The following is a 448,072-nucleotide window of genomic DNA, read 5'->3' as shown; positions in this document are numbered from 1 at the left end:
TACGACATCGCGCTCCAGTGCCCGAGGTCGAGGAACGTCGGCTGCAGCCGGATCGCCCCCCAGAGGAAGAGCAGAAGCGGGAAGAGCGTGCACAGCGCGCCGAAGGCGATGAGCGGGAACGCATCCCGCGGAGCATCCGGGCGGAGGTCGACGCCGAACAGCATCCGCGCCATCCCCCGCCGCGCGGCCGTCATGGCGACTCGTCGGAGGTAGGGCGTGTCGGTGATCGCGACCAGCGCGAGGTAGCCGTCGAGCTTGATGAAGGGAACGAGGTTCGCCACGACGGCGACCAGGCAGGCAAAGCCGTACAGCGCGAGCAGCGCCCGGAGATTCGTGTCACCGACGACCGGAACGAGTGCGAACGACGCGGAGGCGAGGACGAGATGGATCGCGGGTCCTGCGAGTGCCACCGCAGCGCGACTCCGCCGTCCGCCGATCCGCCAGCCGTCGGTCACGTCGCAGAAGAATGCCGGCATGAGGTAGAACAGCATGATGCCCATCCGCGTCGGGCGCCCACCCAGGGCCGCCAGCATCACGGCATGGCCGAGTTCGTGCACGCATCCGGTCAGCGCGACGGCGAGGATCAGCACCGGGACGAGATCGATGGGCAGGGGCGCCGCGAGCACGCCGATGATCGATTCCAGATCGACGGCGACGGCGACTCCCGCGAGCACGAGGAGCACCGCGACCGTGGCGTACAGGACGACACGGAACGCACGCAGCCGGATCGGAGCAGCGAGCGTCCGGGCGAGAGCCGACGGATCGAGGATCGTCCACTGTACGGTCAGCGGAGCGCGGTACTGGAGACGGCCGCCGGCTGCGCGAGCCTTGAGAGTGCGCCTGCCGGGTCGGGCACGGAGCGCGACGGCGGGAGAACCGGAGCGGAGGAGATCCGCTGCCGCCAAGGCATCCACCACATCGAGTGCCTGTGCCGGACCGACGGACAGGCCGGCCGCGTCTGCGGCCTCACGCAGAGAACGTCGACCGTCGAAAGATGCGGCCAATCGGGCGAAGTCCGCACCCACGCGTGCGCGGGGCACCTTCGAGACCGCGATGACCCAGGGGGCGCCATCGTGGAGGGGCGCATCCACGCTGACGTCATCGGCGAGTTCCGGCCACAGCTCGTCCCACGAGCGCATCGCCGAGGAACCCTCTCTCATGCGGAGTACCCCAGGATCCGCAGTGCTCCCGCATCGGCGGAACCGCCCACCTCGATGGACTCGACTCGCGTGAGGCCCGCGGCGGCGAGCTCCGCGTCGAGCTCGTCCTCGGAAGCGACGAACACGACGGATGAGTAGGACGAGACGTCGAGCGCGCCTTCTTCGCTTCGGGCGACGTGGAGCGCCGATATCTCCCTCGTCCGCCCGTCGTCTCCGACGAGATCGCTGAGGAGCACGACCTCCGGATGCTGTCCGGCGAGGGGAATGACACGGGTCGAGGTCGCCCCCGGCCGCAGCGGCGCCGCGTACACGGTGAGGAGGAAGACTCCCCCGCTCGCGAGATGTGCCTTCACAGAGGCGAACAGCTGCTGTCGGCCTCCGGCGTCGAGCAGGAACACCGATGTCGTCGCGAGCACGATCGCGCCGAACCGGCGCTGCAGATCGAAGCAGCGCATGTCGGCGATCTCTGCAGTGAGAGACACTCGTCGCCGCGAAGCGGGGAGGTGGTCGTACCGGTCGCGCAGGATGCGAACCATCTCGGGCGACAGATCGATTCCGAAGACGGGTCGGCCGAGAGACAGAAAGGGAAGCGTGAGCCGTCCGCCGCCGGCGGCCAGCTCGAGGATGTCGCCGTCCGTCCGGGACAATCGGCGAAGGAGTTCGCGCTGCTCCGAGTCATCGAACTCGGCGAACCTCTCGTAGAGGCGCGATCCCTCGACAGAGTACAGATCGGCCGGCTCTCTCCCCTCGGTCAGGATCGTGGCGAGACACCGGGGACCGCTGTCTGAGGCGGTCGGCTTCGGCGGGCTGGTATCCACCATCTGTCATCCTCTCGTCGGGTGGGTGCGATGGAGTGGGCGGTCGCGATCGACGACCGCCCACCGTTTGTCACGTGGCGAGAGCGGCGAGCGCTGCTCCGAACGTGATGATGTTGAAGGCCCATTCCTCCGGGCTCATCGGGGCGTTTGCCTCGTCGAGCTCTTCGAACCAGAGTCCTGTGGTGTTCTGTTGCACGTTTCACCTCCGTTCTTCGTTGCATCCGGCCGAGAGCCGACGATCAGGTCGCGGCCACGGCGACGAGTCCGAGCACGATCGCGAGCTTGAACCCGACATAGAAGTCGGAGTCGGGAGCCTCCATGCCTTCGATCTCTTCGAATCGAAGTTGCGGCGAGAGTTCCATCTGGTCACCTCCTCTCTTCGTCCTGGTTATGTCCCCGGAGAGCACAACGGGAATGCCGATCAGGTGGCCGCGACGACGGTGCCGACGACGATGATGCCCGACCACATTCCCCACCAGAAGGAGTCCGCGCTCGGAGCATCCGCAGCGTCGATCTCTTCGAAATCGAATCCGTTCTCCTGCGTGATGACCATCAGTTCACCTCCTCTCTCAGGGTCGAAAGACAGCTGCGCATCCGCGACTCGCTGAACGCGACGACGTAGATGGCCAGGACGTCGGCCTCACTGAGCCCGCGTAGGGCCGGCCGCTCGCCACCCCAGACTTCGAAACAGCCACGCGCCGCCCTGGCGATCGCATCGCGCGACACCGGCGGTGGCGACAACCCCCAGGCGGACGCCCACTCCGCCGCGCCGCGTACGGGGTCCTGCGGCAGCGTGAGCGCCTCGGCGACGATCCGCCAGAGGCGTCGCAGCCGGGATACGTCACCGAGGCGCGAGTCGCCGTCGACGATGCGTCGCCAGATCTCCGGGAGCAGCCCGAGCGTGACGGGCACCTTCCCGAGCGACGCTGCGGAAGAGAGCTCGTTCGCCAGATACCAGTGCTTGGCGGCGAAGGGGTCGCGGCCGACGAGGGCCCAGCCTGTGTGGGTCTCGGCGGACGCGATGGCCAACGCCTCCCGGATCCGATCGTCGAACCCCAGACGGACTCCCTTCTCGGCATGAGTCGCGACGCGCGCGGCGAGCTCTTCCGCGGCGCGGTCCGGAATGTCGCGCGGCGGGCTGCCGATGTACGCACCGAGGATGCGGAGCAGGATCTCGGCTGCTCCCTCCCGCACCGACCGGTCGGGGAGCGATCGAGTCAGGCCTGCGTCGAGCACGACAGTGTCGGCGCGCATCACGCCGCCGGTGACCAGCCTCCGAGACGGAGGTGCCCCTTCTCCGTGGAGACACGCGACCGCGCTCGCCTCAGACCCGGTTCCGAGCGTCGTCGGGATCATGACCAGCGCCGTCGCACTCCGCGTCCATCCCTCCGGGACGATCGACACGCCGAACGACTCAGCTGCATGGCACACGGAGCGGAATGACGCGGCGCTCACGAGCAGAAGCCGCAGCAGCTTCGCCGCGTCCATGACCGAACCGCCGCCGATCGCGATGATGCCGCCGACGTTCGACCCCGAGGCCGCCGGGTCACCCTCGGGGCTCCGTATCTCGCGCCGGACCTCTGCGTGCGCCCGCGCGAGCAACTCCCGCTGGGACTCCTGACGGGGGTCGAACACCATGACGTGCCGCGCTCTCGACGACAGCGACGGATGACGTTCATGAACGTTCGCGTCGATGAGGACGAGCCCGTTCCTCATCGCCCCGAACCGAGGGAGCGATCGAGCGGCTGCTCCCACGCCGATGGCCGTCGCAGCGACGACATCGTGCGTCATCAGCGAGTCGCGTGCTCCCCGCCCCGTCATGCGGCAGTCTCCTCGTCGAGCGCGCCGAGAATGGCGTCGGCGGTCCGATCGATATCGTCGGAGTGCGAGATGGCGGCGGGGATCAGCTGCACCGCGGAGGGGCCTGGGTGCACGATGACGCCGCGCCGACGGACCCGCTCGACGAGCTGCACGACATCACCCGGAGATGCGTCCGCGCTCGGCTCGAATGCCGCCCGGGAGGCGGACGGGGGGCCGGACACGCTGAGCGCGCGGAATGCTCCCCGTCCGCGCACGCCCAAGATGCGCGGGTGCGCCAGCATCCGTTCCTGGACGACGTCGAGCTGGGCCGAAACAGTACGGAAGTGCTCGCCCGCCCCGGTCTGCTCGAAGAGGTCGAGCGTGGCCAGGATCGCCGCGCAGCTTGCAGGAGCGCCTGCCTGGGTCTCGCCGTGCACGAGCATCGAGTCGTGGCGCTCGAACGCCGCGGCGATGCGGTCGTTCACGACGACCACGGACGCCGCGCAGGCGCCGTTGGTCAGCGCCTTGGACAGCACGAGCGCATCGGGCGCCTGTGCCCATCCGGCCGAGGCGAAGCGCACGCCGGTGCGACCGAAGCCGGTCGCGACCTCGTCGGCGACGAGAAGGAAGCCGTAGTGCTCGCGAAGCCGCTGCACCGTCGCCAGGAATGCCCCCGGCACTTCGAACGCGCCGGAGCCCAGTATCGGTTCGATCACCAGCGCAGCGATCCGACCACCTTCACGGCGGAACAGTGATTCGAGGGCCGCCCCGCCGTCATCGAACGGGACGTGCCGCACTTCTCTGCCTTCGACGCCGTAGAGACTCTGGCTGAGCTCTTCCCCGCTCAGGGCATGCGCACCGAATGTCAGCCCGTGATAGCTGCCGCGAAGTCCCACCACGATCGGTCGGGGCGAGAGACCCTCCAACGCCCAGTAGTGCCGGCAGAGCTTCATCATCAGGTCGTTGGCGGCTCCCCCTGAAGTGGCGAAGAGCACGCGCGAGAAGGGCATCCTCGTGAAGGCGATCACGCGTTCCGCAGCTTCCTCAGCGTACGGATGGGATCTGCGGAAGAGGGTCAGGTAGGAGGCGTCGCGAAGCGCTCGCGCGACCGCGTCGGCGATCTCCTCCCGGCCATAGCCCAGCGGGACGTTCCACAAGCCACTCGTGGCGCAGTAGGCCTCGAGGCCGTCGGCGAACCTGATGCGCGTGCCCTTCGCCGACACGGCAGAGTCCGTGCGCGAGGGCTCTTCGCTCGGGCGCACCAGAAAGGTCCATGAGCTCGTCATCGGGATGCGCTCGCGTCCCGGAGGTCCGACGTCACGCCGGCCGCAGCCAGCCGAATGCTCAGCTCGTCGAGCTCCTGCCTCAGGCGCGGCCGCGTGACGCCCGCGGCTCGAACGGAGTCGAGCGCCTGCTCGATGGATGGCGACTCGAGCAGCGATTCGATCGCGATAGCCGTCTCTCTGCCCAGTGCGAACCGGCGCCCCGACTCCGCGATCAGTTGGTAGTCCTCTCCACGCCACGCGATCAGGTGCCCCGAGGCGCGACGTCTCCGGGCGACTGCGTCCCCCGTGAGATCGGCGCCGAACCCGGAGAAGGACCATGTCTCGCCCGCCGTGCCACCGACGATGCGCAGCGCTGCGAGGTATCGTCGGATCCACGGGCGCGCCGCGAGTTCCCTCGCCGGCGCGTCGCCCGCGTCCCGTCTCTCCCCCTCCGCGCGCAAGAACGCGGGCACGGGCTGATCATCGAGATCGATCGACCGGGTGGATCCGATGACGGGGCCCCCGGGACGATAGCGGACCCCGTGCTCCGCATCGATGGTCAATCGGTTGATCGCCACCGCGGTGTCGTCGATCGCCGCATCGATGACGGATTGATCAGCCAGGACGGCGGAGGGCGAGGCGAGTTGCGGAATGAAGACTCCGGTGGCCAGAGCTTCATCCGCGTCCTCGATGAACGCCTGCCACGCGGCAGACGTGGTGCAGCTGATGATCGTCGGCCGGGTGATCGGCGTGAAGGGAACCGCCAGGTAGTCCTTCAGTTCGATCTCGTACCCGCTGCCGATGTGCATGACGTCTCCGGGCCGCGCGAACGGTCCGTCGAAGGTGAGCACCTGCGCGACATCCGTGGCACGTCGAGACGCGTCGTCCTCGGGGACCAGATACACGTCGGCAATGCCGTCCTGGCTGAGGACGTCAGCGAGAACATCGCGGCTCGCGCTGAGCACCACCCTGCCCGCGTCCGCGTCTGCGCGCCCGGTCGCCCACTGGAAGACAGCCGAAGAGAGCCGGCGTTCACGGGAACCGGCCGCCGCACGGCCGTCCTCGTTCACTCGCCGCTCCGCTCGTGCGGTGTCTCATCGTTGTCGCGCTGCGCAGGGAGTGTCGGCCGAAGGAGCGTGACGACGATGATGAGGATGCCGCCGAAAGCGCAGATCCCTCCTCCGACGAAGCTCTCGATCCGCCCGTCGGAGCGCAGCAGGATGAAAAGGGCGTTCATCATCAGGATCGCCCCCAGGACGAGCGCCCACCGACGCTCCAGCATCATGCCGATTCCCCCGCCGCGGCCGCGCGATGACTGCTGCGCGATGCCGTCATCGAACGTGGATTCATGCTTCCCCCAGATCTCAAATGAGGACTTTATGTCCCCATTTGAGGATAAGAGGATTCCTCCACCGAGTGCAATATTTCAGCGAAGGGCCCTCTGTGGAGGAGAGGTGAGCGCCGGGGAGCCCTCAGCCGACGCGGAGTTCGGGCCCTTGAGGATCGACGATCACACCCGAGACCTCATCGATCCCGAGCACGGGGAACCGCGAGACCGCCCCGATCTTCTCCGCACTGCCGAGCACGAGCACCTCGGCGCTTCGCGCGGCGAGGGCGCGCTTCGTCACCGCGTCATCCAGTTCTCCGGTGGTGAGACCGTGCACGGGGTCGATCCCTGTCACACCAAGGAAGAACACGTCGGCCGAGAGCCGGGAGATCGCCTCCTGAGCGAGAGCGCCTCCCGCCACGGCCGAATGCCGGCTGAGCTCGCCGCCCACCATCAGCACGCGCGCGGCCGAATGCTCCATCGCCGTCAGCGCCACCGCGGGGCTCGGGGTGATCACGGTCAGTCCGGCATCATGCGGAAGCATCCGGGCCATCACCAGGGTCGTGGTGCCGGCATCGAGGATGATCGTCGACGACGGGCGGATCAGCGCGACCGCCACACGGGCGACCCGCTCCTTGCTCTCGCTCGCCACCCCCAGACGCTGCGCCACGGGCGCGTCGGCCGCCGGCACGGGCAGCGCACCGCCGTAGACGCGGATGCACAGCCCCGCGTCGGCGAGCTCCCGCAGGTCGCGGCGGATGGAGTCCTCGGAGACGCCGAGATCCGCGGCGACCGCCTTCGCGACGATGCGCCCCTCAGCGGCGAGGAGTCCGAGGAGATATTCTTTGCGCTGCACACCCAGCATCCACACTTCTTCCTGTTTTTGCATGTTCTTGCACGGTTAACGCTACAGTGTCCTCCATGAAGAAGCCACTCCTGATCCTGATCGCCGGCCCTTACCGCTCCGGCACCGACGGCGACGCGGCCGCGATCGCCCGCAACCTCGAACGCCTCGAGACCGCCGCGGCCCCCATCCACCGCCTCGGCCACGTGCCCATGATCGGCGAATGGGTCGCCCTCCCGACGCTTCGCGGCCTGGATGCGGCCGAAGCCGCGGACGGCGACGTCATGTACGAGACGGCCGCCCGACTGCTGCAGCACTGCGACGCGGTGCTGCGCCTTCCGGGGGAATCCGCCGGCGCGGACAACGACGTCGCCATCGCCCTCGAACGCGGCCTTCCGGTCTATCACCGCATCGAGGAGATCCCTGCCGCATAGTCGCGGTCACGCGGCACCCGGCCGATCGGATAAGATGAACAGGTTGTTCCTGGTGACGTGTCCGAGCGGCCGAAGGAGCACGCTTGGAAAGCGTGTGTTGTGCAAGCAACCGCGGGTTCGAATCCCGCCGTCACCGCCAAACGCATGAAGGGTCTCCGCGCCAGCGGGGGCCCTTCTGTCGTTTCAGCTCGCAGCCGCGTCGAACGTCACTCCGTACATGTGCCCCGCGCCGGGCAGCCGCGTCATGCCGAGGCGCTCGTAGAACGCGGCCGCGCCGGCGTTGTTCGGATCGATGCCCAGGTGCAGTCCGCGCACTCCCCGCCGGGTCAGCTCGGCGAACAGCGTCTCCATGAGCCGGCGCCCGAGTCCCTGACCCTGCGTCTCGGGCAGGAGGTCGATGTGCAGGTGGGCCGGGTAGTCGACCACGTTCGGCTCGATGCCCGGCATCCGCTCGTATCCGTACTCGACCATGCGATCCTCGCGGGTGACGACCTCTTCGGCACGCGGGAAGCGCTCCCGGAACGCCGGCCACCACTCGTCACGGAACCACGTGTAGAACGCGTCGGTGTCATCCGTCGCGACGATGTACCCGATCGTGCGACCGTCGTCGGTCTCCACGACCCAGGCGAGATCCGGATGCCGTTCCACATAGGGAATCGCGAACAGGGCGCCCCAAAGATCGTCGTCCGACAGGATCCCGGTCGCGTCCGCTCCCGCATCGGCCGTCTTCGCGCAGATGTCGGAGACGGCTGCCCGGTCCGATGGACGGTAGGGACGGATGCTGCTGGGCACGAGGACTCCTCTGAACGGATCGGGGTCCCGTCAGCCTACCGGCGCCTCGACAGGCTCTTCGCGACGTTGCCGCACCCACGGCAGCAGCCAGGCGGCGAGCACCAGGACCACGCCGGCTCCGACGAGGGCGCCGCCGAGCGTGTCGCTCGCCCAGTGCACCGAGAGGAACGTGCGCGAGAGCGCCATCGCGAGCACCCAGAGGGCACCGAGGAGCGCGGTCCAGGCCTTCGGGAACAGCACCCAGACGACGAGGGCGATCGTCGCGGCGTTCGCGGTGTGGCCCGAGGGGAACGACCCGTAGTCGCTCACCACCAGCATGTCTTCCGGCCGGGCCCGCCCGAACAGCTGCTTGAGCAGCTGCACGGCTCCGGCGCTGGCCGCGAAGCAGATCGCCGCGAAGAGGGCGCTGCGCCAGCGGCGGGCGAGCAGCAACGCGACGATCGCGACGACCGGCACTCCGAGAATCGCGACCCATCCGCCGCCGATCCAGTTCAGCGCCAGCGCGAACGAGTACATCCAGTCACCGCGGATGCTCGCGATGAGCTCATTCCACCACCGGTCGAACCCCGGCGTCTCGGAGTACCCGAAGACCACGAACGCACCCAGAGCCGTCGCGAGGACGAGACACCCCACGCCCCACCACAACAGCATCCGTCTGTTCATCGTCCCATCATGGCCGATGAACCCTGTGCACTCAGGGAGTGAGCATCGCCACCGTGCGCGGACGCACGATCAGCCACAGCGAGAGGATGCCGATCGTGGCGCAGCCGACCATGACCGACGCCATGGTCGTCGCCGTGATCCCGGCGTCCTTGGAGATCCAGCCGACGATCGGGGAGATGAGCCCGGCGACGCCGAAGTTGACCGCGCCGAGGATCGACGCCGCGGTGCCGGCCGCCTTGCCGTGCCGGTCGAGTGCCAGGACCTGCACATTCGGGAACGTGAACCCGCACGCGGTCATGAACACGAACAGCGGCACGACCGTGCCCCACAGGCCGAGGCCGAGCTGGTCGGTGACGATGATCGCCGAGCCCGCGAGCAGCAGGATCGCGGTCGAGTAGGCCAGGACCCACTGCGGGCCGAAGCGCGCCGCGAGTCGGGAGGCGACCTGCACGCCCGTGACCACACCGAGCGAGTTCACCGCGAACAGCAGACCGTACTGCTGGGCGTCGAGGCCGTGCGTCTCCTGGAACAGGAACGGCGAGGCAGACAGGTAGGAGAACAGCCCAGAGAAGCTCATCCCGCCGATGATGAGCACGCCGATGAACACGCGATCCGAGAGCACGGACTTGTACCGCTGCAGCATGGTCGCGCCGCCGCGCCCCTGTCGACGCGCGACGGGCAGCGTCTCGGGGATGAACAGGATCGCGGAGAGCAGCATGATCACCCCGTACGCGGCGAGCACGACGAAGATGCCCCGCCAGGGCATGAGCGTCAGCAGCCAGGAGCCGATCAGCGGTGCGACGACAGGGGCGACGCCCGACACCAGGGCGAGCCGCGACAGCATCACGACCAGCCGTCGGCCGCCGAAGAGGTCGCGGACGATGGCCATGGCCACGACACCGCCGGCTGCGGCGCCGATGCCCATGAGCACGCGGGCAGCACTGAGCAGTCCGAGGTCGGGAGCGAACGCCGCCGCGACGCTCGCGAGCACGTGCAGCGCGGTGACGGCGATGAGCGGAATGCGCCGACCCACCTTGTCGCTGAGCGGCCCGACCACGAGCTGACCGAGCGCGAAGCCGATCATCGTGCCGGTGAGCGTCAGCTGGATCGCGGCAGCCGTCGTCTGGAAGTCCTCCTCCAGCACGGGGAACGCCGGCAGGTACAGGTCGATCGTGAACGGTCCGAGTGCCGTGAGGGCCCCGAGAAGCACGATGTACAGGGTGCGGCGTCCGAGCGAGATCGCATCTCCCGGGTGCAGCATGATCGGCGCGGTCGCCGGGTTGCTGCCCAGCGTGCGGATGGCGCCGGTGGCGCTGGACGTGCGGATGGTGCCCGTGGACGTGCGGATGCTGCCCGTCGGAGTGCGCTCGGGCTGCGGGGTCGTCGGGATGGAGTCAGTGCGTGGAGCGTCGGACACGACGGTCCTTCCGGGGGTCAGGCGGTGGCGTGCGAGATCGAAACGATTCGACCGGGGGAAGAACCCATGCTATCGCTTCGACAGGCTCAGCGACCCATCCGGGGCGCCCAGCGACCCATCCGGGACGCCGAGCGCCCGACCCGGACTGCTCAGCGACCGAGGCGCGCGAGTGCCTGCTCGAGGTCCGCGATCAGGTCGCCGACGTCTTCGATGCCGACGGAGAGACGCACCACATTCTCCGGCACTGCGAGCGCCGTGCCGCGCACCGATGCGTGCGTCATGTCCGACGGGTACCCGATGAGCGACTCCACGCCGCCGAGCGACTCGGCGAGCTGGAACAGCTCGGTGCTCTCGGCGAAGGTCCGTGCCGCATCCGCTCCGGCGGCGAGACCGAGCGACAGCATGCCGCCGAATCCGCTCATCTGCTTCGCCGCGATCTCATGCCCCGAGTGCGCGGCGAGACCGGGATAGAACACCTCGGAGAAGTCCGCACGGTCCGACGCCCACTCGGCGATCGCCTGCGCGTTCTCGGAGTGCTGCCGCATCCGCACGGCGAGCGTCTTGATGCCCCGGGTGGTGAGCCACGCGTCCAGCGGGGCGGACACCGCGCCGACGGCGAACTGCTGGAACTTGACGTCTTCACGGAAACGGTCGTCGCCGAAGACGACGGCGCCGCCCAGCACGTCGGAGTGCCCGCCGAGGTACTTGGTCGTCGAATGCACGACGAGGTCGGCACCGAGCGACAGCGGCAGCTGCAGGGCCGGCGAGGCGAACGTGTTGTCCACGACGAGCACGGCGCCGGCGGCGTGCGCGATCTCGGCGATCTGCGCGATGTCGACGATCTTCAGCAGCGGGTTGCTCGGCGTCTCGAGCCACACGATCTTGGTCTCCGGGCGCAGCGCCGCGCGGATCGCGTCGGCGTCCGCGAGCTCCACCGTGGTCGTGGTGATGCCCCACTTCGCCAGGACCTTCGTCAGCAACCGGTAGGTGCCGCCGTACACGTCGTTGCCGAGCAGCACGTGATCGCCCGGGCCCAGGAGTCCCCGCAGCAGCGCGTCCTCCGCGGAGAGCCCGGAGGCGAAGGAGAGCGCGCTCGCTCCCCCTTCGAGTGCCGCGAGCTGCGTCTCCAGCGAGGAGCGGGTCGGGTTGCCGGACCGGTTGTACTCGAAGCCCTCCCGGAGACCGCCGATGCCGTCCTGCACATGCGTGGAGGCCTGGTAGATCGGCGGGATGATCGCGCCCGTGACGGGGTCGGGCGCCTGGCCCGCGTGGATGGCTCGGGTGGCGAAGGAGTGCTCGGACATGCTCCTCAGCCTACGTCCGCCGCCTGCGCGGCATCCCTCCCGTTACGCCACGCGTCAGCGCGAGAGGTACGAGAGCAGATCCTGCCGGGTGAGCACGGTGTGCGGCTTGCCGTCCTCCGTGACCAGCAGCGCATCGGCCTCGGCGAGCGCGGCGCGCGCCTGCGCGACCGAGGCGTGGATGCCGACGAGCGGAAGCCGCTCCCCCACGTGCGTGCCCAGAGCATCCGTCGGATTCGCCTCGCCGCGGAACAGCAGGTCGAGCAGACCCTTCTCGTCGACGGTGCCGACGACCTCGCCCATCATCACCGGCGGCTCGGCGCTGAGCACGACGAGCTGGGAGACGCCGTACTCCGTCATCATCCCGATCGCCTCGAGCACCGTGTCGGTCGGGTGGGCGTGCACGAGGTCCGGGATGCCGGCGCCGGACCCGGTCGCCTGGCGCACGGCGCGGGCCTTCAGCACATCGGCGACCGTCTCCCCCTCCTCGACGTCGCTGAAGCCGTAGGAGCGCATCCACCCGTCGTTGAAGATCTTGCCGAGGTAGCCGCGCCCACCGTCCGGAAGGAGCACCACCATCACGGCATCCGCCGGCAGCTCACGGGCGACCCGCAGCGCGCCGACCACGGCCATCCCGCTGGACCCGCCGACGAGGATCCCCTCCTCCCTCGCCAGACGCCTCGTCATCGCGAACGCGTCGGCATCTCCGACCGCCACGATCTCGTGCGGCACGGCAGGGTCGTACGCCCCCGGCCAGATGTCCTCGCCCACGCCCTCGACGAGGTAGGGCCGTCCGGTGCCGCCGCTGTACACACTGCCCTCGGGGTCGACCCCGACGATGCGCACGCGTCCGTCGGACACCTCGCGGAGGAATCGGCCCGTTCCCGTGATCGTGCCGCCGGTGCCGACGCCGGCGACGAAGTGCGTCACTGCTCCGTCGGTGTCGCGCCAGATCTCGGGGCCGGTGGTCTCGTAATGACTGCGCGGACCGTTCGGGTTCTCGTACTGGTTCGGCTTGAACGCCCCGGGGATCTCGCGGGTGAGCCGGTCGCTCACGCTGTAGTAGGACTCGGGGCTGTCGGGGGCAACGGACGTCGGCGTCACCACGACCTCGGCGCCGTAGGCCCGAAGCACATCGATCTTGTCCTCGCCGACCTTGTCGGGAAGCACGAAGACGCACTTGTACCCGCGCTGCTGCGCGACCAGGGCCAGGCCGACGCCGGTGTTGCCGCTGGTGGGCTCCACGATCGTGCCGCCGGGCTTCAGATCACCGGCGGCCTCGGCCGCGTCGATGATCCGCGAGGCGATGCGGTCCTTCGAGGACCCGCCGGGGTTCATGTACTCGAGCTTGACGAGCACCGTGCACGCGACGCCCTCGGTGACGTGCTGGAGCTTCACGAGGGGCGTGTCGCCGACGAGGTCGACGATCGAGTCTGCGTACTTCATGACTTCAGGGTACGGGGACGGATGCCGCGGGTGGGGCTGTGTTGCACCCCTCCCACGGCATCCGTCCTTCGTCTCGCTCCGCTCGCTCAGGAACCGGAGACCCGGTCCCTGAGCCTGACGAAGGGTCAGCCCTTGGTCGACCCCGCCAGGAGGCCGCGGACGAAGTACCGCTGCAGGGCGAAGAAGACGATCAGCGGGATGATGATCGACACGAACGCACCGGCCGTGAGCAGGTACCAGTCGTTTCCTCGGGTACCGGTGATCTCGGCGAGGAGCTTGGTGATCGGCGCGGCCGCTCCGTCGGCGAAGACGAGGGCGACGAGCAGGTCGTTCCAGACCCAGAGGAACTGGAAGATCGCGACCGAGGCGATCGCCGGCATCGTCAGCGGCAGCACGATCCGGAAGAAGATCTGTCCGCGCGATGCACCGTCGACCCGCGCCGCCTCGATGATCTCGCCGGGGATCTCCGACATGAAGTTGTGCAGCAGGTAGATCGCCAGCGGGAGGGCGAACATCGTGTGCGCGATCCACACCTGCGCGTAGCCCTGCGAGGCATCAAGCGGCAGCGTGACCTGCAGCCCGAAGAGGTTGATACCCCGAGAGAACGAGCTCAGCAGCGGCACGAGCGCCATCTGGATGGGCACGATCTGCAGCGCGAACACGAAGATGAACAGGGCGTTGCGACCCTTGAAGTCGATCCAGGCGAACGCGTACGCCGCCATCGCGGCGATCATCAGCGGGATCACGGTCGCCGGGATGGTGATCGCGATCGAGTTGACGAAGGACTCGAGGATCGTCAGCTGCGTCGTGCCCGACTGCAGCACGTCGACGTAGTTCTCCAGTGTGACCTGAGGGTTGGCGAAGAACTCCCACCAACCGCTCGACTGGATCTGGTCACGAGGACGGAACGACGAGATGAACAGCCCCAGCGTCGGGATCGTCCACAGCACCGCGATGATGATCGAGCCGACGGATGCCCACGGGCGGGACAGCCTCTTGCGCGCCCGCCCCGCAGCGCCGTCCAGGCCGCCACCGGTCGTGATCGCCCGCGTGCTGGTCGCGCCGGTGGGGGTCTTCTGCTCCGCGGATCCGGAGCTCGTGGAAATGGTCATCAGCGCACCTCCCGCTGCTTCTTGATCTGTCTCGCGTTGTAGATGACGATCGGCAGCACCAGGATGAACAGGATGACCGACAGCGCGGCGCTGCGGCCGGCCTCGAACTTCGAGAACTGCGTGTACATCTCGTTCGCGAGCACCGATGTGCCGTAGTTTCCTGCGGTCATCGTGCGGACGATGTCGAACACCTTCAGCGAGGCGATCGAGATGGTGGTGAGGACCACGATGAGCGCCGGCCGGATGGACGGGATCGTGACGGACCGGAAACGCTGCCAGGCGTTCGCGCCGTCGAGCTCCGCCGCCTCGAGCAGCTCGGCCGGGACTCCCTTGATGGATGCCGACAGCACGACCATCGCGAAACCGGTCTGCACCCAGATCAGCACCACGATCAGGAACAGGTTGTTCCACGGCTCGTTCAGGAGCCACTGCTGCGGCTCGCCGCCGAACCAGACCAGGATCTGGTTGAGCAGGCCGATCTGCTTGAAATCGCCGCCGCGGTACTCGTACATGAACCGCCAGATGATGCTGGCGCCGACGAACGAGATCGCCATCGGCATGAACACGAGGACCTTGTAGATCTTCTCGCCGCGCGTGCGGTCGATGAAGACGGCGTAGGCGAGTCCAACGATCGTCGACACCGTCGGCACGAGCAGCACCCAGATGATCGAGTTGATCACCGAGGTGATCCCGTCGGACTGCGTGAAGATCCAGAGATAGTTCGCGAAGCCGACGAACTCCTTCCCCGAGGAGTTCAGGAACGAGGAGTACATCGTCTGGATCGACGGGAGGATGAGCCCGACGAGCAGGAGCAGGAGGGCCGGGGCCATGAAGGCCACCAGCTGGATCAGGTAGCCCGCGCCGTCGCGGGACCGATAGTCCAGGAGGAAGAACAGCGCACCCACCACGACGGCCACGGCCATCGCCCAGTAGTAGGAGCTGAAGAAGAACATCACGGCGAGCGGGATGAGCAGGCACATCGCCAGCCGCACCCACGTGTAGATCGCCCCTCGGCGCGGAGCGACATCCACGAGGAGCAGGATGATCGCCACGACCACCGCGAACGCGATGACCACGACGACGGCTTGCAGGATCGGGGGGAGCGTCCCGATCCACTGGAAGAATACTGTCGCGTTCACGGAATCCCCTTCGTCACGCGTTGCGGATCAACGGCGCGCACGTCGGTGTGCGCACCGTGAGAGAAGGAAGGCCGCCCGCGAGGACGGCCCTCCTGCTCCGATCAGCTCGAAGGCCAGCCGGTCTCGATCTGCGTGAGAACCTCATCGGTCGAGGTGCCGTTGACCCAGGCGACGATGCCCTTCCAGAAGGTTCCGGCGCCGACGGCACCGGGCATCAGGTCGGAGGCGTCGAAGCGGAACGTGGTGTCCGGGTCCTGCAGGATCTTGATGGTCTCCTGGAGGATCGGGTCCTTGGCGTTAGCCGGGTCCAGCCCGTTGTTCGCGGAGGTGACGCCGCCGAGGCTGACGCGGCTGTTCGCCCACTCGGGGCTGGACAGGTACGCGAGCACCTTCTGCGTGGCCTCGGACTCGCTGAACGCTCCGACGATCTCGCCGGCACCGGTCACGGCCTTGTCGTCGGCGCTCTCGCCCGGGAGCATGAAGGCCCAGACGTCGCCGTCTTCGGCGATGTTCGTGCCCTCAGGGAAGAACCCGGAGAGGAACGAGGCCTGGTGCGTCAGCGCGCAGCTTCCGCTGGCGAGCGCCGGAGCGACGTCGCCGAAGGCGGTGGAGTTGATCGAGCGCACGTCACCGAAACCGGCGTTGACGTTGGCCGGGTTCAGCAGGGTCGCCCCGACCGCGTCGAAGGCCTCCTTGATCTGCGGGTCGGTGAACGGGATCTCGTTCGTCACCCACTGGTCGTAGACCTCGGGACCGGCCTGGCGGAGGACGTAGTCCTCGACCCAGTCGGTGCCCGGCCAGCCGGTGGCGGTGCCGGACTCGAAGCCGGCGCACCACGCCGGCGTGCCGGTGGCGGCCTGGATGGTCTCCGTCAGCGCCGTCATCTCATCGAGCGTGGTCGGAACCTCGACGCCCCACTCGGCGAACTTCGCCGGCGAGTACCAGATCCATCCCTTGACGTTGGCCATCAGCGGTGCGCCGTAGAAGGTGTCATCGACGGTGCCGTAGTTGACCCAGTCCTCGGTCCAGTACTCGTTGGCGTTCTTCTCGACCTCTTCGGGCGCCGGCTTCAGGAAGTCGCGCTTGGCGAAGTCCGCGAACAGACCAGGCTGCGGGAAGATCGCGATGTCGGGCGGGTTACCGCCCTGTGCACGCGTGCCGAGCTGCGTCTCGAAGTCCTGGCTGCCCTCGTACTTGATCGTGATGCCGTTCTCGTCGGCCCAGTCCTTCCAGGATTCCTGGAGGAGTTCCGCCTCCGCGTCGACGATCGTTCCGTAGATCGTGACGGTGGAGTCGCCGCCGTCATCGCCGCCGCCGCCGCCGGGCGCACCGCCCGGAGCCCCGCAACCAGCGAGCGCGATGCCCGCGACCCCCAGCAGGGCGAGCGGTACGAGCCGCCGTGAACGCTGTGACAGAGCCATGTGAATTCTCCTCTTCGAGTACAGGGTCCCGCTTCGACAGACGCCACCCCCGGCGTCGTTCGGGAACCGATTCCAGGCAAACCTACTGGGCTTCCGCTCCCCGACACAACAAGCAAGGGTCACAAGCTCGCAACCATTCGCCGTCCTCCGCCGCGAAGGATGGGAGCGCTCCCTCGAATCCATTGTGGAACCGGTTCCCTTTCGTCTGTCGAAGGACTACGCTTTCACCCGGCACGCGCCGGCCGCGTCGCCGCACGCATCGCAGCGTGACAGGTCGAGGAGGACCGATGAGCACGATCGCGGATGTCGCCGCCCGTGCCGGCGTGTCGAAGGCGACGGCGAGCCGCGCGCTCACCGGGCGCGGGTACGTCTCGGAGGAGACGCGTCAGCGGGTGGCGGATGCCGCGCGCGATCTCTCCTACGTCGCCCACTCCTCCGCCACGAGCCTCGCCACGGGTAGGACCCAGACCGTCGGGGTCGTCATGCCTCCCGTCGATCGCTGGTTCTTCGCCGAGCTGCTCGCCGGGATCCAGGAGTCCCTGTTCGCGCTCGACTACGATCTCTCGCTCTACGGCGTGCCGGAGGGCTCGCGCACCAGGGAGCGGCTGTTCGAGCACGTGCTCCCCCGACGGCGGTTCGACGGGATCATCGCGGTGGGGATCCAGCCGAGCGCCAGGGAGCTGGAACGGCTGCAGCGCGCGGAGCGCGCGCTCGTCAGCGTCGGACCCTACAGCGAGGGTTCGAGCGCCGTGTCGATCGACGACACGGATGCCGCACGCATCGCCACCGAGCACCTCATCGAGCTGGGCCACGAGGACATCGCGTTCGTGGGCGGGTCGACGGATGCCGGGGAGCTGAGCTTCGGCGACGCACGACGCCTCGACGGCTACCTCGTCGCCCTGCAGGCCGCGGGTCTCGCGCATCGCGCGCGCGTCGTCGGTGCGACCCCGACGATGCCGGGCGGGTACACCGCGGCGGCCGGTCTGCTCGGAGACCGGCGGCATCGCCCTACGGCCATCGTCGGCGTCTGCGACGAGGCCGCGATCGGCGCCGTCATCGCGGCACGGCGTCTCGGCATCGCCGTGCCGACCGAGCTGAGCGTGGTCGGCATCGACGACCACGAGCATGCGGAGATGTTCGCCCTGACCACGATCGGCCAGTCGCCGCGGGAACAGGGCCACGAAGCCGTGCGGCTTCTCACCCAGCGGATGAGCCGACCCGACGATCCCCTGGAGCACGTCGCCGCGGCATCCGCTCTCGTCGTGCGCAGCTCGACGGCTCCGCGCCGCTGATCACCGACCGGAACGCACACCCGGGGGATGCACGAAGGCCCCGGGCGAACCCGGGGCCTTCGGTGAAGCGTGGAGACGCGGTGATTACTTGAGGGTAACCGTGGCGCCTGCCTCTTCGAGAGCAGCCTTGGCCTTCTCGGCAGCTTCCTTGTTCGCGCCCTCGAGCACGGCCTTGGGAGCGCCGTCGACGACAGCCTTGGCCTCGCCGAGACCCAGCGAGGTGAGCTCGCGGACGGTCTTGATGACCTGGATCTTCTTCTCGCCGGCAGCCTCGAGGATGACGTCGAACGAGTCCTTCTCCTCCTCGGCCTCGGCAGCGCCACCCGCGCCCGCAGCGCCGGCAACGGCGACGGGTGCAGCAGCGGTGACCTCGAACTTCTCCTCGAACGCCTTCACGAAGTCGTTGAGCTCGACGAGGGTCAGGCCAGCGAACTGCTCGAGCAGCTCCTCAGTGGAAAGCTTCGCCATGATGTATCTCCTAATAGATGGGGTTTGTGAAAAAGATCGCCGGACGCTTACGCGGCCTCAGCGGTCTCCAGCTTTTCGCGAAGCGCGTCGATGGTGGCGGCAGCCTTGCCCATCGTCGCCTTCATCATGCCCGCAGCCTTCGCCAGCAGAACCTCACGGCTCTCCAGCGCGGCGTACTTGTTGACCTCGTCGGCGGAGAGGGCATTGCCCTCGAAGACGCCGGACTTGATCACGAGAAGCGGGTTGGCCTTGGCGAAGTCACGCAGAGCCTTGGCGGTGGCGACGAAGTCACCGTGCACGAAAGCGACAGCCGACGGACCCTTGAGGTCGTCGTCCAGCGCAGTGATCCCGGCCTTGTTGGCAGCGATCTTGGTCAGCGTGTTCTTCACCACGGCGTACTCGGCGTCCTGACGGATGCTGTTGCGCAGCTCCTTGAGCTGGGCAACCGTCAGACCGCGGTACTCGGTCAGCAGGACGGCGTTCGAGTTCTCGAATGACTTCGTGAGCTCGGCGACCGATGCATCCTTCTGCGCCATGGTCACTCCTTGGTGTGTACGTGGCGCCGCACGGTGGTGGGGCGCCGGCCTCGGACCCCCTGCAAAAGAAAAAGCTCCGGCGCAAGCGCACGGAGCTTCGAGAAGTTCGTGTCCTGCGCGGGCCCCTGCTGTGCAGAGCTTCGATCGCCTCGCGTTCGCACGCACGACGATGACCAGCGGTCTTCGGTTAGGAACAGGCTACCTCACCCGCGGCCGTGTCCCAAATCAGCGGCGATCGGCGGCACGGCCGCGATGCCCGGCCAGCGCGTCCGCCGCGCGGATGAGGCTCAGGTGGGAGAGCGCCTGCGGGGTGTTCCCGGCCTGCCGGCCGTGGCCGACGTCGTACTCCTCGGACAGCAGACCGACGTCGTTCGCCATCGCGATCAACCGCTCCATCAGCGCGGCGGCCTCGGCGGCACGCCCGGTCGCGGCGTACTGCTCGACCAGCCAGAAGCTGCAGGCGAGGAACGGATGCTCCCCGCCGGCGAGCCCGTCGACCCCGGATTCCGTGCGATAGCGGAGCAGCAACCCGTCCTGGAGCAACGTGCGTTCCATCTGTTCCACGGTCCGCAGCATCCGGGGGTCGTCGGGGGCGCAGTACCCGACCTGCGGAAGGATCAGCAGCGACGCGTCCACTTCGACCGAGTCGTAGTGCTGCACGAAGAAGCCGTCGGCATGCACCCCGCGACCGTCGATCTCCCGACGCAGCTCGTCGCGGGTCCGCTCCCACCGCTCCGCGTCACCGGTGAGCCCGTGCTCGCGCACGGCGCGGATGCCCCTGTCCACGGCGGCCCACATCATGACGCGCGAGTGGGTGAACCAGCGGGGTTCGCCGCGGATCTCCCAGATGCCGTTGTCCGGACGGTCGAGCGACGCCACGACGTGCTCGATGAGCGCCCGCTGCAACGGCCAGGAGAAGTCGCCCTCCGCGAGGCCGGCGATCCTGGCCGCCTCCAGCGCGACGAGCACCTCGCCGACGACGTCGCCCTGGTACTGGTCGACCGCGCCGTTGCCGATGCGCACGGGCGCCGCGCCGTGATAGCCCGGCAGGCTCGGCATCTCGCGTTCCATCAAGTCGCGCTCCCCCGCGATCCCGTACATGATCTGCACCTCGCTCGGCTCGCCGGCGACCGCGCGCAGGAGCCACCGCCGCCAGTCGTGCGCCTCGTCGAGGAAGCCGTGGGCGATCAGCGCCTCGAGCGTCAGAGCGGCATCCCGCAGCCAGACGAAGCGGTAGTCCCAGTTGCGCGAGCCGCCGAACTGCTCGGGCAGCGAGGTCGTCGCGGCGGCGACGATGCCGCCGGTGTCCTTGTTCGTCAGCGCCCGCAGGACCAGCAGCGATCGGACGACCTCGCCGCGATACGGACCGTCGTGCTCGATCCCGCTCGACCACCCCTGCCACCAGGAGCGGGTCGCGGCGATGGCCTCCTCGACGTCCAGAAGCTTCGGCGGATGCTCGTGCGACGGGAACCAGCTGAGCACCAGGTCGCGGTGCTCTCCCGCACCGACGGTCGCCGTCGCCCGGTGCACATGATCCTCGGCGACGAGCCGCACGCCTCGCACGATCACGGCCTCGGGGCCTGCGGTCGCGCGCAGCGCCGGCGCCTCGGGCGTGCCGACCTGGCGCACCCAGGGCAGCCGTCGGGAGTAGTCGAAGTGCAGACGCAGCTCCGTGGCGAACTCGACCTGACCGGAGATGCCGACGATCCGGCGCACGACATCGGTGCGCGTCGCGTGGAGCGGCAGGAACTCGTGCACCTCCGCGACCCCGCCTGCGGTCTCCCAGCGGGTCACGAGGATGAACGTGTCGGAGATGTAGTGCCGGTGGGGTACCGCCGAGTCATCCACCGGTCGGAGGCTCCAGCATCCGTTGCTCGGCTCCCCCAGGAGCGCGCCGAACAGGGACGGCGCATCGAAGCGGGGAAGGCAGAGCCAGTCGATGCTCCCGTCCCGCGACACCAGCGCACCCGTCCGGCAGTCGCTGAGCAGGGCGTAGTCCTCGATCGGAGCAGGCATCGCCCGAGTCTTGCACGCCCGGCCCGGTGCGGGAGCGATTACGGTGGGTGGCATGACGGATGCGACGACGCTCGTGATCTTCGGGGCCGGTGGCGATCTCGCCTCCCGCCTCCTCCTCCCCGCGCTGGGCCAGCTGCTGATGCGGGAGCCCGCGCGCACTGTCCACATCGTCGGCGCCGACCGCGAGGACGGGACGGATGCCGGGCTCCGGGAGATCGTCCGGAAGGCCTTCGCGACGATGGACGCCGAGGACGCGGCCGCCCGCGTCGACGCCGTGTATCGCAAGACCGACATCACGCGCCCCGAGGATCTGCGCGCGCTCCTGGAGGAGTGCACCGGCCAGGTCGCCCTCTACTTCGCCGTCCCGCCCTCGATCGCCGCGGCGTCCGTGGCCGCCATGACACCCGAGATGCTGCCCGAGGGCGCCGTCCTGGTGATGGAGAAGCCCTTCGGCACGGACGAGGCGAGCGCCCGGGCGCTGAACCGCACGCTGACGGCCCTCGTGCCGGAGAGCCAGGTCTTCCGGGTCGACCACTTCCTCGGCCGGTCGACGACGCTGAACCTGCTGGGCGCGCGCTTCGCCAACCGCATCCTCGAACCGCTCTGGTCCGCCGAGAGCATCGAATCCGTCGACATCGTCTACGACGAGGCGCTCGGCCTCGAAGGCCGCGCGGGATACTACGACAACGCCGGCGCCCTGGTCGACATGATCCAGAGCCATCTGCTGCAGGTCCTGGCGGTCCTGGCGATGGAGGAGCCGGCGACGCTCGACGAAGTCGACTTCCGCGCGGCGACCGGTGCGGTGCTGCGCGCGACCACCGTCTGGGGTGACGACCCGGTCGCCTCCTCCCGCCGCGCGCGCTATACGGCGGGTCGGGTCGAGGGCACGGACAAGCCCTCGTACGTCGACGAGCCCGGGGTCGATCCTGCGCGCCACACCGAGACGCTCGCCGAGGCGACGTTCGAGGTGCGCAACGCCCGCTGGGCCGGGGTGCCGTTCCGTCTGCGCTCGGGCAAGGCCCTCGGCGACCCCGCGCGGGAGATCGTCGTGCGCTTCCGTCCGGTCCGGCACGTGCCGACCGGACTCACCGGATCGGCCGAAGGAGCGGTGCTGCGCTTCTCGCTCGGCCCCGACCGCATGTCTCTCGAGCTGAACCTCAATGCCGCGGAGGACCCCTTCGAGCTGGAGCGGGCGACGCTCTCGGCGGAACTCGGCGAAGGCGCTCTCAAGGCCTATGCCGAGGTGCTGTCCGGCGTCCTCGACGGCGACCCCCTGCTGGCCGTCCGCGGCGACGCGGCCGAGCAGTGCTGGCGGATCGTCGACCCGATCCTGCAGGCGTGGCGCCGCGGCGACGTGCCCTTGGAGGAGTACGCCGCAGGCTCCGCCGGCCCCGAGGGCTGGCCTCCCGTCGCGTGACCGCTCGCCCCACGCCGAGTCCCCCTCATGCGCGAACCGGCCCTTTGCGCGCGAGCCGGCCCTCTGTGCACGAGCTCAAGGGGCCGGGTCGAACGAAAGGGGCCGGGTCGACCGACGCCCGAAGAGCCCGAACGCCCGGAAGTATGACTCCGCAGCATCCAGCGACGCCATGTGCTCGCTCATGACGCGCACGACGCGCCATCCGGTCACGCCGCGCACCCAGTCCTCCCGCATCTTCTCCTGCAGAACGACCTGATCTGCCGCTCGTTCGCCGCGCAGCTCGTCGTTCAGATACTTCGCACGGCCGTCGCACTCGATGAACGCGTGCGACTGATCGACCGCGATATCCATCCAGAAGCTGCCGCCGTCTGGTCGCTGAACGGGTACCTGCAGGCGCGGACGCGCGAAACCCAGCTGGTGCAGGCGGTACCGGGTCACGCTTTCGAGAGGGAGCTGCGCTCGGCCGTTCGCGAGATCCACGATGCGACGTGCCTGCAGGATGCCGCGTGCTCCTGGTCGGCGCGCACGCGCCACCAGTTCGCCGAACAGCGACTCAGCCGCCTCATCGTCGTAGTCCCACGCCGCTCCGCCGACCGATGCGAGAGCGCCGTCCGTGAGCGCGAGCGCCGCCTCGGGGCTGACCGTACGCGCCACGTCGAGCACTGTCCGTGCGAGCGAAGTGCAGCGGATGCCGTCGATATCGGAGATGTCGGATTGCGGCAGCGGCCCTTCGTGCCGAAGCATCCCGTCGACGCTGTGCCGCTTGTGCGGCGAGGTCATCACATGCACGCGCGTCGGTCGGACGCGGTAGAGCGGCAGGCCCCACAGCACGGCCGCCGAGACGTGCGAGAACACCGGGTCGCTCCCTGCCGCGGAGAACGCCGCCGCGACGACCTCCGCGCGATGCCGCGACTCCGGCAGGAGCTCACGCCAATGCGACTGTTCGATGAACCATCCGCGGCGCACGCGATGAAGCCTGCGTGACTCGACGGCGACGCGAAGACCTCGTGAGTTCCAACCCTCGTCACGGAGTCTTCGACTGCTGATGAGGAGGTTCGTGATCTCGTCGACCGTTGCATGGCGCATCCGCTGATCCTGCCCCTGGCTCAGTGCCGTCTGTCCGACGAATGCCGTCTTCGTGCAGTTCCTCGATGCATCGCCTCCTGTGCAGGACGAGACGTTCTCTCCCGTAGGCTCCACGAGCCGGCCCTTTGCGTACGAACCGCCCCTCTTGCGGCGGATTCACGGGGGTGGCTCGTACGCAAAGGGGCGGCTCGCGTTCAGATGACCACTCCCCCACGCCGGCGGATGCCGTGGCGCGGCGTGTACGGACCGAGACGTCGGCGGACGGGGTTAGGGTCGAGGAGTGAACCCCGAACTCGCCGCACGCATCGTCGCGGACTCGCGCGACAGGGTGGCGTGGTTGCGGGCACGGTCGCGCGGCATCACCGCGACCGATGTCGCCGGGCTCACCAGCGAGAAGTCGATCGCCCGCGCCGCGGATGCCAAGCTCGGCGGTGGTCCGCGCTTCGGCGGCAACGCCTACACCGACCACGGACGCCGCCGCGAGCCGGAGATCGCCGCGTGGGTGGCAGCGACCCACGGCATCCTCCCGTCATCGGCGCTGTTCCGCGCCGAGGTCGAGCACCGGCACCTGGCCACCCCCGACGGCATCGCCGTCGACGCGTCAGGCCGGGTGAAGCTCGCCGAGATCAAGACGACCAACAAGGCGTGGCGCGGCATCCCCCGCACGTACCTCCGCCAGATCTGGTGGCAGCAGCACGTGCTGGGCGCGGAGCGCACGCTGTTCGTGTGGGAGGAGCACGTCGACTTCTCGCCGATCCACGACGAACCCCGCTGCGTCTGGATCGACCGGGACGACCGTGAGATCGCGAAGCTCATCGGCCTCGCGACCGACCTGATCGATGAGCTCTACCGCCGCACCACCGGACAGCAGCCGCCGACGCGCATCGCCGACGCCGCGGCCAGCCGTCGGGAGCAGCTGCGCGAGCGCGACGCCTTCCGCGCCCTGGCCCTGGCGGACTGAGCCGCCCGACTCACACGGTGCAGGCCGCGTTGAGGCCGAGGAGCGCGATCGTCAGCTTCCTCGTGGCGCCGAGCGATACCCACGACGTGCTCGGGATGAGCGATATCACGGTCAGGGTCGTCGTACTGCCGAGAAGGTTCGACACCAGGCTCGTGAGCAGGGCCTGATTCAGCGTGGCCGAATAGGAGTAGACCCCGCCGACCGGTCCGCTCGCCGTGATGTTGGCCGATGCCACCGTCCCGGTGGTCGTGCCGGATGTCGCTGTGAGCCGCACACTCGCGAGCGGGTACAGCGCCGTCCACGTGAGGGTCACGCTCTGGAAGATGCCCAGGCCGTTGTTCGCGACCGTGCAGCCCGTGATGACCGGTGCCACCAGGGACTGGGCGGTGAACGTCGTCGATGCCGCGTACTCGCTGTCGGTGAACTGCGCATCCGTCATCTCCGCCGAGGGCAGGATCGCCAGCCCGGCCAGGACGGAGAGTCCTGCGACTCCGGCCAGCATCCGCCGCCATCCCCGCGACATCATGCACCGCCTCCCACGTCGCGCCGGGTGCGTCGGCGGATGATCACGAGGGCCGCACCCGTCAGGACCAGCAGCGCGCCGCCACTCCACAGCCAGGGTGCGATCGGCGCGAGTCCTGTGGTCGCGAGCCCTCCGTCCGGCCCGACCACCGCCGTCTCCCCCGCGCCCTCCGCATGCACTCGGATGTCGGTGCTGCCTCCGGCATCGGCGGGGTCGAGGGTGATCGCGAGACGGAGGTGCGCGATCTCGGTGTCGGCGATCTCCGCGAGCCGGATCTCCGCGCCGTCGCGCGGGATGATCCAGTCGGTGCGCAGAGCGGTCGCGCCGCCGGGGCAGCCCGAGGCGTCCCACGCGCGCGTGCAGAGGAAGACGTCGAGGAGCAGCGTCGCCGAACCGGTCGCGCTCACGCCGATGTGCACGAGGCCGGGGTCGGGCGCGTCTGCGCTGACCTCGACGTCCCATTGCACCGGAACCCCCGGCAGCAGGCTGGACGCGGCGTCCCAATCCGCCACCGAGACGAGCCGCAGCACCTCTCCCTGGATCACCTGGGTCGTCGGGGCGGCCCACGCCGGCGACGGCACCAGAAGGGTACCGGCGGCGGCGAGCGCGGCGAGCCCGGCGATGAGCCTTCTCGTCATGTGACGCCTCGCGTTCGCCGGTCCCGCGATCCGCCGACCGACCGCGGCCAGAAGGCCCAGACGACGAGGATCGTGGCGGCCAGCGTGAGACCGCCCAGGACGAAGGGGTTGCCCATGCCGACGATCACCGTCGCGATGCCGGGGATCGAGAACAGGACGGTCCGCACCGAGGTCACCGCGTAGGGGAACGGATCGTCCGCGGCGTTCGCGTCGCCGCGCATCGTGATGACGCGCTCCTGATCGCTCGCACCGGGCTCGACCGACGTGACGCGGTGAGTGACGGGGAGGTCATCGGGCCGATCCACGGTCACGACATCACCGACGGCGATCTCGCTCGCCGGAACGCGCTGCACGACGGCGACGGATCCGGCCGGGATGGTCGGCGACATCGATCCGGTGCGGAACATGATCAGAGTGATCTGCGCGGTGAAAGCGAGAACGACGAGCACGATGCAGATCACGCCGCCGACGGCCGCGATCCAGAGCAGCACGTCGGCGAGGATCCGCCCCGCTCCGCGGCGCGCCGGGTGACGGGCGGGTGTCGTGCTCGCGGCGGCGGGCACGCCGACCGAGTCGGGCTGCTCACGCAGGCTCCGTCTCGTCGTCGGCGTCGTCATCCCGTCCTCCTCTTGCGCCTCTGGGTCTTCTGCTCGATCACGGGGCCGACGAAGTCCCGAGCACCTGCCAGGTCTGCGACATCGTCAGCGACTGCGCCGCGTTCGGAGCCGTGAGCGGCAGCGTCACGGCGACGCAGTAGTTGATCTGGTTGCCGCCGTTCGCCGACACCGTCTGCGTCGTGGTTCCGTTCGCGGTCAGGGCGGAGCCGTCCGCCACGACCGCCGTCCCACCCGGATACGTAGTGGAGTTGCAGGCGGTGCCGGCGATCGTCTTGACGCCGTACGTCAGATAGGTCGCGAGCCCGGTGCCGCCGGGTGTTCCCGCCGACCACTGCAGGGTTCCTGCGATCGACGGATTCGCGGTCTTCACGCTGTACAGCGCATAGGTGGTGGTGCCCGGCGCCATGGCGGTCGGCGCCGCGACGAAGGTCAGCGCCGCCGCTGCACCGGCCGTGGCGTGGCTCGCGAACGTGGCGCCGTCGGCGGCTCCGACGATGTCGAAGGTGCCGGCGGTGAACGTCGCTGTGGCGTACTCCGAGTCGTTCCATGCGGCGAGCGTCATCGTTGCCCCGACACCCAGCACCAGTCCTCCCGCCAGGACAGCACGGATTCGGCGGGAGCGGAGTCGCCTCGCCTCCCGCACGTCTCTGCGGGTCGACACGTGATCAGCTCGTCGAGGTCGCCGTGAACTGCCACGTCGCCGTGGCGGCCTCGCCCTGCGTCAGGCCGGTACCCGCAGTCACCTCGAAGCACAGCTGCACGGCAGTGCCTGCTGCGGTGACGGGGGTCCCGTTCGCCAGGGTCTCGGTGGTGCCCGCAGTGAACGCGCTCAGCGTCGCCCCCGACGCGACGACGTCCGCGCCTGCGATGCCTGCGGCATCGCAGGTGGCCGCCGCATCGATCGAGTACACGGTGTAGGAGAGGTTCTCCGCGTTCGATGAGGCATCGGGAGAGGCCGTCACTCCGGCGGCGTCGAGATCGGCATCCGTCGTGGTGTTCGCAGCCAGGCGCACCCAGAACGGCGCGTAGACCGTCTGCCCTGGCGCCATGTTGCTCGCCACTGCCGGGAGCTGGAACACCAGCGTGGCCGCAGCATCCGGAGGGGTGGCTCCCGTGTTGTGGCTCGCGTATCCGCCGGTCGCGCTCGTCGTCGAGCCTTCCAGGTCGAACGCGCCGGCGGTGAACGTGCCGGTCGCGAACTCGGAATCGTTCCAGGCGGCGAGCGTCACCGCGACGCCGACACCGAGCACGAGACCGCCCGCGAGCACCGCGAGCACTTTCCGCTGATTCTGCTTCTTGACCATGGTCGTCCCCCTCAGGAATCGGTCGACGGCGTGAACCAGAGGCCCCTCCTCCGAGACCTACGGTTCCGCCGGTTTCAGTCTCCCAGGCAAATCCCAGGTGACAAGCTGTTTCTGCGCACGAAGAACGCACATCGCGCGCAGTCGCCTCGAACAGATCGTTGATCATTGTCAACGATGTGCGTATAGTTGACGAAGTTCAACCATCTCGTGCGCGCCAGAGCTGTCGCCGCATCCCTCCGCGACTACCCGAAAGGTGCCGACATGACCACGGACGCCCCCATCAAGATGACGCACCGCCAGGTGCTGGAAGCCCTCACCGGCCTCCTGCTCGGCATGTTCGTCTCGATGATCGCCACCACGGTCGTCTCCACCTCGATGCCCGTCATCGTGCACGACCTCGGCGGCGACCAGGCCGCGTACACCTGGGTGATCACGGCCACCCTGCTCACCACGGCGATCTCCACCCCGATCTGGGGCAAGCTCGCTGACCTCTTCAACCGCAAGCTGCTCATCCAGCTCGCCATCGTCATCTTCGTCGGCGCGACGGCCGCCGCCGGATTCGCGCAGGACACGAACACGCTCATCGCGTTCCGTGCCGTCCAGGGCATCGGCGGCGGCGGGCTCGCCGCCCTCAGCCAGGTGATCATGGCCGACATCATCAGCCCGCGCGAGCGCGGCCGCTACATGGGTCTCTTCGGTGCTGTCATGGCCGTCGCCACGGTCGGCGGCCCGCTGCTCGGCGGATGGATCACGGATGCCGCGAACTGGCGCTGGAACTTCTTCGTCGCCCTGCCGTTCGCGATCGCCGCGCTCATCATCCTGCAGAAGACCCTGCACATCAGCACGGCACGGACCCGCAAGGCATCGATCGACTACACCGGCATCGTGCTGCTCTCGGCGGCGGTATCCCTGATCCTCATCTGGATCACCAACGCGGGTTCGAGCTTCGACTGGTGGGGCACCGAGACCGTGCTGATGGTCGGCGGCGCGATCGTCGCCGCTGTCGCCTTCGTCATCGTCGAGCTCAAGGTGCGCGAGCCGCTGATCCCGCTCTCACTGTTCAAGGGCCGCACCTTCACACTGTCGGTGCTCGCGTCGATCTCGATCGGCGTCGCGATGTTCGGCACCTCGGTCTACCTCGCGCAGTACATGCAGCTCTCCCGCGGCGCGACGCCGACGGAGGCCGGCCTGATGACGCTGCCGATGATGGCGGGGCTCCTGATCGCCTCGATGGTCGTCGGTCAGCTGGTCACCCGCTTCGGCAAGTGGAAGGGCTACCTGATCCTCGGCTCGGTGCTGCTGATCGTCGGCTCGGTGACGCTGTCGACCCTGCACTACGACACGAACTTCTTCCTCGTCTCGCTCTACATGTTCGCCATGGGTGCGGGCGTCGGCATGACGATGCAGAACCTCGTGCTCATCGTGCAGAACGTCGCGAAGCCCAGCGAGATGGGTGTGGCGAGCTCGGGAGTGACCTTCTTCCGCAGCCTCGGCGGCACGGTCGGCGTCTCGGTCATGGGCGCCGTGCTGGCGAACAGCCTCACCGGGCTCTTCAGCGACGGCAAGGAGCGCATCGGCGAGGCCATCGCCAAGCTCGGCGACAAGGGCGCAGAGGTCGCAGCACAGCTCTCCAGTGGAACGCTCCCCGAGGTCCGCCTCCTCCCCGAGCCCGTCCGCTCGATCATCGAGGACTTCTACGCGCAGGCCATCTCGCACGCGTTCCTGATCGGCATCCCGCTCGCGGTGATCAGTCTCATCGCGATCCTGTTCCTGCCGAACCGTCCTCTCACGACCATGACGACGAGCGAGAGGGCGCACGCGGATGCCGCGAAGACCGGCTCGCCGGTGGACGACGCGGCTGACGTCGCGATCGCCGACGCGACCGCCCTCTCCGGCGCACCCACGGGCAGCGTCACGGTGGTCACCCGGTCGAACGACGGCCGCGGCGATGCGGCATCCGATGACCGCCGCTGAGCATACCGCCGAGTCCCCCGAGGAGCGGGCCGACGCGGTCCGCTCCCTCGAGGCGGAGTTCAGCGGGCTGATCACGAACTTCCGCCGGATCATCATGGAGAACGCGAACCGGGTCAGCCCCGGCATGCTCCCGGGCGCCTATAAGACGCTCACCACGATCGCCCACTGCGAGACGGTGACCGCGTCGGCGCTCGCGGAGCGGATGCTGATGGACAAGGGACAGGTGAGCCGGACCCTCCGGGAACTGGAGGAGCTCGGTCTCGTCGAGCGCTCTCCGGACCCGCGCGACGGCAGATCCTCGCTGCTGCGACTCACCGGACTCGGCATCGAGCGCCTCGCGGCGGCACGTCTTCCCCAGGAGGGGGTCCTGCTGCAGACGCTGCAGGACTGGAGCATCGACGACATCGGGAACCTGTCCCGGATGTTGCACGCCCTGGCGTCCGGCGTCAGCCCTGGCGCCACGACCTGATCCGGCAGCACGCCGATCAGGCCTGCAGGATCCGTCGCGCCTCGTCGGCCACCTCGGCCGCGATCGTGTCGAGGAGGTCGGAGCGCAGGTTCCACTGCTGCCAGTACAGCTTGACCCGCAGCGGCGGCCCGCCCAGGGGAACCAGTCCCGGCACCTCCTGCAGCCGAGGGAGCATGCCCCACCCCAAGCCGAGCTGCACGGCCAGCGCGTAGTCGTGCGATGCCGGCACATAGTGCCGCGGAACCCCCTGATGCGGCACGCCCTGCGCGCGCAGCCATTCGTGCTGCAGGGTGTCACGTCGATCGAAGTCGACGAACGGGGCAGCCGCCAGGGCCGCGCGGTCGGCGCCGTCGGCGAACCAGCGCTCCGCGAAGGCGGGTGCGGCCACGGCCCGGTACTCGATCATGCCCAGCGGTGCGACCGAGCATCCGGCCACGGGGCTCGCCTCGCTCGTGACCGCCGCCATGACGGTGCCGGACTCGAGCAGCCGTGCCGTGAAGTTCTGATCGTCGCGGTGCAGATCGAAGTCGATCCCATGTCGAGCGGACAGCCGTGCGAGGGGCGCCAGGAACCAGGTCGCCATCGAGTCGGCGTTCACCGCGAGCGGGATGCTGGTACGCCGGGATCCGTCGCCGTCGTCGACGCCCACGCCGGCGAGCGCATCGTGCTCGAGCAGGGCGATCTGCCGCGCCAGGCGCACGACGGCCTCCCCCGCCTCGGTGAGGGTCGCCGGCTTCGTCCGGACGACGAGGATGCGACCGAGCTGCTGTTCGAGCGCCTTGAGTCGCTGGCTGACGGCCGACGGGGTGATGCGCAGCCGGCGGGAGGCGGCATCGAGCGTGCCTTCGTCCGCCACCGCGGCGACGGTGGCGGCCAGTTCCGGATCGATCCTCACATTAGTGATGCTAATGGTTCAATAGGAATCTTCGCTGGTGCTGTCGCCAATGGTTTCCTACTCTGAGAGCATGCTCTCCGTTCTTGCCGGTCTCGGCCTCGGCCTCTCGCTGATCATCGCCATCGGTGCGCAGAACGTGTTCGTGCTGCGTCAGGGGATCCGCCGCGAGCACGTGCTGGCCGTCGTCGTCATCTGCGCGGTGTCCGACGCCGTGCTGATCATCGCGGGCGTCGCCGGACTCGGATTCGTGATCTCCGCCGCACCGTGGCTGGTCGTCGTCGCGCGCTGGGCAGGAGCGCTGTTCCTCCTGACGTACGGCCTGCTCGCCGCCCGCCGCGCCTGGCGGGGCGGCGATGGCGTCCTGGATGTGGAGAAGACGGATGCCGCCGACGTCACGGATCCCGCGGCACTCACCTCTTCCGGCACCTCGAGCGGGGGCACCGCGACGGCGACGCGCACCCGACTCGCCCCTGTCGTCCTGACCGTCCTCGCCCTCACCTGGCTGAACCCGCATGTCTACCTCGACACGGTCCTGATGCTCGGGTCGATCGCGGCCACCCACGGCGAGGAGCGCTGGCTGTTCGCGGCCGGCGCGGTGACGGCCAGCATCCTGTGGTTCACCGCTCTCGGGTTCGGCGCCCGCTACCTCGGCCGCTGGCTGCGCACTCCGCTGTCGTGGCGCATCCTCGATGCGGCGATCGCCGTGGTGATGATCGTGCTCGCCGTGAGCCTCGTGCTCCCGGTCCTGCGAGGCTGAGCACGCACCGTCCCGTCGTTCAGGAGCGGGAGCCGAACAGACCCAGTATCCCCTCGAGGCGCGCGTCCTCGAGATGCGGGTCGAGGCGCCCGTGTCGCGCGAGCTCGCTGATGCCGTGCAACGTCGCCCAGAGCAGCTCCGCGCGCACGGTGGCATCGGGGCCGTCTCCGACACTGCGGCGCATCACCTCGAAACCGTCGCGCAGCACCTGGGGTGTCTCTTCGGTCGCGAACACGATGCCCGTGAGCGCTGTCGACATCGCCTCGTAGACGGCGGGATTGCGGCGCGCGAACCGGAGGTACGCGGTGACCGTGCCGGGCAGCGGGTCCTCCGAGGAGGCGGGTGAGGCTGCTTCGAGGTCGCCGAGCAGGCGCGAGAATCCGTCGAGCACGACGCGTTCGACCATCTCATCACGACCTCGCGGGAAGTGCTTGTAGAGGACCGGCTGGCTGAATCCGATCACATCGGCCAGCCGACGCACGGTGACGGCGGACCACCCCTCCTCCTCGGCGATGCTGCGCACGGCCGCCACGATGCGATTCTCACGCTGTTCGAATTCCTGGCCTTGCATCCGTCCGCTCATGCCTCTAGGTTAGCATTGCTAACGGTTAGCGCCGCTAACCCAACGAAAGGCTCTCCCATGGAACTCTTCATCAGCATCACGGCCTCCCTGGCCATCCTCAGCGTCGCCGTGATCTTCGGCACGGACGTGCTCTCTGCCGTGGTCCTGCGCAGCGTGTACGCCGACGTCGACGACCGCACCCTCGTGCAAACGGTCGGGCGGGGCCACTACTACGGGGATCGACGCCTGCCGGTGGTCGGAATCCTCGGCGTGGTGCTCTCCGCCGCGACCGCCGTGCTCGCCATCGTCGCCGGCTCGATCCTGGCCGGCGCCTTCGCCGCGGCGGCACTCATCATGCTGCTCGTCTGGCTCGTCCTCTTCGCCCGCATCTCCAAGCCCATCAACAAGGCGCTGACGGCGGCCGCTCTCGCCGACTCCGTGCCCGACGACGCCCGCGCCCTGCACAATCGGTGGGAGTCGATCATCGACGTGCGATCGGTCCTGCAGGGTCTCGCCGTCGCACTGCTGTGCGCCACTCTCGTGGCGCTGTGATCCCTGCGATGCTGTCAGGCACCGTCCAGCGGCCGCATGATGCGAGTCAGGAAGCGCTGCGTGCGCTCGTGCTGCGGTGCCGTGAACAACTGCGTCGGCGCGCCCTGCTCCACGACGACCCCGCCGTCCATGAACAGCACGTGGTCCGCGGCCTCGCGGGCGAAGCTCAGCTCGTGGGTGACCACGGCCATGGTCCATCCCTCGTCGGCGAGCTCCTTGATCACGACGAGCACGTCGCCGACGAGTTCGGGGTCGAGCGCGCTGGTCGGCTCGTCGAACAGCAGCAGGTCGGGCTTGAGCGCGAGAGCACGGACGATGCCGACCCGCTGCTGCTGCCCGCCGGAGAGCTGATGCGGACGAGCATCCGCCTTGTCGCTCAGGCCGACGCGGTCGAGCAGCACCCGCGCCTCGGCGACCACCTCGTCCTTCGGTCTTCCCTGCACGCGCCAGGGTCCCTCGATGACGTTCTGAAGCACGGTGAAGTGCGGGAAGAGATTGTGGTGCTGGAACACCATCGCCGAACGATCGCGCAGGGCGAGGCGCTGCTGCTTCGCGATGCGGGCAGGAACCCCCGACGCCGCGAAGTCGATGTCCGGTCCGCCGGCGACCTCGATCGTGCCGGCATCCGGCGTCTCGAGTCCGTTGAGCGCGCGCAGCACGGTGGTCTTGCCGGAGCCGCTCGGCCCGATCAGCACGAGGACCTCGCCGCGGTGCAGCGTCAGGTCGATGCCGCGCAGCACCTCGTTGTCGCCGAAGCTCTTGCGGAGGCCGCGCGCGGTGAGCAGCGGCGCCGCCGCGGGCGTGAGAGCGGGGTCAGTGTGCGACACGGCTGTCGAGCCTCCTCTCCAGGGCACTCTGGCCGGCGGACAGCACCAGGCAGAACACCCAGTAGACCAGAGCCGCCGTCAGATACAGGATCATGAACTCGTAGGTCGTGGACGCGATCTGCTGCGCCACCTTGAACAGCTCCGTCACCAGGATCAGCGATGTCAGCGACGTATCCTTCACGAGCGAGATGAACGTGTTGGACAGCGGCGGAACCGACACCCTCGCCGCCTGCGGCAGGATGACGCGCGTGAGCGTGTGCGTGCGATTCATGCCGACGGTGTAAGCCGCCTCCCACTGCCCCTGAGGCACCGAGAGGATGGCCGCGCGCACCACCTCCGCTCCGTAGCCGCCCACGTTGAGCGAGAGCGCGATGATCGCACTCGGCCACGGGTCGATCGTGATGCCGATCGAGGGCATGCCGTAGAAGATCACGAACAGCTGCACGAGCAGCGGGGTGCCACGGATGACCGAGATGTAGAACCGAGCGATCCCCGAGAGGAGCGGATTGACCGAGATCCGCATCAGGGCGATGCCGACCGCGATCACCAGCCCCAGGGCGAACGACGCCAGGGCGAGCGGAACCGTCGCCGTCAGCCCCGCCAGAGCGATGGGGCCGAGCGAGTCGAGGAACAGCTGCCAGGGCGACGTCGGTTCCATGGGTTACTGCGTGACGTCTTCGCCGAAGTACTTCTCGCTGATCTCCGCGAGGGTGCCGTCCGCCCTGAGCTCTTCGAGCGCGGCGTCCACGGCCTCGACCAGGCTCTTCTTGTCCTTCGTGAACACGAAGGCCTGCTCGCCGGCCTCATCGGTCTCGGCAGCGATCTTCAGCCCGGACGGGCTGTTGGTCGTCTCGTAGTCGAGGAACGTGAGCTTGTCGTTGATGGTCGCATCCACGCGTCCCTGACGCAGCAGCTCGACGGCCTGGGCCCAGCCCTCGACGCCCTCGACGGTGGCGCCGGACTCGGTGGCGAGGTCGTTCCAGTTGCTCGTGAGCGACTGCGCCGTGGTCTTGCCCTTGAGATCGGCGAACGACGAGATCGAGTCGTCGTCCTCGGCGACCACGATCACGCCGGGCGAGACGGTGTAGGCCTCGCTGAAGAGGTACTTCGCCGTGCGCTCGTCGTTGATCGTGACCTGATTCGCGATCACGTCGAAGCGGCCGGCATCGAGCCCCGCGAAGATCGCATCCCACTGGGTCTCCTCGAAGGTGACGTCGAGGTCGAGCTTGTCGGCCACGGCCTCGATGATCTCGACGTCGTACCCGGTGAGCGCTCCGGCGCCGTTGTCGTCGTGGAAGCTGAAGGGGCGGTACGTGCCCTCGGTCGCGACCGTCAGCGTGCCGTCCTTCACGAGACCGAAGTCGGATGCCGTGCCGCTGTCGTCGCTCGCGCTCGACTCCTCCGGTGCGCTCGCGCCGCTGCACGCGGTGAGCGCGGCGGCGGTGAGAACGAGTGCCGTGACGGCGATGAGGCGACGAGACATGGACCCTCCTGGGGTGCGGTGTGCGCAGGGCTGTGGCGCGTTGATGGAACCCATCCACAGTACGCGCCCCCGCCGCCGCGGGATGCATCCGATGACGTCAGGTTTCGGGCGGCGGACGCAGAAACGCCCCCGGGCGGACCCGGGGGCGTTTCGGTGAGTCAGACTCAGATGGCGTTGACGTCCAGCGGGATGCCGGGGCCGAACGTGGTCGACACCGCACCCTTCTGGATGTAACGGCCCTTCGAGCTCGACGGCTTGAGGCGCACGATCTCCTCGAGCGCTGCGTCGATGTTCTCGTTCAGCTGCTCGGCGGTGAAGGAGGCCTTGCCGACGACGAAGTGCACGTTGGCGTGCTTGTCGACGCGGAACTCGATCTTTCCGCCCTTGATCTCCTCGACGGCCTTGGCCGTGTTCGGGGTCACGGTGCCGGTCTTCGGGTTCGGCATCAGGCCACGCGGACCCAGGACCTTTCCGAGACGACCGACCTGGCCCATGAGCTCCGGGGTCGAGACCGCGGCGTCGAAGTTGGTCCAGCCGTCGGCGACCTTCTGGATCAGCTCGGCGCCACCGACCTCGTCGGCGCCCGCGGCGATCGCGGCCTCAGCGGCCGGACCCGTCGCGAACACGATGACGCGGGCGGTCTTGCCGGTGCCGTGGGGAAGGATGACGGTGCCGCGCACCATCTGGTCGGCCTTGCGGGGGTCGACGGCGAGCTTCAGCGCGACCTCGACGGTCGAGTCGAACTTCGCGGAGCCGGTCTCCTTCGCGAGGGCGACTGCCTCGGACGGGGTGTAGAAACGGTCTGCCTCGATCTTCTCGGCGGCAGCGTTGTAAGCCTTGGACTTAGCCATGATTATTCTCCTCAGCCCTCGACCGTGATGCCCATGGAACGGGCGGTGCCGGCGATGATCTTCGAGGCGGCCTCGATGTCGTTGGCGTTCAGGTCAGCCTGCTTGGTCTCGGCGATCTGACGGACCTGGTCCTTGGTGATCTTCGCGACCTTGACCGTGTGGGGCGTCGACGAACCCTTGGGCACGCCGGCGGCCTTCTTGATGAGCTCCGCAGCAGGCGGGGTCTTCAGGATGAACGTGAAGCTGCGGTCCTCGTAGACGGTGATCTCGACGGGGATGACGTTGCCGCGCTGCGACTCGGTCGCGGCGTTGTACGCCTTGCAGAACTCCATGATGTTGACGCCATGCTGACCGAGCGCGGGGCCGATCGGCGGCGCCGGGTTGGCTGCACCGGCGTTGATCTGAAGCTTGATCAGGCCGGTCACCTTCTTCTTCGGTGCCATTCTCTTTCCTTTCATCGAACCGGATGCCGGAGCATCCGTTTCTCCCACGGGCCCGGCATCTCCGGGTCGTGGTCGTCTGCGCGCGCAGAAGCGTCGCACAAACCACACAAGTCTACCCGATCAGCGGAACGACCGATCACCGAGGCTCCGGACACGGTATATCGGGTCCCTCGACGGCTCGCGGAGGGGGTGATGTTTGACTTGGGTCGAATCCACGAGAGTGAGGAATCCCCGCCATGGGTCTGTTCAACCGCCGCAAGAAGAAGCCTGCCGACGAGCCGCTGCCCAACGCGCGACAGGAATGGAAGGACGAGATCCCTTGGGGCACGGTGTACGGCGGCCGTGAGCTCGATCTCCCCGCGCCGCTCGAGATCGCATCGGCCCCCGCCTTGGCCCAGTGGTTCGTCGACGTCTTCGCTGGTGAGACCGATGTGACGCTCGACTACTCGGTGAGGAGCCTGGAGGATGTCGACAGCATCCTGGCCGAGTTCGAGGAGCGCGGCAGCGAGCGCACCGCCGAGGTCACCGCGTGCGCCGGGTTCTACGCAGGCGAGGTGTTCGTGCGGAACCACGGGTTCCGCTGGCACGCACCGGAGGAGAACCCGCTCATGCAGGAGTTCGACGCTCCGCGGGCTCTCGGATTCGCGATCTCCGCACCCGGGGACGATGCCCAGTCGAACATCGTGAACAAGGCATTCAAGCGAGTGGAGAACGGCGACGAGGACAGCCTCGCGTTCTTCGGCCGATTCCTTCTGGCCGATCTGCGGAGCACGCCTGAGCCGGACGCCTCCTAGCCCCGGTACAGGGCCGCGATCCGCTCCCCGAGGTCACGGAGAGCGGATCGCACCTCGGTCGGCTCCACGACCTCGGCGACACCGGTCCATCCGGCGAGCTGCTCGGCGAGCGCGTCGGCACGGTGGGCACTGACCTCCATCCGCACGCGGCCGGCGCCGTCGGGCTGTCCGTCGATCATCCGCGCCTGCACCCCGAACCGATCGCCGATCGCCTTCACCGCCCACGGCTCGACGTGCACGACGGCGCGCACGGCGCCGCGGAATCCCTCGACCCGTTCCACCATCTCGGCCCAGGCGAGCGCCCCGTCGAACTCGGCAGGGGCGGTCCCCCGCAGCCCCAGCAGGCGCAGCTCGAGGATCCGATCCGCCCGATAGGTCCGCAGCCGTCGGGTGTCCGCAGCATCCGTCCCCTCGACGACCGGGGCGGCGATGAGATACCAGCGCGGCCCCCTGCTGCCGACCATCAGCGGGACGACCTCCGCCTCGCTCCGACCGGACGAGCCGTCGTACTGCAGGGCGACCTGCACGGACCCGGCGATCGCCCGCTGCAGCTCCGCCACGACCAGGGGAGGGGTGTCGTCTTCCGTGACACCCCAGGGCGCCTCGCGCACCGTCGAGACCGCGACGCGCTGTGCGCCCTCCCGGAACGGCTCCGGAACCGCGCGGACGAGCTTCCGCATCGCGGCGATCCTCTCCGGCGTCGCCGCTCCGCTCTGCGTGAGCGCCACCAGCAGCGAGTTCACCTCGCCCTGAGTGAGTCCGGTGAGATCGGTGCGCGCGCCGCCGATCAGTCGCCAGCCGCCCCCTCTCCCCCGTGTCGGATAGATCGGGACGCCCGACATCGCGAGCGCCTCCAGGTCTCGCCGGGCCGTCGGCACGGAGACCTCGAGTTCTGCAGCGAGCTCGGATGCCGTCACCTGGGGGCGCCCCTGGAGGAACAGGAGCGCCTGGATGAGGCGGTCGGCGCGCATTTCCGAACTCATTTCTGAAGTGATCATTTGGTGATCACTTCACCCGGAAGCATAGAAGAAACAGCCCCACCGATGAAGGAGAAGAACATGTTCCGTGGACTCGCCAATCTCAACCTCGTCGCCGATGACATGACCGCTGCCGTCGCCTGGTACGCCGAGGTCTTCGGCACTCCCCCGTACTTCGTCCGCCCTGAGCAGGGCCCCGTGCAGTATGCGGAGTGGCGCTTCGGCGACGACGAGGACGAGTTCGCCCTCATGGACGCCCGGTTCCGTCCGGCGCTCGCCCAGCCGGGGGGCGCACTGATGAGCATCCACGTCGACGACGTCCGCTCGACGTTCAATCGGCTCATCGAGCTCGGCGCGACGGCGTTCGACCCGGTGACCCAGCGCGGCGAAGGCTGGTGGTCGGCATCCGTCAGCGACCCGTTCGGCAACCTGCTCGGCCTCATCCAGAGCCCGCACTGGGCCGCCCAGCACGCCTGACCGCCGGCAGACGCGAGAACGGCCGCCCCCGAAAGGGACGGCCGTTCTCGTGCGTCTGGTTCAGCGACCCCGTGGGGTCAGACCATCTTGGTGACCTGGTCGAACGACAGCTCGACCGGGGTCTCGCGCTCGAAGAGCGAGACGAGGACCGTGAGCTTGCCGCTCTCGGGCTTGATCTCGCTGATCGAACCGGGAAGACCCGCGAACGAGCCCTCCTTGATCGTGATGGTCTCGCCGACCTCGAAGTCGACCTCGGCCGGCAGCGGACGAGCGACGGCGACGCCGCCCTTCGACGCGATGTTCTTGGCAGTGGGGACGTCCTTGACCTCGACGAGGGACTTCAGCATGTTGAAGGCCTCTTCGAAGCGCAGCGGCGTCGGGTTGTGGGCGTTGCCCACGAAGCCGGTGACGCCCGGCGTGTGACGGACGACCGACCAGGTGTCCTCGGTGAGCTCCATGCGCACCAGCACGTAGCCGGGGATGCGCACGCGCGTGACCATCTTGCGCTGGCCGTTCTTGATCTCGACGACGTCCTCCATCGGGACCTCGATCTGGTAGATCTCGTCCTCGACCTCGAGCGTCGACTTGCGCTGCTCGATGTTGGCCTTCACCTTGCGCTCGAAGCCGGCGTAGGAGTGGATGACGTACCACTTGCCGGGGAGCATGCGCAGGTCCAGGCGGAAGGCCTCGTACGGGTCCTCCTCGGCGTCGTCGTCTTCGTCGTCCTCGGACGGACGGTCGTCTTCGCCGTTCACGTCGGGGCCGTCGTAGGGGGTGACCTCGTCGGCCGCCGCAGCTTCCTGCTCTGCGGTCTCCTCTGCGACGGAATCGTTGAGTACCTCGGCCGCAGCCTCGGTCTCAGCCGTCTCGTCCAAGTTCAGAGCGTCGTTCACGATCGCGTCCGCCTCCGGGTCGTCGATGTCGATGTCGATGTCTTCCGTGCTGCCCTCGTCTTCGTCCTCGTCTTCGACGTGGACGGCGACATGCTCGGCCGAGGTGACCGAGAGCTCCTCCGCGGCGAGGACGTTGCCCTCCTGGGCCTCGTCCTCCTCGCTGGACTGCTCTGCGGCGGTCGCCCAGTCGGCGTCGTCGGAATATCGTTCAGACACGTTGCTTCTTCTCCATAGCTGCGGCGTGAGCCGCGGGCGTCATCAGTCGGGGATTCCGAATACCCAGTGCGTCACGTACGCGAACAGAGTGTCCAAGCCGTAGACGATGCCCATGACGATCAGAACGAAGACGAGCACCACACCGGTGAACTTGAACAGCTCCTTGCGAGTCGGCGTGACGACCTTGCGCAGTTCGGAGATGACCTGACGGATGAACAGGGCGATGCCCCCGAAGAACCGGGAGAAGGGGTTGCCCTTCTTCTCACGGGTGGCGCCGGCCGCGACCAGCTCGCCGCGCGGTTCTTCCTGATCCATCCTGAATGTACCTTTCGTGTGTCAGCGTTGCGCTGACGCGCAGGGCGGACAGGAATCGAACCTGCAACCTGCGGTTTTGGAGACCGCTGCTCTGCCAATTGAGCTACCGCCCTAGAGGCCCGGAAGCCTCGGGGTGTTCTCCCCACTCTGCCACCGAACTGTGATCGGGAGATCCCAGGCACGGCGAAAGAATGCAGACAACAACTGCTCACCCAGCATACGGCATCCTCCGAGGGAAGCCGAACCGAGGAGGGCCCGGTGTTGTTGTTAGGCTCGGCGAGCGGATGCAGTGGGAGGGAGCGCCGGTGAGCGCTGATGTGCAGCAGTTCCAGGTGGACCTGCGCGGAGTCGTCGACCTGCTCAGCAGGCACATCTACTCCAGTCCTCGGGTGTATCTGCGCGAGCTCCTGCAGAACGCGCGCGATGCCATCACGGCCCGTCGCGAGGTCGACGGCGGAGGCGGCCGCATCCGGATCACCCCGCTGACCGCCGAGAACGGCGAGTTCGTCCTGCGCGACGACGGCGTCGGCCTGACGGCGTCCGAGGTCGCCGATCTCCTCGCCACCGTGGGACGGAGCTCGAAGCGCGACATCTTCGACCTGCCCCGCAGCGACTACCTCGGCCAGTTCGGGATCGGACTGCTCAGCTGCTTCATGGTCGCCGACACCATCGTCATCCGCTCCCGGAGTGCGAAGGGAGGCGCCTCGGTCGAGTGGACCGGCAGCGCCGACGGCACCTTCCAGGTCTCAGAGATCGATGAGGAGCTCCCCATCGGCACCAGCGTGCACCTCGTGCCACGCTTCGACGCCGACGAGCTGCTCCGCCCCGCGGCCGTGCACGAGCTCGCGACGACGTTCGGCGAGTTCCTCCCCGTGCGGGTGACCGTCGACGCGCCCGGCGGCGACGTCGACATCACCAGGGATCCGCCCTTCCTCGACCCGGCCGACGACCTCGAGGCGGCCGTCACCTACGGACGGGACATGCTCGGCGCAGCTCCCCTCGACGTCATCGAGCTCGCCGAGTCCGCGACCGGAACCCGCGGCCTCGCCTACGTGCTCCCTTACGCGCCCCCGCCGGGCGCTCGCCAGGCGACCCGGATGTACCTCGGACGGATGCTGCTCTCCGAGCGCGTCGACGACGTGCTGCCGGACTGGGCGTTCTTCGTGCGCGCGGTCGTCGACTCCACCGGACTCGCCCCCACGGCGAGCCGGGAGTCGCTGGTCGAGGACGCGGCGCTGGAGCGGGTCCGCGAGCAGCTCGGCGCCGGCATCCGCCGTTGGGTGCTGGAGCTCGGCCTGCGCGAACCCCATCGTCTCGCCCAGTTCGTCGCGGTGCACGAGGTGGGCCTCAAGTCGCTCGTACGCCACGACGAGGAACTCGCGCGCTTCATCACGCGCTGGCTGACCGTCGAGACCACGCATGGGACGATGCGGATCGGCGATCTCGTCGAGCGGTATCCGCACATCCGCTATGCCCAGAGCGTGGACGAGTTCCGCCAGGTCGCCGGTATCTCCCCCGCCGACGAGGTGCTCGTGAACGGCGGCTACCTGTACGACGCCGATCTGATCCGGATGCTGCCGGAGCTGCATCCGCACGTCTCGGTCGAGCAGGTCGACGTCACGGGAGAGCTCGACCGGCTCGATCCGCCGCCTCTCGACGACCGCGATGCCGCTGTGGCCCTCGAAGCGCGCGCCGGCGCCGTGCTCGCAGCATCCGACTGCTCGGTCGTCGTCCGCTCGATCGACCGCACCGACCTCGCCGGCCTCTACGTCGCCGACCCCGAGGTGCTGCGCGCGATCGATCGCGGACGCACCAAGGGTGTCACCGGGGCCCTGTGGGGCGGCGTGCTCGACCGCATCGACCGGACGCTCTCGACGGCGCGCGAAGACGACCTCCGCGCCCGGCTGTGCCTGAACTGGTCGAACCGCGTGGTGCGTGCGCTCGTGCGGGTGCAGGACGACGCCGTGTTCGCCCGGACCGTGCAGCTCCTGTACATCCAGGCGCTGCTCGCGGGCCATCATCCGCTCGGCGATGCCGACCGCGCGCTGATGACCAGCGCGCTCTCCGATCTCGTCTCGCTCTCGGCCGGCCTGGAAGGGGACTCGATCCCCTTCGGCGACGCCCACTGACATCTCCATCGAAAGGCACGTGCATGGCTCGTCCGAAGAAGCGCTTCCAGCAGCTCATCGAGGAGATCGACCGCACCCCGTGGGGCCCGGCGGAACAGGCGCTCGTCGCCGAGGCCGTCGCCCTGGCCGTCGAGCTCGGCGATGAGCGGCTCGAGTACGAGGCGCGCATGCGGCAGACGGCATCCGCCAACATGGGCGGCGCCACCGACGTCATGCTCAACTCGTTCGCGTGGTGCCTCGCCCACCACGACGCCGACCCGCAGCGCTTCCCCGCCGACATCGACAACGGCAGCGCCGACCTGATGTGGCAGTTCAAGTGGATGGCCTCGTCGCTGCGCTCCTCCCCCGCCTTCTCGCAGGAGCAGATCGCCGCCGTGCTCGACGACATGGAGTCGCACTACCGTGCCGCCGGACTCGGACTGAGCGGCGTGCTCACGGCGCGTTTCGAGGATGCCTGGGATGCCGGACGCTTCGACGACGCCGAGACGCTGCGGGTGCAGCTCGAGGCGACCCCTCGCGACGAGCACAGCCACTGCGACGCCTGCGGCCGCAGTCAGTTCGCCGGCTTCTTCGCCGAGACGGACCGCGATGCCGACGCCATCCGCCTCGTCGAGGAGATGATCGAGGGCGGCTTCTCCTGCGGCGAGGAGCCGGAGCACGCGCTGTCGCGGGTGCTGCTTCCCTATCTGCGCGCGGGACGCCTCGACGACGCGAAGACCGCGCACCTGCGCAGCTACCGGCTGGCCAAGGACAACCCCGACAATCTGCGCATCGTCGCAGGCAACATCGTCTTCGCCGCGGTGACCGGCAACGAGGCCCGCGCCCTTGCGATGGTCGAACGCCATATCGGGTGGCTGGCGCACGACGGACTGAACGTCGACGCCCATTTCGCCGCACTCGCGGCCTTCGCGGTCGCGCTGGACCGGGTGACCGCCGCGGGGCATGGCGAGACTCCGGTGCGCGGCGCCGATGCCGCCTCCCTCGTCCCCCTGTTCGGCCCGCACGACGGCGCGTGGGGCGCTGCCGACCTGGCCGCATCCGCCTGGGCCGCCGCCGAGCGGATCGGCGCGGATTTCGACCAGCGCGACGGCACCGACGGTCACTCGCGCGCCCTGGCGCGGATGCGGGCGCTCGAGGCCGAGCAGTTCGACGTGCCGATCCGCTCCGACGCCTTCACCGCTCCGGCGCCGTCGGTCGCGCCGGTCGACGCCGACGGCTGGTACGAGCGCGCGATGCAGCTCGCGCAGTTCGGCGCGGAGCACGAGATGCTCGAAGCCCTGCCGCGTGCACTCGAGGTCGAGGACCCCGCGAAGCTCGCACAGCTGCAGTCCATGCGTCTCGGGATCCTGATCGCCCTCGATCGCACCGACGAGGCCGCTGAGCTGCTGCCCGAGCGGATCGCTGCTCTGCGCGCCGCCGGCCGGGGCGAGCAGGCCGATCTGGAGGAGCGCCTGGGCCTCGCGACCTTCGGGCTGAACACTCCGGAGGCGACCGCTGGGCTCGAGGAGGAGATCGCGGCGGCCGCCGCACTCCCGGCGTGGTCGCGAGGCGATCTGGCGATCAGCCGTGCGTCTCTGCACCTGCAGGCCGATGAAGCGGATGCCGCGCTCGACCTCGCCGAGGTGGCAGCGCGGGCTTTCGCCGAGGCCGAGGACACACGGCTTTCCAACACGACCACCCTGGTCGCGATCTCGGCCCTGCTGAGCAAGGGCGACATCGAGGCGGCATCTTCGCTGCTCGATCGGTTCCTGGCGCAGGACGACGTGAGTGCCGGCCATCGGGCGCAGGCGCACCAGACCAGGGCGCGGGTTCGCGGAGCCGGCAGCGCCTATGTCGAGGGGGCCACCGACGCGGACGACTCCTGCCGGCTGCTCGCCGAGCTCGGTGCGACCCGCGCGCTGGCCGAGGCGCACCTGCTCGCGGGCGCGCTCTGGGAAGACGCCGACGAGCCTGAGAAGGCCGTGGCGCGCTATCGACTCGCGGCGCGTATCGGCGGCGAGGCCGGGGGCGACGCCACCGCGACGAACTTCCGGATGGCGCGCGCCATGCTGCGCGCCGGTGATGCCGTCGAAGCCGCGGAGCTGTTCGGCGAGGTGCTCCAGCAGGAGGAGCAGGCCGAGGTGTCCCCGGGTTCACGAGCCATGACAGCGTCGATGCTCGCGCGTTCGCTGAGCGCCGCCGGCGAATTCGGCCAGGCGGTGGGCGCGCACGGCTACGCGTCCGAGCTGTTCGGCGAGGCCGAGGAGCACGCCGACCAGGCCATGGCGATGACGGAGCAGGCCAAGATCCTCGCCCGTTTCGACGAGAACGACGACGCGATCGCCCTCCTCGAGTCGGCGGCGGAGATCGTGCGGCAGGCGGAGGATGCCGCCGGGGCCCGCGCCGAGGTGCTGCACAGCCTCGGCCAGGCCTACGGCGGACGCGGCGACCAGCGCGCCTTCGGACTGTTCGACGAGGTCGCGGCCCTGGCGCAGGAGCATGATGCCGGCTGGCTGCTGGCCGATGTGACCGACTCCCGCGGACGGGCTCTCGCCGAGCTCGGACGGGTGGACGAGGCCGTCGCGGCGGCGCTCACGGCGGCAGACGGCTTCGCGGGACTCGGAGACAGGGGGGCCGCCGGAGGCTCGGAGCTCTTCGCCGCGCGCGTGCTCGCGGGGAACCAGCGCGCGGATGACGCGGTGCCCGTCTACCGCAGCGCGCTTGAGCACGGCGGAGAGATCCCTCAGCTGCGTCAGGTCGCGGCGCTCGAGCTCGGCGACGTGCTCGAGGCGCTCGGCCGGCACAGCGAGGCCGCCGAGGTGCGCGCGCTCACCGAGAGCTGAGCGCCGCGGAGCTGTCCCGCCGGCTCAGAAGAGCTGGCGCCAGTTGGCCTTCGCGAGGTCGAGCAGCTCGTCGCCGCGCCCCGACATGACCGTGCGGATCGCGTAGAGGGCGAAGCCCTTGACCTGCGCGGCCTCGATCGCCGGCGGCATCGACAGCTCCTGTCGTTCGGTGACGACGTCGAGCAGGGCGGGCCCGTCGTGGTCGAGCACCTCGCGCACGGCATCCGGCAGATCCTCGCTGCGCTCGACGCGGCGCGCGAAGATGCCCATCGCCTCGGCGATCGCGGCGAAGCTGGGGTTCTCGAGGCCCGTTCCGTAGGTGACGAAGCCGGCGGCCTTCATCTCCAGCTCGACGAAGTTCAGCGAGGAGTTGTTCACGACGATCGTCTTCACCGGCAGCTTGTTCTGCGTGAGCGTGAGGAGCTCGCCGAGCATCATCGAGAGTCCCCCGTCTCCGGCGAGCGCGACGACCTGACGGTCCGGATGCGCGACCTGCGCGCCGATCCCGTGCAGCAGGGCGTTCGCCATGGACCCGTGGGTGAACGAGCCGATGAGACGGCGGTCCTCGGTCATCGAGAGGTAGCGGGCAGCCCACACGGTCGGCGATCCGACGTCGGCCGTGAAGATCGCGTCATCGGCCGCGTACTCGTTCACGAGTCTGGCGAGGTACTGCGGGTGGATGGGGCGCTTGCCCTTCGCCGGCACCGCCAGCTCGTCGAGCTTCTTCCGCGTCTTGCGGTAGTGGGCGGTGGCGTCGTCGAGGTGACCGCGGTCGTCGCGCGTCGCCAGCCGGGGCAGCAGCGCCTCGGCCGTGGCGCGCACGTCGCCGACGAGACCGAGATCGAGCGGATGCCGCTTGCCGAGCTGCGCACCGCGGATGTCTACCTGGATGGTGGTGGCGTGATCCGGATAGAACTGCTCGTAGGGGAAGTCGCTCCCCAGCACCAGGAGGGCGTCGGCCGCCTCCATGGCGCGGTAGCCCGAAGCGAAGCCGAGCAGCCCGGTCATCCCGACGTCGAACGGATTGTCGTACTCGATGAACTCCTTGCCGCGGAGCGCATGCACGATCGGGGCCGCCAGCTTGTCGGCGAGGGCGATGACCTCGTCGTGCGCGCCCTCGACACCCGCGCCGGCGAGGATCGTGACCTTCTTCGCGGCATTCAGCAGGGTCGCGGCCTTCTCGAGCTCGGCGCCGCTGGGGATGATCACCGGGCGGGCGCGCTCGATCACCACGGCGCGGTCGTCCGCGATCTCGGCGAGGGCGACGTCACCGGGGATGACGAGCACCGCGACGCCGCGCTGCTCGATGGCAGCGCGCATCGCGATCTCGAGCAGGCGGGGCATCTGCTGGGGGTCGGCGACGTACTCGACGTAGACGCTGCACTCGCGGAACAGCTCCTGCGGATGCGTCTCCTGGAAGTAGCCGGTGCCGATCTCGGTCGTGGGGATCTGTGCCGCGATCGCGAGCACCGGCACGCGGGAGCGGTTCGCGTCGAACAGCCCGTTGATGAGGTGCAGGTTGCCGGGACCGCAGGATCCGGCGACGACGGCGAGCTCGCCCGTCGTGGCGGCATCCGCTGCGGCAGCGAAGGCCGCAGCCTCCTCGTGCCGCACGTGCACCCAGCGGATCGTGCCGTCCTTGCGGAGCGCATCCGTGAAGCCGTTGAGCGAGTCGCCCGGGATGCCGTAGACCCGATCGATCCCGTTGGCGTGCAGAGTCTTGACGATGTTCTCAGCGACGTTGGCCATGCTTCGACCCTACGCCCGCTCAGCAGCCCTGGATCGGGTGTTGGCAGCGCGCACAAGACGAAGGAGATCTCGCGTCCTGAAGGAGCGGATGCGGCATCCGCTCCTTCATTCCGCGAGATCTCCTTCAGTACGTGCGCGCGGCACGGACCGCCGCTCAGCCGATGCGGATGAGCTTCTTGTTCACGAACTCGTCGGCGGCGAGGTGCCCCAGCTCACGCGCGGTACCGCTGCGCTTGATGCCGCCGAAGGGCAGCTCGGGGCTGTCGGCCAGCACGAGGTTGACGTAGACCATGCCGGCCTCGATCCTGTCGGCCACGCGCTCCGCCTGGTCGGCATCCGTCGTGAAGACGTAGGAGCCGAGACCGAAGGTCGTGTCGTTCGCCAGCGCGACCGCCGCATCCTCGTCTGCCACCCGGTACACGACAGCAGCGGGACCGAAGAGCTCCTCGCGGTAGACGTTCATCGCCGGCGTGACGTCGGCGAGCACAGTCGGCGCGAAGAAGGCTCCGTCGCGCGTGCCGCCCGTGAGCAGCGTGGCTCCCTGCTCGACGGCCTGGTCGATCTGCTTCTGCAGGTTCTCCGCCGCCGTCTCCGACGAAACCGGCCCGAGGACCGTGTCGTCGAGCATCGGATCGGTCGCCTCGACCGCACCCATCGCGGCGGTGAACTTCTCCACGAACGCATCGTAGAGGCCGTCGACGATGATGAAGCGCTTGGCGCCGTTGCACGCCTGGCCGTTGTTGTCGAGGCGCGCGTCGACGCCGGCCTGGACGGTCGCGTCGAGGTCGTCGGTCGACAGCACGATGAACGGATCGGACCCGCCGAGCTCCAGCGCGACCTTCTTGAGGTTGCGACCGGCGATCTCGGCGACAGCGGCACCCGCCCGCTCGGAGCCGGTGAGCGACACACCCTGCACGCGCGGGTCGGCGATCATCGTGGCGATCTGCTCGTTCGTGGCGAGCACGCTCTGGTACGCACCCTTCGGGAATCCGGCGTCGTGATAGATCGCCTCGAGTGCTGTCGACGACTCGGGGCACTGCGGGGCGGGCTTCAGCAGGATCGTGTTGCCGACGATGAGGTTCGGCGCCGCGAACCGCACGATCTGGTACGCCGGGAAGTTCCACGGCATGATCCCGATGAGCGGCCCCAGCGACGAACGGCGGATGATCGCCGAGCCGTCTCCGAGGATCGCGATCGGCTGGTCGGCCATGATGGCCTCGGCCTGGTCGGCGTAGTACTCCGCGATGTCGGCGGCGAAGTCCACCTCGCCGAGGGCCGCCTCGCGCGGCTTGCCCATCTCGCGCACGAACACGTCGGCGAGCTCTTCCCGACGCTCGCGGTGCAGCTCGGCGGCGCGGCGGAGGAGCGCCGCGCGCTCCGCGACGGTCGACGAACGCGACCAGTCGCGATGCGCCTCGTCGGCGGCCGCGACGGCCTCGTCGATCTGCGCGTCCGTGAACGTGTCGAAGGACGCCAGCGTCTCTCCGGTGGCGGGGTTGATGACGGCGTAGTCGGTCATGTCGTGTCCTCTCAGGTGGGGGAAGGAGTGGGCCCGCAGACGTGCTCAGGGACCCACTCCGTGTATCAGGAGACGGGGATCAGCGTGTACTTCGTGGACAGGTACTCGTGGATGCCCTCGAAGCCGCCCTCGCGTCCGACGCCGGACTGCTTGACGCCGCCGAAGGGTGCTGCCGCGTTCGACACGACGCCCACGTTGAGGCCCATCATGCCGGTCTCGAGCTTGTCGATCATGCGCTGGCCGCGCTGCAGGTTCTCGGTGAAGACGTACGAGACGAGTCCGTACTCGGTGTCGTTCGCGAGGCGCACGGCCTCGTCCTCGGAGTCGAAGGTCGCGATCGCGAGGACCGGTCCGAAGATCTCCTCGCGGAGGATCGCCGATCCTGCTACGACATCGGTCAGCACGGTGGGCTCGTAGAACGTGCCGGTGCCCTCGACGGCCTTGCCGCCCGCGAGGAGCTTCGCCCCACGGTCGACCGCGTCGCCGACGAGCTCGCCCGCCTTCGCGACGGCATCCGCATCGATGAGCGGTCCGATCGCGACGCCCTCCTCGGTGCCTCGGCCGATCTTCATGGCGTTGACGCGCTCGGTCACCTTGCTGGCGAACTCCGCGGCGACGTCCTTGTGCACGATGAAGCGGTTCGCCGCCGTGCACGCCTGCCCGATGTTGCGGAACTTCGCGGCCAGCGCGCCCTCCACGGCCGTGTCCAGGTCGGCGTCCTCGAAGACGACGAACGGCGCGTTGCCGCCGAGTTCCATCGAGACCCGCAGCACGCCCTCGGCCGCCTGGGCGATGAGCTTGCGGCCGACCTCGGTCGATCCCGTGAACGAGAGCTTGCGCAGACGCGGGTCGGCGATGATGGGTGCCGACAGCGCGCTCGACTTCGAGGTCTGCACGACGTTGACGACGCCGGCGGGAAGGCCCGCCTCCTCCAGCAGCTTCGTGAAGAACATCGTCGTCAGGGGCGTCAGAGCCGGGGGCTTGATCACGACCGTGCATCCGGCGGCCAGCGCCGGCGCGATCTTGCGCGTCGCCATCGCGAACGGGAAGTTCCACGGCGTCACGAAGAACGACGGTCCGACCGGACGCTGCGACACGACCATGTGGCCGGTGCCCTCGGGGTTGATCCCGTAGCGGCCGCTGATCCGCACGGCCTCCTCGCTGAACCAGCGCAGGAACTCGCCGCCGTAGCCGACCTCGCCGCGCGCCTCCGCGAGCGGCTTGCCCATCTCGAGCGTCATCAGCAGCGCCAGGTCCTCCTTGTGCACCTGCACCAGGTCGAACGCCCGACGGAGGATCTCGCTGCGCACGCGCGGAGCGGTCGCCGCCCACGAGTCCTGCGCGGCGACTGCCGCGTCGAGCGCGCGCTTGCCGTCGGCGGGCGTCGCGTCGGCGATGGTTCGGATGACCGCTCCGGTCGCGGGGTCCTGCACGTCGAAGGTGCCGCCGGTCTCGGCATCCGTCCACTCGCCGCCGATGAAGAGGCCGGTGGGGATGCTGTCGAGCAGCGCCTGCTCGGTCTGAGTGCTCATGGATTCTCTTTCTGTGGGGAGGAGTGCGGGGTCAGCGGCGGCGAAGGCTCGGCGGAGCGTCGATGCCGAGCGTCTCGCCGCGGAAGAACGCGGGCCGCTTGACCCGCTGCCAGATCATCACCGCGATACCCACCACGATGATGAGCATCCCGAGGATGAAGACGATGCCGACGCCGCCGATCTGCGATCCGGAGCCGTATGCCGGATCCATCGAGTCGATCAGGGTCGTGAAGAACAGCACCGCGAGGATGACGCCGCCGACGAGCGGGAACAGGAACGTGAAGAAGAAGTTCCGCGTCGAGTCGAACCACTGCTTGCGGAAGTACCAGACGCACGCGAACGCGGTGATGCCGTAGTAGAAGCAGATCATCATGCCGAGGGTGAGGATCGTGTCCCACAGCGTGTCCTCGCTGACCACGCGCATGACGGCGTAGAACGCGGAGGCCACGATGGCCGAGACGATGGTCGCATACCCGGGGGTGAAAAAGCGCGGGCTGACCTTGGCGAACGACTTCGGCAGGGCTCCGTAGTGGCCCATCGCCAGCAGCGTGCGCGCCGGCCCCACGAAGGTCGACTGCAGCGACGACGCGGAGCTGGTGAGCACGGCGAGCGACACGAGGAACGCGAGCGGGCCGAGGATCGGACCGGACAGGTGGAAGAACACGTTCTCCTGGATGTCCTCGTTGCCGAGTCCGAGGTCGCCGGTGCCGACGCCCGCGAACATGATCATCGCGACGGCGAGGAGCAGGTACAGCGACACGATCGTGAGGACGGTCAGGGTGGCTGCGCGTCCCGGGGTCTTCTCCGGATCCTTGGTCTCCTCGTTCATGGTGAGGGTGACGTCCCAGCCCCAGAAGATGAAGATCGAGAGCGAGAGACCCGCCGCCACGGCGCTGAACGACGAGATCGCGAACGGGTTGAACCAGTTGAGGTCGAACGGCTGGTAGTCGAACCCGTTGCCGTTGACCGCCTGCACGATCGCGGCGCCGGCGAAGAACACGAGCACCAGGATCTGGAAGCTCACGAGCCAGTACTGCAGCTTCTGCGTGGTCTGCATGTCTCGGTAGGAGACCCAGGTCGCGCCGAGCATGAACAGCAGACACACCCCGATGTTGATCCAGGTGTTGCTGGCGAGCGCCGAGATGTCGGGATTGTTCGTGATCTGCGAGAGCAGCAAGAACAGGAAGTCGACCGCGACGCCGGCGAGATTGGACAGCACCAGGATCGTCGCGACGATCAGGCCCCAGCCGGCCATCCAGCCGATCCACGGGCCGAAGGCCCTGGTCGCCCAGGTGAAGGAGGTGCCGGAGTCGGGCATCCGGTTGTTGAGCTCGCGATAGCCGAAGGCGACCAGGAGCATCGGGATGAAGCCGACGAGGATGATGGCGGGGATCTGCGCGCCGACGACGGATGCCGTGGGCCCGACAGCCGCCGTGAACGTGTAGGCCGGCGCGATGCAGGAGATCCCGATCACGACCGCGCCGATGAGGCCGATGGTCCCGGCGCTCAGGCCCTTCGTGGAGATGCCGGTCGTGACACCGGATTCGGGCTCCGTCGCCCGATTCGTGCTGCTCATCAGCGGACTCCTGCTTCGGCGCGGGTGCGCGGGACGACGATCATCGGAACGGGCAGCTCATGCAGCATCTTCGCTGCCGTGGAGCCCAGGAACAGCCGGCGCGGCTGGGCGAGCCGGCTGGAGCCGACGAGGACGACCTCGCCGGGGAGCCAGGAGAGGTGCGCGACGGCATCCTCCACGCTGTCTCCCGGTGCCTTCTCGACCACGGCGGTGCGGCCGTCGGGCAGCAGTTCCGAGGCGACCGCGAGAACCTCCTGCGAATGCTCGTCTCCGACCACGCGGAGCGCGCCCGTGTCGAGGCCCGGCGGGACGTCGAACGGCACGAGGGAAACGAGCCGGAGGTCGACGCCGGTGTCGCCGGCGAGGGCCACCGCCTCGTCGAGCAGCGCGTCAGCGCCCGGACGGGTGCCGACGGCGACCGTGACGCGCGGGATGACGTGATCGTCCTGCTGAGCCGAGCCCACCGGCGCGAGCGCGACGGGGATGGTCGACGAGTGCAGGAGCTCGGAGGCGACGCTGCCGAGTCGGTGCCGACCCAGGATGCCGCCTCCGGCTGCACCGACCACGATCACGCGTGCATCGAACTCCTCACCGGCGGCGATGAGCCCCTCGGCGAAGGATTCGGCGAAGCGCACATGTCCGTTGCGGGTGAGCTCCTGCGGCAGCCGGACGATCGCGTCCGCGAGCCACTTCTTCGCCTGGCCGCGGATGTGCTCCTCGTAGGCGCGCTCCGGCGGGACCGCCGCGCTGCGCGTGCCCTCGTTCGGGAGCACGATCACAAGATGCAGCGTCGCGCCGAGGCTGCGGGCGAGGCGGGCGCCGAGGGCCGCCGCATCCGCTCCGGTGTCCGTCGCGGTGTAGCCGACGACGACCGAGCCGGTCATCAGACGGCGTCCTCGGCGGAGCCGGCGTCGCGGATCGCGTCCACGATGTTCGAAGCGGCGAGCTGGCCCATGCGGATCGCTCCGTCGACGTGCTGGTATCCGGCGCCGGCCAAGTCGCTGCAGGCGAAGTGGATCGGTCCGACCGGGGTGCGCAGGTCCGCGCCGTAGCGGTGCAGCCCGCCCATGTCGAAGCTCGCGGCGTAGGCGCCGCGGGTCCACTCCTCGCTGCCCCAGTCGCTCTCGTAGTAGACGACCGGGTTCTTGGCCTCGTCGCCGTAGTAGTGCGAGAGGGATTCGAGGATGCGCTCCTTGCGCTCCTCGGCGGAGAGCTCGAAGACGCCGTCGGCGTTCGCGTCCGAGACGAAGCCGACGAGAGTGCCGCGCTCGTCGCCGTGGTTGGTGTTGTCGTACGCCTCGTGCACGAGCTCGTAGGGGCTGAACGCGGTGGCGCTCAAGCCGTCCTTCCGCCAGAACGGCGTCTCGTAGACGGCATGCACCTTGATCACGAAGCCCATCGACAGATGCTGATGCATCTGGTGCTGGCGGCGCGGGAGCGGCGGGACGAACGAGATGCGGCTGTAGAGCACCGGCGCGTGGGCGAGGATCGCGTAGCGGGCGCTGACCGTGAGGTCGTCGGTCGTCGCCTTCACACCGTTCGGACCCCATTCGAGGCTCCGCACGGGCTGGTTCAGCAGCACGTCGTCGCCCAGACGCTCGGCGAGACGCTGCGGCACCTGCTGCAGCCCGCCGACGACGCGCTTGTCGAGGATGAAGTCCGCGTCGACGAGGTTCGAGTACGAGCCGGCGGATGCGGCCATCAGCAGCGACTGCAGCAGCGAGAACGAGTGCGTGGGCTTGGTGAGCATCGCGGTGCCGGTGGCGAAGGCCAGGTTGCGCACGGCCTCGTCGTCGTCGGTCTGCGCGCGCAGCCAGGCGTCCCACGTGACGGTGTCCCACTCTTCGGCCTTGGCGTGCGCCCAGGGGCGATCCGGGTCGATCTCGGCGACCATGGCGTCGAGACGCTCGGTCATCTCGGCGATCACCGCTTCCGTCTCGGGCGCCACGGGGAACATCTCGCCGGTGAAGCGGTGCGACTGGCCGTCGGGGCCCACGTAGACGCTGTCGCCCTCGCGATAGCGGCTGTACGTCTCGAGTCCCAGCTCCTCGATGGCATCCTTCAGCGCGTCCTGATCCGGAGAGACCCACTGGCCGCCGATCTCGAGCATCGCGCCCTCGATCACGTCGGTCCACAGCCGACCGCCGACGCGGTCCCGCGCTTCCAGCACGGCGACCGAGAGGCCGGCCTTGCGCAGGTCGTTCGCCGCCGTGAGCCCTGCGGCTCCGGCGCCGATGATCAGTACATCGCGGGTGATCTCAGCCATGTGCAACTCCTTCGTCGGGGGCGTGAAGTGCCGGTCGCGACCCGCAATCCCCCGATCAGGGTCGCGACCGGACGTGTGGTGTCAGGCGGCGGCGAGGGCCGCTGCGACGACGTCGAGTCCTTCGTTCAGCAGATCGTCACCGATCGCGAGCGGAGGCAGGAACCGGATGACGTTGCCGTACGTGCCGCAGGTGAGGACGATCACGCCCTGCGCGATGCAGGCCTTCGCGACGGCGGCCGTGAGAGCCGCATCCGGAGCGTTGGTCTCGGGGTCGACGAACTCGGCCGCGATCATGGCGCCGTGACCGCGCACCTCGCCCACGCGGGCGTCGCCCTGCTGGATCGCCGTGAGGCGGTCCGTGAGGATCGTGCCGATCTCGCGGGCGCGCTCGATCACGCCGTCGTTCTCGAAGACGTCGATCGCGGCGAGCGCCGCGGCACAGGCGATCGGGTTGCCGCCGTAGGTGCCGCCGAGGCCGCCGGAGTGCGAGGCGTCCATGATCTCGGCGCGTCCGGTGACGGCGGCGAGCGGCAGACCGCCGGCGATGCCCTTGGCCGTGGTGATGAGGTCGGGCTCGATGCCGAAGATCTCGCTCGCGAACATGTGGCCCGTGCGGGCGAAGCCGGTCTGCACCTCGTCGGCGATGAAGACCACGCCGTTCGCACGGCACCAGTCGACGATGGCGGGCAGGAAGCCCTCGGCGGGAACGATGAATCCGCCCTCGCCCTGGATCGGCTCGATGATGACCGCGGCGAGGTTGTCGGCGCCGATCTGCTTCTCGAGCTGGAGGATGACGCGGGCCGCCGCCTCGGGGCCGGCGAGGCCGTCGCGGAACGGGTACGACATCGGCGCGCGGTAGACCTCGGGCGCGAACGGCCCGAAGCCGCTCTTGTACGGCATCGACTTGGCGGTGAGCGCCATGGTCAGGTTCGTGCGCCCGTGGTAGCCGTGGTCGAAGGCGACGACAGCCTGGCGGCCGGTGTGCTTGCGGGCGATCTTGATCGCGTTCTCGACCGCTTCGGCACCCGAGTTGAACAGGGCGCTCTTCTTGGCGAAGTCGCCGGGCGTGACCCGGTTCAAGGCCTCCGCCACCTCGATATACGACTCGTAGGGCGAGATCATGAAGCACGTGTGCGTGAACTGCGCTGCCTGTGCGGCGACGGCGGCGGCGACCTTCGGGTGCGCGTTGCCGACGGTGGTCACGGCGATGCCGGAGCCGAGGTCGATGAGCGAGTTGCCGTCCGCGTCCACCACGACGCCTCCGCCGGCGGCGACGGTCGCGACGGGAACGGTGTGGCCGACACCCGCGGCGACGGCATCCGCCTTGCGCGCGAGGATCTCGGCCGAGCGCGGCCCGGGAAGCGCGGTGACGAGGCGTCGCTCCTGAGGGAGCTCGGGTCCGCCGAGGGGAACTGCAACAGCTGCGGTGTCGAGGAGTGCCATGTTCGCGAGCGTACGGCGGCCGACGACACCGTCGCACTCACCCGCTTGTACAATCTGGAGAGACAGATCGCCGAACTGTACAACAGGAGTCCGCCATGGCCGTCGCCGAAGAGCCCACGCTGCGGGCCCTGCTGCGCCGTCGCGACCTCGGACTCACCCTGGTCTCGCGTGAGGACGACCTCTCGGAGAGCGCGCTCGACCGTTCGCTGCGGTGGGTGCACAGCTCCGATCTCGAGGACCCCACGCCGTTCCTCTCCGAAGACCTGGCTCTGCTGACCACCGGCCGGCAGTTCGACGAGCAGGGCGACATCGACATGTACGTCGGGCGGCTCGCCGATCGCGGGGTGCTCGGACTCGGCTTCGGCACCGAGGTGCACCGCTCCGGCATCCCCGACGAGCTCATCCACGCCTGCGCCGCGCGCGGGATGCCGCTGTTCGAGGTGCCGTACCGCACACCGTTCATCGCCGTCGCCCGCGCGCACTCCGAGGCCATCGCCGCACAGGCCTATGCCCGCCGATCGTGGGCACTCGACACGCAGCGCGCACTCGCCCTGGCCGCGCTCCGCCCGCACGGGCTCGACGCGACCATCGCCGAGCTCGGCCGGCGTCTCGACGTGTGGGCCGGGATGTTCGACGCCGCGGGAGCACTGCTCAGCTCGCATCCACGCGATGGGGTCGAATCGGGCGTGCTGGACGACCTCGGCGAGCGCGTCATCGAGATCCTGACCCGCGGACTCGAGGCCGGTCAGTCGCTCACCATCGAGCACCGCACCTTCACGCTCTTCACCGTCGGGCGGGGCGGACACCTCCGCGGCGTCGTCGCGCTCGCGGTCGACGTGCTCGACGCGGAGGCGCGCTCGGTCGTGACGTCGGTCATCGCGATGGCGGGACTGGCCATGGAGCAGAGCGAGCAGCTCGCGCGGAGCCGCCGTCGGCTGCACGCCCAGCTGCTCGGCTCGCTCCTCGCCGACGATCCGGGATTGGCCAGGCGCGTCCTCGGCGGTCTCCCGCCCGCCCCGATGATCGTCGCGGTGGCGGCGGATGCGCCGGCAGGTCCCCTGACCGACTGGTGGGAACGGCACCGCGCCGAGCACGGCACACCCTTCTTCCTCGCCGAGTCCGAGGACGGCGTGACGCTCTGCCTGTCCGCGGGCGACGAGCACCTCCTCGATGAGATCGCCGTGCGTTTCGGCATCCGCGTCGGCGTCTCGGATCCGGAGGGCTACGACGCCTTCTCGCGCGCGCACGCGCAGGCGCTCACGGCGCTCCGTCAGCAGGGCGAGCGCGGCGCGGTGAGGTACGCCGACACCGTCGGCTCGAGCATCCTCACGGCTCTCGCGACCGACGAGGCGCGCCTGGTGGCCGAGTCCCGGTTGGCACCGCTGCGCGAGCACGACGCGCGGACGGGCTCCGACCTCGAGCGCTCGCTGCGCACCTGGCTGGAGCACGACGCGCGCGCGGAGTCCGCCGCCACCGCGCTCGGCGTGCATCGGCATACCCTCCGCTCCCGCATCGCGCAGGCCGGAGGGATGCTCGGGATCGACCTGTCGTCGTTCCCCGCGCGCGCCGAGCTCTGGACCCTGCTGCAGACGGCGCGGGACTGACCGCGAGCATCCGACGTCAGCGGGGCGCGTGCGCCTCGAGGAACTCGTACACGTCGGTCGTATCGACCCCGGGGAAAGAACCCGTCGGCAGCGTCGCGAGCAGCGTGCGGGGAGTCTTCACGTTCGGCCAGGAGTTCTCGCGCCAGCGCTCCTCGAGCTCGGCAGGCGCCTGCCGGCAGCACACCTCGACCGAGTGCTTCGACACACCTCGGTGGCCGGTGTCGCGCCCGACGAACCACTTCGTGTCGTCGAAGCGCACCCCAACGCTCACCGAGTGCAGACCCTCGCTCGACGCCTCGACCCTGGCCGTGCACCAGTACGTGCCGTTGCCGGTGTCGGTGTACTGGTAGTACGGGTTGAAGCGGTCGTCCTCATCGAAGACGACGCGGCTCGTCCAGCGCCGGCAGCACATCTGCCCCTCGATCGCGCCGAGGCGGTCGGTCGGGAAGTTCACGTCGTCGTTCTCGTACGCCTTCGTGATCGTGCCCGACTCGTGCACCTTGAGGAAGTGCACGGGGATGTCGAGGTGGCGCGTCGCGAGGTTGGTGAACCGGTGCGCAGCCGTCTCGTAGGAGACGGAGTACGCGTCGCGCAGATCCTCGATCGAGATGGAGCGCCGTTCCTTGGCATCCTTCAGCGAGGGGACGACGTGCGCCTCGGGAATGAGGAGTGCGCCGGTCAGGTAGTTGGTCTCGACGCGCTGGCGGAGGAACTCCGCATAGCTGCGGGGCTCGGAGTGGCCCAGGATGCGGCTCGACAGGGCCTGCAGCACCGCGGTCCGGGCATCCCCCTTGGCGGGCACGCTGCTCGACAGGTACAGGCGTCCGTGCGCGAGGTCGGCGACGCTGCGCGTCGTCTGCGGCAGATCGGGCGCGTAATGCAGCGTGAACCCCAGATAGGCGGCGATCTCGGATGCCGTGCGCTGGGTCAGCGGACCGCCGGGGTGGCCGACCGCCGCCAGGATCTCCGACGCCTTCGTCTCCAGGTCGGCGAAGTGGTTGTCCTGCCGTCGCATGAGGTGCCGCAGCTCGACGTTCGCCCGCCGCGCCTCCTCCGGCGTGGCCGCACGCTCGTCGCGCAGCCGATCGATCTCGCCGTGCAGGGCCAGGAGCGCTCTGAGCGCGTCCGTCGGCACCGACTTCGCGATCCGGAACGGGTCGATCCCGAGCGCCCGAAATGTCTGTCCCTTCATCGCCCGCTCCAGGGCGATCTCGATCGCGCTGCGTTCGTCGAGCGGCTCGCCCTCGAGGAGCGCATCGATCGTGACGCCGAGCGCCCTCGCGATGGCCTGCAGCTGCGTCAGCTTGGGCTCGCGCTTGCCGGTCTCGATCATCGACAGCTGACTCGGAGCGCGATCGACAGCGGCCGCGAGGTCTTCGAGCGTCAGCCCCCGCGCGGTACGCAGCTGGCGGATGCGCCGACCGATCGTGAGGGCGTCGGTGTCTTCCGCGTCGGAGACCTGGGTCCCTGAGCCTGTCGAAGGGGTCATGGCCGCGATTCTGTCACAGAAACAGAATTTTCGGCATTCTTCACCCCCGGATCGGTCATCGGAGGGTGAGAACTTCACACAGAGTGGATGCCAAGCCACCCACTCTCATCGAGGAGACACCATGACGAACACCGCAGCAACCCCCGCACCTCGCCCCGCCGGACTGCGCGCCGGCGACCAGGTTCAGACGGCCGCGGAGCTCCGGGAGATCTGGGAGACCGACCCGCGCTGGGACGGCGTCGAGCGCACCTACACCGCGGAGGACGTCATCCGCATCCGCGGCTCCGTCCGCGAGGAGTCGACGCTCGCCCACCGCGGCGCCGAGAACCTGTGGAACCTCCTGCACACCGAGGACTACGTGCGAGCGCTCGGCGCCTACACCGGCGGTCAGGCCGTGCAGCAGGTGCGGGCGGGCCTCAAGGCCATCTACCTCTCGGGGTGGCAGGTCGCGGCCGACGGCAACCTCGCGGGCCAGACCTACCCCGACCAGTCGCTGTACCCGGCGAACTCGGTGCCCGCGGTCGTCCGCCGCATCAACAACGCCCTGATCCGCCAGGACCAGCTCGAGCACGCCGAGGCCCTCGCCGGCACGGGAGAGATCACCCAGGACTGGCTCGCCCCGATCGTCGCGGACGCCGAGGCCGGCTTCGGCGGCCCGCTGAACGCCTACGAGCTCGCCCAGTCGCTGATCCAGTCGGGTGCCGCCGGCATCCACTGGGAGGATCAGCTGGCGAGCGAGAAGAAGTGCGGGCACCTCGGCGGCAAGGTGCTGGTGCCCACGCAGCAGCACATCCGCACGCTGAACGCCGCGCGACTCGCTGCCGACGTCGCGGGCGTGCCCACGGTCATCATCGCCCGCACGGACGCCCTCGCCGCCGACCTGCTCACGAGCGACGTCGACGAGCGCGACCAGCAGTTCACCACCGGCGAGCGCACGACCGAGGGTTTCTACCGGATCCGCCCCGGCATCGAGTCGGTCATCAGCCGCGGACTCGCCTTCGCTCCCTACGCCGATCTGCTCTGGGTCGAGACCGGGGAACCCGACATCGAGCTCGCCCGCGAGTTCGCCGCCGCGATCCACGCGCAGTTCCCCGGGAAGCTCCTGGCCTACAACTGCTCTCCGAGCTTCAACTGGAAGCGGCACCTGTCGGACGCCGAGATCGCGACGTTCCAGCAGGACCTGGCCGACCTGGGATACAAGTTCCAGTTCATCACCCTTGCCGGCTTCCACGCCCTGAACCACTCGATGTTCGACCTCGCCCGCGGCTACGCCGAACGCGCCATGAGCGCGTACGTCGAGCTGCAGGAGGCCGAGTTCGCCGCCGAGGCGGACGGCTACACCGCCACCAAGCACCAGCGCGAGGCGGGCACCGGCTACTTCGACGTCATCTCCACCGCGCTCAACCCCGACAGCGCGACCCTCGCCCTCGCCGGCTCCACCGAAGCCGCACAGTTCCACTGATCCGTCACGGGCCCTTCGACGGGCTCAGGGACCCATGGGTTGCTGAGCCTGTCGAAGCACCCCACCACGCAAAGGACTTCAGATCATGACCACTCCCACCGCTCCCCCGACCACGGCTCCGATCCAGACGACCCAGCAGGGTCCGGCGATCGCGATCACCGGACCCGTGCGCGACCGCTATGACGAGATCCTCACCCCCGAGGCCATCGCCTTCCTCACCGAACTGCATCACCGGTTCGCCTCGCGCCGCCACGACCGGCTCGCGGACCGCATGCGCCGCCGCTTCGAGATCGGCAACGGGCACGACCCTCGTTTCCGCGATGACACGGCCCACATCCGCGAGGACGCCGAGTGGCGCGTCGCCGGCGCCGGCCCCGGACTCGAGGACCGCCGCGTCGAGATCACCGGCCCGACGGACCCGAAGATGACCATCAACGCGCTGAACTCCGGCGCACGGGTCTGGCTCGCCGACCAGGAGGATGCGACCAGTCCCACCTGGAAGAACGTCATCGAGGGCCAGCTGTCCCTGCGGGACGCGATCCGCGGCGACCTCTCCTTCACCTCCCCCGACGGCAAGGAGTACCGCGTCACCGCCGAGCGCACCCCGACGATCGTGATGCGGCCGCGCGGGTGGCACCTGCCCGAGAAGCACGTGTCGTTCACCGATCGCGCAGGCCGCCGCACGGCGGCATCCGGCTCGCTCGTGGATTTCGGTCTCTACTTCCTGCACAACGCGCAGGCGCTGATCGACGGCGGCCGCGGCCCGTACTTCTACATCGCCAAGCTCGAGTCCAGCGAGGAGGCGAAGCTGTGGGACGACGTGTTCTCGTTCAGCGAGGAGTACATCGGGATCCCGCACGGCACCATCCGCGCGACCGTGCTCATCGAGACGCTGCCCGCCGCGTTCGAGATGGACGAGATCCTCTACGAGCTGCGTGATCACTGCGCCGGCCTCAACGCCGGGCGCTGGGACTACATCTTCTCGATCATCAAGAACTACCGCGGCCGCGGTGCGCGCTTCGTGCTCCCCGATCGCAGCGAGGTCACGATGACGGTGCCGTTCATGCGGGCGTACACCGAGCTGCTCGTGCAGACCTGCCACAAGCGGGGCGCCTTCGCGATCGGCGGCATGAGCGCCTTCATCCCGAACCGTCGCGACCCCGAGGTGACCGCGCGAGCGATCGAGAAGGTGTCCGCCGACAAGAAGCGCGAGGCCGGCGACGGCTTCGACGGCACCTGGGTCGCCCACCCCGACCTGATCCCGACGGCCCAGGCGGAGTTCGACGCCGTGCTCGGCGATCGCCCGAACCAGATCGACCGTCAGCGCGACGACGTGCACGTCGAGGCGCGCGACCTGCTCGATCTCCGCATCGGCAGCGCGGTGACCGACCGCGGCGTGCGCGACAACGTGTCGGTGGCCATCCGCTACCTCGAGGCGTGGTTGCGCGGCCTCGGCGCCGTCGCCATCGACAACCTGATGGAGGATGCCGCGACGGCCGAGATCAGCCGGTCGCAGGTGTGGCAGTGGATCCACCAGGACCGCGTCACGCAGGAAGGCACGCCGATCACGGCGGAGTACGTCGAGGGGCTGATCACCCAGGTCATCGCGTCGGCGACCCGGAGCGCCGGCGACCGATTCGACGATGCCGCCGAGATCTTCCGCGAGGTGGCCCTGCAGGAGGAGTTCCCCACGTTCCTCACGCTCGGCGCCTACAGCCGCTTCCTCGTCGACGAGGACTGAGCGGACAGGGAGGCCCTCGGATGCGCGGTTCGGCATCCGAGGGCCTCCCTGCGCGCAGGGACGATTCCGCCATCCCGCGTCGGCCCGCGACCCGATCGCCCGGCGTAGCCTGGATCCATGGCCGACGTGTGGACCGACATCTCCTCCGAGTTCCTGCATCTGTACCCGCGTGGGCGACGGCTTCTCGCCGTGGCGGGAGCAGATGCCGAGCGTTCAGGCCGCAGCGCCGACGAGCTCGCCGCGGCGCTGCGCGCGGCAGGACTCGAGGTCGAGCGGAGGCATTCCGCCGACGGCGATGAGCAGGTCCTCCGCACCGAGGTGATCGTGCCGTTCCGCGCGAACTCCGCGAGCGACAGTGTGCTCGTCGTCTCGGGTCCGTCCACGCTGCTGAGCGAGACGGCCCGCGGCATGTGGCACTACGTCGTCTGGCAGCTCGCGGGCGATGAAGCGCCGCACACGGTCGCCGCCGCGATCGTCGATGTCACCGATCCCGCGAACCCGAGGCGACGTTTCGCCGACTACTGCGCCCTTCCGGCGTCCTTCGGCGCATGAGCGGGAAGCCCGACCCGCGCTGATCCACTCACGCGAACGAGGCGGCCACCGAGTTGCGGTGATAGTCGAACACGATGCTCGTCCGCGTGGACGCGACGCTGCTCTGCGCCGACAGATGCTCGAGCACGAACTCGCGCATCTCGGACGAGTCGGCGACAGCGATGTGCAGGAGGAAGTCGTCGTCCCCGCCGAGGAAGAAGACCTGGATCACCTGCGGCAGCACTCGCACGCGTTCGGCGAACTCGACGATGCTCTCGCGCCGTCCGCTCGGGCGCAGCGTCACGCCGATGATCGCCTGGAGCCCGGCCCCCAGCATCCGCTCGTCCACGCTGGCGTGGAATCCGGTGATGACCCCGCGCTCGACGAGGGCGCGCAGTCGCGCGTGCGCCGTCGAGGGGGCGACCCCGAGGTGACCGGCGAGCTCGGCGTTGGTCATCCGCCCGTCTTCGGCCAGCAGCTGCACGATCCTCGCATCCGTCGGGTCCAGGGCGGGTGCCCGAAGAGTGTTCGGCTGAGGACCCTGCGATGTCGTCTCCATATGAACGATTATTCAGGATCTGGGCCTTGATCGAATCATCTTCAGGGAATCTGTTGCCTGGTCGACGTTTCTGCGATTCTGTATCCACGCAAACCTAGTCCTGGAGGATCGATGAAGATCGGCGTGCCCACCGAGGTCAAGAACAACGAGAACCGCGTCGCGCTCACCCCCGCGGGTGCCGACCGTCTCGTCCACGAGGGCCACCGCGTGCTCGTGCAGTCCGGCGCGGGCGTCGGCTCACGCATCGACGACGACGCCTACCGGGCCGTCGGCGCCGAGATCGTCGCGACCGCAGCCGAGGCATGGGGCGAGGCGGATCTGCTGATCAAGGTCAAGGAGCCGATCGCTCAGGAGTACGGGTTCCTCCGCCCCGACCTCACGCTCTTCACCTACCTGCACCTCGCCGCGGACCGCGCGCTGACGACCGCCCTGGTCGATGCCGGCACGACGGCCGTCGCCTACGAGACCGTGCAGCTGCCGGACCGCAGCCTGCCCCTTCTCGTGCCGATGAGCGAGATCGCCGGTCGGCTCTCCGTCACGATGGGCTCGTACTCGCTGCTGCGCTCGAACGGCGGCCGCGGCATGCTGCTCGGCGGCATCGCCGGCACGCCCCGCGCGAAGACCGTCGTGATCGGCGGCGGCGTCGCCGGGGAGCACGCCGCAGCGAACGCACTGGGCCTCGGCTCGAAGGTCACCGTGATCGACATCTCGCTGCCTCGACTGCGCGAGCTCGAGCACCGCTACGGAGGCGCGCTCGAGACACGCGCGTCGAGCCGCTACGACATCGCCGAGGAGCTCGCGACGGCCGACCTCGTGATCGGCTCGGTGCTGATCCCCGGCGCGGCGGCCCCGAAGCTCGTCACCGACGACATGGTCGCCGGCATGAAGCCGGGCGCCGTGCTCGTCGACATCGCGATCGACCAGGGCGGATGCTTCGAGGGCTCGCGGCCGACCACGCACGACGACCCGACGTTCGCCGTCCACGACGCGATCTACTACTGCGTCGCGAACATGCCGGGTGCCGTCCCCGAGACGGCCACACGCGCGCTGACCAACGCGACGCTCCCCTATGTCTCGGCCATCGCCGGCAAGGGCTGGGAGCGCGCGGCATCCGAAGATCCCTCCCTCGCGAAGGGTCTGAACGTGCAGGGCGGGCGCATCACGCTCGACGCCGTCGCCCAGGCCCACGGCTTCGCGACCGCCTGACACGGAAAGAACCCAGGTTCTTGTTGACGACGCGCCCGGCATCCGGCGGGCCCACCCGAGTACGCTCGTAGTCGTGACCGAACGCGCTCCTCTCTCCCGCAAGCTGTCCGCCATCGCCGAGTCGGCGACCCTCAAGGTCGACGCGAAGGCGAAGGCCCTCAAGGCCGAAGGCAAGGACGTCATCTCCTATGCCGCCGGCGAGCCGGACTTCGCGACGCCGCAGTTCATCGTGGATGCCGCGGCGGAGGCCCTCGCCGACCCGGCGAACTACCGGTACACCCCGGCGCCCGGCCTGCCGGCACTGCGGGAGGCGATCGCCGCGAAGACCCTCCGCGACTCCGGCCTCGAGGTCTCCCCCAGCCAGGTCATCGTGACCAACGGCGGCAAGCAGTCGGTCTACCAGGCGTTCCAGACCGTCGTGAACCCGGGCGACGAGGTGCTGCTGCCCGCCCCGTACTGGACCACGTACCCCGAGGCTATCCGTCTGGCCGACGGCACTCCCGTCGAGGTCTTCGCCGGAGCCGACCAGGATTACAAGGTGACCGTCGAGCAGCTCGAGGCCGCGCGCACCGAGCGCACCACGGTGCTCGTCTTCGTCTCGCCGTCGAACCCGACCGGATCGGTGTACACCGCCGAGGAGACCCGCGCCATCGGCGAGTGGGCCCTCGAACACGGCATCTGGGTCATCACCGACGAGATCTACCAGAACCTCACCTACGAGGGCGTGAAGGCGACGTCGATCGTGGCAGCCGTCCCCGAGGTCGCCGGCCAGACCATCCTCGTCAACGGCGTCGCGAAGACGTACGCCATGACCGGCTGGCGGGTCGGCTGGATGGTGGGTCCTGCCGACGCCATCAAGATCGCCGGCAACCTGCAGTCGCACCTGTCGAGCAACGTGAACAACGTCGCCCAGAAGGCCGCGATCGCCGCTCTCAACGGCCCGCAGACCGAGGCCGAGAAGATGCGCGAGGCGTTCGATCGACGCCGCAAGCTCATCGTCTCCGAGCTCTCCAAGATCGACGGCCTCGTCGTGCCGAACCCGCTCGGCGCCTTCTATGTCTACCCCGACGTGCAGGGCCTGCTCGGCCGCACCTGGGGCGGCGTCACGCCGACCACCTCGCTGGAGCTGGCCGACCTCATCCTCGAGCAGGCCGAGGTCGCCGTCGTCCCGGGCGAGGCCTTCGGCCCGAGCGGCTACCTGCGCCTGTCGTACGCCCTCGGCGACGACCAGCTCCTCGAGGGCGTCCAGCGCCTGCAGCGTCTGTTCGCCTGACCGGACCCGTTCGTCTGACCGGTTCGGCCTCCCGGCCGCCGGTCAGGACTCGGGCTGGTATCCGATGAGCCAGCGGATGCCGTACCGGTCGACGAGCGTGCCGTCCCAGTCGCCCCACGGACGGCGCTGGAGCGGGTCGATGACCCTCCCGCCCACGGAGAGGTCGGCGAACCACCCGGTGAGCGTCGACGCGTCCGCGGTGCCGAGCAGGGAGAAGAACATCCCGCCCATCTGCACCGCATCGGCGTCGATGCCGGCATCCGCGCCCGACAGATCCACGACACCCTCGAGCATGGCGTGCGCGATCGCGTCGGACGGGCCGTCGTGCCGATCGAACTGCGCGTAGTCGAACATCCGCAGCTCGCCGCCGAACACCGACTGGTAGTGCCGCATCGCCTCAGCGGCGTTTCCGGGGAACAACAGGTACGGGGTCAATCCGCTCATGCCGCGAGTGTAGCCGCGGCGGCGGACGCTGTTAAAGCTCGACGCCGACGAGCACGGGCTCCGGCTGCAGCACGAGACCGAACTCGGCATGCACCCTGCTCTGGATGAACCGTGCCAGCTCCGCGACCTCGCCCGCCGTCGCGCCGCCACGGTTCGTCAGCGCGAGCGCGTGCTTGGTCGACACGGACGCGCGCGACCTCGGCAGCTTGAAGCCCTTGCGGATGCCGGCCTGCTCGATGAGCCAGGCGGCGCTCACCTTGACGTCCGGAGCCTCCGTCTTCGTCTGCGGCACGAGGCCGTCGTAGGAGGCGAGCGGGATCACGGTCACCGCGTCGAGGTCGGGCGCAACGGGCCAGCGCGGGCATTCCGGCGGCAGCGCCCTGGCCACGGACTCCGGCACGATCGCGTTCTGGAAGAACGATCCGACGCCGTGGGTGTCGGGATCCGCGTCGTCGAGTAGCATCCCCTTCGATGCGCGCGTGGCGAGGATGCGCTCGCGCACCCAGCCGAGCGGCACGGGGGCATCGTCGTGGAGAGCGAGCGCACGGCGCAGCTGTTCGCCGCGCACGATGCGCTCTCCCGCGACGAGGAGGTCGACGGTCACCGACAGGATGACGGCGCGGCGCAGGGGCTCCCCGCCGTAGTGGTGCTTGAGGACCGAGGTGCGGAACCCCAGGCCCAGCTCGGACGCCGGCACCGTCGAGATCTCGCCGGTGGCCTCGTCGATGAGTTCGACCTCGACGAGCGTCTCCTGGATCTCCTGACCGTAGGCGCCGATGTTCTGCACCGGTGCGGCGCCGACCGTCCCCGGGATGCCGCTCATGGCCTCGAGCCCCGCGTACCCGTGCTCGACGGCGTAGGCGACGAAGGCATCCCACCCGTGGCCGGCCTGCGCCCGGAGGCGGACGCGACCGGCGTGGGGGGACGGCAGCTCCTCGATGCCCTCGGTGCGCACGCGGATCACGGCCCCCTCGAAGGGCTCGTCCCCGACGAAGAGGTTGGATCCGCCGCCGAGCACGAACCACGGTTCCCGGCCGGACCACGTGTCGCGCAGAACGTCGACGAGCTCCGCGGTCGTCGACGCCTCGCGCATCCGCTCCGGCGCGGCACCCGTACGCAGCGTCGTCAGCTGCGCGAGCGGGATCGACTCGATGTCGTGCACCTCGGACGCCCCCATCAGACGGCGACGCGCAGCTGCGCCTTGACCAGCACGGTCGCCTCGTCGAAGGTGACCTTCAGGTCGATGCGCGCAGCGGTCTCGTCGACCACGCCGACCGTGGCGCTGACATGCAGGTCGGCACCGGTCTCGGGGTCGACGACGACGGGCTTGGTGAAGCGCACGCCGTAGTCCAGGATCTTCGCTCCCGGCTCGAGAGCGGCGACGACGACCGACGACGCGATGCCCATCGTGAGCATGCCGTGGGCGAGCACGCCGGGGAGCCCGACGGATGCCGCGACGTCGTCACGGTAATGGATGGGGTTGAAGTCTCCGGATGCTCCGGCGTAGCGCACCAGCGACTCGCGGGTCAGGTGCACGGTGCGCTCGGCGATCACGTCTCCGACGGTGTAGCCCATCAGGCGGCCTCTCCCTTGTCGGCGTCGTCTTCCGCACCGACGAGCAGCACGCTGGTGGCGGTCACGACATGCGCGCCCGTCGCGTCCGTGATCTCCGCCTCGCTCGTGATCATGGCGTTGCCGCCCATCATCCGGATGCCCGTGACACGGAGCGTCCCGGTGAGCTCATCGCCTGCGACGATCGGTCGGGTGTAGGCGAAGCGCTGCTCCGCGTGGATCGTGCGCGCCAGCACGATGCCGGAATCCGGCAGCGCCAGCAACTGCTGGAGCGTGTGGTCCTGGATGACGATCGCGAACGTCGGCGGCGCCACCACGTCCTCGAAGCCCAGGGCACGCGCGGCCTCGACGTCGGTGTGCTGCGGAGCATCGGCGAAGACGGCGCGCGCGAACTCGCGCACCTTCTCGCGTCCGACGAGGTACGGGGCCGTCGGCGGGAGCTCCCGGCCGACCAGATCTTGATTCACTGCCACCCCTCGATCCTACCGAGGCCGCGGGAGTCAGTCCTTCTTCCGCCCCCGGATCGCCTTCATCGCCATCTGCACCGCGATCACGACGAGGTATGCCGCGAACAGCATGTTTCCGGCGAACGGGTCGATCAGGGTGGCGAGCCAGGCGCCCAGCGCCGTCGTCGTGCACGCCGAGACGCCGACGACGGCGGCGGCCACGAGATCGACGTTGCGATTGCGGATGTTGCCGATCGTCCCCGAGATGGCCGTCGGGATCATCATGAGCAGCGAGGTACCCTTGGCGACGAGATCGCTCGTGCCGAAGGCCAGCATGAGGACCGGCACGACGATGACCCCGCCGCCGACGCCGATCAGGCCGGCCAGGATGCCGGTGACGACGCCCACCGCGACGAGGGCGAGACCGGTGAGCAGCTGCAGGTCGAACGCCGCCTCGCGGGACGGGACCACCAGGAACAGACTCACGATCACGATCACGAGGAAGCCGACGAAGAACCACCGGAGCGTCGTCTGCGAGATCTTCGGGAGCAGACGCGTGCCGATCTGCGCGCCGACGACCGAGCCCGCCGCGAGGATGAGGGCCGGGACCCAGGCGACCGAGCCGTGGATCGCGTAGGACACCACACCCACGGTGGCTGTCGGCACGATGGCGGCGAGCGAGGTGCCCGCACCGAGCCGCTGGTTGAAGTGCAGGAAGAGGACCAGCAGCGGGACGATGACCGTGCCGCCCCCGACCCCGAAGAGTCCGGACAGGAGACCCGCGAGCAGGCCGATCCCGACGAACGCGGCGTAGGCACGAGGCCCTCGGTTCAGGGTCTCTGCATCGCTCACCGGATCAGCCTACTCCCGGGCTCTCCTGCGCCCGACCTCAGACCTCCGAGTCGGTCCTGATCGGCACGGCGATCGAGGCGGTCAGCGCCTGCTCGTATCGGCGCTGACGCCGACGCAGCCACAGCCCGCCGGCGACGAGGAGCGCCAGCACGATGTAGGCCGTCGCGGCGAACGGCTGAACGAACAGGGTCGTCAGGTCGCCCTGACTCAATTGCAGCGCCTTGCGGAGGTACTCCTCCCCCATCGGTCCCAGGATCATGCCGACCACGAGCGGAGCCACCGGATAGCCGTACCGTCGCATGAAGTACCCGAGCACGCCGATGATCGCCAGGATCAGGATGTCGACGACAGCGAAGTTCAGCGCGTACGCGCCGAAGGCCGCGAACAGCAGGATGCCCGCGTACAGGTACGGCCTCGGGATCTGCAGCAGCTTCACCCACATGCCGACGAGCGGCAGGTTGAGGATGATGAGGATGACGTTGCCGACGTACAGGCTCGCCACCAGCGCCCAGACGAGCGCCGGCTGGTTCTGGAACAGCTGTGGCCCCGGCTGCAGTCCGTAGGCCTGGAAGGCGACGAGGATGATCGCCGCCGTCGCTGTCGTCGGCAGGCCGAGCGTGAGCAGCGGGACGAGCACACCCGCCGCCGCCGCGTTGTTCGCGGACTCGGGTCCGGCGACCCCCTCGATGGCTCCGCGGCCGAACTCGCTCTTATGCCGCGAGAGCTTGCGCTCGGTCGCGTACGACAGGAACGTCGCGACGTCCGCACCACCCGCGGGGATCGTGCCGATCGGGAAGCCGATCGCCGTGCCGCGCAGCCAGGGCTTCCACGAGCGCTTCCAATCGCTCTTGGTCATCCAGCTGCGCCATCCGCGGGTGACCGGGATGACATCGATGCCGCCATGGCGCAGACGAGCCGCGATGTACAGCGTCTCGCCGACGGCGAAGAGCCCGACCGCGACGAGCACGATGTCGATCCCGTCCGACAGCGGCAGCAGTCCCAGCGTGTAGCGCTGCTGCGCTGTGAGGGTGTCGGTGCCGACGAGTCCGAGGAACAGTCCGACGCCGAGCGACAGCATCCCGCGCGGGACGGAGCTGCCGATCAGCGCCCCGACCGTGATGAACGCGATCACGATGAGCGCGACGTAGTCGGCCGGGCCGAGGTTCACCGCGAACTGTGCCAGCACGGGTGCGAGCAGGGTGAGCCCGACGGTGGCGATGGTGCCGGCGACGAACGAGCCGATCGCGGCCGTGGCGAGAGCGGCGGCCCCGCGCCCCATCTTCGCCATCTTGTTGCCTTCGATGGCCGTGACGATGGATGCCGATTCACCCGGAGTGTTCAGCAGGATGCTGGTGGTGGAGCCGCCGTACATGCCGCCGTAGTAGATGCCGGCGAAGGTGATCAGCGCAGCGGTGGGATCGAGCGTGTAGGTGAGCGGCAGCAGGAGCGCGACGGTCATCGCCGGCCCGATGCCGGGAAGCACGCCGACCGCCGTTCCCACGAGCACGCCGAAGAAGGCGAACACGAGGTACTGCGGCTGCAGCGCCGTCGCGAAGCCTTCGAGAAGCAGGGTCCAGCTGTCCATCAGAACACCTCTCCGAGCCATCCGAGAGCCGGTCCCCAGGGCAGCGACAGCCCCATCAGGCCCCCGAAGACCACCTGGATCACCAGACTGACGACGAGCCCGATGACAAAGGCCAGCCACCAGCGCGTGGCGCCGAGCGCCCACGCGACCACGCCGAAGAGCACGCTGGCCGCCGGCGCCCAGCCGATGATGTCGATCAGCAGCAGGTGGGCGACCACGGCTCCGACGATCTTCGCGATCGTGAGCCAATCGGTCTTGGCGTCGGGGTCGATGTCCTCGCCCTCCTCGACCTCCGCACGCTTTCCGCGCAGCACGTTGACCAGAACGGCCACGGCCGAGCCCAGCAGGATGATCGAGACGAAGAGCGGGAAGATCGTCGGCCCGGCTTTCACTCCGACCGGGACGTGGATCGTGAAGACACCCACCAGCGCGAAGACGCCGAGGGCGAGCATGAGGAGAGCGAAGACGAGTTCACCGAGGGGAACCCGCGGGGCGGGCCGAGTCGCCTCGGCCCGCCCGCTCACCCCGAGGATCGGGGTTTCCATGTCAGATCAATCCGATGTTCTTGAGCGTGCCGGTCACATCGGTGATGTTCTCCGTCAGGAAGCTGTCGAACTCGTCGCCGGTCAGGAAGGCATCCGCCCAGCCCTTGGTCTCGAGCTCGTCCTTCCAGGCGCCGGATTCGTGCATCTCGGTGACGATGCGCTCCAGCTCGGCGCGCTCCGCGTCGGAGATGCCACCGGGCGCGATCACGCCGCGCCAGTTGGTGAGCTCGACGTCGTACCCCTCGTCGGTGATGGTCGGCACGTCGGGGAGCGATGCGACCGGCTCGGCGCCCGATACCGCCAGCGCCCGCATCGAGCCGTCCTCGATGTACTGGAGGAACTCGCCGACACCGGAGATGCCTGCGGCGACCTTGTTGCCGACGAGGAGCGAGACGGCCTCGCCACCACCGGAGTTCGGCGTGTAGTTGAGCTTCTCGGGGATCTCCTCCGCGTCCAGTCCGGCGGCTTCGAGGAGGAGGCCGGCGAGGATGTGATCGGCGCCACCCGCCGAGCCGCCGGTCACCGTCACCTCCTGCCCCTTCTCGACGATGTCCTCGACGAGATCCTCGAGGGTCTCGTACTTCGAGCTCTCCGGCACCACGATGACGAGCGACTCGTCCGTGAGCCGGGCGATCGGGGTCGTGTCCTCGAGTCGCACCGTCGACGCGTTCGTCTCGATCGCACCGACCATCACCAGACCCATGACCATGAGGGTCGCCGGGTCCTTCTCGTTCGCGAGCTGAGCGAGGCCGACGGTACCGCCCGCGCCTCCGACGTTCGAGACCGGGGCGGACCCGACGATCTCGTCGGCGGCCAGAACCTGCGACATCGCGCGACCGGTCTGATCCCAGCCGCCACCGGGGTCGGCCGGGACGATGATCTTGACATCCTCGATGGCCGCGGCCTCGTCGCCTCCCCCACCTCCGCCGCCGGATCCCGTGCTTCCGCCGGCGCATGCCGTCAATGCCAGTGCTGCGGCCGCGAAGACGGCTGTCGCCGCCACCAGACGTGTGTGCTTCATGTGCGCTCCTCCTTGAGCGTCGGTGTTGCTGTCGGTTCACTCTGGAGGGGGAGGGCGGGTGCTCAAGCTTCGGAAACCATTGGTCGGAGTTCTGAAACTATTGTTCGCGTACGCCGGAGCGGACCCCTCGCCGTCGGTCGCAGGAGCGACGAGAATGATCGGGTGGCCTCGAAGATGACGCTCCGAGTGCAGCTCCTCGTCCTGCAGGCGCTGATCGTGTTCCTGGTGACGCTTGCGACCGGCATCGTCGCGGGCGCTCTGCAGGAGCAGGCGCTGCGCGAGTCGTACAAGGACCGCATGCAGGCCGTCGCCCAGTCGATCGCCTCGCTCCCCACGGTGCGCGAAGCGTTCGACGATGCAGACCCGTCGGCGACCATCCAGCCGATCGCCGAGGTGATCCGCGAAGCGTCGGACCTCGCCTACGTGGTGGTGGCGAACGCCGACGGCATCCGCTATTCCCACCCGAACCCCTATCGGATCGGCGAGAAGGTCTCGACGGATCCGTCCATCCCGCTCGCGGGTGAGATCTACGTCGGCACCCAGACCGGCACGCTCGGAACATCCTGGCGCGTGAAGGTGCCGATCTTCGCGGATGACGGGACGGTCATCGGCACGGCATCCGTCGGGATTCTCGAGTCGGAGCTGAACGACGAGTTCATGCGGAACCTCGCCTGGCTGATCTCGGCGATGCTCGCCGCCGCCGTCCTCGGGGTCTTCGGCTCGGCCTGGGTGACCTCGGTGATCCGTCGACGCATCTACCTGCTCGAACCGGATCAGATCGCGGCCCTCGTGAAGAATCAGGAGACCACGCTGCACGGCCTGAGCGAGGGCGTGATCACGGTGAACGCGGCCGGTCGGATCACGCTCGTGAACGATGCCGCTGCCCGCTTCCTCGACAGGGATGCCGCGGAGCTCGACGGCGCGGATGCCGCATCCGTCCTCGGCGAAGACCTCCACACGGTGCTCCGTGAGGGCGAGGACGCCGGGCGCCCGGTGATCGTCGGCTCGCACGTACTCGTCGCTCGCAGCACCGGGAGCAGGCACGACGGCGTCGATGTCGAGGCCACTCTGCTGCTGCGCGATCACACCGAGCTGCATGACGTGGTCCGACGGGTGGAGGCGGCGGATGCCATCATCGCGTTCCGCCAGCGCTTCGGGCTGCCGAAGGGGCTCAGCGCGGAGACCCTCGATCGCGTCGCCACCGCGCTCGCCACCCGTCCCGACGCGTCGGCGACCGAGATCGGCGCCGACGTGCAGATCTCACGGGTGAGCGCCCGTCGATACCTCGAGCACCTGGCGAGTTCAGGGCGGGCGATCCGCACGCTCGACTACTCGACGAAGGGCCGCCCGGGTACGCGCTACCGCGCCAACGACAGCGTCTGAGGTTCCGCCTTCCCGGCTCCGCACCCTGGTACGCAGTGCCGTGGTGTGCGAAACTGCATCTCAGCGCGCGTCGCCGCCGCCCCACCCGGATCGAAGGAGATCTCATGGTTCGCAGCACCTACCCCGACGTGGAGATCCCGGCGGTCTCCGTGTACGACTACCTGTTCGGCGATCTCGACGAGAGCCGCCTCGACGCCACCGCGCTCATCGACGGGACGAGCGGGGCAGAGACCACCTATCGACAGCTGATCGCCCAGATCGACCTGTTCGCCGGCGCTCTCGCGGCGAGGGGCGTCGGGGTCGGCACCCGCGTCGGCGTGCTGTGTCCGAACATCCCGGCGTTCGCGACCGTCTTCCACGGCATCCTCCGTGCGGGCGCGACCGCGACGACGATCAACTCGCTCTACACGCCCGACGAGATCGCGAACCAGCTCACCGACGCCGAAGCCGAGTGGCTGATCACCGTGTCGCCGCTGCTCGCCGGCGCGGAAGCCGCCGCAGCGAAGATCGGGATCGACGCCGACCACCTCATCGTGCTCGACGGCGCGGAAGGGCATCCCTCGCTCCGCGATCTCCTCGGCGAAGGCCGCACCGCCCCGGAGGTCTCCTTCGACCCGGCCGAGCACCTCGCGGTGCTCCCCTACTCCTCCGGCACCACCGGTCGGCCCAAGGGCGTGATGCTCACGCACCGGAACCTCGTCGCGAACGTGAGCCAGTGCCGCTCGACGATCTCGCTGGCCGACGGCGATCGCGTCCTCGCGGTGCTCCCGTTCTTCCACATCTACGGGATGACCGTGCTGCTGAACTTCGCCCTGCGGCAGCGCGCCGCCCTCGTGACGATGCCGAAGTTCGATCTGACCGAGTTCCTGCGCGTCGTCGCCGAGCACCGCACGACCTGGGTGTTCATCGCCCCGCCGATCGCGGTCGCCCTGGCGAAGCATCCGCTCATCGACCAGTACGACCTCTCCTCCATCACCGTGATCTTCTCGGGGGCCGCTCCCCTCGACGGTGCGCTTGCATCAGCCGTGGCGACGCGGCTCGACTGCACGGTGTGCCAGGGATACGGCATGACCGAGACCAGTCCGGTCACCCACGCCATCCCCGCCGCCCGCGACGACGTCGACCGGTCCTCCGTCGGAATGCTGATCAGCAATACCGAGGCACGACTGATCGACCCCGAGACCGGAGCGGACGTCACCGTACCCGACGACGGGGCGAGCGAACCGGGCGAGCTGCTGATCCGCGGTCCGCAGGTGATGAAGGGCTATCTCAACCGACCGGATGCCACGGCCGAGATGCTCGACGCCGACGGCTGGCTGCACACGGGAGATGTCGCGACCGTCACCCACGACGGCGTCTTCCGGATCGTCGACCGCCTCAAGGAGCTCATCAAGTACAAGGGCTACCAGGTGGCGCCCGCCGTGCTCGAGGCCGTGCTGCTGGAGCATCCTTCCATCGCCGACGCGGCGGTCATCGGCGCGCAGGACGAGGACGGACAGGAGGTCCCGAAGGCGTTCGTCGTGCGGCAGGCGGATGCCGATCTCGACGCGGATGCCGTCATGGCGCACGTCGCCGCCCATGTCGCTCCCCACGAGAAGGTGCGTCAGGTGGAGTTCATCGACGCCATCCCGAAATCGGCCTCAGGGAAGATCCTCCGCAAGGACCTCCGCGCGCGCTGACCCGCGGGACTTCTGCGGCCCAGGAAACGACGAAGCCCGCCACCCCGGAAGGGGCGGCGGGCTTCGTTCGTGAGAGGTGCTTACTTCTCGACAGCGTCCTCGGCGGCAGCCTCGGCTGCTTCGCCCTCGGCCTGCGACTCGGCACCGGCGTCGGCGGCCGGAGCCTCCTCGACGGGAGCCTCCTCGGCGACCTCGGCGGGCTTCTCTGCCTTCGAAGCGGCCGCAGCCGTCTTCTTGGCGGACTTCGGCTTCGGGTTGACCGGCTCGAGCACGAGCTCGATCACGGCCATCGGAGCGTTGTCGCCCTTGCGGTTGCCGACCTTCGTGATGCGGGTGTAGCCGCCCTCACGGTCAGCGACCAGCGGCGCGATCTCGGCGAAGAGCGTGTGCACGACGCTCTTGTCGCCGATGACCGACAGCACGCGACGACGCGCGTGCAGGTCGCCGCGCTTCGCGAACGTGATCAGACGCTCGGCGAGCGGACGAAGGCGCTTGGCCTTGGTCTCGGTCGTCTTGATCGACTTGTGGGTGAACAGAGCCGCCGCGAGGTTGGCAAGCAGCAGGCGCTCGTGGGCGGGGCCGCCTCCGAGGCGGGGACCCTTAGTGGGCTTGGGCATAATCGTCTAACTCCTGGTCAGAAAGGTCGGGTATCAGAAGGACTCGTCTTCGCTGCCGCCGTAGAAGTGGGCGCCGTCGAAACCGGGCACCGAATCCTTGAGCGACAGACCGAGCGAGATGAGCTTGTCGCGCACCTCGTCGACCGACTTCTGGCCGAAATTGCGGATGTTCATGAGCTGCGTCTCCGAGAGGGCGACGAGTTCAGAAACAGTGTTGATGCCCTCACGCTTCAGGCAGTTGTACGAGCGGACCGACAGGTCGAGGTCCTCGATCGGCATCGACAGCTCGCTGGAGTTCACTGCCTCCACCGGCGCCGGGCCGATCTCGATGCCCTCAGCCTCGACGTTCAGCTCGCGAGCGAGACCGAACAGCTCGGTGAGCGTCTTCGCAGCCGAAGCGACAGCGTCGCGGGGGCTGATCGACGACTTGGTCTCGACGTCCAGGACGAGCTTGTCGAAGTCGGTGCGCTCACCGGCACGAGTCGCCTCGACGCGGTAGCTGACCTTGAGGACCGGCGAGTAGATCGAGTCGATCGGGATCTGACCGGCCTCGGCGTACTCGTTGCGGTTCTGCGTCGCGGAGACGTAGCCGCGGCCGCGCTCGATGGTGAGCTCGAGCTCGAACTTCGCCGTCTCGTTGAGCGTCGCGATGACGAGCTCGGGGTTCTGGACCTCGACACCGGCCGGAGCCGAGATGTCAGCGGCGGTCACTTCGCCCGAACCGGTCTTGCGCAGGTACGCCGTGATGGGCTCGTCGCGCTCCGAGGAGACGACCAGCTGCTTGATGTTGAGGATGATCTCGGTGACATCCTCCTTCACGCCGGGGATGGTGCTGAACTCGTGCAGCACGCCGTCGAGACGAACGCTGGTGACAGCGGCGCCGGGGATCGACGACAGCAGGCTGCGACGCAGCGCGTTGCCGATCGTGTATCCGAAGCCGGGCTCCAGAGGCTCGATGATGAACCGGCTACGGTTCTCGACGATCTTTTCCTCGGTCAGTGTGGGACGCTGTGCAATGAGCACTCTGTGTTCCTTTCGATCACATGCCCGCTATATGACATGTGGTGTGGTGAGGTCTTCAATTGTGGAAGTCGATGCCCGCACGCGGGCGTCGAGTCGCTCGACCGACAGGACTCTCTGAGCCTGTCGAAGGGCGAGCGACTCGACCAGCCGTGTCAGACGCGGCGACGCTTCGGCGGGCGGCATCCGTTGTGCGCCTGCGGGGTGACGTCCGAGATCGAGCCGACCTCGAGGCCTGCGGCCTGGAGCGAGCGGATCGCGGTCTCGCGGCCGGAGCCCGGACCCTTCACGAAGACGTCGACCTTCTTGACGCCGTGCTCCTGCGCCTGACGCGCAGCGGACTCGGCGGCAAGACCCGCGGCGTACGGGGTCGACTTGCGGGAGCCCTTGAAGCCCACGCCACCCGACGATGCCCAGCTGATGACAGCGCCGGACGGGTCGGTGATCGAGACGATCGTGTTGTTGAACGTCGACTTGATGTGGGCCTGGCCCAGCGCGATGTTCTTCTTTTCCTTGCGGCGCGGCTTGCGCGCGGCGGCCTTGGGTGCAGCCATGAAAGTGTTCTCCTAGTCCCTGGGGCCCCGCTTAGCGGGCCTTCTTCTTGCCTGCGACGGTGCGCTTCGGGCCCTTGCGGGTACGGGCGTTGGTCTTGGTGCGCTGACCACGGACCGGGAGACCACGACGGTGGCGGATGCCCTCGTAGGAGCCGATCTCGACCTTGCGGCGGATGTCTGCGGCGACCTCGCGGCGCAGGTCACCCTCCACCTTGTAGTTGCCTTCGATGTGGTCGCGGAGGGCGATCAGCTGGTCGTCGCTGAGGTCCTTCACGCGGATGCTCTCATCGATGTCCGTCGCCTTGAGGATCTCGACCGAGCGGGTACGGCCGACGCCGTAGATGTAGGTAAGGGCGATCACCACGCGCTTGTCGCGCGGGATGTCAACGCCGGCAAGACGTGCCATGCGGTTCTCCTGGATGTAGTGGAGGTATGGAACAGGATCGGTGCCCGGGCCTCCGCCCCGAGGTGTCAGCTCGTCCGGGCTGAGCCCGTCGAAGCGTCTGATCCTGCCGTTTCGTATTGAGTTGTGAGATGTGCGCGAGCGTGCCGCGCAGCGCAGGTCAGCCCTGGCGCTGCTTGTGACGCGGGTTGCTCTTGCAGATCACCATGACGCGGCCGTGGCGGCGGATCACCTTGCAGTGATCGCAGATCGGCTTGACGCTGGGGTTGACCTTCATGATGTTTCCTGTTCGCTGTCTTCGTACCGCCCCGTGTCCGAGGCAGGCCGTTACTTCTCGACCGATCAGCGGTAGCGGTAGACGATACGGCCGCGGGTGAGGTCGTAGGGGCTGAGCTCCACGACCACGCGGTCCTCGGGGATGATGCGGATGTAGTTCTGCCGCATCTTTCCGGAGATCGTTGCAAGGACCTTGTGTCCGTTGCTGAGCTCAACGCGGAACATCGCGTTGGGCAGAGCCTCGGAGATCACGCCCTCGATCTCGATGACACCGTCTTTCTTAGCCATAGCCTCGCTGACGCTTCTGCAGACCGGTCGATCTGCGGTGGGTGGGTGGTTTGCGGTGCCGCACCGATCGGACACGCCGAATCAAGGCACAAAGCACCAAAGATCAATGTTAGACCTTCGGGAGCCATCCGGCAACTTGGCCGGATGGACGATCAGCCGAGGAGCTTCTCCATCTCGGTGATGTCTCCGGCCTGGAGGTCGAGGCGCTTGCCGTTGACCTCGATGGTCGGGGTGCCGGCGATCTCCTGAGCCTTGGTCTGATCCAGGACGAAGTCCATGTAGGTGCCGTCGGCGATGCAGTCCGCCGCAGCCCCTGCTCCGGCCTGCTCGGCGAGCGAGGCGAGCTCGTCGTCCGTGAGTCCTGCCGTGTTCTCCTCGGGCTGGTTGGCGAAGAGGAGGTTGAAGTAGTCGAGCGCCGCCTCAGGGGCCTTCTCGGCGACGCAGTACATCGCGCCGGCAGCACGCGTGGAGAACTGCGTGTTCTGCGAGAAGCGGTCCAGAATCGACACCGGGTGGATGTTCAGCGTGATCTTGCCGTCGGCGGCTGCCGCCTGCAGCTTCTCGCCGTACTGGTCCTCGAAGGTGCCGCAGATCGGGCACATGAAGTCGACGAAGGTGTCGACCTCGTCCTTGCCGTCGCCGAACGAGATGGCGCCGGTCTCCTCGTTGATGATGTCGCTCTTCGGAGCGACGCCGGGAGCCGTGGCCTGGTTGTTGAGGAACACAACGAGACCACCGAGCACGACCAGCACCACGACCACGGCGATGGAGACGCCGATCGCGAACCAGTTCGTGTTGCTCTTCGCCGCTGCCATTACTTTCCGATCTCTCGAGGCTCGACCCCGAACGGGGCGAGTCCGGCCTTTCCGCCATCGGGCGCGGTCAGCACCCAGATACCCCCATCATGCCGGGCCACGCTATGTTCCCAATGTGAGCCGTCTGTGCCGTCGACGGTCGTGACGGTCCAGTCGTCGTCCTCGATGTAGGTCGCCTCGCCGCCGGCGGTCACCATCGGCTCGATGGCCAGGACCAGTCCCGGCCGCACGTCGGCGCCGCGGTCCGGTGTGCGGTAGTTGAAGACGCTGGGTGCCTCGTGCATCTTGCGCCCGATGCCGTGGCCGACGTACTCGCGGAGGATGCCGTAGGGCTCCCCCGACACCGCCGAGGGTCCCTGCGCCTCGATGTACTCCTGGATCGCCGCGCCGATCTCGTCGATCGACTCCACCGACGCCATGGCGGCGATGCCCGCCCACATCGAGCCCTCGGTGACCCGCGAGAGCTCCTCGCGCTGCGCCACCAGCTCAGGGCGCTCGGGATCCGGGACGACGACCGTGATGGCGCTGTCGCCGTTCCATCCCTGGAACTGCGCGCCGCAGTCGACCGACACGATGTCACCGGGTCGCAGGACGCGCTCTCCGGGGATGCCGTGCACGACCTGCTCGTTCACGGACACGCAGATGGTGTGGTGGTACCCGCGCACCAGCTGGAAGTTCGACTCCGCTCCCCGCGCGAGGATCGTGCGGTTCGCTGCGGCATCCAGCTCCAGCGTGGTGACTCCGGCCCTGATCAGCGGACGGACGGCGTCCAGCGCCGCCGCCGTGATGAGCCCGGGCTCCACCATGGATCGAAGCTGGGCCGGGGTCTTGTAGATCGACCGGCGGAACATCGCGAGGCCTCAGGCCGCGAGGCGCAGGCCGCGGGCGGCCAATGCGGCGGAGATGCGCTCGGTGATCTCATCGAGCGAGCCGACGCCGTCGATCCGGTCGACGATGCCCTTGGCGCCGTAGACCTCGATGATCGGAGCCGTCTCGTGCTCGTAGATGTCCAGACGGTGCGCGATGGCAGCGTCCGTGTCATCCGAACGCCCCTGCTCTGCCGCGCGCAGACCGAGGCGAGCGATGCTCTCCTCGCGCGGGACCTGGAGCAGGATGACGGCGTCGAGCGCCTCTCCGCGACCGGCGAGGAACTCCTCGAGGTGCGCCACCTGGGCGACGTTGCGGGGGTATCCGTCGAGGAGGAAGCCGTTCGCGGCATCGTCCTGCGACAGACGGTCGCGCACGATCTCGCTCGTCAGCTCGTCCGGAACGAGATCTCCCTTGTCGAGGATCGCCGTGACCTGCTGGCCGAGGGGCGTCCCCTCCTTGATGTTCGCCCGGAAGATGTCACCGGTCGACACGACCGGGATGCCGTAGGACTCGGCGATGCGCACGCCCTGCGTGCCCTTTCCGGAGCCCTGCGGGCCGACGATGAGAAGACGTGCGGATGCTGTCATCGGAGGAGCCCTTCGTAGTGACGCTGCTGCAGCTGTGCATCGATCTGCTTCACCGTCTCGAGGCCGACGCCGACGATGATGAGGATCGAGGCGCCACCGAACGGGAAGTTCTGGTTGGCGCCGACAGTGGCCAGGGCGATCAGCGGGATGAGCGCGATCAGGCCGAGGTACAGCGAGCCGGGGAGCGTGATGCGGGTGAGGACGTAGTCGAGGTACTCGGCCGTCGGACGACCGGCACGGATGCCGGGGATGAACCCGCCGTACTTCTTCATGTTGTCGGCGACCTCGACGGGGTTGAACGTGATCGCGACGTAGAAGTAGGTGAACCCGATGATGAGCAGGAAGTACGCGGCCATGTAGACCGGGTGGTTGCCCGTGGTGAAGTTCGCGCTGATCCAGGTGACCCACGGTGCCGGCACGGAGCCGTCCTGCGGGGTGTTGAACTGCGCGATGAGGGCAGGGATGTACAGCAGCGACGACGCGAAGATCACGGGGATCACACCCGCCATGTTCACCTTGATCGGGATGTAGGTGTTCGTGCCGCCGTAGGTGCGGCGACCGACCATGCGCTTGGCGTACTGCACCGGGATGCGGCGCTGCGACTGCTCGACGAAGACGACGAGCCCCATCACGATGATGCCGACCGCCAAGACCAGGAGGAACACCTCGAAGCCCTTGGTCTGCCAGATGAGGCCCATGGCGCCGGGGAACGTCGCGGCGATCGACGTGAAGATGAGGAGCGACATGCCGTTGCCGATGCCGCGCTCGGTGACGAGCTCGGCGAACCACATGATGAGTCCGGTGCCGGCGGTCATCGCCATGATGATGAGCAGCTGCGCCCACCACACGTCGTTGGTCAGCAGCTGCTGGCAGGCGGCGAGATCGGTCGTGCCGAAGAGCTGGCCGCTGCGGGCGACGGTGACGAGAGTGGTCGACTGGAGCAGCGCGAGCGCGATGGTGAGGTAACGCGTGTACTGGGTGAGTCGGGCCTGACCGGCCTGACCCTCCTTGTGCAGCGCCTCGAAGTGCGGGATGACCACGCGGAGGAGCTGCGTGATGATCGTCGCCGTGATGTACGGCATCACGCCCAGCGCGAAGATCGACAGCTGGAGGAGCGCGCCCCCGGAGAAGAGGTTGACGAGTCCGAGCAGTCCGTCGGTACCGGAGTTCGCGGCGAGGCACTCCTCCACGTTCGGGAAGTTCACGAACGGTGCAGGGACGTTGGAGCCGAGTCGGTAGATCGCGACGATGGCGAGAGTGAAACCGATCTTCCGACGCAGGTCGGGCGTGCGGAAGATCCGCGCGATGGCGCTGAACAAGAACGTTCCTCCTGAAAAGTTGCCGATTCCCGAAGGACGGCTGAAAGACCAGGGTAACCCATCCGGGAACCCCGGACTGCGTGGGCCGAACCTGACCCGCGTGGTGTAACCACAAGAGGGGCCGGAGAATCTCCGGCCCCTCTTGTGCAGTGGTTACTTGACGGAACCGCCCGCAGCCACGATCTTCTGCTCGGCGGAACCCGAGACCTTGTCGACCGCGACGGTGAGCTTCACGGCGATGTCGCCGTTTCCGAGAACCTTGACCTTCTCGTTCTTGCGAACGGCGCCCTTGGCGACCAGGTCGGTGACGGTGACGTCGCCGCCCTTCGGGTACAGCTCCGCGAGCTTCTCCAGGTTCACGACCTGGTACTCGACGCGGAACGGGTTCTTGAACCCGCGCAGCTTCGGGGTGCGCATGTGCAGAGGCATCTGCCCACCCTCGAAGCCGACGCGAACGGTGTTGCGAGCCTTGGTGCCCTTGGTGCCCCGACCGGCGGTCTTGCCCTTGGAGCCCTCACCGCGACCGACACGGGTCTTCGCGGTGTTGGATCCGGGGACCGGACGCAGGTGGTGAACCTTCAGCACGCCGGGGCGGGATGCCGGAGCATCCTTCTTCGGCGCAGCCTTCTTGGCGGCGGGCTTCTTGGCAGGAGCGTCGGCCTTGGCGTCGGCAGCGGCGGACTTGGCCGGCGCCTTCTTCGCGGCGGGCTTCTTCTCTGCCGGCTTCTTCTCTGCGGCAGCCTTGGGAGCGGCAGCCTTCTTCGGGGCCTTCTCAGCCTCGACGGCGTCGTTCTTCTCAGCCATTAGTCGATCTCCTCAACCTTGACGAGGTGGGCGACGGTCTTGACGTAACCGCGCGTCTGCGCGTCGTCGGGGCGCACGGTGCTGTCACCGATGCGCTTCAGACCGAGGCTGCGCAGCGTGTCGCGCTGGTTCTGCTTCTCGCTCACCTTGGACTTGACCTGCGTGACCTTGAGGCGCGAAGCCATCAGGCACCTACCTTCTGTGCGGCGATGGCGTCGGCCTCCGCACGGACGAGACGCGCCGGAGCGACCTGGTCGAACTCGAGGCCACGACGTGCGGCGACCGCACGAGGCTCCTCGAGCTGCTTCAGGGCAGCGACGGTCGCGTGCACGATGTTGATCGTGTTCGACGAGCCGAGCGACTTCGACAGCACGTCGTGGATACCGGCGCACTCGAGCACGGCGCGGACCGGACCACCGGCGATGACACCGGTACCGGCAGCGGCCGGACGAAGCAGGACCACACCGGCGGCCGCCTCACCCTGCACCGGGTGCGGGATCGTGCTGCCGACGCGCGGAACGCGGAAGAAGTTGCGCTTGGCCTCTTCGACACCCTTCGAGATCGCCAGAGGGACCTCGCGGGCCTTGCCGTAGCCGACACCGACCAGACCGTTGCCGTCACCGACGACCACGAGAGCGGTGAAGCTGAAGCGACGACCACCCTTCACGACCTTCGAGACGCGGTTGATGGTGACGACGCGCTCCAGGAACTGGTTGTCGCCACGGTCGCGCGAGTTGCGGTCGCGGCCGCCACCCTGGTTGCGGTCACCACGACCGCCGCCACGGCGGCCTTCGCGAGCCGGCTCGGCCTGAGTCGTGCCGGCGGCCGTCTCAGAGACGACCGCGGCCGCCTCGGGAGCGGCAGCAGCCGTTTCGGTCACTTCGTTCTCCTTGTTGTCACTCACAGTGCCAGACCCCCCTCGCGGGCGCCGTCGGCGATGGCGGCGACACGACCGGCGTAGCGGTTGCCGCCACGGTCGAACACTGCCTCGGAAACGCCGGCAGCCTTCGCGCGCTCGGCGAGAAGCTCGCCGACCTTGCGGGCCTTGGCGGTCTTGTCACCCTCGAGCGAGCGCAGGTCGGTCTCGAGCGTCGATGCCGACGCGACGGTGTGACCCTTGCTGTCGTCGACAAGCTGCACGAAGACGTGGCGAGCCGAACGGTTGACGACGAGGCGCGGACGCACCTCGGTGCCGACGACCTTCTTGCGAAGGCGGGCGTGACGACGCGCGCGGGCGTCAGACTTTGACTTGAGAGCCATGGTTACTTACCACTCTTTCCGGCCTTGCGACGCACGTTCTCGCCGGCGTAGCGCACACCCTTGCCCTTGTACGGCTCGGGCTTGCGGATCTTGCGGATGTTGGCAGCTGCCTCGCCGACAGCCTGCTTGTCGATCCCGCTGACGGTGAGCTTGTTGGTGCCCTCGACCGTGAGCGTGATGCCGGCGGGCGGCTCGATCAGGACCGGGTGCGAGAAGCCGAGGGCGAACTCGACCGAGCTGCCCTTCTGTGCCACGCGGTAACCGGTGCCGACGACCTCGAGACCCTTGGTGTAGCCCTGGGTCACGCCGATGATGTTGTTGTTGATGAGCGTGCGGGTCAGGCCGTGAAGCGACCGCGACTCGCGCTCGTCGTCGGGGCGGGAGACCAGAACCTGGTTCTCCTCGACCGCGACCTCGATGGGGCTGGCCACCGTCAGGGTGAGTTCACCCTTGGGGCCCTTCACCGCGACCTCACGGCCGTCGACCGAAACGGTGACGCCCGCAGGCACGTCGATGGGAAGTCGTCCAATACGCGACATGAGGGATTACCACACGTAGGCGAGAACTTCTCCGCCCACGCCCTTCTGCTCAGCCTGACGGTCGGTGAGAAGACCGGAGGAAGTGGACAGGATGGCCACGCCGAGGCCGCCGAGCACCTTGGGGAGCTCCGTCGACTTCGCGTACACGCGAAGCCCGGGCTTCGACACGCGCTTGATGCCAGCGATCGAGCGCTCACGGTTCGGGCCGTACTTCAGCGACAGCGTGAGGTTCTTCCCGACGCGAGCGTCAGAGGTCTCCCAGCCGGCGATGTAGCCCTCCTGCTGGAGGATCTCGGCGATGTGCGTCTTGAGCTTGCTCGACGGCAGGGTCACGGAGTCGTGGTGCGCCGAGTTCGCGTTACGCAGACGGGTCAGCAGATCTGCGACCGGGTCTGTCATTGTCATTGTTGTTTTCCTTTGTTCATGAGGTTCCGGCTGCCGTTACACGACAGACGGCCTGCGATGACACGCAATCTTCAATTGTACGTGCAGATCGACGGGCTCAGTGACCAGTGACCACTGAGCCCGTCGAAGGCTTACGCCTGTGCGTCGGTCGACTGGAACGGGAAGCCGAGGTGGCGGAGCAGTGCCCGACCCTCGTCATCCGTCTTCGCGGTGGTGACGACGGTGATGTCGAAACCGCGAACCCGGTCGATCTTGTCCTGATCGATCTCGTGGAACACGCTCTGCTCCTGGAGACCGAAGGTGTAGTTGCCGTTGCCGTCGAACTGCTTGGGCGACAGGCCGCGGAAGTCGCGGATGCGCGGCAGTGCGAGCGAGACGAGGCGATCCACGAACTCCCACGCGCGGTCACCGCGGAGGGTGACGTGCGCGCCGATGGCCTGGCCCTCGCGCAGCTTGAACTGCGCGATGGACTTGCGAGCCTTCGTGACGATCGGCTTCTGGCCGGTGATCTTGGTGAGATCGTCGACCGCGCCGTCGATCACCTTGCTGTCGCGAGCTGCCTCGCCGACACCGGTGTTCACGACGACCTTGACCAGCCCGGGGATCTGCATGACGTTCGGGTAACCGAACTCGTCCTGCATCGCCTTCTTGATCTCGGCGTTGTACTTCTGCTTCAGGCGCGGCTGGATCTTGCCAGCCGGCGCGGCAGTGTCGGTGCTCATCAGAGGTCCTTACCGCTCTTCTTCGCGAAGCGCACGCGGACGGTGCGCTTGACGCCGTCCTTGGTCTTCTCCTCGACCCGGTGGCCGACCTTGGTCGGCTTCTTGGTCGAAGGGTCGACGACTGCGACGTTCGAGATGTGGATGGAGGCCTCGACGGTCTCGAGGCCACCGGTCTTCGTGCCACGCTGCGTCTGACCGACGCGCGTGTGCTTGGTGACGTAGTTCACGCCTTCGACGATGACGCGGTTCTTCTCGGCGAGGACCTCGAGGACCTTGCCCTGCTTACCGCGATCGCCGCCACGCTCCTGCGTGGCTCCGGTGATGACCTGAACCAGGTCACCCTTCTTGATCTTCGCCATGACTAAATAACCTCCGGCGCGAGCGAGACGATCTTCATGAACTTCTTGTCGCGAAGCTCACGACCGACCGGTCCGAAGATGCGGGTGCCGCGGGGCTCCCCGTCTGCCTTCAGGATGACGGCGGCGTTCTCGTCGAACTTGATGTACGAGCCGTCGGGACGGCGCGTCTCCTTCTTGGTGCGGACGATGACCGCCTTGACGACGTCGCCCTTCTTCACGTTGCCACCGGGGATCGCGTCCTTGACGGTCGCGACGATGGTGTCGCCGAGACCGGCGTAACGACGCTTCGATCCGCCGAGCACGCGAATGGTGAGCAGCTCCTTGGCGCCGGTGTTGTCGGCGACCTTGAGGCGCGATTCCTGCTGGATCACTTGGCCTTCTCCAGAACCTCCACCAGGCGCCAGCGCTTGGTGGCGCTCAGCGGGCGGGTCTCGTTGATGAGGACCAGGTCGCCGATGCCGGCGGTGTTCGCCTCATCGTGCGCCTTGACCTTCGAGGTGCGGCGGATGACCTTGCCGTAAAGCGGGTGCTTCACGCGGTCCTCGACCTCGACCACGATGGTCTTGTCCATCTTGTCGCTGACGACGTAGCCACGACGCGTCTTGCGGTAGCCGCGGGCTGCGGCGTCGCGGACGTCGTGCTCGGACGACTCGTGTCCGGCGGTCTGTGTCTCCACAGTCGCTTCCTTCTTGGTGGCCATCACTCAGCCTCTTCCTTCACGGCGTCGTCGGCGGAGTCCGCCTTCTTCGCCTTCGACTTGGTCGCCTTCTTCGCCGGAGCCTCGACCGGAGCGGGCGTCGCACGGATGCCCAGCTCGCGTTCGCGGATCACGGTGTAGAGACGCGCGATGTCGCGCTTGACGGCGCGGATGCGGCCGTGGCTCTCCAGCTGGCCGGTGGCCGACTGGAAACGGAGGTTGAACAGCTCCTCCTTGGCCTTGCGCAGCTCCTCAACGAGGCGCTGGTCTTCGAACGTGTCGAGCTCTGCCGGAGCGAGCTCCTTGGTGCCGATCGCCATTACGCGTCGCCCTCCTCGCGCTTGATGATGCGTGCCTTGAGAGGCAGCTTGTGAATGGCACGGGTCAGTGCCTCGCGGGCGAGCTCTTCGCTCACACCGCCGACCTCGAAGAGGACGCGACCCGGCTTGACGTTGGCGACCCACCACTCGGGGGAACCCTTACCGGAACCCATGCGGGTCTCAGCAGGCTTCTTCGTGAGCGGACGGTCCGGGTAGATGTTGATCCACACCTTGCCGCCACGCTTGATGTGACGAGTCACCGCGATACGAGCGGACTCGATCTGACGGTTCGTGACATACGCAGGCGTGAGCGCCTGGATGCCGAACTCGCCGAAGGAGACCTTCGTGCCGCCGGTGGCCTGACCCGAGCGACCCGGGTGGTGCTGCTTGCGGAACTTGACCTTACGGGGGATGAGCATTATGCCGACGCTCCTTCTGCGACAGGTGCCTCGTTGCGCGGCGCGCGGCGGCGGTCGCCACCACGGTCGTCACGACGGGCCTTGGGTGCATTGGCCTGCTCGCGAGCGAGCTCCTTTGCGGTCAGGTCACCCTTGTAGATCCAGACCTTCACGCCGATGCGGCCGAAGGTGGTCTTCGCCTCGTAGAAGCCGTAGTCGATGTTCGCGCGCAGCGTGTGCAGCGGCACACGACCCTCGCGGTAGAACTCCGAGCGGCTCATCTCGGCGCCGCCGAGGCGGCCGGAGACCTGGATGCGGATGCCCTTGGCGCCGGCGCGCTGTGCGCCCTGCAGACCCTTGCGCATCGCACGACGGAACGCCACGCGAGCAGAGAGCTGCTCGGCGATGCCCTGTGCGACGAGCTGAGCGTCGGCCTCGGGGTTCTTGACCTCGAGGATGTTCAGCTGGATCTGCTTGCCCGAGAGCTTCTCGAGGTCGCCGCGGATGCGCTCGGCCTCGGCGCCACGACGACCGATCACGATGCCCGGACGGGCGGTGTGGATGTCGACGCGGACGCGGTCACGGGTGCGCTCGATCTCGATGTTCGAGACACCGGCGCGGTCGAGCTGCGTCTTCAGCAGGTTGCGGATCTTGATGTCCTCGGCCACGTAGTCGGCGTAACGCTGACCCGGCTTCGTCGAATCAGAGAACCAGCGCGAGACGTGGTCCGTCGTGATGCCGAGGCGGAAGCCGTACGGGTTTACCTTCTGTCCCATTACTTGCTCGCCTTCTTCTTGCTGTCGCCCGCAGCGGCCGGAGCCGCCTCAGGCGTCGAGAGCACGACCGTGATGTGGCTCGTGCGCTTCTTGATCTGGAAAGCGCGACCCTGTGCACGGGGCTGGAAACGCTTGAGCGTCGTGCCCTCGTCCACGTACGCGTTGGCCACGTACAGGTCCTGCTCGTCGAGGAACTCCCCGTCGCGATCCGCCTTGACCTGCGCGTTGGCCATGGCCGACGCGACAAGCTTGTAGATCGGCTCGCTGGCGCTCTGCTGTGCGAACTTCAGGATCGCCAGAGCCTCCTGGGCCTGCTTGCCCTTGATGAGCGCGACGACACGACGAGCCTTCTGAGGGGTCACGCGGATGTGTCGCACGCGTGCGATCGATTCGACCATTAGCGGCGCCGCCCCTTCTTGTCGTCCTTCTCGTGGCCGCGGAAGGTGCGGGTGGGCGCGAACTCGCCCAGCTTGTGACCGACCATGGTCTCGGACACGAACACGGGGATGTGCTTGCGTCCGTCGTGGACCGCGATCGTGTGACCCAGCATGGCCGGGATGATCATGGACCGACGGGACCAGGTCTTGATGACGTTCTTGGTGCCGGCTTCGTTCTGCACGATGACCTTGCGAAGCAGGTGATCGTCGACGAAGGGGCCCTTCTTTAAGACTGCGAGGCATCTTCTCTTACTCCTACTTGCGCTTCTTGCCGGCGTTACGACGACGCACGATGTACTTGTCGCTTTCCTTGTTGGCGTGACGGGTACGACCCTCAGCCTGGCCCCACGGGGTGACGGGGTGACGTCCACCGGACGTCTTGCCCTCTCCACCACCGTGCGGGTGATCGACCGGGTTCATCGCGACACCACGCACGGTCGGGCGGACGCCCTTCCAGCGCATGCGGCCGGCCTTGCCCCAGTTGATGTTCGACTGCTCGGCGTTGCCCACCTCGCCGATGGTCGCGCGGCAGCGCGCATCGACGTTGCGGATCTCGCCCGAGGGCAGACGCAGCTGGGCGTAGGGGCCGTCCTTCGCGACGAGACGCACGGATGCGCCCGCCGAACGCGCCATCTTCGCGCCGCCACCGGGGCGGAGCTCGATCGCGTGGATGACGGTACCCGTCGGGATGTTCTTCAGCGGGAGGTTGTTGCCCGGCTTGATGTCCGCCCCGGCACCCGACTCGACGACGTCGCCCTGCTTCAGCTTCGCCGGCGCGAGGATGTAGCGCTTCTCGCCGTCGAAGTAGTGCAGCAGCGCGATGCGCGCGGTGCGGTTGGGGTCGTACTCGATGTGAGCGACACGGGCGTCCACGCCGTCCTTGTCATTGCGACGGAAGTCGATGACGCGGTACTGGCGCTTGTGGCCACCACCGATGTGACGGGTCGTGATGCGGCCCTGGTTGTTGCGACCACCGGTCTTCGAGAGCGGGCGCAGCAGCGACTTCTCCGGCGTCGATCGGGTGATCTCGGCGAAGTCAGCCACCGACGAGCCGCGACGGCCCGGGGTCGTGGGCTTGTACTTGCGAATAGCCATGATTGTCCTTATCCCCCGGATCAGCCGATTGCCGTGAAGATGTCGATGGTGCCCGACTTCAGGGTGACGATGGCGCGCTTGGTGTCCTTGCGCTTACCGGTGCCGAAGCGGGTGCGGCGAGCCTTGCCGACGCGGTTGAGGGTGTTGACCCCTGCGACCTTGACGCCGAAGATCTTCTCGATGGCGAGCTTGATCTCGGTCTTCGAAGCGCGCGGGTCGACGAGGAAGGTGTACTTGCCTTCGTCGATGAGTCCGTAGCTCTTCTCGGACACGACCGGCTTCAGGATGATGTCGCGCGGGTCCTTGTTCAGGGCCGTCTGGAGAACAGATGCCTGCTCGCTCATGCGGAGACCTCCTGGTTGGCGCCGGACTTGGAGGCGATGAAGCCCTCGAGCGCGGCCTGGGTGAAGACGATGTCGTCAGAGACGAGCACGTCGTAGGCGTTGAGCTGGTCGAACGTCAGCACGTGCAGGTTCGACAGGTTGCGGATGCTCTTCAGCGTCACGTCATCGTTGCGCTCGATCACGACGAGCACGTTCTTCGACGACACGACGTTCGTGAGGAAGTTCACGGCGGTCTTGGTCGAAGGCGTGCCGTCGATCCCGAAGGACTCGATGGCGTGGATGCGGTCGCCGCGGAAGCGGTCGCTGAGCGCACCAAGGAGGGCGGCCGCGATCATCTTCTTGGGCGTGCGCTGCGAGTAGTCGCGCGGCTTCGGGCCGTGGACGATGCCACCGCCGGTCATGTGCGGCGCGCGGATCGAGCCCTGACGGGCGTTACCCGTGCCCTTCTGCTTGAAGGGCTTGCGGCCGGCACCGGAGACCTCACCGCGACGCTTGGTCGAGTGGGTGCCCTGGCGAGCCGCAGCGAGCTGCGCGACCACGACCTGGTGGATGAGCGGGATGTTCGTCTTGACGTCGAACAGAGCGGCGGGAAGCTCGACCGAGCCTGCCTTCTTGCCGTCTGCCTTGAGGACGTCGAGCGCGAGAGTGGAGTCAGCCATGATCAGGCACCCTTCACTGCGTTGCGGACGTAGACGATGCGGCCACGAGCACCGGGGACGGCGCCCTTGACGAGCAGCAGACCCTTCTCGATGTCGACGGCGTGCACCGTGAGGTTGAGGACGGTCACGCGCTCGCCACCCATACGGCCGGCCATGCGCATGCCCTTGAAGACGCGGCTCGGGGTCGACGATGCGCCGATGGAGCCGGGCTTGCGGTGGTTGCGGTGCGAACCGTGGGATGCCGAGACGCCCTTGAAGTTGTGACGCTTCATGACACCGGCGAAGCCCTTGCCCTTGCTCGTGCCGACGACGTCGACGAGCTGACCGGCTTCGAACGTGCCGTCGACCGTGAGCTCCTGACCGAGTGAGTAGTCAGCAGCGTCAGCCGTACGGATCTCCGTGATGTGGCGGCGCGGCGTGACGCCGGCTGCCTCGAAGTGAGCCGTGAGGGGCTGGTTCACCTTGCGGGGGTCGATCTGGCCGTACGCGATCTGCACGGCGTTGTAGCCGTCCTTCTCGGGCGTGCGGACCTGCGTGACCACGTTGGGCGCGAGTTCGATGACGGTGACGGGAATGAGCTTGCCGCTCTCGTTCCACACCTGGGTCATGCCGAGCTTGGTGCCCAGCATTCCCTTGGAGATCTTGGAGTTGATGTCAACCATGCCGGGCCTCAGAGCTTGATCTCGATGTTGACATCGGCAGGCAGGTCGAGACGCATCAGCGAGTCGACGGCCTTGGGCGTCGGGTCGACGATGTCGATCAGGCGCTTGTGGGTGCGCATCTCGAAGTGCTCGCGGCTGTCCTTGTACTTGTGCGGCGACCGGATGACGCACACGACGTTCTTCTCGGTCGGAAGCGGCACGGGTCCGACGACGGTCGCGCCCGCACGGGTCACGGTGTCGACGATCTTGCGTGCCGACGAGTCGATGACCTCGTGGTCATACGACTTCAGGCGAATGCGGATTTTCTGTCCCGCCATTGTCTGCTCACTCTCTTTAAGCGTCTTACCGACCTGGGCCGGGTGACCCAGGGGCATTGGACGCACGTCGGCGCTGTTCGCGCCTTCGGCACTCGAACGGCTCTTGCGAGTCGATCTGCTGCACCACTGTTCTTGTGTCAGCCGCACGTCGAGGACGTGCGGATGCCGACCTCCGCCGCGCACGGCGAACCTCCGGGAAGGAGGTGTCGGGGATTTGTCCTGCTACCCGCGGCCTAGAACCCTGCACCATCCCGGAGGAGGCGCCGTCTATGCACTGCCCTGGCAGTGATCCGACGCACGCACAGCGGCGACGGAATATCGAACCTGTCTATTCTGCCATGCCCGATTTCACTTCTGCAAACCCGGGCGTGTCGCGCCTCTCCCGATGACCCTGGAACGGGTCCGAATCGGGGTCGGAGTGGGGTCAGAACGCAGAGGAGAGCGGGGCGAGGCATCCCCATGCCTCGCCCCGCTTGGGGAGGACGTTCAGTGCGAGGGGGCACACCGAACGCGAGGATGCCGACGTGAAGGGACGCCGGAATCCTCGATCGAGGGCGCGGCGGTGTACCCGCCGCGCAGGCAGGGAGACGCTCAGGCGCACAGAGTGCGCGCGTCGTACGATGATCCCCAAGATCGCTTATCCCCAGTTTGTTCGCGAAGAACGCGAGTTTCGGGAGCCGAACCCCTTCGGCTGCCCCGACCGCAAGATCCCCAGGCGGTCTCGAACATCATACGTGGTCCGGCGCCCCAGATGCGAGTCCGCCGCACCGGAATACTGGTCAGATGCGAAAGCAGCGGCCCGCCATCATGGCGGGCCGCTGCTTCAGAGCTGGTGTCGAGTGCTACTCGTTGCCGACGGCCTTGTCGGCGTTGTCGCGGATCTCATCGATCTTGTCGGCGGCACCGGGGGCGACCTTCTTGGCGAAGTCCGCGACACCGTCGAGGACCTTGTCGCTGATGTCCTCGGCCTGCTCGCTCTTCACGGCCTCGGCGATCTTGTCCTTGTTCTGCTCGTACAGGTCCTTGCCCTTGTTGACGGCGTCCTCGATACCCATGATTTCCCTTTCAAGGTGTGTGCTGCCGACCGCTGGTGGGCCGACACCACTCATTGTGCCTGCCAGCCCCCGCAAAGGGAACCCTCGCGTCGTCGGTTAACGACAGAGGGGCCGGACCCGAAGGCCCGACCCCTCTACGAGGAAGCAGATGCTTACTTGATGATCTTCGTGACCGTACCGGCGCCGACGGTGCGTCCACCCTCACGGATGGCGAAGCCGAGGCCCTCCTCCATGGCGATCGGCTGGATCAGCTCGACCGTCACGTCGGTGGTGTCGCCGGGCATGACCATCTCGGTGCCCTCGGGCAGCGTGATGACGCCGGTGACGTCGGTGGTGCGGAAGTAGAACTGCGGGCGGTAGTTCGTGTAGAACGGGTTGTGACGCCCACCCTCATCCTTGGACAGGATGTACGCGGTGCCAGCGAAGTCGGTGTGCGGCGTGACCGAACCCGGCTTGACGATGACCTGACCGCGCTCGACGTCCTCACGCTTCGTGCCACGGAGCAGGAGACCGCAGTTCTCGCCGGCCCATGCCTCGTCGAGCTGCTTGTGGAACATCTCGATACCCGTGACCGTGGTCTTGACGGTCGGACGCAGTCCGACGATCTCGACCTCGGAGTTGATGGCCAGCGTGCCACGCTCGGCGCGACCCGTGACGACGGTTCCACGACCGGTGATCGTGAAGACGTCCTCGACGGGCATCAGGAACGGCTTGTCCTTGTCGCGCACGGGGTCCGGAACGTGCTCGTCCACGGCCTCCATGAGGTCGAGGATCGACTGCGTCCACTTCTCGTCGCCCTCGAGGGCCTTGAGAGCGGAGACGCGCACGACAGGAGCGTCCTCGGCGAAGCCCTGCGAGGCGAGCAGCTCGGAGACCTCGAGCTCGACGAGCTCCAGGATCTCCTCGTCGTCGACCATGTCGGACTTGTTCAGCGCGACCAGCAGGTACGGCACGCCGACCTGCTTGGCGAGCAGCACGTGCTCACGCGTCTGAGCCATCGGGCCGTCGGTGGCGGCGACCACGAGGATCGCGCCGTCCATCTGAGCCGCACCGGTGATCATGTTCTTGACGTAGTCGGCGTGGCCGGGAGCGTCAACGTGCGCGTAGTGGCGCTTGGGGGTCTCGTACTCGATGTGCGAGATGTTGATGGTGATACCACGCTGGCGCTCTTCCGGCGCCGAGTCGATGGAAGCGAAGTCGCGCTGCACGTTGGTGTCAGACGGGAACTTGTCAGCAAGCACCTTCGAGATCGCTGCGGAGAGCGTGGTCTTGCCGTGGTCAACGTGACCGATGGTTCCGATGTTGACGTGCGGCTTGGTCCGCTCGAACTTGGCCTTAGCCACTAGGTCCTCCTCAGGACGTCATGTAGAGGTTGCCGGGCACTGGTTTGCGACCGGTTCTCTACGGGTGTGAATCTCAGTTTAGTAGAGAGGGAATGTGAAGTTGTAGGGGACCTGGGAGCCGGCCCTTCGACAGGCTCAGGGGAATCCGACTCCCAGGAAGATGACTACTCGCCGCCCTGGTGCTTCTGGACGATCTCGTCGGCCACGTTGCGGGGAACCTCAGCGTAGCTGTTGAACTCCATCGAGTAGACGGCGCGACCCGAGGTCTTCGAGCGCAGGTCGCCGATGTAGCCGAACATCTCGGACAGCGGCACGTGTGCACGCACGACCTTGACGCCTGCGGCATCCTCCATCGACTGGATCTGGCCACGACGGGAGTTCAGGTCGCCGATGACGTCGCCCATGTACTCCTCGGGCGTACGGACCTCGACGGCCATCAGCGGCTCGAGCAGCACGGGGCTCGCCCGACGGAGAGCCTCCTTCATACCCATCGATCCGGCGATCTTGAACGCCATCTCCGAGGAGTCGACGTCGTGCGCCGCACCATCGACGATGGTCGCCTTGACGCCGACGATCGGGTAGCCCGCGAGGACTCCGACGTTCATGGCGTCCTGGAAACCGGCGTCGATCGAGCCGATGTACTCGCGCGGGATGCGACCACCGGTGACGGCATTCACGAACTCGTACGTCTTCTCGTCGTCCAGATCGAGCGGCTCGATGTTGAACTGGATCTTGGCGAACTGACCCGATCCACCCGTCTGCTTCTTGTGGGTGTAGTCGTGCTTCTCGACGTTCTTGCGGATCGTCTCGCGGTAGGCCACCTGGGGCTTGCCGACGTTCGCCTCGACGTTGAACTCGCGCTTCATGCGATCGACGAGGATGTCGAGGTGCAGCTCGCCCATGCCCTTGATGGTCGTCTGACCGGTCTCGGGGTTGAGCTCCGTGCGGAAGGTCGGGTCCTCCTCAGCGAGCTTCTGGATGGCGACACCCAGCTTCTCCTGGTCGGCCTTGGTCTTCGGCTCGATGGCGACCTCGATGACGGGCTCGGGGAACGTCATCGACTCGAGGACGACCGGCGAGGCCGGGTCGGTCAGGGTGTCACCGGTGGTGGTGTCCTTCAGACCGATGACCGCGTAGATGTTTCCGGCGGTCACCGAGGCGACGGGGATCTCCTTGTTGGCGTGCATCTGGAAGATCTTCCCGATGCGCTCCTTCTTGCCCTTGGTCGAGTTGATGACCGCGGAGCCGGAGTCGAGGTGACCCGAGTAGACGCGCACATAGGTGAGGCGACCGAAGAACGGGTGCACGGCGACCTTGAACGCCAGGGCTGCGAACGGGTCGTTGGCGTCGGGGTGACGCTCGATGATCGTGTCGTAGTCCTTCGGGTCGTGCGCCTCGATCGAACCCACGTCGAGCGGGTTCGGGAGGTAGTCGACGACCGCGTCGAGCATCGGCTGGACGCCGCGGTTCTTGAACGCCGAGCCGCAGAGGACCGGGTAGATCTCGGAAGCCACGGTGAGCTTGCGGATCGCGCCCTTGATCTCGGCGACAGTGAGCTCCTCGCCGCCGAAGAACTTCTCGAGCAGCGCGTCGTCGGTCTCGGCGACGGTCTCGAGGAGCTGCTGACGGTACTCGTCCGCCTTCTCCTTGAGGTCGGCCGGGATCTCCTGGATCTCGTAGGAGGCGCCCATCGTGACGTCACCCTTCGAGTCGCCCGCCCAGACGAGAGCACGCATCTCGACCAGGTCGACGACACCGATGAAGTCGTTCTCCGCACCGATGGGCAGCTGGATGACCAGCGGCTTCGCACCGAGGCGGTTGATGATCGTGTCGACCGTGAAGTAGAAGTCGGCGCCGAGCTTGTCCATCTTGTTGACGAAGCAGATGCGCGGGACGTTGTACTTGTCGGCCTGACGCCACACGGTCTCGGACTGGGGCTCGACGCCCTCCTTGCCGTCGAAGACGGCGACGGCACCATCGAGGACGCGGAGCGAGCGCTCCACCTCGACCGTGAAGTCCACGTGACCGGGGGTGTCGATGATGTTGATCTGGTTCTTGTTCCAGTAGCAGGTCACGGCGGCAGACGTGATCGTGATGCCGCGCTCCTTCTCCTGTTCCATCCAGTCAGTGGTCGAGGCGCCATCGTGCGTCTCGCCGAGCTTGTGGTTGACGCCCGTGTAGAACAGGATGCGCTCGGTCGTCGTCGTCTTGCCGGCATCGATGTGCGCCATGATGCCGATGTTGCGGACCTTGCTCAGGTCGGTGAGCACGTCTTGTGCCACAGGAGTGTCCTTATCTTTTCGTGCAGTCGTACTGCGCGGAGGGGTGCCCGCTCCCGGCGTGTGGCCGGGAGCGGGCGAAGTGTTTACCAGCGGTAGTGAGCGAACGCGCGGTTCGACTCGGCCATCTTGTGCGTGTCCTCGCGGCGCTTGACCGCGGCACCCAGGCCGTTCGACGCGTCCAGGATCTCGTTCTGGAGACGCTCGGTCATCGTCTTCTCACGACGACCCTTGGCGTAGCTCACGAGCCAGCGCAGCGCGAGGGTGTTCGCGCGGTGCGGCTTGACCTCGATCGGCACCTGGTAGGTCGAGCCACCGACGCGGCGGCTGCGGACCTCGAGAGTCGGGCGCACGTTGTCGAGCGCCTTCTTCAGGGTGGCGACGGCGTCCTGGCCGCCGTTCTTCGCCTCGACACCGCTGAGGGCGCCGTAGACGATGGCCTCGGCGATCGACTTCTTGCCGTCGACGAGGATCTTGTTCACCAGCGAGGTGACGATCGGAGCGCCGTATACCGGGTCGTTGACCACGGGGCGCTTGGGGGCGGGACCCTTACGAGGCATCTAACTCAACCCTTCTTCGCGCCGTAGCGGGAACGAGCCTGCTTACGGTTCTTGACGGCCTGGGTGTCCAGGGCGCCGCGGACGATCTTGTAACGCACACCGGGGAGGTCCTTGACACGACCGCCGCGGACGAGCACGAGCGAGTGCTCCTGCAGGTTGTGACCCTCACCGGGGATGTAGGCCGTGACCTCGGTCCCGTTGCGGAGCTTCACACGAGCGACCTTGCGCATCGCCGAGTTCGGCTTCTTCGGGGTGGTGGTGTAGACGCGGGTGCAGACCCCGGCCTGCTGCGGGTTCGACTTCAGGGCTGGCGTCTTGGTCTTGGTGACCTTCGGCGAGCGACCCTTGCGAACCAACTGCTGAATGGTTGGCACGTTCTCTCCTCATAGTGCTGCACGGTGACAGCGTGATGGGTTTCACATCATGCCCCACCGGCACGCCGGAATCGGCGGGCTTTTGTGTGGTGGGTATGCCGTGGAGGCGGACCGGCAAGGTGCCGACGCCCGGTGCGCACGTCAAGACGTGCACACACCTGACCAAGTGTAATGCCGCGTAACCTGGCGGTCAAATGAGCGCCGGACGCAGACGAGCCCCGCAGCGTCTGCTGCGGGGCTCGTCGTGCGGAGAGAGCGGGGTCAGCTGCCGGGGCCGTACAGATCCCAGAGGAACTGCGCGTCGCAGGTCAGCCACCACGGGTCGTCTGCGGGAGGGAATTCGAACATGATCGGTCCTTTCGTCGGAGCATCGCCGTCATCCGCGCTGCGGGGGCGTCCATCCCTGCGTGGGGCAGGAATCCGGTCAGACTAGATTCGCGAGCACGCGCGCAGCAACGGATCTCGGCGCTGTATGCCGATACATCAGGATGATGCGGGACTCTATGCAGCGTCCGGGTCGAACGGCGAGTCCAGCGACTGCGTGAGCTCCGCCAGCAGCGCCTCGATCTGCGGCTCGACGTGCTGCGAGATCGCGGCCTGGATGTGCAGGCGGTGTCGGAGCAGGATGCCGCAGATCTCGCGCCCGACCATGTTGGCGTACTCGTCGGCGAGTGCGACCTCCTGGCGCAGCGCGATCTTGGCCTCCTCCGTCAGAGGCGGGAGTGGCGGCAACTGATCGGCCGCGTCGTCGGCGAGCCCGGCGATCGTGAACAGGAAGGGTGCGCCGGGCACCGGTTCGGGATCGAGCGGGAGGCCGTCGAACTCGGGGTCGAGGTCTTCGGACGGCCGGTAGCTGCGTGCACGGTTGCGTGCGGCCTGATCGTCGAGTTCGCGCTGCAGCATCGGGAGATTCCGGGACGTGTAGTCGGCCACGGCGTGATCGACGATCGTCTTCATCCGGGTCGACAGACCGTGCTGCACGCCGTGCGGCGCGTTGGCGCCGATGCCGGCGGCCGACAGGATCGGGGACCCCAGGCAGCGACGGCAGGGCGCGACGCGTCCGCGATGCGTCGCCGGCTCCCAGCGCGGCACCCAGCGCAGCCAGGCCTCGACGGCCTGGTCCACCTGCGTCTCCAATGAGCGCTCCACCCCTCCAGCGTACGGCGCGTCGCGCGGCACCGCCGCGATTTCCCGCGTCACGGCGGGGCGTCACTCGTCTTCGTCGCCCTCCCAGGGCCAGCGCGGTCGAGCGGCGCGCGTTCGTCGCAGGGCGATGCCGCCCCACGCGCCGATCGCGGCCGCCAGCAGCAGCACCGCGCTCGCTCCCCCGCGGACGAGGTCGCCGGCCACGGCCGTGGCGATGATGACGTTGCCGACGCCGATGAGCACGGCCGCCCAGACGCCCGCGAGATGGGCGAGCGCGGCGACGAGGGCGATCGCGATGGTCGCGACGAAGGATGGATGTTGCCGCCGGAGCGTCGACCACAGCATGAGGGCGAAGGCGACGACGGCCGCCAGCATCCCGGTGACTCCCGGGACAGGGCCGAGACCCGGCACGGCGATGATGTCGGCATCCGTCAGCACGCTGACCGCGCCCAGCCCGCATACGGCGAGAGCGAAGAATCCGATGGTGGCGAAGACGATCGCCAGGACAGCCGAAACCCCCGCGGACTCGGGTCCGCGGGGGTTCGGCGTGGTGGAGTTCGTGATTACCTCGCGAGCGTCGGACCGGCTTCGAGGGTGCGCTCGTACTCGCGCTGCGCCTCGGCGTTGTACTCGGTCTTGCGTGCCCCGCTGCGTGCGACCCACGCGCCGAACCAGATGGTGAGCTCGCGCGCGAACACGAAGGCCGCGATCGCCAGCGGCGCGAGAAGCTGCGAGCCGGCGAGATCGAGCCCCTCGGAGGCCGTGAGCTTCCAGAACGGGGCTTCGAAGAGCTGGCCGAGGATGTGTCCGGCGTAGGCGATGACACCGACGACGATGCCGAAGACGACCCAGAGGCCCCAGCGTCCGCGGTTGATGATCGCGCCCAGCAGCCAGAAGCCGAGGAAGAAGACCACGACAGGCGTCCAGTAGCCCCAGGTGAGCAGCGGCGCGACGAGGGCCTCGCCGATGTTCTCACCCGTCACGTCACCGGCGATCGCACCGAAGCCGATCGTGGCGCCGAGGTAGAGGACGGCGAACGCGACGGTCGCGAGCAGACCGATCGCACCGGCCGTGCCGCGGTTGCCGCGGTCGCGCGGCGGCTCGGGAGCCTGCACGAAGATCGGCTGCGGCGCCTGAGCCGAAGCGGCGATCAGCGGCTCCGAGGGGACGATGCGGGTCTCGGTCTGGTCCGCGGGCGGAGCGTAGGCCGTGTCGGCGAGGGGCGCCTCGTCGCGGTCGTACGAGGAGACGCGGTCGTACGCGGCCGTCGCGTCGTCGTGCCGCGAGACGGGCGGGACGAACGCGGCGGTCGTGTCCGCGTCGGAGTAGTCCCTGGCGCCGTCGGACGTCGATGCGGACTCCGTGGGCGTCGGCGACGAGAACAGGCCGGGGTGCTCGCGCTCCGCCTCTTCGAACGCGACGAGGTCGGGGTCGACGGGCTTGCTCTCCGGCGACTCGGGCGAGGTGCCGGGAACGTCCGCACCCGCGGCGGCGGCGGCGTCGAGACCGGCGTTCGCGCTGCCGACGACGTCGTCGACGTCTGCCGGCTTCTCGGGCTTGTGAAGCTCAGGGTCGCTCATGGGATGCGCCTCTCATCGGATGTGTGCAGTGCGAGGCTACCGCCGGGCGGGCGGCCGCTCACGCAGGCGTGCCGACGTGTCGGCATACCGCTGTTTTCCCGGGTTTCGGTCGGGTTGCCGTCAGGGGAGCGCGCTGCGCAGCGCATCTCCGGCGAACTCGGCGAGGACCGGGAGGATGGGGATCGAGAACCACACGAGGGCGCCGATGATCCCGGCGCAGATCACGCCGGCCACCCAGCTCATCGCGAGGTTGCGTCCGCCGACCCGTGCCATGCCTCCACGGTAGGCCCGCGCCGGCGGTCGCACCGGTCGCAACGCCGATCATCGGGCGGCGCGACCGCGCAGCCGCCACACCAGCCAGAGCCCGGATGCCGACACGAGAACGAATCCGAGGAGGACGAGGAGGCGCCGCTCCCCCAGCCCCGTCGGCTCAGCCCTTCGTGGCTCCCGCCGTGAGCCCGCCCACGATGTACTTCTGCAGGAAGAGGAACAGGATCATCACCGGGATCGCGGCCATGACCGCTCCGGCCGAGAACGCCGACCAGTCCGCGTAGCGCGGGTTCGCGACGAGCTTGGTCAGTCCGACGACGAGCGTCTGCTGCTCGACGTCGACGAGCATCACGCTGGCGATCACGTACTCGTTGACGGTGCCGATGAAGGACAGGAGTCCGACGACCGCGAGGATGGGCGCGACCAGGCGCAGGATGATCGTGAAGAAGATGCGGGCGTGACCGGCGCCGTCGATGCGGGCGGCCTCGTCGATCTCCTTCGGGATCGTGTTGAAGAAGCCGTACATGAGGTAAGTGTTCACGCCCAGCGCGCCGCCGAGGTACACGAGGATGAGCCCGGTGTGCGTGTTCAGCCCGATCGCGGGGAACCAGTCCCCCAGCGTCGACATCAGCAGGAAGATCGCCACCACCGCGAGCAGCTGCGGGAACATCTGCACGACGACGATCGTGACGAGCCCGACCCGGCGTCCGGCGAAGCGCATGCGCGAGAAGGCGTACGCCGCGCAGGCGCCGATGAACACCGTGACCGCTCCGGTCACGACGGCGACGAGCAGGGTGTTGAGGAACCACAGGCCGTACGGGTTCTGCGGATCGCTGAGGATGCGCACGTAGCTGTCGATCCCGATGGCGGAGAAAAGCTGGTTCGATCCGGTGAGCGTGCCCTTCGGGTTCAACGAGGCCGAGACCACGTACAGCAGGGGGAACAGCGCGAAGGCGCTGACGACGATGGCCACGAGGTGACGCCATCCGGTGTCGGCGAACCAGGCGCCGAAGCTGCGGCGGCGCGGGGCGACGCTCCGCTCGACGGTGACGGGGCTGGCAGTGCTCACCAGTTCAGCTCCTCGAGGGCCTTGGTCTTGCGGAAGCTGATGATCGAGATCGTCGCCACCACGATGAAGATCAGGATGGTGAAGGCGGATGCCAAGCCGTAGTCGCGCGCCTGTCCGGTGAAGGCCACCTTGTAGACCATCGAGATCAGGATGTCGGTGTGCCCGACCGGGATCGACACGTCGCTGAAGCGCGGTCCGCCCTTGGTCAGCATGTAGATCAGGTTGAAGTTGTTGAAGTTGAACGCGAACGACGAGATGAGCAGCGGGGCGACCGTCACCAGCAGGAGCGGCAGCTTGATACGGCGGAAGACCTGCCACGGGTTCGCTCCGTCCATGACCGCGGCCTCGTTCACGTCCTCCGGGATGCCCTGCAGCGCCCCCATGCACACGAGGAACATGTACGGGAAGCCGAGCCACAGGTTCACCAGCAGCACCGACACCTTGGCGAGCGCCGGATCGGTGAGCCACGGGATGGATGCTCCGCCGAAGATGACCTGGTTGATGAACCCGAAGCTCTCGTTCATCATGCCGGCCCACACGAGGGCCGAGAGGAACGCGGGGAACGCGTACGGGAGGATCAGGATGATGCGGTAGCCGTTGCGGAACCGCATCCGGGTGTTGTTGAAGACCAGGGCGAGCAGCAGGCCCAGGAAGAACGTGGACGCGACCGAGATCAGGGCGAAGGCGAAGGTCCAGATCGTGACCGAGATGAGCGGGCCGCGGATCGATGCGTCGGTGACGGCGCGCACGAAGTTGTCGAACCCGACGGTCGTCTGCCACCCGGGCAGGAGCTCCGCCCCGGCCTCGGACGTGAACGCCCCGGCGCCGGTGTCGGAGTAGACCGTGCCGCTGTCGGTATCCGTGATGGTGTCGGTATCCGCGTCGTACTCGAGAGTCGAGACGTACAGGTAGCCCTTCTGCCCGTCCGGAGCGCGCAGGCTGCCGTCGTTCGGGTCGTCGCTGAAGGGGACGGAGAGCTTGTCGAGCTCTTCGGAGAGCGTGAACACGGTCGCGAGCGGCAGGGTGGTCCAGCCTTCGACCGCGACGGCCTGGCCTCCCTCGAACTCCGCGTCGACCTCCTGCAGCGGCTGCTCCGCGGTGCCGAGCAGCGCGTCTCCGGTCTCGGGGTCGGTGACCAGCAGCCCGTAGCCGCCGAACTGCTCGACGACGGTCACCGGGTAGGTGGGCGAATCCTCGACCCGCTCCTGCGCCGAGGCGAGGAGCGAGGAGATGGCCTGTTCCTTGGTGCCGTTGTGGCCCGTGCCGTAGTTGGTGAAGCCGATGTAGCCCGTGTAGAGCAGCGTGAAGACCTGGAACACCACCAGGAAGATGATGCCGGGCGTCAGATACTTCGCCGCGATGCGCTTGCGGGAGAAGTAGAGATAGTTGACGAGGACCGCGACGACGACGACGATCCCGAGGATCAGCCACTCCTGGTGGGTGAAGAGCACGAACGCCGCGTAGAGCGCGATCGCGTCGACGACCGCGAGCAGCAGGATCTTCAGCAGCAGCCAGCCGATCGGGCCGGACGCGGCCTCCGCGATCTTCGCTGCCTGTCGCTGGCGCTGGGTGGGCGGAGCCGTGGGCTCGACGGTCTCTGTCATGTCGTCCTCGTCATGATCCTGCCGGGGTGGGCGATGCACGCCCACCCCGGCAGAGTCGGTATCTCAGCTGTTACTTGATCGCCGCGGTCACGTCGTCGACGAGCTTCTGCCACGTCGTCGTCGGGTCCTCGCCGTTGATGATCGCCGCCTCGGCGACGCCCCAGAACTGCCAGACCGAGCCCATGGCCGGGATGGCCGGCATCGGGACGGCGTCGGCGCCGACGGCCTGGAAGCCGGCGATGATCGGGTCGGATGCCGCGGAGTCGGCGGCGGCGGTGAGTGCGGGCAGGACGTTGCCGGCCTCGAACAGCGCGAGCTGCACGTCTTCCGTACCGATGTAGTTCACGAGGAAGTCGTTCGCTGCGACCTTGTTCTTCGACTCGGAGCTGACGAAGAAGCCCTTCACTCCGGCGAACGGCGAGGCCGTCTCCGCCGTCGGGCTCGGCACGGGGTCGATCGCGACGTTGATGCCGGCGTCGACGGCTGCGCCGACGTTCCACGGGCCCGTCAGCCAGAAGGCCGCGGTGCCGTCGAGGAACTGCTGCTTGGCGATCTCGCCGTCGATGTCGGTGTTCAGCGTGCCTGCGGCACCCTGCGCGGCGAGCCAGGCGGCGAAGGCGGTTCCGCCTGCGCTGCCGAGCTGCAGGTCGGTCGAGTCGTAGCTGCCCGAGTCGTCGGTACCGAAGACCGGAGCGCCGAAGGCGGTCTGGAACGGGTAGAGGTGGTACGGGTTGCCCTCGGCGCCCTGCTCCACGACGAAGGCACCCTTCGAGATCATGTCGTCGAAGCTGGTGGCGGCCGCGGGAACGAGGTCGGCGTTGCGCAGCACCGCGATGTTCTCGACCGCGTACGGGAGCATGTAGACGGTGCCGTCGTAGGTCGCGGCCTGAAGCGCGACGGGCAGGTAGTCGGCGGAGCTGTCGCCGAGCTCGAGAGGCGCCACGACGCCGTTCGTCGAGAGCTCGCCGAGCCAGTCGTGCGCGCCCATGACGACGTCGGGGCCCTTGCCGGTCGGGACCTGCTGGATGAAGTCGTCCTTCATGTCGTCGACCGACTTGCCCACGAGCTCGACCTTGACGCCGGTCTTGTCCTCGTACGAGTCGGCAGCACCCTGCAGCGCGTCGACGCGCTCCGCGTCGACCCACACGGTCAGCGTGCCGGCCTTGTCGCCGCCGGACGAGTCGTCACCGCTGGTCCCGGTGGAGCAGCCGGCGAGCGTCAGAGCCGAAACGATGGCGATCGCGCCTGCCGCGACGATGCCCCTCTTGTTCACCTTCATTGGTGTGTGCCTCTCTCAGTGCTGATGGCCTGCAGTACTGCAAGCGCTTACAGTATGCAACGAGATCAGCGGGATTCACAAGGGAAGAGGCTGTCGATATCAACCTGTGACCCCGCACAGCAGGGGGCCGACAGCTGAAAACGCTTCCACGAGTTCACGGATACGGCAGTCTCGATACACTTCTCCTATGGCTGACAGTTCCTTTGACATCGTCTCGAAAGTGGATCACCAGGAGGCCGAGAACGCCCTCAACCAGGCCCGCAAGGAGGTCGAGCAGCGCTACGACTTCAAGGGCACCGGAGCATCGATCGCGTGGAGCGGCGAGCAGATCCTCATCATCGCCAACACGGAGGAGCGAGCGAACGCCATCCTCGACGTGTTCCAGTCCAAGCTCATCAAGCGCGGCATCTCGCTGAAGAGCCTCGAATCCGGAGACCCCTTCGCCAGCGGCAAGGAGTTCCGCATCGTCTCGACCCTCAAGGACGGCATCTCCTCCGAGAACGCGAAGAAGATCAACAAGATCATCCGCGACGAGGGGCCGAAGGGCGTCAAGAGCCAGATCCAGGGCGACGAGCTGCGCGTGCAGTCCAAGAGCCGCGACGATCTCCAGTCCGTGATGGCGCTGCTCCGCGGCTCCGACCTCGAGGTCGACCTGCAGTTCATCAACTACCGCTGAGCCTCCGCGACGGTCGTCGAGACCGAGCGCGACACCAGAGACGATTCAGCGGATGCCAGGCATCCGCTGAATCGTTTCGTCGTTTCCGGATCGCATATCGATATACCGGTTGGCATGCCCAAGACTGGGTGGGATCCCGACTCGAGGTGCGCCCGCAGGCAGCATGCGTCATGTGAACTTCGGAAAAGTCTTTTGCGCGTAGTGTGTTGGCATCCTGCGCGATCTGTGATGAAGTTGCCCACCCGGGCGCATCACGAGGCCGGGGAGAAGGAAGCAACTGGGGGCGGGGGTCCATGGGCAGCATGGGAACGAAGAGCACGGGCGAGAACAAGCAGCTGCTGGCGGACGAGGTCTTCCAGCACATCGGCCGGCAGATCGTCGATGGGACGCTGGCCCCGGGCCAGCGCATCCGAGACCACGAGGTCGCCGAGCGGCTGCACGTCTCACGGACGCCGGTGCGCGAGGCGCTGCAGCGCCTGGAGCGGCTGGGGATGGTGATCATGTACCCCAGCAGATACACCGAGGTCACTCAGGTCACCACCGACACCATCGCGCAGTCTCTCGCGTTCGCGGGGTACCAGGCGGGGATCGCCGCGCGTCTGGCGGTGCCGCGACTCACCGCGTCGCAGCGCGAGCACGTCGCCCGACTCGTGCAGGCGATGTACGGCTCGCTCCATGACAGCACGTTGACCACCAACACGCGATGGGCGGTCTTCGCCTACTTCGGCGCGCACAGCGAGAACGCCCAGCACTGCACGGTCATCGAGGAGACGACCGTCGCGCTGCTGCGCAATCTCCGCCACTGGACGGTGCCCGTCGACGACCGCGAACGGATGCTGCAGGTCTACGTCGACTTCCATGACGCCGTCCTCCGCGGAGACGGCGACGAGGCGGAGCGCCTCACCCGGGCGATGCACTACGTGTGATCGAGCGACCGTCGGACGCACGCCAGCCGGCGACCCAGCGTCCGAGTCGTCGATACGCGTCTTCCCTCGCCTCGTGCCGGGAGAGGAACACGTCGTGCAGGGCACCGTCGATCCGTTCCACCGTGACGGAGGGTCCGAGATGCAGGGCCGCGCTCGCGATGTCGTCGACGACCAGCACGGAGTCCGCGGCGGTGAGCTCCTCCGACCATCGGGTGGGCACGGCCGAGCGAGCCGAGAGGAGCACGCAGACCGGCACGGGGATCGACAGCCCGGACGCGACCGTCCGGTGGCCTGACAGAATCGCGTGCAGCCAGCCGGCGTACACGGCCATCGTCTGCGCGGGACGCCAGAGCGGATTCACCTCCATCGGATCGTCCGGATCCGCGACCTCCTGCTGCGCCCTCGAGTAGAAGCCGAGATCGACCTGCGGGGCCACCTCGCGCGGACGGATCCTCGCCTGCAGCTCCACCATCGGCGCGATCGCCGCACGCACCGGCGCGATCTGGAACTCCAGCCACGGACTGTTCAGGATCACCGCATCCGCGGCCTCCGGATGGCGCGATGCCCACAGGCTCAGGACCAGTCCGCCGGTCGAGTGACCGAGGAGCACCAGCTTGCGACCGTCGCTTCCATCGATCGCGTGCCCCATCGCGTCGAGCGCCGCGGCGATGTCCTCGTCGTAGGTCGCGAGATCGGCGACATATCCCGGCGTCTGTCCGTCGCGGAGGCTGCGGCCGTACTTGCGCAGGTCGAGCGCGAAGAAGCGCGCTCCCCTCGATGTCCAGAAGCGGGCGAGGCGCTTCTGGAAGAAGTAGTCGGACCAGCCGTGCACGTACAGCACGTCGACGCCGTCGAGCATCGGGGTCCGTCCGCGCAGCCGATCCCACCATCCCTGCTCGGGCGGCAGCGCACGGACGAGCGTGGCCACGACCGGCCCCTGATCGTCGTCGCCGAGAGCGAGCGTGAGCTGCTCGAACTCGTCGCCGAGAACGTCTGCGATCCAGTCGGCCATGCGCGCCTCCCCCGTCGCCAGGTTAGCCGAGGACGCTACTGCGGCGCCGGACGCCCGACGGTGAAGTTCTGCACGACCTGCTCGGCGATCGGCGTCAGGTCCGAGATCCCGGAGCCCTGATAGGTGGTGAGGCGGATCCAATCCGTACCGAGACGCAGATCGATCAGCGGGCGATCGAACTCGTCGACGCCGCGGAGCGCGGCATCCGCTCCCTCGATCTCGACGGCTGTGCCGTCCTCGATCCGCTCGAAGGCCCACGCGCCGCCGGGCAGGGTGGTGATCGTCAGGAACCCCTGCGATTCGTACTCGTTCCCGTTGGAGGCGTAGTGGCAGATGCGCGACCCGTTGACCACCTGATAGACCTCTGACGGGATGCCCCAGCCGCCGAAGGAGTCCCTGAGGACGACCTCGGTGCCGAGGTCCTCGCCGAGCTCCACGGCGGTCAGGTACCGGGCGCACTCCACTCCGACGATGTCGCTCGGGGCGAGCTCGACCTGCGTACTCGTGGCGACGGCCGCGGCCGCGATGCGGCGCAGCCCCTCGTCGATGCGCCCGGCGTCGTCGGCCGCAAGCTCCGGGTCGAACACGAGACCGGAGACGAGGACGTCGCCGTCGACCACCTGGAGGACGCACATCCCGTTGCCCTCGCAGCGGGCCTCCTCGCCCCACCATCCGCCGCGGGATTCCGCGCCCGTGATCACGGTCTGCGCTCCGGGAACGATGGTCACCTCCCAGCTGCGCGAGTCGTCTCCCGTCGAGCAGGCGATGCCCCCGGCCCGCTGGAACGCATACAGAGCGGGCCCGGGGTACCAGTTGGGCATCGAGACGAGCGACAGGTGCTCCTCGACCGCACCGGCGGGAGGGCCGACGAGGGCGGACATCTCCGCCGCCACGTCGTCGCAGGTCACATCGAACGCGGGCGTCGGCGCGACGATCGGATCGGGGGTCGGCGTCGGGGTCGCCGAGGGCGACGGATCGACCGACACGGTGGGCTTCGGGTCGGGCGTGGGTGTGCAGCCGGACACGAGCAGGAGCGCAACCGCGCCGAGGATGAGGAGAGATCGGCGTCGCATGCACTCAGCCTAGGAGAGCATCTCCGACAGGTCGGGAACGGCTCGCAACGATCCGGTGACGGCGCTACTCGCCGCGCGAGACCCGCACCATCTCGTCGCGAGGAACGACCTTCACTCGGGCGCGCTCGTGCGGTGCGCCGAGCCCGATCTCGTGCTCGTCGAGACGGTGCCACCCCTCGAGGTCGGTCCACTTCACTCCGCGCTCCTGCAGGAGGGCGGGGATCGACTCCTCCGACGGGTCCTCCGGCTGCCACCACGACCCCTGGTCGTTGATGATGTGCCGGACGGTCTCCATGGCGTCGGACTTCGTGTGGCCGATCAGGCCGACCGGTCCGCGCTTGATCCAGCCCGTCGCGTAGATGCCGGGCACCCGCTGGTTGGAGTCCTTCGCGAGGACCTGACCCTCGCGGTTCGGGATGACGCCGTGCTTCTTGTCGAAGGGGACGCCGGGCAGGGGCGAGCCGAAGTAGCCGATGGCACGGTACAGCGCCTGGATCGGCACCTCGCGCAGCTCGCCGGTGCCGACCGCTCCACCCTCGCCGTCCGGCTGGGTCCGCTCGTAGACGAGCGCAGCGACCCGACCGTCCTCGTCCTTGCGGACCTCGATGGGCCGCGCCCAGAAGTGCAGGTGCAGGCGCCGCGATGCCGTGCCGCCCGCGTTGTTCACCGAGTCGCGCTTGCGCCACGACTGCAGGACGCGGTCGATCACCATGACCTGCTTGTTGCTCGCGACCGCCTCCTTCGAGGCCTCGTCGTAGTCGAAGTCCTCGTCGTAGACGACCATGTCGACATCGCGCAGCTCGCCGAGCTCGCGCAGCTCCAGCGGCGTGAACTTCACCTGCGCGGGGCCGCGACGTCCGAACACGTGCACGTCGGTGACAGCGCTGGCCTGCAGGCCCTCGTAGACGTTCGCCGGCACCTCGGTGACGAGCAGGTCCTCCGCGTGCTTGGCCAGCATCCGGGCGACGTCGAGCGCGACATTTCCGTTGCCGATCACCGCGACCGACTCGGCGTCCAGCGGCCACTCGCGCGGGACGTCGGGGTGGCCGTCGAACCAGCTGACGTAGTCGGCCGCCCCGTAGGAGGCGACCGCGTCGACACCGGGGATGTCCATCGACGTGTCCCTGATGGCGCCGGTCGCGAAGATGACGGCGTTGTAGTGGTGCTTGAGGTCTTCGAGCGTGATGTCCTCGCCGAAGCGGACGTTTCCGAACAGGCGGATGTCGCCGCGGTCGAGCACATCCCGGAGCGCGCCGATGATGCCCTTGATGCGGGGGTGATCGGGCGCGACGCCGTAGCGGACCAGGCCGTAGGGCGCCGGGAGCTGTTCGAACAGGTCGATGGAGACGTCGAACTTGCGCTCGGCCTTCAGCAGGATGTCCGCGGCGTAGATGCCTGCGGGGCCCGCACCGACGATGGCCAGTCTGAGCTTGGTCATGGGAGGTCCTTTCGTGTGCCGTCGCGCCCGTCGTGCGACCTCGCGGATCGCAGGGCCGGATTCAGCTGGAGCGATCGGCGAGGGTCTCAGCGAATCGGGTCAGCGCCTCACGCACCGTGCCGCGCGGGAGCGGGCCGAGCGCATCGATGGCATCCTGCGTCCAGGCGTGGGCGAGTTCGAGGGTCTTCTGCGTCACCGCATGGTCGCGCAACTCGTCGAGAGGGCCGTCGAGGAGCGCCGGATCGGCGCCGTCTGCGATGAGGGCGACCCCGGCGTCGATGCGCGCGGCCAGGTCGACGGATGCCGCATCGGGCTCGGCCTTGAGCAGCAGGTAGGGCATGGTGGGCACCCCGGCACGCAGGTCGGTGCCCGGCACCTTCCCGGTGTCCTCGGGCTTCGCCGAGAGGTCGATCACGTCGTCCATGAGCTGGAACGCGACGCCGATCTTCTCGCCGTAGACCCGCATCGGCTCTTCGTACTCGGCCGGGGCGTTGGAGAAGATGACTCCGCCCTGCGTCGCGGCGGCGATCAGCGAACCGGTCTTGTCGGCGAGCACCTGGATGTAGAACTGGATCGGATCGTCATCCGGCTGCGCGCCGATCGTCTCGTGCATCTGTCCGAGCACGAGGCGTTCGAACGTGTCGGCCTGGAGACGGATGGCGCGCTCGCCGAGCCGTGACATCAGCTGACTGGCGCGCGAGAACAGGATGTCGCCGGTGAGGATCGCGATGCTGTTGCCCCAGACCGCGTGCGCGGCGGGGACGCCGCGCCGACGGTCGGCTCCGTCCATGACATCGTCGTGGTAGAGCGAGCCCAGATGCGTGATCTCCAGCGCCTTCGCGACGTCGATCACCTCATCCGTGTTCCCCTCGCCGAGCTGGGCGGCGAGCAGCGTCAGCACGGGACGGATGCGCTTGCCGCCCGCCTCGTAGAGATACCGGCTCGCGGCGTCGGCCAGCGGATCGGCGACACGCACGTCTTCGGCCAGCCCGGTCTCGACACGCTCCAGACCGTCTTCGATGGCGCGCGCGACGCGGCGGGCGGCGGGGCCGATGAAGACGCGATCGCTGAAGCCGAGACGGCTCGCCAGTCGCGAACCCGGGGCGATGGGGCTCGAAGTCACGGTCCCAGCCTACCTTCGTCGGGTGCAGCGGATTTCGCCCGGGATTCTCACTCGGGCTTACGGGCTCTGTGCAGGGCGACGATGCCGAAGGAGAGGTTGCGGTACGCGACGTCGACCCAGCCGGCTTCGCGGATCCACGCCGAGAGCTTCTTCTGATCCGGCCACTCGCGGATCGACTCGTTGAGGTAGTCGTAGGCGTCGCCGTTCGTGCCCGCGGCCCGGGCCACCCGCGGCAGCACCTGGTCGTTGTAGAAGCGGTAGGCGCCGCGGAAGAGCTTGGCCGGCGGTGTGGAGAACTCGTTGATCACGAGACGCCCTCCCGGCTTCGTCACGCGGAGCAGTTCGCGGAGCGCCTTCTTCGGGTCGCTCACGTTGCGCAGGGCGTACGACATCGTGACCGCGTCGAACTCGGCATCCGCGAAGGGCAGGTCCGTGGCGTCGGCCTGCACGAAGGAGAGGTTGCGCATCGCACCGTGCCGGCGCTGCCCCTCGGCCAGCATGCCCGGGGAGAAGTCGGCGGCGATCACCTCGGCGCCGCTGCGGGCGAGGGATGCCGAGGACGAAGCGGTGCCCGCCCCGAGATCGAGGATCCGCTCCCCCGGCTTCGGCGCGACGGCCCTCGTGGTCGCCGCGCGCCAGAGAGCGTCGTTGCCGAAGGTCATCGCGGTGTTCGTGCGGTCGTAGCCGGCGGCGACCTGGTCGAACATGCCGCTCACGCGGGCGGGGTCCTTGCCGAGATCGGCGCGGTTCATCTCGTTCGGGGTCACGCGTTCAGTCTAGGCGCGAGGTCCAGGGCTTCGAGGCGGTCGAGCCAGACATCGGCCGTGGCGTCGTCGAACGGCGCGGCCCGGGTGCGGACGCGCTCCTCGAGGTCGAGCGCGAGGGCTTCGAGGCGGGTCATGATCTCGGCCGGATAGCCGTACTGCACGCTGTGCTCGGCCCACTCGTCACGGTCGTCCACCCAGGTCCCGCGCTCGCCCTCGACGCGCGCGACGTCGAGGTCCATGTCGATGCCGGTCGCCAGCAGCGGGTCCTCCGACCAGCGGACGTCCCATCCGAGGTCGATGTAGATGCGCATGCCGTTCGGGTGATCGCGGTTGACAGTGAGCGCGAAGTCGATCTGCCGAGGCACGAGGGTGACGTTCGGTCCCGCAGCGATGAACTGCGCGCCGGGGCGGGCGCTCTGCCATCCGACCGGCTGCCCGATCCAGTCGCCCCACTCGTCGGCGCCGAGGTACACGCACTCATGACGCCAATGCGGGGATCCGTCCCACTTGCGCCACTGGAAGATCATCTCGGCGCCGACGGCAGGACGTGCATCGCTCATGCGCCCACCCTACGACGACGCGGATCCGGGTCTTCGGCGCGGCATAGGCTGGAGACGTGCACACCACCCACCTGGTCGTGGAGACCCGCGAGATCGACCCGGTCGAGGACCTCCTGGCCTACGCGGATCCCGCCCGCCCGCTCGCCTGGCTGCGCCGTGGCGACGGCATCGTCTCGGTCGGCGAGCCGCTGGCGGCCATCCGCCCGCCCGCCCGAGGAGCAGAGCCGCGCAGCGCGGCCCTCGCCACCTTCTGGCGGGGCATGGCCGGCCAGGCCGAGATCGACGACCCCGTCGGGCTCCCCGGCACCGGACTGGTGGCTTTCGGGGCCTTCGCCTTCGACGAGGAGTCGGCCGCCGACAGCGTGCTGATCGTCCCGACGCAGGTGCTCGGCCGCCACGGAGACCGGTTCTGGGAGACCCGCATCCGCCTCGCCGGAGCATCGGATCCCCACGAGGAGTTCGCCACCCACCCGTACGGACCCCACTGGGCGGGCACCGTCGGCCCCGGTGCGCAGAGCCCGCAGGGGTATCAGGACTCCGTCCGCGCCGCGCTCGCGCGCATCGCCGACGGCGAGCTGAGCAAGGTCGTGCTGGCCAGAGACCTCACCGGCAGCATCCCGGCCGGCTCCGATCTGCGCCGCCTCGTCCGCGCCCTGTCGACCGGCTACCCCGACACCTGGGCCTTCGCGGTGGACGGACTGATCGGAGCGAGCCCGGAGACGCTGGTGACCGTGCAGAACGGCACGGTCACGGCACGCGTCCTCGCCGGCACGATCGGGCGCGGAGCCGACGCGGATGCCGACACCGCGGCATCCGCTCATCTCGCCTCGAGCACCAAGGACCTCGACGAGCACCAGTACGCCGTGCAGAGCGTGCTCGCCTCGCTCCGCCCGCACACGCGGGCGCTGGCCGCGAGCGAGCAGCCGTTCCTGCTCAAGCTGCCGAACCTGTTCCACCTGGCCACCGATGTCGAGGGCGAGCTCGACGACGGCGAGTCGGCGCTCGACCTCATCCGGGCACTGCACCCGACGGCCGCCGTGGCCGGGACGCCGACCTCGGCCGCGATCGCCGCGATCCGCGACCTCGAGCCGTTCGACCGCGGGCGCTATGCCGGGCCGGTCGGGTGGGTGGATGCCGCGGGCAACGGCGAGTGGGCGATCGCGCTGCGCTGCGCGCAGTTCACCACCGCCGCCGACGACATCCGCGTGACGGCGTACGCGGGCGCGGGCATCGTCGCCGGATCCGACCCGGAGTCGGAGCTGCTGGAGACCAGGGTCAAGTTCCGCCCGCTGGTCGACGCACTCGCCTGACGCGTCAGCTCGCGGCGAGACGCTTCTTCTCGGCCTCGACGTCGAAGTCGGCGGCGGGCCACTGCGGATCGATGTCCTCGAGCGCCGCGAGCAGCAGCTCCTGCACGGCCAGACGCGCGAACCACTTGGAGTTCGCCGGCACGACGTACCAGGGCGCGGCCTCGGTGGAGGTGCGGTCGAACACGGTCTGATACGCCTCCATGTACTGCGGCCACAGCAGCCGTTCGTCGACGTCGCCGGGGTTGTACTTCCAGTGCTTGTCGGGGCGCTCGAGGCGCTCCATGAGACGCGCCTTCTGCTCCTCCGGCGAGATGTGCAGCATGACCTTCACGATGCGGGTGCCGGATGCCGCCACCCGTGCCTCGAACTCGTTGATCGCGTCGTAGCGGCGCTCGATCTCAGGTCCGTCCGCGAGCTCGCGCACGCGTCCGATCAGCACGTCCTCGTAGTGGGAGCGGTCGAAGACCCCGATGAACCCGGGCTCCGGAAGGCGCTTCTCGATGCGCCAGAGGAAGTCGTGCGTGCGCTCCTCGGCGGTCGGCGCCTTGAAAGCCGCGAGCGAGACGCCCTGCGGATCGACGCCGCCGACGACGTGCCGCACGATCCCGCCCTTGCCCGCCGAGTCCATCGCCTGCAGCACCAGCAGCACCGAGTCCTTCGCGACGCCGACGCGGCTCTCGGCGAAGAGCCGCTCCTGCAGGACGTTGAGATTCACGAGTCCCGCGGCGAGGTCCTTCGCGCCGTGCGCCTTGCCCTTGTCGTAACCGGGCTTGGCGTCGGGGTCGACGTCGGCAAGGCGGAAGCCGTCGGCGACCCGCAGCGTGTTCGTCCAGGTGTGCGCGTTCATACGCACATCCTGCCAGTCATCGCGGCAGCGGGACCTCGATGATCTGACGTCCGCCACGCGGCGACGTGAGCGCCTGATCGAGCGCGGTGCGGGTGGTGACGCGCTGGTACTCCCAGCCGTAGGCGCGGGCGAGATGCTCGAGGCGCACCGTGTGCGGCGTGTAGAAGGCGCGGTCGAGATCGGCCGGACGGGCGGATGCCGCGACCTCGAGGGAGTCGAAGATGGTGCCGCCGCCGTCGTTGCCGACGATGACCTGCACACGAGGCTCGATCTCGTCCGGCGGGAGCAGCAGTGCGCCGACGTCGTGCAGGAACGCGAGATCGCCCAGCAGCACGCGGGTGATGCCCGGGGCGCCCGCGGCCTGGCTGGCGAGGGCGATGCCCGTGGCGGTGGCGATCGTGCCGTCGATACCGGCCAGCCCGCGGTTGGCGTGCACGGGGACCTTCTTGCCGCCGAGCACCGCGTCGGCGACGCGCACGAGCCGCGACGACCCGAACATCAGCCGGTCGTGCGGCCACGTCGCCCGCCACACCGCATCGACGAGGAGCTCCCGGTCGAGAGGACGGCGCACGGCGTCGAGCTCGGCCTTGACGGCGTCCCGGCGGGCGGCGAAGTCCTTCGATGCGAGGCCGTCCGGATCGGGGGCGTGCTCGCTCAGGTCGACAGCTTCGGCGGCGGAGGCCGCGAGCCACTCGCCGAGCCAGGCGCGGTCGACATCACCGGCCGCGACGGCGACGGCGCCGACACCGAGGGTGCGGCCGTTGAGGTTCAGTTCTTCGCCGCCCCGTCGCACGGCGACGACGTCGACCCCGTCCCGGGAGAGGAGCGCGGTCACCTCGCGGCTCAGCGTCGGATGGCCCAGGACGACCACCCGCTCGATGCGGCCACCGAGGTCGTCGCGCCGCAGGAGCGCCCGGTAGCCGTGCACGACCTGGCGGCCGAAGCGGGACCCGCTGACGATCTCGGCGATCAGGGGCCAGCCGCCGGCGTGCGCGATCTCCTCGGCCGCCGCTCCCGCGTCGGCGCCCGCGACGACCACCGTGCGAGGTCCGCGATCGAGCACGAAGGACTCGCCAGCGACGATGCGGGGCGCATCGCCCGAGACCATCGCGAGCGCGGGCGGGAGTCCGGAGAGCGGCTCCCGCGACGGCAGGTTCAGATGCACGGGGCCCGCGACGCCGGGCAGACCGGCGGCAGCGTCCGAGACGCCCATCGCCGCCTCGATCGCGCGTGCCGCGAGGCCGCTCCACTCGCCGTCTCCGGGAACAGGCGCGTCGATCTGGTCGCGCACCCAGCGGTCGAAGAAGCGCTCCTGCCGGGTGGCCTGGTTCGCCCCGACACCGCGCAGCTCAGGAGGGCGGTCGGCGGTGAGGAGCAGCAGCGGCACTCCGGAGTGGAATGCCTCCATCGCAGCGGGCAGCAGGTTGCCGACGGCCGTGCCCGAGGTGCAGATCACCGCGGCGGGGACACCCGTCTCCCGACCGATGCCGAGCGCGGTGAATCCGGCGACGCGCTCATCGATGCGCACGTGCACCCGGAGCGCGCCCTCATCGGCGAGGCGCACCGCGGCGAGCGCGAGCGCCTGCGAACGGGACCCCGGCGAGAGCACCACGTCGCGCACGCCGTGCGCGACGAGATCGGCGAGCAGCGATGCCGCGGCATCGGATGCCGGCGATGATGTCACGGGCGCGAATCCGCGGCGGGAGGCTCGTCGGTCTCCTCGTCCAGGCGCGCGAGCTCCTCTTCGAGGCGCTTGATGCGGGCGTCCTGCTCGGTCTTGCCGATGCTCTGGAGGAACGTGGGGTCGTCGTCGGGAGCGAGCACCCGACGCTGGCTCTGATCGTTCGCGCGACGGCGTCCGATCGTGAACCAGAGGATGCCGCCGATCACGGGGATCAGCACCACGATGGCGATCCAGGCGGCCTTGGGCACGCCACGGTGCCGCGTCGCCGGCTGCACAGCGCAGTCGACGATGCTGAACACCCAGAACACGGCGGCCAGGAAGCCCCCGACGATCAGTAGTCTCGCCACCCTTACAGTGTAGGCGCGTCCACGGTGCCCCAGCTCCGGAGTCGGCAGAGGCGCCGTTGCTAGACTGCGCGGGAAATGCTGCCCTCATCGCCGGACCGGATGCCGCGAGCGCGGGCCGAGCGGATGCTGGTCGTCAGGATCGCCATCGCCGTCGGCCTCGCGCTCCTGCTGGTCGTGGGAGCGTGGTCCACCTCGCACGGCTCGGCCGACGTGCATGCGTCGCTCTGCCTCGCACCGGGCGTCGCGCACCCCGCGGGCTCCTCGAACTCCGGCGAGCAGCACGACGGAGCATCTGCGGTCGATGTCCTGTCGTCCGATGCGGCGCTCTGCGTCATCGCGGTGCTCTGCGGCGTCGCGCTGGCCCTGCTCTTCCTGCGGCTGCGCGGCGCGACCGGCCGCGCACTCGGCGGACTCGTGGCCCGTCGGACGTCACCGCCGCGTGCCGGCCCCGCCCGGCTCCTCCCCGCTCTCACCCTCACGCAGCTCTCCCTCTCCCGCACCTGAACCTCGACGCGCATCGAGCCGCCTCGCGCGGCATCCATCCCGTCGTACCCCTGTGTCTGGAGACCCCATGAAAACCTCTGTCAAGGCGACCCTGATCGCCATCGCCGTCGCCGTCGTCCTGCTGATCGTCGGCATCGTCTACGCCATCACCCAGCGGGCGCCCGCCTCCGATCCCTCGGAGGGCGGCGCGCCGCAGGCCGTCCGCGCCGATTCGCACGTCCTCGACGAGGGCGGAGCGGATGCCGTCACCGTCGTCGAATTCCTCGACTTCGAGTGCGAGGCGTGCGGTGCGTTCTACCCCATCGTCGAGGACCTGCGCACGACGTATGCGGGCGAGATCACCTACGTGGTGCGCTACTTCCCGCTGCCCGGGCACGTGAACTCGACCCAGGCCGCCCTCGCTGCCGAGGCGGCAGCCCAGCAGGACCGTTTCGAGGAGATGTACCACCGGCTTTTCGAGACCCAGGCGCAGTGGGGCGAGAACACCGAGGAGACGCCGGCGGTGTTCCGCGGGTTCGCCGAGGAGCTGGGGCTGGACATGGCCGCCTACGACGCGGCGATCGCCGACCCGGCGACGCGGGAGCGCGTCGAATCCGACAAGAGCGACGGCGAGACGCTCGGCGTGAGCAGCACGCCCTCGTTCTTCATCGACGGCGAGCCCGTCCTGCTGCAGGAATGGGACGACCTCGAGCAGGCGATCGAGAAGGCCGTGAACGGCTGAACACCTGTCGCGGGCGACTTCCGCGGGTGCATGATGTCGGTATGAGCGAGCGCTCAGCGTCGGAATCCCCTCCCCCGAAGGCGAGACGATCCCGGCATCCGAGGACGAGTACACCGCACCGGCGACGGAGTCGGATGCGGCGCTCGCTCGGCGCGCGCAGATCCTGGCGACCGAGCACTGGGGGCTGCTCGCCGCGCGCAGCACCGCCCAGAGCGAGGTGCTGACCCGCATCACGATCTTCCTCACCCTCGTGTCGGCGGGACTCGTGACGATCGGGCTTCTGGGGCAGGCCTCGGGGTTCTCCGGATGGTTCGGCGGCGCGTCGATAGCGATCCTCGCGTTCCTGAGCCTGATCGGCTTCATGACGCAGGTCCGGGTCATGAACGTGTCGGAGGAGGACATGATGTACGTAGTCGCGATGAACCGGCTCCGCGGCGCGTACGTCGACCTCGATCCGCACGTCGAGGAGATCTTCCTCGCCTCGACCTACGACGATCAGGCCGGCATGAAGCTGACCTACTCGTTCCTGCGACGCCGCAGCGTCAGCATCCTGCTCGGCAGCTCCGTGATGCTGCTGATCGTGGTGGAGTCGTGCGTGACAGGACTCCTCGTCGGCTCGGCGATCGTCGCCGGCGGCGGGACGTTCGAGTGGGCCGTCGGCCTCGGTATCGGCGTCGGAGCGGTCCTCGCCGCCGGCTTCATGACCTTCGGCGGCGTGGGGTTCCGCTCCGCCTGGAAGAACTACGTGCCGCGCCGCCGCACGCCTGCATCGACGCCGCGATCGCAGCGCTGATCCGGACCGGCCGGCTGCCGGTCCGGATCAGGAATCGCGGGGGCGCTGCCGCAGCTGCTTGACGTCGGTACGGCGCTGCTTGGCCTTCAGACGCCGTTCCTTCGAACCACGACTCGGCTTCGTCGGTCGGCGCGACGGCGCCGGCGGCCGCAGCGCTTCGGCGACCAGGGCCGCGAGCCGGGCGCGAGCGGCATCCCGGTTGCGCAGCTGGGCGCGGTGCTCGGATGCCGCGATCGTCAGGACTCCGTCCACGAGGCGTCCGCTCAGCCGTTCGAGAAGCCGCTCGCGCTGCGCGGGGGTGAGGGCGGCGGAGCCCGCGGCATCCCAGACGAGCTCCGCACGGGAATCGGCCGTGTTCACGCCCTGCCCGCCCGGACCGGATGACCGGGAGAACCGCCAGGACAGCTCGGACTCCGGGATCGTGACCCCCTCCGTGACGCGGAGGCCGGGTCGATGAGGAGCGGCCATGGGACCATCATCCTCCTGCTCACACCCCGCGAAGACCCAGGGTGTAGGTTGCGGAGATGCAGACGATCCGCGTGGGTCTCGTGGCCGATCCGGCCTCGCCCACCGTCGTCGCTCGGCGCATGACCGACCTCATGCCGCCGGCGGCAGCCGAAGCGGATGACTGGTCCTTCGAACTCGTGAGCGAACCCTTCACCGTGGGGTCGGAAGACGTCGACGTCGCGCTGGAAAGGCTCCGAACCCATGCCGATCGGAACGCATGGGACCTCGTCATCGGCGTGACCGAACTCCCGCTCCGCGACGACGACGGCCGCTACCTGCTGGCTGCGATAGACCCACGGCGACAGTCGGCGGTGCTGTCGCTCCCCGCGCTCGGCGGATTCCGGGTGCAGACTCGCGCTCGCCATGCGGTGCGAGGACTGGTCGACGGCATGTCCGAGCCCTCCTCACCCGAGGAGCAGCGCCTTCCGCTGCCAGGGCTCAGCGCCCGCGGACGGGTACTACTGGGCATGGTGCTCGCCAACCGCCCGTGGCTGCTGGTCGCCGGACTCAAGTCCGCGCTGGTCGCGGCCCTGGCGACCGGTGCCGTGGCGACGATCGAGCCGACCGTGTGGTCGCTGGCGGCTTCCCTGTCCGGGTGGCGCCTCGCTGCGGCGACCATCGCCTCCATCGCCATCCTCGTCGCCTGGATCGTGATCGACGGGAGGCTGTGGGACCGCCCCGACCACGACTCACCCGCGGCACGCGAGAGATCGCGTCTCTACAACACCTCGACCCTGTTGACTCTGACCATCGGCGTCTCGATCTGCTATCTGGCGCTCTACGTCGTGAACCTGGCCTGGGCGCTGTTCGTCCTCGACCCGTCGGTGATGGGCGACCTGCTCGGCAGGCCGCCCGGATCCGGCGAGCTGCTCGTGCTCAGCTGGTTCGTCGCCTCGGCGGCGACACTCGGCGGAGCGCTGGGCACCGGTCTCGAGTCGGACGAAGCGATCCGTGCCGCCACCTATTCGAAGCGTGAAGAGGAGCGGCGCGCCCGGCTCGCAGACAAACCCGACTGAGAAGCCGCCCGCGTGCGAGGCAGAGCTTCCGATCTCAGCCGACCACCGGGACCTGCTGCTCGGTGGGCACGTCGCTCAGCGTCCTCTTCGCCGTGTTCGCGATGTGCGCACGACCCACGACGATCGCGGCGACGACCATGAGCGCGGCGCCGAGCCAGTACGGAGCGGCGTGGCTGACCGTGACGTACAGCGCGCCCGCGATGAGCGGTGCCACCGTGCCCATCGCCGCGTTGAGCGACTGCGTCGCCCCACCGAGCCAGCCCTGCTCGTCGTCGCCGACCGCGTTCGACATCGCGCCGTCCATCGCCGCCTGCGAGGCGCCCTGCCCTGCGGCGAGCATGAGGGCTCCGACGATGAACAGCCAGGGCTGGGCGAAGATCGACGCGACGACGGCGAGACCGATGAGGCCGATCATCTGGGCCACGATGCCGCTCACGATCACGCCGCGCTCGCCGATGCGAGGCAGCAGGATGCCGAGCAGCACTCCCTGGATCAGGATGTCGATGATGCCGACCGCCGCCGTCATCAGACCGATCTGCGTCGGACCCCACTGGATCGAGTCGAGCGCGAGCACGCTGAAGTTGTTCACGAAGAAGCCGAACGGGAGGGCGAGCAGCCCGAAGCCGATCATGAGCCCGCGGAGCTCCCGGCGTCCGAACGCGTTCTTGAACACGGCGAAGGGCTGGACGTCGCGCAGAGCGATCGCGTCGATGCGGTTCTCGGGCTTCAGACTCTCGGGGAGCAGGAAGATGCTGAGGATCGCGATCGTCAGCGCGACGGCGGCGGTGAGGAAGACGGGGAGCTGGATGCTGATCGCCGCCAGGAGTCCGCCGATCGCGGGACCGATCATCATGCCGATGCCGGAGAGCGCACCGAGCAGACCGAATCGCTGCGCGCGCTTCTCGGGAGGGGTGATGTCGGCGAGGTAGGCGAACAGCGCGGGCAGGTCGCCGGCGGTCAGGCCCTGGATGACACGCGCGAGCACGAGTACCCAGAGGGCGCCGCCGATGCCGAACAGCGCCATCGAGAACGCTGCACCGAAGGCGGCGGCGATGATCACGGGCCTGCGGCCGAAGCGATCGGAGAGGCGTCCGAGGAACGGTGCGATGAGGAAGGCGCAGAGTCCGTTGACGGCCTCGAGGACACCGACCCAGATGGCCAGGTCCTTCTCCTCGGAGACGTACTGCAGGACGACGAAGGGGAGAACGGGGAGGACGACCGTCATTCCGATGACGGTGAGCATCGTGAGCACGATGAGCATGATCCAGGCGCGCTTCGCGCTTCGGATCGAGAGATTGGGTGAAGTCATACCGAAAGTGTATCGATACCAGTTTTGGTGTCAAGCCAGTTTCGGATCGAGTACGCGGTAGGCTCGGAGCATGACATCCACCGAGCAGCCCTCCCCCGAGCCGATCGGGCGCCGGGAGCGGAAGAAGGCCGCGACCCGCAAGGCGATCTCCGACGTCGCGACGATGATGTTCCTCGAGCGTGGATTCGACAACGTGAGCATCCGGGAGGTCGCGGACGCCGCCGACGTCTCCCCCACGACCGTGTTCGCGCACTTCCCGCAGAAGGAGGCGCTCGTCTTCGACGAGGACGACGAACAGCGCGACCGGCTCGTCTCCGCCGTGCGCGACCGGCCGAAGGGGAGCACGATCAACCGCGCGATCCACGATTTCTACGCCGCCGAGATCACGGCGAACGTCGACGAGCACGGCAACGATGTCACGCGCGTCTTCCTGCGCTTCCTCAACGAGACACCGGCGCTGCGCGACTACGCGGCGAAGATGTGGCTGCGGCACGAAGACGCACTCTCCGCCGCCATCGCCGAGGAGCTCGGCCTGCCGGAGCCCACCGCCGAGACCCGCGTCTACGCGCGCTTCGTCCTGCAGATGCAGCTTCTCGTCAACGAGGACGAGGACCAGCTCAGCACGCTCGACGCCGGGTTCGCGATCCTGGAGAGCGGGTGGGAGCCGATCGAGAAGCGGCTCGCCGCACAGGCGACCAGCCGTTCCTGACAGAGTGGACGCGACGGCGGGAGTCGAACCCGCAACGCCGTCAGATATGAGCTGAGGCCCGGGACCGCCCGGATCGCCGCGATGAAGACGACGTTACCTGGCCGTGACCTTGTTGGCCAGGATCGTTGCCTGGGATAACCCGATGAGTCTTCCGATGACGGCTGTCTCGACGGCGACCGGGCCCGCATGGGCTGCGATACCGTGTGGACATGACCCAGGAGAAGATCCGCCTCCGCACCGTCGATGGTGACGAGGAGCAGTCCTTCACGGCCGATGAGGTGATCATCGTGCTGCCCAACGGGATCGAGTTCTCGTTGTTCGCCGGTGATGAAGGCGACAACGAGGTCGTCGCGCTGATCACGGCAACCGAGCCCCTCGTCCCGCACCGATTCGTGCTGCGGCCTGGCGCGGTGAATCAGGTGGGCATCGGCGCGGAGTGACCTGAGATGGCCGCTCAGCCGGATCCCGCCACCACCGCGCAGAAGACGCATCGCTACCTCCGGCTGTCGCTCGTCTTCGTGGTCTTCGCGCTCCTGGTGAGCGTGGCGATCGAGACGGTCGTCGTCTCCTGGGAGCCGCTCGCCTTCGGCTGGGAGCCGCTCCCCTCGATCAGCCACTACTTCTACACGCCGGCCCGGAACGTGTTCGTCGGGGCGCTGATCGCCGCATCGCTCGCACTCCTCGCGCTGTCCGGACGCAACCGGGCGACGATCCTGCTCGACATTGCCGCCTTCTTCGCGCCGCTCATCGCTCTCGTGCCGACGGGCATCGACCCCGAGCATCCGATCGGTGGGCTCACCTGCCCCGGCACGGAGGAATGCGTCCCCGCCGCGTACCTTGACGATGTCCGCGCGAGTGTCGCCACCTATGCCGTCGTCGTGATCACGGTCGTCGTCACGCTGGCCGTGATCCGCGCGAGACGGGGGATCACGACGCCGGGTGCTGGTGTGGTGTCGATCATCGCCATCACCACCGCAGTCGCGATGGCCGGCCTCGCGTTCATCTCCGGGCTGAACACCGACTTCCCGTTCAACTTCTGGCCGTATCCGCCCAGCATCCACTTCGCCGTGACGCTGATCTTCTTCGGGATCTTCGCCGCCGTGCCGATCCTGCACTCGCGCGGTCCGATCGACGAGACCGAGACGCCGCCGACCGCGAGGCAGCGAGCCGTCTACCGCTGGGTGGCAGGACTCATGATCGCGGATCTGCTGCTGCTGCTCGCCGCCTTCGTCTTCCGCGAGCAGCTGGGCGACATCCCGCTCGTGCTCCTCGGCGAGGCCGTCGCCCTCAGCCTCTTCGCCTGGTTCTGGTGGGTGCAGACGTTCCAGCGCTGGGACGACGCGAATCCGCCGAGCGTCCTGTGATCGGGGCTGCGTTCACCCCCGCGCCATCGGCGTCGGCCGGTCGATCGCCCGCAGCAGCCGCTCCACCGCTTCACGGAGCTCGGCGCGATCCTGATCGGGGAAGGTCATCGCATACTCGACCCCCTCGGGGATCCAGAGGAACGCGTACATCGCCTCGCGCCAGTCCGACCCGCCGATCGGCCACCGGGTGTGCGTATCGCCCTCGGCCGTCGCGCCCTGCGACCAGGGCCCGAAGCGGTCCTGCATCTCGGCGAGCGACAGCTCCATCACGGCATCCCCCTCGATCTTCTGCGGCGACCACGACGACGCGATGAGCACGCGCTCCTCGATCTCCTCCTCGGTGACCTCCCGGCGGGGGAACAGGACGCGGGTGTGCTCGACCGATTCGATCCGGTCGACGCGGAACGTGCGCCAGTCCTCGCGGTCGAGATCCCAGCACAGCAGGAACCACTTGCGTCCGGAGGGTGCCAGTGCGTGCGGCTCGACCCGACGGATGCTCTCCACCCCCTCGGCATCCACGTAGCGCAGGCGCAGCCGCTCGGTGTCGCGGGTGGCGAGGGCGATCTCGCCGAGCACGACGGGCGAGACGACCGGACCGTCGCCGATGCGCGGGGGCTGCACCGAGGCCGCGAGCGCGTTCACTCGTCGGCGGAGCGCCTGAGGCAGCACCTGCTCGAGCTTGGCGAGGGCGGTGAGCGTGACCTCCGGTCCGCCGACGAGCTGCTGCGTGGCCGCGACCCGCAGCCCGATGGCCATCGTGACGGCTTCGTCGTCGGTGAGCAGCAGCGGAGGAACAGCGCTGCCCGCTTCGAGCCGGTAGCCGCCCGCGGCCCCGGGCGAGGACTCGACGCGGTAGCCGAGCTCGCGCAGACGGTCGACGTCACGGCGCACGGTGCGCTCGGTGACGCCCAGCCGGGACGCGAGCTCCGTGCCCGGCCAGTGCCGATGCGTCTGCAGGAGGTTGAGCAGGGCGAGGGCTCGAGAGGTGGTGTCGGACATGTCTCACAGATTGCCAGATATTGCGGACAGGATCTGTCCTGGTTGCCTTCTAGCTTCGAAGCATGACGAACCAACCGATCATCGAAACCGAGGGCCTCACCAAGGTCTTCACCGTCAAGAAGAAGAAAGTCGAAGCCGTCACCGACCTCTCCTTCACAGCCGCACGCGGCGAGCTCGTCGCGTTCCTCGGCCCGAACGGCGCCGGCAAGTCCACCAGCCTCCGGATGCTCACCACCCTCATCCCGCCGACCGCCGGCACCGCCCGGGTGGTCGGAAACGACATCAGGACGGATGCCGCCGGCGTCCGCGCCCGGATCGGCTACGTCGGGCAGCTGACCAGCGGCAGTTTCTCGCAGCGGGTGCGCGACGAGCTGCTCAGCCAGGGCTCGTTCTACGGAATGTCGAAGCGCGACAGCATCCGTCGGGCGGATGAGCTCATCGAATCGCTCGACCTGACGTCGTTCGCGACGCGGACCGTGCAGCAGCTCAGCGGCGGGCAGAAGCGCCGGCTCGACATCGCCCTCGGGCTGATGCACGCGCCGCCGCTGATCTTCCTCGACGAGCCCTCCACCGGGCTCGACCCGCAGAGCCGGGCGAACCTGTGGGAGCACATCCTCGACCTGCGCACTCAGCACGGCACGACCGTCTTCCTCACCACGCACTACCTGGAGGAGGCCGACCGCTACGCAGAGCGGGTGATGGTCATGGACAAGGGCCGCATCATCGCCGACGACAGCGCGACGGCTCTCAAGGCGACGCTCGCCGGCGACGTGCTCACCTTCGGCTTCGCGGATGCCGCAGCGGCAGCATCCGCCCGGTCCGTGGTCGCGCGCCTCAGCCCGGCACCGGTCACCCTCGACGGCGATGCGCTCTCGCTCGCGGTACCGGACGGCGCCCGGCTGCTGCCGGTGGTCGTGCGGGAGCTGGACGCCGCGGGCATCGCGGTCGTCCGGGCGACGGGCGTCCCGCCGACGCTCGACGACGTGTTCCTCGCCCTCACCGGCCGCACCCTCCGCGAAGCGGGCGAGGGTGCGGGCGACGAAGCATCCGATTCCGAAGCGGCAGCCGACGCCGCCGCTTCCGAGACCGACAAGACAGGAATCCTCTCATGACCGCCATCGACACGCTCGTGCGCCCGAACCTCGCGCGCGACACCAGGAACGTGCTGACCCGCGAGCTCAAGCCGGTGCTCCGCGATCCGTTCACGCTCATCTTCAGCCTGCTGCAGCCGCTGGTCTTCCTCGGGCTGTTCGCCCCGCTGCTGATCGGCGACTCCGGTCAGCCGGCCGGTGAGACGCTGGCGTGGTTCGTGCCGGGCGTGCTCGTGATGATCGTGCTGTTCGGCACCGGGGCGACCGGCTCCAACCTGCAGTACGAGATGATGACCGGCTCGCACGAGCGCACGCTCGTCGCCCCGCTGGCCCGTTCCTCGCTGCTGGTCGGCCGCGCGCTCAAGGAGATCGCGCCGATCGTCGTGCAGGCGCTGGTGATCGTCCTGATCGCGTGGCCGTTCGGGTTCGCCGCCGACATCCCCGGCCTGCTCATCGGGCTGGCGCTGCTCGCCGTCTTCGGCGTGGGTCTCGGATCGCTCTCCTATTCGCTGGCGCTCGCCACGAAGGACCGCGAGTGGCTGTTCTGGGGCGTGCAGCAGTCGCTCATCTTCCCGCTGCTGATCCTGTCGGGCATGCTGCTGCCGCTCGACGACGCCCCCGGCTGGATGCGGGTCGTGGCGTCGGTGAATCCGGTCAACTGGGTCGTGCAGGCCGAACGCGCGCTGTTCGCGGGCGACCTCGGCGACGTGACCGTGCTCTGGGGCTGGGTCTCCGCGCTGGCGGTGGCGGTCGTCGGTCTGGTGGTCGGAGTGCGCGCGATCAAGCGCAGCAGCTGAGCTCTTCGCCGTGAGGGGTCAGTACTCGTCGCTCGTACCGCGGTACGAGCGACGGATACTGGCCCCTCAGCCGTGTGAACGTACCGGCATCGTGATCACGAGCTTGCCGCGGCTCACACCGGTGGCGAGATCGGCCAGCGCCTCGGGCAGTTCGTCGAACGGGTACGTGCGTGCGAGGACCGGACGGAGGACGCCGTGGTCGACCAGGGCGGCGATCTCGCCGAGCTGCTCACCGTCGGCGCGCATGAAGAGGAACTCGTAGGTCACACCGAGCTTCTTCGCCTGTCGGCGGACCTTCCGGCTGAGCGCTCCGACCGCGAGGCGCAGGACTGGATTCATACCGCGACGGCGCGCGAATGCGGGGTCCGGCGGTCCCGCGATGCCGATGGCCGTACCGCCGGGCTTCAGAACGCGAAGGGACCGCTCCAGGTTCTCGCCGCCGAGGCTGTCGAGGACCAGGTCGTAGTCCGACAGGATCTGCGTGAAGTCCTCGCTGCGGTGATCGATCACGATGTCGGCACCGAGGTCGCGCACGAAGTCGGCGTTCGCGGCGCCGGCTGTCGTGGCGACCGTCGCGCCGAGGTGCGCCGCGAGCTGGATCGCGATCGAGCCGACACCCCCGGCGCCGGCGTGGATCAGCACCTTCTGGCCCGGCTGCACGTTCCCGCGCTCGACCAGCGCCTGCCACGCGGTGAGAGCGACCAGCGGCAGCGACGCCGCCTCCGCGGTGGAGATGCTCGTCGGCGTCAACGCGAGATCGCTCTCGGCCACTGCGATGCGCTCGGCGAACGTGCCGATTCGCGCGTCATCGGGCCGGGCGAAGACCCGATCGCCCGGCTGGAATCGACGTACGAGCCGCCCTACGCGGATCACCGTCCCGGCCAGGTCGTTCCCGAGGACGACCGGCAGCCGGTACGGGAGGATCTGCGCGAACTCCCCGATCCGGATCTTCTCGTCGAGGTGGTTGAGGCCCGCCGCCTCGATGCGCACGAGCACGTCGCGGTCCCCCACCTCCGGTTCCGCCACGTCCCGGAGCTCGATCGGCCGTTTGTACTTCGTGACGGCGAAAGCGCGCATGCGCTCAGACCGCCGCGGCGCGGAGCTGCGGATAGACGGCCTCGAGTGGGGCGCTCAGACCGGCCTTGAGCTGCACGGATGTCGCATCCGCCAGCACCTCGTACTCATCCCGCTCCACAGCGTCGAGAACGGCGCGGACCAGGTCGGCCGGGTCGGTCTTGGGGTCCGAGACATGCGCGGCCATCGCGGTGTCCACGTACCCGACGTGCACACCGACGACGTGCACGCCCGCGGGAGCGAGCTCGAGACGGAGCGAGTTCGTCGCCGACCACAGCGCCGCCTTGGTCGCGCTGTAGATGCCGCCCACCGCGTACCACGCGAGCGCGGAATGGATGTCGATGATCGCTGCTCCCGGACGACCGGCGAGCAACGGAGCATAGGCGCGGGCGAGGAAGAGGGGACCGAGGAAGTTGGTCTCGACATTGCGACGGATGTCCTCGTCGGTGTGCGTGAGGATCCCGGAGGAGGGCACCGAGGCGCCGGCGTTGTTGATCAGCACCGTGACGTCGGGCGCGGCCTCCACCGCGGCACGGATCGACGCGGGGTCCGTGACGTCGAGGACGAGGGGCACGACGCGCTCATCGTCCCAGTCGCGCGGACGGCGCGCGCTGGCGTAGACCTTCGCGGCGCCGCGGGCGAGTGCTTCGGCGACGAATCGACCGCCGATGCCTCCGTTCGCGCCGGTGACGAGGACGACGGCTCCGTTGAGTGAAGGCATGGCCGGATCTCTTTTCTTTGCGACAATGGATATCTGAGTTCGCCCGTAAGCGACTCCAGTCATAACTGAGGCTACTCAGTTTGTATTCCCGGAGGACTCGATGACCACCGACGCACACCCGCTCGGGCGCCGGGAGCGGAACAAGCAGGAGAAGCTCGAACGCATCACCGCCGCCGCCGCCGAGCTCTTCGCGGAGTCCGGGATCGACGATGTGACGACCCAGCAGATCGCCGAGCGGGCAGATGTCGGCACCGGCACCCTGTTCCTCTACGCCAAGACGAAGGGCGAACTGCTGCTGCTCGTGCAGAACGCGCACTACGCCATCGCGTTGGCGAAGGGCATCGATGCCTCAGCGGCTGTCACCGGCACCCTCGACGCGGTCATGGCCCTGCTGCGCCCCATCATCGAATGCAACCGCGTGCAGGTCGACAACGGGCGCACATACTTGCGCGAGATGGTCTTCGGTGCCACTGACGATGCGCACCATTCCGAGGCTCTCGGCATCGTCGCCGACACCGAGACCGCGGTCGCGGCGATCCTCCGCCGCGATCAGGAGACCGGAGAAGAACGCGCGGCGACACTCGCACGGATCGTGTCCGCCATCATGTTCCTGACGATGTCGGCGGGCCCGCACGTCGGATCGACCGTCGACGAGATCGCACAGGACGTCCGGATGCAGGTCGCCGCGCTCCTCGGCTCGTAGATCGGACCCGGCGCGCGCCGGACATCTGCCGACCGCCCGAGTTCAGCGCCGGATCGAGTCCTGGAACGGGTTGGGCTCGAGCGTGAAGTCGGTCGACGGGTCGGCCCAGGTGCCGCCGTCGGACGGCTCGCGCCGACGGCGCACGGCCGACAGCATCCGCGTCGCCGGAGCGCCGACGGTCAGCGCGAGCGCTCCGCCGAGCGACCGGTCGTCTCGCCCGAGCACGCTCGCCCGGTGCCACGCCTCGTGCAGCGCGCCACCGCGCGCCGCGGGCACCCGCCGGTGCGGGAGGGCTCCCGAACGGCGCATCGCCACGAGCTCCTGCACCCGCTCCCACCAGTTCGACTCCGCCTCAGGGTGGAAGTAGTTGTCGCGCAGCCAGTCGGGATGCGGATGCCGGAACCGACCCGCCACGACCTCGTTCCGGCCGCCCAGCAGACCGCTGCCCACGAACACCGTGTTCAGGAGGCTCTTGCTCACGCCGAACGAATCGAGCGCGATCACCGGGACGCCGAGGGCCGTCGCCTCGATCGCGGCGGTCGAGCTCACCGTGACCAGCCCGGCCGCGCTCTCCAGCGCCGACGCCATCGAGTCGTACGAGAAGACGAGGTTGCGCGGGCGGCGGCTGGGCAGCATCGCCGTGTACGGGTCCCGTTCGAGATGCGTCTCTGCCTCCCCCGGCCGCGAGCGCAGCTTCACCACGACGCGGCGGCTCGGATCGGCCTCGGCGGCGCGCACGAGCGTCGCGGCGATCTCGGCCCGCTCCTCGTGAGCGACCGGGACGAGCGCCTGGGCAGCGAACACGATGTCCGTCGCCGGGGGCCGCACGGCGACCGGCGGCTGCGGGCGTTCCGCCACGGCTACGCCACCGGATCGAGCGGAGACCGCATCGACACGCACACGGTCCGGGCGCAGCATCCGTGCCCGGCGCCGCGCGAACGGCAGAGTCGCGAGGGCCGTCGGCATCGAGACGCCGATGCGTTCGCCGAGCTCGGCGAACGCACGCTCCTCGCGGTGCGAGTGCACCACCAGCAGATCGGTGTGCCGTCGATAGTCGAGAGCTCCGCGCTGCGCCGGGATCGCCATGCCGGGGAGGCCCGAGACCGTCACCGGCCGATGCGTGAGCGAGTCGATCACCCGCCCCATGAGACGGACGAACGGTCCGCGACCCGCGAGCAGCACGACGTCGGGGCGCTGCCCCTCCAGCCATCCGGCCGTCTCAGCGAAGCCGATGCGGGTGACGTCCTCCGCCCGCAGGCCGGTGCCGGCGATCGCGGTGCGCTGCTGTGCGACGCTCGCCGTCAGCGGCGTGCGCACCAGCAGCACGTGCGCCCGGAGCCCCGGCACACCGCCGAGGAGCGCGGCGGACCACTTCACGAACGAGTCGGCATCCGCGATCGCGACGACGCGGATGCCCGCGGCATCCGTCATGCGGAGATGCGGCGGAGCTTCGCCATCGGCGCGCGCTCGCTGTCGAACACCCGCTTGACGCCGTCGCCGAGCGCCTTCTCGATCACGCGGATGTCGCGGACGAGGTGCTCGAGGCCGGTCGGCTCGAGGGAGGCCGCGTGGTCGGAGCCCCACATCGTGCGGTCCAGCGTGATGTGGCGCTCGACGGCGACAGCGCCGAGGGCCACCGCCGCGAGGGAGATCTGCAGCCCGCGCTCGTGGCCGGAGTAGCCGACCGGCACGCCGGCGTAGCGGTCGCGCAGGGTCGAGATGACGCGGAGGTTGGCCTCCTCGGGCTCTAGCGGGTACGTCGAGGTCGCGTGCATCAGGACCACGCGATCCGTGCCGAGCGTGTCGAGCGCCCGGTCGATCTGCTCGATCGTCGACATCCCGGTGGACAGGATGACGGGCTTCCCGGTCTCGCGGAGGGCGACCAGCAGCTCGGTGTCGGTGAGGCTCGCCGAGGCGACCTTGTGGGCGACCACGTTGAGCTCCTCCAGGAAGGCGACGCTCGGCACATCCCACGGCGAGGCGAACCAGTCGAGGCCCTGCATCGTCGCGTGGTCGCCGATCTCGACGTACTCGTCGCGACCGAACTCGACGCGGCGGCGGTAGTCGAGGTAGCTCATGGTCCCCCACGGCGTCTCGCGCGGGACGTCGCGCATGTGCTCCGGGGTCGAGATCTCGGGCGTGCGCTTCTGGAACTTCACCGCATCGGCGCCGGCGCGTGCGGCGACGTCGATGAGCCGCTTCGCGATGTCGACGTCGCCGTTGTGGTTCAGGCCGATCTCGGCGATGACGTAGGCGGGACGGCCGCCGCCGATCACGCGTGAGCCGATGCTGACAGTCATGATTCCTCCGGTCGTCGAACGGCCCTCGCGGACCCTTCCCTCCTGGGTACGCGCCGAGAGTGAACGACGTGCGTCCGGAGGGTTACCGGGGTCGGTCAGCTCGACAACACCCGTTCGACCAGCTCGCGAACGGCGCCGTCGCCGCCGCGGCGCTGCAGCACGACGCGCGCCTCCTCGAGGACCAGCGGATGCGCGTCCGCGACGGCGACCGGCCATCCGACGATGCGCATGGCCGGCAGGTCGTTCACGTCGTTGCCGAGGTAGGCGATGTCGGCGAGGGGCAGATCGTTGTCCTGCGCCCAGGTGCGCAGAGCGGTCTCCTTGTCATCGATGCCGTGCAGCACCGGGACGCGCAGCTTGTCCGCACGCGCACGGACGACCGGATTGACCTCGGTGGAGAGGATCAGCATCGGCACTCCGGCCCGGCGGAGCAGCGCCACGCCCATGCCGTCCTCGCGGCTCACGCGGACGCGCTCCCCGCCGTCGGCATCGATGATCGCCGTGTCGTCGGTGTGCACGCCGTCGAAGTCGGTGACGATGGCGCGCACCGGGATCGACGCCGGCGCCTCGTGCAGGGCGGCGAGAGCGCGGGCGACCCGCAGCTGCTGCTCGTCGTCGATCTCGATCGCCGTCCATTCGGGCACCTCGGCGATGCGCGTGCGCCCGAAGAACCGGTGCCGGCTCTCCCGGAAGCCCTCCGCACGGAAGACGTAGAACGCCCCCGTCTCGAGGTTATGCGGCTCACGGTCCTGACGACGGGGGCGGTGCGCAGCATCGTGGTTGATCGCGAGCGCAGAGCCCGCGGCATCGCGTCGCCATAGGAATCCGTAGGTCTCGTAGGCCGAGAACACGCTGTCGGCGCGGTCGGCGCGCACCTCGTCGACCGCCGCGGCCAGGGCGTCGCTCGGGATGAAGGGCGACGTCGCCTGCAGGAAGGCCACGATCTCGAACCGCTCGCCGTCGGCCTCGAGGGCGTCGAGCGCGTGCAGGATCGCGCTCTCGGAGGTCGCCGTGTCACCGGAGATCTCCGCGGGACGATGGATGATCCGCGCTCCCGCCGCCGTCGCGATCTCCGCGATCTCGGTGTCGTCCGTCGAGACCACGACGAGGTCGACGCCCGCGGCGACTGCCGCTCGCACGGCGCGCGCGACGAGCGGCACGCCGCCGACCCGCTGCACGTTCTTGCGCGGAACCTGCTTCGAGCCGCCCCGCGCCGGGATGATCGCCACCGTCTTCGAAACCATCGCCATGGTCCTCATCTTCCTCGTATCGCCCGCCATACCCGCCCGGCGCGTCGGCGCGCGCCGAGAGCGGTCAGCCGCCACTCCTCCACCCTGCCCACTCCGCCCGCTGGGCGCAGCATCCGCTGCACGGCGCTCTCGGCCGGAGCTCCCGGCAGCCGCAGCGCCGACAGTCGCTCGGGGGTGAAGTACCGGTCGCGTTCGACGGGGTCGAGTCCGGTCAGCAGCTGCTCGGCTCGCGCACGCAGGTGTCCGGCGATCTCCGGTTGCATCGCGTAGCCGACCGCGTCGACCAGGAGCTGCAACCGGTCGGGATCCTCGTACGGAGACCGGTCGCGGGTGAGCGCGTCGACGATGGTCGCCGGTATCCGGTTGCTGTTCTCGTACGGGGTCAGCATGCGGAGCACGGTCTCGGTGCCTGCTGCGCCGATCGCCCGGCCGAACAGCGCGTGCGCGGTCGGGAGCGCGGTGGAGAACCCCGCGACGACCGCCACGGCGTCGAGCCGCTCCGCGAGCGGTTCGGCGGCGAGCGCCCCGCGGTACTCGACGAACGCGATGCCCTGAGCCGCCGCGCGCGCACGGACCGCGTCGGTGTGCAGCGGCGGAGCCGACGGATGCGGCTTGAAGACGATGCGCCGCGGAGACCAGCGGGCGGCCCGGTCGATCATCTCCTCCTGGAGCGCGATCTCCTCGGCGGAGCTCATGAGCCCGAGCGCCGACAGATACTGGCCGAGAACCAGCACGGTGGGCAGCTCTTCATCGAACAGGGCATCCGTCTCGCCGACATCCGTCTCGCGGAGCGCGGCGGCGAAGTGCTCCGGCGGCACCGGGATGATCTCGGCGTGCGGCGATCCGACGAGCGGACGGACTCCGGGCACGACGTCGGCGTGCACCACGCGCCCGATGCGGGCGGCGACCGTGTGCGGCAGACTCACGCGCATCGGCGAGTAGGTCATCAGGCCGTCGCCGATGATGGTGATCCGCGCCCGCGGGAACAGCGACATCAGCGTGCGGGCGGGCGCGACCTGCGGGCTCTGCACGAACAGCTCCAGGTCCCCCGGGTCCAGGTCCCACGCGCGGGTCAGCAGACGCTCGAGGATCGGGAGATCGGCGTCCGCAGGCTCCCAGGAGCTCGGATGCAGGGGCCCCAGGATCGCCTCGAGCTCCTCGATCCAGTCGAAGCGCGCCCGCAGCGCCCGCAGCGCCGGGTCGGCCGCGATCCCGACCGTCGTCTCGGGGACTCGCGCCGAGACGAACGGCACCAGCAGGCGGTCCCCGCGGGCTCCGGTGTCGAGGAGGCCGGCGTCGATGGCCGCGGCCGCCGTCGCGAGTCCGTAGGCGCTGTGCAGCGCGAAGAGCTGGGTCATGCCGCGCGTCCCGCCTCGCGGAGGATACGCGCGAGCACGCGCCGACGCGGCCCGTCGAAGCGGTCCAGCACGCCGGCGACCGTGGCGTCGGGGAGCCGGCCGAGCATGTCCCGGATGCCGGCGCGCATCTCGGCACGGAGCCGCGGTCGCATCCGTCGTGCACGAACGAGGTGGTGCGAGCTCAGCGCGAGCGCGGTCCACACGGCCTTCGCCCGGAAGCGCTCCGCCTCGCGATCACCCTCGACGATGTCGAGCACCTGGTTCATGGCCGTGGCGAAGTCGAGCTGGCGTCGGTCGCGCACCTGGGTCAGCGACGTCGCGACACCGCGGCGGTACAGCAGCGCCGGAGCGTCGACGACGGCGAAGGATTCGGCCTCCAGATGCAGCCGCCAGATCCAGGGCCTGTCCTCGGCCGTGAACAGCCCCGACGGGAAGGCGGCCAGGCCGCGGTCGATGATCCTCCGGTGGAAGATCCCTGCCCAGGCGTACGGATAGTCGACCATCGTGGACTCGTTCTCCGGGAGGATCGCCTCCCGCGGCGACGAGACCCGCTCGCGCCACGGATGCGGCGCGCGGACGAGCGTGCGGCGCCCGTCGGCCACCGTGACGTGGTCGGTGCGGAGGAAATCGCAGTCGAGGTCCGTGAGCCGCGACGCCAGGACCTCGAGGCGCCGCGGCTGCATCCAGTCGTCGCCGTCGAGGAAGCAGAACGCCTCGGCCTGCACGAGTGCGAGACCCTGGTTGCGCGCGCTGGCCAGGCCGCGCGGCCGCGGATTGCGGATGACGTCGGCCCGTCCGAACCACTCCGCGTATCGCTGCATGATCGCGCCCGTGTCATCGCGCGACCCGTCGTCGATCGCGACGAGCTGGAGCGATGCCGGGTCGTCGAACTGACGGGTGAGCGTCTCGAGGGTGGTCCCGATGTACTCGCCGGCGTCCTTGGCAGGCAGGATGACGGTGACGAGGGGTGTGCGCACGGAGCTCCCGGAGGTGGACGGTGTTCGCATGGTCGCAGTCGTTCGTTGCCGATCGACGACGTGAAGGTGAACGCGGGGTGTCCTGCGCGGCGCGCGGAACAGCCCGGTTCGCGCCTTCGGCCGCGATCGGCGACGATGGTCTGCATGCTCTGGCCCTTCGGATCGACCTGGCGCCCGGTGCGCCAGAAGCGGCGCGACACCGTGGATCTGCGATGGCTCAGCGCCCGATCCTGGACGCAGCGCTGGTATCCGCAGGGCATCGACCTCGGCCTCTGGCGCGGGCGGCGCACGCTGGCCGTGAGCTGGTTCCGCCAGGACCGCTCCCGGAACCATCTCGCGTCACGCGTCGCCTTCGTCGACCTCGAGCGGTCGCGGCACCTCGACGTGCTGCTCGCGGTGGATGACGGCGACGGAGACCTCGCCCCCGCGCAGATCCATGCCGGCGGGCTCGCCTGGTTCGATGACCGCCTGTTCGTCGCGGCGACGGGGCAGGGCATCTGGGAGTTCGACCTCTCCGACATCCGCCGCGTGCGCGGCAGCCTCGCGCGGCGTCTCGCGGGAGCACGCGGCCGCGGCTGGCGCGCGACCGCGCTGGTCGCCGTCCGCACCCGCGTGCATCCGATCGGCCTCCGGTGCTCCTACCTCGGACGCGTGTTCGACGAGGCGGGCGAGCCCCTGCGCCGCGTCATGATCGGCGAGTACCGCACCGACGGGAGCGGGCGCATCGGCGAGTTCGCGATCCCGGACGGCCCGGACGAGGAGTTCGAGGAGCAGGACCGCTTCTCCCCCGGCATCCGCTCGATGCAGGGCGCGGTGCGGTGGGGCGACAGGTATTTCGTGTCGCAGTCGGACCGGCTGCGTCCCGGCATCCTCTGGCGCGGCCGCCGCGATGCGCTCGAGCGCGACCCGATCTCCCTGCCCGTCGGATGCGAGGACCTCGCGCTTGACCTGGAAGCGGGGCTCCTCTGGTCCCTCGGCGAGCACCCCTGGCGGCGCGTGGTGCGCGGCATCCCCGTCGACCGGCTCGGCATCGACGACTGAGCGCTCGGGGAGCTCATAGAGCGCGAACATAGAATGACGGGGTGAAGAAGACCGCCCCTTTCCTCGTCTACACCGTGCTGCGGCTGCTGGCGTTCCTCGTACCGCTCGCGATCCTCTGGTTCTTCTTCCCGATCTTCCGCGAGTTCTGGTGGCTCGCCGCGATCTTCTCCGCGCTCATCGGCGTCAGCATCTCGATGATCTTCCTGCGCACGCCGCTGACCGATGCCTCCGCGCGCCTGCTCGAGCGTCGCGAGAGCCGCACCTCGGGCGGGCAGGCCGACGCGGATGCCGAAGCCGAGGACGACGCGATCGACGGCGACGCGAGGGTCTGAGGCTCGCTCGCTCTGGGGCTCTTCGTGAGCCCGCCGAGCCACCCCTCTACGCACGAAACGGCCCCGTGAATCCGTTCTCACGGGGCCGGCTCGTCCGCACGGGGCCGCTTCGGCGAGCGGCGGATGCCGTCGTCAGCCGACGAACGCCCAGAACAGCGCGCCCGCGTACAGCAGCGCCGTGAGCGACGTGAGCGCCAGGGCGACGACGAGCTCCCGCGGCTGACGGTACGTCCACACGATCAGGATCGCGGGGAGGCCCGCGAGCAGGGCGAGCAGAGCGATCCAGGCGATCGGGAACAGCAGGGCGAGGAAGATCGCGATCCCGAACGGCGCGAGCACGAAGAGCGTGAACAGCACCTGGGTCGCTCGGCGGCCGATCAGCACCGTCAGAGTGCGCTTGCCGACCTCGCGATCCTGATCGATGTCGCGGAGATTGTTGGCGAGCAGCACCGCGCAGGCGAAGAGGCCCGCCGCGATCGCGCCGAGCCACGCCTGCTGCGGCAGGTCGAAGATCTGCACCCACGTCGTGCCGAGGGTGGCGACGAGCCCGAAGAAGACGAACACGAACACCTCGCCGAGGCCGTAGTACCCGTAGGGTCGCTTTCCGCCCGTGTAGAACCAGGCCGCGACGATGCAGGCGGCGCCGACGGCCAGCATCCACCACTGCTCCGTCCGCACCACGATCGCGACGCCGACAGCGGCGGCCAGGGCGAAGAAGATCAGTCCGATGATGAGCACCGTGCGCGGCTTCACCCGTCCGGACGCGGTGAGGCGCGCGGGTCCGACCCGGTGCGCATCGGTGCCGCGGATGCCGTCGCTGTAGTCGTTCGTGAAGTTCACGCCGATCTGCAGCAGCACGGCGACCGCGAGGCAGGCGAGCGCGATGACCCAGTGGAACTCCGGCCCGGTGCTGCGCGCGGCACCGGTACCGATGACCACGGGTGCGACCGCGAGCGGCAGCGTACGCAGACGCGCGGCGCCGATCCAGTCGGATGCCCTGACCGGGCCCGCTTCGAGCACCGGGCGCTTCGCGGGGTTGCCGCTGCGCTTCGCCGGGTTGCCGCTCGTGCGGGGCGGGGTGCGCTTCGCGCTCGTGCTCTTCTTCTTGCGCTGTGAGGATGCTGCCACGCAGGGAATCCTACTGGCCGCGGTGATGCGGACCCTTCGACAGGCTCAGGGACCCAGCGCGCCGAACGGGGTCAGGGATTCGGGTTGCTGTCCTTGCCGTCGAGCCAGAGCGTGTCGGAGGCGTCGCCGTGCGCGCCGCCCTTGCCGACGTGCTTGTCGCTGATCTTCGGCCCCTTGAGGATCACGTGGACCATCGCCTGCGCATGTCCGTGCCCGAGGCTGTACTCCTCTTTGAGCCAGTTCAGGACGACGGTCGACTTCGTCGTCTCGTCGAACCCCTGCTCCTTCGCGAGCGCGATGAACTGCCGCGGGGTGAGGCCGGTCTGGGTCTCGACCTTGTCGAGGTATGCCTGGAAGGACATGGGGTCTCCTGGTTTCAGTCCTCGTCGAGGAACGTCTGGATGATGGTGGCGGATGCGTGGATGCCGATGATCTTCAGGACGCCGTCCCCGACGTTCGTGAAGCAGTGAGGCGTGAACGCGGGACCGGTGGCGGTGTCTCCGGCCCGCGCGACGAAGGTGTCTTCACCGACGGTGATGCGAGCGGTGCCCTCGAGCACGACCCAGGTCTCAGGATACGGATGCCAGTGCAGACCCGGGCCCTCGCCCGGCTGATTCTCGACGTAGAAGTAGGAGACGGCTGCGCCGTGCTCGGCTCCGACGAACCGGCGGCTGCGACCGGTGCCGATGCGGATGTCAGCAGCGGCGACGATTCCCTCGGGGAGGAGTTCTGTGCTGTTCATGGCTTCAGTCTCGACAGCCACCGGGGCCCGCCCTAGAGTTTCGATGTGGATCGAAACAGTGCACCGGTCGAGGGGGTCGAGCATCCGGATCACCGGGTCGAGTTTCACCTGAGCCCCGGCGACATCCAGGCGGTGCGCTTCGGGATCTCACCAGGGCACGAACTGGCGCACGCCGTGCGGGTGCTGCTGCGGCCCGAGCAGCATCCGCTGCAGTGGGGGTGGCTCCGCGTGGTGCGCGACAGCCTGCCGCGCGACGCCTTCGGTCTGCTCGCCACGGTGATCGGCGGCGACGGCTACCTGCCCGACTTCCTCACCGCCGCTCCGCACTGGGAGATGAGCCCGGATGCCGAACTCGCAGCTCTGCGCGATGCCCCGCTCGACGGGATGCGCGTGGACTTCGGCAAGATGGTGGTCCGCTCGACCGGCGCGCGGCAGCGGGCGCTGCGCGGGATGCAGGACGACCCCGCTCGCGTGCGGCGCATGATCGCCGACGCCTGGTCGGAGGTATGGGATGCCGCGCTCGCGCCGGTGTGGCCGCAGCTCGAGCGCCTGCTGCGCGCCGACATCGCCGTGCGATCCCGCACGATCGCGACGGCGGGCATCGCGCGCATGGCCGACGCCCTGCATCCGCAGGTGAGCTGGGGTGCGGGCGCCGTGCGTGTCTCGCTGCGCCGCCACAGCGAGCAGGTCGACTGCCACGGCAGCGGGCTCGTGCTCGTCCCCTCGGTCCTGTCGTCGTGGGGGTGCATGGTGCTCACCGAGCCGCCGGCGCAGCCGACCCTGTTCTATCCGGCGCGCGGCGTGACCGCAGGCTGGGCCCGGGACGAGACGGAGATCGCGGATGCCCTGGGTGCTCTGCTCGGCCCCGCCAGGGCCGGCATCCTGCTCCGCGCGGGGACCGCGCGCACGACCTCGCAGGTCGCCAGGGAGGCCGGGATCGCGGCGTCGACAGCCTCGCATCATCTCACCGTGCTCCGCGAGGCCGGGCTGATCACGAGCGAGCGGGACGGCGCGCGGATGCTGCATCTGCGCTCACCCCTCGGCGAGGCCATGGTCGGCGCGGTGCTCTGATCTCAGCCGAACTTCCGCGGCCAGATCGAACTTCTGCGGCCACACTTGCCCGAGGATGCCGCAGAAGTTCGGAATGGCCGCAGGAGTTCGGGGTGCACCCGCCGGTCTTGCACCCCGTGGCTAGGCCTCGGTGGCTAGCGGGATGATCGGCCGGTGCTCGTAGTACGTCTGCAGCACGACCGTCGTGCGGGTGCTGACGTTCGCCGCGGTCCGCACGTCGCGCACCAGCTCCTCGAGCGCACGCGGAGAGGCGACGCGCACGAACAGCATGTAGCTGGCGTCACCGGCGATCGAGTGGCAGGCCTCGATCGCGTCGAGGTGCTCGAGCAGTTCGGGCGCGTTGTCGGGCTGAGCCGGATCGAGAGGCGTGATCTCGATGAAGGCCGAGAGCGGCGTGCCCACCAGCTCGGGATCGAGGATGGCCCGGTAGCCGGAGATCACGCCGCGCGTCTCGAGGCGGCGCAGGCGCGACTGCACGGCCGAGACCGACAGGCCGATCGCCTCGGACAGCTGAGACAGCGTGGCCCGACCGTCGCGGGCGATCTCCGCGACGATCGCGCGGTCGACAGAATCATCCATGGATGTAAGATTATCGTGAGTATTCCGTTATGACCGGAAAATTTCCGTCAAACTCTCCGATCGGAGGTCCCGATGTCCATCATTTCCGCCAACAGCTCCGCTGCACAGGCCATCGTCGGCGAACCCGAGGTCGTGGAAGACGCTTCGACAGGCTCAGTGCAGGCGCAGGTCGCTGAGAACTCCGCGGCCTGGGCGCAGCTCAAGGACGCCGCGATCGCGATCCGCGAGCTCCAGGTCAAGGACGGCTCGATCCCCGACGCGGCGCACCACGCGGTCGCCCGCGAACTCGTCGCCGCGATCACCGCCGGCATCCGCGCTCTGACTCCCGCCTTCCCGCACGACGCCGACTACCTCGCCGCCTCGATCGTCGACTTCGACCGCTGGGCGTCGGAGGGCTTCGGCGTACCGGACTTCCTCGACTCGCTCGTGGCCTTCCAGCCGCAGCAGCACCGCGTCGACGGCATCCGTCACCTCGTGGTCTTCCCGATGTACACGCAGAACGGTTCGAGCGACCGCCTCGTCGAGGCGCTCATCGTCGAGACCATCTGGCCGGAGTTCATCGCCGACCTCGAAGCCGGCGACTACGGCAACAAGCTGTTCGTCTCGCTCCGGCTCGTGGACTTCACGCCGGGCTACGACACCAACTCGGCCGTGCTGTTCCCCGAGACCGTCGCGATGCGCGAGATCCCGTCGTTCACGTGGGGCGCGATCTTCCAGGACCGCGAAGCCGCTCGGTACCGTCGCGTCACCCGCGCCGCCGCCGAGATCACGAAGCTCGACCTGCCGGAGCGCGCTGCCGCGATGCTCGACGACCAGGCGCTGACCGAGCGCGCGTTCGTGATGTGGGACATCATCCACGACCGCACGCACATGCGCGGCGACCTGCCGTTCGACCCGTTCATGATCAAGCAGCGGATGCCGTTCTTCCTCTACTCGCTGGAAGAGCTTCGGTGCGACCTGACCGCCTTCCGCGAGTCGGTGAGGATCGAGCGGTCGCTCGCGGCTCGCGCCGCCGCGGATGAGCAGCTCACCGCGATCGAGCAGGAGACGCTCGACCAGGCCGGTCTCGTGCAGTACGCCGTGATCTTCGACCGCATCTTCCGGTTCGCGATCACGGGTTCGCGCGTGCGCAACTACGACGGGCTCGGCGGCCAGCTGCTGTTCGCCTGGCTGCACCAGCGCGGCGTGCTGCACTGGACCGACACCGCTCTGGCGTTCGACTGGGATGCCGTGCCCGACGCGGTCGTGGCCCTCGGCGACGCGATCGACGAGCTGTACTGGCGCTCGATCGACCGCCCGAAGACCGCGCACTGGCTCGCCGCCTACGACCTGGTCCGCAGCGTTCTCACGCCGCACCCGGCGTCGGACTGGGCGCGCGGGTTGTCGGACGAGATCCTCTCCGGCGCGCCGAAGGGGTACACCGACGCGGTGCTGGACGACGAGTTCCCGCTGTCGATGTTCTTCGAGGCGCTCGACAAGAAGATGAAGCCCGTGATCGAGTCGACCGTCGGCATCCGCGGCACCGACGACTGATCCGCCGGCCGCTTCTGCGGCCTCTCCGAACTTCTGCGGCCTCTCCGGGCCGGATCGGCCGCAGAAGTTCGCATCATCCGCGAAAGTTGAGCACATGACTGTCACCGATCGCACCATCGTCCTGGCCGGAGCGACCAGCGCGTCCGGCCTCGCCGTCGCGCGAGCCCTGCTCGACGCCGGCGCCCGCGTCGTCGCCACCGGGCGTTCCGCGGAACGTCTCGCGGCGCTGGCGGATGCCGGCGCTCAGGTCGAGGTCGCCGACGCGACGTCGCTCGAAGACATGACCGCTCTCGCCGACCGTCTCGACGCCGTCGACGGCGTGGTCTCGCTGGTCGGCGGATGGCGCGGCGGCGGCGGCCTCGTCGGGCAGTCCGACGAGGACTTCCACGCCCTGCTGCCCGCCCTGGAGGCGGTGCGTGCGACGAGCCGCGCCTTCGACGCCGCCCTGCGCGCCTCAGGCGCCGGACGTTTCGCGATCGTGTCGTCGACGGCGGTCGCCCGCCCATTGGCCGGAGGGGCGAACTACGCGGCGGTGAAGGCCGCGAGCGAGGCATGGGCCCGTGCGGTCGCGCAGGGGTACGCGAAGGCAGCGCGGGACTCCGGCGAGCCGCTGCGCGCGGCATCCGTCGTCTTCCGCGCGAAAGCGCTCGACCCCGCGACGCTCGCCCCCGCGGTGCTCGCCCTGTGGGACGCGGATGCCGCCGAGCTCAACGACCGGATCATCGACCTGGCCTGAGGCCCTGCGGCGGCGTGTCTAGCGGCGCTCCGGAATCTCCGGCGGCAGTCCGCGCACAGGCGGAGGCGCATCGAAGACTCGATCGTCGGCATCCCGATTCTCGGCGTCATCCGCAGCCTCGGCACGCGCCCGGTCCTCGTCCGCACCGTCCGCATCCTCGTCTTCCGGCTTGGGATCGGGCGCCGTGGCGTACAGCTCGGTGAGGTGGCGATACGAGCGCGTGAAGAACGCCAGCGTCGCGGCGACCACCATGATCAGCCCGGCGAACAGGCAGATCAGGGCGATGCCCCGCGCCTCGCCCTCGCCGAGCAACCAGCCCCATTGCTGCTGCCCCGCGGAGCTGTCCATGTACGGGATGATGAGGAACTCGGCGAGCGGCGCGATGAGGAACGCGGTGATCGGAGCTGCCGCCGCCTCCATGGCCGCGGCCACACCGAACACCCTTCCCTGGCGTTCGAACGGCACGACCTTCTGGATCACGGTCTGCTCCGCGGCCTCGACCGGTGGGACGAGGGCCATGTACAGCCACATGCCGATCACGTAGAGCGGCCACCACTCGCGCAGCATGAAGACCGCGCCGAGCAGTCCCATCGCGATGACGACGAGCAGCATGGTGCGTACGGGTTTGCGTCCGAGGCCGAACTTCGCGACGAGGCCGCCGCCGATCAGGAACCCGGTCGAGGCGAAGGCCAGGGCGAAGCCCCAGGTCTGCGCGTCGAACAGCGTGAGCCCGTACGGGTCCATCAGCGCCATGTAGACGCCGCCAATGAGGTTGTTGAACGTCGAGAAGATGATCAGGGCGAACAGCCCCGGCGCGAGCCTGATCGCCTGCACGCTGCCGCGGAAGTCCAACGCGCTCTTGCCGTTCGGATCAGGTTCCGGCGTGCCCTCCGGGATACGGATGAACAACAGGTGAGCGAACGTGACGGCCATCGCCGCGATCGCTATCGCGAGAGTCCATCCCATGCCGAGGAACCCGATCGACAGTCCGGAGAACACGCTGGTCACCAGGAACGCGAGGCCCTGCACCGTGCCGACGAGGCCGTTGGCGTTCGCGCGCTTCTCCTCCGGCACGAGGAGCGTGACCGTGGTCGACAGCGCGATGTTGCGCAGCTGCTCGATCACCCCGCCGAACAGGATGAACCCGGAGAAGAGCCAGAACCAGGGCCCGCCGAGATCGAGGAGAGGCGCCTCGCCCTGCCAGACGTAGAGGACGCCGGCGATGAGGAAGGCCACAGCCGAGATCACGCTCGACAGCAGCATGACCGTGTGCTTGCGGTGCCGGTCGACGATCGTGCCGAACAGCATCGCGAAGAACGCGATGAAGAGCATGTAAGCACCGCCGATAATGCCTGTGGCGAGCACCGACTGGGTCTCGATATACACCCAGAAGGTGAGCGCGAACCACAGGAAGCTCGTCGTCACGTTCGCGATGAGCGTGTTGACGAGGACGTTGGCGAATGCGGTCTTCGCTGCGGTGCGCTCCATGTCTCCGAGGGTAGGTGCCCCCTCCGACATCCGGAACCCCCTCGGCCGTGCCCGACGGTGCCCGTCAGGGACATAGGCTTGTGCGGTGAGCCTTACGCATGACCCCGCGATCCGGGGATTCGCCAGTGACAACTACTCCGGCATCCACCCCGAGGTCCTCGCGGCCATCGCCGCGGCGAACGGGGGCCACCAGGTGGCCTACGGCGAGGACGCCTACACCGTGCGCCTGCAGGAGGTCTTCCAGGCGCAGTTCGGCGAAGGCGTACAGGCCTTCCCGGTATTCAACGGCACCGGCGCGAACGTCACGGGCCTCCAGTCGATGCTCCCCCGCTGGGGTGCGGTGATCGCGGCCTCGACCGCGCACATCAACGTCGACGAGGGCGGCGCCCCCGAGAAGATCGGCGGTTTCAAGCTGCTCACCGTCCCCACCGACGACGGCAAGCTCACCCCCGAGCTCATCGATCTCGAGGCATGGGGCTGGGGCGACGAGCACCGCGCGCAGCCGCTCGTCGTCTCGATCACGCAGTCCACCGAGCTCGGCACCCTCTACACGGCCGAGGAGATCCGCGCGATCGCCGACCACGCCCACGAGCGCGGCATGAAGCTGCACCTCGACGGTGCGCGTCTGTCGAATGCGGCCGCGGCCCTCGACCTGCCCCTGCGCGCCTTCACACGCGACGCCGGCGTCGACGTGCTCAGCTTCGGCGGCACGAAGAACGGCGCGATGCTCGGCGAGGCCGTCGTCGTGCTGAACCCCGCGGCATCCGACGGCCTCATCTACTCACGCAAGTTCAACATGCAGCTCTCCTCGAAGATGCGCTTCGTCTCGGCACAGCTGATCGCGCTGCTCGAGGGTGACCTGTGGCTGCGCAACGCGCGGCACTCCAACGCGATGGCGGCTCGACTCCGGGCATCCGTCGAGGCGGGCATCGCCGACGGCTCGATCACCGGTGTCTCGTTCACCCAGCCGACCCAGTCGAACGGCGTCTTCGCGACGCTGCCCGACGGCGTCGCCGACAGCCTGCGCGAGTCTTTCCGCTTCTACGACTGGGATGCCGCACGCAACGAGGTGCGCTGGATGTGCAGCTTCGACACCGAGGAGTCCGACGTCGACGCCTTCGTGGCGGAACTGTCGCGCCTCACCAGCGCCTGAGCGCGCGGCTCACGCGCCCGGAGACTCCCCCGCGCGTCAGGATTCGACGACGCGGGTGAATTCCTCGCGCGTCGTCTGCAGATGCGCGCGCATCGCGGCATCCGCCGCTGCGGCATCGCCACGGCGTACGGCCTCGAGGATCTGCTCGTGCGCGTCCCAGCTCGACTCCTTGACGAAGTCGAAGCTGATCAGGTCGACGGGCTCGAACATCCGCACCCTCGCCTCCTCGACCGCGTCGCGCACGAAGGAATTGCCCGACGCCTCGGCGAGCGCGATGTGGAAGTCCGTGTCGGCGATGCGCGACTCCGCCTTCGTGGCAGCCTCGGCGAGGTCGCGCTGAGCCTGCGCCATCGCCTCCAGATCGTCGTCGCTGCGGCGGACAGCCGCCAGGGCCGCCCCGCCGGATTCGACGATCGCGCGGAACTCGGTGAGCTCGCCGATCTCGCCCGAGCGCGTGCGGACCTCTTCGCGGATGAGCCGCGGGTCGAGTGCGGCATCCTGCACGATCGCCCCGCCGGACGCGCCGCGCGAGATCACGATCTGACCGCTCCCCTCGAGGATGCGCAGGGCCTGCCGGAGGGTCTCACGCGAGACGCCCAGCTGCTCGGACAGCCGCCGCTCCGGCGGAAGCCGATCGCCGGGCCGGATGCGTCCGAGCGCCATCTCGCGCCGGAGGAAACCGGCGACGGCCTGGTACCCGGACACGGGCTGCAGCACGGCACGGGAGAAGTCGTGCGGCGCGTCGTCACGCTCGCTCATCCGCACTCCTCCGATCAGAGGGGGAGCCCTGGGCGATCGGAGCCCACGACCTGCTTCCCCACGAAGAAGTCAAGCACATCGGCGTCTCCGTGCCCGCCCAGACCGCTCGCGCCGAAGAAGCTCTGCGCCGATTCCGGCGACATGTCGAGCACGCTCGTGCCGTTGACCTTGACCTCTCCCGCGACGAGCCGGGTGCCGAGTGCGGCCGCAGCTTCCTCGTCCGCGCCGAAGACGTAGCCGGCGAGCCCGACCTGGCCGGTGTTCGCGAGGGCGACGGCTTCGTCCTCGTCGGCGTACCCGCCCACGAGCAGCATCGGTCCGAACACCTCGTCGGCGAGACCCGGGCCGTCGAGCACTGCCACCGTCGGCGCGAAGAACCACCCCTGCGCCGGGATCCGCGAGACGCTCAGCACCTCGGCTCCGGCATCCGCCAGCCGGTCCCGCTGCGCGGCGAGCTCATCGCGGCGGGCGGCGAAGGCGACGGGCCCCATCTCGGTCGCATCGTCGAGGCTCGAGCCGATCACGCGCCGCCCGAACTCGGCGATCAGCAATGCCGCCAGCTCGTCGCGACGTTCCCGGTCGACGAGCACGCGCCGCGGCGCCTCGCACCACTGACCTGACAGCTTGAGAACCCCGTCGGTCAGCGCCTTCGCCGCAGCCTCCAGGTCGGCATCCGTACGGACGATCGCCGCGTTGTTGGAGCCGAGCTCCAGCTGGAGCCGGGCGAAGCGCGGGGCGGCCGTCGCGGCGATCGCCCGGCCCGTCGGCGTGGATCCCGTCATCGAGATCGCGGCGATCCGCTCGTCGGCGACCAGGGCGCGCCCGATCCCTCCGCTGCCCTGCACGAGCCCGACCACCCCGTCGGGGATGCCCGCCGCGTGCACGCCCTCGAGCAGGAGCTGAGCGCTCCACGGCGAGAACGACGAGGGCTTCAGCACCAGTGTCGCTCCTGCCGCGAGCGCGAACGCCGTCTTCTTGACGGCCATGGCCGAAGGAGCGTTCCAGGGCAGGATCAGCGCGGTCGGTCCCCACGGCACCCGGTGCAGTCGCACGCCGCCCTGCGCGGAGGGCAGGTCGCGCACATCGCCGACCTCCACCGCTCGCCGCGCGGCATCCCGCAGCGTCGCACCGTTCGCCCCGCCGAACAGTCGTGTGATCGAGATCGGGACTCCGCTGTTGAGGGCGTCCAGCCGGGCGATCTCCTCGGCGCGCTCGTCCAGCCAGTCGGCGAGGGCGATGAGCTTCTCGGCCCGGCGCTCCGGCGCGAGGCCGCGCCAGCGCGCGTCGTCGTGCGCCTCCTGCGCAACGGCCACGGCGCGGTCGACTTGATCGAGCGTGCTCGACGCAGAGGCGGCCAGCCTCTCCCCCGTGTTCGGGTCGTGCAGCCACGTGCCGTCGCTCTCGGGGCTCTCCTCGGCGACGCCGCCGATCCAGGTGCGCAGGGCGGGGTAGGTCATGTCAGATCCGATCGAAGTAGCGGTGCAGGTCCCAGTCCGTGACCCGGGACATGAACGTCGCCCACTCGTGCTCGAGCAGCACCTGCTGGTGCGAGATGACGTCGGGCGTGAGCAGCTCCTGCACCAGCGCGCTCTCACCGAACAGGATGCTCGCCTGACGTGGATCCGCGGGCATCGCTCCGTCACCGGGCAAGTCGTAGGCGCTGCCGGTCACGGGGTCCGCGAGCGCGGTGTCCTTGTCCATGCCGTCGCGCGCCGACGCCAGGAGCCCGGTGAGGGTGAAGTACGGGTTCGTGTCGGCCCCGGGGAGACGGAACTCGAACCGCAGCGCCTTCGGCGAGTGCCCGACCACGCGCACGGTCGTCGTGCGGTTGTCGAAGCCCCAGGTGCGCCCGTTCCCCGCCACGTCGGCGGAGTTGCTGCGACGGTAGGCGTTCACGGTCGGGGCGTACCACGCCATCAGTGCGGGCGCGTGCTCGAGCGCCCCGGCGATCGCCGCCCGCATCCGCCCGCTGAGGTGATCGTCGGCCGACTCGTCCCAGAACACCGCCGTGCCCTGCTCGTCCACGAACGACACGTGCACGTGGCAGGACGACCCCGGCTGGTCGTTGAGCGGCCGGGCCATGAACGTCGCGGACATGCCGGCGCGCGCCGCGGTGTCGCGCACGGCGAGCTTGTAGAGCGCGTGCCGGTCGGCCATCTCCAGCGGATCCCCGTACTCGAACGTCATCTCCCACTGCCCGAGTCCCCACTCGCTCTGCGCGGTCTCGACGAGGATGCCGCTGGCTCGGAGGTCGGAGCGCAGCTTCTGGAAGAACGGCTCGTAGAGGTTCCCCTCGTGGATCAGGAAGTCCGAGGGGGTGAGCGTGGTCGGGTCCAGGTCGCGGAAGCCCGAACGACGAAGCTCCCGAGGGTCGTTGCGGAACAGGTAGAACTCGAGCTCGGTCCCCGCGAGCGGGGTGAGTCCTCTCTCCCGGAGGCGCGCGAGCTCCTGCTTCAGGAGCACGCGGGGCGAGATCGGCAGGGGCTCGTGCGAATGCACGTCGACCGGGTCGGCGAGGCAGATCGCGACACCGTCGAGCCACGCCGCGGGGCGGAGCGTCTCGAGATCGGGGATGAGCGTCACGTCGGGCACGCCGTTGTGCATGCCGCAGAGGGCGAACCGGTTGGCGTCGATCAGCTCGAGGCCCTGCTCGATGTCCCACGACCACGCGCAGGTGCAGATGTCGACGCCGTTCTCGACCACACGACCGAACCCCTCGACGGGGATGCGCCGGCCGACGAGGCGACCCTGCATGTCGGGCGTCGCGACGATCACCGTGCGGATGCCGGCGGCCTCGAGCTCCTCGGGCGCGAGGCGTACATCATCGATCATCGTGTCAGCCACCCTCCGTCGACAGGGAGCTGGATGCCGTCGATCCAGGACGCCTCGTCGCTGAGCAGCCAGGATACGGCCGACGCGATGTCGGCGGGGAGCCCGACCCGGGGCACGAGGAGGCGCTGCTTCATGAACTCGAGCGCCTCGTCGCTCGTGACGCTCTCGTAGTCGAAGAAGTCGGTGGCGATGGGACCGGGCGCGACGCAGTTGACGCGGATGTTCTTCGCGGCGAGCTCGACCGCCAGAGCCTTGGTGAGCATGGGCACTCCGCCCTTGCTCGCGTTGTAGTGCGGCTGCGCGGTGCCGGTGCTCGTCACGACGACGAGGGCCTCGACCGTGGAGAGGTTCACGATCGCGCCGCCGCCGGATTCGGCGATGAGCGGGGCGACCTCCTGGGCGACGAGGAACTGGCCCTTGAGGTTGATGTCGAAGACGAAGTCCCATGCCTCCTCGGTGAGGGTCTCGAACGAGTGCTCCGTCACGACGCCGGCGTTGTTGATCAGCAGGTGCAGCGCTCCCCATTCCTCGCGGGCGCGTTCGACGGCGGCGCGGATCTGGTCCCGCGACCGCACATCGACGACGGCGGCGACGGCGGTGCCGCCGGCCTCCTCGATGAGGCGCACGGTCTCGGCCGCACCGTCTGCCGAGACGTCGGTGACGAGAACCCGGGCGCCCTCGCTCGCGAGGCGGAGGGCCGTCTCGCGGCCGATCCCGGAGCCTGCGCCGGTGATGAAGGCGTTCTTGTCTGCGTGTCGCATTTCTTCTCCTTGTTCGGTGACGCCTAGGCGACGTTCTGCGTTGCGGACACGACGGCGAGCGTCGCGCGGGCGGATGCCTGATCGACCAGCCAGTCGAAGATCGGATCGGTGTCGAAGACCTCGGGGTGCCACTGCACCCCGACGACCGGGAGGCCTTCGAGTTCGATGGCCTCGACGATCCCGTCCGGTGCCCAGCCGGTCACCACGATCCCGGTCCCCGGCACGTCGACGGCCTGATGGTGGAACGAGTTGACCCGCGTCGTCTCGCCGTAGAAGGCGTGCGCGACGCTGCCCGCCGCCGTGCGCACCTCGTGCACGCGGTGCGCACGGGGGTAGGCGTACGAGCCGTGCGACTCTCCCTCGCCGTGAGCGAGGTGCGGGTGGAGCGTGCCGCCGCGGACGACGTTGAGGAGCTGGGCGCCGCGACAGACGCCGAGCAACGGGACGGCCCCGTCGATCGCGGCCTCGATGAGTCCGGCCTCGAACTCATCTCGCTGCGGGTCGATCAGCGGTGTGAAGGGCCCCGGCGTCCGACCGTAGCGACGCGGGTCCACATCGTCGCCGCCGACGATCACGACGCCGTCGAGGCGCTCGACGAGCTCCGCCGGCGCAGCATCCATGGGCAGGTGCACCGGCAGGCCGCCGGCACGGAGGACGGATGTCGAGTACTCGCTGAGATATGCCTCGAGCGGCGCGTCGGCGAAGCCGTGCGGTGCGCCGATCGCGGCACCGCGCAGTCGTCGACCGGAGATGCCGATCAGGGGGCGGGCCAGGGCGGAAGTGCCGATGATGTCCATCCTTCGTCTGCGTGGTCGGGGTCGGGGCGGGGTCGTGGGTCAGGCGTTCTCGTCGAAGCGGCGCATGATCTGCGCGTACGCCTCGGGGGCCTTCGCCCGCATGACGGCGGCCTGCACGAGGCCGATCACGGGAGCGAGGACGACGACGGCCACCAGCGTGACGCTGATCGGCCCCCAGGCGGGGTTCCCGTCGGCGTCGACGTCGCTCACGAGCAGCGGGAAGTTGGCGGCGATGAGCACGGCGGAGACGGCCAGCCCGAGGAAGCCCAGGACGGGAGCGATCACGGTGTGCCACGGGCTCCGCAGCTGGCGCGTGCGGCCGAAGTACACGACGACCGCGAGGCAGGTGACCGCCATGAGGATGACGATCGCGAGCGTCCCGATGCCGGCGAACCAGGCGAAGATGTTCTCCGGCGCGAAGCCGATCAGCGCGAGCACGATGATCGCGAGGCCGGAGGTCGCCACCTGCACGATCGAGGCGACGTGCGGCGAACCGTGGCGCGAGTGCACGGCGCCGACGCGGTGCGGCAGCACGCGGGCGTTGGCCATCGCGTGGTGGTAGCGGGTCAGCACGTTGTGCAGCGAGAGGACCGCCGCGAACATGCTGCCGAGGAACAGGACGGCGACGGCGATCGAGCCGACCGGGCCGAGGTACTGCTCGGTCACGCGGGTGATCAGCGTCGTGGGGTCGGCGGCCGCCTCGTCGATGATCGCGCCTTCGCCGACGCCGATCACGATCGCCCAGGCGGCGAACGCGTAGAACACGCCGATGACGATCGCGGAGGCGTAGGTGGCGCGCGGGATCGTGCGCTCCGGCGTGCGCACCTCGTCACGGTAGACGACCGTCGACTCGAACCCGATGAAGCTCGCGATGGCGAACATGAGGCCGAGAGCGGGGGCGCCCGAGAGCACGTTCTGCAACAGGAACGAGCCGAAGGTCACGCCATCCGCTCCCCCGGTGAGCAGGATCACGACGCCCAGCAGCACGACGATGCCGATCTCGGCGAGCAGCACGACCACGAGCACGCGGGAGCTGAGCTCGATCTGCCGGTACCCGAGGGCGCCGACGATCGCGACGGTGGCGAGCGTGAGCAGCCACCACGGGATCTCGGGGCCGCCCAGGAGGGCGATGCTGGAGCTGATCGTGGCCCCCAGGTAGGAGAACACCGCGATCTGCACGGTCGTGTAGCAGATGAGGGCGAGGTACGCCGTGGCGAGGCCCGGAGTACGGCCGAGTCCATGCGTGGCGAAGACGAAGAAGGATCCCGCCTTGGGGAGATAGCGGCTCATCGCCGTGAGACCCACCGAGAAGAGCAGCAGGATCACGGTGGCGACGAGGAACATGACCGGGAATCCGATGCCGTTCCCCACGAGGTAGCCGATCGGCACGAGGCCGCCGACCACCGTGAGCGGTGCGGCCGCGGCGATCACCATGAAGGTGACCGAGACCGCCCCGAGGTTTCCGCGGAGGCTGCGGTCCTGTGCTGTTCCTGCGCTGTGCGACGTCGTTGTCGAAGCATCCATGCGAACATCCTTTGCCGATTGGACTAATGGTCTACTTTCTAGCCCATTAGTCCAGCCAGCGCAAGAGTCGCACGCCGAAGAGGCCCCTTCACATCACGCGAGGGGCATGCCGGCAGTCGGCGTGCGGGGGTCTAGCGGAGCAGTCCGAGGTTCGCGAGAGCCAGGCGGATGAGCGTGCCGCGGCCGCCCTCCATCTCGGCGGCGACCGCGTCGGATGCCGCAGCCTCGGGCGGGAACCAGGTCACCTCGAGCGCGTCCTGACGCGGCTCGCACGTGCCGGTCACGGGCACCACGAACGCCAGCGATACCGCGTGCTGACGGTCGTCGTGGTACGCGCTCACTCCCGGGATGGGGAAGTACTCGGCCACCGTGAACGGCAGCGGCTGCGGCGGAAGGAGCGGGAACGCCATCGGGCCGAGATCGTTCTCGACGTGACGGAAGAGCGCGTCGCGGATGGTCTCGCCGAAGCGCACGCGACCGGAGACGATCGTGCGCGTCATCTCACCCATCGGCGTCGAGCGCAGCAGGATGCCGACCTCGGTGACCTGACCGGAACCGTCGGTGCGCACCGGGATCGCCTCGACGTAGAGCATCGGCAGATGCCGCCGCGCCTCTTCGAGCTCGATGTCGCTCAGCCACCCGGGGTTCGAGCCGGGTGCCGACGGATTCGCATCGCGGAAGGCGCCGAGACCGTCGTCTTCGGGTTCCGGGTCGGGATCAGGTGTGCGGACGGACATGTGTCCTTTCTACCAGCCGCGCCTGACCGTGCGGGGTGGACGTGTCGGCATCCGCTGGCAGGATATCGGTGTGAGCGAGAACCTGACGATCGACGATGCGGCGACCAGATGGTCGTCCGCCGACAGAGGGCGGATGCCGCTGCTGGTGCTGCTGCACGGCTACGGCGCCGACGAGCACGACCTGTTCGGCCTCGTCCCCTACCTCCCGGCGGGCATCGCCGTGGCATCCGTCGCCGCCCCGCTGGCGCCGCCGTGGCCGATGCCGGGGCGCTCCTGGTATCCGATCGAGGGCCTGGACGGACGCAGCCCCGACGCGGTGACCGCAGCCGCCGACGCCTTCCTGCGCTGGCTCGACGCCGTGGCCGGCGACGCACCGTCGGTCGCGCTGCTCGGCTTCTCCCAGGGGGCCGCTGTCGCATTGCAGGCCCTCCGTCTCGAACCGGGACGCTTCGGCGCGATCGTGGCACTGAGCGGCTACGCCTCGCCGGGCGATCTGCCGCACGACGAGGAGCTGCGCGAACTCCGGCCGGCGGTGTTCTGGGGCCGAGGAACGAACGACGACGTCATCCCGCCCGCGCTGATCGACCACACCGCGCAGTGGCTGCCCGACCACTCCGAGCTCTCCGGCCGGGTCTACACGGGCCTCACGCACAGCATCTCCGAGGAGGAGCTCGCCGATGTGCGCCTTTTCCTCACGAAGTGGCTCGACGGGATCGAAACGCCCTGATCACGGCGTCGGGCGGCCGTCGTCGCTCGCAGGGTCTTCCGGGTCCGCCGCCGTACCGGGCTTCGTGTTCGGGCGCGCGCTGAACGCGATGGCGAACGTGACCCCGATCGCCACCCCGATGCCGAGGCCGAGGCCCCAGTTCTCCAGGGCGACACCGAGCGAGACGCCGATGCCCACGCCGAGCGCCAGTCCGATGCCGACGCCTTCCAGTGATCGCGGAGGGCTGCTGCGCCCGTCTTCTTCCATGCGCTCACGGTACGGCGACGGGCCTCACGCCACATCCCCCGCACGACGGACCCGCGACACGCCCGGGGTTGCGCGTCGCGACACGCCCGGGTATCGTCGATCCGTCCTGTCCGCCGTGTCTGGAAGTCCTTTGATCTGATCCGTCGCCTCCGCGCTCCTCTTTTCGCGCGCTGACCCGACGACCCTTCGACAGGCTCAGGGATCCATCCCGTTCAGGGACCATTCCTTCAGGGACCATCCCGTTCCGGGATCCTCCCGCCTCTCCAGGACATTCCGCCTCCGCTCCGACCCCTCGCGGGTCGCGACCGAGGTCCGGTGTCAGTGCACCCTCGCACTCGACAGGAGACATCCCCATGTCACAACCCACCCTTCACGCGTCGGTCACTCTCGACCGGCTCACCCTCACCTGGCCGGACGGCTCGACAGCGCTCGACGGCCTCTCCGGCGCCTTCGGCTCTGGACGCACCGGACTCGTCGGCCGCAACGGCGCAGGCAAGTCGACGCTGCTGCGTCTGATGGCCGGCGAACTCGAACCGACATCGGGCGTCGTCGCGGCATCCGGCGAGGTCGCGTACCTCCCGCAGCAGCTGACGCTCGACGTCGATCGCCGTGTCGCGGAGCTCCTCGGTGTGTCCGAGGCACTCGACGCGGTGCGCGCGATCAGCGCCGGCGATGTCGACCCGGCGCACTTCGACGCGGTCGGCGACGACTGGGACATCGAGGCGCGCGCCGAGGCGTCTCTCGCCGAAGCGGGCCTCGCCCCGGACTTCCTCGACCGCACGGTCGGCGAGCTCTCGGGCGGCGAGGCGGTGCTGGTGGCGATCGCCGGCATCCGCCTGCGTCGTGCGCCGATCACGCTCCTCGACGAGCCGACCAACAACCTCGACCGCGACGCCAGGGCGAAGCTGGGTGCGATGGTGCAGGGCTGGAAGGGCACGCTCATCGTGGTCAGTCACGACCTGTCGCTGCTCGAGCTCATGGACGACACCGCCGAGCTCTACGCCCAGACCCTGAGCGTCTTCGGAGGCCCGTACTCCGAATGGCGCGCCTGGCTGGACGACGAGCAGGATGCCGCGAAGCAGGCCGAGGTCACCGCAGCGCAGGCGTTCCGCAAGGAGAAGCGCCAGCGCATCGAGGCCGAGGTGAAGCTGTCGCACCGCGCTCGCACGGCGAAGAAGGCCGAGATCGAGAAGCGCGTGCCGAAGATCGTCGCGCACGGTCGCAAGATGGCGGCCGAGGTGTCGGCGGGAAGGCTGCGCACCGAGGTCGGAGCCAAGGAGGATGCCGCACGCTCCGCCCTCGATGAGGCCGGACACCGCGTGCGCTCGGACGCGTCGATGAAGATCGAGCTGCCCGATCCACAGGTCTCCCGGTCGCGACGGATCGCGACACTGGCCGACGAGGAGCGGGCGTGGGTCATCCAGGGCCCGGAGCGGGTGGCGCTGATCGGGCCGAACGGGGCCGGGAAGACCACGCTGCTGGAGCGGCTGGTCGCCGGCGCCGCGCTCGAGGCCGGTCACAATTCAGCAAGAACGGAGGATGCGGAGCCGGACGCCCGCGCCGATACGCGGAACCCGCCGGAATCCGACGAGGATGTGCTGAATACTGCACCGCGTCTCGTCGCAACGGCCTCGACCGACCGGATCGGCTACCTGCCGCAGCGGGTCGACGGCCTGGACGAGAACCGCTCGGTGTTCGAGAACATCGCGCTCGCCGCGCCTCAGGTGCCCGAGAAGGAGCTGCGCAACCGGCTCGCCCGGTTCCTGATCCGCGGGGCGACGGCCGATCGCCCGGTGTCGGCGCTCTCCGGCGGCGAGCGCTTCCGCGTCGCGTTGTCGAAGCTGCTGCTCTCGGATCCGCCGCCGCACCTCGTGGTGCTCGACGAGCCGACGAACAACCTCGACATCGACACGGTCGACCAGCTCGTCGAGGCGCTGCGCGCCTACCGCGGGGCCGTGCTCGTCGTGAGCCACGACGACGCGTTCCTCGCGCGGCTCGACCTCGATCTCACGCTCGAGATCGAGGCCGGCGGCACCCTGCGGGAGGTCTAGCGCAACGGAGCCACCCACCACGGCACGACGCCCACTCCGACCGGCCGGAGCGTGCCGTCCTCGTCCAGCACGAGCAGGGTGTTCGGGAACCAGGAATCGGGGGCGGGGGCGATCACCGCCGTCGTCCCCGATGGTCCGGTGACGGCGCGCACGGCATCCGCTCCCATCTCGACGGTGTCGACGATGCGGCCGGTGGCGATCTCGACGCTGCTGAGCAGGGTCTTCTCGGCGTTCACCGACTCCCGATGCTGCACGAGCACGAACCCGGAGCCGGATGCCGCCGGAGCCGGGATGTCCTCTCCCGTCATCCGGCTCGCCGCCTCGAGGAGAGCCTCGATGTCGTCGGGGTCGACGCCGGTGAAGTCGCCCTCGAGGAACTGGCCGGTGTCGAGCATCACGCCGAGCTGCGGCTCCACACCCGTCTCGGGAAGGATCTCCGCGTCGACCAGTTCCGTGCGGCGGATGGTCTGCTGGTCGGACGAGGCGATCACCAGGGCGTCTCGGCTCACCGCCTCGGAGAGCTGCTCGATCGTGAAGGTCGTGCCGTCGGGAGCCATGGCCTCGTCGACGAGGCGCGTGAGCGCGGAGGTGTCGAGGAACGCCGAGGAGCTCAGCGTGCCCTGCCAGCGGCTCGCCACCGCGGGATCCGCCGGCTGTGCCTCCACCCCGCCCACCGGGATCTGCACGAATCCCCCGGTCGCACTGAGTGCGACGACGGCGTTCGCCTCCGCGTCGTAGCCGTAGGCCGACGCGGAGAGCACCGCGTCGGCGCCGAGCCCGGCGATGCCGGTGCCCTGCGCCTCGATCGCCCCCGTCGCCGCGTCGAGGATCACGAGGCCCTCGTCGGTGCCGACGTAGACCCGCGACGAGTCGCCGGCCAGGGTGGCCGCCTCGCTCGCGAGCTCCGCGTTCAGCCGCTGGTCCCACAGTGCCTTGCCGTCGCTGAGGCGGATCGCCGTCGCCCTGGTCTGGAAGATGGGCTCGAACATGCCGGGACGGGACGTGTCGGCGTAGACCACGACCGCCACGTCCTGCTCGTCGATGCTGATGACCGCGGACCCCGGCAGGATCTCGACATCGCGGGTCGGCGGCGTGGAGATCCAGGCGACCAGGGCGATCACCCCTCCGATGAGGGCCGGCGCCAGGAAGAAGCCGAGGAACCGCAGTCGGATGCGCCGGCGCACCTTCCGCGGATCACGCGGGCCTCGCGTCGGCAGCGACGTCGACTGCAGCGGCAGGACCGGGGTGCCGTTCAACACATACCCTCGCGACTCGTTGGTGTTCATGCCGCCAGGATCCCGTGGCGCACGGATCTCCCGATCACGGGTTTGTGCCGCGCGCGCTTCAACGGACCCTCCCTCTATAGGCTGGCGGACATGAGTGCGCCTGCCGAGCTCACGCCTGTGAGCCCCGACGTCGATGCGGTGGTCGCGCTGTATCCGCGGGCCCAGGTGATCGCGCAGGCCTGGCAGGAGCTGGGCGACGGCGTCGCCCCGTTCAGCAACGGATCGGGCCGCCCGCTGGCGCGCACGATGAAGCTGATCCTCGACCCGCTGGTGATCCGTCCGGTGCAGAATCCCGGGCTCGCCGGCGGCACGCTGACCGCTGAGGCCGCCGACGAGCTCCGGGACCGCATCCGCGCCGCCAGGGTCGAGCTGGCCGCGGCATCCGCCTGGTTCCTGGAGCTCAAGGCCGCCAGGCGGCGCCTGCGCATCACCGACGGCAACCCGCAGGAGAAGTACTTCCAGCGCTGCTACGAGCTCGCCCGCAACGCGGGGGCCCCGAACGCGGATGCGGATGCCGTGGCCCTCGAGGTCGTGTCCGAGATCGCACAGGCGTCCGGAGACTCGCTGCTCGCGCAGGTGCGGCAGCTGCTGCGCGACGAGGAGCAGACACCGCGCCTGGCCGCCGAGCTCGCACAGGCCTGGGCATCGCGTCCGGTTCCGCCGATGCGCCGCGTCCCCGACGACGCGATCGCGGGCGCGCTGGACGACTGCACCGGTGACGGCTACGGCGGACGCTTCGCCGCTCTGGTCGACGCGGATGCCGGGTCGGCGGCCGCCGCCGCGCTCGACGACGACGGCGCGGCCCGGGCGCTGGGCCTGACACGGAACCCCGCGCCGCCGCTGCCGCCGCTGGGCGGGACCGCGTCGAAGCGCGATCTTCCACTCCCCTTCGACCGCTCGATCTTCGAGCGGCTGTTCGCCGCGCTCGCCGGCGGTGCTGCACCCGATCTGGCCGTCGACGCCCGCGGACTCGTCGAAGAGGAGATCCTCCGTTCGGCGCGCGCGTGGGAGCTCGGCGAGGAGGAGAGCCGCGTGGCGATGGTGCTCGGCGTCGAGGCGAGTCGTGGGCTCGATCCCGCGGAGGCCGGCGAGGCACAGCAGGCGACGGCGGCGCACCGGCGACTCGCCGCACGCTGGCGACGTGAGGCCTATGTGCGGCGCGCGCTGCGGCTGCCGGTCGAGTTCAGCGGGGTGCCGGCATCCGTCGTCGCCGACATCCGCGACGTGCGCCGCGGCTATCTGCGCCGGCTCTGGGTGCGGCTGCACGGCCGCGAGCTCCGCGAGCAGGCGATCGCGGCGGGCGATCTGTGGGATCTGCTCGACGGCGTGCTCCGCTCGGTCGTGATGGATCAGCGTCAGCGGCTGAAGGTCGCGATGGGCCGCGGAGCACTCGAGAGCACCGGAACGGAGGCGGCATGAGCACGCTGATCCGGGTGCGCGACGGGGTCGCACACGTCTCGTCCGGCGTGGCCGCAGCCGAGGACCCGTCGTTCCTGACGGCCGTCGTCGAGGGCGCCGGCGCGCTGCTGCACTGGGACGCGACCGCAGGAGCACAGCGGCCGGACGCGGACATCCATGACATCGACGCGGCGGCCGGATGGCTCGCCGACGTCTACGGTCCGGCCGTGGCCGCTGCCGCGCGGACCGGCGCGGAGGCGGTCGTCGAGATCGCGGCACCCGAAACCGGCATCGTCGAGGCGGTGCTCCGACTCGGGCACCTGACCTGGGCGCGCGCGTGGTGGCCGGCAAGCGCCCGGATCGCGGCCCTCGACCCCGCCCTGCTCGCCGCCGAGATCGCGCTCACGAGCCACGCGGTCTCGCATCTCCTCGACGACGAGGAAGCCGTCGAGCACGCCCTGCGGGACGCGGTCGATGCCGCCTCCGCCCTCGCGGCACTGCCGCTGCCCCTCGCTGCCGACGGTGCGGCTGTATCGACCGCTCTGGCTGAGTTGGCCGAGGACCACGGCGTCGCCCTCCGCCCCGTGACGACCGCCCAGGAGGCGATGATCGCCCGGGAGGAATGGGCGCTCGCCGCCGGCGGTACAGGCCCCTCCGCGGCCGGGATCGAGCTCGCCAGCGGGACGGCTCCCGTGCGCTGGGCCGACGTCCCCGCCCAGTCGATCGACGCCGAGGGCGAGGCGCGCTGGTCGCTGCGGCAGCACGACGGCCGCACGACGCTGCACGTCGAGGTCCCGGCCGTCGACGCCGAAGGCGCGGCGACGACGCTCGAGGCCCGGTTCGGACCGTCGGATTCCGCGGTCGACCTCGCTCTCGAACGCGCTGGCGCCGGATTCACCGGCGAGGCCGGCGTGCCGGCATCCGTCGCCTTCCTCCCCCCGGGCGCACGCACGCTCTGGGTCCACGATCCGGTGCTGGCGCCGTCGCCGGGAGCGCCGGAGAGCGCCGAGGCCCGCGAGCGAGTGATCCGGTTCGCCGCCGATCGCCTCAAATCTCCGAGCGCATCGCTCGCAGAGCGCAGCGCAGGGGCGAGCCGGTGAGCGACGAGGAGGCCAGGCCGCCGAGCGCGATCCGCGGGCGCCTTCCGGCGACGGCCCGCTGGAAGGCCGGGCGCGACATCAACAACGCGGCCGCGATGCTGCTGCACGAGGGGCGTGTCAACGAAGGGGCCGTGAAGCTGCGCGAAGCGGTGGCGCTCACGCGCGTGGATGACATCGACGGCGAGGGGCTCGACCTCCGCGCGCGAGCCCTGTTGAATCTGGCCTCCGCCCACGAGTTCGGCGGGGACCTCGACGGCGCCCTCCGCCTCACCGACGAGGGGCTCGATGCCGCGGCGCAGACCATCGCCCTCATCGGCGATGAACGTGCGACCCGCACCGTGCAGATCAACGGGATGCTGTCGCGCGCGCAGACCCTGACGCTCATGGACCGGCTCGACGATGCGCTCGACGGCATCGCCGACGCCGAGGCGCTGCTCGACGATCCTGCCGGAGACGAGGTCGACCAGCGCGACCTGCTCGCCTTCGCGGTGCACAACGCCCGCACCGCGGCGCTGATCATGACCGGGCGCCTGCAGGAGGCCGAGGACGAGGCGAAGCGCGGCCTGGCCATCGCCGTGACGGTCGGCCCCGAGCTGTCGGGACACGCGTACGCGAACCTCGGCGTGATCGCCCAGCGCACCGGCGACGATGCCGCCGCGCGGGAGTATCTGCAGCTCGCGCAGCACGCCCAGCAGCTCGGCGGCGACGCCACCGGCCGGCAGCTCGCGGTCGAGAACCTCGCGCGGGAGGCGATGCAGGCGGGTCGGCACCGCGAGGCCGAAGACGGATTCCGGAAGGCCGCAGAGCTCGCCGGACGGATCGGACTGAAGACGCGCCTCGCCGCCAGCCGCACCGGTCTCGCCGCCGTGCAGCTGCAGGCCGGTCGCGCCGGCGCGGCGGCCAAGACCCTGCGCGTCCTGCTGACCGACCTCGGACAGGATGCCGCGGTGCACGAGCGACTCGAGGCGCAGGCGTTCCTGGGCGACGCCGAGTCGGCACGACACCGGTATCCGGCGGCCGACGAGGCCTACCGGGCGGCCCTCGACCTCACCCGTTCCGCGAGCGAGCGGGCGCGGGTGAATCTGCGTCGCGCCGAGATGCACGCCGAGTGGGCCGCCATGTCGTTCACCCCGCGGTCGCGGATGCAGCGCCTGGAGAAGGCGCGGGATCTGGCCATCCCCGTCCTGCTCGTCACCGAAGCGCTCCGCGACGGCTTCGCCCCCGGCGGCACGCGCGAACGCTGGAGCCTGCAGGTCGCGGCGCCCGCGCGCGAGCTGGCGTTCCGGCTGGCGCGCACGCTCGGGGACGCCGCGCTGCTGTTCGAGCTCGTGGAGAACGCGGCCGCCGCTGTCACGCTGCAGGCGGTCGCCGAGTCCGCCGACACCGCGCTCTCCGCCGGCGCACTGCTGCCCTTCCCGATCCCTGAGCCCCCGTCGGCCCCCGACGCGCCTTCCGGCGACCTCGACGAGCTGCCCGCCGCGGCCGCCGGGCTGACAGGCGGCGCGTCGGCGACGGCATCCGTCCGGTTCGCCCCGCCGCCGCGCGTCGTCGCGATGCCGGGGGCAGCTCCCGTGCTCGACGCCTGGATCGACGCGGCGGAGGCCGAGTACGGTCTGACGCTGCGCTCAGCGACGATGGTGGCGGCGTGGTGAGCGGCAACTGGCGCGATATCCCGCAGCTGGGCGCTCCGATGCCGATGACGCGGACCGACGGCGATGCCGTGCTGACCGATCTGCCTCCCGGCGTCCGTCCGACCGCCCGGCTGCGCTACATCGACGCCGACGACCTCCTCGTGAGCTGGGTGTGGGAGCACCAGCGCAGCTCGCCACGGATGACGATCGTCCCGCGCGCGCATGTCGCACCCGTCATGGACGAGCTCGCGCAGGCGTTGCCCTCCCCGCTCCCGGGCGAGAGCGGGCTTCAGGCGCTGCAGCGCGCACTCACGGATGGTGCGCTGCTCGATCCCGAGCGCGAGCTGGCCCTCGCCGCGCTCCTGACCTCCGTGCTGGTCCCGCAGTGGCTGGGCTCCGAGCTGAACGCGCTCGAGCAGGCGGGAAGGCGGCCGCATCTCCGCATTCAGCTGTCGCCGTCGACCGCCCAGGTTCCGTGGGAGCTGATCAGCACCGCGGGCGATGAGCGCGGCATCGACATGGCCGACGTCTCGGTGCTCCTGCCCGCGACCCTGCGGAACGACGCTTCGAGGGCGGTGTCACCGTGGTCGGCTTCGTCGGCCGTGGCGGCCGTGCTGGATCCGGTGGTTCCCGGCTTCTCGTCGACCGGCGAGCTGGGGAGCGTGCTGGGTCCCGTGTCCGCGGGGTCGCCACTGGCGCGGGCGATCGCCGACCTCGGACCCCGGCGGGTGCCGTTCGGCGAGGCCTTCCGCCGGGCGGACATCGGCCGGCTCGCTCTCGCGGATGCCGTGGTCGATGCGGGGAGACTCCTCTACGTCGGGCACGTCACCGCCTCGACGCACGCCCTGGACGCACGGCTGCATCTGTCGGACGGCGCGGATGCCCCGGGCACCACCCCGATCATCGGAGCGCATCGGCCGTACTCCGCCGCCGAGATCGCGCTGGGCGGAGCAGGTCTCGCACCTCTCCGCGCACCGAACCGGGTGGCACTGATCGCGTGCGACTCGGGGACCGACCTGCGCTTCGCCGAGCCGACCGGACTCGTGGCCGCCTTCCTGCACCGCGGCGCCGAGTACGTGACCGCCACACGATGGACGCTGCCCACGGAGGCGGGGCTGCGCCGTCTCGTGCCGGGTCTCGGCGATCACGCCGAGGGAATGCTGACCGAGGCGATCGTCGCCGTGAACGCAGCGCACGAGCAGGACGACCCGATCAGTGCGCTCGGAGCCTGGCAGCGAGAGCGGCGGGAACTCTGGACCTCGACCGGCGACCCTCGTCACTCGCCGATCATCTGGGCCGCGTTCGCGACCGCGTGGGCCCCGGCACCGGCACGGCTCTGACGGCAGTTCTCACACCCGTCTCGATCTCATCGCCTTCGTGTGGGCGAGCGCGGGGTCGGCGGCGAGCAGCTCGTACTGCTCGGATTCGCGTGGCACGAGCGCCACGCGGCCTTCGGCGTCATGATGGATGCCCCAGCCGTAGCGCTTGCCGAGGGGCGAGGAGCGCAGACACGGCTGCCCCTTCGAGAAGAACTCCTCGCGTGCCGCGGCGTCGTCGACGGCGATGCCCCGCCGGCGTGCATGCGTCTCGAAGATCACGTCGTCGGAGGTGCGGCTGTAGGGCTGTTCCACGATCAGGCGATGATGCAGGGCGGCGATCGACGGCGACTCCGCCAGCGGCGGCTCTTCCGCGTGGTCGGTGGGGCAGTCCTCTGCGACCTCGATGAAGGTCTCGCGATAGTTCGTCGTGTGCGTCGCCATGGCCTCAGCATCGCGCACAGGTCGGACATCCGTCGAGTGCTCCGTCAATCCCCGCCCCGATGTCGGTGGTCTCGGGGAAGATGGACGGATGGGGGATGTGCTCGAGCGCTTCACTCCGGCCACGCAGGACTGGTTCCGGGGTGCGTTCCCCGCGCCCACGCCCGCGCAGGCCGGCGCCTGGGATGCGATCTCGGCCGGCAAGCACGCGCTCGTCGTCGCACCGACCGGTTCGGGAAAGACCCTGTCGGCCTTCCTCTGGGCGATCGACAGCGTGTTCCGCGAGCGCCTCGACCCTTCGACAGGCTCAGGGACCCAGGAGAAGCCGTCGAAGCCCAAGAAGGATGCCTCGCGCACCCGCATCCTCTACATCTCGCCGTTGAAGGCCCTCGGCGTCGATGTCGAGCGCAACCTCCGCTCGCCGCTGATCGGCATCGGCCAGTCCGCGCGACGCCTCGGCCTGGCCGCTCCGTCGGTCACGGTCGGCGTCCGGTCGGGCGACACCACCTCGAGCGACCGACGCAAGCTCGTCTCCGATCCGCCCGACATCCTCATCACGACCCCCGAATCGCTGTACCTGATGCTCACCAGTCGCGCCGGCGAGACCCTGCGCGACGTGCACACCGTGATCATCGACGAGGTGCACGCGGTCGCGGCGACCAAGCGCGGTGCGCACCTCGCGGTGAGCCTGGAGCGCCTCGACGCCCTGCGCGCCTCGCACGGCAACGAGACGGCGGCGCAGCGTATCGGCCTGTCCGCGACCGTGCGCCCGATCGACGAGGTCGCCCGCTTCCTCGGGGGTTCGGCTCCCGTCGACATCGTCGCCCCTCCGGCTTCCAAGACCTTCGAGCTCTCGGTGGTCGTGCCGATGGACGACATGACCAATCCCCCTCCGCCGCCCGGCCCCTCGACAAGCTCAGGGACTCAGCCGACGGAGGACGCCGAGTACACGGAGGTCACCGGTTCCGTCTGGCCGCACGTCGAAGAGGCGATCGTCGACCGCATCCTGCAGAACAACTCGACGATCGTGTTCTCCAACTCGCGGCGTCTGGCCGAGCGGCTGACCGGCCGCCTCAACGAGATCTACTCCGAGCGCATCGGGGCCGCACTGCCTGCCGCCACGGTCCCTGCCGCGATGATGGCGCAGGCGGGAGCGACCGCCGGCGCCGATCCGGTGCTCGCCAAGGCGCACCACGGATCGGTCTCGAAGGAGCAGCGTGCCCAGGTCGAAGAGGAACTGAAGTCCGGAGTCCTGCGCTGCGTCGTCGCGACGAGCAGCCTCGAACTCGGCATCGACATGGGGGCGGTCGATCTCGTGATCCAGGTCGAGGCGCCGCCGTCCGCGGCATCCGGCCTGCAGCGCGTCGGCCGCGCCGGGCACCAGGTCGGCGAGATCAGCCGCGCGGCTCTGTTCCCCAAACACCGCGGCGACGTGCTGCACACTGCGATCGTCACCGAGCGGATGCTCGCAGGCAGGATCGAGGCGATCCAGGTGCCGCGCAACCCGCTCGACATCCTCGCCCAGCAGACCGTCGCGGCGAGCGCGCTCGGCGCCATCAGCGTCGAGGAGTGGTTCGAGACGGTCCGCCGCTCCGCGCCCTTCCAGTCGCTGCCGCGCTCGGCGTACGAGGCGACGCTCGACCTTCTCGCCGGTCGCTTCCCCTCCGATGAGTTCGCCGAGCTCCGGCCCCGGCTCGTCTGGGACCGCGATGCCGGCACGCTCACCGGGCGGCCGGGGGCACAGCGCATCGCCGTGACGAGCGGCGGCACGATCCCCGACCGCGGCCTCTTCGGCGTCTTCGTCGCGGGTGAGGGCGCCGGCCGCCGCGTCGGCGAGCTCGACGAGGAGATGGTCTACGAGTCGCGGGTCGGCGACGTCTTCACGCTCGGCACCACGAGCTGGCGGATCGCCGAGATCACCCACGACCGCGTCAACGTGATCCCGGCATACGGCCAGCCGGGCAAGGTGCCGTTCTGGCACGGCGACGGCATCGGGCGGCCCTTCGAGCTCGGCGAGGCGCTCGGGAAGTTCTCCCGCGAGGTCGCCGCGGCGACCCCCGAGAAGGCGGCGCAGCGCCTGATCGAGGCCGGCCTCGACGAGCAGGCGCGGACCAACCTCATGGCGCATCTCACCGAGCAGCGCGAGGCGACCGGAACCCTGCCGACCGATCGCACGCTCACCGTCGAGCGCGGACACGACGAGGTCGGCGACTGGCGCGTCATCCTGCATTCGCCCTACGGCATGAAGGTGCACGCACCCTGGGCCCTGGCGATCAACGCCCGCATGCGGGAGCGCCTCGGCGTCGAGGGCTCCGCGGTCGCGAGCGACGACGGCATCATCGTGCGCATCCCGGATGCCGAAGCCGAGCCGCCCGGGGCCGAACTGTTCGTGTTCGACCCCGACGAGCTCGAGGTCCTCGTCACGCAGGAGGTCGGCGGCTCCGCGCTGTTCGCATCCCGCTTCCGCGAGTGCGCGGCGCGCGCCCTGCTGATGCCGCGGACGAACCCGAACCGCCGCAGCCCGCTCTGGCAGCAGCGCCAGCGCTCGGCCCAGCTGCTCGAGGTCGCGCGACGGCATCCGACGTTCCCGGTGATCCTCGAGACGCTCCGCGAGGTGCTGCAGGACGTCTACGACCTCCCGTCGCTGCGCAAGCTCGCGACCTCGATCGCCGACCGGCGCATCCGCCTGGTCGAGACGCAGCCGGGTCAGCCCTCGCCCTACGCCCGCGATCTGCTGTTCGGCTACGTCGGCGCGTTCATGTACGAGGGTGACTCCCCGCTCGCCGAACGCCGGGCCGCGGCGCTCTCGGTCGACCCTGCGCTGCTCGGCGAACTGCTGGGCACGGTCGAGCTGCGGGAGCTCCTCGACCCCGACGTGATCGCGCAGTTCGAGCGCGAGGCGCAGCGCCTCGACCCGGAGCGGCGGGCGCGCGGACTCGAGGGCGTCGCCGATCTCCTGCGCATGCTCGGCCCCCTCGACGCCGAGGAGGTCGCCGCACGCCTCGACCCCGACACCGTCACGTCCTCGGCATCCGCGCTTCTCGACGACCTGGTCTCGGCGCGGCGGGCGATCCCGGTGACGATCGGCGGGGTGAGCCGCGTCGCCGCGATCGAAGACGCCGGACGCCTCCGCGATGCCCTGGGCGCAGCTCTTCCCACCGGCATCCCCGTCGCGTTCCTCGAGCCGATCGCCGACCCGCTCGGCGATCTCGTCGCCCGGCACGCACGCACCCACGGCCCCTTCACGACGGATGCCGTCGCCACCCGGTTCGGCATCGGCTCGGCCGTCGCCCGGCACACCCTCCAGCGTCTCGAGAACTCCGGCCGACTGACGAGCGGCTACTTCCTGCCGGAGGCAGCGGGCTCCGGCTCCGACATCGAATGGTGCGACACCGAGGTGCTGCGGCGGCTGCGCATGCGGTCGCTCGCCGCGATCCGCGGATCGGTCGAGCCGGTCTCCCCCGATGCGTACGCGCGCTTCCTGCCCGACTGGCAGCACCTGGGGCGCCCCCTGGAGGGGCTCGACGGCGTGCTCACCGTAATCGAGCAGTTCGCGGGCGTGCCCATCCCCGCGAGCGCCTGGGAGTCGCTGGTGCTGCCGTCGCGGGTGCGCGACTACTCCCCCACCATGCTCGACGAGCTGACGACGGCCGGCGAGGTGATCTGGTCGGGTCACGGCACGCTTCCCGGACGCGACGGCTGGGTCTCGTTGCACCCGGCCGACCTCGCGCCCTTCACGCTCCCCGAGCCCGATGCCGAGATCGCGACCGACTCTCTGGAGGCGCGCGTCCTCGCCGCGCTCCAGGCGGGCGGGGCGTACTTCGCGAGCCAGCTCAAGGAGATGGCCTCGGCCGAGAACGAGCAGTCCGTGCTCGAAGCCCTGTGGAACCTCACCTGGTCGGGGCATGTCACGAACGACACGTTCGCACCGATCCGCTCCCTGCTCGCCGGCGGCTCCCAGGCGCACAAGGTCACGCGCCGCGCCCCCCGTGCCCGCACCTACCGGGGCATGTCGCTCACCCGCACCGCGCCGCGCCCCACCTCGATCGGCGGCCGCTGGTCGCTGCTGCCGACGATCGAGACGGATGCCGCCCGTCGCGCGACCGTGACCGCCGGACTCCTGCTCGACCGGTACGGCGTCGTCACGCGAGGCGCCGTGCAGTCCGAAGGCGTTCCCGGCGGATTCGCCCAGGCGTACCGGGTGCTCGCCGGCTTCGAGGAGGCCGGCCACTGCCGCCGCGGCTACGTGATCGAGCGGCTGGGCGCGGCGCAGTTCGCGGCATCCGCCACGGTCGACCGCCTGCGCACCTATGCAGGTCTCGCCGATCCGCCTCCGCGCAACGCCGTGACTCTCGCCGCGACAGACCCGGCGAACCCCTACGGAGCCGCACTCGGGTGGCCCAAGCGCGACGAGGTGTCGCACCGGCCGGGGCGCAAGGCCGGCGGTCTGGTCGTGCTCGTCGACGGCGCGCTCGTGCTGTATCTCGAGCGCGGCGGCCGCACCGTGATCTCGTTCACCGACGACGGCGACGTGCTGCGCGCCGCAGCATCCGACCTCGCGGCGACGGCCCGCGCCCGCCGTCTCGATACGCTCACGGTCGAGAAGATCAACGGCGAGGGCGTCTACGGCACGGATCTGGCGCTCGCGCTGCAGGAAGCCGGCTTCGTCGCCACCCCACGCGGTTACACCCTGCGCAAGTCCGTCTGAACCTCGGAGTGGTACCATATCTGGTACGAGAAGGGACCTGACATGGCCATCACCACCAGCGAAGCACGACGAGACCTCTTCGGGCTCATCGAGCGCGTGAACCTCGATCACTCCGAGGTGGAGATCACGTCACGCCGGGGTTCTGCCGTCCTCATGTCGAAGGCCGAGTACGACTCGCTCATCGAGACCACGCACCTCCTTCGGTCTCCCGCGAACGCGAACCGCCTCTTGTCCGCCCTCGCGGCCGCCCGGGCGGGCGACGTCGCGGAGCACGACCTTTCTGAGGCATGAGCCAGCGACTCCTCGTCTGGACCGCCGAGGGGTGGGAGGACTACGTCTACTGGCAGACGCAGGATCGACGCACTCTCAAGCGCATCAACCTGCTCATCGCAGACGTGCTGAGAGACGATCCGCTCGAAGGGATCGGGAAGCCCGAGCCGCTGAAGCACGTGCTGGCAGGGGCCTGGTCGCGGCGCATAGACGAGACGAACCGACTCGTGTACACCGCGACGGATCACCACGTCACAGTCCTGCAAGCCCGCTACCACTACTGACGCCTACGCTGAGAGCCATGATCAGAGAGTTCGCCGCCGGCATCCGCACACTCCTGCGCGGGTTCGGCCTGTGGCGCACCCGCCCTGGGCTGATGAACCTCGGACTGATCCCCGCCATCATCACGATCGTCGTCCTCGGTGCCGTGCTGCTGCCCCTGGCCCTCAACATGACCTCGATCTCGGCCTGGATCACGCCCTTCGCCGAGGAGTGGCCGGCGCCGTGGAAGGGCCTGGTCCGCGGTGCGGTCGGCTTCGTGGTGGTCGTCGCGTCCCTCGCCCTGGCCAGCGCCGTGTTCACCGCACTGACCCTGACGATCGGCGACCCGTTCTACCAGCGCATCTGGCACGCGGTCGAGGTCGAACTCGGTGACGCTCCGCCGGAAGACGGCGGCGGCTTCTGGACCACGGTCGCCGAGGGCCTGCGGCTGGTCGTGCTCGGCATCCTGATCGCGATCCTCGTCCTGCTCATCGGCCTCATCCCCGCCGTCGGCGGCTTCCTCGGGCCGGTCGCCGGCGTGGTCCTCACCGGACGACTCCTCGCGCGCGAACTCACCGGCCGCGCCTTCGACGCCCGCGACCTCTCGCCCGCCGACCGCGCAGCCCTGTTCTCGGGCAGCCGGGCCCGCGTGCTCGGGTTCGGGGTCGCGACGCAGCTCTGCTTCCTCACCCCCGGCGGCGCCGTCGTCGTCATGCCGGTCGCGGTCGCCGGCAGCACGATGCTGGCGCGCGACATGCTCGCCCGCACGCCGCTGCCTTCGGGGTCGGACCCTTCGACAAGCTCAGGGACCCAGAACTTGAGTTCAGGGACCCAGAACTCGAGCCTGGGGACCCAGGCTTCGGGCTCAGGGACCCCGGCCACCGGCTCAGGGACGCACTCTCTTCCGCCCCGCACGGGAGCGGTCTGATGCCGGAGGGCGACACCGTCTTCCGCACGGCGCGGCGCCTCGACGACGCGCTGGCCGGCGGCGAGGTCACGCGCTTCGATCTGCGCGTGCCCCGGTTCGCGACGCTCGATCTCACCGGTCAGCCCGTCCACGGCGCGGTGTCGCGCGGGAAGCATCTCCTCCTGCGCATCGGCGACAGCACACTGCATTCCCATCTGCGCATGGACGGCGCCTGGTTCGTCTATCGTCCGGGTGAGAAGTGGCGGCATCCGGCGTTCAAGGTCAGGGCGATCGTCGGCACGGCCGAGCGCGAAGCCGTCGGCGTGGACATCGCCGAGATCGAGGTCGTGCCGACCCGAGACGAGAGCGAGCTCGTCGGATATCTGGGACCCGATCCCCTCGCCGACGACTGGGACATGCCCGAGGCCGTCCGCCGCCTCGGCGCCGACACGCGCAGCATCCACGTCGCCCTCCTCGACCAGCGCAACGTCGCAGGGTTCGGCAACGAATACGCCGCGGAACTCCTGTTCCTGCGCGGAATCCTGCCGACCACTCCGACACCGGAGGTCGACGTCACCGCCCTCCTCTCTCTCGGCGTCCGCACGATCCGCGCCAATCGCGATCGCCCCTCCCGCACGTTCACCGGGATCGATCGTCCCGGCCAGGCCGCCTGGGTGTACGGACGGTCCGGCCGCCCCTGCCGACGCTGCGGAACGAGAATCCTGCGCGGCGAGCTCGGCGCCGATCCCACCCCAGAACGTGTCACGTTCTGGTGCCCCTCCTGCCAGCGGTGAACCCCACCGCCTGACCCCCTCGAACGACATCCATCCGCGGGAATGAATCCGCGCCTCCAGTGGTTGTTGATATATCCGGGGAAACTCCGGAACACGGGAGGAATCGTGGGCAAGAACTACGTCGACATCGAGAACGACCAGGGAGCGACGCTGCGGTACCGCAAGCACGCCAACGGTCGCGGTCTCGTCGCGCATGGAGCCAAGGTGCACCCGAAGGCGCACATCGAGGCCGGCGCGTACATCGAACCCGGAGCGCGCATCGGCGCGGGAGCGACCATCGCTCGTGGCGCATGGATCGAACCGGATGCCGTCATCGGCGAGGGTGCGCACATCGAAGCGCACGCGCACATCGGTCAGGGTGCCGCCGTCGGCGACAACGCACACGTCGGTGTCCGCACCGAGGTCGGACCCGGAGCGCGCATCGTCCGCGGCGCGCGGATCGGCGACGACGAGACGGTCGCCGCAGGGCTCACCGTCGCGACGACCTCGAAGGGCCTCTGGCTCGCCGCCTGAGCGCGCGAACACAGCCGCCGGCTCTCAGAGCAGGCGGCGCTCCGACGCCCACACGGTGAGCTCGTGCCGTGATGAGAGCTGCAGCTTGCGCAGCACCGACGACACGTGCGTCTCGACCGTCTTGATCGAGATGAACAGCTCCGCGGCGACCTCTTTGTAGGCGTACCCGCGGGCGATGAGCCGCATGACCTCCTGCTCGCGCGCCGAGAGGCGGTCGAGCTCATCGGTCGCGGTGGCGATCTCGCCGGCGACGGCGCCGAACGCATCGAGCACGAAACCGGCGAGCCGCGGCGAGAACACCGCGTCGCCGCCGGCCACCGCATGCACGGCACCGCTCACCTCGGCGCCCGACGAGCCCTTCGTGATGTAGCCGCGCGCTCCGGCACGGATGACACGCACGACGTCGGCCGCGGCATCCGACACGCTCAACGCCAGGAAGCGCGACGACGTCGGCATCGCGCCGCGGATCACGGACTCCCCGCCGGTCGAGTCGTCGCCGCCTCCGCCCGGAAGGTGCACGTCCAGCAGCACGACGTCGGGCTGCGTCTCACGGATGACCGCGATCGCCGAGGGCACATCGGCAGCCTCTCCGACCACGTCGACGCTCGCATCGAGGTCGGCACGGAGCCCCGAGCGGAAGATCGAATGGTCGTCGACGATCACGATCCGGATGCTGTCAGCCACGCTCGTCCTCCTCGCTCTGCGACGGGCTCGCCGGCTGCGGGGTCGATCCGCCGCGTGGCCCCGTCGTGATGCGCAGGTGCACCTCGGTCCCGTTCTCGTCGCTGCGCAGCGTGCCGGAGCCGCCGGCGCGTCGCATCCGTCCGATGATCGACTCGCGCACGCCCAGTCGGTCGCTCGGCACGTCGTCGAGACGGAATCCGGTGCCGCGATCCCGGACGAACACGTCGACGCCGGTCGCGCTGCCCTCGATGTACACCGAGATCTCCCCCTCGGCATGCCGTGCGGCGTTCAGCATCGCCTCGCGGGCGGCCGCGGCGAGTTCGCCGCTCGCGCGCTCCGTGGACAGCCCGGCCGACACGACGTCGATCCTCACCGGGTAGTCGAGCTCCAGGCCTCCGGCGTAGTCGCGCAGGTCCGTCGCCAGGTCGCTGTCGGCCGGGGCATCGCCGTCGTAGAGCCAGGCGCGCAGTTCGCGCTCCTGGGCTCTCGCCAGACGAGCCGCCTCGCTCGACGCCCCCGCTCTGTTCTGGATCAGCGCGAGAGTCTGCAGCACCGAGTCGTGCAGATGCGCGGCCATCTCGCTGCGCTGTTCCTCGCGGATGCGACGGACGCGTTCTCCGGCCAGCTCCCGCCAGCGCGAGATCAGCGTCGAGGAGATGACGGCGAGGAGCCCGGCGAGCGGGATGAGCACGAGGGCGACGCTGCCGACCGGCCTCGTGAGGAGCAGACCGAACGTCACCGCGAGGAGCAGGATCGACAGGATGCGGAGGATCGTCGTGTGCCGCGGGCCTCTGGCCGTGTCGGTGCGGTCGATCAGGGTGGCCCAGAGCCCCGCACCAGCGGCGAGCGCGACGGTCGCGCAAACCGCCATGGCAGAGGAAACCACCACGACAGCGGCATCCGACGGCATCTCTGCGCGGACGTCATCAGCGCTGTGGCCCCCGAGAGCGACGAGCAGCACACCGAGCACCGCGGGGGCGAGCAGCAGCCAGGCGACCGGCATCCGTCTCGTCGGCGTGCTGTCCCCCTCCGCCCATGGCGTGAACGTCCAGCACCAGGCGTAGAGCAGGACGCCGGCACCCCCGCACATCGCGAGCGCGAGGAACAACCCGCGCACCATCCACACGGGAACGCCCAGGTGACGGGCGAGGCCGGCGCTCACACCGGAGACCAGGCAGTCGCGATCCCGCGTCAGCGGAGGCCGCGGCGGTCGCTCAGGCACCGCGACGCGAGAGGGTCGCGCGGGGGCGGGCGCTGAAGAGGACATGTCGACATCCAACCATCCGGGCCGCTCATCCGGGGCCTCCCCCGAACAGAATCAGGGGGCGCTCAGGGGTTCCCCCCATGGCAGGACGGCTGCCGCTGCCGCCAGGATCGAAGCATGACGATTCCGACTGCGCCTCCGCCCCCCGCCGACCACGCCGACCACGCCGTCGGCTCCGCGGGTCCGGTCGCCCCTCACGGCGCCGAGCGCTTCCTCCTCTGGGTCGCCGGTCTCGGCGTCGCCCGCTCGGACGGCTGGCTCGGCGGCATCGCGGCCGGCATCGCGGCGCGGCTGCGCATCGATCCGCTGATCGTGCGCGGCGTGCTCGTGGTCGCGGCACTGTTCGGTCTGCCCGTGATCTTCCTCTACGCCCTCGCCTGGGCCCTGTTGCCCGATATCGACGGACGGGTCCACCTCCGCGATCTGCTGCGGCAGGACTACCAGCCCGTGCAGCTCGGCATCCTCGGGATGGCGATCGTCGGGCTCATCCCGACGGCGCCGCTCACCGGCCGACTGTTCGGTTTCGGCTACGAGAGCTGGTCGGCGCTGGCGCTGTTCGGCTGGATCGTCGGTCTCGTCATCGTGGGCGGCCTGCTCTTCCTGATCGTGCGTGCTGCAAGCCGCACCCCGGGTGCTTCCGCGCCTGATCTGCCGATGGCTTCCGCAGATCAGGCGGCCCCGGCCGCGTCCGTCCCCCTCGGCGGTTCGGGTACCGCCGAGGGGGCGGACGCCACATCCGCATTCTCATCCGTCCCTGCCTCCGCGGTCGGGCCGACGGCCGACGTCGAGGGATCGATCCCTCCCCCGCCTCCGGCACCGCTGCCCGCCGGCGTCCAAGACCCGGCAGACGTGGCCGCGTGGCGTGTCCAGCACGCGGCGTGGAAGGAGCAGGACCAGGCCTGGCGCCGTCAGCAGCAGGACGCCGAGCGCGCAGTCAGGGACCAGCTGCGCCGTGAGCGTCAGGCGGAAGCCGCGGTGTTCGCCGCGGAGGCCGCCGAGCGCCGCCGCATCCGCCGGGCCTCGAACCCTCGCGCCGGCTTCGCGATCGTCGCATCCGTGATCGGTCTCGCCATCGTGACGGGGGCCGCGGTCGGGCTCTGGAGCGGCGCAGACGGCACGGGCGGCGCGCTCGGCCTGCTGTCCGCGGCACTGGTGCTGGCACTCGGGATGATCGTGGCCGGTGCGTTCCGCCGGCGGAGCGGCTTCCTCGCCTTCACGACCGTGCTCACCCTGGCGGGCGGGCTCGTGGCCGGCGGCTTCTCCGCCTTCTCGGACGTGACCCTGGGCTGGGCGTCGATCTCCAACAACGAGGCCGCACAGGTGCGTCAGCCCTTCGGAGACCTCTCGGTCACCCTCAACCAGCACGACGACGGCCCGCGCCCGATCGTGATCGAGAAGGGCACCGGCAGCACCTGGATCTCCGTCGACCCCGGTGTGCAGCTCGACCTGCGCGCCACGGTGGGCACGGCGACCGTGGAGTGGCACCGCGTGGAAGCCGACACCGGCATGATCATCGACAGCGGAACCTGGACACCCACCGAGCGGGGCGGCGATTCGGTCGTCTCCGAGAGCATCGGCGCGGAGAACGCGCCGACGACCACCGTGCAGCGCGTGACGATCGATCAGCGCAACGGCGACATCTCGATCACCGTCATCGAGCCCGAGAAGGAAGACGAACGATGAGCACCTCGACCCCCCTCGCCGCGACGACCGGCCCCGCACCTGCCGCTGACTCGACGATCACGCGCCCCCGCACCCGATGGGCGGCCATCATCTGGGGCGCCCTGTTCGCCGCGGTGGCAGCGGGCGCGCTCTGGCTGCTCTCCGCTGACGACCGTCGCGCGGGCGTCGCCGACTGGACGACGTCTCTGAGTCCGACCACGATGAGCGCCCTGCTGATCCTGACCGTCGGCGTGCTGCTGCTCGTCGCCGGCGCTTCCGCCCTGGTCCGCCGGGCGCAGCGCGGGATCGCGGCCCGCAGCGAGCAGCATCCGCTCGGCCACGTTCCCGCCGAGTAGCCGCCATCGCGCTGCATCTCTGCGGCCATCTCGACGTTCTGCGGCCGCATTCTGCGGAATCGGCCGCAGGACTCGCGGATGGCCGCCTTCGTGCACCCAGCCGGGCCGTCTCGCCGCCGGGTACCCTGGACCCCATGGCGAAGCAGGCACGACGACCCGGCCGCGGAACCGGCAAGCCGACGCCCGTGCGGCGGAACAAGGCCGCCCCCGCCGAGCGGTTCCCGCCGCCGAAGCCCCCGCGCAAGACCGCGAGGACGGAGCAGAAGGTCGTCTTCGACGCCCCGTCGGCCGAGTCCGATGAGCCGCGCACGTTCCGTCTCGGCGTCGTCCCCGGCGCGACTCCCGGCAAGTGGATCGACGCATGGAAGCAGCGGATGCCGCAGGTTCCGCTCGAGGTCGTCCCGATCGACGTCGCCGGGCAGCGCGCCGCGATCGACGACCTCGACGCGGGCCTCGTGCGGCTCCCTCTCACCGACCCGTCTCTGCACATCATCCCCCTCTACGACGAGGTCCCCGTCGTGGTCGCCGCCGCCGATTCGCACCTCATGGCCGTCGACGAGCTCACGGCGACCGATCTGGAGGGCGAGGTCCTGATCCCCCTGACCGACGACGTGCTCGGCCCGCTCGATCTTCCGGGCACCCGTCCGGCGACGTTCGCACCGCTGCCGACGGACGAGGCGATCGCCACCGCGGCATCCGGGGTCGGCATCCTGATCGTGCCGATGTCGCTGGCGCGCATGCACCACCGCAAGGATGCCGACCACCGGCGTCTGGTCGACGGCCCGCTGTCGACCGTGGCCCTGGTCTGGCCGCGCGATCGCACCACGCCGGATGTGGACACGTTCGTCGGGATCGTGCGCGGACGAACCGCGAATTCCTCCCGGTGACGTCGGCGGCGGGCACACCACCGCGCGATCGTTAGAATCTCCTGATGGCCTCGCTTCTCTACGTGTGCGTGCGACCCGAGACCGGGGCGGCGGATGCCGAGCACGCCTCGTTCCGGCGGGCGCTCGGAGCCGACGTGGTCGACCGCCTCGATCTGCTCCAGGAGCCCCTCGACCCGGCGCGCCTGCGTGGCTACCGCGGCCTGGTCGTCGGCGGGTCCCCGTTCAACGTGACGGACGACGCGAAGTCTCCGGTGCAGCGGCGGGTCGAGGCGAATCTCGAGGCGCTCGCGCACTCGGCCATCGCCGGCGAGATCGCGGTGTTCTTCACCTGCTTCAGCATCGGCGTCGTCACACGGATGCTGGGCGGCGAGGTCGTCACGGACAGGCCCGAATCGGCCAGTGCCGCCGTCATCGACACCACTCCCGAAGGCGCGGCAGACCCGATCTTCGGGCCCAGCGGGCACGCCCTGACCGTGTTCACGGCGCACAAGGAGAGCGCGGCGAGCACTCCGCCCGGAGCCGTGCTGCTCGCGACGAACGAGGTCTGCCCCGTGCAGGCGTACCGCGTCGGCACGCATCTGTACGCCGCGCAGTTCCATCCGGAGCCCACGCCGCGCGACTTCGCCGACCGCATGACGTTCTACCGCACGACCGGCTACTTCGACCCCGACGAGTTCGATCGGGTGCAGGGTCAGGTGCTCGCGGCATCCGTCACCGAGGGCGCAGCCCTCCTCCGACGGTTCGCCGAGACCTTCGCCTAGTCGACGCCTCCGCGCAGCAGGGGCACCCGTTCGCGCAGGTATGCGTCCAACGGCATGAATCCGCCGGCGGCGCTCCAGCGCACCGAGGGAACTCCGTCGATCAGCGCGAGCGGACCGGATGCCCCTCCGGCATCCACCGCGTCCACGTCGATCACGCTCCAGCCGACGTGCACGACATCGCCCTCGGCGAATCCGCCGCGCAGCGCCTCCGCCCGCCGCTCCGCCCGCGCCCGCGCCGACTCGGCGGTGTAGCCACGGCGTCCGGGGTCGGCCGCCCGCAGCACCTCGGCGGTCGCCAGAGCGTGCGTCTCGGTCAGGAGCAGAGCGCCCAGGTGCCAGGCCTCGCCGACACGCACGATGCGCCGGCCGCGCCAGCGGGACTCGCGCTCTTCACCGAGCCCCTCCTTCGGCGCGCCGGTGAGCTCCTGCACGGCCTGCGTGAGCAGTGCGCTCGTCGTCGTCACCGCTCCAGAGTAGCGACCGGGCTCGCGCGATTAGCCCGAGGGTGTGCATCCACGGCAGAATCGATGCACACCCTCGAGGAGTCTCCATGTCTCAGCCCGATACCGCCCGCCTCCTGATCGCCTGCGACGACCAGCCCGGCATCGTCGCAGCGGTGGCCGGCGTGCTCGCGCGGCACGGCGCGAACATCATCTCGCTCGACCAGCACTCGACGGACTCGGAGGGCGGGCGCTTCTTCCAGCGCACGGTGATCCACCTCGACGGACTGGCGGCTGCACGTCCTGCCCTGGAGGCCGACATCGCCGTGGTCGCCGAGCGCTTCGGCATGGAGTGGTCGCTCCACGACGTCGCCCGCCGCAAGCGGGTCGCGATCTTCGTCTCGAAGTACGACCACTGCCTGATGGAGCTGCTGTGGCGCACGCAGCGCGGGCAGCTCGACATCGACATCACGATGGTCGTCTCGAACCACCCGGACCTCGCCGAGTCGGTGCGCTCCTTCGGCGTGCCGTTCGTGCACATCCCCTCGGGCGACAAGGAGCTCATGGAGCAGCGCCAGCTCGAGCTGCTGCAGGGCAACGTCGACCTGGTCGTGCTCGCACGCTACATGCAGATCCTCACCGACGACTTCATCGAGCGGCTCGGTGCTCCGGTCATCAACATCCACCACTCCTTCCTGCCTGCCTTCATCGGCGCCAACCCGTACGCGCGGGCGAAGGATCGCGGCGTGAAGCTGATCGGCGCGACCGCGCACTACGCGACGGCCGACCTCGACGAGGGACCCATCATCGAGCAGGACGTCACGCGCGTGACGCACTCGGAGTCCGCGGCTCAGCTGCAGAGCCGCGGCGCCGACGTCGAGCGCCAGGTGCTCGCCCGCGCCGTGCAGTGGCACGCCGAGGACCGCGTGATCGTGCACGGCAAGTCCACCGTCATCCTCTGACGCGGCGGACCCCCAGTCGGCTGCCTGTTCCGGTCGCGATCTCTGCCGCCCCTGCCCGTTCCGGTCGCAGTTCTGGCCGCCTCGGCGCCGCGCAGGCGGCATGGAGTGCGACCGGAACACCGGATGCCGGCGGTCAGCGCCCGCCGGGCACCCCCGCCACGAGCTCCGCGAAGACCTCGGCCGCCGTGTCGAAGCGGATCAGCGGCGCGACCTGCCCCATCCAGAGGCCCTGCAGCTCGCCGAGGCCCTGCTGATTGGCCGCGGTCCGGAAGCGGCCGGTCAGCCAGTTCTGCATCGGGAAGGGCGCGATGGTGCCGCTCGCCTCGATCGCGCGCACGACCCTGTTGCGTGCCCCGCGCGCGAGCCGACCGCTCATCGCCCGGGTGAGCACGGTCTCGTCGGCGGCGGTGGCGCGGATCGCCGCCCGGTGCGCATCCGTCGTCGCGGACTCCTCTGTGGCCAGGAACGCCGTGCCGACCTGTACGCCCGAAGCGCCGAGTGCGAGGGCCGCCGCGACGCCGCGCCGGTCCGCGATGCCGCCCGCCGCGATCACCGGCACGTCCACCGCGTCGACGACCTGCGGGATGAGCGCGAAGGTCCCGACCAGCGAGTCCTCGGCAGGACGCAGGAACGAGACCCGGTGCCCCGCGGCCTCCATCCCGGTCGCGACGATCGCGTCGACGCCGCCCTCCGCGAGCGCGACGGCCTCGGCGACCGTGGTCGCCGTTCCCACCACGCGGATGCCGCGCCGACGGGCCTCATCGACAAGCTCGGCCGACGGCACGCCGAACACGACGCTGAGCACCGCCGGCGAGATCTCCCAGATCGCCTCGAGCTGCTCGTCGAGCGACGGCAGGTATTGTTCGGGCCGCGCGGGCACCTCGACGCCGACCGCCTCATAGAACGGCTCCAGCGCCTGGGCGAAGATCGTGTGCTGCGGATTGGGCGCGACCTCGTCGCCGGTGGGGAGCCAGATGTTGACCCCGAACGGCCGCTCGGTCGCGGCGCGCAGCTCGGCGCCGGTCGCGCGGATGCGGTCACCGTCGTAGCCGTACAGGCCGAACTGGCCGAAGCCGCCCGCCTCGCTCACGGCCGCGGTCAGCCCGACGGAGGAGAGCCCGCCGTACGGACCGAGGAAGATCGGATGCTCGATCCCGAGCAGCGCGCGAAGGTCACTCATGCTTCGAGCCTCCCACCTCGTTTTCGAATCGCGCAACCGGTCGCCGGTGCTACCCTCGCTGGAGGAAGGGAGAGCGCGCATGAGCGAGTGGTTCGGGCAGATGCTGAGCATCCTCGCGACCGCGCTCGGGCTCGTCTCGATGCCGGATGCCGCGGCCCTCGGTCTCGCCGTCGCCCTTCTCGCCGTGACCGCTCTCACGCTCGCCGTCGTGCTGAGCGTGCGCCCGGTGACCGGGGCCGACGAGCCGCATCCGCTGCGCGCCATCGACGTCGGCACCCTCCTCGCGCAGAGCGATCCGGATGCCGCGGGCCATCCCCGCCCGCGGGCGCCGGGAGTCGCGACCGCCGCGTAGTCCGTTCACTCGGGACAACGCGGCCTTCGCCGACCCTTCCCGACGTCTCGAACGGACACCTCCATGGACCCCTATGCCCTTCCCCCCTCGCCGCCCTCCTGAACGCCGCCTACGGCGCCCTGGTCGGCCTCTCCACGCTCCTCGAACCCCTCGCCGGGGCATCCGCCGCGGCCCTCGCCGTCGTCCTCGTCACGCTGCTCGTGCGGGCGCTGCTCATCCCGGTCGGCATCTCGCAGGCCAAGTCCGAGCAGACCCGATCCCGCCTCGCCCCGAAGCTGCGCGAGCTGCAGCGCCGCCACAAGAAGAACCCGGAGCGCCTGCAGAAGGAGACGCTCGCGCTGTATCGCGAGGAGAACACCTCCCCCTTCGCCGGCATGCTGCCGGTGCTCGCGCAGGCTCCGGTCATCGGCATTCTCTACACGCTGTTCATCCGGACCGATATCGCCGGGCACGCCAACGATCTGCTCGCCCACGATCTGCTCGGCGCTCCGCTCGGCACGAGCCTCGTGTCGGCGATCTTCGGCGGCACCGCGACCGCCTCGACGTGGCTCGTCTTCGGCGCGCTGCTCCTCGTGATGATCGCGGTCGCGGAGGTCACCCGTCGCGTCTTCCGCCCGACGCCCGTCGAAGGAGACGATTCGCCGATGAACTCGCCGACGATGCTGCGGATCGCGTCGGCGCTGCACTACCTGACCGCCGTGTTCGCGGTGTTCGTCCCGCTCGCCGCGGCCCTGTATCTCACGGTGACGGTCATCTGGACGCTGGTGCAGCGCGTGATCTTGCGGCGCCGGTTCCCGCTGGCGGTCCCCGTGCGGGCATGACGCCTCACGCGCGAGACGGCGGATCAGTCGGGCAGCGGGATCGGTGCCGTGAACGGGCCCGACGCGCCGTCTCCGCGGCGTCCCCCACGCGCACCGAGCGTGGTGCCGACGCTGGCCGCGATGACGAGCACGACCGCCAGCAGCCGGAGAGGGGTCGCGTCCTGGCCGAGGATCAGCCATCCCGCCAGCGTCGCGAACGCCGGCTCGAGGCTCAGCAGTACGCCGAACACCCGCTGCGGCAGGCGTCGGAGCGCCGCGAGCTCGAAGCTGTAGGGGATGACCGATGCGAGCACCGCGGTGACCGCTGCGAGCAGGAGCAGCTGCAGGTCGGCGGCCACCACGGGCACGGTCGGAACACCGACCGGGAGCAGCAGCACGGCCGCCACGACGAGCCCCATCGCCAGTCCGCTGTTGCCGGGGATGAGCGCGCCGACGCGCGCGCCCAGCCGGATGTACATCATCCAGAAGCCGGCCGCGATGAGGACGAGGACGACGCCGAGCGGGTCGAGCGCTTCCGCGCCGACGAGTCCGTCGATCCCCAGCAGCACCATGCCGAGGAGCGCGACCCCCACCCAGGCGGCATCCGCGAGTCGCCTGGTCAGCACGGCGGCGAGCACGAGCGGCCCGAGGAACTCGATCGCGACCGCTGGACCCAGGGGGATGCGGTCGATCGCCGCGTAGAAGAAGCCGTTCACCCCCGCCAGCGACACCCCGAAGAGGATCACCGTCAGCCATTGGCTCCGCGTCCATCGGCCGGGCCGTGGCCGCACGATGACGACCAGGAGGAGGGCGGCGATCGCGATGCGGAGCGAGGTGACGCCCCACGGCCCGAGCGCCGGGAAGAGCTGGGACGCGACCGCCGCGCCGAACGGCAGGGAGAGGCAGGACCCGACGACGAGCGCGACCCCCACGAGGGGACCGGATGCCGCGGGCTTCTGCACCCGTCCAGCCTAGGCGCGATCGCCGCGACGGCCGCGTCGTGTCGGTGGTTCGTCCCGCGTCAGAGCGCCTTTCCGCCGGTCACCGCGATCACCGCTCCGGTGACGTACGACGATTCCGTCGACGCGAGATGCACGTAGGTGCCGGCGAGCTCCGCCGGCTGTCCGGCGCGTCCGAGCGGGGTGTCGGCACCGAACGTCGCGAGGCGCTCGGCATCCCATCCGGTGGCGGGGATCAGCGGCGTCCAGATCGGGCCGGGAGCGACGGCGTTGACGCGGATGCCGCGCGGCCCCGCTTCCTCCGCGAGCGCGGTGACGAAGGCGACCTGGGCGGCCTTGGTCATGGCGTAGTCGATGAGGCCAGGTGAGGGCTGCGACGACTGGATCGACGACGTCACGATGATGCTCGCCCCCGGCTCGAGGTCGGGGTAGGCCGCACGCGCCGTGAACACGAGTCCGGCCAGGTTCGTGTCGAAGACGCGGCGCATCCGCTCGGTGGAGAGGGTCTCGAACCCGTCAATGTCGTGCTGGTACGCGGCATTCAGCACCAGCACGTCGAGGCCGCCGAACTCGCGGCGCGTCTGAGCGACGATATCCGTGGCGAACGTCTCGTCGCGCACGTCGCCGGCGAGGCTGAGGCCCTGGCGTCCGGCTTCCCGGACGAGGGCGAGCGTCGCGTCGGCGTCGGCCTGCTCCTCGGGCATATGCGCGATCGCGACGTCGGCGCCCTCGCGGGCGAAGGCGATCGCGACGGCCCGTCCGATGCCGGAGTCGCCGCCGGTGATCAGCGCGCGGCGCCCTTCGAGCCGGCCGTGCCCGACGTAGCTCTCCTCGCCGTGATCGGGCGTCGGTGTCGTGCGGTCCGTGAGACCCGGCTGGTCCTGCTGCTGCGCCGGGAATCCCTCTTCACGGTGGGCGTGCCGGGGGTCGGATGTGCTGTCGGCCATGCTGGCTCCTCGTCTGCTCGGCGTGTGCTCGAGCAGGCGTGGCCCGAGCGTCAGCGACGAGCCTCCCCGACGGCAGGCATCGCGGGCAGGGGGTTGACAGCGGAGACCGCCGGACGGAAAGTGCCCGCTAGACCGGGGCGCTGACCGGTGCGTCTCCCGAACCCGACGCTTCGCCCGTGTCGGAGGGTTCGGGCACGAGGTACAGCCCGCTGGGGGCGTTCGCCGTGAAGGCGAGCGCTTCGATCCAGGCGCGGTTGATGGAGGGCTGACGGCTGCCGAAGTACTTGAAGACCAGCGAGCTGCTGGGCTGGATCCAGACGGTGGTCCGCCCGCCGCCGACGCTCGCGTCCTCGCGCCAGCTGAACGGGAACGGCTCCCCACGACGCAGCTTGGCCGTGATGACGAGCTGCAGGTGCGTGAGAGCGCGATCCTCGATCTCGGTCTTCACGCCGCCCTCGTAGACGAACTTGCCCATGTTCTCCTCGGTTCTCGGATGCGGCGGCCCGACGAGCCTTGTCCGATTCATCCCCGTCTGCGTAGCGTAGGGCCTATGGGCATCCTGTACTACGGTGACGCGAGGAATCCTATCCAGATCGACGATCTGGTGCTGGCACACCTCAAGGTGGTGATCGCGACCAAGCTGCGTCGGAATGAGAGCTTCACCCTATCGTGGCGGCATCCCGACGGTGACCCCGAGGGTCGTTCGACGATCTGGCTCCACCCGTCCATCCCCCTGCGTTTCACGTTCGAAGATCCCGTGGTTCCGGAACTGCAGCCGGAGTGGATCACGGCGATGGCGACGTCGGCGAACTCCAGCGGCGGCATCACCCTGCTCACCGCCGACATGATCCCGAAGGACGAGACGGACGAGGCGGTCGAGACCGACGAGACCGACGCGACCGACGCTTCGTGAGAGGGAAGTCAACCCCCTCACGCAGAACCATGAGCGCCGCCTAGCTTTGTGAGACCGACCCGAGGAGGCCACCGCCATGAACGCACGACACATCGACGACCGCCCCGACGAGGGCTACACGCCGACGACCACGCATGCGGAATGGGGTGCCGGCAACCCGCTCCTGCGCATCACGCGCGACGATGAGCGATCGGAGTTCGCTCTCGAGGCCGACGTCGTGCGCATCGGCTCCGCCGAGGGCAACGAGCTGCGGCTGGCCGACACGGATCCCGTGCACGCCACGATCACGCACGACGAGCGCGACGAATACGTCCTGACGCTCCACGGCGAGGGCGAGATGAACGCGAACCCCAGCGCGGATGCCACCCACGACGGCGACGCCACCGAGACCCTGCGCACCGGAGCACGGTTCACCGCCGGGCCGTGGACCCTTGTCTTCGCGCGCGAGGAGTTCGCCGATCACGGACGCCCCTTCGGCGGCCGCAAGGGCGGCGAGTACTCCGACCAGCCGCTGCAGCCCCCGCGTCCGGACTACGCGGCAGGTGAGGCGCCCCAGTCGGCCACCGAGCCGCTGCCGGAGGATGCCGCGTCCACCGACGCCCCGCAGTCCAACGAGCCGCAGTCCGCGCCGGACCGGGGCATCTGACCGGGAGGACCGGTGAACGACGGGAACGGATCCGCAGACGTCACGCGGCTCGGTGAACGCGCCGAGGCCCAGGGCCTGCGTGTGAGCGTCGCGGAATCCCTCACGTCCGGCCGACTCGCGAACGCGGTCGGTGCCGGGCCCGATGCCTCGCAGTGGTTCGCCGGCGGGATCGTGGCCTATCTCACCGACGTGAAGGAGCGGGTCCTCGGGCTGGCACCGGGAACGGATCCGTGCTCCGCCGCAGCCGCCGAGCAGCTGGCCGTCGGAGCCCGTGAGCTCTTCGACGCTGACATCTGCGTCTCGACGACGGGTGTGGGCGGTCCCGGCCCGGAGGGCGGACATCCGGCCGGCACCGTCTACCTCGGCTGGGCGACCTCCGACGGGGTCGGGCATCGCCGCCTCGCCCTCGACGGCGACCCCGAGGACATCATCGAGGCGACCGTCGAGGCCGCGATCCGGATGCTCTCGTTCCACGCCGACGGCCTGGAGCCCGCACGTCCGGGGCACGAGATCGAGGGCGATGGCCCCGCTTGACCCGCCGGGCTCAGGGCTCCCTGACTCAGCGTCCCGGCACGAGTCCGATGCGCAGCGGCGCCTCGGGCCCCGCGGCCTCGACGAGCGCCTCGTCGATGTCCAGCAGCGAACGGACAGACCCGACCGCGTCGGCGAACGGATAGGCGCGGCCGCGACCGGCGAGGAACGCCACCGCCTCCGCCAGCTCCGTACCGGTGTAGTTGTGGATGCCGGCGACGGTGACCATGCGGCGCACGACGCTCTCGGCGTCGAACGGCACGGGATCGGCGGGGAACACGCTGCCCACGAGCACCACGGTGCCGCCGACCGCGACCCCGTCGAGCGCGTCGACCACCGCGTGCCCCGACGCCTCGATGACGACATCGGGCTCCCGCGAGAGGTCGCCGGCACCGAAACGTGCGGCCAGGGCCCGGCGCGCCGGGTTCGGATCGAGCACCTCGACCTCAGCCCCGTGCTCCGCCGCGATGGCCGCGGCGGACAGACCGACGAGACCCGCTCCGTGGATGCGCACGGCCGCGCCGTCGAGTTCGTGGTCTCGGGCCGCGCGCGACATCGCCGCCCACGCCGTCGCCGTCGCGCAGGACGCCGGAGCGAGGACGGATGCCGGCAGCGCCTCCGGCACGCGCACGATGGCGGTGCCCTCGCGGAGCTGCACGTGGGTTCCGAACGCTCCCGTGAGGTCGCCGTGCGCGCCGACGCGGTCGTGGCCGTACTTGCCCAGGGTCCGGCATTTCTGCGGCATCCCGTGCAGGCAGCGATCGCAGCTCCGGCAGGAGACCGTCACGGACCAGACCACGCGGTCGCCGATGCGGAGCGGGGTGCCGTCGACCGCGTTCGCCCCGGAATCACCGGTCGCGATCACGCGCCCCACGCTCTCATGCCCGAGCACGAGCGGGGTCGGGGCCGACCTCCGCCCCTGCACGGTGTGCACGTCGGAGCCGCAGATGGTGGACATCTCGACCGCGACCAGCACGTCGCCGTCGGCGAGGGCGACGCCCGGCACCGCGATCGTCTCGTGCGGATGCCCCTCGCCGATCCACACCATCGCGGTGGCCGCGGGGCGCAGGGCGACGTCGCGCCGGTGGCCGGGCGGACGGATCAGCAGAGTGCCCATGTCGCGCCGCGTCTCAGGAGGCCGGGACCGCGCGCAGCAGTCCGCGATCGGCGAGCACGTCGCGGAGGTCGGTGACGTCGTCGAGCACGGCATCCGCTCGCGCGCCCTCGAGTGCGGCCCGGTCGTGGGCGCCGCTGAGGACACCGGCGACGAAGCCCGCCCCCGCACGGAGTCCGGACTCGACGTCGCTGACGGTGTCGCCCGCGACGCCGACCGCCGCGACGGAGGACGTCTGCGTGCGGAGCAGAGCGGTGAGCACCAGGTCGGGGGCAGGGCGGCCGCGGCCGGCGTCGATCGGTGAGAGCACCAGGTCGACGAGTCCGTGCCAGCCGAGCCCGTCGATCAGCGCGTCGCGGGTGACCGGCGCGAAGCCCGTGGTCAGCACGACCGTGAGTCCGGCGTCCTTGAGCCCCTGGATCGCATCGGCCGCACCGGGGATCTCCGTGACGCCCTGCTCGGCGACGATCTCGGCGTACGCCCCCTCGAAGGCGGCGGTGGCGCGCTGGGCCGCCTCGACGTCGCCGCCGGCGAGGTGGGTGAAGACATCGATCTTGGACTGGCCCATGGTCACGCGGACGTGATCGAGTGCCTCGGCCCACGGCATCCGGTCGGCGACGCCGGTGCGCTCGGCCGCGCGCTGGAAGGCCTGCTCCACGACGCCGTCGTCGAGCACCGTGGTTCCTGCCATGTCGAGGACGAGGAGTTCGAGAGGAGTGGTCATGATGTTCCTTCCATTGCGGGTGCCCACCCGAAGGCGGCGGTGAGATTCTCTTCGGCGAGCCCCAGACCCGTGGTCATTCCGATGCCGGTGGTCGCGGCGAGCACCAGCGCGCCCTCATCGCCCCGTTCGATGAGGAACTCCTGCGAGCCCTTCGCGTAGACGCCCTGCCAGCGCTCGAGCACGCGCGGCGTCGGCATGTCGAACAGCGCCTCGGCCTCGGCGAGGAACGCCGTGAACGCGGCCTCCGGCTGGAACGGCGCCGGCGAGGTCGCTGTCGCATGGGAGTCGCCGATGATGAGCGAGCCGTCCGGCAACTGGGTGTACATCTGATTCAGATCGAGGGCGGCGAGGTCAGGGCGCTCGGCGTGCAGTCGCTCGCGGAGCGCGTCGGCCTCCGGCCCGTCGAACCGCCCGTAGCGCACCAGCGACCAGCCGGTGAAGAGGGGGGCCGCGAGCGGATGCCGGAACGTCACGGCCGCACGCATCATGTCGAGCGCGCAGCGGACGACGCCGTGGCGCTCGGCGACCTCGGGGAGCAGCTGGTCGATGTCGTGATTCACGGCGACGACCACGTTCGCGCAGCGGAGGGTGCCGCGCGTCGTGTCGACGCGACCGGCTCCCAGCGCGGTGACTCCCGTGCGGAACCGGAACTCCACGCCCAGCGCCGCGAGGTGGCGCACGATGGCTGCGGCCGCAGTGCGCGGGTCGGTCTGCAGGTCGGTCTCGATGTGCGCGCCGCCGAGGAGTCCCTCGCGCCGCAGCGGTGCGTGGCGGAGGAGCTCGTCCGCCTCCAGCATCCGGATGCCGCCGAGCCGGGCGGCCGCCTCGAGCACGGCGATCTCGTCGTCGTGGCGGGCGGCGACCAGCGTGCCCGATTCGCGCAGCCAGAACCCGGCGTCCTGGGAGAGACGGAGCCAGAGCTCGCGGGAGGCGTCGGCGTAGCGCCGGGCCTCTCCGCTCTGCGCCCCGATGCAGAGGTGCCCGAAGTTGCGGATCGTGGCTCCGGTCACGGCATCCGCACGGTCGACGACGATGACGCGAAGGCCGCGTCGGACCGCCGCGTACGCGGCGCCGAGTCCGACGATGCCGGAGCCCACGACCACGAGGTCGGCTGTGTCCTGTGCGCCGTTCATCGGAACACCTTCCGCATCCACATGGCGAGGCCCTCGACGACGAGCACGGTGGCGAGGATCATCAGCACGATCGCGGTCACGGTCTCGTACCGCGACCCCTGGCTGGCGTTCAGCAGGTAGTAGCCCACGCCGCCGCCGCCGACGATGCCGAGGATCGTCGCCGCGCGGATGTTGGTGTCGAGCATGTAGAAGCTGTGGCCGATCAGCGCCTGCATCCCCTGCGGCACCGTGGCCGACGTGTAGGTCTGCAGACGGGTGGCGCCCACGGCGCGCAATGCGCGCTCCGGTCCGCGGTCGACCTCTTCGAAGGAGTCCGCGATGAGCTTGCCGAGCAGACCGATGCCGCCGATCGCGAGCGCGATGACACCGGCCTGCGGGCCCAGCCCCGTCACCACCACGAGCACGATCGCGAGGATCAGCTCGGGGATGCCGCGGATGCCGACGAGCAGGAACCGTGCGACGCCGCGCGCTCCGGAACTCGGTGCGACGTTGCTCGCCGCGAGCGAGCCGAGGATGACGGAGGGAAGCAGGGTCAGCACGGTCGCTGCGAGTGCGATCGCGACGGTGTCGCGCATCGCCTCGAACATGACGGTCGCGTCGTAGCTGCCGAAGGAGGGCGGCCAGAACTTCGCGGCGACCTCGGGGAGCTTGCCCCAGAAGGTGAAGAAGTCGAGCCAGTTGATCTGGCTCACCACGACGCTGCCGACCACGATGAGCACGGCGACGATGCCGGCGATCGCGTGCTGCACGCGCTGCGCCGTCCACGGGCGGCGCACGGCCGTCGCGGGGCTGGCGGCCCAGGTCGGGCGGGTGGTCGTCGGCTCGGCGCTGCGCCCGCGGAGTCGCGGGTGGACGATGCGGTCCATCCACGAGCGGGTCTGCTTCTGCTGGCCGAGCATCGCGCCGCGCACCATGCTGGAGACGATCTCCATCACGATGCAGAGGACGAAGATGACCAGGGCGATGCCGAGGCCCTTGCCGTAGTTGAGCGCCTTGAAGGCGTACGACATCTCGAGTCCGAGGCCGGCCACGCCGACGTAGCCGAGCACGACGCTGCCGCGCAGGTTGATGTCGTTGCGGTGCAGCACCGTGGCCACCCAGCTGGGCAGCACCTGGGGCAGGATGCCGGAGGTGAACTCCTGCATCTTCGAGCCGCCGGCGGCGCGGATCGCGAGGCGCGGCCCCTCGTCGATCTGCTCGATCGCATCGGCGAACATCTTCGAGATCATGCCGATCGAGTGGATGCCGATGGCCAGGATGCCGGGGAGCGTGCCGAGCGAGAACATGAGGACGAAGGCCATCGCGAGGACGACGTCCGGAAGCGCGCGGGTGAGCACGCCGATGAAGCGGGCGGCCGCACGCCATCCGTTGCCGGGGGTGGTGTTGGAAGCGGCGAGGTAGGCGATCGGCACCGAGAGCACGGCGGCGAGCAGCGTGCCGACGAGCACGAGGCCGACGGTCAGCGCGATCAGCCAGGCGAGGTCACCGGCCTCGGGGAACGACAGGCCGCCGACGCGGGCCATGAAGTTCTCGGCGTTGCCCCAGCTCTGCACCATCGCGGGGATCGAGATGCCGACCTCGTTCACGGCGAGGATGCCGACCACGAGGAGCGCGAGCAGCGTCAGCGACGCCGCGATGCGCTCCGGGGAGAGCGGGCGCCGCGGTGCGCGCGCGGCGACCCCACCCGGGGCCCCGGGACCTCCGGAGTGGGTCGCTGACCCTGCCCCCTGGGTTCCTGAGCCTGTCGAAGGGCGCACGACCGTCATGACGCAGCCACCTGCGACGCGGCTTCGGCGAGTTCCATCGTGACGGCGGCGATCTCGGCGGTCGTCGTCGCTACGCGGCCGTAGATCTCCATGACCTCGGTCTTGGTGAGGTCGGTGGTCGGCATGTCGAGCACGATCTCGCCGTGCCGGAGGCCGACGATGCGGTCGGCCCAGGAGATCGCGAGATCGACCTGGTGCAGGCTGCAGACGACCGTGAGCCCCTCGTCGGCGGCGATCTCGCGGATCAGCGCCATGACCTGGTCGCTCGATTCCGGGTCGAGCGAGGCGACGGGCTCGTCGGCGAGCAGGATGTCGGGCTTCTGCATGAGGGCACGGGCGATGGCCACGCGCTGCTGCTGTCCGCCGGAGAGGGTGTCGCTGCGCTGATACGCGCGGTCGAGCAAGCCCACGCGATCGAGGTGCTCGAGGGCGGTGAGCTTCGCGGCCTTCGAGTAGCCCCAGAGGCCGAGGCGCGGACCGCGCACCCCCGAGAGGGATCCGGTGAGCACGTTCTCCAGCACCGTGAGCGAGGGCACGAGCTCGAACTGCTGGAAGATGAAGCCCACCCGGCTGCGCAGGTTCCGCAGCGCCCGGCCCTTCAGCGCCGGCACCTGCTGACCGAGTACCTCGACCGACCCGGCGGTCGGGAGCTCCAGGCCGTCGAGATGGCGGAGCAGCGTCGACTTGCCGGACCCGCTGAGGCCGAGAAGCACGACGATCTCGCCGCGGGAGACCTGCAGAGAGGCGCCCTTCAGCGCGGTGGTGGACCCGAAGGTCTTCGTCACGCCCTCGAGGCGGATGAGGGCATCGGATGCCGCGTTCATGGGTTCTCCTGGTGAGATCGAGCGAGAGGTGGATGGCCCTTCGACAGGCTCAGGGACCCAATGGGTCGCTGAGCCTGTCGAAGCGCACGGTCAAGCGGGCTCGGGGCGTCAGCCCTGGCACTGCTCCGCTTCGGTTTCCTTGCAGATGTCGCGGATGAGGTCGTAGTACGCGTCGTCGACCGGCTTCGTGGCGTAGAAGACGCTGCGGAACGAGTCGGAGTCGGCGCTGTCGATGCCGGCAGCGATGATGTCGTCGATCGTGATCTCGGCGAGGCCGTCGACCAGCTTCTGGGAGACCTCCTCGGGGAGCGTCGACGAGAAGACCAGCGGGGCACCGGGGACCATGGTCTCGTCGATGACCTTCACGGCGTCCGACTTCTCGACCTCGGAGTCCTCGGCGAAGCCGGCCTCGCACTCGACGCCCTCACCGGTCTTCGTCACGCTGACGTCGTGCTTGCCGGCGAACACCGGCGTGATGTCGGTCTTCGGGTCGATGCCGGCCTTGAGCAGATTGTACGAGGGGAAGAGGTAGCCCGACGTCGAGGACGGGTCGACGAAGCAGACCTTCTTGCCCTTGAAGTCGGCGATGCTGGAGATGTCGCTGTCCTTGGGGACGATCGCCTGCGAGTAGTACCCGGGCTCCTGGCCCTCGTCCGTGACGATGGAGGAGATGGGCGTGAGCTTGGCGCCGTTGTTCGTGGCGGTGACGTAGGTGAAGCCGGAGAACGACGCGACGTCGACCTTGCCGGCGACCGCGGCCTCGATCAGGGCGGCGTAGTCGGTGGACTCGTGGTACTCGACCGTCTTGCCGGTGATCTCGGCGATGTAGTCCATCAGCGGCTGGTAGTTGGTCTCGGTGTCGACCGAGTCGGGGACGACGCCGAAGACGAGGGTGTTCTCGTCGACCGCGAAGCTGGTCGTCGACGACGACTCGTCGGCTCCGGGGGTGCCGGTGGCCTCGGCCGCGCCGGAACAGGCGGCGAGACCGAGGGCGAGGATCGCCGCGCCGGCGAGGGCGGGGAGAGCGCGAAGCTTCATGAGGACCTTTCAGGGTGGGAGGGGTGATCCACGGAAGACTCTCGCACGCACTCGGTCGAGATATATACCTAACTTGGAAGAGTTCAACGGGCGTTTACCCGCCATTCGCCTGAGTGAACTCTGACGGAACGAGGTGCCGCTCTCCGAGGTGATCAAGTAATGTACCTATGTGGCTGAAGCTGTGTACACCCAGATCGCGGACGACCTCCGCGACCAGATCGCCGCGGGCGCGCTGCGCCCGGGCGATGACGTTCCGACCGAGGCCGAGCTCGCGGAGAAGTGGCACACCTCGCGCGGCCCCATCCGCAATGCGCTGGCCGCGCTGCGCGGTGAGGGCCTGATCGAGACGAGCCGCGGACGACCGGCGCGCGTGGTCGCGCGGAAGGCAAACCAGGCCGTCGACGTCTCGGTACCGTTCACGCGATGGGCGCGGGAGCTCGGCGTCTCCCCCGGTGCGCAGACGCAGGAGCTGAGTCTGCGGCGCGCCGGCGACCTCGCCGCCGCATTGGGCGTGGAGCCCGATGACACGATCGTCAGCGTCGTCCGCCTCCGACTGCTCGACGGGCGTCCGACGATGCTGGAGCGCCTGGCCTACACCGAGGTCGCGGGTCGGCGGCTCTTCGAGGTCGACCTCGATGAGGTCTCGATCACGGAGCACCTGGCGTCGGTCGGGCATCCGATCGTGAGCCTGCAGCACGTGATCGACGCCGTGGCGGCGGATGACCAGGACGCCGTGCTGCTGCGGGTGCCCCGAGGCACACCGATCCTGCGGCTCAGCCGCACATCGCGGGATTCCGAGGGCCGGATCTTCGAGGCGTCGGAGGACAGGTACCTCAGCGAGGTCGTGCGGTTCACCGTCGCGGCATCCGGGATCTCGAACGACGGTCACTACATGCGGGCCGTGGGCGGCTAGAGGCGCACGCGCCGCATCGGCAGTTCCATCCCGACGTCGGACGCGACGAAGTCACGATGTCCGGAGGGACAGAAGGCGATCGCGAGCGCGCAAGTGTTTCAGAAGCCAGAAAGACCGCGCTCGCGATCGCAGCGCTGGGGACGCTTTATCTGGGGAGCCTCCAGGATATTTCGGAGGAGGGCCCTGATCGTAGGGCCAAAGGTCGAGACCTTTGGTGGACTTTCGTCCACATTCGCGGAGAACTCACGCGATGCGTCGGCCCACTATACCGTGCCGCGGCTCACGCGATGGGCAGGCGGGCGGAGACCAGCCAGTGTCCGTCGACTTCACCCGCACTGAACTCTCCACTCGCGCCGATCACCCGCTCCGCCATCCGACCGAGGCCGGTGCGGCTGGAGGACAGTTCGCGTCGGGGCGTGGTCGGGAGAGGACTGCGCAGCGTGAGCGCTGCCGCGTCGTCGTCGATGTCGAGACTGATGAGCACCTCTCCGGGTCCGGCGTACTTCAGGATGTTCGTGGCGGACTCGCGCACGATGCGCGCGAGCACGATCTCGGCTGCGCGCGGGATGCGCTCGTCCCGAAGGTCGCCTTCGAGGCGCACGGGGTGACCGGCGGATTCGAACTCCTGCCGGGCCTCGTCGATCGCGTCGGCGAGGTCACCCGTCTGCATCTCGGCGGAGCGCGGTCCGTCATCCGCGAGTTCGATCACGAATCGGAGATCCGCCATCGCCTTTCTCGCGGCGACGCGGATCGCCTCTCGTGAATCGTTGCTGGTGGAGGGGTCCTCGAGCATCTGCACGTGCAGCGCCACCACGGTGAGGTGGTGGGCGATGCTGTCATGCAGCTCGCCGGCGATCCATCGTCGCTCGGCGAGAACGGCTTGTCGCTCCTGCTCCGCGCTCTCTTCGAGCGCGATTTCGAGGCGACGTCCGCGGGCGAAGGCAATCCTCAGAGCGAAGCCGACAGCGCCTGCCACGGCCGCGAAGATGAGGAACAGCCCCACACTGAAGTCGGCTTCCGCGCCCGCGTTGGCGACGAGCGCCGCGGCGACGAGGAATGCACCGGTATAGGAGAGGACCAGAGACGTCCACCCCAGCCTCATGACCAGCCCTGCCGCGACAGCGGCAGCGGTCAGGACCAGAGCTTCGGTTCCGACGAGGAAAGAGAGTGCGAACACGACGCCAAGGGCGCCTGTCGCGATAAGGGGATTCCAGAGATAGAGGGCGAAACTGGCCGTCGACGCGATGCTCACCAGGAGACCGAACGGGTTCCCACCCGGGTTCGTGATGAGAGCGATGATGTCGAGGGCGACAGTGATGGAGATGATGACCAGGATGACGATCTGCTCAACTCTGCTGAGCTTCTCTCCCCGACCTAGCCGAAGAGCATCCGTGGATCCTCGAACGGACTGGTCGAAGGCCATGGTTCACTATCTCCTATCCGCCAGGTACTCTAGCGGTAGAGACCAAAGAACTTACCAACCTGCTGCCAGAAAGGCATAACGCTCACCCCCGATTCCTAGTCGTTTGTCGATGTCTGTACCCATCTTCTCGGCGCAGCGCGGTGAGCACATCTGACTTGCAGCTAGACCTTTTTGGCCAAAGGTCTACATACGAGCAGGCCCCAGCCCGCGCCGTTAGGCTTCCCTCATGCCTGACATCCGCGTCCTGATCGTCGACGATGACCCCCTGGTCCGCTCGGCGCTCTCGCACTTCGTCTCTCGCGACCCCGAGATCAAGGTGATCGGACAGGCGGAGGACGGCGTGGAGGCCATCGCGACGGTGGAACGCGAGCAGCCGGATGTCGTCATGATGGATGTGCAGATGCCGGAGATGAACGGCATCGAGGCGACCGGCGCCATCGTCGAGCGGTGGCCCCACGTGCGGGTTCTCGCCGTGACCACGCTCGACGGACGAGACACGGTGCTGCCGATGCTGAGTGCCGGCGCTTCCGGGTATCTGCTCAAGGACTCCAGTGCCGAGGAGATCGTGATCGGCGTGCGCGACGTGTTCAGCGGTCAGAGCTCCCTCTCGCCGCGCATCGCGTCGATGCTGATCAAGCACGTGCGCGACTCCGAACCACTCACGGGGGATGCGACGGACCTCGAGCCGCTCACCGACCGCGAGTCCGAGGTGCTCCAGTGCCTGGCGAAGGGCATGTCCAACGCCGAGATCGCCCGGGCTCTCATCGTCTCCGAGGGCACGGTCAAGGCGCACCTCGGACGGATGATGTCGAAGTGGCACCTGCGCGACCGCGTGCAGATCCTCGTGGCCGCAGCGCACGCCGGGCTCGTCAACTTCCGCTGACGAACTCTCGGGTCGCTCTGCTCACACGGCGAGCAGCACGATCCCGAGGACCACGACCAGCGATGCCGCGATGCGCCACCACGGTCGCGACTCCCGCAGCACCACCACGCCGAACAGGCTGACGAGCACCACGCTGACCTCGCGCAGAGGCGCGACGAGGGCGACGGGCGCGATCTGTATGGCGGTCAGCACGAGGATGTACGACAGCGGCGACAGGATGCCGAACACGAGGATCCGCCGCCAGTGCAGGCGACCGAGCGCCCACACGGCATCCCACCGCCGACGCACCGCGAACGAGTAGAACGGCACCTGCAGCAGAGTGGTGCCGACCATGAACGCGACCGGGGAGAGATTCCAGGTGCGCACCGCGTGCGCGTCCCAGATCGTGTAGATCGCGATCGCGACACCGGTGAGCAGCCCGAACAGCAAGCCGGGGTCGATCCGACGGGTCTGCGCTCCCATCCCCCGATCGACGAGACCGATCGCCACGACGCCGACGATGATCGCGGCGACGCCCACGAGCGCGACGGCCGAGGGCCGCTCGCCCAGCAGCAGCACGGCGACGATCACCGACAGGAACGGTCCGGTGCCGCGCGCGGTCGCGTACACGGTGGACAGGTTCCCCTCGCGGTAGCCGCGTTGCAGCACCACCATGTAGCCGACGTGCAGCGTCGCGGAGACGCCGACGCCGAGCGCGAACGAGCCGAGATCCTCGGCGCCGAGCCCGCCCGTGAACGGCACGGCGCCGATCCACACGAGCGTGCTACTGACGGCGCCCCACCACAGGAAGGGGAAGCCCGCGCGGCTCACGCCGTGCGCGATGACATTCCAAGCCGCGTGGGCGATGGCGGCGCCGAAGACGAGGACGAACGCGAGAGGGGACATGACGAGACCCTTCCGTTCGACGCGGGCGCGACGAACAGGGTCCTCCGGGCTTTTGTCCTGTCAGATGACGGCTCTCCTGCGGAGGAGAACCGTGGCGCCGCTCGGACCAGTCGGGCGCGAACCCCGGAACCCTAGGCGCTATCGCGGTACACCATAGTCGATCGTCGCGAACGGGAGATGAACAGGACGAGAGCACCGGCGATCAGCAGGGCGAGAGCCCAGCCGAGCACCGTGATCACGCCGCCCGTCACCGCGAGCGCGGTCACATCGACGGAGACCGTCGCCGCGGCCGTGACCACGACCGCACCGGCGGCCCCGCTCACCGTGGCGACGTTCACCACCGTGCCCGCGGCGGCGTCCGCCGCGGTGAGGGTGTACCGGACCGGCCCGCACTCGGCCGTCTCACCGGGAGCGAGGTCGGGGATCGCGCACGAGACCGGGCCGCCGAGCAGCGGGTCGTCGATCGCGACCCCGGTGAGGGTCTGCGCACCGGTGTTGCTCACCGTGAATCGGAATGCCACCGTGTCCCCCGCGTCGATCCTGTTGTTGCCGTTCGCGTCGACGTAATCGCCTCCGGTCTTGGCCAGGGCGATCGCGGGCTGACTCTCGAGCGGGGTCGTGATCGTGGACTCCTCCGTCACGGGATCGCCCCCGCCGGTGGCGGTCACGGTCGCGGTGTTCACGATCTCGCCGGCGTCGATCTCGACCTGGGTGAGAACCGCCGGATCGCCGGAGCAGATCGCCGCCTGTCCCGGAGCCAGCGTGGTGGTGTCGCACGTGACGGGTCCGCGGAGACGCGGGTCGTCGACGGTGACGCCGGTGAGTGTCGTCGTCCCCGTGTTCGTCACGGTGAAGGTGTAGGCGATCGTGTCGCCGGCATCCGTCCTTCCCGAGCCGTTGGCGTCAACGGCTGCGGCAGCCGACTTCAGCAGCGTGAGTCGGTCCGTTCCGGTCACGACGACATCGGCCTCGGCGGAATCCTCGGCGTCGCCCGCCGCCGACTGGGCCTGGACGGATGCCACGTTGTGCACCGTCCCTGCGTCGATGTCACCCTGCACGAGCGTGTACGGAACCGGACCGCACGTCGCCTCGGTCTGCGGGCTCAGCTCGAGACCGTCGAACGACGGGCAGTCGACGACTCCGCCGAGCAGCGGGTCATCGAGCACGATGTCGCGAAGGATCGTCGTCCCGGTGTTGCGGATCGTGAAGGTGTACCCGACCGTGTCACCGGCGCCGACCATTCCGTCGCCGTTCACGTCGTCGATCGCGCCGGGGGTCTTCGTGAGGTCGATCCCACTCGTGCCGTCGACGGTCACGTCGACAGACGAGCTGTCATCGACCGGGCCGAGGGGGCTGGTGGCGCCTGCTGTCGCCGTGTTGCTGACGAGCCCGTTCTCGATGTCGTCCTGCGTGAGCGTGTAGACGACAGGTCCGCAGTTCGCAGTCGCACCCGGCGCCAATGCCAGGCCGTCCAGGGCCGGGCAGTCGATGGCCCCGCCGAGCAGCGGGTCGTCGATCGCGATGTCCTGCAGCGTCGTCGTCCCGGCGTTCCGCACGACGAAGTTGTACGCGAGCGTGTCGCCCGCCCCCACCGCACCGTCGCCGTCCACATCGGTCACCGTCCCCACGGACTTCTGCACCTCGATGCCCGCCGAGCTGTCGATGTCGACCACGATGCCCGCCCTGTCGTCGACGGTGGCACCCCGCGGCGCATCCGCCTCCACCGAGGCCTCGTTGCGGACCAGACCACCGTCCACATCGGCCTGCGTCAGCGTGTAGACGATCGGGTCGCACGTCACCGTGTCACCAGGCTCGAGATCCACCCCATCGAGCGCCGCACAATCCACGACCCCACCGAGCATCGGGTCCGTGATCTCCGCATCCGTGAGGGTCGTCGTCCCGGTGTTCGTCACCGCGAACGTGTATGTGACCGTATCGCCCGCACCGACCGCCCCATCACCATCGACATCCACGACCGCACCCGCCACCTTGCGGAGGTTGATGCTGTTCGTGCCGGGGACCAGGACATCGGCCTCAGCCTCGTCGTCCACGACTCCGGCAGCAGAGCCGGCGGTGACGGATGCCTCGTTGTGCACACTGCCCGCATCGGCGTCGGCCTGGGTCAGCGTGTACACGACCGGGCCGCACGTCACCGACGCGCCAGGCGCCAGCGTGAGAGCGTCCAGAGCCGCGCAGTCGACTTCGCCGCCGAGGAGCGGATCGTCGATCACGACGTCTTGCAGCACGACCGTGCCGGTGTTGCGGACCGTGAAGGTGTAGCCGACCGTGTCGCCCGCGCCCACCCGGCCGTCGGCGACGGTATCGATGATCGCGCCGGGGACCTTCGTCAGAGCGATCCCTGCGGTACCGACCACATCGAGGTCTGCGGTTGCCTCGTCATCCAGCTCGCCGGCGACGCTGTCAGCTGTCGCGGTGGCGGTGTTGCGGACGATTCCGCTTTCGATGTCGGCCTGCGTCAGCGTGTAGACGATCGGACCGCAGTCCGCCGCGTCGCGCGGTGCCAGCTCGAGACCGTCGAGAGCGGGGCAATCGAGAGGACCACCCAGGAGCGGATCATCGATCACGATGTCTCGCACGAGCACCGTTCCGGTGTTCTGCACCGTGAACGAGTACGGGACCGTGTCGCCCGCGCCCACCCGGCCATCGGCGACCGTGTCCACCACGGATGCCGCGGTCTTCGTCAGAGTGATCTCGCCGGCACCCACGACGTCGACCTCTGCCGACGCCTCGTCCTCGGCCTCACCGAGGACGCTGTCCGCCGACGCGGAAGCCGTGTTCCGCACGATCCCCGCCTCGACGTCGGCCTGCGTCAACGTGTAGACGATCGGACCGCAGTCCGCCTCGTCGCCCGGCGCCAGATCGAGACCGTCGAGATCGGGGCAATCGAGCACGCCGCCGAGCAGAGGATCATCGATCACGATGTCGCGCAAGACCACCGTGCCGGTGTTGTGCACCGTGAACGAGAACGCGACCGTGTCACCCGCGCCGACCCGACCGTCGGCGACAGCGTCGACCACGGTACCGGGCGTCTTCGTCAGAGCGATGTCGCTGACCCCGATGACGTCCACCTCCGCGGTCGCCTCGTCGTCGACGGCACCGCGCACACTGTCGGCGGCGACCGCGGCAATGTTGCGCACGACGCCGTCCTCGACATCCGCCTGGGTCAGCACGTAGTCGATCGGACCGCACTCGACCTCGGCGCCCGGCGCGAGTTCGAGCCCGTCCAGGGCCGGGCAGTCGAGTGCACCGCCGAGCAAGGGGTCGTCGAGCACGATGTCGCGCAGGAGCGTCGTCCCCGTATTCCGCACCGTGAACGTGAACCCGACCGTGTCTCCGGCGCCGTTCCGGCCATCGGCGACGGTGTCGACCACGGCTCCGGGCGTCTTGATCAGTTCGATCCCGCTCGTGCCGTCGACGGTGGCATCGACCGTCGAGCTGTCATCGACCGGACCGAGAGGACTGGTGGCGCCTGCCGTCGCGCTGTTGCTGACGACGCCGTTCTCGATGTCGTCCTGCGTGAGCGTGTAGACCACAGGACCGCAGTTCGCGGTCGAACCCGGCGCGAGCGCCACACCGTCCAAGGCCGGGCAGTCGATGACCCCGCCGAGCAGCGGATCATCGATCACGATGTCCTGCAGCGTCGTCGTCCCGGCGTTGCGCACGACGAAGTTGTACGCGAGCGTGTCACCCGCACCGACCGCGCCATCGCCATCCCCGTCCGTGACGGTTCCCGCAGACTTCCGCACCTCGATACCCGCCGACGCGTCGATGTCGACCACGATCCCGGCCGTGTCGTCGACGGTCGCACCCCGCGGCGCATCCGCCTCCACCGAGGCCTCGTTGCGGACCAGACCGCCATCCACATCCGCCTGCGTCAACGTGTACTCGATCGGGTCGCACGTCACCGTGTCACCCGGCTCGAGATCCACCCCATCCAACGCCGCACAATCGACCACACCACCCAGCATCGGGTCGGTGATCTCCGCATCCGTCAGCGTCGTGGTTCCCGTGTTCGTCACCGCGAACGTGTACGCGACCGTGTCGCCCTCACCCACGACCCCGTCACCGTCGACGTCGACGGCCGCTCCCGCAGCCTTGTCGAGAGCGATGCTGTTCACGCCCGGCACCACGACGTCGAGCTCGGCCTCGTCATCGGCATCGCCGACCACCGAGTCGGCCACGACGGCCGCCTCGTTGTGCACGGTTCCCGCGTCGACATCCGCCTGGGTGAGCGTGTACACGACCGGACCGCACGTCACCGACGCACCAGGCGCCAGAGCGAGACCGTCCAGCGCGGGGCAGTCGATGGCACCGCCCAACAGCGGGTCGTCGATCGCGAAGTCACGAAGGACCACGGTCCCGGTGTTCTGCACGGTGAAGGAATAGGCGACCGTGTCACCTGCGCCCACCCGACCGTCGGCGACCGTGTCGACCACGGAGCCGGCCGTCTTGGTCAGCGCGACCGCGCTCACGCCGACGACGTCGACCTCGGTCGACGCGGCGTCATCCACGCCGCCGAGAACACTGACGGCCGACACCGAAGCCGAGTTGCGGGCGACGCCCGCCTCGACATCCGCCTGTGTCAGCGTGTAGGTGATCGGACCGCAGTCCACCGACGCTCCCGGCGCCAATGCGACGCCGTCCAGCGCGGGGCAGTCGACGGCGCCGCCGAGCAGCGGATCATCGACCACGACATCCTGCAGGACCACCGTTCCCGAGTTCAGCACCGTGAACGAGTAGGCGATCGTGTCGCCCGCACCCACCCGACCGTCGGCGACGGTGTCGACCACTGCACCGGCCGACTTCGTCAGCGAGATCCCAGCGGTGCCGGCGAACTCCACGTCGGCAGTGTCCGCGTCGTCGACGCCACCGAGAACGCTGTCCGCCGTCACCGTCGCGGCATTGCGCACGGCACCGGCTTCGACATCGGCCTGCGTCAACGTGTAGACGATCGGGCCGCACTCGACGTCATCTCCCGGCGCGAGCTCCAGACCGTCCAGATCAGGGCAGTCGACGGGACCTCCCAGGAGCGGGTCATCGATCACGATGTCGCGCAGCACCGTCGTGCCGGTGTTGGTCACCGTGAACGTGTACCCGATCGTGTCGCCGACGCCCACTGCACCGTCGGCCACCGTATCGATCACCGGGCTCGGCGCCTTGTCGAGAGAGACCCCGCTGGTACCGGCGACAGGCTCCTCGGCGGAGGCCTCATCGTCCACCTCGCCGATCACGCTGTCTGCCATCACCGACGCCGTGTTGCGGACCACGCCCGCCTCGACATCCGCCTGCGTCAGCGTGTAGACGATCGGACCGCAGTCGGCCTCTTCTCCCGGCGCCAACACGAGACCGTCCAGCGACGGGCAGTCGACAGCGCCGCCGAGCAGCGGATCATCGATCGCGATGTCACGCAGCACGGTCGTGCCGGTGTTGCGGACGGTGAACGCATACGCGACCGTGTCGCCGGCGCCGATCCTGCCGTCGTCATCCGCATCGACCGGAGCGGCCGGCGTCTTCGTCAGTTCCACGGCGCTCGTGGCGTCGATGATCACCTCGGCGGAGGCGTCGTCGCTGAGCGTCCCCAACGGACTGGTCGCATCGACGGTCGCGGTGTTGCGCACGACTTCGTTCTCGATGTCGTCCTGCGTGAGCGTGTAGGTGAACGGCCCGCAGTCCGCGACAGCCCCGGGGGCCAACGAACCGAGATCGCACAGCGCGTCATCGTCGAGCAGCGGGTCCGAGACGGACACATCGGTCAGGGTCGTCGTGCCGGTGTTGCGCACCGTGAACGAGTAGTCGACGGTGTCGCCGACACCCACCAGACCGTCGCCATCCGCGTCCTGCACGGCACCGGCGTTCTTGACCAGCTCGAGTCCGGCGGTGCGATCGATGTCGGCGGATGCTGCGGCCGAATCGGTCACGCTCCCGACGGGAGCGTCTGCCGTCACCGACGCCGTATTGCGCACGACTCCTCCGTCGATGTCGCCCTGCGTCAGCGTGTACGGCACAGGTGCGCACGACACGGACTCACCCGGTGCCAGCTCGACGCCGGCGAGAGCGGTGCACACCACCGCGCCTCCGAGCATCGGGTCGGAGATCTGCGCGGCGGTCAGCGTCGTCGTCCCGGTGTTCGTGACCGTGAAGGTGTATGTGATCGTGTCACCGGCCTCGACCTGGCCGCTGCCGTCGGTATCGGTGACGGTGCTCGGCGACTTGGTGAGAGCGATGCCGTTGACGGCCGGGATCGTCACGTTCGCCGAGGCATCGTCGGAGGCGACGCCGCGGGCGGACTGCGCCACCACGGATGCCTCGTTGCGGATGGTTCCCCGGTCGATGTCGGCTTGAGTGAGGCTGTACGCGACAGGCGCACAGGCGACTTCGGCGCCGGGCGCGAGCGGCGCCGAGAAGGCGGCGCATTCGACCGTACCGTCGAGCAGCGGATCGGTGATCGCCGCCCCCGTGAGAGTGACACTCCCCGTGTTCCGGATCGTGAAGCCGTAGGCGACCGTGTCGCCGACGCCGATCCGGCCGTCGCCGTCGGCATCGACGGGAGCGGACACCGACTTCACGAGCTCCACCCGAGGCGTCCCCGCAACGGGGACGGTCACGGTCGAGGAGTTGTCCGAGGGGTCGGGATCGGCCGTCGCGGACGAGACCGTCGCGGTGTTGGACAGATCCGCCTGTGCGATCGCCGGGTCGACGGTTCCCGTCACGGTCGCGGTGAAGGTGCCCCCGGCAGCCAGAGTGGCCACGGAGCAGCCGAGGACCCCGCCGGCGATCGTGCAACCGACTGTAGATGTCGTCGGACCGCGCAGTCCGGCCGGAAGCGCATCCGAGATCTGCACAGCGGAGGCCGTGCTCGGACCGTCGTTGGTGACCACGAGCGTGTACGTGATCGGCCCATTCAGCGGGGCCGGATTCGCCGACGCGGTCTTGACGATCCGGAGATCCGCGGAGGGCGCGGCCACGATCGTCGACGTGCCGGTGTTGTTCGAGGGGGTCGGATCCGGCGTCTGCGACGACGCGGTCACCGAGTTGGTCAGAGTGCCCTCGGCGACGACATCCGTGGTCACGGTGAGCGTGGCGGAAGCGCCGGGCATCAGGGTGCCGACCGTCCAGATGGCGTCACCGGTCGACCATGTGCCCACCGATGGCACAGCGGAGACGATGATGAGCCCGGGCGGAACCGCCTCTGCGACCACGACGCCGGATGCTGCCGACGGTCCGTTGTTCTGCACGGTCACCAGGAAGATCGCCTGTCCGCCGCGCAACGGGTTCGACGTCGACGAGGTCTTGACGACGGCGATGTCGGCGCTGGGGACGAGAGGTCGATCCACCGTGGAGGTGTTGTTCGAGGGGTCGGGATCGGGGGTCGCGGATTCGACGGTTGCGGTGTTGCTCGCCGTGCCCGTCACGCCGGCCGCCCAGGTCCCTGAGACCGTGATGGTGGCCTCGTCGTCGGGTGCGAGATCGCCGACATTGCAGGTCACTGCGCCTGCGGCGAAGCTGCAATCACCGTCGGTCGCGCCGAACACGAACCCTGCCGGGAGCACATCCGTCAGGGTCACGCCGCGCGCCGTCGACGGGCCGTCGTTGCGCACGTCGATCGTGTAGGTGAAGGCACCGCCGGGAACCGGGTCTGCGGACACCGTCTTCTGCACGCTCACATCAGCGCTCTGCACGACCTCGATGTCGACCGAGTCGGAGTTGTTGTCCGTGTTCGGATCCTCGGCGGGTGAGGCCACGGATGCGGTGTTGACCAGCGCACCCTCCGGGGCGTCGGCGTCGACGACGGTGTGCACGACGACGTTCGACGGGCCACCAACCGGGAACGAAGCCCAGGTGCATCGGATCGCCGTGCCGGTGGATGTGCAGTCGGCTCCGGCCGGGGCGTCGACCCCGGTGACCGTGAACCCGCTCGGCACGGTGTCGTCCAGGGCGACGTTGACCGCGTCGGCCGTTCCGAGGTTGCGCACCGCCAGGGTGAACTCGACCGGGTCGCCCGCGGCGACCTCGGTGGTGGACGACGTCTTCTCGACGGCGAGGTCGGCGACGATCTCGGGCTGGAAGCTCGTGGAGTCGACGTTGTCGGTCGGGTCGGGATCACTCGTGCTGGAGGTGACGCTGGCCGAGTTCTGCACGACGGCGGTCGCACCGGACGCGACCTGCACGACGACGGTCGTCACGACAGTGGCACCGGGGGCGAGGGTGCCGAGCGCACAGTCCAGCACACCCCCGACGAGGGCACACGCGCCCTGCTCCGAGTTCGCGCTGAGGAACACGGAGCCGGGGTCGATCGGGTCGGTGAGCCTGACGTCGCGAGCCTCGGAGGGTCCGGCGTTCTGCGTGGTCAGCGTGTAGGTCACGTCCTGACCGGCCACAGGTGTCTCGGGGCTGAACGTCTTCTCGATCGACACGTCGGCCACCGTGGTCACCGTTCCCGTGGCCGTCGCGGTGTTGTTCGAGAGGACATGGTCGGCGTTCGAGCCCGCGACCGAAGCCGTGTTCGTGAGTGCGGAGCCCGGGTCGAGAGCGGGCGACAGGGCGCCGGTCACCGTGATCGACGCGCTGGCTCCGACGGTGAGATCCTGCAGGACACAGCTGATCGTCGTGCCGACCGTGCAGGACCCGCTCGTCGGGGTCGCCACGACGTTCGACAGGCCCGCCGGTACGGCATCCGTCACCGTCACACCGGTGGCCGTCTGCGGGCCGTTGTTGGTCACGCCGATCGTGAACGTCGCCGGCAGGCCCGCGACGAGCGGCGCCGTGTCCAGAGTCTTCGTGATCGCGAGATCGGCGGCGGCGGCGACGGGCGTCAGCGTCTGCTGGCTCGTCGAGGTGCGGTCCTGATTCACGACCGCGTCGCGGAAGGCGACCTGCGCCTCGTTGAGGATCGTCGTCGTCGCAGCCGAGACGTTCACTGTGGCGTCGAAGGTGTACGTGGTGCTCGCGCCGACGGCGATCGAGCCACCGGCTGCGGCTGTTCCACCGTCGCCCAGGCGCATGCGGACCGTGCGGCTGCCGGTCACGTACTCGCCGCGGTCATCGCCCGTGGCATCCGTCGCCGCGCCGGTTCCCGCACCGGCGACGATCTTGAGCGAGCCGGGAACGAAATCGAGGCCGGGCGCGAGAACGTCCGTGGAGACGGACTGGAGGGCGGGGTTTCCGCCGTCGTTCCGCGTGGTCACCGTGTAGCGGAGCACATCGCCGACCTGGGCGGAAGTGCCGCCTCGGGTGAGGTTGGTCGCCGTCTTCGTCGTGACCAGGCACGGCCCGGTGCCGAAGGTGATGTCGTCGAGGAAGTTCCCGACGGAGGCGTTGCCTCCGGCGGAGCTGACCGCCTCGAAGCCGAAGCGGGTGGTCGTCTGACCTGCCGGCACGACGTAGGTTCCGGTGTGCGCACCCCATGCGGAGGTGCCGTCGGAGAGGTTGGGGCCGTTCTGCGCGAGGGTGCCGCCCGGTGCACCGATCACGACGCGCATCACGTCGGTGCCGCTGCGTCCTCGGTGTTTGAGCGACCAGGCGAGGGTCTGCCCCGGAGTCGTCGCGACGTCCTGATACAGCATGCTCGCCGAGTTCGCGTTGAGCTCGACGAACTGGCGGCCCGCGGCGGCGGGAACTCCCTGGAAGCCGGTGCTCCAGAACTCGATCTGGTTCTGGCTGTCGTTGGTGAACCAGCCGGGGACGGAGTTCTCCGCGAGCAGGCGGAACGCGGCGTTCGGGATCACCGGAGCCTCGAACCCGCCGTTCTGCAGCGCCACGCTGCCCTGGCAGCTGGTCGGATTCTGCGCCGCGATCGCCGACGTGGGCGCGACCGTCTGGACGACGACGGTCAGGCCGGCGGCGACCAGCAGAGCGGACGTCGCCTGCGCGACGAAACGACGGATACGCGACTTCGCGTGTGTGAGCACGACGCCCCTGTTTCTCCCCAGAGGGTTTCCCCCGCCGCTCGATTCGACAGCCCTCTTGAGGGGAGAGTAGCTGATATTCCAGCATGTCGTCATGCGCTCGGACCCCGGCTGCCGTCCTCCCGCCGCCTACGATCGAAGGACACCCCTGCAGGAAGGTCACGCCATGCCCGTCACCCCGGATGCTCTCGCCCACGCCGAGGATCTCGCCGACTTCGTCGCCGCCTCGCCGTCGAGCTATCACGCGGCTGCCGAGGTCGCGCGCCGCCTCGAGGCCGCCGGGTTCACCCGACTGAAGGAGGAGGACGCGTGGCCCGCACAGGCCGGCGGCCGCTTCGTGGTCGTCCGCGACGGAGCCGCGATCGCCTGGGTGGTGCCGACGGATGCCGCGGCGACGACGCCCGCGCACGTCTTCGGCGCGCACACCGACTCCCCCGGGTTCAAGCTCAAGCCGCAGCCGACCACCGGCGCCCGCGGATGGCTGCAGGCGGCGGTCGAGGTCTACGGCGGCCCGCTCCTGAACTCCTGGCTCGACCGCGAGCTTCGCCTGGCCGGTCGCCTCGCCCTCGCCGACGGCCGGGTGGTGCTGGCCGACACCGGACCCCTGCTGCGCCTGCCTCAGCTGGCGATCCACCTGGACCGCGGTGCGAACAACGGCCTCTCCCTCGACAAGCAGACCGAGACGCAGCCCGTCTGGGGCCTCGGCGACCCGACCCAGGCCGACATCCTCGCCGAGCTCGGCGCGTCCGCCGGCGTCACGGCATCCGACATCCGCGGCTACGACGTCGTGGCCGCCGACACGGCACGCGGCGCCGTCTTCGGGAAGGATGACGCGTTCTTCGCCTCCGGACGCCTCGACGACCTCGCTTCCGTGCACGCCGGGGTGGTCGCCCTCGGCGAGATCGCCGACCGCACGCGCACGAAGGCCCCGATCGCGGTGCTCGCCGCGTTCGACCACGAGGAGCTCGGCTCGGCGTCCCGCTCCGGAGCTGCCGGCCCCTTCCTCGAGGACGTGCTCGAGCGCCTGTACGCCGGGCTCGGCGCCGATGCCTCCGATCGCCGACGGGCCTACGCCTCGTCATGGTGCCTGTCCAGCGACGTCGGCCACTCCGTGCACCCGAACTACATCGCCAAGCACGACCCGGTCGTGCAGCCCGTGCTCGGGTCCGGCCCCATCCTGAAGCTCAACGCCAACCAGCGCTATGCGACGGATGCCGTCGGCACGGCCGCCTGGCGGGCATGGTGCGAGCGGGTCGGCGTCACGACGCAGGAGTTCGTGTCGAACAACTCCGTGCCGTGCGGCTCGACGATCGGCCCGATCACCGCGACGCGCCTCGGCATCCGCACCGTCGACGTCGGGATCCCGATCCTGTCGATGCACTCCGCGCGCGAGCTCGCCGGGGTCTCCGACCTCTACGACCTCTCCCGCACCGCGGAGTCGTTCTTCACGGCCTGCCCCCCGGCACGCCCGCGCAGTGCCAAGATGTGTCCATGACGGACATCAAGCCTGCTCTCATCGAGCGCGCGGGCATCGAGATCATCCCCGAATCCGAGCGGAACGCGAAGCCGCGCGACCTGTTCTGGCCCTGGTTCGCGGCGAACGTGTCGGTGTTCGGCATGTCGTACGGATCGTTCGTGCTGGGCTTCGGCATCTCGTTCTGGCAGGCGACCCTGGTGTCGATCATCGGCATCGTGGTGTCGTTCCTGTTGTGCGGGCTCATCGCCATCGCCGGCAAGCGCGGCTCGGCGCCGACCATGGTGCTCTCCCGTGCCGCGTTCGGCGTGCAGGGGCAGAAGGTGCCGGGCATCATCTCGTGGCTGACGTCGATCGGCTGGGAGACGTTCCTCGCGATCCTCGCCGTGCTCGCGACCGCGACGATCATCACGCAGCTCGGCGGTGACGGCGACAGCGTCGCGCTGAAGATCATCGCGACTGTGATCGTCGCCGCGCTCATCGTCACGGCATCCGTCCTCGGGTATCACACGATCATGAAGCTGCAGTCGGTGCTGACCTGGATCACCGGCGTCGTGACGGTGCTCTACATCATCCTCGCGGCGCCGAGCATCGACCTCGCAGCCGTGATGGCGCGCCCCGACGGCGGCATCGGCCAGGTGATCGGCGCCCTCGTCATGGTGATGACCGGCTTCGGACTCGGCTGGATCAACATCGCCGCGGACTGGTCGCGCTACCAGAAGCGCACGGCATCCGATGGCGCGATCGTCGCCTGGAACACGATCGGCGGCTCGGTGGCCCCGGTGATCCTGGTGGTCTTCGGCCTGCTGCTCGGGGGCTCGGACGACGAGCTGATGAACGCGATCGCCGCCGACCCGATCGGCGCCCTCGCCTCGATCCTCCCGGTCTGGGTGCTCGTGCCGTTCCTGCTCACCGCTGTGCTCGCGCTGGTCTCGGGCGCGGTGCTCGGCATCTACTCCTCCGGGCTGACGCTGCTGAGCCTCGGCATCCGCATCCCCCGTCCCTCCGCGGCGGCGATCGACGGCGTGATCCTCACGATCGGCACGGTCTTCGTGGTGTTCTTCGCGACCGACTTCCTCGGCCCGTTCCAGAGCTTCCTCATCACGCTCGGCGTGCCGCTCGCGTCCTGGGCCGGCATCCTCATCGCCGACATCCTGCGCCGCAGGAAGGACTACGACGAGGACGCGCTGTTCGACAGCCGCGGCCGCTACGGCGCCTGGGACTGGACGTCGATCGGAACCATGGTCGTCACCAGCGTGATCGGGTGGGGTCTCGTGGTCAACAACTTCGCCGCAGACGCACCCTGGAACAACTGGCAGGGCTACCTGCTGTTCCTCATCGGCGGCAGGGACGGCGAGTGGGCCTACGCGAACCTCGGGGTGTTCTTCGCGCTGGTGCTGTCGTTCCTCGTGACGTACTTCGCTCGGGCCGCGAAGATCCGGCGGCAGGAAGAGGCGTGAGCCCTGACCCGGTCGTTGAGCGAGGAGCGCAGCGACGAGACGAAACGCCGTCCCCCGACGCGTGGTTGGTGGTGATCGACCCGCAGACGATCTTCGCGGCTCCGGATTCCGCCTGGGGCTCGCCGTTCTTCGTCGAGGCGATGCCCCGCATCCGTGCGCTGGCCGAGGCCTTCGGCGAGCGCGTCATCGTGACCCGCTGGATGCCGACGGCAGACCGCTCGACCTCGTGGGGCGCGTACTTCGCGGCCTGGCCGTTCGCCGACCAGCCGCCGACGGATCCCCTGTTCGCCCTCGTGCCGGAGGCTGTCGGACTGTCGCCGCATCCGACCCTCGATCTGCCGACCTTCGGGAAGTGGGGCCCTGAGCTCGAGGCGCTCGTCGGGCGCGGCGCGCACATCGTGCTGGCCGGGGTCTCGACGGATTGCTGCGTGATCTCGACGGCCCTGGCCGCGGCGGATGCCGGGGCGCACGTGACCGTCGCCGCCGATGCCTGCGCGGGGTCGACGGCCGAGAACCATGCGGCCGCGATCCAGGTGATGGGCCTGTATCCGCCGCAGATCACGGTGAGCGACACGGCATCCGTCCTGGCCGCGCGCTAGCTCGTCAGCCCGCCGCCCGCACGGCAGCGGCGATGTCGGCCGGCGACCCGTGCCAGGGCGCCCCGTGACCGGGCAGCACCCACGACGCCGACACCCCGGCCAACCGGTCGAGCGAGGCCAGCGCGGTGTCGGGCTCGTCGGTGAACGGCGCCGGCTGCGCGCCCACCTTTCCCGTGAGCACGTGACGCGTGGTGAGCGCGTCACCCACGAACACCGCATCCGCGACGGGCACGTGCACCGAGATGCTTCCCGGCGAGTGGCCAGGCATCCCGATGATCACGGGGGCGCCGGGCAGATCGAGCACGTCGCCGTCGGCGACCTCGACCACCTCGCTCACGTGATGCGTGCGCAGAGCGTTCTTGCGGATGCCGTAGGCGAAGAACCCGAGCGTCGGCCCGAGTCTCGCCGGCCCCATCGCCGTCTTCGGCTTCTCGCCGGTGCGCACGCGATGGGCGTCGGCCGCGTGGATGAACACCGGCACCCCGGTCTCGCGGCGCAGGCGCTCGGCGAAGCCGATGTGGTCGCCGTCGCCGTGCGTCAGCACGAGACCGCGGATGTCGGACATCGGCCGGCCGATCGCCGCGAGCTCGGCCTTCAGGTCGTTCCAGTGTCCGGGGAGGCCCGCGTCGATCAACGTGATCCCCTCCGGGACCTCGATCAGGTACGAGGCGACGATGTCATTGCCGAGCCGGTGCAGGTGCGGTGCGAGCTTCATGGCGATTCCTTCCGATGTTTGCGATGGCTACGTTACGTAGCTATCATGGCTATTGTCAATAGCCATGAAGGAGACGTCATGCCGACACCCGACCGCACCTCGCTCGAGCAGATCATCGCCGCCGGTCGCGAGATCCTCGACACCGCAGGATCCGCGGGCGTCACGATGCAGGCGGTCGCCACACGCGTCGGTGTGCGGGCGCCGTCGCTCTACAAGCGCGTGCGCGATCGCGATGCCCTGCTCTCCGCCATCGCCGAATCCGTGATCGACGACCTCACCGCACGTCTCGAGGCCGCCGACGCGGACCTCACGGACATCGCCCAGGCCTACCGCGCCTTCGCCCGACAGCATCCCGAGGCCTTCCGGCTCATGTTCAGCGCCGCGGCTCCGCATGCCGCCCTGCAGCGCTCGGCCGCGCCGCTCATCCGCGCGGCATCCGCCCTGGTCGGCGACGACGACGCGCTCGACGCCGCGCGCCTGTTCACAGCCTGGGCGACGGGATTCCTGCAGATGGAGCTCGGCGGCGCCTTCCGCCTCGGCGGCGACGTCGATCGCGCCTTCGACTACGGCCTGCGCCACCTCGTCGCCGGGCTCACGGCCTGACGAGGTTCCTTCACCACGCGGTCCAGGCCGCCCACAGCTCGGCATAGGGTCCTGCGGCGGCGACCAGTTCGTCATGCGTGCCGGACTGCACCACCCGGCCGTCCTGCATCACGAGGATCCGATCCGCCGTGACGGCCTGGCTCAGCCGGTGCGCGATGACGATGCCGGTGCGCTCGGCGATCGCGGTGAGCGCGGCCTGGTCGAGCAGTTCGGCATCGGCGGATCCCGCCTCGGCGGTGGCCTCGTCGAGGATGACGACGGATGCCGCGGCGAGCGCGACCCGCACGAGGGCGAGGTGCTGCGTCTGCCCCGGCGTGAGCGGCAGCCCCGCTTCTCCGACGACCGTGTCGAGACCATCAGGCAGGGCGAGGATCCACCCCGCGCCGAGCTGATCGATCTCACGGCGCATCTCCTCCTCGTCGGCATCGCTGAACAGCGCGAGGTCGTCGCGGATCGACCCGGCGAAGACATGGGGCTCCTGCGTCAGCATCACCACGGCATCGCGCAGGTCGTGCGGATGCCAGGCCTCGATGTCGACCTCGTCGTGCCGCACGGCGCCCTCCGCATGAGGCAGAGCGCCGGCAAGCACCCGCGCCAGAGTCGTCTTGCCCGCGCCGCTCGCACCGACGACGGCGATCTTCTCCCCGGCTCCGCCGACATCGACACGGCGTCGAGGTCGCGCTGTCCCGGTCGGTGCGCGAAACCGAGGTCCTGCACATCGATCGCGCCGCGGCGCGGAGCGGCGACGCCTTCGCGCGGGGCGGGCTTGGGCAGTCCGATCACGCCGAACAGGCGGGCGAGGCTGGCCCCGGCATCCTGCAGCTCGTCGATCCGGAACAGGAGCGTCCCCATCGGACCGAAGAGCCCGAGGAAGTACAGTGCTGCCGCGGTCGCGGCGCCCAGCCCGACCTGGCCGTCGGCGACGAGGAAGTAGCCGACGACGAGAACAGCCGACAGCCCGACCAGCTCGGCGCCGTTCAGGAACACGTTGAAGTCGTTGCGCACCTTCGTCGCCCTGACCTCGAGTCCGATGGCCTGTTCGCTCGCCTCGGCGATGCGCTCCAGGTGCTGCTCCTCGGTGCGCAGCGCGAGCACGGTGTCGACGCCTCGGACCGCTTCGATCGTGCGCTGTCCGCGCTCCGCGACCACGGCGCGGTGCCGCCGGTAGACCGGGGCCGAGCGACGCAGGAACCAGCGCAGCGAGAAGTACTGCACGGGGACCGCCAGCAGCGCGGCGAGCGCGAACCGCCCGTCGAGCAGTCCCATCCCGGCGAGGCTCAGCACGATGCCGAACAGCGCGGCGAGGAAGGCCGGGAGCGCCTCCTCGACGACCTGGCCGACCGCGCGCACGTCGCCCGAGAGACGAGCGACCAGGTCTCCTGTCCCTGCGGCCTCGATGCGGGCCGTCGGCTGTGCGAGGGCCGTGCGGAAGGCCGCCTCGCGCACTTCGCGGATGGTCCCCTGGCCGAGTCGGGCCAGCAGCACGCGCCCCGCCCAGGTGAGCGCGGCGCCCACGGTGAGAGAGCCGACGAGGGCGAGGCCGTAGGGCAGCAGCGAACCGCCGCCCCGGGTGATGTCGTCGACCATGAGGCCGATGATCCAGGGCGCCACGAGCGCGGCGCCGACACCGGCGCACAGGGTGACCAGCGCCATGATCGTGAGACCCCGGCGTCGCCCCAGCGCCGCGAGCAGCCCGCGTGCGGTGTCGCGACCCGATGCGATCGGCAGCTTCTCCTCCGTCATGATGCCGCTCCTCGCAGGTCGTGCACGCGATGGCAGGCCGACAGGAGCGAGGCGCGATCCGTGAGCAGGACGATCGTGCGCCCCTCGCTCGCGAGTCCTGCCGCGACCTGCGCCTCGGTGATCGGGTCGATCGCCGTGGTGGGCTCGTGCAGCACGAGCAGGCGCTGAGGCTGATGCAGTGCGCGCGCGAGCAGCAGTCGCTGCCGCTGCCCTCCCGACAGCCGCAGTCCGCGTTCGCCGATGCGCTCGTCCAGCCCGTCGGGCAGTCGGTGCACGACCTCGTCGAAGGCGGATGCCGTCAGATGGGCATCCTCGATGCGCTCGGCGATGTTCTCCGCGGCCGAGCCGGTGAACACGGCCGCGTCATGCGGCGGCGCGAACACCAGAGCGCGCAGCCCCTCGCGCCCGAGGTGGGCGGCATCGATGTCGCCGACGACGAGCTCGCCGCGAGCGGCTTCCCTGCGTCCGCCGAAGAGGCTGGCGAGATCCGAGATCCGCTCGGGGTCGGCGCGGATGCCGGTGACCTCGCCGTCGGCGATGTCGAGGCGTCTCCCGTCGACGACCACCCGGGCGACGATGTCGCCGCCTCCGGTCGAGGTCGGCGGCGCGGCATCCGGAGCAGCCGAAGCCTCTCCCGCCTCGTCCGCGAACTCGGCGATGCGCGTCGCCGACCCGTGTTTCGACGCGACCTCCGCCGGCAGGTATCCGAGCGTCGACAGGGGGCCGCGGATGGTCTGCGCCAGCCCCATCGCGGTGACGAAGCCGCCGACCGTGATCGCCCCGTCCAGCGCCAGCCACCCGCCGAGGACCGCGATGCCGGTGAAGGCGAGACCGCTGACCACGAGGTTGAGCGCTGTCAGCGCGGCGGCCGCCTTCTCGGCGCGATAGGCGGCCTCCGCGGCGACCGCGCTCTCGGCGACGTAGCGCTCCGTCGCCCGCGCGGCACCGCCGAGGGCGCCCAGCACGCGGAGCCCGGTGGCGAAGTCGGTGCTCACGGCGTCGAGACGGGCCGCCTGCCGCTGCGCCTCGTACCCGCGCCGCCGCAGTCCGCCGCTCACGGCGTTGACCACGAGCGCCTGCACGAGCGTGCCGATCACCACGGCGACGGCGAGCGGCCAGGCGATGACCAGCAGGGTGATGCACGCGACGATCACGGCGGTCGCCGCGGCCGCCTGCTCGGCGACCACCCAGAAGAAGCCCGCCGTCTCCCCGGCATCCGAGGAGGAGATCGTGAGGACCTCGCCCGCCGGTCGACGGGTGCGCCGGCGCAGTGCCAGCCCGAGGATGCCCTGCCGGAGGGCGTGCTCTCCGCGCGCGTAGACGACGGTGCCGACGCGGTCTCCCAGCTGCCAGGCGCAGATCAGCACCGCGAAGACCGCGACGAGGAAGACCAGCGACCAGGCGAGCGCGACCGGATCATGCGGGGCGATGGCCCGGTCGATCACGACGCCGACCGCGACAGGAACCATCACCTCGGCGAGCTGATGTCCGCAGAAGCCCACGATCGAGAGCGCGGCGCGCGCGCGGCGTCCCGTGCCCCAGACCGCTTCCCGGAACACTCCGCCGACGGTCGTCACGAGAGCGTCGCCGAGGCGGGGCGGAAGAACATGGGACTCCTGAGGTTGGTAAGGGTTGCCTTACTAACCTAGTCGACCCTCGACCCGCACCGATTCCGCCGGCGACCATCGCGCGCGCCGAACCGGAATACTGGCACACTGATGCGCAGGGAGGGGTTCCATGAGCACTGTCGCGCACGCCGAAGAGTCCGATCACCCGAAGAAGGCCCGTCGGCCGTGGCACCGCACCAGGGTGGCGCTGGGCATCATCGTGGCCGTGGTCGCGGTCGTGGCGATCATCGGGTCGATCAGCCCCTGGCCCTCGGCGATGATCATCCGCGCGGTGTTCACCAAGGGCGGCGACGCGACCGCCGCCGAGATGGACAAGCACGTCCCCGACACGAAGCTCGACGAGCAGCTCGACGTCTCGTACGGCGACGCGGGTGCCGACACCACGATGGACGTCTTCCGTCCGGCATCCGCCGACGGTCCGCTTCCGACCGTGGTCTGGATCCACGGCGGCGCCTGGATCTCGGGGGCGAAGGAGAACGTCGACCCGTACATGCGGATCCTCGCGGCCGAGGGCTACACGACCATCGCGGTGAACTACACGATCGGCCCGGAGGGCGTGTACCCGCTCGCCGTGCACCAGCTCAACGACGCGCTCGCCTACATCGACGAGCACGCGGAGGAGCTCGGTGTCGACCCGAAGCAGATCGTGCTCGCTGGCGACTCGGCCGGCGGACAGCTGGCGAGCCAGATGGCCACGCTCATCACCAGCCCGGACTACGCCGAGATCATGGGCATCAAGCCGACCCTCGCGGCCGATCAGGTCGTCGCCACCGTGCTGAACTGCGGCGTGTACGACCTCGCCGCCCTCGCCCGACTGGACGGCATCGCCGGCTGGGGCTTCAAGTCGGCGATGTGGGCCTACTCCGGTACGCGCACCTGGGCCGAGGACTCGACCGGAGCGACCATGTCGACCGTCGACTGGGTGACCGCGGACTTCCCCACGACCTACATCTCCGGCGGCAACGGCGACGGTCTCACCTGGCTGCAGTCGATCCCGATGGCGCAGCGTCTCGACGAACTGGGTGTCGATGTGACGACGCAGTTCTGGCCCGCGCCGCATGAGCCCGCACTGCCCCACGAGTACCAGTTCCACCTGGACATGCCCGACGCGCAGACGGCCCTGCAGAAGACGATCGACTTCCTCAACGCGCACACGACGCGCTGACGGCATCCGCCTCCCCCGCCGAGCGGCCCCTTTTCGACCGAGCGGCCCCTTTGTGAGCGCACCCAAAGGGGCGGCTCGATCACAAGAGGGCGGCTCGACGCGAAGCCCCGCGCGACCTACTTCATCGTGTCGAGGATCCCGACCAGGTCGTCGAAGGTCGTCAGCGGATTGAGGATCGCGAAACGCGTGTTCGGACGGCCGGCGTGCGAGCTCGGAACCACGAACGCCCGCTGCGAGTCGAGCAGCGCCGCGGACCAGCGGTCGTAGTCGGCGCGCTCCCACCCTTCCCGCTCGAACACGACGACCGACAGCTGCGGGTCGCGCACCAGCCGCAGCTCCGGACGACGCGAGATCTCGCCCGCGATGCGCTTCGTCAGAGCGATCGTGCTGCTGACGGCATCCCGGTAGGCGGTGATGCCGTAGGTCGCGAGCGAGAACCACATCGGCAGGCCGCGCGGGCGCCGGGTGAGCTGGATCGAGTAGTCCGAGGGGCTGAACTCGTCGACGTCGGTCAGGATGTCGAGGTACTCGGCGTGCTGGGTGTGCGCGCGACGGCCGTTGTCGGGGTCGCGGTAGATGAGGGCGCAGCAGTCGAACGGCGCGAACAGCCACTTGTGCGGGTCGACGATCACCGAGTCGGCGCGCTCGACGCCCGCGAAGATGTGCCGGGCCTCCGGGGCGAGCATCGCGGTGAGCCCGTAGGCGCCGTCGATGTGCAGCCAGAAGTCGAACTCGTCCTTCAGCGCGGCGATGCCGGCGATGTCGTCGACGATGCCGAAGTTCGTGGAACCTCCGGTGGCGACGACCGCGCAGATCTCGTCACCGTGCTCTGCCAGCGCCTCGCGCACGGCATCCGCCCGCAGCACTCCGTCGTCGCCGGCGGGCACCAGGAGCACGTCGGCGTCCATGACCTTGGCGGCGGACTTGTTGGACGAGTGCGCCTCGACGCTGCAGACGATCTTCCAGCGGGTCGGCAGGTCCTTGCCTGCGGCGATCAGGCGCGCCTTCGCGGCCTCGCGTGCGGCGACGAGCGCCGACAGGTTCCCGATCGTGCCGCCCTGCACGAACACGCCGCCCGCCGTGTCGGGGAGTCCGAACTCGGCGGCGAGGAACGACAGCACCTCGTTCTCGGCGTGCACGGCACCGGCTCCCTCGAGCCAGCTGCCCCCGTAGAGACCGGATGCCGAGACCACCAGGTCGAACGCGATCGCCGCCATGGTCGGCGCCGTCGGGATGAACGACAGGTAGAGCGGATGACTCGTGGTCAGGCACGCGGGCGCGAGCACGTGCTCGAACAGGCTCAGGGCGCGGGAGGCCCCGAGACCGGCGTCGGTGATCGTCGCCCCGATGAGCCGGTTGAGCTCGGCCTCGGTCTGCGGCTTGTCCAGCGGGACGTCGGTGGCCAGCATCCGTCGTCGGGAGTAGTCGAGGACCGCGTCGACGATCGCGGTCGATTCGGGCGACGCGGCATGCATCCGCTCAGCACTCATGGGCGTTCCTCACTGGTTCGGGTCGTGACGGCGGATGCCGGGGGTTCTGGTCGATCGAGGACGGCGGCGACCGTGCGGCGGGCGAGGTCCGCGCGGTCGCGGGGCGCCCACTTCACGAGGGCGTGCGCGCTCATCCCGTCGACCATGGCCAGCAGCATCCAGGCGGCGAACGCCGGATCGGCGGAGTCGTCGGGGTCGCGGGAGGCGGCGTCGGCGATGACCTCTTCGAGGCGGCTCTGCCAGAGGTCCATCTCGGCGCGGACGCGCTCCCCGAGCGGCTCGTTGCGCACCCCGAGCGACCACGCCTGCACCCAGACGAGGGCGACGTCTTCCCGGGAGTCGTCGAGCAGGGTCTCGACCAGCCGTCGCAGGCTCGCGCGGAGGCCGCCGGCCGGCGTGAAGTCGTCGAGCACTTCGTCGCGCTCGGCCGCGACGATCGTGCCGAAGACCTCGGCGACGAAGACGTCCATGACCGGCCGATAGTGCGCCACGAGGGCCGGGGTCACCCCGACGCGAGCGGCGACGGCACGCACGGTGAGCGTGTCGATCCCGCTCTCGCGTGCCAGTGCGACGGCGCCGTCGACGATCGTGCGCTCGCGCTCTTCGGGTGGCAGCCGCCGCGGTGCGGGTGCTCTTGACGTGGTGTTCATCGAGGGATACCGTAGCACCCGTTGATCACGTGTTCAACAGCGTTGATGCTGTGAACGGGACCACCAGCGAGGAGATCACGATGAGCTGGCGCATGCCTGCCGAGACCGCACGCCACGACCGCACCTGGATGGCGTTCCCCGCCGAGGGCCAGACCCTGGGCGAGACCGCCGCCGAGCGCGAGGAGGGCTACGCGACCTGGACGGCCGTCGCCCACGCCGTCGCCGAGTTCGAGCCGGTCTCGATGCTCGTCGATCCGCGGGAGCTCCCCCGTGCGCGGCGGATGCTCGCGGGCGACATCGAGATCGTCGAGGCACCGGTCGACGAGTTCTGGATGCGCGACTCCGGCCCCACCTTCGTCGTCGACGACGAGCGCCCCGGCGTGCTCGGCGCGGTCGACTGGATCTTCAACGGCTGGGGAGCACCGGACTGGGCCGAGTGGCGCCTGGCCGGCGAGCACGGCCGCATCGTCGCCGGCGCTGTCGGGGCGGAGCTCGTCAGCTCGGTGCTCGTGAACGAGGGCGGCGGCATCCACGTCGACGGCGAGGGAACGGTACTGCTCACCGAGACCGTGCAGCTCGACCCGCGACGCAACCCCTTCGCCGACCGGGCGCGCGTCGAGGCCGAGATGCTCCGCACGATCGGTGCGACGAAGGCCGTCTGGCTCCCCCGCGGCCTCACCCGCGACTACGACGACTTCGGCACGAACGGCCACGTCGACATCGTCGCGACGATCGTCTCCCCCGGTCGCCTGCTGCTGCACGACCAGCAGGACCCGGACCACCCCGACCACGCCGTCACCCGCGACCTGCGCGCGCTGCTGTCCGCGCAGACGGATGCCGCGGGCCGCCGCTTCGAGATCATCGACCTTCCCGCGCCCGCCACGCTGCGCGACGAGGAGGGCTTCGTCGACTGGAGCTACGTCAACCACCTCGTCACCAATGACGGCGTGGTGGCCTGCGGCTTCGGCGAGGAGAAGGCGGATGCCGTGGCGCGGGCGATCCTGGAGGACGTCTATCCCGGTCGCCGCGTCGTCACGGTCGACGCGCGCCCGCTGTTCGCCCGCGGCGGCGGCATCCACTGCATCACCCAGCAGCAGCCCTCCCTCTGACCGCGCCGAAGGACCTCTCATGATCGACGTCACCGAAGCCACGATCGCCGACCTCCGCCATGCCCTCGAGACGGGTGCGGTCACCGCGGTCAACCTCGTCGACGCGTACCTCGCGCGCATCGCCGCATACGACGGACCCGACACCGCGACCGCGCTCAACGCGATCGTGGTCGCGAACCCCGCCGCCCGTGAAGAGGCCGCGGCATCCGACGCTCGTCGGGCGCGCGGCGAGGCACGCGGCCCGCTCGACGGCATCCCGTACACGGCGAAGGACAGCTACCTCGTCGAAGGGCTCACCGCGGCCGCCGGCAGCCCGGCGTTCGCCGACCTCGTCGCCCAGCGCGATGCCTTCACGATCGAGCGCCTGCGGGCGGCCGGAGCGATCTGCCTCGGGCTGACGAACATGCCGCCGATGGCGAACGGCGGCATGCAGCGCGGAGTCTACGGCCGAGCCGAGAGCCCCTACAACGCCGAGTTCCTCACCGCGCCGTTCGCCTCGGGCTCGTCGAACGGATCGGGCACGGCGACAGCCGCGAGCTTCGCCGCCTTCGGGCTGGGCGAGGAGACCTGGTCGAGCGGCCGCGGTCCGGCGACCAACAACGCGCTCTGCGCGTACACGCCGTCGCGGGGCGTGATCTCGACGCGCGGCAACTGGCCGCTGGTCCCGACGATGGATGTCGTGGTGCCGCACACCCGCACCATGGCCGACCTGCTCGAGGTGCTCGACGTGATCGTCGCCGACGATGCCGAGACCCGGGGAGACTTCTGGCGTGCGCAGCCGTGGGTCGAGCTTCCCGCGGCGTCGGCGGTGCGGCCGGCTTCGTATCGCGCGGTGGCCGACGGCGCCTCGCTCGACGGCATCCGCATCGGCATCCCGCGGATGTACATCAACGCCGATCCGGATGCCGGCACCGCCGACGCCCCGGGGATGGGCGGTCCGACCGGGCAGCGCATCGAGACGCGGGCCTCCGTGATCGCGCAGTGGGAGGCGGCGCGCCGAGACCTCGAGGCCGCCGGTGCGACCGTGGTCGAGGTCGACTTCCCTGTCGTGTCGAACTACGAGGGCGACCGGCCGGGTGCGCCGACCATCGCGACCCGTGGACTCGTCTCCGCTGCCTACCTTCGCCGTGAGATCGTCGACCTCTCGGCCTGGAGCTGGGAGGACTTCCTGCAGGCGAACGGCGACCCGGCGCTGTCCTCGCTCGCCGACGTCGACGGGGCCGCGATCTCGCCTCCTCCCGCGGGCGCCCTGCCCGACCGGTACACCGGCTTCGACGACGACATCGCGGAGTACCCGGGCTGGGTGCGTTCTCACCCCGGCGTCGGGTTCGAGGACATGCCGGAACTCGCCGACGGACTGCGCGGTCTCGAGGAGACGCGCCGCCTCGACCTCGAGGCCTGGATGAACGAGCTCGGCCTGGACGCAGTGGTGTTCCCCGCGGTCGCCGACGTGGGCCCCGCCGACATGGACGTGAACGCGGCATCCGCCGATCTCGGCTGGCGCAACGGCACCTGGATCGCGAACGGCAACCTCGCGGTGCGCCACCTCGGCATCCCGACGGTGACGGTGCCGATGGGGCTGATGGCCGACATCGGCATGCCGATCGGGCTGACCTTCGCCGGTCGCGCCTACGACGACACCGCACTGCTGCGGCTCGCGGCGGCGTTCGAGGCCACGGGCGCACCGGGCACCCGCCGCACTCCGCCGCCGCGGACGCCGGCGCTCTGAAGACGACCGGCGACGCTTCGACAGGCTCAGCGACCCAGCCACTTGGGTCCCTGAGCTTGTCGAAGGGCCCATCCCCAGCCACTTGGGTCCCTGAGCTTGTCGAAGGGCCCATCCCCCGACACTTGGGTCCCTGAGCTTGTCGAAGGGCCATCAGCGCGACATTTCACATCTATGACGATCGACACGTCTCTGATATGTTCAAGGCATGAGCACCGAGAACGAGCGCACGCTGGAGTCCGGCATCGTCACGGACCTGTCCGGAAAGATGACCTACGGGTCGTACCTCGCGCTCGACCAGCTGCTCACGGCGCAGCATCCGGTCAGCGTGCCGGAGCACCACGACGAGATGCTGTTCATCATCCAGCACCAGACCACGGAGCTCTGGCTCAAGCAGCTGCTGCATGAGCTCTCGTCGGCCCGCGAGCTGCTCGCGAGCGACAACCTCCGCGAGGCGCTGAAGCGGGTCGCGCGCGTCAAGAAAATCCAGGAGGTGATGACGCAGCAGTGGGCGATCCTCGCGACGCTCACCCCCACCGAATACGCGCAGTTCCGCGGATCGCTGGGCAACTCGTCCGGCTTCCAGTCGGTGCAGTACCGCGCGGTGGAGTTCGCCCTCGGCAACAAGAACGAGAAGATGCTGCAGGTCTTCGCCGATCATCCCGCGAATCTCGCACTGCTCACGGCGGAGTGGGAGAAGCCGACCCTGTACGACGAGTTCCTCCGCTACGCCTCGCGGCGCGGGCTGCCCGTGCCCCCCTCGATCCTGGAGCGCGACGTGCGCGAGCCGTACCGCGAGACCCCCGAGCTCGTGCCGGCCATTCGCGAGATCTACCAGAACCACCAGCAAAACTGGGACCTGTACGAGGCGTGTGAAGACCTCGTCGACCTCGAGGACAACTTCCAGTTCTGGCGCTTCCGGCATCTGAAGACCGTCGCCCGCACGATCGGCATGAAGGTCGGCACCGGCGGATCCAGCGGCGTCGGATTCCTGCAGCGGGCGCTCGATCTGACCTTCTTCCCCGAGCTCTACACCGTGCGCACCGAGATCGGCGGCTGATGATCGCCGTCACGTTCTTCGACGGCGACGGCTGGCGCGAGGGCGTCGTCGAAGCCGTGGACGGCGGCGGGATGCTGCTCCGCGAAGAGGCCGTTCCCACCGCTCTCCCCCGCCTCGACGGCGTGATCACCGGGGGCTTCACCGACCACCACGTGCATCTGCAGCTCGTCGATGCGACGCTGCTGGCGGATTCGGTGCTCGGCCGCGTGGTGGATCTGGGCGGGAATCCCGAGGTGCTCCGCGACCTGTCAGGGCGTTTCGTCTCGCTTCGCTCGCTCAACGACCGGTCGTTGAGCGAGGAGCGCAGCGACGAGACGAAACGCCCGCACGTCGCGCGCACCTCGACCGCCATCGAGTTCGCCGGCGCGTTCCTCACCCCACCCGGCGGCTATCCGTCCGACCGGGAGTGGGCACCCGTAGGCTCGTTCCGCGAGATCGTCACGGTCGAAGACGCCGCCAGGGCCATCGCAGAGATGGCGGATGCCGGTGCCTCCCGCATCAAGGTCGCGAGCAACAGCGACGCGGGGCCGGTGTTCGACGACGAGCTCCTCCGCACGATCATCGAGCTCGCCGCGGCGCGCGACCTTCCGGTCGTCGTGCACGCGCAGGGCCCTGGCGAGGCGCAGCGCGCGGCCCGCCTCGGCGCGCACACCCTCGCACACGCCCCGTTCACCGAACGCCTGACCGACGACGAGATCGCCGAGCAGGCGGCATCCGTCTCCTGGATCTCGACGCTCGCGATCCACGACGGCCCGGAACGCGCGGCCGCGATCGACAACGTCGGTCGCTTCCACGCCGCCGGCGGGACCGTGCTCTACGGCACGGACATGGGCAACGGTCCGACCCCGATCGACGTGAACCCGCGCGAGATCGAGGCCCTGCGCGAGGCGGGTGTCGACGGCCTCGACCTGCTGCGAGCGCTCGCGCCGGCCGACCCCCTCGACCCGGCATCCGCGCTCTTCGTCCTCCCCAGCACCCCCGACCGCACCGACGCCGACCCGCTCCGCGCCCGCCGCCTCACCCCCGCCGACCTGAAGGTGTGACATGACCGATCTCCTCGACACCGCCCGCGCCCTCGACGCCGCCGACCCGCTCGGGGCGCACCTCGACGCCTTCCTCGACGCCCCCGGCGTCACGGCCTACCTCGACGGCAACTCGCTCGGTCGTCCGCTGCGCGACGTCCCCGACAAGCTCGCCGCGTTCGTGCGCGAGGACTGGGGCACGCGGCTGATCCGTTCCTGGGACGAGCAGTGGATGGCCCTGCCGATGGAGCTCGGCGACCGCATCGGACGCGTGGCTCTGGGGGCCGCCGCCGGACAGACCGTCGTCGCCGACTCGACCAGCGTGCTCATCTACAAGCTCATGCGCGCCGCCCTTCGACGCCCCCAGGGCTCCAACGGCGCCCCCGCGCGGACCGAGATCGTGATCGAGGCGGGCAACTTCCCGACCGACCGGTTCCTGGCCGAAGGCGTCGCCGCCGAGGCCGGCATGACGCTGCGCTGGCTCGACCCCGATCCGGTGCGCGGCGTGACGGTCGCCGACGTGCACCACGCCGTGTCGGAGCGGACCGCGCTGGTCTCGCTCAGCCACGTCGACTACCGCTCCGGCGCCCTCGCCGACATGCCGGCCATCACGGCGGCCGTGCACGAATCCGGTGCGCTGATGATGTGGGACCTGTGCCACTCCGCCGGCATCATCCCGATGCAGCTCGACGCCTGGGGCGTGGACATGGCCGTCGGCTGCACCTACAAGTACCTCAACGGCGGACCCGGCTCCCCCGCCTTCGCGTACCTCCGTCACGACCTGCAGGGTGTGCTGCGCCAGCCGATCCAGGGGTGGTGGAGCGCGGCCGACATCTTCGCGATGGATCCGGAGTACGCACCGGCCGGCGACATCCGCCAGCTGCTCAGCGGCACCCCGCCGGTGACCTCGATGATCGCGATGCAGGGGATGCTGGACCTGATCGAGCAGGCCACGATCGACGAGGTCCGCGCGAAGTCGACATCGCTGACCGAGCTCGCCGTGCAGGCCTACGACGAGGTGCTCGCGCCGCTCGGCGTGCGCCTGCTGAGTCCGCGGGATGCGCAGCTCCGCGGCGGCCACGTGACGATCGGCCACCCCGACTTCCGTGAGGTCACCCGGCGCCTGTGGGCGGACGGCATCATCCCGGACTTCCGCTTCCCCGACGGCATCCGCCTCGGGCTGTCGCCCCTGAGCACCTCGCACGTCGAGACCGTCACGGGCATCCTCGCGGTGCGCGACGCGCTGGAGTCCGATGGGCGCTGAGCACCCTTCGACAAGCTCAGGGACCCAGGGCACGGGCTCAGGGACCCAGGGCGCTGAGCACCGCGACACCGCGGCCGTGCTGGACGACATCGATGCACGTCCGGGCAGCACCGCGTCGCTGCTGCGGACGCTGATCGGCGTCTACCTGCGGCCGCTGGGCGGAGAGATCTCGGCAGCCGACCTGGTCGCGCTCGCGGGCGATCTCGGCATCCCCGCCGCTCAGGCGCGGACCGGCATCACACGTCTCAAGCAGAAGGGCCTCCTCCTGGCCGAGCGTTCGGGCACGATCGGCTACCGTCTGAACCCGGCGGCCGTCGGGATGCTCGAGCGCGGCGACCGCCGCATCTTCGAGATGCGCGAGATGACGGATGCCGACACCTGGTGCCTCGTCTCCTTCTCGGTCCCGGAGAGCGCCAGGAGCGTCCGTCACCAGCTGCGCCGTCGCCTGCAGTGGATCGGCGCGGGCAACGTGTCTCCGGCGCTCTGGATCTGCCCAGGGCACCTGCAGGACGAGGTGCTCGAGATCCTCGACGATCTCGACGCACGCCCCTGGACCACGCTGTTCCAGGCATCCGCCCCGCTGCCGTCCGGTTCGCTGATCGACGCCGCGGCGCAGTGGTGGGATCTCGACGCTCTGCGCGGCGAGCACCTCGCGTTCCAGGCCTCGCTCCCCTCCCTTCCCGCCGAGCCCTTCGCGGCGTACGTGCGGCTGATCGACGGCTGGCGGGTGCTGCCCTACACGGATCCCGGCCTGCCGCCGTCCATGCTGCCGTCCGACTGGCCAGGCCGCCGCAGCTTCGACGAGTTCGCCCGGCTGTCGGCCGCCCTCGCCGCTCCCGCCTGGGAGCACGTGCGTGCGGTCACTCGGCGTGACGCGCCGTCGTCGCCCTGACCACCAGCCGTGTCGGGAGCGTCACGTGCGTCTGCTCGATCTCGCGTCCGGCGAGCAGGGTGAAGACCATGTCGGCCGCCACCTGACCCAGGCGACGCATCGGCTGCTGGATCGTGGTGAGCGGCAGGGCCCGCCGTGACGCCTCCGGCACGTCGTCGAAGCCGATCACCGAGAGATCCTGCGGCACCCGCAGCCCCATCTCCTGAGCGACCTCGATCACGGCGATGGCCGACAGGTCGTTCGCCGCGAACACGGCGGTGGGCCGCGTCGGACTCGCGAGCAGCAGACGAGCCGACTCGCGCGTCGTCTCGAGCTCGTAGCGGCCGACCCCGACCAGCGCGGGATCGATCGGGATGCCGGCATCCGCCAGTGCCCGCCGGTAGCCGGCATCGCGCAGGCCCGCCGAGCGCAGGTCGGGGCGTCCCGCGAGGAAGCCGATCCGACGGTGGCCGAGCTCGATGAGGTGGCGAGTGGCCGTGAGCGCTCCGCCGAAGCTGTCGGACTCGACGGTCGGCAGATCCGCTCGCCCGGTGTGCGGGTCGATCGCCACGACCGGGATCTCGGTGGCGGCGCTGACGACGGTCGGCGTCACCATGATCGCCGCGTCGATCAGGGTGCCCGAGAGACGGCTGAGCGATCGACGCTCCCAGCCGTCGCCGGCGCCGTGATGCGATCCGCTGTACGCGAGGAGATCGAAGGCGGTGTCGTGCACGGCGAGACCGACGCCCTTGAGGATCTCGGCGCTGAACGGCTCGAAGTCGGCCAGCAGCACCCCGATCACCCCGGTGCGGCGCGCGCGCATGCTGCTGGCGACGAGGCTCGACTCGTAGCCGAGCTCGCGCACCGTATCGAGCACGCGCTGCACCGTGGCATCCGCGATCCCGTACCGGCCGTTGACCGCTTTGGAGACGGTCGACACCGATACGCCCGCCGCTCGCGCGACATCGTGGATCGTCGTTCTCCCGCTCATGATCCGCCAGCGTAGACCCTGCGCACTGTCGAATGGAAACTGTTTTCGAAAACGTTTGACGACCGGCGCCGGCGGCAGAAGACTGCATCCCACCGCGGTCTCACCCGAGGCACCGTGGGCGCCCGCATCGACGCGGCGCGCAACTCGATGAGGAGAACAATCACATGATCAGCAGAAGGCTCCCCCTTGCCTCCGCGGCGCTGCTCGCCGTCGGAGCACTCGCCCTCTCGGGCTGTACAGCAGGCGACACCGGCGGCGGCTCGGACGGCGACGGCGCCGCGATGACCCTCTGGCACAACTCCACCACCGGTCCCGGCGTCGAGTTCTGGGAGGCCACGGTCGCCGACTTCGAGAAGGCGAACCCCGGTGTCACGATCGAGATCCAGTCGATCCAGAACGAGGACCTCGACGGGAAACTCCAGACGGCCCTCAACTCCGGCGACGCCCCTGACATCTTCCTGCAGCGCGGCGGCGGCAAGATGGCCGCGATGGTGAAGGCCGGTCAACTCAAGGATCTGACCGACGCGATCACGGGGCCCGCGGCCGAGGAGATCCCGGACGCCGCCTACTCGGCGAACAGCCTCGACGACAAGATCTACGCGATGCCGGTCGCCGTGCTCCCCGGCGGGCTCTTCTACAGCCAGGATCTGTTCGACGAGGCCGGGATCACCGAGAACCCCACCACGATCGACGAGCTGGAGACGGCGACGGAGGCGCTCAAGGCCGCCGGCATCGATCCCGTCGCCCTCGGTGCGAAGGACGCCTGGCCCGCAGCCCACTGGTACTACTGGTTCGCCCTGCGCGAGTGCAGCCCCGAGACCCTCGCCCAGGCCGCCGACGAGATGAACTTCGACGACGACTGCTGGATCCGCGCCGGCGAGGACCTGCAGGACTTCGCGGCGACCGAGCCGTTCAACAGCGGCTTCCTCACCACGACCGCACAGCAGGGCGCGGCGAGCTCCGCCGGCCTCATCGCGAACCACCAGGCGGCGATGGAGCTGATGGGCGCCTGGAACCCCGGGGTCATCGGCTCGCTGACGCCCGACCAGAAGCCGCTCGCCGATCTGTCCTGGTTCCCGTTCCCCGAGGTCGAGGGCGGCGAAGGACTCCCCGGATCGATGATGGGCGGGGTCGACGGCTACTCCTGCTCGGTCGACGCGCCCGATGCGTGCGTCGACTTCCTCAACTATCTGGGCACCTCCGAGGTGCAGACCGCGTACTACAAGGCGTTCAACGCCCCGCCGGTGAACACGGTCGCCCAGGAGGCGGTCACCGAGCCGTACCTCCAGACGATCCTCGAGGCCTACAACGCGGCGCCCTACGCCTCGCAGTGGCTCGACACGGTCTACGGGCAGAACGTCGGCAACGCGCTCAACGTCGCGGTCGTCACCATGCTCGCGGGTCAGGGGACGCCGGACGACATCGTCAAGGCTGTCAAGGATGCCGCGGCGAAGGCGTGAGGCGGCAGCCCGGCTGGAAGTGATCCTTCTGGCCGGGCCCGCCCTGCTCGTCTTCCTCGCCTTCGTCATCTTCCCGGTGCTGATGGCCGCGTACTACGGCTTCTTCAGCTGGCAGGGGTACGGTCCGCCCACGGATTTCGTCGGCTTCAAGAACTACCTGACGATCCTGCAGGATCCGCTGTTCCACGATGCGCTCGCGCACAACGGCGTCATCCTGGTGATGTCGCTGGTCCTGCAGGGACCGGTGGCGATCCTGCTCGCCCTGCTGCTCAACCGGCGGATGCGCGGACAGTCGCTGATCCGCGTGCTGATCTTCGTGCCCTACGTGATCTCCGAGGTCGTCGTGGGAACCGGATGGAGCCTGATGCTCCAGACCAGCGGCGCTCTCAACGGGCTGCTGACGAACATGGGGCTGGGCTTCCTGGCGAATGACTGGCTGTCCGACCCCGGCATCGCGATCTGGACCCTGATGGCCATCATCACGTGGAAGTACGTCGGCTTCGCGGTCATCCTCTTCCTCGCCGGCCTCCAGGGGATCCCCGAGGAGCTGCACGAGGCCGCGGCGATCGACGGCGCCTCGTACTGGCAGATCCAGTGGCAGATCACCCTGCCGCTGCTTGCACCGACCCTGCGGATCTGGGCGTTCCTGTCGATCATCGGATCGCTGCAGCTGTTCGATCTCGTCTACATCATCTGGGGGCAGTACATCGCCTCCACCGCCGGCACGTCCACGATGGCCACCTACATGGTCTCGGAGGGCCGCAACGCCGGCAACTTCGGCTACGGGAACGCCGTCGCCGTCGTGCTGTTCCTGATCTCGCTCGTCGTCGCCCTCATCTATCAGCGGGCAGTGCTGCGGCGCGACACCGACGGCGCGCTCACCGGATCCGGAACCCGAAGGAAGAGGAGCACGCGATGACCGCCACCTCCGTACTCGTCAACCAGCGGGCGGGCCGCCGACGCGCAGCCCGGCCTCGGCTGCCCTGGGCGAACCCCGCCGTGTACTTCGTCGCGCTGATCGCCGTGGGGCTGATGCTGGCGCCGATCGCGTACATCATCATCGGCGGCTTCCGCACGAACGCGCAGATCACGACGGATCCGTCGGGGCTCCCGCAGCCGTGGGTGCTCTCGAACTACCTCGACGTGCTCACCGGCGGCATCTTCTGGAAGCAGGTGCTCAACTCGCTCATCGTCGCGCTCACGACGACGCTGGGCGTGGTGGCGCTCGGGCTGATGGCCGCGTACGTGCTGGCCCGCTACCGGTTCGCCGGCCGCGGAGTCCTCTACGCCTTCTTCGCGGCGGGCCTCATGTTCCCTCTCACCGTCGCGATCACCCCGCTCTACATCGTGGTGCGCAGCCTCGGGCTGATGAACTCCCTCGGCGGCGTCATCCTTCCGCAGATCGCGTTCGCCCTGCCGACCACGATCATCATCCTGGTGCCGTTCCTGCGGGCCATCCCCGACGAGATCCAGGAGGCGGCCTTCATCGACGGCTGCAGCCGGCTGGGCTTCTTCTGGCGGATGGTGCTGCCGCTGTCGCTCCCGGGAGTCATCACGACCGGCATCCTCGCCTTCATCGGCAGCTGGAACGGCTATCTGCTGCCGCTGTTCATCCTCAACGATGCGGCCGCGTTCACGCTTCCCCTCGGGGTGCAGTCGTTCGCGTCACAGTACTCGGTCGACACCGCGAAGGTGCTGGCATTCACGTCGCTGTCGATGATCCCCGCGCTCATCTTCTTCAGCCTGTTCGAGCGCCGCATCGTCGGAGGACTGACGGGCGCGGTGAAGGGATGACCGCGGTGCACCCGACGGCAGGACCCACGACCATGAAAGAGGCGACCGTGTCGCAGCAGAACCCCCGCCCGCGCCTCTCCGAGCGCGTGGAAGCCCTCCTCGTGCAGATGACGCTCGAGGAGAAGCAGGCCCAGCTCGTCGGCTTCTGGGTCGACCAGGGCGACGAGGTCGTGGCTCCCCTCGCCGGCGAGAAGAAGAGCTCGTCGAGGTACGAGGAGGCGAGTGCGGACGGGATCGGCCACCTCACCCGTGTCTACGGGACGCGCCCGGTCGACCCGATCGAGCGCGCGCAGTGGCTCTGGGCGGAGCAGGCGCGACTGCAGCGGGAGACCCGCCTCGGCATCCCCGCGATCGTCCACGAGGAGTGCCTGACCGGCCTCGCGGCGTGGAAGGCGGCGACGTTCCCGACGCCTCTGGCATGGGGCGCGTCCTTCGACCCGGAGCTCGTCGCAGAGGTGGGCGCGGCGATCGGCGACTCGATGCGGGCGCTCGGCATCCACCAGGGACTCGCTCCGGTGCTGGATGTGATCCGCGATCCGCGGTGGGGCCGGGTGGACGAGTGCATCGCGGAGGATCCGCTGGTCGTCGGCACCATCGGCACCGCCTACGTGCGGGGTCTGCAGTCCACCGGTGTGCACGCCACGCTCAAGCACTTCGTCGGGTACTCCGCGTCGCGCGCCGGCCGCAATCACGCTCCCGTGCACGCGGGGTCGCGCGAGATCGAGGACGTCCTGCTGCCGCCGTTCGAGCTGGCGGTGCGGGAGGGCGGGGCGCGCAGCGTGATGAACTCCTACACCGACATCGACGGCGTGCCCGTGGGAGCGGATCCGCGCTACCTCACCGGCGTCCTGCGCGATCGCTGGGGATTCGACGGGGTCGTCGTCTCCGACTACTTCGCGGTCGACTTCCTGCGCAGCATGCACCGGGTCGCCGCAGACTCCGCGGATGCCGCGCGCCTCGCGCTCACCGCGGGCATCGACGTCGAGCTGCCGTCGCCGGACGCCTATGTCACCCTCGCCGCGCAGGTGCGCGACGGCCGCCTGCCGCAGGAAGTCCTCGACCTCGCCGTGGGACGCGTGCTGGCGCAGAAGGAGGAGCTCGGACTGCTCGACGCCGACTTCTCGACGCCTCCGGCATCCGTCGATCTCGACTCACCCGCCCACCGCGCTCTCGCCCGACGCCTCGCGCAGGAATCGATCGTGCTGCTGAGCAACGACGGCGTCCTTCCTCTCGTCGACTCCGGCCCGTCCCGCATCGCGGTGATCGGCCCGAACGCCGACAGCGCGGAGGCGCTCATGGGCTGCTACTCGTTCGTCAACCATGTGCTCGCCCACCACCCGGAGGTGCCGGCCGGCATCGCGCTGCCCTCTGTCCTCGAATCGCTGCGCGAGGAGTTCCCGGATGCCGTGATCACGCACGCGGTCGGCAGCGATGTGGAGAGCGCGAACCGGAGCGGCCTCGCCGCCGCGGTGGCCGACGCATCAGCCGCCGACGTCGCGATCGTCGTCGTCGGAGACAGGGCCGGACTCTTCGGCCGCGGCACCGTCGGCGAGGGCAACGACGTCGAGTCGCTCGAGCTGCCCGGAATACAGCGCGAGCTCGTCGAGGCGGTCGTCGCGACCGGCACTCCGGTGGTCCTGGTCGCGATGACCGGGCGCCCCTACGCGCTGGACTGGGCTCTTCCGCCCCGGTCGGGCGCCGTCGGCGCGATGGTCGGTCTGGGAGCCGTGAACTCCTCGGCGCCGTCCTCGATTGCCGGTTCCGCCACGGACACCGCTCGCCCGGCGGCCGTGCTGCAGGCGTTCTTCCCCGGCGAGGAAGGCGGCCCCGCACTTGCGAGCCTGCTCAGCGGACGGGTGTCCCCCTCGGGGCGGCTTCCGGTGTCGATGCCGCGGTCGGCGGGCTCGCAGCCGTACTCGTACCTGCATCCCGTGCTCGGTGGTCGTGCCGACGTCACGAGCGCCGATCCGACTCCCGCACGGCCGTTCGGATTCGGTCTGGGCTACACGACCTTCACGCACGAAGACCTCACGGTCGCGGCGACCGCGACCGCCGGCGAGAACCTGCGGGTGTCGGTGCGGGTGCGCAACACCGGCGAGCGCGACGGGGTCGATGTCGTGCAGCTCTACACGCACGACGAGGTCGCCAGCGTCACTCGTCCGGTGGCGCAGTTGATCGCCTTCCGGCGCATCGGCCTCGCCGCGGGTGCCGAGGAGCTCGTGACCTTCGACGTGCCCGTGGATCGCCTCGCCTTCACCGGCGCCGACGGAACCCGCCGGGTCGAGCCCGGCGGATTCCGCCTCTGGGTCGGCGCCGCCTGCGATGACGAGGAGACCGTGGCGACGTTCGAGGTCGTCTAGGCGGACGTTCCGGCGACCTCGCGGAGGAACCCGGCGATGTGCTCCTGCAGCCGCAGGATGCGCATCTCGCGCGCGAGCTCGCGGTCGTAGCCCTGGTACGCCAGCGGCGGCAGGACGCGCACGTTGCGCGAGCAGCCGAACTCGGCGCAGGCGAGGTTGCCGACCGTGTCGCCCTTACGACCGGCGGGACCGGCCTTGCGGGCGACGAACAGCTGCACGTCGTTGCGGAGGGTCACGTCTTCGCACCACGAGCACTGTGCGCGGGAGAGAACGCGCTGCTCGGCGCGCTGCAGCACGACCCCGACCGGCGCATCGTCGATCCACGCCACGACGTACGCGCGGCGCGGCATCTTCGGATCGGTCCAGCCGAGGTAGTCGAGCTTGTCGAAGTCGAGCTCGGCGAAGTCGGCGGGCAGGGTGATGACGGAGACCTCTTTGCGGGAGGCGTTGATGAAGGAGGCGCGGATGGCGCGCTCGTCGATGGGACGCATGAGAGATGTGCTTTCAGGTGGTCGCCGCAGAGGGCGAGTCGATCAGGGGTGAGGTTCCCGGCGACGGACGCCGGGTATGACGCAGCACCGGCGACGGGGGTTCCGTCTCCGGCTGGACCTCAGCCTCTGTCCGCGGCGCGGAAGGCGCCTGCGGCTCCGTTCTGCCCCGAAAGGGCACTCATCGACAACAGCACCCGGCGAGCTTACACCCGTTTGTTTCACTCCGTGTCGGGGCGCCTACCGCCTCGCGGGATGCCGACCTACGCTTTCGGAAACGCCCGATCCGTCAATCCTGAAGGAGACCACCGTGTCCACGCCGCTGAACCGCCTTTCGCCCCTCCCGGTGCGTGAGCGTGCGGCGTGCATGTGCCAGCACGGCGACCGGTGCTCCTCGTTCGCGCCCGGCCACGCCCTGCACCTGATCCAAGCGCGCATCGCCTCGGCGACGCCGACCGAGTGGGTCGACGGCATCGTGGAGCAGGCGGATGCCGCGACCGGCGACCTCGTCGTGCGCAGCCTTGACGGCGCCGCGCACGCGCTGTGGAACGGCTCGGGCGCAGCACTGGAAGCAGCGCAGGGCACTCCCGTGGCCCTGCATGCGCGCTACGGCGTGCTGGCCGTCGGCCGCACGCAGTTCAACGTCGCTGCGGCCTGATCAGACGCTCGCCATCATCATGTCCTTCATGGCCATGCAGGCGTCCATGCAGGCCTGGCACGCCTGAGCGCACATCTTGCAGACCTCGCTGTGGTCGGCGTGCTTCATGCACTCGTCCATGCACAGCTGGCACATCGCGATGCAGGCGTTGAGCATCGACATCATGGTCGCCGGGGTCATCCCCTGCATCCGCATCATCGAACGCATCATGGTGCCTGCCATGTCGGCGCAGTTCATGCACGCCGGGGCGCAGTCCATCAGCTGAGTGGAGCACACCGTACAGGCCTGCTCGCAGGCCGAGCACGCGTCCATGCACGCCTGCAGGACGGACATGTCCATCATGGCCATGTCGTCGGTCATCGACTCCATGTTCTTCGACATGGCGCCCATCATCATCGAGTCCATCGCACACCGCTTCCTTCGTCGAGAGGTCCGCGGGCAGGACACCCGCCTGGCGCCAGGCTAGTCCTTCGATGAGCTCCCGTCGACGGGTGTCGCGCGGTGACACGGCATCCCGAGATTGTCAATCCCTTGGCCGACTCTCCGCCGATTTGCGAGGGTGTGTGTGCAAACGATCCGTCAAGGAGAGGAGCAGCACATGAGTGCCGCAGATGACATCAAGAACGCCGCCGAGAAGGCCGCCGGCAAGGCGAAGGAAGGCCTCGGCAAGGTCACGGACAACGAGCGGCTCGAAGCCGAGGGCAAGGCCGACCAGGTCAAGGCCTCGGCGAAGCAGGCCGGCGAGAACGTGAAGGACGCCGCCAAGACGGCTTTCGACAAGTGAGGCCCGCCGACGGGCGGGCCTCACTTGCTGGGGTCAGGCCCGTCGGCTCCCACTGATCGCACGGATCAACCAGGCGATCACAGCGATGGCCAGCAGGACCAGTCCGACCCAGAGCAGGAACTGAAGCGACTGCACGAGTCCGCCGGTGATCGCGAGGATCACAGCGACGACGATGACGATGATCAGCAGAATGTTCATCAGATTTCCTTTCGCCGGGGCACAGTGCGCCCGTCTACAGCGACCAAACGTAGCCACGTACGACTTTCCCCGTCAGGGGGTTGACTCAGGTGCCTCCCAGGTGCCATCGGGAGGAGACACGGATCATGCCAGGACGACGGAACAACTCGCTGAAGGATCCGGAGCTGTACGAGGAGCTCCGCGACGACGGGGCGTCCAAGGAGAAGGCGGCACGCATCTCGAACGCCGCGGCACGCGACGGACGCAAGGCGGTCGGTCGCCGCGGCGGAGAGTCGGGCGACTACGACGACTGGACGGTCCCCGAACTGAAGAAGCGCGCCAAGGAGCTGGGCCTCACCGGCTACAGCAGCAAGCGCAAGTCCGAGCTGATCTCCGCGCTCCGGAACCACTGAGCGCGCCATGGCGCGATTCGGCATCGAGGAGGAGTTCCTCCTTCTCGACGAAGACGCCCTCGTGCCGCTGGCCATGGCCGCAGGCACCCGTGAACGATTCACGCGACTCCGTACCGGAGGGAGCGTCACGGCCGAGTACCTCACCTCGCAGCTCGAGACCGCGACGGAGCCGGTGCATGACCGCGCGGATGCCGAGGCACAGCTGCGTCACCTCCGAGCGATCGTGGGCTGGCATGCGCAGGAGCAGTACGCCATCGCGGCTGCCACGGGCAACCCCTTCGCAACCACGCGCTCATCCGTCATCTCCCCGTCGCCGCACTACGACGACGTCGCTCGCCGACTCGGGCACCTCAGCCGGGACCACGAGGTGAACGGCCTGCACGTGCACGTCGAGATCGCCGACGATGAGGAGCGGGTCCGCGCACTCAACCGGATCCGCGGCTGGCTCCCCGTGCTGCTGGCCCTCACCGGCAACAGTCCCTTCGCCGACGGCCTCGACACCGCCTTCTCCAGCTGGAGGAGTGTGCTGATCCACCGCCTCCCGTCGTCCTGGAGTCCCCCGCGGTTCCACGACCTCGAGGACTATCGGGGCCGCATCCGGCAGCTCCTTGACCTCGATGCGATCGGCGAGACGTCGTCGCTCTCGTGGGCGGTGCGCCTGTCGGAGCGGTTCCCCACGGTCGAGGTCCGCGTCTTCGATGCGCAGCTGGAACCCGAGGACTCCGTGTTCGCCGCCCTGCTCTGCCGTGCCCTCCTGCTGTCCGACGACCGATCGCTGCACGGCGACCGCCTCGACGGCATCGATGCCTCGCTCTGGACCGCCGCACGCTCGGGCATGGACGCCCGCATCATCGATCCCACGACGGGCGAGGCGGCCGACGCCTGGGTCGTCGTCGATCGGATGCTGGCTGCCGGCACGCCTGCGCTGCAGGAGTTCGGCGACGAGGAATTCGTCTCGGAACACCTCGCACGGCTCCGCGTCGACGGCACCGGCGCCGCGCGGCAGCGGCGCGCTCTCGAGACCGACGGGACCCGCGGCCTGGCCGCCCTCCTCCGTGCCGGGACCCCGGCGCCGATCACCGGACGGGATCGCACGCCGACGCCCTGATCCGCACCGACCCCGACGTCCGCCGCCGGGAGTAGTCTCGGCCTGTGGCATCCTTCGCCCCTGTTCAGCGTCTCGTGATCTCGATCGCGGTGCTCGCCTCCTTCGTCACCTTCCTCGACGGCACGGTCGTCAACGTCGCGCTGCCGGCGATCAGCCGGGAGATCGGGGGCGGCATCACCACTCAGCAGTGGGTGGTGGACGCCTACCTGATCACCCTGAGCGCGCTGATCCTCCTGGCCGGCTCCGTATCGGACGCGTATGGACGCGTGCTGGTGATGCGCATCGGGCTGATCGCCTTCGGCGTGGCATCCATCGCGGTCGCGGCGTCGTTCGATCCGCTGACGCTGATCATCGCGCGCGCGGCGCAGGGCGCGGCGGGGGCGCTCCTGGTGCCGAGCTCGCTGGCGCTGATCACGGCCACGATGCGCGGCGAGGTGCAGGCCAAGGCCATCGGCGTCTGGACGGCGTTCACGACCGGCGCGATGCTCGTCGGTCCGCTGCTCGGCGGCCTGTTCGTCGACTTCCTGTCCTGGCGCTTCGTGTTCCTCATCAACGTCGTGCCGATTGCGATCACCCTCGTGCTGCTGAGCCGCCTGCACCTGCCCGAGCACGAGCGCACCGCGAAGGTCGACTGGTGGAGCGGAGCGCTGTGCGCGCTCGGCCTCGGCGCCGTGGTCTTCGCGCTCATCGAACAGCCCAACCTCGGCTGGCAGTCCCCCGCGATCTGGCTTCCCGCTGTCGTCGGCGTCGCCCTGTTCGTGATGTTCCTGCTTCGTCAGCGTGGAACATCGGCGCCGCTCATGCCGCTGTGGCTCTTCCGCGTGCGCGACTTCGGCTGGGGCAACCTGGCGACGCTCTTCGTCTACGCCGCGCTCTCGCTCAACGGCTTCGTCGTCGGCGTGTACCTGCAGCAGGGCGCAGGGCTCAGCGCCACGGCCGCCGGTCTCGCCAGCCTGCCGATGACGATCCTGATGATCCTGCTCAGCTCGCGCGCCGGCGCGTGGGCAGGACGCTGGGGCCCGCGCATCTTCATGACCGTCGGCCCGATCGTGATGGCCGCCGGAGCACTGCTGCTGCTCACGGTCGGCGCGGACTTCGACTACTGGTGGCAGGTGCTCCCGGCGATGATCGTGATGGGCCTCGGTCTGTCCCTGACCGTGGCCCCGCTCACCGCGGCGATCCTCGGCGCCATCGACGAGAAGCACTCCGGCATAGCCTCGGCCGTGAACAACGCGGTGTCGCGCGTCGCCGGTCTGCTCGTGGTCGCGATGCTGTCGACCATCGTCGGCGGAGCGCTCGACCTCGGCGGATTCCACAACGCCGCCTGGGTCACCGCGTCGCTGCTGGTGCTCGGCGGCGTCGTGTCGTGGATCGGGATCCGACGGAACCCGGCCGAGGTCGCGCCGGCGGAGGCTGCGGCATCCGATCTCGATCCTCGGTGACCCTCCGCCTCATCGACCTCATTGACCCTGTCGGCGGCCGCGCGCACACTGGAGGCACCGTCTTCCCGCAACCGGAGGTCACCGTGAGCACTGCCCAGACGCCCCTTCCGCCCGTCGTCGACGCCGAGACCTGGCAGCGTGAGCTCGACGAACTGCGGGTGCGCGAGAAAGCCGCCACCCGGGAGCTCGACGCCATCGCGGCGCAGCGCCGCCGTCTTCCGATGGTGCGGATGCCGGAGTACACGCTCGTGGGCGCCGACGGCCCGGTGCGGCTCGCCGACATCTTCGACGGACGCTCGCAGCTCATCGTCTACAACCACATGTGGTCGGACGGGAACGAGTGGCAGTGCCCGGGTTGCACCGGGTTCACGTCGCAGTTCACGCGCCTGGACTTCCTCGAGCGCTACTACGACGCGCGCTTCGTGATCGTCACGAACGGTCCGATCGACGAGGCCCTCGCCTACCGCGACCGCGTGGGGAACCGGATGGAGTGGTACTCGAGCGCGGACAGCACGTTCGGTGCCGACGTCGACGCGCCGCCCGACGCCGGGTTCGCGGTGAACGTGTTCCTGCGCGACGGCGACACCGTCTACCGCACCTGGCACACGAACGGTCGCGGGACCGAGCGCTTCAGCCATCTGCAGGCTCTCGTCGACGTCCTCCCCTACGGCCGGCAGGAGGAATGGGAGGACTCTCCCGAGGGCTGGCCGCAGCATGGCACCTACGACCAGGGCATGGGTTCGAAAGAGGTCGCGGCGCTGTACGGCGCCGGGAGCTGAGGCCGGGAGACACGAAGGGACCCGCGCACCGCGCGAGCCCCTTCGACGTCGGGCGTCAGGTGACGGGGCTGAGCGTCTTCGCGATGTGCGTGTGCACGGCCTTCAGCCAGGAGACGAGGAACTCGACGGTCGAGTCATCGGTGACCTCGCCGTCCTCGGTGAACAGTCCGTCGCGCATGTGGATGTACGCCTCGGGCTGCGACAGCTCGGGCGAGGCGAGGAACGACAGGATCGAGCGCAGTTGCTGCTGGGCGACCGCGGTGCCGATCGGTCCGATCGAGCCCCCGATGACGGCGGAGGGCTTTCCGGCGAAGCTGTTCTGACCCCACGGGCGGCTCGCGGTGTCGAGTGCGTTCTTCAGCACCCCGGGGAGCGACCGGTTGTACTCGGGAGTGACGAGGATGATCGCGTCGGACGCCTCGATGCCCTTCTTGAACTCGGCGGCTTCGGCCGGGATCGCGCTGTCGTGGTCGGCCGAGTAGAACGGGAGGTCGGCGATCGGGATCTCGGTCAGCGTGAGATCGGCCTGCGGGGCGAGCTTCACCAGAGCACGCGCGAGCCGGCGGTTGATCGAGGTCGAAGAGATGCTGCCGACGAGGAAGCCGACGTTGTAGATGGTCATACCGATGAGGTCCTTTCCAAGGTCCATGCAATTGCATGTAACGGCAACGATGCCTCCCCTCGGAGAATTCCCGATCGGCGGCGATAGATTTCTGGAATGCTCCGTCGACACGCCTTCGTCCGCGGTCTCCGCTTCGTTGCGGCCGCCGGAATCCTGCTCGGCCTCACCGGCTGCGCCGCGGCGACCGAGGCCCCGACGGCATCCGCTCCGTCCGGCGACTGGTCGCCCCCTCCCGCCGGAGCCGTGGTCGACTACCAGCTCGGCGGCGCGTACGAACCCGCCGCCGAGGTCGGCATCGTCGGGCGCGACCGCGCGGCCGAGCCTGCGCCCGGCATCTACTCCGTCTGCTACCTGAACGGCTTCCAGACCCAGCCGGGCGAGCTCGAGGCGTGGGACGTCGACCTGCTGCTGCATCGCGACGGCGACGTCGTGTTCGACCCGGACTGGCCGGATGAGGCGCTCCTCGACACGTCGACCCCGGATCGCCGCGAGCGGATCGCCGCGCAGGTCGTGGCATGGATCGAGGGCTGCGCGGATGCCGGATTCGACGCGGTCGAGTTCGACAACCTCGACACCTACACCCGCTCGGACGGGGCGCTCTCCCTCGACGACAATCTGGCGCTCGCCGTCGTTCTCGTCGACGCCGCGCACCGCGCGGGGTTGGCGGCCGGTCAGAAGAATTCCGCCGAAGACGCCGCCGTGCTGCACGAGCAGGCCGGATTCGACTTCGCCGTCACCGAGGAGTGCGCGGCCTACGAGGAGTGCGGGGCGTACACGGCGGTCTACGGAGATGCCGTGATCGACATCGAGTACACCGACGAGCTGCCTCGGACGTTCGCGGAGATGTGCGCCGACGAGAGCTCACCCGCGTCGATGGTCCTGCGGGATCGCGACCTGCTCACGCCCGCCGACGACGGCCACGTGTTCGAGGCGTGCGCGGACTGAGCAGCTGCCTGCCGACCTCCGGCGAGGCGGCTCTCAGACGATCCGCGCCCTGTCAACGGGCGCGCGCACGGGCACCGCGTGCGGGAGTCTGGGCATCCGACCCGAGAGGACACATCTCATGACCGACCCCCGCAGCTATCCCCAGGACTCCGGTCCCTTCGACGCCGCCGCAGAAGCCGCCGCCGAGACGCCCGCAGACGACAAGGTGTTCACCTCCGACGACGGCATCGACCACGAGGCCGGCGAGACCGACCCGCTCGAAGAAGGCGACTGACCGCGCGCACGCCACCGATCGACGGGCGGTCCGCCCCGGCTAGGCTGACCTCGTGACGAGGACGCAGGGGGTGGCGGCCGGCGTGCGTGATGCCGCGGCCGGAGCGGCGCGCACCGCGTTCAGCCGTCGGGCGCTACCGCTCTGGATCGCCGCCGCGGCGGTCGTCGGCCTGCTCGCCGGCTTCATCGGCTTCGGAGGACTCGCTCCGGCATCCCGGACACCGGCCATGGTCGCGGCCGGCGATGAGGCGCGCACCTCGCTGTACACCGTCTCGGTGCTCGACGTGGAGCTCGCGGACACGGTCGAGAGCCAGTTCCTGGAGGCCGGGCCCGGCGAGACCCTGCTGCTGGTCACTGTTCGCCTGGAGAACCTGTCCGACCGCGCGGTCGGCGTCGAGCGCTCTGCCGACCGGGTCGAGTCCCGCCTGATCGTCGGCCGTGAGCCGATGCTCGCGCTCTCCGGCGTGACACCCACCGACACGGCGCGGTCATGGCGCGCGGACGAGTCCACCCGGGCGGTCATCCTGCAGCCCGGCGTGCCCGCGGAGGTGACCATCGCCTGGCCGGTCCGCGACGATGCCGCCACCGCCGCTGCCTTCGACGAGGGCGCCGTGCGGCTCGATGCCTACGACGCCGTGGAGCAGTCCGGTCAGGTGATCCTCGCGGCATCGACGATCACGTGGCGCCGCGCCGAACTGCGTGCGCAGCTGGATCTGGACGTGGTGCCGTGAGCCGTCGGGCGCGCAGGGCGGTGCCCTGGTTCTTCGGGGCCGGGCTCCTCGCGGTCGCCGCCGTGGCGACCGCGATCACCCCGCCGGAAGCGGCGCTGCGGGACCCGTTCCCTGTCGGCGCGGCCGACGACGGGATCGCGACATCCCGCACGCTGGCCGCCGCGGTCGTCGATGTCGACCGCACCGGGCGCATCACGATGGCCGATGCGGAGTGGGAGGCCGAGGGCAACTGGCTCGTCGTCACGCTCAGCGTCTCCGCCCCGACCACCGAGGTCGATGCGGCGATCGGCGTGGCCAGCCTCCTGATCGACGGGCGGCTGTTCCAGGCGAGCGAGCGGCCGCCGGCGACGCTCGTCGGCACCGAGCTCCGCGTGGGAACGGATACGGTCGGGATGCTGGCCTTCGAGCTGCCCGCCGACCTTCGCTCCGGAACCGGAGAGCTGCGCCTGAGCGGCCGCTATCCGACGCCCGAACTCGACGACGTGGTCGTCTTCCCGGTCGATCTCGCCGACGTGCCGACCGCCACCGCCGTCGAGATCGACGAACCCCGGTTGGGTGCGCCATGACGTCGTGGTGGCACCGCCAGCGCGTCGCGCTGATCGCCCTTCTCGTGGCCGTCGTCGCGGTCGTCGGCGTGCACGTGTGGTTCGACGTGTTGCCGGCCTCGACCGACGACACGGCCGTGATCGACGCGCGGAACGGATCCGCCGAGATCGCCGGACAGTCGCTCGCTCTGGACTCCGCGCGCTGGGACGAGTTCGACGCTCCGGTCGGCTCCCGCACCCTCAGCATCCGCATCGAATCCGGCGGCGGCTCCGATGCGACGACCTGCGGGCTGTTCACGCTCGCCGAGGCAGAGGGCGCCCGCGTCTGGAGCAACGCGCGCTCCGTGCTGGACGTGCCGTTCGATGCGGGCGAGTCCTTCTGTCAGGAGGAGTCAGGTCCGTACGTCATCCTCGCCGTGTTCCTGCTGCCGGACGACGCCGAGGGGCCGTTCGTGCTCGAGATCCCTGGCGACGGCGAGGTCGCGCGGTTCCCCGTCGAGCTCTGACTCGCGCGTTCCCATCTCGGCCCCCGGTCGGCCGATGACCGCGTCGAAGGCGGTGGCCACGATCGCGACGCGCAGCGGTTCGGCGATCACACCGACCGCGACGAGGAGCAGCGGGAGGAAGCTCGACCAGAACGCGACCTCCTGGCCTCCGAAGAGGCCGAGCATCGCTCGCGATCCGTGCTGCTCCGCCCAGGCCCATACCGCGTAGGCCAGCGCGAGGCATCCGAAGATGACAGGTCCGCCCCGCCAGAGCAGGGCCACCGCCGCCCACAGCTCCTCGAATCGTTGGGCCACGATCCGGGTGAGTCGGGACACCGTGCCCTTCGGCGACTCCTCGAGGCGACGGAGCACGGGCGGCGTCGTGTCGAACGTGGCGCCGTAGGTGACGCCGGCGATGGTCAGCCACGCCGCGGGGAAGAGGACGGCGGCGACGAGGACGCCGATGAGCCACAGCGCGCCCTCCCACAGCGCCGCGACCGGCACGAGGTTCGCTGCGAACCAGTCGCCGATGCCTTCGAGCCACACGGCTCCGGCACGCTCACCGATCCACTCCTTCGCATTCGCCCACCACTGACCCACGAGCGTGAAGAGCATGAAGGTCCAGAGCACCTCGGCGTAGGCGGCGACGACGAGCGTCCACGACGGCAGCCGTCCGCCGAATCGGGCGATCAGGATGCGGACGGCGAGGGCGATCACGAGCACGGCGACCGGCAGCACGCCGATCGAGACGAGACCGCCGCGATCGCCCAGCTGCGCGAGGTCGTATCCGGCGTCGCGCAGCGCGATGCTGCTCGCGATCCGGAAGAACTCGATGAGGTCGGCGTCGAGCATGCCCCAGGCGGCGGAGAACGTGAAGAAGGGCAGGATCGCGGTCAGGATCGCCTGGGCGAACCGACGCGGGCCGGCAGCCTCTTCACCCGCCGCATGCGGGAGCGACGGCTGCACCGTGAGGTACATCGCGACGTACGAGATGAGCCGCGCCGCGACCGCCAGCGGCAGCAGGAGCAGCCCACCGAGCGTGGTGAGCCCGCCGACGAATCCGGCCAGCTGCAACAGGAGCTGGTGCACGGCCTCGCCGCCGAGATACCAGGCCACCAGCGCGGGCCAGTGCCGCGCGAGGATGCGCCCGAAGGTGCGGAGGGCCTGGAGCATGCCCCCACCGTATCGGCGATCAACCGCACGCGCTCATCGCAGCACCGGCTCCGGCAGCCGCCGAGCGGGACGTGCGAGACCGAGCCGATCGCGCAGCGTGCTCTCCTCGTACGCGGTGCGGGTCAGGCCGCGGCGCTGCAGTTCGGGCACGACGAGGTCGACGAAATCGCGGAAGCCCTGCGGCTGCGTGAGCGCCTGCACGACGAACCCGTCAGCGGCGCCGTTCTCGAAGCGCTCCTGCACGTCGTCGGCGATCTCTCGTGCACTGCCGACCGAGACCGACTCCCAGAACGACTCCGCGTAGAGGTCGCGGGCTGTCAACCGCTCCCCCGACTGCAGGCGGGCCAGCCGGCGATTCGGCGACTTCGACTCGTTGGCGATGTCGCTGTCGGTGCCGGCGCCGGGGGCGACGACGATCACGGCATCCGGATCGTCGGGCAGCGCCTGCCCGATCGAGTGCGCCACGTCTTCGACGACGATCGCATCCGGCGTCGAGGACAGGATGCCGGCGGCGATCGTGCGCGCCTCCTCCGTGGTCTCCGCGACGACCGGTCGCAGCTGCGGGAGGATCGCGAGGTCGTCGGCGTCGCGGCCGTGCGCCACCACGCGAGCCTTGAGCCCGGCGTAGAAGCGCTGCGCCTCGGCGAGCGGGAGCGAACGGGCGAACACGGCGTCCGCTGTGGCGGCGGCGAGCTCCTGCCCGGCATCCGACCCGCCGGCCTGGAACAGCACCGGATATCCCTGCGGCGGCCGGCTCACATTGAGCGGGCCGCGCACCGCGAAGTGCGCGCCGCGGTGCTCCGGGGTGTGCAGCTTGTCGGGATCGGCGAAGATCCCGCTCTCCTGGTCGGCGAGGATCGCATCGTCGGCCCAGCTGTCCCACAGCTGCTGCACGAGGGCGACGAACTCGGCGCCGCGCTCGTACCGCAGGGCGTGATCGAGGTGCGCATCGCCGCCGAAGTTACGGGCCTCCTCGGGGTACCGGGACGTGACCAGGTTCCATGCCGCCCGCCCCTGGCTGATGTGGTCGAGCGAGGCGAGCGCTCGCGCCACGTGGTACGGCTCGTTGTAACTGGTCGACACCGTGGCGGCCAGGCCGATGCGGCTCGTGCGCGCGGCGAGCGCCGACAGGAGGGTCAGCGGTTCGAGCCTGGTCTGGCCGTAGTGGTCGACGCCCGACGGGAAGCGGTCCCAGAAGTAGAGGCCGTCGGCGAGGAAGATCGTGTCGAACACCCCGCGCTCCGCCGTCTCGGCGAAGTCCGCGTAGTAGTCGACGTCGACGTGCCGGTGCGGCTCCGCCGTCTCGTGACGCCAGCCCGACACGTGCGAGCCGCCCGGGTGGAAGAGGAAGGCTCCGAGGAGCAGTCGACGGGTCATGCGGCGTACCTTCCGGCGGGGCGTTCGAGTCCGAGATTCTCCCGCAGCGTGCTGCCAGCGTACTCGCGCGGGTAGATGCCGTGGTCGGTGAGCCGAGGCACGATGTGCTCGACGAAGCGGTCCAGGGTGTCGGGCAGCGTCGGCGCCATCAGGATGAACCCGTCGGCGGCGCGCTGCTCGTATCGCTCGATGAGATGTGCCGCGAGAGTGTCGGGCGTGCCGACGGTGAACCTCTTCCGCAGCACCTCCCAGGCGAGCTCGCGCAGCGTGTACGGGCGCGTCGCCAACAGGTCGGCGATCGCCTGATACCCGGACTTCGACTGGTTGAAGCCCTCGAGGTCGAAATCGAACGTGAACGGCTCGTCGACGTCGCGCTCCCCCAGGTCGACGCCCAGATAGTGCGCGAGCAGATCGACCTGCACGCGCTCGGGCGTGAGATCGGCGAGCTCGCGGAATCGCTCCTCGGCATGCGCCTGCGTGTCCCCGATGATGGGCGAGAACCACGGAAGGACCTTCAGGTCGTCGGCCGCACGGCCCGCCGCGACGGCGCGGTTCCTGTAGTCGTCGTACAGGTCGCGTCCGGCGGCGAGCGATCCGCCTCCGAGGGTGAAGACGGCGTCCGCCGTACGCCCGGCCAGAGCACGCCCGGCCTCCGAGGCACCGGCCTGGAACAGCGGCGGATGACCCTGCACCGGACGCGGGATGTTGAGAGGGCCGCGCACCGAGAAGTGCTCGCCGCGGTGCTCCAGGACGTGCAGCTTGGCCCGGTCCGCATAGCGTCCGGACGCCTTGTCGAAGACGAAGGCGTCGTCCTCCCAGCCGTCCCAGAGGCCGTTGACGACCTCGACGAACTCCTCGCCGCGTGCGTAGCGGATGCCGTGCTCGAGGTGCGCCTCACGACCGAAGTTGCGGGCCTCCTCGTCGCTCGCGCTCGTCACGAGGTTCCACGCCGCGCGCCCTCCGCTCAGGTGGTCGAGCGAGGCGAGTTTTCGGGCCACGTGGAACGGCTCGTTGTATGTCGTCGACACGGTCGCCGCGAGCCCGATGTTCTTCGTCCGCTGCGACAGCGCGCTGAGCAGGGTGAACGGCTCGAGACGCACGTTCGTGCCGTGCTCGATGCCGGAGCGGAACCGATCCCAGACGTACAGCTCGTCGGCCAGGAACAGGGTCGCGAACCGACCGTCCTCCGCCGTGGCGGCGAAGCGGGTCCAGTAGTCGAGGTCGAGGTAGGAGTGCGGATCCGCCCCCGGCGACCGCCACCCCGTGATGTGCTCGCCTCCCGGGTAGAAGACGCCGGCGGCGAGCACGAGCGGCGCGCGGCTCATGCGGCCACCGCCGCACGGGTGGCACCGGCGAGCGCAGGGGCGACCTCCGTCGTGAAGAGCTCGAGCGCGTCCTTCTGCTCCTCGAGGTCGCGATAGAGGCCGTCGAGCTGCAGCTGCACGTGCGTCGTGAACGCGAACGCCGGATGCCGCGCGATCGAGGCGGCGATGTCGTCCGCTGTTCCGTAATGCAAGGTGAGCCGGTCGGCGATCTGCGCCGTCGAGTGGGCCTCCGGCAGGAAGTCCCTCGCCCACTCCCACTTCGCGTGCAGCCCGTCCTCCGCGCGAGAGAGCGCCTCCTCCCTGCTGCGGCCGGGGAAGATCCAGGTCGAGAGCCCCAGGCGCGGGACACCCCCGTCCTCGACGCCCTGGTGGTACGCCGCGGCGGAGATCTCGGCCGGGACCACCTGGGTGGTGCCGATCAGGACGCCTTCGCCTCGTCGACCGGTCTCGAACGCGCTGCGCTCGGTGAGCGTCGTGTGCCACACGCGGTCGGCGAGCTCCGGTCGCGCCGGGGAGAGCACCTCTCCGTCGGCCGTGACCGGATGTCCGCGCAAGGCGGCCGTCAGCCGGTCCACCGCGGCGAGGTATGCCCTCCTGCTCTTCTCGCGGTCGTCGATGGGGGTGACGCCGAAGGCTGCGGCGGTCTGCGGCTGCCCGCCGTTCGCCAGCCCGAGCTCGACCCGGCCGCCGCTGATCGCGTCGAGCACGGCGGCATCCTCCGCGACCCGCAGCTCTTGCTCCAGCGGGAGGGTGATCGCAGCCGTTCCCAGGCGCAGCGTCGTCGTCCGTGAGGCGAGCGCACCGAGGAACACGAAGGGCGAGGGCAGTCCGCCCAGCCGCCCGGCATCCGGTCGGGCCAGGTGGAACTGTCGAACCCAGGCCGACTCGACACCGAGCGACTCGGCGTGCACGAACAGCTCCAGATGATCGAGGTAGGTCTGCTCCACGGCACCGCGATGATCGGCGAGGTGGGCGAACAACCCGATGCGGAGCGGTGCGGATGCGCCGGCGGGCGCGACGAGCGAAGACGCAGCGGTGGATGACATGGCGCCACGCTAGAGCGCCGCGAGCCTGTCGCGGAGGGCGCGGACACGCGAGGTCAGCGCGCGTCATCCGGAGTCATGCGCTGTCACGCACGGCAACCGGGCGACGGGGAGCGGTCGTCCTGGCCTTGGATGAATCCATCGTCAGCCCGAGGAGGACCGATGTCCGAGACCACCGCACCCGCCGCCGTGGAACCGCGCGAGAGTGCTCGGCTGGTGCGGCGCGTGCCGCTCACGGCGCCGACCTGGCGCTGGGAGCCGAGCGAGCGCTGGGTGCGCGGCTGGGTGGACGACCTCGCCGTCGTCGACTCCCGCCGCCCGATCCTCGTGTGGGAGCCCGACGCGAAGGTGCCCGAGTACGGCTTTCCGCTCGCCGACATCCGCACGGAGCTGCTGACTCCGGGAGAGCCACCCGCTGCCGCGTACTACCGGCCGAAGGGACCGGCCCGCCGCTGGTTCGACCTGACCGTGGGCGACCGCGTCATCCCGGCCGCGGCGTGGGCCTGGGACCTCGACGAGCTCGACGGCTTCCTCGCGGTGACCTGGTTCCCCGGTGTGCTCGACTGCTGGACCGAAGAAGAGGCCCGCGTGTTCGCGCACCCCCGCGACCCCCGCAACCGCGTCGACGCGCTGCCGTCCACGCGACACGTCGTGGTGCGCGACGGCGAGCGGGTGCTCGCCGAGTCGCGGCATCCGGTCATCGTCTACGAGACCGGACTCCCCAACCGCTACTACCTGCCCGCCGAGGACATCGACTTCTCCGCGCTGACGGAGATCGACGGATGGAGCGAGTGCCCGTACAAAGGCGAGGCGAGCAGCTACTGGGCGACAGTCGATCGTCCCGACCGCGAGATCGCGTGGTCGTACCCGACTCCTCTTCCGGTCATCGCGCCGATCGCCGGCCGCATCGCCTTCTACTCGGAACGACTCGACATCACCGTCGACGGCGTCGAGGTCGGCCGCCGTCGCGGTCGGCGGTCCGAGGTCGGCTTCGCGGATCCCCGCGGAGAAGCAGCACCCCAGAGAGAAGGAGCAGTGACATGACAGATGCAGCAGTACTCGACGCACCCGGGATCGCCACGAACGGCCTGGTGCACCTCGAACGGCACGACGGCGTCGTGGAGGTGTGGAGCGGCGACCGCCGGATCGCCTCGAGCGCGCGCGTGATCGAGCTCCATGAGGTCGATGTGCCGACGCGGCTGTACTTCCCGCGTGCCGACGTCGACCTCGCGCAGCTGCGGGCTATCGAGGGCACCACGTTCTGCCCGTTCAAGGGCGTGGCGAGTGACTACTGGGCCCTGGCCGACACCGACGAGGATGCCCCTGCGGCGTGGTCGTACCCGGAGCCGATCAGCGCCTTCGCCCCGATCGCGGGGCACATCGCCTTCTACGACACGCTCGAGATCCGCCTGGTCGGCGAGCGGGCGTGACCCGATGACCAGCACGGGGACCGCGCCGCGACGCGCCGACCGCCCGGTCGCCGACCCCGGCCCGGTCCCCGTGCGCATCCGGCACTCCAAGGGAGGGGGCGCGCTCGGCTTCTTCCAGACGACCGGCGATGTGCGCGCGTTCACATCGGCATCGCTCTTTCAGCCGGGCGCACGGGTCGACGTCGTCACGCGGTTCTCCGCGACGGTCGGGTTCCGCGGCAGCCGCGAGGCGTGGCGCGACCTCCGCGGCTTCGCCGTCAAGTTCCTCACCGACGACGGCGAGTACGACCTGGTCGGCAACAACTCCCCCGTGTTCTTCCTGCGCGACGAGGCCACGTTCGCCTCGCTGGTCGTGGCGCACAAGATGTACCGCGACGGCACCGTCTACGACTACGACCGGCTGTGGGACTTCTGGACCACGCATCCCGAGACCGCGCATCAGGTCGCTTGGCTGCTGAGCGACCGCGGCATCCCGCGGTCGTGGCGGCACCAGGACGGCTTCGGCTCGCACACCTATCAGTGGGTGAACGCCGGCGGCGAGCGTTTCTGGGTCAAGTACCACCTGCGGACGGACCAGGGCATCGAGTACCTGACCGAGGAGCAGGCCGACGCGATCGCCGACACCGAGGTCGACCACCAGCGCGCCGATCTGCGCGCGGCCATCGAGCGCGGCGAGCATCCGTCCTGGGCGCTCTCCGTGCAGGTGATGCCTTACGAAGAGGCGCGCACCGACGCGTTCAACGCCTTCGATCTGACGAAGGTCTGGCCCAAGGCCGACCACCCCCTGATCGAGGTCGGGAAGCTCGTGCTCGACCGCAACCCCGACGATGAGCTGGCCGAGATCGAGCAGGCCGCGTTCGCGCCGTCGAGCTTCGTGCCCGGCATCGGTCCGAGTCCCGATCCGATGCTGCTCTCACGCGTCGACGCCTACTGGCGCTTCCATCAGCACCGACTCATGGACGGCTTCGCGAGTCGGGCCGCCGTGTCGTTCACCGCGGTCGACGGCGGCTGGGACGACGACTTCGCCCGGCGCGCGCGGATCTGGGATCCCGACGACGACTTCCGTCAGGCGGGAGACCTCGTGCGCCGCGTGCTCGACGACGCCGCGCGTTCACGGCTGCGCGCGACCGTGGTGTCGCAGCTCGCGGACATCGTGGATCCCGCGATCCGCGAGCGGGCCCTGCTGTTCTGGGACCGCATCGACGCGGCCGAGGGCGCGGCGATCCGGGCGCAGGTCGACCCGGCCGTGGGCTGACCGCGCGCGAAGCCTCCCGATTCGCGCGCGGTCAGCGCCGTCCTCACGCGGCGACGATCTCCGTGACGCTTCGCGTCGTGCCGCCGCGCAGGCTTCGTGCGGCATCGACGAGGGATGCCGTGTACGGATGCCGGGGGTCGCCGAGCACCTGGTCGACCGCGCCGGTCTCGACGATCCGGCCATGACGCAGCACGGCCACACGGTGCGCGATGCGCCGGACCACGGCGAGATCGTGCGTGATGAACAGGTACGAGACCCCGGTGCGCTCCTGCAGCTCGACGAGCAGGTCGAGCACCTTCGCCTGCACGCTCACGTCGAGCGCCGACGTCGGCTCGTCGCAGATGACGAGCGGACTCCGGCCGGCGAACGCCCGGGCGATCGCGACGCGCTGCTTCTGTCCGCCGGAGAGCTCATCTGGCAGCTTGTCGAGCACCTCCGGCGAGAGCCCGGTGGATACGGCGAGCTCCTCCGGATCGGTCTCGCCGTGCAGCAGCTGAATAGAGCGCGCGAGCGTCTGGCGCACCGTCCGACGAGGATTGAGCGACGCGTCGGGGCTCTGGAACACGAACTGCACGGGCACCCGCGACGCGGCATCCGTCGTGTTCAGGGTCACGGCGCCGTCCGCGCGGCCGAGGCCGGCGATGACCCGTCCGAGCGTGGTCTTGCCGCTCCCGGACTCGCCGACCAGGCCGAGCACCTCGCCGCGGCCGATGTCGAGGCTCACGTCGTCGAGGGCGAGAGCCGACCCGTAGCGCTTGGTCACCCCGCGCACCGAGAGCAGCGGCTCGGCATGCGAAGGCGCCGCGGATCGCGAGGGAGCATCCAGAGGCGGGACCGCCGCCACGAGCAGTCGGGAGTAGGCATGCTGCGGCGCCTCGACCACGTCGCCCGCCTCGCCGTACTCGACGAGCTCTCCGTGCTCGAGCACGCCGATGCGCTCCGCATGGCTCGCGACGAGCGGCAGGTCGTGGCTGATCAGCAGTGTCGCGAAACCGCGCTCGCGCCGGAGTCGTCCGACGAGGGCGATGACGTCGGCCTCGACGCGGCTGTCGAGCCCGGTGGTCGGTTCGTCGAGGATCAGCAGGCGCGGGTCCGCGGCGAGCGCCATCGCGATCACCACGCGCTGCTGCTGGCCGCCCGAGAGCTCATGCGGGAAGCGGTGCACGAGCTGTGTCGGGTCGGGCAGCCCGACGTCGTCGAAGGCCGCGAACGTCGCCCGCCGCGCGGCCTCGGCGCGGAGGCCCTGCAGCCGATAGGTCTCGGCGACCTGGCTGCCGACGGTGCGGGTGGGGTTCAGCGCCCGCGCAGGCTCCTGGTAGACGAAGCCGATCCGGGTGCGGCGGTAGTCGCGCAGCGCACGCGTGCCCAGGCTCAGCACGTCGACGCCGTCCACCGTGAGGCGATCCGCCGAGATCACCGCTCCCGCCGGAAGGAAGCGCGCGAGCGCGAAGGCGATCGTGCTCTTGCCGGAGCCGGATTCACCGACCAGTCCGAGTGCGCCGTGTGGCGCCACGTCGAAGTCGACGCCGTCGACCGCGCGCTGCAGTCGTCCGTCGACCTCGTAGTCCACGGTCAGGCCGCGCACGCTCACCAACGGTTCGGTCATCGTCGGAACACCTCTCGGAAGTTGTCGGCGATCAGATTGAGAGAGACCACCAGCGAGGCGATCGCGAGCGTGGGGAACGCGAGCGTCCACCAGGCGGCCTGCAGATAGGTGCGGTTCTCATTCACCGCGAGTCCCCAGTCCGGCGACGGCGGCGCGGACGCGAGGCCGAGGAACGACAGGGACGAGGAGAGGAAGATCGCGCCGGCGATGCTCAGCGTGGCCTGCACGAGCACCTGCGGCCAGACGTTCGGCAGCAGCTCGCGGAAGATCAGCCGTGCGGCGCTCTCGCCCTGGATCCGTGCGCTCGGAACGTACTGCTTGCCCATCTCCACGAGCACGGCGGCCCGCACGATCCGCGCGATGCCGGGCGCGAAGAGGATGCCGACGGCGAGGATGATCGTCAGCGGGCTCCCCCCGAAGGCCCCGACGATCACGAGCAGGAAGATCAGGGTCGGCAGAGTGAGGAAGATGTCGAAGCCGCGCATGAACAGCTGATCGACCCAGCCTCGTCGATAGCCGGCGATGAGGCCGAGCGTCGACCCGAGCGTCGTGGCGAGCGCGGCTCCGAACGGCCCGACCAGCAGTGCGGGTTCGGCGCCGGCGAGCACGCGGGCGAAGACGTCGCGCCCGATCCGGTCGGTGCCGAACCAATAGGTAGCGCTCGGCGCGGACAGGCGCTGGCCCGTGTCGCCGAAGGGATCGAGCCCGAGAAGGCGCCAGCCTACGGCGGCGAACACCCAGAAGAGCACGATGACGGCGCTGATGGTGAAGCTGGGGCGGGCGAGGAGCGCGCGCCAGCGGCGCAGCTGCGACGAGCGGGAGCGGGTGGGGATCCGGAGCTCGGCGATCTCGGCATCCGGTCGTGATGCGGTGATGGTCATCTCACTCCCCCTCTTCGAAGCGGACACGGGGATCGATCAACACGAGGGCGATGTCGGTCAGGAGCAGGGCGAGCAGCGAGACCACCCCCGTGACCATGACTCCGGACTCGAGGAGGAAGATGTCCTTCTCGACCGTGGCCGAGACCAGCAGCGCGCCGAGACCCGGATACCCGAAGAGCGTCTCGACGATCGCGCTGCCACCGAGGAGGCTGCCGAGGTAGATGCCGAGCAGCGAGACGGTCGGGATCACCGCGTTGCGCGCGACGTGCCCGACGGTCAGCTGCGCGCCGTGCAGACCCTTGATGACAGCGGTGCGGTAGTACTGCGAGTCGAGCGTCTCGAGCACGCCGGTGCGCGTCATCCGCGCCAGTACCGAGAGATAGCCGAGGGCGAGAGTGATCGCCGGCAGCACGAGCGCGCGCAGCACGTCGGCCGGCGGGCCGTCGAGGCTGATCGAGGACTGGATGGGGAACCACCCGAGCGTGAGGCTGAACACGATCAGCAGGAGCACGCCGACGACGAACTCCGGCACCGACGCGAGCGACATCAGTCCGATCGTCAGCGCGCGATCGGTGCGAGAGCCCTCCCGGCGCGCCTGCAGCGCCCCGAGTGCGAAGGCGACGGGAACGAGGACGACGAACGCGACCGCTCCGAGGAAGAGCGAGTTCCCGAGCCGCTCGAGCACGAGGTCCCGCACGGGAGCGGCGTAGATGAGGCTGGTGCCCCAGTCGCCCGTGACGAATCCGACGAGCCAGGAGAAGTAGCGCTCGATGATGGGCCCGGTGAGGCCGTGCGCCTCGTTCCACGCCTGCACCTGCTCGGCTGTCGCGTACTGCCCGAGCGCGTTGCGCCCTGGGTCGCCCGGCACGATCTCGATCAGCCAGAACACCAGCCCCGAGACCACGAGCAGCACGAGCGGCACCTGCAGCAGGCGCTGACCGATGAGACGCGGCACCTGGCTGTGCCGGGCGCGGAGGACCGCCAGTCCTCGTCGGGCGGACGCCTGCGCGGAGGCGGTCGCGTCCGGCGAGAGGCTGGCGGTCACGGTCGTCACTTCCCTTCGACGGAGATGCCGGCGAAGTTGTAGCCGGACCAGAAGTCGAGCGGGGCGATGAACTCGCCCTTCACGCGCGTGTTCTGGAGCACTTCCGATCGCACCAGGGCCGGGATGATGGTCGGCACGTCCGTCCACTCGATCTGCGAGATGTCGGTGAGCAGCGCCTCGCGCTCGGCCTCGTCGGTGGTGGCGTCGAAGGCTGTGACGAGCTGCCCCAGCTCCGGGTTGGCGTAGTGGGCCGCGTTCCAGGCCGCGCCCTCGGCGTAGAACAGGCCGTAGTACTGCGACGGCACGCGCTTGCCCCAGCTGGTGACGGTGAGTGGAGCGTTGAGCCACGGGGAGTCGGCGCCCTCGGCGTAGTACTGCTCATCCGAGAGCACCTCGAGGTCGACGTCGAAGCCGTCGACGGCGTTGAGCTGCTGCTGCAGCACCTCGCCGAAGAGCTGGAACGACGTCGTGATCGTGAAGGACACCGTGCGCCCGTCGAGCAGGTCGGCGACCTTGTCGAGGTCCTGCTCGCGCTGCGGAATGCCCTCGGGCTGCGGCAGGTAGTCCGGCAGCACGGGGTAGTCGTTGCCGACGGCGGCGGTTCCGCCGTAGACGTCGTCGACGATGCCCTGGCGGTCGACCGCCCACGCCAGCGCCTCGCGGATCGTCGCGTCGTCGAACGGCGCCTCCGTGACGTCGAGGTGGATGCCGTAGAAGTGGCTGTACCCGCTGGACAGCGTGTCGTAGTCGTCGACATCCACGGTGGCGAGCACGTCGGGCGTGATCGAGATGCGGTCGATGTCACCGGCCTGGAACGCGAGCACCGACGCCTGCGGATCCTTGTAGATCTTGAGCTCCACACCGTCGAGTTCGATCTCGTCGGCGTTCCAGTAGTCGGGGTTCTTCACGAAGCTGATGCTCTGGCCGACCTCGTAGTCCTCGAGCAGGAACTGCCCTGCGCCGACCGGCTCGTCGAGCCACGTGCCGGGCTCGTAGTCGGCGGGCAGGATGCCGGTGTTGTTGCCCGCGAGCAGACGGGGGAAGTCCGAGAACGGGCGCGCGAGCGTGAACGCGACCGCGCCGTCGCCGGCATCCGACACCGCGTCGAGGATGCCGGTGAACGCGCTCTTCGCCGGGGACACGCTGTCCTCTCCGATGATCGCCTCGAACGTCGCCACGACGTCGGCGGCCGTGACCGGGGAGCCGTCGTTGAACCGGGCGCCGTCCCGGAGGGTGAAGGTCCAGGTCAGCCCGTCGTCGGATGCCGACCACTCGGTGGCGAGACGGGGCAGCGCCTCGCCGTCGGCCGTGAAGCTGACGAGCTGCTCGGTCACGAGTCCCGCGATCAGCTGCGCGTCGCTGTCGGCGACCGTCAGCGGGTCGATCTCTGCTCCGGGTTCGGTGATGCCGATGCGGTAGACCGCTTCGGCCGACCCGTCGGTGTCGTCACCGGATGCCGTGGTGGTCGCGCATCCCGTGAGCGCCAGCAGGGTCGCGCTGACGGCGGCCGCCGAGACGAGCGTTCGCCGACGGCGGGCGGGGTGGGAGGTGAGAAGGGTCATGTGCGGTGTCCTCGGTTCGGGTGCGGGCGTCGCGTCAGCGCGGCAGGAGCTCGGCGGCATCCACCTGGACGCGCTCGGAGTAGAAGGCGACGTACCCGGCGATGGTCTGCAGGTAGTCGAACGGGCTCGGGTAGGACCAGGCGACGTCGGTGCCGGGCTCGGTCCTGAGCGCCCAGTAGTCGTCGGCGTCGCCCTTGACGGGGCAGTGCGTGCGCGATGCGGTCGGCTGCAGCAGATCCCAGTTCACGTCCTCACGGGGCAGGTAGAAGCGGTCGGCGTGATCCGTCTCGTGCAGCACGATGGCGCGCGTCGAGTCCGCGATCACCTGGTCCCCGGCGGTCACGCGCACGCGGTGCGCGGCGGGTTCGGTGGTGACGCGATGCGCGCGCTCGGCGGTGGTCTCGGACATGGATGCTCCTCCGTGGTTCGTGGGTACGCCCATATAAGCGCCCCCTCAGCGGGACATGAAGGGAGGTTCCGCACCGTGACGACGCATGTCGCCGCGTGTCGTCATGGACCATCGGAAGGCGCGCGTCAAGTCCCTTCAGCGGCCGCGTAACCCCGGGGCAGGATGGCGTTCATCGCATCGATCGGAGTCCCGAAACCATGACCGCCACCGCGCTCGTCGCCGACACCGCCGTCCCCTTCGCCGCTCGCGGCCCGCTCAGTGACGCCGTGATACGCGCTCTCACGGGCGCCGGCGGCGACGCGGAGCACTCCGCGCTCGCTCTCGGTGCGGTCGCCGAGAGCGTCGACGTCATCCGCGACGACGACATCCAGGTCGCGCTGTTCCTCCTCTACAGCTCGGCATACGGGTCGCTCCCCGGGCTGGACGCCGACCTCGAGTGGGATCCCCACCTCCTCACGACGCGCCGCATCCTCGAGGACGCGTTCGAGCGCGCCGTGCGGGAGAGCGTGCCGATGCCGGAGCTCCCCGAGCCGACCGTGGATGCCGTCGGCCGGGCGCTCTTCGCTCTCGCCGCGGCCGACACGGGTCCCAGCCTCTCGCGCTACTTCGCGAAGAAGGCGACCAGGGAGCAGGCCGAGGAGATGCTGATGCAGCGTTCGGTCTACACGCTCCGCGAGGCGGACCCGCACTCCTGGGCGATCCCGCGGCTCACCGGCCGGGCGAAGGCGGCGCTGGTCGAGATCCAGGCGGACGAGTACGGCGGCGGGCGCCCGCAGCGGGTGCACGCGGTGCTGTTCGCGAACGCGATGCGGGCGGCCGGACTCGATGCGACCTACGGCGCCTACATCGATGACGTGCCCGCCATCACGCTCGCGTCGTTCAACATGATGTCGATGTTCGGCCTCAACCGGCGACTGGTCGGCGCGATCGTCGGGCACCTCGCGGCGTTCGAGATGACGTCATCGATCCCGTGCAAGCTGTACGCCGACGGGCTGCGCCGGCTGGGCTTCGACCAGGACGTCATGGAGTACTTCGACGAGCACATCGAGGCGGATGCCGTGCACGAGCAGATCGCCGCGCGTGACCTGGCGGGCGGCCTGGCCGAGGACCGGCCGGAGCTGCTCGCCGACATCATGTTCGGCGCGGCCGCCTGCCTGACGATCGACGGTTTGTCGGGCGCCCACATGCTGGACGCGTGGGCGGCAGGAGAGTCGTCTCTGCGCGGCTCGGTGCCGGCATGAGCACCGACCAGGAGCCGACCACGATCACCCCGTACCCGGACGGGCCGCTGCTGGTGCGGGGCGAGATCGAGCTGCGGACGCCGGAGGGCGAGGTCATCCGTCCGCACCGCCGCACCATGGCGCTCTGCCGGTGCGGGCTCTCGGTCATCAAGCCCTTCTGCGACGGCACGCACAAGGCTGCAGGGTTTCGCACCGAAGATGAAGGATCCTCCGAAGGACCGTGAGCTCAGGCGGTGGCGAGGTGTCCTGAGACGCGGGGTCGTGGCGTGCGCCAGCGTCGGTGGGGGTCCCACCACGCGGGTCCCCGAATCTCCGGGATACCGCCGTTCATCCTGATCTCCCACCCGGACCAGTCCAGCGACCGGTGATGCCACCAGCACAGCGGCACCCCGTTGTCGGTGTGCGTCGGCCCGCCGCGGGAGTGCTCGGTGACATGGTGGATCTCGCACCATGACGCGGGCACGTGGCAGCCTGGGATGAGGCATTCCCTGTCCCGGGCGACGATCGCCCTGCGTTGATGCACGGTGAACACCCGATCGGTGACGTTGATCCCGATGATGCGGCCCTCGTCGAACAGCACCCGCTGGATCGAGCCGGTGCAGGCGGTGTGCGCGGCGACATGCAACGGGATCGGCGCCTCGGACCCGGCCATCGTCGCCCACCCGCGCCCTGCGGCGAGGTCTTTCGCATCGACGTGCACGATCAGAGTCGGGGACGCGCCACCCAGGGTGGGCATGTCCTCATGCCGGGCGGCGATCCCGAGGGCGGCGGCGAGGGCATCGTGCCGTTTCTGGCCGGCACTGCGCCGATCGAACGGCTCGTCATCCTCGCCCGCACCGGTACCGCCGCTTTCGTCGGCGCGTTCGCGATCGACGTCGCTGTCTCGATCGCCGTCGTCACCGTCCTCGAACTGCACCCCGGGCTTCGGGGGCCCGTCGGTCTTCGGATTGCACTGCGCGTCGAACACCGCCTGCATCTGCGCCGCGACATCCGGGAGCAGATTCCCGCGGATCGCGTGGAGGCCGTTGCGTAGACGACCGATGGTGAAGAACCGCTGATTCTGCGCGCCCCGATCCGAAGGCTCCGGTCCGTCGGGATCCATCGCCGCCGCGATCATGTGCGCGTATCCACGCAGGTCTTCCGGCGTCGCCGGTGGCTCCGGAGGCTCGTCCAGGCTCTCAGCCGTCTGGGGTTCGGCCGCTTCTGGTTCGGCCGCAGCATCCGCATCACCCGGGGTGTCGAAGAAGGTCCGGTGCCCGCGGGCGCAGGCCGCCAACAGGGCATCCGCTTCCAGGACCGTCTCCCGCCCGACCTTGTGCGCCGCCTTGTCGATCGGACCCACCGCCGCGAGCATCCCGGCCACACCGATCACCCCGTCGAGCATCGCCTCTCGCAACGCCGGAAACCTCGCCTCGAGCCGCTCCCCCGAACTGACGCTGATCTGCCGACGCACCGCATCGCCGGCCTTCCCGACCCGCGTCGCGCCCGCCACATCCGTCCGCAGCACCCGCTGCAGCAACTCGTTCTGGCCGCGGCATCCGAACGAGTGCGAGAAGTCCGGGTGCGCGGACGCGGTCGTCTCCACGACCACCGCCTCGATCCTCCGGAATGCGTCCCCCGCGACGCGCAGCACATCCATCCGCTCCGCGTCGGGCAACCCCGCCAGCACATCCGCGGACAGCACCAGGTCGAGGTCGGCGACGACCCGATCCAGGAGTTCCTCGGTGCTGTTCATACCCCCAGTCAATCCGGGACCACCGACATTCAGACCTCGAAAATGACCTGATCAACGGATATATCTGATATTCCGGAATGCGCGGGAACGCACGCGGACCCGGTATGGCGACCACGAAAAGCCGACGCCCCCGCCTGGCGTGAACTCCGGGAGCGTGGCTCCTCCACACCCGGAGAAGTCGCGGCCGTCGGCGTGGACGAGAGACCGTTCGACAAGCCCGGCCGATCCCTGTCATGCCGCGGATCTGCAAGATATTTCAGTGGCCGAAATCTATTGCATCGAGGTGCGGACTCTGTCACCATCAATCAGTCGTCCTCCGCAGTACCCATCCACACAGTTAGGGCAATCAATGAAGATCTCCCGCATCACCGCAGCTGCCGTCGTGGCCATCGCCGCCATCGCCGTCACCGGCTGCACCGCGCCATCCGACAAGACCTCGACGGCGACGGAGTCCGCAGGATTCCAGTGCGCCGAGGGCGAGACCTACGTGATGAACGTCATGGTCTCCTCCCACCAGTACTGGGTTCCCGTCTACCAGGGGTTCAAGCAGGCCGCCGAGGCGATGGGGTGCGAGACGGTGTTCTCCGGAACCCCCGACTACGACATCAGCAAGCAGGTCGCCTCCTTCGAGCAGGATCTGGTCGAGAAGCCGGCGGGCGTGCTGCTGCACCCCATGCAGGCGGACCCGTTCATCGAGCCGATCAATTCCGCGATCGATGAGGGCATCGAGGTGGTGACCTTCGCCGCCGACTCCCCCGATTCGAACCGCACCTCGTACGTCACCTCCGACAATCGCGCAGAAGCCGCATTCGCCGCCGAGGAGATCGTCAAGGTCGTCGGAGAGAGCGGCGAGTACGCCGTCCTCGAGAACCCCGGGCAGAGCAACCACGACCTGCGCGTGACGGCGTTCATCGAGTACATGGAGAACAACTACCCGGACATGAAGCTCGTCGGCCGCCAGGCGACGAACCAGGACAGCACCAAGGCCTACCAGGCCACCGGCTCGATCCTGCAGGCCAACCCCGAGCTCGACGCGATCTGGATCCCGGAAGCCGGGTCCGCCGAAGGCGCCGCCGCCGCCATCACCGAGGCGAACGCCGACGTGTTGATCCTGCACGCCGACATCACGCCCACCACCCTCGACCTCATCAAGGACGGAACGATCCACCTCTCGGTGAACCCGAACCAGGGCATCCAGGGCTTCATGGGGTTCATGACCCTCTTCATGGCGGCGCACCCCGACCTGATCGATCCGTTCAACGACTACAAGGAGTCCGGCTACAACCCGGCCCAGGTCCCGTTCGTCGACAACGGCTTCTCCGTCATCACCAAGGAGAACGCCGCGTCGTTCGACCTCGAGAAGTACATGGAAGGCCGCAGCACCGAGTAACCGGCGCTCGCCCCTCCCCCTTGTCCTCGAGCTCGATCAATGGAGACGACCTTGGAACACACGACAATCCTCGACATCAAGAACGTCAGCAAGTCGTTCGGTTCGATCCATGCACTGAGATCCGTCGACTTCACTCTCCGCAAGGGGGAGGTCCACGCCATCGCCGGCGAGAACGGCGCAGGCAAATCCACCCTGATGAACGTCATCGACGGGATCGTGCGGCCCGACAGCGGCACGATCCTGCTCGACGGCGAACCGGTGGAGATCACCTCGCCGGCCGTCGCGCAGAAACTGGGCATCGGCTTCGTCCACCAGGAGATCGAGCTGTGCCCCGACGTGACGGTCGCCGAGAACATGTTCATGGCAGCCACCAACGCGAGCCGCTCCTGGCTGATGGACCCTGAGTCGCTCGAGCGCAAGGCCGGCGAGATCCTCCGTCAGCTCGGCAACATCGATCCGCGAGCGCTGGTTCGAGACCTGTCGATCTCGAACCAGCAGCTCGTCGAGATCGCCAAGGCGCTCACGCTCGACTGCCGGGTGCTCATCCTCGACGAGCCCACGGCCGCGCTCACCGAGATCGAGGCGCAGACGCTGTTCCGCATCATGCGGGAGCTCTCCGCCCGCGGCATCTCGATCATCTACATCTCCCACCGCATGGTCGAGATCTTCGAGAACTGCGACCGGGTCTCGGTGTTCCGCGACGGTCAGCACATCATGACCAGCCGCGTGTCCGAGACGACTCCGAACGACCTGGTGCGCTCCATGGTGGGACGCACCCTCGACAACCAGTACCCGGAGAAGCAGCGAGAAGACGAGCGCTCCGACGAGGTCATCCTGTCCGTCCGGAACCTGACCGACAGCCCGCGGTACGCCGACATCTCGTTCGATGTGCGACGCGGCGAGATCCTCGGCCTCGGCGGCCTCATCGGCGCCGGCCGCAGCGAGATCGCGAAGGGCGTCTGCCGACTGGAAGGTGACGCGACGGGCGAGGTCGCCCTGAACGGCGAGCCTCTCCGTCTGAAGCACTACCAGGACTGCATCGCCCACGGCATCGTCTACCTGTCGGAGGACCGGAAAGCCGAAGGCGTGTTCCTCGACCTGTCGATCGCCGAGAACACGTCGGCGATGTCGCTGCGAGAGGTCTCGCGCTTCGGTCTGATCGGGAAGCGCCGTGAGGACCGCCTCGCCGCCCGCGTCGGCCGCGGACTGCGCCTCAAATACGGACAGCTCGACGACGCCGTCTCGACCCTGTCCGGCGGCAACCAGCAGAAGGTCGCCCTGGCGAAGCTGCTGGCCGTGAACCCGAAGGTCATCTTCCTCGACGAACCCACCCGCGGGGTCGACGTCGGCGCCAAGGCCGAGATTCACGCGATCCTGCGCGATCTCGCACGGAAGGGGATCGGCATCGTGGTCATCTCCTCGGAGATGCCGGAACTGATCGGAGTCTCGGACCGGGTGATCGTCGTCCGAGAAGGCGAGATCAGCGGCGAGGTCACCGGCGACGACATGACGGAAGAGAACATCTTGAGCTTGGCCTCGATGGCCGAACGGAAGCAGGAGCTGGTGTGATGACGCAACAACAGACTTTGATGACCGCCCCGCCGATGCCGGCGGAGCCCGAAGCCCGACCCGATCTGAAGCATCTCGTCTCGCGCTTCCTCCGGATGCGCGAGACCGGGCTGATCCTGATCCTGCTCGTCCTGGTCGTGGCGATGTCGTTCGCCTCGCCGCACTTCCTGACGCTCGCGAACATCGAGGCGATGGCCATGGTGTTCGCCGTCGAGGGCATCGTCGTCGTCGGCATGACGATCCTGCTCATCTCCGGGGGCATCGACCTGTCGGTCGGGTCGGTCACGGCGTTGTCGATGGTGCTGGCGGGCTGGCTCTACCTTCAGGGCATCGACCCGTGGCTGGCATCCGGCATCGCCATTCTCGCGAGCATCGCCACCGGCGCGGTGATGGGCGTCCTCGTGACGAAAGTGGGGCTGAACCACTTCGTGGTCACCCTCGCCGTCATGGTCATCGCCCGCGGAGTCTGCCTTCTCCTCACCGGCGGTCGGCCGCTCGGGCTGTACTCCCTGCCCAGCGAGTTCAAGTTCATCGGCCAGGGCTCCATCGGGCCGATCCCGCTCGTCATCGTCATCTTCCTGGTCGTCGTCATCGCCTTCGACTTCATGCTGCGGCGGACGACCGCGTTCCGGAAGGTGTTCTACACCGGAAGCAACGAGAAGGCGGCCGCCTACTCGGGAATCCGCACCAAGCACGCCATCTTCTTCACGACCGTCCTGTGCTCGGCTCTCGCCGGCGTCGCCGGCATCATCTACATGGCACGCTTCGGGTCCGCGCAGCCGACGTTCGGGATCGGAATGGAGCTGAACGTCATCGCCGCGGCTGTCATCGGCGGCGCCAGCCTCAAGGGCGGTTCGGGAACCATCTTCGGTGCGACCCTCGGCGCGATCCTGCTCTCGGTGGTCTCGAGCTCGCTGACTCTTCTGGACGTCTCCGTGTACTGGCAGGACATCGTTCGCGGCAGCATCCTGCTCGTGGCGCTGCTCGTCGACCACTACCTGTCCCGCCGACGGACGGTGTGACGCCATGGTCTTCGAGAACAGGGAAGATCTCGCGACGATCCGCAAGATCCATACCGTCGTCACGCTCCACTTCGTCGAGGGAATGACGCAGTCCGAGATCGCCGCGCGCCTCAATCTCTCCGCGTCGAAGGTGAATCGCCTCATCCGGCGAGGGCGCGAGCTCGGCATGGTCAAGATCTCCATCGACGCAGGGCCGTTCCAGCGGCTCGTCGATCTGGAAGGCGAGCTGGTCCGGTCGACGGCTCTCGGCACCGCGGTGGTGACCCCCACCGTGGAGGGGAACCCGGACACGAATCTGCAGGTCGTCGGCCGTGCCGCGGCCAACGAGCTGCTGGAGACGATCCGCGACGGAGACGTGATCGCGATCACCGGCGGCAAGGCGCTGAGCGCCGTCGTCGATGGGCTCGACCCCGACCGCGTGTTCGACGTGACGGTCGTGCCGCTCACGGGGGGCGTGCAGGGGAAGTACTACACCGACGTAAACCACCTCGCGACGCAGCTCGCCGAGCGTCTGGGCGGGAGGGCCGTGCTGATGCATGCTCCGCTCTTCGCCGAGAGCCGCGAGGAACGCGACACGCTCATGGAGGTCGGATCGATCAAGCAGGCGTTCGATCTCGCCCGGCGCGCGAACGTCGCGATGGTCGGCATCGGATCCGTCGAGACCGAGGGATCGAGCTACTACGACCTCGCTCCGCTCTCGGAGTCCGATCGTGCGCTGCTCCGCAGCGGTGAGGTCGGCGGAGAGTTCCTCGCGCACCTGATCGCGGATGACGGATCGCTCGCGGACTCTCCGCTGAACTCGCGTCTCCTCGCACTCTCCCCCTCCGAGCTCGCCGCCTGCCCCACCACGATCGGTGTGGCTGTCGGGCCGGAGAAGGTGCGCCCCATCCGAGCCGCGCTGGCCGGCGGCTACATCCGATCCCTCATCGTCGATGAGGAGACTGCAGCGTCGGTGGTCGCACCGGACGAGGAGAAGAAATGACGGAGATGCTCACCCGGCCGCTCGGCGGCTCATCGATCGACGCCTCGGCCGTCGGCCTGGGTACCTGGGCCATCGGCGGGTGGATGTGGGGCGGCACGGATGAATCGGAGTCGATCGCCGCGATCCAGGCCTCGATCGACGAGGGGATCTCGCTGATCGACACCGCGCCGGCCTACGGGCAGGGCCGTGCCGAGGAGATCCTCGGAGCGGCGATCCGCGGACGCCGCGACGAGGTGGTCCTCGCGACCAAGTGCGGCCTGGTGTGGCACACCACCAAGGGCAATCGCTTCTTCGACTTCGACGGAGAACCGGTCCACCGGTACCTCGGCCGCGAATCGATCGTCCACGAGGTGGAGGAGAGTCTGCGGCGCCTCGGGACCGACCACATCGATCTCTACATCACGCACTGGCAGGACCCCACGACCCCGATCGAGGAGACCGTCGCTGCCCTCGTGCAGCTGCGCGAGCAGGGCAAGATCCGCGCCATCGGAGCGAGCAACGTCTCGGAACAGGAGCTGCGGTCCTACGTGGCGACCGGCGAGCTCGACGCCATCCAGGAGGAGTACTCGATGATCGCCCGCGACATCGAGACCACTCTCCTTCCGATCGCACGGGATGCCGGCGTCTCGACGCTGAGCTACTCCTCGCTGGCCCTGGGCCTGCTCTCGGGGAGCATGGGCCCGGATCGAGTGTTCTCGGGCGACGATCAGCGCAAGGGAAACCCCCGCTTCTCCCTCGGGAATCGCGAGAAGGTCGCCCGCTTGATGGAGGCCATCGACCCCGTCGCCGACGCGCATGCGGCGACGAAGGCGCAGATCGTGATCGCCTGGACGCTGCAGCAGCCCGGCATCACCTACTCGCTGTGCGGCGCGCGCAATCCGAAGCAGGCGAGGGAGAATGCCGCGGCCGGGCGCCTCCGGCTGTCGGACGACGACCTCACGCTGATCGATGCGGCCGTGGCCCTGCACGTGAACGATCTCGACGCATGAACGCCGCCAGGAACGCCAGGTTCGAGAGCATCCGTGCCGACGGAGCATTCGACGCGATCGTGGTCGGCGGCGGGATCAACGGCGTCGGCGCATTCCGCGAGCTGTCCCTCCAGGGTCTTCGCGTGCTGCTGGTCGAGCGCGTGGACTTCTGCTCCGGATGCAGCGCCGCACCGTCGCGCATGATCCACGGCGGGCTCCGGTATCTGGAGAACGGCGAGTTCGGCCTCGTGCGCGAATCGCTGCGGGAGCGGGACGCACTTCTGCGCAACGCGCCGCACATGGTGCGACCGCTCGCCACCGTGGTGCCGATCACCTCGGTGTTCTCCGGGCTGTTCAACGCGGCGGCGAGCTTCTTCCGCCTCTCGACCCGACCGGCCCGCCGCGGCGCTGTGCCGTTGCGGATCGGACTGAGCATCTACGACTGGGTCACCCGGACCCGACGGATGCTGCCTCGACACCGGTTCCTCGGCACACGTGCGGCGTTCCGTCGTTGGCCGAAACTGACGTCGCGCATGAAGTTCGCCGCGGTGTTCTACGACGCGTGGATCAGCTACCCCGAGCGGCTGGGAGTCGAGCTCATCGTCGACACCGCGCGGATGGCTCCGGATTCCGTCGCGCTCAACTATGCCGAGATCGTCAGCGACGGTTCGGGCTTCGTGGTCACCGACAGCGAGACGGGCGCGCGCTACCCGGTGACGACGAAGACGGTCGTGAACGCCACCGGCGCGTGGCTGGACGAGTCGCTCTCGACGCTTCTTCCCGCCGGTGATCGCCCGGGTCAGCTGGTCGAGGGCACCAAGGGGTCTCACCTCGTGCTGGACAACCCCGAACTGTACGCCGCGCTCGACGGACACATGGTGTACTTCGACAACTCCGACGGCCGGATCTGCATCGCGTTCGGCTACCTCGGCCGGGTGCTCGCCGGTTCCACGGACATCAAGGTCGAGCGTGCGGAGCGCGTGCGATGCGAGGACGACGAGCGCGACTACATCCTGGATTCCCTGCAGGCGGTCTTCCCTGCGGTGACGATGTCGGCGGACCAGATCGTGTATTCCTTCAGCGGCATCCGTCCCCTGCTCAAGAGCGAGCACGACTTCACGGGGCGGATCACCCGCGGGCACGATGTGAAGCGGATCGACGGCGATGTTCCTCAGTACTGCATGATCGGCGGCAAATGGACGACATTCCGCGCGTTCGCTCAGGACCTCGCCGATGAGGTGCTCGAGGAGCTCGGGCGCGAACGCACCACGTCGACCGCGGAGCTCGGAATCGGCGGCGGAGCGGACTTCGTCGATGCGCCGCAGATCGAGACGGCGTTGATCGCGGAGTGGGGCGTGTCCGAGGACCGGGCGGCGCACCTCGCCGATGTCTACGGAACCCGCGCCGCCGAGGTGATGGAGTTCTGCACCGCTCGCGACGACGATCAGCCGATCGGCCCTGGCGTCGCGCTCACAGCCGCCGAAGTCGCCTTCATGGTGCAGCGCGAATACGCGACGAGGCTCGGCGACCTGATCCTCCGTCGCACCGCTGTCGCGATCACCGGGGCGGTGGATGCCGGGCTGATCGAGGCGATCGCCACCGTCGCGGCCGCCGAACTGGACTGGAATGACGAACGCCGTCTCGCGGAGATCGGTGAACTGGTGACGGATCTCGAGGACTACCACCGCGTCGACCGCGACGCCCTCGACCGTCGGACGATGGAAAGGACCCTGTGATGCGCCTGAGCACCCTGGCCAGGATGAACCGTCTCTTCAGCGACGGGGGCTGTCTCGACGTCGCGATCGATCACGGCGTGTGCAACGAGCCCGGCTTCCTGATCGGGTTGGAGGACATGCCCGGCGTGGTCTCGTCGCTGGTCGACGCGAAGCCGGACGCCATCCAGATGGCCTATGGCCAGGCCGACCTGCTGCAGGCCGTGCCCGGCAGGGACAAGCCCGCCCTCGTCATGCGCATCGACATGGGGAACCCGTACAACGCGCAGAAGCATCGGGTGATGTGGTCGATGCTGCAGAACCATGACGAGCCGATCATCGGGGCACTGGAGATGGATGCGGCCTGCGTCGTCGTGAATCTCTTCATGCTGCCGGACGAGCCCGAGCTGTTCCGCCAGTGCGTCGAGAACATCAGCCGGGTGCGCGCTTCCTGCGCCAAGTACGGGATGCCGCTCATGATCGAACCTCTGGTCATGCTGCCCAACGACGTCAGAGGCGGGTACCAGGTCGACGGCGACGCCGAGAAGATCGTGACACTCGTCCGGCTCGCCAGCGAGATGGGGGCCGACATCATCAAGGCCGACCCCACCGACGACCCCGAGGACTTCCATCGCGTGGTCGAGGCCGCTCGGGTTCCGGTGCTGGTCCGGGGCGGCGGCAAGGAGGGCCTCGACTCGGTGCTGACGAAGTCCGCGGCTCTCATGGCGCAGGGCGCATCGGGACTCGTCTACGGCCGCAACATCTACCAGCACGACAATCCGAAGGCCGTCGTCGACGCGCTGATGGCGATCGTGCACCGCGGCGCGTCCGGCGCCGAGGCATGGGATCTCTACAATGCCGGGTGACGGGCAGCCGGGCGACGGGAAGCAGTACCTGCTCGGCATCGACGTCGGCAACACCGTCATCAAGGCCGTCCTGTTCGACCTCGACGGCGAACGCATCTCGTCCTACGCGATCGACGGCCAATCGACGACTCCGGAACCCTGGCACGTCGAGAGGGATCTCGACGAGCTCTGGCGCAACGCGAAGGAGGCGCTGCAGCACTGCATCGCCGAGGCGGGCATCGACGCCCGCCAGATCATCGCCGCCGGATGCGCAGGACACGGCAACGGCCTCTATCTGCTGGACCAGGACGATCGGCCGCTCGTCGGGATCCAGTCGCTGGACACGCGGGCCGCCGGCGTCGCCGAGGAGCTGACCTCCGCGCACGGAGACGCCCTGCACGCCGCCACGCTGCAGGAGCCGTGGCCGTCGCAGACCCCCGTGCTGCTGGCGTGGATGCGGCGGCACCATCCGGACGTCGTCGACCGTGCCGGCACCCTCGTGATGTGCAAGGACTACATCACCTTCCAACTGACCGGCCAGAAGGTCAGCGACATCTCCGACATGTCCGGTGCCGGCCTGCTGAAGATGCCGGAGTGCCGCTACGACGACGAGCTTCTCGCCCTCTACGGCCTGGACGGTCTGCAGCGGCTGCTGCCGCGGTTGATCGATCCGACCGAGATCGCCGGGACGGTCACCGCGGAGGCCGCGGCCCAGACCGGTCTCGCCGAAGGCACCCCGGTCGTCGGCGGCCTGTTCGATGTGATCGCCAGCGCGCTGGGCGCGGGAGTCGTCGAGACCGCAGCGACCTCGATCATCGCGGGAACCTGGTCGGTCAACCAGTATCTGGCCGAGGAGCCGGTGGTCGATCGCGACCTGCTCATGGTCGCGGCCTTCGGGCCGGCGCGGTTCATGATCATGGACAACAGCGCCACCTCGGCATCCCACCTGGAATGGTACGTCCGCGAGTTCGTGGAACGAGGCGGTCACCATGAGGATCCGTTCGGCTTCTGCCACCGGCGCCTCTCCGAGGTCACGCCGCGGATCGACGATCCGTACTTCCATCCGTACCTCTACGGATCGCCGCAGGGCGCCGAGCGCCGGTCGGGCTTCTACGGAGTGGCCGGATGGCACGGCGAGGGGCATCTGATCAGGGCCCTGTTCGAGGGCGTGGTCTTCGAGCACCGCCGGCATGTCGAACGGCTCGAAGCCGCAGGCGCGACGATCGACAGGGCCACGCTCTCCGGAGGCGGCTCGCGAAGCCCGGTGTGGGCGCAGATGCTCGCCGACACTCTCGGCATCCCCATCTCGGTCGCGGCGGAGGACGAGACGGGCGCCCTGGGAGCGGCGCTGGCGGCCGGAGTCGGCGTCGGGGCGTTCTCCGACTATGAGGATGCTGCCGCGCACATGACCCGGATACGCAAGGTCTATGAACCCGACGCCGCGATGACCGAGCACTACGACCATCGTTATCGCGTATCGCATGATCTCGCCACCGCTCTCCAGGGTTTCTGGAGTGAGCAGTACCGCGACTCCCAGCGCTGAGCGGCCGTCGACCGAGACCACGGCACCCGAACCAAGGAAGAAGCCCTCCATGACATTCCACGTCGCCGTCCCCGCCGACCTCCGTATCGGCGGGGGCTCCCTCTCGCAGCTGCCGGACGTGCTGCGCCTGCGCAACGCCGAGCGACCCCTGATCGTCACCGACGCGTTCCTCACGAGCACCGGCACGGCGGCCCGCGTGGTCGCCCTGCTGGAAGACGCCGGCCTGCACCCCGCCCTCTTCTCAGGTGTCGTGCCCGACCCGACGACCGTCTCGCTGGAAGACGGTCTCGCTGCGGTGACCTCCCACCGTGCGGATGTCCTCGTCGGCCTGGGCGGCGGCAGTCCGATCGACACGGCCAAGGCGCTCGCGGTGCTCGCGGTCCGTGGCGGCCCGCTGCGCGATCTCAAGGCTCCGTTCAGCTACGACGGCCCCGCGCTGCCGGTCGTCGCCATCCCCACCACGGCCGGCACCGGCTCCGAAGCGACGCGGTTCACCGTGATCACCGACAGCGACACCGGCGAGAAGATGCTGTGCGCGGGCCCGTCGTACCTGCCGGTCGCCGGGATCGTCGACTACGAGCTGACGATGAGCATGCCGCCACGACTCACCGCCGACACGGGGATCGATGCGCTCACGCACGCTGTCGAGGCGTACGTGAGTTCACGTCACAACGCCTTCTCGGATGCCGTCGCGCTCCGCGCGATCACGATCATCGGCAGGAGCCTGCGCACCGCCTACCGCGATGGCGCCGACGATCACGCCCGGGCCGAGATGATGGAGGCGGCCACGCTGGCCGGGATCGCCTTCTCGAACTCGAGCGTCGCTCTCGTGCACGGCATGAGTCGCCCGCTGGGCGCCCACTTCCACATCAGTCACGGCATGTCGAATGCGATGCTGTTCGCCGCCGTCACGGAGTTCTCGCTCAGCGCCGCGGACGATCGCTACGCGGACTGCGCGCGCGCTCTCGGCGTTGCGGATGACAGCGTCGCGGACGCGGATGCCGCGGCGGCGCTCGTCCGGGAACTGCGCGCCCTCGCCGACGAACTCGCAGTGCCGACGCCCGAGCGGTTCGGGATCGCTCGCGACGACTGGGAGGCACTCGTTCCGACCATGGCAGAGCAGGCGCTCGCCTCGGGCTCGCCGGGGAACAACCCGCGGGTGCCGGCCGCCTCAGACATCGAGGACCTCTATCGAGCGATCTTCCGCGGCGACGCGCGCTGACCTGCGCGATCGCGAGGAATCCGCCCGGTGCATCGCATAGCCCCAGGCGGCGAAGCCGAGCATCGGGCCCCAGAGCCAGAAGGGGAAGACCAGGAGCAGGTACACGCTCTCCTGTGCGTTCCCGACTCCGGTCAGGGTGAATTCAGCGCTGGCCGCCGTGAACAGGACGCTGACCACGCTCGCCGGGATGATCGCGAGAGCGGGAGGAACGGCGCGTCCGCCGATGCCCGCGAGAAAGCGCGGGAACCGCTCGCCCCACGGCAGGATCAGGCCCAGGGTGAGCAGGCCGCCGATGAGCATCGCGAGACCGAGCGCCAAGCCCGTCGCGCGCGTCGACGGATCCTCGGCGAACATCTCGGCGCTTCCGCCGAACAGTGGCCACGGAGTGAGCCAACTGGCCCGGGCGACCGCATACGGCAGGGCGCAGGCTGCGGCGATGAGAGTGATCGGGGTGCGGTGGCCGTGCACGAATGCGGCGAGCGCGCGGTGATCGCTCCGACCGTCAGCGATCACCCAGATGAGCAGCCCAGCGGCGGCGACGACATGTGCGAGTGCGAGCGACACCTGGGGCAGGATGCCGAGGAGCGCGCCGACCACCCGGAGCGGCAGCGCCGCCGCCTCGAGGTTCACCGCAGCGAACACGAGGCCGCCGATGACCAGTCCGGCGAGGGGGATCCCCAGCCACGGTCGACGGATCACGGTGAGCGTGACGAACACCACGATGCCGAGGATCACCGTCAGCGCGAACGTGTACCCAGCCGCGGGGATGACTCCCCCGGGCATGGTGACGGCGACGAGAGCAGCGGCGAGGAGGCTCGCACCGCGGACGGCGCGGGCCGACGCGCCGCCGCCCCGGCCGCGTTGCATGGCCACAGCGAACCCCGTCACCCCGAGAACGGCGAGAGCCCCGGTCAACGAGAGCGCGAGCTCGACGCCGGTTCCGAGCCTGCCGACGAGACTGCCCGGCAACGTGTCGAGGAACCCTGGAATGAGCATCCGCAGAAGGCTGACGACGGCGATGGCGAAGCCGCTCGTGGCGACGGCGAGGAGGACGACGATGCGTGTGCGTGTTGACATGCCTCCACGCTAGGAACGCGATCACGGCCGCACATCACCCGCGCGAGTCGGTCCGATCACCCGCTCGGGTGAGCGCGGATCAGGAGCCGGGGCGAAGGATGCCGGTCTCGTAGGCCCAGATCACCACGTGCACCCGGTCGGGCAGACCGAGCTTCGCGAGCACCGCCTTCACGTGCGTCTTCACGGTGTTCGGCGACAGGAACAGCTTCCGCGCGATGTCGTCGTTCGACGCGCCGGTCGCGAGTGCGCGCGCGACCTCCTGTTCGCGCGCGCTGAGGGCGGCGAGCGCCTCGCCAGGCGCACCGCCGGGCAGCCCCTCGCGGACGAAGCCGATCAACGCAGCGGTCGCTCGTGCTGACATGACCGAGTCGCCGGCTGCGACGGCGACCGCGGCATCCGCGAGTTCGCCGGCGCCGGCATCCTTCGTCAGGAACCCGCTGGCTCCTTCGCGGATCGCGGCGAGCACGTAGTCGTCGAGATCGAAGGTGGTGAGGATGAGCACCCGGGTCGACGGACGCACCCGCAGGACCTCGCGAGTCGCCTCGATGCCGCCCATGCCCGGCATCCGGATATCCATCAGCACGACGTCGACGGCGTGCGCTCGGACATGCTCGATCGCCGCCTCGCCCGAGGGCACCACCGCGACATCGGTGACGCGCTCATCGCGGGACAGCATCACCGCCACCGCCTGGCGGAACAGCTCCTGGTCGTCGACGATCAGGATGCGGATGCTCATCGGGCGCTCCTCTCCGCCGGGAGATCGACGGCCACGACCCAGCCACGCGATTCCCCTTCCGCAGCGGTGAGGGTGCCGCCGGCCAGTCGCACCCGCTCGGCGATGCCGACAAGCCCCACGCCGCCGCCCAGATCGCTCTGCGTTCGCCCGCGCCCGCCGTCGTCGTCGATCGTGACGTGCACGGCATCCGGCTGCCATTCCAGCCGCACGTCGATCTGCACCGGCGGCGCCGCATACCGCACAGAGTTGGTGAGAGCCTCGCGCACCGCATGATGCAGCGCGACGGCCGCATCGGGTCGGAGCTCACCCCGTGCTCCCGTCTCGGCCACGCGCACGTCGATCGAAGGAGTGCGCACGCTGTCGAACAGTGCGTCGAGGGAGTCGATCGTCGGCAGCGGCTCCCTCGGCGCGTCATCCGCCACCACGGCGCGCATGCCGCGAAGCGCCTCCCGTCCCGTGTCGACGACGATGCCGAGCGCCGCTCGACTGCGATCCGGATCGTCTTCACTGAGTGCGCGAGCGACCTCGGCCTGCGCGATCATCACGGTCATCGAATGCGCGACGATGTCATGCAGATCCCGGTTGATCCGCATCCGTTCGTCGGCGATGGCCTGGGCGACGCGCATCCGCAGCCGCTCCTCCGCCTGCGCGCGCCGCAATCTCAGCAGCAGCCCGATCGCCCAGGCCGCCGCTATCGCGCCGCTGAGCCCGACGAAGGCTCCCACCCTCAACATGGCGTCGTCGAACTGCGGCTCGGCAGCGACGACCAGCAGCGCACCGAACACCCCGCTTCCCAGCGCCAGGGTACGGAAGAGCGTTCCGGTCCGGATGGCGACCTGTGCGATGACCAGCAGATACGCGGCAGTCGAGGGCAGTAGCGCCGCAGACACCGCGCGCAGCCCGGGCACCAGGATGAGGGCGCACATCACGCCGCTCGCGATGACGATGGCGACGACCGGCGAGCGCACGGCGAGCAGAGAGGCCGCATGCAGGACCGCGTACAGGACGATGGCGAGCGCGAGGATGATCGGGCCGGGCCGGACGGAAGGGTCCGTGAGCAGCGCGATGCTCGATGGCAGCAGGATCACCAGCGCGATGAGCGCGACCACGGAGTCGACGCGCGGCCATGCCGGCCGGCGGCGAATCGCTGAGCTGGTCTCGGACGGCATGGCCCTCATGCTCTCACGTGCCCGCGCGGTTCAGGATCGCCCGTGGGGGTGATCACCGCGCATCGAGATGACCGACGAAAAGAGTGCGCCGACCGACAGCGACCCTGCTCAGCCGCAGAATGCCGAGGCCGACTCCTTCAGCTGCTCGATCGCCTCGACGGTCTCCGGCGCCTGCAGATCGGTCACCTCGCCGAGCTGCTGCGCGCCGGAGCGGATGAGATCGCCCAGCTGCCCGTCGACGTCGTCGGCGAGTCCGTCGAGCGTCGCCACGAGATCGTCGCGCGCCGCATCGAGTTGCTCCTCCGTGGCACCACCCTGATCGATCACCGACTGGTACTGGGCGTAGGCGTCATCGATCGTCGTGCAGGTCTCCTCGACCGGGACGCCGACGACGTCTCCGGCGAACTGGGTCACCTGCGAGCATCCCGCGAGAAGACCGGCGGCGAGCAGAAGGGGGAGGACGACGAGACGGCGCATGCCCCGAGGGTAGCCGGGGCACCTGCATGGGCACCTGGGAGTCGAGCCCTCTGCCTCACATCCTCGCGTATCGGGCCCGAGCGAAGCAGAACAGGCCGTAGAGGACGAGTCCGGCACCGACCGTCCAGAGGATGACGACGCCGAACGGGAGCCCCGCCAGCGCGCGCAGCGCAGCATCCAGACCGCCGGCCGTCTCCGGATCGTGCGTGAGCGCGGCGACCACGAACAGGATGCCGGCGACTCCGACGGCGATGCCCTTCGCGATGTAGCCCACGACGCCGAACGAGATGATGCCCTTGCGGGCCGCGCCCGTGGGGAGCTCGAGGTGCTTCGTGAACGCTTTCGTGATGCCACGCACCACGAAAGCGCCGCCGACAGCGACGACGATCAGCCCCACCAGCACGAGCAGCGCGACCCCCGCCGGTGCCGCCAGCAGTCGGGCGCTGAACGACTGCGAGGAGTCGGACGACTGCGACTGGCCGCCCAGCGCGTACACGAGCGCGGTCCCGGCGATCGCGACGTACGCGGCCGCCGTGCCGAGGAACTTGATCCGATGGCCCCACTTCTTCTTCGCGTCGGGGTCGCGTTCGAGGACGGCCTCGGCGATCTGCCAGATCGCGAGCGCCACCAGCCCCAGCACGATGATCCACAGCAGGACGACGCCCGCCGGACTCCGCTGGATCTGCTGCATCGCACCGCCCTGATCCGCCTCACCGCCGCCGCCGGTGGCGATCGAGATCGCGATCCCGCCGATCAGGAGATGGAGGATGCCGAGGACGACGTAGCCGACCCTGGCCAGGGTCCGGAAGACGGTGGAGTCCTGCGCGGTCCGAGCCGCGGATGCGGCGGAATCAGTGGAGTTCATGAGGTCGAGGTCCTTCGATCGGTGGTGCGATGGAGCCCTCGGCGAGATGCAGGGCACGGCGATCCCGCACCGATTCGGCGGCGATCCAGACGAGCGCGGCCACGGCGACGCCCTCGAGCATGCCTGCGACGACGTCGCTGAGCCAGTGGGCGTTGAGGTAGGTGCGGCTCCACATCATCGTGAGCACCCACCCGGCGCCGAGCAGCCAGACGTACCAGCGTCGGAGCACGAGGGCGAGGATCACGACCACGGTCGTCGCGACGGCCGTGTGGCCGGACGGGAACGATGTGGCCATGCGCTCCGCGAGCGAGTCGGCCGGTCGCGTGCGTCCGATGACGGCGGCCATCGTCGCGCCGACCGCGACGACCACGACCATGGCGATCGCCAGGGTCACGGCATCCGCTCGCCGTCGTCGCCACAGGAACAGGGCGATGAGGAGGGCGCCGACGACGATCATGCCGACCGTCCCGCCGACGATCGCCGGCACCCACGCGATGACGACGCCGACGTCGCTGCGCGACGCAGCCATCAGATCGTGCCAGAGGATGTCGACATCCAACGGTTCGTGGCCGCCCGCCGCGACGAAGACGCGGAGCACGACGAAGGCGACGGTGGCCGACACACCGACGACGAGCGCGGCGGCGCGGGTCCGCGGACCAGAGACGCGGGTTCGGTTCACGCGGCATCCTCAGTCATCTTCGTCCTTGCCGTTGTCGTCGTTCTTCTTGCCGTTGTCGCTCTTGTTCTCGCTCTTGCCCTTGTCGCCCTTGTCGGAATCCGTGTCCGTGGTGTCGTCGGTGGCGGTCTCCTCGGGCGCGGGCGTGACGGCGACGTCGGCTTCGAGATCCGATCGGACGACATCGATGGACTGCTGGATGATCGCCGCCCGCTCGGCACTGATCTCCCCGTCGGTGCGTGCCTGGGCCGTCTCGGCCTGGAGGGCATCGAGTTCGAGCAGAGCCGCCGGGATGTCACCGGCTTCGGCGCTCTCGGCGATCGCCAGCACGCGCGACTGCCACTCCCCACTCGTCTGCGTGTCGAGCCCCGACGCGGTGGCCGAGCATCCGGCGACCGCGAGGAGGGTGGCGAGGACGACGGCCGCGCAACCGAGGCGAAGACGGCGGCTCACGGCGACACCGCGTCCATCAACTTTTGCAGGTGCGCAGCGAGCGGCTCCTCGAGCGCGGGAAGCGCCGGCGGAGAGGCGGGCTCATCGCCCGCTCCCGCGATCGAGATCCCCGTGATCACGCCGACGACGACGACAGCGGCCAGCGCCGAGACGGCCAGCCATCGTCGCCATCGTCGCGGTGTCCCGTCGACGGCAGTGTCCGGCGGAAGCACGGCGGTCTCCGCCGGCAGCACAGCCGTGCGGGTCGCCCCGGATTCGGACGGAAGCGCCACGGTGGCCGTCGAGACGACGGCGGCTGCTCTTCCCGCACGCAGGTTCCGCGCCCCGGCGACGACCTCCCTGGCGGTGGGACGGTCGGCGGGATCCCGCGCGGTCATGGCTGCGAGCAGAGCGCCCCACTCGTGGCCGACCTCGGACGGGATGACCGGATCCTGAGAGAGGCGTGCGAGCACGGCCTCCCGCAGGTCGTTCTGGGCGAACGCCCGTCGTCCGGTGAGCGCTTCGAGCAGCACGAGGCCGAGCGAGTAGACATCCGTCGAAGCCCGCGGATCCGCCCCGGTGACCTGCTCCGGGCTCAGATACGCCGCGGACCCGATGATCGTTCCGGGCGTCGTCAGCCGCGTCGCGTCGACGAGATACGCGATCCCGAAGTCCGCGAGCTTGGCGGAGAACTCCTCCCCCGAGATCCCGGGCGAACGCAGGAGGACATTCGCTGGTTTGACGTCTCGGTGCACGATGCCCGCCCGGTGCACGGCGTCGAGCGCGTCGGCGAGATCCTCGGCGAGCCGCGACACCGCCGGCTCTGGAAGCGATCCCCGGCGCAGCCGCTCGTCCAGCGTGGGACCCTCGACGTACTCCATCACCAGATACCTCGGCTCCTCCGCGCCCAGATGAGCGTCGTAGAGGGTCACGAGGGACGGGTGGTTGAGCGCGGCCAGCAGCTGCGATTCGGAGGCGGTCCGCGCGATCTCGGTGGTTCCGTCACGGAACACCTTGACGGCGACGTCACGGCGCAGCATGGTGTCGCGGCCGCGATAGACCACGCCCATCCCACCCTCTCCCAGTCGGGTCGCGAGTTCGTACCGATCGCCGAGGAGGTGGCCGGTCAGGTCACCGGGGCGAGGCGACGCCACGACTCAGACGACGGGATCGTTGTCGCGACGGCTCCGTCGGGTGACCTGCTCGCCGCTGACGGGGTCGACCGACGTCCGTGCGACCGTCTCCGTGCGACGGCTCCGCATCGTCAGGATGAGGCTGATGAGGAACACCACGACGCCGGCGCCCATGAGGATGTAGCCGATCAGGTCGAGGTCGACGAACCCGCCCGTGTCGATGTTGACCGCGAACGCGAGGATGATGCCGATGACGAAGAGCGCGATTCCGCTTCCGATTCCCATGATTGCCATACCTCTCTGCGACCGCACGTGCGATGCGCAGTACGAGAATAGGGTCAATCTCCATTGAGTCAACCCTCATGGACACAGCCTCGCGCCCATGGTATGGATGAAGGCGATGACTGATCTCACGCGCCGCGCCGGCATCTTCGCCGCACTCGCCGATCAGACGCGCCTGCGCATGGTCGATCTCCTCACTCTCGGCGACCTCTCCTCGTCCGAGATCGGTGCGCAGCTCGGACTCCGCTCCAATCTGGTCGCCCATCACCTCGGCGTGCTCGAGTCGGCCCAGATCATCGCGCGTGCGCGCTCGGAGTTCGATCAGCGGCGCAGCTACATCGGTCTGCGACCCGAGGTGTTCGACACCCTCGCTCCCGCCAGCGTGCCGCCCCCGGAGCGCGTGGTCTTCGTCTGCACCGCGAACTCCGCTCGATCACAGCTCGCCGAAGTCGTCTGGAAGGATATGAGCACCATCCCGGTCGCCTCCGCCGGAACCCGACCAGCGGATGCCGTGAACCCCGGCGCTGTGGCCTCGGCCGAGCGGCACGGCCTGGCGATCGACGAACGTCGCCCGCCCCGCCACATCGACGACGTCCGGGCCGTGGGCGACCTGGTGATCACCGTCTGCGACGACGCGCACGAGCGGCTCCTGACCCGCGACGACCTGCACTGGTCGATCCGCGACCCCGCGCGGATCGGGACGGCCGCCGCATTCGACGCCGCCCTGGAGGCCCTGCACCGACGCATCCGCGGGTTCGTCGCCCGTCTCGCCCCCGCCTGACCGCGCATCTCGTCCGATCCGACGATGATGCGCGGTCGCGCCGGCTCCTCCGCGTCTAAGCGCGGCGCACAGGCTGCTGCAGCTCGGTCACCCAGTCGGACTGGTCCTCCGAGATCGCCCGCACGTACAGCTCCCGGCAGGGACCGGCGAGCTCGAGGTCGCGGGCGAGGGTCTCGCTGTGGATCGCGTGCCAGCTCTCGGCGATACGCTCCATCGACCCCAGGTGGATGCCGCAGACGGCGGCTTCGGCAGCGGGGAGCTCGATGATCTCGAACCCGTCCTGGACCGGCCCGCCGTACTCGTAGCCGATGACGACCTCCAGACCGTCGTCGATCGATCCGTACTGCGCGATCGGCGTCGCGAGCGCGCCGCTCTCACCTCCGATGATCTCGGCGATGGCGTCGAAAGCCGGCCCCACGACGCCGGCGACTTCGGGCTGATCCGCGACGACCGTGCGGATCGCCGCAAGGCGGACAGCGGGCAGGGGCTTCTCGATGATCTCGATCCGGGACATGTGATTCTCTCTCTCGATGAGGTGGAGCCGCCTCTCGACGTCGACGAGTCGTGCAGCGGCGATCCGGTGCTCCTGCTCCACCTCGGCACGCCGGATCCGCAGCAGCGCGGCGATGCGATCCGCATCGACACCCTGATCGAGGATCGAGGAGATGTCGTCGAGACCGAAGCCGAGCTGACGCAGGGCGACGATCCGGTGCAGACGCTCCAGTTGCCGAGGGTCGTACGAGCGGTAGCCGCTGAACTCGTCCACGTGAGCGGGAACGAGCAGGCCGGCGGTGTCCCAATGCCGCAGCATCCGATGGGTCACCTGACCGATCTGCGCGAAGGCTCCGATGGATAACATGTCTCTGTTCTCCCGCCTTCCACAGTGTCAGAGTCAAGTATCTCCACGAAACGATCGCGATGTCGGTCGGCCCGGTTATCGTCGCCGTGTGCCGGAGCCAGTGCAGCAGTGGTGGGCGAGGAGACAGTTCTCGCGCGGCACCGCCGTGCCCTATGAGGTGGGCGCCTTCCGCACCGGGTGGGCCGCGTACCCCGAACTGATCCGGCAGTATCACCCCGAGCTGAATCACGGCGTCGCCCTCTCGCAGGTGCCGCTGGCTGCCGACGTGCTGCTCTGCTGGGAGTGCGCGGTCGGCCATCGGTTCGCGGCGACCCCGACCGAGCAGCGCGAGCGACCGGGCCGGGTCCGCCGACGCTCGGCGTGGTGCCCGGAGTGCTCGGCTCTCGCCCGTCCGCAGCCCGTCGTGCTCGGCGAGGCACGCGCGATTCCCGCACGACCGCGGATGCCGGCGCCCGCCGTCTGCACGAAGACCCCGGATCTCCCGAAGGGCACGGCCTTCCTCAGCGCATGCGCACCGAAGCCGGCGTCGGCCGCCGAGGCGAAGCTCCGCGCGGCGCTCACCGAGCGTCTGGTCTTCACCGGCGAGGTCAACGCGATCAAGGTGACGCGCCCGTTCTTCCGTCACACCGAGGTCTGGCCCGACATCCTGCTCCCCGAGCTGCGCATCGCGATCGAGTACGACACGGTGGGGCGACACGGCCTCGAGCATGTCGGCAAGCGAGAGGAGACCGACCGCCGGAAGGATCGCGCGGTGCGGAGCGCCGGGTGGGAGGTCGTGCGCGTGCGCACCGGGAAGCTCGAGCCGCTCGGTCCGCACGACCTGCAGACATCGTCGGTCGGCGCGCGCGGCGTCGCGCTGCTGATCGACAGGCTGCGCGACATCCGCGGCGCGCTGATGGTCGATGCGTACCTGCGTTGAGATGATCGGCTATGGCCTCCTTCCACCCGGATCTGCGGATCGCCCGCTTCATCCCCCCGTTCTTCTTCGGACCGCGGACGACGGCCCTGGCCAACCGGAGCCGACCCCGACCACGCCCCGGCCCCGAGGATCTGATCGTCGACGACCTGATCATCCCCGGACCGGCGGGGGCGCCGGAGATCGAGATGCGGGTCTATCGACCTCGCACGGCCGTCGGCACGACAGCGGCGCTCCTCTGGATCCACGGCGGCGGGATGATCACCGGGAACCGGCTGAGCGACGAGAAGAGCAACATCGCGTTCGCCCGCACGCTGGGCATCACCGTCGCATCGGTGGAGTACCGGCTCGCCCCCGCGCATCCGGCGCCCGCCGCCCTCGACGACGTCCACACGGCGTTCCGCTGGCTGGTGGATCATGCGGCCGAGCGGGGCATCGATCCTGAACGCATCGCGATCGGCGGCGCGAGCGCCGGCGGCGGCCTGGCCGCGGGAGCGACGCTCCTCGCCCGGGATTCCGGAGGTCCGCTCCCCGCGTTCCAGCTCCTGGTCTATCCGATGATCGACGACCGGACGGTCACCCGTACCGACCACGACACCCGAGGGGTGCGCGTATGGACGCCGCGCAGCAACCGATACGCCTGGGGCGCGTACCTCGGTCATGAGCCGGGACGGGCGGACGCGGTCTCCGACTACGCCGCTCCCGCGCGTCGCGCCGACCTCGGCGGACTGCCGCCCGCCTGGATCGGCGTGGGCACGAACGATCTCTTCCACGACGAGGACGTGCGCTACGCGGAACGTCTGCGCGAGGCAGGCGTGCCGTGCGAGCTCGTCGTCGTGGACGGCGCCTTCCACGGGTTCGACATCGTCATGTCCCGCCGAGGCGTCTCACGGGAATTCTGGCGCGCCCAGGCGGCGGCACTCGGGGCCGCTCTCGGCTGACAGCACCACGCGCACGCTCGACCCGACGGCGAGCGCTCGACCGAGCGCTCGACCGACCCAGGAGAATGGAGACATGTCCCCGAAGTCCCCTCGGCGTCTGCTCGCCGCCGCGCGCAGGCTCGTGCACACCGACCCCGCGAGCGTCGCCGCCACCGAGGTCATGCCCGTGATCGACGAGCGCACGGTCCCGAAGGTCCTCGACCTCTCGACCCGCATCGGCGAATCCATGTTCGCGATCGGGGCCTCCGCGCACGAGGTCACGCTCGCCATCATGCGGGTCTGCGACGCCTACGGCCTTCGCGGCGTGCAGGTCGACGTCACGTACAACTCGATCACGGTCTCCTTCCACCTCAGCGGCGAGGTCTGGCCAGAGACCCTGATGCGCGTGGTGCGCGTGGCGGCACCCGATCACGCCAAGCTCCAGCGGGTGCAGGCTCTGGTCTCCGACATCCGCGGCGGGCTCGATCTGGAATCGGCCCGCACCGCGTTCCGCGCGATCCGCCGGATGCCGTTCCGCTATCAGCAGCCGATCGTCGTGGTCGCCCGCGCGATGCTCGCGGTCGGCGTCAGCATCCTCCTCGGCGCGTCGCCGATCATCGTCGGCCTCACCTTCATCGCGGCTCTGGCCGCGGCGATCACCCAGGCCGGGCTCTCCCGACTGCAGGTGCCGCTGTTCTTCAACCAGATCGCCGGGGGCTTCGTCACGACGGTCGTGGCCGTGGCCGTGTCGGCGCTGGGCGCCGCGGGCATCGAGCCGTTCGTCGGCATCCGCCCGTCGATCATCGTGGCGTCCGGCATCGTGCTCATGCTCGCCGGCCTCACCGTGGTCGGTGCGGCGCAGGATGCGATCGACGGCTTCGCCCTCACCGCGGGCGGACGCATCCTCGACCTCACGATGCAGACGCTCGGCGTCGTGATCGGCATCCTGGTGGGCCTGGAACTCGGCAGCGTGCTGGGGTTCACGATGGACCTTCCCGACGACCCTGCTCCCTTCGGCCCGCTGCTCGGCGTGTTCGCGGGCGCGATCATCATCGCGGTCGCGGTGGCGGTCTTCAACGGCGCCGGCATCCGGATCATCCTCGTGAGCGCCCTGCTCAGCGCCATCACGATCGCGGGCTACACGCTCGCGTCCGCGGTGCAGCTGCATCCCGCCGCGGCGAGCGCCCTCGGCGCCCTGCTCGCGAGCTTCGTCGGGGTGATGATCGCGCACAACCTGCACGTGCCGTCCGTGGCGGTGACGACGGCGGCGATCGTGCCGCTCGTCCCGGGTGTGGCGGTGTTCCAGGGTCTGCTCGAGATGGTCCACACCGGCGGTTCGGCGTCGGATGTCGTCGTGGCCGGCAGCTCCCTGATCTACGCGGCCGTGATCGGGGTCGGTCTCGCTTCGGGCGCCTCGCTGGGGCTCTACCTCGGCACCCCGGTGCGCGCGACGCTCGGGAGCGTGAGCAAGGCGCGAGCGCGGACGCGCCGGTGACGGATGCCGCCGCCCGCGGGCGTCAGCCCGCCGTGCCGGCGTACATCTCGCCGACCGGGACCGCGATGGAGAGCACATTGCCCGGCTGGGCGAGCGGGCAGGCCCACGCGGGGTCGTAGGCGCACGACGGGTTGTACGCGAAGTTGAAGTCGATGACGATCGTGCCGCGCTCCGCGTCCGAGCCGAGGTCGGCGCCCTTGACGGTGTCGATCAGGTAGCGTCCCCCGCCGTACGTCCCGCCGGGGCGTCCGGCGAGCGCGTCGCGCACGGGGATGAAGAGTCCGCCGGCGTACGAGGTCAGACGCCAGATGTCGAGCGTCCCGGTGTCGGGGATCTCGACCATGCCGATCCGCTCGAACGGCACGACGCCGTCGGTGCCGGTCGCGAACTCGAAGCCGCCGGGCTCGGCGGGGAGGATCGGCAGCTCGAAGCGCCACTGCGGGTCGTACGACGCGATCGGCAGCCCATCGAACAGGAGCCGATCCTCCGACAGCAGCGGGGTCGCCGGATGATGGAGCAGCAGTTCGTCGCGCTCGATCCGCCAGAGCTCGTGCGCGTCCTCCGGGGACTCGGCGTCGCGGATGGCGGCGTACAGGGCGAAGACCCGGCGGCGCCAGTCGACGACCTCGGCGGCGGTGCGGGCTTTCTCGAGCGTCATGAGGTTCAGGCTACGCCGCGCGCGAGTCTGCGGCCGGCTCCGGGTCGTCTCATCGGCCGCGCCGCTTCGAGAGAAGCACCCGGATAATGGAGAGGTGGAGCCGTGGCAGACGAGGGAGTGGTTCGCCGAGTACCTGGACGTCTGCAACGCGCACGATCTGGATGCCCTCCGGGAGCTCGTCGATCCGCAGGTGCGACGTGCGCACCTTCCCGGCGGCGTGGACGCGTGGATCGACGACATGGCCGACCTGTTCCATGCGTTCCCCGACTGGCGCTGGCGGCGCATCCAGCTCGTGATCGAGGATGATCGGATCGCCGCTCACCTGCGCGGCAGCGGCACCCACTCCGGGGTCTTCCACGGGCTGTCAGCGACCCGTCGGCACGTGAACGTCGCCGAGTTCGGCATCTACCGCATCGTGGGCGGGCGCATCGTGGAGCACGCGGACTCGGAACCGCACCTGCGGATACGAGCGCAGCTCGAAGCCTGAGGGGTCAAGGCCCCGGATCAGTCGCCGAACGCGGCGAGCAACTCGGTGAAGTGGTCGAGGTCGTCTGCCGACCAGCGGCGCAGCCGCTCCCCCAGTCGTGCCTCGTACCGGGAGCGGGCCAGGGCCACGCGCTCCTGGGCGAGCTCGGTCGCGACGAGCACCCGCGCCCGACGGTCGTCCGGGTCGCGGACGCTCTCCACCAGCCCCAGCTCCTCGAGCTGACGAACCTGCCGGCTCACGGCCGACTTGTCGGTCTGCAGGCGCTCGATGATCGCGCCCGCAGACGTCGCCTTGCCCGACGCGATCGAGGTGAGCACCTGATACCCGAGCGGCTGCAGATCCGGATGCACGGTCGTCGCGGCCTCGCGCCAGCTCACGCGGATGCGGGCGAAGAGTCGCCCCAGCTCGTGCTCGACGCGCGAGATCGCCTGATCGAGCTCGGTGCTCCCGGATTCGGCGCTTCCCGCACCTTCGGGCGCGGCGGCGGGCGCGCCCGTGCGGGCGGGTTCGTCGGGCGAGGCGCTCATGGTCGCCAGCTTACGGCGAAGCCTCATGGAATGACCGCGAGACGTCGATCATCGCCCCGGTCGCGATCACAAACGGAGGCTGAGATCACAGATGCAGGCGTGATGCGCCGATCTCGACCTGCATCCGTGTTCCGAACCTGCATACGTGCGCACGCGAACTCCGGTCAGACCTCCGCGAGCAGTCGGAAGACCTTGGAGGCGGCGTCGATCTCGTCCTGCGTCAGCCCCGCCACGACCGTGCGCAGGCGTGTGGCGTGGTCACGGCGCAGCTCGGCGAGGGCGGCGCGGGCCGACGGCGTGGCCGTCAGGACCCGAAGCCGCCCGTCGCGCTCGTCCGGGCGGGACTCGATCAGACCGAGCTCCTCCAGCATCCGCACCTGGCGGCTGATCACGGACTTGTCCATCTCGAAGCGCTCGGCGAGCTCGTGCGCGTTCGCGGTGTCGGCCCGCTCGATGAACGTCAGCAGCTTGTAGCCGCCCACCTGCAGTTCGGGATCGATGCGTGCCGCCGACTCCTTCCAGAGCGTCCGGGTCCTCGCGAAGATGAGGTTCAGATGCGTCTGGAGGTCGCCGAGAGCGCTGTCCACGTCCTGAGACGTCGCCGCTTCCGTGGTGACCATGTCAGCGCCTCGGCTCCTCGTCCTCGCGCTCGAGCACGGTCACCGATCCCGTGGTCGGCGACGGGGACTCGGCGCCCGCGATCCGGATGGTCCCGGTCGAGAGCGATGCGCCCACCTCGGCTTCGGCGACCTCGATCACCGATTCCTCGGCCTGGTCGCGCAGCTGCTCCGCAGCGTTCTTCGTCGAGAGCGGCTTGTTCTTGATGAACGCGATCGCGATGATGGCGATCACGGCGAGCGGGATCGCGATGATGAACGCATCCGCGATGCCGTGGCCGTAGGCGCCCTCGACGATCGCGCGGATCGTGTCGGGGAGCTGCCCGACCTTCGGGACGTCGCCCGACGCGAGGTGCTCCAGCGCGCCGACTTCCTCCGGCGTGGTCGGCACGAAGCCGTCGAGGCCGTCGGTGATGTAGCTCGCGACGCTGGTCGACAGGAGCGAGCCCATCACGGTGACGCCGATGGTGCCGGCGATGGTGCGGAAGAAGTTGACGTTCGAGGATGCCGCGCCCAGCTGCTGCGGGGCGGTGTCGTTCTGCACGATGAGCGTGAGGTTCTGCATGACCATGCCGAGACCGGCGCCGAGGACGAACATGTAGACGGCCACCAGCGGGAACGGGGTGTCGTAGCGCAGCGTCGCCATCAGGCTGACGCCGATCGTCGTCAGGACCGACCCGGTCAGCATCCAGCCCTTCCACTTGCCGAAGCGGCTCACGAGCTGGCCGATGATGATCGACGCACCCATCTGGCCGATGATCATCGGGATGGTCATCAGGCCGGACTCGGTGGGCGTGGCGCCGCGGGCGAGCTGGAAGTATTGCGCGAGGAACACGGACGTCGCGAACATCGAGACGCCGATGGCGATCGACGCGATGACCGAGAGCGTGAAGGTGCGGTTGCGGAAGAGCGACATCGGCACGATCGGCTCCTTGACGAAGAACTCGACCGTGATGAACGCGGCGATCGCGGTCACGGCGAGCATGATGCTCGTCGAGGAGTCCCAGTCGAACTGGCTGCCGCCCATCGACACCCAGATGAGGAGGGTGGAGACGCCGACGGCGAGGAGGACGATGCCGAAGTAGTCGATCGAGACCTTGGTGTCGCGCTGCGGCTTCGGCAGGTGCAGCGTGAACTGCAGCAGCACGAGGGCGAGGATCGCGAACGGCACGCCGACGAAGAAGTTGGAGCGCCAGCCCCAGACGTCGGTGAGGAGGCCGCCGAGCAGCGGGCCGCCGATGGTGCCGAGGGCCATGATGCCGCCGACGACGCCCATGTACTTGCCGCGTTCGCGCGGCGAGATGATGAGCGCGACGGCGATCATGACCAGCGACATCAGGCCGCCGACGCCGATGCCCTGCACGACGCGCACGGCGATCAGCATGTTCGTGTCGGTCGAGAAGCCGGCGATCACGGTGCCGACGGTGAAGAGGATCAGGGAGATCTGGACGAGGATCTTGCGGTCGACCAGGTCGGCGAGCTTGCCCCAGATGGGCGTCGAGACGGCGGTCGCCAACAGGCTCGCGGTGATGACCCAGGTGTACTGGGACTGCGTGCCGCCGAGGTCGGCGATGATGACCGGCATCGAGGTCGACACCACGGTGCCCGAGAGCACGGCGACGAACATGCCGACGACGAGGCCGGAGATCGCGGTGAAGACCTCGCGCGGTGAGCGCACGGCCTCGGTCGCGGAAGAAGGTGAGGCGTTAGTCACGGGGTGAATGCTCCTGTGTTGAAAGTTGACAAGGGTCAACTATACCCCTTTGGTTGCGTAAGCGCAACTATCGACCTGGAGCAACGATCGTGCGCGGGGCGGAAGGATCCGATGTCCCCGGTGCGTGCGACGATCTTCCCGTCGACGGGAGACGCGATGCGGGACGAAGCCACCGTGCTGCATGCCGATCTCGACGCCTTCTATGCCTCGGTCGAGCAACGGGACGCACCGGCGCTGCGCGGGAAGCCGGTGATCGTCGGGGGCGGAGTCGTCCTGGCCGCGAGCTACGAGGCCAAGGCCCGCGGCGTGCGCACCGCGATGGGCGGACGGCAGGCGCTCCGGCTCTGCCCGGATGCCGTCGTCGTCCCGCCGAGGATGGACGCGTACTCCGCGGCGAGCAGAGACGTGTTCGCGATCTTCCGCGACACGACCCCGCTGGTCGAGGGGCTCTCCATCGACGAGGCGTTCCTCGAGGTCGGCGGACTCCGGCGCATCGTGGGCGCACCCGAGCAGATCGCGATGCGGCTGCGGGAGCGCGTGCGCGCCGAGGTCGGTCTGGCCATCTCCGTCGGGGTCGCGAGGACCAAGTTTCTGGCCAAGGTCGCCAGCGCCGTCAGCAAACCCGACGGCCTCCTCGTGGTCGAGCCCGACCGCGAGGAGGAGTTCCTGCTCCCCCTGCCGGTCGAGCGACTGTGGGGTGTCGGCGCCGTGACGGCCGAGAAGCTGCACCGGCTCGGCATCCGCACCGTCGGTCAGCTCGCCGAGCTCGAGGCGTCCGCAGCCCAGCGGCTTCTCGGCAAGGCGACCGGTGCCCACGTGCACGCGCTGGCGCGGCTGCGAGATCCGCGCCCCGTCGACACGACGCGGCGCCGCGGCTCCGTCGGCTCGCAGCGCGCCCTCGGCAGTCGCCCGCGATCGGCCGAGGAGCTCGACCTCATCCTCACGCAGATCGTCGATCGACTCGGCCGGCGCCTCCGCGACGGCGACCGCGTGTGCCGCACCGTCGTGCTGCGCCTGCGCTTCGGCGACTTCGCGAAGGCGACCCGCTCGCGCTCCCTCGGCGCCCCGACCGATCGCACCGCCAGATTGCTCACCGTCGCCCGGATGCTGCTCGTCGCGGCGCAGCCCGAGATCGCCGAGCGCGGCATCACCCTCATCGGCATCTCCCTCTCGCAGCTCGACCATGCCGACCGCGTGCAGCCGGAGCTTCCCCTCGACGAGCTCGGATTCAGCGACGACGGGGAGCGCCTCGACACGGTGCTCGACGCGGTCCGCGATCGCTACGGCGCGGCGTCGGTCGCCCGTGCCGCGCAGCTCGGTCGCGACCCAGGCTGGTCCGCGCCGCTGCTACCCGAGCACGAATGATCCGCGCGCGCGGAAGTGGGACTTGCTCCTCACACAGTGTCAAGAGGAAGACTGGCCAATCATGTACACCATCGGAGAGTTCGCCGCATTCGGACGCATCAGTCCGCGGATGCTGCGCCACTATGACGCCATCGGGCTGCTGACACCTGCCCACACCGACGACCAGACAGGACGCCGGCAGTACGCGGCCCGGCAGCTGCCCGACCTCTACCGCATAGCGACACTGCGGGACCTCGGGATCGGCCTGCCGGCCATCGGCCACGTCCTGGCGTCGGATGATCCGGAGAGATCACTGCGCGCGGTCCTGCGAGAGCGTCGCGCGGAGCTTGTGGCCTCCCTCGACGCCGACGCGGCGCGGCTGCAGCGACTCGACCGACAGCTCAGCGAGACGGGAAGGAAATCCACGGACGCCGTCGAGTACTCCGCGTCCGAAGCGGTCACCGTCTACGCCACCGAGGCCATGGCGGTCGGCGGCGGGTCCGAGGCCATCGGCGAGGTCATCGGGGACCTGATCCCGCGGTTGGACGACGCTCTCGAGGCCGCCGGCCGCCCGCTGATCGAACCGGGTATCTTCTGGTACGTCCCGCGCGAAGAGTCGGATGACATCGATGTGCACATCTCCTACACCGCGGAACCGGTGCCGGTGCCGGGCAACGGGTACGAAGTCGTGCGACTCCCGGCCGCTCCGATGATGGCACGGCTCCGCCATCGCGGCGACATGACGAGCATCCACGAGTCGTGGGGCGCGCTCATGACGCGGATCGTCGCGGACGGATACTCGATGATCGGTCCGTGCCGGGAGGTCTACCTCGAAGCCCCCGGCCATGTCCCGGGCGACGGCTGGGTCACGGAGCTTCAGGTTCCGATCGAGCTCACCCCTGCGTCATGACGTCGTGGCCGAAGGGGCATCCCGCTCGGCGAGCACCGCGCGCGCGGCCAGTCCGATGATCGCGCTGTACGTCGGATAGGCGAAGCGGACGCCGGCGAGGGTCGACACGTCGACGCCTGCCGCCATCGCCGTGGTGACCGACTGGATGACCTCGATCGCGTTCTCTCCGACCGCGTGGGCGCCGAGGATGAGCTGGCGACGTCGATCGGCGATGAGCTTCAGGAAGCCGACCTCACGGTCGTCGATCACCGCGCGTTCGAGGTTGGCGTAAGGAACGGTGGCGACGACGCAACCGGTGTCGCGCTCTCTCGCCTGCTCCTCGGTGAGCCCGACTCCGGCGTAATCCGGGTCGGTGAATCCGCCCGCCGGCAGCAGGTGGTGCGGCGTGCGACGGTTCGCGCCCAGCACCGCGTTCTCCGCTGCGGCCTCGCCCTCGAACTGCGCGGCCTGTACGAGCATGTCGCGGCCGTTCGCGTCGCCGACCGCGAAGATGTGCGGCACGACGGTGCGGAAGTAGCGGTCGGCGGGGATCGAGGATCGTTCGATCGCGATGCCGGCGTTCTCGAGGCCGAGATCCTCGACATCGGCGGGCCATCCCGTCGCCATGATGACCGCGTCGAAGGTCGACGCGGTCTCCTCCCCCGCCTCTCGCCACGTGAGCCGGATGGCGCCGTCGTCCGTTCGCTCCAGACCCACGACCGTCTCGATCCCGGTGCGCACATCAACGCCCTGCTCGACGAACGCGGCGCTGACGGTCGCGGCGATCGCGGCATCCGAGGCCATCAGCACCCGCGGAGCCACATCGAGGAGGGTCACCTCGGAGCCGAAGGACGAGAAGACCGTGACGAGCTGCGCGCCCGTGTTGCCCGCGCCGATCACTGCGACGCGGCGAGGCAGAGCCGGGAGCGACAGGACGTCCTCAGGCACGGTGGCGAGCTCGGCGCCCGGAACCGGCAGCCGTTTCGAATGTCCGCCGACGCAGATGAGGATCGACCCGGCGGTGAGGCGCCGACCGCTGTCGAGCACGAGGGTGCGGTCGTCCGCGAAACGTGCACGACCCTCGTGGATCAGGTCGACTCCGGCCGCGGCGAAGCGCTCCGCTTCTCGCTTGATCGAACGCACCCGGTCGACGCGTTCGTGGACTCGCTCCACCGTGGTGGCCCAGTCGATCTCGGGAGCGCCGGCGCGCACGCCGTAGTCGTCGGCATGGCGCGACTCGCGGATGAGACGCGCGGTCTTGGCCAGCACGCGGGTGGGTACGCAGCCCGTGTTCACGCACGTCCCACCGGTGCGCCCGGCCTCCAGCACGACGACGCTCGCTCCCAGCTCGGATGCCCGCAGCGCCGCGGCCGCGCCGGCCGGCCCTGCTCCGATCACGGCGACGTCGTAGTGCTCTTTGAACTCTGCCATGCGCCGAGAGTATCGCGGGAGGACCTTCGCGACCTCGGGACGAACAGTCAGTCGGCGTCGTACGCGTTCTCGCCGGAGATCTCCAGCAGCGGGCCCGTCGGAGACTCCACGCCCCGCGTGAGATCCTTCAGACGACCCACCAGCGCGTCGTCCTGCAGTTCCGGCCCCCGATCGTGGACGGTCTTCGACACGATCTGACTCGCTGGGCCGATCAGGAACTTCGCCGAGACGACGGATCCGTCGTCCTCGCGAACCGGGATCTCGATGATCTCCGCACGTTCTTCGTCGCCCAGCGCGCGGCCGTAGGCCAGCAGGGCATCGGCGATCTCGTCGCCTGTGAGGAACTCTTCGCCGCCGTACATGATCAACTGCATGAGGCTGTTCTACGGCATCGACGGCCGAATCCCGCGCCCCTTGCCGGGGCGCGGAACTGCTGGTAGACAGCGCCAGGAGCGCTCAGGCGAGTAGCGTTGGCGCATGCCGGAACGTTCACAGGACACGAAGCGGCGATCGTCGGCCGGGCGGCTCAACCGGGATCTGATCGTCACGACGGCTCTCGCGCAGATCGACCGCGACGGGGCGTCGATCCTGTCGATGCGCTCACTGGCGCAGGAGCTGGGCGTCGAGGCGATGTCCCTGTACCGATACGTGCACGGCCGAGAGGATCTGCTGGAGGGCGTCGTCGCCCTGTTGATGGACGACCTCACGGCTAGCCTCGATGACGAGCTGAACGACCACTGGCAGGGCTTCCTGCAGACGGTGGCACATCGGGTGCGGCAGATCGCGATCGACCATCCGAGGGCGTTCCCCCTCATCGCCACGCGCCACCCGGCGGCACCGTGGCTGCGGCCACCGCTGCGCAGCGTCGAGGTGGTCGAGCTGTTCCTGAGCACGCTGATCGACCAGGGGTTCTCCGACCAGCAGGCCGTCGACACCTATCGGTCCTTCAGCAGCTTCCTCCTCGGTCAGCTGCTGCTCGAGGCCGCTGTGCGGGGCGCCGAGATCAGTCCGCTCGATGAGCCGCTCGACGAGGGCGGCGCCGACGTCCCGGAGGGCGACGGGCAGGAGGACGTGGACGATGACGCACAGATCGTGCGGCTGCGACCCCTGCTGAGCGAGGACCGCAGCGACGAGGAGTTCGAGGCCTCGCTCGAGAGCCTGCTCGATCGTCTCAGCGGGGAACTCTCGCAGTAGGCTTACACTGTCATCACACTTACGGTGTAAGCCTACGAAGCAGGAGCCGATACGCACGATGGGGCGATTCATCTACGAGGGCAGCGTCAAGACCGAGATCGAGGACCGCGCACTGACCCACCTTCAGCTGGTCATGACCGCCAAGCTCCGACGAGCGGAGCCGTTCAACTTCACCTGGCGCGAGGACCTGAGCGTCGGCGGCGGGCGCACGACCGTCTGGGTGCACGCGCGGAGTTCTCTCGTCTTCAAGTACAGCGGCAGCCGCCAGCCGGCGATCAACCGGGAGTGGATCGAGGCTCTCGCCTTCACCGCGAATGCGCCGAGCGGCCTGTACCTGGTGCCCGAGCCTGCAGAGCAGAGCGCGGCAGGCCGCGTCGACGTCCCGACCTGAGCGGGAGGCTTCAGCGCTCTGAGAGGATGATCGGATGATCACCGTTCACCTGCGCTATGAGATCGATCCCGACAAGCTCGAGGACTTCACCGAGTATGGACGAGCGTGGATCCGACTGGTGGGGAAGCACGGCGGTACCCACCACGGCTACTTCCTGCCGAGCGAAGGCGACAGCGACGAGGCCTTCGCGCTGTTCACGTTCCCTTCGCTCGCCGAGTACGAGGTCTACCGGAACGCCTCGAAGACCGACCCCGAGTGCGTGGAGGCGTTCGAATTCGCGCGCAGGACGCAGTGCATCCGCCGCTACGAGCGCCGCTTCCTCAGCCCCGTCTTCGACTGAGCCTGCTGACGGTCGACGCCTGGCGGGAGTTGCGCTCCGATCAAGACGCCTGGCTCTTCTCTAGCCCCACGGCCATGAACCCGCCGCGTTCATCGTCCACAGAGACTGCCAGCGTGATCATCTCGGCGTCACGTCCGAGCGCGACCTGCTTGACGCCAGATGAAATAGTTCATGCACCAAAAGATGACGTTGATCACGAGAACGAAGATCATCGATCCCGACATGGTCCAGACGCCCGTCGCCAGCAGGATGATCTCGAGGACCACGATCGGCGCCACGATGATCGTCGCGAACGCTGCGGGGCTGATCCGCTTCTTCGTCATCATTGGCAGCTGAATCCCCTCGGCCCCGCCAGGGGAATATGCGCATCTCACGATTGTTGGCACAGACGCCGTCGGCAACGATGATACCCACGATCATCGCGATGACCGCGGCGCCGACACCGCATCCGACACCCGATGCGAGAAGTTGATCGCGGAGCTCGACGAAGGCCTCTTCGAGCTCGGAAGAACTCCGCCCCGAAGCGATGCCTCGAGCAGTTCCTGACACTCGTGCCCCTGGCGGGTACCATCATTGGCGTGCCACGCTACGGGACTTACGCATGCAGATGACGACTTCCACGCCCTACAGCAAGTCATTCCAGCGCAGGCTGCGAGTGTTGTTCTCACCTGTTCGACTGAGCGTGCTCGTTGCCGCAATCGCATTCTGCGTCGTTCTGAACGTCGTCTACATCGGCAACGGAGGATCTCTTGAGTGGATGGGCCTCTTGTCCGTGATCCCGCTGCTTGCGTTCACCGGCTGGACGCTCACGACTGACTACTCGCACCGCCGCAGAGAGAAGACTCAGACGCGGTAGCGCGACTTCCTCTCGCGGAATCGATCGGTGTTCGTGCCCTAGGCGCCGCGCCTGACCGCCACCACCATCTCCTCGCCGCCTTCCAGGCTGGACCAGGAGGAAGCGTCGAGGTGAAGACCGAAACGAGCGACAACCTCGGTGATCATCCTCTGCACCCGCAAGGTGCCACTCTCCGTGAAGACGTCGTCGATCTCCACCTCGAACGCGTCGTAGGAGAGCGGTGCGCGCAGCGACTGGGCGTCCGCGGCGCCGATCAACTGCATCTGGCGCCGACCGGAGGCGTCGTTCTGGGCGAGCTCGCCGACCATCACGCGGAAGTGGTTGATGGCACGCTTGGCTGAGCCGCGCACGTCCTGCAGCATGGGAGCCGGCGCAGTGCCCTGGCTCGGGAACATCGGGTCCATGGCGGTGCCTTTCGGTGTCAATTCAGGATGCCATGTCCTGGCACGCCCGCGGGTGGGCTCAGAGTGGCGATCAGCGCGAGGCGGGCGAGATCTCGGCGAGGATACGGTCGAGAGTGCGCGTGACGGCGATGGTGGTCTTCGCGTCATGCCAGGGATGCTCACGCTGACCGGATTCGATGGCCGCGCTCACCGCCTCGAGCATCGGGCCGTAGCCGTTGCCCACCCGTGGATGCCGCACCTGCTCCGGCGCGCGGAAGATGCGCTCGGCCGAGCCGGCATGGACATGCGCATCGCTGCCCGCCCAGAACATCGGATCGAGCGTGATCCATCCGCGCTCACCGCTGATCGCAGCCGAGAGATCGAGGAACTCGACGCCCGACCAGGCAAGCTGCGCGAACGGCCCGCCGGAGTGTTCGAGCGTCGCGTGTCCGCTGAGATCGACGGCATCCGAGACGACACCACGTGCGTGAACACCCTCTGGCGTCCCGAGGAACCAGTGCGCCAGCGTGACGGGGTAGATGCCTCTGTCGCGCAGGATGCTGCCGCCGTCTTCCGGCCGCGACTTTCCCGGACGAGGAAAGAACGGTGTGCCGAAGCTCGCCCGCACGCTCCGGATCGCCCCGAGCTCTCCCCCGGCGATGCGGTCGATCAGTTCGACGTGCAGGGGGTTGAACCGCATCCACATCGCCTCCATGAGGAAGCGATCCGCTTCGGCCGCACGCGCGAACAGCAGCTCGGCGTCGGAGGCCGATGTCGCGATCGGCTTCTCGACCAGGACGTGCTTGCCTGCGTCGAGCGCCTCGAGCGTGATCTCGGTGTGGGTGTGCGCCGGGGTCGCGATGTAGACGACGTCGACATCGTCGCGGGAGAACAGCTCCGCGCGGTCGGCGGTCGCCGAGGGGATGCCGTGGCGTGAGGCGAAGTCCGACGCCCGGTCGGCGGTTCGACCCCACACAGCCGTGATCTCACCGTCGACGGCGAGCAGGTCGGCGACGAGCCGGTCGGAGATGTCGCCGGTGCCGACGATTCCCCACCTAGGCACGAGCCGGCTTCCGCTCTCTGATCGGCGCCACCGTGAGCGTCGCGAGCGCCACGAGCACGAGCGCTGCACCCCAGACCGCCTGGTAGCCGCCCGTCACCGAGACGACGACGGCAGCCAGCGCGGGCGCCAGCGCCTGGCCGAGGTTCATCGCGACGATGGCGAGTCCGAGATCCCGTCCGGCACGCGCAGGGTCGGGGAGCACGTCGATGAACATCGCGTTGTCGACCGGCAGGTATATGCCGAAGGCGAGGCCGGTGAGGACGACCTGAGCGAACAGGGCAGGCAGCGTCGGCGAGATCAACGGAATCGCCATGGACACCGCCATGAGGACGGAAGCGACGATGATGAACGGCTTGCGGCGCCCGAGGCGGTCGGAGAGCCGGCCCGAGATCGCGACGGCGATGAGCGTGAACGGGATTCCCGCGAGCCCCAGAATGGGCACCATCGCCGAAGCCTCCGCCGCGCTGAGCGCGGGGCGGACGTAGCTCTGCAGCATGTAGAGGTTGAGCACGGTCGAGGTGCTGTACCCGAAGAAGAAGAGTGCGCGCGAGATCCACAGCCACCGGTAGTTGCGGGCCTTGAGGGCGCTCGCGTAACCCAGCAGGAACGGCTTCCAGGCGAACGGCTCCCGCTCGACCTCGACCGAGGACTCGTCGCGGTTGCGCGTGACGAACAGGATCGTCGCGATGGCGACCAGAAGGCCGAGGATCAGATAGAAGTCCAGCCCGACGAGCCCGAACAGGGCGCCCGCGCCGATGCCGCCGATGATGCCGCCGATGATCGCACCCATGCTGGTCCACGACGTCACGCGGCCCCGGCGATCTCTCGGCACCCGGTCCGCCACCGTCGCCTGCAGTGGATTACCTGCGACGTTCAGCGCCAGTTCGGTCGCCGACCAGAGCACGACGAGGACCACGAGCGAGGGCGCATAGCGCACCGCCACGAGCAGGACGGCTCCGATCAGCCCGGCGTAGAGGATCCAGGGCGCACGGCGCCCGAGGCGGGAGCGCGTGCGGTCGGAGAGCACGCCGATCACCGGCTGGAGGACCATCACGATGATGGCGCTGGTCGTCGTGACGAGGGCGAGCCCGTTCGCCCGCGCCGCTTCGAAGTCGGAGAGCAGGGCGAGCTGTCTGGTCTGGTCGGCGTCAGGGGTGACCTCGCCGGAGGCGACGGCTCGCCCGAGCTCGGTCAGCGCCTGCAGGTCGACGCCGGCGTCGGCTCCGTGGAAGAACGAGCCGAACTCCAGCAGCTGGATCTGATTCGGCATGAGGATGCCGTTCGTCGCCGCCCAGACGGCCGACACGGCGAGCGACAGGAGCAGGTACCAGCGGATGTAGCGCGAGAGCGGCTTCTTCGCGTCGTAATGCACGGCCACGGTCGAGGTCCAGCGCGCGTCCTCGCCGGCCTCCTGCGTGATCGGCTCGCTCATGCGCGTGATCTCGCGTCGCTCCGGTGGATGGAGGGGGTACGCAGTGCATTCGACATCGAAGACTCCAGACCGTCTCGCTGCGGAGACAGTTCCATCAAAACAGATCGCAAAGAAAAAGGCAACCGATTGCCAGACGCAGAATACAGCGGCTGCCCCCCGGGTGCGACGGCCCTCAGAGCCGCGGGACCGGACCTGTGCTCCCCCGCACGACGAGCGTCGTCGCGAGAGGCTCGTCGCTCACCGGTTCGGTGGCGTCGCCCAGCGCTTCGAGCACCTTTCCCACCGCGCGTTCTCCCGCCAGCTGGAGCTGTGCACGCACGGTCGTCAGCGCAGGCACGATGAGCTCGCTGCCGAAGATGTCGTCGAACCCCGCGATGCTCAGATCGGCGGGGATGCGCATCCCCGCCGAAGACGCAGCCTGGATCAGACCGATCGCCATCAGATCGTTGAAGGCGATCGCAGCGGTGGCCCGCGACGCCTGCACTCGCCGCAGCGCCTCGCTTCCGCCGTCGATGGTCGGGCTGAGGGGTCCGATCTCGACCACGGCGATGCCTCGCCCCTCTGCGGCGTCGAGCAGCGTCTCCCACCGTCGGCGGCTGATCCACGACGTCTCCGGCCCGGAGAGGTACGCGATCGACGTATGCCCCAGGTCTGCGAGATGCGCGACGAGGTCCGAGACTCCCTGCTCCACCTCCGGAAGGACACCGACGACGCCGTCGACCTGTCGGTTGATGAGGATGACGGGTTTGCGGTCGGCCAATCGCGTGATGCGCTCATCACCGAGACGGGTCGTCGCGAGGATCAGCCCGTCGACGCTCGGGAGGATCCGCGAGACCGCTTCGGCCTCCGCCTCGCCCGACTCCTGCGACTCGGCGATCACCAGCGTGTAGCCGGCAGCCGCGGCGGTGTGCTCCGCACCGCGGACGATCCCGAAGATCACCGGGTTCGTGATGTCCGCGACCATCAGGCCGATGGTGTGGCTGCGCCCCGTCGGCAGCGCCCGCGCCATCGGGTTGAACTGGAAGTCCAGTCGATCGGCCGCAGCGCGGATCTTCTCCTCGGTCTTCTTGCTGATCCGCCCCGGCTTGCTCAGCGCCCGGGAGACGGTCGACGGGTTCACGCCCGCGAGCTCGGCGATGTCGTAGATGGTGGCGGCGCCGTTGCGTCGCCGGATGCGCTCCGCGATCTCGCCGGGCAGTTCGTCGTCCATGGATCCTCCCGCCTCCCAGCGTGTCATGAGCGACGCGATTCGACGCGGTCGGCGGGGAAACACCCGGTCGCGTCGCGGCCGGCACCGTCGAGGAGGCGGCGCCGGCCCGCGACGCCCACCTCCGCCTCCTCGACGGTCATCGGATGCTCCTGTGCGCGACGGCGGCCGGTCAGGCGTCGGCGCCGGGCTTGCGTCCGTCGAGTCCGCGCCAGCGCTGCCGCAACGCGAACGCTGCGGCCTTCGGTCGACGCTCGCGCGTGAAGATGCCCTTGCGGTTGCCCCCGACACGGTGCAGTCCGTTGGTGGTGGCGAAGTCCGCGAAGTTCCAGATCTGCTCGCCCACGAACTGCGGGAAGCGATCGAAGACACGGTGGTACATCGCGAGCAGGTCGGTCTGGTACTCCTCGGTCCACACCTGGTCCCATACCGAATGCAGACCAGGCATGGTGTCGGCACCGTACTCGAGCATCATGATCGGCTTGCCGGTGCGATCGATCCAGCCCTGGATGTCACCCTGCAGATACATCTCCGCCGTCGCGAGATCGCCGGCGTTGATGTACCAGCCGTAGTAGCGGTTGAGGCTCACGACGTCGAACAGATCGATGATCTGATCGTTCTTGAAGGTCGCGAACATGACCATCGAGTACGTGATCGGCCGCGTCGGGTCGAGTTGACGCACCAGGTTCACGAGGGGTTCGAAGTACTCGCGCGCCCCGTCTTCGTTCGACGCGGGCTCGTTCGCGATGCACCACAGCACCACGGACGGGTGGTTCTTGTCGCGCCCGATGAGCTCGCGCAGGTGCTGTGCGTGCGCGGCCTGCGTCTCAGCACCCGCATACTGCTCGGAGAAGGTCGGGAAGGGAGGCGTGCCACTGAGTCCGCCGACGACGCCCATGTTGAGCCCGACCGCGGCGGTCTCGTCGATGACCAGGATGCCGTGACGATCGGCGAAGTCGAGAACTTCCTCGGCATACGGGTAGTGCGAGGTGCGGAACGAGTTGGCGCCGGTCCATTCCATGAGCTGGAAGTCGTGCACCATGTAGGCGTCGTCGTGCCCCTTGCCGCGGACGAACGTGTCCTCGTGCTTGCCGAAGCCCGTGAAGTAGAACGGTTCGCCGTTGACGAGGAACTCCTCGCCACGCACCTCGACCGTGCGCACCCCGACCGCGAGCGCGTAGGTGTCGAGCACGTCCTCGCCGTCGACGGCGTCGACCGTCAATTCGTAGAGATGGGCGGCGCCGGGCTTCCAGAGCACGACGTCGTCGATCTGCAGGCGACCCTCCGACCCGGATGCCGTCGCCACGACGGTGCCGGCGGCATCCGCCAGACGGACGCGGACGTCGGCGCCGCCGACGGTCTCGACGCGGTAGTCGACGAACCCGGTGGAGCCGTCGAAGGTCGTCACCACGGTGACGTCGTCGACGTGCACCTGCGGGAGCGAGTAGAGCGACACGGAGCGGGCGAGTCCCGCGTAGTTGTAGAAGTCGTGGAAGTACGTCTGCGTCTTGCCGCCCGTCATGCCGACCTCGATCTTGCCCGGCGGGATGGTGATGTTCGTCAGATCAGGGCTCACCGCCACCGTGAGGCGGAACGCGGCCCCGGGTCTCACGGCATCCGTGACGTCGATGTCGAACGGCGTGTAGCCGCCGACATGCCCGCCGACGAGCTGGTCGTCGACGTAGACCTTGGCCGAATGGGTCGCCGCGTCGAAACGCAGGAGGATGCGCTCCCCCGTCCAGCCGCGCGGCACCTGGACCGACCGCTGGTAGTACACCCAGCCGACGTGGTCGCGGATCGCGGGATCGGTGAAGAGATCGTTGTAGCTCGCGGGAACGGCCGCTTCGAGCGGGGTGTCCAGAACGGACGACCACGGCTCCTCCGGGAGGCGGGAGTCGATCGCGAACTTCCAGACGCCGTCGAGCTTGACGAGGTCACGGGTCGCGGTGGCGATGGGCTTGAGCATCAAGGGCCTTTCGTGCGCTTCTTTGCGTTTCTCGGTCTTCAGTACAGCAGAGTTCGACGGAAATGGCAACCGATTGCCATTCATATGGTCTCCCCGGCGTCCGCGAGGAGCGTGCTCCCTGTCATCACCATCGAGAGATCGCTCGCGCAGAACAGCACGACGCGCGCGATGTCGTCCGGCGTGCCCTGGCGCCCGATCAGGCTGTGCGACATCGCGGACGGCATCGTGGAGAGATCGATACCCGCCGCCGCCATCTGCTCCATGGCCGCGGCCGCCATCGCCATGTTGCCCTCGGTCGGCACGTAGCTGGGAGCGACGCCGAGGACGCGGATGCCCTGTGGCGCGAGCTCCAGCGCGAGCTGTTTCGTGAGCCCCCGCACGGCGTGCTTCGACGACACGTAGGCCGACAGGCCCGGAGCGGTTCCGCGGAACCCCGCGGTCGACACGATGTTGACGACGACGCCGCCCTGCGGCATCCGACGCGCCGCCTCGCGCGCGCCGTTGCGCACACCGCGCGTGTTGACCGCGAAGACCTGCTCCCAGGTCTCATCGCTCATCTCGATCAGGGACTGGCTGGGGAAGATCCCGGCGTTGTTGACCCAGATGTCCGGGGCGCCGACGGCAGTGGCGGCGGAATCCGTCGCCACTGCCACCGATCCGGCGTCGGTGACATCCATGCGCACGCCCACCGTCGGCACCGCGAAGCGCGCGGCGATCTCCTCCGCCGCCGCTTCGGAGCGACCCTCGTCGAGGTCGGCGATCACGATGCTCGCTCCGGCTTCGGCGAGTCGATCGGCGATGGCCCGGCCGAGGCCCTGCGCGCCTCCCGTGACGAGGGCGGTGCGACCGGTCAGGTCGAGCAGCGAGGCGAGCGGGTTCGACGAGACGTCGGGGAAGGGGAAGGACATCAGTGCTCCGTTTCGAGAGGGCCGGGCGCTCAGCGGACGCTGCGCACCGAGAGAGTGATGAGGAGGCCGCCGGCGAAAGCGAGCGCAGCCGCGAGGAGGTACAGCGCGGTGAAGTTCTCCGCGCCGGCGCCGATCGCCAGCACCGCCCCGCCGAGGACCGGCGCGAAGACACCAGGGATCTTCTGCGCGAAGAGGGCGATGGCCATGTACCTCCCCGCTTCCCGCTCGCGATCGGGCAGCACGTCGAGCAGCAGCGCCTGAGCGACGGCCGAGAAGGTGGCGATGCCGAGGGAGTTCAGCAGGGTGCCGACCATGAGCGTCGGCAGATCGTGCGCGAACGCCGAGACGCCGCATCCGGCGGCGAACAGGGAGGCACCCGTGAGGATGAACGGCTTGCGCCTGCCCACCCGGTCGCTCAGCCACCCGCCGCCGAGAGAGCCGACGGTGGCGGTGACGATGCTCGACGCCGAGACGATCGCGAGCACGCCGGCGACGTCCGGCACGCGCAGCTCCAGCCGCTGGGCGACGAAGAAGACCGTGAAGCTGGTGGTGAGGGTGAGGCCGGAGAAGAAGATGAAGCGGCCGAGCCAGTTCCAGGCGAAGTCCGGGGCCGTTCGCGGGTCGAAGCCGTAGCTGCGCAGCAGTCCGCCGACGGTGAGTCGCCGCTCGAACACCATCCCCCGGCTGTCGGGGTCGCGCACGACGGCGAGGAAGGCGATCACCAGCACGACGCCGATCAGCGCGGGGAGCGCGAAGACCACGAGAACCTGATCACGGAAGAATCCGACGAGGATGATGCCGACGACGGGCGCGACCTGCATCGTCACGCCCGTGAGACCGGACACGCGCCCGCGTTGGTGCGGCGGCAGGCGATCCGCCTGCCAGTTGCCGAGCGAGGCGGCCGCCGTTCCCCATCCGACCGTCGAGAGCGTCCATCCGATCGTGAGGACGGCGAGACTCGGAGCGAGCGCCATGATCGGCACCGACACCGCGCCGATGAGCAGACCGATCACCGTGAAGGGGCGCCGGCGCCCCCAGCGGCTTCGCAGCCGGTCACTGAGGATGCCGGTGAGCGGAGCGAGCACGAGCGTCGCTGCCGAGCCGACGGCGAGCACCAGACCCAGCGCCTCGGTGCGATCGGGAGCCAGTTGGTCCAGCCGCACGGCCAGCGAGTACGCCATCGGCACGATCATCGCCATGCCCGCACCGAACGTCGCGGCGACGAGCAGCACGATCGAACGCAGCCGGACGTCACCCGTGCGGGCGTCGGATGCCTCGGGTGCCGTCAGGGCGGGTACCGAGCCCGTGGCCGGGGGCTGCGGGAGCGCGAGGTTGCCCTCGGGAACGCGCCCCGCAGCCCCCGCGGAGCTCTCGCCCCGGGGGTCGTCGACGTCGACGGTCATGAACTCGGCCTCTGCGTGCGGCGCCGCTCAGCTCAGACCGTTGCGCTTCGCGACCTCGCCGAGCCAGCCGAGGCTCGGCTTCGGCGTGCGCACGAACGTCTCACGGTCCACGGCGATGAGGCCGAAGGTCGGGGCCCAGTGCCCCCACTCGAAGTTGTCGAGGAGCGTCCAGTGCAGGTATCCGCGCACGTCGATGCCCTCGTCGACGGTGTCGACGAGTCCGCGCAGCGCGGCATCCGTGTAGCGGATCCGCTGGGTGTCGTCAGCGGTCGCGATGCCGTTCTCGGTCACGATGACGGTGACACCCTCCGAGACCTCCCACGCGTGGCGCACGGCCATGGCCAGCGAGTCGGGGCGGAATGCCGTGCCGACCAGCGTGTTGTCGGGGTGCGGCGGATGCGGGACGAGGCCGTCCGCATCGACCTCCTGGGAGGAGTACGCCTGCACTCCGACGAAGTCGTCGCCCCGGGATCCCTCCCAGTAGACGTCCTCCTTGCCGTAGCGGATCTGCCGGAGCTTCTCCTCGCCGCCCGGCGCTGCCGTGAGCGCGCCCGCGGCGATGGTCCAGCCCACCTTCGCGTTCGTGCGCGCACGCACGATCTCGCGGGCGGCGTGGTGGATCTCGACGAAGGCGCGACCGATCGCGGGGTCGGCGTCCTGCAGGAAGGCGCCGTGCTGCTTCTTCTCGAGGCTCTTCTCCTCGCCGCCCTCGCGCTCGGCGTCGCTCTCGACGGTCGGGCTCTGCCACTGGCCGCCCTGCGTCTCGGCCATCCGGCGCATCGCGGTCATGATGGCCGCCTGCATGTTCGGCTCGTTCATGGTCGCGACCCATTCGACGCCGTCGAGGATCGTCGTGGCCTCGGTCACGAAGCGGAGGAAGCGGTCCTTGGCCGCCGGCGACGTCCACGCGCCGTCGTTCGCGAACCAGCGGGGCGTGGTGAAGTGCTGCAGTGTGACGAAGGGCACCACTCCGCGGGAGAAGCAGTACTCGATCACGCGACGGTAGTGGGCGAGCTCGGCCCGCGAGAAATGCCCCTCCACCGGCTCGATGCGCGACCACTCGAGACTGAATCGGTAGGTCGTCAGACCGGCGTCGGCCAGCAGCTCGATGTCCTCGCGGTACCGGTGGTAGCTGTCGACGGCGTCACCGGAGAGCTCCATGCCGGGCATCGTCAGCTCGCGCTCCCACCAGTCGCTGTTGACGTTGTTGCCTTCGATCTGGTGTCCGGCGGTGGCGGCACCCCAGAGGAAGCCGGTGGGGAAGTTCGTCATTGAGGGATCCTCTCGATCGGAGCAATCGTGACAACCGATTGCCATGCTCACGGTAGCATAAATTAGTAAGCGCTCACTATTTTTGATGGCAGGAGGCCTCGATGGTCCAGTACGCCAAGACCGCGGCCGTGCGCCGCGGCATCCTCGACGCGTGCTTGACGATCTTCGGCGAGTCCGGATTCCATGGGGCGTCGATGGCCGAGATCGCACGTCGGGCGGGCATCAGCCACACCGGGCTCCTGCATCACTTCCCCCGCAAGGAAGACCTCCTCATGGCGGTGCTCGAGTTGCAGGATGAGCGCAGCGCCGACTACCTCGCCCGCAACGCGGTCCTCGACGCCGGCGCTGATCCCCTTGATGTCCTCCGCGGCATGGCCACCACCCTGATCGAGAGGGACCAGCGAGTGGGCCTGGTCGAGCTGAGCGCCGTGCTCACCGGAGAGGCCACAGCGACCGGCCACCCGGCGCATGACTACTTCGCCACGCGCTACCGCCACATCCGCTCCTTCATGACACGGCTGTTCACTCGCCTCGGCGACGAGGGCCGCCTGTCGACGGATCTCTCGCCGACGCATCTCGCGGCACTCACGATCGCCGCCACCGACGGGCTGCACACGCAGTGGCTGTTCGATCGCGCGGCGATCGACGTCGACGGGTGCGTCACATCGCTGATGTCGTCGTTCGTGCCCGAGCTGCGCCCTCGCCCGCGGGAGTGATCAGGCCGGGAGACCGCCCTCATATGCGAACCGCCGGACGACGACCCCCTCGCCGAGCGCCTCGACACCGATCACCCGTCCGGTGAATCCGCCGGCCACCTCGGTCGACAGGTAGCGGCCGTCGATGCTCGCCAGTTCGACGAAGCCCTCGGCAGACGCGTAGCCCGCCCGCAGCAGATCGGGTCCGCGACGTGCGCCGCGCTCGGCCTCGAACTCCGTGGCCCTGATCTCGAGCACCGCGTCCGCCGGCGCCGCCGCACGTGCGACGACGTCGCTGAGCGGGCCGATCACGACACGCACCCGCACCTCGGCATCGATCCTCTCGACCAGCACCTGATGCGCGTCGTCGATGCGGACGGAGAGCGCGACATCGCCCGTCGCCCGCACGCGCGCCGACCAGAGCTCATCCTCGGCCCGCACCGCGAGCAGCCGTTCGGCGCTCGTGGTGAGCGGGTCGCGTCCTCGCGCGAGGCGCAGACCATCGGCGCCCGGGTGAGCGAAGGACGACGGGGAGACTCCGGGCGAGATCCACCGCGGATGCAGCGCCTCGCCGTCGAACTCGTCGACGAACGCGGACGTCGCGGGTGGGACGTCGTAGCGCGCCTCGTCGATGACCGGCCAGCCGTCGACCCAGTCGACGCCCGCGAGGAAGGTCTCACGGCCGTTCGTGTGCCACCGGGGAAAGGTGCCCCGGGGACGCGTCGCGAGGAAGACGAGAGCCCACGAGCCGTCCGCGAGCTCGACGAGGTCGGAGTGTCCGGTCGACTGCACGGCTGCGCTCGTGCTGCGGTGGGTGAGGATCGGGTTGCTCGGCGCGGGCTCGAACGGGCCGTCGATGTCCGGCGACCGCGCGATCGTCACCATGTGCCCCGGTCCGGTCCCGCCTTCCGCGACGAGGAGGTACCACCACTCGCCACGGCGGATCAGATGAGGCCCCTCCGCATGCGCGCCACCGGTTCCTGCCCACAGCGAGCGCGGCTCGGAGAGCACCTGGCCGGTGAGCGGGTCGATCACCGCCTGCGAGATGCCGCCGCGCATCACGTCGCTCCAGGTCACGAAGCAGGTGCCCTCATCATCCCAGGCGATGTCGGGATCGATGCCGATGAGACCTGCGACGCGCACGGGCTCGCTCCACGGCCCCGTGGGAGCGTCGGCGTGCACGAGGATGTGTCCGTGAGCCACCTCGTGGATGTTCGTCGTGATCATCCAGAACCGGCCGTCGTGGTGGCGCAGGGTCGGGGCGTAGATCCCCCCGCTGGCGCCCGCGACGCCTGTGCGCACGTCGAGGTGCTCCGGTCGATCGAGGATGTTGCCGAGCTGCGTCCACGAGATCAGGTCGCGCGAGTGGAACAGCGGGACTCCCGGCGAGTACTCGAAGCTCGAGTGGGCGAGGTAGTAGTCCTCGCCGACGCGGCAGATCGAGGGGTCGGGGTGATAGCCGGGGATGATCGGATGCTGCGTCATGATGCGGCCGCCACTCGTTGGCGCTCCTGTCTGCGTTCGCGCTGCCGTGCGGGGTCGGCGACGGGCGCTGCGAGGAGCAGCTTCCGGGTGTAGGGGTGATCCGGAGTCGAGGTGACGTGCTCGGCCGAGCCCGTCTCGACCAGGTCTCCGCGATACAGCACGGCCACGCGGTGACTGATGTGACGGACGACCGAGAGGTCGTGGGAGACGAAGAGATAGGCGACACCCGTCGCTCGCTGGATCTCGACGAACAGGTCGAGCACTCGGGCCTGCGTCGAGAGGTCCAGCGCCGACACCGGCTCGTCGCACACGATCAGACGAGGCTGGGGAGCGAGCGCCCGGGCGATCGCGACCCGCTGACGCTGACCGCCCGAGAACTCCCGGGGCAGCCGCTCGACGGCATCCGATGGCAGCCCCACCTGGTCGAGCAGGGTCTTCACCCGCGCCCGGGCGTCCTTCGCCGTCGCGCCCTGGATGACCAGCGGCTCGGCGAGGATGTCGCCGATCGTCATCGAGGGGTTCAGCGAGGTGTACGGATCCTGGAACACCACCTGGATGTCGCGGGCGAGCCTCCGACGCTCACGGGCGTGGATGCCGGCGATCGACGTGCCGTCGAACCGGATGTCGCCCCCTGACGGATTCACGAGACCCAGCACGGCTCGTCCGATCGTGGTCTTCCCCGATCCGGATTCGCCGACCAGCCCCAGGGTCTCCCCCGGCGCCACGCTCAACGAGACGCCGTGCAGGACTTCCACCGGCTTCGCGCGCCATCCCCGACCGGGGAAGGAGACGCGAAGCTCATCGACCTCGAGCAGACTCATGGCCGGTTCCCTTCCTCAGAGGTCGTGACGGGCGGATCCGTGCGGACCGCACTCTCGTCGAGGATCGCGCCGAGCAGCATCTTCGTGTACTCGTGCGTGGGGTGCGAGAACACCTCGGCAGCCGTGCCCGCTTCGACGATCACGCCGTTCTGCATCACGGCGATGCGGTCGCAGAGGTCGGCGACGACGCCGAAATTATGCGTGACCAGGAGGATCGCCATGTCGAGCTCGGACTGCAGGTCGCGCAGCAGGTCGAGGATCTCGGCCTGTACGGTGACATCCAGCGCCGTCGTGGGTTCGTCGGCGATCAGGAGCTTCGGCCGACTCGCGACGGCCCCTGCGATCAGCACGCGCTGGGCCATCCCGCCGGAGATCTGATGCGGATAGGAGTCGAACGTGCGCTGCGGATCGGCGATCCCGACACGCTCGAGGAGCGCGAGCACGCGGGCCGTCGCCTCTGCGCGGGTCACTCCGAGCGCCGAGCGCACGCCCTCGATCAGCTGCGCGCCGACCTTGTAGGACGGGTCGAGGTTCGACATGGGCTCCTGCGGGATGTAGGCGATCTGCTTTCCCCGCAGCGGACGCATCTGGGCGTCCGTCAGCCCGACGAGCTCGCGCCCGTCGAAACGGATCGACCCGCGGGTGATCACCGCCTCGTTGGGCAGCACACCGAGCGAGGCGAACGCCGTCTGCGACTTCCCCGATCCGGATTCACCGACCAGACCGACGATCTGCCCGCGGGCGATCGACAGGTCGACGCCGCGGACGACCTCGTTGAGGCCGCCGCTCGGCCCCGGGTAGGCGATCGCGAGATCGCTGATCTCGAGCAGCCCGGTCCGTGCGGCTGTCGCCTCTCCGGCGCTGTCGAGCACACGCTGGCCGCGTCCGACCTTGGCGGGTTTCGGCATGGAGCCCTCGAGGATGTCGCGCAGAGCGTTGCCGAGCAGCACGAGCGACGCCGTGATGATCCCGAGCAGAAGGCTCGGCCACAGGAACTGCGTCGGTGCGATGTAGAGGTTGCGGAATCCCGACGAGATCATCGAGCCGAAGCTCGGGATCTGCAGAGAGCCGACACCGAGGAAGGCGAGACCGGACTGCACGGCGATCGCGGAGCCGGCCAGGAAGGCGGCGGCGATGATGATCGGCCCTCGGATGACGAAGAGCACGTGGCGGCCGAGGATGCGCAGGTTGCCGAGTCCCGACACTCGCGCGGCATCGACGTACAGCTCGTTCTTCACTCCCAGCACGAGGTTGCGCACGATCCGGTAGATGCCCGGCGACAGCAGGACTCCGAAGATCAGCATCGTGAAGCGGTAGTCGCCACCGGTCACCGGCATCAGGATGATCAGCAGCAGGATGCCGGGGAACGTCATGACGAGGTTGAACAGCCACTCGGTCGTCGCTCGTGTCACGGTTCCGAAGTAGCCGCCGATGAGTCCGGCGACGACACCGACGGCCAGGGCGACACCGGCGCCGATCAGCGCCGAGATGGCTGCGGTGTTGATCGAGTGGAGCAGGCGCGACAGGATGTCGCGCCCGGCCTCGTCAGCGCCGAGCAGATACCCGGGCGTGCCGACCGGCGCGTTGATCATCGCGAGCTCGGCGTCGTTCGGGCCGTGCGGTGCCAGCCACGGTGTGAGGAGTCCGAGGAGGAAGATCACGGCGAGGAGCCCGAGCGTCACGACGGCCTGCGGATCGCGCAGGATGCGGCGCCAGGTCGACGTCCGCGCCTTGGCCGCGTTGTCGAGGGTGACGAGCAGCTCGGTGCTGGGCGTCGTCACCGTGCGGGTGTTCGTCGGGAGTGGGCGTTCGTCGCTCAATGGACTCTCGCTTTCGGGTTCAGCCAACCGTTGGCCAGGTCGGTGAGGAGGTTGACGACGGTGACGAGCAGCACGCCGAATGCGGTGATGCCCAGGATCACGGGGATGTCGCCCTGCAGAGACGCGTTGAAGGCGAAGCTGCCGTAGCCCGGCAGCGCGAAGACGTTCTCGATGATGAGCGCACCGCCGAACATCTGGATGAACTCCAGCGACATCACGGTGAGTGCGGGACTCGCGGCGTTGCGCAGGGCGTGCTTGATCACGATCGACGTCGTCGACGATCCGCGCGTGCGCAGGGTGCGGATGTAGTCCCGGCGCAGCTCGTCGATCATGCGCCCTCGTACCTGGGCCGCCATGTTCGCGACGCCGCCGATGGTGAGCACGATCACCGGGATGGTGATGCTGCGCACCCACGCGCCCGGGTCCTCCGCGAAGGGCGTGAACCCGGTCGCGGGCAGCCACTTGAGCTGCACGGCGAAGACCACCACGAGGACGATCGCCAGCAGGAGACCGGGGACGATGTAGCCGATCAGGGAGATCCCCTGCGCGATGCGGTCGACGACTCCCCCGCGCGACGCCGCCCAGACTCCGAGGAAGACGGAGAGGACGACGGTCAGCAGCAGGGCCGGCACGATGATCGACAGCGTGACGGCGAGGCGCTGGAGCACGGAGGGACCGACCGGCAGCGAGGTGTACACCGAGACGCCGAAGTCGCCCTGCACGGCATGGAACAGCCAGTCGAAGTACTGGACGATCACCGGGCGATCCCAGCCCTTGGCGGCGATCAGGTCGGCGACGACCTCGGGTGTCGCCGAGGTGCCGAGGATCGACTGGGCGACGTCGTTGAACGAGGTGCTGAGAAGAAGGAAGGTGATGAGAGTCACCAGTATCGCGAGCACGACGCCGGCGCCGAGCCTGCGGAGGATGTAGCTGAGCATCAAGAGACTCCCGGTGTGAGGTGGGGATGCGGCGAACCGCACCCCCACCCGTCACTCACTCGGTGACGTCGAACAGTCGGATCGTGGAGAGGGTGTTGGCCTTGCCGACGTAGATGATCCCGTCGGCGGTCGCCCAGGTGGCGCCGATGTAGGCGATGGGGGCGACGAGGGCCTGGTCCACCACGTACTCGTTCAGCTCCTTGTAGACCGGCAGCGCGTCGGCGAAGTCGACGGTGTTGTTGATCTCGTCGAAGTATCCGTCGAGGGTGGAATCGGTGTACCCGGTCGGGTTTCCGAAGCCGGCGGCGCCGATCGTCGTCGCGAGGTCCGCGGAGTCGGAGTTGAATCCGAGGATCTGGTAATAGAGCCCGTACTCGCCCGAACGCGCGGCGGCCTGCGCCTGCTGCGGCGGCACCGTGACCCACTCGAGCGTCAGCCCGATGTCGGCGAACGCCTGCGTCAGGACGGGCTCGATCGTGGTGCTGAGGAACGTGCTGGGGATCTGGAAGGTCTCGCCGGCGTACCCGGCTTCCTCGACGAGCTTCTTGCCCTTCTCGGGGTCGTACTCGTACGTGTCGTTGAGCTTCTCGTCATAGACCTCGCCGAACGGGCTGACCAGCTGGGTGGTCGCGATGCCCACACCGCTGAAGATCCCCTTGAGGACGCCCTCGCGGTCGATGGCCATGTTTATCGCCTGACGGACCTTCACGTCGCCGAGCGCCGGGAACTTCGCCCCGGCACGATCGAGGATGTTGAGGTAGCCCACGGCCACCGCATCGTTGACGGTGATGGTGAACTTGCTCGCGTCGAGCTGCGAGACGACCTGCGACTGCACCGTCGCCGCGTTGAGCTCGCCGGCCTGCAGCGCGTTGAGAGATGCTGTCGGGTCCTGGAGCACCTTCACCGTGAGCGTCTTGAACGGCACGTTCTCGGCATCCCAGTAGTCGTCGCGCTTGACCAGCACGTAGCTGCTGCCGGGAACGGTCTTCTCGACGTCGAGCGTGAACGGGCCGGATCCGACAGGGTCGGTGGCTGTGCGCTCCTCATCCATGGTCGCCGGATCGCCGATGGCACCAGGACCCTGGGCGAGGTTGTCGAGGAACTGCGGGTCGAACGCCGAGAAGCTGATGACGACCGTCTTGTCGTCCTTCGCCACGACATCCGCGACCGCGGCGAGACGGCTCTGCACTGCGCCCGGTGTGGCCTTGGAACGCAGCAGCGTCGCGGCGACGGCGGCCGCATCCACGGGGTCGCCGGAGCTGAACGTCATTCCGTCGCGCAGCGTGAGCGTGAGTTCGGTGCCGTCCTCGTTGTACTCCCACTTCTCGGCTGCTCCGGGAAGCAGCTCCCCGGTCTCCGGGTCCTTGCGCAGCACGGTGTCGAGGATCGAGGACCAGACGAACATCTGCTGACCGTCGACGATCTGCGCGGGGTCGAGCGAGTTGGGGGCGGACACCGCCGCGACGGCGAGATCCTTCTCCTCGACGGTCGCCGTCGTGTCGCCGTCGGTCTCAGGTGCGCTGGCGGCGCATCCGCTGACCGCGAGAGCGGCGATCAGCATCGCGGCGGGCAGTGCCGCGCGGCGCCCGACTCGGGTGTGCTTACGGGTGTTCCACATTGCTCATACTCCTTTGGATGAAACGACTTGGTGCGCAACCGCTTGTCAGCAGAGGTGAGGCGGACAAGGTAAGCGGCTTCTGGTGTCAGTAAAGCAGGGATCGAGAGTTTTGACAACCGATTGCCAACTTGTTACCGAAGCGTGAGATCTCCGACCTGTCGCCTGTTCCGGTGCACAGCTTCCACGAAGTCGGCGTCAGCCCCGAGCGCGGCGCTGAGATCGGCGACGGAGAGGCGCACAGCGGGGAGATCCGAGCCCTGCCCCTCGACCGCCAGCCACGCGGCGACGACCGCCGCACAGGCAGCGGCGGATCGCCCTGCACGGCGTTCGCGCTCGGCGACCGGCGCGATGCGGACACGCATCTTGGTGTCGGCATCGAGCCCGATCTGCGCGAGCAGATGCCGGATCCGGGGGTTCCGGAACCGGTCGAGCAGCGCCGCGCGATACTCCGCCAGACCGAGTGCGACCGGAAGGTGCCGACAGGCCTCGTCCCAGTAGGCATCGACGGCGCGGAGGCACTCGGTGTCGACGATGGCCTCGGCCACAGTGAGGTGCCCTCGAAGCCGGCCGAGCGAGGCGAGCAGCGTATGGGCACCGTTCAGCAGCCAGAGCTTTCGCGCCTCCCAGGGTTCGAGGTCGTCCGTGAACCGCGCACCAGCCGTCTCCCACTGCGGCCGGCCCGCGGGGAAGGCGCCGGCGATCACCCAGTCGGAGAAGGGCTCGGCGACGACCGGCGCGCGGTCGCCGTAACGATCCGTGAGCTCAGCCGTCTCCTCGTCGGAGAGTCGAGGGGTGATCCGATCGACCGAGCTCGAGACGAACGACACGTGCTCCTCGACCCAGTCGCCGAGGCCGGGCACCGCGTCGGCGAGCGAGCCGACAGCGGCGCGCAGGACCCCTCCGTTGTCCGGGAGATTGTCGCAGGAGACGAGAGCCAGAGAGCCGCCCCGGCCGCGTCGCCGACCCTCCAGCGCGACGACCAGGCGCCCGAGCGCGGTGCGCGGCTCTGCGTCCGTCGGCTCGATACCCTCGCCGAGAGAGCGCAACACGGGAACATCGACGTCCGTCTCCGCGGAGGAGTAGGCGGCTTCCGTGATGGTGAGCGAGACGATCGCCGTCGTCGGTGCTGCGACGTCGGCGAGGAACCGATCGAGCTCGGACCCGCCATGCGCGCGGACGATGCTGCCGATGCGCTCGGCCCGATCATCGTCCGGCGACCGCACGACCAGTGTGTACAGGCCCTGCTGGGCGCTCAGCGCCTCGGCCAGTGCGGCACTTCGTCCGCTGTAGGCGGCGATCCCCCACTGCTCGGCGTCCGCGGCGCGGGCGGTGTACCAGGCCTGATGCGATCGGTGGAAGGCGCCGAGCCCGAGGTGCACGATCCGGACCGGCGGTGCCGACGCGGTCCGTTCCCCGAGAAGCGATGAGGTAGAGGTCGTCACAGCTTGAACACCCGCTTCGGCTGAGGACCGACGATGTCGTCGATCACGGCGCTCGCCGTCTCCTCGTCCACTCGGCCCTCGATGACGAGCCGGGCGAGGAAGGCGGCATCCGCGCGGCGTGACGTGTCGTGACGCGCAGGAATCGACAGGAAGGCGCGGGTGTCGTCGATGAAACCGGAGCCGCGCGAGAACCCGGCGGTCTCGGTCACCGCCGAGCGGAATCGCGCCATGGCGTCGGGAGCGTCCAGGAACCACCACGGTGCGCCGATGTAGACGCTCGGATAGAACCCGGCAAGAGGCGCGATCTCCCGCGAGTAGACCGTCTCGTCGACCGCGAAGAGCACCAGGTGGAGGTCGCGGTCGAGTCCGAACCGCTCGAGCAGGGGGCGCAGTCCACCGACGAAGTCGGTGCGGCGCGGGATGTCGTGACCGGTATCCGCTCCGAACCGTCGGAACGTCGTCGAACTGTGGTTGCGCACGACGCCGGCGTGGACTGTCATGACCAGACCGTCCTCCACGCTCATCCGCGCCATCTGCAGCAGCATGTGCGCCCGGAACGCCTGCCGGTCTGCGGCATCCGCATCGCCGGCGATCACCCGGGCGAAGAGCGCTTCGCCCGCCGCGGCATCGAGGTCGAGCGTTTCGGGGATCTCGACGCCGTGATCGGCCGAGACGGCTCCGTGATCGATGAAGTATCGCCTCCGTTGTTCGAGAGCGGCGAGGTATCCGGCGAACGTGCTCGGATTCTCCGTCGCGCTCAGAAGCTGCCGGACGCGGGGCGCGAACGCCACGGCGTCCGGATCGAGGTACCGATCGGGTCGGAACGTCGGGAGCACCCGGCCGACCTTCCCCTCGGCGGCGAGCGCCGCGTGCCCGGCGAGGTCGTCGAGCGGGTCGTCGGTCGTGGCGAGCACCTCGATGCCGAACCGCTCGAACAGCGCCCGAGGCCGCAGGGCCGCCGTGGCGAGCTGCGCCGCGATGCGGTCGTAGGTCTCATCCGCCGTGGCTGCGGAGAGCGGCACCGTCACATCGAGGACGTTCTCCAGCGACTCGGCGATCCAGTACCCCGACGCGGTGCCGGCGAAGAGCGGCCAGCGTTCGGCGAATCGCCGCCAGATGTCGCGTGGATCCGCTGCGCTTCCCCCCAGACCGAGCTCGTCGAGTCCGACTCCGGATGCATGGAGTAGCCGGGTGACGTAGTGGTCGTGCGTGATGAGCAGAGACGCGGGATCGGCGAAGGGGCGGTCGTCGACGAGCCACTCCACCGGAACATGCCCGTGCGGGGAGATGATCGGCGCGTCGGCGACCCTCTCGTACAGGGTGCGCGCGAGGGAGCGGGTGGAGGGATCGGCGGGGAACAGGCGGTCTCGGTCGCGTCGGAGCGGCTGGGGCATCCCCCCATTTGAGCGGTTCCGTCCCGAATTGTCAACCGGTTGCCACGAGTGGTTCGGCACGCCCAACCGGCCTGAGGCGAGCCGCTGTCGTACGATCGTTGGAACCGGATGCCAGCAGCCGCGACAGAGGAAGACACGTCGATGTCGAAAGACGAACCCGAGACCACGGACTCAGCGGGAGCGCCCGAGGCGCGCGCCGGTCGACGCCCGACGATCTACGACATCGCCCAGAGGGTCGGCCTCAATCCGTCTACCGTGTCGCGAGCGCTCAACAAGCCCGGTCGCACCAACGCCGCCACCGAGGAGAAGATCCGCGCCGCCGCCGCCGAGCTCGGCTATCGGGCGAACCCCATGGCCAGAGCGCTGCCCACGGGGTTCTCCGGCACGTACGCGATCGTCCTTCCCGACATCACCAATCCGGTGCACTTCGAACTGATCCGCGGTGCTGAGCAGGTCGCGCGCGCCAACGGCTTCACCCTCATCATCTCGGAGACCGAGGGGGCGGCAGAGATCGAGCGGGAGACCATCGAGACTCTGCAACCCTCCGTGGACGGCCTCCTCGTGGTGGCCTCCCGGCTGGACGATGCCGAACTCGCCGCCCTGGCCACGGTCAAGCCGATCGTCGGCGCCAACCACTCCACTCCCTCGCTGCCGAGCGTCGCTCCGGATCTTCCGATGGGCCTCGTCGCCGCCCTCGACCATCTCGATGATCTCGGGCATCGATCGGTCGCGTACCTCGGTCTCGGCGGCGCCCAGATCAACAGGTCCCGCTGGGACCTCACCCTGGATCTCGCCGACGCCCGCGGCATCGCGGTGGTCGAGATCGCCGTCGACGCCCCCACCGTCGAGGGCGGCGCCGACGCACTGCGGCGGGTGCGAGCGAGCGGCGTCACCGCCGTCCTGGCCTACAACGACCTCGTCGCACACGGCCTCCTCCGCGCCGCCCGCAGCGCGGGCCTCTCGCTCCCCGAGGCCTTCAGCGTGATCGGCTTCGACGACATCTTCAGCGCCGAGCTCGCCGTGCCCGCGCTCACGACGCTGCGTTCACCGCTCCGCGAGATCGGCACGCGGGCGATGGAGACGCTCATCGATCCCGAGCACAACCGGGCGCCGTCGAAGGTCGTCCTGCCCCTCGAACTCGTGATCCGGGATTCGACGGCAGCACCGACGAGGTGAGGAGCGGGTCGCGCTCCCACCCCGCCTACTTGATCGCGCCGGCGCCGATCCCCTTCACGATGTGCCGCTGCGCCATCAGATAGAAGATCACCACGGGCACGATGGAGATCGTGGTCGCCGCCAGCAGGATCTGCTGCTGCGGCGTCTCCGCCGACGTGAACGCCGTGAGCCCTCGCTGGATCGGCATCAGAGCGTTGTCGTCGAACAGCACGAGGGCCATCAGGTACTCGTTCCAGGCGCCGAGGCCCTGGATCACCGCGACCGCTGCGAGCCCCGGCCGTGCGAGCGGAAGGATGACACTCCAGAAGATCCGCAGCGGGCCCGCACCGTCGAGTGCCGCAGCCTCCTCCAGGTCGCGCGGCTGACTGACGAAGAAGCTGCGCATGATGAGCGTCGACATCGGGATGCCCGACGTGATCAGGATCAGGATGTAGCCCACCGGATTGTTGGTCAGTCCGAGCGAGATCAGCAGCTTGTACTGTGCAAGGAACATGGCCGGGGCCGGGATGATCATCACGGCGAGGATGATGAAGGTGAACACCCCCTTGCCCGCGAAATCGAGACGGGCGAGTGCGTAGCCCGCCAGGCTCGAGACGATCAGGATGCCGGCGACGGCGCATCCCGTGTACACGACGCTGTTGCGGAGATAGGTGCCGAGGTCGCCTTGGACCCAGGCTGTGACGTAGTTCTGCCACTGCGGCTCGGAGGGCAGGAAGGTGTCGTTCGACAGCAGCTCGGTCAGGCTCTGCAGCGAGCCGGAGAGCATCCAGAGGAGCGGCAGCAGTGCCGTGAGCGCCGCGATGACGAGGAGCCCGTAGAGCCCGACCTTTTCGGCACGGAAACGACGACGCGTCCGGGGCCGGAGGGGCTCGGTGGTGGCAGGCGCCTCGTCGACGGGCGGCTGAGTGATGAGCGTCATGCGCGGGACCTCCGCCCGGTGATGGCGAGTTGCAGCACGGAGAGCAGCACGAGCGCACCGCCGAAGACGACGGACATCGCTGCGGCGCTGCCGTACCGCCAGTTGACGAACGCCTCGTTGAAGATCGCGAGCGTCGGAACCATCGTGTGGTACCCCGGTCCGCCGTTCGTGAGCACCTGGACGGTGCCGAAGATCTGCAGCGCCGCCAGCAGAGTGAGCAGGCTCACGATGGATGTCACAGGCGCGAGGTGCGGCCAGGTGATGTAGCGGAACTGGGTCCACGGACGCGCACCGTCGAGCTCCGCGGCCTCGTAGAGCTCCTTCGGGACATCCTGGAGACCGGCGAGGAACAGGAGGAAGCCGAAGCCCCAGTGGAACCAGACGAACACGGCGGCCACAGCGGGAAGCGCGACGGAGGGATCGCCGAGCCAGTTCTGCTGCAGGGCTCCCAGACCGACCAGCTCGAGCACGCGATTGAGCACGCCCGACCCCGGGGCGAGGATGAACGAGAACAGCAGCCCGACGACGACGACCGAGAGCACGCCCGGCAGATAGAACACCGTGCGGAAGAACGTCTTGCCGCGGGTGACGCGGTTCACGGCGAGGGCCATGCCGAGCGCGACGCCGTTCCCCACGAAGAAGCCGACCACCCCGAAGAAGAGCACGTTCCTCATCGAGGCCCAGAAGATCGGGTCGCTCGCGATGAACTCGTAGTTCGCGAGCCCCACCCACGGGGTGTCGGGGCTCACGCCGTCCCACGACTGGAAGCTGAGCAGGATGGCCTGTCCGAATGGCACGATCGTGAAGATCCCGATGAGCGCGATGGCAGGCACGAGGAAGAGCCAGCCCAACAGGTTGGCGCGGAGCGAGCGCTTCCTGCGCGGCGCCCGAACGGGGCGCCGCGCAGAGAGCTCGAGGGACGACGTCGTCATGACACTCGGTCTTGAGCGGCCTGGATGTTCGCCAGCGCCTCGTCGATGGTCGCCTCGCCGAGAACGACCCGCTGGGCCTCGGCCACGATGGCGGTGCGGACGTCGGTCGCGAACGTCGCGGACATGACCTGGACGGTCTCGACACCCGATGCGAACCCGGCGAGCTGCGTCGGCACGTCGCCGCTCGCGAGAAGCTCGGGGTTCGTCGGCAGGATGCGGCCGACCTCGGCGAACACCGCCTGCTGCTCGGGCTCCGTCAGCCACTTCACGAAGGCCAGGGCCTCCTCGGGGTGCTCGCCCTTGGGGTTGATGACGGCACCCTTTCCGGGGACGCCCGGGGAACGCGGGTCTTCCGTACCGCCGTCGACGGCCGGGATGCCCACCGAGAAGTAGTCCTCGAACTCGGGGTTCGTGCGGAGCCCCACGGAGACGCCGGGCGACGCGTCGAAGATCGAGCCCATCGCCTGCGTGAAGAACGACGTCTCGACGTTGGGGTTGTCATCCTGTCCGCCGACCAGCGCGCCGTTGGCGATCACGCCCGCGTCCTTCATGTCGACCAGGACCTGGAAGGCATCGTGCCAGGCATCCTGCTCCCAGCTCTCCTCGCCGTTGAACGTCGCCGCGATCTCGTCGTCGGTCAGCCAGTTGGAGACGATGGCCTGCAGGAACTGCGGCGTCAGCGATGCCGCGACCGAGAAGCCGCCGGTGGCCTCGTCCGCGGAGGCAAGAGCGTCGATGAAGTCCTCGGTCGTCGCCGGAGCGTCGTCCAGGGTCATCCCGGTGAGCGTCGGGTTCACGAGGAAGCCGTACGTCTGGGTCTCCCAGTGAACGGTATAGATCCCCGCCGGGACGTCGAGGTTGTTGCCGTCTTCGAAGGTCGACATCTCGATGATCGCGGGGCTGAAGTCATCGCTCCAGTCGCCCTCGAGCTCGGACGTGAGATCCATCGCCCAACCGGCCTTGTAGAACGGCGCCATGTCGGTGGCCTGGAACGAGGAGTAGATGTCGGGCATCGAGTTCGACTGCGCTCGCGCCTGCAGCTTCGGCAGATAGTCGGCGGGTCCCGGCGAGTCGATCGTGACCGTGACTCCGGTCTCTTCGCCATACTGCTCGGCGAGCTGCGTGAGCGCCGCCTCCTGGCCGCGCGACTGATTCATGAACGTCAGCTCGACGTCGCCTGTCTCCGCAACGGGTTCCTTCGGCTCGGGCGCAGAGCAGCCCGAGAGGGTGACCGCCGTCGCGACGACGAGCCCGCCGGCGACGGCCGCCAGACGTCGGGTGCCGCGGGCGGGGTGGGGGAAACGCATGGTCCTCATCATTGAAAATCCTTCGAACGACGAACCGCCTCGCGGTTCGATATCGGTTGCTGCTGTGTCGGTACAGGGGGTCGCGCGTCGCGCGTGTCAACCGGTTGCCTTTGACGGGTTCAGACTCCTCTCTCCTCATTCCAGTGGGTCAGACGGCGGCGGAAGCCGCGCGATGCTCCGACACGGACGGCGCGGATGCACCGTCGTAGGTCACTCGCCATCCGTCCGGCAGCGCAGCGCCGTCCTCGATCGCCGTCACGATGTGCGCGATCGCGGCGAGAAGTCCCCCGTTGGCCGGGAGATACAGCGACAGGAAGCCCGGGATCTGCGGGTTGTGGCCGTTCGGGAGGAACTCGTTCTTCGGCGACGGCAGCAGCAGTGCATCGAAGGCGAGTGAGAGGTCCCCGAGCCGAGCCGCGGTCATGGCCATCACCGGGTAGTCCCACCCCCAACTCGACTGCAGATCCCACCGAGCCCACACCGCGTCGAGCGTCGCCCGCATGGCATCCGGGTCGACGGCGTCGTTGGGGGGAAGCCAGCCGAGCGCCATGAGCATCGACGGGTGGTCCTTGCGGATCAGGTGCGGCGGGGTGCTCAGCGCCGCATAGGTCCCGTCATCGAGGACGGCGGGCTTCGCCATGTTGCGCGCGACCCGCTCCCACTCTTCGCGTACCTCGAGTCCGAGCAGCGACCGCCATTCGTTGGCGACATCGAGCGCCCACGACCAGTAGGCGAGCTCGAACGTCGGATTCGCGTTCGTCCTGCGGTCCGCGAGATAGCTCTCCTGGGCGGGGATGATCGGCGGCGGCAGGACGAAGGCGCCATCCTGCTCCTCTACGAAGTCCACCATGAACTCGGCGGTCTCCTGCACCAGCGGATAGTGCGCGCGCAGGAACTCCATGCCCCTGCCCTCCTGCCGGAGAAGCTCCAGCAGGTGGATGATGTGCGGCTGCTGCCACACCAGGAAAACGCCGATGTTGCTCGGCGACTCGGCGGCGGAGGGATCGGTCTGCTTCGGCCAGCGCACGCCCCGGTACCCCTGCCAGGATGCCGTGGCTCGCGCCGCGTCGAGCGCACCGTGATACCAATCGAGACTGCGTTCGATCAGATGACCCCGACCCCACAGCGCGAAGTGCGCGGCATGCCACCAGTGCATCTCGAGGTGGAACTTGCCCGTCCAGGTGTTGTACGTCAGGCCGGTCTCCGCGGGCGGGGTCGATCCTGCGCTGTTGACGGCCGTCAGATACTGCGACAGCACGACGCGGCGCTCGAGCTCGCCCGCGCGCTCGTCATCGCTGCCCGCGAACGACACGGCGATTCCGTTCGACCAGTGATCCTCCCACCACGCCTCCGCCGCCCGCACGACCTGTCCATACGACGGCGGGAGATGCTCCGCACCCCGGTCTTCGGCATGCAGGCTGACGACGACTTCCAGCGACTCCGCCGCCGCCGTGGCGACGACGGAATGCTCTCCCTGACGACCCAGCTCACCGCTCGTGGAGATCTCGACGCCGTACGACATGGTCTCCACGCGTCGGCGAGCGGCCCATCGAGCCGGATCGAGACGGGTCCACGTCGTCGACTCCGCCAGCGGCAGCTCGAACGGGGCGAGGTCGTCGGGCTGGGTGTCGAAGGTCCACGCGATTCCCCACCCGCTCAGGAGCAGAGGCGATTCGAGCTTCGCGGCGAAGGCGTCCTGCTCGGGGTGCGCGACCGTCGTCACGGTGACGGCCTCCCCGCCGATCGAGTACTCCGCACGCACCCGGCCCGACCAGAGGTCGAGTTCCGCCCTCGGGTCCGTCATCGCCGCGATGTCGATGAGCTGCGGCACACCGGCCGGGGGCGTGAGCACCAACCGCCCGAGGTGTGCGCGACGCGGGTTGTAGTGGAACCAGGCGCCGGCGGCGAACTCCTCGGCGATCTCGTCCCCCGCGCGCTGCAGGCCCATCCTGTCGTAGTAGGGGACCGGGCCTCGCGCCGTGTCGTACCGGGTGACGGTCTCATCGCGGTCGAACTCGCGCGTCGTCCTGGTGCGGTACCAGGCCCAGGACGACTGCGTGCGCAGCGGAATCTGGAAGTCGTCGATGTCGAAGACCCGCACGCGCTGCTCGGGCAGGCCGTCGATGCCAGTGCCTACGACGCGATGCGGATCGGGCTCGAGCTCGTGGAACGCGGGGAAGGTCTGCAGGCCCGTGATGTCGACCGTCAGCGCGACGTCGCCGTTGCCGACGGTGAGCACACCGGTGGGATGCGCTGCCGTGAGCACAGGGTTGTGCCGTCGCACGAGGCGACGGCGATCGACGGTCGACGCAGGCATCATCACCTTTCCCTCGACTCAATTCTGAGTCGACTATTACTTTGGCCGGATGAGCATAACATTGCCTGAGCGCCACACTCAAGAGCAATCGGAAGGACCCGGATGGCCCAGAAGAGAGGTCCGTACGCGAAGTCGGATCAGCGACGCCAGGCACTCAGCAAGGCCGCACTCGACCTCGTCCGCCGGCACGGCCACCGCAACGTGTCGGTGTCGGACATCGCCGAACTCGCCGAGACGAGCGAGGCGACAGTGTTCTACCACTTCCCGACCAAGGAGGCCCTGTTCATCGCCGCGCTCGCACAGCACGACGACGAGAACATCCGCGCGCGCGGCGCAGAAGCGGGGGCGATCGCCGACATGGGATCTCGCGCGGAGGCCGGCGTGCAGCGCACGAACTATGCGCGCCTCTACAACGAGCTCGCCGGCGCTGCCGCCGACCCCGCCCACCCCGCGAACGACTTCTTCCAGGCGCGCTGGGCACGTTCGACGGAGGTCGTGGCGACCGACATCCGCCGCCTGCAGCAGGACGGGCGGGTCGACGCCTCGATCGACCCCGACTCCGCGGCCCATCTCCTCCTGGCCGCCTGGGAGGGCCTGCAGCTCCAATGGATGCAGGGCCCGCCGTTCGACATCCGTGCGCAGGTCGAGTGGCACATTCGCGCGCTGCTCGGGGCCGATGCCCTGAGCTGACGCGGCCGCCCTGCGGGAGTCGGCCTCACATCCCGTCGCCGCCCTCCCCACGCTGCGCACGGGCGACGTTCCCGAGCCACGCCAGGCTGGGCTTCGGGCGGCGCTCGAAAGTCTCCCGATCGACGGCCACGAGTCCGAACGTGGGCGACCAATGCCCCCACTCGTAGTTGTCGAGAAGGCTCCAGTGGATGTATCCGCGGACGTCGACCCCCTCAGCCATCGCCTCGGCGAGCGACCCCAGGGCGGCCTCCGTGTAGGCGATCCGTCGAGCGTCATCCGCCGTGGCGATGCCGTTCTCCGTGACGACCACCGGCACGCGCGGCAGCACCTCGGCGGTGTGACGGACGGCGATGCCGAGCGCATCCGGACGGTACGCCGTCCGGACCAGCGTGTTGTCGGGATGCACCGGGTGCGGTTCGATGCCGTCGAGCCCGACCCACTGCGCCGAGTACGCCTGCACGCCGATGTAGTCGTCATCCGCGGCGGCCTCGAGATACAGGTCCTCCCAGATGTACTCGAGCCGCCGCCGCACCTCCTCGGCACCCGGCCGGGTCTCGAACGCACGGCTCGCGACCGACCAGCCGACGCGCGCATCGGTGCGCTCCCGCAGGATCTCGCGGGCCGCATGGTGCGCCTCGATGAGGCGTCGTCCGATCTCTTCGGACGGCGCCGGCTTGATCGGGCGGGGCGTGTCCGCCTCGAGCGTCGGGCTCAGCCACTCGACGTCGGAGTCCGGATCCAGAGCAGCCTCGGCCTCGCCGACCATGATCGCGAGCATGTTCGGCTCGTTGATCGTGCAGACCCACTCGACACCGTCGAGGATCGTCGTCGCGACCTCGACATAGGCGCGGAATCTGGCGATGGCCTGCGGCGAGCGCCATCCACCCTCCTCGGCGAACCACCGGGGTGAGGTGAAGTGATGGAGGGTGACGAAGGGCGTCACCCCCGCCTCCAGCGCGGTGTCGATCATGCGCCGGTAGTGGGCGAGATGCACGCGCGAGAACTGCCCGGGAGCCGGCTCGATGCGGGCCCATTCGATCCCGAACCGGTAGGTGTCCAGACCCGATTCCGCGATGAGGGCGATGTCCTCGGGGTAGCGGTTGTAGCTGTCGAGCGCGTCGCCGCTGCGATCGGCGCCCGTCATGTGGGACTCCTGCATCCAGAAGTCGCTGTTGACGTTGTTGCCCTCCACCTGGTGCGGCGCACTGGCGGCGCCCCAGAGGAAGTCGGACGGGAACGCGGGCATCGGTGCTCCAATTCTGAGTCAACTAGTAATTTCAGAAGACTAGCCGATCCGACGAGGACTGTTCAAGGAAGGGGCGCGGCGCCCTTCGCACGCCGCGCCCCTCACAGGCGGATTCACCCGCCGTTGGACTGGCGGATGCCCTCCCCAAAGGCTTCGAAGGTGTGCACGAACCCACCTGCCGGACCGCTGACGACGAGGTATCCGTCGGTCGTGCCGGGTGCGATGGCGATGTTCGTCGCGGACTCGAGCCCCTCGCCCGGCACCCGGATCGTGCCGATCTGCTCTCCGGTCTTCGCGAACACCAGGATCTCGGCCTTCTCGTGGAAGGACTGGTAGATGTTGCCCTCCGCGTCGACAGCGGTCGAGTCGATACGTCCGATTCCGCCGTCGACATGGATCGCGGGATACGCCGAGACGACCCGAGTGCGCGTCTCGTCGAGGGCGAAGTAGTCGATCCTGTTCGCGTTGTACTGCGCGACCCAGAGCCCCGCATCCTCCTCGTCGAAGACGATGCCGTTCGGGGAGGGCAGATCGCCCGCGAGGGTCGACGCCTGCCCGTCGGTGCCGATTCTCACCACACGCCCCGGGGTCTCCCACCCCGGTCCGCCCATGCCACGGGTGTCGGTCACGAACATCGTGCCGTCGGGATGGAACGCGATGTCGTCCGGCAGCATCGCGATGCCGTCGACGTCGCCCGAGAAGTGCACCTGCGGGTCTTCTCCCTGCGCCGTGATGCTCATGACCCCGCCGCCGAGGAAGTCGGTCAGGTACAGCCGCCCGTCGCTCGGGTGGAACTGCGCCGACGTGAAGGCGCTCGTCTCGTCGGTGAAGACCTGATCGACTGTGCGCTCATCGACGTCGATGCGGAGCACCTTCGCCTCCCCCGCCGGAGCCATGACGTCGACCAGGAAGAGCGATCCGTCTTCGTGGAAGGTCGGCCCCTCGAGCAGGGTCCCCCCGGTGAGCTCGTGGGGCTCGGTCACCTGGAGCAGCTCTTCCGAGCGCTGTTCCGCAGCCGGCCCCTCGGATGCCGCATCCGTCTGCGCCGCATCCGGAGCGGCGGGTGCACACCCGACCAGGAGGGCCACCACCCCGACTGCAGCTGCCGCGGTCGCCAGCGCCGCACTCACGCCGACACCCCGATCTCCGCCGACTCGCGCACGCGTTCGTCCGCATCGTCGATCACGAGTAGTTCCGCCATGTCCCCCTCACGCCACTCGCGCAGCAGGCGATGGAAGGCCACCGGCCCCGGGGAATACGTGAGCCCGCCGATCGTGCGCGACCCCTCACCGTTGTAATAGCCCGGCGTGCACTGGGCCTGGAAGTCCGAGACATCCCTCGAGGTCGCCACGACCGTGCGGCACCAGGCGTCCTCGGCCTCGGCGGTCGGCTCGATGCGGCGCGCACCGACCTGCTGCGCCCGAGCGATCACGGTCGTGATGTGCAACGCCTGCTCCTGCAGGATGTGCACGAAGTTCACCGAGTTCGCGTTCTGCATCGGGCCGAGCTGGAACAGGTTGGGGAACCCGTGCGTGGTGAATCCGTGCAGCGTCCGCGGCCCCATCCCCCAGGCCTCGAGAAGCGCACGCCCTCCCCGCCCGGAGACGGGCAGGGTGCCCGACACCACGCCCGAGACCCCGACATCGAACCCGGTGGCGAAGATGAGGCAGTCCACCTCGTACTCCGCCTCGCCGACGACGATCGACGTCTCGGTGAGGGCCGTGATCCCGTGTGTGTCCGCCGTGTCGACGAGCGTGACGTTCGGGCGGTTGAACGCCTGCAGGTAGAGGTCGCTGAAACCCGGCCGCTTGCACATGTACCGGTACCAGGGCTTGAGTGCGTCCGCGGTCGACGGGTCGTCGACGATCTCGTCGATCCGGGCGCGAAGCGCGTCCATCTTCACGGCGTCGTCGAGCTCCTCCCGCAACAGACGATCCTCCTCCGAGAGAGAGCCGTCGACACTGCCGGAGAGGATGCTCCGCTGCAGCTCGTGCGTCGAGGTCCATCCGTCGTCCACGAGCGATTCGACGGGCTCGCCGGCCAGCACCTCGAGGAAGTTGTCCATCCGCTCGCGCTGCCACCCGGGAGCGAGAGTCTCCGCCCATTCGGGATCCGTGGGACGGTTGTCCCGCACGTCGACCGTCGAGGGCGTGCGCTGGAAGACCAGCAGCTCACGCGCGTGCTCGGCCAGATGGGGAATCACCTGCAGACCCGTCGCCCCCGTGCCGACCACCGCGACACGCTTGTCGGCGAGCTTCGTGAGATCGCCGTCCGCGTCCCCTCCGGTGTAGGCGTAGTCCCAGCGGCTGGTGTGGAAGGTGTGCCCGGCGAAGCGTTCGATGCCGGGGATGCCGGGGAGCTTCGGCTGCGTGAGTGTGCCCGAGGAGGTGATCATGTAGCGCGCGCGGAACACATCGCCGCGGTCGGTCTCGACGATCCACTCCGCGGCGTCCTCGTCCCACGCGAGTCCTGTCGCCCGGGTGTGCCCGACGAAATCTCGGTAGAGGTCGTAGTGCTCCGCGATGCGCACGGCATGCTGACGGATCTCCTCGCCCGGCGCGTACCTCCTGCTCGGGATGTAGCCCGTCTCCTCGAGAAGCGGCATGTACACGTACGACTCGATGTCGCAGTGGATGCCGGGGTAGCGGTTCCAGTACCAGGTGCCGCCCACGTCTCCTGCCTCATCCATCAGCCGTATCGAGCCGATGCCCGCGTCGCGCAGCCCTGCACCGGTGAGCAGCCCGCCGAAGCCCGCCCCGATCACCAGAGCCTCGATCCGATCCCGCAGCGGCTCCCGGTCGCTGCGGGGCGTGTACGGGTCCTTGGCGTAGTAGCCGTACTCGCCGAGAGTCGACCGGTACTGGGTCGCCCCGTCGGGGCGGATCCGCCGATCCCTCTCCTGCGCGTACTTCTCCCGCAGCGCTCGCAGTCGCTCGACCTGCTCGTGGGCAGCCTGTGCGTGGTCGGTCATGGTTCCGTCCTCCTGTCGCCCGGGGCTCGGGCGCAGGTCGACGCGAACTGGGGACGGCGTGCACCTGAACCCGACACGACCCCGGATCGGTTCCTTTCCAGAAAGTTAGCTTGAAGCTAAGTAAATATCCCTGGGAATCGCCTCGGAGCGCGTTACGGTACTGAGGTGAGCGATGACCGGAGACGTGCGCAGGCACTGGAGAACATCGATGCGCTCACACTGGCGGTGTCGGTGCGCTCGCTCCCCCGCATGATCGGCTCTCTTCTCAGCACGCAGCTGACGATCCAGCAGCTCAAGGTGCTGACATCGATCGTCGTCTCCGACCACAGCACCACGAGCGACCTCGCGTCGTCGTTCGAGGTGTCTCTCGCCACGATGTCGAAGCTCGTCGAGCGACTCGTCGAGCAGCGCCTCGTCGAACGACTCACGGATGCCGCCGATCAGCGCGTGCGGCGCCTGGTGCCCACGACTCTCGGGCGTGACGTCATCGGGAAGATCATGGCGGCACGCCCCGAGATGGGCGCCGACATCCTCGACGGTCTCACCATCGAGGAGCTGGAGTCCCTCGCCCTCGGCCTGCGCGCGATCAATCGGGAGCTGCAGGCGGCGGCGACGCACGCCGACTGATCCACGCCGTCATCAGGCGCCGACGAGACCGCCTGCGCCCGAGAAGGAACCGGGTCCCGCTGTCCGCGTCGCCCCGTCGGGGAAGACCACGGTCGCGCGACTCCCTGCGGGGACGTCGACCTCGACCACGAGTTCGTCCCCCTCGACGCGCCACTCCACACGGATCCGCCCCTGAGGGGTGTCGAGGTGCCCCTTCGCCCAGCTGACGCCGCCGCCGGGGAGCGGCGTGATCGTGAACGACTCCCAGGCGACCGAGTCGGCGTCCTGACGGAGCCCCAGCGTGTGGGTGTGGAGGAAGCGGATCACCGCACCCTTGCTGTAGTGGTTCAGCGACTCGTGAGCCACACCCTCGTCGTCGATCCCCTCCCAGTCCTCCCAGATGGTGGTGGCGCCCTTGTCGATCATGTGCAGCCAGGAGGGCGCGCTGCGCTGGAACAGCAGTTCGTATGCGAGGTCGGCGTGCCCCGCGTCGGCGAGGACCGGCAGCAGGTCTCCGGTGGCGAGGAAGCCGGTGCCGAGGTGCGTCCCGGCCTCGTGGACGAGCTCGACCAGCCGCTCCCCCGCCCCTGCACGCTGCGCCTCGGGGATGAGCCCGAACGAGAGCGCCCGGACGTACGCGGCCTGCGTGTCCTGCGCCGTCCGCCCGCCCTCGCGCAGGTACTCGGTGCGCCAGGCCTCGAGGATGCGATCGGCATCGTCGGCGTAGCGAGCGGCATCCTCGGGGCGACCCAGCACGACCGCTGCGTCCGCGAGGATGCGCGTCGAGCGGTGGAGGTAGGCCGTGCCGACCTCCCCCTTGTCGGCCATGAACCAGGCCATCGGGTTTGTCTTGATCGGATCGAGTCGTGAGCCGTCCTCCGCCTTCGGAACAGGTTCGGTCCACTCCCCCCAGTGGAACGTGCCGTCCCACAGGTACTCCTCGTGTGGCAGCGGTTCGGCAGAACGCTCGACCCGGGAGTGGTGCCGCGCGGTGCGCGCGGCACCCCGAGCCCAGTCGACCCAGCGCACCATGGCATCCCAGTTCTCGGCGAGCACTCCCGCGTCGCCGTACGCGGTGTACATCTCCCATGGCACGAACGTGATCGCGTCACCCCACCCCGACGACCCGGTCATCATGGCGAACTGATCGTCGAGATGGCGCTTGATGCGGCGTCCGTCCGGCGAGAAGTTCGCGATACGCCCGTCGTCGAGCTGATCGTCGCGGACGGACTGCAGCCACTTCCGGGTGAACCCGAGCACGTCGTACAGTCGCGCCGCGGTCGGGGCGAAGACCTGGTAATCCCCGGTCCAGGCCAGGCGCTCGCGTGTCGGGCAGTCGGTGGGGACATCCACCGCGTTGCCGCGGAAGCTCCAGTCCGCGACCTCGTGGAGTCGGTTGAGTGCAGCATCGCTCGACTCGAACGCCGCCGTCCGACGGAGGTCCGTCTGCACGATGCGCATCTGCGCCGAAGACACGTCGAACGGAGCGCCTTCCCGGCGCACCCGGGCGAATTGGAAGCCGTGCACCGTGTGGCGCGGCTCGAAGACCTCATCGCCGCCGGCGGAGACGACCTCGTCGTGCTGCACGAAGACGACGTCGGGCTCTCCGGGCTTTGTCGAATCCAGGTGCGAGGTGTCGAGGTCGCCGTCCGGGCCGACGTGCTCGCCGTAGTCGATCACGGTGCGGGTGCCGACCGGGCCGAGATCGGTCAGGCGGATCCATCCGGACGCGTTCTGTCCGAAGTCGAGCACCCAGACGTCATCCGCGATGCGGGCCGCGTTCACCGCGTCGCGCGTCTCGACGACGCGGACCGGCGGAGCGGGCGACCACGAGACGGGCGGTCCGTCGACCGCCCCGACGATCACCGGCTCGGGAGACACGGTGTCGGCGAGGAAGTCCGTCGTCTGCCCGTCCATCAGGTCGGCGCGGATGACGGTCGACGGTGCGCTGGTCCACGCACCGTCGGTGCGGATGATGCTCCGCGTCCCATCGGACAGCACGAGGTGCAGCTCCGCCCGTGCCGCCGGCGTCGTCCCCCAGCCGGCCGGCAGGCGGAACGCGCCGACCTGACCGCGGTACCAGCCGTCCGAGAGCTCGAGTTCGAGCGTGTTCCCGCCGTCCCGGAGGAGCGCGGTCACATCAGCGGCCTGGGCATGGAGGGTGCGGTCGTACGACGTGGAGCCGGGCGAGAGCTCGGCGGTGCCGACCCGGTGCCCGTTGATCGTCGCCTGGTAGACCCCGAGCGCCGTCGAGTACAACCGGGCCGACACGATCTCCGATGCGTCGAACGACCGGGCGAGGGTGTGGGCACCGCGGGCACCGTAGCCGGGGTCCTCGTGCTCGACGGGGCTGATCCATTCCGCCGACCAGTCCGCATCGAGCAGTCCGCACTCGAACCGCGCCCACTCCGACCAGGCCGACGGCCCGTCTGCCGCCTGCACCCGGACACGCCACTGCACGCGCTGCCCGCTCGACAGCGGGGTCCACGGCCACGCGAGGAAGAGGTGCTCTGCCGAATCCACCGTGGCGATGAGAGATACCCCGTCGACGGTCGCCTCGAGCTCGACACCGCTCCAGTCCCCTGCCTCGACGGGAACGACGAAGGACATCCGCGGGGCGGCTCCGGAGACGACGAAACCGTCGCCGCCGCTGTCGATCCGCAGGTCGTAGGGAGCGGAGGCGAGCGACTCGAGGTTCCTTGCGATGGTCATGTCAGCGCACCGCCTTGACCTTGAACATGATGATGAGGCCGCCGATGAGGGCGAAGGCCGCACCGATCAGGTACAGCAGCGTGTAGTTCTTCTCGGCTCCGACAGCGCCGATCGTGATGATCAGTGGTGCGATCAGCGGAGCCACGGCACTGGGGATCTTCTGCGCGAAGGCGACGACGGCCATGTAGCGCCCGGACTCGGCGCGGTCGGGGATGATCGCGTAGACGATCGCCTGGTCGACCGTGGCGAAGACGGCGATCGCGAGCTGCATGAGGACGGCGCCGATGATGAGCTGCGGCAGCGACCAGGCGAAGGCCTCCGCGAACGCGCCGCCGATGAAGATGAACGCCGCGATGAGCACGAAGAGGCGCCGCCGCTTGAGCTTGTCCGAGAGGAACCCGCCGAGGAGCGCGCCGCCGGCGGCTGCCAGGACGCCCAGCATCCCCACGGTCGCGACCACGCCCGCCACCTCGCGGACGGGCAGGTCGAGCCGCTGGGCGTAGAAGAACGTCCCGAAGGTGGTGTTGAAGTACAGACCGATGAAGAAGACCATGCGGCCCACCCAGTTCCAGGCGAAGTCGGGGTACTTGCGGGCGTTGAAGCCGTACCCCGCGACGACCTTCCTGAGGGTGACGGTCGAGTCGACGACGAGATCCTTCGAGCTCCCCTCCTTGTTGAAGGTCGGGAGCAGCACGAGGAGCACGACGCCGATGACGGCGGGGACGAAGAACACGAGGAAGGTGCTCGACGACACCGCGTAGGCGATGCCGATGCCGAGCACGGGGGCGATCTGGGTCATCAGACCGGTGAGCGCCGACACCTTGCCCCGCTGCTCCTCGGGGAGCTTGTCGGCCTGGAGGGTCTGGATCGCGGCTCCCGCCGTCGACCATCCGGTCATGGCGACGACCCAGCCGGCCCCGACGAGCAGAAGGCTCGGCGCGAACCCGATGATGACGGCACCGGTGATGCCGAGCGCAGCGCCGAGGAACAGGAATGGCGTGCGCCGCCCGAACCGCGAACGCGTGCGATCGCTCCAGATGCCGATCATCGGGCTCAGGACGAGGAAGATGAGCTGCGCGGTTCCGGTGACGTAGCCGAGCACCTCCTCATGACCGGGGACGAGCTCGGTGATGCGCAGGGCCAGGCCGTAGGCGAGCGGGACCATCATCGCGATGGATGCTCCGAAGTTCGCGAGCATCAGCCAGAAGATGTAGCCGCCGCTGACCTTGGCGGTGGGCTCGGATACGGCTGCCGCCCCCTCGAGCGGGGTCTCATCCGGCGCGTTGCCGGCAACCGGCTGGGTCGCGACGATCGAATCGATCGTTTCGCCGCGATCGGACTCGTTGCTGGTCACCTGGACTCCTTCATCGTTCAGTGATCCGCGGCGCCCTCCACTGGGCGTACTCGCGTGATGCGATCGGAGTTCTTATGGCAACCGATTGCGATCCAGAGCGATAGTAACCACTTTGGTTACAGAAGGCAAAAGTGAGAGGGTGGGAGCATGACGTCGACGTTGCCCGCCGAGCCCTCCCCCGCCGCCGAGGCCCGAGTGCGACCACGCCAGCGCGACGTGCGGAGATCGTCGAAGCCGCACTCGCCAGCTTCGCCGAGCACGGCTACGAGCGGGCCTCGCTCCGCGACATCGCCGCCCGAGCCGGGCTCACCCACGCCGCACTGCTGCGCCACTTCTCCGGCAAGGACGAGCTCCTGCCCGCGGCGCTCGCCCAGCGCGAGGCCCACGAGGAGGACCTCGCCTCCCGGATCATGACGGCCCATGTCCCGGGAGAGCAGATCCTCAGCGCCGTCCTGGCCGATGAGTTCGCCGAATCGGACTTCCAGCGCAACTGGCTGGCGCTCACGGTCGCCGCGACCAATCCCGAGCATCCGGCCCACGAGTTCTTCCTCGGACGCCGGGAGCGCATGCGGTCGCGATTCACGGACGGGCCTCTTCCCACGAAGGAGGACGAGCTCCTGACGGCGGACGAGAAGATCACCCTGGTGCTCGCGATGGTCGACGGCCTGCGGATTCAGGCGCTGCTCGACCCGTCCCGCGACGCTCTCGGCCTGCTCACCATCTTCATGAAGCTCATCGCCGCACAGCCCCCGGCAGCCGAGCCCGAGCACTGACACTCGATCGTGAGGACCGTCAGCTCCCGAAGGTGGCGTCCAGTGCTGCTCGCAGGTCGGCGAGAAGGTCGTCCGCGTCCTCGAGCCCGACGGACAGCCGCAGGTGCCCGAACTTCCGGAACGGCTCGGGGTACGTGGCGACGCGCCCCCCTTCGGTCCCCGTGTGGACGATCAGCGAGTCGTCGTGCCCGAGGGAGAATCCGGACGTGATCAGTCGCAGGTTCGCCACGAACTGATTCTGCACGTCAGGAGACCCCTTCACGGCGAACGCCATCATGCCGCCGAAGCCGCGCCCGCCGAACTGACGCAGGGCGAGGTCGTGGTCCGGATGGGATTCGAGGCCGGGGTAGGCCACGTACTCCACACGCGGGTCGCCGTCGAGCATCTCGGCGATGCGCATCGCCGAGGAGAAGTGCTGGCGCAGCCGAAGGGGCAGTGTCACCGTTCCGCGCTGGATCTGCCAGGCGTTGAACGGCGAGATGATCCCTCCGACATCGACCATCGCATCGGCCTTGATGGTTTCGATGAGGTCGTGGCGACCGGTCACCGATCCGCCCATCGCATCGCCGTGGCCGTTGAGGTACTTCGTCAGCGAGTGCACGACCAGATCTGCGCCGTCCTGGATCGGCCGGTAGAACGGCGGTGGCGAGAACGTGGAGTCGACCATCAGGATGGCGCCCGCGGCGTGCGCGATCTCGGCGACCGCGCTCACGTCGGCGACCTTCGTGGTCGGATTCGCGATGGCCTCGATGCAGACGAGTCTCGTCTCGGGCCGGATGGCGGCGCGCACCGCGTCGAGGTCGCCGATGTCGACGAAGGTGGCTTCCAGCCCGTAGCGCTGGGGCAGCAGCTCGGTCCACAGGCGCCAGGTGGCCTCGTACACCACATCGCTCACGATGACATGGTCGCCGACGCGCACGTGGGTGAAGAAGACGGCGTGCAGGGCGGCGACTCCGGAGGCGAGCGCGACCGCGTCCTCGGCGCCGTCGAGGGCGGCGAGCTTCTGTTCGAGTGCGGCCTGGTTGACGCCGGTGTTGCGCGTGTACAGCCCCGGCGCGGTCGCCGACCAGCTGATCTCGCTCGGGTCGTCGGGCAGCTGGTACGAGTTCGCCATGACGAGGGGCGTGCGCAGCGCGAGCGTCGAGTCGAGCTGGTTGCCCGCATGCACGGCCAGGCTGAGATCGGACAGCGTGTGCAGATCCTTGCGGTCGGGTCGAGCGCCCATCGTGTCTCCTTCGTTCCGCGCCGACGTCGACGCCACATCCACTCTAAGGTGCATAATAGACACACGCAATTGCGAATAATGCACAGTACGTGCACTGTCTCAGGAGGTCTCGATGGAGCGGCTTCATCTCGATCAGATCGATCGCCAGATCCTCGCGGCGCTCACCGAGGACGCCCGCGTCCCTCTGGTCTCCCTCGCCTCCCAGGTGCATCTGTCGCGGAACGCCGTGAAACAGCGGATGGAGCGCATGGAGAGGCAGGGCGTGATCGGCGGCTACAGCGTCGTCCCCGGACGCGCAGGCGCCTCCCCCGTGTCCGCCGTCGTGCTGGTCTACCGCAGCGATCGGATGCGCGGCGGCGGCGTGGTCACCGAGATCGCCCGGATTCCCGAGGTGCGCAGGTGCGACGTCCTCTCGGGCGACTTCGATCTGCTCGTGACGCTGGAGGCCGAGTCGATGGACCGGATCGGCGAGATCTGGGAGCTGCTCGCCGCCGTGCCCGGCGTCGCGAACACCGTGACGGCGGTTTCGCTGACGCGGGTGATCGACCGGGCATGACCTCACGGAGGGGCGGGGCATCCCCCACGGACCCCCGCCCCGCCGTGAGGAGACTTCATGTGGTGATGCAGGTGACCTTGGGCTGCGTCATCTCCTCGTAGGCGAAGCGCACTCCCTCGCGCCCCATGCTCCCGTACTTCGAGCCGCCGAACGGCATGCTGTCGATGCGGTAGTCGGAGGAGTCGTTGATCATCACGCCGCCGGCGTCGAGCGCCTCGGCCACTCGCAGCGCACGGGTGATGTCCGATGTGAACGCTGCGGCGTGGAGGGCGTAGTCGATGCTGTTGGCCTTGGCCACCGCCTGCTCCTCGGTGTCGAACGGGCTCAGCACGACGACAGGCGCGAACGCCTCCTCGCTCCAGACCTCGCAGGTGAGCGCGACGTTCTCGAGAGCCGTCGGCCAGTACACCGCACCCTCTCGCCGATGCCCGGCGAGCACCCGCGCACCCGACCGCACCGCGTCGTCGACCACCCGCTCCGCCTGCGTCGCCGCCGCGACCGAGATCATCGGGCCGACATCGGTCGCCGGGTTGACGGGATCCCCGGCGCGAAGCGTGGAGGTGCGAGCCGCGAAGCGGTCGCGGAACTCGGCGTACACGGCGCGCTCGATGAGGATGCGCTGCGCACCGACGCAGTTCTGACCTGCCGCCCAGAAGGCACCGGACACGCACGCCTCCACCGCCGCGGCGATGTCGGCATCCGCGAAGACCAGCACCGGGGCGTTGCCTCCGAGCTCCATCGCGAGCTTCTTGAGGCCCGCCGTGCGGGCGATCGCCTCACCGGTCGCGAAACCTCCGGTGAACGACACCATGCGGATGTCGCGCACCGCCACGAGAGCCTGTGCGACGTGCCGATCCCCGTGGACGATCGTGATGATCTCATCGGGCAGGCCCGCCTCGAGCAGCACGTCGACGAGGAATCGCGCCGTGAGCGGAGTGAACTGCGACGGCTTGAGGATCACTCCGTTTCCCCCGGCGATCGCCGGGCCGAGCTTGTGCGCCACGAGGTTGAGCGCATCGTTGTACGGCGTGATCGCGAGGATCACTCCGAGCGGCTCCCGCGTGTACCAGCCACGTCGGTTCGCGGACCCTTCGTACGCGTCGAAGGGGATGACCTCGCCGTCGTACGCCCGCGCGGTCTCGGCCGACAGCGAGATCGTCGTCACCGCCCGCCGCACCTCCTTGCGCGCCTGGGTGATGGTCTTCCCCGCCTCGCGAACGATGAGTGTCGCAGCCTCTTCCGCTCGACCCTCGAGGATCCGAGCCGCGCGGTCCAGGATCCGGTGCCGCTCGAAACGGGACAGATCGCGGGAGAGCGTCGCGCCGAGCCGTGCGCGCGACATGATGGCGTCGACGTCGTCGACCGAGTGTTGTTCGAGGCGGGCGATGACCTCCCCGTTGTACGGGTCGAGCACATCGAGAAGGGATGCCGGCGCCACCGGGGCCTCCACAGCGGGCGCGCTCACCGGAGCGCCCCGGCGAGCGTCGCCTGGTGGTCGTCGATCGCGATGACGTCCGAGAGCAGTGCATAGGCGGTCTCGAGGCGTCCGGCACCGGGGCCCGACATCGTGACGGTGCCGAGCAGATCGGTCGTGAAGGCGATCGCGTTGGTCGCGCCGGAGATGCCCGCGAGCGGGTGATCGGCGGCCAGCGACAGCGGCTGGACGGATGCCGTCACCGCTCCGGCCTCGTCGCGTTCGACCGTGCCGATGAGCTTCCAGTGCTCGCCGGCCGCCGCTGCCGCGATCACGTCGGTGGCAGTGATCCCGCTGATGCCGACGCGGGACACGTCGGCGGTCGTGATCTCCGCGCCGAGCAGTTCGTTGGCGAGGATCACGACCTTCAGCTGCACGTCGGACCCCTCGATGTCGGCCGTGGGGTCAGCCTCGGCGTAGCCGAGTGCCTGCGCCTCGGCGACGGCCTCCTCGAGCGACTTGCCGGATTCCATCTGACCGAGGACGAAGTTGCTCGTGCCGTTGAGGATCCCCTGGATGCCGGTGATGCGGAGCCCCCGGAGAGTCTGCTGCGCGAGTCGCAGCACCGGAGTGCCGCTCATCACGGATCCCTCGTATTCGAACCGGGCTCCGTTCGCCGCGGCGAGGCGGTTGAGCTCGGCGCTCGCGAGTGCGACAGGTCCCTTGTTCGTGGTGGTGACGCTCTTGCCGCTCTCGAGGGCTGCGCGGACGTGCGAGATCGCGGGTTCGCCGTCGACCGGGTTCGTGAAAGTGGCCTCGACCACGACATCGGCGGTGGTGTGGCGGATGACGTACTCGTTGCGAGGCTGCGCATCGCCGCCGGGCATCCCGGCGAAGGTGTCCGCGCCGGTCATGGCGAGCACGGCGTCGAGGTCGATGCCGTCGCTCTGCATGAGCGATCCGAGTCGGAGGTCGGTGATCGCGACGACCCGCAGGCCGAAGCCGAGGTCGGCGGCGAGGTCATCGCCCCGATCGCGGATGATCTCGGCGAGGGCGCGATTGACGCCTCCGAAGCCGATGAGGGCGAGGTCGTGGTGAGTCACCGGGGTTCTCCTTCTTCCGTGGGCTGTCGCCGGCATCGCCGCGCTGACACCTGTCCATCCTCGGCACGGTCGGTGTCCGTGTGCGCCTGGCAGAACGGCAGCGAGAGCTGACGGATTGTCGGCGCCTCGGCCGGATCGTCCGCAGTCCGGACTGCGTGGCCTCTTCCGACGATGCCCTCTTGCGGTCCTGATCCCGGAGGGGATAGTGTCCCCGGCAGATCACTCCAGAATGCGTCATTGGCACATAGATGTGAATATGATGCACATACACACCCGATTGAGAGTTCCGATGACGCCTCTTCCCGGCGCGAAGCCCCTCCCCAACGTCCTGCCGAACACCACGGCCACCCAGGTGCCGCTGCGTCGACTCCAGCGCACCATGGACGCTCGCCACCTGATCATGATCGCGCTCGGCGGGGTGATCGGATCGGGCCTCTTCCTAAGCTCCGGGTACACGATCTCGCAGGCGGGTCCGCTCGGCGCGATCGTCGCGTACCTGATCGGCGCGTTCGTCGTCTACCTCGTCATGGCATGCCTGGGTGAGCTGGCCGTCGCCTACCCCGTCTCGGGGGCCTTCCACATCTATGCGTCGCGGTCGATCGGCCCCGCGACGGGCTTCACCACCGCCTGGCTCTACTGGCTCTGCTGGGTCGTCGCCCTGGGGTCGGAGTTCACGGCATCCGGCATCCTCATGCAGCGCTGGTTCCCCGGGGTGCCGGTGTGGGCCTGGTGCCTGATCTTCGCCTCGGTGCTGTTCGTGCTCAATGCGATCTCGGCTCGCGTGTTCGGTGAGGCGGAGTTCTGGTTCTCGCTGGTCAAGGTCGTCGCGATCGTCGGGCTCATCGTGCTCGGCGGCGCGGCGATCTTCGGCTTCACGCCGCTGTCGGCCGAGCATCCGCCCGCCGTCCTGCTCTCCAACTTCGACACTCCCGGCGGCCTGTTCCCGAACGGCTTCAGCGGTGTGATCGTCACGGCTCTCGCCGTCTTCTACGCGTTCAGCGGGTCCGAGCTGATCGGCGTCGCCGCCGGCGAGACGAAGGACCCGGCGAAGAACATCCCGCGGGCTCTGCGCTCGACGGTGCTGCGTCTCGTCGTGCTCTTCGTCGGCGCGATCGCGGTCATCGCGGCGATCCTCCCGTACGAGAAGGCCAGCGTCACCAGCAGCCCGTTCGTCGACGTCTTCCAGTACGTGGGTGTGCCGTTCGCCGCCGACATCATGAACTTCGTGATCATCACCGCTCTCCTCTCGGCGGGCAACAGCGGACTCTTCTCGTGCGCGCGCATGCTGTTCTCGCTCGCCGAGGAAGGTCATGCACCGAAGGCGTTCACACGCCTCACGCGCCGCGGTGTGCCGCTCATCGCCCTCAGCGTCAGCATCCTGATCGGACTCGTCTCGCTGCTCACCAGCGTGATCGCCGCCGGCACCGTCTACCTGGTGCTCGTGTCGATCGCCGGATTCGCCGTGGTGGCCGTGTGGATGTCGATCGTCGCCTCACAGTTCTTCCATCGCCGGAAGTTCCTCCGCGAAGGCGGTCGCGTGCAGGACCTCGCCTACCGGACGCCGCTCTACCCGGCGCTGCCGATCGTCGCGTTCTCGCTTCTGCTCATCTCGATCGTCGCGATCGCGTTCGACCCGAATCAGGTGGCCGCGCTCTACTTCGGCATCCCCTTCGTCGGAGCGTGCTACCTCTACTTCTGGTGGCGCCACGGACGCAAGGGCGTGCGGGCCGCCGGATAGGATGAGCATGATCGCGTACCCAGGGGAGGTCGGCCGGTGGCGTCATCCTCGCTCGCACAGGGACTGAGCCTTCTCGACGCGGCGATCGAACAGGAACGCCGCGCACGACCCGGGCTGAACGCGTCCCGTCTCGCCGAGCACACCGACATCGAGCGCAGCAGGGTGTCCCGGCTCACCCAGGAACTGCGGGCGCGAGACTTCCTCCGCAGAGACGATGACGCCCGCTTCTCGGCTGGACCCGAGTTCTTCCACACGGCTGCCGCGCTCAACGTGGCATGGCTGCGCGCATCTCGGACCGCCCTGCGCGCCCTCGCCTCCCAGCTCGGGGTGAACGCGCTGATCACGGTCGCCGACGGCCCACGAGGTGTCCTGCTGCGCTTCGAGCGGTCGGCCGACGGATCGGACAGATCGGTCCGCGAAGGACTGGTGACGCCGATCTGGTGCACCGGCGCCGGGCGGGCACTGCTCTGGGACCACAGCACCGAACAGCTCGAGGCCCTTCTCGAGAACGTCCAGTTCATCGGCGTCGGCGGGCCGACAGCGGGGCGTTCGACCGAGGACGTGCGCGGGAAACTGGAACGCGATCGCGCCGACGGTCTGATCGCGGCATCCGAGGAGTATGACGAGGGCATCGACGAGTTCGCTCTGCCGATCCGGCGCGGAGGCGAGGTGATCGCGTCGCTCGCGGTGCGCGGTCGGCATCGCCCGAAGGGCGCGACGCGCGAGACCCGCGCGCTGCTCACGCACTTCGCTCGAGAGCTGACGTCCGCGGCCGACGCCGTCTAACCCGAGATCGCCGGGGAAGCCGGAGCTCCGAGCTGTCGCGACAGGTCCGCTGCCGCGGCCGCACACGCGGCTCCGCACTCGGCGGTCCGCGGGTGGAGCGAATCGCGGGTTCCCACGACCTGGACGGCACCGACGACCTCGCCCCGGAAGTCCCACACGGGCGCGGCCACCGAGTAGAGGCCCGGCTCGGCTTCCTGATCCACGACGGCGAATCCTCGCCGCCTGTCCGCGTCGAGCCGGTCGAGGAAGTCGTCGACCGAGCTCGGCGTGTTCGGCCCCTGTCGGGAGAAGTCCGTCGCGGCGAAGATCGCACGCACCTCTTCCGCCGAGGCGTCCCACAGCGCGGCGCGTCCGGCGTCGCTGCAGTACGCCGGATACGCGCGGCCGATCCAGGAGCCGATCATGCGCGATCCGGAAGGCAGGCTCTCGAGCGTCGTGAGGGTCGCGTCCCCCTGGAGCACGCTGAGGAACGTCGCTTCGCCGAGAAGAGAGGAGAGACCCTCCAGCACGGCGAGACCGTGTGCGGCGATGCGCTTGGACACGAGATCCTGAGCCGCCGCGTACCACCCCCAGGCGAGCGTGAACGAGCGGTCCTCCGCTCTGACCACGAGCCCTGACGCTTCGTAGGCCGCGAGCGAGCGCGACACCTGGGAACGCTCGCGATCGAGCGATCGTGCGATCTCGACGACCGTTGCCTTGCGCCCCTCGCGAAGGCAGGTCGTGAGTGCGGCGAGCACGTCCAGACCGCGACCCATGCTGCTCGACTTCGCAGTCGGCAGCGGCGTCGGGGTCATAAGAGGAGGTTACCGCGGAGGTGTGCGGACGGTTCGCGAACGCAGGTCAGAGCTGCGCGGCGGCGAGCTCGTCGCGAAGCAGGGCGGCGCCGGCGCTGAGCGCTCGCAGCTTGCCGCGTGCGACGTCACGAGACAACGGCGCCAAGCCGCAGTTCGTGCTCGGGATGAGCTTGTCGGCGTCGACGAAACGGAGCGCGTCCCGGAGGGTGTCGGCGACTTCCTCCGGGGTCTCGATCGTCTGGCTGGCCACGTCGATAGCCCCGAGCATCACCTTCTTGCCCCGGATGAGCTCGATGAGATCCAAGGGGACGTGAGAGTGGTGGCTCTCCAGCGAGATGGTGTCGATGCTCGAGCTCTGGAGCAGCGGGAAGGACTTCTCGTACTGGCGCCACTCCGCGCCGAGGGTCGCCTTCCAATCGGTGTTCGCCTTGATGCCGTAGCCGTAACAGATGTGCACCACCGTCTCCGCGCGCAGCCCTTCGGCCGCTCGCTCCAGCGCCGCCACCCCCCAGTCCTGCACATCGTCGAAGAAGACGTTGAAGGCGGGTTCATCGAACTGGATGATGTCGACCCCGGCGGCCTCGAGCTCCTTCGCCTCCTGGTTGAGGATCGTCGCGAACTCCCAGGCCAGCTTCTCGCGGCTCTTGTAGTGGCGGTCGTAGAGCGTGTCGATCATCGTCATCGGACCGGGCAGGGCCCATTTGATGGGCTGATCGGTCTGCTGGCGGAGGAACTTCGCGTCTTCGACGAACACGGGCTTCTCGCGGCTCACGGCGCCGACGACAGTCGGCACGCTGGCGTCGTACCGGTCGCGGATCCGGACGGTCTCGCGCTGGTCGAAATCGACTCCGGAGAGATGCTCGATGAAGGTGGTGACGAAGTGCTGGCGCGACTGCTCGCCGTCGCTGATGATGTCGAGGCCCGCCTGACGCTGCTCCTCGACGGTGAGACGCAGCGCATCCTGGGTGCCCTCGACCAGGGCATCACCCTCCAGTTTCCACGGAGCCCAGAGAGTCTCGGGCGAAGCCAGCCAGGACGGTTTCGGCAGGCTGCCGACGATCGACGTGGGAAGAAGCGTGTTCATGATCGGTGATTCTCCGTTGGTCATCCGACAGGAACGAGGGAGCCGGCGGCCCACCGCTCGAGGAGGTCGCCGTGCGGCTTCATGAGGTGTTCGTCGGCATACTTCCCCTGCTCGGCCGCGAGCCGGCTGCGCTCGTCGCGATCGTAGGCGATCTTCGTCACCGAGTAGTCCTGCTGGTCGAGGGTCGGCTGGTAGACGCTCGCGGCGGCCGAGTTCGCGTTGTAGATCTCCGGTCGGTAGATCTTCTGGAACGTCTCCATCGTGCTGATCGTGCCGATGAGCTGGAGGTTCGTGTAGTCGCCGAGCAGGTCGCCGCGGAAGTAGAACGCCAGCGGCGCGACGCTGCCGCGCGGCATGAAGTAGCGCACCGAGAGCCCCATCTTCCCGAAGTACTCGTCGGTCAGCGAGGGATCCTTCTGCTCGTACTCGACACCGAGGATCGGGTGGTGATTCTCGGTGCGACGGTAGACCTTGCTCGTCGAGACGCTGATGCAGATCACCGGCGACACCGAGAAGCGCTCCTGGTACGTCTCCGAGTCGAGGAAGTGCTGGAAGAGCTTGCCGTGCAGGTCGCCGAAGTCCGCGGGAACGGTGAACCCGCCCGCGGCTTCCCTGGCCGCCGGCAGCCGCACGCTGAAGTCGAAGTCGCGGACGTAGGACGAGAAGTTGTTCCCGACGATCCCCTGGCTGCGCTTTCCGGTGAGACGGTCGACGATGCTGATGTCCAGAACCTCGAGCAGAGGGAACTCCTGGTCCTCACCCTCTGCAGCGAACTGCACCGCGACGGAGATGATCTCGAGTTCGACGGTGTAGCGGTCCCGGTTCGGGTTGTCCCAGTCCGCCAGATCGTTGAACCGCCGGTCGATCATCGTCAGCGCGTTGCGGAGGTTCTCCTGACGATGCTCGCCCCGCGCCAGGTTGGCGAAGTTCGTGGTGATCCGGGAACTGTCAGAGGGTGAATAGTCCTCGTCGAACCGGGTCGTCGTGATGCGGAAGAGGAAATCGTGTGCCATGACATGCCAATCGGGGAGCTGATCGGCCGGGCTCGGCCTCGCGAAAGTGGGGTGCCTCCATGGTGCGGCCTGAGTGCTCCTATCGAGAAATGTCCTGTGACTATGGCATGCCATAGTCTTCAGCTATGGCAAAGCGGTCCAGCGGCATCACCCTCCAACAACTCACCTACTACATCGAGGTCGCGGCGGAGGGTTCCATCAGTGCCGCCGCCGATCTGCTCTACGTCGCCCAGCCCACCATGTCCGCAGCGATGAAAGACCTCGAGAGCCGGGTGGGGCGAGTCCTCCTCCTCCGCTCCGCCCGAGGCGTGACGCTCACCACGGACGGCGTGGAGTTCCTCGGATACGCCAGGCAGGTCGTCGAGCAGGTCGCGCTCCTCGAACAGCGCTACCTCGACCGACCGCCGTCACGACGCCTGCTCGGGGTGTCGACGCAGCATTACTCGTTCGCTGTCGACGCACTCGTCCGGATGGTGAAGGCGAGCTCGGCGACCGAGTACGAGTTCTCCCTGCGCGAGACGCGCACGTGGGACATCATCGAAGACGTCCGCACTCTCCGCAGCGAGCTGGGGATCCTCTACCGCAACGACTTCAACCGGAACGTCATCGACAAGCTGCTCCGGGACTCCGGGCTCGCGTTCCGCCCGCTCTTCGTCGCCGAGCCGCACATCTTCATCTCCCGCAAGAACCCCCTCGCCGCCCGAGACCGCGTGACTCTCGACGACCTCGCCGACGTGCCGCGGCTCACCTTCGACCAGGGTGCGAACAACTCTTTCTACTTCGCCGAGGAGATCCTCTCCACCCTTTCCAGCCCGCAAGAGATCCGGGTCTCCGACCGCGCGACCATCTTCAACCTCATGATCGGGCTCGACGGCTACACCATCTCGACGGGCATCATCAGCGACGACCTCGACCCCGAGATCGTCGCGATCCCGCTCGACGTCGACGAACGCATCGAGATCGGCTGGATCGCCCACTCCGCGATACCGCTCACCGAGCAGGCGCAGCGCTACCTGTCCGAGCTGAGAGCGGTCGTCGCAGGATTCGGCGTGACGCTGCTCGGGTGAGAAGGCCGGGACCCGGACGGCAACGCGTTCGCACGGGAGCGGGACGACTGATCCACGCGGAAGGCGCGCACCCGAGCCTATGGAGATTCAGTGCTGTGCGCGCCCCCGGTTGCCTCTTTCTCCAGCTCTTTCACGATCGCGGAATCCGCGCCCAGAGTCTGTTCGAGCTCGTGCGCCAGCGAATCGAGTTCGGCGCCACCGGCCATGAGGCTCGTGAGCTCGGCGAGGTCGATGTCCGCCTTCTCGTAGTTGCCCAGGCTCGTCCCGCGGTTCAGCAGCAGGAATCGGTCGCCCACAGGGAACGCGTGGTGCGGGTTATGCGTGATGAAGACCACGCCGAGGCCGCGGTCGCGCGACCGTGCGATGTACTTCAGCACGACACCCGACTGCTTGACGCCGAGCGCGGCCGTCGGTTCGTCGAGGATCAACACCCGGGCACCGAAGTACACGGCGCGAGCGATGGCGACGCACTGGCGCTCACCTCCGGAGAGCGTTCCGATCGGCTGATCCACGTCGCGCAGGTCGATGCCCATGTTCGCGAGCTCGGTATAGGTGACCTCCTTCATCCGCTTCACGTCGAGGCGGCGGAAAGGACCTCGCCCCTTCGTGAGCTCGGAGCCGAGGAAGAAGTTCCGCCACACCGGCATCAGCGGAACGACGGCGAGATCCTGATAGACCGTGGCGATTCCGGCATCCAGGGCGGCTCGCGGCGAGGAGAAGCTGACGGGCTCGCCGTCGAGGAGCATCTCGCCCTCGCTCGGCGTGTGAGCGCCGGCGAGCATCTTGATGAACGTCGACTTCCCCGCGCCGTTGTCGCCGAGGACGCAGGTCACCTGGCCGGCGTTCACCGTCGTCGAAACACCGCTGAGGGCGTTGATCGCACCGTAGCTCTTGCCGACATTGCGGACTTCGACGACGGGCACCGCCGTCGCTGTGGTCGTGGTCATTTCGTTCCTCCTGCTCGAAGGCGCACCCAATGGTTGAGGAAGACGGCGAGCAGGAGCATCGCGCCCAGGAAGGTGCGAAGCCAGTTCGTGTCCCACTGTGCGAAGGTGATGCCCTGGAAGACCATCCCGTAGATGAGGGCGCCGAGTGCCGCGCCGATCGCCGAGCCGAAGCCACCGGTCATCAGGCAGCCGCCGACGACGGCGCAGATGATGTAGATGAACTCCTGGCCCACGCCCGTGTTGGCTTGAACCGTCGAGGTGCGGAACAGCGAGATCATGCCGACGAGCCAGGCCGCGCCCGCCGTCACCATGAACAGGCCGATCTTGGTCTTGAGAACCGGCACGCCCACTTGGCGCGACGAGTTCAGCGCGCCGCCGACAGCGAAGATCCAGTTCCCGGAGCGGGTGCGCAGGAGAACCCAGGTCGCGAGCGCCGCGACAAGGAACCACCACAGCACGGAGACGTAGAACGTGCCCCCGCCGATCTGCATCGATGACCCGAACACGGGCTGGATCGTGTCGTAGAACGGCACCTTCGTCATGCCCTGGATGGCGACCTGTCCGGTGATGAGCTTCGTCACGGCCAAGTCGATGCCGGCCAGCACGAAGAAGGTGCCGAGGGTGATGATGAAGCTGGGCAAGCCCGTCTTCATCACGAGGAACCCGTTCAGCGCGCCGATCGCGAGTGCGGCAGCGAGCGAGATCAGTACGGCGACCCAGATGTTCAGGCCGTAGTGCGTGGTCAGGACTCCGACGATGAGAGCGGTGAAGCCCGTCATGACGCCCGCCGAGAGATCGAACTCCCCGCCGATCATGAGGAGAGCCACCGCGACCGCCATGATGCCGAAGGTCGAGGCCGACTCGAGCCAGACGCCCGCACCCGCCATCGTCATGAAGGTGTCGGTGTACACGGAGAAGAAGATCATCACCGCCAGTGCGGCGACGAGTGCCCCGATCTCGGGTCGTGCCAGCAGTCGTCGTACCGGCTGACGCTCCAGTCGTGGTCGCGTCGCGATTGTCACTATGTCCGTCGTGGTCATCGTCGGCTCCTTTCGTGTCGCGGAGCCGGAGGGGTGACCTCCGGCTCCGCGGGGATGATCAGCGCGTGCCGTTCTTCGCGAACTCGGCGACCTCGGCCGCGTTGTCCTTCGTGACGAACGCCGGACCGGAGTAGACCGGCTGACCGCCGCCGATGTCATTCCCGTTCAGGCTCTTCAGGTAGAGAGCGGTCACGCCCAGGAAGCCCTGCACGTAAGGCTGCTGGTCGACCGCGAACAGGATGCTGCCGGCCTCGATCGCGCTGACGACATCCTCGGAGAGGTCGAAGGTCGCGACCTGTGCAGAGCTGCCGGACTCGTCCACCGCGCCGACGGCGTCGATCGCGTACTGTCCGCCGAGCGTGAGAACGGCGTCGATCGAGGGATCGGCCTGGAGCTTCGACTTGATGGTCGCCTTGACCTCGGCGTCGTTGGTGCCGTCGACCTGGAGGTTCTCCATCGACCCGCTGAAGGCCTCAGCGGCAGCCGCGCATCGCTCCTCCAGTCCGATGTTGCCGGCTTCCTGGATGACACACAGTGCCTTGGTCGCGCCTTCCGCGCCGAGCCGCTCCCCGACCGCCGCCCCGGCGATCGACTCGCTCTGTCCGATGTGGGTGATCGCTCCGAACTCCTTGAACTTCTCGAGTCCGGAGTTGATTGTCACCACGGGGATCCCCGCTTCCACCGCCCGCTCCACGCTGTCTTTGACGCCGTCCGGGTTGGCCATCGAGACGACGATCCCGTCCACGCCCTGTGCGATCGCGTTGTCGATGAGCTGCGACTGCTTCGCGGGGTCGGGGTCGGAGTTGTAGGTCACGTCGACGCCGTAGTCGCTTCCGGCCTGTTCTGCGCCCGACTTGACTCGGTCCCAGAAGGAGTCGCCGGGGGCGGAGTGGGTCACGACGGCGTAAGTGAAGCCTTTCGACTCGGTGTCTCCGGTTCCACCGCCGTCGCCGTCGGTCGTTTCCTGGCCGGTGCCCGAGCAGGCCGACAGCAGCAGAACCGCTGATACCGCGAGTCCCAGGCCGCCGAGGAGGCGCTTGTTCATGTGATTTCCCTTTCGGTGAGGACGCAGTCGACATCGACTGATCGCATCCTGTGACGTCGGTGTCGGGGAGATTCTGACATCGACGACGAATGTTTGTCAAGACATTCTGTCAATGGGTACTGTAGAGGTACATCTTCGCTGAAAGGACAGCCATGACCAACAGGGCGCACATCGGTGTGGGGCTCATCTCCGTCGGATGGATGGGACGGCTCCACTCCCGGGCGTATCTGGCAGCGCCCCGGCACTATCCCGACCTTCCGGTGACCTGCGAACTCGTCGTCGCGGCGGATCCCGATCCGCACAGCCGCGCGCATGCCACCGAGATCCTCGGGTACCGCGAGGCGGTCGCCGACTACGCGCAGGTGCTCGATCGAGACGACGTCGATGTGGTCTCGATCTGCTCACCGAACTTCCTCCATCACGAGATCGCCCTGGCCGCCATCGCGGCCGGTAAGCCGTTCTGGATCGAGAAGCCGATGGGTCGAAGCGTGGCGGAGTCGAGCGAGATCGCCCGCGGAGCGGCGGCGGCCGGGCTGGTGACCGCCGTGGGCTTCAACTACCGTCATGCCCCTGCGGTCGCGCACGCGAGGAAACTCGTGCGCGAAGGGGCCCTGGGAACGATCACCAACGTGCGCGTCGCGCTCATCGCCGACTACTCGGCCGACCCCGACGGCGCACTCACCTGGCGGTTCCAGCGCGAGCGGGCCGGGACCGGCGTGCTGGGCGATCTGCTCTCGCACGGCGCCGACCTGGCGCAATACGTCGTCGGCCGAATCGCCTCGGTCAGCGGCATGACCGAGACCTTCATCCGCGAACGCCCGCTCCCCGCTTCGGGCGCGGCCAGCCACTTCAGCAAGGGCGCGAGCGACGCACCCCGGGGACAGGTGGAGAACGAAGACTACGCCGCCGTCCTCGCGCGCTTCGACTCGGGGGCGGTCGGCGTCCTCGAATCGAGCCGCGTCGCCATCGGCCCGCGCGCCGAATACCGCCTCGAGGTTTACGGCACCAAGGGGTCACTGCGCTGGGACTTCCAGCGGCTCAACGAGCTCCAGCTCGCCGATGACGCTGCCGGATACCGCACGATCATGGTCGGGCCGGGATACGGAGACTTCGCGAACTTCCAGCCCGGCGCGGGGACGAGCATGGGCTTCGACGACCTCAAGACGATCGAGGCGTCGCTGTTCCTGCGCTCGGTGGTGGAAGGGCGGCAGCTCGCGCCATCCGCGGCAGACGCGTGGTCGGCATCCGAGATCGTCGACTCGGCGGTGCGGAGCGCCGCCTCCGGCGCCTGGACCCCGGTCGCCGCCGTGGAGGGAACGACGACCTACGACGCCTGACGGGAAGGGGCGGGCGATCCCCATCGCCCGCCCCCGCCCCCGCCCCGTTCGCCGGTCAGCCGGCGAAAGCCGCTCGGAAGGCGCGGAGCGCAGCTTCCGAGTCGGACGCTGCCCAGGCTTCCAAGCCCACCACGCCGTCGTACCCGAGGTCACGCAGCACAGCGGCGACCGCCTCGTAGCGGATCTCCCCCGTGCCGGGCTCGCAGCGCCCTGGCACGTCGGCGACCTGGATCTCGCCGATCCAGGGCCGCGCCTCTCGCACGAGCTGGATGAGGTTCCCCTCCCCGATCTGTGCGTGATACAGGTCGAGATTGAGGCGCAGTGCCGGCGAGTCGACCGATCGCACGAGAGCCAGCGTGTCGGCAGCGCGGGCGAAAGGTGTGCCTGGATGGTCGACCGCGGTGTTCAGGTTCTCCAACGTGAAGACCCTGCCGGCTCGAGCACCGAGTTCTGCCAGCCTGCCGAGAGTGCCGGCCGCCGTGACCCAGTCGGCCTCGCTCACGCTCTCCCGCGGCCGCACCGGGAGGCCGTTCGAGTCCAAGCCGGTGCCGTGCAGATTCAACCGCGGAGAATCGATGACGTCCGCCATCCGCAGCGACTCTTCGGCGGTGGCCAGGAGTTCCGCGATGCCGTCCTCTGTGGTGAGGTCGCCGCGGAGATAACCCGTCATCGATGAGAAGACGGCTCCCGTCGCCGCCAGGGCGGGAAGGTCTTTCGTGCTCCAATCCCAGATCTCCACCTCGAAGTCGAGGTCGTGCAGTCGGCGCACCCGGTCGACGAACGGAAGCTCGGTGAAGAGCATCTCGGCCGATGCGGCGAGGCGGAACGCTCCTGGTGTGGTCATCAGCACCCCCGGATCAACCGAGCGCCACGGGCACGACGACGCGCTCGGTCGCCGAACGCTGCGCCGCGTCCGCGAGCACGAGTGCGGCGCGGCCGTCCTCGAACGTGGGGCTCGTCGACGCTTCGCCGCGTGCGAGCTTGATGAACTCGCGCAGCTCGGCCGCATAGGCGACGGCGTACCGCTCGAGGAAGAACTGCTCGTACGGCGGCTTGGCTTCGACGGCATCGGCGGTCGACAGGCTCACCAGACTCGACGGGGCGTTGGCGACGTGCAGCACCCCTCGCCCGCCGAAAGCCTCGATGCGCTGGTCGTAGCCGACGGAGCTGTGCCGAGAGTTGACGATCGTCACGATCGCGCCGGATGCCGCGCGAAGCGTCGTCACGGCGGTGTCGAAGTCGCCGTGCTCGCGTGCACCGTCGTCGAACGTCGTGGAGCCCACCGCCGAGACCTCCACGATCTCGGGGAGGAAGAAGCGCGCCATGTCGAAATCGTGGATCGTCATGTCGCGGAAGATCCCCCCTGACACCGCCACATACGCCGCGGGCGGGGCAGAGGGATCGCGGCTGATGATCGTCAGCTGCTCCAGCGCGCCGATCTCGCCGGCGGCGACGCGTGCCCGCGCGCTGGCGAAAGACGGGTCGAAGCGCCGGTTGAACCCCAGCGCCACCGGAACACCCGCCGCGGCGACCTTCGGCCGCAGCGCATCGACGCGCGCGATGTCGAGATCGATCGGCTTCTCGCAGAGCACGGGGATGCCGGCATCCACCGCCTGTGCGATGAGGTCGACGTGCGTCGGCGTCGGCGAGGCGACCAGCACCGCGTCGACGTCACCCGAGGCGAAGAGCTCATCGGCGTTGTCGGTCGCCGTGCCCCCGTAGGTCTCGGCCACGGCCCGGGCGCCCGCGACGAAGGGATCGGCGACCCAGCTGAGGACCGCCTCAGGATCTGCGGCGATGCTCGCGGCGTGGACCTGGCCGATGCGGCCGGTGCCGATCAGGCCGAAGCGGAGGGGTTTCTGAGTCATCGGTGTTCCTTGTCGTGATCGAGTCGAGGGTGGATGAACGGGCGTTCAGGCCCAGGCGCTGAGGACATCGCGATTGCGGACCTGGTCCGCGGCCCGCTCGGCGCGGAAGTCGGCGAGGGAGATGTCGGGCCCGTTCAGCACGTCCTGCTCCACGACGATCCACCCGTCGAATCCGCGCTGCTCGACCGCGTCCATCACGGCGGTGAGGTCGATATCGCCCTGCCCGAAGGCGACGAAAGCGCCGGACGACCAGACCTCCGGCATGCCGCCGCCGGCGGCGAGGACCCCGCGCAGCGCCGTGAGATCGACGTCCTTGAGATGGAGGTGGTTGATCCGGTCGCCCCAGCGGGACACCGCCTCGAGCGGATCACCCCCCGCGATGAAAAGGTGCCCGGTGTCGAGCGTCAGGTCGATGTCGACGTTCGCCAGGAAGCGGTCGATCTCGTCGGGCGACTCGACGAAGGTGCCGGCGTGATGGTGGAACGTCGGCTCGAGCCCGGCGGCGCGGACCAGGGCGGCGGCGCGCTCGGTGTTGGCGATCAGTCGGCCCCATGCGACCTCGGTGAGAGGATCGACGTCGCCGCCCCGGCCGGGAGACGCCCGACGGGCCGCCGAGCCGTCGTCAGCGAGGGTGGGAAGCGGCAGGCGCGAGGGGCCGCGCTCCGCCGCCTCAGAGAACACGCGCAGCGCGTCGCTCAGCTCGGGGAGCGCCGCCTCGAACGCCTCGTCGTCCGAGAACGGCAGCTGCACCCAGCCGCCCGCGAGGTCGAGGCCGCGACTCTCGAGCCGGGTGCGCAGCTGCTCTCCACGTCCGAAGTACCCCAGCGGACCGAGATCGACGCCACGGTAGCCCGCCTCGGCGAGGATGTCGAGCATGTCGTCCGGTTGAACGGTCTCGGCGCCCTCCGGGGTCATCTCGAACACGCCGAAGCTCACCGGCGCCCCTGCCACCGTCGCCTTCATTCGCCCGCCTCCGGTCCCACCAGTGGCCGCTGCGTGATGCGCAGTTGTTCGTATTCGACGCGCGCCTTCTGCGTCGACGGGAGGCTCGAGACCTCGGGGACCGGCACGTCCCACCAGCCTTCTCCTCCCGGCGAGTACAACCGCGGATCGCTCTCGATGTGGATGACGGTCGGGCCGTCGGATGCCTTCGCCGTCGCAACCGCGGCCGCGAGGTCGGTCACCGCATCCGGGCCGGGAGCGATCTCGATCACGTCGACGCCGTAGCTCCGGGCGTTCATGGCGAGATCGACGGGAAGCTTCGCCTCTCCCTGGAAATTGCGTGCCGCGGGGTCGTACTCGCGATACAGCGTGCCGAAGCGCTCCGATCCGACGGTCTCGGACAGATGCCCGATCGAGGCGTAGCCGTGATTCTGGATCAGGATGACGATGAGCTTGATGCCCTCGGCGACCGCTGTCACGAGTTCGGTGTTGAGCATGAGGTATGAGCCGTCGCCGACCATGACGATGACGTCACGGTCGTCGCCGTCGGCGAGCAGTCCTCGCTTCGCGCCGAGTCCTCCGGCGATCTCATAGCCCATGCAGGAGAACGCGTACTCGACGTGATAGCCGAGAGGGTCTCGCACTCTCCAGAGCTTGTGCAGGTCGCCGGGAAGCGAGCCCGCTGCCTGCACGATGACATCCTTCGGCGCGCTGGCCGCCTGGACGGCACCGATGATCTCGGACTGTCCGGGAAGAGCGCGTCCGCTGGGCGCGAATGCCTCGTCGACGAGCGAGTCCCAGCCTGCCTTCTCGCGTGCGGCACGCGCGGCGTGCTCCGCAGGCACCCGGTACCCCTCGAGCTCGGTCGACAGCGCGACGAGCGCCTCCCTGGCGTCGGCGACGACCGGGAGCTGCGTTCCGTGCTTGTAGGCGTCGAACGACGCGACGTTGATGTTGACGAACGCGACGGCGGGGTTCTGGAAGGCCGTGCGCGATGCCGTCGTGAAGTCGCTGTAGCGGGTGCCGATGCCGATGACGACGTCGGCCTCGGCTGCGAGCCGGTTGGCGGCGAGCGTGCCGGTGGCACCGATACCGCCGAGGTTCTGCGGGTGGTCCCAATCGAGCGCTCCCCCGCCGGCCTGCGACGTGGCGACGGGGATACCGGTCGCTTCGACGAGCACGCGCAGCTGGTCCTCGGCGCTCGAGTAGATCACGCCCCCGCCGGCGACGATGAGCGGCTTCTTCGCTCCGCGGATCGCGGCGACCGCGCGGGCGAGCGGGCCGCGCTCCGGCAGCGGACGACGGATGTGCCACTCGCGATCCTGCAGGAACTCGACCGGCACGTCGATGGCCTCGGCCTGGACGTCTTCCGGAAGTGCGATCGTGACGGCGCCGGTGTCGGCGGGATCCGTGAGCACCCGCATCGCGGCGAGGGCGATCGAGTACAGCTGCTCGGGGCGCTGGACGCGGTCGAAGAACTTGGACAGCGGGCGGAAGGCGTCGTTGACGGTGAGCCCGATGTCCCATGGCTGCTCGAGCTGCTGCAGCACGGGGTCGGCGACTCTCGTCGCGAACGTATCGCTGGGCAGCAGCAGCGCCGGCAGTCGGTTGGTGGTCGCGAGCGCGGCGCCGGTCAGCATGTTCGTGGCGCCCGGTCCGACGGATGCCGCAGAGGCGAGCGTCGCGCGACGGCGGTGCATGCGGGCGAAGCCGACCGATTGGTGCACCATCGCCTGCTCGTTGCGAGCCTGGTAGTAGGGCATCAGATCGGGCTGCTCGACGTTCACCTGCTTGAGAGCCTGCCCGATGCCCGCGACGTTGCCGTGGCCGAAGATGCCGAACATGCCGGGGATCGTGCGCTCGCGGATGTCGCCGTCGACGGTCCACTGGTGTCCGAGGAATTCCACGAGAGCCTGGCTGACCGTCATCCGCTTCGTCGCCATCACTGCTGTCCTTCTGTCTCGTTGCCGAAGGGCAGTCGAGAATCGATCTGCTGCCCCTTCCAGGTGTCACGCACCCACGCGTGCGCGGGGTCGTCGCTGATGAGCCATTCGCGTTCGGGGTCGGGACCCGCCATCACGTTGAGGTAGTAGAGGTCGTAGCCCGGGGCCGCCACGGCGGGCCCGTGATAGCCGTAAGGCACCAGGGCGATGTCTCCGGAGCGCACCATCGCGTTGATGTCGATCTCGCCGGCGGGCGAGGAGTACGTGCTGAACATCCCGAAGGCCGCGTCGCCGACGGCATCCGCCCCCGCCACGGGAGCCGCCTCGAAGTAGTAGATCTCCTCGAGGCGCGACTCGCGGCCCGGCACGTGCTCGTCGTGCTTGTGCGGAGGATAGGACGACCAGTTCTCGGCGGGCGTGATGACCTCGCACACGATGAGGCGCGCGGCGTCGAGCGCGAGCGGAGTGCCGAAGTTGTGCACCTGCCGGCTGGAAGCACCGGCGCCCCGCAGTTCGATCGGGGTCTCGGCTGCGGGAATGCGCCGGCTCGGCTTGACGACCGTCGTCGGCGAGGTCGCGATGGCGACACGACCTTCGCCGGTCAGGCGCGCCGTGGAGTCGGAGGAGAGATAGAGGACATCGGTCGGACCGTCGAAGACGGATGCGCGGCCGGTGAGGTGCGTCGTGGTCGCGGCCCCGTCAGCCGTGTGGACGATGTCGAACGATCCCGAGAGCGGAACCACGATGCGCTCGATGCCGATGTCCGACAGCTCCAGCGTGGTGCCAGGGGCGATCTCCGCCACGCGGATCCCGGTGTGCTCCCAGTCGGGAGTCCGCTCGTCGACGACGCTCTCCCAACCGCCGCGGGCGAGTGCGCCGCGCCGATGGAACCAGCGCTGGTCCGTGGTGCTCATGTGTCTCTCTCGTGTGGGGGTTCGGATGCCGCAGCCCTCGGAGCGATCATGCCGGGCTGCGGCATCCGTTGTCATCAGGTGTTCTGCGGGAACCCGAGGTTGATGCCGCCGTGCGTGGAGTCGTTGCGGGTCGCGGGGTCGATCCACCGGGCCGTGATGGCCTTCTCGCGGGTGAAGAAGTCGAATCCGTGCACGCCGTACGCCTTCGCGTCACCGAACAGCGACTTCTTCCAGCCGCCGAACGAGTGATACGCGACCGGCACCGGGATCGGGACGTTGATGCCGATCATGCCGACCTGCACCTCGTTCTGGAACCGGCGAGCCGCTCCCCCGTCGTTGGTGAAGATCGCCGTGCCGTTGCCGAACTGGCCCGAGTTGATCAGGTCGAGACCCTCATCGTAGGACTGCACGCGCACGACCGAGAGGACGGGTCCGAAGATCTCCTCCTGATAGGCCCGCGACGTCGTCGGGATGTCGTCGATCAGAGTGGGACCGAACCAGAACCCGTCTTCGTGCCCCTCGACCGCGAGCCCGCGACCGTCGACGACGATGGTCGCGCCGTCCGCTTCCGCGATGTCGACGTAGGACGAGACCTTGTCGCGGTGCACGTCCGTGATCAGCGGGCCCATGTCGGGTTCCCCGTTCGCGTCGCCCGCGCCATTGCCGATCCGCAGGCGACCGATGCGCTCGGTGATCTTCGCGATCAGGTCGTCGGCGACCGGCTCGACGGCCAGCACCACGCTGATCGCCATGCACCGCTCGCCGGCTGCGCCGAATCCCGCGTTCACGGCCTGGTCGGCGACGAGGTCGAGATCGGCATCCGGAAGGACGAGCATGTGATTCTTCGCACCACCGAGCGCCTGCACCCGCTTGCCGTTCCTCGACGCCGTCTCGTAGATGTACTGCGCGATCGGCGTGGATCCGACGAACGAGATCGACTGCACCACGGGGCTGTTCAGCAGGCCGTCGACCGCGGCCTTGTCACCCTGCAGCACCGTGAAGACGCCGTCGGGGAGCCCCGCCTCTTTCCACACCCGCGCGAGCCACAGCGCGGCGGACGGATCCTTCTCGGACGGCTTGAGGACCACCGCGTTGCCCGCCGCGATCGCGATCGGGAAGAACCACATCGGGACCATCGCCGGGAAGTTGAAGGGGCTGATGATTCCCACGACCCCGAGGGGCTGCTTGAGCGAGTACACGTCGACACCGGTCGAGGCGTTCTCGCTGAACGCGCCCTTGATCAGGTGCGGGAAGCCGGTCGCGAGCTCCACGACCTCCTGACCGCGCAGGATCTCACCCATCGCATCCGACACGACCTTGCCGTGCTCAGCCGTGATGATCTCGGCGAGCTCGAGCTTTCGCGCGTTCAGGAGCTCACGGAACGCGAACAGCACGGTCTGCCGCTTCGCGATCGAATAGCGACTCCACACTTCGTAGCCTCGCTGCGCGGAGGCGATCGCCGCGTCGATCTCGGCCTGGTCCGCCAGTGCGACGTGTGCCTGGACGGCACCGGTCGCCGGGTTGTAGACGGGAGCCGTCCGTCCGCTGGCGCTCGGATGCTCGGCACCGTCGATCCAGTGCGAGAGGACGCGGATGCCGGAGTCGGCACCGGCACGAACGGGTGCGGTCTGCGTCGTGCTCATGGTTCGTTCCTTCGGTGTCAGAGGGTCGGGTGGACGAGGCCGGCAGCGATGTCCACAGCTGCGGCGACGTTCCCGTCGGGGGGATACAGGAGGGTGCGACCCACGGTGAGCCCGCGCACTCCCGGGAGGGAGAGCGCGTCTTCCCAGGCCGCGAACGTCTCGTCGGGGTCGGCGCCGGAGTCGCCACCGAGGAGGAGGGTGGGCATGGTCGTCGCGGCCATGACGCGCTCCATGTCGTCGACGACGGGGATCTTCATCCAGGTGTAGGCGCTCGACGAACCGAGACCGGCGGCGATCGCGATCGACAGGATCACGGCATCCGTCGACAGGTCGTTCACGACGCGGCCGTCGACCCATCGGCTCAGGAAGGGCTCGAGCATGATGGGGAGCTTCGCTGCTGCCGCCCGAGTGACGGCGTCTGCCATCGCGACGAGCGTCGACGTGGTCCCGGCGTCGTCGAGATTGACCCTCAGCAGTGCCTTGGCGACGTCGATGCCCGCATCGACCATGCCGGGCACGTCGTATGCCGTCACGCGGTCGTCCATCTCGAACGACGCTCCGCGCAGGCCCCCGCGGTTCATCGAGCCCACGACGATCTTGTCGTCGAGCAGGCCGAGGGCGGCGAGGTCATCGATGATGTCGGGCGTACCGAGCACTCCGTCGACACCGGGTCGGCTCAGCGCGAGCGCGAGCCGATCGAGCAGGTCGTATCGGTCCGCCATCGCGGCGGGGTTCGCGCCGACGGCGAGCGCACCGCGCGCAGGATGATCCGCGGCGACGATGAAGAGGCGTCCATCGCCGCGCAGCACGTCGCGGCGGCGCCGGCGAGCGAGCGCCTCGCCGATCGTATGCGGCGCCGAGGCGCGCACCGTCCGCAGACGGTCGAAGTCCTCAGGGGCGAGGAAGGATGCAGCCATCAGCGCTGTCCTTCCTCGATGAGGGCGACGACTTCGTCTTCCGTCGGCATGGCGATGGAGCATTCCAGGCGCCCCGCCACGATCGCTCCGGCGACGTTGGCGAAGCGCAGAATGCGCTCGAGGTCCCATCCTGCGAGGAGCCCGTGACACAGGGCGCCGCCGAATGCGTCGCCGGCGCCGAGCCCGTTGACCACATCGACCCAGTGCGGAGGAACCTCGACCGTCTCGGACCGGGTCTTCGCGAGTACGCCCTTCGGGCCTTGCTTCACGATCGCGAGTTCGACTCCACGCTCGAGGAGGGCATCCGCTGCCCGCTGGGGCTCGGTCTCGCCGACCGCGATCTCGCACTCCTCGCGGTTGCCGACAGCGATCGTCGCGAACTCGAGTGCGCGCCCGATCTGCGTGCTCGCCTCCGCAGGGTCCGCCCAGAACATCGGCCGGTAGTCCAGGTCGAACACGGTCGTCCCCTCCGTGCGGGCCTGCAGTGCGGCAAAGTGGGCGGCCCTACTCGGCTCCTGGCTGAGCCCGGTGGTCGTGAACCACAGGATCCGCGCGGTGCGGATGGCATCCAGGTCGAGATCGGCGGGAGTGATGTTGAGGTCAGGCGCCTTGGGCTTGCGATAGAAGTACAGCGGGAAGTCGTCCGGCGGGAAGATCTCGCAGAACGTCACCGGGGTCTGCAGCGTCGCATCGACGAACACGTAGCGCGGGTCGACCGCGAGCCGCCGCAGTTCGCGCAGGAGATAACGTCCGAACGGGTCGTCGCCGACACCCGAGACGAGGGCGGTCGATCGGCCGTAGCGCGCAGCGGCGACCGAGACGTTGGCGGCGCTGCCGCCGAGGTACTTGCCGAACGTCGCGACGTCCTCCAGGCCGACTCCGGACTGGAGCGGGTAGATGTCGACGCCGAGCCGGCCGAACGCCAGCACGTCGAGAGGAAAAGTGTTCTCGGTCATACTCCGGTGTACAACTCTCTGCGGCGTCTCGAAGAGCATCCGCATCGTCGGATCATTTGTCCTGACAATAGCACAAGGAGGAATCCGTGCAACAGTGCGGGCGCCGCCTCCTCCACGAACATGAAACCGCCCATGTAAGATTGTTGCGACAATACAACGAGGACGGATCGGACTGATGGCAGACGACGTGGTGCGACTCGATGAACTGCTGACGTCACTGGATCGCACCGGACCCGTTCCGCTGTACTTCCAGGTGTCGTCGGCAATGGAGCGGGCGATCCGCTCGGGCGAGATCCCTCCAGGCGCCCGGCTCGAGAACGAGATCGCCATCGCTCAGCGGCTGTCTCTCTCACGTCCCACCATCCGTCGCGCGATGGAGGAACTCGTCGACAAAGGACTTCTGGTCCGCCGGCGCGGAATCGGCACGCAGGTCGTGCAGGGGCAGGTCACGCGAGAAGTCGAACTCACGAGTCTCTACGAAGATCTGCAGAGCTCCCATCACGAACCGGGCACTCGCGTGCTCGAGCACGACACGCGCCCTGCAGATGCGGCGACCGCGGAGGCCCTCAGCGTTCCCGTCGGCTCCGACATCGTCTATCTCCGGCGCCAGCGATCGACGGACGGCGTCCCCGTCGCGATCCTCGTCAACTGCCTCCCGCCCGAGTTCGCCGACATCACCACCGAGCAGCTCGAATCCAAAGGTCTGTACCAGATCCTGCGGTCCCGGGGCGTCACCATCCGGGTCGCGAACCAGCGCATCGGCGCCCGACGTGCGCACGGCGACGAGAGCGCACTCCTCGACATCGACAAGGGCGGTCCCGTCCTCACGATGGAGCGCGTCGCGTACGACGCCTCAGGGAAGGCGTTCGAGGTAGGCCATCACTGCTATCGCCCGGACATGTACAGCTTCTCGACGACACTCGTCGCAAAGTAGCCAGGTACGGAAGAACCCCCTCACGAGGAGGGGGTTTCCATGGCGGTGACGGTGGGATTTGAACCCACGGTAGGGGGTTACCCTACACAACTTTTCGAGAGTTGCACCTTCGGCCGCTCGGACACGTCACCGCGGAACAGCTTACGCGAGACCGGCCCAGCGCGCGAATCCGCACATGCGCACGTGCATCACCAGGCCGCGGCGACCTCGGCATGGGTGCGGAGGATGCCCTCGGTCGACCCGGCCGGCGCCCGGCCGATGCCGCATTCGGTCGCGACGCCGAACTCCGGCGCGAACGGCACAGCGGCGGCGATGCGTCGCGTTGCGCCTTCAGCCCCGTCCTCGCGGTGCACGAGCCCCAGATACAGCTCCGAGACGGGCACGAGCGAGGCGAGCGGCGCGAAGTAGCCCTCGTCGTCACGGGCGATCGGCACCGGCAGGTGGAGCCACGTGAGCGGACGAGCGGATGCCGCGACCACGGCGTTCGCGTAGCGGACGAGGTTCGCGGCATCCGTGGGCTCGAAGAAGTGCTTCTCCCCCGCGTCGCCGTAGCAGAGGTGCACACCGACCTCGACGTCCGCCGGCACGGCGTCGACGAGCGCAGCCAGCTGCGCGACGAGACCGTCGAACGGGTCACCCGGCCACCAGGCCTCCATGACCGCCCCGTAGCCGGACGCATGCTCGATGATGCCCATCTCGCTCGCCACATCCCACTGCACCGCGAGGTCATCGTGCGGGATCGCGGCGAGGATGTCGCCGAGCTCGCGCAGGATGGCCGCGGTGTACACGGGTTCGATCGCCGCGCGGTCGTCGCCGCCGAAGAACGAGGAGATCACGGCGAGCGGCGTCGGCAGCGAGACCTGGAAGCGGATGCCGGACGGCACGGCTCCTTCTTCGCGCAGACGAGTGAACACCGCGTACGACTCGATCGCCGCCGAGGCGTAGCCGAGGGCAGGGAGCTCGATCGCCGCGGCATCCGTCCCCTCCGCGATGCGCAGGCCGCGGGCGTCGATGCCGGCCGGGAACGGGATGGGCTGGTCGCCGACGCGTTCGATCCCCTCGGCCTGGCCGAGGACGTCGGGCTGGAACATGATCCAGTGGAATCGCTTGCCGACCTCGCCGTCGGGCAGGCGCCGGAGACGCGAGCCGAGCAGGTCTGCTGCGGTGCGCATCGTGGTCTCGACATCGTCGTAGTTCACGCTGCCCACGAGGAGGGCACCCTGCGGCTGAGTCATCCCTCCAGAATATCGGCGCGAGCCGAACGGGGTTTTGGACGGCGGCCCTCCGAGCGCCGGGAACTCGCGCGAGTTAGGATGGCCTAAGCACCCCGAGGGAAGGATGCGACCGATGGGCTTCATCACGTCCGAGGCGTTGGCCGAGACCGGCTACGTCGTCCTCGACGATCACCCCGCCGAGATCGACCCCGCCGAATGGCTCGATCTCGAGTACGTGCGCTGGCGCTCCTCGGGCATCACGCGGTTCGCTCCGCTCACGAGCTACGCCGGCGACGTCGACTGCAACGGCTTCTGGAACCACACTCCTCCGCGCACCGACAAGGACGGCGTCTGGGTCTCGACCCAGGTCGCGACCGCGCCGACGCTGCAGCAGTGGGCGCTCGAACCGGGCGCGGGCATCGGGCGCTGCCGGGTCATCGAGCTGCAGCCGAACGAGTACGCCGACGCGATCTACAACCTGCATCAGGACGACAACAACCGCCTCAACGACGAGGGCACCGGCTGGGTCGTGCGAGGGTTCTTCAACCTCACCGACGACACGGAGTCGATGCTTATCCTCCGCTCCGACCGCTTCGATCCGGCGACCGAGGTGCGACTTCCGCTGCGCGCCAGGTCGCGGATCATCGTCGACACGCAGCGCTTCTGGCACGCGGTCTGGCATCGCGGCACGGCTCCGCGCTACGCGCTCATCGCCTCATGGACGAGCGGCCCCGAGCTCGACGCCTACATCGCAGCGCATCACGGAGACCCGCGCCCGACGACCGTCGACCTCGACGCGCAGTTCGTCGACGACGCGCAGGTCGAGCTGCACCGCCGCATCGAGGAGCGCCGCAAGGCGTTCGAGGCGCAGGGCATCGTCATGGAGCCGCCGACGCCGCTGTACAGCTGACGGCTCTGTACAGCTGACCCGACCGCCTCAGACGGTCCGCCCGTTCTCCAGCCGCACGACGCGATCGACCGTCCCCGCCGGCGGCGCGACGTGCGAGATCAACAGCACGGACTGGTCACCGGCGGCGGCGAGCAGGTCTCGCAGCAGAGCGTCGGAGGCATCCGGGTCCACCCCCGCGGTCGGCTCGTCGAGCACCAACACCGGGAAGCCGCGCAGCAGCGCCCGGGCGAGGGCGATGCGCTGGGCCTGTCCGCCGGAGACGAGGGCGCCGCGGTCACCGACCCGGGCGTCGAGACCGCCGCGTTCGCGCACCCACTCCCCCAGGCCGACGCGATCCAGCACGTCGCGCAGCTCCTCATCGGTCGCGGTGTCGCGCGCGAACAAGAGATTCTGACGGATGTCCTCGTCGAACAGCTGCGGACTCTGCTCACACAGCCCGATCGTCCGTCGCAGCGCCGGACCCGACAGCGCAGCAGCCTCCCGCTCGCCGATCCGGTAGTCGCCCTCGGCCCGGAGGAAGCCCACCAGCACCGCAGCGAGGGAGCTCTTGCCCGCACCGCTCGGCCCCGCGACGAGCACACGCTCGCCCGGACGAAGATCGAGGTCGACGCCGGCGAGCGCGGCCGTCCCGCCCGGCCAGTTTGCCCGCACGCCGCGCAGCCGCAGGGAAGGCGTGCCCGCGATCTCGGCATCCTCGCCGTCATCCGTCCGCAACTCCGCCGGCATCCGATCGGGCAGCACGTCGACGATGCGCTCGGCGCTCGACCGCACGCTCCGCCAGGATGCCGCCGCGATCGGCACCGCCCCGAAGATCTCGAACACCACCATCGGCACGAGCACGGCCACCGCCAGCCACGGCCCGTCGATCGCTCCGGTCGCGAGGCCCGGAGCCGCCGCGGCGAGCGCCCACACCGACGCGGCACCGGCGACCGCCGACACCACCCCGGCGGCTATCGCCTGGGCGAGCGAGGCGCGCGCGACCAGGCGCCGGAGCACGGCATCCGCCTCGCGCACGCGCTCTCGAGCCTGCTCCTCGGCGCCGTACGCCAGGAGCACATCGAGGCTGCCGAAGTAGTCGACGAGAGCGGCGGAGAGATCAGCGCGCCGGGTGGAGACGAGTGCCTCGGCCCGCGAGCCGAACACCCACCCCAGACCGACGGATGCCGCAGCGGCAGCCAGCAGGCACACGGCCAGCGTCAGCGCGGCCGGAGGCGAGACGAACGCGATGAACCCCACGGCGCCGAGCGCGACGACCCCCGCGACCGCGAGCGGCTGCACCACACGCAGCGGCAGGATCTGCAGATTCTCGACGTCGTCGACGAGCGCGGCGAGCACCCGGCCGCGATCGGTCGAGCCGAGTCCCGCTGGAGACAGCGGGATGAGGCGGCGCACCATGTCGGCGCGGGTCGTCGCGAGCTGCCGCAAGGCCGCGTCGTGCCCGCTCAGCCGCTCGAGGTACCGGGTCACCGCGCGCGACACCGCGAAGAATCGCACCCCCACGACCGCGATCGACAGCGGCACGAGCGAATCGACGATCGACGCGCTCACGATGAGCCAGCCGCTGACGGCGAGCAGGCTGACCGCGGCAGTGGCCGAGAGCACACCCCAGATCAGTCCGGGGAGGAACCGCGCGATCGGCGGCTGAGCGAGACGCAGGACGCCGCGGACCCGCGCTGCGCGGGAACCCAGGTCCTTTGCCGCGGGTCCCTGCGGCTCCCCCGTGGGTCCCTGAGCTTGTCGAAGGGTCATACGCTCACCCCCAGTGCGACGACCTGATCCGCGATGTCCCGGGCCGACCGGCGATGCGAGACGAGCAGGATCGTCGCCCCGGCATCCGCCCGCTCCCGCAGGGACCGCCAGAGCCGCTCCTCGGTCTCAGGATCGAGCGCGCTCGAAGGTTCGTCGAGCGCCAGCACCCGCCCGGGAGCGGCAGCATGCCGGTACAGCGCGCGGGCGACCGCGACGCGCTGCGCCTGCCCGCCCGAGAGGCCGCTGCCCTGCACCCCGAGCATCCGGTCCGCGTCGATCGAGTCGGCACACGCGGCGTCCAGAGCAGAGCGGATGCCGTCGGCATCGGGCGCCGGATCGCCCAGAGCGACGTTCTCACCGACTGTGCCGCGCAGCAGCCCCGGCCTCTGCCCGGCCCAGGCGAGCCACGCGCTCGGCGGGAGGTCGCGCACATCGCGGCCGGCGAAGTCGGCGGTGCCGTCGAAGTCCGCGGCACCTCGCAGGGCAGCCAGCAGGCTCGACTTTCCCGCGCCACTGGGCCCCTCGATCAGCGTGACCGTGCCGGGTTCGGCCGTGAACGAGACGGGCGGAAGGTCACGCACCCGGAGGTCGGCGACGACGAGCGACCGGTCGTTGAGCGACCGGTCGTTGAGCGAGCGCAGCGAGACGAAACGCTCTCCGTCGCGGTTGCGCGTCGTTCCAGGCGTTTCGTCTCGGTCGCAAGCTCCCTCGCTCAACGACCGGGGGGACTCCGTTGCGGCCCCCGCCTGATCCAGCACATCGAACACGTCCTCGGTCGCCGCGACCCCCTCGGCCGCGGCGTGGAACTGTACGCCGACCTGCCGGATCGGCAGGAACGCCTCGGGGGCGAGCAGCAGCACGAACAGTCCGACCTCCAGCGAGAGGTCGCCGGACAGCAGCCGGAACCCGACCGCCACCGCGATCAGCGCCACCGCGAGCGAGGCGAGCAGCTCCATCGCGAAGCCCGACAGGAACGAGAACCGCAGCACCTTCATGGTCTCGCGGCGGTACTCGTCGGCGGTCTCCTCGATGCGGTCCGCGGCGCGCCGGTCGCGGCCGAACAGCCGCAGCGTCGAGAGTCCCTGCACCGTGTCGGCGAAGCGGGCGGCCAGCCGCTGCAGCGTCTGCCACTGCCGTTGCTGCACCGTGCGCGTCGCGATGCCGATGAGGATCAGGAACAGCGGGATCAGCGGCAGCGTGATGATCGCGGTCAGCCCGCTCGGCCAGTCCTGCCACCACATCACGGCGACGATCACGGGCGTCGCGATCACCGTGAGCACGAGCTGCGGGATGTACCGCGCGAAGTACGCGTCGAGCGCCTCGAGCCCGTGCCCGGCGGTCACCGCGAGCGCGGTCTGGTTCCGCTGCGCCAGCCACCCCGACCCCAGGCGACCGACGGCCGCGATGAGCGCCGACCGCAGCTGCATCCCGGTCTTCGCGGCGGCGCGGGTCCCCGCGGCATCCGACGCCGCGATCAGGATGCCGCGCAGCAGCGCGGCCGCCAGCAGCCAGAGCAGAGAGGACGAGACATCCCGTCCGGCGAGCGCGCCGGTCACGGCATCCGTCAGCAGCCAGGCGAACGCGATCGTCACGGCGGTCTGGACCACGCCGATCAGCGCGGATGCCGCGAGGAACCCCCTCGCGGCACCCGCGTACCGCAGCAGTCGCGGATCGACGGGTTTCATGCGTGTGCCGGCGCCGCCTCGATCGACGAGCGCGTGACGCGCTTGCGGAAGATCCAGTAGGTCCAGGTCTGGTACGCGATGACCAGCGGCAGGGCGATCAGCGCGGTCCAGCTCATGATCTGCAGCGTATACGGCGTGCTCGAGGCGTTCGCGATGGTGAGGCTGTACGCGGGGTCGATCGTCGAGGGCATCACGAACGGGAACAGTGCGAAGAACAGCATGACCACGGCGAACAGCACGGTCGCGGCTCCCGCGGCGAAGGCCCGGCCGTCGCGTCCGCGGAGCGAGAAGAGCACCGCGGCGATCAGGCTGACGGCGGCGAGCGCCCCTGCAGCGACGACCAGCCAGAGCAGCGGAGCTTCCCGGCCCGCGGCGATCCCGATGGTCCAGATCACGGTGCCGGCCGCCACGAGGATCGTCGGGACGGCCGCGATCTTGGCGAGGCGCCGTGCATCCTCATGAACCTGCCCGTCGGTCTTCAGCGCCACGAACAGCACACCGTGCAGGAAGAACACCAGCAGCGTCGTGAGGCCGACCAGCAGCGAGTAGGGGTTGAGGAGGGCGAAGAACCCGCCCACGTAGATGTGGTCCGCATCGATCGCGACACCCTGCACGATGTTGCCGAAGGCGACGCCCCAGAGGAACGCGGGCACGGCCGAGCCGATCACGATCATCCGGTCGAAGCCGCGCTTCCACGCCGCACTCTCGCGCTGGTGCCGGTACTCGAACGAGACACCGCGCAGGATCAGCGCGAGCAGGATGAGCAGCAGCGGAAGGTAGAAGCCGCTGAACAGCGTCGCGTACCACTCCGGGAACGACGCGAAAAGGCAGGCGCCGGCGACGATGACCCAGGTCTCGTTGAGGTCCCAGACCGGTCCGATCGTGTTGATGACCTGGCGGCGCGACACGTCGTTCCGGCCGAGGAACGGCAGCGACATCCCCACCCCGAAGTCGAACCCGTCGAGCACGAAGTAGCCGACGAAGAGGAAGGCGACGATGAAGAACCAGAGCGTTGCGAGATCCATGATGCTCCTTCCTCTCAGTAGACGACCGACAGCAGCTGAGCCGTCTCGTCGTGGGGTTGCTCTTCGGTGTCGGGCCCCTTCTGCGCAGCCCGGATGATGAGACGGATCTCGACCACGGCCAGCGCCGCGTAGATCGCGGTGAAGGCGATGAGGGAGATCAGCACCTCGACCCCGGAGACACCGGGCGAGACGCCGTCCTGCGTGGTCATCAACCCGAACACGATCCAGGGCTGCCTGCCCATCTCGGTGAAGACCCAGCCCATGATGTTGGCGGCGAGAGCGAGCGGGAACGACCAGATGGCGAGCTTCCACATCCACTGCGTCGGGGGCTTCTTCGCGCTCTTGCGGGTGAGCCACAGGCCGATCACGGCGACGAGGCCGGCGGCCATGCCCAGGCCGATCATCCAGCGGAACGCCCAGTACGTGACCCAGAGGATCGGGGCGAAGTCCGTCATGCCCGTGTCGGCATACGTCTGGCTGTACTCGGCGTTCAGGTCGTTGATGCCGTGCACGCAGGCGTCGAGCGTGTGCGTCGACAGGAGGGACAGGAGGTACGGCACGCGGATGGAGAACAGCTCGGAGCTGCCGTCGGGCGTGCCGAGCGTGAAGAGGCTGAAGGAGGCGTCGGGTCCGCAGACCGTGTTGAAGGTCGCCTCGGCCGCCGCCATCTTCATCGGCTGCGCGGCGTACATCGCGAGGCCGAGCTGGTCACCCGTGAGCACGACGCCCGCGGTCGAGAAGATCATCGCCCACAGGCCGAACTTCAGCGAGATGCGCATGGTGTCGAAGTGCTGGCCGCGCGCGAGGTGCCAGGCCGACACCGAGATCACGACACCCGCGGCGAACATGAGCGCGCCGAAGATCGTGTGCGGGAATGCGGCGAGCGCGACGGGGTTGGTGAGCAGCGCCCAGAAGTCGGTCAGCTCGGCGCGGTTCGTCTCGGGGTTGAAGACGTAGCCCACCGGGTTCTGCATGAACGCGTTGGCGGCGATGATGAAGTACGCCGAGAGGATGCTGCCGATCGACACGCACCAGATCGTGGCCAGGTGCAGCTTCTGCGGGAGCTTGTCCCAGCCGAAGATCCAGAGCCCGATGAAGGTGGCCTCGAAGAAGAAGGCGAGCAGCCCCTCGAAGGCGAGCGGGGCGCCGAAAACGTCGCCGACGAAGCGGGAGTAGTCCGACCAGTTCATGCCGAACTGGAACTCCTGCACGATGCCGGTGACGACGCCCATGGCGAAGTTGATCAGGAAGATCTTGCCGAAGAAGCGGGTCAGGTGCAGATACTGCACCTTGGCGGTGCGCACCCATGCGGTCTGGAAGATCGCGGCGACCAGCGCCATGCCGATCGTCAGGGGCACGAACAGGTAGTGGTAGACGGTCGTCAGCCCGAACTGCCATCGGGAGAGGACGAGCGGATCAAGCCATTCCATGCGCGACTCCTGTCGTGTCGATCAGCTGCGCTCGATCGGTGAGCTGCACTCTGTCGATCAGCTGCACCGTGCAGTCGGTGGGACCCTCGGCGGCGCGCACGCAGTCGGCCACGAGCGGTCCGCCTGCTTCGTTGAGCACGCCCTGCATCAGGCCCAGGTGCACCTGGCACAGCATGGGGCGCGCCTCGGGGCGGCCGGCCGCATGCGGGCACGGGCTGAGGTCGACGGTGAGCCGCACGTCGTCGACCACGGGTTCGAAGCCGCTCTCCTCCAGGTGCTCCACCAGCGCGTCGAGCTGGTAGGTGGCCTCCCGGCTCAGATCGGATGCCGCGGCGGGCAGCATCCGTCGCATCAGGTCGCCGCGGCGCGCGGCGGCCTTCGCCTTGTCGCGGGCGACCGGGCTGGACGCTCCCGGAGCTCCGGTCGCTGCCCGGTAGAGGGTCCGGGGACGACCGCGCACGGTGCGGTGCTCGATCGTCGGGATCACGTACCCGCCCTCGATGAGCCGCTGCAGGTGCTCGCGCACCGTGTTGGCGTGGAGGCCGGTGGCCTCGCACAGCTCGCCGATCGTGAGCTCGGCCCGATTCTGCCCGCGCCCGGCCTCGAAGAGCAGGTGCAGGAGCTGCACCCGCGAGTATGTCGAGATCGGCCCGCAGACGGGCCCGCCGTTGCGCATGCCCCCATCGTCCCAGAGGCGAGCGTGCGGATCGAGCGGTTCGGCCGTGAATAATGTCCGGAGCGATAGGGATGTCGGATGCCGGCGATAGCCTGGCTGCATGGCCACCCGAAAACCCGCTCCCCCGGCGTACGTCTGCACGGAATGCGGGTGGACGACGGCGAAGTGGGTCGGTCGCTGCGGCGAGTGCCAGCAGTGGGGAACCGTGCAGGAGCAGGCCGCACCGACCGGCATCCTGCGCCGGGTCACCGCCCTCGCTCCGACGGCCGAGCGCACGGCGCGGCCGATCACGCAGATCACCACGCAGGATGCGCCGCGTCGCACGAGCGGCGTCGGCGAGTTCGACCGCGTGCTCGGCGGCGGCATCGTCCCGGGCGCCGCGATCCTGCTCAGCGGAGAGCCGGGCGTCGGCAAGTCCACGCTGCTGCTCGAGGTGGCGGCACAGGCCGCGCGGTCCGGACGCCGCGTGCTCTACGCCAGTGCCGAGGAGTCTCCGGGCCAGGTGCGCCTGCGCGCCGAGCGCACGGGCGCCCTGCACGACGAGCTCTACCTCGCGAGCGAGACCGATCTCGCGACGATCCTCGGCCACATCGACGAGGTGCAGCCGCAGCTCGTCATCGTCGACTCGGTGCAGACGGTCTCCTCCTCGCTGACCGACGGCGCGGCGGGCCAGCCGAGCCAGGTGCGCGAGGTCGCCTCCACGCTCATCCGGGTGGCGAAGGATCGTGATCTCCCGATCATCATCGTGGGCCACGTGACGAAAGACGGCCAAGTCGCGGGTCCCCGCGTGCTCGAGCACCTGGTCGACGTCGTCTGCCATTTCGAGGGCGACCGGCAGACCGCGCTCCGCTTCATCCGCGCGCTCAAGAACCGCTTCGGCCCGACCGACGAGGTCGGCTGCTTCGAGATGACCGGTGCCGGCATCTCCGAGGTCCCCGACCCGTCCGGGCTGTTCCTGTCGCAGTCGACGGCAGAGGGCACCTGCGTCGCCATCTCGCTCGAGGGCCGGCGCGCGCTCCCCGTCGAGGTGCAGGCGCTCACCGTGCCGTCGCACGCGCCGAACCCGCGGCGCATCGTGCACGGCGTCGACTCCTCACGCGTGGCGATGGTGCTCGCGATCCTCGAACGGCGAGCGAACATCAAGACGAGCGACCTCGACGTCTATGTGTCGACCGTCGGCGGAGTGCGCTTCACCGAGCCCGCCGCCGACCTCGCGATCGCGATCGCCGTCGCCGGATCCGTGCAGCGCACGTCGGTGCCGCGCACGGTCGCAGCAGTGGGCGAACTCAGCCTGGCCGGCGAGATTCGTCCGGTCACGCAGGCCGCCCAGCGCCGATCCGAGGCGTCACGACTCGGATACGAGCAGGTCGTCGACGACCGCTCGAAGACGCTCGTCGGGGCGCTGAAAGACATCAAGGCGCGCGACCGCTCGCCCCGGGATCAGCGCGACATCCCGCCGTTCTGACCGCCCCCGAGGTCTTGGGTCCCTGAGCTTGTCGAAGGGCTTCGACAAGCTCAGCCACCCACGTGGAGGGGCTACGCGTCGAGCGCCTTGAGCAGCTCGACCGGGTCGGCCTGCATGGGGTGGGGCCCGGCGATGTCCAGGAACACCGTGGTGATCGGGTGCGCGGCGAGGAACTTGCGCAGCCAGTCGGCGGTGTAGATGCCCACTCCCGGCGGCAGGTTGGCCGGCTTGTTCTTGGCGTCGCTGAACAGCAGCAGAGCCAGGTCTCCGGTCTTCGCATCGCGGTAGGTCCACACCTCGCCGGTATCGAGCGGGTTGTCCCTCGCGCCGGGCGCGATCAGTGGGACGACGGTCGTTCCGTGGCGGAGGGCCAGGGCGACCGCGGCGACGTCCTGCTTTTCGAGGGCCTGGGCCAGCGCGTCGGAGCGGAAGTCCTCCGGTGCGGGCTTTTTCTTCGAGGCCTTCGCCTTCTTCGCTGCCATGCACCCAGCCTATTCGTGGCGGCGGCGCCGGGCGCGGCATCCGACGAGGTCGAGACCGGCCGGGGGAAAGATTGGGGCCCTCTCGAGTCCCACATTGGGGACTGGGGTACTCGAGAGGGCCCTCGGACTCTCGAACGGCGATGTCGAAGCGCTGGGGACGCTGTAGTTCGACGCCACTGGGGATGGCATGTGCCGCTAGTGCGGAGAGTCACCTAATGGTATCCCAGACAGGCGCTCGTGTCTGCACTCCGTGCAGAAAACCTCTGACGTCGAGGTATTCCGAATCAAGGGAACAGGTCGGCGACGCTTTCCGAAGTGCGCAGGTCGGATCGCCTTCGAAGTACGCAGCAGAATATTGCTTCTGGGACGGGGCCTCGCTATGGTTCGTGAGCACGAAAGATCTGGGGAGATCTGCACGGAACTGGGGGACGCGCGTGTCGAACATGCCTGGCGAGAAGACGATGCGGTCGGGTCGCCACCCCGCAGTCTGGGCCCTGAGCGGTGCCATCGCCGTCCTGTCGATCGCCCTCGGCTCCCTCGGATTCGCCATCGCGTCGAAGGCCGGCAACCCGGAAGCCACGTCGGCACCGACCGAGACACCCGTGGTCGAGGTGCCGTTCCCTGCGGACGAACCCGCCGCTGTCGCCGGGGCCGCCCCCTGCATCTCCGTCCCCGTGCTGTCGTCGTTCGAGAACTCCGAGATGGTGGCGAACCTGGCTGCCGGATACAACGCGCAGCCGCGAGACGTCGGTGGCTCGTGCGTCGAGGTGACGGCATCGAAGGACAAGTCGGGCGTCGCTGCGACCCGCGCGGCGACGGGGTTCGCCGACGTGCCGCCCGAGGCGCGGCCCCTCGTGTGGCTCCCGGATGCGTCGTCTTGGCTGTCCGTCGCCCGGTCGGAGGGGGCGGATGCTCTCGGCTCCGAGTCCACGACAGTCGGAAAGTCGAACATCATCCTGGCGATGCCCGTTCCGCTCGCGGAAGCGATCGGGTGGGACGCGAAGGCGCCTAGCTGGAGCGAGGTGTTCGAAGCCGCCGGGGACGAAGATCTCTGGGCGGATCTCGATCATCCGGAGTGGGGCGCGTTCAAACTGGGGAAGACCAGCCCGTTGGTGGCCAGCTCCGGCGAGGCAGCGATGCTCGCGTCATTCGGCGTCTCCGGAGACGGGGTGGGCACCACCGAAGTCGCCGACTTCAGGGACGAGAAGATCACCGAGCAGGTGAAGGAGCACGAACTCGCGACCAGCCACTACATGGCGACACCCGAGCACTTCCTGTGGCATGCGCGCCAGGCGGAGGAGTCGGGCTCCGCCGCGGACTTCCTCTCGGCCGTGATCGTCGATGAGAAGTCAGTCTGGGACTACAACCGCGGCATCACGAGCCGTGACGGCGTCACGAGGTCTCAGGGGACGCCGCCGAAAGAGCTCCTCGTCCCGATCTACCCCTCGGACGGGTTCTACGTCGCCGACAACCCCGCCACGGTTCTCGAGGGCGATTGGGTCGATGAGGCGGAGGCCGCCGCTGCTGCCGACTTCGTCCGTTTCACGGGTACGGTCGAGGGCCAGCAAATCGTCAGGGAGGCGGGTTACCGCGATCTCCATGACGACCTCGATCAGCAGGTACAGGATGTCGGACAGCTGCAGGGATCGCCGGAGAAGGCCGTGCTCTTTCCCTCGGGAGAGACCATGGCGGCGCTGAACACGTCTTTCCCAGAGGTTCGCAAGCGGGCATCCGTTCTCTTCCTGCTCGACGTCTCCGGGTCCATGTCCGACGTGATCCCGAGCGGGCAGACGAAGCTCGATGCAGCCAAGTCCGCGATCATCGCCGCCCTCGACCACTTCTCCGAGGGCGACGACGTCGGCATCGCCGCATTCTCATCCGCCGGCGATGCGACCATCCAACCCGGGCTCATCGCCCCCGTGGACGACTACCCGGACAACCGGGACAGCCTCGTCGCCGCCATCGGCGCGCTGACCCCGCAGACCTTCACGCCGCTGTACGCGGCGGTCGATCAGTACACGCAGCAGCAGGCGGCCGCCTACGACCCGGACCGCATCACCGCGATCGTGCTGCTCAGCGACGGCGCGAACGAGACCGCCATTCCGACCGTCGACCAGCCGACGCTCCTCGCGAACCTGGGCGGCCTGCATCATCACTCGCCCGTGCTGGTGTTCACGCTCGCCTACGGCGCGGACGCCGACGTGACGACGTTGCAGAGCATCTCCTCGGCGACCGGTGCGCACTTCTACGACGCCACCGATCCCACGAAGGTCAGTGCGGTCCTCGGGGACCTCGTCACCAGCTTCTGACGGGGCGCCGATTCCCGTTCGGGCTTCAGTACAGCAGGATCTGCGTGCTGCTCGCGCTCGTGAACCCGCCGATCGACACCTCGACATGGTACGACGAGCCCCCGCCCGGCGCACGCTGTCGGTTCTCGTCGGCGCACGTCTCGACGCTCGAGCGCGTGCGGTCCCAGACCACCGGATCCTTGCTGGTCACGGTCGTCCCCGCCGCGAGAGTGGCGATCATGCTGCTCGGGTTCTCCTGGCAGTCGGTCGAGCGCCACCAGACGTCGGCACCGCTCGAGACCGTGAACACCTGGGTGGTGGAGCCCACGTCGATCGTGCAGTCCGTCGAGCCCTTGTTGGTGAGCGAGATGGAGAGCTGCGGCGTGACGCCGGCCTCGTAGGAGTCCGAGTCGGTGACCGCGGTCACCTCCACATCCTTCGCCGCGCACGCGACGATCGCCGGCGTCTGCTCGGCCGACGGCGACGGCTCGGGCGACCCGGTGCCGGGCGGAGGCGTCGTCGTCGAGGGAGTCGTCGTCCCGGAACTCGTCGGAGCGGGACCGGCGGCGGTATCCGCCCAGGGGCGCGCGATCAGCAGCCAGGTCGAGACCCCGATCACGGCGACCGCGAGGATCATCCCGATCAGGAGCACCAGCCGCCGGCGGCGATAGACGGCGGCGGAGTGGCGGGGCATGTCTCCAGGCTAAGCGATCGACCCGGGGATCGACCGTGCGACCGACCGCGTTCCGGCTCAGAGCACCTTGAGCATGCGGGTGTTGCCGAGCGTGTTCGGCTTCACGTGTGCGAGGTCGAGGAACTCCTCGACACCCGCGTCACCGCTGCGCAGGAGCTGCGAGTACACGTCCGGGTCGACGACCTGCTCCCCGATCGGCGTGTAACCTCGCCGCCCGAAGAACGAGACCTCGAACGTGAGGCAGAACAGCCGAGAGAGCCCGAGCATGCGGGCAGTCTCCTCGAGCCGGTCGACGATCCCACGTCCGACGCCGTGGTGCAGCCAGTCCTCGCGCACGAGGAGCGTGCGGACCTCGCCGAGGTCCTCCCAGATCACGTGCAGTGCACCGCATCCGATCAGCTCGCCGTCGGCTTCCGCGACGACGAACTCCTGCACGGCGCCGTAGAGCACCGCCAGGTCCTTCCCGAGCAGGATGCGCTGCTCCACGAGCGGCTGCAGCAGGTTCCGGATGCCGACGATGTCGGCGCTGCGCGCCGGTCGGACGATGTACTCGCTCACCCGTCCAGCCTAGAACCCGTGGGTTGTGCAGTCTGTGAACTGCTCCGTGCGTGCACAGCTTCGGATCCGGGAGGCGCCATGCCGCTCGCAGCGGCCTCCCCTACGGCGTTTCGCCGCTGACCTCCGAAGTCGTGCGCGGGGGCGGATGCCGCCGGGCACAGCAGAGGGGGCGGATGCCGCAGCATCCGCCCCTCTCCGGATCAGATCGTCACGACGATGTCGTCGCCGTCGACGCGGACCGGAACCGGGCGCAGGCCGACGCTGTGGTCGGCCGGGTGCTTGCCGGTGAGGACATCGAACTCGAAGCCGTGCCAGGGGCACACGATGTTGCGATCCGTCGGGTGGAAGCCGGGGCCACCGCTCTTCAGACCGCCCTCTCCCCGCACGAGCTGCACGGTGCGGGGCATCATCTTCCCCTGGCAGACGGGTCCGCCCTGGTGCGGGCACACGTTGTACCAGGCGCGCACCTCGTCGGCGTAGAAGTAGACGCCGAGCTCCGTGCCCTCCACGTCGACGACGATGCGCTCGCGTTCCCTCAGGTCGTCGAGGCGCGCCACGACGACATCCCGGCGGACGACCCGGGCGCTCATTCGGCCCTCCGATACCAGATGGCCATGTCGAACAGGTTCACGTCGGCGGCGTCGAGCAGGGCGGTCACGAGGACCACCGTCTCGGTCGCGTTCAGGGCATCGGCGCGGATCGGCCAGGCGACCTTGCCGACGCGATCCGTCTTGGCGGAGAACAGCCGCGCGGAGGCGTAGAGCACATCCGCGATCTGCTCGTCGGAGACCTCGGCACCGAGCTTCTCCTCGGCGACCAGCGCGGTGACCTCCTCCAGACGGGTGATGAGAGCCGCGAGCTCTTCGATGGCGGGGGTGGTGGTGGGTGTGGTGGTGGTGATGATGTCAGCAGTCATGTCACGAGATCCCTGGTCGGTCCTGGAGCACCTGCTCCGCTGGAGGCTTCTGTCGGTCGGTCGGGAGGTTGAACACCCGCGCGGCGTTCAACCCGAGGATGTTGCGCTTCGCCTGCTCCGAGAGGAACGGCAGACGCGTGATCGTGGACGGGGCATCCCAGTCCCAGTGCGGCCAGTCCGACGAGTAGAGGAGCTGCGTCTCGGCGTTGAAGGACTTCATCGTCGCCTCCAGGAGCTCCATGTTGGTGCGCTCCATCGGCTGCGTCGTGTACCACATCTCCTTCATGTACTCGCTCGGCAGGCGCTTCAGCCCCGGCGCCTCGCTGGGCCGCATCAGCACCTCGTGGTCGAGTCGCTGCATGAGGAAGGGGATCCAGGCCAGCCCGCTCTCGACCCAGACCATCTTGATCTTCGGGAAGCGCTCGGGCATCGCGTTGATGATCCAGTTGGTCACGTGGATCTGGTTGTAGTGCGTGAACGAGAGCGCGTGCATCGACAGGAAGCGATTCAGCTGCGCGAACGACGGGTCGCCCCAGTGATAGCCGGAGTGGAACGCGAGCGGCTTGCCGCTGTCCTCGATCAGTTTGTAGAGACGCGTGTAGACATCCGAGTGCACCGGGTTGTTGCGGGTCGAGCACACCGTGTAGCCGATGATCCCGTCGTTGTCGGCGTACTTCTCGACGAGCTCCTCGCACACCTCCGGCGTGTTGTACGGAAGGTAGAGCATGCCCTTCAACCGGGGGTTCGGCGGCAGGATCACCTCGGTCAGCCAGCGGTTGAACGCCCGACCGAGCACGACCTCCACCTCATCCTGCGGGTGCATGCCGAGCAGGAGCATCGCGCTCGGGAACACCACCTGGTAGTCGAGCCCCATGGCATCCATGCCGCGGCGTGCGGCCGTGACGAACGGATGCCCCTCCTCCCCCGCCATCGGCTCCTTGCGACCCTGATGGCCGATGCGTCCGCCGACGCTCTGGTGCGACATGCCGGGCTGGATGTTCAGCAGCGCGTTGTTTCCCGCAAACTTCCCGAACTGGTCCATGCCGATCTGACGCCAGACGTCGTTGTCGATCAGGTCGAGCACCTCGCCCCAGAAATGGTCCTCCGAGACGTGGGCGTCGATGTCCACGATGAAATAGTCGTCGTAGTCGTCCCGCGCCTGCTTCGTCGCATGTGCGAGGACGTCCCTCGTGTCGGAGCGCCCGCCGATCTCGGCGAGCTCGCGGATGTGCGGGGCGTCGGAACGCGGGGTGAACAGATCAGTCATGGTGGGGGTGTTCCTCTCTGGAATCGGGGCGGCGTCAGCGCGGGGAGACGATCGCGTTCGTCTCGACGGTGAGGTAGTCGTCTTCGGACTCCTCCCTGGTGATCACCACGGCGCGCGCCGGGTTCACGCTGAACTCGAGCTGCTCACCGGCCTTCGGCACGGCGTCGATGCTCAGGTCGGAGGTCTCGACGCGCACCCGCAGGGGAAGCCCGTCCGCGCGGACGAGGAGGTTCACCGCGCTGCCGAGGTAGGTCGTGCGCTCGACGGTCGCCGAGAAGCGACCGGCTCCCGAGGAGGGACCGGCTCCCGAGGCGACGGCATCGGTCCGCACGTGGGCGGCTCGGAAGGCGATGTCGGCGCGCTGTCCGACGGCGACGTCGGTCGTCGCGGTTCCGGCGATGACGAGCGAGGTGCCGTCGACCCGGATGTCCGCGCGGCCGCCGTCCACGGCGACGACGGTTCCGGGGAGGATGTTCTGGAAGCCCATGAAGTCGGCCACGTATGCCGACTGCGGGCGGTCGTAGAGGTCAGCGGGAGCACCCTCCTGCACGATCTCTCCCTCGCTCATCACGATGATCCGGTCGGAGAGCGTGATGGCCTCCTCCTGGTCGTGCGTGACGTACACCGAGGTCGTCTCGAACTCGTTGTGGAGCGCCCGAACCTGCTGTCCCATCTGGTAGCGCAGCTTCGAGTCGAGGTTGGAGAGTGGTTCGTCGTAGAAGATGATGCCCGGTCGGGCGGCCAGGGCGCGCGCCAGAGCGACGCGCTGCTGCTGGCCGCCCGACAGGGCGGTGACGGGACGCTTCTCGAAGTCGGCGAGACCGACGGCGGCGAGCATCTCGCTCACCCGGGTGCGACGCGCCTTGGCGCCGACCCGAGCGACCGTGAGCGGATACGCCACGTTCTCGGCGACGCTCAGGTGCGGCCAGAGCGCGTAGCTCTGGAACACCATGCCGACCTGGCGCTTGTCGGCCGGCACGAACATGCGCCGGTCGGTGTCGACGACGACGCGATCACCCATGGTGATCCGTCCGGTGGTCGGACGCTCGAGCCCGGCAAGGCAGCGCAGAGTGGTCGTCTTGCCGCAGCCCGAGGGCCCCAGCAGGGTGACGAACTCGCCCGAGTCGATCGTCAGATCGAGGCCGTGCAGAGCCGACTTGCTGCCGTACCGCTTGCTGAGTCCGGACACCTGGACCTGAGTCATGCTGATCTACGCCTTCTGTGAGAGCTTCGAGAGGACCGCGAACGCTACTTCTTGAACTGCTCGCTGATGAAGTCGAAGTAGGGCTGGTTGAACTCCGGGTCGGAGTTCGCGAACGGCACGCGCTTCAGCTCGTCGAGCGGCGGCGTGCCCTCGGGACCGGGCGCCTCAGGCGTCCAGCCGTACGAGCGGTTCTTCTCGGCGAGCGCCTGCTGCCCCTCGGGCGAGTACAGCCAGTTGATGTAGAGCTGCGCGGCATCCGGGTGCGGGCTGTCCTCGATGATGCACATGCCGGTGCGCGACATGAAGTTGCCGCCGTCGTCGAGCGGGAAGACCGCGGCGATCGGGCCGCCCTTGGCCTTCACGTCCTCGTAGAAGCCCTGGTACACCGCGATGCCGATCGGGAACCGACCGCTCGCCACATCCGCGGGAACGTTGGGCTCGGACTGCGCGAACTGCACGTCCTGCGCAGCCAGCTTCTCGATGTAGTCCTCACCCCACGTGCTCTCGCTCTCGGGAACCATCAGCGAGGTCAGGATGTAGCGGATCCCGCCGGGCACCGTCGGGTCGCCCATGCTGATCTTGCCCTTCCATTTCGGATCGAGCAGGTCGTCCCAGTTCTTCGGGACCTCGCTCTCCTTCACCATGTCGGTGTTGTAGACGAGCACGAAGTAGCGCATCGCGTAGTAGGTGAGGCGCCCGTCGAATTCGCCGGGGATCTCGAATCCCTCGGGGGCGGTGCGCACATCCGCCGCGGTGCAGATTCCGGGTTCGGCGGCCACCTGCGGAGACTCGCCGCCGTCGTAGATGTCGGCGATCTTGCTGCCGCTCTGCGCCTCGGCCTCGATCTTCGTGATGCTCTGAGCATCCGGCTGATCCTGCTGGACCATCTTGATCCCGGGGAACCGGTCGGTGAACACGTCGAACAGCGACTTCTGCGCCGAGACGCTGGGGCCGTAGAGCACGATGTCGGTCTTGCCCTCCTCGACGGCCTTGTCGTAGAGCTCGTTCATGTACTCGTTGGCCTCTGCGGAGGCCCCGGGGACCTCGACCGGCTTATCGGGCTTCGACGCGGCTCCGCTCGAGGAGCAAGCGGTCAGGGCGGTGAGAGCACCGGCGGCGAGCAGAGCCGTGGTGATCCTCAGAGTCTTGCGGGAGAACGTCATTATTCTGCCTCTCGGGTGTGTCAGGGAGTGATGCGGGTGAGGGGGGCGTGGGGTGCTGCGGCGCCGTTCCGGAGTCGGGCGCCGAGCTTCATCGAGAGTCCGGCGATGGCGAGCACGACCATCGCGGCGATCAGGATGATCATGAACAGTGCCGCGCCCTGGGACATGTTGCCCAGCAGGAACTCCTGATACGCGGTCAACGACACGGGCTGGAGTCCGGGGGGTGCGAGCAGCATCGGTACGGCGAGGTTGCCGGAGATGAACAGGGCCGACAGGAACCATCCCGACAGGAAGCTCGGGATGATCAGGCGCAGGACGATGGTGAGCAGCACCCGCCAGGAGCCTGCGCCGGACGTGCGTCCCGCTTCCTCGAGCTCCGGGGAGAGCTGCGCGAGGGCGCCCTCCGCGATGCGGCTGGACACGGGGATCGTGGCCACGATGAGCACGAGAGTCATCAGGAATGCGGAGCCCGCGGAACGCCGGGACGTACAGGACCGCGAACATGTAGGCGAGCGCCAGGACGATTCCCGGAAGCGCCCAGGGGATCCAGACGGCGAAGGACGTGTAGGAGCGGATGAACCCGCGGCGTCGGGCGGTCACGTAGGTCGTGAGCAGGGCGATCGCGATCGAACCGAAACCGCCGATCACGGCCAGCCACGCGGTCAGGGACAGACTCGAGCTGAAGACCGGGTCGGTCAGCATCTCCGCGTAGTTGTCGAGTGTCAGCCCCGTGCTCATCACGCCGAAGATCGGCTGCAGGCTGCCGAGGATCATGGCGAAGAGCGGGAGCACCAGGTTCAGCAGCAGGAAGACGACCACCAGGGCGGTGAACACCCAGCGAACGGGGCCCAGCTCCTGCGGTTCGCGACGAGAGGTCTTGCCGGTGAGGGTCGTGAAGCTCCGGCCGCGCAGCAGCCACCGCTGGGCCACGAAGAGCGCCAGCACGAGGACGATGAGCACGAGGGACAGCGCGAAGGCCTTGGTGTAGTTCGCCGGCGCCTGGTCCCGCACGTAGCGGTAGATCTGCGTCGAGAAGACGAAGATGTTGGCCTGCCGTCCGATCAGCTGAGGGCTGTCGAAGGCCTGGAACACGAGCACGGCGATGAGGATGGCAGCGCCGGTGATCGCGGGACCGACCGACGGCAGCGTGATCGTGAAGAACGTGCGCACCGCGCCGGCGCCGCTGATGGCCGCGGCTTCGTCCAGCGACTGGTCGCGGTTCTTGAAGGCGCCGAGCATCAGCAGGTAGGCGAAGGGCATGTAGCCCAGCGACATCAGCAGGATGAGCCCGCCCCAGGTCTGGATGTCCAGCACGGGTCCCGTCGCGCCCAGCATCCGCCCGAACTGATTCAGCAGTCCGTTCTGGGGATTGCCGAGCATGATCCAGCCGAGCGTGTGGAAGAGCGGGGGCACGAACAGGTTCACGGCCATGAGGGGCGTGATGAGCCTGCGGCCCGGCACGTTGGTGTTCGCCGCGATCCAGGCGAACAGGCCGCCGCCGGCGACCGCGATGGTGCCGCACACGACGACGAGGATCACCGAGTTCCCCATCGTGGTCCAGGTCTCCGGGTCTTGGAACGCCTCGACCAGTCCGTTGATCGAGAACGGCACATCGTCGGTGGGGAGTCCGTCGCGGAAGGCTCCGATCACGATCATCGCGACCGGGAAGACGAAGATCAGCGTGAGCGCGGCGATGAACACGGCCCACAGCCCCGCGCCCGTGAACGCGCGGCGCTGAGATGCTCGCCGGTCGCGCTCGAAGTCCATCGTCGCAGTCACTGCCATTCCCTTCGCGCAAGCTGTGCGGGTGTTCCGCCGCGGTCCGGTTCGGGTACGAACCGCGGCGTTCGTGTTGTGTGTCAGCGTACGAACCGACGGGTGGACGGTTCATCGGTGACGGCTCTGAAGTCCGTCCTGGCGGCTCCGACACGGTGTCGGAGCACGGTGCTCATCGGAGTGCGGCCAGCGCGGCGTCGTTCTCCGCGGGCAGTCCGACCGTCACGCGCACGCCCCCGGCGTGCGGGAACGGGCGTGCGAGCACGCCCTGCGCCTCGAAGCGCGCGAGCAGGTCTGCGGCGTCTCCCTGGAGGAAGAGGAAGTTCGACTGACTGGGCAGGAAGGAGACGTCGGCGGCACGGAGGGCGTCCTCCATGCGGGCGCGCTCGCTCACGATCGTCGCGACGCGCTCAGCGGCGACCCGCTGTCCTTCGGGGCTGAAGGCGGCGATCACCGCCGCCTCGGCGATGCTGTTGAGCGCGAATCCGACAGAGGTGCGCCGCAGCGCCTCGGCGGTGCGCGGCGTCGTCACGGCATAGCCGGCGCGAACGCCGGCGAGGCCGTGCGACTTCGAGAGCGTGCGCAGGATGACGAGGTTGCGGAACTCCTCGAGCAGTGCGGTGGTCGCCTCGAAGGGTTCGGACGTGACGAACTCGCGGTAGGCCTCGTCGAGGACCACCAGGACATGCGAGGGGATCTCGCGGAGGAACGCCCGGATGCCGTCGACGCCGACGAGTCCGCCCGTGGGATTGTTCGGATTGCACAGGTAGACGATGCGCGTATCCGTGCGGAGCGCCGACGCCATCGCCGAGAGATCCATCGCACCGTCCTCGGCGAGCGCGACAGGCGTGCTCTCGGCGCCGGCGAGTGCGAGCGCCGCGGGGTACGCCTCGAACGACGGCCAGCAGTACACACCGTGCACTCCGGGCTCGCAGACGAGGCGCGCGAGGCCGTGCAGCAGCGAGCCGGAGCCGTTGTCGATCGCGATCCGTTCGACGTCGAGTCCCATCGCCGCAGCGATCGCGGTGCGCGCCGCCGTGCGGTGGTAGTCGGGGTAGCGGTGCGTCGCACGCGCCGCCTTCTCCATCGCCTCGACGATCACACCGGTGGGCTCCCAGGGCATCTCGTTCTGGGAGAGGCGGATCGGTGGCGGGGTCGATCTCGCCGGCCGGTTCGGGGTGGCGAGCATCTGGTCGATCACGCTGCGGAACTCGAGCGTCATGGTGTTCCCCCTCGGGGCGAAAGGTATTGTCAATATTGAATATGAACAATATTCATCGAGAGCACGCCTGTCAACCTGGGACACCCAGGAAACGGTCGCCAGGGCTCAGGATCGAGCGGCAGCCAGGGACGACCCGCGGTGCCGGTCGACGGCCGAGGACGCGAGTGCGTGATCGCGGCGGATCACGGCATCGGCGAAGTCGAGATGGGTCTGCAGACGCTCGGGCGTCGTCGGCGCGGTGGCGCCTTCGAGCTCCTCGACGATGATGTACTCGACGAGGTTGGTGTACAGGCTCCGCAGCAGCTCGTTGGGCGTGATCCGAGCGATGCGCGCGTGCAGCCCCCACATGGCACCGGAGCCCTCCGGCGTGCCCCACGACGCCTCGAGCAGCTCGGCCGCACGGCGGACCTCCGCGATGTCGGCATCGTTCGCGAACTCGACCGCGTCGTGGAGGACCGTCCCGTCGAGCGCATCGAGCACGCGCAGGCAGTTGGTGACCGTCGCCGTCCCCTCCCGCAGGCTCAGCAGCTGATCGCTCAGCTGCGTGAACGGCGAGCGGTCGGCGACGAAGATCCCTCCGCCCGGCCCCGGCTTCGCATCCACGATCCCCCGCGAACGGAGCAGCTGGATCGCCTCACCGAGGGTGGCGGGCGCGACGGAGAATCGGGCGGCGAGTTCCTGCCGCCGCCCGACGAAGTGCCCGGGCTTCCACCCCTCGGCCGTGATCTCCTGCTCCAGTGCTCGAGCAACCTGCACGGCGACGGCGGCGTTCGCGATCTGCGCCATGGCACTCCCCTTCGATTCCGGACGACGACGGCTGTGACGCCGCACGGACGGCGGACGCGACTCACACAAGAGACAGTCATGATCGTCGCGATCGCCGATAGGGATTGATTATATTGATCTACGCGGTTCTCCCGGCCCCGTTCAGCGCTTCGGCTCGTGGATGAACGGCCAGGGCGAGGGGAAGACATCCACCGGCACCTTGATGACGGCCGGCCGACGGGCCGTGATCGCCTCGGAGATCCGCCGCTGCACGGCATCCGCATCCTCCGCCAGCGCGAAGTCGATGCCGAACGCCTTGACGAGCAGCTCGAAGTCCGGATTCGTGAGATCGGATCCGATGAAGCGCCCGCCGTAGGTGTCGCGCTGGATGCGCCAGACGTTTCCGAACCTGTTGTCCTCGAACAGCACGGTGATCAGCGGGATGCCGTACTTCTTGGCCGTGGCGAACTCCTGCAGCGACCAGCCGATCCCGCCGTCGCCGGTGACGACGACCACGGGCCGGTCGCCCGCGCCGACCGCGGCACCGAGCGCGGTGGGCATCGCGTAGCCGAGCGTGCCCTGGTAGCCGGGCCACACGTAGGAGCGCGGCGCCTGGACCGGGTACCCGTAGGTCGAGACGTACCCGATCTGCGTGAGCTCGTTGACGAAGATGCCGTCGGGGGGCAGCGCGGCCCGGATCGCGTCGACGAACGCCATCTGCGGCGCCACCTGCGCACGGACGCGGTCGTCGCCGTCCTCCCGGAGGCGTCGGAGCTCGTCGCCCCAGGCCTCCCGGCGCTCGACGCGGGCGACCAGAGCCTCCAGCACCGCCGTCGCATCCGCGTTCACCGCGATGTCGGGACGCCGCGGGGCCCGGAGGTCGGCGGCGTCGATGTTGACCAGGGCGAGACGAGCGTCGCCGATGTTCAGCTGCTGGCCGAAAGGCGTGAGGAAGCGGCTGCCGAACGACACCACCGCGTCCGCCGTCTCGCGCAACTCCCAGAGGGCGTAGGCCGAGAGGGCGTGCGGGTCGCGGGCATCGATCGCTCCGCGGCCGTTCTCGCTCATGACGACGGGGGCATCGAGGAGATCGGCGAGGCGCGCGAGCAGGTCGAACGCCCGCTGACCCTTGACACCGCCGCCGACGTGGATCACGGGCCGGTTGCTGGCCGCGAGCAGCTGTGCGATCTCGGTCACCTGCTCTTCCGGCACGACGGGCGCAGCGACCGCGAACGGCTCGCCGACCTCGAGATCGGCGACGGCGTGCAGGATATCGGGTCCGAGCTCGAGAGCCACGGGGCGCGGACGCCCGGTGCGCATCTGCCGGAAGCCCTCGTGCACGAGCTCGGGGATCTCCTCGACGCGGGTCGGCCTGGCCGTCCACTTCGTGAGCCCCTCGATCGTCTCCGTCTGCTTCGGGATCTCGTGCAGCGCACCGAGTCCCGCCCCGACCAGGGTGCTGGGGATCGTGCCGGCGAGCAGCATCACCTGCGACGAGCAGGCGTAGGCGGTCGCCATGCCGGCACCGGCGTTCAGGACTCCCGGCCCGGGGACGACCATCGCGACGCCGGGCCTGCCGGTGACCCGGTGGTAGCCGTCGGCCATGTAGGTCGTGCTCTGCTCGTGCCGAGGGACCATCAGGCGCACCTCGTCCTGGCGACGGTACATGCCGTCGGTCAGTCCATCCAGCTGGACGCCGGGGATGCCGAACACGGTCTCCGTCCCCTCGCTGATCAGAGCCTGAGTGAGTGCGTCTCCGCCTGTCATCTTCGTCATACTGGTCGCCTCTCGTGTAAATGACTATATTGAATATAGATCGAATCGAGAGGCGACGACAAGTCGCCGACGAACGGGAGGGCCGAGATGAGTCTCGAAGGACAGGTCCAGGCATACGCCGACCGGCTGGGTCGGCCGATCATCGTGTTCGATGTCGAGTTCACCGTGATCGCCTTCAGCGTGCACGACCGCGACGTGGACCACGCCCGGCTGGCGATCATCCTGTCGCACAAGGGCTCGTCCCGCGCGAGGGAGTCGATCCGCGACTACCGGGTAGGACAGTCCGACGGGCCGGTCCGCATTCCGCCCCTGAACGGCGGGCTCACCCGGCACGTCGCGCCCGTTCGGCACGAAGGGCTCGTGGTCGGGTACGTCTCCTCCACCATCCCCGAGGAGAACCCGGACGCGGAGCTCGTCGACGACGACGTGCTCCGCGACGCCCGCGCGCAGCTCGGCGTCATACTCGCCGCGATGGCCCTCGGCAACCGTGAAGACGAGGACCGGGCGCTCCGCCTGGTCACCGCGCTGCTGCACGGCGACGTCGAGCAGCGCGGGCGCGCCGCGGACGAGCTCCTCACCGGCGGTCTCCTCTCCCCTGCACCGCACTACACCGTGATCACGATGTCTGCGCCGCCGCCGGCGGATCCGAGCTCGGCCGCCTTGCGGCTGGTGCTCGACAGGGCGCGCACCGCGATCCCCGCGTTCCCCTCGCTCACGGCCGTCGGCACCGTCATCGACGGCGAGGCGATCCTGGTCGTGCCCTACCAGATCGATGGCGAACGACTCGCCGCCCTCCTGAGCCTCCCCGCCTTCGCCCGGCTGCGTGCCGGCGTCGGAGGCGCGCATTCCCCTCTCGCCGACGCTCACCGCTCGCTCCGCGAGGCGCGCATCGCCGGGCGAGGAGCCGCTGTCGATCCGATGAGGGACCGCGTCGTGCACTGGGCGGATCTCGGACTCGACCGCGTGCTCCTGCAGCTGCCGCTGGAGGACCTGACGACGGCGGATCTCCCGGTACCGGTGCAGCAGCTGCTCGTCGAGCAGTCCGGGCCGGATCTGGCGGAGACGCTCGAGGCGTATCTCGACTGCGGATGCGACGCGCAGCGCACCGCGCAGGAGCTGCACGTGCACCGCAGCACCCTGTACTACCGCCTCGACCGGGTGAGGGCGATCATCGACGTCGATCTGTCCGATGGCCTCGTACGTCGTGAGCTCCACACCGGACTGCGCGTGGCCACACTCGCCGGCCTGCGCCACTAGGACTCTCGAAGACCGCGCCTCACGGCACGACGACCCCGGAGACTCCGGGAAAGGAAACGGAAATGAACGAACTCCTCCAGACAGTGACGGCCCCCGCGGACACCGGCCGTCCGATCCTCGACGCGGCGACCCGCGAGGTCATCGGGCACGCGCCGGTGCAGAGCGTCGCCGACGTCGATGCGGCGATCGCCGCGGCCTCGCTCGCCCAGGCATCCTGGTCCGCCCTCGGCCACGCCGAGCGGTCGCGGCTCATGCGCCTGGTCGCCGACGACATCGACGCGCATGCCGCGGAACTCGGTCAGATCATCACGCACGAGCAGGGCAAGGTCGCCGGCGAAGGCGAGGCGCACGGGGCCGCGCACTGGCTGCGCGGAGCCGCCGACACGGTGCTCGAGCCGCAGCAGCTCGCCGAGGGATCCGAACTGCATTACGTCCCGCTCGGGGTGGTCGCCTCGATCGGCCCGTGGAACTTCCCGGTCATGATCGCGGTCTGGCACATCGCGCCGGCGCTCCGGATGGGCAACACCGTCGTGATCAAGCCGTCCGAGAACACCCCGTTGAGCGTGCTGGCGCTCGTCGAGATCTTCCGTCGGCACCTGCCCGCGGATGTGGTCACCGCCATCTCCGGCGACCGCGAGGTGGGCGCGGCCCTCGCCTCCCACCCCGACATCGCGAAGATCGTGTTCACCGGCTCGACGGCCACAGGACGCCGGATCGTGGAGAGCTCCTCGGCGAACCTCGCCCGTCTCACCCTCGAGCTCGGCGGCAACGACGCGGGCATCGTCCTCCCCGGCACCGACGTCGACGCCATCGCCGACACGCTCTTCTGGGGCGCCTTCATGAACACCGGCCAGGTGTGCGCCGCCCTGAAGCGCCTGTACGTGCACGACTCGATCTACGCGGAGACGGTGGCGGCGCTCGCCGCCCGTGCGGAGGCGGCCCCCATGGGCTCCGGCCACGACAAGGCCAACCGGCTCGGCCCCGTCCAGAACCCTGCACAGTTCGACATCGTCGCCCGGCTCGTCCGCGACGCCGAAGAGCGCGGCGCCCGGATCGTCACCGGAGGGGAGCCCGCCGCAGAGCTGGGCCCGCTCTTCTACCGCCCCACGATCATCGCGGATGTCGACGACGACGCCGCCGTCGTGGTCGAGGAGCAGTTCGGCCCCGTGCTGCCGGTCATCCGCTACACCGACGTCGACGACGCCGTCCGCCGCGCCAACGGCACGGAACAGGGACTGGGCGCCTCGGTGTGGGGTCCGGATCCCGACGCGGCGGCCCTGATCGCCCAGCGGCTCGATGCCGGCACGGTGTGGATCAACCAGCACGGCGGCGTCGACCCGCAGGTGCCCTTCGGCGGCACGAAGGCGTCGGGCTACGGCCTGGAGTTCGGCGTCGAAGGGCTGAAGGCGATGGCGGCGACCAAGGTCATCCGGCGCTGAGGACGACATGGGAGGGGTCGGTCGTTCCGTGCGATCGGCCCCTTCCTCCGTTCGCGCCGCCCGAGGGGATCAGACGGCGGCGACGACGCGGGTGACGCGAGCGCCGCGAAGCAGCTCCCACAGCTCGTCCGCCGTCGCGGCATCCGCCCGGTCACCGCGCCAGACGACCTGCTGGTCCTGACGCACGAGCGTGAGTGCGCGGCTGTACTCGGGGGGAAGCGTCGCGCGATCGACCTCGACGACCGCCAGAGGGATGCTGCGGTCCTCCGCGACCGCCGCGAGGGCCGATCCGTCGGCACCGTCCCGCACCACGAGCGTGTACCCGTCGGAGAGCAGATCGTAGAACGAGGTCCCGTCCGCGAGCCGGAAGTGCGGCGCGCGGCATCCGGGCACCGTCGAGGGCGTGTACTCCCCCATCGAGTAGCCGGGGGCCTGTTCCTGGTCGTAGGCGATGACCGGTGACGCGCCGTACACGTAGCCGTAGTTGAGTCCGGCCGCGGCGAACTGCGGTTCGTTGAGCGCCCGCACTGCGGCGCCGAACTCCGTCCGCGCCGCCTTTCCCGCAGCCGTGTCGTCTTCGAGCGCCTCCGGGAGGGACGGCCTGGCGAGCTTGCGCTGGTGGTCCATCGCGAAGTGCGACACCTGCTCGGTGATCGGCCGGCGCTCCGCCTCGTACGCGTCGAGGATGCCCTCGTCCGCCCAACCGTGCAGATGCGCGCCCAGCGTCCAGGTGAGGTTGAGCACGTCCGCGATGCCCGCGTTCATGCCGAAGCCGGCGAACGGCACCCACAGGTGCGTCGCGTCGCCCGCGAGGAACACCCGTCGGTCCCGGAACCGGTCGGCGAGCAGTCGACGCGCCACCCAGTCCTCCTTCGACACCATGTCGAGCGCGAAGTCCTGGTCGACGCCGAGGATCGCCCTGATCGCGGCATCCCGATCCACCGAGCCCTCCTCGGCCGCCTCCTCCGGCGACAGGTAGGTGTGCACGAGGAACGTCTCCCGGCCGTCGATCGCGTAGACGTGCCCGAGGCGGCGCGCGTTGAACGTGTAGTAGCCCCAGGCACGCGGCTCCGCGGCGGTCATCCGGTCGTACAGCTCGGCGGACCGGATGCAGGTGGACTGCACGTGCTGCAGCACGGCATCCCCGCTCAGTTTCGCGCCGATCTGCTTGCGCACGTTCGAGCGTCCGCCGTCGGCGCCGATGAGGTATCGGCCGCGCAGGATCTGCTCGTTCGAACCGTCGAGGTCCGAGACCACGATCGAGACCGAGGCGTCGTCCTGCGACAGCGTGTGGAACAGCGTGCGATTGCGCAGCGTGATCTCGGCCGCGGCCGCGGCGCGCCGGGCGAGGATCGGCTCCAGGAAGGTCTGGTTGATCCGGTGCGGGGGCTCCGGGGTGTTCCATGACGTGTCGGGCCCGCGGCGCGAGGTGTACCGCTCGCCGCTCGCCGGGATCGGGATGCGCGCGAACTCCCGGCCGGTGAGCGAGGTGCGGAACGCGACGTCCTGGGGGTAGTCGGCGGGCAGCCCCGCCTGGCGCACCTCGGCGGCGATGCCGAGACGACGGAAGCTCTCCATCGTGCGCGAGGCGACGTGGTTGCACTTCACGTTCGGCGGCTCGAGGTACTCGCGCTGCTCGATCACGATCGTGCGGATGCCGCGGGCGGCGAGGTCGAGGGCGGCGACCAGACCGACGGGGCCGGCGCCGATGATGAGGACGTCCGCGTCCAGGTCGTGGGTCATGTCTGCCTCTCAGGGGGTCGTGTCGCGGCGCGGAGCACCGAGACGACGGAAGTCGTAGACGTCGAGGGTCGTCTCGCCGTCACGGAGTCGTGCCATGTAGGCGTCCTCCTTCGCGGCGCGATCGCGCGAGGCCTCGAGCACCTCGTCGTAGCGCTCGGCGGGGATCACGGCGATGCCGTCGCGGTCGGCCACGATCACGTCTCCCCGGCGCACGACGCGCCCGCGCAGGGTGATGGTGGTGCCGACGGCTCCCGGCCACTGCTTGATGGTGCCGCGGATCGAGATCGAGGTGCTGAAGGCGGGGAACCCGAGGGCGGCGAGCTGCGCGGTGTCGCGCACGCCGCCGTCGATCACGAGTCCGCGGATACCGCGGGCCTGCGCGGCCACGGTCATGACCTCTCCCCAGTACCCGAACTCGCCGCCACCGCCGTCGACGACGAGCACGTCGCCGTCCGCCGCGGCCTCGATCCCGTGGTGCAGGGCGAGGTTGTCTCCGATCTGCGCCGACACCGGGTAGGCGCGTCCGACCAGCTGCGCGCCGTCCCATGCCGGGCGGAACGCCGGGGCGAGGAAGCAGTCGCTGCGTGAGGCCTCGTACAGCGTGGCGCTCCCGAGGCGCAGCAGCTCCTGCGCGTCGGCGTCGAGCTCGCTCACGCCTCGGCCCGCTGCAGGTCGTGGTAACCGTAGCGTGCGCGGGCCTCGGCGATCGTCGCGCCGCCCAATGCCGCGGCGAGGATGGACTCCTCGCGCGCATGGATCAGCTCGGCCGTCTCGAGCACCTGCTCCTCGACGTCCTGCGGGATCGCGACGACCCCGTCCGAGTCGCCGAGCAGGATGTCACCGGGGCGCACCGTGACGCCGCCGATCGTGACGGGCCCCTGCTCCTCGGCGACCTCGACCCTGTCCTTGCCGGTGCGCATGAAGCGTCCTCGGCTGTAGATCGGATAGCCGATCGAGAGAGCGCGGTGCGTGTCGCGGCAGACGCCCTCGATCACCGTGCCGGAGATGCCGCGGTGGTGCGCGACGGCGGTGAGGATGTCGCCCCACACCGTGCAGTCGACGCGGCCGTCGTTGTCGAGCACGACGACCTGCCCCGGCTCGACCTGGTCGATGAAGTCGCCCACGGTCCCCGCCGGCACCTGCGCGCTGACGTAGCGGACGGTGAAGGCGCGACCGACCATGTGCTGCCCGTCGGCGAGGGGAGCGATGCCGAGCAGACTGCCGGGGCGGCCGTGCTTGTCGAGCGCGTCCGAGACGGTGGCGGTGCCGAGGGCGGCGAAGCGCTGGGCGAGGGTGTCGGTCATCTCTCCTCCGTGGAGTCGGTCGATGCGGTCACGGTGGGGAACTGGGAGTCGTGCATGACCTCGCTGACATCGCGGCCGGCCCGCACCGCCTCGGCCATGCGGGCCTCACGCGCGATGATGCGCCGGGCGAGGGCGACCACGCGGTCGACCTCGGCAGCGGGGACGAAGACGACGCCGTTGACGTCGGCGACGACGTAGTCGTGCGCGGCGACCGAGACACCGGCGATCTGGATGCGCTCGTCCATCGCCTGCTGCACGATGCGGCCCCGCGCGCTGACGGGCACCGCGGCACGCGCGAACACCGGGAGCCCGAGCGCTTCGCTCTCCTGGACGTCACGGCAGGCGCCGTCAACGATCACTCCGGCGATCCCGCGCTGCACGGCCGCCTCCGCGAGGAGGCCGCCCCAGCAGGAGACGTCGGTGCGGCCGTGGTTGTCGATCACCACGACGTCGTCGGGCTCGGCGACCGCCACGAGCGGCGTGGCGATGTGCGTCCCCGGTCCCGCGGCCGCCTTGGGTGCGGCGGTGACCGTGCGCACCCGTCCGGCGACGGTGCGTCCGGCCGACCACATGCCCGCCAGCCCGGTCACCGCACCCGGAAGCCCCAGCGTGTCGAGGGCATCCGAGACGGCACAGCTGTCGAGCGTCCGCAGCGCCGCGACGATGTCGGAGGAGGGCGTCATCTCAGGCGCGCTCCCACGTGACGAAGCCCATCGCGTTGCCGGTGCCGGCCTCGGTGCGGTAGCAGGGCTCGTAGTCGACGTTCGTGACCGTGAGGCCCACCTCGTCGGCGATACCGGCGACGGCGATCCAATTGCGCAGCTCCGAGGCGCCCGACTGCATCTCGGCGGCCGGGACGGCGGAGAGGTACTCCGCGTCGTGGTCCTTCATCGCCTGGAGGAACTCGCTGTCGAGCTTCTCGTCGATCACGAAGTGGCTGAGGCCGCCGGAGGCGACGACGCCCACGCGCAGGTCGCCCGGGAACGACTGGATGGCCCGCGCGACGGCGCGCCCGAAGTCGTAGCAGCGCTTGGCGCTCGGCGGGTTCGGCTCCCAGAACGTGTTGATGAAGATCGGCACCATCGGAACGGTGGACTCCTCGCCCATGAACCGCTGGTAGATGAAGCCGAAGCCGTGCGGGATCGAGTGGTTCTCGTAGCGCCCGGCCGGCACGATCTCGGTCGCACCCGTGTCGAAGTCCTCTGCCTGGGTGGACTGGATGATGTGCTTGCCGAGCGCGCGGTGGGTCGGACGCACGATCGTGTGATCGGGGACATCGCCCTTCGCCGCCTCGGCGAGACCGGGAGCCATCTCGTCGAGCTGCTCCTGCGTGAACGGGACGTGGGCGACCTCGTCGCCCCAGAACACCGAGAACGGGGCCAGCCACTCGTCGCCGTAGGTCTCCTTGTGATCGCTCGAGACGATCACGAGCACATCGACCTTCTGCTCCGCGATGAACCGGGAGAGATCGTCCATCGACGCCTGGCAGCTGTCCCAGCGGCGCTGCATCACATCGTGGGTGATCTCGGCGGAGAAGTCCTCACGCAGCGCGCGGAGCTCATCGAACGTGTGCGTGCCCCCGCGGAACTTGAGGCCCTTGCTGCGACGATCCGCGGTGCCGCGGGTCTCCCAGGCCTCCGGCGGTGCGGCCTTCAGCTGCGGTCCGTGCGAGGTGCCGAATCCGGCGACGATCTCGGTCATGGTGGATCCCTTCTCGAAGTGCGGTGTGCTGCTCAGAGCCGGAAGAGGCTGCGGGCGTTGTTCTCGAGCACGTCGGCGCGACGGTCGGCGTCGAGCCACTCGATGTCGTCGATGAGCAGGTGGATGTCGTCGAACCAGCGACCGCTGGCCGGATCGATCTGCGATCCCGTCCCCGGCTTCTCGGATCCGAACAACACGCGGTCGGTGCCGACGGTCTTGATAAGCAGCTCGAGGCTGTCCTGCGTGTAGAGGCAGGAGTCGAAGTAGAACTTGCGGAGCTTGTCGACGTACGAGACGCCGGTGCGCACCACCGAGGGGAGGAAGCGGCCCATCTGGTAGGGGATCGCGCCGCCGCCGTGCGAGACGATGACCTTCAGGTCGGGGAAGTCCGCGAAGACGTTCGACTGGATCATGCTCCAGATCGCGACGGTCTCCTCCTGGATGAAGTGCAGGCTGTACGGCTCACGGGAGGGGAACTTGCAGCCGGCCGAGTGCAGCAGCATCGGCACGTCGAGCGCGCACAGCTCCTCGTACAGCGGGTACCAGTAGCGCTCCCCCATCGCGGGCGGCACCTCGGTCCCCTCGTAGGGGTCGGAGTTGACCATGGCGCCGACGAACCCGAGCTCGGTGACGGCGCGGCGCAGTTCGGGGAGCCACTGCTCGACGCTCAGGTAGGGGCTCTGCGGGATGCCGGCGATGCCCTGGAATCGGCCGGGGAAGAGTTCGGCGGTGCGCTTGATGATGTTGTTCGTCTCGGCGGTGAACCACTCGACGATCCTCGTCGGACGCTCGGAGTGCATCGCGTGGAACGGCCGCGGCGACAGCAGCTGCAGATCGATCCCGGCATCGTCGATGTGGGTCATGTGCGACACGTGCCCGAAGCTCGGGTGCGGAGCGTGGTACGCCGCGATCAGCTCGTCATCCGTGATCACGGGCGGCTTGCCGCCGTGCGACCCGCGGGCCGCCAGCAGCGACGCCTTCCACGCGTAGTAGGAATCCGGGGCGGACATGTGGCCGTGGACATCGATGATCACGGTGGCTCCTTAGAACTGTGCGGGTCCGGCTTGTGCGGCGAGGCGGCGTCCCCTCGACGCTACGGAAGGGGTGGACGACACGAATCGGTGCGCTGCGGGAAACTGCCGCAGCCCGCTCCGACACGGTGTCTGAGATCGGGCGGCGTCGGCGGCCATCAGCGCACCAGCACGTTCGCTGCCGCCCGGATGCGGCGCAGGTACGGCTCGGCCGGATCGCCGGCGGGTGCGTCGCCGCCGCGGAGGATCGTCTCGAGGGCCGCGGTGAGCTCGGCATCCGGTTCAGCGGGAAGGCGGGTGGCCCGCCAGGCGACCTTGCGATCCGGCCGCACCAGCAGGGCGCCGTCGTCGTCGATCTGACGCACAGCGGTCCACGCGGCATCGTCGTCGGCGATCGCGACGACCGTGATGGGCATGTTTCGGGATGCCGCCGCCACCGCCGCGCGCCATCGCGGCGCGGCCGACTCCGAGGTGAGCAGGGTCAATCCGGCCGCGGCGATCAGATCATGCGCCGAGACGGAGCCGCCGTCGTCGCCCGCGGCGCTGTCGAGCCACACGTGGGGCAGGTGATGTCCCGGACGCGAGGTCGCGTGGAAGGTCACGGGATCGGAGGGATCCCCCGGCACGGGCGTGTCGTCCGGCACCAGCGCCCCGGCCCAGTAGTGGTACCCGGCCTCCACTCCGAGCTGGCTGTAGTCGTGCGCATTGTGGGCGACCTCCGCCGCCACACGGGCGCGCATCGCCTCGCCTTCGGGAGTCTCGCTGACGAACACCTCGAGCCCGCGGAAGCCGGCGGCCTCGTCGTCGCAGAAGCCGAGGGCCTCTGCGATCGGAGGATGCCGGTTCGCGTTCTCGAGCGAGTGCGCGGTGTACCACGCCACGACCGGCCGACGTTCGGCCTGGTAGCTGTCCAGCAGCCCGTCGGGAGCCTGTCCGTCGAGGACGGCGGCGAGCTTCCAGCACAGGTTCTGCGCATCCTGGATGCCGCTGTTGAGTCCCAGCCCGCCGGTCGGCGGATGCTTGTGGGCGGCGTCGCCGACGAGGAACACCCGCTGGTCGCGGAACTGCTTCGCCACGAGGCCGTGATAGCTCCAGCGCGTCATCGAGTGCATCGTGATCTCGTGGTCATCGGCGAGGCCGAGCATCCGGCGGATCGACGCGAAGAGCGCCGCCTCGTCGTCGGGATCGCCTTCGACCATCCACGCCGCCACCGACACCAGCCACTCCTCGGAGTCGCGGTTGTAGTGCGTGGGTCCGAGCGCCTGGATCGTCCCGCGGCGCCGCGCACCACCGGCGGGATGCAGGAAATGGCCGAGGAGAGCATCGGGCTCCGACCACGCCGACAGGTCCATGCTCACGTGGTAGTTGACGACCTCGCGCATGTCGCGCGGCCCCTCCAGCTCGATGCCGAGGAGGTCGGCGCTGTCGCGTCCGCCGTCCGCGGCGATCACGTACCGGGCGCGCACGGTGCGCAACTCGCCGGTGACGAGGTCCTTCACCGATACGACGGCCGATTCGGAATCCTGCTCGATCGCGACGACCTCCTGCCTGCTCCGGATGCGCCCGGGCGCTGCGGCGAGCGCATGCCGGTGGATCAACGGGTCGAGCCGCAGCTGCGGCATGTTCGCGAAAGCGCGCGGGCTGGACGAGCGGTAGCGTTCGGCATCCGGTCCCCCGCCCCACGCCGGCACGTCGCCGATCTTCATCCCGTCGAAGCGCCCCGGCCCGGTCGCCGTCGTGTACCAGGCGGCCTTGCGCCAGCGGTCGTGCGCCGGGGTCGCCCCATAGATGTCGCCGGCGACGCCCATGTCGTGGAATGCCTCCATGGTGCGCGGGTTGAGCAGGTGCGCGCGAGGGAAGCGGAACACGAAGTCGCGCCGTTCGACCAGGAGCACGTCGACACCGCGCTGCGCGAGCATGATCGCGCAGGAGAGGCCGACCGGCCCTCCGCCCATGATCAGGACGTCGGTGGAGTCGGGCCAGACGTCGTCATCGAACGACGTCGACGGGTCCCGGGGGCTCTTCACGGATGCGGACACAGGCTCCTCCTCGACTGCGGAGTTCCCAGGCTAGATTCGGGCGATCCGCGCCCGATACGTGACCGCGGAGCGAAACCGGGACCCTGATTCCGACACGATGTCGAACGGGAGCGAGGCTGCGGGCATGACGAAGAGGACGAGCCCACCCCCTCGGCGCTGCTCGTCCTCTCCGTCCGCAGACCGGGTCTCAGTCTGAGATCGTCGGGACCGTCACCCACTGCCAGTAGGTGAACTCGTCCAGGTTCCAATGGCCGCCGTGTCGTCCGCCGTTGCCGGAGGCGCCGATCCCGCCCATCGGGATGTGCGCGGCGTCGTAGATCGTCTGGCCGTTGATCGCCACCATGCCCGCGCGCAGTCGGGAGGCGAAGCCGAGTCCGCGCGCGATGTCCCGGGTGTGGATCGCCGCGGACAGCCCGTAATCGCTCGCGTTCGCGAGCTCCAGTGCCTCTTCGGCGGTGGAGAATCGGGTCACCGGTGCCACGGGGCCGAAGATCTCGCTGCGGAACGCCGCGTTGGCCGCATCCACTCCGTCGAGCACCGTCGGCCGGTAGAACACGCCGTCATGTGTGCCCCCGTGCACGATCCGGGCTCCGCCGTCGACGGCGGCATCCACGATCCCCTGCACGCGTTCCGCCTGCGCGGTCGTGATGAGAGGGCCGAGCGTGGTGCCCTCGGCGAGAGGGTCCCCGAGCCGCATCGCCGCGGCCGCCGCGCCGAGTCGTTCGACGTACTCGTCGGCGATGCTCTCGTGAACGAGATGACGCCCCGTCGCCATGCAGATCTGGCCCTGATGGCGGAATGATCCGCCGATGCCGGAGGCCACGGCCAGATCGAGGTCGGCATCGGCCATCACGATGAAGGCGTTGTTTCCGCCGAGTTCGAGGATCACTCGTTTCAGGAGCCCGCCGGCGACCTCTCCCACGCGTCGACCCGCCGCGGACGATCCGGTGAACGAGATGACGTCGGTGTGCGGGGAGCGGACGACGGCCTCGCCGGTCTCGGGACCGCCCGGGAGGATGTGCAGGACCCCGTCCGGGAGGCCTGCGCGTTCGAAGATCTCGGCCATCACGGCGCCGCCGGAGAAGGGGGTCTTGACGTCCGGCTTCACGATCACGGCATTGCCGAGCGCGATCGCCGGAGCGACCGAGCGGATGGCGAGCATCAGGGGCGCGTTCCACGGGGCGATCACGCCGACGACGCCCACGGGGATGCGCCGGGCGATACCCAGGGTCGACGGGTCCTCGACGGGGAGCACATCACCCTGCGACATCGTCACCAGGCTCGCGGCCTCGACCAGCTCGTCGATCGCCTTGCCGACCTCATGCGCGGCCTTCGTCGGCAGCGATCCGCTCTCCCGGATCAGGACGTGCTCGACGTCGGCGCGGATCTCCCGCAGCGCGTCCGCGGCCCGGCGGAGGACGCCCGCCCTGGTGCGGTACGACGCGAGCGCCCATTCCCGCTGCGCGGCGACCGCGGCGCGACCGGCCTGCTCGACGTCGTCCGCGTCGGCGATCCCGACCACGCCGACGGTGCTGCCGTCGCCCGGCGAGGTCACCGCGAGCGTTCCTCCGCGCGGCTCACGCCAGCCCCCGGAGTAGATCCGTCCGTCGGCGGCGCCAGGCTCCCAGTGCGTCATCGCATCCTCCGGTCCGATCTGAAGTCTCTGGTGATGCTAGCCGCCCGCGCCTTCGGTCACTTCGGTCGCGCTTCCGAAACCGGATCGCGTATCACCGACACCGTGTCGTAGTCCGCCGGGCACAGCGAAGGGGCGGATGCCGCAGCATCCGCCCCTTTGCTGGTCCCTGCCCTTCGTCTCGCTGCGCTCGCTCAGGAGCCGCAGCGAGAGGGAGGGTCACTCCCCGCTGGCGACCGCCAGATCGGGGGTGCCGCTGATACCGGCGCCGCCGGTGTTGATGCCGACCGCCACCTTCTCACCGCGCGGACCGTGCTCGAACAGGAACTCGCCGTTCGCGGCATCCACCTTGACGTGGTCGCCGGAGTTGAGCTCGCCGTGCAGGATCTTCTCGGACAGACGGTCCTCGACCTCGTGCTGCATCGCGCGACGCAGCGGACGGGCGCCGAGAGCCGGGTCGAAGCCGATCTCGATGAGACGCTCCTTCGCCGCCTGCGACAGCTCGATCGTCATGTCGCGGTCCAGCAGACGCTCGCCGAGGCGCTTGGTGAACAGATCCACGATCTGCACCAGCTCGCTCTTGGAGAGCTGCGGGAACACGATGATGTCGTCGACACGGTTCAGGAACTCGGGCTTGAAGTGCCGCTTGAGCTCTTCGTTGACCTTGCCCTTCATCCGGTCGTAGCTGGTCGAGTCGTTGCCCTCGATCTGGAAGCCCACCGGGCCGCCGGCGATGTCGCGCGCACCGAGGTTGGTGGTCATGATGATGACCGTGTTCTTGAAGTCCACGATCCGACCCTGACCGTCGGTGAGACGACCCTCTTCCAGGATCTGCAGCAGCGAGTTGAAGATGTCCGGGTGGGCCTTCTCGATCTCGTCGAAGAGAACCACGCTGAACGGCTTGCGGCGCACCTTCTCGGTGAGCTGGCCGCCCTCTTCGAATCCAACGAATCCGGGAGGGGCGCCGAACAGACGCGACACGGTGTGCTTCTCGCCGAACTCGCTCATGTCGAGCGAGATCAGTGCGGCCTCGTCGTCGAACAGGAACTCCGCGAGAGCCTTGGCGAGCTCGGTCTTTCCGACACCCGTGGGGCCGGCGAAGATGAACGAGCCCGAGGGGCGCTTCGGGTCCTTGAGTCCGGCGCGCTGGCGACGGATGGTCTTGGAGAGGGCGGCGATCGCCTCTTCCTGACCGATGACGCGCTGGTGCAGGGCCTTCTCCATGAAGACGAGCCGCGAGGACTCCTCCTCGGTGAGCTTGAACACCGGGATGCCGGTGGCCTGCGCGAGAACCTCGGCGATCAGACCCTCGTCGACGACCGCGGAGGTCGCGACGTCGCCCGCACGCCACTGCTTCTCGAGACGCAGACGCTCGGCGAGGAGGCTCTTCTCCTCATCGCGGAGCGAGGCCGCCCGCTCGAAGTCCTGCTCCTCGGAGGCGACTTCCTTCAGCTCGCGGACCTTGGCGATCTTCTCATCGAATTCGCGCAGCTCGGGCGGGCTCGACAGGATGCTGAGGCGCAGACGCGCACCGGCCTCGTCGATCAGGTCGATCGCCTTGTCGGGCAGGAACCGGTCGGAGACGTAGCGGTCGGCGAGGTTCGCCGCGGCCACGATGGCGCCGTCGGTGATCTGCACCTTGTGGTGCGCCTCGTAGCGGTCGCGGAGGCCCTTGAGGATGTTGATCGTGTGCGGCAGCGTCGGCTCGTTGACCTGCACCGGCTGGAAGCGGCGCTCGAGCGCAGCATCCTTCTCGAAGTGCTTGCGGTACTCGTCGAGCGTGGTGGCGCCGATCGTCTGGAGCTCACCGCGGGCGAGCAGCGGCTTCAGGATGCTGGCGGCGTCGATCGCGCCCTCGGCGGCACCCGCACCCACGAGGGTGTGGATCTCGTCGATGAAGACGATGATGTCGCCGCGCGTGCGGATCTCCTTGGTGACCTTCTTCAGGCGCTCCTCGAAGTCTCCGCGGTAGCGGGAGCCGGCGATGAGCGAGCCGAGGTCGAGCGAGTAGAGCTGCTTGTCCTTCAGCGTCTCGGGGACATCGCCCTTGACGATGGCCTGAGCGAGACCCTCGACGACGGCGGTCTTGCCGACGCCGGGCTCGCCGATCAGGACGGGGTTGTTCTTGGAGCGGCGGGAGAGGATCTGCATGACCCGCTCCGCCTCCTTCTCGCGACCGATGACCGGGTCGAGCTTGTTGTCGCGCGCGGCCTGGGTCAGGTTGCGACCGAACTGGTCGAGGACCTGCGAGCCGCCCTGCGCGCTCGGGGTGTCGTTGGTCTGCGCGCCGACGGATGCCGGCTCGCGTCCCGGGGCACCGGAGAGCAGCTGGATGACCTGCTGGCGGACCTTGTTGAGGTCGGCGCCGAGCTTGACCAGCACCTGCGCGGCGACGCCCTCGCCCTCGCGGATGAGACCGAGGAGGATGTGCTCGGTGCCGATGTAGTTGTGGCCGAGCTGCAGGGCCTCGCGGAGGCTCAGCTCGAGCACCTTCTTGGCGCGGGGCGTGAACGGGATGTGGCCGGTCGGCTGCTGCTGACCCTGGCCGATGATGTCCTGCACCTGCTCGCGCACCGCGTCGAGGGAGATGCCGAGACTTTCGAGCGCCTTGGCGGCGACGCCCTCGCCCTCGTGGATGAGGCCGAGCAGGATGTGCTCGGTGCCGATGTAGTTGTGGTTGAGCATCTTCGCCTCTTCTTGGGCGAGGACGACCACTCGACGGGCTCGGTCCGTGAATCTCTCGAACATGCTGTGACTCCTTATTCGCACTGGGGCGAAGCGCTGCGTCTGTCACGACGTTCTGCGCTTGTACATCGAGAGTAACCACCGCTCGGGCGGTGTATGCCCGTGTTCGCCGTGGGCATAGCCCTCACGCTCCCGTGGCGCTTTAGGCGGGTGGCGCGGTCGAACACCCGCCGTTTCCGCCACCGGAGCGAGTGCGGGGTTGACGGATATATCGACAGTCGATACATTAACGTTTATCGGTAACAACGACTATCGATATGTGGAGACGAGGAGTGAGGGACATGGACGTCGAGAAGCAGGGAGCGAAGCAGGGAGCGCTGACCAGAGGCGACAAGGCGGGGCTCATCGCCTTCTGCATCGCGGGCGCCGGGATCGCGGCCTCGATGATCGGGTTCTGCATCCACCGCATCGTCGAACTCGGCCGCGGGACCGACGTGCCCGTGCTCATCGAGTTCGCAGGTGACGACGTGCAGGCCCCGCTCACGACCGGCGGCGGCACGGTCACGGTCGGCCTCGACCAGGCCACCATCACCGCCGCGACGCTGCCGCCGATCGCAACGGTCCCCGGCATCATCGGCCAGGTCATCCAGATCCTGACGATCATCGTCGTCATCGGCTGCCTGATCCTGCTCGCGCAGAGCACGCTGAGCGGACGCATCTTCAACCGCCGGAACACCGCACTCGTGATGACCGCCGGGATCACCGGCCTCGTCGGCTTCGCCGCCGTGCGATTCTTCGAGAACATGCTCGCCAACGCGACCGTCAACGTCGTCACCGACAACGCGATCGACAACGCGGTCATCACTGCCGAGCCGTTCACCTTCATCCTGGCCGCGTTCATCATCTCGGTCATCGGCACCGCGTTCGTGGTCGGCGACAAGCTGCAGCGCGAGACGGAGGGACTCGTCTGATGGCCGCCTCAGCCACACCCCAGACCCGCTCGGACACGGCGGATGCGATCACCGTCATCTTCCTCAGTGCCGCAGCACTCGTGATCGTCGGAATCTCCACTGCACTCCGCATCGGCAGCACCTTCCGCGACAGCGGGATCGCCTGGGTGATCCCCATCGACGAGCAGCCCATCTCCGCGACGGCCGATTCCGGCGCAGTACAGGTCGAGGGCATCGCGCAGCAGGCCATGGTCTTCGCGACCGGGGTGGATGCGGGGTCGGTCGCAGCGATCGTCGCGGCCATCGCCCTGTGGGCGATCGCGGCACTCGTCGTCCTCGGATCCGTCGCACTCGTCGCATGGAATCTCCTTCGCGGTCGGATCTTCGTCCCAGGCAACGCACGAGCCTTCGATGCCATCGGCTGGACACTTGCGGTCGCACCCTTCGTCATCGTGATCCTCGAGACCATAGGGCGCAACGGTGTGACCGCGACCCTCGGCCTCGGCGTCGTCGACCCCGTCCATCCGATCGAGTTCTGGGCGGTCACGCCGATCTTCGCGACCGGCGTCGCCGTCGGGTTGATCGCGGTCGCATTCCGCCGCGGCATCCGACTCCGCCAGCAGAAGGAAGGGCTCGAGAAGGAGACGGAGGGCCTGGTGTGAGCCCGGCCGAGAACGTCGAGGAGTTCACCGGCATCCACTGCCGACTCGACGAGCTGCTCGCCGAGCGCGGGATGACGCTCACCGAGCTGAGCGGGCTGGTCGGGGTGAGCATCGTGAACCTGTCGGTGCTGAAGAACGACCGCGCTCGCGCGATCCGGTACTCCACACTGCGGGCGATCTGCGATGCGCTCGACTGCGAGGTCGGCGAGCTGCTGGTGCTGGCGCCGCGCTGACGCCCGGCAGCGGGCGACGCTCCCGCCGTTTGCGGCATCCGGTCGCACTTTCGGCCGGATGCCGGGCGGCGAGGCGACGGCAATTGCGACCGGAGCGGCGCCAGGCGTCAGAGACTGCGACCGGAGCGGCGCGACTAGGGGGCGGGCGGCGGAGCTTGCGGAGACGCCGGAGGAGCGGATGCCGGTGGCGCGGGCTGCCCGAGCGACTCCACGACGACCGCGGTGCCGTAGCCGCACACCTCGCTGAAGTTGCCGATGGACCCGGTGTCGAAGCGCATCGCGACGATCGCGTTGGCCCCGCGCTGCTGCGCCTCGGCCCACATCCGGCCCATCACCACCTGGCGGCTCTCGTACATGACCTGCGTGTACTCCGGGATCTCGCCGCCGCCCAGCGAACGGAATCCGGCGGTGAAGCTCTGTCCGAAATCGGTCGAGCGGACCGTGAGGCCCATGACCTCGCCGAGCACCTGCGTGATGCGGTATCCGGGCACGTCGTTCGTGGTCACGATGAACATGAGGACATCGTGCCAGAAGCGTCCGTCTCTGACACGGGCAATTCTCCCCATGCAAGACCCTCTATGAATCCGCTGTGAGCCGCTAGCGTGGGCACCATGAAGATCAACGACCGGAACCTGCGCACCACCAGCCGCCTCCTCCTCGCCCTCCCCATCGCCGCGCTCGCGTTCTCGCTCGCCGCGTGCGGCGGACCGAGCCGCCCGTCCGAAGCCGACGTCGCCAAGGGACTCGCCGAGTTCTTCGACAGCCAGGGCATGGGCGACCAGATCGACGCCGACGCCGCCGAGTGCCTGGCGGAGTACCTCGTCGACTCCGACCTGAGCAACGAGACCCTCACGTTCCTCGCGAACGGCGAGGACAAGCAGAAGAACGAGGCCGACAAGGCTCTCACCACCCAGATCATCTCCGACAACGTCCAGGAGTGCATCGCCGACTGATTCCGGCGGTGCGCGGCGCAGAGGATGACGGATGCCACGGCATCCGTCATCCTTCGTCATATCGGATCGGGGAATGCAGCGGCGCTCCTAGCGTTGAGCGTTATGGCGTGCATTCGGCCCGCCGCGATTTCCCCTGGAGTTCTGTCCCCACATGAGCACTACCGCACGCGCCCAGAAGGCGCCTGACACCCGCGGACCGGTCCGGAAGCTGCTGACCTCGTTCGGCTTCCAGATCCTCGCCGCCCTCGTCCTCGGCATCGCCGGCGGCCTCCTCGCCCGCCAGCTCGGCGCGACCGCGGACAACCCGAACGGACTGTCCGCGACACTCGACACGATCGGCAGCTCGTACGTGACGCTGCTGCGCGCCGCCGTCGTCCCGCTGATCTTCACGGCCATCGTGGCGAGCATCTCGAACCTGCGTCGCGTGCAGAACGCCGCGCGCCTCGCCGGTCAGACGCTGCTGTGGTTCGCGATCACCGCGTTCATCGCCGTGACCATCGGCATCGTCCTCGGCCTCGTCATCCAGCCGGGCTCGAAGGCCGGCGAGGGCCTCACGCCCGGTGAGCCGTACACGGTCGGCACGTGGTGGAACTTCCTCCTCGGCCTCATCCCGCAGAACTTCCTCGGCCTCGGTGCGAGCACGCAGGTCGATCTCGAGACCGGCAGCGCGACCTCCAGCATCAGCTTCAACATCCTGCAGGTCATCGTCGTGGCCGCGGCCGTGGGCATCGCCGCCCTCAAGGCCGGCAAGAAGGCCGAGCCGTTCCTCGCGTTCACCGAGTCGCTGCTCAAGGTCATCCAGCGTGTGCTGTGGTGGATCATCCGCATCGCACCGCTCGGCACGTTCGGTCTGATCGGCGCCGCCGTCGTCGAGTACGGCTGGGAGAAGCTGGCGTCGCTCGCCTGGTTCGCCGCGGCGATCTACATCGGCCTCGCCCTCGTGATCTTCGTGGTCTACCCGATCCTCGTGAAGACGCACGGCCTGTCCATCAAGCAGTACTTCTCGGGCGTCTGGCCCGCCGTGCAGCTGGCCTTCGTCAGCCGCTCGTCGATCGGCACGCTGCCGCTGACCGAGCGCGTGACCGAGCGCAACCTCGGCGTGCCCCGCTCGTACGCCTCGTTCGCCGTGCCGTTCGGTGCGACCACGAAGATGGACGGCTGCGCAGCGATCTACCCGGCCATCGCCGCGATCTTCGTCGCGCAGTTCTTCGGCATCGAGCTGAACTTCGTGCAGTACCTGCTGATCGTGATCGTCTCGGTCGTCGGCTCGGCGGCCACCGCGGGCACGACCGGCGCGACCGTCATGCTCACGCTCACGCTGTCGACCCTGGGCCTCCCGCTCGAGGGCGTCGGCCTGCTGCTCGCGATCGACCCGATCCTCGACATGGGCCGCACCGCGGTCAACGTCGCCGGTCAGGCCCTCGTGCCGACGATCGTCGCCAAGCGCGAGGGCATCCTCGACGAGGAGCTCTACAACGCGCCGCGTGAGGGCCTGCCCTTCGCCGACGACAACGACGCCGACGACGCCCCCGAGGCGGATGCCGTCACCGACAAGGAGCCGGTCGGCTCGCGCTGACCCTGCTCCGCCGAAGCCCCGGGGCCGAGCCGCCCCTTTCTGCGCGAACCGGCCCTCTGCGTACGTACGCAGAGGGCCGGTTCGTACACAGAGGGGCCGCTCGACGCCGCCGGGTATGGGTGGGAGAGCCGGCGTTCTACGCGCGACCCTGCTCGCGCGTGGCGCCGCGGGTGTCGAGCGCGAGCTCCTCGGCATCCATCGCGGTGAGCAGCTCGCGCATCACCTCTTCGTCGAGGTTGCCGGCGTCGCGCTCCGCCAGGAGGATGTCGCGCCGCACCTGCAGCCAGCCCCGGGACAGTGCGACCAGATCCTCGTAGGAGGGCTGGTTCGCGGCATCCCCGACGCGCTGCGCCTCGTCGGTGTCCTTCTCGACCCGGGTCATCCGCTTCGTGAAGGCGTCGAAGAGGGGCATGTCGACCTGCCCGTGCGTCGCCTCCCACTCGAGGCGCTTCTCGGCGAGGAACGCCTTGCCGGCGGCACGGCTCTTCTCCTTCACCGCCTCGAGCGCCTTCTCGTCCTCGGCCTGGTCGACGTCGCTCGCGATGCCGAGTCCGCGGATGAGCATCGGCAGCGTCAGCCCCTGCAGCAGCAGCGTCGCGACCGTCACGATGAAGGCCACGACCACGATCGCGTGCGAGGCGTCCGAGTCCAGGGACGCGAGGTCGGCGGCGGCGAGCGCTGTCGCGAGCGTGACGACGCCGCGCATCCCGGCCCACGAGATGACCGCGTTGTCCTTCCACGTGAGCTGGAGTCCCGCCATCCGCTCGCGCACGATCTGGGACCGCAGCTCCTCCGCGCTGTACCGGCTCCAGCGCGAGGACTGCTCTCGGCGCTTGTCGAAATCCCCCGAGGCGATGCCGCGATCCATGCGGGCGAGGCGCCGGCGGTCCTGGAAGTTCGACCAGGCGCCGGTCGGGTAGACGTACAGCGGGCGCACGACGAGCACGACCAGCAGCACCGCGCCGGAGAGGAGCAGGATGTGCCCCACCGACTCGCTGCCGAGATCTCGGAGCACGCGGGGGAACTGCAGTCCGATGTACGCGAACACGAAGCTCTCCAGCAGCAGGTCGGCCGAGAGCCACAGCGGCTTCTCCTGCTGCCGGGTGGTGTAGTCGGTGCGGGGGGCGTTGAAGCCGACGTAGAGGCCCATCGCGACGACCGCGAGCACGCCGGATCCGAGCAGGTGCTCCGCGATCGCGTATGCGCCGAACGGGGCCAGCAGCCCGAAGGTGCCGATCACGACGGGGTCGCTGATCCGCATGCGCAGCTGATGCAGCACGATGCCGAAGACGAGGCCGACGACGACGCCGACCACGACCGCGAGCAGGAACTGCCAGATGCCGTCCCACACCGTCAGGGTCGCCCCGGCGAGGATCGCCGCGAACACGCGGTACAGCGTCAGCGAGGTCGCGTCGTTGATCAGGCTCTCACCGGACAGCACGGTCATGATGCGCCGAGGGAGTCCGAGCTTGCGGCCGATCGCCGCCGCCGAGACGGCATCCGGCGGGGCGACGATCGCGCCGAGCAGCAGCGCCCCGGGAAGAGTCAGCGCCGGGAAGATCCACCAGGCCACGAAGCCGACCGCGAGCGCGGTGAGCAGCACGAGCGTGACGCCGAGGCGGCGGATCTGCGGCAGGCTGCGCTTGAACCCGACGAACGAGACGTCGAGCGCCGCCGAGTACAGCAGCGGAGGCAGCACGAGGTTCAGCAGCAGATGCCCGTCGATGTCGACCTCGGGCACGAACGGCAGGAACGACGCGGCGAGCGCCACGACCGTGACCAGCAGCGGCGCGGGCCACCCGCGCCATCTCGCGACCGCCGCCACGGCGACGGCTCCGACGATCACGTAGAAGATCTCGGCATCCATGTGCCAACGCTAGCGGGGGAACGCGCGATGAGGGAGCGCGGGGTCACCAGCGGACGACGTGGTTGTAGAGATGATCGTTGCGGGTGTCCGAGGAGGCGTTGCGCAGGAACCTCGGCAGCATCGCATCACGGAGGGCGATGCCGAGCCGGGACTTCGTGACCCGCTTGTTCCGGTTGACTGCTCGTGCGTACTTCACGACCTCTTCTGCGCGTGGCCGCCGGTCGCGCTCGTAGGCGGCGAAGGCCTGTTCGTGGTCGGCGGCGTCGCGCAGGTGTCTGGCGAGCACGATCGCGTCTTCCAGCGCGAGGGAGGCGCCCTGTCCTGCACTGGGTGAGGTCGCGTGCACGGCATCTCCGACGAGGACAAGTCGCCCTCGATGCCAGTGCGGGACGTGCGTGAGATCGGAGAGCGGATAGGCGCCGATCTCCCCCTCCACCTGCTCGAGGATCTGGGGCACCGGATAGGGGTCCTCGGCATGCAGGTCCCGCAATCGCGTCAGCCAGTCCTCGTCCGTCATCGCGCGAGTCTCCGCACGCCCGAGCGCCGGCGCCGTCACGTTGGCGAACCAGTAGGCGGTGCCGTCGTCGCGCACCAGGTAGCCGAAGAAGGACTTCGCGCCGAACACCATGTACTGCTCGCCGGGCGTCGGCGCGAGACCCGGCACGCGGGAGAAGCCGCCGACGCTGATCAGCCCGCTCGGAGCGGGGGCCGGTGCCTTCGGATCGATGGCCGTCCGCACGATCGATCCCACGCCGTCGGCGCCGATGAGCACGTCGCCGCGGACGCTGCGACCGTCGTCGAAGTGCGCGACCACGGCATCCGGCGTCTCCTCGACGCGGTCCAGCCGCGCATCGAACATGAGGGGGATGCCGGCATCCGTGATCGCATCGCGCAGCACCTCGTGCAGCCAGGCGCGTCGCACGACGACGCTGCCGCGCGCCGGGTCCCCGGCGGGCCCGTTCGGGACCACGCCGAGCCGCGCTCCCCGCCCGCTGAGCATCACCATGTGCGGGCTGAGGTGCCCGTCCGACACGAGTCGGTCGCGCAGACCGAGCTCGTCGAGCACCGCGAGGCCGTTGGTGGCCACATTGAGGAAGAGCCCGCCGTACGGCGCCGGCGCGCTCCGCGCCTCGAAGATTTCCACCTGCCATCCCGCACGGTGGAGGAAGAGTGCCGTGGCGGGTCCGGCGACGCCGCCCCCGATGATGAGCGCCTTGGGCATGGGTGGTTCCTTCGATAGTCTGAGAGCAGATGAGAGAGACTCTAAAAGAGAGTCTCTCTAATATAGAGAGATTAGCGGATGCCGGAGAAAGCGTCAACGCGCGATACCGCGATCGCCCGCCAGGGCGAGGTGATGCGCGAGTTCATGGCCAGGTCCGTGCTGTTCCAGGAGGCTGTGGCGCGCTCCGGGGGCCTCAACGGGACCGATCTCCAGGCGGTGGGCCTGCTGCTGAGCGAGGGCCCGGCGACCCCCGGAGAGCTGGCTGCCCGCTCGGGCCTGACCGCCGGAGGCGCGGTGACCGCCATGATCGACCGCCTCGAGCGGGCGGGCTTCGTCACCCGCACCCGAGACGAGACCGATCGCCGCCGCGTGATCGTCTCCGCGGTCCCCGAGACCGTGATGGCACGGGTCGGGCACGTCTACGGCCGGGTCGCGGAACGCTGGAACGACTATCTCGACACCCTGACCGACGAGCAGCTCGACTTCGCGAACGAGCTGCTCGAGCGCGCGGCGACCATCAATCGCGAGGAGATCGAGACCCTGCGCGACGAGACGCGCGGACGCTCCCCCGGCACACCGCGGACCTGAACCCCGGGGAATGCCCGGGCCCGCCTCGTGGTTTGCCCTGAGGATGTCTGAACTCGCTCTCTCCGTCCTCGATCTCGTCCCGGTGCGCACCGGCCAGACCAGTGCCGAGGCCATCGCCTCCTCGCTCTCGCTGGCGGAGACCGCCGACCGGCTCGGCTGTCGCCGCTACTGGTTCGCGGAGCACCACAACATGCCCGCGGTCGCCTCGACGACTCCCCCGGTGCTGATCGCCGCGGCCGCGACGCGCACGACACGGCTGCGCCTCGGCTCCGGCGGCGTCATGCTGCCCAACCACGCGCCGCTGATCGTCGCCGAGCAGTTCGCGGCGCTCGAGGCCATCGCCCCCGGACGCATCGACCTGGGTCTCGGACGCGCTCCGGGCAGCGACCCCGTCATCACCCAGCTGCTCCGCGGCTCGGGCACGACGAGCGACGTCGAGCAGTTCCCCCGCCACGTGCAGGACATCGCAGCGCTCGTCTCCGGCGAGGGTGCGACCGTGCGGTTCACATCCGGCGGCGAGTACACGGTCCGTGCGACGCCCGCCGCGACCGGAGCACCCGAGGTGTGGCTGCTCGGCTCCAGCGACTACTCGGCGCAGCTCGCGGCATCCCAGGGCCTGCCCTACGTGTTCGCGAACCACTTCTCGGGACAGGGACTCGAGCGCGCGCTCGACCTGTACCGCACGGGCTACCAGCCCAGCGAGGAGCACCCGGAGCCGCGCACGTTCCTCACGGTCAATGTCGTCGCCGCACCCACGGCCGAGGAGGCGGAGGCGCGCGCCCTGCCGCAGCTGCGCATGATGGCGCGGCTGCGCCTGAACCAGCCCCTCGTCGCGCTGGAGACCGTCGAGGAGGCCGTCGCCGCAGAGACGGATGCCGCCACCGACCAGGTCATCCAGGCGGCGCGCTCGCGCTGGTTCGTCGGGACGGGTGCGTCGGTCGCCGCCGAGCTCCGCGCGTTCGCCGAGACCTACGGCGTCGACGAGGTCATGCTGTCGCCCGTCGCGGCATCCTACGAGTCGGAGCCGAAGGCGACGTCTCCGGGGCGCGCGCAGACGCTCGAGCTGATCGCCGCCGCGCTCTGACCACGGCCGTGCTCTGATCCGGCACCGCTCGTGCGGCCGCCGGAAATGTGCCGCAACATCGCGCACGACCCGCCGAGCGGGATGACGCCCCGGCGTACGCTGAGTCCATGCGCCCTGCCTCTCCTCCGACCGGCGCTGGCGCCATCCGCCGCACCGTGGAGGAGCATCTCGCGGTCGTGCTCTCGGCTGTCACGCCCGTGCCCTCCGCGACCGTGCCGCTCGGCGACTCCATCGGACGCACGCTCGCCGCGCCGGTGCTGGCCCGCGTCGATGTGCCGCTGTTCGACAACTCCGCCATGGACGGCTACGCCGCGCGTCACGAGGACGTCGCCGCCGCAGACGCCGCGCACCCGGTGACGGTGCGCGTCGTCGCCGACATCCCCGCCGGCTCGTCCGTCGACCCTCCCCTCGGCGCGGGCGAGGCCGCCAGGATCATGACCGGCGCTCCCGTTCCCACGGCGGCGACGGTGGTGATCCCCGTCGAGGACACCCACGGCGGATTCGCGCACTCGCAGACCTCCGCGATCGTGACCGCTGCGCCGCGGAGCGAGGGCGCGCACATCCGTCGGCGCGGCGAGGACGTGCGCGCCGGCGCGGAGGTCGCCCCGGCCGGGATCGTCGTCGGCGCCCTGCAGGCGACGGCGTTCGCGGCATCCGGTGTGGATCGGGTCGACGTGCGGCGCCGACCGCGCGTGGCCGTCATCTCGACCGGCAGTGAACTCGCCCCGCCCGGCGGCGACTTCGTCCGCGGGCAGATCCCGGAGTCGAACTCGATCCTGCTCGCAGCCTCGTGCCGGGAGGCCGGCGCCGAACTCGTTTCGGTGACGACGGTGACCGATGAGGATGCTGCGTTCGACGCGGCCTTCACGCACGCGGTCGACGACCTCGGGGCCGACCTCGTCGTCACGTCGGGCGGGGTCAGCGCCGGCGCCTACGAGGTCGTCCGCAGCGTGCTGAGCGACCGGATCGCCTTCGTCTCGGTCGCCATGCAGCCGGGAGAGCCGCAGGCGTTCGGCCGGGTCGGCGATGCGCTCGTGTTCGGCCTTCCGGGGAACCCGGTGAGCGTCGCGATGTCGTTCGAGGCGTTCGTGCGCCCTGCCCTGCTGGCGCTGCAGGGCCGGTCCGAGCTGCAGCGACCGACAATGCGGCTGCCCGCCGCGACCGGATGGCGGACCAGGCAGGGGCGCCGGCAGTTCCTGCCGGCGCGCATCGACCGCGCGGATCCGACCGGCTGGACGGTGCGGCCGGCGACCGCGGGAGGATCGGGTTCGCACCTGGCGGCCGGCCTGGCGCAGGCGGAGGCCTACGCGGTGGTTCCCGAGGATGTCGCGACCGTGAGCGCCGGCGACCTGGTCGACGTCGTGCTGCTCTCATGACCGCTCCCCTCACTCCCCTCACTCCGCACGGCTCCGGCGGCGTCGCGGCGATCGTCCTCGCCGGCGGTCGCGCCTCACGCCTGGGCGGAGCCGACAAGCCGCAGCTCGTGGTGGACGGCGAGACGCTGCTCGACCGTGCGGTGCGTGCGGTGTCGTGGTGCGATCCGCTCATCGTGGTCGGACCGCCCGCACCCGTGCGGGCCGAGGTCGTCTGGACGCGCGAGACGCCCGCGTTCGGCGGCCCCGTGGCCGCGATCGCCGCGGGCCTGGCGCATGTCGACAGCGCGGAGGTCTGGGTCCTCGCCGCCGACACCCCGCGCGCCGTGGAGGCGGTCGCACTGCTGCGCGAGCATCCGCCGGGCGACGCCGACGGGACCTGTCTCGCGGATGCCGCCGGCGCGCAGTGGCTGATCGGCCGCTATCGCACCGCAGCACTCCGCCGTGCCGTCGACGCGCTCCCCGACGGCGGCCGGGACGCCTCGATGCGCTCCCTCGTCTCGGGACTGCACCTGGACCTCGTGTCCGCCGGCGACCTGGCGGCGGACGTCGACACGTGGGACGATCTGGAGCGTGCCAGGACGCAGGCCGCTCAGGCACGAGGACGCACGGATTCAGGAGGCGACATGACAGATCAGCCGCGGCATCTCCCCGTCGATGCCCTGGACGAGTGGACCACGGCGGTGTGCGCGCGCCTGGAGCTGGATCGCTCGGATGTCGACGTGGCGCGCATCCTCGACCTCGCTCGTGACGTCGCGCACGGCGTCGCCCGCCCCGCCGCTCCGCTGAGCGCCTTCCTCGCGGGGCTCGCCGCCGGCCGCGCCGGAGGCTCTCCTGCCGACGCCGATGCCGCCGCCGCGGCGATCAGCGAGCTCGCCGCGGGCTGGCGCACGGACGACGACCACGCCTGATCGGCGGCGGCCTTCACGGAGACCTCTCATCGACTCCCGAGCCCGTGTGATGCAAAAGTAATCATCCGGAAATCGCCGAAGAGCAGCCGGGAAATACGCGACCCCTAGGTTCGGAGCATTCTTCCTCTCGAACTCCAGGAGCCGCGATGTCTCAGACGCTCGGAAACACCAGGGTCGATTCGGCCACCACCCTCACCCGCCGCGACGGTCGCTGGATCGACGGCTGGAACCCGGAGGACGCCGTCTTCTGGGCCGCGGAGGGCCGTGGGATCGCCCGCCGCAACCTCGGCTGGTCGATCTTCGCCGAGTTCCTCGGCTTCATCGTGTGGCAGCTGTGGAGCATCGTGGTCGTGCTGCTGCCGAATGCCGGCTTCACTCTCAGCACCACCGAGTCGTTCTGGCTGATCTCGCTGCCGAGCCTCGTCGGCGCGACCCTGCGCTTCCCGTACACGTTCCTCGTCGCACGGTTCGGCGGTCGCAACTGGACCATCGTGTCGGCCCTGCTGCTGCTGATCCCGGCCGGCCTGCTCGGCATCGTGGTGCAGAACCCCGAGACACCGTTCGGCGTCCTGCTCCTGGTCGCAGCCCTCGCGGGCTTCGGCGGCGGCAACTTCGCCAGCTCGATGTCGAACATCACCTACTTCTTCCCGCAGAAGGAGAAGGGATGGGCGCTCGGCCTGAACGCGGCCGGCGGCAACCTCGGCACCGCGGTCGCCCAGCTCGCCGTTCCCATCGTCGTATCGCTCACCGCCGCACTCACCTTCAACCTCTCCTTCGCGGGGTGGATGTGGATCCCGCTCATCCTCCTCGCAGCCTGGGGCGCCTGGCGCTACATGGACAACCTGTCCTCCGCGAAGGCCGACTTCGCCGGCGCCGCCGCTGCCCTGCGTGAACCGCACCTGTGGGTGCTGGCGCTGCTCTACATCGGCACCTTCGGATCGTTCATCGGCTTCTCCAGCGTGTTCCCGAAGCTGATCGCCGACACCTTCCCGGAGTACTCGACGTTCCAGGTCGGCACGGCCTCGCTCTCGCTCGCGTTCCTCGGCGCGCTCGTCGGATCGCTCGCGCGGCCCTACGGCGGCAAGCTCGCCGACCGCTTCGGCGGAGCACGCATGACGATCGCCGCGTTCGGTCTGATGATCGCCGGCGCCCTCTCCCTCCTGCTCACGCTCGAGCTGAACAGCTTCGCGCTCTTCCTCGGATGCTTCCTTCTGCTGTTCGTCGCCGCGGGCCTCGGCAACGGCTCGACCTACCGGATGATCCCGAACGTCTTCGCCGCACGCGGCGCCGCCACCGCGGGCGATCCGCTGACGGTGAGCACGCAGCGCAAGGGCGCCGCGGCCCTCGGCCTGATCTCCGCGATCGGCGCCTACGGCGGGTTCGTCATCCCGCAGGTGCTGGCCGCCGCGAAGAACGCGAGCGGGTCCTACGCCCCGGCCTTCGCAGGCTTCGTCGGCGCCTACGTGGTGCTGCTCGTCATCACCGTGCTCGTCTACGCGGTCCCGCGCGCCTCGCTCGCCGGACACCGGATCTGACCGTGCGGATCGTCGTCGTCGGTGCCGGGCCCGTCGGCATCCGGTTCGCGGAGGAGCTCCTGCCGCTCGTCTCCGCGGGCCGCGTGACGGTGACGGTGGTCGGCGCCGAGACCGCCGATCCGTACAACCGTGTGCTGATCGGCGAGTACGCGGCCGGCGAGGTCGCAGCATCCGAGCTCACACTCACGACCGCCGCCGACCTGCCGGGAGTGGACCTGCGTCTCGGCGCCCGCGCGGAGCGCATCGATCGGGAGGCGCAGCGTGTGGTGCTGGGCGACGGGTCGACCATCGCCTACGACCGGCTCGTGCTCGCCACCGGCGCCCGGCCGATCATCCCGGCACTGGACGGGTTGCACACCGTGGGGCCGGACGGCACCGGCCTCGACGCACGCCTTACGACGGGCGTGTGCGTGCTGCGCGACCTGTCGGATGCCGCCCAGGTGCGCGAGGTCGTCGAGCGAGGCGGGCGCGTGGTCGTGCTCGGCGCCGGCGTGCTCGGCATCGAGCTGGCCATGCTCCTCGCCGATGCGGGAGTCACGCCGGCCGTCGCGCACTTCGGCCCGATCCCGATGCCGCGGCAGCTCGATCGCGGCTCGGCCTCGGTCCTGTCATCCGCTCTCGCGTCGGCAGGCGTCGCGCTGGTGCCGCACACCCGCGCCGAGGGCGTGATCGTGCGCGAAGACGAGACCGGCGAGCGACGATTCCGCGCGCTGGTGAGCTCCGATGCCAAGCACATCGAGGGCGACCTGCTCGTGCTCTCGTGCGGCGTGCGCGCGCGGACCGAGCTGGCGGAGAACGCCGGACTCCGCGTCGGCAACGGCGTGCTGGTCGACAGCGCGCTGCGGTCCTGGACCGACGAGCAGATCCACGCGATCGGCGACTGCGCCCACATCGCCGATCCGGAACTCCACCTGCACGAGAAGCGCGTGCCCGGCGGACCCAACGGCCTCGTCGGCCCCGGCTGGCGTCAGGCTTCCTGGCTCGCCGCCCGCATCACCGCCGAGATCACCGCCGAGCTCGACGCCGAGGACCACGCCCCGTTCCCCGAGGATCAACCGGGTGTCGTCGTGCTGAAGGGCGAACTCGTCGATCTCGTGTCCGCCGGCGACGTCTCGGCCGACCCGTTCGCGCCGGTCCCGGCGGGCGAGGATGCGCCGGGCATAGCGGTCTGGGCCGACCCGGAGCACGGCACCTACGTGAAGATGGCGACCCGCGGCGGCGTGCTGACCGGATTCGTCGCCGTGGGGATGCCGCGCACCGCCGCCGAGCTGAGCGTGCTGTATCTGCGCGGCGGCGAGCTGCCGGCCGACCGCTCCCTGCTGCTCCGCCTCGACGACGCCGACGAGGTCGAGCCGGTGAGCGGTCGCGATGCGACCCTGTGCATCTGCAACGACGTGACGGTCGGACAGGTCGAGGACGCGATCGACGACGGCTGCGGCACCGTCGCGGAGGTCGGCGGATGCACGCGTGCCGGCACCGGATGCGGCGGATGCCGTGCCCGCATCGCCGAGCTCGTCCACGCGCACGCGGCGGCGACGGCATGACCGACACGCACTGCCCCTACTGCGCACTGCAGTGCGCGATGACGCTCACTGCAGCGCCCGACGGCCCGCTCCCGGTCAGCGTCGCCGGACGCGACTTCCCCACCAACCGCGGCGGCCTCTGCAAGAAGGGCTGGACGTCGGCCGAGCTCCTCGGCGACGCCGGCCGGCTGACGACGCCGCTGGTGCGCGGCGCCGACGGCGAGCTGCATCCCGCCGACTGGGACGCGGCTCTCGACCTGCTCGCCGCCCGCCTGCAGGGCATCGCGGCGAAGCACGGGCGCGACGCGATCGGCGTTTTCGGCGGCGGCGGGCTGACGAACGAGAAGGCCTATCAGCTGGGCAAGTTCGCGCGCATCGCGCTCGGCACCTCCCGGATCGACTACAACGGACGCTTCTGCATGTCGTCGGCCGCCGCGGCCGCGAACCGCTCGTTCGGCATCGACCGCGGACTCCCGTTCCCGCTGACGGATCTCGACACCGCCGAGACGATCCTGATGCTCGGCTCGAACGTGGGCGACACGATGCCGCCGTTCGTCTCGCACCTGCAGGGCGCCAGGGCGCGCGGCGGCCTCATCGTCGTCGACCCCCGACGCAGCTCCACGGCCCGCCTCTGCGCCGACGGCGGCGGCATCCATCTCCAGCCCGTGCCCGGCACCGACCTGGCCCTGCTGCTGTCACTCATCCACGTGGTCATCGCCGAGCATCTCCACGATGCCGGCTACGTGTCGCAGCGCACGTCCGGATTCGAGGCGCTGCGGCAGTCCGTGTCGTCGTGGTGGCCGGAGCGGGCGGCGACGGTCACGGGAGTGCCGGCGTCGCGCATCCGGGAGATCGCGCGGATGCTCGCCCGCTCAGGCTCCGCCTACATCCTCACCGGACGGGGCGTGGAGCAGCACGTCGACGGCACCGACACCGCGACCGCCGCGATCAACCTCGCCCTGCTGCTCGGTCTGCCCGGCACGCCAGGATCCGGCTACGGCACGCTCACGGGACAGGGCAACGGACAGGGCGGACGCGAGCACGGGCAGAAGGCCGACCAGCTGCCGGGGTACCGCAAGATCACGGATCCGGCCGCACGCGCGCACGTCGCCGCCGTCTGGGGCGTCGATCCCAACGACATCCCGGGCCCCGGCATCCCGGCCGTCGAGCTGCTGCAGGGCGCCGGACTGCCCGGCGGTGTGCGCGCGCTGCTCGTGCACGGCTCGAACGTCGTGGTCTCCTCGCCGAACGTCGCGACGGTGCGAGAGGCGCTCGGCCGTCTCGACCTGCTGGTGGTGTCGGACTTCTTCCTCTCCGAGACCGCGCGGATGGCCGACATCGTCCTCCCGGTGCTGCAGTGGGCCGAGGAGGAGGGCACGATGACGAACTTGGAGGGGCGGGTGCTCCGGCGCCGGAAGGCCCTCACCCCACCTCCCGGCACACGCAGCGAGCTCTGGATCATGGCGGAGCTCGCCCGGCGCCTCGACGCCCCCGGCGTGTGGAGCCTCGAACCGGCCGAGGTCTTCGACGAACTCGCCCGCGCCTCCGCCGGCGGCCCCGCGGACTACTCCGGTCTCAGCCACGCTCTGCTCGACCTCGGTGTCGAGGCGCACTGGCCCTTCCCCGTCGGCAGCCTCGGCACACCGCGCCTGTTCGCCGATCGTTTCGCGCACCCCGACGGCCGCGCGAAGCTCGTCGCCGTGCGGGCGCAGGAGCACGAGGCGGCGGACGGAGACCGGCTCAACCTCGTCACCGGGCGCCTGCTGGAGCAGTATCAGAGCGGCACGCAGACCCGCCGCGTCAGCGAGCTCACCGCGAAACGTCCGGCGCTGATCGCCCAGCTGCATCCGGCCACGGCCCGCCGACACGGCATCGGCGAGGGCGACGGCATCCGCATCGCGAACGACCGTGGCACCGTGATCGCGCGCGCCGAGCTGACGCGCGACATCCGCCCGGACACGGTGTTCCTGCCGTTCCACTACCCGGATGCCGGCAGCGCGAACCTTCTGACCGACGACCGCGTCGATCCGCACTCGGCCATGCCGGAGTTCAAGCGCGCCCTGGTGAGCGTCTCGGCGGAGTGATCCCGAGCGCCCTGTCAAGGCCTGGCTTTCCGGGTGCACGAGGCGTAGCGTCACGAGCACGGTCACCGGCCGTGTCACGGCAGTGGAAGGAGTTCCGACGATGAGCACCACGAAGACCCTCGCCCTCTGGGTCGCCTACGGATCGAATGGAGTGGTCGGCAGCATCCGCCACGACGAGGACGGCTACGTCGTCACGATGACGGGATCGGATGCCGCGACAGGCACCTACCCGAGCCTCGCATCCGCCAAGGGCGCGCTGCACTCGCACATGGCTCCGGGCAGCGATTGGCCGCGGTTCCAGGAGCACTGACCGGTCGGCCCGCGGCCCGGCTCTACGCCTCGGGTTCGCCCGAGAGGATGCCGCGCAGCCAGTCCCGCGCCTCGACGAAGATGTCGTCGGCATAGCGATCGGGATACTGCACGATCTGGCGATCGGCGCGCGGATACGAACCGAGGAAGACCACGCGCGGGCTGAAGCGGCGGATGCCGAGCAGGGCGTCCGCCATCCGCTCGTGCTCGATGTGCCCGTCGGCGTCGATGACGAACCGGTACCGGCCGAGCTCGTCGCCGATCGGCCGGGACTCGATCAGCGACAGGTTGATCCCGCGCGTCGAGAACTGCTCGAGCATCTCCAGCAGCGACCCGGGGTGATCGTGCGGCAGCTCGACGATGAGCGAGGTCTTGTCGGCGCCGGTCGGGGCGGGCGGCGTCGTCGTGCGCGTGACGAGCACGAACCGGGTCACGGCCTGCGCGTTGTCGCCGATGCCCTCGGCGAGGACGTCGACGTCGTAGTGCTTGACGATGCCCGGCGCCGCGATGGCGGCCTGCGCCGGAAGCGTGCCGTCGAGCACGCCGATGGCGGAGGCGACATTGCTCGCGGCCGGCACGTGCGAGTGCGAGGGCACGTTCGCGCCGAGCCAGCCGTGGCACTGCGCGTACGCGACCGGATGCGCCGCGATGACCTCGACCTGGTCGAGTGTGGTGCCGCGCGGCGCGACCAGCACGAAGTTCACCCGGACGAGGTACTCGCCGATGATGCGCAGACCCGGCAGCGTCGCCAGCGCGTCCTGCGTGGTGGAGACGCCGCCCTCGATCGAGTTCTCGATCGCGATCATCGCCGCATCGCTGCGCCCCTCGAGCACGTCGTCGAGAGCCTCGCCCACGTTGTGCACGGGGCGCCAGTCCTGCCCTCGCGCCTCCGCGACCTGGTCGAGCGCCGCCTCCGTGAAGGTTCCGGCAGGGCCGAGGTAGCTGTAGGTGCGGCGTTCAGTCACGCGTCTCACCTTATCCCCGTCGGCCGGCGTTCAATTCCGTACAATCGCGCGTCGATCCCGACGGATAGTCTTCCGGCATGGACGTGGATGCTGCGACGCAGACGATGATCGACAACCTCCCCGCGCGGACCGGGCGAGAGCTGCCCGAGTGGTTCACGGAACTCGACGCCGCGGCACTCGACCGTCACGCGGCGGCCGTCGCTTTCCTGAAGACGGAGCACGGGGTGACGCACGGCTTCGCCAACCTCATCGTGAAGCTGCATCGGTCGCAGGGAGAGACCGTGACGGCCGACGGTCTCGTGGATGCGCAGTACGAGGGCCGGAAAGCAGGACTGCGGCCGGTGTACGAGCGCCTCGTCGCCGCAGCATCCGCTTTCGGGGATGACGTCGAGGTGTCGCCGAAGAAGACCGGGGTCTCGCTGCGCCGCGGCAAGCAGTTCGCGCTGATCGAGGCGCCCAGCGCCACGCGCATCAGTGTCGGCATCAACCTCCGTGGGGTCGCTCCGACCGCACGCCTGCGCGGAGCGACCGGCATGTGCACGCACCGGGTCGACGTGACGTCGGTCGACGAGGTGGATGCCGAGCTCATCGGCTGGCTGCACGACGCCTACGATCGCGCCTGAGGTGACACCGGGATCTCGTCGAGGGGCACGAAGTAGGCGGCGTCCGGTCCGAACTCGGCGATGCGCCGGTGGTACTCGGTCGGCGTCCACCCGCAGAACCGGCGGAAGGCGCGGATGACGTGGGGCTGGTCGTAGTACCCGGATGCCCCGGCGAGCGCCGTCCAGTCGGGAGCGCCTGCGGACCCGGAGGCCGTGCCGTCGACCGCGGCGCTCGCGATCGCCGCGCCGAGGAATCGATGGAACCTGTCGACCTGCGCATACTCCTTGGGTGTCAGACCGGTGACGCCGCGGAATCGGGAGATCAGCGTGCGGTGCGAGACGCCGGCGGCACGCGCGAGATCGCCGATGAGGCGCTCCGGCTCCTCGTGCAGCGATTCGAGAGCGTGCTGCACGACGTCGTCGGGCCGCCAGCCGACCGCCCGCTCCACGAGGAAGTCGCTGAGGGCGGTCAGCGCGGCATCCGCCGAGGGATCGCCGTGGAGCTCCGCGACCAGACGCTCGCTGCCCGGCACCACCGCCGTCGCGTCCTGCACGCGCCGCGCCACCTCCGCACCCGGCACGCGCGTCAGGACGCTCAGCCCCTCGGGTCGCAGTTCCACCCCCACGTGCCGGGTGAGCTGCGGGGATTCGATCACCAGATACTCCGTCTGGATGCCGGAGAGGAAGGCGGCGGAGACCACCGTCGCGTGACCGTCGCGGTCGTACAGCGCGTACGGATCGGAGAGGTTGACGATGAAGTGGACGAACGGGAGCGGCAGGATCTTCTCGAAGCGGCGCTCCCGCGGCGCTTCGAGGAACCAGAGGCGAGAGACAGCTCGCTCCAGTCCCGCGGGAACCGCCCGCTCCTCGTAGATCACGCAGCCACAGTAACGTGACGGTCGGATCGCGACCAGGCATGTCGTCGGGGATGCACTCCGGCCGATCAGGGGGCAGACTGTGGGAATGACGAGCCGTGCCGGCCTCCCCGCGGAGGACACTGACCTGATCGACGTCGACGAGCTGATCGCCGCCTACTACGACCGTGTGCCGAATCCGGAGGTCGCCGCGGAGCGCGTCGTCTTCGGCACGAGCGGCCACCGCGGCTCCTCGCTGTCGAACAGCTTCAACGAGACGCACATCCTCGCGACCACGCAGGCGATCGTCGACTACCGCGCGTCGCAGGGCATCACCGGCCCGCTCTTCCTCGGCCGCGACACCCACGCCCTGTCGCTGCCCGCGGAGCGCAGCGCCATCGAGGTGCTCCTCGCCAACGGCGTCGACGTGCGCGTCGATTCCCGCGACGCCTGGGTTCCGACGCCGGCGCTCAGCCACGCGATCCTCACGTACAACCGCACCCTCGTCTCCGGCGAGGGCAACGCGGGCCGCGCCGACGGCATCGTGGTGACCCCTTCGCACAACCCGCCGCGCGACGGCGGCTTCAAGTACAACCCACCGCACGGCGGACCTGCCGACACCGACGCGACGGGCTGGATCGCCGATCGCGCCAACGAGCTCATCGCGGGCGGACTCGACGGAGTGAAGCGCGAGCGCTTCGCCGACGTCGACTGGGACGCGATCACCGGCTACGACTTCCGCGACGCCTACGTGCGCGACCTCCCCTCGATCATCGACATCGACGCCATCCGCCGCGCGGGCGTGCGCATCGGCGCCGATCCTCTCGGCGGAGCATCCGTCGAGTACTGGGCGCTGATCTCCGAGGTCCACGACCTCGACCTCACGGTCGTCAATCCCGAGGTCGACCCGACCTGGCGCTTCATGACGCTCGACTGGGACGAGAAGATCCGGATGGATCCGTCGTCGCCGTCGGCCATGGCCTCGCTGGTCGCCAAGAAGGGCGACTACGACGTGCTCACCGGCAACGACGCCGACGCCGACCGGCACGGCATCGTCACCCCGGATGCCGGTCTGATGAACCCGAACCACTACCTCGCTGTCGCGATCGACTACCTGTACTCCCACCGGAGCGAGTGGCCGCGGGATGCGGCGATCGGTAAGACCCTCGTGTCCTCCATGATCATCGATCGCGTCGCCGAGTCGCTGGGCCGGCGCCTGCTGGAGGTGCCCGTCGGGTTCAAGTGGTTCGTGCCGGGCCTGCTCGACGGCTCCGTCGCCTTCGGGGGCGAGGAGTCCGCGGGGGCGTCCTTCCTCCGCAGGGACGGCTCCGTCTGGTCGACCGACAAGGACGGCATCCTGCTCTGCCTGCTCGCCGCCGAGATCATCGCCGTGACGGGCAAGACCCCCTCGGAGCGCTACGCCGAGCTCGAGCAGGCCTTCGGCTCCTCGGCCTACCAGCGCGTCGACGCCCCCGCGACCCCCGAGCAGAAGGCGACGCTCGGCAAGCTCTCCCCGGATGCCGTCACGGCGACGTCGCTCGTCGGCGAGGACATCACGGCGAAGCTGTCGCACGCGCCCGGCAACGGCGCGGCGATCGGCGGACTGAAGGTGCAGACCGAGCACGCCTGGTTCGCCGCGCGCCCGTCGGGCACGGAAGACGTCTACAAGCTGTACGCCGAGAGCCTGCGCGGCGCGGAGCACCTCGCCGAGGTGCAGGCCGAGGCCCGCGCCGTGGTGTCGGCGGCGCTCGGCGGCTAGCTCCTGCGGGCGAGCTCCGCGCCGGCCGCCCGCAGCCAGCGTGCGGGCTCGGCGAGGGCGGCATCCGAGGATCCCGCCAGGTCGGTGAGCGAAGCGGATGCCGTGAACAGGCTCGTGTCGGCGTCGGCGGTGATGCGTCCCGCGGCGAGCATCGCACGGGCGCCGGCGTCGGCGGCGAGGGACGCGATGAACGACGGGACCTTTCCGTCGCCGGACTGACCGTCGTACGACCCCTCTCCCGTGATGACCACGTCGGCGTCGGCGACCGCGTCGGCGAGCCCGATGAGCTCCGCCACCTCGGCGGCTCCAGGGGCGAGCACCCCTCCCCAGACGACGAGCGCGCCTCCCGTGCCGCCCGCGGCACCCGTTCCCGGCTGATCCGGGTCGAGGCCGAGCAGTGCGGCGAGATTGCCGAGCCCGCGGTCGGCGAGCGTGATGTCGGCGACGGAGTTCAGTCCCTTCTGCGGCCCGAAGACGGCGGAAGCTCCGCGCGGGCCGACCAGGGGATTCGTGACGTCGGTGAGCACGCGCACATCCGGCGCGGTTCGCAGACCAGACAGGTCGACGGAGGCGATGTCGGCGAGACCGCGGGCACCGCGCGCGACGGGGACGCCCGCGGCGTCGAGGAATCGGGCTCCGAGAGCGGACAGCATCCCGGTTCCGCCGTCTGTCGACCCGCTGGAGCCGATGCCGACGACCACCCGCGAGACGCCGTGGTCGAGGGCTGCGCCGATCGCCTGGCCGAAGCCGGTCGTGTCGGCGTCCCAGGGGCGGAGCTGGTCGAGGAGCTCGATGCCCGATGTCGAGGCGAGATCGATCACGGCGGTTCCGCCTACCGCGTCGGCGGTCGGCGGCAGCAGCAGCCACGACGTGTCGATGTCCGCGCCGGTGGGCCCTTCGACGGTCACGGGCATGCGCCGCGAGCCGGGAACCGCCGCCGCGAAAGCCGCGACCGTCCCCTCGCCGCCGTCGGCCATCGGGCGGTGCACGAACTCCGCACCGGGGTCGACGTCGGTCCATCCCGCCTGCAGGGCGACAGCGGCGTCGACCGCCGTGATCGTTCCCTTGAAGCTGTCCGGAGCCAGCACGATCCGCGTCATGCCGCCACCTCCGGGGTGCTTGCGCGCACGATGACCTCGAGCGGCAGCGGGGGCTGCTGCCAGTCCGGGTCGACCGTCGCGCGGAAGGCCTGGTACCCCACCTCGCTCAGCGGCACCCGCACGGTCGTGAGGGCGGGGGTGACGTCACTGCTGGACGGCACGTCGTCGAAGCCGCAGACGGCGATGTCGGCGCCGACCTGTCTGCCGGCGTCACGGATCGCCGACATCGCGCCGATCGCGACCACGTCGCTGATCGCGAAGACGAGAGTTCCCGTCGCCACGCCCTCGGCGAGGGTCTCGGTCATCGCGGCGGCCCCGGACTCCCGTCGGAAGTCGCCGCGCAGCACGCGCTCGATCGTTCCGCCTGCGGCCTCGAGACCTGCGCGGAAGCCGGCGAGGCGCTCGTCCGAGGTGCGCACGCCCTCAGCCGCGCCGATCGCGATGGCCGTGCGGTATCCGCGCTCTGCCATGCGGCGCCCGAGAGCCTCGGCCCCGGCGCGGTTGTCGATCTCCACCCGGCGATCGCCGAGGCCGTCCGGGCCGAACGTGACCGTGCGTCCGCCGAGCCTGGTGTATTCGCCGAGCTCGCGTGCGGTCTCCGCCTCCATCGGCTCCTCGGTCCGCGATGCCGCGAGGATGAGTCCCTGGGGTCTTTGACCGCGGAGCGCCCGGACGATCCTGGCCTCCCTCTCAGCGTCGCGCTCGGTGATCGCGATCGTGACGACCAGGCCGTGCTCGTCTGCGCCGCGCGCGACGCCGGACGCGATCAGGCCGAAGTAGGGGTCGGCGATGTCGGCGACGAGCAGCGCGATCACCGGCGAGGTGCCGCGCGCGGTCGCTTGAGCGGAGACGTTGGCGGTGTAGCCGAGGTCTGCCGCTGCCGCCTCCACGCGCTCACGGAAGGACTCGGCGACCTTGCGCTCCGAGCCGTTCAACACGCGGGATGCCGTGGCGAGGGACACACCGGCCGCTCGGGCGACGTCGTGCAACGTCGCTGCTGCTCCGCGTGCGGACCGCCCCGCACGCGAGGAGGACGCAGGACCCGGGGGCGGCGAAGACGCGCTCATGATCGAGAGCCTACTGGGATGAGCAGGGTCACCCGGGCTGTCCGAGATAGGCCCGAAGCGCGGCGGCTTCGCCGGCGAGCAGCTCCGGATCGTCACCCGGGACGAACTCCAGCAGCGCGTCACGGGGCGGGTCCGCGACAGCCTTCGCTTCGGCGAAGAACCGGGTCCAGAGCGAATCGCGCGCACGCAGGGGCAGCCGTTCCTTCGCCGGCCACCATGAGAACACGTGGGCGGCACTCGTCCGGGCGGCGAGCGCCCGGTACTCGCCGATCACGGTGTCGACCGATGCGGCGACGGTCGGCTGCCAGTAGGTGCTCAGACCCGGGTCGGCGACGTCGTCCAGCAGCCGCAGGGTCGTGGGCGCCGTATCTGCGAGCGTGCCGGAGTGGAACTCGAGAGCGAGGCCGATGCCTCTCGCGCCGGCCTCGGATGCCGCGGCCTGCAGCCGCTCGACCACCGCTGCCCAGTCGTCCCCGGTGGCTTCGTCGGAGCCGACGGAACCCGCCCAGATCCGGATGCGATCGGCGCCGAGCGCCTCGGCGCTGTCGAGAACCGGCGCGAGCTGCTCGTCGACGCCGCTTCGGAAGTACGAGCCGTACGAGGCGACGGCCAACCCGGCATCCGTCGTCGCCTTCGCCACCTGCGCGGCCCGCACGGTGTCGCCCGGGGGCACGTGCACGTCGCCGCCCCACTCGATCGCCTCGAGCCCGGCATCCGCGGCCAACTCGATGATCCGCTCGGGCGCCAGGGCGCGGAACGTCACCGAGCAGAGTCCTGGACGGATCGCGGTCATGCGTTCATCCTCTCAGCGCAGGTGCGGCGCGACCGCCGCGGCGAAGGTCTCCGCCGTCCGGCGCACGACGTTCGAAGGCGCATCCGCCCAGATGTCGGCGTTGAAGAGCTCGACCTCGATGTCGCGGTCGTAGCCGGTGTCGATCACCGCACGGGTCAGCGATCCGAAGTCGATCACACCCTCCCCCGTGTAATGGCGCGAGAGGAGCACGTCCGCGGCGAGCGGGGTCTTCCAGTCGCACACCTGGTACGTCGCGATGCGTCCTTCACGTCCGGCCCGGGCGATCTGGTCGAGCACCTGCGGATCCCACCAGACGTGGAAGGTGTCGACGGCCGCCCCGACGACCTTCGCATCGAAGTCGGCGGCGATGTCGAGCGCCTGACCGAGCGTCGAGACGACCGCCCGGTCGGACGCGTACATCGGATGCAGCGGCTCGATAGCCAGCGTCACTCCCGCAGCCTCGGCATCGGGAGCGAGCGCACCGATCGCGTCGCGCACCCGTTCGCGTGCGCCGATAAGGTCGCGCGAGCCCTCCGGCAGGCCGCCCGCAACGAGCACGAGCACAGCGGTCGACCCCTCCGCTCCGGCGGCGGCGAGCGTCGCGGTCTCCTCGATCGCCCGACGGTTGTCGTCGAGCGCGGCGTCGCGCGCAGGACCGGCCGGAAGGGTGAAGAACCCGCCGCGGCAGTGCGTCGTGAAGCGCAGGCCGGAGTCCGTCAGCATACGGGCGGCGACATCGAGGCCGACCTCGTTCACCGGCTCGCGCCAGAGTCCGATGGCCTGGACCCCGGCATCCGCGGTGACCCGCAGGGCGGTGGCGAGGTCGGCGTGCTTGATGGTGGCCTGGTTGATCGACAGACGGGGGTCCGGGCTGGTCATACGTCCACTCCGTTCAGGCGCAGCATCCCGTGCCAGCGCTCCCGAGCGAGCTCAGGCGCTTCGAGGGCGAGCGACGCGTTCGCCAGCTCGACGATGCGGCTGAGGTGCGGAAGGCTCCGCGCCGAGTGCAGGCCGCCGACCATCTGGAACGCGGACTGGTGGCCGTTGAGCCAGGACAGGAAAGCGACGCCCGTCTTGTAATAGAACGTCGGTGCGGCGAACACCTGGCGGCTGAGCGCCTCGGTCGGGCCGAGGATCTCGAGGTACCGGTCGGGATCCCCCGCGTCGAGCGCCTGGATCGCCGCGGATGCCACCGGCGTGATCGCGGCGAAGGCCCCGAGCAGGGCGTCGGAGTGGGTGCGTTCGGGACGTTTCGTCTCGCTCGCTTCGCTCCCTCGCTCAACGACCGACGAGCCCCCGATGAGCCCCACGTAGTTGAAGTCGTCGCCCGTGAACATGCGCACGCCCTCCGGCAGCTGCTCGCGGACCGAGATCTCGGACTCCGCGTTCAGCAGGCTCATCTTGACGCCGGCGACCTTGCCCGGGTTCTCGCCGATCACCTCGAGCAGGACCTCGGATGCCGTCTGCCAGTCCGGTGCGCCGAAGTAGCCGGCGAGCTCCGGGTCGAAGGCCGTGCCGAGCCAGTGCAGCACGACCGGCACGGTGGCCGACTCGAGCACCTCCCGGTAGACGCGGCGGTAGTCGTCGGCGCCCGTCGCGACCCGCGCGAGATGCCGCGAGGCCATCAGCACGGGGCCGGCACCCTGCTCCTCGGTGAAGTGCAACTGCTCCTTGTAGGCGTCGATCACCTGGTCGATCGAGACGTGCGACTCGGTCAGGTGGTCGGTGTTGACGCCGACCACGACCGAGCCGCCCTCCTCGCGCGCGACCTCGGCGCTGCGAGCGATGAGCTCGCGGGTGGCCGCAGCATCCAGTCCCATGTTCCGCTGGGCGGTGTCCATGGCGTCGGCGACGCCGAGGCCCCAGGAGTACACGTTCCGCCGGAAGGCGAGCGTCGAGTCCCAGTCGATGTCGGCGGGCTGACCCGGGGTGTTGTCGGCGTGCGTCTTCGGCACGACGTGCGCGACCGCATAGGCCACGCGGCTCTGCAGAGCGGATGCCGGACGGGTGAAGGATCCGCCCGCGTTCAGCGCGGCATCCGTCACCGTTCCGTCGGCGGCGAGGAGTCGGAGCGTGCTCATCGGATCAGTCCAGGCTCAGCGCGGACAGCGCGATCTTGCGGCCCTCGGCGCTCGACGTCAGGCCGGCCTCGGCGAACTGCACACCGCGGGCACCGGCGAGCAGGTCGAACGGGTAGTCGGTGCCCTCCACGTAGGAGACCAGGTACTCCTCCCACTGCTGGCGGAAGCCGTTGAGGAACACGTCGTTGGTCGGCACCTGCTGCCAGTCGGCGTCGTAGTCGCGGGTGTCCTCGAGGTCGGGGTTCCACACCGGCTTGGGCGTCGCGTTGCGGGGCTGGATCTTGGCGCCGAAGAGCCCGACGACCGCCGATCCGTGCGTGCCGTCGACCTGGAACTCGACGAGCTCGTCGCGGTTGACGCGCACGGTCCACGAGGAGTTGATCTCGGCGATGATGCCGCCCTCGAGCTCGAAGATGCCGTACGCCGCATCCTCGGCGGTGGCGGTGTAGTGCTCGCCCTTCTCGTCCCAGCGGTCGGCGATGTGCACGGCGGCCTGGGCGTAGACGCTCTTCACCTCGCCGAACAGGTTCTCGAGCACGTAGTTCCAGTGCGGGAACATGTCGGTGATGATGCCGCCGCCGTCTTCCGTGCGGTAGTTCCAGCTCGGGCGCTGGGCGGGCTGCCAGTCGCCCTCGAAGACCCAGTACCCGAACTCGCCGCGCACCGACAGGATGCGGCCGAAGAAGCCGGAGTCGATCAGGCGCTTGAGCTTCTGCAGACCCGGGAGGTAGAGCTTGTCGTGCACGACCCCGGTCTTGACGCCGGCGCTCTCGGCGAGGCGGGCGAGCTCGAGGGCCTCCTCGAGCGATTCGGCGGTGGGCTTCTCGGTGTAGATCGCCTTGCCGGCGGCGATCGCCTTGCGGATCGCAGAGGCGCGGGCCTTGGTCACGAGGAAGTCGGCGTAGATCTCCCACTGCGGGTCGGCGAGGGCGGCGTCGAGGTCGGTCGTGTAGTCCTCGATGCCGTGCAGCGCTGCGAGCTCGGCGAGCTTGGCCTCACTGCGGCCCACGAGGATCGGCTTCACCGTGATGCGGGAGCCGTCGGGCAGCTCGATGCCGCCCTGCTCGCGGATCGCGAGGATCGAGCGCACCAGGTGCTGCCGGTAGCCCATGCGTCCGGAGACGCCGTTCATGATGATCCCGATCTCGCGGGTGGAGGTCTGCGTCATGGCAGTGGTCCGTTTCTCTGGAAGTGGTCGCGCACCGATCTCGGTAAGCGCTTTCCGAGATCATGACACGAACGGGCGGATGCCGCAACCTGGCCCTTCGAATCGCGCGAATTGCCGCTTCGCGGGGGCGATCCGCGACCCGTTGCGCGATTCGAACGCCGTCGAGGTCTCGCTACGCTGGATCTGATGTCGATCGAATCCTGGTCACCCCCGCCACGGCGGCGTCGTCGTGGCCGCCCATGGCTGATCGCGATCACGGCGATCGCCCTGGTCGTCATCGTCATCATCGTCGCCCTGTTCGTCATCGGCCGGAGGCCGTGGCTCACCACCAACGTGACGATCTCCATGAGCTACGTCGCCGACGACGGGCAGACGTACTCCTGCACGTACGACTACCGCACGTCGGAACGCCTCCCGATGCCCGCCGACATCGCCGAGAGCATGAACGAACGGGACTGGTCCCAGACCGGTCAGCTCATCTACGAATGGGCGAAGGACCACCCGGCCGAGCACTGGACGACAGACGATGAGTTGCCCGCAGACGACCCCGGGTCGACACGGGCGGACGCATCGTGGGCCCTCGCGATGGACGAGTATGTCGAGTTCCCCCCGTGGCACATCGACACGGAGAACGGGCGCGACTACGAGCTGTGGTCGGAAGCGCGACCAGGAAGCAACTGCGAAGACGGCCTGCGCTAACCAGCGGGCTCACCGCCGTCCGACATGCGCACGCATCGCGGGCCCGTCCGCGCTTGAATCCGGCGCGTGTCAGCGCGAGGCGGTGCTGGCGCGCTCGACGAGCCGCGTCGGCACGACGGATGCCGCCGCTCCCCCGGCATCCTCCCCCTCGGCATTCTCGCCCTCGATCTCCGCGACCAGGGCGCCGACGGTGCGCTGAGCGAGGGCCGTGAAGTCCTGGCGGATCGTGGTGAGCGGCGGGCGGTAGTTCGCGGCATCCGGCACATCGTCGAAGCCGATCACGCTGACGTCTTCCGGCACGCGCCGGCCCGACTCGGCGAGCGCGCGCAGCAGACCGAGAGCCATCTGGTCATTGCCGCAGAACACGGCGGATGCCGCGGCCAGGGCGGCACCGGCGGCGAACCCGGCGTCGGCGGTCCAGTCACCACGGACGATCTCGGGCGCATCGATCCCGGCGGCGGAGAGCGTCTCGCGCCATCCGCGCTCGCGCTCGGCCGCGGCGTACGAGTCGGCAGGGCCGGCGAGGTGATGCACGGAACCGTGTCCGAGCTCGAGCAGATGCGCGGTCGCGGCGGCCGCTCCGCCATGGTGGTCGCTGTGCACGGCCGTGAACCCGGCATCCGTCTGCGCGTCGACTATGACGAGGCGCAGTCCTGCAGGGCGCTCGTCCGCGGAGACCTGCGCAGACGCCTCGTTGAGCACGATGGCCCCGTCGACCTCCTGCTCGGCCAGACGCTCGAAGGCGGATGCGACCCCGTCGGCCGCCGTCGCGACCATGAGGGCGTAGCCGCGCTCCGCCGCCGCTTCAGCCGTGGCCTGCAGCATCCGGGAGTTTCCTACGGTGGCGAGCGTCGTGACCACAAGGCCGATCGTCTGCGACCGTCCGGTGCGCAGCGCGCGAGCGGCGCGGTGCGGGCGGTAGCCGAGTTCGGACATCGCCTGTTCCACGCGGGCCCTGGTGGCCGGGTCGACACGGGGGCTGTCGTTGACCACCCGCGACACGGTCTGCCCGGAGACACCGGCGCGGGAGGCGACCATCGCCATCGAGACGCGACCGGACGACGGGCGAGGTGAGCGTGAGTGGGGGGCGGTCACCGGCATCCTCCGTGCATAACTCAGGAATGTTGACGTTACCACAGAGATGTGCGTACCATGTTTACGTGAACACGGATAATCTTGCGGAGTTGCGCACAGAGACCCTCGGCGCCGGCGTCGTCAAGCGCGCCACGACCCTGGCCGACGGCCGCGACCTGATCTACTACGACGACCCGGAGACGACGCTCGGAGCCGAGCGCGCCGTCGACGCACGCACGCTCGACCCCCGCCCCGAGACCGCGACGATGCGCCTCGACGTGCTCACGGGCGACTGGATCACGGTCGCCGCGAACCGCCAGAACCGGGTCATGATGCCGAGCGCCTCGGCCGACCCGCTCGCGCCGCAGACGCCCGACAACCCGTCCGAGGTGCCGTCCCTCTACGACGTCGCCGTGTTCGAGAACCGCTCCCCCGCGTTCGGCCCCGCGCTGGCCGAGGCACTCGGCACGGCTCCCGCCGCCGCCAACCCTCCGCGCGGCCTCGACGACCTCGAAGCCCTCGGCCTCGGTCGCACCCGCACCTCGGTCGGTCGCTGCGAGGTCGTCTGCTTCAGCCCCGAGCACTCCGGGTCCTTCGGCACGCAGTCCGCGACGCGCGCCCGCACCGTGATCGAGGCCTGGGCGGACCGCACCGCCGCCCTCTCGAAGCTCCCCGGCATCGAGCAGATCTTCCCGTTCGAGAACCGGGGCGAGGCGATCGGCGTGACGCTCCCGCATCCGCACGGCCAGATCTACGCCTACCCCTACGTGACGCCGCGCACCACGCGCCTGCTGGATGCGATCGACCGCACCGCACCGCACCTGTTCCAGCACATCCTCGAGTTCGAGCAGGCATCCGAGCGCGTGGTCTTCCGCGGGGAGCACTGGACGGCGTTCGTGCCGTTCGCCGCGCGCTGGCCCCTGGAGATGCACCTGATGCCGCACCGTCACGTGCCCGATTTCGCCGAGACGACGGATGCCGAGCGCGACGAGCTCGCCCCGCTGTACCTGCGCCTGCTGCGCGGTGTCGATGCGCTCTACGACTCCCCGACGCCGTACATCGCCGCGTGGCACCAGGCTCCGGTGAACGTCGGACGAGAGAGCGTGCGCCTGCACCTGCAGCTCACCAGCCCGCGCCGCGCCGCCGACAAGCTGAAGTTCCTCGCCGGATCCGAGGCCGCGATGTGGGCCTGGGCCGCCGAGGTCACCCCTGAACAGGGGGCCGCCCGCATCCGCGAGGCGATCGAACGCGCAGCGACCGAAGAGTCCCTGAGCCCGTCGACGGATGGCGAGGTGTCCGCATGACTCTTTCCGAGACGCACGAGACCGAGACGCAGGATGCCGCACGCACCCTGTTCGTCGAGCTGACCGGCCGCGAGCCCGACGGGCTCTGGTCGGCGCCGGGACGGGTGAACCTCATCGGCGAGCACACCGACTACAACGACGGCTTCGTCCTCCCGTTCGCGATCCCGCACCGTACGGTCGCCGCGGTCGGCCTCCGCGATGACGACCGCGGCCGCATCCGGGTCGCGTCGACCTTCGCGGCGGAGCCGGTCGAGGTCGCGCTCGACGACCTCGACGGACTGTTCCCCACTGCCTCCGGCGGGAAGCCCGCCGTGCCGGAGTGGGCCGCCTACCCGCTCGGCGTCGCGTGGGCGCTCCGCCAGGCGCTCGCGACGGACGGCGCCGACCATCCGTTCCGCGGGATGGACATCGCGATCGCCTCGGACGTTCCGATCGGCGCGGGGCTCTCGTCCTCCGCCGCGATCGAGGGTGCCACGGCATCCGCCCTCAACGACCTCTGGGCGGCCGGGCTCGACCGCACCGCCCTCGCCCGCGTCGGCCGTCGCGCCGAGAACGAGGCGGTCGGCGCCCCGACAGGGATCATGGACCAGATGGCCTCGATGCTCGGTGAGCCGGATGCCGCGATCTTCCTCGACTGCCGCTCGCTGGAGGCGCAGCTCGTGCCGCTCGGTGTCGCCGAGGCCGGGCTCGCGATCCTCGTGATGGACACGCGCGTCGAGCACGCGCACTCCACAGGCGGTTACCGGGAGCGCCGCGCGTCGTGCGAGCTCGGCGCCGAGATCATGGGCGTCCCGGCGCTCCGGGACGTGTCGGTCGACGACCTCCCCCGTGCCGCGGAGCTGCTGGACGACGTGACCTTCCGTCGCGTGCGACACATCGTCACCGAGAACCAGCGCGTGCTCGACACCGTACGGGTGCTCCGCGAGGAAGGCGCACGCGCGATCGGCGATCTGCTCGTCGCCTCGCACGTCTCGATGCGCGACGACTTCGAGATCTCCGTCCCCGAGCTGGACACGGCGGTCGATGCGGCACTGGCGGCCGGCGCGCTCGGCGCGCGCATGACCGGCGGAGGATTCGGCGGGGCGGCGATCGCCCTGATCGAACGGGATGCCGTGGCGAGCGTGTCGGAGGCCGTCACCGCGGCGTTCGCGGCATCCGATTTCACCGCCCCGGTGCTCTTCACGGTCACGCCGTCCGCCGGCGCGCACCGCGACGCCTGACAGAATGAGTGATCGAGCCGCGATGAGTCTGCGGCAGGAGAGGAACGCCATGTCCTGGATCGTCACCGGCGGCGCCGGCTACATCGGATCCCACGTCGTCCGCGCTCTCGCGGATGCCGGCCTGACCCCCGTCGTCCTCGACGACCTGTCCAGCGGAGTCCCGTCATTCGTTCCGGAGGGCGTGCCCTTCGTGCAGGGCAGCATCCTCGATCGCGACCTCGTCGAGAAGGCGCTGCGCGATCATGATGCGGACGGCGTGATCCACGTCGCCGGTTTCAAGTACGCCGGCGTCTCGGTGCAGCGTCCGCTGCACACGTACGCGCAGAACGTCGAGGGCACGCGCATCATCCTCGAGGCCATGGAGGCCGCGGGCGTCGCCAACATCGTCTTCTCCTCGTCGGCCGCCGTGTTCGGCACGCCCGACGTCGCCCTCGTCGAAGAGGACACCGCGAAGAAGCCGGCCAGCCCCTACGGAGAGTCCAAGCTCATCGGCGAATGGCTGCTGCGCGACCAGGCGATCGCGACCGCCGATTCCGCGCACCCGCTGCGCCACACGTCACTGCGCTACTTCAACGTCGTCGGATCGGCCGACCCGACGGTCTACGACGTCAGCCCGCACAACCTCTTCCCGATCGTCTTCGAAGCGCTGATCGCAGGGAAGACCCCGAAGATCTTCGGCGACGACTACGCCACGGAAGACGGCACCAACGTGCGCGACTACGTGCACGTCGGCGACATCGCAGCCGCGCACGTCGAGGCGGCGAAGCGCCTGGCCGGTGGTGAGCCCATCGAAGCCGCCTACAACCTCGGCTCCGGCGACGGCCTCAGCGTGAAGCAGATCATGGACGCCGTGGCCCGCGTGACCGGCATCGACTTCACCCCCGAGATCGGTCCGCGTCGCCCCGGCGACCCCGACCGCATCGTCGCCACCGGAGAGCTCGCGGCACGCGACCTCGATTGGAAGATGCGGTACTCGGTGGACGAGATGGTGCGGACGGGCTGGGACGCTCGGCGGGCTGCGTCTTAGTCCGCTCCGACCTCGACCGATCTGCGACGGATCGGCGGGCAGGAGACGAGTGTCGGACGGTCGTCCGCAGGAGTGTCCAGACCGAGCAGTACGCGCACTCCGATCGCCCCGAGTTCGTAGTGCGGCAGCGCGACCGTGGAGAGCGTCGGGCGCAGATGCGCCGCGATCACGTCCTGGTTGTCGAAGCCGATGACGGCGATGTCCTCCGGGATGCGCAGACCGTGCTCGCGCAACCCGTCGTACACACCCATGGCGACCCGGTCGTTGTGGCAGAAGACCGCGGTCGCACCTGATTCGATGATCTGCGGCGTCGCGAGGTACCCCCCTCCTGCTCCGGCGATGCCGGGAACACCAGCGCGTCGTCGACGCCGATGCCGGCGGTGGTCAGCGCCTCCCGGTATCCGGCCAACCGACCGGTCTGCGCAGGTGACGGCGTGGTGGTGTTCACGAACGCGATCCGCCGATGCCCGGCATCGATCAGCTCGTCGGTGGCCGTGCGCCCGCCCTGCACCTCATCCGGCACGACGGCGGGCAGCCCGCTGTCGGGCGCGAAGCAGTCGACGAGCACCGACTCCGTCTGATGAAGAGCCGCCGGCACCGTGATCTCGCGGTGGAACCACGTGGAGTAGAGGATGCCGCGCACCTGGTGCTCGAGCATCATCGCGATCGCGTCGTTCTCGACCTCGGCGTTGCCGTCGGTGTTGGCCACGAGCAGCACGAATCCGTGCTTCCAGGCCTCGTCCTGGGCGCCGGCGATGATCTGACCGGCGAAGGGAGTCGTCGCGATCTGGTCGGCGACGAGCCCGATGAAGCGCGACGTCCCCTGCGAGAGGGTCTTCGCGAGCGCGTTGGGACGATACCCGAGCGCGGCGACGGCGTCGTGCACCCGCCGACGCGCGTCCTCTCCGATCCGCGCTCCGGGCTTGTCGTTGATGACGTGCGAGACCGTGGCGACCGAGACGCCGGCGACCTTCGCGACATCCCGCATCGTGACGCTCGGCGCGTGCGCGCTCTGCCCTGCAGTGCTCATCCCTTGGTCGCTCCACTCTCGAGGCCCTGGATCATCGCCTTGTTGAGGACGAGGAAGACCAGCAGCAACGGGGTCACCGAGACGCAGACCGCGGCGAAGGTCGCCGTCCAGTCGGTGTTGCCCATTGCCCCAATGTAGTTCTGCAGTCCCAGCGGGATCGTCTTCAGCCCGTCGGAGAGCACGAACGTGTTCGCGAAGATGAAGTCGTTCCAGATGAAGATGCTGTTCACGAGCACGACCGTGATGATCGTGTTGACCGAGAGCGGGGAGGTGATGGTGAGGAAGATGCGGTACGGACCGGCGCCGTCCAGCGATGCCGCCTCGTACGTCTCGCGAGGGATGTACTCGTAGAACGAGGAGAACAGGTACACGGCCATGGGAAGGGCGAAGGCGGCGAGCGGGATGATCATCGAGAGGTGGGTGTCGAGCAGCCCGACCTGCGAGTAGTCGATGAACAGCGGCACCAGGGCGATCTGCACAGGCACGATGATCCCCAGGAGGAACAGCCCGCGGACCATGCCACTGAACCGGAAGCCGAGCACCTGCAGCGCGAAGGCGGCCATCATGCCGGCGACGACGATGAGGACGCTGGATCCCAGCGTGACGATCAGGCTGTTCACGATGTTCAGTCCGAGGTTGCCGGTGGCGAACGCACGTCCGTAGTTCTCGAGCGTGAACTCCGACGGGAGCGCGAACGGGTTGCCGCCGGCGAAGTCAGCCGCCGTGCGGAAGCTCGTCAGGAAGAGCCAGGCGAGCGGGTAGATCTGCACGAGCACGATCAGCACGATGGTGACCGTGAGCAGCGTGCGCTGAGCGCGCAGCCGCGCCGAGCCGCGCCGGCGGACCGGGGGCCGCGTCGGCGACGGGGTGCCGCTGCCACGGGCGCGAGGGTGGGGGTGGAGGTCATGATCGATCCTTCCGGCGCAGCAGGAGCAGGATGAGTCCGACGGCGACGAGGCACTCGATGACGATGAACACCGAGATCGCACTGGCGTAGCCGTAGTCGGTGTGCACGAACGCCGTCTTGTACATGTACGTGGTCAGCAGCTCGGATGCCTGACCCGGCCCGCCCCCGGTGAGCAGGTACGGGATGTCGAAGCCGCGGAGCGCGAACGTGGTCGCCATGATGGTCGTGGTGATCCACACGGGCCGGATGTAGGGGAAACGGATCCGCCAGAAGACCTGCCACCAGGAGGCTCCGTCCAGACGCGCTGCCTCCTCGAGCTCGCGAGGCACGGCCATCAGCGCCGCGTAGATGATCAGCATGTAGAGACCGGTGAAGCGCCACCCCTCGGGGATCGACACCGCGGCGAGCACGGTCTGCACGTTCGACAACCACGCCGTCTGCAGGCCCTCGAGTCCGATCCACGCCAGAGCCTGGTTCAGCAGGCCCACCGGCTCCAGCGAATAGATCCGCTGGAAGAGGATGGCGATGGCCACCGTGGAGATGACGGCAGGCAGGAGATAGATCGTCTTGACGAGCTCCCGTGCCTTAGTGAGGGCGGTGAGCAGTCCGGCGACGATGAGGGCGCCGCCGAGCTGCAGCACGAGGCAGATCACGAGGTACCCGACCGCGTTGCCGAAGGCCGTCCAGAAGACGTCGTCGCGCGTGAGCATCTTCACGTAGTTGTCGAAGCCGACGAAGGCCATGTCGGTGATGCCGTCCCACCGGAAGAAGCTCAGGACGAGGGACTGCACGATCGGCAGCAGCACGGCGACGCCGTACAGCAGCAGCGGCGGGACGAGGAACACGAGGACCGAGAGCGTCGACCGGCGCGGGAGCATGGCCCCCGACATCGGCCGGCGCCGCGACTGCCGGGACGGTCGCGGGCGGGCCGCGACCGTCCCCGCCGACAGGACATCAGCCATCGCTGTTCTCCGCGAGCGCCTTGTCCATGGTCTCGATGAACTCATCCGGTGTGATCTCTCCCTGCACGAGCAGGGTGAGTTCCTGCTGGAGCCGCGTGTTCGTGGCCGGATCCAGCTGGGTGTCCCACGGCATGGCGATCGCCTCGCCGACACCGTCCGCCTGTTCGACGGCACGGCCGTAGAGCGATGTCGCCGCGTCGGGGATCGTCGTGGCAGCCGAGGACGTCGGCGACAGCGCGCCCGTCGAGGCGTAGAGCTCCGGGTACCGCTCCAGCGCGAAGGCGAGGAAGTCGCGCACCAGGGGGTCGTAGGTCTTGGCGTTCACCGCCATGCCGATGCCGGAGGGCGTGACGTACTCGTTGTCGGCTGTCGCCGCATCGTCGATCGTCGGGAGGGTGAAGTAGTCCACGTCATCGCGGACACCGGGATCGAGGGTTTCGGTGGCGAGGTTGCCGAGCTCCCAGGTGCCGATGTTGTACACGGCGGCCGCACCCGAGGTGAATTGGGCCTGTGCGTCGGCGTATCCCGTCGCGGAGAAGCCCTCGGAGAAGCATCCGGCCTGCCCGAGCGAGTACAGCCATTCGGCCGCGGCGCGCCCCGCGGGGTCGGAGAACGAGGCATCCCCGTTCTTCAGGTCCTGCACATACTCGGGCCCTGCCATGCGGAACGGGTAGTAGGCCATGTACCGCTCGAGAGGCCACTGGTCCTGGCCGTCCAGCGCGATGGGAGTGACGCCAGCGGCGCGCAGGTCCTTGCACATCTGCGGGAAATCGTCGAGGGTGGCGGGCACGGTCGTGCCGGCTTCTTCGAACAGGGCCTTGTTGTACCAGAAGAACTCCAGCTGGAATTCGAACGGCACCATGTAGAGGGAACCGTCGTCGAACCGCTGGTAGTTCAGCGCCGCCGGGCGGTAGTCGTCGGTCATGCCGAGGTCGTCGAGGAGGAGATCGACATCGACCATCCGCCCCTGTTCGGCGAGCTTCTGGGCGAAGGGCGTCGCGTCGGTGTCGAAGAGCTCCGGGAGCTTGTTCGCCGCGGCGAGCGTCTCGTACTTCTGGATGTACGAGGGACGATCCGGCGTCGTGATGAGGTTGAGCGCGAATCCGGGGTGGTCCTCGGCGTACTCGTCCGCGATCTTCTCCATCGTGGTGATGACGCCGCCGTCGGCCGGACGAGAGAGCAGCCAGGAGATCTCACGGGGCACGACCTCCCCCTCGGGGTCGACGTCGGTCGGGTCGGCGGCTGGTGATGCTCCTCCGCAGGCGGTGAGCACCAGCGCGGTCGTCGCGGCTGCGGCAAGAAGCGCGATCCTGCGTGCGGGTCGAATCATGGTGAATCTCCTTCGATGTCCATCGGGTGGGGGTGCAGCAGTCACGCGTTCGTCGCGAGGAGGCCGGGCTGTGGCGCTTCGACGGGAGAGCGATCACGCGTGCGCAGGGTGAACTCGAGCACGGTGATCTCTCCCTCGCCGACGAACGCGCCGACTCGACCTGTCGGGTGGTCGTAGAGCCGCGTGCTCAGGACCGTCGAATCATCGACGGTTGCGACGCAGAGTTCGCCGTCGACGATCACCTCGAGCTCGTGCTCACCCGGTGCGAGATCGACAGGTCGCTCGAGCTCGATCACGAAGGGCACGTCACCGGAGATCTGCCACTGCTCGGTTCCGGTGGAGCGACGCGGCCACCGGTCGAAGACGAGGCGGTTGCGCTGCGGCTCGAGCCGGAGGCTGTACCCGGACTCGCCGTCATCGCCGACCCGGAGCACGATGCCGCACTCGCGCGTGCCGGATCCGATCTCGAACCGTGCGACGAGACGGAACGCCTCTTCGGGGATCTCCTCGCTGAGGACCTGCGCGTACCCATCCGGGGCGCTCAGCGTCGTGCGGGCCGGAAGCGCGGTGTTCGGTGTGCCGAACGTCTGACGCAGCTCGTCCGTCGGGTGGAAGGCGAGCGTGCCGTCGGCGCGCTGCTCGGCTTCGATGACCGACATCGTGCCCGCCCACTGCCAGGCCCCGTCGTCGGTGCCGCCTTCGCGGGTGGCGATCCATCCGAAGAAGAAGCGTCGATCGCCGCGGGCGGCGGACTTCGCCGCGTAGAAGGCGCGGGAGTCGAGGGTGTCGTGTTCGGGGACGATCCAGGGCCCGTCGAGGCTGCGCGCCATGCGGTAGCGGGTCATGAACGCATCGCTGAACTCGGAGGAGACGAGATACCACCAGTCACCCCACTGGAACACTTCGGGGCATTCATGCGCGACGCAGCGCCGCGGATCCCAGAACGGCGCGGCAGGCTCCCAGTGCACGAGGTCGCGGGAGGTGCACTGCGCGATGACGCCTCGCCGCCGTTCGGGACCATTGTCGTGCCGAGCGGTGATCAGCATCCGCCAGAGGCCGGCGCTGTCGTCTCGGAAGACGAACGGGTCGCGCCAGTCGGCGGTTTCGTACCCGGCCGTGGCGCCGAAGGTGTGCTCCGGATGCCGCTGCCACGAGGCCATGTCGTCATCGCTGGTCGCGTGGAGGACCAGTTGCAGCGGGAGGCCGTCGGTTCCGCGACGGTCGGGATTCTGTCCGGTGTAGAAGGCGTGGTGCACGCCCTCGGCATCGCGGACGATGCTTCCGGTGTAGATGTTGAAGTCATCCGAGGCGGCGCCGCCCGACGCGATCGCCTCGCCGTGATCGGCGAAGTCGACGAGGTTCTCGGTCGAGATGCGATGCCACGGCATGCCCTCTTTCGGCACCTGCCGCGTCTCGTGCAGATAGAACAGGTGGAGCACGCCGTCCTCCTGCCAGGGGATGACATCCCCCACCCATCCGCTCTGCGGCTGGTAGAAACCTCGCTGGCTCACTGCCCGTCCAATCGTCTTTGGTTAATCGGTTACGCAGAGAGTAACCCGACATTCCGGACGTGGTCAAGCGGTTAATCAGACGAATCTGTTAACCATGTGGGAGGAGGCTGCGCTCAGACGTCGCGCGAACGGATGGGGTAGAGCCAGAAGCAGAGCCAGGCGAGTGAGGTGAACCCAAGCGGGATCACCGCGAGCATCAGCCGGATGCCGCCGTCGACGGACTCCGGTTGCGCATCCTCGAGACCCGCGTCGAATCCGGATGCCGTCAGCACCCAGGCCGCGACCACCGCCTGCAGCACGACCGCCCCGCGCACCACGAAGCCGTTCACCCCGAAGTAGGCGCCTTCGCGGCGGTGGCCGGTGCGCACGGCATCCGCATCGATGATCTGCGCGAGCATCACCTCGAGCAGCTGCAGCAGCCCGCCGACTCCGACGCCGACGGCCACGCCGACGAGGGCCGCGCCGAGCACGTTCGACGGGGCGACGTAGCCGAGCACGGCGATGCCGAACACGGCCACGCTCCACAGCAGCGCCGTGCGCGGGCTGGTGCGCCGCACGACCGCGCTCCACAGCAGGATCGAGGGGATCGCGGTGACGAAGATCGCACCGAGCAGGATGCTGCTCTCACCCTCGTCCGCGCCCAGCGAGTACCGCACGTAGAAGGGGATGGCGGCAAGGATCACGGCGATCGCGGTCTGCACGAACAGCGACCCGAGGACGTACGGGACGAACGCGCGGTTGCGGAACGTGTAGGTCAGCTGGTCGCGCCAGCGCATCGGGGCAGCGACCTGCGCTTCGCCGACGTCGGGCGCGCGCCGCTCGATCATGCCGCCGAGGAACGACCAGGCGAGCAGCACCAGGCAGACGCCGCCGAGCACGAGGGCCATGCCCGGCCATCCGATCGCGTCGTACAGGGCGGGGGCGCCGGCGGTTCCGAGCACCATGCCGAGGATCGCGAAGATCTGCCGCGGAACGTTCCCCCTTGACCGCTCCTCTGTCGTGCGGAAGATCTCCGGGAACAGGGCGGAGATGTTGAGCACCACCACCACGAACGCGATGTCGTAGACCGCGACGACGACGAGGAACCAGACGATGAGCCCCGTGACGGGGAGGTCAGGCGGCATCCACACCAGGGCGAACGCCACGACGAGCGGCACGATGCCGAGGCCGATCCACGGGACTCGCCGACCCCACGGGGTGCGCAGCCGGTCGGAGAGCGTTCCGACGACCGGGTTCAGCACCGCGTTGAGGATGCCGTGGGCGATCATCGCCACGGCGACCGCGCCTGCCGGTACCGCGAGATGGGAGACGTAGAAGTAGACGACGAACGCCGAGAACGTCTGCGCCATGAGCTGGGTGGGGAACCCGGAGGCCCCGAAGGCGATCGACTGCGCTCGCGTGGGTGCGGCGTCGAGCCGCCGTTCGCGCAGTCGTCCGCCCAGCGACGTCATCGGATACGGCTCCGCTGCAGGTCGCGCAAGTCGCGCCAGCCCACCCGCACGAGCGCTTCGTCCTCGATCGCCTGCAGCACCACCGGATCGCTGAGCAGCCGCTGCTCGTAGCCGCGCTTCGCGGCGCCGTAGTCGACCGCCGCGCGCAGCTCCTCGTCGTCGACCATCGGATGCAGGTAGATCTCGGTGAGCCCGGCCGGCACGGCGCGCAGCAGAGCGACGAAGCCTTCGCGCACCTGCTCGTACGTCTCCTCCTCGTCCGTGCCCTCGCCGAGGAGTTCGAACGGGTGGCTCCACAGCCGGTCGACGATCTCGACCCCTGCGGCATCGGCGCCCGCCGCGGCTTCGTCGAGCTTCGCCTGCAGCGCGGCATCCGCTCCGACGCCGTCCATGCTGCGCGGAAGGCGGAAGGGGAGGCCGTGCCGGGCGGCGAGCTCGAACACGGGACGGAGGAAGTCGCGGCCGGTGAGGAGCCCGTAGACCGAGCCCATGTGGTTGTCGAGGTGTGTCACGTCGACGCCCGCATCGAGCGCGGCCTGCAGCTGCGCGGCGATCTCCGCGGCGACGTCGGCATCCGCGGCGGTCCGCTCGACGACTGCGGTGTCGGCGGGGAAGAATCCGTCGGCGTCGACGAGGGTCGTCGATGTTCCGGTGAGCGGACGCCAGCGGTAGCGGCTCCATTCGCTGGTCAGCACGAGGTGCACGCCGACGTCGAGATCGGTGCGGGATGCCGCGAACGCGAGCGCCTCCGGCGACCAGGAGCACGGCACCATCAGGGTCGTCGAGTCGATCCTGCCGGCGGTGAGCAGGTCGACGATGGCGGTGTTGGCGGCATGACACATGCCGAAGTCGTCGGCGTTGAGGATGATGGCCCGCGCGCCCGGGGCGAGTCCGAGTCGATCGGCGAGGTCGGACGGAACGGTCATCGGCTGGTCCTGTCGGGTCGGTCAGCGACTGATCTTGGCGGATGGGGTGAGGATGCCGGTGAAGAGCGAGACCCGGAGAGCGGATGCCGCTTCGCCCACGGCCCCGACGAGCGGCGCCTCCGGGCCGAAGGAGGAGACCAGGAAGCGCAGCGGCAGCTGGGCCGCGTACTCGGCGGCGGTGCGTGCGACGGCGTCGACGAGCATCGGGTGGACAGCGTCACCGCCGAGGATGAAGGCCTCGGGGTCGAGGACGAGTCCGACGCTGCCGGCGACGAGCACGATGCGCCGGCCGATCTCGGCGACGAGCTTCTGCGCGACCTCGTCGCCGGCTTGTGCGGCTTCGAGGTGTTCTAGGAGCGTGGCATCGACGTCGAGCCCGAGGCCCAGCGCGAGATCTCCGACGACGGCGTCGTTCACGATCGGTGCGCCGATGGGCAGAGGGGTCTGCGGGAGGTAGGCGACCTCTCCGGCGACGCCGGAGAATCCGCGGTGCAGGACTCCGTCGAGCACGATGCCGGCGCCGAGGCCGTCGTCGAGGTGGAGCAGCGCGAAGCTGGCGAGTTCGCCTCCCGACCCGGCGGTGAGCTCTGCCAGGGCGGCGAGGTTCACGTCGTTCTCGACGCGGACGGGGCAGCCGAGCGTCTCGGAGAGGGCGCTGCGGAAGGCTCCGCCGTCGGGTCCGAGGTCGTCGCGGATCCCTCCTTCGGGGGTGACGATGCCCGGGACGCCGACGACCGCGAGGTGCACGGGTCCCTTGAGGGCGCGGCGGCATCTCTCGATGAGTTCGACGATGCGCCCGACGCGGTCGCCGCTGAGGAAGGCGGCGTGCTGCTCAGCTCGCACGGCACCGGTCGCATCGACGAGGACGACGTGGGCGGCGTGGTGGTCGACGTGCACGGCGGCGGCGAAACCGAGACGCGGGTGCAGTCCGACACGTCCGGCCGCGGGTCCGCGGGTGTCACGGTCGACGCCGGCAGCGGCGACGGCGCCAGCCCCGTCGAGCATGCGGAGCACCTGGGTCACGGCCGTGCGGGAGAGTCCGGTGGTGGCCATCAGCTCGGCGCGGGTCTGCGGACCGCTGCGCGCCAGAGCCTCGAGGATCGCGCGGCCATTGAGTGTGCGAAGCAGGCTCTGCGGTCCCGCGAGTGGTCTCGACATGTCATCCCTGGGTCGGCGTCCCGCCCACTATGCCACATCGGGTTGCACCCGTCGATGGGTGATTCGAGGCTCGATCCTGACGCGATTCACTGGCTTCGATCGGCGTTGGCCACCGCTCATCCCGGACATCCTTGGATCACCCTCCTCGACAGGTGACGCGCAGTCGGTCAGCCGGCGCGCCTGTGGATGCTCTGGAGCAGGTGACGGGGCGTGCGCCAGCGCTGTTCGGGGTCCCACCACGCCGGGCCCCGCACCTGCGGGATGCCGTTCTGCATGCGGATCTCCCACCCACTCGTGTCGAGCGTGCGGTGGTGGTGCCAGCAGAGGGTCACTCCGTTGTCGGTATGAGTGGGTCCGCCGCTGGCGTGTTCGGTGACGTGGTGGATCTCGCACCAGGATGCCGGAACATGGCACCCGGGGATGAGGCATTCCTTGTCACGGAGGGTGATCGCCCGGCGTTGATGGACGGTGAAGATACGCTCCGTGGTCCCGATGCCGATGATGCGACCTTCGGGATCGAACAGCACCCGTTGGATGTTCCCTCCACACGCGGCATGCCGGGCGGTGGCCATGGTCGTGGGGGTGTCTGTCCCGTCGATGTGCGCCCATCCGCGGCCGGTCGCATAGTCCTGGGCGGTGACAGACACGACGACGGTCGGGGCGGCACCTCCGAGCCGGGGCATCTCGTCGTGGCGGGCGGCGATCCCGAGCGCGGCGGCGAGAGCATCGTGCTGCTTCTGCGCCCGAGTGCGGGTGTCGACCATCCCAGTGGAGTCACCACCGGGCAGAGTGTCCCCTTCGGCGTGCGGTTCCTCTGGAGTCTCGATCGTGTCGGCGTCGAGGTCGTCGGTGGGCCGGAAGCTCACACCCGGAAGGGGTGGGCCGTCGACTTTGGGGTTGAGGTAGGCGTCCCAGATGCGTTGCAGCTGCCCTGCCACTTCGGGGAGGAGGTCGCCGCGGAGCGGGATGAGGCCGTTCTTCGCCCGGCCGAGGAGCACACCGCGCCCGCGCTGGGCGATGTCCTCCGCGGGTTCGGCGCCGTCGGGGTCGAGGTAGGTCACGATCACCTTCGCGAGAAGCCGCAGATCCTCCGGGGTCGCCGGCGGCGCCGCTTCCGCATCGTCCGCATCCGCATCGTCCGCATCCGCATCCGCATCCGCATCGGCATCGGCATCCGCATCGGCTTCCGCATCCGCATCCGAACCCGCAGCGAACCCGCGTGCGAACGCCGCGAGTTCGGCATCCGTCCGCAACCGGTCTTCGGGACTGATGCGCCGCCCCGCCTGCTCCACCGGCACCGTGGCCGCCAAGAGCCCCGCGACCCCGACGACCCCGTCGAGCAGTGCTTCCCGCATCTGCGGCCACAGCGCCGGAAGCGGCGCTCCCGACGTGAACTCGGTCTCGCGGTGCACAGCCTTCGCCGCCCGCACCACCCGCCCGGCCCCTGCCGCGTCCGTGCGCAGCGCCCGCTGCAACAGCTCGTTCATCGACGCGCACCCGAACGACCGCGCGAAATCGGCATCGGTCGATGCGACGGTCTCCACGACCAGCGCATCGACCACCCGCTGCACGTCGCCCGCCACGCGAAGCAGCTCCATCTTCTCGGCATTCGACAGCACTCGAACGGCATCCGCCCGCAGCACTCCGCGGACGTCGGGGACGACCCGATCGAAGATCTCCGCGGTGCTGTTCATACCCCCATTCAACCGAGGGCCACCGACATTCAGGCCTCGAAATTACCCAGATCAGAGCAATATTCCAGTACTCCCGCAACAGCCAGTTCCCCTCCACAGAACACCCACCAAGACGGCTCGCTCACACTCCCGCGCCCTCACTAGGGTGGACGGATGACCGCCCCGCTCGAAGTCCGCGACGGCCGCGCCGACGACGCCGACGATGTCGCCCGCATCCACGTGCGCTCCTGGCAGACCGCCTATCGCGGACTCATCGATCAGGACGTGCTCGACTCCCTCTCGATCCCGGATCGCGCCGCCAATTGGAGGAGGTTCATCGCCGAACCGCTGCCCACCGGCCTCGGAATCCTGGTCGCCGTCCGCGATGACCGGATCCTCGGCTGGGCATCGTTCGGCTCAGGGCGAGACGAGGACGGCACTGCCGACGGCGAGATCTACGGCATCTACGCCGACCCCGATGCGTGGTCGACCGGCGTCGGCCATGCACTCCTCACGACCGCAGCGGAGCGGATCATGGATGCCGGCCACACCCGCGCCTACCTGTGGGTGCTCGACGGCAACGACCGCGCCGATGCCTTCTACGAACGCCACGGATGGGAGCTCGACGGCGCCGCGAAGGTGGACGAGCGGCCGAATCTCACGCTGAAGGAGCACCGGCGGGTCAAGGTACTCGCCGGCTGAGGCGTCGCGAAACCGCACCTGAGACAGGCGGAACCCCTGTCATCTCGCGACCGGAACAGCCCGAAGGAACCCGCGCCAGCCAACGGGAGCCCGCCCCTACGACTCGCGCTCGATTTGACCCCGCGCCGCCCAGCGCATAAATTACGAATCGGTAACGGTGGCATCCGGGGGATCGACCGCCGAGTACACCCGCCTCCGGAAGGACCCGTCACGAACTCCCTGCCAACCGAGCCCGCCCAGGGTGCCTCGGAACCAGCCACCGACATCTCCGACTCGCAGCGCCCGCTGTTGCGCCGTGATCTTCGGCGCGCCGCGTCGGCGAGTGCGCAGAGCTCCCGCACAGTCGACGCGCCTGTGTCAGCACCTGACGCACCGATGTCAGTACCGATGTCCCCGCAGCTACCCCCGACGATCACACCCCGGCCGACCTCGAAGACGACGCTGCCGGTCGCACCGATCTCCCGGGTTCAGTCCCGCCGGACGAAGCGCCACTGGGCGAAGGTCAAGGCGCTCGGTGCCACGCTCGCCATCGGCGTGATGATCACCGGAGCAGCATTTCCCGGGCTCAACCCGCTGAGCCATCAGACCGCCGCGGCCAGCGCCGCAGCGGCCGTCTCGTCCGCGGCAGACGCCGACTCTCAGTCATACGCGGCGACGAACGAGATCCGCGCGGAGATCGCTCCGCGCGGGGCTTTCGCCGCGACGACGCCCGAGGAGATCAAGGAGACGCGCTCCCGTGCTGTCGCTGCCGCGGTTGCCGCCGGCATGCCGCTCAGCAGCGCGATCGAGATCCCGCTCGCCGATCGCGTCGTGATGCCGATGGCCGATGGGACGTACTCGTTCACCGATGGCTTCGGCGCCTCGCGACCCGGGCGCTCTCATCTCGGCCAGGACTTCGCTGCACCCATCGGCACGCCGATCAACGCGGCCATGAAGGGCTGCGTCTCCCGGTCGACCGAGAGCTTCGAGGGCTACGGCGTGACGATCCAGATCGAGAGCATCGTCGACGGGCAGGCCGTGAGCACCGTCTACTCGCACATGTCCTACGGGAGTCGCGCGGTCGAGGTCGGCGACTGCGTCGACGCAGGCCAGTACATCGGCGACGTCGGATCGACCGGATACGTGTTCGGCTCCTGCCTGCACTTCGAGGTGCACATCAACGGCACCCCCGTGGACCCCCTGCCGTGGCTCACGACGAACGTGACCTGACCCGGATCCCGCCTGACGTCACCCCACGACCACCCGCTCCGACCCGAGCACGCGGACGAGCTGCGCCTCGAGCGCACGCCAGGCGCCGAGCTCGTACGACAGCACGATCAGGATCGGCGAGCTGACGACGATCAGCAGGCACGCCCACAGCGGCCAGCCGAGCGCAGCGCCGATGATCGCGACAACGGGCAGCGCGATCACGGAGATCTGCAGCGGCGAGTTCTTCGGGAACTCCGAGACGAGCCAGGCGTGCAGCAGATACAGCGTGACCATGAACGCGAGCACCGGGAGCGCGATCGACGAGATCGCCGTCAATGTGCTCACGTGATAGTGCTCGTCGTAGACGTAGCCGATCACATGCAGGCCGGCGCCCACCGCGGCGATCGCGGCGAACAGCACGATGTGGCCGTATCCCCACACGAGCGCCTTGGAGCGACGCACCGCGAGGATCGGCGCGCTCGGCACCATGAAGTACACCCACCACAGCGCGAAGGCCATCACGATCCCCAGGCCGATCACCGCGATGGACGAGACCGACCAGCCCTCGGCATCCGTCACCGCCTGCGCGGCGACGAGTGTGCCGAACACCGTCTCGCCGAGCGCGATGATCGCGAGCAGCGCGTAGCGCTCGGCGATGTGATGCGGATGCCACGGGGTGGCGCCTCCGCCATGACGGAAGCCCTTCGTCTCCGCGATGATCGGGCTGGCCCAATCGATCGTCGAGACGACGAGTGCGCCGATCAGGAACCCGAACGGATCCAGCGGAAGGAAGATCAGTACGACCCAGCCCACCTGGGCGATGCCGATGACCATCGCGTAGGTCTTGGCGACGGAGCGATACTTCGGGTTTCCGTGCGCCGCGCGCCACCACTGGGCGATCACCGCGACGCGCATCACCACATAGCCGGCGACCATGACCTCGTTCGCGATCTGTTGCCCGCGCTCCAGCGAGGCGAACACCTGAGGAAGCGCGATCGCGAGCACCACGACACCCGCCATCTGCACCATCGTCAGCACGCGGAACAGCCAGTCATCGGTGTCGAACGCCGAGGCGAACCACGAGTAGTTGATCCACGCCCACACGATCGCGACCATCGCGAAGCAGAAGCCGCCGACGCCGGCCGCGATGTCTCCGTGCGCGATCGCCGAGGCGAGCTGGTTGCCGGCGACCCCGAACGCGGCGACGAACGTCAGATCGAACAGCAGCTCCAGCGGGGTCGCGGCACGGTGCGCCTCAGCAGCATCCCGCCCCGCCATTCTCCGAAGCCCGTGAAGGAAGTAGGTCGGCGTGGACATGTGAACCCCCAGTGTTCGTGAGGGTCACGATAGTGGGCGACCGCCGCAGGGACCAGTATTCTGCTGGCCCCGCGCCCGCCCTCAGTCCAGCGCCGTCATCACGTGCTTGATGCGCGTGTAGTCGTCGAACCCGTACTGCGACAGGTCCTTGCCGTACCCGGAGTGCTTGAACCCGCCGTGCGGCATGTCCGACACGAACGGGATGTGCGTGTTGATCCAGACGCAGCCGAAGTCCAGGTCGCGCGAGAACCGCATCGCCCGCGCGTGATCGGTCGTCCAGACCGATGACGCCAGCGCGAACGGCACGTCATTCGCCATCGCGAGCGCCTCATCCTCCGTCTCGAACGCCTGCACCGTGAGCACGGGGCCGAAGATCTCCCCCTGCACGGCCTCGTCGTCCTGATGAAGCCCCGACACGATCGTGGCCTCGAAGAAGTAGCCGCGCTCACCCTGCCGCCTGCCGCCGGTCTCGATCGTCGCGTGCGCCGGCAGCCGCTCGACGAATCCCGACACCTGCGCGAGCTGCGCCGCGCTGCTCAGCGGCCCGTACAGCACGCCCTCCTCCTGCGGTCCGCCGGTGCGGGCATCCGAGCGGGTCCGCTCGACGAGCGCCGCCACGAGCTCGTCGTGGATCGAGGAATGCACGAGCACCCTGGTCGCCGCGGTGCAGTCCTGACCGGCGTTGAAGAACGCCGCATTCACGATCCCCGCGGCCGCCTTCTCGATCGACGCGTCCGGGAACACGATCGCCGGAGCCTTGCCGCCGAGCTCGAGGTGCACGCGCTTGACGTCGTTCGCGGCGGAGCGCGCCACCGCCATTCCCGCCCGCACCGATCCCGTGATGGCGACCATCTGCGGAGTCGGATGCTCCACCAGCGCGACGCCGGTCTCGCGGTCGCCCAGCACGACGTTGAGAACGCCGGCGGGCGTGTGCTGCGCGACGATCTCGGCCAGCAGCAGCGTGGTGAGCGGCGTCGACTCCGCGGGCTTCAGCACGACGGTGTTGCCGGCGGCGATCGCGGGCGCGATCTTCCAGACCGCCATGTTCAACGGGTAGTTCCACGGCGTCACCTGACCGATCACGCCAACCGGCTCGCGGCGCACGAACGAGGTGTGCCCGGCGAGGTACTCCCCCGCCGCACGCCCCTCGAGGCTGCGCGCCGCCCCGGCGAAGAAGCGCAGCTGATCGACCGACTGCAGGATCTCGTCGGCGACGAGGCTCGCCCGCGGCTTGCCGGTGTCCTGCGACTCGAGGTCGGCGAACTCCTCGGCCCGCGCCTGCATCTCGTCGGCGATGCGGAACAGGGCGAGCTGCCGGTCGGCGGGCGTCGTGTCGCGCCAGAGCGGGAAGGCAGCGGATGCCGCGGCATAGGCCGCATCCACGTCGCCGGTGTCCGACACCGGGATCTCGCCGTAGGGCTCCTCGGTCGCCGGGTCGAGCAGCGGCATCCGCCCGGCACCGTTCGCGGGCACGTAGCGGCCGCCGATGAAGTTCTGCAGCGGCGCGGCGTTCTTCAGAAGATCACTGGGCATGGCGTCAGCGTAACGCCTCCACCACGAAATCAAAAGGTTTTTTCGTTCCAAAACGACTGAATCAGTTGCATGAACGAATGCAGCCTGACAATATCGACCCATGAGCACCAAGCCCAAGCAGCCGGCTCTCGACGGCATCTCGAAGCGGATCGTCGAACTCCTCCAAGAGGACGGCCGACGCCCCTATGCCGAGATCGGCCGCGAAGTGGGACTCAGCGAAGCCGCCGCCCGCCAGAGGGTGCAGCGCATGACCGAGGCCGGCATCATCCAGATCGTCGCCGTCACCGACCCGATGCAGCTGGGCTTCCACCGCATGTCGATGATCGGCATCCGCGTCACCGGCGACCCGCGCGAGATCGCCGAGGAACTCACGAAGATCCGCGAACTGGCGTACGTCGTCGTGACGCTCGGCACCTTCGACATCCTCGTCGAGGCCGTGTGCGAAGACGACGAGCACCTGATCGACCTCATCGCGACCCGCATCCGCACGATTCCCGGCATCGCGCACACCGAGAGCCTGCTCTACGCCGGCCTCTACAAGGACCTCTACAACTGGGGCACGCGCTGACGCGCACCCCGACCCCAACGGAAGCCACGGAGAACACCATGGGAACCACCGTCTTCGAACGCCGCCTGCCCGCCCCCGTCGCGGTCGCGGCCTCGCTGCGCGACACCGAGCTCGGGGTGTTCTGGCTCGACGACGTGCCGCGCACGGAGCACCCGACCCTCACCGGACACATCACGACCGACCTCGTCATCGTGGGCGGCGGCTACACCGGACTGTGGACGGCCGTGCGCGCCAAAGAGCGCGACCCCGAGCGGCGCGTCGTGCTGCTCGAAGCGTCGCGCATCGCCTGGGCGGCATCCAGCCGCAACGGCGGATTCTGCGAGGCCAGCCTCACGCACGGCCACGAGAACGGACTGACCCGCTGGCCCGAGGAGATCGACCGCCTCGAAGAGCTGGGCCTCGAGAACCTCGACGGCATCGAGCAGACGATCGCCCGCTACGACATGAAGGCCGACTTCGAGCGCACGGGGCAGCTCGCCGTCGCCGTCGAGCCGCACCAGGTCGAGTGGTATCGCGACGAGCCCGGGTTCCTCGACCAGGAGGCCGTGCAGGCGGAGGTGCATTCCCCCACCTTCCTCGCCGGCGCGTGGGAGCGTGAGGGCTGCGCCCTCGTGCATCCGGCCAAGCTCGGCATGGAGCTGGCGCGCGTCGCCGCGGACCTCGGCGTCGAGATCTACGAGCACAGCCTGGTGAAGCGCGTCGAAGGCGACGGATCGGGACCGATCACCCTGGTGACGGCGAACGGACGCGTGACGGCGGATGCCGTGGCCCTCGGCACGAACGTGTTCCCCTCGCTCCTCAAGCGCAACCGCCTGATGACCGTGCCCGTGTACGACTACGTGCTGATGACGGAGCCGCTCTCGACCGAGCAGCTGGCGTCGATCGGCTGGTCGAACCGTCAGGGTCTGGCCGACAGCGCGAACCAGTTCCACTACTACCGGCTCACCGCCGACAACCGCATCCTGTTCGGCGGCTACGACGCGATCTACCACTACGGCGGCAAGGTGCGCCCCGAGTACGAGGACCGCATGGAGAGCCACCGCAAGCTCGCCTCGCACTTCTTCACGACGTTCCCGCAGCTCGAGGGCCTGCGCTTCACGCACCGCTGGGCCGGAGCCATCGACTCATCGAGCCGGTTCTGCGCGTTCTTCGGCACGGCCCGTCGCGGGCGGGTCGCCTACGCGACCGGATTCACGGGCCTCGGTGTCGGAGCGGCACGATTCGCCGCCGACGTCATGCTCGACAAGCTGTCGGGCGAGGTGACCGAGCGGACCGAGCTGCGGATGGTGCGGGAGAAGCCGATCCCGTTCCCGCCGGAGCCCGCGGCCTCGATCGGGGTCAACCTGGTGCGCGCCGCGATGAACCAGGCCGACCACAACGAGGGCAAGCGCAACCTCTTCCTCAAGACGCTCGACGCCGTCGGCATGGGCTTCGACTCGTGAGCGGGCTCGCCGCCGGGGTGGGGGTGGATGCCGCGACGCTGACCCTCTCCCATGAGTCGCTTCCCGCCGAGGAAGTGGTCTCCGGCACCCCGACGACCGCCACCCGCGAGCTGACCACGCTCAACGGGTTGGAGATCGGCATCTGGGAGATGACGCCCGGCACCGCGACCGACACCGAAGCCGATGAGGTGTTCGTCGTGCTCTCGGGCCGCGCCACGATCGCGTTCGCGTCTTCCGGGCTGCCGGACCTCGAGGTGGGACCGGGTTCGTTCGTCCGCCTCGCCGAGGGGATGCGGACGACCTGGACCGTGACCGAGACGCTGCGAAAGGTGTACGTGGCCTGACCCGGGCGTCCTCGCCCGAGCGGTCGTCAGATCGCCGAGAGCAGCTTCTCGACCGCGCGCCGCACGCGGGTCGTGCGCACCTCGTCGGGGTCGAAGTCGCCCATGAACACGTTGCCGAGGGCCGCGGACAGGGTTCCGTCCGCCACGAGTTCGCAGGTCGCGGCATCCGCTCGGGGATAGGCGATGACGGCGAATTCGGCGAGCGTCCGGCGCGTGCTCGCATAGGCCTCCGCGAGAATCTCCGCGATCGCCGGGGTGGTGCGGGACAGCTCGACGAAGCCGAGGACCACGGCATTCTCCGCATCGGACCGGGTGAAGTCCTCACCGAACAGGAAGTCCAGCGCCTCGGTGAACGTGGTCACCTCATCGGGCAGGATCGTCAGCTTCCCGGCATCGTCCGAGAAGACGCGGCGCGCCGTCTCGGCGAGAAGCTGATCGCGATTGCCGACGAAATGCCGCACGTGGCCGCGTGACATCCCGACGGCTTCGGCGATGCGATCCAGCGACGTGCCGGCGATGCCGTGCTGCGCCACCGTCTGCAGTGTGGCGTCGATGATCTGCTCGCGGCGCTCCGCTGCCACCGTTGGACGTGCCATCACTCTCCCTCTTCCCGCCTCAGCAGGATATCTCGAACTTTCTCCGGTTTCTAGTCTAGTCGGACTTGACTATTAACTCGAACGGACCTAGCTTGTGATTCATCAGCTCCGCAGACAGCGCGGCGCGGAGGTTTCGAAGGAGAGCAATGGCCAGCTACACCCGCATCTCGGCGGCGCCGGAGAGCGACCTCGCCCGCCCCGCCCGCATCCGGATGCGCGACGGCGTGCTCCTCGCCGCCGACGTCTACCTGCCGGATTCCGAGACGGATGCCGGCGACACCGTCCTCATCCGCCTCCCGTACGACAAGAGCGGCGCCTACACGTACATCCCGCTCATCGCCGAGTACCTCATGTCGCGCGGCTACCGGGTCGTGGCACAGGACGTCCGTGGCAAGTTCCGCTCCGAAGGCGAGGCGCTGCTGTTCGTCAACGAGGTGCGCGACGGCGAGGACACCCTCGACTGGATCGTGCAGCAGCCGTGGTCGAACGGACGCGTCGTGATGTGGGGCGACAGCTACTACGGGTACACGCAGTGGGCGGCGGCGGCGAGCGGCCACCCCGCGCTCAAGGCGATCGCCCCACGCGTGACCGGAACCGGTCTCGGCGAGCCGGTGCGGCGGAGCCCGGGCGAGCGCATCTCGAACGTCGAGTGGGCGATCACCTACCTGTATCCGGTCAGCCACTTCCACGGCAACGACACCTTCATGTGGGAGCCCGACTGGTCGCGCCGCGACTTCGCTGCGCAGGTCGAGGACCTCCTGGCTACCGTCGGCGAGCGCTCGATCTCCTACGACCAGTGGTATCCGCGGCCGGTGCATCTGCCCCGCTTCCCACTCGGGACTCCTTTCGCGGCACGCTCGATCCCCGTGTTGCACACGATCGGCTGGTGGGACAACTGCGCGCCACTGTCGTGGGCCGACGTCGCCGAGATCGAGAAGCACCCGGCGTGGTCGGCGCACCACCACCTGCGCATCGAGTCGATCGATCACGAGGGCTTCGAACTCCTCACGGCTCCCGAGGACCGTGTCGCCGAGCGCTCGGAAGATCAGGTGCGCGCACTCCTCCCCCGCACGCTCGATCCCGCGCTCGCCTTCTTCGAGGTGTATCTGCGAGGCAACGGCTCCCCCGCCGACATCCCCCCGGTGCACTGGAACCTCGCCGGCACACACGAGAATCGCATCGAGGCGACCTGGCCGCCGGCCGGCATCCGCATTGTCGAGCTGCTCGCGATCGCCGACGGCGGGCTGGCGACGGATGCCGCTGCCGACGCACCGACCGAGATCAGCTGGGCGCACGATCCGGCCGACCTCGTGCCCTCGAGCGCCGACGACGCGTTCTCGTTCTTGCTCGAGCTCCCCGATGAGGCGCCGATCGGCGACCGCGACGACGTGCTCGTCTTCACCACTGCGGCGCTCGAGGCCGACGTCGATCTCGCAGGTCCCGTCAGGGCGACGGCACGCGTCCGCTCCGACGGACCCGTGATGGACGTCTTCCTGCGGTTGCTCGACGTGTCTCCCGACGGCTCGGCCCTGCGAATCGCCCGCGGCCAGCGCCAGGTGACCGACGCCACCGACGCCGCCGATCTCGATGTCGACCTCGGGCAGGTCGGCTACCGCGTGGCGGCCGGGCATCGCCTGCGCCTGCACGTGTCGAGCAGCGACTACCCCGAGTTCATCCCGCAGACCGGCACGGGTGCCGATCCGTGGGCGGGCGGCGCCACCGCCGTCAACCGCCAGCACCTCACCCTCGGCGGGCCGCTCGGTCTGGCCCTCCGCCTTCCCGTCCTGCAAGGAGACCTGTCATGACCGCATCCCCCACCGCCGCCTCCGGACTGCCGGAGCCCGAGCTCGAGTACGCCTTCGAGATCCGGGTCGACGTCGACACCGACATCCATCTCGGACGCGGACCGCACGAGGTGCTCGCCTTCACGCCGATCACCGGCGGCACAGTCGACGGCCCCCTGCTGCGCGGCACCGTTCTTCCCGGCGGCGGCGACTGGTCCGTCGAGCGGGACGGCACGCACCAGCTCGAGGCGCGCTACCTGCTGCGGGCCGAGGACGGTGCGGCGATCGACATCCTCAACCGCGGCTACTACCGCGAAGAAGAGGACGGAACCCCGTACTTCCGTACCGCTCCCGTGTTCCAGACGGATGCTCCGGCGCACAGCTGGCTCGCCCGGAACCAGTTCATCGGCCTGGCCCGCGACGAGGACGAGCAGATCTGCATCCGCATCTACGTCGTGCGCTGAGCACTGACGACCCGATCAATTCACCACCACAGCACCACAGCACCACCTCCGCACTGCCCGCACCACCTCCGTTGCACGCACCCGAGAGGACCCGACATGACCCGTATCACCCGACGCCGGACCGCCGCCGTCGCCGCCCTGGCGACCGCGACCGTTCTCGCCGTCACCGCCTGCGCTCCGCGCACCAATACGACCGAGAATGCCGAGCAGGTCGACCCGACCTCCCTCGTGACCTCCCTCCCGGCCGCGAAGAATCCCGTGGACGAGGTCACCTGGGCCGTCGTCGAGGGCGAACCGCAGACGCTCGACCCCGCGTCCTCGGCTAACGTCATCATCCCGAACCTCTGCGACAGTCTGCTCACCGTCGAGCCGGACTTCACGATCGAGGCGGGCATCGCCGAGGCCGCCGAGTGGATCGATCCGGTGACCTTCGAGATCACGCTCCGCGACGACGTCTCTTTCTGGGACGGCACGCCGGTCACGGCATCCGACGTCGCCTACAGCCTCGAGCGCAACCGCACGCCCGCCTCGCAGTGGTACGCCGCCTTCGCCCTGATCTCGAGCATCGAGGCGACCGACGACGACACGGTTCTTGTGCACTTCACCGCCCCCGACTCCACTTTCCGCGACGCCCTCGGCGGCGGAGGCGGCGCCGTCATGAGCCAGGCCTTCGGCGAGGCCGCCGGCCAGGAGCTCGGCACTTCCGGCGGAGGCCTGCTGTGCGCCGGCCCGTACCGCCTCGAGGACTGGAAGCCGGGCAGCGAGATCTCGGTCGTCGCCAACCCGGACTACTGGGGCGGAGCGCCGCTGACCGAACGCATCCGCTTCGTGTTCGTGACCGACGGCGCGACGCTCACCTCCGCGCTGACGGCGGGCGAGATCGACGGCGCCTTCAACGTGCCGCCGGGATCCCGCCAGAGCTTCGAGGCCGAAGGCGGCGAAGGCCGCCTGATCGTCGGCCCTTCGACCGCCTCGTACAGCTTCGGGCCCACCTCGGCCGACAGCGCGGCGGCCGACCCGCGTGTGCGGCAGGCCCTGAGCCTCGCGATCGACCGGAAGGTCTACATCGACACCGTGCTGCAGGGGCTCGGCGAGGTGCAGAAGACGATCGTCCCGCCGTTCGTGTTCGGCGGCATGGAGGCGCGGGACACCTACCAGGAGGCCTACGACGCGCTGCCCGCCCCCGAGGTCGACCTCGACCGGGCGAAGGAGCTGATCGCCGAATCCGGCATCGACACCTCCGTGCCGCTCGTGTTCGCCGTCCCCGCCGGCGCGAAGGAGTTCTCGCAGACGGCCGCCATCGTGCAGAGCGCAGCGAAGGACATCGGCCTCACCGTGGCGATCGATGAGCGGCAGCCCGCCGACTTCGGCGCCCTCTTCTACTCACCCGAGCTGCGCGCAGGCATCGACTTCGTGTCGACGGTCGGCTACCTCGAGGTGCCGGGCGTGCTGGGCTACCCGCAACTCTTCATGCTGCCGGCCGAGCTCGGCGGCATCTTCAACTGGTCGGGATACTCGAACGACGAGGTGACGGCCGATCTGCAGACCGCCCGCACGACCGTCGATCCGATTGCCGCCGCCGACGCCTTCGTGAAGGCGCAGGAGGTGTTCGCGCCCGACCAGTTGCAGGTGACGCTCGCCGGAGCACATCACCTCACCTATCTGTCGGACGACCTCACCGGGATCACCACCTCCGTCGCGATCTACAGCTCCCCGTGGGCGCTGCACCTCGGCGCCGAGTGAGACGACCGGACAGACGAGACGGAATCGCATCATGATCAGGACAGTGCTCGGCAAGGTGGGCGGACTCGTGCTCACCCTGTTCCTCGCCAGCGTCATCATCTTCTCGGCGCTCCTGCTGACGCCGGGAGACCCGGTGGCGGCGCTGGCGGGGGGCGCTCGTCCGACCCCCGAGCTCGTGGCGGCGATCCGTGCCGAGTACCGACTGGACGACCCGATCTGGCTGCAGTATGTGCACTGGCTCGGCGGCGTGCTCACCGGCGACTTCGGACAGTCGTTCGTCTACAAGACGGATGTCGCGGAACTGGTCGGCGCGCGATTCCAGGTGACGTTCCAGCTGGTGCTGCTCACCGCCACCCTGATCGCGGTGTTCGGCCTCGGCTCCGGCATCCTCGCCGCCGTCAGCGGACGCCGCACCGACATGGCCGTCTCGGTCGCGACGTCGCTCGGGATGGCGATGCCCACGTTCATCGTCGCGATCCTGCTGATCTGGATCTTCGCGACCTCGCTCGGCTGGTTCCCGACGTTCGGCGCCGGCCAGGAGGGCCTCGATCGACTCTGGCATCTCGTGCTCCCCGCCGTCTCGCTGGCCCTGATGTTCATCGCCTACGTCAGCCGGGTGACGCGCAGCGCGTTGGTCGCACAGCTGCATTCCGAGCATGTCGAGACGGCCCGAGTGCGCGGCATCCCATGGAACCGGGTGTTCCGCCGACATGTCTTCCACAACGCCGCTCCGCAGATCCTCGCGATCTCGGGGACGACCATCGCCGGGCTCTTCGCGGCGTCGGCCATCGCCGAGCAGGCGTTCGGCCTCGGCGGCGTCGGGTCGCTGCTCACCGAGGCTGCGGCCCGCAAAGACCTTCCCGTGGTGCAGATCGTCTCGCTGCTGCTCGTCGCCCTGTTCGTGGTGCTCAACGCGATCGCCGACCTGCTCGCCGCCGTCATCGACCCCGACTCCGCACGATCGAGGAGAAGCGCATGAGCGTCGGACAGCTCGCCGCGGGGCGCCTCCCCGCCGCCACATATCGCCTCGCGCGCCGCGACCCGCTGGTGGTCGCCGCCGTGGTCGTGCTCGCCCTCGTCGCCGTGATCGTCGTCGCCGGACGCTGGCTCGCGCCGTACCCGCCGGAACAGCTGTACGCGGGCGCTCCCAACGGAGCCCCCACCCTCGATCACCTGTTCGGCACCGACGACCTGGGGCGCGACATCCTCTCGCGGGTGCTCACGGGCGCGGCATCCAGCGTAATCGCGCCGGTGATCGTCGTGGCGCTGTCCACCACCCTCGGCATGGGTCTCGCGATCACCGCCGCCTGGTTCGGCGGCATCGTGCGCGGGACCATCGCCCGTGTGATCGACGTGATCTTCGCGATCCCCGGTCTCGTGCTCGCGGTGCTCGCCGTGGCCATGTTCGGAAAAGGGCTCGTCGCCCCCGTGGTCGCCCTGTCGATCGCCTACATCCCCGTCGTGGCGCGGCTCACCCAGACCGCTGCGTCGCGCGAGCTCGGAAGGCCGTACATCGCCGCGCTCCGCGTGCAGGGCGTGTCGAGCGCGGCCATCTGCTTCCGGCATCTGATCCCCGCGCTGATACCCGTCGTCGCCGCCCAGGCGACCGTGGGCTTCGGCTACGCGATGCTCGACCTGGCCGCGATCTCCTTCCTCGGCCTCGGCGCGCAGCCGCCCGCCGCCGACTGGGGCTCGATGATCGCGGGCGGGCAGGCGGCAATCCTCGCCGGTGCTCCCGAGCAGTCACTGTTCCCCGCAGCGCTCATCGTCGTGACGGTGCTCTCCGTCGGGATCATCGGCGCCCGCGCCACCACCTGGGCAGAGGAGAAGGAACGATGACGGCACCCGTGCTGCAGCTGCGCAGCCTCGAGATCGCGATGCCGACGGCGGACGGCCCGCGCAACCTCGTACACGACTGCACGCTCGACGTGGGCCTCGGCGAATCCGTCGGGCTGGTCGGCGAGTCCGGATCGGGGAAGACCCTCAGCGTCCGGGCGATCGCCGGGCTCCTGCCGGAGAGCTTCACGACGAAGGGCACGATCGCCGTGGAGGGGCAGGACCTCGCCGACCTCGACGACCGCGGACGCCGCGAACTGCGCGCCCTCCGCATCGGCATGGCGTTCCAGACGCCCCGCGCACACCTCAATCCGCTGCGCACGATCGGCGACTTCCTCACCGAGGCGCTCGTGTCCGTCGGCGGCGCCACCCGAGAGACGGCGGAGCGGAAGGCCGTCGAGCTGCTCGACGAAGTCGGAGTACCCTCTCCCGAGCGACGTCTGCGACAGCGTCCCGCCGAACTCTCGGGCGGGCTGCTCCAGCGCGTCATGATCGCCTCCACTCTCGCGATGAATCCGCGACTGCTGCTCGCCGACGAGATCACGACCGCCCTGGACGTGACGACGCAGGAGGAGGTCATGGCCGTGATCGGCGACCTCCGGCAGCACCGTGACCTGTCGCTGCTGTTCATCACGCACGACCTGGCTCTCGCCGGAGCGGTCTGCGACCGTGTGGTCGTGATGAAAGAGGGCCGCACGATCGAGACGCTCCGGGCCGCGAGCATGCGGCAGGATGCGACCGAGGACTACACGCGCATCCTGATGTCGGCCTCGCTCGACATCGCCGCGCCTCTCACCGACGCTCCCCCGCCCGTGTCGGCCCTCGCCGACGAACCCGTGCTGCGGGTCGACGGACTGAAGAAGTCGTTCCGCGTGCGCGCCGCCCGAGGCCGCGGGCATGAGATCCTCACCGCGATCGACGACGTCGCCTTCGCGCTCGCTGCCGGCGGATCGCTGGGCATCGTCGGCGAGTCCGGCTCGGGGAAGTCCACGACCGCCCGCATCATCTGCGGACTCGAGAGGACGGATGCCGGCAGCGTCCAGGTCTCGGGCGAGGACTGGAGCGTGCCGGCGCGTTCCGGCGCTGAGCGGCGCACCCGCGCCAAGGTCGTGCAGATGGTGTTCCAGGACCCGTATCAGTCGCTCGATCGGCGTCAGACCGTGCGGCAGTGCCTGACTGAGGCCGTGCGCGTGCACCGGCGCTCCGACGATCGGGCGGCGGTGGCCGCCCGCGTGACAGAGCTGATGGCCGCTGTGCGCCTCGACGATGCGCTGCTCGACGCGCGCCCCCGGTCACTCTCGGGCGGACAGCGACAGCGCGTGGCGATCGCACGGGCGCTCGCGGCGGAACCCCGCGTGCTCGTCCTCGACGAGGCCGTATCCGCTCTCGACGTGACGACGCAGGTCGAGGTCCTCACGCTGCTCGAGCGCATCCGGCTCGACACCGGGGTCGCTCTCCTCATGATCACGCACGACCTCACGGTGGTGCGCCGACTGTGCGACGAGGTCGTCGTGATGCGCGACGGACGGATCGAGGAGTACGGCGACACGGCGACCGTGCTCGACGATCCGCAGGCCGAGTACACCCGCCTGCTGCTGGATTCGATCCCCCGGGCGGGGTGGGTGCCGCAGCGCCGGATCCCCCTGCGGACGACGCCGATCCCTACGATCGGACGAGACCGAACAACGAGAAGGAGCCGGCGATGACCGCACCCGAACCGATGACACCCGCGCTGGAATACTGCTTCGAGCTGCAGGTCGATGTGACGGCGCCGCGACGGATCGGCCGCGGCGCGGGCGGACAGCTGCACTTCACGCCGATCACCGGAGGGCGCCTCACCGGCCCGCGCGCCGAGGGCACCGTGCTGCCCGGCGGCGGCGACTGGTGGGTCGACCACGGCACGACCACGCAGCTCGACGCCCGCTACCTCGTCGAGATCGACGGCCACGTCGTCGACGTCGTGAACCGCGGATACTGGCGCGCGAATGCCGCAGCGATCGAACGTTTCGAGGCCGGCGAGGCACCCGGCGAGGAAGACCTCTACTACCGCACGGCCTTCGTGTTCCAGACGGATGCCGCCGACCTGCGCTGGCTCGCGGAGTCGCAGTTCATCGGCTACGCGCGTCCCGGCGACGATCAGGTCGTCATCCGCGTCTTCCGCGTGGTGTGAGCCCCATGCCCGTGCCACGACGAACGCCCGCATCAGAAGGAGAACGACCATGACCTCCACCCTCGCAGCCGACGTGTGCATCATCGACGGACGCGTGTTCGACGGCAAGATCGGCACGTCCGACACCGCGATCGCCGTCCGCGGCGGGCGGATCCTCGCGATCGGCTCCGACGCCGAGATCCTCGCGTTCGCCGGTCCCGACACGCGCATCGTGGATGCCGCGGGCGGCGGCATCCTCCCCGGTTTCGTGGACGCGCACATCCATGCGGCGTTCGCCGGCGTCGAGCGGCTCAGCTGCGACCTGACGGGAGCCGCGAGCGTCGAGGAGACGCTGGCGCTGGTCGCCCGCGCCGCCGAGACGACGGATGCCGAGTGGATCACCGGTGGCGGGTGGAGTCACGAGCTGTTCCCGCATCCGACCAGGCAGGTGCTCGACACCATCGTGCCCGATCGACCGGTGGCGCTGAGCGATGCGGGGCACCACACCCTGTGGGTGAACTCGCGGGCGCTCGCACTCGCCGGGGTCGACCGCGACACCCCCGCCCCGCCGAACGGGCACATCCACCGCGACGAGCACGGCGACCCCACCGGCTACCTCAACGAGACGGCGGCAGAACTCGTCGGACGCGTGATCCCCGCGACGACGGATGCCGAGATCGCCGCGGGACTGCGGAACGCGCAGGAGTTCCTCTGGACGCTCGGCATCACGGGGTGGCACGAGGCGATCCTCGGCGAATACAACGGCAAGGCCGACTGCACCGAGGCCTACCGGGCGACCATCGCCGACGGCACCCTCCGCAGCC

At 69.3% G+C, this 448,072-nt stretch carries 436 protein-coding genes, 3 tRNA genes and 3 pseudogenes (2 of these 442 running past the window's edge); 162 read left to right on the top strand and 280 right to left on the bottom strand.

Annotated features, from left to right (window positions below; translation table 11 throughout):
* From mpaP to ABS642_RS20095, 10 genes are all read right to left on the bottom strand, one after another.
* Window positions 1–1,160, bottom strand: partial view of a daptide biosynthesis intramembrane metalloprotease gene (gene mpaP, locus ABS642_RS20140; RefSeq protein WP_350351506.1) — the 5' portion only. 556 nt of this gene lie to the left of the window's left edge; the window shows 1,160 of its 1,716 coding nt (coding positions 1–1,160); the start codon lies at window positions 1,158–1,160; its stop codon lies beyond the left edge, outside the window.
* Window positions 1,157–1,981: a daptide-type RiPP biosynthesis methyltransferase gene (mpaM, locus tag ABS642_RS20135; protein ID WP_350351505.1), complete on the bottom strand. Its 825-nt coding sequence runs from the start codon at window positions 1,979–1,981 to the stop codon at window positions 1,157–1,159. The genes mpaP and mpaM overlap by 4 nt, the downstream gene beginning before the upstream one ends.
* Window positions 1,982–2,048: 67 nt before the next feature.
* Window positions 2,049–2,174, bottom strand: a complete 126-nt coding sequence (locus tag ABS642_RS20130) for a hypothetical protein (protein ID WP_350351504.1) — start codon at window positions 2,172–2,174, stop codon at window positions 2,049–2,051.
* 43 nt (window positions 2,175–2,217) lie between these two features.
* The gene (locus ABS642_RS20125; RefSeq protein ID WP_350351503.1) at window positions 2,218–2,340 is read right to left on the bottom strand and encodes a daptide-type RiPP; all 123 of its coding nucleotides are present in this window, start codon (window positions 2,338–2,340) and stop codon (window positions 2,218–2,220) included.
* A gap of 59 nt (window positions 2,341–2,399) precedes the next feature.
* A complete protein-coding gene (locus ABS642_RS20120; RefSeq protein WP_350351502.1) occupies window positions 2,400–2,531 on the bottom strand; it encodes a hypothetical protein in 132 nt (43 codons plus the stop codon).
* Window positions 2,531–3,799 (bottom strand): iron-containing alcohol dehydrogenase, encoded by a 1,269-nt coding sequence (locus ABS642_RS20115; RefSeq protein ID WP_350351501.1) that lies wholly within the window; start codon window positions 3,797–3,799, stop codon window positions 2,531–2,533. The genes ABS642_RS20120 and ABS642_RS20115 overlap by 1 nt, the downstream gene beginning before the upstream one ends.
* Window positions 3,796–5,064: a daptide-type RiPP biosynthesis aminotransferase gene (gene mpaD / locus ABS642_RS20110; RefSeq protein WP_350351500.1), complete on the bottom strand. Its 1,269-nt coding sequence runs from the start codon at window positions 5,062–5,064 to the stop codon at window positions 3,796–3,798. Before mpaD ends, ABS642_RS20115 begins: the two co-directional genes overlap by 4 nt.
* On the bottom strand, window positions 5,061–6,113 hold the full coding sequence (gene mpaB / locus ABS642_RS20105) for a daptide biosynthesis RiPP recognition protein (protein ID WP_350351499.1): 1,053 nt from the start codon (window positions 6,111–6,113) through the stop codon (window positions 5,061–5,063). The genes mpaD and mpaB overlap by 4 nt, the downstream gene beginning before the upstream one ends.
* Window positions 6,110–6,328, bottom strand: a complete 219-nt coding sequence (locus ABS642_RS20100; protein ID WP_350351498.1) for a hypothetical protein — start codon at window positions 6,326–6,328, stop codon at window positions 6,110–6,112. The genes mpaB and ABS642_RS20100 overlap by 4 nt, the downstream gene beginning before the upstream one ends.
* 187 nt (window positions 6,329–6,515) lie before the next feature.
* Entirely contained in the window at window positions 6,516–7,235 is a 720-nt protein-coding gene (locus tag ABS642_RS20095) for a DeoR/GlpR family DNA-binding transcription regulator (RefSeq protein ID WP_350351497.1), read from the bottom strand.
* Window positions 7,236–7,291: 56 nt separating this feature from the next.
* On the opposite strand from ABS642_RS20095, the gene ABS642_RS20090 reads away from it, so the two are divergent.
* Window positions 7,292–7,648 carry a DUF4406 domain-containing protein gene (locus ABS642_RS20090; protein ID WP_350351496.1) on the top strand — a complete coding sequence of 119 codons (357 nt, stop codon included), beginning with the start codon at window positions 7,292–7,294 and terminating at the stop codon, window positions 7,646–7,648.
* A gap of 51 nt (window positions 7,649–7,699) precedes the next feature.
* Window positions 7,700–7,787 (top strand) — tRNA-Ser (locus tag ABS642_RS20085).
* 44 nt (window positions 7,788–7,831) lie between these two features.
* Here ABS642_RS20085 and ABS642_RS20080 read toward each other — a convergent pair.
* The 8 genes from ABS642_RS20080 to ABS642_RS20045 all read right to left on the bottom strand — a co-directional run bounded on the left by ABS642_RS20080 (window position 7,832) and on the right by ABS642_RS20045 (window position 16,939).
* Complete coding sequence (locus tag ABS642_RS20080) at window positions 7,832–8,440, bottom strand: GNAT family N-acetyltransferase (protein ID WP_350351495.1); 609 nt, start codon at window positions 8,438–8,440, stop codon at window positions 7,832–7,834.
* A 30-nt stretch (window positions 8,441–8,470) separates the two neighbouring features.
* A complete protein-coding gene (locus tag ABS642_RS20075) occupies window positions 8,471–9,103 on the bottom strand; it encodes a phosphatase PAP2 family protein (RefSeq protein ID WP_282216283.1) in 633 nt (210 codons plus the stop codon).
* Window positions 9,104–9,134: 31 nt separating this feature from the next.
* Window positions 9,135–10,364 carry a multidrug effflux MFS transporter gene (locus ABS642_RS20070; RefSeq protein ID WP_350353472.1) on the bottom strand — a complete coding sequence of 410 codons (1,230 nt, stop codon included), beginning with the start codon at window positions 10,362–10,364 and terminating at the stop codon, window positions 9,135–9,137.
* A 305-nt stretch (window positions 10,365–10,669) separates the two neighbouring features.
* On the bottom strand, window positions 10,670–11,824 hold the full coding sequence (locus tag ABS642_RS20065; protein ID WP_282216282.1) for a cystathionine gamma-synthase: 1,155 nt from the start codon (window positions 11,822–11,824) through the stop codon (window positions 10,670–10,672).
* A 54-nt stretch (window positions 11,825–11,878) separates the two neighbouring features.
* Window positions 11,879–13,267, bottom strand: coding sequence for a cystathionine beta-synthase (locus tag ABS642_RS20060; protein WP_350351494.1), 1,389 nt, complete (start codon window positions 13,265–13,267; stop codon window positions 11,879–11,881).
* A 125-nt stretch (window positions 13,268–13,392) separates the two neighbouring features.
* Entirely contained in the window at window positions 13,393–14,379 is a 987-nt protein-coding gene (locus tag ABS642_RS20055) for a carbohydrate ABC transporter permease (RefSeq protein WP_282216280.1), read from the bottom strand.
* Entirely contained in the window at window positions 14,379–15,518 is a 1,140-nt protein-coding gene (locus ABS642_RS20050; RefSeq protein WP_282216279.1) for a sugar ABC transporter permease, read from the bottom strand. The genes ABS642_RS20055 and ABS642_RS20050 overlap by 1 nt, the downstream gene beginning before the upstream one ends.
* 101 nt (window positions 15,519–15,619) lie before the next feature.
* On the bottom strand, window positions 15,620–16,939 hold the full coding sequence (locus tag ABS642_RS20045; protein ID WP_350351493.1) for an ABC transporter substrate-binding protein: 1,320 nt from the start codon (window positions 16,937–16,939) through the stop codon (window positions 15,620–15,622).
* Between the two features lie 287 nt (window positions 16,940–17,226).
* Here ABS642_RS20045 and ABS642_RS20040 point away from each other — a divergent pair, with 287 nt between their 5' ends.
* Entirely contained in the window at window positions 17,227–18,231 is a 1,005-nt protein-coding gene (locus ABS642_RS20040; protein ID WP_282216277.1) for a LacI family DNA-binding transcriptional regulator, read from the top strand.
* An 84-nt stretch (window positions 18,232–18,315) separates the two neighbouring features.
* On the opposite strand, the gene rplL is transcribed toward ABS642_RS20040, so the two are convergent.
* The 3 genes from rplL to ABS642_RS20025 all read right to left on the bottom strand — a co-directional run bounded on the left by rplL (window position 18,316) and on the right by ABS642_RS20025 (window position 21,251).
* Window positions 18,316–18,699: a 50S ribosomal protein L7/L12 gene (rplL, locus tag ABS642_RS20035; RefSeq protein WP_282216276.1), complete on the bottom strand. Its 384-nt coding sequence runs from the start codon at window positions 18,697–18,699 to the stop codon at window positions 18,316–18,318.
* Window positions 18,700–18,746: 47 nt separating this feature from the next.
* Complete coding sequence (gene rplJ / locus ABS642_RS20030) at window positions 18,747–19,235, bottom strand: 50S ribosomal protein L10 (protein ID WP_116635740.1); 489 nt, start codon at window positions 19,233–19,235, stop codon at window positions 18,747–18,749.
* 225 nt (window positions 19,236–19,460) lie between these two features.
* On the bottom strand, window positions 19,461–21,251 hold the full coding sequence (locus ABS642_RS20025; protein ID WP_350351492.1) for a glycoside hydrolase family 15 protein: 1,791 nt from the start codon (window positions 21,249–21,251) through the stop codon (window positions 19,461–19,463).
* Window positions 21,252–21,303: 52 nt separating this feature from the next.
* On the opposite strand from ABS642_RS20025, the gene ABS642_RS20020 reads away from it, so the two are divergent.
* Complete coding sequence (locus ABS642_RS20020; RefSeq protein WP_350351491.1) at window positions 21,304–22,668, top strand: glucose-6-phosphate dehydrogenase; 1,365 nt, start codon at window positions 21,304–21,306, stop codon at window positions 22,666–22,668.
* Between the two features lie 75 nt (window positions 22,669–22,743).
* Here the strand turns inward: ABS642_RS20020 and ABS642_RS20015 are convergent, their stop codons facing one another.
* The gene (locus tag ABS642_RS20015; RefSeq protein WP_350351490.1) at window positions 22,744–23,754 is read right to left on the bottom strand and encodes a hypothetical protein; all 1,011 of its coding nucleotides are present in this window, start codon (window positions 23,752–23,754) and stop codon (window positions 22,744–22,746) included.
* A gap of 280 nt (window positions 23,755–24,034) precedes the next feature.
* Here ABS642_RS20015 and ABS642_RS20010 point away from each other — a divergent pair, with 280 nt between their 5' ends.
* Window positions 24,035–24,715, top strand: coding sequence for a YqaJ viral recombinase family protein (locus ABS642_RS20010; RefSeq protein WP_282216272.1), 681 nt, complete (start codon window positions 24,035–24,037; stop codon window positions 24,713–24,715).
* Between the two features lie 10 nt (window positions 24,716–24,725).
* On the opposite strand, the gene ABS642_RS20005 is transcribed toward ABS642_RS20010, so the two are convergent.
* From ABS642_RS20005 to ABS642_RS19985, 5 genes are read right to left on the bottom strand one after another with little or no spacing between them, the layout of a single operon-like run.
* Window positions 24,726–25,241 carry a hypothetical protein gene (locus tag ABS642_RS20005; protein ID WP_350351489.1) on the bottom strand — a complete coding sequence of 172 codons (516 nt, stop codon included), beginning with the start codon at window positions 25,239–25,241 and terminating at the stop codon, window positions 24,726–24,728.
* Window positions 25,238–25,876, bottom strand: coding sequence for a hypothetical protein (locus ABS642_RS20000; RefSeq protein ID WP_350351488.1), 639 nt, complete (start codon window positions 25,874–25,876; stop codon window positions 25,238–25,240). Before ABS642_RS20000 ends, ABS642_RS20005 begins: the two co-directional genes overlap by 4 nt.
* Window positions 25,873–26,493: a signal peptidase I gene (locus tag ABS642_RS19995; RefSeq protein WP_350351487.1), complete on the bottom strand. Its 621-nt coding sequence runs from the start codon at window positions 26,491–26,493 to the stop codon at window positions 25,873–25,875. The genes ABS642_RS20000 and ABS642_RS19995 overlap by 4 nt, the downstream gene beginning before the upstream one ends.
* A 37-nt stretch (window positions 26,494–26,530) precedes the next feature.
* Entirely contained in the window at window positions 26,531–27,136 is a 606-nt protein-coding gene (locus tag ABS642_RS19990; protein WP_350353471.1) for a SipW-dependent-type signal peptide-containing protein, read from the bottom strand.
* A 22-nt stretch (window positions 27,137–27,158) separates the two neighbouring features.
* Window positions 27,159–27,797, bottom strand: coding sequence for a SipW-dependent-type signal peptide-containing protein (locus ABS642_RS19985; RefSeq protein WP_350351486.1), 639 nt, complete (start codon window positions 27,795–27,797; stop codon window positions 27,159–27,161).
* A 261-nt stretch (window positions 27,798–28,058) separates the two neighbouring features.
* Here ABS642_RS19985 and ABS642_RS19980 point away from each other — a divergent pair, with 261 nt between their 5' ends.
* A complete protein-coding gene (locus ABS642_RS19980) occupies window positions 28,059–29,771 on the top strand; it encodes an MDR family MFS transporter (RefSeq protein WP_350351485.1) in 1,713 nt (570 codons plus the stop codon).
* A complete protein-coding gene (locus ABS642_RS19975; RefSeq protein WP_350351484.1) occupies window positions 29,758–30,240 on the top strand; it encodes a MarR family transcriptional regulator in 483 nt (160 codons plus the stop codon). The genes ABS642_RS19980 and ABS642_RS19975 overlap by 14 nt, the downstream gene beginning before the upstream one ends.
* Window positions 30,241–30,256: 16 nt before the next feature.
* Here ABS642_RS19975 and ABS642_RS19970 read toward each other — a convergent pair whose 3' ends face one another.
* Window positions 30,257–31,135, bottom strand: coding sequence for a LysR family transcriptional regulator ArgP (locus tag ABS642_RS19970; protein ID WP_350351483.1), 879 nt, complete (start codon window positions 31,133–31,135; stop codon window positions 30,257–30,259).
* 70 nt (window positions 31,136–31,205) lie between these two features.
* Between ABS642_RS19970 and ABS642_RS19965 the strand changes: the two genes are divergently transcribed.
* A complete protein-coding gene (locus ABS642_RS19965) occupies window positions 31,206–31,892 on the top strand; it encodes a LysE/ArgO family amino acid transporter (protein ID WP_350351482.1) in 687 nt (228 codons plus the stop codon).
* A 19-nt stretch (window positions 31,893–31,911) separates the two neighbouring features.
* Here the strand turns inward: ABS642_RS19965 and ABS642_RS19960 are convergent, their stop codons facing one another.
* Window positions 31,912–32,475, bottom strand: coding sequence for a TetR/AcrR family transcriptional regulator (locus tag ABS642_RS19960; protein WP_350351481.1), 564 nt, complete (start codon window positions 32,473–32,475; stop codon window positions 31,912–31,914).
* A gap of 57 nt (window positions 32,476–32,532) precedes the next feature.
* Between ABS642_RS19960 and ABS642_RS19955 the strand changes: the two genes are divergently transcribed.
* A complete protein-coding gene (locus ABS642_RS19955) occupies window positions 32,533–33,006 on the top strand; it encodes a DUF1772 domain-containing protein (RefSeq protein WP_350351480.1) in 474 nt (157 codons plus the stop codon).
* Window positions 33,007–33,020: 14 nt separating this feature from the next.
* Here ABS642_RS19955 and ABS642_RS19950 read toward each other — a convergent pair whose 3' ends face one another.
* The 5 genes from ABS642_RS19950 to rplK form a co-directional block, all read right to left on the bottom strand.
* Window positions 33,021–33,833: an amino acid ABC transporter ATP-binding protein gene (locus ABS642_RS19950; protein WP_350351479.1), complete on the bottom strand. Its 813-nt coding sequence runs from the start codon at window positions 33,831–33,833 to the stop codon at window positions 33,021–33,023.
* Complete coding sequence (locus ABS642_RS19945; protein ID WP_282216261.1) at window positions 33,820–34,491, bottom strand: amino acid ABC transporter permease; 672 nt, start codon at window positions 34,489–34,491, stop codon at window positions 33,820–33,822. The genes ABS642_RS19950 and ABS642_RS19945 overlap by 14 nt, the downstream gene beginning before the upstream one ends.
* Window positions 34,492–34,494: 3 nt before the next feature.
* Entirely contained in the window at window positions 34,495–35,316 is an 822-nt protein-coding gene (locus ABS642_RS19940; RefSeq protein ID WP_350351478.1) for an amino acid ABC transporter substrate-binding protein, read from the bottom strand.
* A gap of 164 nt (window positions 35,317–35,480) precedes the next feature.
* Window positions 35,481–36,167, bottom strand: a complete 687-nt coding sequence (gene rplA / locus ABS642_RS19935) for a 50S ribosomal protein L1 (protein WP_116635728.1) — start codon at window positions 36,165–36,167, stop codon at window positions 35,481–35,483.
* Window positions 36,168–36,178: 11 nt separating this feature from the next.
* A complete protein-coding gene (gene rplK / locus ABS642_RS19930; RefSeq protein ID WP_053097443.1) occupies window positions 36,179–36,610 on the bottom strand; it encodes a 50S ribosomal protein L11 in 432 nt (143 codons plus the stop codon).
* A 236-nt stretch (window positions 36,611–36,846) separates the two neighbouring features.
* Between rplK and ABS642_RS19925 the strand changes: the two genes are divergently transcribed.
* Window positions 36,847–37,404, top strand: a complete 558-nt coding sequence (locus tag ABS642_RS19925) for a hypothetical protein (protein WP_350351477.1) — start codon at window positions 36,847–36,849, stop codon at window positions 37,402–37,404.
* On the opposite strand, the gene ABS642_RS19920 is transcribed toward ABS642_RS19925, so the two are convergent.
* Complete coding sequence (locus ABS642_RS19920) at window positions 37,401–38,375, bottom strand: WYL domain-containing protein (protein WP_350351476.1); 975 nt, start codon at window positions 38,373–38,375, stop codon at window positions 37,401–37,403. The two genes, ABS642_RS19925 and ABS642_RS19920, sit on opposite strands and share 4 nt — an antisense overlap.
* An 87-nt stretch (window positions 38,376–38,462) precedes the next feature.
* Between ABS642_RS19920 and ABS642_RS19915 the strand changes: the two genes are divergently transcribed.
* Window positions 38,463–38,858 (top strand): VOC family protein, encoded by a 396-nt coding sequence (locus tag ABS642_RS19915; RefSeq protein WP_350351475.1) that lies wholly within the window; start codon window positions 38,463–38,465, stop codon window positions 38,856–38,858.
* 77 nt (window positions 38,859–38,935) lie between these two features.
* Here ABS642_RS19915 and nusG read toward each other — a convergent pair whose 3' ends face one another.
* From nusG to ABS642_RS19900, 3 genes are all read right to left on the bottom strand, one after another.
* On the bottom strand, window positions 38,936–39,967 hold the full coding sequence (gene nusG, locus ABS642_RS19910; protein ID WP_282216256.1) for a transcription termination/antitermination protein NusG: 1,032 nt from the start codon (window positions 39,965–39,967) through the stop codon (window positions 38,936–38,938).
* Between the two features lie 42 nt (window positions 39,968–40,009).
* Window positions 40,010–40,282: a preprotein translocase subunit SecE gene (gene secE, locus ABS642_RS19905; protein WP_282216255.1), complete on the bottom strand. Its 273-nt coding sequence runs from the start codon at window positions 40,280–40,282 to the stop codon at window positions 40,010–40,012.
* Window positions 40,283–40,322: 40 nt separating this feature from the next.
* A tRNA-Trp gene (locus tag ABS642_RS19900) sits at window positions 40,323–40,395 on the bottom strand.
* Window positions 40,396–40,566: 171 nt separating this feature from the next.
* On the opposite strand from ABS642_RS19900, the gene ABS642_RS19895 reads away from it, so the two are divergent.
* Both ABS642_RS19895 and ABS642_RS19890 read left to right on the top strand, forming a co-directional pair.
* Complete coding sequence (locus ABS642_RS19895) at window positions 40,567–42,411, top strand: HSP90 family protein (RefSeq protein WP_350351474.1); 1,845 nt, start codon at window positions 40,567–40,569, stop codon at window positions 42,409–42,411.
* Between the two features lie 23 nt (window positions 42,412–42,434).
* Window positions 42,435–45,233, top strand: coding sequence for a hypothetical protein (locus ABS642_RS19890; protein ID WP_350351473.1), 2,799 nt, complete (start codon window positions 42,435–42,437; stop codon window positions 45,231–45,233).
* Window positions 45,234–45,257: 24 nt separating this feature from the next.
* Here ABS642_RS19890 and poxB read toward each other — a convergent pair whose 3' ends face one another.
* The 7 genes from poxB to gabT all read right to left on the bottom strand — a co-directional run bounded on the left by poxB (window position 45,258) and on the right by gabT (window position 55,318).
* Window positions 45,258–46,982, bottom strand: coding sequence for a ubiquinone-dependent pyruvate dehydrogenase (gene poxB, locus ABS642_RS19885; RefSeq protein WP_350351472.1), 1,725 nt, complete (start codon window positions 46,980–46,982; stop codon window positions 45,258–45,260).
* A gap of 154 nt (window positions 46,983–47,136) precedes the next feature.
* The gene (locus ABS642_RS19880; RefSeq protein ID WP_350351471.1) at window positions 47,137–48,501 is read right to left on the bottom strand and encodes an NAD-dependent succinate-semialdehyde dehydrogenase; all 1,365 of its coding nucleotides are present in this window, start codon (window positions 48,499–48,501) and stop codon (window positions 47,137–47,139) included.
* Window positions 48,502–48,566: 65 nt separating this feature from the next.
* On the bottom strand, window positions 48,567–50,033 hold the full coding sequence (locus ABS642_RS19875) for an NAD-dependent succinate-semialdehyde dehydrogenase (RefSeq protein WP_350351470.1): 1,467 nt from the start codon (window positions 50,031–50,033) through the stop codon (window positions 48,567–48,569).
* A 31-nt stretch (window positions 50,034–50,064) separates the two neighbouring features.
* A complete protein-coding gene (locus ABS642_RS19870; protein WP_282216249.1) occupies window positions 50,065–51,609 on the bottom strand; it encodes an APC family permease in 1,545 nt (514 codons plus the stop codon).
* Window positions 51,609–52,493 (bottom strand): universal stress protein, encoded by an 885-nt coding sequence (locus tag ABS642_RS19865; RefSeq protein WP_350351469.1) that lies wholly within the window; start codon window positions 52,491–52,493, stop codon window positions 51,609–51,611. The genes ABS642_RS19870 and ABS642_RS19865 overlap by 1 nt, the downstream gene beginning before the upstream one ends.
* Entirely contained in the window at window positions 52,493–53,875 is a 1,383-nt protein-coding gene (locus tag ABS642_RS19860) for an NAD(P)/FAD-dependent oxidoreductase (protein WP_350351468.1), read from the bottom strand. Before ABS642_RS19860 ends, ABS642_RS19865 begins: the two co-directional genes overlap by 1 nt.
* Window positions 53,876–53,956: 81 nt before the next feature.
* The gene (gene gabT, locus ABS642_RS19855; RefSeq protein WP_282216246.1) at window positions 53,957–55,318 is read right to left on the bottom strand and encodes a 4-aminobutyrate--2-oxoglutarate transaminase; all 1,362 of its coding nucleotides are present in this window, start codon (window positions 55,316–55,318) and stop codon (window positions 53,957–53,959) included.
* A 95-nt stretch (window positions 55,319–55,413) separates the two neighbouring features.
* Here gabT and ABS642_RS19850 point away from each other — a divergent pair, with 95 nt between their 5' ends.
* On the top strand, window positions 55,414–56,922 hold the full coding sequence (locus ABS642_RS19850; protein ID WP_350351467.1) for a PucR family transcriptional regulator: 1,509 nt from the start codon (window positions 55,414–55,416) through the stop codon (window positions 56,920–56,922).
* A 16-nt stretch (window positions 56,923–56,938) separates the two neighbouring features.
* On the opposite strand, the gene ABS642_RS19845 is transcribed toward ABS642_RS19850, so the two are convergent.
* Window positions 56,939–58,411, bottom strand: coding sequence for a helix-turn-helix domain-containing protein (locus tag ABS642_RS19845; RefSeq protein WP_350351466.1), 1,473 nt, complete (start codon window positions 58,409–58,411; stop codon window positions 56,939–56,941).
* Window positions 58,412–58,532: 121 nt separating this feature from the next.
* On the opposite strand from ABS642_RS19845, the gene aceA reads away from it, so the two are divergent.
* From aceA to ABS642_RS19830, 3 genes are all read left to right on the top strand, one after another.
* The gene (gene aceA, locus ABS642_RS19840) at window positions 58,533–59,873 is read left to right on the top strand and encodes an isocitrate lyase (RefSeq protein WP_282216243.1); all 1,341 of its coding nucleotides are present in this window, start codon (window positions 58,533–58,535) and stop codon (window positions 59,871–59,873) included.
* Between the two features lie 85 nt (window positions 59,874–59,958).
* A complete protein-coding gene (gene aceB, locus ABS642_RS19835) occupies window positions 59,959–61,614 on the top strand; it encodes a malate synthase A (RefSeq protein WP_350351465.1) in 1,656 nt (551 codons plus the stop codon).
* Window positions 61,615–61,731: 117 nt separating this feature from the next.
* Complete coding sequence (locus ABS642_RS19830; RefSeq protein ID WP_350351464.1) at window positions 61,732–62,166, top strand: hypothetical protein; 435 nt, start codon at window positions 61,732–61,734, stop codon at window positions 62,164–62,166.
* Window positions 62,167–62,194: 28 nt separating this feature from the next.
* Here the strand turns inward: ABS642_RS19830 and ABS642_RS19825 are convergent, their stop codons facing one another.
* Window positions 62,195–62,704, bottom strand: coding sequence for an Lrp/AsnC family transcriptional regulator (locus tag ABS642_RS19825; protein ID WP_282216240.1), 510 nt, complete (start codon window positions 62,702–62,704; stop codon window positions 62,195–62,197).
* A gap of 111 nt (window positions 62,705–62,815) precedes the next feature.
* Here ABS642_RS19825 and ald point away from each other — a divergent pair, with 111 nt between their 5' ends.
* Together ald and ABS642_RS19815 are read left to right on the top strand one after the other, a co-directional pair.
* Complete coding sequence (gene ald, locus ABS642_RS19820; protein WP_282216239.1) at window positions 62,816–63,910, top strand: alanine dehydrogenase; 1,095 nt, start codon at window positions 62,816–62,818, stop codon at window positions 63,908–63,910.
* Window positions 63,911–63,983: 73 nt separating this feature from the next.
* Window positions 63,984–65,183, top strand: coding sequence for a pyridoxal phosphate-dependent aminotransferase (locus tag ABS642_RS19815; RefSeq protein WP_282216238.1), 1,200 nt, complete (start codon window positions 63,984–63,986; stop codon window positions 65,181–65,183).
* A gap of 42 nt (window positions 65,184–65,225) precedes the next feature.
* On the opposite strand, the gene ABS642_RS19810 is transcribed toward ABS642_RS19815, so the two are convergent.
* From ABS642_RS19810 to ABS642_RS19775, 8 genes are read right to left on the bottom strand one after another with little or no spacing between them, the layout of a single operon-like run.
* Entirely contained in the window at window positions 65,226–65,627 is a 402-nt protein-coding gene (locus ABS642_RS19810; RefSeq protein WP_282216237.1) for a VOC family protein, read from the bottom strand.
* Window positions 65,628–65,658: 31 nt separating this feature from the next.
* On the bottom strand, window positions 65,659–66,789 hold the full coding sequence (locus ABS642_RS19805; RefSeq protein ID WP_350351463.1) for a UDP-N-acetylmuramate dehydrogenase: 1,131 nt from the start codon (window positions 66,787–66,789) through the stop codon (window positions 65,659–65,661).
* Window positions 66,790–66,803: 14 nt separating this feature from the next.
* Entirely contained in the window at window positions 66,804–67,202 is a 399-nt protein-coding gene (locus ABS642_RS19800) for a MaoC/PaaZ C-terminal domain-containing protein (RefSeq protein WP_350351462.1), read from the bottom strand.
* The gene (locus ABS642_RS19795; RefSeq protein ID WP_350351461.1) at window positions 67,202–67,672 is read right to left on the bottom strand and encodes a MaoC family dehydratase N-terminal domain-containing protein; all 471 of its coding nucleotides are present in this window, start codon (window positions 67,670–67,672) and stop codon (window positions 67,202–67,204) included. Before ABS642_RS19795 ends, ABS642_RS19800 begins: the two co-directional genes overlap by 1 nt.
* A 27-nt stretch (window positions 67,673–67,699) precedes the next feature.
* Window positions 67,700–68,497: a sulfite exporter TauE/SafE family protein gene (locus tag ABS642_RS19790; protein WP_350351460.1), complete on the bottom strand. Its 798-nt coding sequence runs from the start codon at window positions 68,495–68,497 to the stop codon at window positions 67,700–67,702.
* A 37-nt stretch (window positions 68,498–68,534) separates the two neighbouring features.
* Window positions 68,535–70,082, bottom strand: coding sequence for a tripartite tricarboxylate transporter permease (locus ABS642_RS19785; RefSeq protein ID WP_350351459.1), 1,548 nt, complete (start codon window positions 70,080–70,082; stop codon window positions 68,535–68,537).
* Window positions 70,082–70,627, bottom strand: coding sequence for a tripartite tricarboxylate transporter TctB family protein (locus ABS642_RS19780; RefSeq protein WP_350351458.1), 546 nt, complete (start codon window positions 70,625–70,627; stop codon window positions 70,082–70,084). The genes ABS642_RS19785 and ABS642_RS19780 overlap by 1 nt, the downstream gene beginning before the upstream one ends.
* Before the next feature lies 1 nt (window position 70,628).
* Window positions 70,629–71,648 (bottom strand): tripartite tricarboxylate transporter substrate binding protein, encoded by a 1,020-nt coding sequence (locus ABS642_RS19775; RefSeq protein ID WP_282216230.1) that lies wholly within the window; start codon window positions 71,646–71,648, stop codon window positions 70,629–70,631.
* Window positions 71,649–71,810: 162 nt separating this feature from the next.
* Between ABS642_RS19775 and ABS642_RS19770 the strand changes: the two genes are divergently transcribed.
* Together ABS642_RS19770 and ABS642_RS19765 are read left to right on the top strand one after the other, a co-directional pair.
* Window positions 71,811–73,031, top strand: coding sequence for a PAS domain-containing protein (locus ABS642_RS19770; RefSeq protein WP_350351457.1), 1,221 nt, complete (start codon window positions 71,811–71,813; stop codon window positions 73,029–73,031).
* A 104-nt stretch (window positions 73,032–73,135) separates the two neighbouring features.
* The gene (locus ABS642_RS19765; protein WP_350351456.1) at window positions 73,136–74,710 is read left to right on the top strand and encodes an AMP-binding protein; all 1,575 of its coding nucleotides are present in this window, start codon (window positions 73,136–73,138) and stop codon (window positions 74,708–74,710) included.
* An 80-nt stretch (window positions 74,711–74,790) separates the two neighbouring features.
* Here ABS642_RS19765 and rplQ read toward each other — a convergent pair whose 3' ends face one another.
* From rplQ to ABS642_RS19555, 42 genes are all read right to left on the bottom strand, one after another.
* Window positions 74,791–75,327, bottom strand: coding sequence for a 50S ribosomal protein L17 (rplQ, locus tag ABS642_RS19760; RefSeq protein ID WP_282216227.1), 537 nt, complete (start codon window positions 75,325–75,327; stop codon window positions 74,791–74,793).
* 33 nt (window positions 75,328–75,360) lie between these two features.
* Window positions 75,361–76,350, bottom strand: a complete 990-nt coding sequence (locus ABS642_RS19755) for a DNA-directed RNA polymerase subunit alpha (protein WP_120773743.1) — start codon at window positions 76,348–76,350, stop codon at window positions 75,361–75,363.
* 152 nt (window positions 76,351–76,502) lie between these two features.
* Window positions 76,503–76,901 (bottom strand): 30S ribosomal protein S11, encoded by a 399-nt coding sequence (gene rpsK / locus ABS642_RS19750; RefSeq protein ID WP_046013422.1) that lies wholly within the window; start codon window positions 76,899–76,901, stop codon window positions 76,503–76,505.
* A gap of 31 nt (window positions 76,902–76,932) precedes the next feature.
* Window positions 76,933–77,307: a 30S ribosomal protein S13 gene (gene rpsM, locus ABS642_RS19745; RefSeq protein ID WP_017201568.1), complete on the bottom strand. Its 375-nt coding sequence runs from the start codon at window positions 77,305–77,307 to the stop codon at window positions 76,933–76,935.
* A gap of 157 nt (window positions 77,308–77,464) precedes the next feature.
* The gene (gene rpmJ, locus ABS642_RS19740; RefSeq protein ID WP_005050492.1) at window positions 77,465–77,581 is read right to left on the bottom strand and encodes a 50S ribosomal protein L36; all 117 of its coding nucleotides are present in this window, start codon (window positions 77,579–77,581) and stop codon (window positions 77,465–77,467) included.
* A 65-nt stretch (window positions 77,582–77,646) separates the two neighbouring features.
* Complete coding sequence (infA, locus tag ABS642_RS19735; protein WP_017201569.1) at window positions 77,647–77,868, bottom strand: translation initiation factor IF-1; 222 nt, start codon at window positions 77,866–77,868, stop codon at window positions 77,647–77,649.
* Window positions 77,869–78,020: 152 nt separating this feature from the next.
* A complete protein-coding gene (locus ABS642_RS19730) occupies window positions 78,021–78,683 on the bottom strand; it encodes a thioredoxin domain-containing protein (RefSeq protein WP_282216226.1) in 663 nt (220 codons plus the stop codon).
* Window positions 78,683–79,534, bottom strand: coding sequence for a type I methionyl aminopeptidase (gene map, locus ABS642_RS19725; protein ID WP_350351455.1), 852 nt, complete (start codon window positions 79,532–79,534; stop codon window positions 78,683–78,685). Before map ends, ABS642_RS19730 begins: the two co-directional genes overlap by 1 nt.
* A gap of 9 nt (window positions 79,535–79,543) precedes the next feature.
* Window positions 79,544–80,140, bottom strand: coding sequence for an adenylate kinase (locus ABS642_RS19720; protein ID WP_282216224.1), 597 nt, complete (start codon window positions 80,138–80,140; stop codon window positions 79,544–79,546).
* On the bottom strand, window positions 80,137–81,459 hold the full coding sequence (gene secY / locus ABS642_RS19715) for a preprotein translocase subunit SecY (protein WP_136055209.1): 1,323 nt from the start codon (window positions 81,457–81,459) through the stop codon (window positions 80,137–80,139). Before secY ends, ABS642_RS19720 begins: the two co-directional genes overlap by 4 nt.
* 153 nt (window positions 81,460–81,612) lie before the next feature.
* Window positions 81,613–82,263 (bottom strand): 50S ribosomal protein L15, encoded by a 651-nt coding sequence (rplO, locus tag ABS642_RS19710; RefSeq protein ID WP_282216223.1) that lies wholly within the window; start codon window positions 82,261–82,263, stop codon window positions 81,613–81,615.
* Window positions 82,263–82,448 carry a 50S ribosomal protein L30 gene (rpmD, locus tag ABS642_RS19705; RefSeq protein ID WP_046013417.1) on the bottom strand — a complete coding sequence of 62 codons (186 nt, stop codon included), beginning with the start codon at window positions 82,446–82,448 and terminating at the stop codon, window positions 82,263–82,265. Before rpmD ends, rplO begins: the two co-directional genes overlap by 1 nt.
* The gene (gene rpsE / locus ABS642_RS19700) at window positions 82,448–83,167 is read right to left on the bottom strand and encodes a 30S ribosomal protein S5 (RefSeq protein ID WP_282216222.1); all 720 of its coding nucleotides are present in this window, start codon (window positions 83,165–83,167) and stop codon (window positions 82,448–82,450) included. The genes rpmD and rpsE overlap by 1 nt, the downstream gene beginning before the upstream one ends.
* A complete protein-coding gene (gene rplR / locus ABS642_RS19695; protein ID WP_029260926.1) occupies window positions 83,164–83,523 on the bottom strand; it encodes a 50S ribosomal protein L18 in 360 nt (119 codons plus the stop codon). Before rplR ends, rpsE begins: the two co-directional genes overlap by 4 nt.
* Before the next feature lie 2 nt (window positions 83,524–83,525).
* The gene (gene rplF / locus ABS642_RS19690) at window positions 83,526–84,062 is read right to left on the bottom strand and encodes a 50S ribosomal protein L6 (RefSeq protein ID WP_350351454.1); all 537 of its coding nucleotides are present in this window, start codon (window positions 84,060–84,062) and stop codon (window positions 83,526–83,528) included.
* 6 nt (window positions 84,063–84,068) lie between these two features.
* Window positions 84,069–84,467, bottom strand: a complete 399-nt coding sequence (gene rpsH / locus ABS642_RS19685; RefSeq protein ID WP_046013414.1) for a 30S ribosomal protein S8 — start codon at window positions 84,465–84,467, stop codon at window positions 84,069–84,071.
* Window positions 84,468–84,598: 131 nt separating this feature from the next.
* Entirely contained in the window at window positions 84,599–85,189 is a 591-nt protein-coding gene (rplE, locus tag ABS642_RS19680; RefSeq protein ID WP_282216221.1) for a 50S ribosomal protein L5, read from the bottom strand.
* On the bottom strand, window positions 85,189–85,548 hold the full coding sequence (gene rplX / locus ABS642_RS19675) for a 50S ribosomal protein L24 (protein ID WP_116635687.1): 360 nt from the start codon (window positions 85,546–85,548) through the stop codon (window positions 85,189–85,191). Before rplX ends, rplE begins: the two co-directional genes overlap by 1 nt.
* 2 nt (window positions 85,549–85,550) lie before the next feature.
* Window positions 85,551–85,919 carry a 50S ribosomal protein L14 gene (rplN, locus tag ABS642_RS19670; protein ID WP_116635686.1) on the bottom strand — a complete coding sequence of 123 codons (369 nt, stop codon included), beginning with the start codon at window positions 85,917–85,919 and terminating at the stop codon, window positions 85,551–85,553.
* Complete coding sequence (rpsQ, locus tag ABS642_RS19665) at window positions 85,916–86,248, bottom strand: 30S ribosomal protein S17 (RefSeq protein WP_350351453.1); 333 nt, start codon at window positions 86,246–86,248, stop codon at window positions 85,916–85,918. Before rpsQ ends, rplN begins: the two co-directional genes overlap by 4 nt.
* A complete protein-coding gene (gene rpmC / locus ABS642_RS19660) occupies window positions 86,248–86,565 on the bottom strand; it encodes a 50S ribosomal protein L29 (RefSeq protein ID WP_017829202.1) in 318 nt (105 codons plus the stop codon). Before rpmC ends, rpsQ begins: the two co-directional genes overlap by 1 nt.
* A complete protein-coding gene (gene rplP, locus ABS642_RS19655; RefSeq protein WP_045278748.1) occupies window positions 86,565–86,984 on the bottom strand; it encodes a 50S ribosomal protein L16 in 420 nt (139 codons plus the stop codon). Before rplP ends, rpmC begins: the two co-directional genes overlap by 1 nt.
* On the bottom strand, window positions 86,984–87,739 hold the full coding sequence (gene rpsC, locus ABS642_RS19650; protein ID WP_017201587.1) for a 30S ribosomal protein S3: 756 nt from the start codon (window positions 87,737–87,739) through the stop codon (window positions 86,984–86,986). Before rpsC ends, rplP begins: the two co-directional genes overlap by 1 nt.
* Window positions 87,739–88,137 (bottom strand): 50S ribosomal protein L22, encoded by a 399-nt coding sequence (gene rplV / locus ABS642_RS19645; RefSeq protein ID WP_116635684.1) that lies wholly within the window; start codon window positions 88,135–88,137, stop codon window positions 87,739–87,741. Before rplV ends, rpsC begins: the two co-directional genes overlap by 1 nt.
* Window positions 88,137–88,376 carry a 30S ribosomal protein S19 gene (rpsS, locus tag ABS642_RS19640; protein ID WP_350353470.1) on the bottom strand — a complete coding sequence of 80 codons (240 nt, stop codon included), beginning with the start codon at window positions 88,374–88,376 and terminating at the stop codon, window positions 88,137–88,139. The genes rplV and rpsS overlap by 1 nt, the downstream gene beginning before the upstream one ends.
* Window positions 88,377–88,431: 55 nt before the next feature.
* Entirely contained in the window at window positions 88,432–89,271 is an 840-nt protein-coding gene (rplB, locus tag ABS642_RS19635; protein WP_116635682.1) for a 50S ribosomal protein L2, read from the bottom strand.
* Window positions 89,272–89,291: 20 nt separating this feature from the next.
* Entirely contained in the window at window positions 89,292–89,615 is a 324-nt protein-coding gene (gene rplW, locus ABS642_RS19630) for a 50S ribosomal protein L23 (RefSeq protein ID WP_017829206.1), read from the bottom strand.
* A complete protein-coding gene (gene rplD / locus ABS642_RS19625; RefSeq protein WP_282216219.1) occupies window positions 89,612–90,274 on the bottom strand; it encodes a 50S ribosomal protein L4 in 663 nt (220 codons plus the stop codon). The genes rplW and rplD overlap by 4 nt, the downstream gene beginning before the upstream one ends.
* Before the next feature lie 2 nt (window positions 90,275–90,276).
* Entirely contained in the window at window positions 90,277–90,936 is a 660-nt protein-coding gene (gene rplC, locus ABS642_RS19620) for a 50S ribosomal protein L3 (RefSeq protein ID WP_223622187.1), read from the bottom strand.
* Window positions 90,937–90,944: 8 nt separating this feature from the next.
* Window positions 90,945–91,253: a 30S ribosomal protein S10 gene (rpsJ, locus tag ABS642_RS19615; protein ID WP_030147986.1), complete on the bottom strand. Its 309-nt coding sequence runs from the start codon at window positions 91,251–91,253 to the stop codon at window positions 90,945–90,947.
* Between the two features lie 842 nt (window positions 91,254–92,095).
* Complete coding sequence (locus ABS642_RS19610) at window positions 92,096–92,308, bottom strand: hypothetical protein (protein ID WP_282216218.1); 213 nt, start codon at window positions 92,306–92,308, stop codon at window positions 92,096–92,098.
* Between the two features lie 152 nt (window positions 92,309–92,460).
* Complete coding sequence (gene tuf, locus ABS642_RS19605) at window positions 92,461–93,651, bottom strand: elongation factor Tu (RefSeq protein WP_116635678.1); 1,191 nt, start codon at window positions 93,649–93,651, stop codon at window positions 92,461–92,463.
* Between the two features lie 164 nt (window positions 93,652–93,815).
* On the bottom strand, window positions 93,816–95,933 hold the full coding sequence (fusA, locus tag ABS642_RS19600) for an elongation factor G (RefSeq protein ID WP_282216217.1): 2,118 nt from the start codon (window positions 95,931–95,933) through the stop codon (window positions 93,816–93,818).
* Window positions 95,934–96,016: 83 nt separating this feature from the next.
* Window positions 96,017–96,490, bottom strand: coding sequence for a 30S ribosomal protein S7 (rpsG, locus tag ABS642_RS19595; protein WP_223622188.1), 474 nt, complete (start codon window positions 96,488–96,490; stop codon window positions 96,017–96,019).
* Between the two features lie 5 nt (window positions 96,491–96,495).
* The gene (gene rpsL / locus ABS642_RS19590; protein WP_028502478.1) at window positions 96,496–96,864 is read right to left on the bottom strand and encodes a 30S ribosomal protein S12; all 369 of its coding nucleotides are present in this window, start codon (window positions 96,862–96,864) and stop codon (window positions 96,496–96,498) included.
* Window positions 96,865–97,365: 501 nt separating this feature from the next.
* Entirely contained in the window at window positions 97,366–98,013 is a 648-nt protein-coding gene (locus ABS642_RS19585; RefSeq protein WP_282216216.1) for a spermidine/putrescine ABC transporter substrate-binding protein, read from the bottom strand.
* Between the two features lie 60 nt (window positions 98,014–98,073).
* Window positions 98,074–98,448 carry a hypothetical protein gene (locus ABS642_RS19580; RefSeq protein WP_350351452.1) on the bottom strand — a complete coding sequence of 125 codons (375 nt, stop codon included), beginning with the start codon at window positions 98,446–98,448 and terminating at the stop codon, window positions 98,074–98,076.
* Between the two features lie 125 nt (window positions 98,449–98,573).
* Entirely contained in the window at window positions 98,574–99,590 is a 1,017-nt protein-coding gene (locus tag ABS642_RS19575) for an ABC transporter (protein ID WP_350351451.1), read from the bottom strand.
* A gap of 120 nt (window positions 99,591–99,710) precedes the next feature.
* Window positions 99,711–99,863, bottom strand: a complete 153-nt coding sequence (locus tag ABS642_RS19570) for a hypothetical protein (RefSeq protein ID WP_282216213.1) — start codon at window positions 99,861–99,863, stop codon at window positions 99,711–99,713.
* A gap of 157 nt (window positions 99,864–100,020) precedes the next feature.
* Window positions 100,021–100,929 (bottom strand): sugar ABC transporter permease, encoded by a 909-nt coding sequence (locus ABS642_RS19565; RefSeq protein WP_282216212.1) that lies wholly within the window; start codon window positions 100,927–100,929, stop codon window positions 100,021–100,023.
* On the bottom strand, window positions 100,926–102,533 hold the full coding sequence (locus tag ABS642_RS19560; RefSeq protein ID WP_350351450.1) for an ABC transporter permease subunit: 1,608 nt from the start codon (window positions 102,531–102,533) through the stop codon (window positions 100,926–100,928). The genes ABS642_RS19565 and ABS642_RS19560 overlap by 4 nt, the downstream gene beginning before the upstream one ends.
* Before the next feature lie 70 nt (window positions 102,534–102,603).
* The gene (locus ABS642_RS19555) at window positions 102,604–103,812 is read right to left on the bottom strand and encodes an extracellular solute-binding protein (protein ID WP_282216210.1); all 1,209 of its coding nucleotides are present in this window, start codon (window positions 103,810–103,812) and stop codon (window positions 102,604–102,606) included.
* Between the two features lie 187 nt (window positions 103,813–103,999).
* On the opposite strand from ABS642_RS19555, the gene ABS642_RS19550 reads away from it, so the two are divergent.
* Both ABS642_RS19550 and ABS642_RS19545 read left to right on the top strand, forming a co-directional pair.
* Complete coding sequence (locus tag ABS642_RS19550; protein WP_282216209.1) at window positions 104,000–104,488, top strand: YajQ family cyclic di-GMP-binding protein; 489 nt, start codon at window positions 104,000–104,002, stop codon at window positions 104,486–104,488.
* A 293-nt stretch (window positions 104,489–104,781) separates the two neighbouring features.
* The gene (locus ABS642_RS19545) at window positions 104,782–105,414 is read left to right on the top strand and encodes a GntR family transcriptional regulator (protein ID WP_350351449.1); all 633 of its coding nucleotides are present in this window, start codon (window positions 104,782–104,784) and stop codon (window positions 105,412–105,414) included.
* Here ABS642_RS19545 and ABS642_RS19540 read toward each other — a convergent pair.
* The 6 genes from ABS642_RS19540 to ABS642_RS19515 all read right to left on the bottom strand — a co-directional run bounded on the left by ABS642_RS19540 (window position 105,389) and on the right by ABS642_RS19515 (window position 111,387).
* Window positions 105,389–106,426: an alpha/beta hydrolase gene (locus ABS642_RS19540; protein ID WP_350351448.1), complete on the bottom strand. Its 1,038-nt coding sequence runs from the start codon at window positions 106,424–106,426 to the stop codon at window positions 105,389–105,391. The two genes, ABS642_RS19545 and ABS642_RS19540, sit on opposite strands and share 26 nt — an antisense overlap.
* A gap of 35 nt (window positions 106,427–106,461) precedes the next feature.
* Window positions 106,462–107,499 carry a hypothetical protein gene (locus ABS642_RS19535; protein WP_350351447.1) on the bottom strand — a complete coding sequence of 346 codons (1,038 nt, stop codon included), beginning with the start codon at window positions 107,497–107,499 and terminating at the stop codon, window positions 106,462–106,464.
* A 64-nt stretch (window positions 107,500–107,563) separates the two neighbouring features.
* Entirely contained in the window at window positions 107,564–108,937 is a 1,374-nt protein-coding gene (locus tag ABS642_RS19530) for an FAD-dependent oxidoreductase (RefSeq protein ID WP_282216205.1), read from the bottom strand.
* Between the two features lie 61 nt (window positions 108,938–108,998).
* Window positions 108,999–110,060, bottom strand: coding sequence for a polyprenyl synthetase family protein (locus ABS642_RS19525; protein WP_350351446.1), 1,062 nt, complete (start codon window positions 110,058–110,060; stop codon window positions 108,999–109,001).
* A gap of 47 nt (window positions 110,061–110,107) precedes the next feature.
* A complete protein-coding gene (locus ABS642_RS19520) occupies window positions 110,108–110,812 on the bottom strand; it encodes a class I SAM-dependent methyltransferase (RefSeq protein WP_350353469.1) in 705 nt (234 codons plus the stop codon).
* An 11-nt stretch (window positions 110,813–110,823) separates the two neighbouring features.
* Window positions 110,824–111,387 carry a hypothetical protein gene (locus ABS642_RS19515; protein ID WP_350351445.1) on the bottom strand — a complete coding sequence of 188 codons (564 nt, stop codon included), beginning with the start codon at window positions 111,385–111,387 and terminating at the stop codon, window positions 110,824–110,826.
* Between the two features lie 56 nt (window positions 111,388–111,443).
* Between ABS642_RS19515 and ABS642_RS19510 the strand changes: the two genes are divergently transcribed.
* The gene (locus ABS642_RS19510; protein WP_350351444.1) at window positions 111,444–112,697 is read left to right on the top strand and encodes an isochorismate synthase; all 1,254 of its coding nucleotides are present in this window, start codon (window positions 111,444–111,446) and stop codon (window positions 112,695–112,697) included.
* Between the two features lie 4 nt (window positions 112,698–112,701).
* Here ABS642_RS19510 and ABS642_RS19505 read toward each other — a convergent pair whose 3' ends face one another.
* Genes ABS642_RS19505 through ABS642_RS19495 form a run of 3 tightly spaced genes read right to left on the bottom strand, consistent with a single transcriptional unit; the run spans window position 112,702 to window position 115,575 of the window.
* Window positions 112,702–113,544 (bottom strand): polyphosphate kinase 2 family protein, encoded by an 843-nt coding sequence (locus tag ABS642_RS19505; protein WP_282216200.1) that lies wholly within the window; start codon window positions 113,542–113,544, stop codon window positions 112,702–112,704.
* 16 nt (window positions 113,545–113,560) lie between these two features.
* Window positions 113,561–115,228, bottom strand: a complete 1,668-nt coding sequence (menD, locus tag ABS642_RS19500; protein ID WP_350351443.1) for a 2-succinyl-5-enolpyruvyl-6-hydroxy-3-cyclohexene-1-carboxylic-acid synthase — start codon at window positions 115,226–115,228, stop codon at window positions 113,561–113,563.
* On the bottom strand, window positions 115,225–115,575 hold the full coding sequence (locus ABS642_RS19495; RefSeq protein ID WP_282216198.1) for a PLD nuclease N-terminal domain-containing protein: 351 nt from the start codon (window positions 115,573–115,575) through the stop codon (window positions 115,225–115,227). Before ABS642_RS19495 ends, menD begins: the two co-directional genes overlap by 4 nt.
* A gap of 75 nt (window positions 115,576–115,650) precedes the next feature.
* Between ABS642_RS19495 and ABS642_RS19490 the strand changes: the two genes are divergently transcribed.
* The 3 genes from ABS642_RS19490 to ABS642_RS19480 all read left to right on the top strand — a co-directional run bounded on the left by ABS642_RS19490 (window position 115,651) and on the right by ABS642_RS19480 (window position 117,593).
* The gene (locus ABS642_RS19490) at window positions 115,651–116,079 is read left to right on the top strand and encodes a hypothetical protein (protein WP_350351442.1); all 429 of its coding nucleotides are present in this window, start codon (window positions 115,651–115,653) and stop codon (window positions 116,077–116,079) included.
* A 67-nt stretch (window positions 116,080–116,146) separates the two neighbouring features.
* Entirely contained in the window at window positions 116,147–116,800 is a 654-nt protein-coding gene (locus ABS642_RS19485; protein ID WP_282216196.1) for a thioredoxin domain-containing protein, read from the top strand.
* A gap of 217 nt (window positions 116,801–117,017) precedes the next feature.
* Window positions 117,018–117,593, top strand: a complete 576-nt coding sequence (locus ABS642_RS19480; RefSeq protein WP_350351441.1) for a hypothetical protein — start codon at window positions 117,018–117,020, stop codon at window positions 117,591–117,593.
* A gap of 27 nt (window positions 117,594–117,620) precedes the next feature.
* Here the strand turns inward: ABS642_RS19480 and arfB are convergent, their stop codons facing one another.
* Window positions 117,621–118,061 (bottom strand): alternative ribosome rescue aminoacyl-tRNA hydrolase ArfB, encoded by a 441-nt coding sequence (gene arfB, locus ABS642_RS19475; RefSeq protein ID WP_282216194.1) that lies wholly within the window; start codon window positions 118,059–118,061, stop codon window positions 117,621–117,623.
* 56 nt (window positions 118,062–118,117) lie between these two features.
* Between arfB and ABS642_RS19470 the strand changes: the two genes are divergently transcribed.
* The gene (locus ABS642_RS19470; protein ID WP_350351440.1) at window positions 118,118–119,116 is read left to right on the top strand and encodes a hypothetical protein; all 999 of its coding nucleotides are present in this window, start codon (window positions 118,118–118,120) and stop codon (window positions 119,114–119,116) included.
* Between the two features lie 34 nt (window positions 119,117–119,150).
* Here the strand turns inward: ABS642_RS19470 and ABS642_RS19465 are convergent, their stop codons facing one another.
* The gene (locus ABS642_RS19465) at window positions 119,151–120,425 is read right to left on the bottom strand and encodes an MFS transporter (RefSeq protein ID WP_350351439.1); all 1,275 of its coding nucleotides are present in this window, start codon (window positions 120,423–120,425) and stop codon (window positions 119,151–119,153) included.
* Between the two features lie 70 nt (window positions 120,426–120,495).
* On the opposite strand from ABS642_RS19465, the gene ABS642_RS19460 reads away from it, so the two are divergent.
* Window positions 120,496–121,134 (top strand): TetR/AcrR family transcriptional regulator, encoded by a 639-nt coding sequence (locus ABS642_RS19460; RefSeq protein ID WP_350351438.1) that lies wholly within the window; start codon window positions 120,496–120,498, stop codon window positions 121,132–121,134.
* Window positions 121,135–121,139: 5 nt separating this feature from the next.
* On the opposite strand, the pseudogene ABS642_RS19455 reads toward ABS642_RS19460, so the two are convergent.
* Window positions 121,140–121,215 (bottom strand): annotated as a pseudogene (locus ABS642_RS19455).
* Between the two features lie 128 nt (window positions 121,216–121,343).
* Here ABS642_RS19455 and ABS642_RS19450 point away from each other — a divergent pair.
* Together ABS642_RS19450 and ABS642_RS19445 are read left to right on the top strand one after the other, a co-directional pair.
* Window positions 121,344–121,574, top strand: coding sequence for a hypothetical protein (locus ABS642_RS19450; protein ID WP_350351437.1), 231 nt, complete (start codon window positions 121,344–121,346; stop codon window positions 121,572–121,574).
* 6 nt (window positions 121,575–121,580) lie between these two features.
* Entirely contained in the window at window positions 121,581–122,498 is a 918-nt protein-coding gene (locus ABS642_RS19445; protein ID WP_350351436.1) for a hypothetical protein, read from the top strand.
* Window positions 122,499–122,510: 12 nt separating this feature from the next.
* On the opposite strand, the gene ABS642_RS19440 is transcribed toward ABS642_RS19445, so the two are convergent.
* Window positions 122,511–123,497 carry a WYL domain-containing protein gene (locus tag ABS642_RS19440; protein WP_350351435.1) on the bottom strand — a complete coding sequence of 329 codons (987 nt, stop codon included), beginning with the start codon at window positions 123,495–123,497 and terminating at the stop codon, window positions 122,511–122,513.
* A gap of 62 nt (window positions 123,498–123,559) precedes the next feature.
* Here ABS642_RS19440 and ABS642_RS19435 point away from each other — a divergent pair, with 62 nt between their 5' ends.
* Window positions 123,560–124,609, top strand: coding sequence for an ATP-binding cassette domain-containing protein (locus ABS642_RS19435; protein WP_350351434.1), 1,050 nt, complete (start codon window positions 123,560–123,562; stop codon window positions 124,607–124,609).
* On the top strand, window positions 124,606–125,385 hold the full coding sequence (locus tag ABS642_RS19430; RefSeq protein WP_282216187.1) for an ABC transporter permease: 780 nt from the start codon (window positions 124,606–124,608) through the stop codon (window positions 125,383–125,385). The genes ABS642_RS19435 and ABS642_RS19430 overlap by 4 nt, the downstream gene beginning before the upstream one ends.
* A gap of 66 nt (window positions 125,386–125,451) precedes the next feature.
* On the opposite strand, the gene ABS642_RS19425 is transcribed toward ABS642_RS19430, so the two are convergent.
* Together ABS642_RS19425 and ABS642_RS19420 are read right to left on the bottom strand one after the other, a co-directional pair.
* Window positions 125,452–126,462 carry an NADP-dependent oxidoreductase gene (locus tag ABS642_RS19425; protein WP_350351433.1) on the bottom strand — a complete coding sequence of 337 codons (1,011 nt, stop codon included), beginning with the start codon at window positions 126,460–126,462 and terminating at the stop codon, window positions 125,452–125,454.
* A gap of 4 nt (window positions 126,463–126,466) precedes the next feature.
* Entirely contained in the window at window positions 126,467–127,180 is a 714-nt protein-coding gene (locus ABS642_RS19420) for an SDR family oxidoreductase (RefSeq protein WP_350351432.1), read from the bottom strand.
* Between the two features lie 100 nt (window positions 127,181–127,280).
* Here ABS642_RS19420 and ABS642_RS19415 point away from each other — a divergent pair, with 100 nt between their 5' ends.
* Window positions 127,281–127,883: a TetR/AcrR family transcriptional regulator gene (locus tag ABS642_RS19415; protein ID WP_350351431.1), complete on the top strand. Its 603-nt coding sequence runs from the start codon at window positions 127,281–127,283 to the stop codon at window positions 127,881–127,883.
* 42 nt (window positions 127,884–127,925) lie between these two features.
* Here the strand turns inward: ABS642_RS19415 and ABS642_RS19410 are convergent, their stop codons facing one another.
* The 5 genes from ABS642_RS19410 to ABS642_RS19390 all read right to left on the bottom strand — a co-directional run bounded on the left by ABS642_RS19410 (window position 127,926) and on the right by ABS642_RS19390 (window position 133,798).
* Entirely contained in the window at window positions 127,926–129,314 is a 1,389-nt protein-coding gene (locus ABS642_RS19410; protein ID WP_350351430.1) for a DUF6716 putative glycosyltransferase, read from the bottom strand.
* Entirely contained in the window at window positions 129,311–130,183 is an 873-nt protein-coding gene (locus tag ABS642_RS19405; RefSeq protein WP_350351429.1) for an N-acetylneuraminate synthase family protein, read from the bottom strand. Before ABS642_RS19405 ends, ABS642_RS19410 begins: the two co-directional genes overlap by 4 nt.
* Before the next feature lie 95 nt (window positions 130,184–130,278).
* The gene (locus ABS642_RS19400; RefSeq protein ID WP_350351428.1) at window positions 130,279–131,427 is read right to left on the bottom strand and encodes an acylneuraminate cytidylyltransferase; all 1,149 of its coding nucleotides are present in this window, start codon (window positions 131,425–131,427) and stop codon (window positions 130,279–130,281) included.
* Between the two features lie 11 nt (window positions 131,428–131,438).
* Window positions 131,439–132,791 carry a polysialyltransferase family glycosyltransferase gene (locus ABS642_RS19395; RefSeq protein ID WP_350351427.1) on the bottom strand — a complete coding sequence of 451 codons (1,353 nt, stop codon included), beginning with the start codon at window positions 132,789–132,791 and terminating at the stop codon, window positions 131,439–131,441.
* Window positions 132,788–133,798 (bottom strand): glycosyltransferase family 2 protein, encoded by a 1,011-nt coding sequence (locus tag ABS642_RS19390; RefSeq protein WP_350351426.1) that lies wholly within the window; start codon window positions 133,796–133,798, stop codon window positions 132,788–132,790. Before ABS642_RS19390 ends, ABS642_RS19395 begins: the two co-directional genes overlap by 4 nt.
* A gap of 114 nt (window positions 133,799–133,912) precedes the next feature.
* Between ABS642_RS19390 and ABS642_RS19385 the strand changes: the two genes are divergently transcribed.
* Entirely contained in the window at window positions 133,913–134,809 is an 897-nt protein-coding gene (locus tag ABS642_RS19385; protein WP_282216178.1) for a hypothetical protein, read from the top strand.
* Between the two features lie 41 nt (window positions 134,810–134,850).
* Complete coding sequence (locus ABS642_RS19380; protein WP_282216177.1) at window positions 134,851–135,141, top strand: DUF4229 domain-containing protein; 291 nt, start codon at window positions 134,851–134,853, stop codon at window positions 135,139–135,141.
* A 132-nt stretch (window positions 135,142–135,273) separates the two neighbouring features.
* Here the strand turns inward: ABS642_RS19380 and ABS642_RS19375 are convergent, their stop codons facing one another.
* The 3 genes from ABS642_RS19375 to ABS642_RS19365 form a co-directional block, all read right to left on the bottom strand.
* Entirely contained in the window at window positions 135,274–136,269 is a 996-nt protein-coding gene (locus ABS642_RS19375; protein ID WP_350351425.1) for a 1,4-dihydroxy-2-naphthoate polyprenyltransferase, read from the bottom strand.
* A gap of 71 nt (window positions 136,270–136,340) precedes the next feature.
* Window positions 136,341–136,631, bottom strand: a complete 291-nt coding sequence (locus ABS642_RS19370; RefSeq protein ID WP_350351424.1) for a DUF4287 domain-containing protein — start codon at window positions 136,629–136,631, stop codon at window positions 136,341–136,343.
* Window positions 136,632–136,645: 14 nt separating this feature from the next.
* On the bottom strand, window positions 136,646–137,011 hold the full coding sequence (locus ABS642_RS19365; RefSeq protein WP_282216174.1) for a cupin domain-containing protein: 366 nt from the start codon (window positions 137,009–137,011) through the stop codon (window positions 136,646–136,648).
* A gap of 45 nt (window positions 137,012–137,056) precedes the next feature.
* Here ABS642_RS19365 and ABS642_RS19360 point away from each other — a divergent pair, with 45 nt between their 5' ends.
* Window positions 137,057–138,082 (top strand): DUF5937 family protein, encoded by a 1,026-nt coding sequence (locus tag ABS642_RS19360; RefSeq protein ID WP_350351423.1) that lies wholly within the window; start codon window positions 137,057–137,059, stop codon window positions 138,080–138,082.
* Between the two features lie 120 nt (window positions 138,083–138,202).
* Here the strand turns inward: ABS642_RS19360 and ABS642_RS19355 are convergent, their stop codons facing one another.
* Window positions 138,203–138,661, bottom strand: coding sequence for an Lrp/AsnC family transcriptional regulator (locus tag ABS642_RS19355; protein WP_116635623.1), 459 nt, complete (start codon window positions 138,659–138,661; stop codon window positions 138,203–138,205).
* Between the two features lie 72 nt (window positions 138,662–138,733).
* On the opposite strand from ABS642_RS19355, the gene ABS642_RS19350 reads away from it, so the two are divergent.
* Together ABS642_RS19350 and ABS642_RS19345 are read left to right on the top strand one after the other, a co-directional pair.
* Entirely contained in the window at window positions 138,734–140,194 is a 1,461-nt protein-coding gene (locus ABS642_RS19350) for a DUF6421 family protein (RefSeq protein WP_350351422.1), read from the top strand.
* 94 nt (window positions 140,195–140,288) lie between these two features.
* On the top strand, window positions 140,289–140,930 hold the full coding sequence (locus tag ABS642_RS19345; protein ID WP_350351421.1) for an SDR family oxidoreductase: 642 nt from the start codon (window positions 140,289–140,291) through the stop codon (window positions 140,928–140,930).
* A gap of 18 nt (window positions 140,931–140,948) precedes the next feature.
* Here the strand turns inward: ABS642_RS19345 and ABS642_RS19340 are convergent, their stop codons facing one another.
* Complete coding sequence (locus ABS642_RS19340) at window positions 140,949–142,418, bottom strand: MFS transporter (protein WP_350351420.1); 1,470 nt, start codon at window positions 142,416–142,418, stop codon at window positions 140,949–140,951.
* 85 nt (window positions 142,419–142,503) lie between these two features.
* Between ABS642_RS19340 and ABS642_RS19335 the strand changes: the two genes are divergently transcribed.
* Window positions 142,504–143,571 carry a low specificity L-threonine aldolase gene (locus ABS642_RS19335; RefSeq protein WP_350351419.1) on the top strand — a complete coding sequence of 356 codons (1,068 nt, stop codon included), beginning with the start codon at window positions 142,504–142,506 and terminating at the stop codon, window positions 143,569–143,571.
* Between the two features lie 36 nt (window positions 143,572–143,607).
* On the opposite strand, the gene ABS642_RS19330 is transcribed toward ABS642_RS19335, so the two are convergent.
* The 7 genes from ABS642_RS19330 to ABS642_RS19300 form a co-directional block, all read right to left on the bottom strand.
* On the bottom strand, window positions 143,608–144,330 hold the full coding sequence (locus ABS642_RS19330; RefSeq protein WP_282216168.1) for an FCD domain-containing protein: 723 nt from the start codon (window positions 144,328–144,330) through the stop codon (window positions 143,608–143,610).
* A gap of 14 nt (window positions 144,331–144,344) precedes the next feature.
* On the bottom strand, window positions 144,345–145,787 hold the full coding sequence (locus ABS642_RS19325; RefSeq protein ID WP_350351418.1) for an aldehyde dehydrogenase family protein: 1,443 nt from the start codon (window positions 145,785–145,787) through the stop codon (window positions 144,345–144,347).
* Window position 145,788: 1 nt separating this feature from the next.
* A complete protein-coding gene (locus ABS642_RS19320) occupies window positions 145,789–147,162 on the bottom strand; it encodes a glutamine synthetase family protein (RefSeq protein ID WP_350351417.1) in 1,374 nt (457 codons plus the stop codon).
* Window positions 147,159–147,923, bottom strand: coding sequence for a glucose 1-dehydrogenase (locus tag ABS642_RS19315; RefSeq protein ID WP_350351416.1), 765 nt, complete (start codon window positions 147,921–147,923; stop codon window positions 147,159–147,161). The genes ABS642_RS19320 and ABS642_RS19315 overlap by 4 nt, the downstream gene beginning before the upstream one ends.
* 23 nt (window positions 147,924–147,946) lie before the next feature.
* Window positions 147,947–148,720 (bottom strand): gamma-glutamyl-gamma-aminobutyrate hydrolase family protein, encoded by a 774-nt coding sequence (locus ABS642_RS19310; protein ID WP_350351415.1) that lies wholly within the window; start codon window positions 148,718–148,720, stop codon window positions 147,947–147,949.
* Window positions 148,721–148,759: 39 nt separating this feature from the next.
* Complete coding sequence (locus ABS642_RS19305) at window positions 148,760–150,244, bottom strand: APC family permease (RefSeq protein ID WP_350351414.1); 1,485 nt, start codon at window positions 150,242–150,244, stop codon at window positions 148,760–148,762.
* A 131-nt stretch (window positions 150,245–150,375) separates the two neighbouring features.
* Window positions 150,376–150,981, bottom strand: a complete 606-nt coding sequence (locus ABS642_RS19300; RefSeq protein WP_282216162.1) for a DUF4916 domain-containing protein — start codon at window positions 150,979–150,981, stop codon at window positions 150,376–150,378.
* A gap of 70 nt (window positions 150,982–151,051) precedes the next feature.
* On the opposite strand from ABS642_RS19300, the gene ABS642_RS19295 reads away from it, so the two are divergent.
* Window positions 151,052–151,708: an alpha/beta fold hydrolase gene (locus ABS642_RS19295; RefSeq protein WP_350351413.1), complete on the top strand. Its 657-nt coding sequence runs from the start codon at window positions 151,052–151,054 to the stop codon at window positions 151,706–151,708.
* Here the strand turns inward: ABS642_RS19295 and ABS642_RS19290 are convergent, their stop codons facing one another.
* On the bottom strand, window positions 151,709–151,954 hold the full coding sequence (locus ABS642_RS19290; RefSeq protein WP_350351412.1) for a hypothetical protein: 246 nt from the start codon (window positions 151,952–151,954) through the stop codon (window positions 151,709–151,711). It lies immediately after the preceding gene.
* 353 nt (window positions 151,955–152,307) lie between these two features.
* Here ABS642_RS19290 and ABS642_RS19285 point away from each other — a divergent pair, with 353 nt between their 5' ends.
* Window positions 152,308–154,005 (top strand): ABC-F family ATP-binding cassette domain-containing protein, encoded by a 1,698-nt coding sequence (locus tag ABS642_RS19285; RefSeq protein WP_350351411.1) that lies wholly within the window; start codon window positions 152,308–152,310, stop codon window positions 154,003–154,005.
* Here the strand turns inward: ABS642_RS19285 and ABS642_RS19280 are convergent.
* Window positions 154,002–155,291, bottom strand: a complete 1,290-nt coding sequence (locus tag ABS642_RS19280; protein ID WP_350351410.1) for a PA2928 family protein — start codon at window positions 155,289–155,291, stop codon at window positions 154,002–154,004. The two genes, ABS642_RS19285 and ABS642_RS19280, sit on opposite strands and share 4 nt — an antisense overlap.
* 90 nt (window positions 155,292–155,381) lie before the next feature.
* Here ABS642_RS19280 and ABS642_RS19275 point away from each other — a divergent pair, with 90 nt between their 5' ends.
* Genes ABS642_RS19275 through ABS642_RS19260 form a run of 4 tightly spaced genes read left to right on the top strand, consistent with a single transcriptional unit; the run spans window position 155,382 to window position 160,760 of the window.
* Complete coding sequence (locus ABS642_RS19275) at window positions 155,382–156,710, top strand: hypothetical protein (protein WP_350351409.1); 1,329 nt, start codon at window positions 155,382–155,384, stop codon at window positions 156,708–156,710.
* Window positions 156,707–157,789: a hypothetical protein gene (locus ABS642_RS19270; protein WP_350351408.1), complete on the top strand. Its 1,083-nt coding sequence runs from the start codon at window positions 156,707–156,709 to the stop codon at window positions 157,787–157,789. The genes ABS642_RS19275 and ABS642_RS19270 overlap by 4 nt, the downstream gene beginning before the upstream one ends.
* The gene (locus ABS642_RS19265; protein ID WP_350351407.1) at window positions 157,786–159,441 is read left to right on the top strand and encodes a hypothetical protein; all 1,656 of its coding nucleotides are present in this window, start codon (window positions 157,786–157,788) and stop codon (window positions 159,439–159,441) included. Before ABS642_RS19270 ends, ABS642_RS19265 begins: the two co-directional genes overlap by 4 nt.
* Complete coding sequence (locus ABS642_RS19260; RefSeq protein ID WP_350351406.1) at window positions 159,435–160,760, top strand: CHAT domain-containing protein; 1,326 nt, start codon at window positions 159,435–159,437, stop codon at window positions 160,758–160,760. The genes ABS642_RS19265 and ABS642_RS19260 overlap by 7 nt, the downstream gene beginning before the upstream one ends.
* Before the next feature lie 9 nt (window positions 160,761–160,769).
* Here ABS642_RS19260 and ABS642_RS19255 read toward each other — a convergent pair whose 3' ends face one another.
* Entirely contained in the window at window positions 160,770–161,180 is a 411-nt protein-coding gene (locus ABS642_RS19255) for a DUF6157 family protein (protein ID WP_350351405.1), read from the bottom strand.
* A gap of 88 nt (window positions 161,181–161,268) precedes the next feature.
* Between ABS642_RS19255 and ABS642_RS19250 the strand changes: the two genes are divergently transcribed.
* The 6 genes from ABS642_RS19250 to ABS642_RS19225 all read left to right on the top strand — a co-directional run bounded on the left by ABS642_RS19250 (window position 161,269) and on the right by ABS642_RS19225 (window position 168,630).
* Entirely contained in the window at window positions 161,269–165,885 is a 4,617-nt protein-coding gene (locus tag ABS642_RS19250) for an ATP-dependent helicase (protein ID WP_350351404.1), read from the top strand.
* A gap of 42 nt (window positions 165,886–165,927) precedes the next feature.
* Window positions 165,928–166,176 carry a type II toxin-antitoxin system prevent-host-death family antitoxin gene (locus ABS642_RS19245; RefSeq protein ID WP_282216151.1) on the top strand — a complete coding sequence of 83 codons (249 nt, stop codon included), beginning with the start codon at window positions 165,928–165,930 and terminating at the stop codon, window positions 166,174–166,176.
* Window positions 166,173–166,439, top strand: coding sequence for a Txe/YoeB family addiction module toxin (locus tag ABS642_RS19240; RefSeq protein ID WP_350351403.1), 267 nt, complete (start codon window positions 166,173–166,175; stop codon window positions 166,437–166,439). The genes ABS642_RS19245 and ABS642_RS19240 overlap by 4 nt, the downstream gene beginning before the upstream one ends.
* A gap of 17 nt (window positions 166,440–166,456) precedes the next feature.
* On the top strand, window positions 166,457–167,344 hold the full coding sequence (locus ABS642_RS19235) for an EI24 domain-containing protein (protein ID WP_350351402.1): 888 nt from the start codon (window positions 166,457–166,459) through the stop codon (window positions 167,342–167,344).
* On the top strand, window positions 167,344–168,117 hold the full coding sequence (locus ABS642_RS19230) for a DNA-formamidopyrimidine glycosylase family protein (RefSeq protein WP_350351401.1): 774 nt from the start codon (window positions 167,344–167,346) through the stop codon (window positions 168,115–168,117). The genes ABS642_RS19235 and ABS642_RS19230 overlap by 1 nt, the downstream gene beginning before the upstream one ends.
* A gap of 105 nt (window positions 168,118–168,222) precedes the next feature.
* A complete protein-coding gene (locus tag ABS642_RS19225; protein WP_350351400.1) occupies window positions 168,223–168,630 on the top strand; it encodes a DapH/DapD/GlmU-related protein in 408 nt (135 codons plus the stop codon).
* Between the two features lie 24 nt (window positions 168,631–168,654).
* Here ABS642_RS19225 and ABS642_RS19220 read toward each other — a convergent pair whose 3' ends face one another.
* Both ABS642_RS19220 and ABS642_RS19215 read right to left on the bottom strand, forming a co-directional pair.
* Entirely contained in the window at window positions 168,655–169,314 is a 660-nt protein-coding gene (locus ABS642_RS19220) for a response regulator transcription factor (protein WP_350351399.1), read from the bottom strand.
* Window positions 169,307–170,581, bottom strand: coding sequence for a PspC domain-containing protein (locus tag ABS642_RS19215; protein WP_350351398.1), 1,275 nt, complete (start codon window positions 170,579–170,581; stop codon window positions 169,307–169,309). Before ABS642_RS19215 ends, ABS642_RS19220 begins: the two co-directional genes overlap by 8 nt.
* 114 nt (window positions 170,582–170,695) lie before the next feature.
* Here ABS642_RS19215 and ABS642_RS19210 point away from each other — a divergent pair, with 114 nt between their 5' ends.
* The 4 genes from ABS642_RS19210 to ABS642_RS19195 all read left to right on the top strand — a co-directional run bounded on the left by ABS642_RS19210 (window position 170,696) and on the right by ABS642_RS19195 (window position 174,244).
* Complete coding sequence (locus ABS642_RS19210) at window positions 170,696–172,261, top strand: PspC domain-containing protein (RefSeq protein ID WP_350351397.1); 1,566 nt, start codon at window positions 170,696–170,698, stop codon at window positions 172,259–172,261.
* Complete coding sequence (locus ABS642_RS19205) at window positions 172,258–172,596, top strand: hypothetical protein (protein ID WP_350351396.1); 339 nt, start codon at window positions 172,258–172,260, stop codon at window positions 172,594–172,596. The genes ABS642_RS19210 and ABS642_RS19205 overlap by 4 nt, the downstream gene beginning before the upstream one ends.
* A 134-nt stretch (window positions 172,597–172,730) precedes the next feature.
* Window positions 172,731–173,483 (top strand): substrate-binding domain-containing protein, encoded by a 753-nt coding sequence (locus ABS642_RS19200; protein WP_350351395.1) that lies wholly within the window; start codon window positions 172,731–172,733, stop codon window positions 173,481–173,483.
* A 44-nt stretch (window positions 173,484–173,527) separates the two neighbouring features.
* The gene (locus tag ABS642_RS19195; protein WP_350351394.1) at window positions 173,528–174,244 is read left to right on the top strand and encodes a GMP synthase; all 717 of its coding nucleotides are present in this window, start codon (window positions 173,528–173,530) and stop codon (window positions 174,242–174,244) included.
* Here ABS642_RS19195 and ABS642_RS19190 read toward each other — a convergent pair.
* A complete protein-coding gene (locus tag ABS642_RS19190) occupies window positions 174,241–174,708 on the bottom strand; it encodes a glutaminase (RefSeq protein WP_350351393.1) in 468 nt (155 codons plus the stop codon). The two genes, ABS642_RS19195 and ABS642_RS19190, sit on opposite strands and share 4 nt — an antisense overlap.
* An 86-nt stretch (window positions 174,709–174,794) precedes the next feature.
* On the opposite strand from ABS642_RS19190, the gene purU reads away from it, so the two are divergent.
* On the top strand, window positions 174,795–175,646 hold the full coding sequence (gene purU / locus ABS642_RS19185; RefSeq protein WP_282216139.1) for a formyltetrahydrofolate deformylase: 852 nt from the start codon (window positions 174,795–174,797) through the stop codon (window positions 175,644–175,646).
* A 133-nt stretch (window positions 175,647–175,779) separates the two neighbouring features.
* Here the strand turns inward: purU and ABS642_RS19180 are convergent, their stop codons facing one another.
* Window positions 175,780–176,826, bottom strand: coding sequence for a DUF561 domain-containing protein (locus tag ABS642_RS19180; RefSeq protein WP_350351392.1), 1,047 nt, complete (start codon window positions 176,824–176,826; stop codon window positions 175,780–175,782).
* A gap of 79 nt (window positions 176,827–176,905) precedes the next feature.
* Here ABS642_RS19180 and ABS642_RS19175 point away from each other — a divergent pair, with 79 nt between their 5' ends.
* Window positions 176,906–177,178, top strand: coding sequence for a DUF6412 domain-containing protein (locus ABS642_RS19175; RefSeq protein ID WP_350351391.1), 273 nt, complete (start codon window positions 176,906–176,908; stop codon window positions 177,176–177,178).
* A 200-nt stretch (window positions 177,179–177,378) separates the two neighbouring features.
* On the top strand, window positions 177,379–177,999 hold the full coding sequence (gene yidC / locus ABS642_RS19170; RefSeq protein WP_350351390.1) for a membrane protein insertase YidC: 621 nt from the start codon (window positions 177,379–177,381) through the stop codon (window positions 177,997–177,999).
* 23 nt (window positions 178,000–178,022) lie between these two features.
* On the opposite strand, the gene ABS642_RS19165 is transcribed toward yidC, so the two are convergent.
* The 3 genes from ABS642_RS19165 to ABS642_RS19155 all read right to left on the bottom strand — a co-directional run bounded on the left by ABS642_RS19165 (window position 178,023) and on the right by ABS642_RS19155 (window position 180,359).
* Entirely contained in the window at window positions 178,023–178,940 is a 918-nt protein-coding gene (locus tag ABS642_RS19165; RefSeq protein ID WP_282216135.1) for an EamA family transporter, read from the bottom strand.
* 59 nt (window positions 178,941–178,999) lie between these two features.
* The gene (locus ABS642_RS19160) at window positions 179,000–179,884 is read right to left on the bottom strand and encodes an SDR family oxidoreductase (protein WP_350351389.1); all 885 of its coding nucleotides are present in this window, start codon (window positions 179,882–179,884) and stop codon (window positions 179,000–179,002) included.
* A gap of 127 nt (window positions 179,885–180,011) precedes the next feature.
* The gene (locus ABS642_RS19155) at window positions 180,012–180,359 is read right to left on the bottom strand and encodes an ATP-dependent DNA ligase (protein ID WP_282217448.1); all 348 of its coding nucleotides are present in this window, start codon (window positions 180,357–180,359) and stop codon (window positions 180,012–180,014) included.
* A 75-nt stretch (window positions 180,360–180,434) separates the two neighbouring features.
* Between ABS642_RS19155 and ABS642_RS19150 the strand changes: the two genes are divergently transcribed.
* The 3 genes from ABS642_RS19150 to ABS642_RS19140 all read left to right on the top strand — a co-directional run bounded on the left by ABS642_RS19150 (window position 180,435) and on the right by ABS642_RS19140 (window position 181,977).
* On the top strand, window positions 180,435–180,797 hold the full coding sequence (locus ABS642_RS19150; RefSeq protein ID WP_350351388.1) for a hypothetical protein: 363 nt from the start codon (window positions 180,435–180,437) through the stop codon (window positions 180,795–180,797).
* A 76-nt stretch (window positions 180,798–180,873) separates the two neighbouring features.
* A complete protein-coding gene (locus ABS642_RS19145; protein WP_282216132.1) occupies window positions 180,874–181,443 on the top strand; it encodes an FHA domain-containing protein in 570 nt (189 codons plus the stop codon).
* Between the two features lie 12 nt (window positions 181,444–181,455).
* Window positions 181,456–181,977 (top strand): CinA family protein, encoded by a 522-nt coding sequence (locus ABS642_RS19140; protein WP_350351387.1) that lies wholly within the window; start codon window positions 181,456–181,458, stop codon window positions 181,975–181,977.
* A 25-nt stretch (window positions 181,978–182,002) separates the two neighbouring features.
* Here ABS642_RS19140 and ABS642_RS19135 read toward each other — a convergent pair whose 3' ends face one another.
* The 6 genes from ABS642_RS19135 to ABS642_RS19110 all read right to left on the bottom strand — a co-directional run bounded on the left by ABS642_RS19135 (window position 182,003) and on the right by ABS642_RS19110 (window position 188,573).
* Window positions 182,003–183,091, bottom strand: a complete 1,089-nt coding sequence (locus tag ABS642_RS19135; RefSeq protein WP_350351386.1) for an alcohol dehydrogenase catalytic domain-containing protein — start codon at window positions 183,089–183,091, stop codon at window positions 182,003–182,005.
* A 13-nt stretch (window positions 183,092–183,104) separates the two neighbouring features.
* The gene (locus ABS642_RS19130) at window positions 183,105–183,812 is read right to left on the bottom strand and encodes an HAD family hydrolase (RefSeq protein WP_350351385.1); all 708 of its coding nucleotides are present in this window, start codon (window positions 183,810–183,812) and stop codon (window positions 183,105–183,107) included.
* Window positions 183,809–184,945 (bottom strand): TIGR03364 family FAD-dependent oxidoreductase, encoded by a 1,137-nt coding sequence (locus ABS642_RS19125; RefSeq protein WP_350351384.1) that lies wholly within the window; start codon window positions 184,943–184,945, stop codon window positions 183,809–183,811. The genes ABS642_RS19130 and ABS642_RS19125 overlap by 4 nt, the downstream gene beginning before the upstream one ends.
* The gene (phnE, locus tag ABS642_RS19120) at window positions 184,942–186,711 is read right to left on the bottom strand and encodes a phosphonate ABC transporter, permease protein PhnE (RefSeq protein ID WP_350351383.1); all 1,770 of its coding nucleotides are present in this window, start codon (window positions 186,709–186,711) and stop codon (window positions 184,942–184,944) included. The genes ABS642_RS19125 and phnE overlap by 4 nt, the downstream gene beginning before the upstream one ends.
* On the bottom strand, window positions 186,708–187,535 hold the full coding sequence (gene phnC / locus ABS642_RS19115) for a phosphonate ABC transporter ATP-binding protein (RefSeq protein ID WP_350351382.1): 828 nt from the start codon (window positions 187,533–187,535) through the stop codon (window positions 186,708–186,710). The genes phnE and phnC overlap by 4 nt, the downstream gene beginning before the upstream one ends.
* A gap of 108 nt (window positions 187,536–187,643) precedes the next feature.
* Window positions 187,644–188,573 (bottom strand): phosphate/phosphite/phosphonate ABC transporter substrate-binding protein, encoded by a 930-nt coding sequence (locus tag ABS642_RS19110; RefSeq protein WP_350351381.1) that lies wholly within the window; start codon window positions 188,571–188,573, stop codon window positions 187,644–187,646.
* Between the two features lie 169 nt (window positions 188,574–188,742).
* Here ABS642_RS19110 and ABS642_RS19105 point away from each other — a divergent pair, with 169 nt between their 5' ends.
* On the top strand, window positions 188,743–189,486 hold the full coding sequence (locus tag ABS642_RS19105) for a GntR family transcriptional regulator (protein ID WP_282216125.1): 744 nt from the start codon (window positions 188,743–188,745) through the stop codon (window positions 189,484–189,486).
* A 280-nt stretch (window positions 189,487–189,766) separates the two neighbouring features.
* On the opposite strand, the gene ABS642_RS19100 is transcribed toward ABS642_RS19105, so the two are convergent.
* Window positions 189,767–190,909, bottom strand: coding sequence for a histidine kinase (locus ABS642_RS19100; protein ID WP_350351380.1), 1,143 nt, complete (start codon window positions 190,907–190,909; stop codon window positions 189,767–189,769).
* Between the two features lie 226 nt (window positions 190,910–191,135).
* Between ABS642_RS19100 and ABS642_RS19095 the strand changes: the two genes are divergently transcribed.
* Window positions 191,136–191,792 carry a response regulator transcription factor gene (locus ABS642_RS19095; protein ID WP_350351379.1) on the top strand — a complete coding sequence of 219 codons (657 nt, stop codon included), beginning with the start codon at window positions 191,136–191,138 and terminating at the stop codon, window positions 191,790–191,792.
* 21 nt (window positions 191,793–191,813) lie between these two features.
* Here the strand turns inward: ABS642_RS19095 and ABS642_RS19090 are convergent, their stop codons facing one another.
* Window positions 191,814–192,677, bottom strand: a complete 864-nt coding sequence (locus ABS642_RS19090; protein ID WP_350351378.1) for an EamA family transporter — start codon at window positions 192,675–192,677, stop codon at window positions 191,814–191,816.
* A 131-nt stretch (window positions 192,678–192,808) separates the two neighbouring features.
* The gene (locus tag ABS642_RS19085) at window positions 192,809–202,606 is read right to left on the bottom strand and encodes a hypothetical protein (RefSeq protein WP_350351377.1); all 9,798 of its coding nucleotides are present in this window, start codon (window positions 202,604–202,606) and stop codon (window positions 192,809–192,811) included.
* A 163-nt stretch (window positions 202,607–202,769) separates the two neighbouring features.
* On the opposite strand from ABS642_RS19085, the gene ABS642_RS19080 reads away from it, so the two are divergent.
* The 3 genes from ABS642_RS19080 to ABS642_RS19070 all read left to right on the top strand — a co-directional run bounded on the left by ABS642_RS19080 (window position 202,770) and on the right by ABS642_RS19070 (window position 206,136).
* Window positions 202,770–204,098 (top strand): M18 family aminopeptidase, encoded by a 1,329-nt coding sequence (locus tag ABS642_RS19080; protein WP_350351376.1) that lies wholly within the window; start codon window positions 202,770–202,772, stop codon window positions 204,096–204,098.
* On the top strand, window positions 204,095–205,537 hold the full coding sequence (locus tag ABS642_RS19075) for a cytosine permease (RefSeq protein ID WP_350351375.1): 1,443 nt from the start codon (window positions 204,095–204,097) through the stop codon (window positions 205,535–205,537). The genes ABS642_RS19080 and ABS642_RS19075 overlap by 4 nt, the downstream gene beginning before the upstream one ends.
* A gap of 68 nt (window positions 205,538–205,605) precedes the next feature.
* A complete protein-coding gene (locus ABS642_RS19070; RefSeq protein WP_350353468.1) occupies window positions 205,606–206,136 on the top strand; it encodes an isochorismatase family protein in 531 nt (176 codons plus the stop codon).
* Between the two features lie 4 nt (window positions 206,137–206,140).
* Here the strand turns inward: ABS642_RS19070 and ABS642_RS19065 are convergent, their stop codons facing one another.
* A complete protein-coding gene (locus tag ABS642_RS19065) occupies window positions 206,141–206,851 on the bottom strand; it encodes an MBL fold metallo-hydrolase (RefSeq protein ID WP_282216119.1) in 711 nt (236 codons plus the stop codon).
* A gap of 78 nt (window positions 206,852–206,929) precedes the next feature.
* On the opposite strand from ABS642_RS19065, the gene ABS642_RS19060 reads away from it, so the two are divergent.
* A complete protein-coding gene (locus tag ABS642_RS19060; protein ID WP_350351374.1) occupies window positions 206,930–207,454 on the top strand; it encodes a WHG domain-containing protein in 525 nt (174 codons plus the stop codon).
* A 10-nt stretch (window positions 207,455–207,464) separates the two neighbouring features.
* Here ABS642_RS19060 and ABS642_RS19055 read toward each other — a convergent pair whose 3' ends face one another.
* Genes ABS642_RS19055 through ABS642_RS19045 form a run of 3 tightly spaced genes read right to left on the bottom strand, consistent with a single transcriptional unit; the run spans window position 207,465 to window position 210,774 of the window.
* Entirely contained in the window at window positions 207,465–208,043 is a 579-nt protein-coding gene (locus tag ABS642_RS19055) for an ABC transporter ATP-binding protein (protein WP_350351373.1), read from the bottom strand.
* Window positions 207,944–209,197: an ABC transporter ATP-binding protein gene (locus ABS642_RS19050; protein ID WP_350351372.1), complete on the bottom strand. Its 1,254-nt coding sequence runs from the start codon at window positions 209,195–209,197 to the stop codon at window positions 207,944–207,946. Before ABS642_RS19050 ends, ABS642_RS19055 begins: the two co-directional genes overlap by 100 nt.
* Complete coding sequence (locus tag ABS642_RS19045; protein ID WP_350351371.1) at window positions 209,194–210,774, bottom strand: ABC transporter ATP-binding protein; 1,581 nt, start codon at window positions 210,772–210,774, stop codon at window positions 209,194–209,196. Before ABS642_RS19045 ends, ABS642_RS19050 begins: the two co-directional genes overlap by 4 nt.
* Window positions 210,775–210,934: 160 nt before the next feature.
* Here ABS642_RS19045 and ABS642_RS19040 point away from each other — a divergent pair, with 160 nt between their 5' ends.
* Window positions 210,935–211,990, top strand: coding sequence for an alpha/beta hydrolase (locus tag ABS642_RS19040; RefSeq protein ID WP_350351370.1), 1,056 nt, complete (start codon window positions 210,935–210,937; stop codon window positions 211,988–211,990).
* Window positions 211,991–212,106: 116 nt separating this feature from the next.
* Here ABS642_RS19040 and ABS642_RS19035 read toward each other — a convergent pair whose 3' ends face one another.
* Window positions 212,107–213,480, bottom strand: a complete 1,374-nt coding sequence (locus tag ABS642_RS19035; RefSeq protein WP_350351369.1) for an aminotransferase class V-fold PLP-dependent enzyme — start codon at window positions 213,478–213,480, stop codon at window positions 212,107–212,109.
* Window positions 213,477–214,130, bottom strand: a complete 654-nt coding sequence (locus tag ABS642_RS19030) for a TetR/AcrR family transcriptional regulator (RefSeq protein WP_350351368.1) — start codon at window positions 214,128–214,130, stop codon at window positions 213,477–213,479. Before ABS642_RS19030 ends, ABS642_RS19035 begins: the two co-directional genes overlap by 4 nt.
* A gap of 80 nt (window positions 214,131–214,210) precedes the next feature.
* Here ABS642_RS19030 and ABS642_RS19025 point away from each other — a divergent pair, with 80 nt between their 5' ends.
* From ABS642_RS19025 to ABS642_RS19000, 6 genes are all read left to right on the top strand, one after another.
* Entirely contained in the window at window positions 214,211–215,239 is a 1,029-nt protein-coding gene (locus ABS642_RS19025; RefSeq protein WP_350351367.1) for an agmatine deiminase family protein, read from the top strand.
* Window positions 215,240–215,258: 19 nt separating this feature from the next.
* A complete protein-coding gene (locus tag ABS642_RS19020) occupies window positions 215,259–216,968 on the top strand; it encodes an amidase (RefSeq protein ID WP_350351366.1) in 1,710 nt (569 codons plus the stop codon).
* A gap of 205 nt (window positions 216,969–217,173) precedes the next feature.
* Window positions 217,174–218,025, top strand: a complete 852-nt coding sequence (locus tag ABS642_RS19015) for a tryptophan 2,3-dioxygenase family protein (protein ID WP_350351365.1) — start codon at window positions 217,174–217,176, stop codon at window positions 218,023–218,025.
* Window positions 218,025–219,068: a hydrolase gene (locus ABS642_RS19010; protein ID WP_350351364.1), complete on the top strand. Its 1,044-nt coding sequence runs from the start codon at window positions 218,025–218,027 to the stop codon at window positions 219,066–219,068. The genes ABS642_RS19015 and ABS642_RS19010 overlap by 1 nt, the downstream gene beginning before the upstream one ends.
* Window position 219,069: 1 nt before the next feature.
* Entirely contained in the window at window positions 219,070–220,311 is a 1,242-nt protein-coding gene (locus ABS642_RS19005; RefSeq protein WP_350351363.1) for an aminotransferase class V-fold PLP-dependent enzyme, read from the top strand.
* Window positions 220,301–221,203, top strand: a complete 903-nt coding sequence (locus tag ABS642_RS19000; protein ID WP_350351362.1) for a PaaX family transcriptional regulator C-terminal domain-containing protein — start codon at window positions 220,301–220,303, stop codon at window positions 221,201–221,203. Before ABS642_RS19005 ends, ABS642_RS19000 begins: the two co-directional genes overlap by 11 nt.
* Here the strand turns inward: ABS642_RS19000 and ABS642_RS18995 are convergent.
* Entirely contained in the window at window positions 221,172–222,173 is a 1,002-nt protein-coding gene (locus ABS642_RS18995) for a LacI family DNA-binding transcriptional regulator (protein WP_350351361.1), read from the bottom strand. The two genes, ABS642_RS19000 and ABS642_RS18995, sit on opposite strands and share 32 nt — an antisense overlap.
* A gap of 164 nt (window positions 222,174–222,337) precedes the next feature.
* Between ABS642_RS18995 and ABS642_RS18990 the strand changes: the two genes are divergently transcribed.
* The 4 genes from ABS642_RS18990 (at window position 222,338) to ABS642_RS18975 (ending at window position 227,787) form a co-directional block, all read left to right on the top strand.
* Complete coding sequence (locus tag ABS642_RS18990; RefSeq protein WP_282216105.1) at window positions 222,338–223,633, top strand: extracellular solute-binding protein; 1,296 nt, start codon at window positions 222,338–222,340, stop codon at window positions 223,631–223,633.
* Entirely contained in the window at window positions 223,614–224,552 is a 939-nt protein-coding gene (locus ABS642_RS18985) for a sugar ABC transporter permease (protein WP_350351360.1), read from the top strand. The genes ABS642_RS18990 and ABS642_RS18985 overlap by 20 nt, the downstream gene beginning before the upstream one ends.
* On the top strand, window positions 224,549–225,427 hold the full coding sequence (locus ABS642_RS18980) for a carbohydrate ABC transporter permease (protein ID WP_350351359.1): 879 nt from the start codon (window positions 224,549–224,551) through the stop codon (window positions 225,425–225,427). The genes ABS642_RS18985 and ABS642_RS18980 overlap by 4 nt, the downstream gene beginning before the upstream one ends.
* A 107-nt stretch (window positions 225,428–225,534) precedes the next feature.
* Window positions 225,535–227,787, top strand: a complete 2,253-nt coding sequence (locus tag ABS642_RS18975; RefSeq protein ID WP_350353467.1) for a glycoside hydrolase family 3 N-terminal domain-containing protein — start codon at window positions 225,535–225,537, stop codon at window positions 227,785–227,787.
* Here the strand turns inward: ABS642_RS18975 and ABS642_RS18970 are convergent.
* Window positions 227,784–228,278, bottom strand: coding sequence for an FBP domain-containing protein (locus ABS642_RS18970; protein ID WP_282216102.1), 495 nt, complete (start codon window positions 228,276–228,278; stop codon window positions 227,784–227,786). The genes ABS642_RS18975 and ABS642_RS18970 overlap by 4 nt on opposite strands.
* 307 nt (window positions 228,279–228,585) lie before the next feature.
* Here ABS642_RS18970 and ABS642_RS18965 point away from each other — a divergent pair, with 307 nt between their 5' ends.
* Window positions 228,586–228,933 carry a hypothetical protein gene (locus ABS642_RS18965; RefSeq protein WP_350351358.1) on the top strand — a complete coding sequence of 116 codons (348 nt, stop codon included), beginning with the start codon at window positions 228,586–228,588 and terminating at the stop codon, window positions 228,931–228,933.
* Here ABS642_RS18965 and ABS642_RS18960 read toward each other — a convergent pair whose 3' ends face one another.
* Window positions 228,934–229,338, bottom strand: a complete 405-nt coding sequence (locus tag ABS642_RS18960; RefSeq protein ID WP_350351357.1) for a hypothetical protein — start codon at window positions 229,336–229,338, stop codon at window positions 228,934–228,936.
* Window positions 229,339–229,531: 193 nt separating this feature from the next.
* Between ABS642_RS18960 and ABS642_RS18955 the strand changes: the two genes are divergently transcribed.
* Window positions 229,532–229,717, top strand: coding sequence for a CsbD family protein (locus ABS642_RS18955; RefSeq protein WP_116635548.1), 186 nt, complete (start codon window positions 229,532–229,534; stop codon window positions 229,715–229,717).
* 33 nt (window positions 229,718–229,750) lie between these two features.
* Here the strand turns inward: ABS642_RS18955 and ABS642_RS18950 are convergent, their stop codons facing one another.
* On the bottom strand, window positions 229,751–229,915 hold the full coding sequence (locus ABS642_RS18950) for a hypothetical protein (protein WP_162836769.1): 165 nt from the start codon (window positions 229,913–229,915) through the stop codon (window positions 229,751–229,753).
* A gap of 125 nt (window positions 229,916–230,040) precedes the next feature.
* Here ABS642_RS18950 and ABS642_RS18945 point away from each other — a divergent pair, with 125 nt between their 5' ends.
* The 4 genes from ABS642_RS18945 to ABS642_RS18930 all read left to right on the top strand — a co-directional run bounded on the left by ABS642_RS18945 (window position 230,041) and on the right by ABS642_RS18930 (window position 233,636).
* The gene (locus ABS642_RS18945) at window positions 230,041–230,307 is read left to right on the top strand and encodes a Rho termination factor N-terminal domain-containing protein (RefSeq protein ID WP_282216098.1); all 267 of its coding nucleotides are present in this window, start codon (window positions 230,041–230,043) and stop codon (window positions 230,305–230,307) included.
* A gap of 7 nt (window positions 230,308–230,314) precedes the next feature.
* The gene (locus ABS642_RS18940; RefSeq protein WP_350351356.1) at window positions 230,315–231,415 is read left to right on the top strand and encodes a YbdK family carboxylate-amine ligase; all 1,101 of its coding nucleotides are present in this window, start codon (window positions 230,315–230,317) and stop codon (window positions 231,413–231,415) included.
* 44 nt (window positions 231,416–231,459) lie between these two features.
* A complete protein-coding gene (locus ABS642_RS18935) occupies window positions 231,460–232,857 on the top strand; it encodes an MFS transporter (protein WP_350351355.1) in 1,398 nt (465 codons plus the stop codon).
* 83 nt (window positions 232,858–232,940) lie between these two features.
* A complete protein-coding gene (locus ABS642_RS18930) occupies window positions 232,941–233,636 on the top strand; it encodes a DUF899 family protein (protein ID WP_350351354.1) in 696 nt (231 codons plus the stop codon).
* Between the two features lie 55 nt (window positions 233,637–233,691).
* Here the strand turns inward: ABS642_RS18930 and ABS642_RS18925 are convergent, their stop codons facing one another.
* Entirely contained in the window at window positions 233,692–234,258 is a 567-nt protein-coding gene (locus ABS642_RS18925) for an NADPH-dependent FMN reductase (RefSeq protein WP_350351353.1), read from the bottom strand.
* Window positions 234,259–234,354: 96 nt separating this feature from the next.
* Between ABS642_RS18925 and ABS642_RS18920 the strand changes: the two genes are divergently transcribed.
* The 5 genes from ABS642_RS18920 (at window position 234,355) to ABS642_RS18900 (ending at window position 237,258) form a co-directional block, all read left to right on the top strand.
* Window positions 234,355–235,203 (top strand): endo alpha-1,4 polygalactosaminidase, encoded by an 849-nt coding sequence (locus tag ABS642_RS18920; protein WP_350351352.1) that lies wholly within the window; start codon window positions 234,355–234,357, stop codon window positions 235,201–235,203.
* 118 nt (window positions 235,204–235,321) lie between these two features.
* Window positions 235,322–235,477, top strand: a complete 156-nt coding sequence (locus ABS642_RS18915; protein WP_350351351.1) for a hypothetical protein — start codon at window positions 235,322–235,324, stop codon at window positions 235,475–235,477.
* Between the two features lie 52 nt (window positions 235,478–235,529).
* Window positions 235,530–236,207: a hypothetical protein gene (locus tag ABS642_RS18910; RefSeq protein WP_350351350.1), complete on the top strand. Its 678-nt coding sequence runs from the start codon at window positions 235,530–235,532 to the stop codon at window positions 236,205–236,207.
* Window positions 236,204–236,773 (top strand): hypothetical protein, encoded by a 570-nt coding sequence (locus ABS642_RS18905; protein WP_350351349.1) that lies wholly within the window; start codon window positions 236,204–236,206, stop codon window positions 236,771–236,773. Before ABS642_RS18910 ends, ABS642_RS18905 begins: the two co-directional genes overlap by 4 nt.
* On the top strand, window positions 236,770–237,258 hold the full coding sequence (locus ABS642_RS18900; protein ID WP_350351348.1) for a hypothetical protein: 489 nt from the start codon (window positions 236,770–236,772) through the stop codon (window positions 237,256–237,258). The genes ABS642_RS18905 and ABS642_RS18900 overlap by 4 nt, the downstream gene beginning before the upstream one ends.
* On the opposite strand, the gene ABS642_RS18895 is transcribed toward ABS642_RS18900, so the two are convergent.
* From ABS642_RS18895 to ABS642_RS18880, 4 genes are read right to left on the bottom strand one after another with little or no spacing between them, the layout of a single operon-like run.
* Window positions 237,145–238,410 (bottom strand): hypothetical protein, encoded by a 1,266-nt coding sequence (locus ABS642_RS18895; protein ID WP_350351347.1) that lies wholly within the window; start codon window positions 238,408–238,410, stop codon window positions 237,145–237,147. The two genes, ABS642_RS18900 and ABS642_RS18895, sit on opposite strands and share 114 nt — an antisense overlap.
* A gap of 33 nt (window positions 238,411–238,443) precedes the next feature.
* Window positions 238,444–239,787, bottom strand: coding sequence for an NtaA/DmoA family FMN-dependent monooxygenase (locus ABS642_RS18890; RefSeq protein WP_350351346.1), 1,344 nt, complete (start codon window positions 239,785–239,787; stop codon window positions 238,444–238,446).
* On the bottom strand, window positions 239,784–241,112 hold the full coding sequence (locus ABS642_RS18885; protein ID WP_350351345.1) for an LLM class flavin-dependent oxidoreductase: 1,329 nt from the start codon (window positions 241,110–241,112) through the stop codon (window positions 239,784–239,786). Before ABS642_RS18885 ends, ABS642_RS18890 begins: the two co-directional genes overlap by 4 nt.
* Entirely contained in the window at window positions 241,109–242,158 is a 1,050-nt protein-coding gene (locus ABS642_RS18880; RefSeq protein ID WP_350351344.1) for an LLM class flavin-dependent oxidoreductase, read from the bottom strand. The genes ABS642_RS18885 and ABS642_RS18880 overlap by 4 nt, the downstream gene beginning before the upstream one ends.
* Window positions 242,159–242,317: 159 nt before the next feature.
* Between ABS642_RS18880 and ABS642_RS18875 the strand changes: the two genes are divergently transcribed.
* Genes ABS642_RS18875 through ABS642_RS18865 form a run of 3 tightly spaced genes read left to right on the top strand, consistent with a single transcriptional unit; the run spans window position 242,318 to window position 244,840 of the window.
* Window positions 242,318–243,199: a DUF427 domain-containing protein gene (locus ABS642_RS18875; protein WP_350351343.1), complete on the top strand. Its 882-nt coding sequence runs from the start codon at window positions 242,318–242,320 to the stop codon at window positions 243,197–243,199.
* Entirely contained in the window at window positions 243,196–243,585 is a 390-nt protein-coding gene (locus tag ABS642_RS18870; RefSeq protein ID WP_350351342.1) for a DUF427 domain-containing protein, read from the top strand. The genes ABS642_RS18875 and ABS642_RS18870 overlap by 4 nt, the downstream gene beginning before the upstream one ends.
* Window positions 243,586–243,589: 4 nt before the next feature.
* Window positions 243,590–244,840, top strand: a complete 1,251-nt coding sequence (locus ABS642_RS18865) for a catalase (RefSeq protein WP_350351341.1) — start codon at window positions 243,590–243,592, stop codon at window positions 244,838–244,840.
* 43 nt (window positions 244,841–244,883) lie between these two features.
* Here the strand turns inward: ABS642_RS18865 and ABS642_RS18860 are convergent, their stop codons facing one another.
* From ABS642_RS18860 to ABS642_RS18840, 5 genes are read right to left on the bottom strand one after another with little or no spacing between them, the layout of a single operon-like run.
* Complete coding sequence (locus ABS642_RS18860; RefSeq protein WP_350351340.1) at window positions 244,884–246,446, bottom strand: ABC transporter ATP-binding protein; 1,563 nt, start codon at window positions 246,444–246,446, stop codon at window positions 244,884–244,886.
* Window positions 246,443–247,327, bottom strand: a complete 885-nt coding sequence (locus tag ABS642_RS18855; protein WP_350351339.1) for an ABC transporter permease — start codon at window positions 247,325–247,327, stop codon at window positions 246,443–246,445. Before ABS642_RS18855 ends, ABS642_RS18860 begins: the two co-directional genes overlap by 4 nt.
* A gap of 1 nt (window position 247,328) precedes the next feature.
* Window positions 247,329–248,372 (bottom strand): ABC transporter permease, encoded by a 1,044-nt coding sequence (locus ABS642_RS18850; protein ID WP_350351338.1) that lies wholly within the window; start codon window positions 248,370–248,372, stop codon window positions 247,329–247,331.
* 5 nt (window positions 248,373–248,377) lie between these two features.
* Window positions 248,378–249,934 carry an ABC transporter substrate-binding protein gene (locus ABS642_RS18845; RefSeq protein ID WP_350351337.1) on the bottom strand — a complete coding sequence of 519 codons (1,557 nt, stop codon included), beginning with the start codon at window positions 249,932–249,934 and terminating at the stop codon, window positions 248,378–248,380.
* Between the two features lie 34 nt (window positions 249,935–249,968).
* Complete coding sequence (locus ABS642_RS18840) at window positions 249,969–250,343, bottom strand: DUF427 domain-containing protein (protein WP_350351336.1); 375 nt, start codon at window positions 250,341–250,343, stop codon at window positions 249,969–249,971.
* Window positions 250,344–250,540: 197 nt separating this feature from the next.
* Between ABS642_RS18840 and ABS642_RS18835 the strand changes: the two genes are divergently transcribed.
* Both ABS642_RS18835 and ABS642_RS18830 read left to right on the top strand, forming a co-directional pair.
* Complete coding sequence (locus ABS642_RS18835; protein WP_350351335.1) at window positions 250,541–251,584, top strand: iron-containing redox enzyme family protein; 1,044 nt, start codon at window positions 250,541–250,543, stop codon at window positions 251,582–251,584.
* On the top strand, window positions 251,581–251,808 hold the full coding sequence (locus ABS642_RS18830) for a CDGSH iron-sulfur domain-containing protein (protein ID WP_282216086.1): 228 nt from the start codon (window positions 251,581–251,583) through the stop codon (window positions 251,806–251,808). The genes ABS642_RS18835 and ABS642_RS18830 overlap by 4 nt, the downstream gene beginning before the upstream one ends.
* 2 nt (window positions 251,809–251,810) lie before the next feature.
* Here the strand turns inward: ABS642_RS18830 and ABS642_RS18825 are convergent, their stop codons facing one another.
* Window positions 251,811–253,319, bottom strand: a complete 1,509-nt coding sequence (locus tag ABS642_RS18825; RefSeq protein ID WP_350351334.1) for a DUF222 domain-containing protein — start codon at window positions 253,317–253,319, stop codon at window positions 251,811–251,813.
* A gap of 349 nt (window positions 253,320–253,668) precedes the next feature.
* Between ABS642_RS18825 and ABS642_RS18820 the strand changes: the two genes are divergently transcribed.
* The 9 genes from ABS642_RS18820 to ABS642_RS18780 are packed head-to-tail and all read left to right on the top strand — an operon-like array spanning window position 253,669 to window position 264,572.
* Window positions 253,669–254,709: a substrate-binding domain-containing protein gene (locus ABS642_RS18820; RefSeq protein ID WP_282216068.1), complete on the top strand. Its 1,041-nt coding sequence runs from the start codon at window positions 253,669–253,671 to the stop codon at window positions 254,707–254,709.
* Between the two features lie 51 nt (window positions 254,710–254,760).
* Window positions 254,761–256,278: a sugar ABC transporter ATP-binding protein gene (locus tag ABS642_RS18815; RefSeq protein WP_350351333.1), complete on the top strand. Its 1,518-nt coding sequence runs from the start codon at window positions 254,761–254,763 to the stop codon at window positions 256,276–256,278.
* 20 nt (window positions 256,279–256,298) lie between these two features.
* A complete protein-coding gene (locus ABS642_RS18810) occupies window positions 256,299–257,300 on the top strand; it encodes an ABC transporter permease (RefSeq protein WP_282216066.1) in 1,002 nt (333 codons plus the stop codon).
* 4 nt (window positions 257,301–257,304) lie between these two features.
* Window positions 257,305–258,282, top strand: a complete 978-nt coding sequence (locus ABS642_RS18805) for a sugar-binding transcriptional regulator (RefSeq protein ID WP_350351332.1) — start codon at window positions 257,305–257,307, stop codon at window positions 258,280–258,282.
* Window positions 258,279–259,271 carry an aldo/keto reductase gene (locus ABS642_RS18800; protein WP_350351331.1) on the top strand — a complete coding sequence of 331 codons (993 nt, stop codon included), beginning with the start codon at window positions 258,279–258,281 and terminating at the stop codon, window positions 259,269–259,271. The genes ABS642_RS18805 and ABS642_RS18800 overlap by 4 nt, the downstream gene beginning before the upstream one ends.
* Window positions 259,268–260,986: a glycerol-3-phosphate dehydrogenase/oxidase gene (locus ABS642_RS18795; RefSeq protein WP_350351330.1), complete on the top strand. Its 1,719-nt coding sequence runs from the start codon at window positions 259,268–259,270 to the stop codon at window positions 260,984–260,986. Before ABS642_RS18800 ends, ABS642_RS18795 begins: the two co-directional genes overlap by 4 nt.
* The gene (locus tag ABS642_RS18790; RefSeq protein ID WP_350351329.1) at window positions 260,986–261,828 is read left to right on the top strand and encodes a class I fructose-bisphosphate aldolase; all 843 of its coding nucleotides are present in this window, start codon (window positions 260,986–260,988) and stop codon (window positions 261,826–261,828) included. The genes ABS642_RS18795 and ABS642_RS18790 overlap by 1 nt, the downstream gene beginning before the upstream one ends.
* Window positions 261,818–263,350, top strand: coding sequence for an FGGY-family carbohydrate kinase (locus ABS642_RS18785; protein ID WP_350351328.1), 1,533 nt, complete (start codon window positions 261,818–261,820; stop codon window positions 263,348–263,350). The genes ABS642_RS18790 and ABS642_RS18785 overlap by 11 nt, the downstream gene beginning before the upstream one ends.
* A gap of 49 nt (window positions 263,351–263,399) precedes the next feature.
* Window positions 263,400–264,572, top strand: a complete 1,173-nt coding sequence (locus ABS642_RS18780; RefSeq protein ID WP_350351327.1) for an iron-containing alcohol dehydrogenase — start codon at window positions 263,400–263,402, stop codon at window positions 264,570–264,572.
* Here ABS642_RS18780 and ABS642_RS18775 read toward each other — a convergent pair.
* The 9 genes from ABS642_RS18775 to ABS642_RS18735 form a co-directional block, all read right to left on the bottom strand.
* Window positions 264,522–265,649, bottom strand: a complete 1,128-nt coding sequence (locus tag ABS642_RS18775) for a hypothetical protein (protein WP_350351326.1) — start codon at window positions 265,647–265,649, stop codon at window positions 264,522–264,524. The genes ABS642_RS18780 and ABS642_RS18775 overlap by 51 nt on opposite strands.
* Before the next feature lie 79 nt (window positions 265,650–265,728).
* A complete protein-coding gene (locus ABS642_RS18770; protein ID WP_350351325.1) occupies window positions 265,729–266,385 on the bottom strand; it encodes a response regulator transcription factor in 657 nt (218 codons plus the stop codon).
* Window positions 266,382–267,554, bottom strand: coding sequence for a histidine kinase (locus ABS642_RS18765; protein ID WP_350351324.1), 1,173 nt, complete (start codon window positions 267,552–267,554; stop codon window positions 266,382–266,384). Before ABS642_RS18765 ends, ABS642_RS18770 begins: the two co-directional genes overlap by 4 nt.
* A 108-nt stretch (window positions 267,555–267,662) precedes the next feature.
* Window positions 267,663–268,031 carry a hypothetical protein gene (locus ABS642_RS18760; RefSeq protein WP_282216058.1) on the bottom strand — a complete coding sequence of 123 codons (369 nt, stop codon included), beginning with the start codon at window positions 268,029–268,031 and terminating at the stop codon, window positions 267,663–267,665.
* A 55-nt stretch (window positions 268,032–268,086) separates the two neighbouring features.
* Window positions 268,087–268,896: a DUF1206 domain-containing protein gene (locus ABS642_RS18755; RefSeq protein WP_350351323.1), complete on the bottom strand. Its 810-nt coding sequence runs from the start codon at window positions 268,894–268,896 to the stop codon at window positions 268,087–268,089.
* On the bottom strand, window positions 268,883–269,575 hold the full coding sequence (locus ABS642_RS18750) for a phosphatase PAP2 family protein (RefSeq protein WP_350351322.1): 693 nt from the start codon (window positions 269,573–269,575) through the stop codon (window positions 268,883–268,885). Before ABS642_RS18750 ends, ABS642_RS18755 begins: the two co-directional genes overlap by 14 nt.
* A gap of 9 nt (window positions 269,576–269,584) precedes the next feature.
* Window positions 269,585–270,025: a hypothetical protein gene (locus ABS642_RS18745; RefSeq protein ID WP_350351321.1), complete on the bottom strand. Its 441-nt coding sequence runs from the start codon at window positions 270,023–270,025 to the stop codon at window positions 269,585–269,587.
* Window positions 270,022–271,158: a serine/threonine-protein kinase gene (locus tag ABS642_RS18740; RefSeq protein WP_350351320.1), complete on the bottom strand. Its 1,137-nt coding sequence runs from the start codon at window positions 271,156–271,158 to the stop codon at window positions 270,022–270,024. The genes ABS642_RS18745 and ABS642_RS18740 overlap by 4 nt, the downstream gene beginning before the upstream one ends.
* Before the next feature lie 3 nt (window positions 271,159–271,161).
* Complete coding sequence (locus ABS642_RS18735; RefSeq protein ID WP_282216053.1) at window positions 271,162–271,422, bottom strand: DUF6458 family protein; 261 nt, start codon at window positions 271,420–271,422, stop codon at window positions 271,162–271,164.
* 115 nt (window positions 271,423–271,537) lie between these two features.
* Between ABS642_RS18735 and ABS642_RS18730 the strand changes: the two genes are divergently transcribed.
* Complete coding sequence (locus ABS642_RS18730; RefSeq protein ID WP_282216052.1) at window positions 271,538–272,200, top strand: helix-turn-helix domain-containing protein; 663 nt, start codon at window positions 271,538–271,540, stop codon at window positions 272,198–272,200.
* 55 nt (window positions 272,201–272,255) lie between these two features.
* Here ABS642_RS18730 and ABS642_RS18725 read toward each other — a convergent pair whose 3' ends face one another.
* Window positions 272,256–273,059, bottom strand: coding sequence for a MerR family transcriptional regulator (locus ABS642_RS18725; RefSeq protein ID WP_350351319.1), 804 nt, complete (start codon window positions 273,057–273,059; stop codon window positions 272,256–272,258).
* An 88-nt stretch (window positions 273,060–273,147) separates the two neighbouring features.
* On the opposite strand from ABS642_RS18725, the gene ABS642_RS18720 reads away from it, so the two are divergent.
* The 3 genes from ABS642_RS18720 (at window position 273,148) to ABS642_RS18710 (ending at window position 276,390) form a co-directional block, all read left to right on the top strand.
* On the top strand, window positions 273,148–273,978 hold the full coding sequence (locus tag ABS642_RS18720) for a zinc-ribbon domain-containing protein (protein ID WP_282216050.1): 831 nt from the start codon (window positions 273,148–273,150) through the stop codon (window positions 273,976–273,978).
* Window positions 273,979–273,989: 11 nt separating this feature from the next.
* On the top strand, window positions 273,990–274,916 hold the full coding sequence (locus tag ABS642_RS18715; protein ID WP_350351318.1) for an alpha/beta hydrolase: 927 nt from the start codon (window positions 273,990–273,992) through the stop codon (window positions 274,914–274,916).
* Between the two features lie 73 nt (window positions 274,917–274,989).
* Window positions 274,990–276,390 carry a threonine/serine exporter family protein gene (locus ABS642_RS18710; RefSeq protein ID WP_350351317.1) on the top strand — a complete coding sequence of 467 codons (1,401 nt, stop codon included), beginning with the start codon at window positions 274,990–274,992 and terminating at the stop codon, window positions 276,388–276,390.
* Between the two features lie 22 nt (window positions 276,391–276,412).
* Here the strand turns inward: ABS642_RS18710 and ABS642_RS18705 are convergent, their stop codons facing one another.
* Complete coding sequence (locus ABS642_RS18705) at window positions 276,413–277,048, bottom strand: DUF1684 domain-containing protein (RefSeq protein WP_350351316.1); 636 nt, start codon at window positions 277,046–277,048, stop codon at window positions 276,413–276,415.
* 94 nt (window positions 277,049–277,142) lie between these two features.
* On the opposite strand from ABS642_RS18705, the gene ABS642_RS18700 reads away from it, so the two are divergent.
* Window positions 277,143–277,535 carry an ester cyclase gene (locus ABS642_RS18700; RefSeq protein WP_350351315.1) on the top strand — a complete coding sequence of 131 codons (393 nt, stop codon included), beginning with the start codon at window positions 277,143–277,145 and terminating at the stop codon, window positions 277,533–277,535.
* A gap of 17 nt (window positions 277,536–277,552) precedes the next feature.
* On the opposite strand, the gene ABS642_RS18695 is transcribed toward ABS642_RS18700, so the two are convergent.
* The 3 genes from ABS642_RS18695 to ABS642_RS18685 all read right to left on the bottom strand — a co-directional run bounded on the left by ABS642_RS18695 (window position 277,553) and on the right by ABS642_RS18685 (window position 280,393).
* On the bottom strand, window positions 277,553–278,062 hold the full coding sequence (locus ABS642_RS18695; RefSeq protein WP_350351314.1) for a MarR family transcriptional regulator: 510 nt from the start codon (window positions 278,060–278,062) through the stop codon (window positions 277,553–277,555).
* Window positions 278,063–278,226: 164 nt separating this feature from the next.
* Window positions 278,227–278,682 carry a MarR family transcriptional regulator gene (locus ABS642_RS18690; RefSeq protein WP_350351313.1) on the bottom strand — a complete coding sequence of 152 codons (456 nt, stop codon included), beginning with the start codon at window positions 278,680–278,682 and terminating at the stop codon, window positions 278,227–278,229.
* Window position 278,683: 1 nt separating this feature from the next.
* Window positions 278,684–280,393: an MDR family MFS transporter gene (locus tag ABS642_RS18685; protein WP_350351312.1), complete on the bottom strand. Its 1,710-nt coding sequence runs from the start codon at window positions 280,391–280,393 to the stop codon at window positions 278,684–278,686.
* A 156-nt stretch (window positions 280,394–280,549) separates the two neighbouring features.
* Here ABS642_RS18685 and dinB point away from each other — a divergent pair, with 156 nt between their 5' ends.
* Window positions 280,550–281,758, top strand: coding sequence for a DNA polymerase IV (gene dinB / locus ABS642_RS18680; protein ID WP_350353466.1), 1,209 nt, complete (start codon window positions 280,550–280,552; stop codon window positions 281,756–281,758).
* A gap of 61 nt (window positions 281,759–281,819) precedes the next feature.
* A complete protein-coding gene (locus tag ABS642_RS18675; RefSeq protein WP_350351311.1) occupies window positions 281,820–282,647 on the top strand; it encodes a MerR family transcriptional regulator in 828 nt (275 codons plus the stop codon).
* Here ABS642_RS18675 and ABS642_RS18670 read toward each other — a convergent pair.
* Window positions 282,642–284,057, bottom strand: a complete 1,416-nt coding sequence (locus tag ABS642_RS18670) for an NAD(P)/FAD-dependent oxidoreductase (protein WP_350351310.1) — start codon at window positions 284,055–284,057, stop codon at window positions 282,642–282,644. The genes ABS642_RS18675 and ABS642_RS18670 overlap by 6 nt on opposite strands.
* Window positions 284,058–284,104: 47 nt before the next feature.
* A complete protein-coding gene (locus tag ABS642_RS18665) occupies window positions 284,105–284,431 on the bottom strand; it encodes a hypothetical protein (RefSeq protein ID WP_282216037.1) in 327 nt (108 codons plus the stop codon).
* Window positions 284,432–284,534: 103 nt separating this feature from the next.
* Between ABS642_RS18665 and ABS642_RS18660 the strand changes: the two genes are divergently transcribed.
* The 3 genes from ABS642_RS18660 to ABS642_RS18650 are packed head-to-tail and all read left to right on the top strand — an operon-like array spanning window position 284,535 to window position 285,982.
* Complete coding sequence (locus tag ABS642_RS18660; protein WP_282216036.1) at window positions 284,535–285,251, top strand: TetR/AcrR family transcriptional regulator C-terminal domain-containing protein; 717 nt, start codon at window positions 284,535–284,537, stop codon at window positions 285,249–285,251.
* A gap of 58 nt (window positions 285,252–285,309) precedes the next feature.
* Window positions 285,310–285,642, top strand: coding sequence for an ATP-dependent DNA ligase (locus ABS642_RS18655; protein ID WP_282216035.1), 333 nt, complete (start codon window positions 285,310–285,312; stop codon window positions 285,640–285,642).
* A 34-nt stretch (window positions 285,643–285,676) separates the two neighbouring features.
* Entirely contained in the window at window positions 285,677–285,982 is a 306-nt protein-coding gene (locus ABS642_RS18650) for an NIPSNAP family protein (RefSeq protein WP_350351309.1), read from the top strand.
* A 128-nt stretch (window positions 285,983–286,110) separates the two neighbouring features.
* Here ABS642_RS18650 and ABS642_RS18645 read toward each other — a convergent pair whose 3' ends face one another.
* From ABS642_RS18645 to ABS642_RS18605, 9 genes are all read right to left on the bottom strand, one after another.
* The gene (locus ABS642_RS18645; RefSeq protein ID WP_350351308.1) at window positions 286,111–286,305 is read right to left on the bottom strand and encodes a hypothetical protein; all 195 of its coding nucleotides are present in this window, start codon (window positions 286,303–286,305) and stop codon (window positions 286,111–286,113) included.
* Window positions 286,306–286,876: 571 nt separating this feature from the next.
* Entirely contained in the window at window positions 286,877–287,200 is a 324-nt protein-coding gene (locus tag ABS642_RS18640) for a hypothetical protein (RefSeq protein WP_350351307.1), read from the bottom strand.
* A gap of 112 nt (window positions 287,201–287,312) precedes the next feature.
* Window positions 287,313–288,284, bottom strand: a complete 972-nt coding sequence (locus ABS642_RS18635; protein ID WP_350351306.1) for a Gfo/Idh/MocA family oxidoreductase — start codon at window positions 288,282–288,284, stop codon at window positions 287,313–287,315.
* Window positions 288,277–289,716 carry an MFS transporter gene (locus ABS642_RS18630; protein WP_350351305.1) on the bottom strand — a complete coding sequence of 480 codons (1,440 nt, stop codon included), beginning with the start codon at window positions 289,714–289,716 and terminating at the stop codon, window positions 288,277–288,279. The genes ABS642_RS18635 and ABS642_RS18630 overlap by 8 nt, the downstream gene beginning before the upstream one ends.
* A gap of 172 nt (window positions 289,717–289,888) precedes the next feature.
* Window positions 289,889–290,926 carry a LacI family DNA-binding transcriptional regulator gene (locus ABS642_RS18625; RefSeq protein ID WP_350351304.1) on the bottom strand — a complete coding sequence of 346 codons (1,038 nt, stop codon included), beginning with the start codon at window positions 290,924–290,926 and terminating at the stop codon, window positions 289,889–289,891.
* A gap of 169 nt (window positions 290,927–291,095) precedes the next feature.
* On the bottom strand, window positions 291,096–292,889 hold the full coding sequence (gene uidA / locus ABS642_RS18620; protein WP_350351303.1) for a beta-glucuronidase: 1,794 nt from the start codon (window positions 292,887–292,889) through the stop codon (window positions 291,096–291,098).
* An 80-nt stretch (window positions 292,890–292,969) separates the two neighbouring features.
* Window positions 292,970–293,797 (bottom strand): SDR family oxidoreductase, encoded by an 828-nt coding sequence (locus tag ABS642_RS18615; protein WP_282216019.1) that lies wholly within the window; start codon window positions 293,795–293,797, stop codon window positions 292,970–292,972.
* Window positions 293,798–293,826: 29 nt separating this feature from the next.
* On the bottom strand, window positions 293,827–295,200 hold the full coding sequence (locus ABS642_RS18610; protein ID WP_350351302.1) for an MFS transporter: 1,374 nt from the start codon (window positions 295,198–295,200) through the stop codon (window positions 293,827–293,829).
* 27 nt (window positions 295,201–295,227) lie between these two features.
* Window positions 295,228–296,472, bottom strand: coding sequence for a family 1 glycosylhydrolase (locus ABS642_RS18605; protein ID WP_350351301.1), 1,245 nt, complete (start codon window positions 296,470–296,472; stop codon window positions 295,228–295,230).
* Window positions 296,473–296,573: 101 nt separating this feature from the next.
* Here ABS642_RS18605 and ABS642_RS18600 point away from each other — a divergent pair, with 101 nt between their 5' ends.
* Window positions 296,574–297,188, top strand: coding sequence for a TetR/AcrR family transcriptional regulator (locus tag ABS642_RS18600; protein WP_350351300.1), 615 nt, complete (start codon window positions 296,574–296,576; stop codon window positions 297,186–297,188).
* On the opposite strand, the gene ABS642_RS18595 is transcribed toward ABS642_RS18600, so the two are convergent.
* From ABS642_RS18595 to uxaC, 7 genes are all read right to left on the bottom strand, one after another.
* Window positions 297,189–298,652 carry a family 43 glycosylhydrolase gene (locus tag ABS642_RS18595; RefSeq protein ID WP_350351299.1) on the bottom strand — a complete coding sequence of 488 codons (1,464 nt, stop codon included), beginning with the start codon at window positions 298,650–298,652 and terminating at the stop codon, window positions 297,189–297,191.
* Complete coding sequence (locus ABS642_RS18590; protein WP_350351298.1) at window positions 298,649–299,473, bottom strand: ATP-binding cassette domain-containing protein; 825 nt, start codon at window positions 299,471–299,473, stop codon at window positions 298,649–298,651. The genes ABS642_RS18595 and ABS642_RS18590 overlap by 4 nt, the downstream gene beginning before the upstream one ends.
* The gene (locus ABS642_RS18585) at window positions 299,470–301,254 is read right to left on the bottom strand and encodes a dipeptide/oligopeptide/nickel ABC transporter permease/ATP-binding protein (RefSeq protein WP_350351297.1); all 1,785 of its coding nucleotides are present in this window, start codon (window positions 301,252–301,254) and stop codon (window positions 299,470–299,472) included. Before ABS642_RS18585 ends, ABS642_RS18590 begins: the two co-directional genes overlap by 4 nt.
* Window positions 301,255–301,289: 35 nt before the next feature.
* Complete coding sequence (locus tag ABS642_RS18580) at window positions 301,290–302,231, bottom strand: ABC transporter permease (RefSeq protein WP_282216012.1); 942 nt, start codon at window positions 302,229–302,231, stop codon at window positions 301,290–301,292.
* 55 nt (window positions 302,232–302,286) lie between these two features.
* Window positions 302,287–303,849, bottom strand: coding sequence for an ABC transporter substrate-binding protein (locus ABS642_RS18575; RefSeq protein WP_350351296.1), 1,563 nt, complete (start codon window positions 303,847–303,849; stop codon window positions 302,287–302,289).
* Between the two features lie 131 nt (window positions 303,850–303,980).
* Window positions 303,981–305,291, bottom strand: a complete 1,311-nt coding sequence (locus ABS642_RS18570) for a mannitol dehydrogenase family protein (RefSeq protein ID WP_350351295.1) — start codon at window positions 305,289–305,291, stop codon at window positions 303,981–303,983.
* The gene (uxaC, locus tag ABS642_RS18565) at window positions 305,288–306,685 is read right to left on the bottom strand and encodes a glucuronate isomerase (protein WP_350351294.1); all 1,398 of its coding nucleotides are present in this window, start codon (window positions 306,683–306,685) and stop codon (window positions 305,288–305,290) included. Before uxaC ends, ABS642_RS18570 begins: the two co-directional genes overlap by 4 nt.
* 141 nt (window positions 306,686–306,826) lie before the next feature.
* Here uxaC and ABS642_RS18560 point away from each other — a divergent pair, with 141 nt between their 5' ends.
* Window positions 306,827–307,861 (top strand): LacI family DNA-binding transcriptional regulator, encoded by a 1,035-nt coding sequence (locus tag ABS642_RS18560; protein ID WP_350351293.1) that lies wholly within the window; start codon window positions 306,827–306,829, stop codon window positions 307,859–307,861.
* 25 nt (window positions 307,862–307,886) lie between these two features.
* Here the strand turns inward: ABS642_RS18560 and ABS642_RS18555 are convergent, their stop codons facing one another.
* The 4 genes from ABS642_RS18555 to ABS642_RS18540 form a co-directional block, all read right to left on the bottom strand.
* The gene (locus ABS642_RS18555; protein ID WP_350351292.1) at window positions 307,887–308,780 is read right to left on the bottom strand and encodes a carbohydrate ABC transporter permease; all 894 of its coding nucleotides are present in this window, start codon (window positions 308,778–308,780) and stop codon (window positions 307,887–307,889) included.
* On the bottom strand, window positions 308,777–309,712 hold the full coding sequence (locus ABS642_RS18550) for a sugar ABC transporter permease (protein WP_350351291.1): 936 nt from the start codon (window positions 309,710–309,712) through the stop codon (window positions 308,777–308,779). The genes ABS642_RS18555 and ABS642_RS18550 overlap by 4 nt, the downstream gene beginning before the upstream one ends.
* Window positions 309,709–311,028: an extracellular solute-binding protein gene (locus tag ABS642_RS18545; protein WP_350351290.1), complete on the bottom strand. Its 1,320-nt coding sequence runs from the start codon at window positions 311,026–311,028 to the stop codon at window positions 309,709–309,711. The genes ABS642_RS18550 and ABS642_RS18545 overlap by 4 nt, the downstream gene beginning before the upstream one ends.
* Before the next feature lie 139 nt (window positions 311,029–311,167).
* Entirely contained in the window at window positions 311,168–313,336 is a 2,169-nt protein-coding gene (locus tag ABS642_RS18540) for a hypothetical protein (RefSeq protein WP_350351289.1), read from the bottom strand.
* Window positions 313,337–313,438: 102 nt separating this feature from the next.
* On the opposite strand from ABS642_RS18540, the gene ABS642_RS18535 reads away from it, so the two are divergent.
* Complete coding sequence (locus tag ABS642_RS18535; protein ID WP_282216003.1) at window positions 313,439–314,026, top strand: TetR/AcrR family transcriptional regulator; 588 nt, start codon at window positions 313,439–313,441, stop codon at window positions 314,024–314,026.
* 25 nt (window positions 314,027–314,051) lie between these two features.
* Here the strand turns inward: ABS642_RS18535 and ABS642_RS18530 are convergent, their stop codons facing one another.
* The 3 genes from ABS642_RS18530 to ABS642_RS18520 form a co-directional block, all read right to left on the bottom strand.
* Window positions 314,052–315,272 (bottom strand): family 1 glycosylhydrolase, encoded by a 1,221-nt coding sequence (locus tag ABS642_RS18530; RefSeq protein WP_350351288.1) that lies wholly within the window; start codon window positions 315,270–315,272, stop codon window positions 314,052–314,054.
* A 113-nt stretch (window positions 315,273–315,385) separates the two neighbouring features.
* A complete protein-coding gene (locus ABS642_RS18525; protein ID WP_350351287.1) occupies window positions 315,386–316,402 on the bottom strand; it encodes an SMP-30/gluconolactonase/LRE family protein in 1,017 nt (338 codons plus the stop codon).
* Entirely contained in the window at window positions 316,399–318,243 is a 1,845-nt protein-coding gene (locus ABS642_RS18520) for an NAD(P)/FAD-dependent oxidoreductase (protein ID WP_350351286.1), read from the bottom strand. Before ABS642_RS18520 ends, ABS642_RS18525 begins: the two co-directional genes overlap by 4 nt.
* A gap of 165 nt (window positions 318,244–318,408) precedes the next feature.
* Between ABS642_RS18520 and ABS642_RS18515 the strand changes: the two genes are divergently transcribed.
* Window positions 318,409–318,870, top strand: coding sequence for a MarR family transcriptional regulator (locus ABS642_RS18515; protein WP_350351285.1), 462 nt, complete (start codon window positions 318,409–318,411; stop codon window positions 318,868–318,870).
* Between the two features lie 12 nt (window positions 318,871–318,882).
* Here ABS642_RS18515 and ABS642_RS18510 read toward each other — a convergent pair whose 3' ends face one another.
* Both ABS642_RS18510 and ABS642_RS18505 read right to left on the bottom strand, forming a co-directional pair.
* A complete protein-coding gene (locus ABS642_RS18510; protein ID WP_350351284.1) occupies window positions 318,883–321,561 on the bottom strand; it encodes a family 78 glycoside hydrolase catalytic domain in 2,679 nt (892 codons plus the stop codon).
* A gap of 1 nt (window position 321,562) precedes the next feature.
* On the bottom strand, window positions 321,563–322,915 hold the full coding sequence (locus ABS642_RS18505; RefSeq protein ID WP_350351283.1) for an MFS transporter: 1,353 nt from the start codon (window positions 322,913–322,915) through the stop codon (window positions 321,563–321,565).
* A gap of 131 nt (window positions 322,916–323,046) precedes the next feature.
* Here ABS642_RS18505 and ABS642_RS18500 point away from each other — a divergent pair, with 131 nt between their 5' ends.
* A complete protein-coding gene (locus ABS642_RS18500) occupies window positions 323,047–323,688 on the top strand; it encodes a TetR/AcrR family transcriptional regulator (protein WP_350351282.1) in 642 nt (213 codons plus the stop codon).
* Window positions 323,689–323,707: 19 nt separating this feature from the next.
* Here the strand turns inward: ABS642_RS18500 and ABS642_RS18495 are convergent, their stop codons facing one another.
* Window positions 323,708–324,913 (bottom strand): aminotransferase class V-fold PLP-dependent enzyme, encoded by a 1,206-nt coding sequence (locus ABS642_RS18495; RefSeq protein ID WP_350351281.1) that lies wholly within the window; start codon window positions 324,911–324,913, stop codon window positions 323,708–323,710.
* Between the two features lie 112 nt (window positions 324,914–325,025).
* Between ABS642_RS18495 and ABS642_RS18490 the strand changes: the two genes are divergently transcribed.
* The gene (locus tag ABS642_RS18490; RefSeq protein ID WP_350351280.1) at window positions 325,026–325,469 is read left to right on the top strand and encodes an Lrp/AsnC family transcriptional regulator; all 444 of its coding nucleotides are present in this window, start codon (window positions 325,026–325,028) and stop codon (window positions 325,467–325,469) included.
* 55 nt (window positions 325,470–325,524) lie between these two features.
* Here the strand turns inward: ABS642_RS18490 and ABS642_RS18485 are convergent, their stop codons facing one another.
* Together ABS642_RS18485 and ABS642_RS18480 are read right to left on the bottom strand one after the other, a co-directional pair.
* A complete protein-coding gene (locus tag ABS642_RS18485) occupies window positions 325,525–326,934 on the bottom strand; it encodes an aldehyde dehydrogenase family protein (protein WP_350351279.1) in 1,410 nt (469 codons plus the stop codon).
* A complete protein-coding gene (locus ABS642_RS18480) occupies window positions 326,931–327,986 on the bottom strand; it encodes a homoserine dehydrogenase (RefSeq protein ID WP_350351278.1) in 1,056 nt (351 codons plus the stop codon). Before ABS642_RS18480 ends, ABS642_RS18485 begins: the two co-directional genes overlap by 4 nt.
* Before the next feature lie 289 nt (window positions 327,987–328,275).
* Between ABS642_RS18480 and ABS642_RS18475 the strand changes: the two genes are divergently transcribed.
* The gene (locus tag ABS642_RS18475; protein ID WP_350351277.1) at window positions 328,276–329,724 is read left to right on the top strand and encodes an amino acid permease; all 1,449 of its coding nucleotides are present in this window, start codon (window positions 328,276–328,278) and stop codon (window positions 329,722–329,724) included.
* A gap of 36 nt (window positions 329,725–329,760) precedes the next feature.
* Window positions 329,761–330,510, top strand: coding sequence for an IclR family transcriptional regulator C-terminal domain-containing protein (locus ABS642_RS18470; protein ID WP_350351276.1), 750 nt, complete (start codon window positions 329,761–329,763; stop codon window positions 330,508–330,510).
* Here ABS642_RS18470 and ABS642_RS18465 read toward each other — a convergent pair.
* Genes ABS642_RS18465 through ABS642_RS18455 form a run of 3 tightly spaced genes read right to left on the bottom strand, consistent with a single transcriptional unit; the run spans window position 330,507 to window position 333,401 of the window.
* On the bottom strand, window positions 330,507–331,304 hold the full coding sequence (locus tag ABS642_RS18465; protein WP_350351275.1) for an IclR family transcriptional regulator C-terminal domain-containing protein: 798 nt from the start codon (window positions 331,302–331,304) through the stop codon (window positions 330,507–330,509). The two genes, ABS642_RS18470 and ABS642_RS18465, sit on opposite strands and share 4 nt — an antisense overlap.
* 46 nt (window positions 331,305–331,350) lie before the next feature.
* Window positions 331,351–332,388, bottom strand: coding sequence for a methionine synthase (locus tag ABS642_RS18460; protein ID WP_350351274.1), 1,038 nt, complete (start codon window positions 332,386–332,388; stop codon window positions 331,351–331,353).
* Window positions 332,389–332,408: 20 nt separating this feature from the next.
* On the bottom strand, window positions 332,409–333,401 hold the full coding sequence (locus ABS642_RS18455; protein WP_350351273.1) for a DUF1852 domain-containing protein: 993 nt from the start codon (window positions 333,399–333,401) through the stop codon (window positions 332,409–332,411).
* Window positions 333,402–333,526: 125 nt separating this feature from the next.
* Between ABS642_RS18455 and ABS642_RS18450 the strand changes: the two genes are divergently transcribed.
* Entirely contained in the window at window positions 333,527–334,468 is a 942-nt protein-coding gene (locus ABS642_RS18450; protein WP_282215989.1) for a LysR family transcriptional regulator, read from the top strand.
* 77 nt (window positions 334,469–334,545) lie between these two features.
* Here ABS642_RS18450 and ABS642_RS18445 read toward each other — a convergent pair whose 3' ends face one another.
* The 3 genes from ABS642_RS18445 to ABS642_RS18435 are packed head-to-tail and all read right to left on the bottom strand — an operon-like array spanning window position 334,546 to window position 337,500.
* Window positions 334,546–335,415, bottom strand: coding sequence for an ATP-binding cassette domain-containing protein (locus ABS642_RS18445; RefSeq protein WP_350351272.1), 870 nt, complete (start codon window positions 335,413–335,415; stop codon window positions 334,546–334,548).
* Window positions 335,412–336,455: an ABC transporter permease gene (locus ABS642_RS18440; RefSeq protein ID WP_350351271.1), complete on the bottom strand. Its 1,044-nt coding sequence runs from the start codon at window positions 336,453–336,455 to the stop codon at window positions 335,412–335,414. Before ABS642_RS18440 ends, ABS642_RS18445 begins: the two co-directional genes overlap by 4 nt.
* Window positions 336,456–336,513: 58 nt before the next feature.
* Complete coding sequence (locus tag ABS642_RS18435; protein WP_350351270.1) at window positions 336,514–337,500, bottom strand: substrate-binding domain-containing protein; 987 nt, start codon at window positions 337,498–337,500, stop codon at window positions 336,514–336,516.
* A 152-nt stretch (window positions 337,501–337,652) separates the two neighbouring features.
* Between ABS642_RS18435 and ABS642_RS18430 the strand changes: the two genes are divergently transcribed.
* Window positions 337,653–338,837: a Gfo/Idh/MocA family oxidoreductase gene (locus tag ABS642_RS18430; RefSeq protein WP_350351269.1), complete on the top strand. Its 1,185-nt coding sequence runs from the start codon at window positions 337,653–337,655 to the stop codon at window positions 338,835–338,837.
* Window positions 338,838–338,892: 55 nt separating this feature from the next.
* Here ABS642_RS18430 and ABS642_RS18425 read toward each other — a convergent pair whose 3' ends face one another.
* The 8 genes from ABS642_RS18425 to iolC all read right to left on the bottom strand — a co-directional run bounded on the left by ABS642_RS18425 (window position 338,893) and on the right by iolC (window position 348,020).
* On the bottom strand, window positions 338,893–339,681 hold the full coding sequence (locus ABS642_RS18425; RefSeq protein ID WP_350351268.1) for a TIM barrel protein: 789 nt from the start codon (window positions 339,679–339,681) through the stop codon (window positions 338,893–338,895).
* Between the two features lie 13 nt (window positions 339,682–339,694).
* On the bottom strand, window positions 339,695–340,705 hold the full coding sequence (gene iolG, locus ABS642_RS18420; protein WP_350351267.1) for an inositol 2-dehydrogenase: 1,011 nt from the start codon (window positions 340,703–340,705) through the stop codon (window positions 339,695–339,697).
* A gap of 45 nt (window positions 340,706–340,750) precedes the next feature.
* Window positions 340,751–341,668: a sugar phosphate isomerase/epimerase gene (locus ABS642_RS18415; protein WP_350351266.1), complete on the bottom strand. Its 918-nt coding sequence runs from the start codon at window positions 341,666–341,668 to the stop codon at window positions 340,751–340,753.
* Entirely contained in the window at window positions 341,665–343,590 is a 1,926-nt protein-coding gene (gene iolD, locus ABS642_RS18410; protein ID WP_350351265.1) for a 3D-(3,5/4)-trihydroxycyclohexane-1,2-dione acylhydrolase (decyclizing), read from the bottom strand. The genes ABS642_RS18415 and iolD overlap by 4 nt, the downstream gene beginning before the upstream one ends.
* Entirely contained in the window at window positions 343,590–344,504 is a 915-nt protein-coding gene (gene iolB / locus ABS642_RS18405; protein ID WP_350351264.1) for a 5-deoxy-glucuronate isomerase, read from the bottom strand. Before iolB ends, iolD begins: the two co-directional genes overlap by 1 nt.
* A gap of 74 nt (window positions 344,505–344,578) precedes the next feature.
* Window positions 344,579–346,147, bottom strand: coding sequence for a CoA-acylating methylmalonate-semialdehyde dehydrogenase (locus ABS642_RS18400; protein WP_350351263.1), 1,569 nt, complete (start codon window positions 346,145–346,147; stop codon window positions 344,579–344,581).
* Between the two features lie 17 nt (window positions 346,148–346,164).
* Entirely contained in the window at window positions 346,165–347,064 is a 900-nt protein-coding gene (locus ABS642_RS18395; protein WP_350351262.1) for a deoxyribose-phosphate aldolase, read from the bottom strand.
* Window positions 347,064–348,020: a 5-dehydro-2-deoxygluconokinase gene (gene iolC, locus ABS642_RS18390; protein WP_350351261.1), complete on the bottom strand. Its 957-nt coding sequence runs from the start codon at window positions 348,018–348,020 to the stop codon at window positions 347,064–347,066. The genes ABS642_RS18395 and iolC overlap by 1 nt, the downstream gene beginning before the upstream one ends.
* Window positions 348,021–348,195: 175 nt before the next feature.
* Here iolC and ABS642_RS18385 point away from each other — a divergent pair, with 175 nt between their 5' ends.
* The gene (locus ABS642_RS18385) at window positions 348,196–348,954 is read left to right on the top strand and encodes a GntR family transcriptional regulator (RefSeq protein ID WP_350351260.1); all 759 of its coding nucleotides are present in this window, start codon (window positions 348,196–348,198) and stop codon (window positions 348,952–348,954) included.
* 40 nt (window positions 348,955–348,994) lie between these two features.
* Here ABS642_RS18385 and ABS642_RS18380 read toward each other — a convergent pair.
* Both ABS642_RS18380 and ABS642_RS18375 read right to left on the bottom strand, forming a co-directional pair.
* Window positions 348,995–349,085: transfer RNA gene (locus ABS642_RS18380), tRNA-Ser, on the bottom strand.
* Between the two features lie 57 nt (window positions 349,086–349,142).
* Entirely contained in the window at window positions 349,143–350,189 is a 1,047-nt protein-coding gene (locus ABS642_RS18375; protein WP_350351259.1) for a hypothetical protein, read from the bottom strand.
* A gap of 112 nt (window positions 350,190–350,301) precedes the next feature.
* Here ABS642_RS18375 and ABS642_RS18370 point away from each other — a divergent pair, with 112 nt between their 5' ends.
* Complete coding sequence (locus ABS642_RS18370) at window positions 350,302–351,078, top strand: hypothetical protein (RefSeq protein ID WP_350351258.1); 777 nt, start codon at window positions 350,302–350,304, stop codon at window positions 351,076–351,078.
* A gap of 27 nt (window positions 351,079–351,105) precedes the next feature.
* Here ABS642_RS18370 and cydC read toward each other — a convergent pair whose 3' ends face one another.
* From cydC to ABS642_RS18345, 5 genes are read right to left on the bottom strand one after another with little or no spacing between them, the layout of a single operon-like run.
* Window positions 351,106–352,827, bottom strand: a complete 1,722-nt coding sequence (gene cydC / locus ABS642_RS18365; RefSeq protein WP_350351257.1) for a thiol reductant ABC exporter subunit CydC — start codon at window positions 352,825–352,827, stop codon at window positions 351,106–351,108.
* The gene (gene cydD / locus ABS642_RS18360) at window positions 352,824–354,512 is read right to left on the bottom strand and encodes a thiol reductant ABC exporter subunit CydD (protein WP_350351256.1); all 1,689 of its coding nucleotides are present in this window, start codon (window positions 354,510–354,512) and stop codon (window positions 352,824–352,826) included. The genes cydC and cydD overlap by 4 nt, the downstream gene beginning before the upstream one ends.
* Window positions 354,509–355,537, bottom strand: coding sequence for a cytochrome d ubiquinol oxidase subunit II (gene cydB, locus ABS642_RS18355; protein ID WP_350351255.1), 1,029 nt, complete (start codon window positions 355,535–355,537; stop codon window positions 354,509–354,511). Before cydB ends, cydD begins: the two co-directional genes overlap by 4 nt.
* 14 nt (window positions 355,538–355,551) lie before the next feature.
* On the bottom strand, window positions 355,552–356,967 hold the full coding sequence (locus tag ABS642_RS18350; RefSeq protein ID WP_350351254.1) for a cytochrome ubiquinol oxidase subunit I: 1,416 nt from the start codon (window positions 356,965–356,967) through the stop codon (window positions 355,552–355,554).
* Window positions 356,954–357,643 (bottom strand): helix-turn-helix domain-containing protein, encoded by a 690-nt coding sequence (locus ABS642_RS18345; RefSeq protein ID WP_350351253.1) that lies wholly within the window; start codon window positions 357,641–357,643, stop codon window positions 356,954–356,956. The genes ABS642_RS18350 and ABS642_RS18345 overlap by 14 nt, the downstream gene beginning before the upstream one ends.
* A gap of 100 nt (window positions 357,644–357,743) precedes the next feature.
* Between ABS642_RS18345 and radA the strand changes: the two genes are divergently transcribed.
* Window positions 357,744–359,108 carry a DNA repair protein RadA gene (gene radA, locus ABS642_RS18340; protein ID WP_350351252.1) on the top strand — a complete coding sequence of 455 codons (1,365 nt, stop codon included), beginning with the start codon at window positions 357,744–357,746 and terminating at the stop codon, window positions 359,106–359,108.
* 71 nt (window positions 359,109–359,179) lie between these two features.
* On the opposite strand, the gene ABS642_RS18335 is transcribed toward radA, so the two are convergent.
* Complete coding sequence (locus tag ABS642_RS18335; protein ID WP_350351251.1) at window positions 359,180–359,590, bottom strand: dehydrogenase; 411 nt, start codon at window positions 359,588–359,590, stop codon at window positions 359,180–359,182.
* A gap of 443 nt (window positions 359,591–360,033) precedes the next feature.
* On the opposite strand from ABS642_RS18335, the gene ABS642_RS18330 reads away from it, so the two are divergent.
* Window positions 360,034–361,899 (top strand): VWA domain-containing protein, encoded by a 1,866-nt coding sequence (locus ABS642_RS18330; RefSeq protein ID WP_350353465.1) that lies wholly within the window; start codon window positions 360,034–360,036, stop codon window positions 361,897–361,899.
* A 25-nt stretch (window positions 361,900–361,924) separates the two neighbouring features.
* Here the strand turns inward: ABS642_RS18330 and ABS642_RS18325 are convergent, their stop codons facing one another.
* The 12 genes and pseudogenes from ABS642_RS18325 to ABS642_RS18270 all read right to left on the bottom strand — a co-directional run bounded on the left by ABS642_RS18325 (window position 361,925) and on the right by ABS642_RS18270 (window position 373,219).
* Window positions 361,925–362,572, bottom strand: a complete 648-nt coding sequence (locus tag ABS642_RS18325; RefSeq protein ID WP_350351250.1) for a hypothetical protein — start codon at window positions 362,570–362,572, stop codon at window positions 361,925–361,927.
* A gap of 57 nt (window positions 362,573–362,629) precedes the next feature.
* A complete protein-coding gene (locus ABS642_RS18320; RefSeq protein ID WP_282215974.1) occupies window positions 362,630–363,130 on the bottom strand; it encodes an amino-acid N-acetyltransferase in 501 nt (166 codons plus the stop codon).
* Between the two features lie 200 nt (window positions 363,131–363,330).
* A complete protein-coding gene (locus ABS642_RS18315; RefSeq protein WP_282215973.1) occupies window positions 363,331–363,720 on the bottom strand; it encodes a Rieske 2Fe-2S domain-containing protein in 390 nt (129 codons plus the stop codon).
* On the bottom strand, window positions 363,717–364,046 hold the full coding sequence (locus ABS642_RS18310) for a hypothetical protein (RefSeq protein WP_350351249.1): 330 nt from the start codon (window positions 364,044–364,046) through the stop codon (window positions 363,717–363,719). The genes ABS642_RS18315 and ABS642_RS18310 overlap by 4 nt, the downstream gene beginning before the upstream one ends.
* Window position 364,047: 1 nt before the next feature.
* The gene (locus ABS642_RS18305; RefSeq protein WP_282215971.1) at window positions 364,048–365,313 is read right to left on the bottom strand and encodes an amidohydrolase family protein; all 1,266 of its coding nucleotides are present in this window, start codon (window positions 365,311–365,313) and stop codon (window positions 364,048–364,050) included.
* Window positions 365,314–365,347: 34 nt separating this feature from the next.
* Window positions 365,348–366,517 (bottom strand): ABC transporter ATP-binding protein, encoded by a 1,170-nt coding sequence (locus ABS642_RS18300; protein WP_350351248.1) that lies wholly within the window; start codon window positions 366,515–366,517, stop codon window positions 365,348–365,350.
* A gap of 44 nt (window positions 366,518–366,561) precedes the next feature.
* On the bottom strand, window positions 366,562–367,404 hold the full coding sequence (locus tag ABS642_RS18295) for an extracellular solute-binding protein (RefSeq protein ID WP_350353464.1): 843 nt from the start codon (window positions 367,402–367,404) through the stop codon (window positions 366,562–366,564).
* Window positions 367,405–367,700: 296 nt separating this feature from the next.
* The gene (locus tag ABS642_RS18290; protein ID WP_350353463.1) at window positions 367,701–368,135 is read right to left on the bottom strand and encodes an ABC transporter permease subunit; all 435 of its coding nucleotides are present in this window, start codon (window positions 368,133–368,135) and stop codon (window positions 367,701–367,703) included.
* Between the two features lie 511 nt (window positions 368,136–368,646).
* Window positions 368,647–369,231, bottom strand: a pseudogene (locus ABS642_RS18285) (ABC transporter permease subunit); the annotation flags it as partial.
* Window positions 369,232–369,628: 397 nt separating this feature from the next.
* Entirely contained in the window at window positions 369,629–370,678 is a 1,050-nt protein-coding gene (locus tag ABS642_RS18280) for an aminotransferase class I/II-fold pyridoxal phosphate-dependent enzyme (protein WP_350351247.1), read from the bottom strand.
* A 105-nt stretch (window positions 370,679–370,783) separates the two neighbouring features.
* Window positions 370,784–371,464, bottom strand: a complete 681-nt coding sequence (locus ABS642_RS18275) for an FCD domain-containing protein (RefSeq protein WP_282215966.1) — start codon at window positions 371,462–371,464, stop codon at window positions 370,784–370,786.
* A gap of 141 nt (window positions 371,465–371,605) precedes the next feature.
* The gene (locus tag ABS642_RS18270) at window positions 371,606–373,219 is read right to left on the bottom strand and encodes a thiamine pyrophosphate-binding protein (RefSeq protein WP_350351246.1); all 1,614 of its coding nucleotides are present in this window, start codon (window positions 373,217–373,219) and stop codon (window positions 371,606–371,608) included.
* A gap of 87 nt (window positions 373,220–373,306) precedes the next feature.
* Between ABS642_RS18270 and ABS642_RS18265 the strand changes: the two genes are divergently transcribed.
* Entirely contained in the window at window positions 373,307–374,476 is a 1,170-nt protein-coding gene (locus ABS642_RS18265) for a helix-turn-helix domain-containing protein (protein WP_350351245.1), read from the top strand.
* 62 nt (window positions 374,477–374,538) lie between these two features.
* Window positions 374,539–375,915 carry an aldehyde dehydrogenase family protein gene (locus ABS642_RS18260; RefSeq protein WP_350351244.1) on the top strand — a complete coding sequence of 459 codons (1,377 nt, stop codon included), beginning with the start codon at window positions 374,539–374,541 and terminating at the stop codon, window positions 375,913–375,915.
* A gap of 69 nt (window positions 375,916–375,984) precedes the next feature.
* On the opposite strand, the gene ABS642_RS18255 is transcribed toward ABS642_RS18260, so the two are convergent.
* The 9 genes from ABS642_RS18255 to ABS642_RS18215 all read right to left on the bottom strand — a co-directional run bounded on the left by ABS642_RS18255 (window position 375,985) and on the right by ABS642_RS18215 (window position 388,114).
* Complete coding sequence (locus ABS642_RS18255; RefSeq protein ID WP_350351243.1) at window positions 375,985–377,658, bottom strand: FAD-dependent oxidoreductase; 1,674 nt, start codon at window positions 377,656–377,658, stop codon at window positions 375,985–375,987.
* A 9-nt stretch (window positions 377,659–377,667) separates the two neighbouring features.
* On the bottom strand, window positions 377,668–378,312 hold the full coding sequence (locus ABS642_RS18250; RefSeq protein ID WP_350351242.1) for a 4-carboxy-4-hydroxy-2-oxoadipate aldolase/oxaloacetate decarboxylase: 645 nt from the start codon (window positions 378,310–378,312) through the stop codon (window positions 377,668–377,670).
* A complete protein-coding gene (locus tag ABS642_RS18245; RefSeq protein ID WP_350351241.1) occupies window positions 378,309–378,962 on the bottom strand; it encodes an RraA family protein in 654 nt (217 codons plus the stop codon). Before ABS642_RS18245 ends, ABS642_RS18250 begins: the two co-directional genes overlap by 4 nt.
* Window positions 378,959–379,645 (bottom strand): 4-carboxy-4-hydroxy-2-oxoadipate aldolase/oxaloacetate decarboxylase, encoded by a 687-nt coding sequence (locus ABS642_RS18240; RefSeq protein ID WP_350351240.1) that lies wholly within the window; start codon window positions 379,643–379,645, stop codon window positions 378,959–378,961. Before ABS642_RS18240 ends, ABS642_RS18245 begins: the two co-directional genes overlap by 4 nt.
* Window position 379,646: 1 nt before the next feature.
* Window positions 379,647–380,663, bottom strand: a complete 1,017-nt coding sequence (locus tag ABS642_RS18235; RefSeq protein WP_282215958.1) for a hypothetical protein — start codon at window positions 380,661–380,663, stop codon at window positions 379,647–379,649.
* Window positions 380,664–380,695: 32 nt separating this feature from the next.
* Window positions 380,696–381,697, bottom strand: a complete 1,002-nt coding sequence (locus ABS642_RS18230) for an amidohydrolase family protein (RefSeq protein ID WP_350351239.1) — start codon at window positions 381,695–381,697, stop codon at window positions 380,696–380,698.
* 155 nt (window positions 381,698–381,852) lie between these two features.
* Entirely contained in the window at window positions 381,853–383,733 is a 1,881-nt protein-coding gene (locus tag ABS642_RS18225) for an FAD-dependent oxidoreductase (RefSeq protein WP_350351238.1), read from the bottom strand.
* A 187-nt stretch (window positions 383,734–383,920) separates the two neighbouring features.
* Window positions 383,921–385,369: an aldehyde dehydrogenase family protein gene (locus tag ABS642_RS18220; RefSeq protein WP_350351237.1), complete on the bottom strand. Its 1,449-nt coding sequence runs from the start codon at window positions 385,367–385,369 to the stop codon at window positions 383,921–383,923.
* A 216-nt stretch (window positions 385,370–385,585) separates the two neighbouring features.
* On the bottom strand, window positions 385,586–388,114 hold the full coding sequence (locus ABS642_RS18215) for an ATP-dependent Clp protease ATP-binding subunit (protein WP_282215954.1): 2,529 nt from the start codon (window positions 388,112–388,114) through the stop codon (window positions 385,586–385,588).
* Between the two features lie 278 nt (window positions 388,115–388,392).
* Here ABS642_RS18215 and ABS642_RS18210 point away from each other — a divergent pair, with 278 nt between their 5' ends.
* The 3 genes from ABS642_RS18210 to ABS642_RS18200 are packed head-to-tail and all read left to right on the top strand — an operon-like array spanning window position 388,393 to window position 389,896.
* On the top strand, window positions 388,393–389,022 hold the full coding sequence (locus ABS642_RS18210; RefSeq protein WP_350351236.1) for a hypothetical protein: 630 nt from the start codon (window positions 388,393–388,395) through the stop codon (window positions 389,020–389,022).
* Window positions 389,022–389,663 carry a hypothetical protein gene (locus ABS642_RS18205; protein ID WP_350351235.1) on the top strand — a complete coding sequence of 214 codons (642 nt, stop codon included), beginning with the start codon at window positions 389,022–389,024 and terminating at the stop codon, window positions 389,661–389,663. The genes ABS642_RS18210 and ABS642_RS18205 overlap by 1 nt, the downstream gene beginning before the upstream one ends.
* Window positions 389,660–389,896: a helix-turn-helix domain-containing protein gene (locus ABS642_RS18200; RefSeq protein WP_350351234.1), complete on the top strand. Its 237-nt coding sequence runs from the start codon at window positions 389,660–389,662 to the stop codon at window positions 389,894–389,896. Before ABS642_RS18205 ends, ABS642_RS18200 begins: the two co-directional genes overlap by 4 nt.
* 134 nt (window positions 389,897–390,030) lie before the next feature.
* Here ABS642_RS18200 and ABS642_RS18195 read toward each other — a convergent pair whose 3' ends face one another.
* Window positions 390,031–390,411, bottom strand: a complete 381-nt coding sequence (locus ABS642_RS18195; protein WP_350351233.1) for a YbjQ family protein — start codon at window positions 390,409–390,411, stop codon at window positions 390,031–390,033.
* 96 nt (window positions 390,412–390,507) lie between these two features.
* On the opposite strand from ABS642_RS18195, the gene ABS642_RS18190 reads away from it, so the two are divergent.
* Complete coding sequence (locus ABS642_RS18190) at window positions 390,508–390,849, top strand: hypothetical protein (protein ID WP_350351232.1); 342 nt, start codon at window positions 390,508–390,510, stop codon at window positions 390,847–390,849.
* Window positions 390,850–391,000: 151 nt separating this feature from the next.
* Entirely contained in the window at window positions 391,001–392,425 is a 1,425-nt protein-coding gene (locus tag ABS642_RS18185) for a dicarboxylate/amino acid:cation symporter (protein WP_350351231.1), read from the top strand.
* A 136-nt stretch (window positions 392,426–392,561) separates the two neighbouring features.
* Here the strand turns inward: ABS642_RS18185 and ABS642_RS18180 are convergent, their stop codons facing one another.
* Together ABS642_RS18180 and ABS642_RS18175 are read right to left on the bottom strand one after the other, a co-directional pair.
* A complete protein-coding gene (locus ABS642_RS18180) occupies window positions 392,562–394,292 on the bottom strand; it encodes a cation:proton antiporter (RefSeq protein WP_350351230.1) in 1,731 nt (576 codons plus the stop codon).
* 43 nt (window positions 394,293–394,335) lie between these two features.
* Window positions 394,336–395,514 (bottom strand): NAD(P)/FAD-dependent oxidoreductase, encoded by a 1,179-nt coding sequence (locus tag ABS642_RS18175; RefSeq protein WP_350351229.1) that lies wholly within the window; start codon window positions 395,512–395,514, stop codon window positions 394,336–394,338.
* Between the two features lie 78 nt (window positions 395,515–395,592).
* Here ABS642_RS18175 and ABS642_RS18170 point away from each other — a divergent pair, with 78 nt between their 5' ends.
* The 8 genes from ABS642_RS18170 (at window position 395,593) to ABS642_RS18135 (ending at window position 404,922) form a co-directional block, all read left to right on the top strand.
* On the top strand, window positions 395,593–396,102 hold the full coding sequence (locus tag ABS642_RS18170) for a MarR family transcriptional regulator (protein WP_350351228.1): 510 nt from the start codon (window positions 395,593–395,595) through the stop codon (window positions 396,100–396,102).
* Window positions 396,103–396,145: 43 nt separating this feature from the next.
* On the top strand, window positions 396,146–397,186 hold the full coding sequence (locus tag ABS642_RS18165) for an LLM class flavin-dependent oxidoreductase (protein ID WP_350351227.1): 1,041 nt from the start codon (window positions 396,146–396,148) through the stop codon (window positions 397,184–397,186).
* Window positions 397,187–397,293: 107 nt separating this feature from the next.
* Complete coding sequence (gene glp / locus ABS642_RS18160) at window positions 397,294–398,562, top strand: gephyrin-like molybdotransferase Glp (RefSeq protein ID WP_350351226.1); 1,269 nt, start codon at window positions 397,294–397,296, stop codon at window positions 398,560–398,562.
* Window positions 398,559–399,470 (top strand): DUF6457 domain-containing protein, encoded by a 912-nt coding sequence (locus tag ABS642_RS18155; RefSeq protein ID WP_350351225.1) that lies wholly within the window; start codon window positions 398,559–398,561, stop codon window positions 399,468–399,470. Before glp ends, ABS642_RS18155 begins: the two co-directional genes overlap by 4 nt.
* A gap of 146 nt (window positions 399,471–399,616) precedes the next feature.
* The gene (locus ABS642_RS18150; RefSeq protein ID WP_350351224.1) at window positions 399,617–401,005 is read left to right on the top strand and encodes an MFS transporter; all 1,389 of its coding nucleotides are present in this window, start codon (window positions 399,617–399,619) and stop codon (window positions 401,003–401,005) included.
* Window positions 401,006–401,007: 2 nt separating this feature from the next.
* Window positions 401,008–402,549, top strand: a complete 1,542-nt coding sequence (locus tag ABS642_RS18145; RefSeq protein WP_350351223.1) for an FAD-dependent oxidoreductase — start codon at window positions 401,008–401,010, stop codon at window positions 402,547–402,549.
* The gene (locus ABS642_RS18140) at window positions 402,546–404,612 is read left to right on the top strand and encodes a molybdopterin oxidoreductase family protein (protein WP_350351222.1); all 2,067 of its coding nucleotides are present in this window, start codon (window positions 402,546–402,548) and stop codon (window positions 404,610–404,612) included. Before ABS642_RS18145 ends, ABS642_RS18140 begins: the two co-directional genes overlap by 4 nt.
* 100 nt (window positions 404,613–404,712) lie before the next feature.
* Window positions 404,713–404,922, top strand: a complete 210-nt coding sequence (locus ABS642_RS18135) for a methyltransferase (RefSeq protein WP_350351221.1) — start codon at window positions 404,713–404,715, stop codon at window positions 404,920–404,922.
* 22 nt (window positions 404,923–404,944) lie between these two features.
* On the opposite strand, the gene pheA is transcribed toward ABS642_RS18135, so the two are convergent.
* Window positions 404,945–405,895: a prephenate dehydratase gene (gene pheA, locus ABS642_RS18130; protein ID WP_282215937.1), complete on the bottom strand. Its 951-nt coding sequence runs from the start codon at window positions 405,893–405,895 to the stop codon at window positions 404,945–404,947.
* 68 nt (window positions 405,896–405,963) lie between these two features.
* On the opposite strand from pheA, the gene ABS642_RS18125 reads away from it, so the two are divergent.
* Window positions 405,964–406,509: a DUF4287 domain-containing protein gene (locus ABS642_RS18125; protein ID WP_350351220.1), complete on the top strand. Its 546-nt coding sequence runs from the start codon at window positions 405,964–405,966 to the stop codon at window positions 406,507–406,509.
* On the opposite strand, the gene ABS642_RS18120 is transcribed toward ABS642_RS18125, so the two are convergent.
* Window positions 406,494–407,366, bottom strand: a complete 873-nt coding sequence (locus tag ABS642_RS18120) for an AraC family transcriptional regulator (RefSeq protein ID WP_350351219.1) — start codon at window positions 407,364–407,366, stop codon at window positions 406,494–406,496. The genes ABS642_RS18125 and ABS642_RS18120 overlap by 16 nt on opposite strands.
* A gap of 85 nt (window positions 407,367–407,451) precedes the next feature.
* Between ABS642_RS18120 and pgm the strand changes: the two genes are divergently transcribed.
* Window positions 407,452–409,101 (top strand): phosphoglucomutase (alpha-D-glucose-1,6-bisphosphate-dependent), encoded by a 1,650-nt coding sequence (gene pgm, locus ABS642_RS18115; protein ID WP_350351218.1) that lies wholly within the window; start codon window positions 407,452–407,454, stop codon window positions 409,099–409,101.
* Here the strand turns inward: pgm and ABS642_RS18110 are convergent.
* Genes ABS642_RS18110 through ABS642_RS18085 form a run of 6 tightly spaced genes read right to left on the bottom strand, consistent with a single transcriptional unit; the run spans window position 409,098 to window position 415,310 of the window.
* Window positions 409,098–410,201 carry a glycerate kinase gene (locus ABS642_RS18110; RefSeq protein ID WP_350351217.1) on the bottom strand — a complete coding sequence of 368 codons (1,104 nt, stop codon included), beginning with the start codon at window positions 410,199–410,201 and terminating at the stop codon, window positions 409,098–409,100. The two genes, pgm and ABS642_RS18110, sit on opposite strands and share 4 nt — an antisense overlap.
* Entirely contained in the window at window positions 410,198–411,268 is a 1,071-nt protein-coding gene (locus ABS642_RS18105) for a LacI family DNA-binding transcriptional regulator (RefSeq protein ID WP_350351216.1), read from the bottom strand. The genes ABS642_RS18110 and ABS642_RS18105 overlap by 4 nt, the downstream gene beginning before the upstream one ends.
* A 28-nt stretch (window positions 411,269–411,296) precedes the next feature.
* The gene (locus tag ABS642_RS18100; RefSeq protein WP_350351215.1) at window positions 411,297–412,061 is read right to left on the bottom strand and encodes a sugar phosphate isomerase/epimerase; all 765 of its coding nucleotides are present in this window, start codon (window positions 412,059–412,061) and stop codon (window positions 411,297–411,299) included.
* A 12-nt stretch (window positions 412,062–412,073) separates the two neighbouring features.
* Window positions 412,074–412,940, bottom strand: coding sequence for a sugar phosphate isomerase/epimerase family protein (locus ABS642_RS18095; RefSeq protein ID WP_350351214.1), 867 nt, complete (start codon window positions 412,938–412,940; stop codon window positions 412,074–412,076).
* Complete coding sequence (locus ABS642_RS18090; protein WP_350351213.1) at window positions 412,937–414,142, bottom strand: dihydrodipicolinate synthase family protein; 1,206 nt, start codon at window positions 414,140–414,142, stop codon at window positions 412,937–412,939. Before ABS642_RS18090 ends, ABS642_RS18095 begins: the two co-directional genes overlap by 4 nt.
* A gap of 4 nt (window positions 414,143–414,146) precedes the next feature.
* The gene (locus ABS642_RS18085) at window positions 414,147–415,310 is read right to left on the bottom strand and encodes a Gfo/Idh/MocA family oxidoreductase (RefSeq protein WP_350351212.1); all 1,164 of its coding nucleotides are present in this window, start codon (window positions 415,308–415,310) and stop codon (window positions 414,147–414,149) included.
* A gap of 186 nt (window positions 415,311–415,496) precedes the next feature.
* Between ABS642_RS18085 and ABS642_RS18080 the strand changes: the two genes are divergently transcribed.
* Window positions 415,497–416,009: a hypothetical protein gene (locus ABS642_RS18080; protein WP_350351211.1), complete on the top strand. Its 513-nt coding sequence runs from the start codon at window positions 415,497–415,499 to the stop codon at window positions 416,007–416,009.
* 69 nt (window positions 416,010–416,078) lie between these two features.
* On the opposite strand, the gene ABS642_RS18075 is transcribed toward ABS642_RS18080, so the two are convergent.
* Window positions 416,079–417,053, bottom strand: a complete 975-nt coding sequence (locus ABS642_RS18075) for a LacI family DNA-binding transcriptional regulator (protein WP_350353462.1) — start codon at window positions 417,051–417,053, stop codon at window positions 416,079–416,081.
* A gap of 116 nt (window positions 417,054–417,169) precedes the next feature.
* Between ABS642_RS18075 and galT the strand changes: the two genes are divergently transcribed.
* The 3 genes from galT to galE are packed head-to-tail and all read left to right on the top strand — an operon-like array spanning window position 417,170 to window position 420,634.
* Window positions 417,170–418,387, top strand: a complete 1,218-nt coding sequence (gene galT / locus ABS642_RS18070) for a galactose-1-phosphate uridylyltransferase (protein ID WP_350351210.1) — start codon at window positions 417,170–417,172, stop codon at window positions 418,385–418,387.
* Window positions 418,384–419,607 carry a galactokinase gene (galK, locus tag ABS642_RS18065; protein ID WP_350351209.1) on the top strand — a complete coding sequence of 408 codons (1,224 nt, stop codon included), beginning with the start codon at window positions 418,384–418,386 and terminating at the stop codon, window positions 419,605–419,607. The genes galT and galK overlap by 4 nt, the downstream gene beginning before the upstream one ends.
* Window positions 419,608–419,656: 49 nt before the next feature.
* Window positions 419,657–420,634, top strand: a complete 978-nt coding sequence (gene galE / locus ABS642_RS18060) for a UDP-glucose 4-epimerase GalE (protein ID WP_350351208.1) — start codon at window positions 419,657–419,659, stop codon at window positions 420,632–420,634.
* On the opposite strand, the pseudogene ABS642_RS18055 reads toward galE, so the two are convergent.
* The 9 genes and pseudogenes from ABS642_RS18055 to ABS642_RS18015 all read right to left on the bottom strand — a co-directional run bounded on the left by ABS642_RS18055 (window position 420,631) and on the right by ABS642_RS18015 (window position 431,603).
* Window positions 420,631–421,664, bottom strand: a pseudogene (locus tag ABS642_RS18055) (LacI family DNA-binding transcriptional regulator). The gene galE and the pseudogene ABS642_RS18055 sit on opposite strands and share 4 nt — an antisense overlap.
* Window positions 421,661–422,578 (bottom strand): carbohydrate ABC transporter permease, encoded by a 918-nt coding sequence (locus tag ABS642_RS18050; RefSeq protein WP_350353461.1) that lies wholly within the window; start codon window positions 422,576–422,578, stop codon window positions 421,661–421,663. The pseudogene ABS642_RS18055 and the gene ABS642_RS18050 overlap by 4 nt, the downstream one beginning before the upstream one ends.
* Complete coding sequence (locus tag ABS642_RS18045) at window positions 422,568–423,449, bottom strand: sugar ABC transporter permease (RefSeq protein WP_350353460.1); 882 nt, start codon at window positions 423,447–423,449, stop codon at window positions 422,568–422,570. The genes ABS642_RS18050 and ABS642_RS18045 overlap by 11 nt, the downstream gene beginning before the upstream one ends.
* A 76-nt stretch (window positions 423,450–423,525) precedes the next feature.
* Entirely contained in the window at window positions 423,526–424,863 is a 1,338-nt protein-coding gene (locus ABS642_RS18040) for an extracellular solute-binding protein (protein WP_350351207.1), read from the bottom strand.
* 41 nt (window positions 424,864–424,904) lie between these two features.
* Window positions 424,905–426,374 carry a GH32 C-terminal domain-containing protein gene (locus ABS642_RS18035; protein ID WP_350351206.1) on the bottom strand — a complete coding sequence of 490 codons (1,470 nt, stop codon included), beginning with the start codon at window positions 426,372–426,374 and terminating at the stop codon, window positions 424,905–424,907.
* A gap of 113 nt (window positions 426,375–426,487) precedes the next feature.
* The gene (locus tag ABS642_RS18030; protein ID WP_350351205.1) at window positions 426,488–427,825 is read right to left on the bottom strand and encodes an MFS transporter; all 1,338 of its coding nucleotides are present in this window, start codon (window positions 427,823–427,825) and stop codon (window positions 426,488–426,490) included.
* Window positions 427,822–428,751 carry a polysaccharide deacetylase family protein gene (locus ABS642_RS18025; RefSeq protein WP_350351204.1) on the bottom strand — a complete coding sequence of 310 codons (930 nt, stop codon included), beginning with the start codon at window positions 428,749–428,751 and terminating at the stop codon, window positions 427,822–427,824. Before ABS642_RS18025 ends, ABS642_RS18030 begins: the two co-directional genes overlap by 4 nt.
* A gap of 21 nt (window positions 428,752–428,772) precedes the next feature.
* Window positions 428,773–429,909: an ROK family protein gene (locus ABS642_RS18020; RefSeq protein WP_350351203.1), complete on the bottom strand. Its 1,137-nt coding sequence runs from the start codon at window positions 429,907–429,909 to the stop codon at window positions 428,773–428,775.
* 167 nt (window positions 429,910–430,076) lie between these two features.
* Window positions 430,077–431,603, bottom strand: coding sequence for a DUF222 domain-containing protein (locus tag ABS642_RS18015; RefSeq protein WP_350351202.1), 1,527 nt, complete (start codon window positions 431,601–431,603; stop codon window positions 430,077–430,079).
* A gap of 153 nt (window positions 431,604–431,756) precedes the next feature.
* On the opposite strand from ABS642_RS18015, the gene ABS642_RS18010 reads away from it, so the two are divergent.
* Both ABS642_RS18010 and ABS642_RS18005 read left to right on the top strand, forming a co-directional pair.
* On the top strand, window positions 431,757–432,284 hold the full coding sequence (locus tag ABS642_RS18010; RefSeq protein WP_350351201.1) for a GNAT family N-acetyltransferase: 528 nt from the start codon (window positions 431,757–431,759) through the stop codon (window positions 432,282–432,284).
* A 387-nt stretch (window positions 432,285–432,671) separates the two neighbouring features.
* Window positions 432,672–433,493, top strand: coding sequence for a M23 family metallopeptidase (locus ABS642_RS18005; protein WP_350351200.1), 822 nt, complete (start codon window positions 432,672–432,674; stop codon window positions 433,491–433,493).
* 18 nt (window positions 433,494–433,511) lie between these two features.
* Here the strand turns inward: ABS642_RS18005 and ABS642_RS18000 are convergent, their stop codons facing one another.
* Entirely contained in the window at window positions 433,512–434,789 is a 1,278-nt protein-coding gene (locus tag ABS642_RS18000; RefSeq protein ID WP_350351199.1) for a low temperature requirement protein A, read from the bottom strand.
* Window positions 434,790–434,870: 81 nt separating this feature from the next.
* Window positions 434,871–436,322 carry a gamma-aminobutyraldehyde dehydrogenase gene (locus tag ABS642_RS17995; RefSeq protein ID WP_282215898.1) on the bottom strand — a complete coding sequence of 484 codons (1,452 nt, stop codon included), beginning with the start codon at window positions 436,320–436,322 and terminating at the stop codon, window positions 434,871–434,873.
* Between the two features lie 100 nt (window positions 436,323–436,422).
* Between ABS642_RS17995 and ABS642_RS17990 the strand changes: the two genes are divergently transcribed.
* Genes ABS642_RS17990 through ABS642_RS17980 form a run of 3 tightly spaced genes read left to right on the top strand, consistent with a single transcriptional unit; the run spans window position 436,423 to window position 438,676 of the window.
* Window positions 436,423–436,890 (top strand): Lrp/AsnC family transcriptional regulator, encoded by a 468-nt coding sequence (locus tag ABS642_RS17990; RefSeq protein WP_282215897.1) that lies wholly within the window; start codon window positions 436,423–436,425, stop codon window positions 436,888–436,890.
* 38 nt (window positions 436,891–436,928) lie between these two features.
* Entirely contained in the window at window positions 436,929–438,332 is a 1,404-nt protein-coding gene (locus tag ABS642_RS17985; RefSeq protein ID WP_350351198.1) for an FAD-dependent oxidoreductase, read from the top strand.
* Window positions 438,329–438,676, top strand: coding sequence for a cupin domain-containing protein (locus ABS642_RS17980; protein ID WP_350351197.1), 348 nt, complete (start codon window positions 438,329–438,331; stop codon window positions 438,674–438,676). Before ABS642_RS17985 ends, ABS642_RS17980 begins: the two co-directional genes overlap by 4 nt.
* Before the next feature lie 26 nt (window positions 438,677–438,702).
* Here ABS642_RS17980 and ABS642_RS17975 read toward each other — a convergent pair whose 3' ends face one another.
* Window positions 438,703–439,272: a TetR/AcrR family transcriptional regulator gene (locus ABS642_RS17975; protein ID WP_350351196.1), complete on the bottom strand. Its 570-nt coding sequence runs from the start codon at window positions 439,270–439,272 to the stop codon at window positions 438,703–438,705.
* A 146-nt stretch (window positions 439,273–439,418) separates the two neighbouring features.
* On the opposite strand from ABS642_RS17975, the gene ABS642_RS17970 reads away from it, so the two are divergent.
* From ABS642_RS17970 to ABS642_RS17935, 8 genes are all read left to right on the top strand, one after another.
* Window positions 439,419–441,077, top strand: coding sequence for a CocE/NonD family hydrolase (locus tag ABS642_RS17970; RefSeq protein ID WP_350351195.1), 1,659 nt, complete (start codon window positions 439,419–439,421; stop codon window positions 441,075–441,077).
* Complete coding sequence (locus ABS642_RS17965; RefSeq protein WP_350351194.1) at window positions 441,074–441,520, top strand: DUF3237 domain-containing protein; 447 nt, start codon at window positions 441,074–441,076, stop codon at window positions 441,518–441,520. The genes ABS642_RS17970 and ABS642_RS17965 overlap by 4 nt, the downstream gene beginning before the upstream one ends.
* 96 nt (window positions 441,521–441,616) lie before the next feature.
* On the top strand, window positions 441,617–443,263 hold the full coding sequence (locus ABS642_RS17960; protein ID WP_350351193.1) for an ABC transporter substrate-binding protein: 1,647 nt from the start codon (window positions 441,617–441,619) through the stop codon (window positions 443,261–443,263).
* A 31-nt stretch (window positions 443,264–443,294) separates the two neighbouring features.
* A complete protein-coding gene (locus tag ABS642_RS17955; RefSeq protein WP_350351192.1) occupies window positions 443,295–444,242 on the top strand; it encodes an ABC transporter permease in 948 nt (315 codons plus the stop codon).
* Window positions 444,239–445,102: an ABC transporter permease gene (locus tag ABS642_RS17950; RefSeq protein WP_350351191.1), complete on the top strand. Its 864-nt coding sequence runs from the start codon at window positions 444,239–444,241 to the stop codon at window positions 445,100–445,102. The genes ABS642_RS17955 and ABS642_RS17950 overlap by 4 nt, the downstream gene beginning before the upstream one ends.
* Complete coding sequence (locus ABS642_RS17945) at window positions 445,099–446,805, top strand: ABC transporter ATP-binding protein (RefSeq protein WP_350351190.1); 1,707 nt, start codon at window positions 445,099–445,101, stop codon at window positions 446,803–446,805. The genes ABS642_RS17950 and ABS642_RS17945 overlap by 4 nt, the downstream gene beginning before the upstream one ends.
* Complete coding sequence (locus tag ABS642_RS17940) at window positions 446,802–447,269, top strand: DUF3237 domain-containing protein (protein WP_350351189.1); 468 nt, start codon at window positions 446,802–446,804, stop codon at window positions 447,267–447,269. The genes ABS642_RS17945 and ABS642_RS17940 overlap by 4 nt, the downstream gene beginning before the upstream one ends.
* Window positions 447,270–447,318: 49 nt before the next feature.
* On the top strand, window positions 447,319–448,072 hold the start of the coding sequence (locus tag ABS642_RS17935; protein ID WP_350351188.1) for an amidohydrolase. Its footprint extends 875 nt past the window's final position; the window shows 754 of its 1,629 coding nt (coding positions 1–754); its start codon is at window positions 447,319–447,321; the stop codon falls past the right edge of the window.

Source organism: Microbacterium sp. A8/3-1, assembly GCF_040267695.1.
GTDB lineage: Bacteria > Actinomycetota > Actinomycetes > Actinomycetales > Microbacteriaceae > Microbacterium > Microbacterium luteolum.
This window is presented reverse-complemented; position numbering and strand designations above follow the sequence as displayed.

Excerpts from the sequence above, each read along its gene's own strand:
- mpaM (WP_350351505.1), bottom strand. The coding sequence starts at position 1,981 with ATGGTGGATACCAGCCCGCCGAAGCCGACCGCCTCAGACAGCGGTCCC.
- ABS642_RS20125 (WP_350351503.1), bottom strand. The coding sequence starts at position 2,340 with ATGGAACTCTCGCCGCAACTTCGATTCGAAGAGATCGAAGGCATGGAG.
- ABS642_RS20120 (WP_350351502.1), bottom strand. The coding sequence starts at position 2,531 with ATGGTCATCACGCAGGAGAACGGATTCGATTTCGAAGAGATCGACGCT.
- ABS642_RS20115 (WP_350351501.1), bottom strand. The coding sequence starts at position 3,799 with ATGACGGGGCGGGGAGCACGCGACTCGCTGATGACGCACGATGTCGTC.
- mpaD (WP_350351500.1), bottom strand. The coding sequence starts at position 5,064 with ATGACGAGCTCATGGACCTTTCTGGTGCGCCCGAGCGAAGAGCCCTCG.
- ABS642_RS20100 (WP_350351498.1), bottom strand. The coding sequence starts at position 6,328 with ATGATGCTGGAGCGTCGGTGGGCGCTCGTCCTGGGGGCGATCCTGATG.
- ABS642_RS20095 (WP_350351497.1), bottom strand. The coding sequence starts at position 7,235 with ATGCTGGGTGTGCAGCGCAAAGAATATCTCCTCGGACTCCTCGCCGCT.
- ABS642_RS20090 (WP_350351496.1), top strand. The coding sequence starts at position 7,292 with ATGAAGAAGCCACTCCTGATCCTGATCGCCGGCCCTTACCGCTCCGGC.
- ABS642_RS20075 (WP_282216283.1), bottom strand. The coding sequence starts at position 9,103 with ATGAACAGACGGATGCTGTTGTGGTGGGGCGTGGGGTGTCTCGTCCTC.
- ABS642_RS20070 (WP_350353472.1), bottom strand. The coding sequence starts at position 10,364 with ATGCTGCACCCGGGAGATGCGATCTCGCTCGGACGCCGCACCCTGTAC.
- ABS642_RS20065 (WP_282216282.1), bottom strand. The coding sequence starts at position 11,824 with ATGTCCGAGCACTCCTTCGCCACCCGAGCCATCCACGCGGGCCAGGCG.
- ABS642_RS20060 (WP_350351494.1), bottom strand. The coding sequence starts at position 13,267 with ATGAAGTACGCAGACTCGATCGTCGACCTCGTCGGCGACACGCCCCTC.
- ABS642_RS20055 (WP_282216280.1), bottom strand. The coding sequence starts at position 14,379 with ATGACCATTTCCACGAGCTCCGGATCCGCGGAGCAGAAGACCCCCACC.
- ABS642_RS20045 (WP_350351493.1), bottom strand. The coding sequence starts at position 16,939 with ATGGCTCTGTCACAGCGTTCACGGCGGCTCGTACCGCTCGCCCTGCTG.
- ABS642_RS20040 (WP_282216277.1), top strand. The coding sequence starts at position 17,227 with ATGAGCACGATCGCGGATGTCGCCGCCCGTGCCGGCGTGTCGAAGGCG.
- rplL (WP_282216276.1), bottom strand. The coding sequence starts at position 18,699 with ATGGCGAAGCTTTCCACTGAGGAGCTGCTCGAGCAGTTCGCTGGCCTG.
- rplJ (WP_116635740.1), bottom strand. The coding sequence starts at position 19,235 with ATGGCGCAGAAGGATGCATCGGTCGCCGAGCTCACGAAGTCATTCGAG.
- ABS642_RS20025 (WP_350351492.1), bottom strand. The coding sequence starts at position 21,251 with ATGCCTGCTCCGATCGAGGACTACGCCCTGCTCAGCGACTGCCGGACG.
- ABS642_RS20020 (WP_350351491.1), top strand. The coding sequence starts at position 21,304 with ATGACGGATGCGACGACGCTCGTGATCTTCGGGGCCGGTGGCGATCTC.
- ABS642_RS20015 (WP_350351490.1), bottom strand. The coding sequence starts at position 23,754 with ATGCGCCATGCAACGGTCGACGAGATCACGAACCTCCTCATCAGCAGT.
- ABS642_RS20005 (WP_350351489.1), bottom strand. The coding sequence starts at position 25,241 with ATGATGTCGCGGGGATGGCGGCGGATGCTGGCCGGAGTCGCAGGACTC.
- ABS642_RS20000 (WP_350351488.1), bottom strand. The coding sequence starts at position 25,876 with ATGACGAGAAGGCTCATCGCCGGGCTCGCCGCGCTCGCCGCCGCCGGT.
- ABS642_RS19995 (WP_350351487.1), bottom strand. The coding sequence starts at position 26,493 with ATGACGACGCCGACGACGAGACGGAGCCTGCGTGAGCAGCCCGACTCG.
- ABS642_RS19985 (WP_350351486.1), bottom strand. The coding sequence starts at position 27,797 with ATGGTCAAGAAGCAGAATCAGCGGAAAGTGCTCGCGGTGCTCGCGGGC.
- ABS642_RS19980 (WP_350351485.1), top strand. The coding sequence starts at position 28,059 with ATGACCACGGACGCCCCCATCAAGATGACGCACCGCCAGGTGCTGGAA.
- ABS642_RS19975 (WP_350351484.1), top strand. The coding sequence starts at position 29,758 with ATGACCGCCGCTGAGCATACCGCCGAGTCCCCCGAGGAGCGGGCCGAC.
- ABS642_RS19965 (WP_350351482.1), top strand. The coding sequence starts at position 31,206 with ATGCTCTCCGTTCTTGCCGGTCTCGGCCTCGGCCTCTCGCTGATCATC.
- ABS642_RS19960 (WP_350351481.1), bottom strand. The coding sequence starts at position 32,475 with ATGAGCGGACGGATGCAAGGCCAGGAATTCGAACAGCGTGAGAATCGC.
- ABS642_RS19955 (WP_350351480.1), top strand. The coding sequence starts at position 32,533 with ATGGAACTCTTCATCAGCATCACGGCCTCCCTGGCCATCCTCAGCGTC.
- ABS642_RS19945 (WP_282216261.1), bottom strand. The coding sequence starts at position 34,491 with ATGGAACCGACGTCGCCCTGGCAGCTGTTCCTCGACTCGCTCGGCCCC.
- ABS642_RS19940 (WP_350351478.1), bottom strand. The coding sequence starts at position 35,316 with ATGTCTCGTCGCCTCATCGCCGTCACGGCACTCGTTCTCACCGCCGCC.
- rplA (WP_116635728.1), bottom strand. The coding sequence starts at position 36,167 with ATGGCTAAGTCCAAGGCTTACAACGCTGCCGCCGAGAAGATCGAGGCA.
- rplK (WP_053097443.1), bottom strand. The coding sequence starts at position 36,610 with ATGGCACCGAAGAAGAAGGTGACCGGCCTGATCAAGCTTCAGATCAAC.
- ABS642_RS19925 (WP_350351477.1), top strand. The coding sequence starts at position 36,847 with ATGGGTCTGTTCAACCGCCGCAAGAAGAAGCCTGCCGACGAGCCGCTG.
- ABS642_RS19920 (WP_350351476.1), bottom strand. The coding sequence starts at position 38,375 with ATGCGCGCCGACCGCCTCATCCAGGCGCTCCTGTTCCTCCAGGGGCGC.
- ABS642_RS19915 (WP_350351475.1), top strand. The coding sequence starts at position 38,463 with ATGTTCCGTGGACTCGCCAATCTCAACCTCGTCGCCGATGACATGACC.
- secE (WP_282216255.1), bottom strand. The coding sequence starts at position 40,282 with ATGGATCAGGAAGAACCGCGCGGCGAGCTGGTCGCGGCCGGCGCCACC.
- ABS642_RS19895 (WP_350351474.1), top strand. The coding sequence starts at position 40,567 with ATGCAGTGGGAGGGAGCGCCGGTGAGCGCTGATGTGCAGCAGTTCCAG.
- ABS642_RS19890 (WP_350351473.1), top strand. The coding sequence starts at position 42,435 with ATGGCTCGTCCGAAGAAGCGCTTCCAGCAGCTCATCGAGGAGATCGAC.
- poxB (WP_350351472.1), bottom strand. The coding sequence starts at position 46,982 with ATGGCCAACGTCGCTGAGAACATCGTCAAGACTCTGCACGCCAACGGG.
- ABS642_RS19880 (WP_350351471.1), bottom strand. The coding sequence starts at position 48,501 with ATGACCGACTACGCCGTCATCAACCCCGCCACCGGAGAGACGCTGGCG.
- ABS642_RS19875 (WP_350351470.1), bottom strand. The coding sequence starts at position 50,033 with ATGAGCACTCAGACCGAGCAGGCGCTGCTCGACAGCATCCCCACCGGC.
- ABS642_RS19870 (WP_282216249.1), bottom strand. The coding sequence starts at position 51,609 with ATGAGCAGCACGAATCGGGCGACGGAGCCCGAATCCGGTGTCACGACC.
- ABS642_RS19865 (WP_350351469.1), bottom strand. The coding sequence starts at position 52,493 with ATGACCGGCTCGGTCGTCGTCGGCTACACCGCGACGGACACCGGAGCG.
- ABS642_RS19860 (WP_350351468.1), bottom strand. The coding sequence starts at position 53,875 with ATGGCTGAGATCACCCGCGATGTACTGATCATCGGCGCCGGAGCCGCA.
- gabT (WP_282216246.1), bottom strand. The coding sequence starts at position 55,318 with ATGGCACTCCTCGACACCGCAGCTGTTGCAGTTCCCCTCGGCGGACCC.
- ABS642_RS19850 (WP_350351467.1), top strand. The coding sequence starts at position 55,414 with ATGGCCGTCGCCGAAGAGCCCACGCTGCGGGCCCTGCTGCGCCGTCGC.
- ABS642_RS19845 (WP_350351466.1), bottom strand. The coding sequence starts at position 58,411 with ATGACCCCTTCGACAGGCTCAGGGACCCAGGTCTCCGACGCGGAAGAC.
- aceA (WP_282216243.1), top strand. The coding sequence starts at position 58,533 with ATGACGAACACCGCAGCAACCCCCGCACCTCGCCCCGCCGGACTGCGC.
- aceB (WP_350351465.1), top strand. The coding sequence starts at position 59,959 with ATGACCACTCCCACCGCTCCCCCGACCACGGCTCCGATCCAGACGACC.
- ABS642_RS19830 (WP_350351464.1), top strand. The coding sequence starts at position 61,732 with ATGGCCGACGTGTGGACCGACATCTCCTCCGAGTTCCTGCATCTGTAC.
- ABS642_RS19825 (WP_282216240.1), bottom strand. The coding sequence starts at position 62,704 with ATGGAGACGACATCGCAGGGTCCTCAGCCGAACACTCTTCGGGCACCC.
- ald (WP_282216239.1), top strand. The coding sequence starts at position 62,816 with ATGAAGATCGGCGTGCCCACCGAGGTCAAGAACAACGAGAACCGCGTC.
- ABS642_RS19810 (WP_282216237.1), bottom strand. The coding sequence starts at position 65,627 with ATGAGCGGATTGACCCCGTACCTGTTGTTCCCCGGAAACGCCGCTGAG.
- ABS642_RS19800 (WP_350351462.1), bottom strand. The coding sequence starts at position 67,202 with ATGGGCTACACCGTCGGAGACGTGATCGCCGAGCGCACCGTGCACCTG.
- ABS642_RS19785 (WP_350351459.1), bottom strand. The coding sequence starts at position 70,082 with ATGGACAGCTGGACCCTGCTTCTCGAAGGCTTCGCGACGGCGCTGCAG.
- ABS642_RS19780 (WP_350351458.1), bottom strand. The coding sequence starts at position 70,627 with ATGGAAACCCCGATCCTCGGGGTGAGCGGGCGGGCCGAGGCGACTCGG.
- ABS642_RS19775 (WP_282216230.1), bottom strand. The coding sequence starts at position 71,648 with ATGAAGCACACACGTCTGGTGGCGGCGACAGCCGTCTTCGCGGCCGCA.
- ABS642_RS19765 (WP_350351456.1), top strand. The coding sequence starts at position 73,136 with ATGGTTCGCAGCACCTACCCCGACGTGGAGATCCCGGCGGTCTCCGTG.
- rplQ (WP_282216227.1), bottom strand. The coding sequence starts at position 75,327 with ATGCCCAAGCCCACTAAGGGTCCCCGCCTCGGAGGCGGCCCCGCCCAC.
- rpsK (WP_046013422.1), bottom strand. The coding sequence starts at position 76,901 with ATGGCTGCACCCAAGGCCGCCGCGCGCAAGCCGCGCCGCAAGGAAAAG.
- rpsM (WP_017201568.1), bottom strand. The coding sequence starts at position 77,307 with ATGGCACGTCTTGCCGGCGTTGACATCCCGCGCGACAAGCGCGTGGTG.
- rpmJ (WP_005050492.1), bottom strand. The coding sequence starts at position 77,581 with ATGAAGGTCAACCCCAGCGTCAAGCCGATCTGCGATCACTGCAAGGTG.
- infA (WP_017201569.1), bottom strand. The coding sequence starts at position 77,868 with ATGGCTAAGAAAGACGGTGTCATCGAGATCGAGGGCGTGATCTCCGAG.
- ABS642_RS19730 (WP_282216226.1), bottom strand. The coding sequence starts at position 78,683 with ATGGCAGCGGCGAAGAGCAACACGAACTGGTTCGCGATCGGCGTCTCC.
- map (WP_350351455.1), bottom strand. The coding sequence starts at position 79,534 with ATGTTCCGCCGGTCGATCTACAAGACCCCGGCCCAGCTTCGATCCATG.
- ABS642_RS19720 (WP_282216224.1), bottom strand. The coding sequence starts at position 80,140 with ATGACAGCATCCGCACGTCTTCTCATCGTCGGCCCGCAGGGCTCCGGA.
- rplO (WP_282216223.1), bottom strand. The coding sequence starts at position 82,263 with ATGGCTGAGAAGAACGACGCCGTCGAGGCTGAGAAGGCCCCGAAGAAG.
- rpmD (WP_046013417.1), bottom strand. The coding sequence starts at position 82,448 with ATGGCTTCGCGCCTCAAGGTCACGCAGGTCAAGTCCAAGGTGAGCGAG.
- rplR (WP_029260926.1), bottom strand. The coding sequence starts at position 83,523 with ATGGCTCTCAAGTCAAAGTCTGACGCCCGCGCGCGTCGTCACGCCCGC.
- rplF (WP_350351454.1), bottom strand. The coding sequence starts at position 84,062 with ATGTCGCGTATTGGACGACTTCCCATCGACGTGCCTGCGGGCGTCACC.
- rpsH (WP_046013414.1), bottom strand. The coding sequence starts at position 84,467 with ATGACAATGACAGACCCGGTCGCAGATCTGCTGACCCGTCTGCGTAAC.
- rplE (WP_282216221.1), bottom strand. The coding sequence starts at position 85,189 with ATGAGCACCGACACTGCCGCGCCGGCTGGCAAGATCCAGCCGCGCCTG.
- rplX (WP_116635687.1), bottom strand. The coding sequence starts at position 85,548 with ATGGCGAAGATCAAGAAGGGTGACCTGGTTCAGGTCATCACCGGAGCC.
- rpsQ (WP_350351453.1), bottom strand. The coding sequence starts at position 86,248 with ATGGCCACCAAGAAGGAAGCGACTGTGGAGACACAGACCGCCGGACAC.
- rpmC (WP_017829202.1), bottom strand. The coding sequence starts at position 86,565 with ATGGCGATCGGCACCAAGGAGCTCGCTCCGGCAGAGCTCGACACGTTC.
- rplP (WP_045278748.1), bottom strand. The coding sequence starts at position 86,984 with ATGCTCATCCCCCGTAAGGTCAAGTTCCGCAAGCAGCACCACCCGGGT.
- rpsC (WP_017201587.1), bottom strand. The coding sequence starts at position 87,739 with ATGGGACAGAAGGTAAACCCGTACGGCTTCCGCCTCGGCATCACGACG.
- rplV (WP_116635684.1), bottom strand. The coding sequence starts at position 88,137 with ATGGTCGAATCGATCGCACGCGTGCGACACATCCGCGTGACCCCTCAG.
- rplB (WP_116635682.1), bottom strand. The coding sequence starts at position 89,271 with ATGGCTATTCGCAAGTACAAGCCCACGACCCCGGGCCGTCGCGGCTCG.
- rplW (WP_017829206.1), bottom strand. The coding sequence starts at position 89,615 with ATGAGCGAGCAGGCATCTGTTCTCCAGACGGCCCTGAACAAGGACCCG.
- rplD (WP_282216219.1), bottom strand. The coding sequence starts at position 90,274 with ATGGCTGACTCCACTCTCGCGCTCGACGTCCTCAAGGCAGACGGCAAG.
- rplC (WP_223622187.1), bottom strand. The coding sequence starts at position 90,936 with ATGGTTGACATCAACTCCAAGATCTCCAAGGGAATGCTGGGCACCAAG.
- rpsJ (WP_030147986.1), bottom strand. The coding sequence starts at position 91,253 with ATGGCGGGACAGAAAATCCGCATTCGCCTGAAGTCGTATGACCACGAG.
- ABS642_RS19610 (WP_282216218.1), bottom strand. The coding sequence starts at position 92,308 with ATGGGTATCGAGGACGCCGTCAACAAGGGCAAGGACCTGTACGAGCAG.
- rpsG (WP_223622188.1), bottom strand. The coding sequence starts at position 96,490 with ATGCCTCGTAAGGGTCCCGCCCCCAAGCGCCCCGTGGTCAACGACCCG.
- ABS642_RS19575 (WP_350351451.1), bottom strand. The coding sequence starts at position 99,590 with ATGAGCGACCCTGAGCTTCACAAGCCCGAGAAGCCGGCAGACGTCGAC.
- ABS642_RS19570 (WP_282216213.1), bottom strand. The coding sequence starts at position 99,863 with ATGGCACGGGTCGGCGGACGCAACCTCGCGATGAGCTGGGTGGCCGGC.
- ABS642_RS19560 (WP_350351450.1), bottom strand. The coding sequence starts at position 102,533 with ATGACAGAGACCGTCGAGCCCACGGCTCCGCCCACCCAGCGCCAGCGA.
- ABS642_RS19555 (WP_282216210.1), bottom strand. The coding sequence starts at position 103,812 with ATGAAGGTGAACAAGAGGGGCATCGTCGCGGCAGGCGCGATCGCCATC.
- ABS642_RS19550 (WP_282216209.1), top strand. The coding sequence starts at position 104,000 with ATGGCTGACAGTTCCTTTGACATCGTCTCGAAAGTGGATCACCAGGAG.
- ABS642_RS19545 (WP_350351449.1), top strand. The coding sequence starts at position 104,782 with ATGGGCAGCATGGGAACGAAGAGCACGGGCGAGAACAAGCAGCTGCTG.
- ABS642_RS19540 (WP_350351448.1), bottom strand. The coding sequence starts at position 106,426 with ATGGCCGACTGGATCGCAGACGTTCTCGGCGACGAGTTCGAGCAGCTC.
- ABS642_RS19535 (WP_350351447.1), bottom strand. The coding sequence starts at position 107,499 with ATGCGACGCCGATCTCTCCTCATCCTCGGCGCGGTTGCGCTCCTGCTC.
- ABS642_RS19530 (WP_282216205.1), bottom strand. The coding sequence starts at position 108,937 with ATGACCAAGCTCAGACTGGCCATCGTCGGTGCGGGCCCCGCAGGCATC.
- ABS642_RS19520 (WP_350353469.1), bottom strand. The coding sequence starts at position 110,812 with ATGAACCGCGCCGATCTCGGCAAGGACCCCGCCCGCGTGAGCGGCATG.
- ABS642_RS19515 (WP_350351445.1), bottom strand. The coding sequence starts at position 111,387 with ATGAGCGATGCACGTCCTGCCGTCGGCGCCGAGATGATCTTCCAGTGG.
- ABS642_RS19505 (WP_282216200.1), bottom strand. The coding sequence starts at position 113,544 with ATGAACGCGCACACCTGGACGAACACGCTGCGGGTCGCCGACGGCTTC.
- ABS642_RS19490 (WP_350351442.1), top strand. The coding sequence starts at position 115,651 with ATGCTGCCCTCATCGCCGGACCGGATGCCGCGAGCGCGGGCCGAGCGG.
- ABS642_RS19485 (WP_282216196.1), top strand. The coding sequence starts at position 116,147 with ATGAAAACCTCTGTCAAGGCGACCCTGATCGCCATCGCCGTCGCCGTC.
- arfB (WP_282216194.1), bottom strand. The coding sequence starts at position 118,061 with ATGGCCGCTCCTCATCGACCCGGCCTCCGCGTCACGGAGGGGGTCACG.
- ABS642_RS19470 (WP_350351440.1), top strand. The coding sequence starts at position 118,118 with ATGCAGACGATCCGCGTGGGTCTCGTGGCCGATCCGGCCTCGCCCACC.
- ABS642_RS19465 (WP_350351439.1), bottom strand. The coding sequence starts at position 120,425 with ATGACTTCACCCAATCTCTCGATCCGAAGCGCGAAGCGCGCCTGGATC.
- ABS642_RS19460 (WP_350351438.1), top strand. The coding sequence starts at position 120,496 with ATGACATCCACCGAGCAGCCCTCCCCCGAGCCGATCGGGCGCCGGGAG.
- ABS642_RS19450 (WP_350351437.1), top strand. The coding sequence starts at position 121,344 with ATGACCCAGGAGAAGATCCGCCTCCGCACCGTCGATGGTGACGAGGAG.
- ABS642_RS19445 (WP_350351436.1), top strand. The coding sequence starts at position 121,581 with ATGGCCGCTCAGCCGGATCCCGCCACCACCGCGCAGAAGACGCATCGC.
- ABS642_RS19440 (WP_350351435.1), bottom strand. The coding sequence starts at position 123,497 with ATGTCCGACACCACCTCTCGAGCCCTCGCCCTGCTCAACCTCCTGCAG.
- ABS642_RS19435 (WP_350351434.1), top strand. The coding sequence starts at position 123,560 with ATGACGAACCAACCGATCATCGAAACCGAGGGCCTCACCAAGGTCTTC.
- ABS642_RS19430 (WP_282216187.1), top strand. The coding sequence starts at position 124,606 with ATGACCGCCATCGACACGCTCGTGCGCCCGAACCTCGCGCGCGACACC.
- ABS642_RS19425 (WP_350351433.1), bottom strand. The coding sequence starts at position 126,462 with ATGCGCGCTTTCGCCGTCACGAAGTACAAACGGCCGATCGAGCTCCGG.
- ABS642_RS19420 (WP_350351432.1), bottom strand. The coding sequence starts at position 127,180 with ATGCCTTCACTCAACGGAGCCGTCGTCCTCGTCACCGGCGCGAACGGA.
- ABS642_RS19415 (WP_350351431.1), top strand. The coding sequence starts at position 127,281 with ATGACCACCGACGCACACCCGCTCGGGCGCCGGGAGCGGAACAAGCAG.
- ABS642_RS19410 (WP_350351430.1), bottom strand. The coding sequence starts at position 129,314 with ATGACGGATGCCGCGGGCATCCGCGTCGTCGCGATCGCGGATGCCGAC.
- ABS642_RS19405 (WP_350351429.1), bottom strand. The coding sequence starts at position 130,183 with ATGACTGTCAGCATCGGCTCACGCGTGATCGGCGGCGGCCGTCCCGCC.
- ABS642_RS19400 (WP_350351428.1), bottom strand. The coding sequence starts at position 131,427 with ATGGTTTCGAAGACGGTGGCGATCATCCCGGCGCGGGGCGGCTCGAAG.
- ABS642_RS19395 (WP_350351427.1), bottom strand. The coding sequence starts at position 132,791 with ATGACCCAGCTCTTCGCGCTGCACAGCGCCTACGGACTCGCGACGGCG.
- ABS642_RS19390 (WP_350351426.1), bottom strand. The coding sequence starts at position 133,798 with ATGCGAACACCGTCCACCTCCGGGAGCTCCGTGCGCACACCCCTCGTC.
- ABS642_RS19385 (WP_282216178.1), top strand. The coding sequence starts at position 133,913 with ATGCTCTGGCCCTTCGGATCGACCTGGCGCCCGGTGCGCCAGAAGCGG.
- ABS642_RS19370 (WP_350351424.1), bottom strand. The coding sequence starts at position 136,631 with ATGTCCTTCCAGGCATACCTCGACAAGGTCGAGACCCAGACCGGCCTC.
- ABS642_RS19365 (WP_282216174.1), bottom strand. The coding sequence starts at position 137,011 with ATGAACAGCACAGAACTCCTCCCCGAGGGAATCGTCGCCGCTGCTGAC.
- ABS642_RS19355 (WP_116635623.1), bottom strand. The coding sequence starts at position 138,661 with ATGGATGATTCTGTCGACCGCGCGATCGTCGCGGAGATCGCCCGCGAC.
- ABS642_RS19350 (WP_350351422.1), top strand. The coding sequence starts at position 138,734 with ATGTCCATCATTTCCGCCAACAGCTCCGCTGCACAGGCCATCGTCGGC.
- ABS642_RS19345 (WP_350351421.1), top strand. The coding sequence starts at position 140,289 with ATGACTGTCACCGATCGCACCATCGTCCTGGCCGGAGCGACCAGCGCG.
- ABS642_RS19340 (WP_350351420.1), bottom strand. The coding sequence starts at position 142,418 with ATGGAGCGCACCGCAGCGAAGACCGCATTCGCCAACGTCCTCGTCAAC.
- ABS642_RS19330 (WP_282216168.1), bottom strand. The coding sequence starts at position 144,330 with ATGAGCGAGCGTGACGACGCGCCGCACGACTTCTCCCGTGCCGTGCTG.
- ABS642_RS19325 (WP_350351418.1), bottom strand. The coding sequence starts at position 145,787 with ATGACCTACCCCGCCCTGCGCACCTGGATCGGCGGCGTCGCCGAGGAG.
- ABS642_RS19320 (WP_350351417.1), bottom strand. The coding sequence starts at position 147,162 with ATGATCGATGATGTACGCCTCGCGCCCGAGGAGCTCGAGGCCGCCGGC.
- ABS642_RS19315 (WP_350351416.1), bottom strand. The coding sequence starts at position 147,923 with ATGCGACACGCAGACAAGAACGCCTTCATCACCGGCGCAGGCTCCGGG.
- ABS642_RS19310 (WP_350351415.1), bottom strand. The coding sequence starts at position 148,720 with ATGGACATCATCGGCACTTCCGCCCTGGCCCGCCCCCTGATCGGCATC.
- ABS642_RS19305 (WP_350351414.1), bottom strand. The coding sequence starts at position 150,244 with ATGGATGCTTCGACAACGACGTCGCACAGCGCAGGAACAGCACAGGAC.
- ABS642_RS19300 (WP_282216162.1), bottom strand. The coding sequence starts at position 150,981 with ATGTCCGTCCGCACACCTGATCCCGACCCGGAACCCGAAGACGACGGT.
- ABS642_RS19290 (WP_350351412.1), bottom strand. The coding sequence starts at position 151,954 with ATGGAAGAAGACGGGCGCAGCAGCCCTCCGCGATCACTGGAAGGCGTC.
- ABS642_RS19285 (WP_350351411.1), top strand. The coding sequence starts at position 152,308 with ATGTCACAACCCACCCTTCACGCGTCGGTCACTCTCGACCGGCTCACC.
- ABS642_RS19280 (WP_350351410.1), bottom strand. The coding sequence starts at position 155,291 with ATGAACACCAACGAGTCGCGAGGGTATGTGTTGAACGGCACCCCGGTC.
- ABS642_RS19275 (WP_350351409.1), top strand. The coding sequence starts at position 155,382 with ATGAGTGCGCCTGCCGAGCTCACGCCTGTGAGCCCCGACGTCGATGCG.
- ABS642_RS19270 (WP_350351408.1), top strand. The coding sequence starts at position 156,707 with ATGAGCACGCTGATCCGGGTGCGCGACGGGGTCGCACACGTCTCGTCC.
- ABS642_RS19255 (WP_350351405.1), bottom strand. The coding sequence starts at position 161,180 with ATGGCGACGCACACGACGAACTATCGCGAGACCTTCATCGAGGTCGCA.
- ABS642_RS19250 (WP_350351404.1), top strand. The coding sequence starts at position 161,269 with ATGGGGGATGTGCTCGAGCGCTTCACTCCGGCCACGCAGGACTGGTTC.
- ABS642_RS19245 (WP_282216151.1), top strand. The coding sequence starts at position 165,928 with ATGGCCATCACCACCAGCGAAGCACGACGAGACCTCTTCGGGCTCATC.
- ABS642_RS19240 (WP_350351403.1), top strand. The coding sequence starts at position 166,173 with ATGAGCCAGCGACTCCTCGTCTGGACCGCCGAGGGGTGGGAGGACTAC.
- ABS642_RS19235 (WP_350351402.1), top strand. The coding sequence starts at position 166,457 with ATGATCAGAGAGTTCGCCGCCGGCATCCGCACACTCCTGCGCGGGTTC.
- ABS642_RS19230 (WP_350351401.1), top strand. The coding sequence starts at position 167,344 with ATGCCGGAGGGCGACACCGTCTTCCGCACGGCGCGGCGCCTCGACGAC.
- ABS642_RS19215 (WP_350351398.1), bottom strand. The coding sequence starts at position 170,581 with ATGTCCTCTTCAGCGCCCGCCCCCGCGCGACCCTCTCGCGTCGCGGTG.
- ABS642_RS19210 (WP_350351397.1), top strand. The coding sequence starts at position 170,696 with ATGACGATTCCGACTGCGCCTCCGCCCCCCGCCGACCACGCCGACCAC.
- ABS642_RS19205 (WP_350351396.1), top strand. The coding sequence starts at position 172,258 with ATGAGCACCTCGACCCCCCTCGCCGCGACGACCGGCCCCGCACCTGCC.
- ABS642_RS19200 (WP_350351395.1), top strand. The coding sequence starts at position 172,731 with ATGGCGAAGCAGGCACGACGACCCGGCCGCGGAACCGGCAAGCCGACG.
- ABS642_RS19195 (WP_350351394.1), top strand. The coding sequence starts at position 173,528 with ATGGCCTCGCTTCTCTACGTGTGCGTGCGACCCGAGACCGGGGCGGCG.
- purU (WP_282216139.1), top strand. The coding sequence starts at position 174,795 with ATGTCTCAGCCCGATACCGCCCGCCTCCTGATCGCCTGCGACGACCAG.
- ABS642_RS19180 (WP_350351392.1), bottom strand. The coding sequence starts at position 176,826 with ATGAGTGACCTTCGCGCGCTGCTCGGGATCGAGCATCCGATCTTCCTC.
- ABS642_RS19175 (WP_350351391.1), top strand. The coding sequence starts at position 176,906 with ATGAGCGAGTGGTTCGGGCAGATGCTGAGCATCCTCGCGACCGCGCTC.
- ABS642_RS19160 (WP_350351389.1), bottom strand. The coding sequence starts at position 179,884 with ATGGCCGACAGCACATCCGACCCCCGGCACGCCCACCGTGAAGAGGGA.
- ABS642_RS19155 (WP_282217448.1), bottom strand. The coding sequence starts at position 180,359 with ATGGGCAAGTTCGTCTACGAGGGCGGCGTGAAGACCGAGATCGAGGAT.
- ABS642_RS19150 (WP_350351388.1), top strand. The coding sequence starts at position 180,435 with ATGGGCATCCTGTACTACGGTGACGCGAGGAATCCTATCCAGATCGAC.
- ABS642_RS19145 (WP_282216132.1), top strand. The coding sequence starts at position 180,874 with ATGAACGCACGACACATCGACGACCGCCCCGACGAGGGCTACACGCCG.
- ABS642_RS19135 (WP_350351386.1), bottom strand. The coding sequence starts at position 183,091 with ATGGGCACTCTGCTGATCCGTCCGCCCGGCCACCGGCGCGACGTCGCC.
- ABS642_RS19130 (WP_350351385.1), bottom strand. The coding sequence starts at position 183,812 with ATGACCACTCCTCTCGAACTCCTCGTCCTCGACATGGCAGGAACCACG.
- ABS642_RS19125 (WP_350351384.1), bottom strand. The coding sequence starts at position 184,945 with ATGAACGGCGCACAGGACACAGCCGACCTCGTGGTCGTGGGCTCCGGC.
- phnE (WP_350351383.1), bottom strand. The coding sequence starts at position 186,711 with ATGACGGTCGTGCGCCCTTCGACAGGCTCAGGAACCCAGGGGGCAGGG.
- phnC (WP_350351382.1), bottom strand. The coding sequence starts at position 187,535 with ATGAACGCGGCATCCGATGCCCTCATCCGCCTCGAGGGCGTGACGAAG.
- ABS642_RS19110 (WP_350351381.1), bottom strand. The coding sequence starts at position 188,573 with ATGAAGCTTCGCGCTCTCCCCGCCCTCGCCGGCGCGGCGATCCTCGCC.
- ABS642_RS19100 (WP_350351380.1), bottom strand. The coding sequence starts at position 190,909 with ATGGCCTTCGACCAGTCCGTTCGAGGATCCACGGATGCTCTTCGGCTA.
- ABS642_RS19095 (WP_350351379.1), top strand. The coding sequence starts at position 191,136 with ATGCCTGACATCCGCGTCCTGATCGTCGACGATGACCCCCTGGTCCGC.
- ABS642_RS19090 (WP_350351378.1), bottom strand. The coding sequence starts at position 192,677 with ATGTCCCCTCTCGCGTTCGTCCTCGTCTTCGGCGCCGCCATCGCCCAC.
- ABS642_RS19080 (WP_350351376.1), top strand. The coding sequence starts at position 202,770 with ATGCCCGTCACCCCGGATGCTCTCGCCCACGCCGAGGATCTCGCCGAC.
- ABS642_RS19075 (WP_350351375.1), top strand. The coding sequence starts at position 204,095 with ATGACGGACATCAAGCCTGCTCTCATCGAGCGCGCGGGCATCGAGATC.
- ABS642_RS19065 (WP_282216119.1), bottom strand. The coding sequence starts at position 206,851 with ATGAAGCTCGCACCGCACCTGCACCGGCTCGGCAATGACATCGTCGCC.
- ABS642_RS19060 (WP_350351374.1), top strand. The coding sequence starts at position 206,930 with ATGCCGACACCCGACCGCACCTCGCTCGAGCAGATCATCGCCGCCGGT.
- ABS642_RS19050 (WP_350351372.1), bottom strand. The coding sequence starts at position 209,197 with ATGACGGAGGAGAAGCTGCCGATCGCATCGGGTCGCGACACCGCACGC.
- ABS642_RS19040 (WP_350351370.1), top strand. The coding sequence starts at position 210,935 with ATGAGCACTGTCGCGCACGCCGAAGAGTCCGATCACCCGAAGAAGGCC.
- ABS642_RS19035 (WP_350351369.1), bottom strand. The coding sequence starts at position 213,480 with ATGAGTGCTGAGCGGATGCATGCCGCGTCGCCCGAATCGACCGCGATC.
- ABS642_RS19030 (WP_350351368.1), bottom strand. The coding sequence starts at position 214,130 with ATGAACACCACGTCAAGAGCACCCGCACCGCGGCGGCTGCCACCCGAA.
- ABS642_RS19025 (WP_350351367.1), top strand. The coding sequence starts at position 214,211 with ATGAGCTGGCGCATGCCTGCCGAGACCGCACGCCACGACCGCACCTGG.
- ABS642_RS19020 (WP_350351366.1), top strand. The coding sequence starts at position 215,259 with ATGATCGACGTCACCGAAGCCACGATCGCCGACCTCCGCCATGCCCTC.
- ABS642_RS19015 (WP_350351365.1), top strand. The coding sequence starts at position 217,174 with ATGAGCACCGAGAACGAGCGCACGCTGGAGTCCGGCATCGTCACGGAC.
- ABS642_RS19010 (WP_350351364.1), top strand. The coding sequence starts at position 218,025 with ATGATCGCCGTCACGTTCTTCGACGGCGACGGCTGGCGCGAGGGCGTC.
- ABS642_RS19005 (WP_350351363.1), top strand. The coding sequence starts at position 219,070 with ATGACCGATCTCCTCGACACCGCCCGCGCCCTCGACGCCGCCGACCCG.
- ABS642_RS19000 (WP_350351362.1), top strand. The coding sequence starts at position 220,301 with ATGGGCGCTGAGCACCCTTCGACAAGCTCAGGGACCCAGGGCACGGGC.
- ABS642_RS18995 (WP_350351361.1), bottom strand. The coding sequence starts at position 222,173 with ATGAGCGGGAGAACGACGATCCACGATGTCGCGCGAGCGGCGGGCGTA.
- ABS642_RS18990 (WP_282216105.1), top strand. The coding sequence starts at position 222,338 with ATGATCAGCAGAAGGCTCCCCCTTGCCTCCGCGGCGCTGCTCGCCGTC.
- ABS642_RS18985 (WP_350351360.1), top strand. The coding sequence starts at position 223,614 with ATGCCGCGGCGAAGGCGTGAGGCGGCAGCCCGGCTGGAAGTGATCCTT.
- ABS642_RS18980 (WP_350351359.1), top strand. The coding sequence starts at position 224,549 with ATGACCGCCACCTCCGTACTCGTCAACCAGCGGGCGGGCCGCCGACGC.
- ABS642_RS18975 (WP_350353467.1), top strand. The coding sequence starts at position 225,535 with ATGACGCTCGAGGAGAAGCAGGCCCAGCTCGTCGGCTTCTGGGTCGAC.
- ABS642_RS18970 (WP_282216102.1), bottom strand. The coding sequence starts at position 228,278 with ATGCGTCCCATCGACGAGCGCGCCATCCGCGCCTCCTTCATCAACGCC.
- ABS642_RS18960 (WP_350351357.1), bottom strand. The coding sequence starts at position 229,338 with ATGGACTCGATGATGATGGGCGCCATGTCGAAGAACATGGAGTCGATG.
- ABS642_RS18955 (WP_116635548.1), top strand. The coding sequence starts at position 229,532 with ATGAGTGCCGCAGATGACATCAAGAACGCCGCCGAGAAGGCCGCCGGC.
- ABS642_RS18950 (WP_162836769.1), bottom strand. The coding sequence starts at position 229,915 with ATGAACATTCTGCTGATCATCGTCATCGTCGTCGCTGTGATCCTCGCG.
- ABS642_RS18945 (WP_282216098.1), top strand. The coding sequence starts at position 230,041 with ATGCCAGGACGACGGAACAACTCGCTGAAGGATCCGGAGCTGTACGAG.
- ABS642_RS18940 (WP_350351356.1), top strand. The coding sequence starts at position 230,315 with ATGGCGCGATTCGGCATCGAGGAGGAGTTCCTCCTTCTCGACGAAGAC.
- ABS642_RS18925 (WP_350351353.1), bottom strand. The coding sequence starts at position 234,258 with ATGACCATCTACAACGTCGGCTTCCTCGTCGGCAGCATCTCTTCGACC.
- ABS642_RS18920 (WP_350351352.1), top strand. The coding sequence starts at position 234,355 with ATGCTCCGTCGACACGCCTTCGTCCGCGGTCTCCGCTTCGTTGCGGCC.
- ABS642_RS18915 (WP_350351351.1), top strand. The coding sequence starts at position 235,322 with ATGACCGACCCCCGCAGCTATCCCCAGGACTCCGGTCCCTTCGACGCC.
- ABS642_RS18900 (WP_350351348.1), top strand. The coding sequence starts at position 236,770 with ATGACGTCGTGGTGGCACCGCCAGCGCGTCGCGCTGATCGCCCTTCTC.
- ABS642_RS18895 (WP_350351347.1), bottom strand. The coding sequence starts at position 238,410 with ATGCTCCAGGCCCTCCGCACCTTCGGGCGCATCCTCGCGCGGCACTGG.
- ABS642_RS18890 (WP_350351346.1), bottom strand. The coding sequence starts at position 239,787 with ATGACCCGTCGACTGCTCCTCGGAGCCTTCCTCTTCCACCCGGGCGGC.
- ABS642_RS18885 (WP_350351345.1), bottom strand. The coding sequence starts at position 241,112 with ATGAGCCGCGCGCCGCTCGTGCTCGCCGCCGGCGTCTTCTACCCGGGA.
- ABS642_RS18880 (WP_350351344.1), bottom strand. The coding sequence starts at position 242,158 with ATGTCATCCACCGCTGCGTCTTCGCTCGTCGCGCCCGCCGGCGCATCC.
- ABS642_RS18875 (WP_350351343.1), top strand. The coding sequence starts at position 242,318 with ATGTCCGAGACCACCGCACCCGCCGCCGTGGAACCGCGCGAGAGTGCT.
- ABS642_RS18870 (WP_350351342.1), top strand. The coding sequence starts at position 243,196 with ATGACAGATGCAGCAGTACTCGACGCACCCGGGATCGCCACGAACGGC.
- ABS642_RS18865 (WP_350351341.1), top strand. The coding sequence starts at position 243,590 with ATGACCAGCACGGGGACCGCGCCGCGACGCGCCGACCGCCCGGTCGCC.
- ABS642_RS18860 (WP_350351340.1), bottom strand. The coding sequence starts at position 246,446 with ATGACCGAACCGTTGGTGAGCGTGCGCGGCCTGACCGTGGACTACGAG.
- ABS642_RS18855 (WP_350351339.1), bottom strand. The coding sequence starts at position 247,327 with ATGACCATCACCGCATCACGACCGGATGCCGAGATCGCCGAGCTCCGG.
- ABS642_RS18845 (WP_350351337.1), bottom strand. The coding sequence starts at position 249,934 with ATGACCCTTCTCACCTCCCACCCCGCCCGCCGTCGGCGAACGCTCGTC.
- ABS642_RS18840 (WP_350351336.1), bottom strand. The coding sequence starts at position 250,343 with ATGTCCGAGACCACCGCCGAGCGCGCGCATCGCGTCACCACCGAACCC.
- ABS642_RS18835 (WP_350351335.1), top strand. The coding sequence starts at position 250,541 with ATGACCGCCACCGCGCTCGTCGCCGACACCGCCGTCCCCTTCGCCGCT.
- ABS642_RS18830 (WP_282216086.1), top strand. The coding sequence starts at position 251,581 with ATGAGCACCGACCAGGAGCCGACCACGATCACCCCGTACCCGGACGGG.
- ABS642_RS18825 (WP_350351334.1), bottom strand. The coding sequence starts at position 253,319 with ATGAACAGCACCGAGGAACTCCTGGATCGGGTCGTCGCCGACCTCGAC.
- ABS642_RS18820 (WP_282216068.1), top strand. The coding sequence starts at position 253,669 with ATGAAGATCTCCCGCATCACCGCAGCTGCCGTCGTGGCCATCGCCGCC.
- ABS642_RS18810 (WP_282216066.1), top strand. The coding sequence starts at position 256,299 with ATGACCGCCCCGCCGATGCCGGCGGAGCCCGAAGCCCGACCCGATCTG.
- ABS642_RS18805 (WP_350351332.1), top strand. The coding sequence starts at position 257,305 with ATGGTCTTCGAGAACAGGGAAGATCTCGCGACGATCCGCAAGATCCAT.
- ABS642_RS18800 (WP_350351331.1), top strand. The coding sequence starts at position 258,279 with ATGACGGAGATGCTCACCCGGCCGCTCGGCGGCTCATCGATCGACGCC.
- ABS642_RS18795 (WP_350351330.1), top strand. The coding sequence starts at position 259,268 with ATGAACGCCGCCAGGAACGCCAGGTTCGAGAGCATCCGTGCCGACGGA.
- ABS642_RS18790 (WP_350351329.1), top strand. The coding sequence starts at position 260,986 with ATGCGCCTGAGCACCCTGGCCAGGATGAACCGTCTCTTCAGCGACGGG.
- ABS642_RS18785 (WP_350351328.1), top strand. The coding sequence starts at position 261,818 with ATGCCGGGTGACGGGCAGCCGGGCGACGGGAAGCAGTACCTGCTCGGC.
- ABS642_RS18780 (WP_350351327.1), top strand. The coding sequence starts at position 263,400 with ATGACATTCCACGTCGCCGTCCCCGCCGACCTCCGTATCGGCGGGGGC.
- ABS642_RS18775 (WP_350351326.1), bottom strand. The coding sequence starts at position 265,649 with ATGTCAACACGCACACGCATCGTCGTCCTCCTCGCCGTCGCCACGAGC.
- ABS642_RS18770 (WP_350351325.1), bottom strand. The coding sequence starts at position 266,385 with ATGAGCATCCGCATCCTGATCGTCGACGACCAGGAGCTGTTCCGCCAG.
- ABS642_RS18765 (WP_350351324.1), bottom strand. The coding sequence starts at position 267,554 with ATGCCGTCCGAGACCAGCTCAGCGATTCGCCGCCGGCCGGCATGGCCG.
- ABS642_RS18760 (WP_282216058.1), bottom strand. The coding sequence starts at position 268,031 with ATGCGCCGTCTCGTCGTCCTCCCCCTTCTGCTCGCCGCCGGTCTTCTC.
- ABS642_RS18755 (WP_350351323.1), bottom strand. The coding sequence starts at position 268,896 with ATGAACTCCACTGATTCCGCCGCATCCGCGGCTCGGACCGCGCAGGAC.
- ABS642_RS18735 (WP_282216053.1), bottom strand. The coding sequence starts at position 271,422 with ATGGGAATCGGAAGCGGAATCGCGCTCTTCGTCATCGGCATCATCCTC.
- ABS642_RS18730 (WP_282216052.1), top strand. The coding sequence starts at position 271,538 with ATGACTGATCTCACGCGCCGCGCCGGCATCTTCGCCGCACTCGCCGAT.
- ABS642_RS18725 (WP_350351319.1), bottom strand. The coding sequence starts at position 273,059 with ATGTTATCCATCGGAGCCTTCGCGCAGATCGGTCAGGTGACCCATCGG.
- ABS642_RS18715 (WP_350351318.1), top strand. The coding sequence starts at position 273,990 with ATGGCCTCCTTCCACCCGGATCTGCGGATCGCCCGCTTCATCCCCCCG.
- ABS642_RS18710 (WP_350351317.1), top strand. The coding sequence starts at position 274,990 with ATGTCCCCGAAGTCCCCTCGGCGTCTGCTCGCCGCCGCGCGCAGGCTC.
- ABS642_RS18705 (WP_350351316.1), bottom strand. The coding sequence starts at position 277,048 with ATGACGCTCGAGAAAGCCCGCACCGCCGCCGAGGTCGTCGACTGGCGC.
- ABS642_RS18695 (WP_350351314.1), bottom strand. The coding sequence starts at position 278,062 with ATGAGCGCCTCGCCCGACGAACCCGCCCGCACGGGCGCGCCCGCCGCC.
- ABS642_RS18690 (WP_350351313.1), bottom strand. The coding sequence starts at position 278,682 with ATGGTCACCACGGAAGCGGCGACGTCTCAGGACGTGGACAGCGCTCTC.
- dinB (WP_350353466.1), top strand. The coding sequence starts at position 280,550 with ATGCGGGACGAAGCCACCGTGCTGCATGCCGATCTCGACGCCTTCTAT.
- ABS642_RS18675 (WP_350351311.1), top strand. The coding sequence starts at position 281,820 with ATGTACACCATCGGAGAGTTCGCCGCATTCGGACGCATCAGTCCGCGG.
- ABS642_RS18670 (WP_350351310.1), bottom strand. The coding sequence starts at position 284,057 with ATGGCAGAGTTCAAAGAGCACTACGACGTCGCCGTGATCGGAGCAGGG.
- ABS642_RS18665 (WP_282216037.1), bottom strand. The coding sequence starts at position 284,431 with ATGCAGTTGATCATGTACGGCGGCGAAGAGTTCCTCACAGGCGACGAG.
- ABS642_RS18660 (WP_282216036.1), top strand. The coding sequence starts at position 284,535 with ATGCCGGAACGTTCACAGGACACGAAGCGGCGATCGTCGGCCGGGCGG.
- ABS642_RS18655 (WP_282216035.1), top strand. The coding sequence starts at position 285,310 with ATGGGGCGATTCATCTACGAGGGCAGCGTCAAGACCGAGATCGAGGAC.
- ABS642_RS18650 (WP_350351309.1), top strand. The coding sequence starts at position 285,677 with ATGATCACCGTTCACCTGCGCTATGAGATCGATCCCGACAAGCTCGAG.
- ABS642_RS18645 (WP_350351308.1), bottom strand. The coding sequence starts at position 286,305 with ATGACGAAGAAGCGGATCAGCCCCGCAGCGTTCGCGACGATCATCGTG.
- ABS642_RS18640 (WP_350351307.1), bottom strand. The coding sequence starts at position 287,200 with ATGCTGCAGGACGTGCGCGGCTCAGCCAAGCGTGCCATCAACCACTTC.
- ABS642_RS18630 (WP_350351305.1), bottom strand. The coding sequence starts at position 289,716 with ATGAGCGAGCCGATCACGCAGGAGGCCGGCGAGGACGCGCGCTGGACC.
- ABS642_RS18625 (WP_350351304.1), bottom strand. The coding sequence starts at position 290,926 with ATGGACGACGAACTGCCCGGCGAGATCGCGGAGCGCATCCGGCGACGC.
- uidA (WP_350351303.1), bottom strand. The coding sequence starts at position 292,889 with ATGCTCAAGCCCATCGCCACCGCGACCCGTGACCTCGTCAAGCTCGAC.
- ABS642_RS18615 (WP_282216019.1), bottom strand. The coding sequence starts at position 293,797 with ATGTCCTTCCCCTTCCCCGACGTCTCGTCGAACCCGCTCGCCTCGCTG.
- ABS642_RS18610 (WP_350351302.1), bottom strand. The coding sequence starts at position 295,200 with ATGACCGTCGACGTCGACGACCCCCGGGGCGAGAGCTCCGCGGGGGCT.
- ABS642_RS18605 (WP_350351301.1), bottom strand. The coding sequence starts at position 296,472 with ATGACGAACTTCCCCACCGGCTTCCTCTGGGGTGCCGCCACCGCCGGA.
- ABS642_RS18600 (WP_350351300.1), top strand. The coding sequence starts at position 296,574 with ATGGTCCAGTACGCCAAGACCGCGGCCGTGCGCCGCGGCATCCTCGAC.
- ABS642_RS18595 (WP_350351299.1), bottom strand. The coding sequence starts at position 298,652 with ATGACGCAGCATCCGATCATCCCCGGCTATCACCCCGACCCCTCGATC.
- ABS642_RS18590 (WP_350351298.1), bottom strand. The coding sequence starts at position 299,473 with ATGAGTCTGCTCGAGGTCGATGAGCTTCGCGTCTCCTTCCCCGGTCGG.
- ABS642_RS18580 (WP_282216012.1), bottom strand. The coding sequence starts at position 302,231 with ATGCTCAGCTACATCCTCCGCAGGCTCGGCGCCGGCGTCGTGCTCGCG.
- ABS642_RS18575 (WP_350351296.1), bottom strand. The coding sequence starts at position 303,849 with ATGTGGAACACCCGTAAGCACACCCGAGTCGGGCGCCGCGCGGCACTG.
- uxaC (WP_350351294.1), bottom strand. The coding sequence starts at position 306,685 with ATGCCCCAGCCGCTCCGACGCGACCGAGACCGCCTGTTCCCCGCCGAT.
- ABS642_RS18560 (WP_350351293.1), top strand. The coding sequence starts at position 306,827 with ATGTCGAAAGACGAACCCGAGACCACGGACTCAGCGGGAGCGCCCGAG.
- ABS642_RS18555 (WP_350351292.1), bottom strand. The coding sequence starts at position 308,780 with ATGACGCTCATCACTCAGCCGCCCGTCGACGAGGCGCCTGCCACCACC.
- ABS642_RS18550 (WP_350351291.1), bottom strand. The coding sequence starts at position 309,712 with ATGACGACGTCGTCCCTCGAGCTCTCTGCGCGGCGCCCCGTTCGGGCG.
- ABS642_RS18545 (WP_350351290.1), bottom strand. The coding sequence starts at position 311,028 with ATGAGGACCATGCGTTTCCCCCACCCCGCCCGCGGCACCCGACGTCTG.
- ABS642_RS18540 (WP_350351289.1), bottom strand. The coding sequence starts at position 313,336 with ATGCCTGCGTCGACCGTCGATCGCCGTCGCCTCGTGCGACGGCACAAC.
- ABS642_RS18535 (WP_282216003.1), top strand. The coding sequence starts at position 313,439 with ATGGCCCAGAAGAGAGGTCCGTACGCGAAGTCGGATCAGCGACGCCAG.
- ABS642_RS18530 (WP_350351288.1), bottom strand. The coding sequence starts at position 315,272 with ATGCCCGCGTTCCCGTCCGACTTCCTCTGGGGCGCCGCCAGTGCGCCG.
- ABS642_RS18520 (WP_350351286.1), bottom strand. The coding sequence starts at position 318,243 with ATGACCGACCACGCACAGGCTGCCCACGAGCAGGTCGAGCGACTGCGA.
- ABS642_RS18510 (WP_350351284.1), bottom strand. The coding sequence starts at position 321,561 with ATGACCATCGCAAGGAACCTCGAGTCGCTCGCCTCCGCTCCCTACGAC.
- ABS642_RS18495 (WP_350351281.1), bottom strand. The coding sequence starts at position 324,913 with ATGGGCGCTCGACCCGACCGCAAGGATCTGCACACGCTGTCCGATCTC.
- ABS642_RS18490 (WP_350351280.1), top strand. The coding sequence starts at position 325,026 with ATGGAGCGGCTTCATCTCGATCAGATCGATCGCCAGATCCTCGCGGCG.
- ABS642_RS18475 (WP_350351277.1), top strand. The coding sequence starts at position 328,276 with ATGACGCCTCTTCCCGGCGCGAAGCCCCTCCCCAACGTCCTGCCGAAC.
- ABS642_RS18465 (WP_350351275.1), bottom strand. The coding sequence starts at position 331,304 with ATGACCCCGACGCCGCTGCCGACTGCGAAGTCGAGCAGCATGGGTCGC.
- ABS642_RS18460 (WP_350351274.1), bottom strand. The coding sequence starts at position 332,388 with ATGAACACGCTTCTTCCCACGTCGATCGTCGGCAGCCTGCCGAAACCG.
- ABS642_RS18455 (WP_350351273.1), bottom strand. The coding sequence starts at position 333,401 with ATGGCACACGATTTCCTCTTCCGCATCACGACGACCCGGTTCGACGAG.
- ABS642_RS18450 (WP_282215989.1), top strand. The coding sequence starts at position 333,527 with ATGGCAAAGCGGTCCAGCGGCATCACCCTCCAACAACTCACCTACTAC.
- ABS642_RS18445 (WP_350351272.1), bottom strand. The coding sequence starts at position 335,415 with ATGACCACGACCACAGCGACGGCGGTGCCCGTCGTCGAAGTCCGCAAT.
- ABS642_RS18440 (WP_350351271.1), bottom strand. The coding sequence starts at position 336,455 with ATGACCACGACGGACATAGTGACAATCGCGACGCGACCACGACTGGAG.
- ABS642_RS18435 (WP_350351270.1), bottom strand. The coding sequence starts at position 337,500 with ATGAACAAGCGCCTCCTCGGCGGCCTGGGACTCGCGGTATCAGCGGTT.
- ABS642_RS18430 (WP_350351269.1), top strand. The coding sequence starts at position 337,653 with ATGACCAACAGGGCGCACATCGGTGTGGGGCTCATCTCCGTCGGATGG.
- ABS642_RS18425 (WP_350351268.1), bottom strand. The coding sequence starts at position 339,681 with ATGACCACACCAGGAGCGTTCCGCCTCGCCGCATCGGCCGAGATGCTC.
- iolG (WP_350351267.1), bottom strand. The coding sequence starts at position 340,705 with ATGACTCAGAAACCCCTCCGCTTCGGCCTGATCGGCACCGGCCGCATC.
- ABS642_RS18415 (WP_350351266.1), bottom strand. The coding sequence starts at position 341,668 with ATGAAGGCGACGGTGGCAGGGGCGCCGGTGAGCTTCGGCGTGTTCGAG.
- iolD (WP_350351265.1), bottom strand. The coding sequence starts at position 343,590 with ATGGCGACGAAGCGGATGACGGTCAGCCAGGCTCTCGTGGAATTCCTC.
- iolB (WP_350351264.1), bottom strand. The coding sequence starts at position 344,504 with ATGAGCACCACGGACCAGCGCTGGTTCCATCGGCGCGGCGCACTCGCC.
- ABS642_RS18400 (WP_350351263.1), bottom strand. The coding sequence starts at position 346,147 with ATGAGCACGACGCAGACCGCACCCGTTCGTGCCGGTGCCGACTCCGGC.
- ABS642_RS18395 (WP_350351262.1), bottom strand. The coding sequence starts at position 347,064 with ATGGCTGCATCCTTCCTCGCCCCTGAGGACTTCGACCGTCTGCGGACG.
- iolC (WP_350351261.1), bottom strand. The coding sequence starts at position 348,020 with ATGACCGAGAACACTTTTCCTCTCGACGTGCTGGCGTTCGGCCGGCTC.
- ABS642_RS18385 (WP_350351260.1), top strand. The coding sequence starts at position 348,196 with ATGGCAGACGACGTGGTGCGACTCGATGAACTGCTGACGTCACTGGAT.
- ABS642_RS18375 (WP_350351259.1), bottom strand. The coding sequence starts at position 350,189 with ATGACTCAGCCGCAGGGTGCCCTCCTCGTGGGCAGCGTGAACTACGAC.
- ABS642_RS18370 (WP_350351258.1), top strand. The coding sequence starts at position 350,302 with ATGGGCTTCATCACGTCCGAGGCGTTGGCCGAGACCGGCTACGTCGTC.
- cydC (WP_350351257.1), bottom strand. The coding sequence starts at position 352,827 with ATGACCCTTCGACAAGCTCAGGGACCCACGGGGGAGCCGCAGGGACCC.
- cydD (WP_350351256.1), bottom strand. The coding sequence starts at position 354,512 with ATGAAACCCGTCGATCCGCGACTGCTGCGGTACGCGGGTGCCGCGAGG.
- cydB (WP_350351255.1), bottom strand. The coding sequence starts at position 355,537 with ATGGATCTCGCAACGCTCTGGTTCTTCATCGTCGCCTTCCTCTTCGTC.
- ABS642_RS18350 (WP_350351254.1), bottom strand. The coding sequence starts at position 356,967 with ATGGAATGGCTTGATCCGCTCGTCCTCTCCCGATGGCAGTTCGGGCTG.
- ABS642_RS18345 (WP_350351253.1), bottom strand. The coding sequence starts at position 357,643 with ATGCGCAACGGCGGGCCCGTCTGCGGGCCGATCTCGACATACTCGCGG.
- radA (WP_350351252.1), top strand. The coding sequence starts at position 357,744 with ATGGCCACCCGAAAACCCGCTCCCCCGGCGTACGTCTGCACGGAATGC.
- ABS642_RS18335 (WP_350351251.1), bottom strand. The coding sequence starts at position 359,590 with ATGGCAGCGAAGAAGGCGAAGGCCTCGAAGAAAAAGCCCGCACCGGAG.
- ABS642_RS18330 (WP_350353465.1), top strand. The coding sequence starts at position 360,034 with ATGCCTGGCGAGAAGACGATGCGGTCGGGTCGCCACCCCGCAGTCTGG.
- ABS642_RS18325 (WP_350351250.1), bottom strand. The coding sequence starts at position 362,572 with ATGCCCCGCCACTCCGCCGCCGTCTATCGCCGCCGGCGGCTGGTGCTC.
- ABS642_RS18315 (WP_282215973.1), bottom strand. The coding sequence starts at position 363,720 with ATGAGCGCCCGGGTCGTCCGCCGGGATGTCGTCGTGGCGCGCCTCGAC.
- ABS642_RS18310 (WP_350351249.1), bottom strand. The coding sequence starts at position 364,046 with ATGACTGCTGACATCATCACCACCACCACACCCACCACCACCCCCGCC.
- ABS642_RS18305 (WP_282215971.1), bottom strand. The coding sequence starts at position 365,313 with ATGACTGATCTGTTCACCCCGCGTTCCGACGCCCCGCACATCCGCGAG.
- ABS642_RS18300 (WP_350351248.1), bottom strand. The coding sequence starts at position 366,517 with ATGACTCAGGTCCAGGTGTCCGGACTCAGCAAGCGGTACGGCAGCAAG.
- ABS642_RS18295 (WP_350353464.1), bottom strand. The coding sequence starts at position 367,404 with ATGGTCCAGCAGGATCAGCCGGATGCTCAGAGCATCACGAAGATCGAG.
- ABS642_RS18290 (WP_350353463.1), bottom strand. The coding sequence starts at position 368,135 with ATGACTCTCGTGCTCATCGTGGCCACGATCCCCGTGTCCAGCCGCATC.
- ABS642_RS18280 (WP_350351247.1), bottom strand. The coding sequence starts at position 370,678 with ATGACGCTCGAGTTCCGCAGCGTGATCGACCAGATGCTCGCCACCCCG.
- ABS642_RS18275 (WP_282215966.1), bottom strand. The coding sequence starts at position 371,464 with ATGGCGCAGATCGCGAACGCCGCCGTCGCCGTGCAGGTTGCTCGAGCA.
- ABS642_RS18270 (WP_350351246.1), bottom strand. The coding sequence starts at position 373,219 with ATGACGAAGATGACAGGCGGAGACGCACTCACTCAGGCTCTGATCAGC.
- ABS642_RS18265 (WP_350351245.1), top strand. The coding sequence starts at position 373,307 with ATGAGTCTCGAAGGACAGGTCCAGGCATACGCCGACCGGCTGGGTCGG.
- ABS642_RS18260 (WP_350351244.1), top strand. The coding sequence starts at position 374,539 with ATGAACGAACTCCTCCAGACAGTGACGGCCCCCGCGGACACCGGCCGT.
- ABS642_RS18255 (WP_350351243.1), bottom strand. The coding sequence starts at position 377,658 with ATGACCCACGACCTGGACGCGGACGTCCTCATCATCGGCGCCGGCCCC.
- ABS642_RS18245 (WP_350351241.1), bottom strand. The coding sequence starts at position 378,962 with ATGACCGACACCCTCGCCCAGCGCTTCGCCGCCCTCGGCACCGCCACC.
- ABS642_RS18240 (WP_350351240.1), bottom strand. The coding sequence starts at position 379,645 with ATGACGCCCTCCTCCGACATCGTCGCGGCGCTGCGGACGCTCGACAGC.
- ABS642_RS18235 (WP_282215958.1), bottom strand. The coding sequence starts at position 380,663 with ATGACCGAGATCGTCGCCGGATTCGGCACCTCGCACGGACCGCAGCTG.
- ABS642_RS18220 (WP_350351237.1), bottom strand. The coding sequence starts at position 385,369 with ATGACGCACTGGGAGCCTGGCGCCGCCGACGGACGGATCTACTCCGGG.
- ABS642_RS18215 (WP_282215954.1), bottom strand. The coding sequence starts at position 388,114 with ATGTTCGAGAGATTCACGGACCGAGCCCGTCGAGTGGTCGTCCTCGCC.
- ABS642_RS18210 (WP_350351236.1), top strand. The coding sequence starts at position 388,393 with ATGGACGTCGAGAAGCAGGGAGCGAAGCAGGGAGCGCTGACCAGAGGC.
- ABS642_RS18205 (WP_350351235.1), top strand. The coding sequence starts at position 389,022 with ATGGCCGCCTCAGCCACACCCCAGACCCGCTCGGACACGGCGGATGCG.
- ABS642_RS18195 (WP_350351233.1), bottom strand. The coding sequence starts at position 390,411 with ATGTTCATCGTGACCACGAACGACGTGCCCGGATACCGCATCACGCAG.
- ABS642_RS18190 (WP_350351232.1), top strand. The coding sequence starts at position 390,508 with ATGAAGATCAACGACCGGAACCTGCGCACCACCAGCCGCCTCCTCCTC.
- ABS642_RS18185 (WP_350351231.1), top strand. The coding sequence starts at position 391,001 with ATGAGCACTACCGCACGCGCCCAGAAGGCGCCTGACACCCGCGGACCG.
- ABS642_RS18180 (WP_350351230.1), bottom strand. The coding sequence starts at position 394,292 with ATGGATGCCGAGATCTTCTACGTGATCGTCGGAGCCGTCGCCGTGGCG.
- ABS642_RS18175 (WP_350351229.1), bottom strand. The coding sequence starts at position 395,514 with ATGCCCAAGGCGCTCATCATCGGGGGCGGCGTCGCCGGACCCGCCACG.
- ABS642_RS18170 (WP_350351228.1), top strand. The coding sequence starts at position 395,593 with ATGCCGGAGAAAGCGTCAACGCGCGATACCGCGATCGCCCGCCAGGGC.
- ABS642_RS18165 (WP_350351227.1), top strand. The coding sequence starts at position 396,146 with ATGTCTGAACTCGCTCTCTCCGTCCTCGATCTCGTCCCGGTGCGCACC.
- glp (WP_350351226.1), top strand. The coding sequence starts at position 397,294 with ATGCGCCCTGCCTCTCCTCCGACCGGCGCTGGCGCCATCCGCCGCACC.
- ABS642_RS18155 (WP_350351225.1), top strand. The coding sequence starts at position 398,559 with ATGACCGCTCCCCTCACTCCCCTCACTCCGCACGGCTCCGGCGGCGTC.
- ABS642_RS18150 (WP_350351224.1), top strand. The coding sequence starts at position 399,617 with ATGTCTCAGACGCTCGGAAACACCAGGGTCGATTCGGCCACCACCCTC.
- ABS642_RS18140 (WP_350351222.1), top strand. The coding sequence starts at position 402,546 with ATGACCGACACGCACTGCCCCTACTGCGCACTGCAGTGCGCGATGACG.
- ABS642_RS18135 (WP_350351221.1), top strand. The coding sequence starts at position 404,713 with ATGAGCACCACGAAGACCCTCGCCCTCTGGGTCGCCTACGGATCGAAT.
- ABS642_RS18125 (WP_350351220.1), top strand. The coding sequence starts at position 405,964 with ATGGACGTGGATGCTGCGACGCAGACGATGATCGACAACCTCCCCGCG.
- pgm (WP_350351218.1), top strand. The coding sequence starts at position 407,452 with ATGACGAGCCGTGCCGGCCTCCCCGCGGAGGACACTGACCTGATCGAC.
- ABS642_RS18110 (WP_350351217.1), bottom strand. The coding sequence starts at position 410,201 with ATGACGCGGATCGTGCTGGCTCCGGACAGCTTCAAGGGAACGATCACG.
- ABS642_RS18105 (WP_350351216.1), bottom strand. The coding sequence starts at position 411,268 with ATGAGCGCGTCTTCGCCGCCCCCGGGTCCTGCGTCCTCCTCGCGTGCG.
- ABS642_RS18100 (WP_350351215.1), bottom strand. The coding sequence starts at position 412,061 with ATGACCGCGATCCGTCCAGGACTCTGCTCGGTGACGTTCCGCGCCCTG.
- ABS642_RS18095 (WP_350351214.1), bottom strand. The coding sequence starts at position 412,940 with ATGACCAGCCCGGACCCCCGTCTGTCGATCAACCAGGCCACCATCAAG.
- ABS642_RS18090 (WP_350351213.1), bottom strand. The coding sequence starts at position 414,142 with ATGAGCACGCTCCGACTCCTCGCCGCCGACGGAACGGTGACGGATGCC.
- ABS642_RS18085 (WP_350351212.1), bottom strand. The coding sequence starts at position 415,310 with ATGACGCAGACCTCCACCCGCGAGATCGGGATCATCATGAACGGCGTC.
- ABS642_RS18080 (WP_350351211.1), top strand. The coding sequence starts at position 415,497 with ATGTCGATCGAATCCTGGTCACCCCCGCCACGGCGGCGTCGTCGTGGC.
- ABS642_RS18075 (WP_350353462.1), bottom strand. The coding sequence starts at position 417,053 with ATGGCGATGGTCGCCTCCCGCGCCGGTGTCTCCGGGCAGACCGTGTCG.
- galK (WP_350351209.1), top strand. The coding sequence starts at position 418,384 with ATGACTCTTTCCGAGACGCACGAGACCGAGACGCAGGATGCCGCACGC.
- galE (WP_350351208.1), top strand. The coding sequence starts at position 419,657 with ATGTCCTGGATCGTCACCGGCGGCGCCGGCTACATCGGATCCCACGTC.
- ABS642_RS18045 (WP_350353460.1), bottom strand. The coding sequence starts at position 423,449 with ATGCTCCCGCGCCGGTCGACGCTCTCGGTCCTCGTGTTCCTCGTCCCG.
- ABS642_RS18040 (WP_350351207.1), bottom strand. The coding sequence starts at position 424,863 with ATGATTCGACCCGCACGCAGGATCGCGCTTCTTGCCGCAGCCGCGACG.
- ABS642_RS18030 (WP_350351205.1), bottom strand. The coding sequence starts at position 427,825 with ATGACGTCGCTGGGCGGACGACTGCGCGAACGGCGGCTCGACGCCGCA.
- ABS642_RS18025 (WP_350351204.1), bottom strand. The coding sequence starts at position 428,751 with ATGACCGTTCCGTCCGACCTCGCCGATCGACTCGGACTCGCCCCGGGC.
- ABS642_RS18020 (WP_350351203.1), bottom strand. The coding sequence starts at position 429,909 with ATGTCGAGACCACTCGCGGGACCGCAGAGCCTGCTTCGCACACTCAAT.
- ABS642_RS18015 (WP_350351202.1), bottom strand. The coding sequence starts at position 431,603 with ATGAACAGCACCGCGGAGATCTTCGATCGGGTCGTCCCCGACGTCCGC.
- ABS642_RS18010 (WP_350351201.1), top strand. The coding sequence starts at position 431,757 with ATGACCGCCCCGCTCGAAGTCCGCGACGGCCGCGCCGACGACGCCGAC.
- ABS642_RS18005 (WP_350351200.1), top strand. The coding sequence starts at position 432,672 with ATGTCCCCGCAGCTACCCCCGACGATCACACCCCGGCCGACCTCGAAG.
- ABS642_RS18000 (WP_350351199.1), bottom strand. The coding sequence starts at position 434,789 with ATGTCCACGCCGACCTACTTCCTTCACGGGCTTCGGAGAATGGCGGGG.
- ABS642_RS17995 (WP_282215898.1), bottom strand. The coding sequence starts at position 436,322 with ATGCCCAGTGATCTTCTGAAGAACGCCGCGCCGCTGCAGAACTTCATC.
- ABS642_RS17990 (WP_282215897.1), top strand. The coding sequence starts at position 436,423 with ATGAGCACCAAGCCCAAGCAGCCGGCTCTCGACGGCATCTCGAAGCGG.
- ABS642_RS17985 (WP_350351198.1), top strand. The coding sequence starts at position 436,929 with ATGGGAACCACCGTCTTCGAACGCCGCCTGCCCGCCCCCGTCGCGGTC.
- ABS642_RS17975 (WP_350351196.1), bottom strand. The coding sequence starts at position 439,272 with ATGGCACGTCCAACGGTGGCAGCGGAGCGCCGCGAGCAGATCATCGAC.
- ABS642_RS17970 (WP_350351195.1), top strand. The coding sequence starts at position 439,419 with ATGGCCAGCTACACCCGCATCTCGGCGGCGCCGGAGAGCGACCTCGCC.
- ABS642_RS17965 (WP_350351194.1), top strand. The coding sequence starts at position 441,074 with ATGACCGCATCCCCCACCGCCGCCTCCGGACTGCCGGAGCCCGAGCTC.
- ABS642_RS17960 (WP_350351193.1), top strand. The coding sequence starts at position 441,617 with ATGACCCGTATCACCCGACGCCGGACCGCCGCCGTCGCCGCCCTGGCG.
- ABS642_RS17955 (WP_350351192.1), top strand. The coding sequence starts at position 443,295 with ATGATCAGGACAGTGCTCGGCAAGGTGGGCGGACTCGTGCTCACCCTG.
- ABS642_RS17950 (WP_350351191.1), top strand. The coding sequence starts at position 444,239 with ATGAGCGTCGGACAGCTCGCCGCGGGGCGCCTCCCCGCCGCCACATAT.
- ABS642_RS17945 (WP_350351190.1), top strand. The coding sequence starts at position 445,099 with ATGACGGCACCCGTGCTGCAGCTGCGCAGCCTCGAGATCGCGATGCCG.
- ABS642_RS17940 (WP_350351189.1), top strand. The coding sequence starts at position 446,802 with ATGACCGCACCCGAACCGATGACACCCGCGCTGGAATACTGCTTCGAG.